The organism is Acidovorax sp. LjRoot194 (assembly GCF_964253015.1).
In the GTDB taxonomy this organism is placed as follows: Bacteria; Pseudomonadota; Gammaproteobacteria; order Burkholderiales; family Burkholderiaceae_C; genus Acidovorax.
In genome coordinates, this window is record NZ_CAXUQB020000001.1 from 2,913,527 (window position 1) to 3,368,770 (window position 455,244).

Here is a 455,244-nt window from a genome sequence, read left to right on the forward strand (position 1 = left end):
GCGTGGTGCAGATGCCGCCCGGCAGCTCATACGACCCGCCCGGGATGACGCGAATGCCATTGGCCGCCGTGACCGCGCCCGCGCCAAAACCGATGTACAGATTGCCCGCTGTGTCCTTGTTTTGGATCAGCAGGTACTTGCGGTTTGCATTGGCCGCCAGGAGCTGTGCGCTGGTGCTGGTGACGGTCTTTTGCAGGTTGGCGAAGGCGGCAGACAGCGGCACGTTGTTGGTGCCGACGTTGATCGTCCCGCCCAGGCCGTCGATAAATTTCTTGTCGCCGATGAATACTCGAATCGGGTTGCTCGCGCCCGACACGTCGGTGAAGTTCAGGTAGCTGAAATTACTCTCTTCCAGGCCCTGGCCGCCGATCAGGCCGCGCAGCTCGCCCCAGTCGGCTTGCACGTTCACGGCGCCGGTCGCCGTCATGAGCTTGAAGTAGTCACCGGCCACGAGCAGGCGGTAGGCGCCGTTTGCCGGCACCGTGATGTCATAAAACTGTGTGGGCTTGAGTGCGTTCATTTTTTCACCGCCGCGAAGGCAACGACGGCCATGGCAAGCACGGCGCCAATCAGAATTTTGTCGGTGAGCGCGCCCCGGCCCTTGGCGTCGGCGTAGGCATCTTTCACCATGGACCCGGTGTACTCAGCCGAGTTGAACGCCTTGTTCATCGCCGAAGTTGCCAGCCCGAGCGCACCGCCCAGGGCGTCGCCCGCGAAGTTGTAGGAGTTTTGCTGGGCGGTCTTGTTCGTGGACTCGGCAAAGGCCAGCGCATCGGATTGCGCATTGGCCGCCAGCTTCATGGCACCGCTGCCGAAGCCCAGCGCCTCATTCACGACGTCGCTTGTCAGGTCCAGCGCCCGGCCGCCGAAGTCGTACACCTGGCCCGATTGCTTGCCCGCAAAGTCGAACATGCGGTTGATCACCTCGCCGTCCAGCGCGTTCACCGTCACCGACGATCCACCCTCAGCGGAAATCCCGCCCTGGCCGATCACGCGCCGGTTGTCTTGCTGCCAGACCTGCTGGGCCGTGCTGCTCCTACTGCTGGACATAGAGCCCTTTCGTCATCACCACGCCGGTTTGAATCCAGCCATGGCGGGCGCACTGTCGCGCCACGTGTTCTTGTTTCGTGCACATCGCCACCTGACCCGCGCCGAGCTGCGCGGCGATGCCGCACGCCGCCTGGTCGATAGCGCCGGACCGCATGCGGTCCCCCAGGCTGACGAGCCCGACCACATCGAGCCGCAGACCGAGCGCCAAAGGCACAGGCCGCACGGCCATCAGGGCATGCGCCCCGCCCTCTCGCAGTTCGTACAGCAGGGCGCCGCCGAGCACGTCGCCCGGGCCTTCCAGCGGCCCCCATGGGCTCGCGTCCACGGAAGGTAGCAAGGCCTCGACGTGGGAGCGATCCCAGGGCCAGACGGGGGTTACTTGCGCAGGAGATACCACGCTGCCGCCCCCGCTGCTACCAGCCACCAGTTGATCCCGCCCGAGGCGGCCTGCAGCGCAGTGCCCGAGCCCGCGATGTTCACGGACCAATCGCCGTTGCCACTGGCCGACGTCTGGGCGCCGCGCTGGTCCATGCCCGAGCTGGCCGAGCTGGAGAGCTGCAGCGGCGGCAGGCCGATGCCCGCACCCATGCCGATGCCACCACCGCCAGGGAATGGAAGCGAGAAATTGAGCGCCACGGGTTACCCCTTGGCGAGCAGCACCGCAGCCGCGCCGATGCCCAGCATGATCACCATGGGGGAGATCACGAGGCCACCGCTGGGAGTGGTGGCGATGGGCCGCCCCTCCTGGCTGTAGCTGTACGGCCCGACGACTTGGTACCCGGCGTATGCACTGGGCACGCCGTAGGCGTAGGCATCCTGGCCCGCATTGGACTGGTCAGCGCCGAGCAATGCCCCGGTCAGCGCCCCCACGAACATGCGCATGGGCCGCAGGGCGTCCTGTTGCGCTGTCACGCTGTAGGCGTCACTCATGGGCGCCCCTTAGTAAGCGTTCAGCGGCAGCAGTTCTTCGGTTTCGATGGTGATGGTTTCACCAGCCGAGAACGTGCCGTAGAGCTGCGCCGAGCGCACGCCGCTGATGGGGCGGGTGTCCCAGGTGCGGCCGGTGAGCTGACCATCCTGCACAGGGTCGAAGATCACCAGATTGGCCTGAGGCACGCGGAAGTTGTCCTTTTGGGCGGCCTCGTTTTGCAGCTTGGTTAGCTCGTGCTCCGTGACGCCCTCGCGCACCGTCTTCAGGGCCGTCATGTTGGCGCTGAAAAAGGCGATGCGGCGGTAATTGGAGCCACCGCCCGCGGGGTCCAGGTGGGGCACAGGCAGTGCATAGGTGCCAGCGGCGCCCACGACGTACGTCGCACGGTGGCAGCGCGTCATCAGGGCACGAATACCGGCTTCTGCAGGGTCTGCCGATGGTGGCGAGACGTCGGCGAAGCCCACCAGCGTTGGCGACGTGGCGCCCGCAATGGTGACTTCCAGGCGGGCCGAGCTGATGCCCGAGCCTACCGACAGGTCCAGCGCGCCCGCCTGGCGTGCGTTGACCGTGATGGCCTTGCGGTCCATCAGATCGAGTTTCAGCACGGTCACGTCGGCGGTACCGCCCAGGTACAGGTTTTTCGCGTCCAGCTTGGAGCCGTCCGTTTCGTAGACCACCTTGGCATTGAGCTTGAGCTCAATCTTGGTGATCATGGACTTGGTGAAGGTACCGCCGAGCGTGAACGTCAGTTTTTCGAGCACGGTGCCGAGCAGCTTGTTCAGGTCGCAGATTGCAACGCCGCTGTTGGCGACGTTTTGGAACGGATCAAGGACGATTTGCTTATTCATGGCAAGTCCTCAGATCACAGCGCGTCGCTGATGTAGGGCACGTTCTTGCCCACGATCACACCGGCCACGCCCAGGGCCATCGCCTTGGCGGCGGGGTGACCCACGAACTTGTAAACGGCGAAGCAACCGCCCAGCGCGATTGCAATTTTGGTGAGCTGGGAGCTGGTCAGGTTCATGTCGGCCTCAGGTGTCCGGTGGTTGAAAAATCAATAGCACCGATGACACCGCCGACGCGGCAAAACGCGAAACGCACCGCCTAAGGCACGAGGCCTAAGGCGTGGTTTTGGTGGCGGTTTTTTTGTTGCCGAAGGACAACACGCCGCGTTGAATTTCGATCATGTCGGCCCGCTTTTCTCGCCAATGCAGGTCCGGCAGGTCCATGAACTCGCGCTGATTCAGGCCCCACGAGCGGGCCATGGCCTGCGCGTCTGAGGCGTTGCCCAGGCGGCCCACGTGCACCACGTCGGCATTGGCGATAAACGACTTGTCGCACTCCGCTGGGCGCTGCCCGGCGCCGATGATTGCCACGCGCTTGACCTTGCCGCCGTGCTGATACTCGCGGCCCACGTTGACGAGCTGGCGCCATGCCTGCGGGGCCTTGTTCGCCTTGGTGACTTCGGGCAGCTCATCAACAAACACCAGCACGTCGCCCGCCACCCACGCCGCCTTACAGAACAGGTCGAACTGGGCGTGAATGTCGCCCGCATGGTCCACCAGATACCGCAGGGAAAAGCGCTTCTCGCGGCAGGCCTCAATGAAGCCCGGCAGGCTGGTGTGCGGCTCGCCCATGCCCACCAGCGACGGGTCGTGCTTGAAGTCCCACACCATCAGCCGGGGCGGGTTCAACCTGGCAATGAGTTGCTTCACCCAGGCGGTTTTTCCGGTGCCACGGGCGCCGAAGGCCGCATAGGTGAGGGCCTTGCCCTTCATGCTGGCTGGGGCGCTGGTGGCGCCGCGTCCACGGTGCGCGCGGCATCGCGCTGGGCCTTGGCGTCCAGCTCCATCACGACGGCCTGCACCAGCTCTCGGGCAATGCCAATGGTGCCCATCAGGGCCGTGATTTCCTCGACGTAGTCGCCCAGGGCACTGGCGAGGTTCCACCCGCGCTTGTCGGCCACGCGGCCCCACAGCTCGCCCAGCTGCTCTATCTTGGCATCGGTCAGCACGGCGGCCGGGCTGCGCAGGTCGAACAGCACGCACGCCGTGTCGCGGCAGAGCTGCAGCGTGCCCGCGATGATCGCGCCGTTGGTCTGCTGTGGCGGCACCTGCTCAGGCCCTGCCCCGCCCTGCTCTGACTGGCTAGCCTGCGTGTCGTCGTGGAGCTGCTGGGCGGCCATCGCAAGGGCGCCCAGGTCATCGGGCTTTGCGTTTTTGTCGGTCATAGGTTTTCCAGGGAGAAAGGGTTGTTGGCGCGCGGCGCGCTGGGGCCCTTGGCGAGCGCGTTTGCTTTCGCTGGCGATATCGGCTCAGGCGGCCCCGGTTCGGGCTCTGGCTCCGGCGCCGCATCGTCATCCAGGCGCGTTTGCGCCATCAGGTCGCGGTGGGCCTTGGTGCCCAGCGGCGCCCAGCGCTCAGTGCCGCACTTGTGGCACTTGCTCTGCAATTTGCCCCCGCCCGTTCGGTTCACCGTGGCATCGGTGCACGTGCAGGCGGGGTTGCAGCATGGGGTTTCACCGATGCGCGGCATGGCTTACAGCGCCTTCAGGTCGGCCACGGCCACCACGAGCACGACGCCGTCGCTGTCGAACTTCACAGCGACTTCATCCGTGATGGATGGATTGACGGCGTGGACCACGCCAGCTTGACCCTTGCGGGGGTGTTCCTCACCGATGACTTGCACGGCGGTCCAGACGGAAAAACGGTTCATCTCTCACTCCTTTTGAATTGCCGGGGACCCGCCCGGCGCGGTTTCGTGCCACCCGAACCGCCGCAACTTCTGCTGGCGGCGCCGGACCGGCGCAAACATCGACGGGGGCGGCGCGTTCCAGTCGCGCGGCCCCGTACAGTTATTGACATGAATCCGAGTGCTCGCCGCTTCGCGGCTGCGCTTGAAAACCCCGGCCGCGATGGCCTGCGCTGCGCCCTTGTGGACGCCCCCCATGAGCCACTGCGCGCGCTCTGACTCCACCTCCAGAACCTGCAGCCGCTCCATGGGTGCTGCGTGCTTCAGGTGGGCCATGTGGGCCGGGACAAACAACTCCACGCCCGCCGACCACACGCCAACCGTGCGATCTGGTGAGGCTTCGCCGTAGCGGGTTTTGGCGGCGTTCTTTTCCTTGATCAGCTTGATCCGGAGGGCCTTGCGACAGGTGCCCACGCCGCCCTGCGCGCCGTTGTATTTGGCCCAGGCATTGGCCTGCAGCGTGCCGTCCAGCAGCTCCAACTGCTCGCCCTGCTCCGGCTGCGGATTCATGGCCTCAATGGCCCCGCGCAGCGCTGCCGGGGCGTGGTCCGGCACGTTCTCAGGATGGACCCGGCGCAGCTCTCGCCACACCCCCACCGGGGCACCGCCGATCTGCTGGAACTGGCGGATTCCCCACTGCTGGGACCACGCTTTGACGCGGCGCGACGACTCGATAGCGGGCTTGCCTTCAAGGTCCACGCCCACGCCGTTGCCGTCGATATTTTTGGACACGTACTTGATGACGTAGCCCACGGCCGAGCCCCTGGCCCAGTCGATTTTTTCGAAGTCCACGCGGTAATCCACGGCGCCACGTTCTTCGGGTGAGTCGTTCTCCAGAAAGCACAGCAGGAACAGGTCTTGCAGCTTGCATTCCAGCGCTGGCGGGAAGAACAGCAGCAGGTGCCAGTGGGGCGTGCCGTCGTGCTGCGGCTCAGCGATCCGGAAGCCGTACCACTGCTTTGAAATCTCGCCGCGCTTGAGCGCCCGGCCCCGCGTGCGGCAAAGTTTCCACTGCTCAGAGAGGTATTCCTGCCCGTCGCGCGGTGTCAGGTGCGCATAGCGCGGGTTATCCACCACCCTGTCGCCGCGCGTGGTGGCCTTGTGGAACCGGCTTGGACACGTGACCGTGACCATGTACGCGATGTGCCCGCAATCCTTGGCGATCAGCTCAAATCCGGCGATGCGCGTCAACAGCTCATGGCGCCTGATTTCCTGATTCGCCACGCCCTTTGCGGCCAGCTCTGCCAGGGTGTACGCCTGGCCCATGTCGTTCACGGCCACCACCGACTGCAGCGCCGCCACGTTGCCCGCGCTGCGCGCTGCGCTGCGCTTCACCTGGTCATCGGAGCAGTACAGCCCGGCCGTGCGCCGGACCATGCCGATATCAATCTCTACCGCGCCGATGGTGCGCGCATGCAGCTTGCGGTAGACCTTGCGCCAGAACCTGGGGCAGGCCATGCGGGCCAGGGCGCCCCCGCGCTCCGATGGCTTGCGCCAGCGCCACACGTCCAGCATGCCTCGCCGGTCCAGCAGGTTTTTGCAGAAGCCCGCCAGCATCAGGGGCACGGCTCGCAGGCCGAACCTGTCACGCAGCCAGGAGAAGCTGGGGCCGACGCGTAGCAGGCGCTCCAGCATGCGCAGGCGCCGCCTGAAGTCGCGCGCTGTCACGTCGGCCTGCTGGCAGATATCCGAGTCCGATGCGTCCGGCCGGATGCCGCCGCGCTCTGAGTCGGTCAGCTTGGAGACCGCCTCAGCCCAACGGCCTAAGGCGGCCGCCGTGGACTTGGGGCCGAGGCGCTCCCTTAGGCGGGCTTTCCACGATGACGGGAACCGGTCTACCAGGGTGTTCAGGCGGATGCTTTCCCAGGTGAGGTACAGCGAGCCGACGTAGTTGCGGGAGTGGCGGCCGGCTGTCATTCCCAGACCCCGTACACGTGATAGCCATGATCCTCAGCCATCTGCAGCGCGTACCGCATGCCCACAGCAAAGCCCGATCCCCACGACACCGCAGGCCACCAGATGAAACCATCGTCGTAGGAGCATATCGAGGCAAACCGCGATCCAGGATTGAGCAACTGGTAGCGGCACAGCGCCATCAATTCATCGTCGCTCATGGCCCCACCCGCACCAGCGCGCCGAAGTCATCCACGACGGCGCAGTAGTTGCGCGCAGCAGTGAGCCATTGCGGCGTGCCCCACTGGCCCCACTCTGCCACCAGCCAGCACCCAGGCTGCATTGCAGACCGCGAGCGGAACCAGCCAGCGAAAGAACTGCAGCCGTGGCAGCTCAGGAACGGGTTGCCGGTCATGCGAACTCGTCGTCAGGCACATAGCGCACTGAGCGGCGCTCGCTGCGCACGATGCCGTGCTCACGGTGGCGCTGCAGCGACGATGCCGCGATTGCCAGGGCGGTTTCGTGGCCGAGGTTCCGGCTGTCCACTTCGGTCTGGGCACTCTCGCGGGTGGCGTGCTCGCTGACCGAGGCCCAGCCCAGGTGCGAGTGGTGGTAGGCCACGGCGTAGCCCGTGGGGATGGCGACGAGCAGGTACTTTTTCATGGCTTGTTACCTGCGGCCCAGCGCACTTGCGTGGCTGCAAACATCAGGGCTTCGGCCAGCTCGTCGGCTAACTGGGGCGTCAGCGCTTCGCTGAACACGAACGGCCCTTTCGCAACGGTCACGCGGACCTCATCCCCCACGTTCTCAACCGCGAGCGTGACGCCGGTGCACTTGATCACTGTTTTTGACATGGCTCAGGCCCTCGCCGCTACAGTGGCAGCTTTCACAGGAGAACCGACATGCGCATCCCCAAACCCGGCGAGATCCTCGCCAACGCGGCCGGTCAGAAGTGGGTTGTCGAGGCCGTGCGAACGGCCGACGATTTCGCGGACGACCTTGACGAAGACGAGGCGCTGAGCCCTGGCTATTTCCAGATCGATCTTGTTGAAGGAACAGACCCCGACGATATCGACGCCGTCGGGCTGGAACACGATGACACCAGCTTCGCGCAATTCCTCAAAGAGAACAGCATCACTCTCTGAGAACAGCAGCGGCCTGCGGTAAGAACTCCAGACGGTTCGCCCGGTCCCTGCGGACGCCAGCCAAAGGCGGCTGCGCCCCTCATCCATTGCCAATTTCAACATCGTCGATTCCCATCCGTCGGTCCCCGCATTGACGCCCCCAAGGGGGCCAGCGGTGGATGGGGGAACCGACGAAAGTGACCACCCGAGCCGCTGACGGTGTGGACTTTAGTTCAACCCCCTACATCCGTTCAACAGGGTTTATCTATTGCGCGGAATAGTTCAATAGCCATGGACTACGAACAAATTGACGTTCATGGAGCATGTACTACCATTCCGCCTTAGGAACACCGCCTTAGGAGCCGACGAATGAAAGCAGCAGATTGGATCGACCGCGTACGCGCGCAGAAGGAATGGAGCAGCGACTACCGTGTCGCTAAGGAGCTGGGCTTCAGGGCCAGCACCATCAGCCAGTACCGCAGCCACGGTGGCACTTTGGACGAGAGCATCGCCCTCAAGATTGCCGCCGCACTGGACGAGCAACCCGAAATCATTTTGTTGGACCAGGCCATCGAGCGGTCCAAAAACGATGAGGCAAAAAGCGCCCTATCGCGCGCCCTCAAGCGCCTTGGAGGCGTTGCCGCTTGTGCGCTAGTTGCTACTACTTTGGTAGCACCTCAGCCAGCACAGGCAAGCGGTAGCACTGAATCTCTGTATATTATGTTAAATGACGTGAACACATTGGCATCCTGTACGGCATCGACAACGAGTACCTAAGCAAACTTGTACGCTAAAAGCACAGGAAAGTTGTACGTTAAAGCGGTATCTAGGACGTACCCTCAGATAAGCCAGCGGCGTCGGGAGACGGCCGACAGAAATTGGGCCGGAAACTTGAACCTCTTTCGTGTCGCACGCGGACTCGGCGTGGGAGCCCAATCTTGTCGCGATCTTTTGGGACACGGGAACAGAGATCGCTCCTCAACGCTAGATGCCGGAGAAGTCGCATCCACGTTTAGCCCATCGTGTAATCTCGGCAGAATGACGGCTCCGCCAGATAACTTCTCGACCGATAAAAGTCGCTCATCGGCTTGCTACGCGTCCGCAGCACAGTCGGCGGGTTTTTTGCGCGCTGGCGACAAGTATCGGCGCGACCGCATGGACGCAGCCGACATGCTCTCGATTGAGGAAGCGGCCGAGGTGGCTGGGACTAGTCGGAATGAGATTGAGGAGTGGATCAAGTCGCATCGCTGCATTGCCGTTTTCGATCGATGCCGTCAGTACAAATTGCCTCGCTGGCAGTTAGAGCCCAACGTGTGGAATGTTCTGCAGTCTCTGACATCGGCTCTTTGCGCGACTGATGGCTGGCAGGTGCTGGTCTTTTTAGAGACACGAGCACTGGCTTTAGGCGGAGAGACGCCGCGGACCGCACTAGAACAAGGCGTGAATGCGCAGCGCATCCTGGCACTGGCAACTGCGGAGGCTCATTGATTAACTAGTGCGATTACTCGCTCTTGCTTTGCGAGTTTTCACGGTGGGCTTCACCGAATCGCTAGTCGGCAATCGATCGCGAAGTTCGTTGAGGACGGCGAACATCTCAGTGCTGCGCTGTTCAAGCTTTCCTCGCAAGTCCTTCGTCTCGTCTCTGGCCGCGTGCAGATCTTTGACCAGACCTGCTTTCTCCGCCTGCAGTGCCCCCACGAGGGCCTCCAGCTCTCGAGCTTTCTCCAGCGAAGCCGACAAGGACTTGGCAGACTCCCGGGCGTCGCCCTCCAGTTTGAGTGTCAGCCGCTTCGATTCTTGGCGCGCACGGTCCACCTCTGCATTAAGTCTGCGCTCCTGAGCCTGCGCACGCTCCTCTAGACGCGTGCGTTCTCCCCGGTGGTTAATCTCCATTTCCTCTTGGCGCCGACGCTCTGCATCCGCTGCCAGTCGGAGCTGCTTGCTCTCTGAGCGTGACGCAGCCAGCATTTCCTGGGTTCCAGCAAGTTGCTGCTGCAGCTCCTGGATAAGACGGCTCATCTCGGCGATCTGCGCATCCCTGGCCTGCATTGCCAGATCATAGGCTTCGCTTCGGTCGGTCAGGCGCTGTGTTTCCTGTGCCAGGAGGTCTTGCGCCTGGCGTAACGTCTCGGCTTGCGCACTCAGCTCTTTACGAGCTTCAGTGAATTGAGCCGTTGCACGCTCGTCTGCGTGCTGGAGGGCCCTGCCCCAGATGGCTTTTGCAGCCCTGACAACCGGCGCGGGCAAAGGGATTTCGGCGCCGCCATCTTGCTCAAATGCATCCACCGGCGAATGCAGCCGCTGGGCCAGCGAGCCATACCAACCATCAAGCATTGGTCCCACAGTATTGGGGGAACCACGGCCGAGCTGTTGGCGCACGCGCTCGATCGTCGGCCGCTCCCCGAGTCTGAGAACGGTGTCGGCGGCTGCCCAGACCTCTTCCGTTTGCACACCACGCGGGCCTCGCACAATTTTTGACTGCATCGCCCTACTCCACTAAAATTTTACCCACGATAATCGATGCTTATCGCGACTCACTGCAACAACTAGTTGTAAACAATACATCATATGTAGTGTTTTTTGAAATTACGGTCTTTCAACCTCAGTTTCGACCATGCGCCTGCCTTCCCTGAAAAGTGTTTCCTCGCTGGAGCCGTCTTCCCTGTCGCAGGTGACTGCGCAGGCAGTGGACGAATTGATGCGCGAGGGCGAGTCCGCGAACACGCTGGCGAGCTATCGCTCAGCGCTGCGTTATTGGGCTGCTTGGTTCAGCGTTCGGTACGGGCAAGGCATCACGTTGCCACTGCCTGCGAACGCCGTTCTGCAGTTCATCGTGGATCACGCACAGCGGACCACAGCCGATGGCCTGGCTCACGAGCTGCCGCCTGCTATTGACCAAACGCTGGTGGATGCGGGATTCAAAGGTAAGCCAGGCCCGATGGCCCTCAACACATTGATTCACCGGATTGCTGTGCTGTCCAAGGCCCACCAGCTCCGAGAGCTGAAAAACCCTTGCCAGGATCCCAAAGTCCGCGAGTTGCTGGCCAAGACCCGCCGGGCCTACGGCAAACGTGGCGCGCTTCCTCAGAAGAAAGATGCGCTAACAAAGGATCCATTGATGGCAATCTTGGACACCTGTGATGAGTCACTTAAGGGAATCCGTGACCGCGCCCTCCTCCTCTTTGCCTGGGCTTCGGGCGGGCGCCGCCGGTCTGAAGTGACGGGGGCGACGATGAAGAATCTTCACCGGGTGGGCCCCAGCAGCTTTACCTACACCCTCGCCTACTCCAAAAGCAACCAGACTGCCGCTGATCGGCCCGAGAATGTGAAACCGCTGGAGGGCATTGCGGGGGATGCTCTGCAGGTCTGGTTGACGGCTTCGGGCATCGTGGACGGTGCACTATTTAGACAGGTCAGGAAAGGCGGGCATCTTGGCCAACCGCTTTCCCCTGCCGCCGTGCGAGATATTGTTCGAGAGAGGGCAAGGCTCGCCGGGCTCCCAGACGTGTTTTCTGCGCACTCGCTGAGGTCCGGGTTTGTGACCGAGGCGGCTGTGCAGAAAGTGCCGCTGGCTGACACGATGTCCATGACAGGACACAGGAGCGTTGCGAGCGTTGTGGGGTACTACCGCCCCTCAAACGAAAACCCGGCCGCGAAGTTGCTCTAACAAACCATTGCAACAATTCGCTCAACGGCTGCTTTGCAGCGTTGCGGCAAATCCTCGGCCATTGGGCGAACAGACGATCGGTGCCAAAAAGCAATCGCTGAGCTTGGTTTAGATCAGAACAGGTTGTAGCCAATTGCCGGGCCACCCTTAGCAGATGGTCAGCGTGCAACGTACTTCAGTCAGGCTGTGCTCCCCCCCGCACGACGCCGGGGAGTGAGCGCGGCGGTACGAAGCGCGATAGAGGACATCCTCCGAGCCAGTGGCCTTACCACCTTATGGGTTCAGGTTAACAACAGAGATTCGAGTTTCGGGCTGGGTGTGAGGCTTCGGCTTCTTCGCAGCGGATATGCGGTGGACCGTACGCGAGTTGAGCAACGCTGCCTTGGAAAGTCAGAGGGACCAGTGCAATCGTTGAGCGATGAGGCTCTGGCGCATGCTTACATACTGCCCCTTCATTTCAAGAAGACTCTTCTTTGATCTGCTGGGCCAATCAGCGGTAGCTCTGTCAAGAGCGTCCGTGCCGCCCCGCAGGGGTGGCTGACTGAGTGATTCTATGGAACACGATGAAAACAAGTCCACCGTCATGAAGCCGTCAGAACCTGGGAGACGGTGAGTCCGCCGATCAGCTATCACCAGCTGGTCAAGCAGACCTGGATGGAGCTTCAGCCAGAAAGTGCACTGATGCTCCGAGCAGAGGTGGGTTCAGGCTGCAGATGGGGAACCCTCCAGAAAGCAGGAGGCAACCAGTGGTAGACGTACCCAACGTCGCTTTCTGGCGGCGTCCAATTCAGCACTAAGGGTTCGTCCAATTCGACATTGGTGGCTCGTCCAATTCAGCATTGAGGCACTCTCGTAATTAGAACAAGACACTTTCGAAAAGGTATACCCCCCTCCAGCGCCGCTGCGCGTTGCAGCGGCCCTGACCGAAGCTATAGAGTTGGAAAGCCGCATTTCAATACGCAAAGGTATAGAGTGTCCGGGAGGTCCGCCCTGGTCCGTTTTAGCCTACATGTCCGCCGCGGGGCTTTCTTCCTTGTGACTCTAAATGGTTGACAACTCTGGAACGCCGTTTCTTGTGACGCAACACTGCAATCACTGCGCTCTCCAGCATTCCATTGCGGATGCATTTGTTCCCCGTGGCGGGACGACTGGCACGCCCATAGTCTTGATCGCAGCGACTCGGTTCATCAACGGGACATGCTGGGTATTGCAGTTGGACCTAAAGGTGGTGATTGAGGCAATGCTCATGCTCACGACATAGGGTTCGCGGGCCTTGACCACGATCCAAAGATGGATGATATGTGCTCTTTCATGGTGTCCGCTCTGAATTTCTCGCAGTCCCGTGTTTTGCAGTTCGTGGTACGGCGCTGTCGGCGCAGCTTTCAGCTTTGACGTACACCGCATCACCAACGACCAACTTGGAATTGATCGGTACTGCCACGGTCCACCATTCTGGTTTTCCCACCTGGCTCCACCGGATTCGAGCAAATCGACGAGGTGCGAGCATGCTGGGATCGTTTGTGCAGGACTGTGCATATCGGTGACGCAGGCGGTCGTTTTCGCCAACGGCTTCCACTACACCCTCCCTCCAGCCGTTGCTCCACGGGTAGTGCCCCTCATAGATAGGGGGTGCAGCACAACCTAAGAGGAGCCACGAACACAGCAATACTGAAAGTTGTTTGATCGGATAGTTGATATCACCTCCTATTTAGGAGCATTCGTTGCTGCGAGGTACTTGCATGGGCTTTGGCAGCGCCAGCATCTGGTAAGGTCTCTTGTTCTTCTCATTAAACGGCTCGCATTCCTTCGCGCTTTTCAGCGAGCATCTCCATTTCTGAGTCGCGACAATCTGCGCAGATTAATCCGTGTGGTCTATCTCTGGCTGTATCTGACACGTTTGTTTTTCTCCGGGTGGTGTTTAAGCCATAACTGCCTGATACATCAAAGAAGAGCCGCCGTCAAAAGCATGCCGAGCATTACCCAGACCAGCTTTCCAGGGACACCGGGAATTATTCGTACGGGCATGATGGGGTGCTGGTCTTCCAATCAGCGCTGTTCAGAGGCGGCCACAGGGTTGAGGTCCGATTTGGCGACTGGTTTATAAATCGCCACTCAGTCCTCCTGCAGGTCCCACACCAAGTGGGCGTCAATCATGAGACGGCTCTGGGCACGTAGTACTTCGATGCGGGCCTGTTCAGAGGCCATGGTCGCGACTAGCGCTTGCTTTCGGGCGAGCAGAAGCGTTTGCAGGTCGACCTCTCCCAACGCGTAGGCGCGCTGCGTGAGTCGCGCACTGCTCTGAATGGAAGCAAGTCCCCGTGAGCTCAGCGACCAGCGTTCGAAGCTGCCCGTCGCATCGATGTAAGTAGTGATGACCTCCATCTCCAGCTCGCGGCGCTTGCCTTCCAGCCGGGCGCGAGCGGCTTCTGCTTCTTGCAGGGCCTGAAGCATTCGCTCATTGCGGTATGCGCCACCAAGGGGAATGCTCACGCTCACCCCATAGACACGCTCGCTGCGCCGCGCCTCGGACGCGACAAAGACCCCGACCGTGGGATCGGGTGTCCGGTCGGCGCGCATGCGGTCCGCCGACAACGCGGCTTTTCTGGCTTGGCCCTCGGCAATGCGAACAGGATCACTTTCCGCCAGAATGCGTTCGTACCATTGCGCTTGCCCCGTCTCCAGTGGACGGGGGTCGGTAACGAGCTGGGGCAGCTCCGTGATCAGCGGAAAGCGTGCGCGCAGCTTGGCCTGGGCTTTTGCTTCGGACGAGGCTGCCGCACTGAGTTGCCGATCCATCTCAATCAGGTCGGTCGTCGCCAGGTTGACGTCCAGCAAGGAGGCGTCTCCCGCCTTGCGGCGGCTTTCCACGGCCATGAGGCTCTCCTGCGCAAACCCACGCTGCTCGCTGACGACCTCCCTGAGCCGGCGGGCGGCGATCACATCCATCCACAGGTCGGCCAGCGCCAGTGCGGATTCATGAATCGCCTCGCCGACCTGTGCCTTGGCGATGATGTTCTCCGCTTTGCCGATGTCCCCGTCCAGCCGCGCCTTGCCCCCGATGCGGAAAGCCCGCTCAAGTCCAGCTTCCCATTCATTGGAGCGTCCACCGGCGTCATATCTGCGGCTTTGGACCGTCGCCCGAGTGACCCACTCATGCGATCCCTCGCGCAACGCTGCGGCGCCATGCCCTGCGGCCGCGAGAAGGCGTCGCGCCTCGAGCACAGTCGGATCCTGCTCGAGCGCCTGGCGTACCAGAGGCGTCGGCAGCAATGCAGGTGCTGAGTTGGTCACCCACGCGCCAGCAGGCACGCTCAAAGTCATCAACGCGGCCGATCCCGCCATAGCAATCCACTGTTTCATTCCACCACCCCTTCAACGCTCAGTTGATAAGCCCAGTAGCACAACCCTGTGCCCTTGAATTTCAGGTGCACCATTACCAGCGTGCTGTTCAACTGTTCCTCCGATACGACTAACTGGACCTGCACAGAACTGCTGCGCCCCATGACCTGTTCCTCCCCAGAAAGGCTGCCGTGTGGCGTGCCGTGGCTGAAGGTCGGTGTGCTTGTGAACACTTGGCCGGGTACGGCCGTCAGCAAGGCATCAAGCAGCTTCTCAGCGATGTCCGGGCCGCAAACCAATGAAAGACAATGTTTAGGCATGTGCTGCCTCCTTTGCAGGGGCGTCGCTTGGCCTCTTGGCATGGGCGAAGCGCAGATAGAGGATGGGCAGGAGAATCAGTGTCAGCGCGGTTGCGGTGATGAGGCCTCCGATCACCACGATGGCCAGAGGTCGCTGGATCTCGGAGCCGGGACCCGATGCGAACAACAGGGGAATGAGCCCGAACGCCGTGATCGCCGCGGTCATCAGCACGGGCCGCAGCCTTCGACGCGCCCCCTGGGTTACGGACTCCAGGAGCGACAGGCCTTCTGCGTGCAACTGGTTGAAGTAGCTGACCAGCACCACACCGTTGAGCACAGCGATGCCCAGGAGCGCGATGAAGCCTACCGATGCGGGCACGGAAAGGTACTCACCCGTCAGCCATAGAGCGAAGATGCCACCGACCAGCGCGAACGGGATGTTGCTGAGTACCAGCAAAGCCTGCCGCACCGACCCGAACGTGGTGAACAGCACCAGGAAGATCACGCCAAGCGACAGCGGGATCACCAGCGTCAGCCGTTCAGCGGCGCGCTGCTGGTTCTCGAATTGGCCGCCCCAGGCAATGCGGTAGCCGGTGGGGAGCTGAACGGCCTGTCCGATCTTTGCCTTGGCTTCCTCGACAAAGCCGACCAAGTCCCGGCCCGTGACGTTCGCGATCACCACGCTGTAGCGGCTTCCCATCTCTCGGTCGATCTTGACCGGGCCGCTGTCGCGCTCCAGCTTTGCAAGCTCTTGAAGAGGGACGTTCATGCCGTCGGGCGTGGTGATCGTGAGGGCTGCGAATTCAGAAGGCGAAGTCTTCACGCCATCGAGTCCGCGCAGGACGATGGGAATGCGCCGGTTGCCTTCAATCACAGTCCCGGCACGCTGGCCTTCGACTTGTACCCGCAGGTCGTCTTGGACGTCCTCGACTGACAGCCCATACCGCCCAACTGCCGCGCGGTCCACCACCACACGCAGGTACTGCACGCCGTCGTTCTCCACGGTGTATACGTCCTGGTTGCCCGGAACCTGTTTCATGAGGCCTTCTATCTGCCCAGCCAACTCATTGAGTTTGTCCAGGTCGGGTCCGAACACCTTGATGGCAATGTCCCCCCGCACGCCGATGATCATCTCCGACACCCGCATGTCGATAGGCTGGGTAAAGCTGTAGCTGATGCCCGGCAACTGGTCGAGTACCCCGCGGATCTTCTCGATCAACTCATCCTTGTTGGCAAACTTCCATTCCGAGCGAGGCTTGAGGACCAGGAAGGTATCGGTCTGGTTCAAGCCCATCGGGTCGAGGCCGATTTCGTCGGAACCCGCACGCGCCACCACCCCCGTGATCTCGGGGATTTCCTTCATCAGCGCCTGGTGGATCTTCAAATCCAGCGCAGCAGTCTCCTCCAGGCTCACCGAGGGCAATTTCTCGATCCCCACGATGATGTCGCCTTCATCCATCTGAGGCATGAAAGTCTTGCCCACGAACGAGTACACCACCGCTGCCGCTACGAGCATCAGACAGGCGACCACGTAGACCACGCGCTCGCGGCGCAGGGCGAACGCGAGCGCCGGCTCATAGGCCTTTAGCAACTTGCGTGGCAGCCAGGGTTCTTGGTGCGACACCTTGGTCAAGAGGAAGGAAGAAAGCACTGGAATGATCGTCAGCGACAACACAAGGGAGCTGGCAAGCGCGAAAACAATGGTCATTGCGACGGGCACGAAGAACTTGCCCTCCAAACCCTGCAGCGTAAGCAAGGGCAAGAACACCAGCACGATGATCAGCACACCGGCAGCCACAGGGGCCGCCACTTCGCGCACCGCTCGAAACACGATGTGCAGCCGTGGCAACTTGCCTTTGGATTCGTCCTCGGCCTGGTGCTGGACAATGTTTTCCACGACCACGACGGCGGCATCCACGAGCATGCCCAGCGCGATGGCCAAGCCGCCCAGGCTCATCAGGTTGGCGGACATGCCGGCAGCGCGCATGAGGAGGAAGGTGGCCAGCGCTGAGAGAGGCAGAACCACGGCGACCGACACGGCGGCGCGGACGTTGCCGAGAAAGGCTCCGAGCAGTATCAGAACCAGCACGGTGGCCTCGATCAACGCGCGGGACACCGTGCCAACAGCTTTCTCCACCAGTTGGGCACGGTTGTAGAAGACCTTGAGTTCGACGCCGACAGGCAAGGTCGGTTTGATGTCTTCAATCTTGCGGGTGACGCCTTCAACCACCTTTTGTGCGTTTGCCCCGGCCAAACCCAGGACAAGGCCTTGCACGGCCTCGGCCTTGCCGTCCATGGTCACCACGCCGTAGCGTGTGACACTGCCATCGCGTACCTGTGCCACGTCCTGCAGGCGTACGCTGCCGCCCTTGTCGTACTTGACGACGATTGCCATCAGGTCGTCCTTGGTGCGAATGCTGCCCTCGCTGCGCACCAGCAGGACTTCATCGCCTTCACCGAGCCGACCCGCACCGTCGTTTCGGTTGTTGGCATCGATGGACGCTTTTATCTTCGCGGCGGACAGACCGAGGGCGGACATCCTGACCGGATCGAGCACCACCTCAAAGCTGTGCACCTTGCCGCCTAGCGCGTTCACATCGGCAACGCCGGGCACGGAGCGCAGCGCGGGCCGGATCACCCAGTCGAGCAGGCTGCGCCGCTCCTCCAGTGTCATGCTGGGCGCCTCCACAGTGAACATGAACATTTCGCCCAGCGGCGTGGTGACGGGCGCCATGCCACCAGTGATGCCAGGTGGCAGGTCAGCGCTGATGTTGGCCAAGCGCTCGGATACCTGCTGGCGGGCCCAATAGATATCGGTCCCGTCTTCGAAATCGACGGTCACGTCCACCAGGCCGTATTTGGTCACGGAGCGCAAGATGCGCTGCTTGGGAATGCCCAGCATCTCCACTTCGATGGGGATGGCCACTCGGCTTTCGATCTCCTCCGGCGTCATGCCGGGCGCTTTCATGATGATCTTGACCTGTGTGCTGGACACGTCAGGAAAGGCGTCGATGGGCAGATTCTTGAAGGCGAACCAGCCCGCTCCCGCCAGCAGGACTCCGGCCAGCAGCACGAATAGCCGCTGCGCCAGGGCAAATTGAACAAGGCGTGACAGCATCTCAGTTGCTCCCGCCCTTGCCCTGCCATGCCGCCTTGAGCGCAATCACGGACGCGGTGGCAATCTCCTGGCCAGCCTGCAGCCCACCCGTCACGCGCATCGTCTGCCCCGCACTGGCCAGCACAGCGACTGGGGTCGCCACGAAGCCTTTGTCCGTGCGCACGAACACATAGGCTTTGTCACCCTGGCGCACCACCGACTGCAGCGGAACAGACCAGCCCTCGCTGGCGCCTGCGAACGGCACTTGCACCTGCACGATCTCACCTGGCCGAAGCTGCTCCGCCCCCTTGGTGATCGCAGCCTTCAGAGTCAATATCTGGTTGTCACTGACCGATGGGCTCATGCTGAGCGCCTCGCCCAGCACACCGCTGCGCCCCAGCACCACAATCGGCGCTCCCTTTGACCCAGAGATCTGCACAGTCCGGGCTGATGGAATCTGAATGTCCAGCCCCAGCTTGCCGGGATTGTAAATACGCAGCAGCATGTCCGCTTGCTGCACGCGCTGGCCCGGTTTGACAGAAAGTTCAGCCACCATGCCCGCAGCCTTGGCGCGAACGGTGACCGTGGACTCGACGTTGCTCCCGTTGGTGAGGCTGCGGATCCTGGCGCTGTCCAGGCCTGCCAGGCGCAAGGCCACCTCGGCCTGCCGCTTGCGCGCTGCGTCCTGGGCTGCCGCCGCCTCTGCCTCTTGCACACGTCGCTCGGGAATGATCCCTTCCGAGAAAAGCTGCCGTTCCCGCTGCAGGGCTTTTTGCGACAGCCGGCTGCTCGAATCCACCTCCATCAGCTTGAGTTGAAGCTCGCCAAGTTCAGGGCTGATCAAGCGCATCAGCGGCTGCCCGGCTTTGACGGCATCGTTTTCAGCGACCAGTAACTGGTCTATCACGCCGGCCAGCGGCGCGCTTACCACTTGTTCCTGGCCCGGGGCCAGCACTACACGGGCGGAGTAGGTCTGGCCCGACGAGTCGTCAGACTTTTCAAGGCGTTGCACTTGCACGCCGAGTGACTGCATCTGTGCAGCACTGACGGAAAACTCGTCAGCCGCAAAGGCCGCGAGCGGTGCAGCGATCAGACAAGGGAAGACGAAAACGGCCAGGCGGCCAAGCGCCAGCCGGGAAAAACGGTACAGCATCGGAAAACTCCACAAACGACCTCGGCCCTGGAAACAGGCGAGCAGTCAAGAAAAGCGAAAAAACGGGCTTTTCAGGCGTGGAGCGGGGGCGCACGACCCCCAGGAGGCAAACTTCGAAAGGATGGATACGCTGGCACGACATAGGTCGGCCAGACGGGATGCTCCTGTAACCGCACAAAGTCGAAGACCTCGGCAAAAGCAAAGAACAGAGCGTGGGGTTCGCTGGCCGCGCTCAGTTGGCTTGTTGCGGCCTGCAACTGCACGGCCATGGTGGCGTGCGCGAAAAAGGCCGAGTTGTCACCGTCGTCCAAATGCAGTGCGTCGACGCTTGCACCATCCTTCAGCGCACCGATCCACGAACCGTCAATTCCTGAGTCGTGGTGGTGCTGGTGTAGAGGGGATGCGATCTGGTCCCAGGCGAGAACCAGCACCATCAGCCATTTGGCAATCCACATAGCACGCGCCAGCGAGACCGGAGACCGGCTCATCTGGAAGGGGAGTTCGCGCGCAAAGGAAGACATGTGGGGCCGGGTGTGGCAGCGGCGTGTATTGTGCCTCAGCCGGTGTGTTTTCGATGCCTGCTTACAAGACAAATTAGGTGGTTCGAGCACTCGCACTTGGGACCAATGCCGAAGATCGCGAGCGCCCTACGGAGTTCGCACGCGATCAATCGCCTGCGCCGAATAGTTCTTGCCGGTGCTCGTGTTCATCCGCAGGTCATGGCCAGGTACTCTTGCTGTACCTGCTCTCTTGTCTTCCCCAGCCCCGTCGTTCTGAGCGGCAGCGGTGCGCTGGGAATACATGGTGATGTCCTTCTTGTTGTGATGAAACCGTCGGCGACCTGCCTTCGCTATGCCGTTCGACATGGATCAAAATTGTAGAAGGTCGGCACCGACAGGACCCCAACGCGTAGATTACAAACTTGTAATCCACTGCCGGCGTGCAGTCCAGGTCGATTGCGCGACTAAAGTTCTGCTTACTTCAGGACTAGTCGGACCTGACTAGATATCTGCATTGGCGCCGCCACCCAGTGAATCCGCCCGCGCTCCGTTAGTGGCTAGCGAGGCCAGCGATGGTGTTCGTCGTCGATCACATAAACGTGGGAGTGTTGTTGTCCGACGCCCAGGCTCACGCCGACGAGATGCGGATGGCTGGCTGGCAGGTCGTCGTGGGTGTGCGGCAGCTCCGCGGGTTCAGCGTCGGGCCACAGCATTGCCGACGCGACAATCGCGGCCACCGCGACCACTCCGAGCGATGCAAAGCTCATGTCCACACCGAAACGTGCGCCCACCCATCCGGCCAGGGGATAAGTGATCAGCCAGCAAGCATGGGAAAGCGCAAATTGAGCGGCAAACAGTGCAGGACGGTCTTCATTGCTCGATGATCGGCGTAGCAGCCGCCCCGACGGAGTTTGGGCCAGTGAGTAGCCCAGCCCCATCACGAACCACAGCGGCAGTAGCACTCCGAACCGGTTGCCCAGCACCCAGCCGAGCAACAGGCCCGCCGCGACCACCGATGCACCAGACAGCATGGCCGGGCGCTCGCGTACTCGGTCGAGCAGCCTGGGCAGCGCCAAAGCCATGACCATAGAGCCGGCGCCGAAGCACGCCAGTGCAATGGCCGTCGAAACCTGGGTCATGCCCAGTTGTGCCTGCACGAGCACCACCGTGTTGACGATAACCATGGCACTCCCGGCCGCTACGGCGAGATTGAGTGCCAGGAGCCCTCGCAGGCGCGGCGTCGCCAGGTAGATCCGCAGGCCCCGCGTAGTGCGCTCGTAAATGCTGCGCCTGGGAGGCAATTTAGCCTTCGGCAGTACGGCCGACACCACCAGAGCGGCCGATGCAATGAATCCCACAACTGTTCCGCCAAACAGGCTGTTGTAGCTCACGAAGGTCAGCAACAGCGCTGCCAAGATAGGGCTGACCAGCGATTCGAGGTCATATGCCAGGCGGGAAAGTGATAGCGCCTTCGTGTAGTCGTTCTCATCGGGCAGCACGTCCGGAACGGTGGCTTGGAAGGTGGGCGTGAATGCGGCCGATGCAGACTGCAGCACGAAAATCAGCAAATACACCTGCCAGATCTGGGTCACGAATGGAAGCATGAGGGCCACGCCTGCTCGGATCAGATCAAGAACCACCAGGACTGTTCGGCGGGGCAGGCGCTCTGCCATGGCCGACGCCACCGGCGCGACGCCAATGTAGGCCAGCATCTTGATGGCGAGTGCCGTGCCCAGCACCGCACCTGCGTTCGCTCCAGCTAGGTCAAAGGCGAGAAGGCCAAGCGCCACGGTCGCCAAGCCAGTGCCGAGCAGCGCAATCACCTGCGCGAAGAACAGGTGCCGGTAGGTTCTGTTTGCAAGCACATCCAACATGGGGGACCTTTTGAGGTGAGTCGTTGGCCACAAATCCTGCAGCGAACCGGTAGAATGGAGCGATATTGACTATATCGTATCCTGGGGGATAGGATATGGTATGACAGAAAAACACCTCCATGCCAGTCATCCCGACGTGATCAAGCGCTTGAAGCGAGCCAACGGCCACCTGGCGAATGTCATCGCCATGATCGAGAGCCATCGGCCGTGCAACGAAGTCGCCCAGCAGCTGCACGCTGTGGAACGCGCGATCAGCGCCGCCAAGAAGGTGGTGATCCATGACCATCTCGACAACTGCCTGGATCAGGTCGTGGGCGCAAGCGCCGCTTCCGCGCGAGCATCGATAGCGGAGTTCAAGGATTTGACCAAGTACCTTTGATCCTGCGAAAACGCCTGTCTGATTTCACCCCTGGGGGTGTTTCGGTTCAGGCGTTCCCTGGGACGTGCCCCCGCGTCTGCTGCGGGGGCACGCCAAGCCTTACTGGCCGGTGAAGTTCGATGCAATGTAGTTGCCAGCTGGCGTGAAGAACATGTACAGCGTTGACTTGCTCTTGTCCTGTTCAGCCGGGTTGCTGAACATCACACGCCATTCCTTGCCCTTCTTTCCGTCGACCATCTCGACCTTGTCGTGCTTCACGGCCTGCCATTGTTTGCTCAGCTTGCTGCTGCCCACCAGGGCATCCCTGCGCTGATTGGCGCATCCAACCACGACCGTTTCGGTGGTGGGTTTGTTGCCGTGGAAGTGGCAGCTGCCTCCCTCGGAAGCCAGAGCGGGTGTCGCAAAGTTGAAGCCAGAGATGATGGTTGCGGTGGCGATCAAATATTTCATGGTGATGTCCTTTAGGTTGGTAACGCGGATCAAAGGGTGTTGCGACTGTCGTCAGTCGATTTCTGAATGTCCAAGTCTTCGTGGACGTGCTGGTGCTCGGAGGCGGGGAAGCGGAAACTGTCTGGATCAACGTCATGCTGGTAGCCGTGCAACTGCATGAAGAGCAGGTACACCCCGGCATAGAAGAGACCCAGATTGGCCATGTAGCTGAACCGCTTGAATGACGGTCGATGGCGCCACAGTGCGAGCAAGGCAACCATGGCCGCAAGCGCGGCGATCTGGCCCAACTCCACTCCCAGGTTGAAGCTGAGGATACGAAGCAACATGGAGCCGCTGTCGTCGCCCAGCGGCAACTGCTGCAGGCGCGTTGACAGCCCGAAGCCATGGAGCAGCCCGAACCCGAACACTGCTGCAAGAAGGTTCGGCGACTTGATATCAAAGTGCTTCTGGAACCCGCCGTTGTTGTCGAATGCCTTGTACATCACGCTCAGCGCGATGATGGCGTCGATCAGGTAGTAGTTCCAGGTGATTTTGAAATACGTGGCGAAGATCAGCGTGATGCAGTGCCCTATCGTGAACACGGTAACGAATTTCGCCACGTCCTTGAAGGACGAGAGAAAAAACACCACCCCGAAGAGAAAGAGCAGGTGGTCGTAGCCCGTAAGCATGTGGCTTACACCAAGACCAATGTACTGAAGATAACCACCGTCCAGCATGCGCTGTCGATCCTCCTCCGAGATGCCATGCGCGACGGCCACCAGGGGAATCAGCAGGAGCAAAGCTGGAGAGAGCCGCTTCAACCATAGCGGTAGGTTCATGAAGTGCCTTCCGAAAATATGAGCGAAAAATGCCTCGATGTCGCGCGTAGCAGCGACATCAAATAGGCCAAGCGAACGCAAGCGCAAGCCGGCGCGCTGCGCCTGATGCCATTGGGCTAAGGAGGTAGGAGAGGGAATGGATGAACGATCTAGCGCGCCATTAAGCGCGCCAGACGTTCACGCTCAGGCGAGCGTTGTGGGAGGGCGAAATAGCCCGGCCAAGGAGGGAGGGATGTACCGCTGCAATATGAGCGCGGCAGGACTTGCTGGGGGAAGGCTGGGAACCTTAAACGAGGCACCGGGCAGCAGGCCGGCCGGGGTAATGCCCTCGTCAGCGTGCTCGTGGCTGTCAAGCCCACCAGATGCCTCCAAATGCGCCGAGCGATCATCGTGATGGTGGTGGTCAACATCCTGGGTGTGAACCATCATGTGACCCATCTGATCGGCGCGTTGCTCCACCGCAAATGGAGTGACCATGCCGATGGATTGCCACAAAAGGGCAAATACCAGCAGCAACGATCGCAAACGGTGGGGCATGCGTTTAATTGTAGATCACGGTCTGTGGGGGTCGAGTTCCCCGCTGAACTCAGTAGCGTATTCATCAAAGATCGCACCGTCGAATCCATCAGCCTCGGGCTTGCTGCCCCTGCGCAATTTATCACTTCGAATGCCAGTTCAATGACCGACTGTGCCTCGCCCTGCGTACTCAGTGCGACATGAGCGAGGTCCCTCAGCCCTCTTGTTCTTTGCTGTTCACCAAAACAAATCCATTGCGTCCCGCTGCCTTGGCACGGTACAACGCGAGGTCTGCGCGCTGCATCAGGTGTTCGCCCAAGCCAGGTTCGTCCCTGTCAAAGCTCGCATGAAATGCTACGCCGACGCTTGTGGTGACCCGGATTTCCAAGGATTTGAAGCTGAACAACGGGTCGCCTACCAATGCCACGATTTTCTGGGCCACCTGTGCTGCCCCCGCTTCGTCCAGCGGACTTTCAAGCAGCACCACAAACTCGTCACCTGCCAAGCGAGCGACCGTATCCGTAACTCTGACCCCGTCCCGCAAGCGCCGAGCAAATTCAACGAGTACCTGGTCGCCCACGGCATGCCCAAAGGTGTCATTGATGGACTTGAAGTGATCGACGTCAAGGAACATGAGCGCTAGCGGGCTTCCGGTGCGCTTGGCCCGTGCGATAGACTTTGGCAACGCTTCGTTTAATGCTAGTCGGTTGGGCAACAAAGTTAGCGTGTCTACACGCGCCTGCGCTGCAAGCTCGCGCTCAATGTTTTTGAGCGATGTGATGTTCAGGCTGAGGGCAAACACTCCTTGGCACACTCCGTCACCACCCAGATCCGGTACATAAATGCTGTGGACGTCTCTTGGCACGCCGTCCACTACTCGGTGCGTGTCGAACTCGACTCGTTCACCAGCGTATGCTCGCGCCAACATAGGCGCTCGCGGTTCATAGACCACGTCCCCCACGACCTCCCGGAGAGTCTTGCCGATCATTTCTTCCGGGTTCATGCCGAACCAGTCCTTGAAGGCAGCATTCGCGAAAGCGAAGCGCTCGTCTGTATCCAGATAGGAAACGAGTGCGGGCATGTTGTCCGTAACGCTCCGGAACCGCTTTTCGCTCGCTAGCAAGGCCTCCTCTGCCCGCTTGCGTTCAGTGATATCAATGCTGAGCGAGTAAAAACCATTGACGGTCCCATCGGTGCCACGGTCCGGGATGTAACTGACTTCGTACACGAGATCTGCGGTGCCGACAGCCTCAGACCCGGGATTAACGAAAGTAACTGATTCTCCAGCGAGTGCTCGTCGAATCCATGGGCCGATCAGACCATAGATATTGGGACCACGTACCGCTTCGACTGTGCGGCCGACCAATGTTTCACCTGGATGGCGGCGCATTATGTGTGCGTTGGCGAAGGTGTACTTCTCATCACGATCAATGTACGAAACAAGCGCAGGAACGTTATCTGCGATGCCACGCACGAATCGCTCACCTGCAGCGATGCGCTCAGCCGCTTCCCGTCGCTCGCTGATGTCCCGGATAAAGGCGTTGGCCACGAAATGGTCGCCGGCCCGCAGTGCCCCCACTGATATTTCGATGGGAAAGGTTCGGCCTGTACGATGCAGGGCCTCGATTTCAACGCGAGCGTCGACCAACGGGCCCAGGCCTGTACCCTGGAACGACTGCATCCCCTGCGCATGCCTTTCCCGCATCGCAGGGGGAATAATGAATTGATCTACGAGCTTGCTCAAAACCTCTTCGCGTTTCCAACCAAAAATTAGCTCTGCTTGGTGATTCCACTCCGTTACTCTGCCTTCCGCGTCAAGGCTGACGAAGGCATCACCCGCATGCGCCAAGATACTGCGCAAATGATCGCGGTTCTCGGCCAGCCGACGTTCAGCTTCACCATACTGCACCATGAGCTGCTCGAAGGTGCGTTGCAAATCGCCGATTTCGTCGGGGGAGGCTCTTTCAAGCATAGGCTGGTAGGTGCCTTTGCCTACGCTTGCGAGCATGTGTTGATGAAGCAGCGCCAAGGGCAGCAATTGCCGCTGAGTAAGCAGCAGACTCACTATTCCCACGAGAGTTGCGAGCAGTGCAAGGCCAACCCATACGATCTGCTCGATGGTCTCGATCTGAGCGAAGGCTTCGTCTCGGGGGTAGATCGCCCCCATGATCCAGTTCGTTTGACCTAATTGCTTGAACGCGTAAAGACCGTGCACGCCCACGCGGTTCACACCTTCTGCAGTGCCTTCAAAACCAGCTAGCGAGCGAGCTGTTACGGGGTTGGAGCCACCCTCGTCGTCCGTGTGTTTGAGTATGCGCGACTTGCGGGGACTGGAAATCACGATGCCCTCGGTATTCGTGATGAACATGTACCCGGTTTTGCCGAACTTCACATCCGCAAGTTCGCCCAAAAAATTGGGCTCGTTGAGGTTGATCTGGGCGGTGATCAAGCTCACCATGCGGCCGGCTTGATCAAAAACCGGTTCAGTCATGATCACTTGCGGCAGCCCATTGGCTCTGTTGCGCAATGGCTGGGAAATCACACCTTTGCCGGTTCGCACGGTATCGCGGAAGTACTCCCGGTCTGAAAGATTAAGGCGACCGATTGCGGAGGTGCTGTTGAAATTGGCGGTCAGCTCTCCTCGCATGTCAACAATGGAAATGTTGTCAAAAAATGCCTTGAGCGCTGAGTGCTGTGAAACGAAGGCCTGCAGGGCCAGATCATTAGCGGGTTTGTACGCCTCAAGTCCATCTGCGAAGCTTTTGAGCAGCACCCGTCGGCTTATAAATTTCTGATCCATCGCGTTTGCGATGGCAGTGATGCGTGCGAACTGCTCCTCTGCGATGGCGGTTTTCATGCTGCCCCTCACAAAGTGGAGGGATGTGGAGACAACAGCAACGGTCGTACTCACAACAAGCGCGGCGACGATGAAGGCGACCCGTGTTCGTAAACTTGAACGAAGCCAGGAGAGGGGGTTGCGTAGCGTCGGCACAGAGAATTGTTTCAGACGGGATTGAATGGACCGAACTTGAACTGCTGCCACTTTGCCCTCTGACACATGTCTTCTCAAGAAGACTGGGCGTGCACAAACTGTCCGGGGATGGTACAAGGTCCGGGCTTGGAATGCTGCAGCGACGCTTCGCGGACATCCACTGTTGACGCCGCGACGCCAAGCACGCAAATTCAGCCACTTGTGCGTCCATGCCGAGCTGCTTTGAAGTGGTCAGGCAACACACTACCTGCAATGTCCAACAGCCACTCCCGTCCCTTGAACCGCTGCGGCGTTTGCGGCGCCGCTAGCTACCGCCCGGTGGTCGAGCGCGACGCTGTCGGCGCGATGCGCAATTCCAACCGGCTAATGTGCTCGGGGTGTTCTCGCGATTTCGCAGACTTGGCGGCCTGGCGCGCAGGTTCGAAGGATGGCACTACGCCGTCGTCTTCCGCTTCATGAGCGCACTCGATGACTCGATCCCTATTTCTCGCAAAGATTTTCGAAACCGATTCGAACAGAGCGATCTAGCTCGGCGACTCACGGTGCGTGGTCGTGGTGACAGCAACCCGCCTGAATGTCGACGGCCAGCATCTGGGCATGCCGCGTAAGCCTCTACGATATGCTTTGCCACCAACCTAGTTCAAATCAACATGACGGCCGATACCACGTTCCCCCCAAGAGGTCTGCCGGGTGCTATGGCTCAAAGCGTTGCCAGCTTTCCTTGGGGCACGCATACCCTGGGGCCTCCCGAACAATGGCCGCTGAGTCTCAAGAATGCGGTGGTACTTCTTTTGGAATGCAAGCTTCCGATGTACTTGGCGTGGGGACCTGACTTAACTCAGTTCTACAACGATGCGTACCGGCCAATTCTGGGCAACAAGCACGCAAGCGCCCTCGGTGGCTCCGCGCGTACAACATGGAGCGAGATCTGGACCACCATAGGTCCGATGTGGGAGCAGGTTTTGAACGGCGAATTAATCGGGTTCAACGACTACAAGTTGACCATTGATCGGTATGGTTTTCCGGAAGATTGCTACTTCAATTTTTCGTACAGCCCCGTTCGTGATGACGCTGGCGTGCCGAAGGGCGTGCTGGTAACTTTCGCTGAGACAACTACCAATGTGTTGAGCGAACGCCGATTTCGCTTTCTGGACGAACTTGCCCAACTGACCAGAACACAAAGCGAGCCGGCAGAGGTGATGGGAACCACCGCCGCAATGCTGGGCGAGTACCTTCAGGTCAACCGGTGTGCTTACGCTCACGTGCTCGACGATCAGAACACGTTTGATTTGATTGGCGACTACAACTATGGCGTAGCGAGCATCGTCGGAAGGTACAAGTTTTCTGATTTTGGGGACCTCGTAAGCGAGTTGATGATCGCTAACGAACCCTACGTCAATCAGGATGTAGACACGAATCCGATCACCAAGGATATTGACCTATCCGCTTACAGACTGACGTCCATCCAGGCTGTCATATGCGTTCCGCTCCATAAAAAGGGAAAATTCGTGGCGGCTATGGCGGTTCATCAGACGACTCCGCGCAATTGGACCTCCGAGGAAATCACACTTGTGAGGACGGTCGTAGACCGATGCTGGGAGTCGCTGGAACGCCTCCGGGCTGAGAGCGATCGCGCCCAGCTACTTGAGAGCGAACGTGCAGCACGTAGTGAGGCAGAGCGGGCAAATTCGTTCAAGGACAGCTTTTTGGCCACGCTTTCGCATGAGCTGCGTACTCCACTGAGCGCGATCACGGGCTGGGTGCATATTCTGAGAAAGAAGTACGGCTCAGAGCTCCCTGAACTGTCCAAAGGTATCGACGTGATCGAGCGCAGCACGCGCACGCAGGCACGGTTGATTGGCGATCTGCTGGACATGAGCAGAATCAGCTCTGGCAAGCTGAAGCTGGACTCAAAGCCCGTCGATCTGGGACTGTGCGTTCAATCCGCCTACGACTCCATGGCCCCGAACGCGCACGCTGCGGGCCTTGCTTTCAGTGCTGATATCGCGTCAGACGTGACAGTGTTGGGCGACTCGGATCGCCTCCAGCAAGTGGTTTCCAACCTGCTCACCAACGCCGTGAAGTTCACCCCACGGGGAGGTGATGTAACTCTTCGCCTATTTAAGGTCGATTCCAGTGCGGTGGTGACTGTCGCGGACACAGGGATTGGCATCGCTCAGGATTTCCTGCCGCATGTGTTCAAGAGGTTTCGGCAGGCAGACGGCTCTATCACCCGAAGCTACGGCGGACTTGGTTTAGGCCTATCGATCGTCAACCATCTTGCAGGTCTGCACGGAGGAAGCGTCGAGGTAGAAAGCTTAGGGGCCGGAAAAGGTGCCACCTTTCGGATTACTTTACCGCTTCTCGATGCGCACGCTGAAACTACGTCTCTGCCAGCCAGAATCGCACACACCGACCGCGCTGGCGCTTCTCTCGCCGGACGAAAGGTCTTGGTCGTAGACGATGATCCCGATAGCTGTGATCTCTTGCGGCGGGTCCTTGAAGAGTGCGGTGCCCAGGTTTACACCGCTCAGGATGCATATGCAGGGATCAAGGCGATCGAGGCATGCGGACCAGACATCGTCTGTTCGGACATCGGAATGCCTGGCATGGACGGCTATGAATTTGTCCGCTGGCTGCGCAATCGCCCAGCAGAGCGCGGAGGGCTGACCCCCGCGATCGCCATGACGGCATTTGCCCGGCCGGAGGACAAAGAGCGCTCGCTCGCCTCTGGATTCGACGCGCATCTTTCCAAACCGTTTGAGCCTGCAAAGGTTGTTACTGCCATCGAAGAGCTAGTCATTCGCCGCTAGCTATCGCTCCGTTCGGTCCGCCGAAATGCAGTCATAAAGTTCACCGCCTACCGCTGGCTTTCAACTCGCGCAGTAGTTCGTTAGATCGCTCGAGGGCTTGCGCTGTCTCAGCCAATTGCTGGCTAAGTTCGTCTGTGCGATCAACTGCGGCAACAAGGTCAGTAGTGGCTTGCGGCGCGGGAAGCTGCGTGCTGAGAACAGCATGCACCACCTCCAACTCATTGGAAACAGTTTTGATCTGTTCAGCAGCTTCGGCGTTCTGGTTCAGAACGTCGGTAATGACGGAGTTGCTGGCTGTATTCACGATGTGCTTTCGAAGCGTTGGCGAGTACAAGACTGTGTATGTCTGAGGGACGCATGGGCTTGCTACTTCACTAGCGCTCGAGCGAGCACCCAATCGAAGGCAGGAAAACCTCGCGATCACCGAGCTTAGGGTGTCCGATCCATCCCCTCAGCACTATTTTCTTCGGAGACATTCAACTAGCCACAAAATTCTTTTCCGGATCAGTGCATCCAGAGGTTAACAAGCGCGCAGTTCGGATTGCGTGATGGGGGGTCGTCCAGCCGTCAGGTGGGGCATGGAAGCAGCGCTGTAACGGTAGAGATGCCTCTAGCTGGTGCGCCCAGGAACGACAGACGCGCGCACGCAGCGCACGACCACTTCAGTAAAGGCGGCTCCGCTCACGATGCTAGCCGTCAAAAAATAGGTGACTAGTTCTGAGGTCTATTAACTCGCTTTCGATGCCGGCCCATGTCTCATGGCCCGTTGTTGCTAGCAAATTCGAGTGGTCGGCCGCCGCGTGATGGCACCAATCCGCCGGTTGCTGGAAGTGCAGACATATACTGTCATTTCATACAGTATTTGAGCAGCTCATGCCTTAGGTTTCAGTCCATGCCAGTGCCCGCAATCTCCAGCCCAGACGTCTTTGACACAGGTGTCCTCCCACGCCATGTGGCGGAGGCTGTATGGCGTGGCTCGGAGTTGGGCGATGCTGTCTCGCGCACGGTTTCCTCAGGCTTTCCTGAGCTGGACAGTGAGCTCCCAGGCGGTGGCTGGCCTACTCACAGCTTGACCGAATTGCTCATGCCGCAGGCGGCGCTGTGCGAATGGCGCCTCCTCGGCCCTGCCCTCCCCTCTCTCATGACTTCGGGTGGCCGGGTGTACCTGATCGCCCCACCCAAGCAGCCACATGCTGGCGGCCTGGAGCAACTGGGCTTGTCTGCGGACCAGGTGGTGTGGGTCCATGCATCGACGCCGGTGGACCGTCTCTGGGTGACGGAGCAGATCGTCAAGTCAGACCCTGCCGGTGCCGTGTTGTCCTGGCTGCCTCAGGCTCGCCCGGAGCAGATCCGGCGCCTGCAGATTCACGCCCAGTCCTGCGACGCACCGGTGTTTCTGTTCCGCCCTGCTGCCGCCTTGAACGACACCTCTCCAGCGCCGCTGCGCGTTGCCGTGGCGCTGGCCAAGGGCTGGGAGCTGGAGATCCGCATCCCCAAACGCAGAGGAGCCTCGCTCGACGACGCCCTCTATCTGGCAGCGATGCCAGAAAACCTGGAGTCGGTGCTTCCACCCCGGCTCAAGACCGTGCCGGCACGTTCTGCTGCGCTCTCACGCGAGGAGGCCTCCGATGCACGGGCATTGGGCCGCGTTGCTCCCCACTCCACTACCAGCCAGCCCGTCTCCCATTGATGCAACATCGCTCGGAATCTGGGCCCTGCAGTACACGCCACGCGTCGCACTGCTCGAAGATTCCGTCGTCGCTGAAGTATCGGGAAGTGCGCGCCTGTTTGGCGGCATGGAGGCCCTACACGGGTTCATCGAGGCCGGTGCTGCGGAGCTGGGTGCCCGCATAGCCTGGGCGCCCACGGGGACCTCTGCGCTGGCCCTGGTACGCCAAGCTGCATCCGAAGTGCCCTTGGATGGTTTTCAGCTTCCGCTGGCCAAGATGCTGGATCCTCTGCCGCTGGAAGCGATCGCGGCCGTGGGCCTGCACCAGCCGACCTTGGCCCGCGTCGGCTGCCGCACCCTGGGCGATGTACGCAACCTGCCGCGCGGCGGCCTGAGCCGGCGTTTTGACAAGGAGTTGCTCGTGGCGTTGGACCAGGCCTACGGCTTGCGGCCCGAAGTCTACGAGTGGCTCACGCTGCCGGAGAGTTTTCATGTGCGGTTGGAGCTGATGTCGCGGGTGGAAACCGCGCCCGCACTGCTCTTTGGAGCGCGGCGGCTACTGGTGCAGATGGCGGGCTGGCTCGCCGCGCGCCGTATGGGCGCCACCGCTTTCACCCTGCGCTGGTGCCACGATGTCATGCGTGCCAAGGACGCCGGCACCGGCGGGGAACTCACCGTTCGCACCGCGCAACCCACGCAAAACGTGGAGCATTTCGCGCGGCTGCTGGCCGAGCACCTGGCCAAGGTCACGCTCGCAGCGCCCGCTGGCGACATCGAGCTGCTCGCCACCGAGGTCCTGCCCATCGTGGAAGAAAGCCGCTCGCTGATCCCCGAGACTTTGCGCAAGAGTGGCAGCACGGATCTCGCGCTGGAGCGTATCCAGGCGCGGCTCGGCGATGCCTGCGTGCGTCGGCCCACGATGTCCGCAGACCACCGTCTAGAGTGGATGCAGAGTTGGCAGTGCGAGGCCCAGAAGAAAAAAGCGGAGCCTCCCTACGAATTGCCTTTGCCCAGCTGGGTGCTGGATGAACCGCTGCGCCTCATCGAGCGCGACAACCGGCCGCACTACCAAGGCCCGCTGCAGCTGCTGCTGGGTCCGGACCGGATCGAAGGCGGCTGGTGGCACCGCAGCAGCGAAGACGCCGATGCCCGGCCCCTGAACGTGCAGCGCGACTACTGGCTGGCGCTAAGCCCGCATGCTGGTGTGCTGTGGGTGTTCCAGCAGCGTCTGGCGCGGGACCAGACCGCCTGGTTCCTGCACGGGCATTTCGCGTGAGGCGGGCATGCTGATCCGTCCGTCCCGATCACTGCCGGACTACGTCGAGTTGCGCTGCGTTTCAAACTTCACGTTCTTGAGAGGTGCAAGTGCGCCTGACGAACTGGTGGAGCGTGCCAAGGAACTGGGCTACCAGGGCCTGGCCATCACGGACGAGTGCTCGATGGCAGGTGTGGTGCGGGCCCACGTGGCGGCCAAGGCTGCGGGCCTGCCGCTGCTACTGGGCTCCCAGTTCTGCATCCAGCCGCGGGACGCATCGGAGGCCGCTTTCACGCTGGTGGTGCTGGCTCAGATTCTCAACGGCTACGGCAACCTGTGTGCCTTCATCACCAAATTGCGGCGCTCGTCCGAGAAAGGCACCTACCACCTCACGCTGGACCACCTCAGCGGCACCGAGCTGGAGGACTGCGTGGTCCTGTTGTGCCCCGACCGCAAAGCCACGGATGCGCAGTTGGCGGCCGCTGGACTCTGGACCCTGCATCAGTTCACGGGGCGGTGCTGGATCGGAGTGGACCAGGTGCGACGGCTTGACGATGAGCTCTGGCTGCACCGAATGCGCCAGCTGTCCGAGCTCACGGCGCTGCCGCTGGTGGCTGTGGGTGACGTCCACATGCATGTGCGCTCGCGCAAGCCGCTGCAGGACGTGCTCACGGCCACGCGCGTGGGCAAGCCGCTCACCGAGTGCGGCCATGCATTGCAGCGCAGCGCGGAGCAGCACCTGCGCACCCGGTTGCGTCTGGCGCAGACGTTCCCGGCCGAGCTGCTGGCCGAGACGCTGCAGGTGGCGGCGCGGTGCAGTTTCAGCCTGGACGAGTTGAAGTACCAGTACCCGGACGAGGTGGTCCCTGCGGGACTAACGGCGGCGGGCTATCTGCGCCAGGTCACCTACGAAGGCGCAGGACGGCGCTGGCCTGCCGGCATACCGGCGAAGGTGCAGGGGCAGATCGAGCACGAGCTGTCGTTGATTTGCGAGTTGCACTATGAGCACTATTTTCTGACCGTCTACGACATCGTGGCTTTTGCGCGCTCGCGGCACATCCTCTGCCAGGGGCGCGGCTCGGCGGCCAACAGCGTGGTCTGCTACTGCCTGGGAATCACTGAGGTCGACCCAGCGCGCATGTCGGTGCTCTTCGAGCGCTTCATTTCCAAGGAGCGCAACGAGCCACCGGACATCGACATCGACTTCGAGCACCAGCGCCGTGAAGAGGTGATCCAGTACCTGTACCAGAAGTACGGCAGGGACCGGGCCGCACTCACAGCCACGGTGATCAGCTACCGGCCGAAGTCGGCGATTCGGGACGTGGGTAAGGCGCTGGGGTTCGACCTGGAGACGGTGGACGCGATCGCCAAGGGCCAGCAGTGGTTCGATGGCGCGGATGTGCGGCTCGAGCGGTTTGATGAACTGGGCATGTCCACCGAGAACCTGCAGGTGCGCCAGCTCATCGTGCTGACCAGCCAGCTGATTGGGTTTCCGCGGCACCTGTCTCAGCACACGGGTGGTTTCGTGCTCACGAAGGATCTGCTGTGCCGCATGGTGCCGGTGGAGAACGCCTCCATGCCCGATCGCACAGTGATCGAATGGGACAAGGACGACCTGGATGCAGCAGGCCTTCTGAAGGTCGATGTGCTGGCGCTAGGCATGCTGTCCGCGATCCGGCGAGCGCTGGACATGATCAGCGACCGGCGCGGCTACCAGTTCGGCATGCAGGACATTCCGGCAGAGGATCCGGAGACCTATGACATGGTCTGCAAGGCGGACACCATCGGCGTGTTCCAGATCGAGAGCCGCGCGCAGATGAGCATGCTGCCGCGGCTCAGGCCACGTTGCTTCTACGACCTGGTGATTGAGGTGGCCATCGTGCGACCGGGTCCCATCCAGGGCGGCATGGTCCATCCCTACCTCAACCGGCGCCAGGGCAAGGAGCCGGTGACCTATCCGAGCGAAGCCCTCAAGACGGCGCTGGGCCGCACCCTCGGTGTTCCTGTGTTTCAGGAACAGGTGATGCAGATCTCCATCCTGGCGGCGGGATTCACACCGGGCGAAGCCGATGGCCTGCGCAGGGCCATGGCTGCCTGGAAGCGCAAGGGGGGACTGGGCAAGTACTACAACAAGATCGTGGACGGCATGACCTCGCGGGGGTACGAGCGGGCGTTCGCTGAACAGATCTTCGAGCAGATCAAAGGGTTCTCGGAATACGGATTCCCGGAGAGCCATGCAGCCAGCTTCGCGTTGCTGGTCTATGCCTCGTGCTGGATCAAGCGGCACGAGCCTGCGGCATTCCTGGCTGCGCTGCTCAACAGCCAGCCCATGGGTTTCTACAGCCCAAGCCAGCTGGTGCAGGATGCCCGGCGCCATAAAGTAGAAGTGCGGCCGGTAGATGTGATGTACAGCGATGCGGAAACCTCGCTAGAAGATTTGCCCAACACACCAGCCGTGCGCCTGGGCCTCCACATGATCGGCGGCTTGAAAGCAGCAAGCGCGGAGCGCATCATGGCCGCAAGACGTCGAGGGCCATTCGACAACGCCGAAGAACTTGCCAGAAGAGCCGGGCTCGAACAGCACGAGATGAAGCTTCTGGCCGCAGCTGGCGCACTGGCCACGTTATCGGGCCACAGACGCCAGCAGGTCTGGGATGCGGCAGCGCTGCATGCCCCGCCGGCGCTGCTGCAGGAAGCACCAGTGGACGAAGAGTTTCTGGAACTGCCAGCGCCACCGGAAGGCGAGGATGTAGTCTGGGACTACGCGTCCATCGGCCTCACACTGCGCAGCCACCCCATGGCACTGCTGCGCAAGAAGCTCGACAAGTACAAGCTCAAAACGTCCGAGGAACTGCGACGCGTGCCCAACGGGCGCATCGTTCGCACGGCCGGCATCGTGACGCTGCGGCAGCAGCCGGAGACGGCCAAGGGGACCATCTTCGTGTCACTGGAGGATGAGCACGGCTCGACGCAGGTGATCTGCTGGCGCCACATCAAGGAGGCGCAGCGGGAGGTCTTATTGGGCTCAAGGCTGATGGCGGTCAAAGGACGCTGGCAGCGTGAGGGAGAGGTGTGCAACCTGATTGCGGACAGGCTGGCGGATCTGTCGCCCATGCTGGGGCGCCTGGCGACAGAAAGCCGGGACTTCAAATGAAGGGACAGCGATGACGCAGGCGACGTTATTTGGTGATGCTCCTGTCGAGGCTTCCATCCAGGGTTTGGTGTATCAGCCAGATTTCTTGAGCAGTTCAGAGGAGCAGGAGTTGATCGAAGTCATCAAAACGCTGCCGCTGCATGCGGCACGGTACAAGCAGTACTTGGCCCGAAGGCGTGTAGTGAGTTTTGGTGGCTCGTATGACTTCGACGCAAACCGGCTGATGCCAACGGCACAATTGGACGAGCGATTCCTGGTGCTGAGGGATCGCGTGGCGCAGTGGTTGGATGTTCCAGATCAAGAGCTAGTTCATGCGCTAGTTGCTGAGTACGCACCAGGCACGCCTCTCGGCTGGCATCGCGATGTTCCGGACTTCGAGACCATTGTTGGCGTGTCATTTGGTGGGTATGCTTCGCTCCGCCTACGGCCGTATGAGAATGCACCTGCAGCGAACAAGATCGTGAACCTCAACGTGGCTCCGAGATCTATCTACAAGCTGGCACACGAGGCCCGATGGGCGTGGCAGCACTGTGTAGCTCCGACGACGGAGTTGAGATGGTCGATCACATTCAGGACCAGACGCGGAAAGATTTAGAGAGCCTTTGCGTGGCCGTAGAGCGGTGTTAGGATGTCTGGTTGGCATCTTCGCTCAAGCGGATCTCCATGGACCGGTTTCTCCACACGCGAAACAGGTTTAATGTTCCGTACACAACGTGTGCAGTCCGTCAAAGGCTTTGCAGAAAGCTTATCAGTGCGGCATTGACTTGCGCGGGTGCCTCTTGTTGCAGCCAGTGCCCGGCTTTGGGAACGACTATCGAGCCCCTCAGATGCGGAACGAGCTCAGGCATGGACTTGATGATTTGATCCATGCCAGGAATCGCGAGACCCGTATCACGTTCACCGATTAGAAAAAGGGCCGGCACTTGAACCTGCTGTCCGTTCAGGCCTGCCTGCAGTTCCCAGTTGCGGTCCAAGTTTCGGTAGTAGTTGAGGCCACCCCGAAAGCCACTTGAGTTAAAACTCGAGACGATTAGTTCAAGGTCTGTTGGGCTGAGCCAGTCGGGCATTACCTCAGGGTCTGGAAGAGCATCAAGCAGCCCCCCGTCGCGCGCCACCATGCCAAAAGGGTTGGGCGTATTCGGATCGTCCCGTGGCCCGGCATTGCCCGAGGCCGCAAAATAGATCTTGCGTAGGGTGGCCTCCGCATCCCGCTCGAATTCCTTTTCTGCCAACCCTGGTTCGCAAAAATAATGAGTGTAGAAAATGGCGCTATTCGTCTTCGGAAACAGGCTGCTCGGTCTTGTCGGTGCCCTACCCATCATCGGAACACCCAGGCCGACTACAGCCCGAAAGAGATCCGGACGAAGCTGGGCGGCTTGCCATGCCACGGTCCCCCCCCAGTCGCCCCCCACAATGACCGCACTGGACTCATTCAGGACACCAAGCAAAGCGACAAGATCACCTACTATGTCAAACACGGAGTACGCGCTCGATTCGCTAGGACTGTCACTGCCACCGTATCCGCGCATGTCAACCGCTACGGCCCTGTAGCCTGCTCTGGCAAGCGCTGCAAGCTGATGTCGCCAAGCGTGGGAGGTCTCAGGAAAGCCATGGCACAAAAGCACAAGCGGTCCTTCGCCTTGTTCGGCGACTCTGAACATCAGACCGTTGGCATTCAGGCGGTGGTGTTTGAGGTCATGCATGATGAAAATGATTCCAGTTCTTTACTGGATGCAGAATACCGTAACTAACACTGTTACGCAAACATAAATCACATCAATGGCTAACGACACTCGCTTAGCGCGCCTGTTGCATGTGCTCGTTCACATGCACTTGCGCGGTGGGACTACCACCTCTGAAACCCTGGCACAGATGCTGCACACAAATCCGGTCGTGGTACGCCGGACCATGGCTTCGCTGCGTGCCGCGGGATTGGTGGCGTCCACAGGCGGGCGCAATGGAGGCTGGTGTCTTGGCCGCACTTTAGAGTGCATCACAGCGAAAGACGTTTATGACGCCATCGGGCATGCAGATGTTTTCGCGATCGGTCCATCCAAAGACAATCCTCAATGTCCAGTCGAACGGCTTGTCAACGAACTTGTAGTCGATGGTTTAAAGGACGCGGAGGAGGCGCTACTTAATCGACTGGGGCAGCGTTCGCTCTATGACCTAGCGTTGCCGATAGCGCCGATGGGACTCGGAATGACCAACAAGACTTCGCACGCTAGCTAGGCTAGTTGGCGTCATCCCGGAGGCCGACCTAAGGCAACGCTGAACAAGTGCCATCTGGCACGCGTCCTGCATCGAGCTTCGCATGAAGCAACAAAGCCTAGCCGTGGCAGCCGATGACGGCGCCGGATTCGAGCAATACCGCCGCCCCACCAGACGCGATGTGTTCCTAGCGACGATGGACGAGATCGTTCCGTGGCAGGAGTTGTGTGCGGTCATAGAGCCTTACTACCCCAAGCCGGGCAACGGACGCCCGCCCGTGGGACTTGAGCGCATGCTGCGCATGTACTTTGTGCAGCATTGGTTCAACCTGGCTGACCAAGCCTGTGAGGAAGCGCTGCTGGACAGCATGGCACTGCGGCGCTTCGTGGGCATCGACCTGGGTCATGAGCGGGTACCCGACGGCACAACGCTGCTGAAGTTCCGGCGCCTGCTGGACACACATGAGCTGGGCAAGCAACTGTTCGCTGCGGTCGGTCAGGTTCTTCAGGCTCGGGGCATGAAGGTAGGTACGGGAACCATCGTGGATGCCACCATCATTGGCGCGCCCAGCTCGACCAAGAACCAAGACAAGGCGCGCGACCCTCAGATGCACCAAACGCGCAAAGGCCAGCAATGGTATTTCGGCATGAAGATGCACATTGGCGTGGACAGCCGCACGGGGCTGGCCCATAGCGTGGTTGTCACTGCAGCCAACATCCTTGACAAACATCCGCTATCCGACTTGCTGCATGGCAACGAGCAGCGCGTATATGGTGACAGCGCTTATGCCAGCCAGAAGGCGCTGATCGGCTCGAAGGCGCCGCGAGCCAAGGACTTCACCAACCAGCGCGTGCGCAAAGGCGGTGAGATGCAAGAAGTGCAACGCGCCAAGAATCGCAACAAGTCCAGGGTGCGCGCCCGTGTGGAGCACGTGTTTGCCGTGGTCAAGAGGCTATGGGGCTTTGGCAAAGTGCGCTACCGAGGTCTGGCCAAGAATGCCACGCGGGCATTCGTAGCATTGGGCTTGGCCAACATTTACCTGGCGCGCCAGCGCCTGATGGGATGAGTGCGCGCGCAGCGGGTGTACAGCCTGACTGCAAGGCTCAAGCGGGCCGCATTTGACTGTAAATAGCAAGGCTGGACATTGCCGATCTCGTCATCGGCAATGTCTTGTCGTTGCAGACAATCGGTTTGATGAAATTGGCAGCTTGTTCAGCGTTGCCCTAACGATGTTCCAGAGGGGCATTCCACAACTCCGACGGGTCGCTTGCAAGCATTCTGTGCGAGGAGGATAATTCGCCTCTATGAAAATTCTCACCAACGTGATCAAGGCATCGTTCGCCAGCTAGTTGCGCCCCTCGATCGCGTGTCGGAGGGCTTTGCGCCTTCCGGTCCAGGAAACCCCGGCAGGTCCATCCCTCCGGGGTTTTTTGTTTTCAGATCCATCCACACCCTCACCAACCTATGCGTACGTACGACAAGTTGATCGCCACGATTCCCGACCGCCGGAGCTTGAGTTCCGTGCGCCCGGGCTCCGGCGACAGCACAACTTCCCATCGACGCTAGCCATCAGGCGAATCCATCGCCTGGGCTGGCGCAATGCCAACCAGGCGGCAGCTGCTCGCAGAGACGAGTGCAGTCGCAAGCAAGATTCGCCATGAGAAATTCACGCAACACCAGCAACGCCCATCTGCGCAACCTCGGTGTCATCGCCCATGTAGACGCGGGCAAGACCACGACCACCGAACGCATCCTTTTCTATACAGGCGAAAGCCATCGCATCGGCGAAGTGCACGACGGCACGGCGCACATGGACTTCGACCCGCAAGAGCAAAAGCGCGGCATCACCATCAATAGCGCTGCCGTCACTGTTCACTGGAAGGGCACGCAGCTCAACCTGATAGACACGCCCGGTCACATCGACTTCAACATCGAGGTGAACCGCTCGCTGCGCGTGCTCGATGGCGCGGTCGTCGTGTTCGACGGCGTGGCCGGCGTGGAGCCGCAGACCGAGACCAACTGGCGCCTGGCCGACAAGTACCGCGTGCCGCGCATCGCCTTCATCAACAAGCTCGACCGCGTGGGTGCCGACTTCCACCGCGTGGTGGCCATGATGGAAGACCGCCTGGGCGTGCGTGTGGTACCGCTACAGATCCCCATCGGCGTGGAAGGCGACTTCCGCGGCGTTGTGGACTTATTAAGCCTGCGCGCCCGCATCTGGGACAAGGACGACGCGAGTGCCCCCTACCGCGAAGTCGATGTGCCCGCCGACCTGCTTGAGCAGGCAGTGCTTGCCCGCGCGCGCTTGGTAGAGGCTGCTGCGGAGCAAGATGAAGCGGCCCTGCAAGCCTACGTAAACGGCGAAGAGATTGCTGTGGACGTGCTGCGCGCCAACCTGCGCCGTGGTGTGCTGGCCGGCGCCTTCGTGCCCGCGCTGGCCGGCTCGGCCTTCAAGAACCGCGGTGTGGAGCCCTTGCTGGACGCTGTGGTGGACTATCTGCCGTCGCCCGACGACATCGTGCGTGAAGGTGGTGCCAAGGCGGCAACCGCTGCCGACCCGTTCGCGGCGCTGGCGTTCAAGGTCGTCACCGACGACCATGGCGCCAAGGTGTTCGTGCGGGTGTACAGCGGCCGGCTGGGCCGGGGCGATGTGGTGCTCAACACCAGCACGGGCAAGACCGAGCGGGTGTCGCGCCTGTACGAAGTGCATGCCGACCAGCATATCGAGCGCGACGAGCTGGTGGCGGGTGACATCGCCGCCGTCGTGGGCCTGAAGGACACGCTGACGGGGCACACCCTGAGCGACCCCGCACACCCCGTGGTGCTGGAGCAGATCAGCGTGCCCGAGCCGGTGATTCACGTGGCCATTGAGCCCAAGGCGAGCGCGGACCAGCAAGGCCTGTCCAAGGCCCTGCAGTCCTTGCTGCGCGAAGATCCGAGCCTCAGTCTGCAGCACGACGCCGAATCCGGCCAGACGATTCTGTCCGGCATGGGCGAGCTGCAGCTCGAAGTCTCGATCGAGAAGCTGCGCGCACGCCACGGCGTCAACGTGTCGGTCGGCCGCCCCCAGGTGGCCTACCGCGAAACCATTTCAAAAAGTGTGGAGGTGAGTCATTTGCACAAGAAGCAATCGGGCGGCCCCGGTCAGTTCGCGGAAGTGAGGCTGCAGCTAGCGCCGTTGCCGCGAGGAGAAGGTATCCAGTTCGAGAACCGCATCGTCGGCGGCGCCGTGCCGCGTGAGTTCATTCCCGCGGTGGAGGCCGGCATGCGCCGCGCCGCCCTGGCAGGCGTGGTGGCAGGCTTCCCCGCCGTGGACTTCGTCGCCACGCTGGTGGATGGCAGCTGCCATGAGCGCGACTCGTCCACGCTGGCCTTCGAGCTGGCAGCCATGGCTGCCTTCCGCGAGGCATTCGCCAAGGCCGGGCCGCAGGTACTGGAGCCCGTGATGGCTGTGGAAGTCATCACGCCGGCTGAGTACCTGGGCGACAGCATCGGCGACCTGAACCGACGCCGCGGCATCGTGCGCGGCCAGGGCCAGCGCGGCAACGCGGCCACGGTCGAGGCCCAGGTGCCGCTGAAGGAGATGTTCGGCTACATCGGCAGCCTGCGCGCACTGTCTTCGGGGCGTGCGCAGTACTCGATGCAGCTGGACCACTATGAAGCGGTGCCTGCGGCACAGATGGCTACGTTAGTACATTGAAATGACACGCGGGGCGAGGATCTGTGGCCCCGTCGAGCGAAACCGGAAGGGCGTGGACTGATGGCTGCGCCCTTTTCTCTTGCGGCAATGGAAGCGGAGTCGATGGCAGCCTCTCGATCTCGCGCACACCCCGTAGCCTGTTTCCGCCGCTAGTTTTTCACCGGCCGAACCTCGACGATGCGGACTTTGCTGCTACATCAGTGAACGGCTGCCAAGGACTGAGATGAAAGCTGCACCGCCCATCACGCTGCGAGGCCGTAGCATCGGTGGAAACCCATTACTCCGTCTATCCACTGGCGCTAGAGCAGCCCAAGGCTTTCGCACAGACAAAACGTTTGGCCCAGATTCTTCAATGCAGCCCTCGTTTCGCTAAAGAACCTGACGGAGGGCGGGCCAATTGTTTTTCCAAGTCGACACATTCTGACTAAACGGCGGACAAGGTTGCATCAGAAGATGAGCGTCTTAGTCACTTTTTTTCCTCGTCATCATGACTCTCTACCGCCCGTTTTTGTCAGTACTTCTTGCAGCATTTTTCGCGCTCACGAGCGCTTCTAGTGCCAGCGCATTGACCTCCCAAGAGGAGTCGAACAAGGAGACTGTGCTCGCTTTTTACGAAGCTGCCATCAACAAGAAAGACGCCGACGCTGCCGTCCGCTTCATCGGCTCGAGATACATCCAGCACAACCCTAGAGCCCAGGATGGTATCGATGGGTTGAAAGCTTTCATCAACGGATACTTGAAAAAGGTCAATCCGCAGTTGAAGGCCGAGGTGAAGAGAGTCGTTGTCCAGGACGACTTGGTGGTGCTGCACGTCAGGTCGGAGCCTGAGCCCGGTGCGTTAGGGACAGCCATCATTGAGATTTTTCGCCTCGAAAATGGCAAGATCGTCGAGCACTGGGACGTGATGCAGCCCATCCCAGAAAAAATGGCACATGGCAACTCGATGTTCTGACCTTCTACAGGTTCAGCCTGACGGAAGCTTTTAGAACAAGGCGGCGGTAGCTACTGCACAGCTTAGCCCGACGGCAGCCGCGAATCATGCTGAACTTTCTTTTAAGCCACCCAAGGATGACCAATGGCGCACTGCCTAGTGGTTGATGACGATCCTGAGATACGTATCTCGCTTCAAGGCCTGCTTCAGCGGTTTCACATGACCGCCTCAGTAGCCGCGGACGGTCGTGAGGCGCGCGTCTGCCTGGACGCTGGAACGTACGATGTGGTGGTGCTGGACCTGATGCTTCCCGACGAAAACGGCCTTGAGCTGTGCAGATGGATCCAGCAGCAACACGACGTCCCCGTGATCATGCTCACGGCTCACGGTGACCCGGCAAGCCGTGTCCTAGGGTTGGAAACTGGAGCCGACGACTACCTCGGCAAGCCGTTCGAGCCCAGGGAACTGGTAGCGCGCATACACGCTCTATTGCGTCGCATCCGCAAGAGGGAAGCGCCATCTGAGTCGCAAACAAAGAGCCTGTTCTCTTTTGCAGGCTGGGTTTATGACCGCATGCGGCGCGAACTGAAATCGCCCAGGGGCGTGGTGATATCTTTGTCTCAGGCTGAGCATCGCCTGCTCTCTGCATTCGTTGAGCGGCCTGGCCGCGTGCTTTCACGTGATCAACTAATAGATCTCACGCGGGCTCCGGGCGTGGACGTCAACGACCGCAGTGTTGATTTGGCGGTGTCGCGTCTAAGGCAAAAGCTGGAACACAGCCTTCACCAGAAACCGCTCATTCGCACAATGCGCGGAGAAGGCTACCTCTTTGATGCGGAGCTACCGACGTGAGGACCCTCCTGCGTGACACGCTAGCAAAGCGGCTTTTCATACTGATGTGGGTCGCCCTGCTCGTCAGCCATCTGGCTGGCTATCTTCTTATCCACGCCTTGTATGTGCCTGGAGGGATAGCGAACGCCTCTGCGCCGGTGACCGCCGCGCCCGGCTTACCGCCAACGCCCGGTGTGCCTGATCTACGGGGGCGGACTCACTTGCAAGATGCCAACCGCCGAGAACAAGGCCACACCGAGGCAGATACAGGCGAAGGCTTGGTAACGAACGCTCTTGCTCAAAGCATCGGCCTTCCACTACAAGGTCTTCTACTGGACTACGGGGTGCGCATCGCCATCATCGCCCTGGCAGCCTGGTGGGCGGCGAGATGGCTTGCGCAGCCCATGCGGTCGCTGGTTGCCGCTTCACGCTCGCTGAGCACCGCCATACTCAGGGGTGCCCCTCCGTGCCTCATTGACGAACAATACGGAACTTGGGAGGTGCGGGAAGCTGCACATGTGTTTAATTCCATGGCCTCCAGACTACAGGATCAGTTCCGGGCGCGCGGGTTGATGGTCGCCGCCATGTCGCATGATCTGCGGACTCCGCTTACCAGGCTTCGCATGCGGCTTGACGCCATGGATGACCCGGATACGTCGGTCTTGTTGGAACGGTGTATTCGAGACATCCGCGAAATGGACAAGCTGATCGACACAGTGCTCGGAGTGTTTCGAGGTGACGCACTAGGTACGCCGGAAGTGCTTCAGGAAACAGCTTTGGTGGCATTGCTGCAATCGCTGACGGATGACATGGCTGAGCAGGGCCAGCCGGTAGGGCTTCTTATACCCAGCTTTCGCGCCGGTACAGACATTGCGCTGGTTGAACCTGCAGCCTTGCGGCGGGTGGTTGGAAATTTGATTGACAACGCGCTGCGTTACGCCGGTGCTGCGGAGGTATCCATTGAACTATCCGCTCAACAAATCCGCATAGTGGTCGAAGACCGTGGTCCTGGCATTCCTCAAGAGCACCTGCAGACTGTCTTTGAGCCCTTCTTTCGTGTGGATCCATCGCGTAGCCGCGGCACGGGAGGTACGGGGCTTGGACTCTTCATCGCGCGCGAGCTCGCGCTGCGACAGTCAGCTCAGATCAGCTTGGCCAGCCGTGAGGGCGGTGGTCTGCGTGCCGAAGTGCTGATCTCATTGTGAGGGAGCATCAAACGCGCACGGCCTGCAAAGCTGGACGGCCTGCGACGGCAACCCCGTCGAGCCCAACGTCTTGCAGGAAGCGTGACTTGGGAGGTCTGGGCGAAAGATGAGCACCGTCTGAAAATGCACTGCGGCCGAACTTTGTCGAAGACTACGACCCGGCCGCATAGCTATCCGTGGCATGCGTAGGACCAAACACACGCGCAGCGCTTGCGAGGCAAGTGCCCATACGCCGAATGAATTAGTGTCTCCGCAACCGCCTTTGCAAGTTGACACGGCAAAAAAATGTTGAGCGCGAGCCCATCTCCAAGCGCCTCACCTCAGCCTCGTGCTGAGCGATCTGGCCAACGTTAGGCAACATGACCGTTAATTTCAGAATCCAATCGCACGCGTAGCGCATCCAGCACTCGTTGCATCGCAAGGATATCGTCGACGCTTATGCCCGAGGTCAGCCGGCTCATCCACGGTCCCCTTAGTTCCATGGCCTGATCAAAAGCCTCTTGCCCCTTGGCTGTCAACACGACAAGCGAAGCTCGGAGATGGTGGGGGTTTTTCGCCGTGGTAACAAACCCCTCCCGCATCAAGTCATTGACCACACGCTGCACGTTTTGCCGATTGGCTCCCATGTCGCGCGCCAGCCATGCGACCGGCTGAGGGCGCGCCGCCGCGACGATTGTGCCCAGTACCTGCCAACGCGAACTAGTCAATCCCAGTTGTGCTACCAAACGATCTCCAGCTGCCATCAAGCTGCTGGACGCGTGGAACAAAGACAGCACGGTTTCGCTCATCGCAGCCGCAGCAGGCTCAACCACAGAATCGTTTTTCATTCGTCAATTCTGCCATTGATGCGCAATTCACTCAGATTGACAACATGATGTCATTGTGGCATGATGCAACCATTGATTAACAATCCATCGACGAAGGAATGAACATGACAGGTATCAGTGAGTCAGCGACCCGCCGTGCAGCTGCCCAGCACGCCGTGGCAGAACACTTGCGCCTTACCGAGCTAGGACGCGTGGACGAGTGGGTGAAATTATTCTCGTCAGATGCAGTGCTGGAGTTTCCTTTTGCTCCTGCCGGTGTGCCACAACGCGTGACAGGGCGAGAAGCACTGGTTGCGCACATGAGTAATTTTCCCAAGATCTTTAACGTCGAGTTTGTCGATCTGGTGTTTCATGATGCCGTCGATCCAAGTCTCGTAATCGCCGAATTCCGCTCGACGGGCACGGCGCTTCCGACCGGCAAGCCATATGAACAAAGGTGTATATCCGTTGTCCGGATCAATGATGAAGCACTCATCACCCACTACTTGGACTACTGGAATCCACTCGTGGCCATCGAAGCGCTAACACCCCAAAACACACCGTCAGACCGAGACCTCGGCGTGACTTTCGGCGATTGATTGGTGTGGGGCAAGGCCGGCACGGAGTCGACCAATCCCAGCCGAACAGGGATTCGAACCGGTATGTGCACCGGGAAGCTTTGACAAAGGAGAAAATCACAGCATGCCCAGGCACTGGAAAATTCTCTATTTATTCGCTTCCCATGAAGGCTGGCTGACCGAAGTCAAACTGCTAGACCTTGCTGCGGATGCGCCTAAAGCTCAGGTGTACCAGTGGGTATGGGTAAGCTCGACCCGCGTAGTGCCTCTGCGCTTTCTCAGCCAAGCTACGGAGCCTCGACAGGAGCGCCAGTTTCATGAAGCCAAGCTGTGGTTCGACGACAGGCGCGGTGAGCTGGCTTGGCATAACGGGGATGTCGTGACGCTGCACGTTCAGGCCGCCAGTACCCTGCCCTCGGTACAAAGGAATCTGCTGAAAGCGCATTTCGAGGCCCTGTCCAACGATACCTAGGGCTTGCAGGAAAAAACGTTCCACGACACAAATGGGGATGTTGAGCGCAGCCGGGGCGTTAGCACCGCTCGCGTGTTACCTGCGCTAGCAATAGTGCAGCATCAAAGCTCCATACCTCTAGAGCTGCTGCGGTCTCCGACCACACCAAGCCGCAAAGAACCGGTTTGGCATGGGCATGACTGTCAGCGGATATGTATTCGTCGAGTCGCCCTTTCCGAATCGGACAGCAACCAGCGCGAACAAGGTTTAAGGATTCAGGTTCAAATCAAATTCATAGCACCAGCCCTAACGGAATGATGCGAATTTTCCACCCGACCACCTAGCCTGCGGGGCGCTCGTCGGCCCATCTCGCTGTGACGGATGACGCTTGCTAGATCAGGGTCGAGGGGGGTACGCCCTGCCCTGGGCTTGCGAATGACAAAAGCGCGCCATCCGCTACGCCGACGCTCCCCCACTGAGGTCGCACCAAGGACGTTACGTACATCGTGGCGAAATCAGCACCCCCAAACGCGCACATCGTTGGCGCCTTGCATGGCAGTTCCATCGATTCATCTACCGCCCCGGCAGCACTGAGACGATTGAGGCGTCCGGCAGATACGCCGGCAGACCAGTACCGGTCCTGCCCATCAACAAGCCCGCCATCGGGCCGGCCCTCATCGTCTACAAACCTGTGCAGCAAGATGGGCAAGCCCATTTCACCGGTTTGTTCGTCCCACGGGGCGTGAAACAGCTCTCCGCTGAAGCTGTCCGAAAAGAAGATCGTTGTTGCATCGAGATTCCAAGCGATTCCATTCGCCACCGTGAGACCGTCCATAAGCTGCGCGACGTCGCCCTTGATATTGACTCGGTAAAGGGCACCACTTGCTTGCTTGACCGGCCGGTCATCCATGGACCCGAAAACAAACCAACGCCCGGTTGGTGAAACCTTGCCGTCGTTAAGTCGATTGTTGACACGGGAATGCTCCACCGGCGCGAAAGCCTCGAATCGCCCAGAGGACAAGTCCATCCGCACAAGCTCGTGGCGCATTGCCAGCAGTGCGTAAGAGGTTCCCGCAAAGCCCATCGCGCCTACGACGCCTGGAAGCTTCCATTTCGAAAGCGATCGCGTCCTCGGATCCAAGCTCAACAAATGTGGGGCACGGACGTCTATCCAATAGAGGGCATCGTGCTGAACGTGCCAGCACGGCGACTCCCCCACGGTGCACTCGGTTCTCCATATAGTGATCGGTCCGAGCTTTTCATGGGAAATCTCAACGCTGTCTACAGGATATGACTCGTAAGAAATTTGCATGTCCGAGTAGCTGATAGGGGATGATCTGGAGCTGGCAGGCAAGGCTAAGGCAATCGGAAACGCGGATTCTCAAACTCTTTGGCTGCGAATGCACCACCCTGGAAATGTTCCTCGATGGGGTCGCCGCTCGTGCGGTCGCTAACGGTCGGCGCAAAGGCTTCTGCGCTGTGCCGCGGTTGGTAGCCCAGCTCAGCGGCACGCTGATTTTTCCACCACGATCGAGGATTGCCAGATACGCCATAGACGATCTCGCTTTCGTAATCAGCGTTCAAACCGACCGTCACCAGTGCAGCCAGGTCATCTGGATGAATCCAATGCGACAGCATGCGTGCATCGGAAGGTTCAGGCGCGCAATGGCCGATGCGCAGCCCAAACCCCCGCAGACCGAACTTGGTGGCATAGAGTTCCGCCAAGCCTTCCATAAACACCTTGGTCAAGCCGTAGCGCGAGTCTGGCAACGGATGCACCTTCTCACCGATGATTCGCGTGCGCGGGTACAGACCCACCGCATGGTTGGAACTGGCATAGATGATGCGCTCCACTCCAGCCTCGTGCGCAATCTCCCAGAGGTTGATGACGCCCATGATGTTGGCTGGCAGGAGCACGCCCCAGGCTGCTTCCCGAGGAAATCCGGCAAAGTGAACGACTGCCGTGCAACCGCTCATGGCTTCGCGCAGCCTGGCCCGGTCCCCAAGGTCCATCTTCCACACGGTCTCGTTCGGGCGGACCGGCTCAGTTTGGGTCTTGTCCACGAGGCGCAGCTCAGCACATTGCTCCGACAGGCTTTCGCGCAGCGATGCGCCAAGCCTCCCCGCAGCACCAGTCAAGACGATGCAATCGGATTTCATGATGACTGCGCTTTCGCCAGCGGGTACTGAGACTGATGTTCAGCCTTCCAAAGCTCAAATGCTGCCGCCGCATCGTTGTCGGTAAGAGGATAGGTGCCCAACAGCGAATCACCAGCATCGATCCGCACCGCGACCCAATCTTCGTAGATCGTCTGTTGATAGGCGACCTGCGCGACCTCATCTGCGATTGCGCGAGGGATGCAGACGACACCTTCCGCGTCACCCATGATCACATCTCCGGGGTAGATGGCAACCCCCCCGCAGGCAATCGGCAGCCCGATGTCCACCGCGTGATGACGGATCAAGTTTGTCGGCGCTGATGGCCTTTGGTGATACGCCGGGATGTCCATTCCTGCGATCTCCGGGGAGTCGCGAAACCCGCCGTCTGTCACCACGCCGGCGACGCCACGCCGCATCAGACGGGTCAACAGCAGATTGCCGGCGGAGGCTGCCGAGGCGTCACCGCGACTGTCCATCACTAGAACATGCCCAGGCGGGCACTGCTCGACCGCGACCCGTTGGGGATGGGAGCGATCATTGAAGGCATCGATCGAATCCAGATCCTCACGGGCCGGGATGTACCGAAGTGTGTAGGCGATACCTACCATGGAGGTGGCTTTTGCACTCACCGGCCACACGTTTTGCAAGAACGTGTTGTTGAGCCCTTTCTTGAACAGGACAGTGGTAAGAGTGGCGGTGGATACCCGCGAAAGGCGCTGGCGTGTGAGGGGGTGCAGTTCGGTCATTTCGAAGAGCCTGTTATGGGAAACCTGGGACGGCGGGATTGGACAAAAGTGGTTTCGCTCTCGGTGCCGGCGTTCCAGCCACCTGTGGCGATTGCAGTGTTCTGGCGGCTGGGATGCTCGCCGACAAAATCGATGTCGAGCGCCACACCGAGCCCGGGGGTGCTAGGCGGTATCAGACGGCCAGAGTCTTCTTCCAGAGAAGGGTAGAGAACTTGATCGCGCCCGCTCCAATCCGGATGCAGCCGCTCCAGGATCAGAGCGTTGGGAATCGAGCTCATCAAGTGAACAGCAGCGACCTCGGCCACCGGTCCGAGCGAGCCCGCGTGCGGGGCGATCATCACCGACCAGGCTTCAGCCATGCCGGCCAGTTTTTTCATCTGTGTGAGCCCGCCAAAACGGCCTGTATCAGGCTGCAGGATGTCCACCAAACCCTCTTCCAATAACGGTTTGACGTCCATAAGCGTCGCCAAGCGCTCGCCAGTAGCGAGCGGCAGGGCAACTTTGTCGCGCACCAAGCGCCAGCCGCGCAGGTCATCCGGCGCAACCGGCTCTTCCAAGAAGACCAGATTCAGTGGTTCGAGCGCCCGACCAATTGCCACGGCGTCGGCCGGCGCGAGCCACGGCGGCCCATGCAGATCGACCATCATGTCGACTTCGGGACCTACCGCCTCCCGTATGGCGAACGCTCTGTCCACAACGCCGTTGATGCCGCCTACCTTCAACGCAGTGATGCCAGACGCAACAGCCGCGCGAGCCGCTTCGGGGGAGGTCGTGTGAACGTAGTACGGCACCGAGGGCCTAGTTTGGCCGCCAAGGAGCTGCCACAGTGGCGCACCCAGCCACTGACCTTTGATGTCCCAAAGTGCGGTGTCAATGGCAGCCAGTGCGCCCATCCCCACCACGCCGGTCTGCCCGTGGCCCATCATTCCTACCCGAAGCTTCTGCCACAGGCGTTCCGTGTCCAGCGCTGATTCACCGATCAAAAGGTGAGCCAGATCTGCGACCGCGGTGGCCACCACACGCGGCCATCCCGACCCTTCTCCCAATCCGACGATTCCACTGTCGGTGGTGACTGTGACAAAAAACCAGTTTCTGCCAGTTGCCAGGGCGCTCTTTCCGGTGGCTGCCCATCCGCTCACTGCCGGCGCCTGAGCCTGCATGAGGTGACAGTCGATCTTCTTGATCTTCATCTACTCAACCTTGATGTTTGCTTCTTTGATCAGCCCACCCCAGCGCGCCAGCTCTGTGGCGTAGAGGGTGTCGAATTCCTTGGGGGTCTTGCTCGTCACGACTTCCGAACCCAACTGCTCAGCGCGGGCTTTGAAGTGAGTGGACTGGGCTGCAGCGGTGATAGCCGTGTGAAGGCGCGCAACGACATCCGGGGGAGTGCCTGACCGCACTGCAATGCCCTGCCAACTGCGAATGTGGGTACTTGTTGGCAAGCCCAATTCGCCTGCGCTTTTCACGTCCGGCAGCGCCTTGATGCGGGTGGACTGCATCACGGCAATGGGCCGCACCCGATGGGCGTCAACCATCGATCTGAGCGAACCGGACATGAGATCAAACATCATGTCGATCTGCCCACCCATCAGGTCCTGGTTGGCAGGTGCGCCCCCTCTGTAGGGTGCGTGCACCATGGCGGTATTGCGAGCGCGCTTGTACAGCTCAAGCGCCAGGTGAGAAGAGGTGCCCACACCTCCCGAGCCCACAAGCACCCCGCCGGAACTGCGCTTGGCTGCGGCGTCGATGTCGGCAGGCGTCTTGATGCCGCTACTGTTCGACGCGAGCAGGACAACCGGCACGCTTGTGATCTGCGACACCATGGACAGATCTTTTTGAGGGTCGTATTTCACACCCATCAGCCAAGGATTCGTGGCCAAGTTGATTGCCGCGAACAAAAGCGTGTAGCCGTCGGGCTCTTTGCCAAGGACATACTGGGTGGCGATGTTTCCCGACGCCCCACTCCTGTTGTCGATGATCACCGGCTGACCCAGCGACTTGGTCAGTTCGTCGGCAAGGGATCGGGCAACCGTATCTGCGGCTCCGCCTGGCGCGAATCCGACCACCAGCGTGATCGGCCGCTCGGGGTACTTTTGTGCGTGCGCAGCCAAAGGGCCCATTGCGGCCAACGCAAGTGATGCTGCAAAGATTGCACGCCGCCCGCTCAAGAATCTTTTCTCCATTGTCTTGTCTCCTGTTGTTGTTTGGAGCGCCTGGTTGGGCGCCCTATGGCGAAGCTCAGGCTTCGCGAGCTTTTACGGCTTTGGCCATTAGGTCGAGGCGGGCCAAGTCGGTGTGCTCAAGAATCAACTGCGCGGCAAGATCGCCGTCGCCCTTGGCGATCGCATCCACCAACTTATCGTGTTGCCTGCGCACCACCTCGAGGCGCCCCACCCCGTAGCCGACGGAGCGGCGAAATGCGTCGACCAAGCTCGAGCGGCCTTCTAACAGTTCCAGCGCCAAGCTGTTTCCTGCAACGCTATCCACATACCGGTGAAATTCCCGGTTCGCCTTCACCGACGCAGGGACGTCCCCAGCGGTCAGCGCATGAAAGTGCTGGTCCGACAAAAGCCGCATCTGAGCTATCTGGGCGGGCATCGCTCTCAACGCAGCCTCTTTCGCCAGCATGCTTTGAATGGCGCCCCGGACCCGATAGATGTTGTCGATGTACTGCGCATCTACTGTTGGGATGACCGCGCCTTTATTCACGCGCATCGCTACTACCCCCTCTCCCTGGAGTTGCAAAAGCGCCTCTCGCACCGGGGCCTGGCTGACTTGGTAGTGCTTGGCCAATTCCGTCAGTGTGATGTGCGCGCCGAGCTGCCATATGCCGTCGACGATGTCCCGGCGAAGGGCTTCGCGCAAACGAACGTATGTGGGGGTGTTGAGTGCTTCCATGACTAAAGTATATACTCTATTTCAGATTTTATAAAATCTACAATCGTGAACCGATGCGCGGTTGTCAACGTTCTTTGAGGAGACAAGTGTGAAGACAATGTTTGTTCGCCAGCTTGCGCTGGCAGGTGTTGTGGCTACCTGCGTTCCAGTGATGGCGCAATCGTCAGTGACTATCTATGGCCGGGTAGACCTCGGCCTATTCCATCAAAATTCGGGCAGTACACCGACAAACGGCGGCATCAGTCCGGCGGGACCCGCCGCAAATATGTGGCAGGTGCGGCAAGGGTCTGCAGGGCGTATCGGCTTTCGCGGCATCGAGGACCTGGGCGGTGGTCTAGAAGCCGGCTTTCAGATGGAGCATCGCTTTGATGCGGATACTGGCTTGGCCCACAACCCGTTTTGGGAGGCGAGATCCTTCGTGTACGCCGGAGCTCCGAAGCAATGGGGCACCGTATATGCCGGGCGCGAGTACATCCCTGCCTTCTGGGTGGCGCTAAAGGCCGATCCTTGGGGATTGGACACAGTTGCCACCCCAGGACCACGCCACCTGCTGGCCAACTATGGCGTGCCGGTCAGCGGCATTCGTAGCGACAACACCATCGGTTTGCGCAGCGCTATCTGGAACGGGTTTTCGAGCAACGTAGCATGGAGCGCGGGCGAAGGCACGCGATCCAATACGACCGGAGTCAACCTCGAATACACCTTGGGGCCTTTGTACGTAGGCACGGCGTTCGACAGCACTACATCCCAACAGAAAATGTGGATGGCCGCAGCCTCGTACGACTTTGGCGTGGTACGCACTGCCCTGCTTTACGCACGCTCCAAAGTCAACAACGTGGAGAGTAGCAACGTCTCCTTGACCGCGCGGATCCCAGTATCCACACACCTGGTCAAGTTAGCCGTGTCTCGCTTGAATCCTGAGGGTCCAGGCAACACAAACACCAAGCTCTCAGCGGGCTATGAGCACTTCCTGAGCAAGCGCACATCGCTTCTCGCCAACATAGGCAGCGCCAAGCAACCTAAGCTCACACGCACCACGATGTTTGACTTGAGCATCAAGCACAACTTCTAAAGTGGCTTGATCTGCCTGCGTCTACCTCTGCCGCTGGACCAATGAGCAGGGTAGTTTGGGTTGATGCGGGTAACCAAACCAGCGGTTGCGTGCCACAGGCACGTTTTTTTGCAGTGTCGCTCACTGCAGCGATCTTTTGGGTCGCCGCGAGGACAAACAGGGGAATTGCTCCCTGAGCGACACTTTTTGCTTTGGTCAGGAAGCTGCCACCCTCCTTTTCACAGCTGAGACTGCTGCCCCTTCCTACGCCGTCTAGGTTCGCGCTGATCACGGACCCAATCAAATAATGAACGACATCGACCACCTCCTGAAAACCGCTACAGCAGCGGCGGCCCATGCAGCACCGTTCTGGGCCAAAAGTGCCGCAAGCACTCGAGCAACGCTTTTGAGTGAACTTGCTGCCATGTTGGAACACTCGCGGGAGGAATTGGTGCAGCTCGCCCATTCGGAAACTCACCTTGGCGCCGCCCGGCTCAATGGCGAACTGGATCGCACTTGTTACCAACTCCGCGAATTTGCCGCATATGCGAGCAGCGGGGCTATCTCGCCCCGAGAGGAGGACGAAGCGGTAGCAGGCCCCGCCCCTCGGGGTCGTCCACACATGGCACGCATCCTGGTTCCGCTGGGACCGGTTGCAATGTTCTCGGCGAGCAATTTCCCGTTCGCGTTTTCCGTGCTTGGTGGTGATACCGCCTCCGCCCTTGCGTCCGGGTGTCCAGTCATTGTTCGTGCACATCCCGCCCATACCGCACTCTCTGAAAGCGTCTTTAGGGGTGCACAGCAGGTACTAAAGAGCCTCAATTTGCCGATGGGAGTGCTCGGTATGGTAACCGGGGACTCTCTCCAAATCGGAGCCACACTAGTCAACGATTCTGTGATCAAAGCTATCGCTTTCACGGGATCGACAGGTGGTGGGTTGGCGCTCGAGGCGTTGGCTTGCGCGCGCAAGCCGCCGGTACCATTTTTCGGCGAACTCGGCTCGGTCAACCCACTCGTGATCCTCCCACGAGCTTTGTCTGGTCGCGTCGAGGAACTGGCCAGTCAACTGGCGGGATCTGTGTCTATGGGGATGGGCCAATTCTGCACGCGGCCAGGCCTGATAGCCCTCCATGACGATAATGACGCAGAGCAATTCGTTGCCGAGCTTGAGAAGGCGCTCGAGTCAGCGCCCATTCACGCAATGCTCACTCCAGGTATCGAGGAAGCCTTTAACGCTGCCGCGAGCGACATGGGGAGGTGCGAGGGGGCTCGGCTAGTGATGGCGCCAACCAGCGCGCGCCCCAGCCCACTACTGATGCTTGTCAATGCAGACGATTTCCTGGCGCAACCGCGACTGCATGAAGAGATTTTTGGACCGGCTGCGATCGTCGTGCTGTGCAAGGACATAGGGCAGTTGGGCCGCACCGTTCGCGCAGTGGCAGGCTCGCTTACTGTCACGCTGTGGGGCGCGGACACAGAGTCGCCGGCTGCAAAAGACCTTGTGTCCATCGCCACGGAGTGCGCGGGCCGAGTTCTGTTCGGGGGCGTACCTACAGGTGTCGCCGTAACCCGTGTACAACACCACGGCGGGCCTTGGCCTGCATCTACCAGGCCATCGAGCACGTCCGTCGGTCTGCACGCATGCGAGAGGTTTTTACGCCCCGTCGTGTATCAAAACGCCCCTACATGGGTGCTCCCGGCCACTTAGCAAAAGTGCGACGGTTTCCATGGGCAACGCTTGAGACCAACCCGCAGATTACTCACTTCCGACAATCCTTTGTGTGTATGTGTCACATCCCGGACGATCATATGGCCGCTTGTGAAACAGATCCGGGTGCTCTTGGTACCACTCTTTCATGGCCTGCATTGGCGTACTGCTCTTGAGCGCTGACTGCGGCAACTGGTGGTTGTACAAGGCCACATAGCGCTGCAAGGTCTGCTCCATATCTTCACGGCTGTTGAATCGGTGGGTTTTTAGGACGTCCGCTATGCGGCCATTGAACCGCTCCACCATGCCGTTGGTTCTCGGGGTCCTGGGCTTGGTCAGCCGGTGCTCTATGCCCAGCTCCTGGCACAGTTGGTCGAACTCATGGTTGCCGCTGGGTTCGCGCTCCCGGCTGGCAAACAGTCGGTCTGTGAACTCCTTGCCGTTGTCGGTCAACAGCTTGTTGATCCTGATCGGGCAGGCCTTGTGAAGTGCTTTGAGAAAGGCCCTGGCACTGGCCGCTGTCTTGTTGACCTTGAATTGCACAAACACCCAGCGCGTGGCCCTGTCGATGGCCACGAACAGATAGCGCCTGCTGCTCTCGTCCTGCATCTGGGGCAGGTACTTCACGTCCATGTGCACGTAGCCTGGCTCGTAGCTCTTGAAGGCCTTGTGGGCTACCGCAGGCTCGTGGGGCTTGAGAGCGTTGAGGTTGCCCGCTCCATGGCGGCGCAGGCACCTGTCCAAACCTGAGCGTGAGACATCGGGGCTCAAGAACTCCCGCGTGACCGCCAGCAGGTCATCCAGGGGCAGCAGCAGAGTACGTCGCAAGTGAACCACCACAGTCTCTTGCGCAGGCGTGAGCACCGTCTGCAGGCGATGGGCCGTGTGCGAGCGGTCTGCAAAGACATCGCGCTTCTTCCACTTGTAGACCGTCTGCTCAGTGATCCCAAAGCGCTGGGCCAGGACGCTGGCTGGTTCATTGCTGGCTGCGATCTCGGCGCGCACGGCGGGAGTGGTCCGGGCGTTCTTGTGCAGGGCTATCAACATGGCTTTACTCCCTGGATAGATTGCAAGGACTCTATCAACTCCTTCAAAACAGCTCGGGCCATGAAGAGTGGATAGCGTTTAGAGTCTATGCAATCATCCGGGATGCGACATGTATGCAATTGAGCTACCCACCACTCCTCATACTTACGCCGAGCTAGACCAGCAAGCGCTACGCGTAGGATCGCTCGCAGCCGCGAACACTATCGATTACATTCACTGACGCATTCCGCGTCAGTTCACCAAACCTGGATCAAGCCGTGCGACCTGTATTTTTCGACCGCACACAAAAGGCGATTGCGGCTTTTGCAATGAGCTTTGCATGCTCGCTCCCGGCCTCTGCATGGGCACAAGACGTATGGTTTCCGATCTATGGCGACGTACATGACGCTGCAAACAACTTGGTGGAGGTTAGGCCAGAGCCGGTAGGGTTGGATCAAAAGATTATGCTAGATCTGCGTGTTTCAAGAAATGAAATTCGCACGTCCTTCAAAGGCCTGAAATATCGCTCATACTATGCGAAAGTGATCGTCAACTGCGAATCGCGAAATGCATGGTATCTATGGTTATCTTACTTCGACCTTCCGCTTTGGAAAGGCCAACCGATTGGTCGCGAAGAATATAGTGAAGGCAAAGCTCCGGTACTATTTAAAGATATTCCGGGACAGCCGTACAAGCGCTTGATTGGCGCCGCGTGCAAGTCGAAAAATTAGCCATTATGCATGTAGCACGGCTTCTCGACTAAAGCAATATGAACGGTCAATAGCAACGGTTGCTACTTCAACAACTGAAAAATAGTTGGCTCAGAGGCAAGACCATTGATCGAACCGTTCCCCCCGATCCGAAAATGTGCATTAGCGAGCTGTGAGATTTGCAAGTACTGTGAGAACAGTGGTGCAGGCAAAACCATGGTTCCCACCGCATCAGCATCCCCCACGGCAAACGAGTATTCTTTTACCAGCGACGGGTCCTCTGAAAAACCGATAATGAGCGCCATCCTATGCACGCCTTCTCTGTTTCCAGTCAACTCAATAACACCACAGGCCTGCGGAAGATCAAGCCAAGGGTCGACATACCTGGCGGCACCGGTTAAAGCGGCCATTCTTACCGCCTTAACTCGACTGACAACTCCAGCTTCCCACTTGGGAGTGAGATCAACCGATCGGATTGCGCTAAGCCTATCTGCACGGGTTCGATCAATTTCAAGTAGTTTGGGCATGCCCCGACTATCAACATCTGCGTTAGCAAGACAAGTAAGACAGCATCCAAGTTGCATTTTTTTACACGCTTTTAAATCGCGTGGAGGCGACCGCGCGTGCCACTACTTCTTATGCTTGGCGTGTGCCCGCATGGATTTCTTAATATTCTCGGTTTGATTCATCCCCCATCTGCCTCTGGACTAGCAGTTGCTCAAGAATTTCAATCCGGTGTCGGTATGGGGTTGTGATCGCATAAAAGCGCTCTTGAAGAGCGCTTGACTCACCTAGCCTGACAAGCACCCCGGTGCGGAGCTCGTCTTGGACAACCACTTCCGGCACGAGGGTCAGCCATCCACTATCGCGAGCGATCAGCCGCAACATGGCCATGTCATCGACTTCTGCCCTTACCCTCGGTCTAACACCGGTGGACGCGCAAAGCGCGTCAAACTGGGCTCTCAGTGCGTGACGCTGTCCGGGCAGTGCAATCTCCAAGTCGTCTAAATCGAGAGGGATACGCAGTTGCTTCGCTTTCCACTTCTTGGCAGGACCCACCAGGGAAATTGATTGGCTACCTAGAAACTGGCAGTGCAGGGGTCGATCAGCTTCGGTAGGCGCCGTCTCATTCGCCAAGACAACATCGAGTTTGTGCTCCACCAATCTGGCAATCAGTCCCTCCAGCTCAATTCCTGGGTACTGTGATCGGCAGATTTTCATGCCGATACTTGTCGGGCGAGAGTAACCAGCATCGATACCTTGCAAGCCTCTGCACGATTCTTGGGAGCGTGCAGCTCCTGATTTTTGCGAATCATTGGACAGTTCTCATCGCGGCTTGGGCGGTAGCAGGGATGGCCTTGCATCGTTTGCTGTGCTTCTATGCTGATAGGCCTTTCGCCGCACTGGCAGCGCACAAGAAGCGCATTGCAGATCGCCTTGCCGATGCACTGCTCATTTGTGCAGCGATCCTGGCGTGGAACCAGGTGGGAAGTGGGTCGTTCAGTGTCATGTGGGCGCATATCGAAATCAACGGCACCTCTTCAAGCCTCGAACTTTCAGCCGTGCTGCTTGTCATCGCGGTCATGGTGCGAACCGCCCTACTCCCTTTGCACGGTTGGCTCATCCAGGTCATGGAGGCACCAACGCCGGTTTCTGCTCTATTGCACGCCGGGGTGATCAATCTTGGCGGTTACGTGCTGATCCAGTTCGCACCGTTGCTTGAACACGCTCAAATTGCTCGAGCTGTCCTGCTGATCTTCGGGCTGGCAACCGCTTGCATCGCCGGCCTCGTGATGCTCACCCGCGTGACCGTGAAGGTGAATCTTGCTTGGTCTACCTTAGCCCAAATGGGTTTCATGTTGGTCGAGTGCGCACTCGGGCTATACACCCTAGCGGCCGCGCATCTGATTGGCCATTCACTGTACAAGGCGCACGCATTCTTGACCGCTTCGACTGCAGTGGTTCGCACTAAACACAGTCTGATGGCGCCGCGCTTTGCGCCGTCCTTAGCCAGTGTGGTGCTCGCCCCCGCGCTGGCACTATCGATGATCCTTCTTTTGGAAGCGGCGTTAGGAAAGTCACCTTGGCCCTGGTGGTGGAGCCCGGTTCTAGCACTCGCATGGGCTCCATTGATGTGGACGGGCATTGGTGCGGGGGTAAGGGACGCAGCTGTCAGTCTCGCACGTGGCCTCGTTCTGACGCTCGTCCTCACCGCTGCCGCGGTTGCGATTCACGCCACTCCGCTGGGACTGCGTGACTCCCCTCAGCAGGACCTGGGCGCAATTGCGCTTTTCTTCCTGAGCGCTTTGTATCTCGTCACGTCGCTGGTCCTGCTGAGACCCCAAATGATGAATTCGTTGCGCCGATGGAGTTATGCGGGTTTCTATCTTGATGAAGCCTACACAAGACTGGCGATGCGGTTGTGGTCCGGACGCTGGGCAAATGCTTCACACGTGCCGGCACAAGTGCCGTAAACACCTCGCAAGGAACCGAAGGAAGACATGATGATGACGTATCCACCAGCCTCTGATCGGCATGGCCCCCTGCCATCAAACACTGCTTTTTATAACTTGTTCGCTTCGCAAGTGGACGAGGCCTGCAGCGCCGCCTGTAATGCGATAGCACCCGCCTGGCCACTGGACAAGGCAATAGCTGTAAACCCACATTGGCAACGTACCTCGCTCGCCTTGCGCACCGTGGCTGCAAGAATGGCCGTGCTGGGGGGCATTTCCGTGTTCCCAAAGCGGGAGGCTCACCTTCGCGCCTGGACAGCTGGAGACATCAGGTCTGACGACTTGGAACTGGCTTTAGGTCAACTGTCGTTGCAGAACAAGTATTCCTCAGAGCAATGCATCGATGCGCTCAAGTGCACGCCCCACATAGAGCAATTGCCGCTTTTGATTGACGTGTTGGATACTGACCCGCTTCGTTATACCCGGCTGTCTTGGCGGTCGGCCATCACGCACCAAGTCAGCCAAACCTGTGCAGGTTTTTTCGACCATAACCAAGCTGCATGGCAACCTGAGCGCTCACGAGGTTTGTACGACTTTTGGCGGGAGACGCTACAACACGACCACGGTATCGGCATCCTCATGGGGATTCCAGACCTGGAGCGTGCCACCCCCGCGTTGCCAGCGACTGCCAAAGATGCGGAGCGTTGGGCGCTTGAGCGGTTCGGTTTGCCTCAGAGCATTTGGGCCGACTATTTGGAAGCCGTCCTGCTCACCGTCAACGGGTGGGCGTCCTGGTGTGCCTATCTGAACTGGCAAGCGTCACTTGACGGTAAATACGATGGGAACCTCCGAGAGCTTCTTGCCATTCGCTTAGCCTGGGGCGCACTGCTTTTGGAGTGCAAAGACGACGGGAGTGCGCAACGCGCCTTTGACTCCTTGAGGCAATCGTGGAACCGCGCACCAGAAGTCCTGGAGCTCGCTGCAGTCTCGCTTCAAATTGACGAGGTTTGGCAATTGGCCTCAGAGATTTCCTACCAGCGCGACCTTGCAACACGGCTGAGTACGGCAGCTGCGACGCCCACTGCGCCATGCGACATACAAGTGCAAGCAGCTTTCTGTATTGACGTGAGAAGTGAGCCTTTGCGCAGGGCGCTGGAGGCAGTTTGGCCTGGAGTGCAAACCATGGGTTTCGCAGGTTTTTTCGGCCTGCCAGTGGCCTACACGCCCTTTGCTACCACAGCACGTAGGCCACAACTGCCCGGCTTGTTAGCTCCGTCAATCGAGGCAACAGACACCATTGTCTCGACCGCTTCCAATGATCTCGCGGGTGACGGGTCTCGGATGCACAAAGCAACTCGTGCCCGCAAAGATAGCCTTGCTTTTCACGAGCAGTGGAAACTTGCCGCGCGCTTGCCAGGGTCGGCCTTCTCCTACGTTGAAACCGCAGGGTTAGGCTACTTAGCCAAGCTTGGAAACTGGCTCGTTCACCCGGACCGAGACCGGGTGCGCGATGATCTAACTGGCGTGCCAGCAAGGTACAAACACCTTTGTCGCCCCGCACTTTCGGGTCTGGATCTGAGCGCAAAAATTGAGCTTGCGGCACGGGTGTTGCATGCAATGGGTCTGGAAGGCTACTTCGCCCCGCTTGTTGTACTGGTGGCCCATGGAAGTCAGTCAGCCAACAATGCACATTCAGCAGCACTCGAATGTGGTGCGTGCGGTGGTCAAACGGGTGAGGTCAATGCACGCACTCTGGCGATGCTGCTCAATGAGCCGGCGGTACGTTCTGGCTTGATGGGTAGAGGCATAAACATTCCGCCCAACACGGAGTTTGTCGCTGCCCTGCACAACACCACCACGGATGAGATCGAGGGGTTCGATCTGGACTTGTTGCCGCTCACTGCTCGTGTGGTGTGGGCAAAACTAGCGCGGGTGTTTTTACATGCGAGCGATCAGACGCGGCGCGAGCGCGCCGGTACCTTGGGTATTGATGCAACATCCAGTCATGAAACGCTCCTTCGTCAGTTTCGCCAGCGGGCCAATGACGGTGCACAGACAAGGCCTGAGTGGGGACTTGCAGGAAATGCGGCATTCCTGATTGCTCCTCGCAACAAGAGCGTGGGAGCCGCACTGGGCGGAAGGGTCTTTTTGCACGACTACGACTCGTCTCGCGACCGGGACGGCAGTGTGTTGGAGTTACTGATGACGGCGCCGATGTTGGTCACGCACTGGATCAATTGGCAGTACCACGCGTCTACCTGCGAGCCTGTCGCTATGGGAAGTGGCAATAAACTTCTGCACAACGTCGTAGGCGGCAACCTAGGAGTTTTCGAGGGCAACGGTGGGGACCTGCGGATTGGGCTGTCCCGTCAGTCACTTCATGACGGCGTGCGATGGATACACGATCCGCTTCGTCTGACCGTGGTCATCGACGCGCCGAAAAGTGCAATCGAGCGAGTGCTTGAAAAACATGCAGCCGTCAGGCAGCTAGTAACCAACGGTTGGCTGCACTTGTGGCGGTTTGAGCAGGATGGTTTTTCCCGCTACGCTGCCCAGGAGTGGGAGCCTTTGAATCTCGATTACAAGACGCAGGTGAGTGTGCTTTGACCCTGCTTCGTAACGCTCAGCCGCTAGGAACCTACCCATGCTAGCCACCCTGTTGATCGTTGATGACTACCGCGACACTTTGGAGATGGTCCAAGAATTGTTTGAGCTTGAGGGCCGCATCGTCAGGACCGCAGCGAGCGCTAGAGAAGCCATCGAATCCATGGAGCGTTTCCAGAGTGACGTGGTATGGATTGATGAGGATCTTTGGGACATGGTGGGGAACGACCTCGCGAAAGCACTAAAAGCAATCTCACATGCTCGGTATGGCTCACCAGTGACCGCATTGACAATTCGAAGCGATCACATGCATGTCGAGCTATGCATGTTCGACGGTTTTGATGAGCTAGTTTCCAAGCCGATCGACTTCCTGGAGCTTCAGCAGTTGCTGTTGCGATGTGATCGAAAAGTCACCGAGCAAGCTGATGGCGTCAGGGAGTCCAAGCGCTGACGAACCAGTGGACCGAACATGCCAACCCCAGTGTTGGACTGTATTCCTTGATAGGCCAAAAACCGCTATGCGCTACGGATCGACTGTCCCGCTACTCAACCACCGGTCGAAGCCAAGCACCAGCCATCGTTCATGCCAACGAAGTCGTAATGGCGTCAAGGCACATGGCAAGGCGTAGGATGCAATCACGCAGGCTCGGTGGAGCGTTCCTACACCAGCAAGCTACTTGTGGGGTGAACATAGTGCGCTATGTCAATCTCTCAAATCTTCAAAATAGCAAAGCAATCAGTAGTCGAATGGGTAGACGATTTTGCGCCCAGCATGGGGGCAGCAATTTCGTACTACACCGCCTTCTCAATTGCCCCGTTGTTGATCATCGTCATCGCTGTGGCGGGATATGTGTTCGGAGAGGACGCAGTACGAGGATCTCTTCACAGCCAGATTTCGGGCCTTGTCGGTAATGATGGAGCGAGCGCAATACAAGGACTCATCAGCACAGCCAGGGAGCCAGCTGAAGGAGTGATTGCAAGCGGACTGAGTATTGTCATGCTGATTGTTGGCGCGACAACCGTGTTTGCTGAGCTGCAAAGCGCACTAGATCGCATCTGGCACGTTCCAGAAAAGGCGCGGCCAAGCGGACTTTGGGGGCTCCTACGCGCAAGGTTTTTGTCATTTGGACTGATTCTCGGCTTGGCCTTTCTTCTGACTGCATCCCTTGTCGTAAGCGCTGCAGTGGCAGCGACGGGCAAGCTGTTTTCGGCAATGCTTCCGGGGTGGGAGTTTGTGCTTCAAGGCCTAAATCTCGCGATCTCATTGACGGTCGAAGCCGCGATTTTCGCGATGATTTTCAAGCTGATGCCATCGGTCAAGATTGCATGGAATGACGTGTGGATTGGTGCTGCCGTTACGGCCGTTTTGTTCGAAATAGGCAAAGTGCTCATCGCCCTGTATGTAGGTAAAGCTGGTGTCAGCTCAACCTATGCAGCAGCAGGTTCGATCGCAGTACTACTCATCTGGGTCTACTATGCGGCACAAATCTTCCTGCTCGGCGCTGAATTCACCAAAGTCTATGCTCGAGAAAACGGCTCACACAGACCAACCGATGGCAACCCGGAGCCGCCCACTGCACCGGAGACAGGTGCAAAGCGCATTTCCTCTTTAGACGAGAAGCTCTCAATGATCTCGTACCGAACGTCGTCGGAGCCACTTACTCCGGCGCGCGTTGGCTTAGCGGCCGCAATCGTGGCAGCGCGCTTCGTGACAAGTCAGAAGCGATAAGCGTCAGTCGAAGGTACAGAACCTTCTGATGCACCAAATGCAATGATCAAGCCTGTTTTATCTATCTGATCGACAATTACCGACGGTAGCTGCCTGACCCAAAGCAAGGTCGGCAGTCGTTATCGCTTCGCGGGTTAAGGGCATTGAGCTATGGAGGAAACGGTTCAGCCCAAATGACATCCCCCGAATTTTGAAGGCAAACATCAACGATGGCCCCGTCGGAGACATAGCGCCCCACATCCGTTCGGCGTGAAGGAAGTGGCGTCGTGAGGTGCACGCGCTGCCTCTCAGACAGGTGGGTTCTAATCGTTGCAGGCAGGCGGAGCGACGCGCAGCCACTACCGCTTGACGACTGACCAGGAAGGCCAAGTAGGCTTGACGACATCCTTCGCGAGGGTGGTTGCGAGAGTCCGCTCATAGCCTTCGGGTCGCTCAATGGCAACCACTACAGCCGACCCTTCATCTCTCACAAATGACCATGGCCAGCCGGGCTTCATGGCATCTTCCATCACTAGGTCGGGGTGCACATCTTCGTATCCGGCGTGTCGCTTCAATGCGACTAATACAGGCAAAAGCTGATCCATTTTTGCGGCATAAAACGGTTGGCGATCTGAACATATCGGCCCCATGAGGGCTGGAAAGAATGCTTCAATCGTGCTCCATATTGTTGCTTCCTCAGCTGTGAATCGAATGATCTTTCGGACGCCCCCTACCCGCCGGGCCACTGCCTCGCTCCTACTAGCGCTCGCCAGCATCTCACCGCCACACCTGGCGTGGGGACGTTTTCCGCAATTTGACAGCGTGGCTCTTCTCACTCCAGAGCCGACAAGCTTCGCTCAGTGTCCACAATTTTTTGCTCGCGGCAAGCCACCGACGATCACGCCCCGACCCCAAATGCGCGAGCTTTGCTACGAGGCCTTTGCGGTACTGCACAGCGGTACGACCAAGACACCTGTGTATGTCGCCCAACGCCTAAACCGCCGAACTGTCGAAGACGCGGATGAAAAACGGGCAAAAAGATTCTTTGCCGACGCGCGGCTTCCAAGTTCAGAGCGGGCCGAGCTGGACGACTACAAACGCTCCGGGTACAGCCGAGGACATATGGCGCCTGCAGGTGACATGCCCACTCCAACTGCGATGGCCCAAAGCTTTAGCCTAGCAAACATGGTCCCCCAAAATGCACAGCACAACGGGGGCGCATGGAACAAGATCGAACAAGACACGCGGCACTACGCTCGGCGTGCCAAGGGGGACGTGTTTGTGATTACAGGTCCGGTCTTTACAGATCAAGGGCCGCGTATTGGAGCCAACGGCGTAAAGGTACCGACCTATCTCTACAAACTGGTATACGACGCTTCAACCCAGAAGGCATGGGCGCACTGGCAGGCGAACCGCGAGGGAGAGTCGGTGGCACCACCGATCAGCTACCCTGAGTTGGTCAAGCGTACAGGCGTGGAGTTTTTGCCAACGGCCGCGGTACAGCACTGAAACTTTCCTGCAGTGCGCTATAAAGCGATTTTTCCTTCCTCCGCGATGCGTCTCCATGAATCGCTGAGAACTCGTTGAAATCCTGGCCGTAAATAAAGGGGGGATATGGCTCAATCTGGGCAGATGCTATTGCGAGTATGGGACGTGCAACATGGCGCGTGCGCGATGTTTCATCATCAAATGGACGGTTCCCCAGGACGACTCGCAATGATCGATTCTGGGTGCACTTCAAGTTGGCGCCCGAGCACTTTTATCAAGTACGCACTTGATCGGAACCAGCTGGACTACCTTTTCATTACCAATGCGGACCAAGATCACATGAATGATCTGCAAGGACTTTGGGATGAGGAGATCTATGTTCCCGTCTGGTTTCGCAATCCGAGTCCAAGCGCCCAGCACTGGAGAGAGATGAAACTCGCAGGTGGTCCGCTCACGAAGGATGCAAAACGCTTTATCGCCAACTGCGAAAATTTTCAAGGCGCTCCTGCGCAGCCATTTAATCAAAATATGGGCGGCATTACCTGCACGACCTTCTACAACACCTACCCGCAATTCACAAATACGAACGATCTCAGTCTGGTTGTGTTCATCGAATTTGATGGGTTCAAAATTCTTTTTCCTGGAGACCTGGAAAAACCCGGCTGGCGGGCCCTGCTGCAGCGCACTGATTTTTGCGCCAAGCTGCGCGATACAAACATCCTCGTAGCGTCCCATCATGGGCGCGAAAGTGGCTTCTGCCCTGAGATTTTTGAGCACTTTACCCCTGATGCGGTTGTGATCTCGGACAAGCCAATTGAACACGAAACACAAAAAATGGGCCCGGACTACAGCCGGGTCGTTCGCCATAGTGGCGTTCGTGTACGTAGTACCGGAAGAGACAGACACGTGCTGACGACGCGACGTGACGGATGGATCCAATTCACGATTGCGGACGGCAGCTACTTCATCGACACGGAGTACGCGGGATGAAAGCGGTCTCTCCCCGAACCCTGAAATCGCTCAATCTGGTTTGGCTTACTTCCATCGCATTGATTGACTTGGGCGTCGTGCTGGCTTTGGCAGCTCCAGAATGGGTGCAAGCACAAACAATGACGCGACTGGGCATGGCTCGCCTCGTGTTCTCATTGGCACTGCCGGTACTGGTTCTTCTGGTGATCAATGTTCTCCCGCACGATGTCAAGTCGATGCTCGTTTATTGGAAGCCCTTAGGGGTCTTGCCAGGGTGCCAGGCCTTCACACGGTATGGGCCTAGCGACAAGCGAGTCGACATGAGCGCATTGAAGAGGCATGTTGGAGTCCTGCCCAAGGATCCTGCAGAGCAGAACGCCAAGTGGTACAAGCTGTACAGGCAGGTGGGTACCGAACCTGAGGTCGCCGAGGCCCACAGGTTGTTCCTTTTGTACCGTGATATGGCAACGGTCTCGCTGCTGCTTCTTGCGCTTGTCCTCCCGGCCCTTCACTATTGCGGTGCTTCTACGACTGCCTTCTGGGCATCTGCTGCGCTATTCGTTGTTCAGTACCTCCTCACTGCGCTGAGTGCGCGTTGGAGCGGTGTGCGTTTTGTGTGCACTGTTCTAGCTGTGCATTCGACCAAAAAGGTGAACGCGCCTAAACCTGTCGCTGCTTCGTGAGTTCATAAAACTATCGAGCCTCGACGAGAGAACTGTTCCCATTCAGACAAGCAGACAAAGCAGACATACCGTTCAGCCGATCCAACGAGTCGACATAGTGAAAAGACAGTCCCGGCTGTTCAGAATACTGATCAATCAGCGGGCTTTTGTTCAGAAAGTTGAACAAACAGATCAGTGGGTTTGAGACCAGCTAGTGAACGTAGAAAGGCTCGGTTCACCTCTTCCAAGACCGCAGCAGGAGTGCGTTGCTCACCACACTCACGCTGCTTAGGGCCATGGCAGCTCCAGCCACCATGGGATTTAGGAATCCAAACGCGGCCAAGGGGATTCCGACAACGTTGTACGCGAATGCCCAAAACAAGTTTTGGCGGATCTTCGCGTATGTGCGTCTGGAGATATCGATGGCATCGGCTATCAACGCGGGATCGCCGCGCATGAGAGTGATGCCAGCCGCATGCATGGCCACGTCTGTACCCGTGGACATGGCAATGCCCACGTTCGCCGCCGCCAAAGCGGGCGCATCGTTGATCCCGTCGCCGGCCATTGCAACGTGCCTGCCACCCGCCTTGAGCTGGATAACAATATCTGCTTTGCCTTCCGGCAGCACCTCGGCGCGGACCTGATCGATGCCCAAAGCCCGGGCCACTGCCTCTGCGCTTCCTTTGTTGTCACCGGTGATCAGAACGGTCTGGATGCCAAGGCCGTGCAGCTGTGCAATGGCCTGTTGCGAGCTGCGTTTGACGGTATCTCCGAACGCCAACATACCCATTACGGCAGGGGCATCGGTCACATCGGCAAGCCACGATACGGTGCGCCCCTCTTGCTGCATCTGTGCTGCTGCCGCCGCCAGGGCTGCTGTACTTACGCCCAGCTCATCCATGTAACGGGTACTTCCTAGGCGTATCTGGCGTCCCTTAACGGTAGCGGACATACCCCGGCCAGCAACAGCAGTCACCTCGGTGGCCCGGGGGACGATCAATCCCTTTGCACGCGCTGCATCCATCACCGCCTTTGCCAACGGGTGCTCGCTACCGTTTTGAATGGCCGCAGCAAATGGCAGTAGCTGCTCGCCATGCTGATCAGAAGGAATCGCTGCCGCCAACGTGGGCTTGCCTTCAGTCAGGGTGCCTGTCTTATCAAAAGCAACGGTGTCGATGCGGTGGGCGACCTCAAGTACCTCCGCATCCTTAATCAAGATGCCGTGACGTGCGGCAACGCCTGTGCCTGCCATGATCGCAGTGGGAGTCGCCAAACCGAGCGCGCATGGACACGCGATGACCAGCACCGCGACGGCATTGAGAATCGCCTGTTCCCAATTGCCTGTGGCAACACCCCAGCCTACCAGCGTGATTGCGGCAAGGCCGAGGACGACGGGGACAAAGACGGCACTGACCTCATCAACTATCCGTTGAATCGGTGCCTTCTTTGCTTGCGCCGACTCGACCATGCGGACGATCCGCGACAACGTGGACTCGGCCCCAATAGCGGTAGTTCGAACCAGCAACAAGCCTTCTGCGTTGACGGCGCCCCCGGTCACTTTGTCACCGACATGCTTCGCGACGGGCAAGCTCTCTCCGGTAATCAGCGACTCATCCACTTGGCTGGCTCCCTCGATCACCGATCCGTCCACCGGAACTCTCTCTCCGGGACGAATCACCACCGTATCTCCTACTTTCACCCGCGCGAGCGGCAGATCAAAGTCGCCAGCCTCCGTGCGAACACGCGCAATCTCCGGCCGCAGCGCGTGCAACGACCGGATCGCCTCCGTGGTTTGGTGCTTTGCTCGGGCTTCCAGCCACTTTCCAAGCAGAATGAGGGTCACGATGACGGCTGAGGCCTCGAAGTACAGGTGAGGTGTGGCGTGTTCTGCATGCTTAAACAACAGGTACAAGCTCAATCCGTACCCGGCAGACGTACCCAATGCAACCAGCAAGTCCATGTTCCCGGCACCGGCGCGCAGCGCCTTCCAGCCGGCACGGTAAAACCGTGCGCCCAGCCAGAACTGAACAGGTGTGGCCAAGGCCAGCTGAATCCAGCCGTTGAGTGCCCAGTCCTGACCAAACAGCATGCCCAGCATGGGCAGCACAAGAGGTGCGGACAAGCCGGCCGCCAATGCAACGGGCCACCAAGGCGCAGACTGCTTCCCGACTTCTGACGGAGTGCTCGCGTCCACCACCTGTGCCTCGTAGCCCGCCTTCACGACGGCGGCGACCAAGCGGTCGGGCGGGACTCCCGCATCGAAGCGAACCTGGGCTCGCTCCGTCGCCAGATTGACCTCGGCGTGATTAACGCCAGGCACGGCCTTCAGCGCTTTTTCGACCCGGCCGACGCACGACGCGCACGTCATCCCCTCTATTGAGAGCTCCAGTGACTCTTCTGGCACTGCGTAGCCCGCCTTTTCTACCGCTGCTGCTAGGGTGGGTACCTCCACTGAAGAAGCAGCGACCACTGAAGCTCGCTCAGTAGCGATGTTCACGGTCACCTCACGAACACCCGGCACGGCTCTGAGAGCCTGCTCGACCCGCCCAACACACGAGCCGCAGGTCATGCCCATAATAGGGAAGTTCAGGTGAGTGGTCGAAAAAGAGGCGGACGTTAGCGCCTCGTTGGCAGTGGCATTCATGTCAACTCCAAGAAGTGTTTGGCTCCGGCAGTCACCGGCAGTCGAACTGTCAGGCTTGACACGGTGGGAGACACAAGTGGCAAACACGCGGCTTCGGACCACCAACGGACTTGACCTTGCCCCCGTGGCAAACCCGAGACTGGGCACCTCTTAACGTTTCTCCAAGAGGTGAAAAAATGCATGAATTCCAACTCCCGGACATGACCTGCGGCCACTGTGCTGGAATGGTGAGCCAGACACTGCAGATGACCGATCCGCAGAGCAAGGTGCAGGTGGACATGGCCAACCGCACTGTCACTGTCCAAAGCACTGAAGACCGCGCGACACTGGCCGAAGCATTGACGGAGGCCGGGTACCCTCCCGCCTGAGTTGCGTCGTGCTCCGAGGACTGTTCGGGGCCTTGACATTGACATCGTGGCAAGGTGGACAGTCCTGCTCTCGACAATTCATCAGACAGGAGCCTCCATGAGCACACTCATGAATATCGGTGATGCAGCCAAGGCCGCCGGCGTGTCCGCCAAGATGATCCGCCATTACGAGCAGACCGGCTTGTTGCCCGAAGCCGAGCGAAGTGAATCTGGCTACAGAAAGTACGGCGAACGCGAGGTCTCTGTATTGCGGTTCATCCGGCAGTCGCGCCGGCTCGGCTTCTCGATGGCTCAGATTGCGGAATTGATCGGTCGGTGGGGTGACACGGGCCGTACCAGTCGGCAAGTCAAAGCGATTGCCGAGCGTCATCTTGCAGACCTGGAAGAGAAACTCAGAGAAATTGTCGAGATGAAAACAGCATTGGAGCAGCTGGTTTCCGTATGCGCTGGCGACGATCATGCGCACTGCGCGATTCTGGACAACCTTGCGACCGACAGTCCCTCTGTGCCCAACCACAACGCAAGTTTCGTCAAACCAAATCGGCGTAGCGAGAAGGGGAAAAAGGCAGGTGTGGCTTCGGGTGGACTTTCTGCGAGTCACCTGGATCTAATGACTTGGATGAGGGGTGTGCACATCCACCGCACCGGCCATTGAACGCATTTCGCGCTCCCTGTCGTGGGCGAGCGCTGGGAAAATGAGCGACCAGGAGAGGCTTAGATTTTCGAAAGACTTTACACGGGGAGCGTCAGGGAAGGTCTGCGTAGTTCGCTTCGAGATGTGCTGATGCAGGGCGGTCGAATGAATTCGCCGCGACATCTCATCCGCAGGACATCGCAGCACTGTCTGGGGTCAATTTTGCGGCCCGCTGGCCGCTGCAGGCGCACTCATGCCCGCGTTCCCATCAAACGCCCCCGCCATCCACAGATTAGACTGGCCGAACAGGGTGTGCCGTTGCGCGTTGTTCTTGGCCAGCCCTCGGTAGCGCACCTTCACATGCCCGAACTGGCGTGATCACCCGGAACGGATGCCCTCGGCGCGAACGGCGTGATCGAGCCCACCAGGTCTGCCCACGGCACAACGCCTTCCATCTCCGCCAGGAATTCGCGCTTGCACGAGCGCTTGGTCGTAAGGTTCAGGCCCAGGCCGCCGTGCTTCATGGTTTAGATTCTCTGCGCGGACTCACCTCTGATCAATACATTACGGCCCGATATACGCGGACCTTTCTTAACTTCCGACCTTGCTTCGATGTCTAGCCCGGTCGGGAATAGTCATTTGGATCTCATCATTTGGATGCACGATGCCATTGCGCACGGGTGAATTGAGTCTAGTCATGCTCGCTACTCTGGGAAGGCCGCATCTATGGCCTTTACGGAAATTTACTGCCTGAGCATATTATGAATGGCTGTAGCTGCGACAGCCGCCTGCCCAGTGGCCACTGTAATTTGATTTAGGCCGGACGCAACGTCCCCGACGGCAAAAACAGCCTTCAAGGAAGTTTGCGCATGTTGATCGATTTCAATCTGGCCATCTTCGTCGGTTCTAAGTTCAAGTTGACGCGCGAGCTTATTGTTAGTGCTTAGCCCAAGTGCCGAATAAATAATATCGTAAATGATCTCGGCGCCATCGCGTCCGACAGCGGAAACTGCGTTCTTCGCAAACCTCAAAGACTTTGTATCACCATCAAAAAATTTGATGCCACTTGCCTTCAGAAATTTAAATTCTGCGTCTTGATATGGATCCTCGGACGTATCCATGAGGGTAACGTCTTCGGCGTAATGATGGATGAAGGCTGCCTCCTTTGCCCCGTGAACTCCTTCTCCCAAAACCGCGACCTTCTTTCCTATAGCTTCAAAACCATCGCAAATTGGACAGTAGCGCAGGATGCCTTTGCGCAAAGCTCTCTCGTAATCTTCTATGGGAGGTGACACGTCTGAAGCGCCGGTGGCCAAAATGACGGCTCTTGCGAACACAACCGAGTTCCCGAATCGCACCCTGAACAGCTCATTATTTTCCTGCACTATTTCATCAACTATGCCACTTTTGATTGATGCCCCAAATTGTCGCGCCTGCAGATTTAAACGAGATAGCAGCTCTCGACCATTTATGCCGGACGGGAATCCGGGATAGTTGTGGGATGTGGGAATCAATGACAAGCGACTACGCCCCGAATCGACGACGAGCACAGTTCGGCGAAATCTAGCGAGATATATTGCTGAAGTGAGCCCACCAGGACCGCCCCCGACAACAAGGCAATCCAATGGCATACGACTAATGATTGTCATTTATTTAGGGCGTCGATAAGGCCCAGATAAGTTTTTCGTCTCGCAAAATGCGGTAACCGACATTGCATGAAGGCACAAAGCGCAATCAGCCATGAGGGAAGTCTGCTGAGATCGCAACCGAAATGGGCAGCGGAAGTTTTTTTCGAGTTATGCTTATCTAGTTGGAATTGATCGAGGAAGAAACTCCGGTGGCCAGAGCTTCGCGACCCTTTTCCGTTATAGCAAGTACCGTTGCCATGTCTTCTTCAGGAGAATCCGCATAGGCAAATTCGGCTTGCAGCAAACCGTGCTTTTGAAGCTCCTCCACCAGGCTCGCCTGCGAGCCGTGAACGAGTGCTGGCAAAGGACAACTCAGTAGGAAGCGCAGCATGGCCGAAGCCGTTGCCACGTCGGCGGGCGGAGGCGAAGCCGTTGCCTTCATTAGTTGAGCACGCACCCATCTTGAGCCTCCAAGCGCCGACAGCTTGCAGAGCTCCTGGAAAGAAAGCAGCATGCCGAAGGTCAAGGGAACGTCCGCATCATTGCCGATTGACCACGAAACTAGGTCAAGCGGCGGTCCCGCTGCATCGCGCCTTTTCCAGCGGACGATCTCGGCAGTCTCCATATCGACAATGTGCGCCCAGTCTGTCTTGACGGAGTTCCCAGCACAGATGCACTGCTCCAAAGTTCCACGTAGAACCAGGTCCCACCAGCCACCGCTGGTGTCTTCGGCAAAGTTGGCAAATAGAGCGTAGGTCATGTCAGCCTCACCATACACCGTCGTGGCCAGCGAAGGCCCGTGCTCAGACGCCCTCACTTGCACAGCGCTTGCGACGTGACGATGACGCGGACAGGCTTAACCCGTCCGCTGCACCTCATGTCGGCCTTACTTAGGGGTGGTCCCTGGGCTCGTTTCCTTGTGGGGCTTGGCTTCGCGCTCGTTGGCCTTGTCCTGCCCACGGGCTTCGGACTTGCTGGTGTCCTGCACGCCAGAACCTTCTCCGCGAGCGGTGCTGCCGTCCTTGGTCTTTTTCGCACCAGTTGCAGGGCGAGCCTGCTTGTGCTCCTCTCCATGCGCTTGCGCCTTGGAGTTGGTGTACGGGGTAGCTTCTTGGGTGTCGCCAGCCGCGAACGCGGACGATGCGGCAGTCAGTGCGAGAGCGATCAAGAGAGTTTTCATGGTTTTTCCTTGAGGAGTGGTGTGTTAACGAGAAAGTGCCCCCGTCGTCGAGGGCGCGCAGGGAGATGCTTTTCTTACTTGGCAGGTTCGATATCTGTGACGATCATTTTTCCGGCTTCGCTCACCACCATGAAGCGGATCTTGTCGCCGACCTGAGCCTTGTCGAGCAGTGCCTTGTCCTTGGCTGCAAAAACCATGGTCATTCCTGGCATCTCCAGGTGCTTGATGTCACCGTGCTTGATGGTGATCTTTCCAGCCTCCTTGTCGATCTTGCGCACTTCTCCCTCCGTCATGGAGGCTGCAGGCGCGGAGGCGGATTTGCCAGCGTCAGCGCTGGCCTGGGCCGACGCCGCCACCGGCAGCAGCGCTGCCAGCGACAGCGCTGCGCCCATCAAAAAATTGGTTGCGGTTTTCATAGGAGCTCCTTGTTCAAACAGAGAAGGCGTTCGTGCCGTTACTTCTTGACCACGGTGACCTGGCCCTTCATGCCAGCGTCGTAGTGGCCCGGATACAGGCATGCAAACTTGACGTCGCCCGCCTTGGTGAATTGCCAGACGATCTCGCCTTGTTTGCCGGGTGCCAGAGATATCTTGCTGGGCTCATCGTGTTCCATCTCAGGGAACTTCTTCATGGTTTCGTAGTGCTCCTTGAGTTCGGCGTCAGTTCCCATGCTGAACTCGTGCTTGACCTGTCCGCTGTTCTTGATCACGAACTTGACGGTCTCGCCTTGCTTGACGGAGATAGCCGCAGGTGTGAAGCGCATGGTGTCGGCCATGTCCACATTGATCGTGCGAGTCACCTTGCTGGCCTGGCCTGGCTGGCCGATAGCGGTTTCAGCGCTGCCGTTGCCCTTGGCGCCGCCGCCGTCATGGCCGCCACCGTGGTTGCCGCCGGCAAATGTGTTCAAGGAAAGGGCGACCAGTGTGGAGGCTGCGATGAGGGAGAGACTGCGTTTCATAAGGCACCTTGCGTAGTGAAAAGGTTGGATGGAATGATCAGTGGCCGCTGTGGGAAGACGGCTTCTTGACTTTGACGACGGTGTCGGAGCTCGACTTTTCTTTACGGGGCATGGACTGGCCGCCCTCGGCTTTGAACCGTGCAGGCTCGGCCATCGGGCCGGTGTACTCGTAGGCCACCGTGCCCTCCGGGTTCTTGTACCAACCAGGGTTCTTGTAGTCACCCGGTTTCTGGTCGCGGCGTACTTTGACGACACTGAACATCCCGCCCATTTCGACCGAGCCGAACGGGCCTTCTCCAGTCATCATGGGAATGGTGTTGTCCGGGATGGGCATCTCCATTTCGGTCATGTCGGCCATGCCGCGCTCGCCCATGACCATGTAGTCGGGAATCAGGTTGTTGATCTTCTTGGCAACGCCCCGATGGTCCACGCCAATCATGGTGGGAATGTCGTGACCCATTGCATTCATGGTGTGGTGGCTCTTGTGGCAGTGGAACGCCCAGTCGCCTTCTTCGTCCGCGAGGAACTCGATCTGGCGCATCTGGCCCACGGCCACGTCGGTGGTCACTTCATAGAGACGCGTGCTCTTGGGTGTGGGACCGCCATCCGTGCCGGTCACCAAAAACTCGTGTCCGTGCAGATGCATCGGGTGATTCGTCATGGTGAGGTTGCCGATACGAATGCGGACCTTGTCATTGAGCCGAACATTGAGGGAGTCGATGCCGGGAAAGATGCGGCTGTTCCATGTCCACAGATTGAAGTTCAGCATTTCCGCCACTTTGGGCGTTGCGGCCCCTGGCTCGATGTCATAGGCACTGAGCAGGAAGCAAAAGTCTCGATTCACTTCATCAATCAGCGGATGCTTGGCCTTGGGGTGCGTGATCCAGAAGCCCATCATGCCCATGGCCATCTGGGTCATTTCATCGGCATGCGGGTGGTACATGAAGGTGCCCGGGCGGCGTGCCACGAACTCGTAGACGAATGTCTTTCCCGACTGGATAGCGGGCTGGTTCAGCCCTGCCACACCGTCCATGCCGTTGGGCAAACGCTGTCCATGCCAATGGATGCTGGTGTGCTCGGGCAGCTTGTTGGTCACAAAAATGCGAACGCGGTCACCCTCTACCACTTCGATAGTGGGACCGGGACTCTGGCCGTTGTACCCCCAAAGGTGGGCCTTGAAGCCAGGGGCCATTTCGCGCACGACAGGTTCTGCCACCAGGTGGAACTCTTTGACCCCCTGGTTCATGCGCCAGGGCAGCGTCCAGCCGTTGAGCGTGACTACCGGGTTGTAGGGGCGCCCGGAGTTGGGAACCAGGGGCGCCATGGTGTCGGCGCTGCCCTGGAAAATGGGCTCTGGCAGTGCGGCCATCGCCACGCGGCTCACACTCGCTGCGGCCACAGCCCCTCCGGCAATGCCAGCAAACCGGAAAAAATCTCTTCTTGAATTCATGTTGGTTCCTTGGGGGATCAGTGGCCAGCACCAGCTTCCGCAGCGGCGCCGCCGCCGCCCGCGACGCCAGCGCTCGTGGGTTTTCCGATGAGAGAGGCCTGCAGCGCCGCGTCCGCCTGCCAAAACTGTTGTTCTGCATTCAGAGCAGCCAAAACCGAGCTGACCTGATCGCGGGAGTCCGCCAGCAATTCGAAGACGCTGATCAGCATTCCGTTGTAGCGAAGCTGGTTTTCTTCGGAGATGACTTTTCGCAGGGGGATCACTTCATCGCGGTAGTGGCGGGCGATGTCGTAGGCAGTGCGATAGGCCGAGTAGCTTTCGCGCAGGTTCGACCCCGCAGCGCGGGCTGCGGCATCCAGGCGGCTGGCTGCCGCCAGCGTCTGTGCATTCATGGCGTCGCGCCGCAACCCGCCCCAGTCGAAGATCGGAAGCTGCAGGCTGACCTCAAAGCCACGACGTGTCGAGTGGGTGCCCTCTGTCTTATCGAACACAGAGTCTCGCCGTACTCCCAGTTCGATGTCCGTGTATGTCGTGACCGTGTTCCAGCCTTGCGCGCGCGCAGCTGCGTCGTAGTCGGCCCTGGCGATCTGTAGGTCCAGCCGTCCCTTGGACGCCTGGCGGCCTGCATCCAAAGGAGAAAGCGGCTCCTTGGGCAGCGCAGGCAAGCGCTCCGGCAGCTTGAGTTCCTTCGCCTGGCTATCGTCGAGGCCCAGCAGTCGGACCAATTCCTCGCGTGCTGCGGTGACCTGGTGCTGGGCGCTGGCCAACTGGGTTGCCGTGTCGGCATAGAACGCTTGCTGGCGGGCACGTTCAAGCTTGTTGAAGTTACCCACCGCCTGCATGCGCTTGGACAGCTCTGCACTGGCCTGGGCGCTGGCAACGACCTGCTGGGTATAGGTGAGCGTCTGTTGCGCCGCAACGGCGCGCACCCACGACTGCCGGACCTGCGTGACTTGGTCCACCACGTCGCTGCTCAGGCGTAACTGGGCTTGTTTGATGCGCTGATCAGCGATGCTTTTACGCATGGGCAGCGTCAGCAGGTCCAGCAGGCCAAACGACAACAGGCGCCCGATCTCAGTTTCGCTGCCCAGGCGAACGCGCTCCAAGGTCAAAATCGGGTTGGCAATGCGGCCCGATTGCGCTGCGGTAGAGGCATCTGCCCAGTTTTGCGCGACGATCGCTTGCAGCGACGGGCTGTTGACCAACGCGAGCTGCACGGCATCTTTTTGGCTGAGCGGCTTGGCCAGCAGATCTGAGGCGCGCTGGCGCAAGGCATCTCGTTCGTTCTGACCCCGGGCCAAAGTGAGCTGACCGTCCGTGAAGCTGCCTGTGGCTGCGTTGGCGCTGGAGAGGTTTTGCTCCAAATTCACACTGGCGCAGCCAGACAAAACGGTGACGGCGGCCACAACGACCATTAGTTTGGCGCGGGGCATGCGCAAGGGGCGGCTCATTGCTTGCCTCCATGGCGTGCGTCATGCCCTTGTGCGGGCTGCTCCTGGCCAGGCGCGGAAGGTGCCTGGCGCATTTCCTTGGCGTAGGTGCGCCATCCACCGATTTCCCCGACCTTGTCGTTGGCTGCCTTCCAGGGCTGTACGGGTTGGTCTTTGTACGCGTCAAAGCCAGCCAGGGCTGATCGGTACGACAGCTGATACTCCACCTTGGCGGTGTCTGCCTCGGGCATTTGGGCAAATGCCATGGACGGCGCCACCAGCGCGGCGGCAAGCCAGCGGCTTGAGATAGGTCGTGAAAGCCAGGAATTTTTCATGAGTTCACCATGCGTTCTTGATGCAACGCATTGTGTGAGCCCACGGCTTCCGCGGACATAACGGCCTCATTACATCTTTGTCATGTGCACGAAAGCCTGTGATCTGGAGGCACACTTGCGGCCATTCGCAGTGCCAGGGGGACCTAGTGAAGATTTTGGTCGTTGAAGATGAAGTCAAAACCGGCGAGTACCTGCGCCAGGGGTTGCGCGAAGCTGGCTTCAATGCCGATTTGGTCCATAACGGGGTGGATGGTCTGCACCTTGCCCAGGAAGGTGACTACGACCTGGTGATCTTGGATGTCATGCTCCCTGGGATGGACGGCTGGCAGGTGCTCACGAATCTGCGCCGCCACGGCCAGGAGATGCCGGTGCTGTTCCTCACCGCCAAGGATCAGGTGCAGGACCGGATCAAAGGTCTGGAGCTGGGCGCGGATGATTACCTGGTCAAGCCGTTTTCCTTTGCGGAATTGCTGGCACGGGTGCGGACCATCTTGCGGCGCGGACGAAACGGCACCGAGGTGACTTTGCTGCAGGTGGCTGATCTGGAACTCGACCTCCTGCGCCGGCGCGTCATCCGCTCGGGCAAGCGTATCGACCTGACTGCCAAGGAGTTTGGACTGCTGGAGCTGTTGATGCGCCGGCAAGGGGAAGTGCTGCCCCGTTCCTTGATCGCATCACAGGTCTGGGACATGAATTTCGACAGCGACTCCAATGTGATCGAGGTGGCGATGCGACGGCTGCGCGCCAAAGTGGATGATGCCTATGAAGTAAAGCTGATCCAGACGGTCCGAGGCATGGGGTATGTGCTTGAGGCTCCCGAGGAGAGTGCGTGAAGGCACGGTACTCGCTCACCACGCGGTTGACGGCCTTTTTCACTTTGGCGTCCGCCCTGGTGCTGATCGGCCTGGGAACTCTTGTGGCAATTTCCATCGACCGACATTTCGTGGAACTTGACCGCGATGCGTTGCGTGACAAGGTTCACCTGACGCGTGAAGTCATCGGCAAATCGAAGTCGCCGCAAGATCTCAAGACCCGGCTGGATGATGTTCTGCACAGTCACGAGGGCTTGTTCGTCACCGTGCTTCACAACGGGCAATCGCTGTACTCGACGGAGGACTTTGAGTTTCCGGCGGACTTGAGCGTGCGGGCCCAACATTCCCGCTTGGGTGTGGCTTCATGGCGAAACAAGGACCGTGAGTACCGAGGCATGTCCGAAGCTGTGACGCTGCCGGGTTCTGCCGAGCCGCCTCTGCAGGTCTGGGTAGCGCTGGACATAGCCCACCACCAGCATTTTATGTACGAGCTCATCCGGGTCCTGGTTGGCTATGTGGCACTCGCAACCCTGGTGGCCGGGGTGCTGGGATGGTGGGCTGCAAAAAATGGCCTGGCGCCCCTTCGGGCCATGCGCTCTCGGGCAATGGCGATCACTGCGCAACGATTGGACGAAAGGATGCCCAGCCAGGAGTTCCCGGTGGAGATGGCAGACCTAGCCATCACCCTCAACGAGATGCTGCGGCGCCTCAAAGAAGAGTTCGACCGCCTCTCCGAGTTTTCGTCTGACCTGGCCCATGAACTGCGCACCCCCATCAACAACCTGATGACGCAAACACAGGTCACCCTCAGCCAGGCACGCTCCCCGCACGAGTACCGCGACATCCTCGCATCCAACGCGGAGGAGTACCAGCGTCTGGCGCGCATGGTCGCGGACATGTTGTTCCTGGCGAAGGCGGACCACGGTCTCATTCTTCCCAGCACGGAGAAGATTGAGGTCCATGCTGAAGCACAAGCGCTCTTTGATTTCTACGAAGCGCTTGCTGAAGAAAAACAGGTCCGTTTGCAGCTGATCGGCGCGGCAGAGATCACTGGTGACCGGCTGATGCTGCGCCGGGCGCTGAGCAATATCCTGTCCAATGCCATTCGCTACACCCCGCCCGGCGAGGAAATAGTCGTTGACATTCAAGGGGACCTGCACGGAACCACGGTGGATGTCGTTAACACCGGCCCTTCCATCGATGCGCAAATGATCCCCCGCCTGTTTGATCGCTTCTTCAGAGCGGACAAGTCGCGCAAGCAACTGGACTCGGACGGCGCGGGCCTGGGCTTGTCGATCACCCAGGCAATCGTTCACGCGCACCGGGGGCGTATCTCGGTGAGCTCGCTTGATGGCAGGACTTGTTTTACGATGTTTTTCCCCAGTGCACAAAGCATTGGCAAGCACCTCACGACAGATGCATGACCCGTTGGCAACGCTCATAGACTGCTGGAGGGCCGACCCGAGCAGCACCTACAACACCTGGTTCCTGTGGGACCAGCGGATCAAGAACTTCCGCTCCATTCGCCGAGGCATTGCGCAGGTGGTGCAGGACATCCGGGGCGGTACGTTTGGCAACGCCTACCGAGGCTCCTCGCTGGAGACCATCGTGGGATCCATCGCGGAGCAGCGCCAGATCTTCAAGGGAGCAGATCACGCCTTCCTCTGGAAACCCAAGCTGCGGATTCCGGACATCTACGAGAACGCGGACAACCAGCGCGCCTTCGCGGACCTTTTACACACCTGTGACCACTGCGACTGCGCAGAAGACGTGGTGGCCGCCATACAGCGCATTGATGCGATTGGTATCAAGGGCCTGGGACCAGCGGTCGCCAACTTGCTGTACTTCATCCACCCAACGCTGGTCGCGCCTTTCAACACGGCCATCGTCAACGGTTTCAACGCGGTGACCGGAGGGCGCGTGAAGCTCGGGCGCTGGGACCACTACCTTTCGATGCGTGAGGGCTTGCTGCGCTTGAACGCGCAGCACCGGCTGAGACTGTCCAACGATCTCGGCGCGATTGCAGGACTCATGTTTGATGTTGGCAGCGGGCGTTACACCGCGCCGCCCACGGCCATGGATGCGGCAGCAGCAGCTCTATGGAAAGAGGACCTTGAACGGGTTCGGCAGGAGTCCGCCGTGGTGCAACGCGAGGTCTCCCAAGCCAGCGAAAGCGATGCGACCCACACGAGTGTTCAGGCGTCACTGCGCGACCTGGGCAAGGCGCTCGGCTTTGAGGTCTGGATCGCCTCCAATGACCGAGGCCGCTCTCATGGCAGCGGCCTGCTGGGAGACGGTTGTCTCGGGCAATTGCCTGCCAGTGTGGACCGTGGCCTGGAATCGATTCGGCTGATTGATGTTCTCTGGGTGGACCCGAGGACCTCGCGTGCCGCCGCCGCGTTCGAAGTGGAGCACACCACGTCCATCCACTCAGGCATCGTGCGCATGCTCGACCTTGCACTGGGCACACCGATGGCAGGCGACTGTGTGCTGTTCTTGGTCGCACCGGACAATCGCAAAGACAAGGTCGCCGAGCAACTGCAACGGCCTGCGTTCTCTCGGGTGTCAGAACTGGGAATCCGCTACCTGCCCTACAGCCAGCTGGAACTGCACCACGCCCCCATGGGCCGGTTCGGCTCCAGCATCAAGCCGCTGCTGGAGATTTCGCAGCGTCGTTGAGCTGCAGTGTCCGCGCTTCCGCGAATCGTACGCCGCGAGCGGCGCTGTGCAAGCCTTGAGCTGCTCCACCATACCTTTCGGCGAGATGAAGTTTCTGTCATCCGGAACCGGAAGACTGGAGGGCGCCGATGGGCTTTGAGATGGCTACAGATCCACGCCGTCTATCTACGATGGTGCATCGCCTCGGTAGGTTTTCGAGGCAACAGATACCACCCTCGAATCACCCCCGAAGGCCACGTCATGAACGTCACCACCAAGCCATTGCATACTTTGTCGCCCGTCAGTCTTCCTGGCAGCTCCGGGCTAAAGCCGCCGGATGTTCAAGTAGGCGGATTCCTGGACGCGATGAAGCAGGCACTGGCGACGACCAGCCAGTTGCAAAGCGAATCTGGCCGGTTGAGCCGCGAAGTGACGTTCGGCAATCCCACGGTGAGCCTGGAAGAAACGATGTTCGCGGGCGTCAAGTCCAACATAGCGTTTCAGGCGACATTACAGAGCCGCAATCGCATCGTTCAGGCATATACCGATGTGATGAACATGCAGGTTTGAAGATCCGCAGGCGGAGATCTCTAGCAAACCCGCCCCTAGACAAATCGAAGTCAACCTGCTCTCCCGAGCACCTGCCCCGGGCTGCCAGCGCCCGGAGAAAAACTCAGAACTGCGGAGCTTGGGTGGTCGCGTCCGAGTGGACAGCGACGGCAGCGTGGTGGGATGCTTGGTAGCGGTCCGGATAGATTTCGTTGAGCTTGCGGCCGTCTTCACCCACAGCCACCAGCTCGCCCTCGCGGATGGCGCGTGCCAATTCGTTCTTGACCTGATCACGCGTCTTGGAAGGCGCGCTGGCAATGACGGGATATCGGCCTGGTGCGACTTCATTGAGCTTCGAGCCGGACTCGCCGCCAGCCAGGATGTCGCCCGTACGAATCGCTTGATCCAGTTCTGCCAATACCTCATCGCGGGTTTTTGCGCCCTGCATCGACGCAGTAACCGGGTACGCAGCCGGATTCAATTGCTTGAGCGTCAGGCCGGACTCGCCGGAGGCCAGCATGTCGCCGCTTCGCTGAGCTTGTGCCAACTCGGTCTGTACTTGCTCTCGCGTCTTGCTGACTGCCTGATCCGACGCGAAGGCGGGAGCGGCAAGGAGGGAAAAAACGATAAGGGTGGACTTGAGCTTCATGGTGTGTTTCCTTTGTGATGAGTGATGAAAAATGGGGGGCAACCGCGCGACGGTATGGGCCGGCGCGCGCAAGCCGGACAGGTGATCAAGTCTTCAGGGCAGTTGGCGAGCGTTGACCCAGCCCGCTTCTCCGCCCAAGTCGCGCATGCCGTCGCTGGTCACGGGATTGCGCCTGGCAGCCTGCAGCTCGTCCGTGACTTGCTGACGCGTCTTGGTCAGCTTGGGGCCCGGGACGAGTGGATAGGTGGCGGGGTAGCCACGGCTGACCCAGTAGAGCGATCCATCCTTCTGGGCGGTCAGCACGGAGCTCTCGACAGCCTGGCGGCTCACCGCATTACCCAGATGGTCAGGCGCGAGGCTGACGCCTTCTTCCTGGCTTGGGCTTGCGTGATAAACGGATGTCGCAAACGACGCAGTAGCGGACGCAGCAAGGCTGGCGACGAGGATTGCGGTGCGAACTTTCATGATGGTCTCCTGTGACGCCGGATGCCCGGTATGGTCCATCCAGGTGGCGTTTTGTGCACCACGGAAAGAAGTCTAGAAACCGCACGCCGACTTCGAGGTGACGGACGGATTACGCTTTTGACAGGGGAGATCCGTGGGACAGCGGAACGACGCAGCAAGGCGGTTGAAGCTGCGATGTACCAGCGGCGCGCTGCTATTGAAGCGCTGTGTGAGCGCCATCGCCATGTCGCTGAGAGCCACAGTGCCGATCAATGCGCTCCCTGCACTTTTTCTGCGAGGCACGTCCATGGCATTGAACGTTGAAGACTCGAGTTTCGCCACAAGGTGACGCCGTGATTACGACTTTGATATCTCTGCGTAATGTTCGAGGGCAGTGCAGCGCAAATGACTCGTTTGCATGGCCAATCGTCGGTGACTACCTACAGCGCGGCCGGCCATGAGCGGCGGAAGATCCTTGCACCGTGCAGTCAATCGCGCGGATTCGAGTCGATCCATAAAGCCATTGAACCTACCCTCAGGAGAACCCAATGAACCATACCAAGAACCCCTTCATGTCGTGCATCGAGGCCTGCCAGGCGTGTGCGACAGCATGCAACCAGTGCTTCGCCGCGTGCCTTCAGGAGGATGATGTGAAGATGATGGCGCGCTGCATCGCACTAGACGCGGACTGCGCGGCGATCTGCCGCTTGGCGGCTGATGCCATGGCGCGCAACAGCGAGCACGCGGTTGCCATCTGCTCGCTGTGTGCGCAGATATGCAAGGCTTGCGCCGATGAGTGCACCAAGCATGAAGTTGATCACTGCAAGGCCTGTGCGCAGGCTTGTCTCAAATGCGCCCAAGAGTGCGACGCCATGGCGCGTGCCGTTTGATCACGTTGCTCAACACTTGGAGAACACCATGAAGAAATTCTTCGCTTCCCACTCGCTCACCGCTGCCGCTTTCGTTGCTTGCAGCTTCTTGTCACCCCTGTCTGTTCAGGCCCAGAACGCACCTCATTCCGGCATGAAGGGAGGCGGCATTGATCAATCGATGCCTCAGGGCAAGATGGACATGAAGGCCATGATGAAAGAGAACAACGACAAGATGGCATCCGTTCCAATGTCGGGTAATCCTGATGTGGACTTTGCCCAGATGATGCGGGTCCACCACCAGGGTGCGATTGACATGGCCCAGGCCCAGTTGCGGGATGGCAAGGATCCCAAAATGCTCAAGATGGCTAAGGACATCGTTGCAGCGCAGAAAAAGGAAATCGCTGAACTGGATGCATTTCTGGCCCGCAGCGGCAAGGCACCTGCCGCTCCCGCCAAGTAAGTCCTCGGCCCGATGTCGCAGCCCTGGGTCTTTGGATCGTCAAGATCCAGGGCTGTGCCGGTCGGACGCTCGGTGAAGTCCGCGGCCTTGATTGAGGTCAAAGGTGGCGGAGGTTCATGCTTGACACTCCCACCGTGTTAAGCCTTATCGTTCCCACGAGGTCCACCACCTGTGACCTTTGTTGGAGAACACCATGAACCACAGCCACACCACTGAGCATTCTGGCGCTACAAAGCCTTCAGGCAGCAGCAAGAAGTTGATCGGTGCAGTAATCATGCTTGGTCTGATCGGGGCATTCTTCCTGCTCAGAGAGGACTGGTCGCATATCGCAGGTTATTGGCCTTACCTGCTCTTGTTGCCCTGCCCGCTAATGCACCTCTTCCACGGACATGGGAGCCACGGTTCGCATGGCGGCGGATCAGACCGCAATTAATACCGCGCAGGACAAGACACTCATCTTCAGGAAGTACCACCATGGCTACAGCAGCGCCACACGATCATGCTCACCACAAGCATCCGCCTCATGAAGGTCGAAAACCTCCATTCTCGACGGCGCTGAACGACCCCGTCTGCGGTATGGCGGTGACTGCCCAGTCCCAATACACCGCGCTCCACGAGGGCCACAACTACTACTTTTGCAGCGCGAAGTGCCAGGGGCGCTTTGTCGAGGCACCGCAGAAGTACGTACCGGGCGCTGATGGCACGTCTGGGGCCGAGCCTGAAGCAGCTCAGCCCGGGGCCATCTACACCTGCCCCATGCACCCAGAGGTGCAGCAGGACCATCCCGGAAACTGTCCAAAATGCGGGATGTCGCTGGAGCCCATGCTGCCCACGCTGGAGGAGGGAGACAACGCTGAACTCGTGGATTTCCGGCATCGATTCTGGTGGACACTGCCACTGACCGCAGTGGTCACCGTCCTGGCCATGGTGGGCCACCGCCTGCAGTGGTTCGAAATGGCCACCCAGAGCTGGATCGAGCTCGTGCTGACGGTGCCCATCGTGCTCTGGGCTGGTTGGCCCTTCTTTGTGCGCGGCGCTCAATCCATCGCCAACCGCAGTCCCAACATGTGGACGCTGATCAGCCTGGGCACCGGTGCCGCCTTCGTCTACAGCCTAGTCGCCACCGTGGCGCCTGGGGTATTTCCAGCCTCGTTTCAGGCTATGGGCCGCGTGGCGGTGTACTTCGAAGCAGCAGCCGTCATCATCTCGCTCACTCTGCTCGGCCAGATGCTGGAGCTCAAAGCACGCTCGCAGACCTCGGCCGCCATCAAATCACTGTTGGGCCTGGCGCCCAAGACCGCTCGGCGCATCGATGCCAACGGCCAGGAGAGCGACGTCCCGCTGTCCCACGTCCACGTGGGTGACCTGCTGCGCGTACGCCCTGGGGAGAAGGTCCCGGTGGATGGCGTCGTGGTCGAGGGGAGTAGCGCGGTAGACGAAGCCATGCTCACTGGCGAGCCTGTGCCCATCGTCAAAGGACCTGGGGACGCCGTCATCGGAGCCACGCTCAATACCAACGGGGCACTGGTGATCCGGTCCGAGCGGGTGGGCTCCGCCACCATGCTGTCCCAGATCGTTCAAATGGTCGCTCAAGCGCAGCGCTCACGGGCTCCCATGCAGCGTATGGCGGACCAGGTGGCGGGGTACTTCGTGATGGCCGTGGTAGGTATCGCGTTACTCACACTCTTCGCGTGGGGCCTGTTCGGGCCGGAGCCACGTTGGGTCTATGGCCTGGTCAATGCTGTGGCCGTACTGATCATTGCGTGCCCCTGTGCGTTGGGCTTGGCAACGCCCATGTCCATCATGGTGGCTACAGGCCGGGGCGCGACCAGTGGCGTGCTGTTTCGGGACGCTGCAGCCATCGAGAACCTGCGAAAGGTGGACACGCTGATCGTGGACAAGACCGGCACGCTCACAGAGGGCAAACCATCCTTCGAGCGTGTGGTGGCCATGCCCGGTCTGTCCGAGGACGAAGTGCTGCGCCTTGCGGCCAGTCTGGACCAAGGCAGCGAGCATCCGCTGGCCGATGCCATTGTCCAGGCGGCCCGCTCCAAGGGCTTGGTGCTGGACAAGCCCGAGGACTTCGAGTCCGGGTCGGGTATTGGCGTACGCGGACGGGTCAATGGGCGCCAGCTCGCCTTGGGAAACACAGTCCTCATGGAACAGGTGGGCGTTTCTGCAGATCCGCTGGTGGCGCAGGCTGAGGCCTTGCGCGCGACAGGCGCCAGTGTGATGTATCTGGCGGCAGACGGCCAGCTTCAAGGCCTGCTGGCGGTCTCGGATGCCATCAAGGCCAGCACGCCGGAAGCCTTGGCCACTTTGCATGCGGCGGGACTGCGCATCGTCATGGCCACGGGCGACGGCATGACCACCGCCAAGGCGGTAGGCGCAAAGCTGGGGATTGATGAGGTCCATGGCGAAGTCAAGCCTGCAGACAAGCTGGCTCTGGTGTCACGCCTGCAGGCCGAAGGCCGTGTCGTTGCCATGGCTGGGGACGGGATCAACGACGCGCCCGCACTTGCCAAGGCGGATGTGGGGATCGCGATGGGGACCGGGACCGATGTGGCTATGAACAGCGCCCAGGTCACTCTGGTCAAGGGCGACCTGCGGGGGATTTCCACAGCGCGGGAACTGTCCGAGGCGACAGTGGGCAACATGAAGCAGAACCTCATGTTCGCCTTCTTCTACAACGCACTGGGCATACCGATTGCTGCAGGTCTGCTGTATCCCTTCACCGGCTGGCTGCTGTCGCCGATGATCGCGGCCCTGGCGATGAGCCTGAGTTCGGCGTCCGTGATCGCCAACGCACTGCGGCTTCGCAAGGGCTGAGTTGGCTCGGCAGGCTTGGATTTGATCTAGGTTAAGTCTGTGGCCACCGCTGGGGGTACCATTCGCACCATGATCTTCGCCAGAAGCACCGTATCGCGCCAAGGACGCTGGGTAACCAGTTTCCTGGTCACGGCGTTGCTTCTGATGCAGTTCGCGTTGGCCGCCTATGCCTGTCCCAAGCTGGACTCCGCGGCCCATGCGGCGTCGATGCAAAAAGCGGGCATGGCTATGGAAGATGCCGTCGGCATGCCCTCCATGCCCGATTGCCACGCGATGGCGGGCACCATGGATGAGCAGGATCCTCAGCTGTGCCGAGCCCATTGTGATGGCGACAGCTTGTCCTCCCCCTCGCTTCAAGGTCTTGATCTGCAGGCGCTCGCGGCGCACGCCATCTGGGTCGCTTATGTATTGCCTGTGATCCTGGACTCGGAGCGCCATATCGACCCTCGGGCTGTCTACGCGGAGCTGGACAGTCGAGCGGGCTCTCCCCCCATCTATCTGACCCATCAGGTCTTTCGGAATTGATCGTGCACGGCGTGTGCGCTGCCTTGCAGCGCGCGCGCAGGTCTGACTTCGTGCCCCTTCATTTCGAGGACCATCATGCCCATCACATCCTTCGGCGCTCCCGGCGAGCGCCCGTCTGCGCACCAGTGCATTCGTCCCATCTCGCCGCGCATCCGCGTGCGCGACCTCAACCATCTGCGCCTGAGCGCTCTCGGGGTCTTGCTGGCCGGCCTCGGCCTTGCAGGCAACCCGGCCCATGCCCTGGGCTTTGTAGAGGCCCTGGACCTGGCCGAGCAGCACAGCCCTCGAATCACGGCCCAGCGGCTGCAGATTGACGCAGCCAGCAGTACCCAGAAGGCCGCAGGGACGCTGCCGGATCCCAAGCTGTCAGTCGGTATTGAGAACTTTCCTATCAGTGGCATGGACCGCTTCAGCCTCACGCGTGAGTCCATGACCATGCAGCGCCTGGCGCTGATGCAGGAGGTCCCCAACCGTGCCAAACGCGACGCAAAGATCGCCGGCGCCCAGGCCAAGGTGGAACGAGAGCGCGCCACTCTGGCGGTTCAGCGCCTGCAGATCCGCCAGGAGCTGAGCCAAGCCTGGATCCTGGCCCGCGCCATCGAGCAGCGCGACCAGGTACTGACCGATCTACTGAGCGAGAACCAGCGCTTGCAAGACAGCCTGCCTGCCCGCATCGCTGGGGGAACGGCCCAGGCGGGCGATCTCCTGATGGCCAGGCAGGAGGCGCTTGCGCTGTCGGACCGCAGGGACGATCTGCTGCGTGACCGATTTAAGGCCAGGGCGATGTTGCGGCGCTGGGTTGGCGCCCGTGCCGACGAGGCGCTGCAGGGAACCCCCGGGCCGCTGAGCCGCCCCTTGGACCAGTTGCGGTCAGAGGTACACCGCCACGCAGAACTCGCACAGTACCCCGCCATGCAGGCCATGGCTTTGGCCGAATCGCGCGAGGCCCAGGCCGAGACCCGTGGGGACTGGTCCTGGGAAATTGCCTACAGCCGCCGTGCGCGCCAGTGGGGCGACATGGTGTCCTTCCAGGTGACCTTGGACCTTCCTTGGCAACAGGAGCGGCGCCAGGCACCCCAGATCAAGGCCAAGCAGCTGGAGCTGCAGCGGCTTGAAGCCGAGCTGGAAGACGTGACCCGCAGGCACCTGCAGGAGCTGGAGGACAGCGCCTCAGAGCTAGCGGCACTGAACAGCCAGATCGAGCGGCTGCAATCGGCTGGAATGGGCTTGGCACAGGGCCGCGCCGAACTCGCGCTGGCCAACTACCAGTCCGCCAAGGGCGACTTAAGCGCTGTGCTGGCGGCTCGGGCGCAAGTGCGGGAGACGCACTGGCGGCTCATTGAGCTGCAGACACAGCGGGATACCGTGATTGCCCGTCTGAACAGCTTGATCGCCGACTGAGGGGAGAACAACGTGACCAATACCGATTTCAAGAAGACCGCCGTGGCCGTAGCACTGGTGGCTGCCGGCATCGCCCTCGGCTGGGGCGTCTCCCAATGGCGCACCGCGAGCAGCCACGCCTCTGGCACTGCTCCTGCCTCGGCCGAAACTGCGAAGGCCGACCGCAAGGTGCTGTACTGGTACGACCCCATGGTACCGACGCAGAAGTTCGACAAGCCGGGCAAGTCGCCCTACATGGACATGGCGCTGGTCCCCAAGTACGCCGATGAGGACGCACAACAAGGCACCGGTTTGAATGTCTCGGCGCAGGCGGTGCAAGCCCTCGGCATGCGTACCGCCACGGTGGAGCAACGGGACATTGGGGCCGATGTGGATGTGCTGGGCACGGTCCAGCTCAATGACCGGGATGTGAGCATCGTCCAGGCGCGTTCTGCCGGATTTGTGGAGCGTGTCTACGCCCGGGCCCCGGGCGATGTCGTGGCCGCAGGGGCGCCATTGGCCGATCTATTGCTGCCTGAGTGGGTGGCTGCGCAGCGCGAGTTCCTAGCGGTCCGGGCGCTCAAGGACGAGTCGCTGACGGCAGCTTCGCGCCAGCGGCTGTCGCTGCTGGGCATGCCTGCCTCGCTAGTGGCCCAGGTGGAGCGCACGGGCGAACCTCAGGGTCGCTACACGGTAACCTCCCCACAGGCCGGGATGGTGGCCGAACTGATGGTGCGCCAGGGCATGACGGTCACTGCGGGTGCCAGCCTGGTGCGAGTGAACGGTCTGGCCAGCGTCTGGATCGAGGCCGCCGTTCCGGAAGCGCAAAGCGGCCCCTTGCAATTGGGGCAGGACGCCCAGGTCCGCCTGGCCGCGTTTCCGGGCGAAACCCTCAGAGCCCGTGTCGTGAGCATCCTCCCAGAGGCCAACCGGGACACCCGCACGGTGCGCGTGCGTCTGGAGCTTCCCAACCCCGCTCAACGCCTGAAGGCGGGCATGTCCGGGCACATCGTTCTGGCTGGACGCACACAACCAGCGCTGCTCGTCCCCAGCGAAGCGGTAATCCGCACCGGCAAGCGGGCGCTGGTCTACGTGGTGGATGGCCCCGGGAAATACCACCCCGTCCAGGTGCAACTTGGCGCGGAAATCGATGACCGCCTCGTCGTTCAAGGCGGGCTGGCCGCAGGGCAGCAGGTGGTCGCCTCGGCACAGTTCCTGATCGACTCCGAAGCCAGCCTGCGGGGCATCATGCCCGCACAGCCTCAAGGCAGCAGCGCCCAGTCGGCCACCGAACAGGGTTCTTCGACGTCAGCTGCGCCAGCATCCAAGAGCTTTACGGTGCGAGGTGTGGTCGATGAGGTCACGCCGACCGAGCTGACCCTCACCCATGAGGCCGTACCTGAACTGAAGTGGCCCGGCATGACCATGCCATTCAAGCTGGCAAACCCGGACCTGGCCAAGGCCCTGAAACCCGAGCAGCAGGTGAAGTTCACCTTCCAACAGCAAGGCAAGGAGTTTGTGATTACTGCCGTGGAAAGGATCAAGCCATGATCGCGCGCCTGATCCGCTGGTCAGTGGCAAATCGATTGCTGGTTCTGCTGGCGACCTTAATGCTGACCGCTTGGGGCGTATGGGGCGTGCGCAGCACCCCCGTGGATGCGCTACCGGACCTCTCGGATGTCCAAGTCATCATCCGCACCTCCTATCCCGGTCAGGCTCCGCAGATTGTGGAGAACCAGGTCACATACCCCTTGTCCACCACTATGCTGTCCGTCCCGGGCGCCAAGACGGTGCGAGGTTTCTCGTTCTTTGGCGACTCTTTCGTATACATCTTGTTCGAAGATGGCACGGACCTGTACTGGGCGCGTTCACGGGTGCTGGAGTACATGAACCAGGTGCAGGGACGACTGCCCGCCACTGCCAAATCGTCGCTCGGCCCCGACGCCACCGGGGTCGGCTGGATCTACCAATACGCTCTGGTGGACCGCACCGGCAAGAACGATCTCGCTCAGCTGCGGGCCTTGCAGGACTGGTTCCTGAAATTCGAACTCAAGAGCCTGCCCAATGTCGCGGAAGTGGCGTCAGTGGGCGGTATGGTCAAGCAATACCAGGTTGTGCTCGACCCCATCAAGCTCGCAGCCCAGGGGCTGACCCAGGCGCAGGTCCGCGAAGCTATCCTGGGCGCCAACCAGGAAACGGGTGGGTCGGTGCTGGAGTTGTCCGGAGCCGAATACATGGTGCGCTCCAGCGGCTACCTCAAGACGCTGGACGACTTCCGGGGCATCCCGCTGGTGTCGCGCGCCGGGATTCCCGTGCGCTTGGGTGATGTCGCAACGTTCCAGATCGGGCCGGAGATGCGGCGCGGCATCGCCGAACTCGACGGCGAGGGCGAGGTGGCCGGTGGCGTGGTGGTCCTGCGCTCGGGCAAGAATGCCCAGGAAACCATCAAAGCCATCAAGGCAAAGCTCAGCGAGCTTCAAAGCAGCCTGCCCCAGGGCGTGGAGATCGTGACCACCTACGACCGCAGCGAACTCATTGAGCGGGCGATCCAGAACCTCACCACCAAACTCATCGAGGAGTTCATCGTGGTGGCTGTGGTCTGTGTCTTGTTCCTCTGGCACTTGCGCTCGGCACTGGTCGCCATCATTTCTCTGCCGCTGGGGATCATGGCGGCGTTTCTGGTGATGCGCTACCAGGGCATCAACGCCAACATCATGTCCCTGGGCGGGATTGCGATTGCCGTGGGCGCCATGGTCGATGCGGCGGTGGTGATGATCGAGAACGCCCACAAGAAGCTGGAGGCCTGGCAGCACAAGCATCCCGACCGCCAATTGGTCGGGGAAGAGCGCTGGAAGGTGATCACTGAAGCCGCCGAGGAGGTGGGCCCCGCGCTGTTCTTCTCGCTGCTCATCATCACCTTGTCCTTCGTACCCGTCTTCACGCTGGAAGCACAGGAAGGCCGCTTGTTCGGACCGCTGGCGTTCACCAAGACCTACGCGATGGCCGCAGCTGCGGCTCTCTCGGTCACGCTGATTCCGGTCCTGATGGGCTACTGGATCCGGGGCCGCATCCCCGATGAGCAGAAGAACCCGATCACGCGCGCCCTGATTGCCGTGTACCGGCCTTGCCTGGAATGGGTTCTGCACCGCCCCAAATCCACACTGGTCGTTGCCGTGCTGGCGCTGACGACCACGATCTGGCCACTGTCGCGGCTGGGGGGCGAGTTCCTGCCCAGGCTGGATGAAGGCGATCTGCTGTACATGCCTTCGGCGCTCCCGGGCTTGTCAGCACAGCGGGCCACCGAACTGCTGCAACTGAGCAACCGGATGATCAAGACCGTGCCCGAGGTCGAGCGCGTTTTTGGCAAGGCGGGCCGCGCGGAGACCGCCACTGATCCGGCACCGCTGGAAATGTTCGAGACCACGGTGAAGCTCAAACCCAGAGACCAATGGCGTCCAGGAATGACCGCAGAGGGCCTGATTGAGGAGTTGGACAAGGCCGTCAAGATTCCCGGCCTGTCCAACATCTGGATTCCGCCCATTCGCAACCGGATCGACATGCTGGCGACCGGCATCAAGAGTCCCATCGGGGTCAAGGTGACCGGCAACGACCTGAAGGTGATCGATGGGATCGCGGCCCAGGTCGAGCAGGTCGCCAAGGGTATTCCGGGGGTCGCCTCGTCATTGGCCGAGCGCCTGACGGGGGGACGCTATGTCGATGTCCGTATCGACCGCACGGCCGCAGGGCGCTACGGGCTGAACGTGTCCGATATCCAGGCTGTGGTCTCCGGGGCCGTCGGTGGTGAAAACGTCTCGGAAACCGTCGAGGGACTTGCTCGCTTCCCGATCAACCTGCGCTACCCACGTGAGTGGCGAGACTCGCCAGAACGCCTGGTCCAGTTGCCCATCGTCACCCCCATGGGGCAGCAGATCACGCTGGGTACGGTGGCCAGCATCTCCATCACCGATGGACCACCCATGCTCAAGAGCGAGAACGCCCGCCCATCGGGCTGGGTGTATGTCGATGTGCGGGGGCGCGATCTGGCATCCGTGGCCAATGACCTGCGCGATGCGGTGAGCCGCCAGATCAAGCTGGAGCCTGGGGTTAGCATCACGTACTCAGGTCAGTTCGAGTACCTGGAGCGGGCCAACGCCCGCCTGAAAGTGGTGGTGCCGGCCACCTTGCTGATAATCTTTGTGCTGTTGTACTTGACCTTCTCGCGGATGGGTGAGGCGGGACTGATCATGGCTACGCTGCCATTTGCCCTCACCGGAGGCATCTGGTTCCTTTACCTGATGAACTACAACCTTTCTATCGCCACCGGCGTGGGCTTCATCGCCCTGGCGGGCGTCGCGGCAGAGTTCGGTGTGGTCATGCTCATCTACCTCAAGCAGGCGCTCGCGGAGCGGTGCCCTGATGGCAGGCAGCCCACTCTTGAAGAGCTGCTGGATGCAATTCGGGAAGGTGCCGTGCTGCGCGTGCGCCCCAAGGCCATGACCGTGGCAGTCATCCTGGCGGGCCTGGTGCCCATCGTGTGGAGCAGCGGGACAGGCTCGGAGGTCATGAGCCGCATTGCGGCGCCCATGCTGGGCGGCATGGTGACCGCGCCGCTCCTGTCCTTGTTCGTGATTCCTGCGGCTTATGTGCTGATGCGAAGGCCGAAAAAAGCGTGACTACCCGGACTCCGAGTCTTCGTGAGGCTGGCTTGAGGCGTCCCGGGAAGGTGTCAGTAGGTTCCGCAAAGCCAGCGGGGACTGCTTTACTGAGAAGAAGGACCGACTGGGTGGCGATCAAGCAGCGCAGCTAGCAACGGTCGTCCCCGGATCGGCACCTGAACCGAGCGCGTTTCCGGTCCCGCAATCCGTCATGCGTGGAGACGGGGAGGTACCGTTGGGGGGGCGCGCCGGGGCCAGCCTATAGATACAGCTTGAGCCACAAGCATGCCGCTGTAGCTACGATCAACCACACCATCACGACGAGAACCATCCCAAAGTGACTTCTGGGTTTGGCACTCTTAGCTAGTATCCAAGCATCCGCCTGGACGCGGCATTCCGCAAGGACATCCGGTGGCAGTTGCTTCACGGTCAGCCAGATCAATGCCGGCAACAAAAGTATGTCGTCAACGTAACCCAATACGGGGATGAAGTCCGGGATCAGGTCGATGGGACTCAGTGCGTAAGCAACTACAAAGACTCCCAGAATCTTTGCATGCCAGGGTGTGCGGGGATGCTTGCCCGCAAACCAAAGCGTCACGCCGTCGCGCTTGACCCGCTTGGCCCAGGTCTTCAATAGGACCCCGATACTCATGAGGCCTGCCGCTGAATCTCTACCGTGACATGCGAAAGCTCGTGAATCTGCCCCATCAGCGCTTTGTAGTGCGAAGGCTCTTTCGGCTCCTGTGCTGTCAGCGAGACAATGGCCGCGAAGTGACCCGGCCCGACCTGCCACACGTGCAGATCGGTAACCTTGCTTCCTGTAGGCGCCATCGCCTCCCGGATCTCCAACTGCACTTCCTCTCCTTCGGCTGAGGCATCCAGCAAAATACTGCCAGAGTCGCGGATCAGACCCCAGGACCAGCGGGCTATCACCAGCGCCCCTACCACGCCCATGAGAGGGTCAGCCCACAGCCACCCGTAACTGCTGCCGACCAGCAGTGCGACGATGGCCAGCACCGATGTCAGCGCATCCGCCAAGACGTGGATATACGCAGCGCGCAGATTGTTGTCGTGGCTCTTGCCGGGCTTATGGTGGTCATCATGGCTGCCGTTGTCGCCGCAATCAGAGTCATGTTGATGATGATGGCCGTGGTGGTGACCGTGGTGCGCGTGATCGTCTTTCAGCAACCAGGCGCAGACTACGTTGATGACCAAACCCACGGCCGCCACGACGATCGCTTGGTTGAAATCGATAGAGATCGGCTGGGTCAGCCGGACCACGCTTTCGTAAGCGATAAGCAGGGCAATCAACGCCAGGATGACTGCGCTCGCAAAGCCAGCCAGGTCGCCAAGTTTGCCCGTGCCGAACGTAAAGCGCCGATTGCGCACGTGCTTGCGTGCGAAGCGATAAGCCAGTGCGGTGATCAGCATAGCGCCTGCATGGGTGGACATGTGCCAGCCGTCGGCCACCAGCGCCATTGAGCCGTAGAGAGAGCCCGCAATGATCTCAACCAGCATCATGCTGGCCGTGAGGGCAATAACCAGCCACACCTTGCGCTCGTTGCGCTCGTGGTCCGAGCCCAGAAAAAAGTGGTCGTGTGCCGGCTCGGCGCTTGCGGTGGGTGTTGCAGAGTTCATATTTGTCTTCCAATGTGGGGGTGATCGAGATGCAACGGGTTCATTTCATATAGGCCCGGATGACCTCAATCATTTCCTCACCGCCCCGGTGGCGCTGCATGTCGTCCGACGGCGCCAGCACATGCTCACGCAGGTGGTCTTCCATAACCTCGGCGGTCAAGCCGCTGACTGCACCCCGCACAGATGCGATCTGACGCAGCACTTCGAGACAGGGTGCATCTGAATCGAGGGCGCGTTCGATTCCTTCGAGCTGACCCTTGATACGGCGCACACGCGCGATCAACTTGGATTTTTCACGAGAGGTATGGGACATCTTTAGGAGCAATCGACATAGTCTAGGGGACTATATTACCTTGAGGTTGTCTGGTGAAAAGTTGCATCAGCAATGTCAACGTCGTGAAGGAGAATGCCGCCGATTCACCACCGTAGCCAGTGGCCGCTGTACTTACGCGCGCGTTCTACCAGCAAGGGCCATAGGCGCAAAGCCCGTGGACGCCACCAACTCGGTCATAAAGGACAGGCCGCAACCGCGTCCAAGGATTCTTCGCGGATGGCTACTTGCGCGCGCGCTTGATCGCGGTTGCCGATGGCCTGCGTCTACTCATTGGGACGAGACTGCAGAGCCTGTGGGTTGGCAAACACCTCGAATTACAAAGTGCTATCTCGCATCACACCCCCAGCAAAGTGTGCCAAACACGGCAACAAATTTGCTTGGCCAAAAGACTTCAATTCTATATTTCAACAAATGTTGTATTATTGAGGTATGAACGAATCAGAGGCCGTACGCTCGCTCGCTGCTCTTGCACAAGAGCTGCGCCTTCGTGTCTTTCGGGCACTCATTGTCGCGGGCCAAGAAGGCCTAACGCCTAGCGCGATCTCCGAACAACTGGGAGTTGCCTCAAACACTCTATCGTTTCACCTCAAGGAGCTCGCACATGCCGGGCTGGTGAGCCAAGAGCGTCAGGGGCGCAACCTGGTTTACCGCGCCTCGTACCAGACCATGAACGAGTTGCTGGCCTATCTGACGGAGAACTGTTGCCAGGGTGCGGCGTGTCTCACCGAAGAGGCTACTTCCTGCAACTGCTGAACGGTTTGCCACCAGGCGAGCCTTGCTAAACCGCCCCGGGGCGCGCTCGCGCCCCGGCTCACCCGTGTCACCCCCCTACCCCGGAGTTCACCATGAGCGAAACCCCCAAACCCCTGAACGTCCTTTTCCTATGCACGCACAACTCGGCGCGCAGCATCCTGGCGGAAGCCCTGCTCAATGACATGGGAACAAGCCGCTTCACGGCATACTCAGCCGGCAGCAGCCCGCGTGAGAATCAGCAGCCCAATCCGCTAGGTCTGCAGGTGCTGCAGAACGCGGGCATTTCGACGGAAGGACTGCGAAGCAAGAACTGGGACGAGTTCGCAGCGCCCGGTGCGCCACACATGGACTTGATCATCACCGTCTGCGACAACGCAGCCGGCGAGGTCTGCCCCATCTGGCCCGGTCACCCCGCCACAGCCCACTGGGGTTATGCCGATCCCAGCGAGGGCGAGGGCACGGACGCGCAGAAGCTCGAAGCCTTCCGTCAGACATTGCACGCCATGAAGCGTCGCCTGGAGCTGCTGGTGAGCCTCCCAGAGGAGAAGCTTGCCAAGACCACCCTGCAAAGCACCGCTCGCCAATTGGTTTCGAACTGAGGGCACGATGCAGAAATCCAGCATGAGCGTGTTCGAGCGCTATCTCACGGTTTGGGTGGTGCTGTGCATCATGGTAGGCATCGGGCTGGGCCAGGTGTTTCCTGGCGCGGCTCGTGCGATTGGTGCGTGGGAAGTCGCTCGCGTGAATCTGCCCGTGGGCGTGCTCATCTGGGTGATGATCATCCCCATGCTGCTCAAGGTGGACTTCGCCGCACTGGGCGAGGTGCGCCACCACATGCGCGGCATCGGGGTCACGCTGTTCGTGAATTGGCTGGTGAAGCCATTCTCCATGGCCTTCCTGGGCTGGCTGTTCATCCGCCAGTGGTTCGCTCCGTATCTACCTGCGGACCAGATCGACAGCTACATCGCTGGCTTGATTCTACTGGCCGCCGCGCCCTGCACCGCCATGGTCTTCGTGTGGAGCCGCCTTACCGGAGGCGACCCGCTGTTCACGTTGTCGCAGGTCGCGCTGAATGACAGCATCATGATCGTGGCGTTTGCGCCGCTCGTGGCTTTTCTGCTGGGGCTGTCGGCGATCACGGTGCCGTGGGACACGTTGCTCACCTCGGTGGTGCTCTACATACTCATTCCCGTGGTACTGGCTCAGTGGCTGCGTCGAGCACTTCTGGCGCAAGGGCAAGCAGTATTTGAAACCGCTCTGCATCGCATCGGGCCTTGGTCTATCGGCGCGCTACTGCTCACGCTGGTGCTGCTGTTCACGTTCCAGGGCGAGGCCATCCTGCGCCAGCCACTGGTGATCGCACTGCTGGCCGTTCCCATCCTGATCCAGGTGTTTTTCAACTCCGCGCTGGCCTACTGGCTCAACCGCGCGGCAGGAGAGACGCATGCCATTGCTTGCCCGTCGGCACTCATCGGCGCGTCGAACTTCTTCGAGCTGGCCGTGGCAACCGCCATCAGCCTGTTCGGGTTTCATTCGGGCGCGGCGCTGGCCACCGTGGTGGGCGTGCTCATCGAAGTGCCGGTGATGCTGCTCGTCGTTAAAGTCGTGAACTCTTCCAAGGGCTGGTATGAATCCGGACCTTCCCAACGTTGACGCAGCCCTGCTGGAGCAGGTCGACCTGGAGCGGCTGGCGCCTGCACAGCGCTCCACCCATGCGCCTCGCATCCTGCTGCTCTATGGCTCCGTGAGGGAGCGCTCTTACAGCCGGTTGCTGACAGAGGAGGCTGCACGGCTACTGCGCGCCCTCGGTGCTGAAACCTGCATCTTCGACCCGCGCGGCCTGCCGCTGCCGGACTCCGAACCGGACAGTCACCCCAAAGTCAAAGAGCTGCGAGAGCTGGCCGAGTGGTCCGAGGGCATGGTCTGGACATCGCCCGAGCGGCACGGCTCGATGACAGGCATCCTGAAGATGCAGATCGACTGGATTCCGCTGTCGGTAGGCGCCGTGCGGCCTACGCAAGGCAAGACGCTCGCGGTGATGGAAGTCTCGGGCGGTTCGCAGTCGTTCAATGCCGTCAATCAGATGCGGGTGCTGGGCCGATGGATGCGCATGATCACGATCCCCAACCAGTCATCGGTAGCTAAGGCTTTCCTAGAGTTCGACGACGACGGCCGCATGAAACCATCGAGCTACTACGAGCGCGTGGTGGACGTGATGGAAGAGCTGGTCAAGTTCACGCTGCTCACGCGCGATTGCGCCGACTACCTGGTGAATCGGTACAGCGAGCGCCACGAGAGCGCTGAGGCATTGTCCAAGAGGGTGAATCAGCGCAGCATCTGAAGCCACATGCAGTTCTTTTGGTTGCTGCTTGGCCGCTCATGGACTGCCGTGTTTGATCCCTACGAACCGCGTAAGGAACTGCGTTGAGCACCCTCAAGTCTGCAACCATGGTAGCCAGCCGAGGGACAGCGCAGACCCTAGCGTGGTCCTCTACATATTACTTGCCGGCGAACCTGGCGGCACCAATGGCTAGGGACTTGGGGATCTCGACACCGACTGTATTTGCGGCGTTCTCTTGCGCGCTGGTCGTCTCCGCTCTCCTCGGTCTTGCGCAGGCCGTGCGATTGATAGGCGGCGCTTGTGACGCTGCTTGGCTTGGTCTCGCTCCCAGACGGCTATTGACCATATCAAGCATGGAGCACATCGAACTGGCGGCGGTTAATACTGGCAAATTATGAATATCTGGCTCAGCCTGGGATTGAGACAATACATCTATGGGATACATAGTGTTGGTTCCCTAGCTGTCGCATCCCGGATGATTGCATAGACTCTAAGCGCTATCCACTCTTCATGGCCCGAGCTGTTTTGAAGGAGTTAATAGAGTCCTTGCAATCTATCCAGGGAGTGAAGCCATGTTGATAGCCCTGCACAAGAACGCCCGCACCACTCCCGCAGTGCGCGCCGAGATCGCAGCCAGCAATGAACCAGCCAGCGTCCTGGCCCAGCGCTTTGGGATCACTGAGCAGACGGTCTACAAGTGGAAGAAGCGCAATGTCTTCGCAGATCGCGCGCACACGGCCCATCGCCTGCAGACGGTGCTCACGCCTGCGCAAGAGACCGTGGTGGTTCACTTGCGACGTACTCTGCTGTTGCTCCTGGATGACCTGTTGGCGGTCACGCGGGAGTTCATTAGCGCCCATGACTCACGCTCAGGTCTGGACCGGTGTCTGCGCCGCCATGGAGCGGGCAACCTCAACGCCCTCAAGCCCCAGGAGCCTGTGGTGGTCTACAAGGCCTTCAAGAGCTACGAGCCAGGTATGTGCACATGGATGTGAAGTACTCACCCCAGATGCAGGACGAGAGCAGCCGGCGCTATCTGTTCGTGGCAATCGACCGGGCCACGCGATGGGTGTTCGTGCAATTCATGGTCAACAAGACAGCGGCGAGTGCCAGGGCCTTTCTCAAAGCACTTCACAAGGCCTGCCGGATCAGGATCAACAAGCTGTTGACCGACAACGGCAAGGGGTTCACAGACCGACTGTTTGCCAGCCGGGAGCGCGAACCCAGCGGCAACCATGAGTTCGACCAACTGTGCCAGGAGCTGGGCATAGAGCACCGGCTAACCAAGCCCAGGACTCCGAGAACCAACGGCATGGTGGAGCGGTTCAATGGCCGCATAGCGGACGTCCTGAAGACCCACCGATTCAACAGCCGTGAAGATATGGAGCAGACCTTGCAGCGCTATGTGGCCTTGTACAACCACCAGTTGCCACAGTCAGCGCTCAAGAGCAGAACGCCAATGCTGGCCATGAAAGAGTGGTACCAAGAGCACCCGGATCTGTTTCACAAGCGGCCATATGATCGTCCGGGATGTGTCACCTAGCTATGAAGCAAATGATGTTTTGAACACACCTTATCTGCCCGCCGCCGCCTTGGTTCTGCTGACGCTACTTGGCTCTCCGCCACCGCTGTCGCGTGCACGTTCGCCTCAACGGCACGGCCTGCTCACTACGGCGCCCACCAGGATCGCTCAGTGCCTGCAGTTTTCCGCTCGAAGAAAACCACCGGCACTCGGACCCGGCAGCAGTCTCAAGGCCGACAGAGTCGGCAAGTGAGCGCCCCCCAGCCACGACACGCGCTCTGTTACTTCACTACCGCGTGGTGCAGCCGACAGGTTGAGCCAATGTCCGCAATGGATGAAAGCGCCGCCACCACAGGTGCAAGCCATCTGAGTACCAACGTGTCTTACGATATTGGCCCGCCGCGTTCATCCACCGCTATTTGGAACACCCCCGTAGAGTTGGCACTAGGTTCAGGCAATCCGGCCTGGACGCTGACTACGATTTGGGTGTGGGCTTCTGCTACCACGAAGGAGTTGCAAAACGCCCATACAGGAGTCGTGTCACGACTCCTGAATCGGGCTGTTGCTGGGGCTGCAAGTGTTGGCCGGATTCTTGTCCCGAACGTCGTCATGCTCAAGTCTTTTCAGACACACCGCGCAGCAGGCGCAGACCGTTGATCACTACCAGAAGGCTGGCCCCCATGTCGGCGAACACGGCCATCCACATAGAAGCGTTTCCGAATACAGCGAGAACCAAAAACACGGCCTTGATGCCTAGGGCAAAGGCGATATTCTGTAGAAGAATGTTGCGTGTGCGCCTGGAGAGCCTGATGACCTCAGGGATGCGTCGCAAATCGTCGTTCATGATGACGATGTCCGCGGCCTCCATGGCTGTGTCGGTTCCAGCCGCGCCCATGGCAATACCGATATCGGCCCGCGCCAGTGCGGGAGCATCGTTGATCCCGTCGCCGGTCATCGCAGTAGGGCCATGCTCCGCCTGCATCTTCTCGATGGCCGAAAGCTTGTCTTCTGGCAGCAGATTTCCCTGCGCCTTGTCGATACCAGCCTGCTTGGCAATAGCCTGCGCCGTCGACAAGTTGTCGCCCGTGAGCATGACGGACGCGACACCGATTGCATGCAATTGCCCGATGGCTTCGCGCGAGCTGTCCTTGATCGTGTCAGCCACTGCGAAGATGGCAAGTACCTCGTGTTCGTCTGCCAGAAGAGTGACAGTGCGTCCCTGCGCTTCGTGTCTGGCGAGCAGCTCTTCGATCGCTGGCGAACACAGTCCTCGCTCTTCGATCAGGCGGTGATTCCCAAGCAACAGCGCTTGCCCTTGAAGCTGGGCTTCTACGCCGCGACCGGCAAGCGCCTTGAACCCACTTACGCCGCCTTGCCCGGCACTGAGGCCCTGCGCGATGGCCTTGGACACGGGGTGGTCCGAATGCCCGGCGAGGTCCGCCGCCCATCCCAGCACCACCGACTCTGGATGCTTGGTTGCAAGTACGGCCTTATCCACGAGCTTCGGCTTGCCTTCCGTGATTGTCCCAGTCTTGTCCAGCGCGATGACCTTGAGCTTGTGTGCATCTTCGAGATACACCCCGCCTTTAATAAGGATCCCGCGGCGGGCTGCCGATGCAAGCCCGCTGACTACTGTGACCGGGGTAGCAATCACCAAGGCACAGGGGCATGCGATGACCAACAGGACCAGCGCCTTGTACAGCGCCTGCACCCATGTGAAGTCCAGGAACATCGGGGTCAAGACCGCGACAAGCAAAGCGATGATGAAAACCGCTGGCGTATAGATGGCGGCGAACCGATCAACGAATTGTTGGGTTGGAGCCCGTGATCCCTGGGCTTGCTCGACCGACTGAATGATGCGTGCCAAGGTCGTATTGCTTGCCGCCGCTGTCACAGCTATTTCAATGGTGCCTGTCTCATTGACTGTGCCCGCGAAGACAGGGTCTCCCTGCGCCTTGTCCACAGGGATGCTCTCTCCCGTCACGGGTGCCTGGTTGACGGCGCTGCTCCCGCTGACCACAGTCCCGTCGAGCGGGATACGTGCACCAGGCTTCACGCGAACGATCGCATCGATTGGCACATCCGCCGCCGGCTTCATGGTCCAGCTTCCGTCGGGCTGGCGGACTTCAGCGGTATCTGGCGTGAGATCGAGCAGACTCTTGATCGCATTTCTGGCTCGATCGACTGCCCGTCCTTCAATTAGCTCGGCGATAGCGTACAAGGCCATCACCATTGCGGCTTCTGGCCACTGACCAATAAGGAAAGCTCCCGTCACGGCCACGGTCATCAGCGCATTGATGTTCAGGCGCCCGTGCACAAGCGCTGCGAAGCCCTTGCGGTAGGTGGAAAATCCCGCAAGCCATATTGCGGCGGCCGCAACGAACATGCCGATGCCTTTGAACACTGTGGTGTCCGGTGCGAAGAAGGACAGTGTCTCGGCAGCAATAGCCAGCGCAAGCGCCAAGACCATCCGCCAAAGTCCGTCTGCTGTACTGCCGTGGTCATCACTTTGGGCGGGTGCCACAGGCTCGGGATTAAAGCCAGCCTTGCGGATGGCAGCTAAGGCTTCAGGAATCGCGCTTTCAGGTGCGTCTATCGTCAGCGTGCGAGCACCTAGCTGGAAGCCTAGACCCCGCACACCGGATATGGGTTCAAGCGCCCGCCGGATCTCGCTCTCCTCGGCAGCGCAGTCCATCGTTGAGATTCGGAACACGGACCCCTTGGATGTGGAACTTGCAGCTGAAGCTGATGACGGTGCCGATCCCTTCACCTCCGCGGAGCAACAGGCGTCCGCGGCATGGTCTTTGTGGGCGTTCTCGGTTGTTTTCATGGTGTTGGATCCTTGGTGTAATGCGATTGGAAACCTTAAAGTCACTTCAAGGTCAAGCACTAACGTGTGTTGACTGCTGGAGCCAACCCGGCCGAATGGGAATTGGGATAGCGACTGCTACTTCTTGGCCTTCGCGATCTCCTCGGAGACTAGGTCCGGCAGTTGCTTTGCACCGAAACTAGGAAGCGCGCGACCATTGACAAAGAAGGTCGGCGTCTTGTTGACTTGGAGCGCGGTGAGGTCCTGCACGTCCTGCTGGATGACAGCATCCATCGTCGGCGCTGCCATATCCACTTGCGCCCGTTGCATGTCCAACCCAGCTTGCGCTGCTGCTCTATAGGCCAGTTCCAGGCGAGGGGAACCGTGGTCTGCCCAGCTCGGCTGCGTGTCGAGTAAGGACTCGAGCACTGGAATGAATCGATCTTGCTTGCGCGCCGCTTCGAGCAGCTTGATCACTTCATCCGCACCCCGGTGAAAGGGGGCGTACCTGATCACCAAACGGACATCGGCGGGATACTGCCGCATCAGGTTCTTGACGATGGGATAGAAGGCGCGGCAAGCTTCGCACGCGGGATCAAAGAACTCCACGATGGTGACAGGCGCTTCGCGTGGACCCAGAACAGGCGAGTGCACACGCACGAGGTGCTCGGACTGGCTGATGGCGACCGCTTGCTGTTCCGCCTGTGCGTTTCGCTTGTAGACGTATGCACCGACAGCGAAGGCGCTTATGGAGACGATCAGCACAAGTGCGACGATTGCTTTTCTAGAGATCATGGACGGGTTCTGCGCAAGTAGACGAAAAGGAATGCTGCTATCGCAGCGAAGGAGGCGAACGAGAGCCAGGGCAGATCCAGGCCCCAGAAGACGTTGAGTTTCTGGTTGGCGCAAGACGCTTCTGCGGAACATGGAGTCCACGTCTGAGGAACCAGCCCAGCTACCAGGAGGCTGTGATAGCCAGCGATCACCAAGCCAATGAGTGCCATCGACAACGCGTAGACAGCTCCTCTGCGGTCTTCCGAGTACAGCGACATGCCAAGGACCAGAGCGATGGGGAACATGGCGATGCGCTGGTACCAGCACAGCACGCATGGCGTCATGCCCATGATTTCTCCGATGAACACGGCACTGCCGGTGGCCACCATCGAGACCAGCCAGGCGCACAGAAGTGGCAGCCAAGACCGGCTCATGGAAACCAGCTCCGCATGCGACATTCGAGACCGCGCGCCCGTTTGGTCCTACACGCCCAGACGATCAGTAGGCCGCACGAAATTTGGGCAAAGAACAAGAGAACTCCCTGAAACGAACAGACAGGCCAGCTGCAGCACGGCAGGCTGGCTCGCAAGTTGGCAACGGTGCGGGTGAGGAACCGATGCCCTGGTCAGGCCAGGGCGAACCACTGCGGACGTTCAGGGCGGAGGGGAGCGGGTGGAGGCTTCAGTGCAAACGCAATGGCGCCAAAAGATTCATGGACCGCTGCGATAGTGGCCATGATGCTGGGCTGCAGATAAGCCGAGTTGTGCGAATGACAGACGTCACAGTCCAGGTCTGCCCCAGAGGCATCCGATTGCTGCGAAGGATCGAGAACAGTCTTGTGTGCGAGCCCTACGTCAAAAAGGCTCTCTTGCGGTTGCAAGATCCCCACGCCATGTAAGCCAGCAACATGCGCGGCGCCACGAGCGTCGTCGTGAACGTAAGGGGCCACTGCCGCCCAGCACAGTTGCAAAGGCAACAGTGCGATGAGCAGAGCGAGCAGTTTGGAACGCATTCGAAAATTGTAGTGGCGCCGCCCGAGAACCTTCACTGCGAACGGCCGCGCCCATACAAAAAATGGCAGAAATCAGCCCAACGGAGAGGACTGGATAACGCTGAGTTTGCGCGCAGATTACATTTCTGTAAGGTAGCCCCTTCGCAGTCGAAATTCGTTGACCTTGAAGCCACTACAAGCTTTCAAATAGACCCATCACTAAATGCACAGGAGGATGTGATGGGTTTATTTGACAAGCTTTTCAGCGGACATCACGGCGGTGGCCGCGGCCACCATGGCGGAAATTACCGAGACAGCGACCACAATCGTGGCTATGGCGATGGATCCAACATCCAGCGACCAGCGAACCTCATCGCGTGCCCGAGTTGCGGTGGCGCGAACCAGCCAGGAGCAAGGTTCTGCCAACAATGTGGCACAAGCATGGTTGCAACGCAGTGCGCCAAGTGCTCCACGGTATTAGCGCCCAACGCAAGATTTTGCGGTTCCTGCGGTCAGGGCAGAGGATGACGAAATCTAAATTGCTGCATGGCTAGCGCTGGAGCCGGGCCTGGGCCGGGCCCGCTGTTCCTTGGATAACGGTATCCAGGGCAGGATCTCGGTCAATCCGCTATGACACTACACGGAGCAAGGCGAGCAACATGCCATTGAAATTTCTTCGAGAGATCGAGGCTGGCACGTTGCCAAAGCAGGTAACGAAGCCTGGCGACATCGACTTGCTCCGTCTACTTTTGCACGCGGGGATGATTGACGCAGAACTACCGGACGCAGCCGGCTCGGGCTTGGCAATGGTTAACCGGGTCACCGGCTTCGGTCGTGCATGGCTCGCTGCTGATGAAAGCAGTGCAAAAACGTCGATTCCTTCCTCAGCACTCAGGGCTTGATTGCACGGCGCATCAACGTGGCCCTTTGTAATTGGATGCCGCGGCTACATGACGAACTTGTAATCTCTCGGTGCGCAACTTGTCGGCATACGGTCAGCAGACTGTCACACGTGCAATGTAGAGCGCCTGACGGTTGGTGCGGTCTGCAGAGCACGCCGATTCAACCAAGGAGAATCTCATGGCAGTTCGTACCGTACTCACCGCCCTTTCTTTCGTAGCCCTTGCAGCGCCCGCGATGGCAAGCAGTGTCATTCACCCTGCGCCTACTGAACTGGGCTACACCACTCATCCAGAACATGCCGAGCCTGGCAAGTCGCGAGAGCAGGTTCTCTCCGAGATGGACCAATCCAAGAAAGACGGTACGTGGCAATACCACCGCTTCGGTGCACCAGTTCCAGCGAAGGGCAAGGCGATGACTCGCGAAGAAGTGCTGGCAGACCTGGAACGCTCCCAAAAGCACCCCAGTTGGGCTGCACGTCGTGTTGGTGCACCGGTCCCTGCCGTTCCCGCACCCTGACCCGGACACGCGTTGATTGCCCGTCAAATCCTTGTGATCGGGGTTTGACCGGCAACTCAGGGTTGAATGTCTGGGTCTATGCCACAGTCTTCGTCACTACAAGGCCGATCTCGGTCGTTCCATTGACACTCGCTGCCGTGGTGCGACCTCCGTGCATGCGCGCAATCGCCGAGGTGATGGCCAAACCCAGGCCATGATTCTTCTGCCCATGTTCGCGAGAAGCAGAGGCGCGAAAGAATCTATCAAACATCCGCGCAAGGATCTCAGGTGCCACCGTTTCGCCCTGGTTCGCGACGACCAGACTTACCTCTGTGTCTGACACTGCGGCTATGCTCACCTCAACCTCGGTGCCAGGTTTGGCGTACTGCGTGGCGTTGCTGATCAGGTTGGAGACGGCACGCCGGAGCAGCGGTTCATCAAAATGGCCTGTACAGTCGCCTGCGACCTTCAGACGCAGATCAGCATCCGCCAAGGCTGCCTCGTGGTATTCAACGACCCTTTCCACAACTGCAGCGAGACTTGGAACAAAAGAACGTCTAGCGGTGGCGCCCCTATCTGCCTGCGACAGGAACAGCATATCGTTGATGATGCCAGTGAGGCGGTGTAGCTCCTCAAGGTTGGAGGACAGCACATCCGCCATATCGAAATTGCCCGGGTGACGCAGCGCAAGTTCATTGCTGGCGACGAGGATTGCCAAAGGAGTCCGAAGCTCATGTGAAACGTCTGCGTTGAATCCTTCGAGTTGGGTGTATGCAAGATCCAACCGGCCGAGCAGGCCGTTGAACTGCTCCACGAGAGGAACAAGTTCTGCGGGCTGGCCAGCACCATCCAAGCGCGGACGCAAATTGTCCGCGGACAAGGACCTCAGTTGGTGCGCAAGCCGTCGCACAGGGGCCAGACCGTAGCTCACGATGGACATGCCTCCGAGCGAAATGACGAACGTGCCCACGACAGCAGCGATAGCCAACGTGATGGCAAGTCGATTCAGGTGCTGGGCATCGGAAGAGATGTCCATTGATAGGTTTACGTTGAACGCCGGGCTCTTGTCATCTGTGGGCTGCACTGCGAACACCCGCGACACCCTCTGCGCGCTATCAGGATCCGGGGCGGCTTTGGGGAACACCAGGTCACCATCCTGGGTGCGCACGATCAGGCGAAAATCCTCGTGGCCTATGAGGAAATCGCTTAGCGGGTGCTCCTGCGAGCTTTCCTTGGCATGCTCGTCGATGTTGCTCAACAAGTGCCTGACGATGGCCTCTTTCTGAGCCAGGGTTTCTAGTTGCCGCGCGCTGAGATTGTGGGCGGTGACCAGGTAGACGACGAGGCACACGATGCCCAGGCCCACAAAACTCTGCATAGCGAGCCACAGCGACAGACGAGCGCGCAACGAGTGCGCGCGCAGTACGGGGTTCATTGCTGCCGCTCTTCCATCACATAGCCCATGCCACGCACTGTGTGAAGCAAGGTCTTGTCAAAGGGCAGGTCCATCTTTGCACGCAGACGTCGAATCGCCACCTCCACTACATTGGTGTCGCTGTCGAAGTTCATGTCCCAGACCTGCTCTGCTATCTCGGTGCGAGAAAGGACTTCGCCCTTGCGGCGCAAGAACAATGCGAGCAGCAGGAACTCCTTTGCCGTGAGTTCAAGCCTCTGGCCTGCACGTGTGGCCTTGCGACGTATAAGGTCGAGTTCAAGGTCCGAGATGCCCAACACGGTCGGTTCGCCGGCATCTCTGGCACCGTGCGCGCGGCGAAGCAGCACCTGTACGCGGGCAGAAAGCTCTGAGAAGGCGAAAGGTTTGACCAGATAGTCATCAGCACCGGTTTGCAAGCCACGTACCCGATCCTCGACGCTAACCCGCGCGGTGAGCATCAAGACGGGAGTCTGTTTCGTCTTGCGAAACGCAGTCAAAAGCGTGAATCCGTCAATGCCGGGCAGCATGCCATCGAGTATCAGGAGGTCGTACGCACCCTCCAGTGCCATGTGCAGCCCATCAATACCGTTGTGAACGATATGTACGTTGTACCCAGCTTCGCCGAGCCCTCTCTTAAGGTACTCCGCGAGCTTGACTTCATCTTCAATGACCAAAATTTTCATTCGTTGATTCTCCCGGAGATCGGTCGCAGCGCCGATTACAAATTCGTAATCTGAGTGTTTGCAACTTGTCCCCCCTGCCTTTCTAGAGTTCGCTGAAGGTCGTCGCACGTTGTGAGGACCATATCAAAAGGCAAACACCATGAACAAACAGACAAAACTCATTCTCTCGCTGACTGCCGCAGCCTTTCTGGCCCCAAGTGCAGCGATGGCCTCGTCCCTGTATCACGACGCAGGTGGCGAAATCGGCGCAACAACTAATCCGAGCCACACCTCCGATGACCTGATGCGCGGCGAAGTGCAGCGGACGGTTGACGCTGCACGCAAAGACGGATCGCTGGCCATTCTGTCTCGAGGAGGTGTGGTGCCGACCAAGGCCGCTGGACCGGCAAAGACCCGAGAGCAAGTCCGCAACGAGTTTCTCAGCATGACGCCGCAGGAGAAGGCCAAGCTGAAAGAGATGCATGGCGGCTGATCTGCCGCACACCAGGTGCATCGACGGAATAGGTGCTCCCTGCGTGACCTCCATCGCGTCACGGTAGACCTACTGCGATAGCCAACCTTCACTTCAGTACATGCGGCCCATTGTGGGTCGATCCACCGTACTGATCAATGCCCTCGACACGAGATGAGCTTTAGACAGCGCGGCTTCGCGGAGCCTGGGCGATGGCCCACTTTTTGGGGGCAGTTGCTCCTGCGACGCCCTTCAATGGCAACAGAGAGTTTGGTTTTGTGGATCAGCGTATACGTCGCGCTGGCCTACAACGGCTCTTTCCTGAGGGCAAGCACGACTGGCCGCAGTTGGGAGGCGACAGAAACATGGTTTTTTGTCGGCGCACTGGTAGTCTCATTGATTGCGCTGCACGGGCTGATCTTCAGCATCGGTGTGGCCAGGTGGAGTGTTCGCCCTCTGCTCACAGCATCGGTGCTGGTTGCGGCTTTTGCAACCTTCTACATGCAACGCTACGGCGTCTACTATGACCCAAGCATGCTGCGCAATGTGCTGCGAACAGACACTGCTGAAGCTAGCGAGTTGATCTCATGGAGCTTGATCGCTCACGTCTCGCTGTACTCGGCAGTCCCATTGTGGGCGATATGGCGCGTTCGCCTCACACGAACTTCCCTATGGCGCGCCGTCCTGCGGCGCATTGCCTTCAGTGCCTTTTGCGCGGTGGCAGTCGTGGCGGCTGTTCTCCTCATCTTCCAGGACTTCTCTGCGTTGATGAGAAACCAGAAGGAGTTGCGCTACCTCATCACGCCGGCCAACGTGATCTACTCGACAGCTCGCGTCTTATCGACCGATGCCGAGAAGCCCAAGATCAGGCAGCCCGTCGGCTTGGATGCGCGCGTGGCAGCGCCATCGAGAACCCAGAAGCCTAAATTGCTCTTCATCGTCGTGGGAGAGACTGTGAGAGCAAGCAATTGGGGTCTTAACGGCTATGAGCGGCAAACCACACCGAACCTTCAGGCGCTCAACGCTCTGAACTTTGGCAATGTCACAGCCTGCGGAACAGACACAGAAACATCACTTCCGTGCATGTTCTCGGCGATTGGACGGCGAGACTACGATGAGACCCGAATTCGCTCGTCCGAGTCGCTGCTTCACGTCTTGGCTCGTGCCGGCATTGCGGTGCATTGGAAAGACAACCAGTCAGGCTGCAAGGGCGTCTGTGATGGCCTCAGCGTGATTCCTGTGGATCCGCCGGCCGCGGCAGGCCTGTGCTCTGAGGGTAGGTGCCTTGACGAAGCACTCCTGCATGGTTTGGAGTCCGTCGCAGAGGCCTCTGAGACTACTACGGTAGTAGTCCTGCACATGCTTGGTAACCATGGACCCGCCTACTTCAAGCGCTACCCTGCAGCTTTCAGGCGCTTTGAACCCACCTGTGACACGGGCGAGCTGCGCAAGTGCGATCGTCAGAGCATAGTGAATGCCTATGACAATGCAGTGCTCTACACCGACCATGTTCTGGGGCAGGCTGTAGCCTTTCTCAAGCGCCAGGAGAGCCGCTTCGATACGGCGATGCTCTACGTGTCCGACCACGGCGAGTCGCTGGGCGAGAAAGGGCTGTTTCTTCACGGCTTGCCCAGGGCGATTGCACCTGACGAACAGACCAAGGTACCCATGGTTTGGTGGTTGTCGGACGGCTTCAAGGAGAGTCGCATGGTCAACAGTGATTGCTTGAAAGAAAAATCCTCGGCCGCCCTGTCGCATGACAACCTCTTTCACTCTGTACTTGGGCTACTGGGTGTGTCGACTCAGGTCTATGAGCAGGGCCTGGACATTTCAGCGGCCTGTCGGCCGATTGGTTGAGAAATATAAGTCCTCAGTATCTAGGGTCCCTTGCTCCAATGCCGCGCCTGTCGATCAGCGCTCGTTCGGCTCCGGGATCGCATTTTTGTCAGCATTCCGTGACTCTCTTCGCGCCGGACGATGGAGCGTCAATCGAGTACAGCATGAGCGTTCACTCCACACTGCGCAGTCTGGCACCGCCCGAGCGATTCCGCTCGTAGATGGCGGTCTGGGCTTCGCATCCATTCCCGGCGGACCCCGGCAGCCGCAGGCGTTTCGAGCAGCTGCAACTGCTCCAGCAGGACGGCGAGCCCATGCCGCACGCAAAGCTTTTTGAGACGGTGCTCGACCATTTCCGCTACACCTTGGCCAACGGCTGAATCAGCAGCGCAGACAATTGATGCCACGTGCAGGAAATTGAGTCCGCTGTATCAATCTAGGGAGATCACCTCGGCGGATTTAGTGGCACTGCGATTTGCAAGATCGTATGGTGATCTACAGCTTTCCGGCTTGCTTCCATCGACGCGGCAGCCACCACCATAGGAGAAATATCAACCCGGCTACCAGCGCAGCTGCCAAGCTACCGACCACATGGCCAAATATTGTGGACAGTACAAGCTGCGCGCCGGAAACAAGAGCGCTCGCGAGCGCGACCGCGCCCGCCAGAATCTGGCGGGAAGCAAGCGACTTGAATCGAGGTCGATCAAGCAACGGCCGAATCAAGCGATGCTGCACAGCCGGTGCACTCAGAAGTACCAAGCCGACAACAGCCAGCACAAACGTCGCAAGGAAGACCCATTTCTCCGTGTAGGCGATTGCACTGAAGCCGGGGGTAAATGGCACAGTTATCAGGAAAGCAGACAGGAGCTGCGCGGTCGGCAATAGAACCCTAAGCTCCCCCAGCATGTCCGTTAAGTCGCCATCGTCCGAAAGTTCATCTGGCTCGTTGCCAAATCCTTCTGGTTTCGACATCAGTGTCCTCGTTTCTTGGCCAAGCTTCACGATAGTGCGTCCTCATATTCGCCTTGCGCTATGCATGGCCTTCTGCTTGTCCACCAACGTGCTTCGCCGGCGCGGTAAATCTGTCCATCTCGTCCGCCAGACGACAGGGAACCGACTCCATCTGTAGGGTCGTATGAAAAACTGCGAACCTGTCAGCAAGAATCGCGTTGATGGCTTCCCGCACGATCTCAGGAGTGGACGAAGGGTCGTGCACGACATGTGCCGTGAGGCTGGGTTTGCCACTGGTCAGGGCCCAGATGTGCAGGTCGTGAACCGACGTCACGCCGCTTACTTTGGCAATGCTGGTCCTGACCTCGGCAATATCCATCCCATTTGGCACACCCTCCAGCAGGATGTTCAAGCTTTCCTTAAGAAGAACCCACGTGCGCGGCAAGACCCACAGTCCAATCAGCACGGCGATGATTGCGTCTACCGTCGTCCAGCCCGTGTAACGGATGATGATCGCTCCGATGATCACACCCAGTGAACCAAGCATGTCGCTCCAGACCTCGAGGTAGGCACCTTTAACGTTGAGGCTTGCATCCTTGCCGCTCTGCAGCAACTTCATGCTGATCAGATTTACGACCAGGCCCAGGATTGCGACCACCATCATCGCGCCGGTCTGTACCTCCGGTGGATTCTTAAAGCGAGAGTAAGCCTCTATCAGGATGTAGATCGCAACTCCAAACAACATCAGGCAGTTGAAAGCTGCCGCCAAAATCTCAAATCGGTAGTAGCCGAAAGTCCGGAGAGAGTCTGCCTTCCTCTTGCCGATTTGTACTGCAGCAAGGGCGATAGCCAAAGCGGCCGCGTCGGTCAGCATGTGTGCCGCATCGGAAATAAGCGCGAGGCTGTTGGTGAGAATCCCCGCAACAACCTCGGCGATCATGAAAGACGCCGTCAGCCCAAGAGCGATCCAAAGCCGTCGCTCATTCCCAGTTGTTGGTAATGCATGTTCGTGTGAGGCACTCATACCGGTACATCCTATGTTTTCGCTTATTTAAAAAGCATTTGCACTACCACTATCTCAGCATCAATGGCGGCGGCGCCTATCGATGTTCTTTCCCTGCCGGGATTGCAACTGCAGCACCCTACGATCTCTGAGCCGCTTGGCCAAGCGCTGGCTGTACTTGAGGCCCTTGTCCCGTTCGGGATGCCGTTTTAGCCACATGTGGCGGACCCGCCAGAATGTGATCACTGTCACGATCAGGCTGATCCAGATCCAAAAAAGCTTGGCGGCGAGTCCGTAACCCATCTTTGAAACCGTTCAACGTGCTGACAAAACCTGGACCCTGTGCGACGAGATGCATCGCCAGGGGCAATTGCAACGATGACGGCTCATCGCAATTGGATTACTTCAAAGCGAAGCGGACCGATGCGACGGACTTGCCGCCTTTCGAGACTACTGCGACGGCTTTTGTGCCTGCGGCAAGCTTGAAGCTTCCCGACGCCTCCAGCTTTCCATCCACCGGCAGCAACTCGACGTCCTTCTTTTCTGAGCCTGTCAAAAGCGTTACCTTCGCAGTCATTCCGGCAACGTCGGCAGGCTTGCCATGATCCCGTACGTAAAGCTGCAACTTGGCTGCGCTGGTCACCAGTTCGTAGTCGATGTCTTTTGCCTGTGAAACGATGCCTCCGTGCATTGGTTTTGCGTCATGGTTGTCCGCGGCCATCGCAGTTCCAGAAATGGACAAGGCCAGCGCGAGAAGGATATGCATTGCTTTCATGGTGTTTCCTGAGTACTTGAAAGAAAAAAATGGGCCCCGCAATTTGCGGAGCCCGAAGGCCCACTTGTCAGTGGGCGGAGGGAACAGGGTGCACGGGCTCTGCCGACACGTCTTCGTCCTTCTCGTCGGGCTTGTGAGCCAGCCGATAGAGGATTGGCAGCACCAACAGAGTGAGCAGAGTGGAGGAAAGAATGCCGCCAATAACCACGGTTGCTAGTGGGCGTTGAACCTCAGCGCCGGTACCTGTTGCAATGGCCATTGGAATGAAGCCCAGAGACGCCACGAGAGCGGTCATAAGCACAGGTCGCAGACGTGTCAACGCTCCATCGCGGATGGCATCGTCCAGCGGAACGCCTTCCTCTCTCAACGTCCGGATGTATGAAATCATCACAAGCCCGTTAAGAACAGCAACGCCTGAAAGCGCGATGAAGCCAACGGCCGCAGAGATTGACATGGGTATGTCGCGAAGCCATAGTGCCAAGATGCCGCCAGTAAGCGCGAATGGAATTCCGGTGAAGACCAGCAGCCCGTCCTTGGCATTTCCAAACATTGCGAACAACAGAACGAAGACCAGCAGCAGTGAGACGGGCACCACAATCTGCAGACGCTTGGAGGCAGATTGCAGGTTTTCGAATGTTCCGCCCCAGCTCGTCCAGTAGCCCGTCGGTATCTTGATCTGAGCCAGGCCTTGCTCTGCCTCCGCAACGAAAGATCCCACGTCGCGGCCACGCACGTTGGCGCTGACCACTATGCGGCGCTTTCCGTTCTCGCGGCTAACCTGATTGGGGCCAGGGGCAAGTTCAAAAGAAGCGACCTCGGCAAGCGGGATGAAATTGGTCCGTGCTTCGGCAGTGCCGACTGAGCGAGGCAGCGGGATAGGCAGTCGCTTCATGCCTTCCATGTCATTGCGGATCGCTTCGGGCAGGCGCACCAGGATGTCGAATCGCCGATCACCCTCGAACATCGTTCCCGCTTCACGTCCACCAATGGCTGTGGCCACGGTGTCCTGGATGTCGGCCACATTCAGGCCATAGCGAGCAGCCTTCTGGCGGTCGATATTCACTGTGAGCATTGGCAGCCCGGTTGTCTGCTCCACCTTCACCTCCGATGCCCCTTGGATCTTCTGCAGCATCGAAGAGATCTCTTCTGCAGACTTGTTCAGGACGTCCATGTCGTCCCCAAAGATCTTGACCGCAACGTCGCTGCGCACACCGGAAATAAGCTCGTTGAAGCGCAATTGAATCGGCTGCGAGAACTCGTAGTTGTTGCCCGGGATCTTGCCAACCACTTCCTGGATCGCGGTAAGAAGTTCGTCGCGGGTCTTTCGCGGCTCAGGCCACTGGTCCATGGGCTTGAGCATGATGTATCCGTCCGAGATGTTCGGCGGCATGGGGTCCGAGGCGATTTCTGCAGTCCCGGTTCTGGCGAATACACGGTCGATCTCTGGGAACTTCTCTTTCAGAGTCCCTTCGATCTGACGCTGCATGGCGACAGATTGCGAGAGGCTGGTACCGGGGATGCGCAGCGCCTGGATGGCGAGGTCGCCTTCATTGAGCTGGGGAACGAACTCGCTGCCCATTCGGGTCGCGATCAACCCGCAGAGCACCACGGCCACCGCGGCAATGGAGAGCACCAAGGCCTTGGCGGACATGACTCGATCCAGCAGGGGCGCATAGATTCGCTTCGCATGACCGAGCAGGAAGTTCTCCTTCTCGCTGACCCGGTTGCCGATGAACAGCGCGACTGCGGCGGGGATGAACGTCACCGACAGGATCATTGCGCCGACAAGCGCTGCCACTACGGTAAACGCCATCGGGTGGAACATCTTTCCTTCGACACCTGTGAGGGCGAAGATCGGCAGATACACCACCATGATGATGAGCTGACCGAACAGCAGGGCGCGGCGTGACTCTTTGGATGCCAAAAACACTTCATGGAAGCGCTCGGCTCGGGTCAGCGGCCGACCGTGATGCGCTTGTGCATGCGCCAAGCGGCGAACGCAGTTCTCGACGATCACAACCGCTCCGTCAATGATGATGCCGAAGTCCAGCGCTCCAAGGCTCATCAGGTTGGCACTTACCTTGTAGTTCACCATCCCGGTGAACGTGAAAAGCATCGACAGCGGAATCACCGTTGCTGTGATCACCGCAGCCCGGATGTTGCCCAGGAACAGGAAGAGGATTACGATCACCAAGATCGCGCCTTCCATGAGGTTCTTCTTCACCGTACTGATGGCCTTGTCCACCAGGACAGTCCGGTCGTAGACCGTGACCGCGTGTACGCCTTCGGGTAGGTTGCGGTTTATCTCCACCATCTTCTTGTCTACAGCTTGAGACACAGTACGGCTGTTTTCGCCGATAAGCATGAAGACTGTACCGAGCACGACTTCACGGCCGTTGTCCGTGGCGGCGCCAGTGCGCAATTCCCGGCCGATGGATACGTCGGCGACATCCCGCACACGCACAGGCACACCGTTGGCGCTGCTCAGGATCACATTGCCTATGTCTTCCATTGACTTGACTTGGCCAGGTGCGCGAACCAGGTACTGTTCGCCGCGCTTCTCGATGTAGCCGGCGCCAACATTGCCGTTGTTGCGATCTAAAGCAGTGACGATGTCTTGCAGCGTCACGCCGAGCGAGGCCAGGCGCTCGGGGACTGGCGCAATCTGGTACTCCTTCGCAAAGCCGCCGATGGAGTTGATTTCGGTGACGCCAGGCACATTGCGCAATTGCGGCTTGATGATCCAGTCCTGAATCTCACGCAAGTCTGTCGGGGTGTAGGGGTTGCCGTCTGGCTTCTTGGCGCCATCCTTGGTTTCAACCGTCCACAGGTAGATTTCTCCGAGGCCGGTCGAGATCGGTCCCAATGCAGGGGTAATGCCTGCCGGCAACTTATCTCGGGCCTCCTGGATGCGTTCATTCACCAGTTGGCGCGCGAAGTAGATGTCCGTGCCGTCCTTGAAGATCACAGTGACCTGGGAAAGTCCATAGCGAGACAACGACCTCGTCTGCTCCAGATTGGGCAGGCCCGCCATGACTGTCTCGATGGGGTAGGTCACGCGCTGCTCGGTCTCAAGCGGCGAGTAACCAGCTGCTTGAGTGTTGATTTGGACCTGGACGTTGGTGATGTCCGGGACGGCGTCGATGGGAAGCTTCTGGTAGTTGAAGACACCTAGGGCGCCCATTGCAAGGGCGGCTAGCAGCACCAGCCACCGCTGCTCGATCGAGAATCGAATCAGTTTTTCAAACATGTGTAAGGCTCCGTGATCAGTGCGTGTGCTCGGCGGACGCCTTGCCCAGTTCGGACTTCACTACGAAGCTGCCGGACGCTGCATAAGGCGTTCCAGGCTTGATGCCTTGCAGGACCTCGATCCGTTTGCCGTCGCTGCGCCCCAGTTGCACTGGTTGGGCAATGAAGCCTCCATTGACCTTCAGGAAGACAACCGGCTTTTCTCCAACCGTCTGGACCGCGTCTGCAGCGATCGTCACGGGCACTGTGGCTTCATCAGCTACGACCTCGACGTTCACGAACAGACCTGGCCGCCATGCCCCCTTGGGGTTATCCAGTACCACCCGCGCTTTGGCGGTTCGGGTTTGCTCGCCTATGAGCGCGCCCACGAAGGCCACTGTGCCCGTCGCTGAAGCGTCGAAAGCGGTGGCCTTGATAGTGACTTTCTCGCCAACTCGCACCTGAGGCAAATCTTTGGCTGGCACGTTGATCTCAGCCCAAACTTGGCTCAGGTCCGAAATCGTGAACACAGCAGCGTCTTCCTTGACGGCTTCACCAAGGCTCAGATGTTTCTCGATGACGATCCCATCAAAGGGCGCACGCAGTTCAATCCGGTTCAAACCAGAGACGGATGAGGACGAAAGGCCCAGTGCACCCAGCTTCTGGTTAGCGTTTGCGACGGCCACTTCGGCTTCGCTGAGAGCCTGTTTAGCTTGCAGGTAGTCCTGCTCTGCCGAAACCTTCTGCTCCCAGAGCTTTTTCTCCCGCTCGTAGGTCGTCTTTGCCAACGCCATGCGCTTTTGGGCCGTCTGCAGCTCGCTGCGTTGCTCCGATGCTGTGGGACTTGCGATAGCGGCCAGCACCTGCCCCTTCTTGACAACCTGGCCCAAGCTGGCGTTGACGCTTTCCACCACGCCTGCAAGGCGCGGGACCACGTGCGAAGTGCGATCTTCGTTGAGACGGATCTCGCCGGGCAGCAGCAGCGCAGACTTGATGCTCGCAGGGGATGCCGAGTCAATGCTGATAGCTGACGCCTTAATCTGGGCATCTGTCAGCTCGACCTTGCCTTCTTCCTTGCTCATCACGAAAAGGAAAGGCTCATTGCCCTTTTGCGCAATGATCTCAATGTCAAACACATGCGGTTCTGCCACGTTCTCGCGGCTCACCCATCCAGCCTTTTCCTGAATGAATGAGAGCGTCTGCTTTTCCCCCGTCGGCCGGGTAATTGTTGCGGCGACAGTGGCGGCGCTCTGGGGCAGTGGCTTTTCCTTGTCGAACATCCAGACGCGAAGGCGTGGCTCGCCGCCGTCTTCTGCGAGCAGGGCTTCCAGCCCGAAGTCGCCTTCCTTGAAGAGACTGCCGCCGTTCGCACCCTTCGACTCACTTTTCTCGTGATGCTCCCCGTCGGCATGACCTTTGTCGTCGTCGTGGCCTTTGCCATCCGCTTTGCCATGGTGCTCGCCGTCTCCGTGCCCCTTGGCTTCAGTGTGGGTGCCGTGGCCGTGGCCATCTCCCTCACTGGCTGCTGCCTTCGTCTTGCCACCCTGCAGAATGAGGGCGCCAGCACCAATGCCCATCGCGATGACGACGGCGATGGCGATCAGGTGCTTCTTGCTGATGCTTGATTTGATAGAGTTCATGGTCGATCTCAGTTTTGCTGGTTGGTCGGTGCATTGGGCGTCGGGTTGCCCAGCAGGCGGTCGATCTCCGCGGCTGCTCGATGGGCCTCGGCCAACGCCTTGAGGTATTGCGACTTGGCAGTGAAGTACGTGCGTTGTGCGTCTAGTACTTCGAGAAAATTGAATTTGCCGTTCTCGAACCCAATGGTTGCCGCGTCGTAGGCTGACTTGGAGCCGGGAAGAACGTCACCCTGTAGCACCTGCACTTCGGTACTGATCGTTGACAGTCGATCATGGGCTTGGGTCACCTCGCTGTGCAGCCGCACGGTGGTGCCTTGCAGCTCGTCCCTGGCTTTGTCTTCAAGCTTCAGGGCCTCCAGCAGGTTGCCCTGGTTGCGGTCGAACACCTGTAGGGGTACCGATACTCCGAGCAGGAGCATGTTGCGCTGTGTCTCGTTGCTGCGCTGCATACCTGCGCTCACAGTCACGTCCGGCACGCGCTTGCTTTTTTCCACCTCGGTCAAAGCTTTGCGCCGATCCACTTCAGCCTTGGCGACAACAACGGCTGGTGATGACGCGACCAATGATTGCAGCGCAGCAAGATCAGGAACGGCTGGAATGCTCTCGGCCTCGCCTTCCAGCTGGAGATTGACCGCGGTGGTGCGGCCCAACAATGCATAGAGGCGGGTCAGCGCATTGCGCTCTTCGCTCGCCGCCTGCGTCAGCTCCACGCGTATTCCAGCTTCAGCAACGCGTGCCTTCGTCTCCTCGACCGGGGAGACCTTGCCAGCAGCGACACGCTTCGCTACGGTGTCAGTGGATGACTTGGCAAGCGTTTCGCTGTCCTTTGCCAGTGCCAGCCGCTCTCGGGCCGTCAGTGCGTCAAAGTAAGCGGCAACCACGCTGGCGCGTACCGTGGATTTCACCTCGGTGAGCTGAGCTTGTGCTTGCTCCCGAGCACTTTGCGCGGCTTTAGTCCGTGCAGCACGCTTCCCGCCAAGTTCGATCGGAAGGTTGAGCTGCCAGCTTTGCGTGCGCGTTTTCGAGCGTGTGTCTTCGAGCGAGTACGCGAACTCTGGGTTGGGGCGCGCGCGTCCTTGAATGACTTGCCCTTCCGTCGCCTCAACCTGGCGCGTGGCCGCAGCAACGTCTGCATTTCCCTCCAGCGCCAAGTCGATGGCCCTGGCCAACGACATCGGAGCAGCGGACGATGCCGAGGCGCTGTGAACAACTACCGGGTGGCTTCCCACGGCGCCCGAAGACACGCCCTGGGCGAGCGCGATTGATCCAGCCGCAAACAACGTGGCTGCAACGATCGTTGTGACCGCAAAATTCTTCCGGCCGGGCGCAGCGACCAGACCATTTGAAATATGAATTCCCTTGAACATCCGATTCTCCAGTGACCTTGAAACACGAGGAAATCGGCGGTACGGCACTGACAAGGATGCCTGGCTGTTCAAGTCCATTTCGGCCACGGCGCGCGCGGCGATACCGCCTTATCGAAGGCGGATGAAAAATGGATCGAGTAAGAAGCCCCGCCGACTAGGCGAGGGAGGGCCACTGAGGGCGATCGGGCGGGATGGGGCTGATGCCAGCTAACGGTGACAAGACCGGAGCATTCATGCCGCTGCCGCGATTGGCAGGCATTTTGGCAACTGGCACGTGGACTGCTCCGAGTCCAAGGCCATGGCATGAGCGGCAATCGGGGTCGAACTTATCGAGGTTCTTTTCGCCTGCCTTGGTTTTGCCGCCAGAGGCACCTGAATCATGCTGGTGTTCGTGGTGACCTACATGCTGCACGGTAGAGGCGGACGTAGATCGCTCATGCTGGCAGTACGTAGCTACCGCTGCCCAGCTGAACTGGAGCGGTAGCAATACGAGCATCAAAGCGACGACCCAGCGACTCATTTTTTTAGTCTAGCATGGCAGCCAGTCTTCTCGACTGCCTGCGTCAAAGAACGGAGCCAGCCAGCGCCTTAAAGACTCTGGGAGTGGCCCGTGAAGCCACGCTCAGTGGCAACGTCAGTGTGGCTACCACGGTAGAGGCCAGGAAATACTTCCTTGACCGAGCGGCTGTCTTCGCCGTTTGCCATCATCTCGCCGTGGAAGATGGCTTCCTCCAGTTCGTGGCGAACCTCGTCTCGCGTCTTGGCCTGTGCGGTCACTGCCTGCGATGGATAGCTGCCGGGTGCAATTTCGTTGAGCTTGGCCCCGGACTCACCGGCGGCCAGTATTTCTCCTGTCCGAATCGCCTGGTTCAGTTCCTGAGCCACTTGCGAGCGTGTCTTTGAGACAGTGGCTGCGGGGGCTGGGTAAGCACGCGGATTGATGTCTCGCAACGTCATGCTTGCCTCGCCGCGGGACAACATCTCGCCGCTACGCATCGCCTGCGAGAGTTCTGCGCGAACCTGTTCACGGGTCAGAGGTGCCGACTGGTCGGCAGCGAATGCGGGTGCGGCGCCCAACGAGAGGATCAGCAGTGCGGTCTTGAAGTTCATGATGGTTCCTTTGAATGAATGAGATTGATTGGATGGTGTTAGGGCAGCTGCCGGGCGTTGACCCATCCAGCTTCGCCGCCCATGTCGCGCATACCGTCAGCGGTAACGGGGTTCTTGCGTGAGTACTCCAGTTCTTGCCTGACCTGCTCGCGGGTCTTGCTCAGGGCAGGAGCCTTCACGAGCGGATAGGTGGCGGGATAGCCACGGCTGATCCATTGGAGCGAGCCGTCTTGCTGCGCTACGAGCACAGCGTTGCGAACTGACTCCCGGCTCACGGTGTTGCCCAGATGGTCGGGAGTAAAAACTGCTCCCTGCTCCTGCACTGGGCTGGCGTGATACGCCGACCCGGCGAACGAAGCGGTAGCGACGGTGGCCAGGCCAACAATGATGAGTGCGTTGCGAACTTTCATGAGGATCTCCTGTTGCACCGGCTGCCTCTTGGCAACCGGGAGATGCTTTTTCTGCACCACGGAGAGAAGTCTAAAAATCGCGCACCATCGAGGCAGTGACTGCAAGATTACGTTTCTGACAGATTTGGAAAGTGCTGCGCACTGTGTGTCGGTTCGCGTGTGGCTGGCCTAGAATCCGGCGTCATGTCCCACCGCGTGCAATCGGCCATGCTCGTGCTTGCCCTTCTCTGGCAGGCAATTAGCATGGTCAATCCTTTTGCAGGAGCACCCCGCGCCGACCAGTTCGAGCACCTGGTAGTTTTCACACACGTGGCGCACCAACCTCATGAAGACAGGTTCAAGCATGAAAACGCATCAGCCTCTCATCTTCATACAGATGAGGGACTGATGCTTGCGGGGCTGATCCTGACGTTGGCGCTCGGAGTTCCGAGCGTGCCTCGGGCGGACCTAATTCCTGAGCAGGCACCACGCTATTCGCCGCCCTCACTGGACGGCCTGCTGCGTCCCCCGATGGCGCTGGCCTGAATACGCGTCCTCGGCGCGCGTCTGCCACCAGTGTGCGGTGGCCCCCAAATATCCCTTTCTGCACGAAGCCTTTGCGAGACTGCCCCTGTGCGCGGCAGTCCGCGCGCAGGCGGTAAACCATCAAACGTCCCGTCGGGACTCGATGCGCAGTGAGGCGCCGGACCGCGCCGCCAGTTCGCAGCGGCACTCGTCCGAACATTTCCCTCTGGCTCCTTCTTTGAGGACCCCCTTATGAGTTCGCAACAAGTCCTGACCATTGCGCAGGCGGCACTGCACATGTTGCTGATGACCGCCGCGCCTATCCTGCTCGTAGTGCTGCTGGTGGGCCTGATCGTTAGCACCTTCCAGGCGGTGACGCAAATCAATGAAAACACGCTGTCGTTCATCCCCAAATTGGTGGCCGCCATCGTTGTGCTGATCTTCATCGGACCATGGCTCATTAGCACCTACGTGGACTACTTGCGAGAGGTGCTGCTCTCAATCCCGGGTCTGGTGGGATGAAAACGCTAACCACCGTGACGATGCAGACCATTCGCACTCGCATTAAGTGATGCCCCTGGTAGCCACAGCCATGTGCACTGCACAAGCCGGTGACACATGCACATCCCCACCCACCGGATGTCCACCATCGGCACAGGCATTGAGCCACCAAATAAATAGTGAATCACCAAGGAACTGTGATGACGAAAAAGGCGATGCTCCCGCTGGCTGCTGCGCTGGCGTGCTTGACGATATCTGGCTGCAGTACTCCTGTCTACGAGGGCCGGTACGCTTGGTCCGAAGGCTGGAGGGTCGGCAGAGTGACCAAACTGGTCCCCGCGGACGAATTCTTTAGGATGAGCGGCACCCGCTGTCGACAAACGGAACTTCGTCCCACCGACCAAGTTGCAGTCATCCGATGGCGGCAAGTCACGAGAGCCCGTGAGCATTTCGCAAAGGTGGATCCGGATTCTGGCACTGCGATAGGTGACGTTGTTTACTTCAACGCACGGGAATGCAGGCTACTGCACAAGGCAATACCAGTACCCGAATTTGAAAAAGGCCAAGAGTCAAATATGCCGTCAAACATACTCAATAAATAGCTTCGCGGTGGATTGCGGGGGCATCACAAAGTCACTGCGCCTTCAACAAGGCAGAGCCGGTATATTTGCCCTCAGCCCACACCAAGCGCGCTACCTCCCACCGTTCGGTGGCCCTCTAACAGGCTTGTTTGGCAATCAAGGCTCAAGCGGGCGTGTGCCCAGATTCCGCCAACAAAACGTGTTCCCCCGGGGGCATGCGCAGATGTCATACCGGGACTTGTTTTCGTCGGATGACAGCAGTTAATAGCTTCAGCTTATTAGGCTGCCCACATAGTCTTTGCTTACGTGTCGCATCCCGGATGATTGCATAGACTCTAAACGCTATCCGCTCTTCATGGCCCGAGCTGTTTTGAAGGAGTTAATAGAGTCCTTGCAATCTATCCAGGGGGTGAAGCCATGTTGATAGCCCTGCACAAGAACGCCCGCATCACTCCCGCAGTGCGCGCCGAGATCGCAGCCAGCAATGAACCAGCCAGCGTCCTGGCCCAGCGCTTTGAGATCACTGAGCAGACGACTACAAGTGGAAGAAGCGCGATGTCTTTGCAGATCGCTCGCACACGGCCCATCGCCTGCAGACGGTGCTCACGCCTGCGCAAGAGACCGTGGTGGTTCACTTGCGACGTACTCTGCTATTGCCCCTGGATGACCTGTTGGCGGTCACGCGGGAGTTCATTTGCGCCCATGTCTCACGCTCAGGCCTGGACCGGTGTCTGCGCCGCCATGGAGCAGGCAACCTCAATGCCCTCAAGCCCCAGGAGCCTGTGGTGATCTACAAGGCCTACGAGAGCTACGAGCCAGGTATGTGCACATGGATGTGAAGTACTCACCCCAGATGCAGGACGAGAGCAGCCGGCGCTATCTGTTCGTGGCCATCGACAGGGCCACGCGATGGGTGTTCGTGCAACTCATGGCCAACAAGACAGCGGCGAGTGCACAGGCCTTCCTCAAGGCATTGCACAAGGCCTGCCCGATCAGGATCAACAAGCTGCTGACCGACAACGGCAACGAGTTGAGGGACCGTCTGTTTGCCAGCAAAGAACGCGAGCCAAGTGGCAACCATGAGTTCGACCAACTGTGCCGGGAGTTGGGCATAGAGCATCGGCTGACCAAGCCCAGGATCCCTAGAAAAAACGGCATGGTGGAGCGGTTCAATGGCCGCATAGCGGGCGGCCTGAAGACCCACCGATTCAACAGCCGTGAAGATATGGAGCAGACCTTGAAGCGCTATGTGGCCTTGTACAACCACCAGTTGCCGCAGTCAGCGCTCAAGAGCAGTACGCCAATGCAGGCCATGCAAGAGTGGTACCAAGAGCATCCGGATCTGTTTCACAAGCGGCCATATGATCGTCCGCGATGTGACACTTACGCACGGCCACGATGACGGCCCGGATTCAAACAACGCTTCGATCGCCCTCCATTGTTGCTTCCTCAGCTGTGATTCGATTATCTTTTGGACGCTTCCTACCCGTCGGGCCACTGCCGCGCTCCTACTGCCGCTCGCCAGCATCGCACCACCACACGTGGCGTAGGGACGTTCTCCACAATCTGACAGCAGGCTTTTCTCACTCCTGAGCCAACATCCTTCACTCAGTGTCAACAATTTTTTGCTCGCGGCTAACCCCCGACGGTGAGCCCCGACTCTAAATGCGCGAGCTTTCCTACGAGGCCTTTGCGGTACTGCACAGCGATCCGACCAAGACACCTGTGTATGTGGCCAGAAGCCTAAACCGCCGAAGCGTCGAAGACGCGGATGAAAATGGGGCAAAAAAACCCTCGCCGACGCACGGCTTCCAAGCTCAGAGCCGGCCGAGCTGGACGAATACAAACGCTCCGGGTTCAGCCGAGGACACATGGCACCTGCAGGTGACATGCCCGCTCAAACTGCGATGGCCCAAAGCTTTAGCCTGGCAACAGGCCTCAGAACGCGCAGCACTGCGGCGGCGCCTGGAACAAGATCGAACAGGACACCCGACAATATGTGAAGCGTGGCAAGGTGGACGTCACCGGACCCGTGTTCACAGACAGCGGTCCACCAATGCCGCTCAGCGCGATATGAATGGCAGGTTGACCTCCGCTTGTGCGCAAACTCGCAAATCGCGTGCTCTGAAGCAAACCCTGGTCGAATGGCCAGCTTGGCAACCATTCCATATGGACCCCTTCATCAATGACCGGCCGGCCGCTGACGTGTTATCGGAGCCAAAAACCGAGTTGCACCACTGGCGCATACTGAAGCGCAGCAACTGCGCGCTGCATATCACTGCACAGCTCCCTTCAGGATCGCTCCGAGTCACCTCGGCCCTAATTGCAATAGATGTCGAGCAAGGCACTATCAGAACTGAATCGGGCCGGAGATATCAGCTGTCCGCCCCACCAGAAGAGAGCCGAGGTCTGCGAGTACTCATGACCGCCAATGCCTCGCGCATGCTCGGTGTTATCGCAGATGACATAAGTGACTCGATCTGGGATGCAGTGTGTGCTGGCGCGTGGCCAAGAGGGATGAAAAGTCTGTTGCCGCCCTCTCAATGAGCTGCATAGGCCTTCTACATGGAGGCAGATCTCGGGCAGCAATTCCTGGGTCAGCTATCGGGAGAAGACCGTCGCCGCCGGGGCGCATGCTTTTGCAGGAGTTACACCGCAAGCCTGCTTTGCTCAGATCGCATCAGCGAGCGCCTGCAGATTGCCAAGCGCTCTTACGGCCATGGCTCAATCACGGCTATGGTACCAATCATGGCCATGAAGGCGTCGGCAGATGCCGAACCTGACCTACCAAAGCCCTCTCTTGTTCACTTGGGCGAGAACCGTGGACAACGCAGCGAGAGATTGCGGCTCGGTCAGCACTTCGCTGAGCTTGAATGAATGTGGCAACGCAATCCCGGCGGCTTCGTGCGTACGCCTGAGCACTTGTTCCAGCAAGCTGGTCCGAGGGACGAACGTGTAATAAACATCGCAGTCGAGGCCCTGGGCCAAGCGCTCAAGGGTATTGAGCGTAATCGTTCCGTTTTCTTCGGCTTGCTCCAGCTTGCGAGCGCCCTGAGCGGTCACGCCCATGCGCTCCCCCAACGCTTTAGAGCTCATCCCCAGAGCCAGGCGCACCGTCTTGGCCCATCCGCATCTGGGCGTGGTGGGGCGCTGCAGTTTCGCGAAGTCGCAAAACTGCCTGTCGAGTTCGGCCAGGCGGGTGAGATCTAGGCGATTCTTCAAAGGGGTTAAATAGTAGAGACAACAGACCGGTTGCCGGTAAAGACGGTTGGGCAACCCCTAGCTTTCCATTGAGTGCCAGGCAAGCTTTGACGCTTCGGACCGCACTCCTGTTCCGGTATCTTCGCACGCCACGGTCCCGAATGGGACCAATTGGTCTCATATTAACTTGAATGGCGAATGATGCTGCGTTTGGAAAAATCGACTCTCGGAAACTTTGGAGCCCACGACATGATGGACTTGGTCAGGTCGCGTGGGTGGGAAGCCGTCTTGCCGGACGCGCTTGACGATAAGCAGTTGTTGCTGGTGTCAGACCAGTTTAGAGACCTCCTATCCGGAGTTGCCTGGAGCGGAGACCAAGATCCAGCCCGAGCAGCTTTGCCGCTGACACTGCTACTTCTCGCAAAGGCGGGTGGGAAAGGATCAGACGACAGCTTCGAGGTCGGAATGGATACCCTGCAGGCTGCACTGTGTCTGCTTAACACTGCCGTCGATCGCGAGATCGTCAATCGGATGCTGCACCGCAGTGATCCCCTGCCCCTGCCGTTGGGTAAAGACCTGTTGCAGACTCTGGTTCTCCTCGTGCGGGATGCAAAGGAGAACGCGGAATCTGCATGCAGTACCTAGTTGGGCACGATGCTCTTGAAATCTGTTTTGACGGTGTTGAGGAGTTCGGTGACCGACGCCTCATCCAGGTCCGGGCAGTACGCTGCAACCACCAGCGTCAATGGATGGATCTGCATGTGCTGGGCTAACACTTCGACAGTGCGTAGGCTCGGCACTTGATGACCTTGCTCAATGCGGCTGATGTGCCGGCGGCTCGTTGCGAGCAACATGTCTTCCTGAACGAGGCCACGTGCCGCGCGCAATTGCTGCAGCGCCCGACCAAAGTCGGCTTGGGGACGGACGCGCTTTCGGGAAGACATTCCCTCGATTTCCGCCCAGCGGGACCAAAAAGACCACGACCAACTAGTCTCATTAAACCCTTAGTTGAGTTAATTTCTGTTGGAAGTTTGCTTCTGAGCTAGCGCTATGCCCATACTCTTTCTGGACTTCGACGGTGTCCTGCATCCAGAGCATTGCCATGAGTCCAGGCACTTCTGCTGCCTGCCCCTCCTGGAAGGCGTGCTGCGCGCGGTGCCGAACTACGAGCTCGTGATCACAAGCACCTGGAGGTTGCAAAAGTCACTGGATGATCTGCGCAGCTATTTCGCGAGCGATGTGGCGAATCGGATTGCAGGGGTGACTCCGCTATTGAGCGAGGTGCTAGATGTGCCAGACACCCTGCTCTCATACCAACGACAGGCAGAGTGCAATGCTTGGCTATCCGACCACGGGATGAGCCACAGCTCGTGGCTTGCAATTGACGATCGATCATGGCTGTATCGACCGTTTGCGACATCGCTGTTTCTGGTGGATGGACGAACTGGACTCACTGAGCACCAAGCCGTCCAGCTTGCTCTGCGCCTGCGACAACTTGCGTAGTGGGCATCCAATGAAGGGCCAGACGCCGAGCAACGATCACTTGGGCGTACTGCACGGGGAATCACCAAATAGGCAACTTTCCGAATTTGAAATGAAAAAAATGAAATGAGCTTTCGACCAAAACGCTAAGTCGTTGATTCATATAGAGCAACTTTCCGATTTGGAAAGTAAAAAAAATGGAAAGGCAGAAATCGACGTTTTGGACCTAACCTGCGCGGACGCCCTTTTTTGGGGAGTCGGACCGCAAAAGCACACCTGCATATCGGTCCACACTGAAGCGCATGACCCCCCGAAAGTTGATGTGTCCGAAGTGCACAGGGCCGATGCGACGCAGCAGGTTGTCTTCAACGCGCTGACCGCCTGACTTCAGCCGTTCCACGGTCTCTTGCAGCTTCATGGTGTTCCAGGCAATCACCATGTTCGTCAAAAGTGCGTGTGCGCCAGAAATCGACTTGAGTTCATCGCGTCGCCGGCCGCGCTCCGCCGTGACGCGCCCATAGTAGATGGCGCGCTGCAGCTGATGAACGGATTCGCCTCGGTTGAGAAGGGTGTGTATTTCTCGCCTGAAAGCGTCATTGGTGAAGTAGTCACACAGGAAAACGGAACGTAGAAGACGACCGTACTGGTCCAGGCACCGGCGAACGTCGTCTCCAGCAGCGGCACTGCCGTGCCTAGCCAAGGCCCAGGCCACACTGACCCTTCCCGATTTGATGGAGGCGATCAGGCGCATGGTTTGATCCCAGCCTTCTCGGATGGCTTTTTCGGTGATCGCGGGAACCACCACTTTCTCCAGAGCCTCGGGAATCTTGATGGTGCGGGGCACCCAGATCTTGCAGTCAGGCAAGCCCGCTAGCTGCGGGCACAGATCGAATTTCAGGAGCTTGGCCACGCTCATGCCGGAGTAGGTGTAGCCGTGCGTATCGACCGCCAACAGGTCGACCTTGATGCGATCTTCACTGGTGGAGTTATAAGCGTTTATCCCATGAACGGCTGGTGCATCCTGGCGCGTGAGCAGCACAATGGGCTGATCAAAGATCACGGGATAGCTGCCCAGAATGTGGGTGTAGATGCCGGCCGCAGCAGTCTTTCGGCGAGGATCGGTTCGCGCAATGGACAGGTGACGCGTTGCCTCCAGCGCCATCATGTCCGATGAGGCTTTGGTGCCATCGCTCCAGAGCTTGACAATGGGAAAGCGCTGCTGAAACTCGACCACGCTGTCGTTGGCCGACCGCAGGCGACCAGGCGCTTCCAGCGTGCGCATTGCTGCAGAGACGTGGCTCACCGGAACACCGGGAATCATCGATGCAGCCGCCTTGGCGTCGATCTCGGTGCCATGGGCAAGCAAACCAGCGTACAAGGCAATGAGCTCCTCGGACGTCTCTGGCTGGCGACCCAGCAATGATGTGCTGATCTGGGTGCGGCTGTCGATTTCCAGGATGATGTCTGGCAACTGTGTCGTACCGATGGTTTCGCTCAAGAACCTGTTGGTACGCTGCAGCTCCGGCTCTTCCTCCAGAGCCCTGATCGCCGGAATGCGCACCGAACCACCTTCATCGATCTCAAGCAGGCCTTTTTCCAGACCAATTTCGAGTTCGGCCAAGCCAGCTCGCAACAATTCATATTGAAGGTCCAGCGCTCGTCGTGGATCCAGCTCCAAGCCATAGGCTTCGCACAGGGCGTGTTTGTGCCGCTCCCATTCCTCCTGGGGGATCAGCAGGCTCTCCTTGCTTTTGTAAGTCGCGCTGTGGTTCACGTAAAGACTTCCACCAATCAGGCCTTTGCGGATTCGCCACAAGGCACATCCTTCAAACGCACGCAGAGCTGCTACGCGGTCAGGAACCTCCAGCAAAGGGCGCCACTTCGGTTCCACCAGCGAAGTATCAAAATCCGCTGGAAGCTCTTTGGCACCGGCTGTCTGCAGTGCTTGGAGGGCATTGAGCAGTTTGCCGTCCTCGTGCGCTGGGTCACCCCGCAAGTCCAGACTGTTCATTCCATGAAGGATGGTTCGAACCCGTGTCGTCTGCTCAGCCAGTGTCTCCCTTACAACCTCGGCGCGGCTAACTGGAGGGAGGCTTAGAACGTCTTCTGCGACAACAAGGATCGCCTCCAAGCGCTCCTGGGCGTCCATATCTGTGTTTTGCGCGAGGGCCCTCATCGACTCTATGGAGTTGCGATAGTGGCTCGCACGCTGTGCCTGTTTGGCTTGAACGCGTCTCGTCCCGGAGCCAATGATGTCGCTGGTATGCCGGTTGTTGCGGAAGATCGCCTCATCGCTGAGTTCGCCCAAGAGGTGTTTCAGGAAGCAGACAATCTCCACAGCGCGGGTATCTTCGACTCGGCGAGCTGTTTCGGACGGCGGGCGATTCACCACGGCTTGAGCAAAAGCGTGAATACGCCCGATGGAGAGTCCTTGGAGATCCCACAGATGGACACCGAGTGCTTTCAAGGCATCAATTCGGGAGTTGACCTCCTTTAAAGCTTTCAAGCTGTGTTTTCCGGCCGACTGCTTCAGCCATTCAAGGACTGAAACACCGGGCGTCAGGCTCTCCTCATGCATGACTTTAAGCACGGCACGCAACCGAACCGGGGTCACTGCAGCGCGAATGGTCGCGAGGGCCAATTCCTCGATAGCCTTGAACGCGGACCGAGCGAAATCCTGAATGACCCGCTTGCTAGGCAAGACGATCTTGTTGTCGAAAAGCCATTCTTCGGCGGAGAAGCTGAGCTCATCCGCCGAGGCTGCTTCAAGGGCTTGCTGGGAAAGCGCCGCCTGCAGACGAGCTTGCGCGCTGGTGTCGAAATCTGAAAGCTCCAGGGTCTCCTGAACCCAGGAGCGATGGTTGACCAGCGTGCGATCCGCGTTCTGGTACAGCGCCTTCAGAGACGCGATGGCCGTGGTGCTGATGTTGAGCTGTTCACACAACATTCGCAGCATTTCCGGAGGCATTCTGAGCTTGCCGTCGGGGTTCCTGCCCGTGAGCGCAACGAAGGACAGTTGGACAGCCAGCCCCAGGTAGTAGCGTCTGGCGAAGTTGCTGCTTTGGATTGCGCTGATCAAACGTGGCTGAAGGCGGCAATGCAACTGAATATCATCAGCATTGAGCCCCAAGGGGAGCTTCTCGTAACCAACAAACCTGTATCGGTAGCTCGACATCCGCGTCCTCCTGGTCGGTAAGACACTATAAATCGCGCTAAGTGGTTGTCGCTAGAGGGTTTTTTGCTTCAGAGTTCCGTTTTTGCACCGAAACCGAGATCACCCCTTCTAGGAAGTAGGCACCAGCCCAGAAGCAGGCCCTTCTTCTAAGTGGTTTATCCCCCTGCCCTATCTGCCCGCTCATTGCGCGCACTCAGCAGATAAGCCGTAAAGTCACGCACGATGCGAGACTTCGGAAGATCCGGTCGGAATATCAGCAATGTCCGAAAGTGCACAGCGGCAGAGAAGGGCCGGAACACCACACCCCGCTGTGCATAACCGTCCGTGGCATAGGGATTGACCAGCCCCAGGCCCAGTCCCTCCATGGCGAGCGCGCACACGGTGGATGAGTTGGGTGTCTCTGCTACCACCTTCGGCCTGACGTTGCTTCCCTCCAGAATTTGCGTCAGCTTTCTGCGCGCCGTGTCCTCCGGCGAGAGCGCTATGAAGGCCTCGTCGTGAAGGTCTTCGGGCTTGACCACCTTGCGTGCGCACAGCCTGTGCCCTGCGGGCATGGCGCAGACTGCTTTGGGCGTGGCAAACAGCTGATGCTCCAGCCCCGCTACATCGATCTCGTCTGCTGCCAGACCCACATCGAAACGGCTGCTCACCACGAGCTCGCGCACGGTGGCTGAGCTGGCCACCTGCAGAGTGACCGCGATCGAAGGGTACTGTTCCCGGAACAAGCGAAGCGCATGGGGTACCAGCGTCGATCCCATAGCCGCCAGGCTCGCAATCCGAATGTCTCCCGTACCAAAGTCGCGAATGCGCGCTGCGCTGATGCGCAGCCTGTCCAGGCCCTGGAAGGTGGTCTCCACATCCCGAAAGAAGAGATGGCCTTCTGCGGTGGGCACCAGTCGCCCACGCACCCGATCAAACAGTGCAAACCCTGTGATCTTCTCCAACTCCAGGATGCTGCGGCTGATGGCCGGTTGGCTGATCTGCAGCAGGTCCGCCGCGCGGGACGCAGAGCCCGTCACCATCACCGCGCGAAACGCTTCAACTTGACGAAAGTTCATTCAGCACCTATCAGCTTTTGACATAGATCATGTCAATCAGATCATTGATTGATATCGACTTGGATTCTAAAGTCCTCTCCTCTCCTCTACCGACCCACGGGCCCTGGCGCACTGATCCATGGTGATGGCGGGACGGCCCCACAGCCCTTGAAAGGACCAGAGCCATGAATCGTCGATCGTTACTACAGAAGGCCGGTGCCGCCACCGCAGCGATGTGGCTACCCGGTAGGTCGCTGTGGGCGCAGACGGCATACCCCGACAAACCTATCAAGCTGATTGTTCCGTGGTCTGCGGGAGGTAGCACCGATGTTCTGGCCCGTGCGGTCGGCCAGAACATGGCTGATGGGCTTGGCAAACCTGTGGTGATTGACAACCGCCCCGGCGCTGCAGGGCGCCTGGGTGTGGACGCGATGGTGAAGTCGGCAGCGGACGGATACACGGTCGCCATCATCGAGTTGGCGCACGCGATTGCACCGTCGATCTATCAAAAGATGCCCTACGACATCATGAACGAAGCGGCGGCAATCTCCACCCTCGGTGTGTCTCCCCTGGTTCTCTTCGTGAATGCGCAGAAGTACCAGGCGGGACAGCACCAGAAGTTTGTGGCAGATGCGAAAAAGGCGACCGAGCCTCTGAGCATTGCCACCAGCGGTACGGGCAGCATCAGTCACCTGGCGGCGGGCCTGTATGCAAAAGAGGCCAAGCTGGAATTGCAGATGGTTCCGTACAAAGGCTCTGCGCCCGCATTGACCGATGTGGCGGCAGGCGTTCTGAGCGGTCACTTCTGCACTTTGGCAAGCGCCAGCAGCCTGTTCAGCGCCGGAAAGATCGTGCCCCTGGTGGTGACGGGCAGCCGGCGCGTGCCACAGCTTGCGAATGTGCCGTGCGCCAGCGAACTGGGGCTGAACACCATGGACTTTGGACAGTGGTGGGCGTTGATGGCGCCGGCCAAAGTGCCCAAGCCCATCATCACCACACTGCACAAAGCGACGGCCACTGCATTGGCGGACAAGCAGGTGCAGTCCCGCATTTCCAGTCTCGCCATCCTGCTGGGTAGTCGCTCGCCCGACGAAACCCAGGCATTCATTCGCGCCGAGGCCATCAAATGGGCCAAGGTAGTCAACAGCCTGGGCATCAAGCCCGAATGAGCAGCACAGCAAGAGCCTCCGTATGACGCCACAAGCCAACGTTTCTCCCGAAGCGCCCAGCGATCAGTTTCGCAGCCTGTCACCCGCCGTGTGGCGGGCTTCCACCGTGCTGTTCGACACCGTTGCAGACTTCACGTCCCGAAAAGACCGTCTGTTTGACGGCTACACCTACGGCGTTACTGGTACACCCACCACGCGCGCTTTGGAAGAACGAGTGGCGGCGCTGGAAGGAGCCCACCATTGCGTCGCCATGCCTTCCGGGCAGGCGGCGCTGTGTTTGATCGCCCTGTCTCTGCTCAAGGCGGGGGACCATGTGCTCATCGCAGACTCCGCCTATGGGCCGCTGCGCACCTTCGCCCGCGACTACCTGCAGCGCTTTGGCATTGAGCACGAAACCTTTGATCCATCAGCCGGTGCAGACCTTGCGGCCTTGCTGCGCCCCCAGACCCAGCTGGTGTTTCTCGAATCCCCCGGCTCCGTCACGATGGAGATGCAGGACATTCCGGCCATCGTGAAAGTGGCCCAGGCTGCGGGTGTGCGCACGGTGCTCGACAACAGCTGGGCCTCGCCCCTGGGGTTTCGCGGAATTCCAGCGGGGGTGGACATAGTTGTGGAAGCGGCATCGAAACTTCTGAGCGGCCACTCCGATCTGCTGTTGGGCACCATCGCAACGGACAACCGATCGCTGTACGAGGCGTTCAGGACGACGCAGAGCGTCTTGGGACAGGCCGTAAGTGCCGAAGACTGCTTCCTCGCCTTGCGGGGCATGGACACACTGGAGGTGCGCTACACCCGCCAGTGCGCCAGTGCGCTGGCTGTCGCATCAACACTCGACAGCCATGACGCGGTGGCGGAAGTCCTCTTTCCTCCGCGGCCCGGGGACCGCAGCCACGCACGCTGGGCAGCATCGTTCGCCGGTGGTGGGTGCGTGCTTTCTTTGGTACCTCGCTTCCATAGTGATACAGCGGTTCACCAGTTCTTCTCGGCCCTGCGCGTGTTCCAGATCGGGGCCAGCTGGGGCGGGGTTCACAGCCTGGCAGCCTTCTACCCCGTAGCAGAGCAACGCAAGCGCAAGCACTGCGCATTCAGTGCGGGCATCGTCCGCCTGTCCATCGGTGTCGAGTCCCCTGACAAGCTCATCGCAGATCTTGAGCAAGCCCTGCAAGCCGCTTCAGCGCAATGACGTCCTGACCCGTTACCCCCAGAAAGAGAGAGAGAGCCATCTATGACCGAACGACGCGAATTTTTCCGCTACGCCTCTGCCAGCTCACTGGCGATGGCCATGGGCACTGCATCAGCAACCACTTCTGTCACAGCAATAACTGGCGAAACCTCGATGTCTGCAGCTGCCGGTTCCAGCACACTGCAAACGGAACTTTCCGGACTCTACGACGTGGACCGCACGGTGATCAATCTGGACGCGGCGTACTACGGCGCGATGACCCGCGAAGTCCAAACGCACTACTTAGAGCGACTGATGTGGGTCAACCGGTACAACTCCACGTTCTTGCGCAGCGCCGTGCAAGGCATTCCGAGGGATCCTGAACTCAACAAGTCCCGTGCAGCAGTGGCGCACCTCATCGGTGCGACACCCGACGAGGTCACGCTGTGCGGCGGGGGAACGGAAGCACTGTATTCACTCATCGTCAACTACCGGCCACTCAAGGCGGGCGATGCGGTGATCTACGCCGACACCGACTACGACGAAATGCAGTACGCCATGGACTACCTGGAGCAAAGCCGGGGTGCCAAAGCCGTGCGCTTTGATCTGCCTGAGCCTCATACGCGCGCCAATGTGCTGGAAGCGTATGACCGCGTCTTGCGCAAAACACCGCGCGCCAAGTTGCTGCTGCTGACACATGTCTCCAACCGCAATGGCCTTGTGCCACCGGTCGCGGAGATTGTGGCCATGGCCAAAGCGCGGGGCGTGGATGTGATTCTGGACAGCGCCCAGGCTGTAGGCCACATGCCTTTCGATGTCAAAACCTATGGCGCGGACTTCGTAGGTTTCTCACTGCACAAGTGGGTGGCTGCGCCGCTGGGCACCGGCGCCATTTACATCAAGAAGGAAAGGCAGGCAGACATTCAGCAGTGGCTGGGCAACAAGCTCTACAAAGCAGAGGACCTCCGCTCGCGCATTCCAACCGGTACCGTGGACGTGGCCGCCCGACTCACCATTCCCAAAGCCTTGGCCGTGCAAGAGCGCATTGGTCTGGAGCGTAAGTTTGCGCATCTACGCGCCCTTCGTGACTATTGGGTCAACAGGGTTCGGGACGTGCCAGGTGTCGAACTCATGCTGCCGCAGGAGCGCGACAACTATGGCGCGATCAGCGCATTTCGCTTGGCGGGCCTGCGGACCATGGAGCAGGCGCGCCAAGTGCAAGCGCGCTTTATTTCAAAGCACGGCGTTTTGGTCGTAGCTAAGTCAGGGTTAGCTTCCGGACCTGTCATGCGAGTCACCCCCTCGCTGTTTAACACCACCGACGAGCTGGACCGCTTGGTAGCCGCCATTCAAGCAGAGCGAAATCTGTTCACCTGAGCCGTGGCCTGCTTATTTTTGACCTCCGCCGACTAGCCACATTCTCCTCGCGTCAGCATTGGTCTGGTGTACCTCATGCTGCCGTTTCTTGTAGCCCACCTTGCCCCGCCGTGTACGCCGCGGCCGCTGCGCTGCTGTGGCTGGGCGCGATGAGCCAGGTTCTGGCGGCAACGCAAAACATTTTCATCGGCTTGCTGCGCGGCCTGGGCAACACCGCATCAGGTCTGACTCGCACCGCCGCAGGCTATGGCGCGATCGGCTTCCGGCCATCTTCGTTGGCAGCGAAGGGTTGGGCCGGGGTGCAGAGGGAGCGTGGCTGGGGATGTGCATCGCTTTTGGCGCGACGAGCCTGCTGCTTGGGCAACGCTTTGCTGCAGACCTGAAGCGTCTGACGAAGGCTCCGTGAACGCCACCTCGCAGTCAATCCCCATGTCGGAATCACGGCGGCCATGTGTAGGGTTAGCGACGGCACCAGGCCGGGAAATGCATTACATGGGAGTGCTTTGCTAACCCAAGGCCATCATGCTCGCTGCTTTTCCAGTCGGATGTCTCCGCCACCAATCTCGCTCTCGTTACCCCATCCCAGATGCCGATAGAGCTGCGCGGCGCGGCTACCATTCGCAGTCTCAAGCCACGCGGTGGAGTGTTGTTCAAACAGGGCAAGTTCACAGGTCTTGGTCAGGCTCGTGCCAATCCCGCGACCCTCATATTCGGGGAGCACAAACAAGGCAAAGAGGCACGCACTATCCAAGTCGACCATTGCGAAACCAACGACTTCCTCATCAACAGTCGCTACCCACGCACACTGTGCGCTTTCCACTGCGAACGCGATGGCTTCCGGAGTGATACCTATTGCTGACAGCTCGGCAGGAGTCATGGTGTTTTCACCAACCGACGCTCTGACCTTGAACATTGCGCTCACATCCGTGACGGCTGCAGGTCGAATTTGTGGCAAAGATATCTTCATGGCGGAATAGTCGCACCGAATGGCAATCATGGCCGTTAGTACTCGTTTGTTTGCGGTCAGCGCATGACTGCAACCCGTCTGAAGGCGACAACTCCCGACGGGTCGCTTGCAAGCTTTCTGCTCGAGGAGGATAATTCGCACTTATGAAAATTCTCACCAACGTGATCAAGGCATCGTTCGCCAGCTAGTTGCGCCCCTCGATCGCGTGTCGGAGGGCTTTGCGCCTTCCGGTCCAGGAAACCCCGGCAGGCTCCCCCTCCGGGGTTTTTTGTTTTCTGACTTCTCATCACCAACCTATGCGTACCTACGACAAGTTGATCGCCACGATTCCCGACCGCCGGAGCTTGAGTTCCGTGCGCCCGGGCTCCGGCGACAGCACAACTTCCCATCGACGCTAGCCATCAGGCGAATCCATCGCCTGGGCTGGCGTAATGCCAACCAGGCGGCAGCTGCTCGCAGAGACGAGTGCAGCCGCAAGAAAGATTCGCCATGAGAAATTCACGCAACACCAGCAACGCCCATCTGCGCAACCTCGGTGTCATTGCCCATGTAGACGCGGGCAAGACCACGACCACCGAACGCATCCTTTTTTATACAGGCGAAAGCCATCGCATCGGCGAAGTGCACGACGGCACGGCGCACATGGACTTCGACCCGCAAGAGCAAAAGCGCGGCATCACCATCAACAGCGCTGCCGTCACCGTGCACTGGAAGGGCACGCAGCTGAACCTGATCGACACGCCCGGCCACATCGACTTCAACATCGAGGTGAACCGCTCGCTGCGCGTGCTCGATGGCGCGGTCGTCGTGTTCGACGGCGTGGCCGGCGTGGAGCCGCAGACCGAGACCAACTGGCGCCTGGCCGACAAGTACCGCGTGCCGCGCATCGCCTTCATCAACAAGCTCGACCGCGTGGGTGCCGACTTCCACCGCGTGGTGGCCATGATGGAAGACCGCCTGGGCGTGCGTGTGGTACCGCTACAGATCCCCATCGGCGTGGAAGGCGACTTCCGCGGCGTTGTGGACTTATTAAGCCTGCGCGCCCGCATCTGGGACAAGGACGACGCGAGTGCCCCCTACCGCGAAGTCGATGTGCCCGCCGACCTGCTTGAGCAGGCAGTGCTTGCCCGCGCGCGCTTGGTAGAGGCTGCTGCGGAGCAAGATGAAGCGGCCCTGCAAGCCTACGTAAACGGCGAAGAGATTGCTGTGGACGTGCTGCGCGCCAACCTGCGCCGTGGTGTGCTGGCCGGCGCCTTCGTGCCCGCGCTGGCCGGCTCGGCCTTCAAGAACCGCGGTGTGGAGCCCTTGCTGGACGCTGTGGTGGACTATCTGCCGTCGCCCGACGACATCGTGCGTGAAGGTGGTGCCAAGGCGGCAACCGCTGCCGACCCGTTCGCGGCGCTGGCGTTCAAGGTCGTCACCGACGACCATGGCGCCAAGGTGTTCGTGCGGGTGTACAGCGGCCGGCTGGGCCGGGGCGATGTGGTGCTCAACACCAGCACGGGCAAGACCGAGCGGGTGTCGCGCCTGTACGAAGTGCATGCCGACCAGCATATCGAGCGCGACGAGCTGGTGGCGGGTGACATCGCCGCCGTCGTGGGCCTGAAGGACACGCTGACGGGGCACACCCTGAGCGACCCCGCACACCCCGTGGTGCTGGAGCAGATCAGCGTGCCCGAGCCGGTGATTCACGTGGCCATCGAGCCCAAGGCGAGCGCGGACCAGCAAGGCCTGTCCAAGGCCCTGCAGTCCTTGCTGCGCGAAGACCCGAGCCTCAGGCTGCAGCATGACGCCGAATCCGGCCAGACGATTCTGTCCGGCATGGGCGAGCTGCAGCTCGAAGTCTCGATCGAGAAGCTGCGCGCACGCCACGGCGTCAACGTGTCGGTGGGCCGCCCCCAGGTGGCCTACCGCGAAACCATTTCAAAGAGTGTGGAGGTGAGTCATGTGCACAAGAAGCAATCGGGCGGCCCCGGCCAGTTCGCCGAGGTGAGGCTGCAGCTAGCGCCGTTGCCGCGCGGCGAAGGTATCCAGTTCGAGAACCGCATCGTCGGCGGCGCCGTGCCGCGCGAGTTCATTCCCGCGGTGGAGGCCGGCATCCGCCGCGCCGCCTTGGCAGGCGTGGTGGCCGGCTTCCCCGCCGTGGACTTTGTCGCCACGCTGGTGGATGGCAGCTTCCATGAGCGCGACTCGTCCACGCTGGCCTTCGAGCTGGCAGCCATGGCTGCCTTCCGCGAGGCATTCGCCAAGGCCGGGCCGCAGGTACTGGAGCCCGTGATGGCTGTGGAAGTCATCACGCCGGCTGAGTACCTGGGCGACAGCATCGGCGACCTGAACCGACGCCGAGGCATCGTGCGCGGCCAGGGCCAGCGCGGCAACGCGGCTACGGTCGAGGCCCAGGTGCCTCTGAAGGAGATGTTCGGCTACATCGGCAGCCTGCGCGCACTGTCCTCAGGGCGTGCGCAGTACTCGATGCAGCTGGACCACTACGAGGTGGTGCCTGCGGCGGAGATGGCTGCCTTGGCGCAGCAGTGAGCTGACCCACGCCGGGCCGGGCGGGATGGCCTGGGCGTGCCAGCGACAAGAAGAATGGGGCGCAGACGCATGTCTGCGCCCTTTTTTCTCTCTGCGATGGAAGCGGACCCGATGCCTGCCTCCTGGCGCTCAATCACACCCCGCAGCGCTTGTTCCCTCGTCTGGCCATGCAGTACTGCCCGCCCCTCAGCCCTGCGCATACCTGGTCTCCGGCTATCGCCACGCCGAAACGCGCTGGCCGATAATCCGCGCTCATGAGCACACACGCCGCGATCCACACGCATGCGCCCACCTCGGGGATACGGCGTCCTGCATCCGGCCTGATTCAATGGGTGCTGCTGTGGTTCGCACTGTCGCTCGGCTCGGCCATTGCATCTCCGATGGTCCATCCGCAGACCCTGGAGCTGGTCTGCTCGGCGGCTGGCTTGGTCAAGGTCATCGTGCACACTGATGACGGCGTGCAAGAACTCGGGGCTAGCCACATGGACTGCCCACTGTGTGTGCAGGTGGGCACCCCACCCTCGACAGCAGCCTTTGAACTGCCGACGCTTATGCCGGTCGCTGATGGGGTGCGGACGATCGCAGCCACCCACATCGCAGCGGCTGCCGCGGCTCCCATGCCAGCGCGCGGGCCCCCTCCCCCTTCGCTCTTCTGACGCTTCTTCTTCAGTTCGTACGCGCGTGATGCCGCCTTCAGGCGCGCTTTGCGTTGCGCGTTTCGCATCAAGTCGGCGCCCGCCGTTGGGCGCCAGAGAGTCTTTCATTCATGAATCCCCATCGACGCCACGCCTTGTCTGCGCTCAGTGCACTTTCCGCACTGGCGTCCCTCCACGCTACAGCGGCGACCGACACCGTCGCGCCAACACCGCCACTTCCCACCGCTACCTCGCGCCCACGGCTGCAGATTGTGATGATCGTGCACCCCGACATGACCGCCCTGGATCTGGTCGCACCCCAGCTTGTCTTCGCAACCATGGGCGATGCAGACACACACCTGGTCTGGAAAGACCTATCCCCAGTCACCACCGACAGTGGCTTGAAAATCTTGCCGAGCACGACCTTCGCAGACGCGCCCGCTGCGCCGGACATCCTCTTCGTGCCCGGCGGGCTCAAGGGCACGACTGCGCTGCTGCGGGACGAAGACACGTTGCGCTTCCTGCGCGAGCGTGGCGAAGTCGCGCGTTGGGTCACCGGCGTGTGCACCGGGGTCCTGCTGCTCGGCGCGGCCGGCCTGCTGCGAGGGCACCGCGCCACGGCGCATTGGTATGTGCGGGACCTTTTGCCCATCTTTGACGCGACTCCGGTGGCGCAGCGCGTCGTGGTCGACCGCAACCGTGTGACCGGCGGCGGCGTGACTGCGGGCATGGACATGGCACTAACTCTTTCCGCGCTGCTGCGCGGCGAGGCACGTGCGCGTCTCCAGACGCTGCTCTTTGAGTACGACCCTCAGCCGCCCTTTCCATCAGGTACGCCCGAGCTGGCCGGTAAGGTGCTGACGGCCACGGTCCGCGAGCGACGGGGCATCGCCATCGAGACGGCCCGCCAGGCGGCGCAGAAAGCTCGTGACCGCTGGCCCAATTGAACGGGTGAACACCACATGTGAGATAAAGTAACCAGTCGACCTTCCGGACACGCCATGAGACAAACACCCCTCAATCCCTCTCCCCCGCGGGATGGTGAGCATGAGCAGGAGCGGATTTACGTACTTGAGTGCACCCAGCTTCTGGATACTGAAGACAGCGAGGCGTTCGACCGCATCACCAGGCTTGCAACGCACGTGTTCAACGCGCCCATCGCTCTGGTCTCCCTGGTTCATCAAGACCGTCAGTGGTTCAAATCCCGTTGCGGTTTTGATTTGAAAGAGACTGATCGAGACACCGCTTTCTGCGACCGCACCATCGAACTGGGCGATGTGCTGGTGGTGGAAGACACGACCCAGGACGAACGGTTTCATGACAACCCTTTGGTCGTCGGTTACCACGCCATTCGCTTTTATGCAGGGGCGCCGCTCGTATTGACCTCTGGCCACGCACTGGGCAGCCTGTGCATTCTTGACCGGCGACCCAGGACGTTTGACAGCGCGCAGCGCCAGCGGTTGGCGGAACTGGCCGCGATGGTGGTAACGCAGATCGAACTTCACCAGCGCGCGGGTCGCGTCAATGAGGTGACGCGTCTGCCGAACCGTGCACAGTTGGTCGACGATCTTGAGAGGCTGTGCCAAGACTTCGCAGGACAAAGGCGGGTACTCGTGCTCCTGGATGTCATCGGGCAAGCGACCCTTCAGGCGGCGGTCCGGGCCATGGGCATCGAGCCGCTGGAGCATGCCCTGCGCAACATCGCTGCGCGCCTGGCTGCTGCATTGCCGCCAGGCGCAATGCTTCACCACGTCAGCGAAACCCGATTTTCGATCCTGCTCGGAGCTGGGTCGCGGGAGTGCAGCGAGCACGCCGCCATCGAACTACTCACCCATATGAGGGAGCGGTTTGACAGCGGTGGTGTGTCCATTGAACTGCGGATTCAGGCCGGCTTGGTAGATTTTGAACTCGACGCTGTTAGCGCTGCCGATGCGCTGCGCAAAGCCAGCTCGGCGATGCACGAGGCCGCCTCCAGCGAGCAAAGCCACATGTGGCACGACCCTTGTTTCGATACGGCGCACCGGCGTGCGTTCAACCTCGCCCGGGGCGTCTCGATCGGGTTGGTGCGTGGTGAATTCCGACTGGTGTACCAGCCCAAGCTCAACCTTTCCATGGGAGCTTTCTCTGGCGTGGAAGCGTTGATACGCTGGACCCACCCTCGATATGGTGTCGTACCCCCGGGCGACTTCGTACCGCTGGTGGAGGAAACAGCCCTGATCCACGAGTTCACTGAGTGGGTGTTGAACTCTGCGCTGGCGCAACTGGCCCAGTGGGAGGCCAAAGGCATTTCGCTGACGATGGCAGTGAACGTCTCGTCAAGGAACCTGGAGCGGCCCGGGTTCGTGGACTTCGTCAGTGAGGCTTGCGCACGCCATGGCGTATCGCCCGTGCATCTGCACATCGAGTGCACCGAGAACGCCATCATGACCAGCCAGGCGACGTTGGATGCCCTGGGACGCCTGAAGGCGCTGGGAATCCAGATTTCGCTGGATGACTTCGGCACCGGCTACTCGAATCTGGCCTGCCTATTCGACTTGCCGGTAGGAATGTTGAAACTGGACCAGTCGCTGGTCATGCCGATTGAAAGCAGCCCGAGGGCGCTGAAACTGGTCCGGTCGCTCATCGACCTGGGCCACTCGATGGGCTACCGGATGTTGGCCGAGGGCGTCGAAACGCAAGGCGTGCTCGACCTGCTGATAGCGGCTGGATGCGACGCCATCCAGGGGTACTTCCTGTCCAAGCCATTGGAGGCCGACAACATTCCAACGTTTCTCGGTACGAATCGTGTGGGAGACCTGCTCACATCCTCAGGCAGCTCTGTCGATTCACGGGGCTCATAAACATGATCGCGGCTCCCAGTACTGAACCCTGGGGAGCCTACCCAGCGCCTTGCTCGGCGCATCGCTCCCCTCCCCCGCTCCGAGCACCCGTTAACCCGATGCATGGCCGCCCGTCATTGCGCGCGGGTCTCGTCTCAGATCCACTGATCATTCTGTACCGTGCGTGGTCCTGACGCACCATCACCTGTATTCACCACACCTCGCGGCTCTATCAGCAGCATTTTCACTTGCGCAACCGCAGACGGCTGGTGCTCGATCCCCTTGGGAACCACCGCCATCTCTCCCGCGCGCAGCACGATGACCCCTTCGCGGCCGGAGTGGCCCCGGTAGCTGATCTTCAGCTCACCCTCCAACACCACGAATGTCTCGTCGGTCTCGGCATGCACGTGCCACGGAAACTCGCCTTGCACCTTCACCACCTTGAATTGGTAGTCGTTCATTTCAGCAACCACGCGCGGCTGCCAATGACCATCGATGCTGTCGATCTTCTGAATCAGGTCTATTGCTTGGCATTGGCCACGCTCGGCACGCGCTGCCGCAGGGTTGTGGGGCATGGACATGGATCGCTCCTTCTATGTGAAAGAAGGCGAATCTATGCAGCGCTTTGACCCGTGTATTGAACGTTTGTGGCCGATGGCTTGGCAGCACGTCCACCGGATGCCATTCGAAGCCACCGTCCAGGCGTCAGTCCGAAGGTCTTGGTGAAGTGGCGGGTCATGTGGCTCTGGTCGGCAAACCCAGCTGTCGCAGCAGCGTCCGCCAGAGACGCACCGCCCATTAACATGCGCCGCACCACGTCAAGCCGCCGCATCGTCTGAAAACGATAAGGGCTCGTGCCGTAGAAAAGGCGAAAGTCATGCGACAGGCTCCACCGGTCGCGCCCGGTCGCTGCCTCGAGCTCGTCCAGCGCGACGACTTGTGCCTGGTTGGCGTGCAGGTAGTCATAAGCACGTTGCGCGGCAAGAAAGTCGCCCTTGGGCCGTGGTGCGGAGTCCCCTGCCCCGGATTCCATGGCCAACGCCAACTCGGCAATGGCATTGCTGTGTTCCAGTGGCTCCGGCAACGTGTCCATGTGCCACAGCAAGTTCTGGGTTGCCATCGCCAAGCGCGGATCCGTGGTCACGCCCCCTTCGATGAAGGGCAATGCACGCCCCCGGAGCACCGCTTGGATGAGGGACGGCTCCACATAAACCATGCGGTATTCGAAACCCTCTTTGGTACCAGCTTGACCGTCGTGCGGTTCATCGGGATGCAGCACCATCGTGTGGCCAGGCAGGCTGTCACGTCGGGTGCGTCGGTAATTGAAGCTTTGGACACCTGCCAGGGTGCTACCGACGGCGTATGTGTCGTGGCGGTGCATGGCGTAGGCCTTGCCATGAAAGCGCGCCTCGATGCGCTTCATGCCGTCAATCGGTTCGGCGTGCCTCACCCAATCAACGGGGGCTGATACTGATGGCCGACTCATGCGGGCATTGTATTCAGTGCATGTTTGCCAGCGAGTTAGGCCGCAAGAACGGATCAAATATCGGAGCGCGCGTGGGTGCCACCCATGCAGACATGCTCTTCGCAATATGGACTGCCGGCGAACTTTTCCTATACGTGCGAAAGAATTATCAGCAACTCCCTTGCAAGCCAAGCCGGTGCGTTGACAACGCCTGAACGTTTGCTGGCGCCGGCCCATCGCGTGATTCGATTGCAGCTTAATGAACCCACAGCACCTCAAACTGCTGTCGGATTGCAGCGACCTGTATCGATACCTCATCACCCTCGCATTTACCCATCATGGCACGGCCCAACGGGGCCTCAGCGCTGATGACTTGAACGGGTTGCGCGCCGCTGAACAACTTCATGCTGCCGCCATCCAGCCCGAGAAAGAACAGGTGCTGCTTGTTGTCAGTATCGATGAGGCAAATCAGGGCGCCCAGCTCTATACCTTTGCTCGCGTCATAGGGGCGCGCGCGGAACTGGCGCCAATGGGCTATTGCTTGACGGATGCCCTCAGCGCGCCGAGCTTGGCCAGTGGCCAGGTACGCGGCTTCCAGTCCCAAGGTGTCGTATTTATTTTCGTCAATGTTTTCTTCGTGAGTGGCCGTCTCATGGGCCGACCGCATCGCCTGTTCGGCCTGCAGAAGGTCTTCAGCGAGCCGTGCCAGAACCTGATGCTGCAGCAAAATTTTATCCATGTGAGAAGTATGCATTTCGTATGCTGGCGGCAGCCACGACGCCGAAGCTGCGACCCGACTTTGCCCTACGACGTCCGATGAATCCCGTAGCAATCCACGATCACTTTGCTGAATGCACATCGCTCGGCGCGCGTGGTCTAGCGCTTTTCCCGCTGGCAGGTTCTGCAATGCAGACTGCAAGCGGGAAGCCTGTATGGTGAATGTAGTGCGATGGACTTGATAGCGCTCATGTCAGTTCGCAGAGCCTGCCCCTGCTTTCTTGTGTCTAACTCGCGCGTCAGCAACCCACAGGCTCACGAGGGTGGCGGCAAGTCCAATACGCACTGCAAGCGGCAAGGGTGCTTCAGTGCCTCGCTCTGCATGCAAAAGACGTTCATCGAGCAACAAGCCGTGGTCGATAGGCGCTGGCTCTACTACCGGGTCGTCGCCGCTGACCTGCCTTGAGACCTGCCTGTGAGAACCACGTTCCCGCGCATATACCTTGGTGAATTCTGCGCCGAGAAGAAAGATCTGCGCTGCGTAGTAGACCCAAACAAGAATGACCGCGATCGATCCTGCGGCCGCGTACGTGGAGCTGACGCCCGCCTTCCCAACATAGAGCGCGATAAGCACCTTGCCAACTTCAAACAGTGCAGCAGTCACCGCAGCGCCAATCCACACATCGCTCCACGCGATCTTGATCGAGGGCATGAGTTTGAAGATCATCGCGAAAATGACGGCTTCCAGGCCGAACGACAGCGCCAGATTCACGCCTTGAAGAACAAACTCCCAACCAGGAAGCAGCGTGGAAAAAAGCTTTCCCGTGGCAGCAACGGCAGCGCTGACAACCAGGGATGCTGTCAGAAGGAATGCCAGACCGAGAATCAGGCCGAACGAGAGAAAACGCGCCCGCAGAAGGCCCCAAAGACCGCTGGGCTTCGCCTTCTCTGGAACGTGCCAGATTCGATCGAGGGCGCTTTGCAGCTCGGCGAACACCGTCGTCGCGCCAACAATCAGCAAAACGATGCTGATACTGCTGGCTACGATGCCTTGCGCAGGCTCTCTTGCGCTGCTGATCAACCCTTGGATGGCAGCCGCGCCGTCCGAACCGACGAGCCCGGAAATCTGGCCATGAAGTGAGCCGCGTACAGCCTCTTCTCCAAACACATAACCTGCCACCGCGATGACGATGATCAGCAATGGCGCAATCGAGAAAGCTGTGTAGTACGAGATGGCAGCTCCCATGCTGGGCGCGTAGTCATCAATCCACTCGCTTACCGATTGTTGAAGGATCTTGAAAATTTGCTGGATTGCCATGGTTGTGATGACTGGAGTGCGCAGTGGAGATCAAAGCCAGATGGCCACATCGACTGCGCCAGGGTCATGCTGGCGATGCAGTGGACTATCGACGTAGGGCGACTCGACGGTCAACGGAGATGGTGGTGTTGTATTTTTCTTGTGGAGCCTCAAAGTTTCTGTAGGACGGACCCACCGGCGCGCCCAGATTTGATCCGCGCATGTGCTGGCGCTGATCCGGCAAGCACTGAGGGAGGTGCAGACGAGTCGAATCAAATGAAATGATTTCGGATCTATCCTCAGCAACCAACGGGCTTCAGATTCCGAATTCCTACACCGATATGCGCGTTCCATTCACCCCGTCAGAACACGCACCCATCCAGCATTCCTCCATCTACATTGATGGGAAAGAAATGAAAACTCCAGCTCTACTTTGGTCCGCGCTGATCGGTGCGGTGGCCAGCGCTCGCTCGATGACGCCAATGGCCACCTTGGCAGCAGCACGACTTCTGGGCCGCTCTACGCCGGGACAGCTTGCACTGCTGGATCGCCCGTTGTTTAAATACGGGGCACTCGCAATGGGTGCCGGTGAACTTGCCGGCGACAAGATGAAGACGGCGCCGGACAGAACGGTGGCGCTTGGCCTGCTGGCCAGGGTCATGAGTGCTGGCATTGCGGGTGCGGCTCTGGCGCCCCGTGGGCGCGAGCAAGCGGGCGCATTGGTAGCGGTAGCCACCGCAGTGCCTCTCGCGTACATCACTTTGGATGCCAGGAAAGCCGCCATGAAACACATCGGCCAGACCCGCAGCGGGCTGATCGAGGATGCACTCATCATCGCCGGGGGCATCGCCATCGTCGCGCTGGCCGTCAAACCCAAGAGCCGTTTCTGAACATTGCGCACCAGGGCCGCGGTAGTAACGGGGGATCAGCTACCTCGATCCCTGGCACCAAGTACGCGTCACGTCTTAAGGTGCACGAGCAGGGGTCAAAGGCCCCGTCGAAACCTGACACGCATCACACCCTGCCCATACCCGCCAGCAGCTTGTCCAGTGTGATCGGATAGTCACGAACACGCACGCCGGTAGCGTTATAGATGGCGTTGGCAATGGCCGCGCTCACACCGCAGATGCCCAGCTCGCCGACACCCTTGGCCTTCATGGGAGACGCTATGGGGTCCACCTCGTCGAGGAAAATCACCTCTTGATGCGGAATGTCAGCGTGCACAGGCACTTCGTAACCGGCCAGGTCGTGATTCACGAAAAACCCGTGCCGCTTATCCACCGCCAGCTCTTCCATTAGCGCGCTGCCCACCCCCATGGTCATGGCGCCAATGACTTGGCTGCGCGCTGATTTGGGGTTGAGAATGCGACCGGCTGCGCACACGGCCAGCATGCGGCGTACCCGGATTTCTGCGGTGTATGCGTCCACCGCTACCTCCACAAAATGCGCGCCAAAGGTGGACTGCTGCGTCTTCTTGTCGAGCACCCCGAACTCTATAGTGTCTTCGGCTGTGATGTCTCCGTCCGACGCAGCCTGGGCCAGGGGTACGCGGCGGTCTCCTTGATGTACCTGCCCATCAGAAAACTGGGCCGTGGCTGCGTCCATGCCCAGTTGGCGTGCAATGGCCTCACGGAGCTTTACGCAGGCCGCATACACCCCCGATGTGGAACTGGCCGCTCCCCACTGTCCGCCCGAGCCTGCCGACACTGGGAAGTCAGAGTCGCCCAACCGCACGCGCACCCTGTCGAGCGGCACGCCCATCATCTCGGCAGCAGTCTGCGCAATGATGGTGTAGCTGCCGGTGCCGATATCGGTCATGTCCGTTTCTACAGTGATGAGGCCCGTGGCATCCAAGCGCACACGGGCCGCAGACTTTTCGACAGGCGCTCCGCGGTAGGCCGCGGCCACACCCAATCCAACAAGCCATCGGCCTTCGCGGCGCTTTGCTGGCTCGGCGTTGCGGTCCTTCCAGCCAAAACGCTCCGCGCCGGTGCGCAGGCACTGCACCAGTTCGCGGCGAGAAAACGGCTTGGGGGGTTGAGCGCCCTCCTCGCCCGCTTTCTTTTGGGCTGGGTCTTTTTTGCCAAGGTCAGGCACTACCTGGGTGTCGTTAAGAATGCGCAGCTCCACAGGGTCGATGCGGAGCTTCTCGGCCAGTTCGTCCATGGCGACCTCCAGAGCCATGTGCCCCGTGGCCTCGCCAGGTGCGCGCATGGCATTCGCTTCGGGCAGATCCAGTACTGCCAGTCGGGTGGCGGTCATGCGGTGGACGCCGGCATACAGCCTTCGGGTTTGGTCTACTGCTGAGTCTGCGGACCCTTTGGGCTGATCTCCTGACCAGCTTTCGTGGCCAATGGCAGTGATGCGGCCATCCGCTGTCGCGCCGATACGAACCCGCTGTATCGTGGCCGGCCTGTGGGTGGTGTTGTTGGCCATGAGCGGCCGCTGCAACGCCACCTTGACTGGACGGCCGGCAGCGCGGGCGCCCAGCGCGGCCAGCAATGCATCGGCACGAAGAAACAGCTTGCCGCCAAAACCGCCGCCGATAAAGGGCGACACCAGCCGTACTTTGTTCTTGGGAATGCCCAAGGTGGCGGCCAACTCGCTCTGCCCCCAAGCAATCATCTGGTTCGCTGTCCAGACCGTGAGTTCGTCGCCCTTCCAAGCGGCCAGTGTGGCGTGCGGCTCCATCATCGCGTGCGTCTGGTCGGGTGTGGTGTACATGGCGTCCATCTTGACCGGCGCGGCAGCGAACGCTCCGTTGAAGTCGCCGATGGCGGTGTCCGGCGCATCACCGTTGATGCTGTCGGGCCGGGTGGCTGAGTCCTTGGCAGCGGCGAGGTCGTAAACACCGTCAGTCCGCTCATAGTTCACGCGCACCAGATGGGCGGCGGCACGTGCCTGCTCGAACGTTTCGGCCACGACCAGCGCCACGGCCTGGTGGTAATGCGCTACCTGTGGGCCTGCCAGTAGCGGCACGGTGTTCATCTTGCCTTGCCCCAGTTTGCCTGCCGTTGTGGCCGTGACGATGGTGATCACGCCAGGTGCCCGCTGCGCTTGTGCCAGGTCGATGTTGCGGATGCGCCCCTTGGCAATGGCTGCGCCTACCACGTAGCCATAAGCGCAGTGTTGGGTCACGTCATGCCGTTCGTAGGCGTAGGGGGCGGTGCCGGTGGTCTTGAGCAAGCCGTCGATGCGGTTCACTGGCTTACCAATGATCTTGAGTTGATCAATCGGATTGACGGTGGCTGGTGTGTCGAATTTCATGGCATCAGCTCCTGGCCTGTTGCAGCGCGGCGGCGAGCGTCCGCTCAGCCAACGGCAGTTTGAATGCGTTGTCGTGCGTGGGGCGCGCGCCCGCCAGCAGTTGGTCGGCTACGGCCTTGGCGCCGCGCGGCAAATGCTGCTCGGCCGCTTCCACCCGCCACGGCTTGTGGGCCACCCCACCCAAGGCTACCCGGCCACTGCCATCGCGCTGCACGATGGCAGCGACCGACACCAGCGCAAAGGCATAAGACGCGCGGTCGCGCACTTTGTGGTAAATGTGCACCCCGCCCACGGGTGCAGGCAGCGTGACGGATGTGATGAGTTCCCCGGGCTGCAGAACTGTCTCGACCTGCGGAGTGTTGCCGGGCAGACGGTGAAAATCCGCAATAGGGATGACACGCGCTGTTCCGTGGGCGTTGACGGTCTCCACCGTGGCATCGAGCACGCGCAGCGCCACGGCCATATCGCTCGCGTGGGTGGCAATGCACTCCTGGCTTCCACCAATGACCGCATGTTGGCGGCTTACCCCGCCGATGGCCGAGCAGCCGCTGCCAGGCCGCCGCTTGTTGCAGGGCATGTTGGTGTCGTAGAAGTACGAACACCGTGTGCGCTGCAGCAGGTTACCCCCCGTGGTCGCCATATTCCGCAACTGGCCTGAAGCGCCCGCCACCAGGGCGCGCGTCAGCACACCGTAGTCGCGCCGCACCCGCGGGTGGGCCGCCAGATCGCTGTTGCGCACCATCGCTCCAATACGCAGCCCACCTTGCGCCGTAGGCTCCACCGTCCCCATACCCGCGCCATTCACGTCCACGAGGTGCATGGGGGCTTCTATCTGAAGCTTCATCAAATCGAGAAGATTGGTGCCGCCTGCGATGAACCGGGCGCCTGGCCTGGCGGCCACTGCGGCGGCGGCGTGCGCGGGCGACGTCGCGCGCTCGTAGGTGAACGGGGTCATGTGCGTGCCCTCCCGGAAACCTCGGTGATCGCATCCACGATGTTGGAATACGCTCCGCAGCGGCAGAGGTTGCCGCTCATGCGCTCGCGCAATTCGGCGGCCGATACCAGCGGCTGCGCAACGATGTCCTGGCTGGCATGGCTGGGCATCCCCTGCTTGATCTCGTCCAGCACCCCCACCGCCGAGCAGATCTGCCCCGGTGTGCAGTAGCCGCACTGGTAGCCGTCGTGCCGCACGAAAGCCACCTGCATCGGGTGGGGTGACTGCGGCGTGCCCAGGCCCTCGATGGTGGTCACGCTGGCGCCCTCGTTCATTACCGCCAAACTCAGGCATGAAACCACACGCCGCCCGTTGACCAGTACGGTGCACGCGCCGCACTGACCGTGGTCGCAACCCTTCTTGGTGCCCGTGAGATGCAGGTGTTCGCGCAAGGTGTCGAGCAGCGTTGTGCGTGTGTCGAGATCAAGCAAGTGATCCCTTCCGTTCACTTGCAGCGTGATGGGCATGTTGGTGGCCTGCATGGGCTGTGCTGAAGGATTGAGGGTGTCGGTCTGTCCGTACACTGTCGACGCGGCGGCGGTAGAAGCGCCCGCAATCAGCAGGCCCCTCCGCGTCACGTGAAGTTGGGAGTGGTGGTCCATGGGATGTCCATCTTGTTCGTCGCAGTCGTGGGAAACGTGCAGGCCGAGGCAAGCACACGACACAAGCATCACCCAAGGAAACAAGTTTTTGTGTAGGTCGAAAGCGCACGGTCAACACCGTAAACCTTCACCATCGCCTTCACAAAGCTGCATGCACAGTACGATTTGCGGCCGGACTGCGTACCGCCTTAACGCAAGACGTCTGTTCGCTGGCGGTGGATTTCTAGCTGCGAACCAGCAACACCACGCCTAGCAGAAATGATAGCCCTCTCATTCCTGATGGTGGCGCTTGCGGCGAGCGGTGCGTAGAGTCTGCCGAAATGACCACGTTCGGGACAAAACTACGTCAGCAATCCCAAGCGAAATGCCACCGCAATTGCTTGCGATCGGTTTTTTACATCGAGCTTTTCCATCACATTCTTGACATGAAACACCACGGTGGGCTCCGCGATGGACATGATCTGACCGATCTCTGCAGAAGTCTTGCCCAATGCCACCCAGTTGAGACACTGGGATTCTTGTGCCGAAATCGGTGGTTTGGCAGCCCGTGCGGCTTCGCTGGCGATCAGGCCCCGGTGCGCAAAGTGCGCGCAACTGGCCAGCACCTTGCCGATGGCCAGCAGTTGCTGCTGCTCTCGTGGGTCCGAGATGGGTTTGTCGCGTGCCAGGCTGATCATGCTTTTGACGCCATGAGCTTCATGCACAGGGACGCTGAGGCCGAATCCCAGTCCGTGCGAGCGCGCTTCTTCAAAAAAATCGAGCGTTCCAGACTTGGCAAAAAAATCCTCGGTCCAGACAATCGCACCCGTGCTGGTCTGACAATGGCGGACGGTGGGATCAAGCTCCGCATACTGCCGCTCGGCATAGATGCGTTGCCAGCCAGTCGGGTATCCGCTGGCAATCTTGTAAACGGGGGCACCGTTGTCATCAAACCACTGGGTGCCAACCATAAACCGCTCAAACCCTATGTCGCGAGAGATCGCAGCCATCGTCGAGAAAAACTCTTCATCTGTCGAGGCATCAAATATCTTCGACACAAGGTCGATGGAACCGGGCATTGAAACGCCTGTCGACATTGGATACTCCACCGCTCAGTTGGTAACAACTCCATGATAGGCGTCAACAGACCAAACCACGACTACTATGTGCGCATGTCCCTAGAGGCCGTCAACGGTATTGGGCTGGAGCACCACGCGACAGAAATCACCTGTGCGCCTGTTTTCAGCGGATTCACGGAGTGGGTAGCGCAGTGTGAAACAGCGCTTTTGGTGGTGAGTTGGGACTGGACTCGCCTGGACGACGGCATCATCGTGCAGCCGCATCCGCGTATGGTGCTGTCCAATCTGATGCTGCTGAATGACTACGCCTTCGACCAAGGGGTCGATGCGACCGAAGCAGCCTTGATGCGCCTGGTGGATCGGCTGGATTGGAAACCTGCGGTAGCCAGGACGTGCGACTGCTTGATGGCCAGAATGCCCGCCCCGGCTGTGTAATCAATGTGCGGCTTGAGATCCGATGGCGGAAAGAGTGATGTGGTCGATCTCGACGATCAAGGCCACCGCCGAAGCGACCCCAATGCGGATGGAGGGCCCCATCCTGTGAACATGCAGGCCTTGATGGCGAAGCATTCTTTCCATGACAGGCGTCGTCACCGTCACATAGCGGCTGATGTTGTTCTCCAGCGCAAACTGGGCGGACTGGCGCATCAGGGCCATGGGCATGTCGCCAAAGGTCGCATTGGCAGTCCCCACACGGTCGGTCGCCACCGCGAAGCGGCTGAGCTCCCAACAATCGTCGCTGTGGGGCGCTGGCTGGCCGTGAAGCAGTTCAGGGAAACTGTCCCTTAGCATGTAAGCGCCAGTGGTTGGAAGGAGTCTCCAGCAGGCATCCACAGAACCGTTGGGGTGCTTGGCCAGGACATAGGCGACTTCCGGGAGGTCATCGAACTCGTCTCTTTCCATGCCGTCCTGCGATTTCACGTCCCAGCCGAGCCTTTCGTGAAATACGGAATACCGGAGTTTGAACATGGCTCGCAGGTCGCCACGGTCGATGTGCGCAGGCGTAAAAATTTTGATGTCGTAGTTCATCTGGCTTTTGCGGTGGTATGTGCAAAAGCTATTGAACCCAGCGAAGCATCGTGTAGAAACTGTCAGAAGAGGTAGCTTGTGCTTGCCTTCCGCTTGATGCTGCAAAGCCGTTTTAACCGCTTTTCAAGTGGAGGCAGAGTGTGCTGCTGAGGTGAGAGCCGCAGTGCGAAATGCGCCTATCGACTGTTTTTCCGGAGCGCTGTAATGGCGCTGTGGTAAGGCTGCCAGGCAGTCACGACATGCACTCTCGACAGCTGCAACAACTCGCTGAATGACATCGGCTTGACGCCTCGCCGGTGTACATACAAGACCCATAACTTCGTACTTTGAGCGCCGCTGAAGAGCGCCTGACCACCTGCGCAGCGGTATGCTGGGCATCCAGCGCTCGCTGGAAGTTCTTGGATTCCCTTCACCGTCTTGACCATGTCTTTCACCAACCCGCCCCGCCGCACTGCCTTCCATCTCTTCCAGTGTCTGGCCGCCATCGCCTTATTTTTGCTTACCGCACTACCTGCTGCCCACGCTGCGCCAACGGTTATCTACAACAAGGATGGTGTGAGCTTTGAGCATCCCGTGGAGTGGAAAGTGGCCGAAGACGTTGTCGCGCAGGACGGAACCCGCCTGCGCAGCATCGATGTGGAGGGGCCCGACGAAGCCGTCGTAACCTTGATGTTCAGCCCACTGTTGGCCACCCAGGACATCGAAAAGTTTGCGGCCACGGCAGCGCGCAATCGCGAGAACGCAGCACGTGCCAACACCGCACAGCAGGTCCGAATGGGCGCCACGACTGCCACACCTGTTACCCGCCAAGTGGCGGGCCAGGACAACAAGGGCGTCTCCCAGCGCTTTGTGGTCAGCCTGTTGGGCCAGGACCTGCCGCACGAGGCGCGCTTCTTCAAAGCGAGCCTGGGCGATACCACGGTGATCGTCATGACCCAGGTGGCAGATGAAAATGCCAAAGCCGCGGAGCCCGCGTTGGTGATGGTGCTCGGGAGGCTGCGCTACAGCGGCAGCAAGCGCTGAGCTCTGGCACACAAGGCCGCACCTTGGACGGCGCCGATGGCTGGATCAGCGCGCGGCCTTCCAACGCTCCATCAGTTCGAAAATGCCCATGCCGACAAGCATCGCCGCGACAAAGATGATGGCTTTGGCCTCGCCCATTCCGACGGCCACCAGTGCGGGCCCGGGACAAAACCCCGCCACGCCCCAGCCGACGCCAAACAGCAGGCTACCGCTGACCAGGCGGCGATCGATGCCGCGGGCGTCCGGAAGCTTCATCGGCGTACCCAAAAACGACTGCGTCCTGCGCTTGGCAATGGCAAAGGCCACCAGCCCGATGCCAATGGCGCCTGCCATCACAAAACCCAATGACGGGTCCCAAGGTCCGGCCAGATCGAGAAAGCCAAGTACCTTGTTTGGATCGGCCATGCCGGACACGATGAGCCCGATGCCGAACACCAGGCCAGACACGAAGGCAGTAAGAAGAAGCATGGTGAAGACCTCCTGATTCAAAACAGGTGCCGGACAACGAACACCGTCGCAAACCCAGCGGCCATGAACAGCAACGTGGTCACCAACGACCGCAATGACAGCCGGGAGAGTCCACACACCCCGTGGCCGCTGGTGCAGCCCGCGCCGTAACGCGTACCGACGCCGACCAGGACGCCGGCCAGAACCAATGCTGCTGTGTCCGCATCTATCTGAGGCCGCGGTAGGTCACGGCACAGCGCGAACACCAGCGGCGCGGTCAGCAGGCCCGCGATAAACGTCGCCCTCCACGCCCCCTCCCCTTTTGAAGGTTTGAGCATGCCCCCCAGGATCCCGCTGATCCCGGCGATGCGCCCATTGAACAAAACCAGCAGCGCGGCTGCGGCGCCAATCAGCATGCCGCCCGCCAGCGACGACCACGGGGTGAAAGCATTCCAGTCGATGGCCATGGTCAATCCTTCGGGCAGTACAGGCGGTAGAGCACCGCCAGGATGTCAAGCAACGCCGCATCTGCGACAGAGTAGTAAATGTTCTTGCCCTGACGTCGCGTGGACACGACCTCTTCTGATCGCAGTACGCCCAGCTGCTGAGACAAGGTTGGCTGGCGAATGCCCAGGGCCTCTTCCATTTCGCTCACGCACATTTCGCCCTGCGAAAGCTGGCACAGCAAAAGCAGCCGGTCCTCGTTGGCGAGGACCTTGAGGGTGGCCACGGCCTGCCCAGCGGCGCTTCGCAATGCCTGCGGGTCAAGGGTGAGAGACTGGTTTGCCATGTGATCGCATTGGGTAGCTGGGAAACAATATATTAAAATATATAATCAAAGTCAACATACTGAAGCGAGCCGATCATGAGCCGGATCTCCATCCAATCGTTCTTCGACACCACAACCGGCACGGTCTCGTATGTGGTGACCGACGCGGCGAGCCGGCGCGCCGCCATCATCGACCCCGTTCTGGACTACGACTCCAAGTCAGGCCACACCAGCACGAAGTCCGCCGATGCATTGCTCGACTACGTTCGCGCGAACGAGATCACCGTGGAGTGGATTCTTGAAACGCATGCCCATGCGGACCACCTCTCTGGCGCCCACTATGTTCAGGAGCAGGTCGGCGGCAAGATCGCCATCGGAGAGCGCATCCGCGAGGTGCAGGCAACGTTCAAGCAGCTGTACAACCTGGGGCCCGCGTTCTTGCCCGATGGCAACCAGTTCGATCACCTGCTCAAAGACGGAGAGGTCTTCCACATCGGTGACGTGAAAGCCACTGCCCTGTGGGTGCCGGGGCATACTCCAGCCGACCTCGCGTACGTGATCGAAGACGCCGTTTTCACCGGCGACACGCTGTTCATGCCGGACGTCGGCACCGCGCGTGCAGACTTTCCAGGTGGTAACGCGCATACGCTGTATCGATCAATCCACCGCCTGCTCGAACTCCCATCGGAGACGCGCGTGTTTGTATGCCACGACTATCCCCCGGAAGTCCGCGACGCGGCGTGGGAAACAACGGTTGCGGAGCAGCGCGCGTCCAATATCCATGTGCGCGACGGAGTCAGCGAAGACGAGTTCGTAGCGCTGCGGAATGCCCGGGATGCGACGCTCGAAATGCCCACGCTCATTCTGCCGTCGATCCAGGTCAACATCCGTGCGGGGCAGTTGCCACCGGCAGAAGACAACGGCGTGGCGTATCTGCGCATCCCGCTCAATGTCCTCGCCCAGCACAGACAGTAGTAGCCGCAGCGGACCACCTGAGTGGCCGCATTGCCCTCATCTTGCCCCGACTTGCGGTGCCCGCACTTTTCGTACGCGCAATCATCCTGACTTTGGGGAACGTTCGTACGACTGTGCGGCAAGTGCACTTGCCCTGTGCGTGCCCCTGCGTCCCGCGTCAGGCTTTCTGAGGTGGTCCGGCGGCCTAGGACAGGGCCTGCAACAGCAAGTGGGGTTGCAGCGGCTTGCCCAGGTGCTGATCAAAGCCCGCCGCCAGTGCCCGGTCGCGATCCTGGGGCCGCGCAAAGGCGGTAAGCGCAATTGACCGCAAGTGCGGTCGACCAGCAGCCGCCTCAAGCTCCCGCACTTTGGCGATGAGGTCGTAGCCGTCACGGCCCGGCAGGCCGATGTCGCTCACGAACAGATCGGGCCACGCCAAGTCGAACTGGGCCAGGGCGGCCTCGTAGCTGTCGGCTACGCGCACCCGCGCCCCTTCGTCGGAGAGAACGATGCTGAGCATCTCGCTGGTGTCGGCGTTGTCGTCCACGACCAGGACGTCCTTGCCCTGCAAAATGCGAGATTCATGAACCGGTGAGGCCACTTGCCCATCGTCGGAAGCTGCCTGGGCCTCTTCGTATCCCACCATGAGCCGCGCCGTCATGGTCGTGCCATGGCCGGCGCCTTGGCTGGACGCGGAAATGGTGCCGGCATGCAAATCCACCAGATGCTTGACAATGGACAAGCCCAGGCCCAGGCCGCCGTGGGCTCGGTTTCCCGGAGCACCACTCTGCGTAAACCGCTGAAACAGATAGGGCACAAAAGCCGCGTCGATGCCCGCACCGTGGTCTTGCACGACCAATGTGAGTTCGTCTCCGTCGTGTTGCAGTCGCACCTGCACCAAGCCGCCTGATTCTGAGAACTTGATGGCATTGGTGACCAGGTTCCACACGATCTGTTGAAACCGCGTGACATCAAGCCAGGCCGGCTCATCGACGTCCCCGCTCATCACCTCCAGGGTGATCTGCTTGGCTTGCGCCTGGTCGCGCACGGCGTCGATGGAGACGCGCACCAATTCCCCCGGTTTGGCCCATTCGCGGTGCAGCCGCAACTTGCCAGAGGCAATGCGCGAGACATCCAGGATGTCCGAAATGATGCGTCCCTGCGCCTTGGCCCCTCGCTCGATCGCGTCGATACCACGCGCCAGCATTTCGGGTTTGGTGTTGGGCCGTTTGAGCATGTGCACCCAGCCCGTAATGAGCGTGAGCGGAGTGCGCAGTTCATGCGACAGCACCGCCACAAAGTCGTCCTTGGTGCGGCTGTGGCGCTCCGCCAGCACCCGCGCAGCCTGCTCGCGCTCCAGCAGTTCTTCGCGCCGGCGCTCGAAGTCGATGCGCTCGGACAGGTCCGTGGCGATGCCGATGCGCAAGCCCGGCTCGACGTGATCGGACATGCTCCAGTCAAGCAACACCTCCTTCCCGTCGCCCCGAATAAGCGGGAACTCGCCCTTCCAGTCCACCGCAGACCCGGCTTCCATGCAGCTCTGCACAAAAGCCTGCCATCCCGAGGGTGCCAGCGACGTTACCACCTGCCCGATAAGATCGCCGCGCGGGCGCTGCAGCAGCGCCTCTGCGGCGGGATTCAGGTCGGCGAAGCGGCCTGCTTCGTCGATGAGCATCATGGCCACCGGCGCTTGGTCGTAAATGGCGCGAAACCTTGTCTCGCTGCGCCGCAGCTTTTCTTCGGCCGTGCGTGCACGGATCAGCGCCTGCAGCGTGGCCACCATCAGTGCGGGCTCGGCAGGGTGCACCATGTACGCATCGGCCCCGGCATTGAGTCCCGCCACCTTGTGCTCACTCTGCACATAGGTGGCAGACAGGTGAATGATGGGCGTCAGCTCGGTCTTCGCGTCGGCGCGCAGCACTCGGCAGACTTCAAAACCGTCCATGTCCGGCAGATGCACATCCAGCACTACCGCGGAGATATCGCGCTGAGCCGCGGAAATGGCCGCCGAGCCGGTGTCCGCCTCTTCGGTATGAAACCCCGCGGCACGAATCACCCGTGCCGTCGCATACCGGGTGACGGGGTTGTCGTCGACCACAAGGACCGTGTGCAAGCTGCGGTCTATGGTCGGCGAAATCATGGCGGATGTAGGCATGTTGTGGATCAGCTCTCGATGCCGTCCTTGCCAGGGAGCATCTGGACAGGAACGATGACGGAAAAGACCGACCCCTCACCCACCACGCTGTGCACGCTGACATAGCCGCCCAGCAACACGGCCAGTTGTTTGGACAGTGCGAGGCCCAGACCCGTGCCGCGCAGCCGCTTTTGAATGGGGGCGTTGACCTGGGAGAAGTCGTTGAACAGGCTCTCCAGGTGCTCGGGCGCAATGCCGATGCCAGTATCGGACACCGAAAAGCGCACCATGTTCCCGCTTTCCAGCGTGGCCGACACCCTGACTTCGCCGCGCGCCGTGAACTTGAGGGCGTTGGAGACGAAGTTGCGCAGAATCTGTGAGAGCTTGCGGTCATCGGTAAACAGCCGCGGCAGGCCCATGGGCTCCTCGAACACCAGATTGAGTTCGTCATTGTCCAAGAGCGGCTTGAACATTCCACGCAGCGCTGCGAACAGGTCCATCATCTCGAACCAGGCTGGCGAGACGTCGAGCCGGCCAGCTTCGATCTTGGCCAGATCCAGCAGGTCGTCCACCATCACCGAAAACTCTTCGCAGGTGCTCTGGATGAAGCGCACCTGGCGCTCCTGCTCCGCGGTGAGCGGGCCGTCCACATGGTCGAGCAGCAGGCGGGCGATGCTCAGCGTGGCGCCTATGGGCGTGCGGAACTCGTGGCTCATGTACGAAAGGAAGCGGCTTTTGAGCTGCGTGGCGTGGCGCAACTGCTCGGCCTGCTCGTCCAGCTCGGCATACAGTGCCACGACGCCGCGGTTGGTTTCCTCCAGCTCGGCCCGCAGGGCCTGCACCTCGCCCTGCAGGGCCAGCGCCTCGGCCTGGCTTTGGTCCAGCCGGGTTGTCAGATCGTCACTCAAGAACATTCCCCTGTTTCACCACCAGCACGGTGGCATCGTCGCGACCACGTATCTGCCGCCACAGCAACGAGGCCGCGATCAGCGTGGGGTCGCGCTGCAGCAGCGGCACCACTTCGGCCGCCTTCCAGCGCGAGGTGATGCCATCGCTGTGCAGCACCGCCAGAGCATGCTGGGGCATGTCCTGCGTGGTGACCTCCGTCTTGCGCAACTGCACGCCCACCGTGCCGTGCTGTGTGAGCATCGAGCGGTCGTACACGCCAGACAGCACGCGCCCCACCACGTTGCCCGCCCCAGCGTAGTGCAACTGACCGGCATCCATCCGCAAGGCGAACAGCGCTGCTCCGCGGGTTGTCTGCAACCCCCGGTGCGCATCCTGAACCAAGGTCTCCAGCGGATCGAAAGGGGCCGCAGCAAACGCGGCCAGCGCAGCATCGGACGCCTGTGCAGCGTGCGGTCCATGCCCCAAGCCGTCGGACACCACGGCAGCCAGCCTGTTGCCTTCCTCCGCCACCGCCCAGCCATCCCCACACACTGTCTCGCCAGGTGCCGCGATGCTCACGGCGCCCCAGCGGCGCTCGGACGCGGGCGGCTGCCCTGAGGCACGCATCCGCACCAGGCACACCGTGCCTTCCGGCGCGGAATGGATGTCGAAATCGCTCGCCAAACGGCGTATGGCGCCCAGGCCTGTGCCTGGCGACCCCGTTCCGGTGGATATGCCGTCCAGGCTGGACCGCTGCACGTCCGCCATGCCAGGGCCCTTGTCCAGTGCGATCAGTTCCACCTCGTGCCGGGCAGGCACCACAGCAATCCACAACTGCCCCTGCTCTGCGTGCCGTACGAGGTTGGTGCCCAGCTCGGTGACCACAATGGACAGGCGCCCCGCGTCCAGCTCGCTCCATCCCCAGTCGAGCACCGTGCGTGCACAGAACCGCCGCGCGTCCCCCACGCAACTGGCGTCCGTCATGGGAAAGGGTCGATGGCTCCACCCCAGGCTCACTTCCACTTGGTGATGCTCACGCGAGTGCCTTTTCCAGGCGCAGAATCCACCGTAAAGTCGCTGACCAAGCGCTTGCTGCCCGGCAGGCCCAGTCCCATGCCACCCCCCGACGTCCAGCCGTCAGTCATGGCCAGCTTCATGTCGGCGATGCCAGGGCCATCGTCCTCGAAGTGCAGGGCAAGACCCGTCTTCGCACCGGCCTCCAGCACCTCCCAGCGCATGCGGCCGCCACCGCCGTGGATCAGCGTGTTGCGAGACAGCTCGCTGGCCGCGGTGATCATCTTGGTCTGCTCGACCAGCGAAAATTTGAGCAGTTGGCACAGCGAGCGCACGGTCTGGCGTGTGGCCACGATGTGTTGCTCGGACTCCAGCGGCAGCGTGCCGGCGCGTTCAACTGACAAAACCGGCCTCCTTGCGCGCGCGGTCGAGCAGCGCCAGGCCTCGTTCCACGTTCAGGGCGGTCTTCACGCCGTCCAGAGACAGTCCCAGTTCCACCAGGGTGATGGCCACTGCAGGCTGCATGCCCACCACCACCGTAGTGGCTGACAAGATGCGGGCAATGCCAGAGATGCTGGCCAGCATGCGGCCGACAAAGGAATCCACGATCTCCAGCGCCGAGATATCGATCATCACGCCGCTGGCGCCGGTCTTGGCAATGCGGTCTGCCAGGTCGTCCTGCAGCGCCAGTGCAGTCTGGTCCTGCATGTCCACCTGGATGGTGACCAGCAGGGTCGAGCCCATGCGCAAAATTGGTATACGGTCCATACGATTGCCGCGTCCCGATCAGGCGACCTGGCGGGCGATGCGCCAGCCGGTGCGCTGTAGCGCCAAGGCCAGCGCATCGGCCAGCGTGGCCTTGGTGCTGACGCCCTGAAGATCAATGCCCAGGTGCACGATGGTTTGCGCAATTTGCGGGCGAATGCCGCTGATGATGCAGTCCGCCCCCATGAGGCGAATGGCCGTCACGGTCTTGAGCAGATGCTGCGCTACCAGCGTATCCACGGTGGGCACGCCGGTGATGTCGATGATGGCGAGTTCGGAACCCGTGTCCACAATGGACTGCAGCAGCGTCTCCATCACGATCTGGGTGCGGTTGCTGTCCAGGGTACCGATCATCGGCACCGCCAGCACGCCGTCCCACAGCTTGACGACGGGCGTCGACAGCTCCAGCAGCTCTTCCTGCTGGCGGGTGATGATCTCTTCACGCGCACGCTGGAAGGTGGTCGCCGTGAACTGGGCCATGTTGTCCACCAATGTGGTCAGTCCCCAAAATGCCGACATGATCTGAAGACTGTCACTGCCTTGCAATTGACCGTGCAGGGCTGACAGCAGAGGCTTCTTCAGCGCCAGCACGAAAAGGCTGGTTTCCCCCGCACCTTGCCCTTGTGCCGCGCCGGACCGGGACAGCGCCGCAAGGACCTGCTGCAAAGCCGACCATTTTGGATCCGAGAAGGACTCAATGCTGGCCCCCTCGCCCAAGGACCGCGCCATGGCCGACGCCAGCTCTGCGGCATCCGTAGCGGCAGAGCGCGGAAGTCCGGCATTGCGGGTGCGCGCCTCGTCGATCCACTCGCGGATCAAAGCCTCCCGTTTGCTGTCATGCAGTGCGTCAAGGATCTGGGTCGTCAGGTTGGTCATAAATCTCTCGGCATGGGGAATCGGCCCTGCCAACAAATCTGGCAGGGTGTAAATCATTGTAGAGGGGCGGCCGTTACAACCTCAGCGACGCCCTCCAGCAACGTTTATGTCGGCGCGTTGTCCTACGTGATTAGCGGTAGGCAGCCAACAACACGACCCAGAGCCTGTTGCCTCAATGCTTCGGCGGCTGGCTCGCTGATTCAGTTCGAGGTGGTGGGGCTGGTGCACCGGCGGAGGTTGGTGACCCGCAAGGCAGTGCAATCCGTGCGTCTCGTCCATACAACGATCGGCGTTTTTCAGGCCCTTGTCCTGCATGCCGCCCGCGTCTTTTTCGGTCTAATGCCGCATGAGTTCTGAACCCGAAAAGCCGCCCATCACCGGATCCGCCGCACCCGAGGTGTCGCTGCTCGGTTCCAACGTGACCACCATATCGGATCACGACGACGATATCTTTTTCACGGCGATTGAAACCACGCGCATGCCCATGCTCGTGACGGACCCAAGGCAACCCGACAACCCTGTTGTGTTTGCCAACCGCGCGTTCCTGTCCATGAGCGGCTATTCGCGCGATGAAGTCTTGGGCGCGAATTGCCGGTTTCTGCAGGGTTCCGGTACCGACCGCGCCACAGTCGCGTCGGTACGGCAAGCGATTGCCGACCGCACAGAGATAACGACCGAAATTCTCAACTACCGCAAGGACGGCACGTCGTTCTGGAATGCGCTGTACATCTCGCCTGTCTACAACAAGAACAAAGAGCTTGTTTACTTCTTCGCCTCCCAACTCGACGTGAGTCGCCGCCGCGATGCAGAGCAGGCGCTGGCGCAGGCTCAGAAGATGGAGGCACTGGGCCAGTTGACGGGCGGTATCTCGCACGACTTCAACAACCTGCTGCAAGTGATCTCCGGCCACCTGGAAATCCTCAAGCGCCGCGTCAAGACCCACAAGGGCGATGAGTCTGTCCTGGCCAGCGCCGACAGTGCCGCAGCGGCCGTCAAGAAAGCTTCCACCCTAACCCAGCAACTGCTGGCGTTCGCACGCAAGCAACGCCTTGAGGGGCGCCCGATCAACCTGAACGCTGCAGCCGAGAACATTCGCAACCTGATCGAAGACACCGTGGACGGCGGCATCGAGTTGCACATGGACCTGGCGCCAGACCTGGCCAACTGCCAGGTCGACCCGACGCAGCTCGAACTGGCCATCCTCAACATCATCACCAATGCCAGGGACGCGATGCCGCACGGTGGACGGGTGACCGTATCCACTTCCAACGTCCAGGTCACTGGGACGGACGTCACCGCGTTCGGTGGCCTGCGGCCCGGCCTTTATGTCTCGATGACCATCACCGATACCGGAGAAGGCATTCCGCCGGAGTTGATCAAGCAGGTGGTCAACCCGTTTTTCACCACCAAACCCGAGGGCAAGGGTACCGGGCTCGGCCTGTCCATGGTGTATGGCTTTGCCAAACAGTCCGGCGGCACCGTCAACCTGTATTCCGAAGTCGGCATCGGAACCACCGTGCGGCTTTACTTCCCTGCCACCACCCAGCCGTCAAACGCTCGGGAGATTCACGACGACGAGTCGTCGGAGCGCGGGGGCACAGAGCTGATTCTGGTGGTGGACGACCGCCGCGAAGTGGCCGATCTGGCAGGCGCGATGCTGGAAAGTCTGGGCTACAGCGTCCATATCGAGACCGACGCGGCCACCGCGCTGGCGTGGATCGGAGAGCCCGGCGGCGATACACGCAACCGGCCGGACATGGTTTTCTCGGATGTGCTGATGCCTGGCGGCATGAACGGATTCATGCTGGCCCGCCAACTGCGCAGCCGCCACCCCGGCATCGCAATTTTGCTCACCACAGGATATGCCGGCGATGGAAACATGACGGACGATATCGAAGGTGTTGAATTCGACATCCTGAAGAAGCCGTACGGAATGAAAGACCTGGCACGTCGCGTACGGCTGGCACTGGATGGCCACACCGGCGCGCGTGCCAGAAGGCAGGTGCCTCAGGGGCGCCCTGCTTAGCCCGCCGAACCTCAGCCGTAGGGTGTGTGTGCGACCTCAGAATTGAAATGCAGCCTTGACAAAGCTACTAGCCACTCGCTCGCAGGCTCAACGCTGACGGCCCCCACAGCGCCCCCTTACTCGTCGTTGGCGTACCCCGTCATCTCCAGCATGGTTTCGACGAAAGCCTCGTGCGAGGGAAGACTTGACGTAGACAGCTCCTGTCGTGCTGGAGGTGCCTTCACTGCGGCCAAAAATAGCAGAAGATCGACGTCTGACGTGCCGCCAGCGTCCAACGCACAGGCCAAACCCGCAGGTATCGAAATCCATTCGCCAGCCTCGCACAGCACACCCACATAGCCATCGCTGGCCTGCAGATAGACCAGCAATGTGCCCGACAGGACCCAATGCACGGCAAGGGCATCGGGAGGCGTTTGAGGCCGCGTGCCTTCACCTGCTCCCCACCGTACCCGTTCTACTGAGCTGGTGCCCCAGAGTCGGTGCAATGGTGCCAACACGTCAATATCCGGCTGCACGCCCGCTTCAATGTATTGCCGCCCCCAGCGCACTCCCAGAGCCTGCAGGTTGTGCTCCAGCAGGTGGTCGCAGACATGGGTCTGCCCCCAGGTGCCTTCAGCATCGAAGATCGCCAGCACGCACATACCGGGACAATCGGGTGTTTACCTGCTGCGCTTACTGCAGGAACGCGGGTTTGGCGTAGCCGCGGAATTTGCTGTCCACCACGGCCTGGAATTCCTTGGAGCGGTAGGCCTCCACCAGGTCCTTGGCCCAGGCCTCGTCCTTGTCGGTGCGCTTGACGGCCACCACGTTGAGGTAATGGTCGGGCGTCTTCTCCAGCGCCACGGCTTCGGTGAGCTTGAGGCCCGAGGAGATCGCGAAGTTGCCGTTGATGATGGCGTACTCGGTGTCGCCGAGCGAGCGCGGCAGCTGGGCAGCTTCGAGCGGGATGAACTTGAACTTGCGCGGGTTCTGCTCGATGTCCTTCTCGGACGCGCGGATGGGGTCGATCCCGCCCTTGAGCGTGATCAGCTTGTTCTGCTCCAGCAGCACCAGGGCCCGCGCCAGGTTGCTCGGGTCGTTGGGCAAGGTGAAACGGTCACCGTCCTTGGCCTCGGCCAGAGTCTTGCGCTGGGTGGAGTAAACGCCCAGCGGCGCGATGGGTCCTTGCACCAGCTCGACGATGTCGAGCTTCTGGTCGGCTGCGAACTTCTTCAAGTACACCAGATGCTGGAAAAAGTTGGCATCGAGCGAGCCTTGTGCGAGAGCCAGGTTGGGCTGCACATAGTCGTTGAACTCGACCAGCTTGACCTTGTAGCCCTTCTTTTCCAGCAGCGGCACGATGCCCTGCTTGAGCTGATCGATGTTGGAGCCAGCGGTACCGCCGATGGTGAGCTCCTTCTTCGCGGCCTGGGCATTGGCTTGCAGCGGCACCAGCACACCGATGGACAGTGCCACCAACGACAGGGAAAGGACGGAACGGCGGAGCAATGCGTTTTTCATGGATGTGACTCGAAATAGGAAAAGAAACAGGGTTCAGCGCTTGTCCAGGCGACGAGCGGCCGTGGTGCCCACAAACTGCAGAATCTGCACCAGCACCACGAGCAGGGCCACGGTCAGCACCATCACGTCGGTCTGGAAGCGGTAGTACCCGTAGCGGATGGCAAGGTCGCCGATGCCGCCACCGCCCACCACGCCGGCAATGGCGGAGTAGGAAAGAAAGCTCACCGACAGCACCGTGAACGCCAGCACCAGACCGGAGCGGGCCTCGACGATCAGCACGCGCCAGATGATCTGCAGCTCGCTCGCGCCCATGGCGTGCGCGGCCTCGATCACGCCCCGGGGTACCTCGCGCAGGCACTGGTCGACCAGGCGTGCCAGATAAGGGATGGCGGCCACCGACAGCGGCACCGCGGCAGCCAGCGGGCCGATGGACGTGCCCGCAATGAGACGCGTGAACGGCACCAGCGCCACCAGCAAAATGATGAACGGGAACGAACGCACGGTGTTCACGATCCAGTTGAGCACCAAAAACACCGGCTTGTTGGCCAACGACTGGCCTGGGCTCAGCAGGAACAGCAAAATGCCCAGCGGCCCGCCGATCAGCAGCGCGGCACTCAGGCCGATGGCCAGCATCAAAAAGGTCTGGCCAATGGCCACGCCCAGCTCGGGCAGGATGGCGACGATGTTCTCAGGCATACGCCACTCCTTGCGTGCCGTTGGCGCGTGCGGCATAGCCCGCAGCCGCGGCGGCGTCCTCCCGTGCATCGCGTTCGCGGCGGCGTACCAGGGTGTCGATCTCGCGGCCCAGCGCGGTCCGGCGCTGTGCGGGCGGCGCATCCACGGCAAACTGCTCGATCAGCTCGCCCTGCTCCAGGATGGCGACCTGGCGGCACAGCAACTCGACCACCGGCAACTCGTGCGTCACGATGACGATGGTCACGCCGATCTTCTGATTGATGTCGCGCAGCGTGGCCAGCAGCTCCTGGGTGGTCTCGCTGTCCAGGGCTGAAGTCGGCTCGTCGCACAGCAGCACCTTGGGGCGCGGAGCGAGCGCGCGGGCAATGGCCACGCGCTGTTTCTGGCCGCCTGACAGCTGGGCGGGATAGGTGTCGATCTTCGCCTCCAGCCCCACCAGCCTGAGGCATTCGCGCACGCGCTCCTGGATCTCGGCGCGCGTGTGGTGACCGTGGATCTTGAGCGGAAAAGCCACGTTGTCGGCCACCGTGGCGTTCTGGATCAGGTTGAATTGCTGGAAGATCATCCCCAGGCTCTGGCGCGTGTCGCGCAGCTCGCTGCGCGACAGCGTGGTCAGGTCGCGCCCGCCCACGATCACGCGGCCAGCGTCGGGGCGCTCCAACAGGTTGATCAGTCGCAGCAGCGTGGACTTGCCCGCGCCGCTCTTGCCGATCAGGCCAAAGATGTCGCCGGCATGGATGTCCAGAGACAACGAGCGCACGGCATCAAACCGCTCGCCGTTGGGCAGCGTGAAAGACTTCTGCACGGATTCGAGCCGGATCACCGGTACAGCGTTGTGCGCAGGGGGATGCAAGGGGGTGACAGCAGTCATGGAAAAGCAATGGCCCCGCGGCACGCCCACAACAGGTGCGCATGCCGGGCAGGCCCTGAACATCGAAGCAGCCGAGTATGGGAACGGGCAGCGCTAGAGGGAACGACGCATTCGGCGCGTGCTTATGCGGATTTCAAGTAAGAGGCCATAGCGAGCCGCCCGGGGTAGCAAAAATGGCCTATTCGCACACCGCGCTTGTGTGGCAGCCGCATAAGGTTGCGCGCATTTCTTCGTTGGGGAATGTGCCGTGCACGGCCACAGTCGGCGCCTTCTTACACACTTTCATGCCGACCACCATGCTGCACACAGTCCGCCGCCGCGCCGCGATGATCACTGCGATCTCGCTGGCCTCCGCCGCCCTCCTCGCCTCCCACGGCACCTTGCACGCGCAGGACAAGAAGACGCTCAAGGTGGGTGTCTCCGTCGGCAACGGCGACCAGATCTTCGAAGTGGTCAAGAAGGTCGCGGCCCGCGACGGCCTGGCCATCGAGGTCGTGGTCTTCAACGACTACCAGCTGCCCAATGCCGCCCTGGCGGCGGGCGACCTGGATGCCAACGCCTTCCAGCACCAGCCCTTCCTGGACAACCAGAACAAGGCACGCGGCTTCGACATCGTGCCCGTGGGCCTGACCATCACCGCGCCGCTGGGCTTCTACTCGCGCAAGATCAAGAGCATCGACGCGCTGCCCGAAGGCGCTACGGTGGGTATCCAGAACGACCCCTCCAACGGCAACCGCGCCCTGCTGCTGCTGCAGGAGGCCAAGCTGATCACCCTGAAGCCCGAGGCCGTGAAGAACAACAACGCCACGCCGCTCGACGTGGTGTCCAACCCCAAAAAGCTCAAGCTGGTGCCGCTCGACGCGGCGCAACTGCCGCGCTCGCTTGATGACCTGACGATCGCCTCGATCAACAACGACTATGCCGAAAAGGCCGGCCTCACCCTGGCCAAGGACGCCGTGATCAAGGAATCGCCCCAGGGCCCCTACGCCAACCTGATCGCCGTGCGCCGCGCCGACAAGGACAAGCCCTGGGCCAAGCAACTGGTCAAGGCTTATCAGTCGGCCGAAGTGAAGAGCTTCATCGAGACCAAGTTCAACGGCTCGCTCGTTCCAGCGTTCTAAGACCCTGTCGAGTATCCCCGGGCCCACGCCGTGATCCGGCGGGGCCTGGCTTTTTCTCCCCCCTTGTTGCCCTGCTGGAGCCTTGCCATGAAACGCCGTTCCGTCCTTCACGCTGCCGCCGCCGGCGCCACCACTTTTGCCCTGCCTGCGTGGTGCGCGCGGCCGACGCGCCCAAGGAAGTGCGCCTGGACTACGCCTACTACTCGCCCACCAGCCTGGTGCTGCGCCGCTTCGGCTGGCTGGAGCAGGAGTTCAAGAAGGACGGCATCGACGTCAAGTGGGTGCTCAGCGCCGGCAGCAACCGAGCGCTGGAATACCTCAACGCCAACAGCATCGACATCGGCTCGAGCGCCGGCCTGGCCGCAGTGCTTGCGCGCGCCAACGGCAACCCCATTCGTACGCCCTATATCTTTTCCCGGCCCGAATGGACTGCGCTGGTGGTGCGCCGTGATTCGCCCATCCGCACGCTGGCCGACCTCAAGGGCAAAAAGGTCGCCGCGACCAAAGGCACGGACCCCTACCTCTTCCTGTTGCGTGCGCTGCAGACCGTGAAGCTGCGACGCAGCGACATCGAGCACGTGGGCCTGCAGCACGCCGATGGCCGCGTGGCCCTGGAACAAGGGCGCGTGGACGCGTGGGCGGGCCTCGACCCGCTGATGGCGGCCAGCGAGCTCGACGCGGGCTCGCGCCTCATCTACCGCAATGTGGCCTTCAACACCTATGGCTTTCTCAACGTGCGCGAGGACTTCCAGGCACGCCATCCTGCCGTGCTGCTGCGCGTGATCAACGCCTACGAGCGCGCACGCAAGTGGACACAGGCCAACACTGTCGAGGCCGCGCGCATCCTGTCGGAAGAGGCCAAGGTCAGCCTGGAAGTGGCGCTGCTGCAACTCAAGCTGCGTACCGACCTGAGCAACCCGCTGCCATCGTCCGAACACGTCAAGGCACTGCAGGCGGCCTCGCCGATCCTGCTGGAGGAGCAATTGGTCAAACCCGGCACCAACCTGAACAAGGTCATCGCCGACCTGGTGGACACACAGTTCGCACGCGCCCATCTGGCGGGCGCTGCGGCCTGAACTGCCCATGAGCGCCGTCCCCCCGCTGGAGGCAACCCACGTCACCTCCCCTACCCTAGCGCGAGACCTGCGCACACAGCGTCCTCGGTCAGTACGCGGCACGCCCTCACGCTGGCTGGGCGCCGCGCTGCCCCTGGTGCTTCTGGCCGCGCTGGAGTTGGCCGTGCGCTTGGGCTGGGTGGCGCCCCATCTGCTACCCCCACCGAGCGAGATCGCACGCACGCTGCTGGCGTTGGCCGAGCAGGGCCTGGCAGGCCATGTGCTGGTCAGCACCGCGCGGGTGCTGGCCGGCTTTGTGCTGGGCGCTGGCCTGGCCATTGCCCTGGGCGTCTGGGTGGGCCTGAGCCGGCGTGCCGAGGCGGTGCTGGACCCGAGCTTCCAGGCCCTGCGCGCGATTCCTTCGCTGGCCTGGGTGCCGCTGCTGCTGCTGTGGCTGGGCATCGACGAAGGCGCCAAGCTGGCACTGATTGCCATTGGCGCGTTCTTCCCGGTCTACATGGGGGTGGCCTCGGGCCTGCGGGACGTGGACCGCAAGCTGGTCGAGGTGGCCGAGATGGCGGGCCTCGGGCCAATCGCCCTGGCCCGCCGCGTGCTGCTGCCTGCAGCGCTGCCCGCGGTGTGGACGGGCTTGCGCAACGGGCTGTCGCTGGCCTGGATGTTCATGGTCGCGGCGGAGCTGATCGCTGCCACGCGCGGCCTGGGCTACCTGCTGACCGACGGGCGCGAAACTGGACGCGCCGACATTGTTTTGGCGGCCATCGTGCTGCTGGCACTCATGGGCAAGCTCACCGACAGCGGCATGCAGGCGCTGGAGAACCGCTGGCTTGCCTGGCGCGACACGGTGGCCACGCGATGACGACCGCAACCCACCACCCCTTGCTCGACGTGCGCGTGCGGCGCAAGGAATTCGCCGGACACGAGGTGCTGCGCGACGTGCACCTGCAACTGCAGGAAGGCGAATGCGTTGCCTTGGTCGGGGCCAGCGGCTGCGGCAAAAGCACCCTGCTGCGCATTGCCGCCGGGCTGGAGCGCGACTACCACGGCCAGGTGCGCCTGGCGGGCCGGGCCACGGCCGGGCCCACGCGGGACATCCGCTTCGTCTTTCAGGAGCCGCGCCTCTTTCCGTGGTTGACCGTCGCCGGCAATGTCGCTTTCGACGGCGGGGAATCCACCGATGCCGCGCGCGTGGCGCAGTTGCTGGACGAGGTGGGCCTGGCCGGGTTCGGCACCCGCCTGCCCAAGGAGTTGTCTGGCGGGCAGGCCCAGCGCGTGGCCATTGCGCGCGGACTGTTCGTGCAACCCCGCGTGCTGCTGCTGGACGAGCCGTTTTCTGCCGTGGACGCCTTTACGCGCCTGAAGCTGCAGGACCTGCTGCTGCGCGTGGCGCGTGCACACCGCATTGCCGTATTGATGGTGACGCACGATATCGACGAGGCCGTGTACCTAGGCGACCGCGTGCTGGTGCTGGAGGCAGGCCCGGGCCGCATCAGCGCGTCGATCGGTATCGACCTGCCGCAGCCCAGGGACCGTGACGGGCCTGAGGTCGGGGCGGCGATTGCGGCGGTGCGCAACGCGCTGGAGCGCGTCCATGCTTTTTGAATAGCCGCAGTGGCCTGGAGGGTGGTTTACACCCCTCGCTCACACACTGATAGCTGACTTCTTCTCGCTGTCACTACCAGCACTGTCGCTGCCCGGTGCGCCCGGTCGCCGGTACTGCGCCCCCGCGTGGCGTGCGGGCAGATAGTCCGCCTCGCCAAACAGCTTCTTGCGCAGGCTGCCCTGCGCATACTGAGTCTTGTAGACACCTCGCGACTGCAGCTCCGGCACGATGAAGTCCACGAAGTCCTCATAGCTTTCGGGCACCACAGTGCGGCTCACATTGAAGCCGTCCACGCCGGTCTCGTCGATCCAGGATTGCAGCTCGTCGGCCACTTGGCCCGCATCGCCGACGATAGCCGGGTAGCGGCCGCCGAGCTCGAACAGCTCCAGCAACTGCCGGCGCGTCCAGCCGTGCTGGGCGGCGGTGCGGGCCGCCGACTCGATGGCATTGGTGGCGCCGTAGACAATGGGCTGGTCCAGGTCGTAGCGCGAATAATCCACGCCGGTGCTGGCCGCGAAGTGCGCCAGCCCGGCCTCGCGGCTGGCGTAGCGCTTGTAGTCCTCGTACTTATCGCGCGCCTCTTTGGAGGTAGCACCGGTCACCACGGCAGCGCCGACGAAGACCTTCACGTCGTCCGGTCTCCGGCCGGCGCGCACCAGCTGCTCGCGCAGCGCATCGACGCTCTTGCGCGCAGCGGCCTTGTTGGGCGGGGAGATGAAGACACACTCGGCATGCCGCCCGGCAAAAAGCTGGCCCCGGCCTGAGCTACCGGCCTGGAACAGCACGGGCGTGCGCTGCGGCGAAGGCTCGGCCAGGTGGTAGCCGTCCACCTGGTAATAGCGGCCCTGGTGCTGCACCTTGTGCACCCTGGCTGGGTCGGCATAGACACGCCCGGTGCGGTCGCGCTGCACGGCGCCCTCTTCCCAACTGCCCTCCCAGAGCTTGTAGAGCACCTCGAGGAATTCGTCGGCCCGGTCGTAGCGTTCGTCGTGCGGCAGCTGCTCAGACAGGCCCATGGCCCGCGCCGCGCTGTCGAGGTAGCCGGTGACGACGTTCCAGCCGATGCGCCCGCGCGTGAGGTGGTCCAGCGTCGAGAAGCGCCGCGCCAGCAGGTAGGGCAGTTCGTAGCCGAGGTTCACCGTGACGCCGAAGCCCAGGTTCTGTGTGACCGCCGCCATGGCGGAGATGAGCATCATCGGATCGTTGACCGGCAGCTGGATCGACTCGCGCAGGGTCACGTCCACATTGCCCTGGTAGACGTCGTACACGCCCACGATGTCGGCGATGAACAGGCCGTCGAACAGCCCGCGCTCCAGCGTGCGGGCGATGCCGGTCCAGTGCTCGATGGTGTTGTAGGCGGCCGACTCGTCGCGCGGGTGCGTCCACAGGCCGTGGTTGATGTGGCCCACGCAGTTCATGTTGAACGCGTTGAGCAGGATCTGTTTCTTCTTCGGGGTAGCCATGGGGTCAGAACGCCGGGATCACGCCGCCGCCGAAGGTCTTCACGATGAAATCGCGCACCTCCTCGGTCTGGTAGGCCTTGACCAGTTGCTGCACCCAGGGCTGCGCCTGGTCCTGCTCGCGCACTGCGATCAGGCAGGCGTAGGGGCCGTCCTTGTCCTCGACCAGGATGCCATCCTTGGCAGGATTGAGGCCGGCCTTGATCGCATAGTCGGCATTCACGGCGGAGGCGTCGGTATCGTCCAGCGTGCGTGGCAACTGGGCGGCCTCGATCTCCACGAAGCGCAGTTTCCTGGGGTTCTCGATCACATCGCGCGGCGTGGCGTTGATACCTGCTATCGGATCGATGCCGGTGCGCAGCTTGATGTGGCCAGCCTTTTGCAAGAGCAGCAGGGTGCGGCTCTCGTTGGCCGGGTCGTTCGGTATGGCGACCCGGGCGCCTTCGGGCAGCTCGGCAATGGACTTGAATTTCTTCGAGTAGATCGCGATCGGCCCGATCCAGGTGCGCCCAAAGCCCACGATCTTGTAGCTGCGCGAGCGCACCTGCGCAGCCAGGAAGGGGCGGTGCTGGAAGCTGTTGGCATCCAGGTCGCCTGCATCGAGCGCGGCGTTGGGCCGGCTGTAGTCGGTGAAGGGCACGATCTGGATCTTGAGCCCGTAGTCGCGCTCGGCCACGCGCTTGACCACCTCGAAGGTCTGCTCGTGCGGCCCGGAGGTGACGCCGACCTTGAGCAGCTTGCTGGTGCCGGGCGGCTCCTTCAGCGCTGCAACGGCCGGCAGCCCGAGGCCGGCCAGGGCCACGGCAGAGCCTGCCTGCAGCAGGCGGCGGCGCGAGGCCGCAGGGTTTAGGGAAATGGGGCGAGAAGAAATCAAGGTGCGGCTCCTGGCGAAATGGAGATCAAAGACATGGCGACGGGCCCTACAGCGCACCGTGGCGCGGTGGCAGCTGGCCGTTGAGGTAGTAGTTGCCGATGGCGTGGTATTTCCAGCGCACCGGGTCGTGCAAGGTATGGGTGCGCGCGTTGCGCCAGAAGCGGTCCAGCCCCAGCCCGTCGAGCGTGGCGCCGGTACCGGCCAGCTCGAACAGGCGGTTGCCGGCGTCCAGCGACGCAGTGGTGGTCAGCACGCGGGCCTCGGCCACGGCGATGGAGGCGGCGGCCACGCTGTCCTCGTCGGGCGCGGACTGTGCCTGGTCGACAAAGCGGCCAGCGCGCCGGAGCAGCGCCTGGGCGGCGCGCAGCCGCACCGCCACGTCGCCCACCTGGCGGATGGTCAGCGGGTCGTCGCTGGCGCGGTCCACGCCGGCATCGATCCAGGGCCGGGACTGCTCGCGCACGAAAGGCAGCGTGGCCTGCAATGCGCCTTGCCCGATTCCCAGGTCAATGGCGGCGTGGAGCAGCTGCGCAAACGGGCCGATGGTGGTGGGCCGCTCGAACGAGGCGAGAAAGGGCACGACCCAGGCCGGGTCGACCGCCACCGCATCGAACGACACGGATCCGCTGCCGGTGACGCGCTGGCCAAAGCCATCCCAGTCGTCGACGATGGCCACACCCTCGGCCCTCCGTGGAATGAATGCCAGCAGCGTCAAATCGCGCCCGTCCTGCTGCGCACTGACCAGCGTGGGAATCCAGTGCGCGAACAGCGCGCCGGTGCAGTAGAACTTCTGCCCGTCCACGCGCCAGCCGTCGGGGTGGTCGGTGGTCAGGCGCGTGCGGCGCTTGAAATCCTTGTGGCCGATCTCGGCCAGCGCGTTGCCAAAGCGCTCGCCGTCGAGCGCGCGGCGGTAGAAGAAGGCCTTTTGCGCATCGCTGCCGCCCACGCGCAGCACTTCGAGCGCGTAGTAGTGGTTCTGCGGAATCTGGCCCAGCGAGCCATCGGCCGCCGAGATGGTGGCGATGACCTCGGCCAGGGTGACGTTCGACACCCCGGCCCCGCCATAGGCGCGGGGCACGGTGATGCCCCACAGGCCGCTGGCCGTGAAGCGGTCCAGTTCGTCCCAGGGCAGGATGCGGTCACGGTCGCGCGCCACCGCATCACGGGCAAAGTCGGCGGCCAGGGCGCGGGCGACTTCGAGGGAGTGCGCATCGTCGCGGATGCGCTGCACGGGCTGTGATGGCGGGTGTGCAGGTGGCTCGCCAGCGGTACGTTTTTGTGGCGGCGCGCCCTGCGCGTCTTCAGATGGGTTCAACAATTCGAGGGCCATGTCAGATATCCGTTGAGCATTGCGCAACAAGCGCAGTCCATGAAGCTGGCGCGCTCCAGGCCAGCGGCCGCCGTGCAAGGGCCGCCCCGCCGCAGGGGCGGCGTCCCCCTTCCAGGGGGAAGGCGCGAAGCGACTCAGGGGGTTGCCATGTCATTTCAGTTCCAGGAGTGCCGCCGGGGAGCGACACCGTTGAGCAGGTAATTGCCGATCAGGTGCGCCTTCCAGCGCACGGGGTCGTGCAAGGTGTGGGTGCGGGCGTTGCGCCAGTGGCGCCCGAGGTTGTGCGCCTCGCGCGTGGCGGACGAGCCCGCCAGCTCCAGCAGCTTCTCGGAGGCATCGAGCGCGATCTGCGTGGTCAGCACCTTGGCTTCGGCCACGGCGACCGATGCGCGGGCGCTGTCCTCGGCCGTCACCGTGCCAGCGGCGCGTATGGCGTCCAGCAGTTGGCCGGCTTCGTGCAGCACCGCGTGCGCGGCGTGCAGGTCCACCTGCAGTCGGCCCACGTCCTGAATGATGTAGGGGTCGTCGGTGGCCTTTTGCAGCCCGGAGTCGATCCAGGGCCGTGCGCGTTCGCGCACGAAGGCCAGTGCGTCGGCCAGCGCCGCCTGGGCAATGCCCTGGTCGATGGAAGCCTGCACCAGCTGCGACGACGGTCCGAACAGCCCCGGCCGCTCGGCCAGTTGCCAGATGGGCAGCACATCGGCCGCGTCGATGGCCACATTGTCGAAGCGTACCGTGCCGCTGGCCGTGGTGCGCTGTCCGAAGGACGACCAGTCGTCGACCACCGTGAGCCCTGGCGCATCGCGCGACACCCAGACCTGCACGGCGCGGCCCTCGTCGTCCAGCGCGCGCGTGGGCACCCGGTGGGCGAACAATGCGCCGGTGGAGTAAAAGCGTTCTCCACTCAAGCGCAGGCCCTGCGGCGTCTGCACCAGCCGAGTCTGGCCATGCAGGATGGTCTTGGAGCGCCGCTCGGGCCCCGCATTGCCCAGGCGGTGGCCCGACAGCACCTCGGCGTAGAAACGCGCCTTCTGGGCATCGGTGCCGATTTCGCGCAGCACGCCCAGCACGCCGAAATGGTTCTGCGGAATTTGCCCCAGCGCCGGGTCGGCCGCCGAAAGGATCAGGAACACCTCGGCCAGCGTGGTGAAGGACACGTCCGCTCCGCCATAGGCGCGCGGCACGGTGATGCCGCCCAGCCCGCTTTCGGACCAGAGATCAAGCGCGGCCCAGGGCAGGCGCCGCTCGCGATCGCGCCCGGAGGCACCGGGGGCGAACAGCGCAGCCAGCCGGTGCGCGGCGTCCAGGGCCTCCTGGTCGCTTTGCAGCCGCTGCACGCGCGATGCGTCTGGCGCACGAGGCCGCTGATCGGGTGTGGCCTGTGGTGGTGGGGATTGGGTATCTGTCATGCGGGATCACCGTCAAAAAGAAACCGGCATGCGGGCCGCGTGTGCGCTGCCCGCATGCCTCGCTGCGCGGAGGATGGGTCAGGCCAGCGAGAGAACCGGGATTTCCACGAGCCCGTGCGCCCGCTGGCGCAACGCCGGCAGGGCGCGCTCAACGGCCAGGGCAATGCGTGCCCGCAGCGCATCGCTGCTCACCTGGTAGTTGTCGAACTCCTTGTCGGTCGCATACACGCCGATGGGCAGCGTGTGCGCCTGGAAGAAGCTGAACAGGGGCCGCAGCTGGTGGTCGATGGCCAGTGCATGCCGGTCGCTGCCGCCCGTGGCGGCCAGCAGCACGGGCACATCGATCAGCGCTTCGTGGTGCACGAAGTCGAACAGGTGCTTGAACAGCCCGGTGTAGGAGCCGCGGTAGATCGGGCTGGCCACCAGCAGCAGGTCGGCGGATTCGATATCGCGCAGCACGGCCTCGATCGCGGGCGGCAGGTGCGAGCGCTGCAGCACGCTGCCGAACTGGGGCACGAGCTCGCCCAACTCGATCAGCCTTGTGTCCACGGGCAAAGCGTCCGACAGTCCCGCTAGCAACTGCTGCACCAGCGCCAGGGTGCGGGAGGGGCGCTGCAGGCCGCCGGAGACGGCGACGATCTTGGGGGTTCTGGCCATGGCGAATGCAATCTTGAATAAAAACGGTGTAGACCGCCCGAATCGCAATGCCCAGGACGGCGCAAGAAGCCGTTGACTGTGCCCCTGCTTCGGCCCGCGCAGGGCATGGTCGCTAGAAGCTTTTCAGCTATCGATATGCGCAATGACCACAAGTACCGTAAGTACCGAAAGACGATCAATACCGGCGCCAGCCCGCTGCTTATGCACCCGCCGCATTTGCAGTCGCACATTCCTTCGTTCGGACTCCTGGGGACGCCGCCTAGCATGGGCGCACACCATCGTGCGGGCCCCTGCTCGCCCCATCCCGAGAAGCTGCCCATGTCCCGCAATCCCCCGACGCACGACTTTCTCGCTCAGCGTTTTCACCCGATTTTCAAACGCATTGCCGAGCATGCCGCCCAGCGCGAACATGCGCGCGAGCTGGCCCACGAGCCCATTGGCTGGCTGCGCGAAGCAGGCTTCGGCGCACTGCGTGTGCCCATCGAGCACGGCGGCTTCGGCGCCACGCCCGAGCAGCTCTACGACCTGCTGATCGAGCTGGCCGAGGCCGACTCCAACCTGCCCCAGGCCCTGCGTGCGCATTTCGGCTTTGTGGAGCGCGTGATGGCCGAGTTCGAGCCCAATCAGCGCGCGCCCTGGCTGCGGCGCGTGGCCGATGGCGCCATCTTCGGCAACGCCACCACCGAACAGGGCGACGGTGCCCTGGGCCGGCTGCAGACCCGGCTGTTCCAGCAAGAAGACGGCACCTGGCTGTTGAGCGGCGAGAAGTACTACAGCACCGGCACCCTGTACGCCGACTGGGTGGCGGTCACCGCCGAACGCGAGGGTGCAGACGCTACCCAGGTGCGCACCATCGCGCTGGTGCGCACCGATGCACCGGGCGTGGAGTGCATCGACGACTGGCGAGGCTTCGGCCAACGCCTGACGGCCTCGGGCTCCACGCGCTTTGATCGGGTAGTGGTGGCGGCCAGCGACATCATCGACTTTGCGCGCAGCGGCACGACGCTGATGACCGCCGTGTTCCAGCTGTTCCACATCGCCACGCTGGCCGGCATCGCACGGGCCATCGAGCGCGATGCGGTCGCCTTCGTGCAGCCACGCCAGCGAGTGTTCAGCCATGCCAGCGGCGATGTGCCGCGCGAAGACCCGCTGGTTCAGCAGGTCGTCGGCCACCTGGCCAGTACCGCCTTTATCGCCACGCTGGCCACGCGCGAGGTGGCGCGCGGCTTGGGCGAGCTGGACCGCTGGCGCCTGCGCGGCGAGCCCTTGCCCGAGGATTTGCTGGTCGACGTGGAGCTGCGCGCCGCCAAGGCCCAGGTCGCCGTGACCGAGGCGGTGCTGGCCGCCGCCACGCGCCTGTTCGACGTGGGCGGCGCCAGCGCCCTGCAGGAGGACCGCCGCCTGGACCGCCATTGGCGCAACGCCCGCACGCTGGCATCACACAACCCGGTGATCTACAAGTCGCGCGTGATCGGAGAGCATGCGCTCAACGGCACGCGGCCCACGTTCTACTGGGCCGTAGGCACGCGTGGCGCCGCCACCGAGGCGCAGGCATCTGGCTGACGCACCCGCAGCCTTGTCGAAGCGGTCCGCGAACGCAATAAAGCCACACTGCGCGACTCCCCAAAGCAGGCGTGTGTTTCCGCGCCCGCTGTTGATTCAGGCGCGACTCAACTGTGCGCTGGCGCTGCGGCCCCCGTGCGATGGCCGTCCAGCCCCAGCTTAGCGAGCAATTGCACGTCCGCATCGACGTCCGGGTTGCCGGTCACCAGCAGCTTGTCACCGTAGAAGATCGAATTGGCGCCCGCCAAAAAGCACAGCGCCTGCACAGCTTCTCCCATCTGCTGGCGGCCCGCCGACAGGCGCACCCGGGCTTTGGGCATGGTGATGCGGGCCACGGCAATCATCCGCACGAAGTCCAAAGGGTCGATGGGCTCGCTGTCCGCCAGCGGCGTGCCGGGCACCCGCACCAGGCTGTTGATGGGCACGGACTCGGGGTACGGGTTCAGGTTGGCCAGCTGTGCAATCAGCCCCGCACGGTGAACCGGCGTTTCGCCCATGCCCACAATGCCGCCGCAGCACACGCTGATGCCGGCGCCGCGCACGTGTTGCAGGGTGTCCAACCGGTCCTGGTAGGCGCGGGTGCTGACGACATCGGTGTAGTACTCGGGTGCGGTGTCCAGGTTGTGGTTGTAGTAGTCGAGCCCGGCATCCTTCAGGGCGTGCGCTTGGTGGGCTTCCAGCATGCCCAACGTGGCGCAGGTCTGCAGGCCCAGGTCCTTCACGGCCGTGATCAGCTCGCTCATCTTCTCGATGTCACGGTCCTTGGGCGCTCGCCAGGCCGCTCCCATGCAAAAACGGGTGGCGCCCGCATCCTTGGCAGCCTGGGCGGCGCGCACCACCTCGTCCACCTCCATGAGCTTTTGCGCCTTCACGCCGGTGTCGAACTCGGCCGCCTGCGGGCAATAGCCGCAGTTTTCGGGGCAGCCGCCGGTCTTGACCGACAGCAGAGTGGCCAGTTCGATATCGCCTGCGGGCCAATGCTGCCGGTGCACCGTCTGCGCTTCGAACAGCAGGTCCATCAGCGGCTTGTCGAGCAGCGCCTGGATGGCTTCGAGCGACCAGGCGCCCTTCTGAGCGGCTGGCGGGGTGCGACGGTGCACCTGCACCGTGGTGTGCGAGGACGACTTCGGCGTAGCGGCAATGGTAGACATCGAGTGGTTTCCTTTCGAGACGTCCGCAGAACACCATGTGGCACAAGGGTGACCCCAGGTTTTTCTGCAAAAGGTGGTCAAGCCTGACGCCCACGGTGTCGACGGGCCATCGGGCTGCGAGTGAGAGCGGATTCTGGAGGAGAAAAAGGGGCGGATGATTCCCCTGTGGTCACAAAAAGTGCCAACCCAGAGGGTGCGCTAACGCCGCCCAATTCGCAGATCCTGTTGGCGTCTGTAGCCTGCAAATCCCCGGCATTTGAGCTGCGTTGAAAGCAGGGAATTTCTTGATGCGCGTGGCGCTGCGTAACGTGCGCTCTTCTGACGCGATCTGCCGTGGATACGGACCACGAACCTGCTGAAATTGAACGGAGTTGCCGAGTGATCGCATCCAAGCCGGCGGCTCACCGTTGGGTTGTGATGGCGCGGTGGGTCTGGCTCCGTGGCTATGATCGAACCCATGAAATTCATCCGTGCTGCCGCCCTGGGCCTCGCGCTGTTCGCTGCGGCCCTCCCGTCCCAAGCGGGCATCTACTCGGACGACATGGCCAAGTGCCTTGTCTCGTCCACCACCGATGCCGATCGCACCTTGCTCGTACGCTGGATCTTTGCAACGACTGCGCTGCACCCCGATTTGGCGACCATTGCCTCTGTGACGTCAGCTCAGCGCGATGCCATGAACCAGGACGCGGCGAAGCTGCTGGAAAGACTGCTCACCGTCACCTGCCGCCAGCAGACGAAGGAGGCCCTCAAGAACGAAGGGAACATAGCGCTGCAGCAGAGTTTTCAGGTGCTGGGGCAAGTGGCGATGCGATCAATGATGACCAATCCTGCAGTGGCGCGCGGTTTTGAAAGTCTCGGCAAGCATCTGGACGAAAAGAAAATGCAGGATCTTTCCAGGTAACTGCGTGCGCCGCGCAAAACCGGCACAGTGAACGCCCCTCGGAGTGCGCCGTCCATAGCGCACCCATCCGGACTGCGGCCTCAGCGCCGCACCAACTCTTCCAATGCCTGGCGGATGGCCTGGGGTTTGTCGTTGTCGCCCTCAAACGCACTGCAGCTCGGGGCGTAGAGCTGTTCGCGCCCCCTGGCGCCCACCACCGCATAGGCTTTCTCGCAGTCGCACCGCAGTTGCGCCAGTGTCTGCTGCGTCCTGACGTTCTTCACACGGGCGACCCAGCAGCTGTCCGCGCAGCCGCAGGACCGGTATTCCAGCACCTCGCCCGAGTGTGCCCATTCCAACGGATAAGTGCCCGAGCCGCCCGCAGCCACCGCCAGACCGGATGCGCTGGCAACAGCCGCGGCCAGCGCAGTGGCGACCAGGCGGGGGAGGTTTTTCACCTTTCGCAGGCTACCCAAGGCGCGGGCGGTACCCACAGGCAGCCGCCATCGCGGTGGGCATCTGACCGCCATGGGTTGCATGGATGGTTCAGCCCAGGGCCGCGATCACGTCGGCGGGTGCCTGCACCAGTTCGATGAGCACACCCTCGCCCGCAATCGGAAACTCGTCATTGCTCTTGGGGTGCAAAAAGGTGATGTCGTAGCCTGCGGCTCCCTTGCGAATCCCGCCCGGCGCAAACCGCACGCCCTGGGCGGTGAGCCACTCCACCGCCTGGGGCAGGTCGTCGATCCACAGGCCGATGTGGTTGAGCGGCGTGGTGTGCACTGCCGGCTTCTTGTCGATGTCCAGCGGCTGCATGATGTCCACCTCCACCTTCCAGGGCCCCTGCCCCATCGCCAGGATGTCTTCGTCGACGTTCTCGCGTTCGCTCTGGAAGGTGCCGGTCTGTTCCAGGCCGAGCATGTCCACCCACAGGGTTTTCATGCGCTGCTTGTCGGTACCGCCGATGGCGACTTGCTGGATGCCCAGTACTTTGAAGGGGCGTGTGGAAATGGTCATGGGCCTGTCTACCTCTTTGCAATCTTGTGAAAACGTGTCACACCTCGCGCAGCAACCAGCTGCTGGCCATGGCGAAATACTCGCGCAGCCAGGCGTTGTAGCGGATGTAGAGCGGTGTGGGTGCAGCCACCGGGATGGCCTGCGTGAAGCCCATCTTGCGGGCGATGCGCTGGGCGCGCACGGTGTGGAAGTCGCTGGTCACCACGGCCAGGGCCGAGTCCAGGCCCACGCCCTGCGCCTGCATCAGCGGCAGGCTGTACTGCAGGTTCAGCTCGGTGCTGGTGCTGCGCTCTTCTTGCAGGATGCGGCCCGGCGCCATGCCCTGCTCGCGCAGGTAGTTGCCCATGACCTGACCTTCACTCAGGGTCTCGCCAAAGTCCACGCCCCCGGACACCACCACCCACGCCTGCGGATGCAGGGTCGCCAGTTCGCGCGCCTTGTCCAGGCGCGCGCGCAGCGCGGGCGACGGCTGTGCACGGGGTGTGCCGCTGCCCAGTACAACGATCGCCTTCAAGGGCGCAGCATGGGCAGCGCCCTCGAACTGGCGCACCTGCTGCGCGAGCCAGGCCCAGAACACTGCCACGCTGATGACCCACACGGCCAGTAGCAGCCAGCCTGCGCGCCACGCCAGCCGACCCCAGCGCCTGCCGGACAGCCATGCCTGCACGCGGTGCCACGACAGCGCCAGTGCACACAGCGCCAGGCCCAGCACGCCCGGCAAGGTCACGCCGAGCATGAAGAAGCCTTGGCCCATGAGCGCCAGCGCATCGGCCAGCAGCACGACACCTGCCAGCAAGCTGGCTGCGCGCGCCCAAGGCCAGCGGCGCTGGGAGCCGGCGGGACGCCCCGGGAGCAGGTCTAGAGTGGTCCGCGTTGACGATGCAGCCTGGATCAAGCGAACTCCAGAATGACTTGGTCCACCGCCAGCGACTCACCCTTGCCGGCCATCACCTTGCCCACCACTCCGTCCTGTGCGGCAAACAGGATGTTCTCCATCTTCATGGCTTCAATGACCGCCAGCTTTTCGCCGGCCTGTACCTTCTGGCCGGGCTGCACCGCCACATCCACCAGCAGGCCGGGCATGGGCGACAGCAAAAACTTGGACAGATCCGGCGGTGCCTTGAAGGGCATCAGCTGGTGCAGGCGTGCCCCCAGCGGCGACAGCACGACGGCGTCGATCTGCGTGCCGTTGTGCACAATGCGCAGCGCCAGCGGGTTCTTGCCAGCGCCCCGCTCCACCTGCGCGGTGAAGCCCACGCCGTTGCACTGGCCCTGCACGCGGATCTGGCCCAGCGTGGCGGCGCTACTGATTTGATAGCTTCTGCCGCCCACTGCCACGACGCTGGAGCCTGATTTGTCCTGAAAATCGGTCACCGACACGGCGTGGTGTTCGTTCTGGCCCTCGGCACCCATCACCACCACCACGAACTGCTCGCCCACCTTCACCTCGTGCCCCGCCAGTTGCCCGCTGATGCCGGAGGCCCGCGCGCGGTAGCGGCGGTTCATGAAGGCGGCCAGCGCCACCAGGAACAGCGGGTCTTCGTGCGGCACGTCTTCGGCATGAAAGCCCTTGCCGTAGTGCTCGGCGATGAAACCGGTGTTGAACTCGCCGGTCACGAATTTCGGGTGGGCCAGCAGCGCTGCCTGAAAGGGGATGTTGCTGCTGATGCCGCGGATCACGAAGCCATTGAGCGCCGCACGCATCTTGGCAATGGCGTGGTTGCGGTCGGTGCCGTGCACGATGAGCTTGGCGATCATCGAGTCGTAGTACATCGGGATCTCGCCGCCTTCGTACACGCCCGTGTCCACGCGCACACCGAGCTTCTTGTCGGTGTCGCCCTGGAACATGGTCTCCTCGGGCGGCTGAAAGCGCACCAGGCGGCCGGTGGAAGGCAAAAAGTTGCGGAAGGGGTCTTCGGCGTTGATGCGGCACTCGATGGCCCAGCCGTCGCGCTTCACGTCGGCCTGCGTGAGCGGCAGCTTCTCGCCCGCAGCCACGCGGATCATCAGCTCCACCAGGTCCAGGCCGGTGATGCATTCCGTCACCGGGTGCTCCACCTGCAGGCGCGTGTTCATCTCCAAAAAGTAGAAGTCCTGGTCCTTGCCGACCACGAACTCCACCGTGCCGGCCGACTGGTACTTGACCGCCTTGGCCAGTTGCACCGCCTGCTCGCCCATGGCCTTGCGCGTAGCATCAGAGATGAAGGGCGATGGCGCCTCTTCGATCACCTTCTGGTGGCGGCGCTGGATGGAGCATTCGCGCTCGTTCAGGTAGATCACGTTGCCGTGGCTGTCACCCAGCACCTGGATCTCGATGTGGCGCGGCTCCTGCACGAACTTCTCGATGAAGATGCGGTCGTCGCCAAAGCTGTTGCGGGCCTCGTTCTGGCAGCTGGTGAAGCCCTCGAACGCTTCCTTGTCGTTGTACGCCACCCGCAGGCCCTTGCCGCCGCCGCCGGCCGAGGCCTTGATCATCACCGGGTAGCCGATGCCCTTGGCGATCTCGACTGCCTGCTCGGGGCCGGCAATGGCGTCGTTGTAGCCGGGGATGGTGTTGACCTTGGCCTCGTTGGCCAGCTTCTTGGACGCGATCTTGTCGCCCATGGCCGCGATCGAATGCGCCTTGGGGCCGATGAAGGCGATGCCCTCGTCCTCGCAGCGCTTGGCGAAGGCTTCGTTCTCCGACAGGAAACCGTAGCCGGGGTGGATGGCCTGGGCGCCGGTCTGTTTTGCGGCTGCGATGATCTTGTCGGCCAGCAGGTACGACTCGCGGCTGGGTGCGGCACCGATGTGCACGGCCTCGTCGGCCAACTTGACGTGGCGGGCCTCGCGGTCGGCGTCGGAGTAGACGGCGACGGTGGCGATGCCCATTTTCTTGGCCGTGGCGATGACCCTACACGCTATTTCGCCCCGATTCGCGATCAGGATTTTTGTGAACATGACGAGTTCCTCAAAAGAAATTCAAAAACCAGTAACTAATACAGAGGGGCAGCGCTCGCGCAAAGCGTCGATAAAGCTTTGCTTCTCGCGCGGCGATATCAGAATGCTGCGGCCTTGGCCGTAGCGGATACGCAGTCGGTCCAGCGACAACGCGGGCGAAGACGCCCAGCTGCCAGATGGCGAGACCTCGCGCACGTCGCCGAGCGCAATCCGCCAGCGCAGGGGCCCGCTGCGAACCAGCAGCTCTTCCGCGGTCAAGGTGTAGTTGGTGTCCAGCAGCAGCCACAGGGGCAAAACCAGGGTCGAGGCAAACACCACGGCGATCAGGCTCAGCATCGTTTTGTCGTGCAACACCCTGGCATTGAGCGCAAAAGGCACCACCGTCACCGCCACCGAGGTGATGGCGAACAAGCCCGCCAGCGGACCGATGGCCAGCAGCCAGGAGTCCACCCGGGAATTGAAGAATGCGCAGGACTGGGCCATGGCCTGACTTGTGGAGGCCAGCGTTTACAACGGGATGTTCCCGTGCTTGCGCCACGGGTTCTCGAGCTTCTTGTCGCGCAGCATGACCAGCGAACGGCAGATGCGCTTGCGCGTCTCGTGCGGCAGGATCACGTCGTCGATAAAGCCCCGCGCACCCGCCACGAACGGGTTGGCAAAGCGTTCCTTGTATTCCGACTCGCGGGCGGCCAGCTTGACGGGGTCGTTCTTGTCTTCGCGGAAGATGATCTCCACCGCGCCCTTGGCGCCCATCACCGCGATTTCGGCCTGCGGCCAGGCCAGGTTCACATCGCCGCGCAGGTGCTTGGAGCTCATCACGTCGTACGCGCCGCCGTAGGCCTTGCGGGTGATGACGGTGATCTTGGGCACGGTGCACTCTGCATACGCATACAGCAGCTTGGCGCCGTGCTTGATGATGCCGCCATATTCCTGGCTGGTGCCGGGCATGAAGCCGGGCACGTCGACAAAGGTGACCACGGGAATGTTGAACGCATCGCAAAAGCGCACGAAGCGCGCGGCCTTGATGCTGGACTTGATGTCCAGGCAGCCGGCCAGCACCAGGGGCTGGTTGGCCACGATGCCCACGGTCTGGCCTTCCATGCGGGCCAGGCCGATGACGATGTTCTTGGCGTAGTCGGGCTGCAGCTCGAAGAAGTCGCCGTCGTCCACCACCTTGGTGATCAGCTCCTTCATGTCGTAGGGCTTGTTGGCGTTTTCGGGCACCAGCGTGTCGAGGCTGCGGTCCATGCGGTCGGCCGGGTCGTTGCTCGGGCGCACGGGCGGCTTTTCGCGGTTGTTCAGCGGCAGGTAGTTGTACAGGCGGCGCAGCATCATCAGCGCCTCCACGTCGTTCTCGAACGCCATGTCGGCCACGCCGCTCTTGGTGGTGTGGGTGCTGGCGCCGCCCAGTTCCTCGGCCGTGACTTCTTCGTGCGTCACGGTCTTGACCACCTCGGGGCCGGTGACGAACATGTACGAGCTGTCCTTGACCATGAAGATGAAGTCCGTCATGGCCGGGGAGTACACGGCGCCGCCGGCGCAGGGGCCCATGATCATGCTGATCTGCGGGATCACGCCGCTGGCCAGCACGTTCTTCTGGAACACGTCGGCATAGCCGCCCAGGCTGGCCACGCCTTCCTGGATGCGCGCGCCGCCGGAGTCGTTCAGCCCGATGACCGGCGCGCCGACCTTCATGGCCTGGTCCATCACCTTGCAGATTTTTTCGGCATGGGTTTCAGACAGTGCGCCGCCGAACACGGTGAAGTCCTGGCTGAAGACGAACGCCAGGCGCCCGTTGATCATGCCGTAGCCGGTGACCACGCCGTCGCCGGGGATCTTGTTGGCTTCCATGCCGAAGTCGGTGCAGCGGTGCTCGACGAACATGTCCCACTCTTCGAAGGTGCCGTCGTCCATCAGCAGTTCGATGCGTTCGCGCGCGGTAAGCTTGCCCTTGGCGTGCTGCGCATCGATGCGCTTTTGCCCGCCACCCAGGCGTGCCTGGGCGCGCTTTTTCTCCAGTTGATCCAGGATGTCTTGCATGGTCGTCCTTTGGTGAAATTTCGGTGAAATGGTCAGGAAGTCTGTTTGCTATTTATTTGATAGCTGGCGGCGCTTGCTGGGCTTGCGCAAGTAGCAAATTTCTTGCCGCAGTGGACGCAGCGATGCGCCCTGCGATCACATCGGCTTGCATCTGGGGCAGCAGCTCTTGCACGGCGGGGTGCTGGCGGAACGCGAGCTTGAGGCCCGCGTCGATGCGCTCCCACATCCAGGCCAGCGATTGCTTTTCGCGCCGCGCGGCCAGGCGGCCGTTGGTCGATTGCATGTCGCGGAACAGCGCCACGGTGGTCCAGAAAGCATCCACCCCCTGCCCGAGCAAAGCGCTGATCTGCAGCACGCGCGGTTGCCACAGCGCGCCGTGCGTCGCGTGGTCAGGGTTGCCGTGCATGCCCAGCAGGCGCAGGCTGGAGGTTATCTGCGCCTCGGCCCGCGTGGCGGCGTTCTTGTCGATGTCCGCCTTGTTGATGACCACCAGGTCGGCGATCTCCATGACGCCCTTCTTGATGGCCTGCAGGTCGTCGCCTGCGTTGGGCAGCTGCATGAGCACGAACATGTCCGTCATGCCCGCCACGGCGATCTCGCTCTGGCCCACGCCCACGGTCTCGACGATGACCACGTCGTAGCCCCCGGCCTCGCAGACCAGCATGGCCTCGCGGGTCTTCTCTGCGACGCCGCCCAGGGTGCCGCTCGACGGGCTGGGGCGGATGTAGGCCTTGTCGTGTACCGACAGGTGCTCCATGCGCGTCTTGTCGCCCAGGATGGAGCCGCCCGACACCGTGCTGGACGGGTCGATGGTGAGCACGGCCACGCGGTGGCCCAGGCCGATGAGGTAGAGGCCGAGGGCCTCGATGAAGGTGGACTTGCCGACGCCGGGCACGCCGCTGATGCCCAGGCGGAAGGCTTGGCCGGTGTGTGGCAGCAGCGCGGTGAGCAGCTCGTCCGCCTGCGCGCGGTGGTCGGCGCGGGTGGATTCGAGCAGTGTGATGGCCTTGGACATGGCGCGGCGCTGGATGGGGCCGGCGGGGCCGGTGATTCCATCGAGCAGTGAGTGCAATGGTTTGGGCTGGCCTTCGACAGGCTCAGGCTGAACGGTTGGGGGTGTGCAGGCGCCCGCGGCGATGGGCATGCGTCCACTCAACCGTTCGGGCTGAGCTTGTCGAAGCCGGGAGACATCCGCAACCTTGCCGCGTGAGCTTGCCAGCACCTGCAGACGCTCCCAATCACCCGCCATCAGCGCTTCCTTCTTGGCCCGAGACCAGCCTTTGACCTGCTGCTCAAACGCAATGGCGCCCTCACGGGTCTCAAACTCGCCCTGCCAGACAAGCTCCACAGGCTTTCGCAGCGACGTGTAGCCGATGTCTCCATTGGCATGCTGCTGCATGCGCGGATCCATGTCATCGGTGTGGCCCACGTAATAAGACCCGTCGGCACAACGAAGGATGTAGACGTAGAAGGGGCGCATGCTTCAGTGATTGACCAGACCGGACGTTAGCACCCCGCCACGGCGTTCAGTCCCAGCCACCCAAAGCCGTTCAGCCTGAGCCTGTCGAAGGCCATCAAAGGTCTGCGCCCTGGCTTCGACGAGCTCAGCCCGAACGGATGGGGTGAAAGCGAGCAGCTTCGTCACGCCGCCACCGCCTTGCGAATCTGCTCCAGCACATCCTTGGCACTGGCCGGGATGGGCGTGCCGGGGCCGTAAATGCCCTTCACGCCCGCTTCGTACAAATGCTCATAGTCCTGCGCCGGGATCACCCCGCCCACGAACACGATGATGTCGTCGGCGCCCTGGTCCTTGAGCGACTGGATGATGGCGGGCACCAGCGTCTTGTGGCCGGCAGCCAGCGTGCTCACGCCCACGGCGTGCACGTCGTTTTCAATCGCCTGGCGCGCGCACTCCTCGGGGGTCTGGAACAGCGGGCCCATGTCCACGTCGAAGCCCAAGTCGGCAAAGGCCGTGGCCACCACCTTGGCGCCGCGGTCGTGGCCGTCCTGGCCCAGCTTGGCGATCATGACGCGGGGCCGGCGGCCCTCGGTGTCTGCAAATTCGTTGATTTCAGCCTTGAGCTTGTCCCAGCCCTCGGCCGAGTCATAGGCGGCTGCGTACACACCGGTCACCTTTTGCGTATCGGCACGATGGCGGCCGAAGACCTTCTCCAGCGCATCGCTCACCTCGCCCACCGTGGCGCGCAGGCGCACCGCCTTGATCGCCAGGTCGAGCAGGTTGCCGCTGCCGTCTTCTGCTGCAGAAGTGAGAGCATCCAGCGCTTGCTGGACAAGCGCTGGGTCGCGGCTGGCCCTGATGTTTTTCAGGCGCTCGATCTGCCCGTCGCGCACCTTGACGTTGTCGATCTGCAGGATGTCGACCGGGTCTTCCTTGGCCAGCTTGTACTTGTTGACGCCGACGATCACGTCCTTGCCGCTGTCGATGCGTGCCTGCTTTTCAGCCGCAGCCGCCTCGATCTTGAGCTTGGCCCAGCCGCTGTCCACGGCCTGTGTCATGCCGCCCATCGCCTCGACCTCTTCGATGATCTTCCAGGCGGCATCCATCATGTCCTGGGTGAGCTTTTCCATCATGTAGCTGCCGGCCCAGGGGTCCACCACATTGGTGATGTGCGTCTCTTCCTGGATGATGAGCTGCGTATTGCGCGCGATGCGCGAGCTGAACTCGGTGGGCAGCGCAATGGCCTCGTCGAGCGCATTGGTGTGCAGGCTCTGCGTGCCGCCAAACACCGCGGCCATGGCTTCGATGGTGGTACGCACGATGTTGTTGTACGGGTCCTGCTCCGTCAGCGACCAGCCCGAGGTCTGGCAGTGCGTGCGCAGCATCAGGCTCTTGGGGTTCTTGGCACCGGTCTCCTTCATGATGCGGCACCACAGCAGGCGCGCGGCGCGCATCTTGGCCACTTCGAGGTAGAAGTTCATGCCGATGGCCCAGAAGAAGCTCAGCCGCCCGGCGAACTCGTCCACGTCCAGACCCGAGGCGATGGCCGTCTTCACGTATTCCTTGCCGTCGGCCAGGGTAAAGGCCAGCTCCAGCGCCTGGTTGGCGCCCGCCTCCTGCATGTGGTAACCCGAGATGGAGATCGAGTTGAACTTCGGCATGTTGCGTGCCGTGTAGCCGATGATGTCGCCGATGATGCGCATCGAGGGCTTGGGCGGGTAGATGTAGGTGTTGCGCACCATGAACTCTTTCAGAATGTCGTTCTGAATGGTTCCCGAGAGCTGGTCTTGCGACACGCCCTGCTCTTCCGCCGCCACCACGTAGCCCGCCAGCACGGGCAGCACGGCGCCGTTCATGGTCATGGAGACGCTGACCTTGTCCAGCGGGATCTGGTCGAACAGGATTTTCATGTCCTCGACCGAGTCGATCGCCACGCCGGCCTTGCCCACGTCGCCGGTTACGCGGGGATGGTCGCTGTCGTAGCCGCGGTGGGTGGCCAGGTCGAAAGCGACCGACACGCCCTGCCCGCCTGCGGCCAGCGCCTTGCGGTAGAAGGCATTGGACTCTTCCGCGGTCGAGAAACCGGCGTATTGGCGAATCGTCCAGGGCCGCACGGCATACATGGTGGCCTGGGGGCCGCGCAGATAGGGCTCGAAGCCCGGCAGCGTGTTGGCGTACGGCAGGCCGGCGGTGTCTTCGGCGGTGTACAGCGGCTTGACGGTGATGCCGTCGGGCGTCACCCAGTTGAGCGCTTCGACATTGCCCCCCGGGGCGGACTTGGCTGCGGCCTTGGCCCAGGCCTGCAGCGACGCGGGTGCAAACTCGGGCGTCGGCGTTGCGGACGATGCGTTGTGGGGCGTGTCACTCATGGCGAAGCGGTCTCCGAAGATGGCAGTGGACTGGGGACGGGCGATGCGCTGCAAGCTGCGCCAGGAGCCTCCCCCGATGTGGCGGCGAGTTTACATCATTCATAATTATTGATTCAAAATATTCTGCCCGGCTTACAATCTACCCATGTCCGCTGTCACCCTCACGCCCCGCGCCCTATATGAAGAAGTGGCTGAGCAATTGCGCCAGCGCATTTTTCGGCGCGAGCTGGAGCCTGGCAGCTGGATCGACGAGCTCAAGATCGCCGAAGAATTCGGCATCAGCCGCACACCCCTGCGCGAGGCACTGAAGGTGCTGGCCGCCGAGGGCCTGGTCACGATGAAGGTGCGCCGTGGCGCCTATGTGACCGAGATGAGCGAGAAGGATCTGCGTGACGTGTACCACCTGCTGAGCCTGCTGGAGAGCGATGCCGCCGGCGTGGTGGCCACCAGTGCCGACCCGGCGCAACTGCAGGCACTGCAGGACCTGCACGCCGAGCTGGAGGCCGCCGCCACCGAGCGCGAGCGCTTCTTTGCCGTCAACGAGCGTTTTCACATGCTGCTGCTGGAGCTGGCCGACAACCGCTGGCGCAGCCAGATGGTGGCCGACCTGCGCAAGGTGATGAAGCTCAACCGCCACAACTCGCTGTTCAAGCAAGGGCGTATCGAGGATTCGCTGAACGAGCACCGCGCCATCCTGGCCGCCATGGTGGCCCGCGATGCCAAGGCGACCATGAAGGCCATGCAGGCCCACTTTGCGCACGGGCTGGAAGCCGCGACCTGAACTGATCCACCCTCCTGCCCCGCCGGCAATGCAACCCCGGCTATGGGCCGCGGCGCATCAGCCCGCCATCTCCACCCTACTGCGCCCCGCGGCCTTGGCGATGTAAAGCGCCTCGTCCGCGCGGCGCAGCAAGTCGCTGAAGCTGCGGTCGCCCTCGCCCGCAGCGGCCACGCCCATCGAAATGGTCATCGGGATCAGCGCGCCGCTCGCATGCAGCGGCTCCCGGGCCACCAGCGCGCGCAGGCGCTCGCCGGCGGTCAGCGCGGCAGCAGCGTCAAGCCCGTCCCACAGCACCACGAACTCCTCACCACCATGGCGCGCCGCCAGGTCGCTGCCGCGGCACGCGGCGCGCAGGTGCTCGGCCACATGGCGCAGCGCCACGTCGCCCAGCTCGTGGCCGTGCCGGTCGTTGATGGCCTTGAAGTGGTCGATATCGATCACGGCCAGGGCCAGGCTGCGCCCCTGCGGCTGCTGCCGCTCGGCGAACCGCCGCTCCCCCACGGTGACCAGCGTGCGCCGATTGGGCAGGCCGGTGAGGTAGTCGGTGGATGCGGCCAGCTCCCATTGGCGACCGATGCGTTCGGAGCACATCAGCAAGAAGGCCGTGGTGCCCACCACGGGCAGCAGCGCCGTGACCATGGGGCTGGCGATGTTGATCCAGGCCCCGTCGCCGGTGATGTCGAACGACGGGCTGACGCCCCGCCCCACGAAATACGCCGCCCGGAACACCATGAACCCCGCCACCATGGCAAACAGCCCAGCCACCACGCGGCGGCTGTGCGCGCCCTCGGGTGCCTTCTGCGAGACCAGCAGCATGAAGCTTGCGAGCAGCAGCAAGGTGCAGCAGGCCGACAGGATGAACACGCGCATGCGGGTGTCGGGCGCAACCACGGCAAACCACAGGATGCCGATGAACCCGACCAGCGCCGGGGCAAAAAGCCAGCGTGGGTCGGGCAAGCCGTAGAACTGGCGCAGTGCGCGCAGGTAGCCCGTGCAGCCCAGCATGACCAGGCCGTTGGCCAGTGGCGACGCCAAGCCCAGCGGCATCTGGTACTGGAACGCGTACAGCACAGCGCTGCCCGCCAGCAGCAGCGTTGCGGTGCGCCAGGTCTCAGTACACGGGCGCAGCGCCGCGGGGAAGTCCTTGCGCATCAGGCCCAGCACCCACCCGTTGGCCAGCATCATCAGCATGACAACAATGAAGATGGTGACGGGATCCATGGCGATGACGGGGGATGTGGGCAGGGTGCGGTGGGTCAGGGTTGATGGGCGTGCGGCCAACGGCCTGGCGGCCCGTGGCCGGAGCGTCCAAGGTGGGGCATTGTGGCTGAGCCGGGCCCGGGGCACGCCGGGGATTTGCGCTTGCCCTTCCGGCCCGAGTGCCATGCCGCCACGCAGCGGGGCCACCCTGACTGTGACCAGATGCACAGGTGCCAGCAGGCGGGCCGTGGGTACGGCACCCCGGGTTCGGCGGCTCCGGCCCTGCGCGGCGGCACGCCATGCTGTGGCCGGCCCGGCCGATCATTCCGGGAATCGGAACGCACCATTTGCAACACAAGAGCGGTCGGCGAAGGCGTTTTGCCCGGGCGTGGTGGGTATGATCCCGCGGGTTTTCACCGAGGCGGTGCGCCTTCGGCGCGCACGGCCTTCACCGCAGGTTCCATGGCTTCCACTCCTTCCGATATCGCCAGCGTCCAGACGCTGCCGCAGCTTCTCGCCTACCGCGCCGCGCGCACCCCCGACAAAGAGGCCTACCGCGCCTTCGACAGTGCCACCCAGGCCTGGACCAGCCTGTCCTGGTCGGACACCGCCCGGCGCGTCGACCAGTGGGCCCAGGCTCTGGCGGCCATGCAGCTGCCCCCGGCTGCGCGCGTGGCCATCCTGCTGCCCAACGGCCTGAACGCCATGTGCGCAGACCAGGCCACGCTGGCCACGGGTTGCGTGCCCGTGCCCCTGCACGCCATCGACAACCCCGGCAGCATCGCCTACATCCTGTCGGACTGCGAAGCGTCGATGCTGATCGTGGGCCAGGCGGAACAGTGGGCCAAGGTCCAGGCGGTCGGCACGCCGTTTCCGGCGCTGCGCGCCGTGGTCATCGCCGACGACGATGCCGCGGCCATCGCCGCCCTGCCACCCACGGAAGGCGGGCCCATCGTGGGGTCGCTGGCACAGTGGCTGGCGGGTGCGCAGCACGCCGCCACGTCGGCTGCGACACCGGCCACGTATGTGCCGCCCGCAGAGGACGACCTGGCCGCCATCGTCTACACCTCCGGCACCACCGGCAAGCCCAAGGGCGTGATGCTGACCCACCGCAATGTGGTGAGCGACGTGAAGGCCGTGCTCGAGCGCATCGCGCCCACGGTGGACGATGTGTTTTTGTCGTTCCTTCCGCTGTCGCACACCTTCGAACGCACGGGCGGCTACTACCTGCCGATTGCCGCAGGCAGCTGCGTGGCCTATTCGCGGTCGGTGGGGCAGTTGGGCGAAGACCTCAAGACCGTGCGCCCCACCGGGCTGGTGTCAGTGCCGCGCATCTATGAGCGCATCCACGCCAAGCTGCTCGAAAAGCTGTCGCCCTCGCCCTGGAAAATGCAGCTGTACGAGGCCGCCCAGCACAAGGGCTGGACGCAGTTTTGCGCCACGCAGGCTCTGGCCGACCCGGGGGCTGACGAGGGCCGGGCAGCAGGCTGGATGGCCGCCCTGCCCTGGCCGCTGCTGCAGATGCTGGTGGCCAAGCCGCTGCTCGCGCAGTTCGGCGGGCGCGTGCGCGTGGCCGTGAGCGGCGGCGCACCGCTGTCGCCCACCATCGCCAAGTGCTTTCTGGGCCTGGGCCTGCCGCTCATCCAGGGCTACGGCATGACCGAGACCGCGCCCGTGGTGTCGGTGAACTCGCTGGACGACAACGACCCGGCCTGCGTGGGCAAGGCCCTGCCGGGCGTGGAAGTGCGCATCGGCGACAACCGCGAGCTGCAGGTGCGCGGCCCCATCGTGATGAAGGGCTACTGGAAGCGGCCCGAAGACACCGCCCGCATCCTGAGCGCCGACGGCTGGCTGGGCACGGGCGACCAGGCCGACATCGTGGGCGGTCGCATTTACATCAAGGGCCGCATCAAGGAGATCATCGTCACCTCCACCGGCGAAAAGGTGCCACCCGGCGACCTGGAACTGGCCCTGCTGGCCGACCCGCTGCTGGAGCAGGCCTTTGTCGTGGGCGAAAACCGCCCGTTCATCGCCTGCGTGGCGGTGCTCAAGCGTGACGAGTGGCAACGGCTGGCCGCGGACCTGGGCCTGTCCGCGCAGGATGCCGACAGCCTGAACCACCCGAGCGTGCACCGCGCGGTGCTGGCCCGCATCGAGAAGAACACCGCCAGCTTTGCCCGCTACGCCGTGCCGCGCGCCGTGCACTGCACGTTGGAGCCGTGGACGATTGAAAACACCTTCATGACACCCACGCTCAAGCTCAAGCGCAACAACCTGACGGCGTATTTTGCGGAAGCTATCGACGGGATGTACTTGAAACCGGGTGGGCGCTAATTGGGAGCGGCGGCCTGCCACTGCGGCAGGTATTGCGCCACCATCGACTCCACCACCTCGGCCTGCAGGGCATCGCGTCGGCGCTTGAGCGGGTCGCGATCGCCCTGCCCGCTCATCCACCGCTTGAAACGGGCGAAGGCCAGGGGATGCAAGGTGTTCATGCGGGCCATGGCTCCGCTGGAAGCAACGACCACCGCGCTGAATGGAGGCGCGTCCATCAGCACATGGGCCTTTCGGGCCTGGGTCACCCAGAAGTCGTCTTCATCGTCGCTCATTCGAATAGGGTGTGGATCTTCGCCCTGCTGTTCACGCCGCAAGATGTCCACTTCAAAGCCGTCCTGGTTGACGGCGGTGTATTTGTCCAGATCCTTGATGCGAAAGGTCTTGTCCACTTTTCGGAGCAGCCCGATCATGGAGCTGTCCACGCGGGCCAAGGCGGTGGCAAAGTGCAATCGCTTGCGAACGTCCCATAGCAAATCGATGTCCCGCGTGGCAACTGCATCGTCATCCACGACGACACCCGCAGCCGCTTCGTAGGCATAGAGCGCATGGGTGCCCACGACGCGAAAGAAATCGCTCAACCCCGATGAAGTCATGCGGTCCAGCACCTTGACCACGATGGGGTCGACGCGGCCTACCCGCAGAGCACGGTTCATGCGCTCGTGCTCCTTGCGCTTTTCTGCCAGCGCGGTCAGACGTTCTTGCGCCAGTTGCTTGCGCTCCAGAAAGCGGGCGTAGGCGCGCTCTGTCTCGGGTGTTTTGGGCCCCAGGCTTTTTTCCGCGCCCTTGGGGCTGGTTCGCACCAGGTAGACAGCCTCCGGAGCCGATGGCGGCCCCTTGTGCCAGTACATTCCGCCGCGTACTTGAGATGCTTCGCGCTCCGCATCTTCCCAAGCTTCGAACACCGAAACCGCATCGATGTATTGGCGGGCAACGTTGGGACGGATTTCAAGCATTCGGTATAAATTTCAAAAATACGAAAATATACCGAACTCTCAATTAAATCAATAGGTTATTCAACCATTTATTCAACAGAAACTGCCGAAGGAAGTGCGAACAACCCGTCATTGGCATACGCCACCCCAAACCGGTTCGCCAAGAAGTCCCCCAGCCGCACCGCCTCTTGCCCCACAAACCCGTGCTGCGGCAACTGTCCCAGTGCCACCAGGTCCAGCGCCGTGCAGATACCCGCCGCGGTGGTGAGCTGGATGGCGCTGAGCCTGTGCCCGGCCACCTCGGTGCCCACGATGCGGGCCGAATACGAGTCCTGCACCAGCCGCCCGCCGCGCATGCCCGCCGCCGTGGCAAAGATGACGATCACGTCTTGGTCGGTGGTGGGCACCGCCGTCTCCAGAATGTCTTTCAGCAGGTCTCGCCGCTCGCGCAGGCGCAGGTCGTTGAGCAGCAGCTTCAGGATGGCGCAGTGGCCGGGGTAGCGGATGGATTGGTAGTCCACCTGCCGCGCCCTGCCCGCCAGGGTTTCGGTCAGCGTACCCAGGCCCCCTGAGGTGTTGAAGGCCTCGTATTCAACGCCATCCAGCGCAAAAGTCTCCAGCCCTTCCAGCGCCGGGACGGTGGTGCGTACACCGTCCACAATGGCTTCGCAGGGGTTGCAGTACTCGTTGATCAAGCCTTCGGTGCTCCAGGTCAGGTTGTAGCGCAGGGCGCCCTGCGGATAGCGCGGCAGCGCCCCAACGCGCATGCGCAAGGTGTGCATGGTGTCGAACCGGCGGGCCAGATCGTTGCCCACGATGCCGATGAACCCCGGCGCCAGGCCACACTGGGGCATGAGCACGCTGCCTGCGCCAGCAGCCGCCAGCGAGCGGATGTCCTGCGTGCTCTGCACGTCCTCGGTCAGGTCGAAGTAGTGCACCCCGGCCTTCACACACAAAGTAGCCACTGGTACGGCACGGTGGAAAGGCAGTGCGTTCAGCACCGCGAATCGGCCTGCAATGGCGGCCTCCAGACTGGCGTCATCGGAAATCGACCGCGTAGCGACACCGAGGGCGGCCACCTCGGCCAGGCGTACGGGGTCCCGGTCGGCAACCTCGATGTCGTAGTCCCCAGACTGCTGCAGCAGCAATGCCATGGCGAAGCCGATGTGACCGGCGCCCAGTATGGTCACGGCAAGGCGCCCTGCTGACGGTTGGCCCTGTGATTGGAAGGATGTGGATTGCATGGCGTACTCCTGGTGGCATTGCCCCGGCCTGCATGTGGGGCCATCAAGGGGATAGTGCATTGATGCTAGGCGGGAGCACTGTCGATGTGTAGTACCTAAAACGTCGAAAACCCTTTAGTCTTAGGTCGTATCGGCGATTCCTATCGCCTCAATGACTTATTGATAGACGAAGGCCTGCATGACCCCCTTGGACGACACCGACCGCCAGTTGCTCAGCCTGCTGCAAGCCAATGCCCGCGAAGGCACTGCCAACCTCGCGCGCAAACTAGGATTGGCGCGCACCACCGTGGTGGCGCGCATTGCCCGCCTGGAGAGATCTGGCGTGGTGGCTGGCTATGGCGTGCGCCTGGGGCCGCAGCTGGAGGCCTTGGCCGTTCGGGCGTGGTGCTCCCTGAGCGTCTTGCCCAGGACTGCCCCGGCCGTGCTGCGCGCCCTGCAGGCCATGCCCGAGGTGGAAGAAGTCTCGGCCGTGAGCGGGCCGTTCGACTACCTGGTGTTTCTTCGCTGCACCAGCCACGAGCAGCTCGACACGTTGCTCGACCGCCTGGGCCAGCTCGACGGGGTGCACCAGACGCAGACCAGCATCGTGCTCAGCCGCAAGATCGACCGTCGGAGCGTGGGGTGACCGATCCACGTCACGCACCCCGGGGCAGATCCGATTGCTATCAATAAAATAGCTATCAGCGCTTTGCTAGCAAGCGGCAGAGGCCATTTTTACCCTTATGCAGGCCAGGCGAATCAAGCAGACCGCGCAGATCACGCATCGAACTGCGTCGGGTTCTTGCCCTGGATGGGCGCGTAAAACGCCTTGATGCTCGCCATATCGCGCTCCACATCGCCCGTGGGTTCGAACACCGGCCCCAGACCGCCTACCTTGCGGCCGTAATCCACAAACGCCAGCACGATGGGCACGCCGGCCTGCTGGGCGATGTAGTAAAAACCCGTCTTCCAATGGCCCGTCTTGCCGCGCGTGCCCTCGGGCGGCACGATGAGCTGCATGGGGCCGTCGGCATCCCGCATGGCCTGGGCCGAGCTGGCCACCAGGTTGTTCGCCTGATTCCGATTCACCGGAATGCCGCCCAGCCAGCGCATCACGCCACCAAACGGCGCCCTGAACAGGCTCTGCTTGCCCATCCAGTACACCCGCAGGCGCAGCGAAAAAGCCAGCATCAGCGTGTACGGCAGGTCCCAGTTGCTGGTGTGCGGCGCGGCGATCAGCACGCTTTTGGCAGCATGGGCGGGCAAGGCGCCCTCCACCCGCCAACCCGTCAGGCGCAAGGTGGCGCGCGACAGGGCGCGCAGCAGGGTGTTGGCAACCGGCGTGTCAAAAATCGTGTGGTGCATGGGGAATACAGCGGCAAGCAGGGCCGCAGGACGCGGCGGCACGACCGGTCCTGCAGACATCACAGGTCGTACATCAGAAGAAAAGCGCCGCGAGTATCGCCGATGCCGCCTTGGCCCTGCCTTGCGGCTGGACAAGGGCTGGAGTCATTCTGGCGGTGTATACGCCAAGCACTACTGTTTTGATAGCTATTGGCGCTTGCCTAGCAAGCGGTAGCACCGAATTTTTCTCATATTCACAGGCTGGCGCGGCCGGCAAGCGGGTGGGATAATCGGGCCGTCCTTACCCCTGCAGCCTTGCGCGCGCCCTGCCGGTGTGCGCCGCTACAGCCCTCTCTTTTGTCTTGCTTCTATCTCCCTTGCCTTTTGTGACTGCCGTGGAATCCCCTGCTTTGAGCCCCTGGCGCATGTCCGTCGCGCCCATGATGGATTGGACTGACCGCCACTGCCGGTACTTCCACCGCCTGCTGACGCGCCAGACCCTGCTGTACACCGAGATGGTCAACGCTGGCGCCATCATCCACGGCGGTACCGAGCGCCACCTGCGCTTCAACACCGAAGAGCACCCGGTGGCCCTGCAGTTGGGCGGCAACGAGCCCGACAAACTGGCCCACGCCGCGCGGCTGGGCGAGGAATGGGGCTACGACGAGATCAACCTGAACTGCGGCTGCCCCAGCGACCGGGTGCAGCGCGGCGCCTTTGGCGCCAGCCTGATGAAGGCGCCACAGCTGGTGGCCGACTGCGTGAAGGCCATGAAGGACGTCGTGGATGTGCCGGTGACGGTCAAGCACCGCATAGGCATCGACAAGGCAGAAGACTACGGCTTCGTGCGCGACTTCATCGGCACCGTGGCCGAGGCGGGCTGCACCGTGTTCATCGTGCACGCACGCAACGCTTGGTTGCAGGGCCTGAGCCCGAAGGAAAACCGCGACATTCCGCCCCTGCGCTACGAGGTGGTGCACCAGCTCAAGGCCGAGTTTCCGCAGTTCACCATCGCCATCAACGGCGGCATCCAGACCGACGATGTGGTGCTGCAGCAGCTGGAGCACCTGGACGGCGTGATGATCGGCCGCGAGGCGTACCACAACCCCTGGTGGATGGCGCGCTGGGACCAGCTCTACTACGGCAGTCAGGGTGGTACGCCCTGCCCCCTGACCCGCGAAGAGGTGGAGCTGGCCATGGTTGAGTACATGGAGCGCGAGGCCGCCCTGTACGGCACCCCCTGGCCCCACATCGCCCGCCACATGCTGGGCCTGCGCCACAGCCTGCCCGGCGCCCGCATCTGGCGCCAGGTGTGGAGCAACCACCTGCTCAAGGACCGCCCTGCGCGAGAGGTGCATGCGTTGGCCATGGCGTCCTATGTCAACACCGCGCCGGACGCTGCTGCAGAACCAGTGGCTCAGGCCGTAGCCTGACGCGGCGTTTTGGCGGGATGCAAGGTGCTGGAATCCGGGCTTTCCGTAACACCAGGCGCGCAGCCCGCCGTGTTTGTGCGCCCGCCCATGGTGGCCGATGCGCCCCGCTTCATCGCGCTGGCCTGCCAAAGCCGTGCGCTGCACGCGCCCTGGACCACCGCACCGTGCGATGCAAAGGCGTTCTCGGACTTCCTGGCAATAATGGACTCGCGCAGCAACCACAGCTTTCTGGTGTGCCTGCGCTCCGCTGACGGCGCCGAAGAGATGGCCGGCGTGATCAACATCACCCAGATCGTGATGTCAGCGTTTTGCAGTGGTTATCTCGGGTACTACGCGTTCGCGGGCCATGAGCGGCAAGGGCGCATGCGCGCAGGCTTGCAGCAAGTGCTGCTGCACGCGTTTGAGGTCTTGAAGCTGCACCGCCTGGAGGCCAACATCCAGCCCGGCAACCTGCGCTCCATCGCACTGGTACGGTCCTGCGGGTTCGTGCAGGAGGGGTTTTCGCCGCGCTACCTGAAAATCGACGGACACTGGCGGGACCATGAGCGCTGGGCTGTTCTGGCGGACTGAGTGCTGTGGCGGGCCGTGACAGTGTCGGCCGGCGCGCCATGATGGGCCATCGTCCGGCACGGCGCCTTTGCATTTGCGAACACACTTGGTGAAGCGATCAACAAGGACGCTGGCAGCTATGCTCTGTGGGCGGGGAACCTGTGCCTGCGATTGCACTCTTCCCCATTCAACAACAACATCCGAGACACGGCATGCCATCGCTTGATTTCGATCTGGAGGAATCCAACTTCCGCGCGTTCTATGCGCAACAGTCCGCCGCGCTGGAGGATGCTTGTGCGGCGCTGACAGCGCTGGTGGCGGCCACCGTCACTCAGGCGGGCGGGGTGGACATCACCAAGGTCGAGGGCCGGGTGAAGGATGCCGACGAGTGCATCCGCAAGTTCATTCGCAAATACCGCCCGGCGCTGGAAGAAAGCAACACCCCGTACGACATCCAGAGCTACATCACCGACCTGATCGGCGTGCGCGTGGTGTGCCTGTACGAGGACGAGTTGGAGAAGATCGCCCAGATCATGCGTGCGCACTTCGCGGTGATCGACGTGACCGACAAGGTCAGCGCGGTGGAGAGCACCGAGGCGTCGTTCGGCTACAAGGGCCTGCACCTGGATTTGCGCCTTTCTGCCGCGGAGCGCTCATTGCCGGAGCATGCTGCCTATGCGCATCTGCCCTTCGAGCTGCAGGTGCGCACCATCATCCAAGACTCCTGGAGCGTGCTGGACCACCGCATCAAGTACAAAAAATCGATCCCGGGCCAGCTCAAGCGGCGCATCAATGTGCTGTCGGCCCTGTTCGAGCTGGCCGACCGCGAGTTTCGCCAGATTCGCGACGCCACCGCCGCCGAACTGCTGCAGGCGCCGGACGAAACCGCAGAGCCCCTGCCCGACGCTGAAGCAGACGGCGACGTGGACGGCGCGCGCGCACCTGCCAAGGTGGCTGCGGGGAGCAGCGAACTCAACGCCTTCACCTTCTTGAAGATCGCGACCCATTTTTTCAAGGAATTCGAGTTCGAACCGTCCAAAGTCGATAGCTTTGTGGACGACATCCAGGTGTGGTCGCCCAGCATGACGCGCGCACGCTTCAATGCGTTGATGCGGGAGACCGTGGGGGTGGTCAAGCGCTACAAGCAGCATTTTGAAGAGCACAACCCTAAAGCGAGCTTTAACCCGTACACGGTGATCCGGCACTGCTTGTACCTGAGTAACAAAACAGCATTTCGTCCGGCATTGCGCAACTCGGCAAGGGAATCTTTTGAATCTTGGCTACAGGAGCATGGCGAGCCGAAAGCACACTGAACAGAGTAAAACTGCGTGCAGCGAAGAACCACAAAGCGCCAACAGCTATAACTACGATAGCAACCAGATGATTGAAGGTGCAGGATCAGCACCCTTGAAAGCCCACACCAGCCCTGTCGCATAGGTGACTTGAAACTGGTGGTTATCCTCCATGCGCTTGTTACCAAGTGCTGCTATATTGCACTGCAACATAACGGAGTTTCGCCCATGCTGTACCACATCTACGAGACACAGCGCTCTCTGATGGAGCCCTTCACTGATTTCGCTCAAGCAGCTGCCAAGCTCTACAGCAATCCCCTGTCGCCCTTCAGCCAGAGCCCCGTCGCGCAGCGCATGTCCGCGGGCTACGACCTGCTGTACCGCCTGGGCAAGGACTACGAAAAGCCATCGTTCGACATTCCTTCGGTGGATGTGGATGGCGTCGGCGTGGCGGTGCATGAACGCATCGAGGTGGACAAGCCGTTTTGCGAGTTGCGCCGCTTCAAGCGCTTCTCGGACGACCCCGCGACCCTGGTCAAGCTCAAGGCCCAGCCTGTGGTGCTGATCGTGGCGCCCCTGTCGGGCCACTACGCCACGCTGCTGCGCGATACCGTGCGCACCATGCTCAAGGACCACAAGGTCTACATCACCGACTGGAAGAACGCCCGCCTGGTGCCCCTGGCCGACGGTGAGTTCCACCTGGACGACTATGTGAACTACGTGCAGGACTTCATCCGCCACCTGCAAGGCATCTACGGCAACTGCCACGTGATCAGCGTCTGCCAGCCCACGGTGCCGGTGCTGGCCGCCGTGTCCCTGATGGCCAGCCGGGGCGAGACCACGCCGCTGACCATGACCATGATGGGCGGCCCCATCGACGCGCGCAAGTCGCCCACGGCGGTGAACAATCTGGCCACGAACCGCAGCTACGAATGGTTCGAGAACAACGTGATCTACCGCGTGCCGGACAACTTCCCCGGCGCCGGCCGCCGCGTGTACCCCGGCTTCCTGCAGTACACCGGCTTCGTGGCAATGAACCCCGACCGGCATGCCACCAGCCACTACGACTACTTCAAGGACTTGATCAAGGGCGACGACGCGAGCGCGGAAGCCCACCGCAAGTTCTACGACGAATACAACGCCGTGCTGGACATGGACGCGGACTACTATCTGGAAACCATCGAGACGGTGTTCCAGGAATACAAGCTGGTCCACGGCACGTGGGATGTGCGCTCGCCCGACGGCAAGATCGAGCGCGTGCGCCCGGAAGACATCAAGACCACGGCGCTGTTCACGGTCGAGGGTGAGCTCGATGACATCTCGGGCTCCGGCCAGACCGAAGCCGCGCACGGCCTGTGCAGCGGCATCGTGCACAAGGAGCGCCACCTGGAAGCCAAGGGCGCCGGCCACTACGGTATTTTCAGCGGCCGCCGCTGGCGCGAAGTGGTGTACCCGCAGGTGCGCACCTTCATCCACGAGTACGAAAAGCCCCAGAAGAAAGCTGTCGCGCGCGTGATCGAGACGCCGGACGACAACCCGCCCCGCCACGCCACGCCGGCCCCGAAGACGATTGCTGCTGCCAAGCCTGCAGCACCCAAAGCGGCGGAGTCCAAGGCCGCGGCCAAAGCCACAGTGAAAACAACGGCCAAGGCGACAGTAAAAACTGCAGCGAAAGCAGCAGCCAAGCCGGCAGCCAAACAACTTGCGGCCAAACCAGCAGCCAAGGCCGCGCCCAAGCCAGCGGCCAAAGCCGTCGCTGCTAAGGTTGCCAAAGTTACCAAGGTTGCCGGCACGGCGACAGCTGCACCGGAGACATCGTCAGCGCCCGCTGTCGCGACCCGGTGGGTGACACCGCCAGCAGCCGGTCGTACCAAGGCGACCGGTGCCGCCAGCCCCGCAGCAGCGGCACCCACTGCCGATACGCCCGCACTGGCCAAGGCCTCTGTCACAGCCGCTCCCACGCCGCGCACCCGCCCCCGTGCGGCGCGCAAGGCTTGATCGCCGCACTGACGACCACACCCCCGCCGCCCGCCGCCGTTGCCGCGCTCGCGGCGCGGATCGACGCTGCCCTGCCGCAGACGCAGTGCACGCGCTGCGGCTACCCGGACTGCGCCTCGTACGCGCAAGCCATCGCAGCAGGCGCGGCCGCCATCAACCAATGCCCACCGGGTGGCGCCGAAGGCATTGCCCGGCTGGCGGCAATCACGGGCCAGGCCATTGCGCCCCTGAGTGCCGAGCACGGCCAGGAGGCGCCGCGCGCCGTGGCGTTCATCGACGAGGCCTGGTGCATAGGCTGCACCCTGTGCATCAAGGCCTGCCCTACCGATGCGATCGTCGGGTCCAACAAGGTGATGCACACGGTGATCGAGCCGTATTGCACCGGGTGCGAGTTGTGCATTCCGGTCTGCCCGGTGGACTGCATCCAGCTGGAGAACGTGACCGGCACCGCCACGGGCTGGGCGGCCTGGTCCCAGCCTTTGGCACGGCAGGCCCAGCAGCGCTACGCGGCACACCGGGAGCGGTTGCCGCTGGAGGCTGTGACGGATGACGAGGAATCTGGTGGTGCCATGACGGCGGGACCATCTTTCGGTCATGCCTCTGGCACGGGCGCTGGCACAGGTGCTGGCCCTGAAGACTCTGCACCAGCACCGGGTGACGCGGGCAAAGCCCAGGCCGCGCGCCAAGCCGCCATTGCTGCTGCCATGGAGCGCGCCCGCCAGCGCCGCGCTCAGGGACCGGGCTAGCAGCCAAGCGCAAGGCCGAGAGCCCAAGAGCCCAAAATCCAGCATCCGCTGCACCGACAGGCGGCCGTCGAAGCGCGGGCCCCTTAGCCGAAAGGCTCAGCGCGCTGCCAGCGTCTTGTACACACCGCAGCCCAGGTACAGGTCGCCCACGCGGCTCACGTACGACATCTTGGTCTGCACCGCGCCTGAGGCCGGGTTGACGATGTCGTACTCCACCCAGCCTGGCGCCTGGTCGGCCTGCGCGACGATGTCGCTCACCAGTTGGTCGCCTGCAATGCCCGGAATGTCCTGCACCCGCGTGCCCACCTTGGCCGGGTTGCCGCCAAAGGCACGGTATGTGCCCCCGGTGTCCAGAGCAAACACGTACATGTCGCGGTCATGGTAGGGCTGGCCCTTGTCGGTGATGCTGCGCAGAAACTGGTCGTGCGAGGTGCTCTTGTGTAAGGCCACCGCCCTCTTCACCAACGCCACGGCCTCTTCCGCCGTGCCTTGCTGCAGACGGAAGGCAGACACCGCGCGCGACAGCGTGGAGGCGCGGCTTTGCAACGCCTCGGCCTGCTGCACCGCATGGCCCACCATCTGGGCGTTGTGCTGGGTGATCTGGTCCAGCTGCTGCACGGCGGCGCTGACTTCGCGCAGGCCGGTGCTCTGCTCGGTGCTGGAGCCTGATATCTCGCTCATGCTGGCCGCCACGCTGCGGATCCCGCTGGCCATGTCGGCAATACCCTCGCCGGCAGACCGGATGAGGCCCGCGCTGGTTTCCACCTGGCTCACCGATGCCCCGATCAACTCGCGGATCTCGCGGGCGGCGTCGCCCGAGCGCTTGGCCAGGGTGCGCACCTCGGCCGCCACCACCGCAAAGCCCCGGCCCTGCTCGCCCGCGCGTGCGGCTTCGACCGCGGCGTTCAGGGCCAGGATGTTGGTCTGGAACGCAATGCTGTCGATGACGCCGATGATCTCGGTCATGCGGCGCGCGCCCTGCTGGATCGCCTCCACCGAGTGCACGGCTCGGTCCATCGCCTGCGCGCCCTGGTCGGCAGCCTGGCGCACCTGGGCGGCGCGCGCGTCGGCGCTCTGGGCTGTCTGGGCGTTGTTCTGCACGGCGGACGACAGCTGCTCCACGCTGGCCGCGGTCTGCTCCAGGTTGGCGGCCTGCTGCTCGGTGCGGTCGGCCAGCGACCGGTTGCCCTCGGCCAGGCTTTGCCCTGCATGGGCCACCAGCGCCGCGTTGCTGCGGATGTCGGCCACCATCGACGACAGCGTGATCACCATGCGGTCGAGCGACTGCGCCATCTCGGCGGCCTCGTCGCGGCCAATGCTGGTGCCAGAGCGTGCGCACAGGTCGCCGCCGCGCGTGCGCTCGATGGCCTCGGCCAGCGTCGCCAGGTCTGCCGACAGGCTGGCGTAGAGCGTCAGCAGTGCATACAGCACCACCACCACGGCCAGTGCCAGCAGCCACCATGCGGCGGCAGTGGCAGCCAAGGCCAGTGCTACGGCCACCAGCACACCCAGCGTCAACAGCTTGCCGGGCAGGCGCCACCTGCGCATCCACCAAAGGCCCGGGCGCAACGGCAGGAATCCTGGCATCGTGTCTCCTCTTGTAGTTCTAGCAAATGGCCGGAATCCTAGGGGGACGCACTTACGGTGAATTGACACAGCGCGGCGCCCACGGGTTTGCACTGATGCCGCGCCCCGGCGCTCGGAAGCCGGGCCCCACCCATCGCCCATAATGGCGCCCCATGAACCCCCTGCTTTCCCACCTCCAGCCTTACCCGTTCGAGCGGCTGCGGCAGCTCTTTGCCGGGGTGACGCTTCCCACCCACTACAGCCCGATCAGCCTGGGCATGGGGGAGCCGCGCCATCCTACACCGCAGTTCATCAAGGACGCACTCAGTACCAACCTCAGTGGCCTGGCCAGTTACCCCGCGACAGCAGGAGACCTGAAGCTGCGCGAAGCCTTCACCGGCTGGCTGGAGCAGCGCTACGCGCTCAAGCTCGACCCTGCCACCCAGGTGCTGCCGGTCAACGGCTCGCGCGAGGCGCTGTTCGCGTTTGCGCAGACGGTCATCGACCCATCCAAAGGCCAGCCGCTGGTGGTCTGCCCCAATCCGTTCTATCAAATCTACGAAGGCGCAGCCTTGCTGGCGGGCGCCCAGCCGTACTACGCAGCGAGCGACCCGGCGCGCAATTTCGCGGTCAACTGGGATACCGTGCCCGAGGCGGTGTGGCAGCAAACGCAACTGCTGTTTGTGTGCTCGCCCGGCAACCCCACCGGCGCGGTGATGCCACTCAATGAATGGCAAAAACTGTTTGAACTGAGCGACCGCTACGGGTTCATCATCGCCTCGGACGAGTGCTACAGCGAAATCTACTTCCGCGACGAGCCTCCGCTCGGTGGCCTGCAGGCCGCAGAGCGGCTGGGCCGGCGCGATTTCAAGAACCTGATCTCATTCACAAGCCTGTCCAAGCGCAGCAACGTGCCGGGCATGCGCAGCGGCTTCGTGGCGGGCGACGCTGCCCTGATCAAGGCCTTCTTGCTGTACCGCACCTACCACGGCAGTGCCATGAGTCCCATCGTGCAGGCGGCCAGCATCGCGGCCTGGGGTGACGAGCAGCACGTGGTGGAAAACCGCGCGCGCTACCGCAAGAAGTTCGCCCAGGTCACCCCGCTGCTGGCCGGCGTGATGGATGTGGCGCTGCCCGACGCAGGTTTCTACCTGTGGGCCAAGGTGCCCGACGCGCTGGGCATGACGGACGCCGAGTTCGCGCGGGCCCTTTTGGCTCAATACAATGTCACGGTGCTGCCCGGCAGCTACCTGGCCCGCGAGGCCCAGGGCAGCAACCCCGGCGCCCAGCGCGTGCGCATGGCCCTGGTGGCCGAAACCGAAGAATGCGTGGAAGCCGCGCTGCGCATCGTGCAATTCATCCAATCCCGTACTGCCTGATCCAATCTCCGATCCACAGACGACCGACTTACCGACAGATCAAATAGACCAATAGATCAATAGACCGACGACACCATGACACAACAACTGCAAACCCTCATCGACAACGCCTGGGACAACCGTGCCAGCCTCTCGCCTGCCGCCGCCCCCAAGGAAATCCAGGACGCTGTCGAGCACGTGATCGCCGAGCTGAACAACGGCACGCTGCGCGTCGCCACCCGCGAAGGCGTGGGCCAGTGGACCGTGCACCAGTGGATCAAGAAGGCCGTGCTGCTGTCGTTCCGCCTGAAGGACAACGAGCTCGTGAAGGCCGGCGACCTGGGCTTCTACGACAAGGTGCAAACCAAGTTCGCCCACCTGACTGCCGATGAAATGAAGGCCACCGGCGTGCGCGTGGTGCCGCCTGCCGTGGCCCGCCGCGGCAGCTTCATCGCCAAGGGCGCGATCCTGATGCCGTCGTACGTGAACATCGGCGCCTACGTGGGCGAAGGCACCATGGTCGACACCTGGGCCACCGTGGGCTCGTGCGCGCAGATCGGTGCCAACGTCCACCTGTCGGGCGGCGTGGGCATCGGCGGCGTGCTGGAGCCCCTGCAGGCCGGCCCCACCATCATTGAAGACAACTGCTTCATCGGCGCGCGCTCTGAAGTCGTCGAAGGCGTGGTGGTCGAAGAGCACTCGGTGCTGGGCATGGGCGTGTACCTGGGCCAGAGCACCCCCATCTTCAACCGCGCCACGGGCGAGATCAGCTACGGCCGCGTGCCCACCGGCTCGGTGGTGGTGAGCGGCAACCTGCCCAAGACCGCCGCCAATGGCACGCCGTACAGCATGTACGCCGCCATCATCGTCAAGCAGGTGGATGCGCAAACCCGCTCCAAGACCAGCATCAACGACCTGCTGCGCGACTGACCGGGCAGCGAGTTATTGACCGCAGCACCCGCCGTGCGGCACGATCAGCGCCACAGACGATAAAGACGACAACCCGAGGGACACACCATGAGCACGATGGAACGGATTCTCCGCCTGATGGCCGAGAAAAAGGCGTCCGACGTCTACCTGTCGGCCAACGCGCCGGCGCTGATCAAGATCAACGGCGAGTGCGTGCCGATCAACAACCAGATCCTGCCCGCCGACGCGCCGCGCAACTTGCTGTCCGAAGTGGTCCCCCCGGACCGCATCGAAGAGCTGGAAGAAACCGGCGAGCTCAACATGGGCGTGCCGCTCAGCGGTGTGGGCCGGTTCCGCGTCAGCGCCATGCGCCAGCGCGGCAGCTACGCGGTGGTGATCCGCTTCATCTCGCAGCACATCCCTGAATTCGACTCGCTGGGCCTGCCGCCCGTGCTGCGCGACCTGATCATGGAAAAGCGCGGCCTGGTGCTGGTGGTGGGTGCCACGGGCTCGGGCAAGAGCACGACACTGGCGTCGATGATCGACACCCGCAACGAAGCGCTCACCGGCCACATCCTCACCATCGAGGACCCGGTCGAATACCAGTTCAAAAACAAGAAATCCATCGTCAACCAGCGCGAGATCGGCAGCGACACGCAGTCCCTGCAGACCGCGCTGAAGAACGCGCTGCGCCAGGCGCCTGACGTGATCCTGATCGGCGAAATCCGCGACCGCGAGACCATGTCGGCCGCTATTGCGTACGCGCAATCAGGCCACTTATGCCTGGCCACCCTGCACGGCAACAACAGCTACCACGCGCTCAACCGCATCCTGTCGTTCTACCCCGTCGAAGTGCGCCCCACGATGCTGGGCGACCTGGCGTCGGCGCTCAAGGCCATCGTCTCGCAGCGCCTGGTGCGCAAGACCGACGGCGGCCGCGTGCCGGCGGTGGAGGTCATGCTCAACTCCAAGCTCGTCTCCGAGTTGGTGGAAAAGGGTGATTTCTCGGGCGTGAAGGAAGCCATGGAAAAGTCCATGGCCGAAGGCTCGCAGACCTTTGAAGAAGCCTTGGCCCAGCTCATCATGGACGCCAAGATCGACCGCAAGGAAGGCATTGCCTACGCAGACTCGCCCACCAACCTGATGTGGCGCCTGCAAAACGACTTTTCGCTGGCCGCCAACGCCGCCAAAGCCCAGAAAGAAGCGCGTGACGCGCCGGACGACCAGCCCTCTTTCACCGAGATCGTGCTGGACGTCAAACCCACCGCTTGAACGACACCACTCCCGCCCCCGATGTCCCGCACACTGCACCTCGCTGAACAGCTCATTGCCCTGCCCTCCATCACCCCCGAAGACGCCGGGTGCCTTGAACTGCTCGCGACCCGCCTGGCACCCCTGGGGTTCGTGTGCGAACGCATCGACAGCGGCCCGGCAGATTTCCGCGTCAGCAATTTGTGGGCAAAAAGGCCTGTACCGCTGGATGGACGTGCGCAAGCAGCTATCAAAACCATAGTATTCGCTGGCCACACGGACGTGGTACCCACCGGGCCGCTGGCCCAGTGGAGCAGCGACCCGTTCGTGCCCACGCACCGGGACGGCAAGCTCTATGGCCGCGGCGCCAGCGACATGAAGACCTCGATTGCGGCCTTTGTGGTCGCGGTCGAGGAGTTTCTGGCCACCACGCCAGAGCCGCAGATCCAGCTGGCGTTTCTCCTGACCAGCGACGAAGAAGGTCCGTCGGTGGACGGCACCAAGGTAGTGATCGAGCAGCTCACCGCGCGCGGCGAAGCGCTGCACTACTGCATCGTGGGCGAACCCACCTCGGTCGAGCGCATGGGCGACATGATCAAGAACGGCCGCCGCGGCACCTTGAGCGGCAAACTCACCGTGCGCGGCATCCAGGGCCACATCGCGTACCCACAGCTGGCGCGCAACCCCATCCACCAGGCGCTGCCGGCATTGGCAGAGTTGGCCGCGACCGAATGGGACCAGGGCAATGCGTTCTTCCCGCCCACCAGTTGGCAGATCAGCAACATGCACGGCGGCACCGGTGCCACCAACGTGATTCCGGGCGACGTGGTGATCGACTTCAACTTCCGCTTCTCCACCGAGTCCACGGCCGAAGGCCTCAAGCAGCGCGTACATGCCCTGCTGGACCGCCACGGCCTGGAGTACGACCTGCGCTGGACCCTGGGCGGCCAGCCCTTCCTCACCACGCCGGGCGAACTGGTCAGCGCGGTGCAGCAGGCCATCACCGCCGAAACCGGCCTGACCACCGAGCTGTCCACCACCGGCGGCACCAGCGACGGCCGATTCATTGCGCAGGTGTGCCCCCAGGTGATCGAGATGGGGCCGCCCAACGCCACCATTCACAAGATCGACGAACACATCGTCGTGGCCGACATCGAGCCGCTCAAGAACATCTACCGCCGCACGCTGGAAAATCTGGATGCAGCGGTGAGGTCCGCAGCATGACGACCGTGCAAGAGCTCATCGACTCCGTCGCCGCACGCCTGGATGCAGCGGGGGTTGCCTTCGGTCACGGCACCACCAACGCCTTCGACGAGGCCGCCTGGCTGGTGCTCTGGCAGCTGGGCCTGCCCATCGATGACCTCGACAGCGTCGAAAACATGCCTATCACCGGGGAGCAGCGCGCCGAAGTGGAGTCACTGCTCAGCGACCGCATCGCCACACGCAAGCCTGCCGCCTACCTCACGCAAGAGGCTTGGCTGCAAGGCATACCCTTCTATGTGGACGAACGCGCCATCGTGCCGCGCAGCTTCATTGCCGAGCTGCTGGTCGATGGCAGCGTGGACGAATTCTTGAGCGAGAACACCCGCAGGGTGCTCGACTTGTGCACCGGCAACGGCAGCCTGGCCGTGCTGGCCGCTATGGCGTGGCCCGAAGTGGTGGTGACGGGTGCGGACATCTCGTCCGATGCCCTGGCCGTCGCGCGCATCAATGTCGACAAGCATGGCCTGCAAGACCGCATCACCCTGCAGCTGTCGGACGGCCTGGCCGCCCTGCCCGGCCCATGGGACCTGATTCTTTGCAACCCACCATATGTGAACGCAGCCAGCATGGCCGCACTGCCCGCGGAATACCGCGCAGAACCCGAACTGGCGCTGGCGGGCGGCACTGACGGCATGGACTTCATACGCCAGCTGTTTGCCGCAGCACCCGCCTGCATGAGCGAAGACGCTGTGATCGTTCTGGAGATCGGCAATGAGCGCGCGAACTTCGAAGCGGCGTTTCCCACGTTGCCCGCATACTGGATTGACACCAGTGCGGGCGAAGATCAAGTACTGCTGATTCAAAGAACCAGCCTCTTGCAGCTCTGATCCGTGGCCCACAGCACTTGGCCCGTGTTATCCACGGTAGCTGGCCCTGGCCAGACGTCGCCGGGCGTCGTGCTTGCTTGTACCGCAGTCACTTGCGCGCGTCAGTGGCTCTGTGGACTGATCCGGTCAGTGGGCACGCCATGGGCGATCGCCATGTTTGCCCTCCTTGCACTCGTTGTACTGCCCGCGCTGCAGGCACAGGAGCTGCCGCGCGGCGCCAGATTGTCGGAGCCTGTCGCTCGCGGATCCGTGGACTCCGTGATCTATGACCGCGACCAACGGAAAGTTCAGATTCAGGGCTGGAGCTTCAATGCATCAAATGCTGAGCCACCCTCCTCCTTCGTCGTACGCATCGACGGGCGCGAGGTTTCGATCATCGCCAAGCATCAGGTTGCGCGCGATGACGTCAACGCCAGTTTTCCGGGCGTGTCGCCCGCAATGGCTGGGTTCGTTCTCGACGTACAAACACCGAGGGATCTGAGCTGGGGGCAACATCCAGTCTCCGTCACCGCCAAGTGGAGCCATATCGAGCAAGACCTGGCCCCGGCGTCGGATCAAGCACGAGCATTTTCAACACTTGCCATTCCCGCTCGGCATTGGTGGCTCGCTGCATTGCTGACAGCATTTTTGGTCGTGCTGTTTGTGTGCAGCCGCATTTCGAGAGCGTCCGTTTTGGTGCGGCAACTCGATGCGGCACTTGCAAAGAATACCCGCCTGATTGCACTGCTGATCTTGGGAGCCTTCGCGATGCTGGTGGCGTCGGGATGGACTGGCGTGTCTTTGCAATTGCTGGTTGGCGATCCCGACAAGGCTGGATCGCATGCCTTTTTGGCACCTGAAAGCGGTATGCGGGCTGTAGCGCTGTCCCCACGTGCCATCCGGTCGGATGAGTGGCTGGTGATCACTCCCAGCGCTCTGGCCCAGGCGCACCATCAGCCCCCTTTCCCGATGATCAATCACCATCTGGGTAACGATGGCCAAAACATGATGATCATCGGGATGACTGGGGTGCCGGTACTTCATGTATCTGCTCTTGCACGGCCGGCTACCTGGGGCTTCTTCGTGCTACCGCTCCCCAACGCGCTGGCTTGGTATTGGTTTTTCCCCTTGTTTGCCTGTTTGCTGGCGTTGTGGGGGTTTCTGAACCAACTGGCCCCTACACGTTCATCCAGAAATTTGGTGCTGTCCCTTCTGTTCTGCTTGGCACCATATGCGACGGGATGGTCCTACTGGCCCTTGTACACAGTTTTTTTCGCTGTGGGCGCACTGTGGGCCATCATGTCGATGGTGCAGGCCGTCCAAGCAATGCGCATTTGGCTGCTGTCAGTGCTATTGGGTTTGTTCGCCGCGGGATTTGCATTGGTTCTGTATCCGCCTTGGCAAATTCCACTGGCTCTGCTGTGCTGCCTCTTGCTGCTCGCCTGGTGCGCAGACCAGCGACCAAAACCCCAGCGAATCTTTCTACCAGCACTTTTGCTGTCGGTAGCCATCGCTGCTGCACTGCTCGGGGTGTGGTGGTTCGATGCCAGAGATGCCATAGCCATCATGCAAGGCACGGTCTATCCGGGCGGGCGGGCAGCTCTGCAAGGTGGTGAGTTCCCTCTGTATTGGCTGACGCGCGGATACTCCAATCTGGACACACTGACGCATCTAGGGGCAAGCGAAACCAATGCGAGCGAGTTTGGAGCCTACTTTCTTCTACCCATTCCTTTGGCGCTCCTAGCTTGGCGACTGATTACGGGCCCCACAGGTCAACACCGATGGATGGCTTGCGCGTGGAGCGTGTTCACCGCCTGGACTTTGGTTTTTATCGTTTTTGGCGTACCGCTCTGGCTATCCAAAGCGTTGCTCTGGCATATCGTGCCATCCCATAGAGTAGATCTGGCGTTGGCACTGGGCTGCACGGTATTGCTCGCACTGGTACCCAGTGGGACACCTGCCCGCAACCATCAATACCGGTCAATCCACCTCTCGTCGCTGGCGACCGCCGCAGGCAGTGCATGCCTGATCACGGTCGCATTGCTGGCGCTGCCTGACGTTCTGTATCCCTCGCTCAGTCCAGTGTTCTTGACAACGATGGCCGTTGCAGGCTTTTTGATAGCTTACTGGCTATCTCTGGGCCAAATGTGGGCCGCCTTGTCGCTCCACCTGCTGCTGTACCTGATTGCAGCCGTAAGCTTCAATCCGATCGCTCGAGGCCCGGGTCAAATACAATTGCATCCAGCGGTACGTCCTTTCTTGCAGATTTCGGAGCCAGGAACCTCCGCTTCATGGAAGCGTGTGTTAACGGTCGGCATAGATAACGGCATGCGCGCCGCCATGTCGCTGGCTTCAGCGGGTGTCCCGGTGGTGAACGGTGTTTTCTACTATCCGCAGTTTTCACTGTGGGCAGAAATGCACCTCCCGCAAGCAGATATCCCTGTCGTCAATCGTTACCAGCATCTTTTTTTCGCTCCTGGGGAGGTCGAGCCTCCGAGCACATACCGCGTAAGTACCCGTTCACAGCTTTCGGACACGGTGTTCGTGACCATTGATGCAGCGCGCTTTGATTTCAAAGCGACCGGCGCTCAAGTGGTACTCACCAAAGAAGCTGATGCCGATCAATTTTTGAACAACCCTCAACTGCGGGTGCTCGGGAGGCACGCTGGTTGGGCGTGGTTTTCAGTACATCCTCAATGATTACCCTTAAAAACGTTACCCTGCGACGCGGCGCCAAAGTCGTGCTCGACAGTGTGTCTGCCACCATCAACCCCGGTGAAAACGTCGGTTTGGTGGGCCGCAACGGCGCGGGCAAATCCAGTCTGTTTGCGCTGCTCAGCGGCAAACTGCATGAAGACGGCGGCGACTTCCACATCCCCACCAGCTGGCGGATGGCCGAGGTGGCGCAGAACATGCCCGAGACCGATCAGTCGGCGACGGATTTTGTGCTGGAGGGCGACACCCGCCTGGCCGAGGTGCAGCAGCAGTTGCTTGACGCCGAGGCCAGTGACGATGGCATGGCCATCGCCCATGCGTATTCGGACCTGCACGATGCCGGCGCACACGACGCGGTTGCGCGAGCGCAGGCTTTGATTCTGGGCCTGGGTTTCCGCGTCAGCGAGCTCGAGAACCCGGTCGACAGCTTCTCGGGCGGCTGGCGCATGCGCCTGCAGCTGGCGCGCGCGCTGATGTGTCCGAGCGACCTGCTGCTGCTCGACGAGCCCACCAACCACTTGGACTTGGACGCCCTGGTCTGGCTGGAAGCCTGGCTCAAACGCTACGCCGGCACCATGATCGTGATCAGCCATGACCGGGAGTTCCTGGACGCCATCACCAATGTCACCCTGCAGATCCAGACAGGCCAGTTGAACCGCTACGGCGGCAACTACAGCAAGTTCGAAGAGTTGCGCGCGCAGCAGCTCGAGTTGCAACAAGCCAGCTTCTCCAAGCAGCAGGAGAAGATGGCCCACTTGCAGAAGTTCATCGACCGCTTCAAGGCCAAGGCCAGCAAGGCCAAGCAGGCGCAAAGCCGCGTCAAGCAGCTGGACCGCATGGAGAAGATTGCGCCCGTGCTGGCTGAGGCCGACTTCACCTTCGAATTCAAGGAACCGGCGAACCTGCCCAACCCGATGCTGGCCATCAGCGACGCCTCGTTCGGCTATGTGGACGAGGACGGCGTCCCGACCACCATTTTGTCGAACGTCAACCGATCGGTGCTGGCGGGCCAGCGCATCGGCATTCTAGGCGCCAACGGCCAGGGCAAGTCGACCCTGGTCAAGACCATCGCCCGCACCATGAAGGCGCTGGGCGGCAGCGTGACCGAAGGCAAGGGACTGAACATCGGCTACTTTGCGCAGCAAGAGCTTGATGTGTTACGCCCCGCGGAGAACCCGCTGGAGCACATGATTCGCCTGGCCAAGGAGCTGGGCCCGGATATCAAGCAACCGAGCCGCGAGCAAGACCTGCGCAGCTACCTGGGCACGTTCAACTTCACGGGCGACATGGTCAAGCAGGCCGTGGGCACGATGAGCGGCGGCGAAAAGGCCCGCCTGGTGCTGGCGATGATCGTCTGGCAGCGTCCCAACCTGCTGCTGCTGGACGAGCCTACCAACCACCTAGACCTGGCAACCCGTGAAGCCCTGGCGATGGCGCTCAACGACTTCGACGGCACCGTCATGCTGGTCAGCCATGACCGCGCGCTGCTGCGCTCGGTCTGCGAAGACTTCTGGATGGTGGGCCGTGGCGTCGTGGGACCGTTTGACGGGGACCTGGATGCCTACCAGCGCTATCTGCTCGACGAATCCCGGCGCCTGCGCGAGGAAGCACGCCAGGCCGATCAGGCGCAGACGTCAACAGCCCGTGCCGACGCCGCGCCAGTGGCTGCAGCGCCATCGGCTGCGCCCCCCCCAGTTTCTCCTGCGACAACCCCCAATGCGGCCCCTGCGGCCGCTCAACCCCCTGCCCGGGACGGTCGGGAGCAGCGCAAGCTCGATGCGCAGGCTCGCCTACAGCAATCTGAAAAAACCAAACCGCTCAAGAAGGAATTGGAAGCCATCGACAAGCGCCTGGCGGCACTGTCGGCTGAACGGGCGGACCTAGAGCGAAAGCTGACGGAGGCGCTGCCGCCATCCGACATTGCCGACTGCGGCAAACGCCTGAAAGCGGGACACGACGAGACAGCGCAACTGGAAGAACGGTGGCTCGAAATTTCTTCGTCGATCGAAGAAATTCAGACGGCCTCGGCCTGACCAAGATGTAAAACCATGTAAATTTAGCATGGTATTTTGATACTGTAGCGCTTGTCCACCAATGACAAGCAGCTACAAATTCAATAGCAAATTGGAATGTAAAGAACAGGGGCGGAGCGGTTGCATTTTTTTGCGAAAGGCTGTCAACGCAACCCGACAGGCCCGCGTTGTTGGTACATCACAGGAGTTTTTCAGATGAATACCACCGCAATCTTGTCCGCCTGGCCCGAAGACGAACGCGACCGCAAACGCGCTCCCGCTCGCTTCTGAGACCGCCTCGGCCCTGTTCAAAATCCAAATCCTCGGATTTGAAATCATGAAAGCCCCGACCTTTGTTCGCAGACCGTGCTTTTGCAGCGGTGCGCCAGAAGGCCGGGCTTCGTCCAGGAGGCATCTTCGGTTGCAAGCGACCCCATAGCTTGCCCTCATGAATGTTCTCCCCAACAAAAAACCCCGCACTGCGGGGTTTTTGCTTTTGGCGGCACGCATTGCCGTTGCATGGTGCCCCCCGCGGAAGGGGGGCAGTGGGCCATCAGCCCATGTGCAAACCGCCGTTGACGGAGAAGTCAGCACCGGTGGCGTAGCCGCCCTCTTCCGAGGCCAGCCAGGCAATGATCGAAGCGATTTCGCTGGGTTCGCCCAGGCGCTTGACGGGCACGGTGGCGACAATCTTCTCCAGCACATCAGGACGGATGGCCTTGACCATGTCGGTGCCGATGTATCCAGGGCTCACTGTGTTCACGGTCACACCCTTGGTGGCGAGCTCCTGGGCCAATGCCATCGAGAAACCATGCATACCGGCCTTGGCCGCCGAGTAGTTAGTCTGACCGGCCTGCCCTTTTTCGCCGTTGACGGAACTGATGTTGATGATGCGGCCCCAGCCTTTTTCCACCATGTCTGCCACCACTTGTTTGGTGACGTTGAACATGCTGTTGAGGTTGGTTTCGATGACTGCGTCCCAGTCTTCGCGCGACATCTTGAGGAACATGCGGTCGCGGGTGATGCCGGCGTTGTTCACCAGCACGTCGATGGTGCCGTGCTCGGCCTTGGTCTTGCCGAAGGCTTCCACCGTGGAATCCCAATCCCCCACATTGCCCACGGACGCGTAGAAGCTGTAGCCCTGGGCCTTTTGTTCAGCCAGCCATTTGGCATGGTCACGGGTCGGGCCGCAGCCCGCGATGACCTTGAAGCCCTCTTTGTGCAGGCGCTGGCAGATGGCGGTGCCGATGCCGCCCATGCCGCCGGTGACGTATGCAACTTTCTGGCTCATGTGATTTCTCCTTGTTGATTGTGTGATGCGCTCACCGCCACTCTAACCAAGAATTCAGGCACTGCCGTGAAGGAAAACACTGAAGCCCCTTTCGTTTTCGACATATTGGTATGCCTGCAGCAAGCGCTATCCACGTCTCCTGCCGTTCGTCACTGTTTTGGTGCGTGTCTGCGCTTCAAGCGCCGGCGACAACCGGAAACAAAAAAGCCGCGCCAAAGCGCGGCTTTTTCATGACTGTCCTAGCGACAACGGGATCGCAGAGGCTCCTGCGCGATCCCGGTCCCCAGTCGATGCCGATCAGCGTTCGAGGGCCAAGGACACGCCCATGCCACCGCCAATGCACAGTGCGGCGATGCCTTTCTTCGCGTTACGGCGCTGCATTTCATGCAGCAGCGTGACCAGGATGCGGCAGCCAGATGCGCCGATGGGGTGGCCGATGGCAATGGCGCCGCCGTTCACATTGACCTTGGACGGATCGATCCCCAGCTCTTTGTTCACCGCGCAGGCTTGCGCAGCGAAGGCTTCGTTCAGCTCGAACAGGTCCACGTCGGCGGCGTTCCAGCCGGCGCGCTCCAGCGCCCTGCGCGTGGCCGACACGGGGCCCATGCCCATGGTGGCGGGGTCGAGGCCCGTGGTGCCAAAGGACGCGATGCGGGCCAGGGGTTTGAGGCCGAGGGCCGCCGCCTTTTTGGCACTCATCACCACCACGGCGGCCGCGCCGTCGTTCAGGCCCGAGGCATTGCCAGCGGTGACGCTGCCCGCCTTGTCGAAGGCGGGGCGCAGGCCGGCCAGGGCTTCTGCGTTGGTCTTGCGGTTCAGGTATTCGTCGGCGTTGAAGAGGATGGGGTCACCCTTCTTTTGCGCCAGGCTCACGCCCACGATCTCATCGGCAAACTTGCCGGCATCCTGCGCAGCAGCGGCCTTTTGCTGGCTGCCCAGCGCGAGGGCATCCTGCATGTCGCGGGTGATGCCGTATTGCTTGGCCACGTTCTCGGCGGTGATGCCCATGTGGTACTGGTTGTAGACGTCCCACAGGCCGTCCACGATCATGGTGTCGACGAGCTTCCAGTCGCCCATGCGCTGGCCGTCGCGCGAGCCGGGCAGCACGTGGGGGGCCAGGCTCATGCTTTCCTGTCCGCCCGCCACCACGATCTCGCTGTCGCCCCAGGCCACGGCCTGGGCGGCCAGCATCACAGCCTTGAGGCCCGAGCCGCACACGGCGTTGATGGTGAGGGCCGGAGTTTCCTTGGCCACACCGGCCTTGATGGAGGCCTGGCGGGCGGGGTTTTGCCCCACGCCGGCGGTCAGCACCTGGCCCATGATGACTTCGCCGATCTGGTCGGACGACAGGCCCGCGCGTGCGATGGCTTCGCGGATCACGATGGCGCCCAGTTCGGTCGCCGGGGTCTTGGCCAATGCGCCACCAAACTTGCCCACAGCAGTGCGGGTGGCCGAAACGATGACGATGTCTTCCATGGAATGTCCTTCTTTGTGGTTGGGTCGGTGCAGGCCCGCTGGCGAGCTTGTCTGGTTTGCGTGAATGGCGGTCTCGCCGGGTAATTCTCTCAGGCCTTCAAGTCAGGACTTTTCAGGACTTTTGCTTAACGTAGCTGCCTGGCGCGGGCTCGATGGCTTTGAACTTGGTGCCCTTGCCGTACGCCTTGGGCGCGGCGATCTGCTTGCCGGCATGGCCCTTGAGCCAGCCGGACCAGTCGGTCCACCAACTGCCAGGGTGCTCGGTGGCACCTTCGAGCCACTGGTCCAGCGTGGCCGGGAACTTGCCGTCGGCACGTATCCAGTGGCTGCGCTTTCCCTTGGAGGGCGGGTTGATCACGCCGGCGATGTGGCCCGATGCGCCCATCACGAAGCGCTTCTTGCCCGGCAGCACCTGGGTGGAGGCATAGGCCGCGGTGGCAGGCACGATGTGGTCCTCGCGAGAGCCGTAGATGTACACGGGCATGGTCAGCTGGCCCAGGTCCATCTTCTCGCTGCACACGGTGAGCTTACCGGGTTTGACCAGGCTGTTCTCCAGGTAGAAATTGCGCAGGTACCACGCGTAGAACGGGCCCGGCAGGTTGGTGCTGTCGCTGTTCCAGTACAGCAGGTCAAACGGTGGCGGCGTTTCGCCCTTGAGGTAGTTGCCCACCACGTAGTTCCACACCAGGTCGTTGGGGCGCAAGAAGCTGAAGGTCGATGCCAGGTCCTGCCCCTTCATCAGCCCACCTTGGCCCATCTGCATCTCGCGGAACTTGACGAAGGCTTCGTCGATGAACACATCCAGAATGCCGGTGTCCGAAAAGTCGATGAGCGTGGTGAGGAAGGTGGCGCTGGCCACGGGCTCTTCACCCCGCGCTGCCAGCACCGCCAGGGCGTTGCTCAGGATGGTGCCCCCCACGCAGAAACCCAGCGCATTGATCTGCTCGGCCCCGGTGATGCTCTGCACCACGTCGATGGCCGCCATGGCGCCGTCTTCGACATAGTCGTCCCAGGCCTTGTGTGCCAGGGTGTCGTCGGGGTTGCGCCAGCTGACCACGAAAGTGCGGTGGCCCTGGTCCACTGCGTAGCGAATGAGCGAGTTCTCGGGCTGCAGGTCGAGGATGTAGAACTTGTTGATGCAAGGCGGCACCAGCAAGAATGGGCGCTCGTACACCTTGGCGGTGAGCGGCTTGTATTCGAGCAGCTGGAACAGCTCGTTCTCGAACACCACGGCCCCTTCGGTAGTGGCCACATTGCGGCCCACCTCGAACAGGCTCTCGTCCGTCATGGAGACATGGCCTTGCGTGATGTCGTGCAGCAGGTTCTGCATGCCTTTGGCAATGCTCTCGCCCTTGGTCTCGATGGCTTTCTTCTGCGCTTCGGCGTTGAAGGCCAGGAAGTTGCTGGGCGCCATGGCGGCCATCCACTGCTCCACGCCGAAGCGGATGCGCGCCTTGGTCTTCTCGTCGGACTCCACCGCGTCGGCCAGGCCCATCAGGGTGCGTGCGTTGAGCAGGTAGGCTGCGGCAGAGAATGCGGCCACCGGGTTGGCGGCCCAGCCTTCGCCGGAAAACCGCCGGTCCTTGACCTCGGGCGTGCCCTGCAGGCCTTGCGCCCACAATTGTTTGGCTTCATCCAGGTACTGCTGCTGCAAGGCCTGCAGCTTGGACGGGGAGAACTGAAGCTGGGGAGCGGTGGGTGCGGAGGCAGATGTGGATGCTCCAAGATCCATCTTCTGGAACGACTGCAATGCCTGCGACCAGCTTTGCCCGAAAATCTGTTGGAACTGCTGGGCGCTCTCGGCCCAGGGTGATTCAGAATTCATGTTCTTTCCTCGGTGGTTGGTCGTTCGCAGCGGCTGGGCTTTGTCTCTCGACTTCATTGTTGCTTACCGACTTGTGCAAGGCAACGGCTTCAACCCATCTCGGAACGTGTTCTTACATCCAACCGCTTGTTCAATTCAATACCCGCAACCAATGTACCTGATCGTCATCGTCTGGACCTACGTCACTCTCATGATGGCCGTGGCCGAAGCCACCAGCCCCGTGGGCACAGTGCTGGGCGCGATCGTCACCTTTGTGCTGTATGGCCTGCTGCCCATGAGCATCCTGGTGTACATCCTCGGGACACCGTCACGCAAACGGAAGATCAAGGCGCGCCAGGCGGCTGAGCAGGCCGCGTACGACGCACAGCAGGCGGCAGCCCAACCAGTAAATGCAGGGGTCGACGGTGGTGTTGTTGACCCGACACCTGCATCAGGCTCAGTCGCGCCAGATACAGGCGGCGAAGCGCCCGCTGCTGCCCAGGGTACCGCTGTCGCGCCGGTGCGAAAAGAACCGTGAAGCATTGGTCACCGTGCACCAGGCGGGGCTGCTGTCATTGCCGTAGATACTGGTGATGCCCAGGGCCTCCAGCCGCAACCGCGCCAGTCCTGCCAGATCACACAGGTACTTGCCTGGCAGGCCGGCACGGGGCGTGAAGCAGCCCTGCGCGGCCGCAGACACATCGCAGAACGCTGCACGCACCTCGGCACCGACCTCGAACACGGTGGGCCCGATACAAGGGCCCAGCCAAACCATGGTGTCCGGTGCGGCACCAAGGGTCGCCCCCCCAGATGCTGCCAGCACGCTTGCTTCGATATTGATAGCGCCTGGCGCTTGATGGGCAAGCGCAAGGGCACCAAAACGCTTTACCACAGCCTCCAGCACACCCTGGCCCCCCTGCCCCGCCAAGCCCCGCCACCCTGCATGCGCTGCAGCCACCACAGCCCCCGAGCGGTGGGCCAGCAGCACCGGCAGGCAGTCGGCCACCATGATGGTGCAGGCCACGCCGGCTTCCGTGGCCACGCAGGCATCGGCATCCGTGCCATCGGCTGTGGCGCTGTCAAGCTGCACCACGCCGTCACCATGCACCTGGTTCAAGAAGACAGGCCGCACGCCCGCGGACACCGCCTGCACACGGGCCTCCAGTCGCAGCCGATTGGCGCGCACCGCCGCACGGTCGTCGCCAACGTGGATGCCCAGGTTCAGGCTGTCATAAGGCGGCTGGCTGACCCCGCCAGCGCGCGTGGTGCACAGTGCGTGCACGCCCGGGGGCACAGGCCAGTCGGGCACCAGCCAGTCAGCGGCCTCTGCGGTAGCGATGGCGTCAGTCAAGCTTCGTGGTCCGGACAGGCCGAAGGCTGGGCCTTCTGGAATGCCGGCAGGGCCAGGCACGCGGCGTGTACGCCCATGGTGAGCGGCAGGCCGTCCAGGTTCACTTTGAACCGCTGGGCATTGAAGATTTGCGGCACCAGGCAGCAGTCGGCCAGCGTGGGCGTGTCGCCCCAGCACAGCTGTGATGGCGGCAGGCCCTGGCTCTCGCGCTCCCGGGCCAGCAACGCCAGCTGGCGCTCGAAGGCCTCCAGGCCGCTGCGGGCCCAGTGGTGGTACCAGGCGTTCTTGGCGTCTTCTTCCACCTTCAGTTCGCGCACCAGGTACTTGAGCACCCGCAGGTTGTTAATGGGATGGATCTCGCACGCCACCATCTGCGCCAGCGCGCGCACGCGGGCCCGAGCCAGCGGGTCGGCGGGCAGCAGCGCGGGCGTGGGATGCGTTTCGTCCAGATACTCGATGATCGCCATCGACTGCACCAGCGCGGCGCCGTCGTCGGTCACCAGCGTGGGCACCAGGGCATCGCCGACGCGGGCGGTGTAGGCGGGCTGCTGGTGCTCGCCCTTGACGAGGTGCACGGGCAGGTAGTCGTAGTCCAGGCCCTTGATCGCCAGCGCTATGCGCACACGGTAAGAGGCCGAGGAGCGAAAGTAGTTGTAGAGCTGCATGCGGTATGGATGTCTTTGATTCGGCGCACCCGGCGCCACGGGTCAGTGGGCCATGCCTGCGGCGGACTGCCGCGAAGCGATCAGCCGTCCGGCTGGCAAAGTGATCTCAGGGCTGTGTCAGAGCGGTGTCAAAACGATTTCAGCGAGCCGGTCAGGCCCCCGAGGCGCCTGCCGGGTCCTGGTGCTGGTAGACCACCTTGGTCAGCATCGCCATCAGGTCGCTGCGCTCCTGCGCATCGAGCGGGGCCATCAGGCGCTCTTGCACGCGCTGCGCGGCGTCGCGCATCTGCAAGGCGGCGACCTCGCCTTCGGGCGTGATCCACAGCAGCTTGCGGCGGCGGTCGCGGGTGTCGGGTTCGCGGCGGATCCAGCCGCGTTTCTCCAGCCGGCCGATCACCGACCCCGACGTGGCCGCATCAAATGCCACGCGCGATGCGAGGGTGACCTGGTCTTCGCCCGGCTGGGCCAGCAGCTCATGCAGGATGGCGAACTGCACAGGCGTCACATCGAACCCGGCCGTCTCTTCCATGAAAAGGGCCACGGTGCGCTGGTGTGCGCGGCGCACCAGGTGGCCTGGCGTGTTGTGGAAATCGAAGCTCTTTGCCATGGGCGCGAGTGTAGCCTCTGGCTGCACGGGCCTTGCAGCCATGGCACACTGCCACTTTCGGGCTGGCTGCGGCGCCCCCCGGGTCCACAGACCCCCTCGCCGCACCTGTCGCGGCCCCTTGCGGCCCGTGGCGGCTGACAACGGCCCGGCCCCTCATTCACATCGAGCGACACAAGAAAGGCAGACATGAGCTACGTGTTTTCTCCCGCGCCAGTGGCCAGCGTGCCCGTGGTCGGCAGCGGCGACCGTTTCCCCGTCCACCGCATCTACTGCGTGGGCCGCAATTACGAAGAGCATGCCAAGGAGATGGGCTTCACCGGCCGCGAGCCGCCCTTCTTCTTCATGAAGCCGGCCGATGCCATCGTGGTGGTCAACGCGGGCGAAACGGGCCAGCTGCCCTACCCCACCCTCACCGCCAACCTGCACCACGAGATCGAGCTGGTGGTGGCCATTGGCAAGGGCGGCAAGAACATCGCTGCCGCCGACGCGCTCTCGCACATCTACGGCTACGCCGTGGGCCTGGACATGACGCGCCGCGACCTGCAGAACGACATGAAGAAGCAAGGCCGCCCCTGGTGCATCGGCAAGGGCTTTGACGCCAGCGCACCCATCGGCCCCATCACGCCCGCAGCCCAGGCGGGCGACGTCGCCAACGCCGGCATCTGGCTGCAGGTCAACGGTGCCGACAAGCAGCGCAGCACCGTGGCGCAGCTGATCTGGAACATCGCCGAGACCATCGAGCACCTGTCTGCAGCCTGGGAGCTGCAGCCCGGCGACCTGATCTACACAGGCACCCCCGAAGGCGTGGGCGCCGTGGTACGCGGTGATGTGCTGGAAGGTGGCGTGGAAGGCCTGGGCACGCTGCGCCTGACCGTGGTGTGACCACCGACGGCGCGTGCACCGTGGCCCGCTGTGCACGGCCTTGCATTGGCCGGCCCTGCGCACAGGCCTTGGCGCCCGCGCCGCCCGCTACACTATGCTTTTCATAGCTGCTTGCGCATGCTGAACAAGCGGTAGCGGCCTATTTGAACCAAAAACCACGCATGACCTTCCGCAGCCCCATCCAACACTGCCGCGCCTGCGGCACCGCCGTGGTCTACCGCCTGCCCGACGACGGCGATACCAAGCTGCGTGCCGTCTGCCCTGCCTGCAACACCGTGCACTACGAAAACCCGCTCAATGTGGTGGGCACGGTGCCCGTCATGGCGGATGGGCGCGTGCTGCTGTGCAAGCGCAACATCGAGCCGCGCTGGGGCAAGTGGACGCTGCCGGCCGGGTTCATGGAGCTGGAAGAAACCACGGCCCAGGGCGCCGCGCGCGAGACGGATGAGGAAGCCGGTGCGCAGATCGAGATGGGCCCGCTGTTCAGCCTGCTCAATGTGCCCCGCGTGGGGCAGGTGCATTTCTTCTACCGGGCCCACTTGCTCAGCGACCAGTTCAACCCGGGTTTCGAGACCATCGAGGCGCGCCTGTTCACCGAAGACGAGATCCCGTGGGACGAGATCGCCTTTCGCACGGTCAAGGAAACGCTGGAGGCCTACTTCGCGGACCGCAAGACGGGCAGCTTCGGACTGCACTGCATCGACATCGAGTAGCGAGCCGCACAGCGACACGCTGGCGGTCGCACCCCACCCCACCCTACCCTACCCACCATGCCCTTGCCTTCTGCCCCACCCACTGCGGCGGCACCACCGGACGGGATGCCCAGCTACCGGTTGCTCACCGGCCCCGACGATGCCGCGTTCTGCCGCCGGGTGAGCGATGCGCTGGCGCTGGGCTACGTGCTGCACGGCTCGCCCGCAGCCACGTTCAACGGCCAGACCGTGATCGTGGCGCAGGCGGTCATCTGGCCGGGCGTTCGGCACACAACGCTCTAGGCAGGGATCGGCGAGGCAACGCTGCCACGACCAGAGCGATGACTCCAGCGCTGCGCATGTCTGACCGCTAACCGCCCGTGCGTTCCTCGGCAGGCACCGGCGGTGCCGTCGAACCCGGTGGGTCGTGCGTCACCGGTGGCAGCCCACCGGGCCCTTGGCCCGGCATCTGGGGCTGCGATTGCGGGTCGCTGCCAAACAGCCCGCGGATCCAGTCGCGCATGGCGCCGAGCGGAGCATCCCCCGGTGGCGGCATTTGCGACGGCGGCGGTGTGGTGTCGAACTCGTCGAAGAACCGCTCCTGCCCATCCACCACCTTGGTGCGGATGGCCTGCTGCATGAACTCGCCCACCATGGGCAGCGCACTGCGGGCACCCTGCCCCCAATGGTCGCTGCGCAGCGTGATGCGGCCGTCGTTGAAGCCGGCCCAGGCGCCCGCCACCACATGGGGCTGCATCAGGATGAACCAGCCGTCCGTGTTGTCCTGCGTGGTGCCCGTCTTGCCCGCCACGTCGGCCTGGATGCCGTAGCGCGAGCGGATCGCCGTGGCCGTGCCCCGGTCCACCGCACCGCGCATGGTGTTGCGCAGCACCTGGGCGGCGCGCGCGTCGAAGACGGCCTCGGGCACGGGCTTGGCAAAGGTCTCCAGCACCTTGCCGTGGCGGTCCTCGATGCTGGTGATGAGCACCGGCTCCACATAGCGGCCCAGGTTCACGATGCTGCTGTAGGCCGAGATCATCTCCTTGAGCGTCACCGGGCTCGTGCCGAGTGCCAGCGAGGGCACTTCTTCCAGCGGCGACTGGCGCACGCCCAGCGCCCGCGCCACCTCGGCCACGCGGGCCGGGCCCACCTGGTGCATCACCTGGGCGGTGATGGTGTTCTTGGACAGCGCCAGGCCGTCGGCCAGGCTCATCGGCTGGTCGCTCGGCGGGCCGCCGTCGGTGGGGCGCCACACGCGGCCGCCGCCCAAGGGGATTTCCACCGCAGCGTCCATCAGCATGTCGGTGGGCTGGGCGCCCTGCGCAAACGCGGCGCCGTAGACGAAGGGCTTGAAGGTGGAGCCCGGCTGGCGGCGCGCTGCCTGCACATGGTCGAACGGGTCCTGCGCGAAGTCGCGGCTGCCCACCCAGGCCAGCACGTGGCCGGTGACAGGGTCCTGTGCCAGAAAGCCGGCCTGCACGCGCGTCTTGTCGGCGCGCAGCTTCTGCAGGAAGGCCTCGTCCGCCAGCAGCGCCTTCTGGGCGTCCTCGGGCGTCTCGCCCTTGTCGACGGCCGTGCGGAACTCGGCGCTTTCGCGCACCAGCGTCTGCACCAGCTCGTTGCCCGGCCCCCAGCCGTCGCGCTTGCTCCAGGCGGCGTCGGCCACGGTTTGCAGCTGCTTGCCCTGGCGTGCGACCGCCTGGTTGGCAAAGTTCTGCAGGCGCGAGTCGATGGTGGTGCGGATCACCAGGCCATCGGCATACAGGTTGTAGCCATGGCTGTCGGCCCAGTCGATGAGCTGCTTGCGCAGCTGGATCGCAAAGTGCGGCGCCGGGCCCATGACCTCGGTCTGGCGCTCGAAGTTGACGCGCAGCGGGCGCTTTTGCAGGTCGTCGAACTGCGCCTGCTCCAGCTTGCCGCGCTTGACCATCTGCGACAGCACGGTGTTGCGCCGTGCCTGGGCGCGCTCGGGGTTGAGCACGGGGTTGTAGTAGGCCGTGCCCTTGAGCATGCCGATCAGCGTGGCGCTTTCGAGCACCGTGAGCTTGTCGGCCGACTTGTCGAAGTACGTGCGGGCCGCCATCTCGATGCCGTAGGCGTTGTACAGAAACGGTACGGTGTTGAGGTACGTCTCCAGCACCTCGTCCTTGCTGTACGAGGCCTCGATCTTGACCGCCGTGATCGCCTCCTTGAGCTTGCGCGTCAAAGCCTGCGGAAACACCCGCGAACGGCCGATCTCGTCCGGGAACAGATTGCGCGCCAGCTGCTGCGTGATGGTGGAGCCGCCCTGCGGGTCGCCGCGCAGCGTGTGCACCACCGACGACGCCGTGCGGCGCCAGTCGAGCCCGAAGTGGTTGTAGAAACGGTGGTCCTCGGTGGCGATCAGCGCGTCCACCACGTGGGGCGAGATCTTGTCGAGCTCGACCCATTCGCGGTTCGCCCAGCGGTACTCGGCCAGCAGCTTGCCGTCCACCGACATGAGCTGCGCGGGCAGCTCGCTCTTGGCCTTGCGGATGTCGGCGGTGGACGGCGTGAACGGGATCAGCGCCAGCGTGTACACCAGCACCGCCGCGGGCACCGACAGCGCCCCCCAGAACAGTGCCAGGCGCAACGGCCGGGGCATCCAGGCGAACAGGCCCGCCAGCCAGCGGAAGAACGCCGCGGCACGGGCCTTGAAGGAGAGCAGCAATGTGCGCATCAAAAACTCGAAAAAATGAAAGGTGCCTCAGGCACCAGGGCCGGACAGCAGAGCCAGCATGCCGGCTTCGTCCAGCACCGGCACGCCCAGCTCTTCGGCCTTGGCCAGCTTGCTACCCGCCTCTTCGCCGGCAACGACGTAGCTGGTCTTCTTGCTGACGGAGCCCGATACCTTGGCGCCAGCGGCCTCCAGCATGTCCTTGGCGGCATCGCGGCTGAGCGTCGGCAATGTGCCGGTGAGCACGATGGTCTTGCCCGCGAGTGTCTGCGGCGCCTTCTCGGCGCGGGCGGCTTCAGACCATGTCACGCCGCAGGCGCGCAGCTGCTCGACCACCTCGCGGTTGTGCGGCTGCTGAAAGAAGGTGTGCACGCTCTGCGCGACGATGGGGCCCACGTCGGGCACCTCCAGCAATTGCTCCACGGTGGCAGCGGTCTCTTGCGTTGCGCCCATCAGCGCGTCCAGCGTGCCGAAATGCTTGGCCAGGTCCTTGGCGGTGGATTCGCCCACCTGGCGGATGCCCAGGCCGAACAGAAAGCGCGGCAGCGTGGTCTGCTTGGACTTTTCGAGCGCGGCCAGCACGTTCTGTGCGGACTTCTCGGCCATGCGCTCCAGCGCCACCAGGGACGACAGGCCCAGGCGGTACAGGTCGGGCAGCGTGCGGATGACATTGGACTCGACCAACTGGTCCACCAGCTTGTCGCCCAGGCCCTCGATGTCCATTGCACGGCGGGCGGCGAAGTGCAGGATGGCTTCCTTGCGCTGCGCGGCGCAGAACAGGCCGCCGATGCAGCGGTGGTTAGCCTCGCCCTTCACCCGCACCACATCGCTGCCGCACACTGGGCAGGTCTTGGGCATGTGGAAGTTGGCGACATAGCCGACCCTGTTGCCCGGCATCACGCCCACCACTTCGGGGATCACGTCGCCGGCGCGCCGCACGATGACCGTGTCGCCCACGCGCACGCCCTTCTTGCGGATCTCGAACAGGTTGTGCAGCGTGGCATTGGTGACCGTGACGCCCCCGACGAACACCGGCGCCAGGCGCGCCACGGGCGTGATCTTGCCGGTGCGGCCCACCTGCACGTCGATGCCTTCGACTTTGGTCGCCATCTCCTGCGCGGGGTATTTATGGGCCACCGCCCAGCGCGGCTCGCGCGTCTTGAAGCCCAGGTCGCGCTGCAGCTGCAGTGCGTTGACCTTGTAGACCACGCCGTCGATGTCGTAGGGCAAGGCGTCACGGCCGGCGCCGACCTGCTGGTGGTACGCTACCAATTCTGTAGCGCCTGTCGCAATCTGGACCTGCGCTGCGACCGGAAAACCCCAGGATTTGAGCGTCTGCAGCAGCTCGAAATGCGTGCGGAACACCGGCCCGCCCTCCGCGGCTGGCGTGATGGCGCCCAGGCCATAGGCAAAGAAGCTCAAGGGGCGCTGCAGCGTGATGTTCGAATCCAGCTGCCGCACCGCGCCCGCCGCCGCATTGCGCGGGTTCACAAACGTCTTGCCACCCTGCTCGCGCTGGCGCTCATTGAGCGCGTCGAAGTCGGCGCGGCGCATGTAGACCTCGCCGCGCACCTCCAGCAGAGGCGGCACACCGTCGGGCAGGGTCAGCGGGATCTGGCGGATGGTGCGGATGTTGTGGGTCACGTCCTCGCCCACCTCGCCATCGCCGCGTGTCGCGGCCTGTACCAAGCGGCCGTTTTCGTAGCGCAGGCTCATGGCCAGGCCGTCGAACTTGGGCTCGGCCACGTATTCGATGGCCGGGTCCGATTCGGCCAGGCCCAGCTCGCGCCGCACGCGGGCATCGAACGCCTGGGCGCCCGTGGCCTCGGTGTCGGTTTCGGTGTGGATGCTCAGCATCGGTACCACATGAACCACTTTCGGCAAGGTCACCAGAACCTGCCCACTTACGCGCTGTGTTGGAGAATCGGGAGAAATCGCTTCAGGGTAGCGAGCCTCTAGTTCCTCAAGTTCTCGGTACAGAAAATCGTACTCGGCGTCTGAAACTACAGGCGAATCTAAAAGGTAATACTGAGTCGAGTATTCACGCAACAAGTGCCGAAGAACTTCAATGCGCTTCGCTGCTCTCGTCGCATCCTCGGACTGCTCGGGATCGCCAAACAGATCAGTGTTTTCTGTCATCGCCAACCGCCGAGTCAACTAAATAACCTGCGCGCCAGCACCGACCCTGCCGACAGGTCGCGCCCGTCGAGCTGGTCATACAGCAGCTCCAGGTCGGCCGTGATCGGGTCCATGGCCATGGCGGGCAGCGGGTGGCCGTTCTGGTCGCACAGGACGCCGTCCATGGCGTCGCACAGGGCCTTGGCCACGTCGCGCAGGCGGGCAAAGGGTTGCTCGGACCGGTGCACCTGGGCGACATCCAGGCTCAGGGTGATGTCGCGGATGGCGGATTGGTCCGGGTCGTCCGCCAGTGCGGCGGCGGTGTCGAAGCCCAGGGTGAGCAGCGGCGGCAGGCCCGCGGCGCTGGTGGCGGGCAGCACCAGGCGGCCCGGCATGGCACCGGCCACAAAGCCCAGGCGGCCGGCGTTCTGTTGTATGTAGCCAGGGCTCCAGGCGGCCTGGCGTGCGCGCAGCATGAAGGCCAGTTGCGCATCGTGGTCGCTGGCGAACTGGTCCAGCTCGCGGGCGCGGGCCACCTCTTGCAGCATGTCCGGAAAGTCGGGCGCGGCATTGATGGCATCGGCAAACGCCTGCACCTTGACGACGAATTCCGAGAATTCGATTTCGTTGAGCGCACCCATGCGGTTGGCCAGCTGTACACCGGCCTGAAAGGACTGGTAGCGCTGGCCGGGAGCGGGCGTTTCCCACTGCTGGGTGGCTTCGTTCAGGCCTTCTATGGCGAACGGCTTGCTGCCGGCGCGGCGCGTGGGCGGCAGCGCACCCAGGGCGGCATCGCCCGACACCACATGTTCAGGCTGCAGCGGCGCAATCACGTCGATGAGCGGGTCGAGCCCGGGACGGCGCTCCACCGAGAAAGACGGCACGGGCATCTGCAGCGCTTCGGTCGGGTCCACCGCGTGTTCCGACAGCGGATCGGTGCCGCGGTCCAGCGCCTGCAACTCGTCGGGCGTCAGCTCCACCGAGCCGCCGCCGTCAAAACCGGGATCCTGTCGCAGCGCAGGCTCGGCCAGCCGGTCGGTCGCGACGCCACTGCCTGGTGTGCCGCGGTCGGCCTCCTGGGGCACCGCGCGCTTGGGGGCGTTGCGGCGTGATGTCCAGGTGTTGTAGGCCACGATACCGGCCAGCAGCAGGCCACCGATGATCGCCAGACTGAGTTGAAGTGTGCTCATAAAAAGATGGTTCTAGCTATCCCGTTGCCCGGTGTGCACCACAGAGTTGCGCGATTGGCGCGGCGCGCCAGCGCGCAGCATAGATTTGCCAGCGCCGGACTGCCGTAGGTCGCGCTCCCACACTGGGGCAGGCGCACAGCGACATGGGGGCAGCAGCTCATGCTTCAGCCATCGACAGTGCGCTTTCCATGTCCACCGCCACAATGCGCGAGACGCCCTGCTCCTGCATGGTCACGCCGATGAGCTGCTCGGCCATCTCCATCGCGATCTTGTTGTGGCTGATGAACAGGAACTGCGTGCCCTTGGACATGCTGGACACCAGCTTGGCGTAGCGCTCGGTGTTGGCGTCATCGAGCGGCGCGTCCACCTCGTCCAGCAGGCAGAACGGCGCAGGGTTGAGCTGAAAGATCGCGAACACCAGCGCGATGGCCGTGAGGGCCTTTTCGCCGCCGGACAGCAAGTGGATGGTCTGGTTCTTCTTGCCGGGAGGCTGCGCCATCACCTGCACGCCGGAGTCCAGGATCTCGTCGCCGGTGATGATGAGCTTGGCCTGCCCGCCGCCAAACAGCTCGGGGAACATGCGCCCGAAATGGCCGTTCACCGTCTCGAAGGTGCCCGACAGCAGCTGGCGCGTTTCGCCGTCGATCTTGCGGATCGCGTCTTCCAGCGTGTTCATGGCTTCGGTCAGGTCGGCGGTTTGCGCATCGAGGAAGATCTTGCGCTCGCTGGCGAGCTTGAGCTCGTCCAGCGCGGCCAGGTTGACCGCACCCAACGCGGTGATCTCGCGGTGCAGGCGGTCGATCTCGCTCTGCAGGCCGGTCACGCGCACATTGCCGTCCGCAATCGACTGGGCGATGGCGTCGAGGTCGGCCTGCGCATCGGCCAGCAGCGTGGTGTACTGCTCCAGGCCCAGGCGCGCGGCCTGTTCCTTGAGCTGGAATTCGGTGATGCGGGCGCGCAGCGGGTCCAGGGCCCGTTCCAGCTGCATGCGGCGCTCGTCGCTGCTGCGCAGCTTGGTGGTGAGGTCGTCGTATTCGCTGCGCTGAGCGCCCAGGGCCTTTTCGCGCTCCATCTTCACGTCCAGGGCCTGCTGCAGCCCGCCCTGCGCGGCGGCGTCGGACAGGCGGGCCAGTTCGTCACGCGCGCGCTGTTGCTCGTCGGCCAACGCGGTCGCTTGCTGGGTGGCGGTTTCGATGGATCGGTTCAGCTCGCCGCGGCGCGCCTCCAAGCTGCGCTGGGAGAACGTGGCCTCTTGCGCCTGGCGCTCCAGCGCGCGCTGCTGCTCGCGGCAGGCGGCCAGCTTGCGCTCGGCCTCGATCACGCTGTCGCCCAGCTGGGCTTCGCGCTCCTGGCTGTGGGCCAGCTGCATGTCCAGCTCTTCAAAGCGGGCTTCGGCCGCCACGCGGCGTTCCTGCAGGTCGGCCAGTTGGGCCTCGACCTCGGCCAGGTCGGTGTCGATCTGCTGGCTGCGGGCGCGGGTCTGTTCGGCCAGTTGGGTGAGGCGCATGGTTTCCACCTGCAGCTCGTGCGCGCGGCCCTGGGTCTCGGTGGCCTCGCGGCGGGCGGCAACCAGGCGCTGCGAGGCGTCGGCATACGCGGCCTCGGCACGGACCAGCGCACTGCGTGACTCGTCGGCGATCAGGGCCTGGGCGCGCAGTTCCTTGTCCAGGTGTTCGATCTCCTGCGCGCGGGCCAGCAGGCCGGACTGCTCGGAGTCCTGCGCATAGAAGCTCACGCTGTGGGCACTGACCGAATGGCCGGTGGGCACGAAGACAACCTCGCCCGGCTGCAGACTGGCGCGGCGGTTCAGGGCCTCATCCAGCGTGGGCGCGGTGGTGCAGCCCTGAAGCCAGTCGGTCAGCACGGCACGCAGGCCGGCATCGTTCAGACGCAGCAGGTCCGACAGGCGGGGGTTCTGCGAGGGTGCGTCGGGCTGGCCGGCAGCCGGCGCGCTGTAGAACGCCAGCCGTGCGGGCGGTGCGTCGGTGCCGCCCGATCCGAGAAAGCCGCGCACCATGTCCAGCCGCCCGACTTCGAGCGCGCCCAGGCGCTCGCGCAGCGCGGCTTCCAGCGCGTTTTCCCAGCCCTTTTCGATGTGGATGCGGCTCCACAGGCCCTGCAAACCGTCCAGGCCGTGCTTGGCCAGCCAGGGGCGCAGCTTGCCGTCGGTCTTGACCTTTTCCTGCAGCGCCTTCAGGGCCTCCATGCGGGCCGACAGGTCGGCCTGGCGGGCGCTTTCGGTATTGACGGCCTGCTGGCGCGTGCGGCGGTCGTCGTCGAGCTGGGGCACGGACTCCTGCAGCTCGTGCAGGCGGGCCTCGGTGGTTTCGGCAATCTCCTGGGCTTCTTCGAGTTGCTCGCGCAGGTTGGTCAGGCGCGCTTCGTCAGGGGCGGCCAGTGCGTTGCGGTCGGTACGCAGCCGCTCGAAACGGCCATCGAGCTGGCGGCTTTGCTCGTCGATGCTGCGCTGCTCGGCGGCCAGCACGCCGATCTGCTGCTGCACCTGCACCACGCTGCCGCGCTGCTCGCTGGCACGGCTCTGGGCCTGGCGAAGGGCGTCTTCCAGGTCGGGCATCTGCATGGCCTGCTCTTCGACCTGCGCGGCCAGCATCTCGGCGCGCTCTTCGGCATCCACACCGGCACCGGCCAGATTCTCCAGTTCGATGTCGGCTTCTTCCTTGCGGGCCTGCCACTGTGCGATCTGCTCGGCCAGGGTGACGAGGCGCTGCTCCACGCGCTGGCGGCCTTCGACCACGTAGCGGATCTCGGCTTCGAGCTTGCCGACTTCGGCCGTGGCTTCATACAGCCGGCCCTGGGCCTGGTTGACCTGGTCGCCGGCCGCGTAGTGGGCCTGGCGGATGGTTTCGAGGTCGGACTCCACCGCGCGCAGGTCGGCCATGCGCGACTCGAGGTCGTTCACGGCCTGCAGGCCGTCCAGGCGCACCTTGGTCTGATCGGCTTCGGCGTCGGCGCGCTTCAGGAACCACAGTTGGTGCTGCTTGAGCGTGGCGTCGGAGTTCAGCGCGTTGTACTTGGCGGCCACTTCGGCCTGCTTTTCCAGCTTTTCGAGGTTGGCGTTCAGCTCGCGCAGGATGTCTTCGACCCGCGTGAGGTTCTCGCGCGTGTCCGACAGGCGGTTTTCGGTCTCGCGGCGGCGCTCCTTGTACTTGGAGACGCCCGCGGCCTCTTCGAGGAACAGGCGCAGCTCTTCGGGGCGCGATTCGATGATGCGGCTGATGGTGCCCTGGCCGATGATGGCGTAGGCGCGGGGCCCCAGGCCCGTTCCCAGGAACACGTCCTGCACGTCGCGGCGGCGCACGGGCTGGTTGTTCAGGTAGTAGCTGCTGGTGCCGTCGCGCGTGAGCACGCGGCGCACCGCCACTTCGCCGTACTGGCCCCACTGGCCGCCGGCGCGGTGGTCGGAGTTGTCGAACACCAGCTCCACGCTGGCGCGGCTGGCCTGCTTGCGGGTGGTGGTGCCGCTGAAGATCACGTCCTGCATGGACTCGCCGCGCAGCTCGCTCGCCTTGCTCTCGCCCAGCACCCAGCGCACCGCGTCCATGATGTTGGACTTGCCGCAGCCGTTCGGACCCACCACGCCCACCAGTTGGCCGGGCAGCATGAAGTTGGTGGGTTCAGCGAACGACTTGAAACCGGAAAGCTTGATGGAGGTAAGACGCACGGGTCAAGGGGCAGGCAATGAGGGGCGGGACTTCAGTGGCAAAAAGTGGTGCCGCAGGGGCGTTCCAGGCAAGGAGCGCACAGGCTGCGGCAAGGCCGGAATGATACCGCGCCGCCTGGGGGCGTCTCCCATGGTCGGCCGTTGGCAAGGCTGCACAGGTGCCCGGCCGGCCAATATTTGGCAAAAACAGCCTCTACCGCTTGATGGGCAAGCGCCAGCCGCTATCAATTTTGAATATCGCGGCGCCGGATCACTGCCCGGAATGCCGGCTGGCGCCAGCGGGCCATCAGGGCAGCACGCACACCTGGTTGCGCCCATCGGCCTTGGCTTGCAGCAGCGCCTGGTCGGCGCGCGCCACCGCCTCGGACAGGTGCTGCAGGCACGGTATCTCGCACACGCCAATGGACACCGACAGCGGCACCGGGTCGGTGAGGGCCGCCACGCTTTTGCGCAACTTCTCGGCCACGATGAGGGCGTCCTGCAGCGGCGTCTGCGGCAGGCACACCATGAACTCCTCCCCGCCCCAGCGCACCACCTCGTCGCCGCGGCGCAGGGCTTCCTGCAGCGTGCGGGCCACGGCCTGCAGGGCCTTGTCGCCCACGGAATGGCCGTGCTGGTCGTTGATGTTCTTGAAGCGGTCCAGGTCCAGCATCAGCAGCGAGGACGCCGGCTCGAACAGCGAGGTGCGGTACACGCGCCGGTCAATCAGGTCGAGGGCGTGGCGGTTGAGCAGGCCCGTGAGCGCATCGTGGTAGGCCGCGCGCTGCAGCTCGCTGCGCTCGGACGCCACGGTCATCAGCGATCCGAACAGCTCGGCCAGGGTGGCGAACAGGCTCACGCCCACTTCATCGAAGTAGCCGCCGCGGTCGGCGTACAGCACGAAAATGCCGCTGTAGCCGTTGAACGCAGAGCGGATGGGCAGCGCCACCACGTGGTGGATGCCGTGCTGGCGTGCCGCGTCGCGCCACGGGCCGAACAGCGAGAACTGCGACACCGTGAAAGGCTCGGCCGGTGCGCCGCTGTCCAGCGCCGAGAACGCCGGGCCGATGCGGGTGAGCAGATTGCGCTCGATGCACAGCGACTCGGCGTAGGCAGACGCCGGGCCGGCGAACACCTGCGGGCGGATGGTCTGCGTGTCGGACGGGCCGAACCAGGTCCAGGCCAGGCGGATGTGGGGCGTGATCTCCACGATGGCCTGGCAGATGCCGCGGATGATCTCCAGCTCGCCGCGGCCCAGGATCAGCTGTGCCGAGCGCTTGAGCAGCATCTCGGCGATGGCGGACTTTTCGCGCTGGGCGTCGAACGCGCCTCCCGGCGCGGGAGGCGCGGTGGATGTGGCGGACGAGGCAGCAGGCTTTTTCTTCAGCAGGAACATGGTCTGCGGATGTCTTCCTTGGCGGGCGGCTGCAGGGCTGCCGGGCGGGTGGCCCGGTCACGCAAGCTGCGATCCGGGGGCATTGGTAGTGCGCACCAGCGCTTCGAATTCGGCCGCCGGCACCGGCGGACTGAACAGGTAGCCCTGCCAGGCGTGGCATTGGTGGCGCTCCAGGAATTCGCGCTGGGCTTCCGTCTCCACCCCCTCGGCAATTACGCGCAATCCCAGGCTGGTACCCAGGGCGACCACGGTGCGCGCAATGGCGGCATCGTTGGGGTCGGTGAGCACATCGCGTACAAAACTCTGGTCGATCTTGAGCTGGTCCAGCGGCAACCGCTTGAGGTAGGCGAGCGAAGAATACCCGGTGCCGAAATCATCCAGCGAGAAACCCAGCCCATAACCCTTGAGTTGCCCCATCTTCTCGATGGTGTCTTCCACATCCTGCAGCAGCAGGCCTTCGGTCATCTCCAGCTTGAGCTGGTGGCCCGGCGCGCCCGAGCTGGCCAGCGCTGCGAGCACCTGCGCCACGAAGTCGCACTGGTGGAACTGGCGCGGGCTCACGTTCACCGCCAGGCTCAGCGCGGCCAGCTCGGGGTGCGCAGCCCAGGAAGCCAGGCGCTGGCAGGCGGCTTTGAGCACCCATTCGCCCAGCGGCAGGATAAGCCCCGTCTCTTCGGCCAGGGGGATGAAGTGCGCGGGCGAGACAAAACCGTCGCGCGGGTGGCGCCAGCGCAGCAGCGCCTCGGCCCCGGTGATGCGGCCCCGGTCGATCTGCGGCTGGTAGTACAGCTCGAACTGGCCCAGCGCCAGGCCGATGCGCATGTCGCGCTCCAGCGTGGCGCGGGCGCTCACGGCGGCCTGCATCTTGGGGTCGTAGTAGCGCAGCGTGTCGCGGCCGGCGCTCTTGGCCTGGTACAGCGCCAGGTCCGCGCGCTTGAGGAGTTCGTCCACCGTCTCGCGCGTGCCGCTGAAGACGGTCACGCCCATGCTCAGCGAGCTGTGGTGCGCGGTGCCGTGCAGCATGTAGGGCGCACGCAGCGCGGCCAGGATGCGCTGGCCTACCTCTTCACTGCGCGCGGCGGCTTCCTCGGGGTTGTCGCCCAGGTCTTCCAGCACCACCACGAACTCGTCGCCGCCCTGGCGGGCCACGGTGTCGTCCTCGTGCACGCATTCGCGCAGGCGCTGCGCCACCTGCAGCAGCAGGTGGTCCCCGCTGTCGTGGCCGCGGGTTTCGTTCAGCGTCTTGAAGTTGTCCAGGTCCAGCAGCAGCAACGCGCCGCTGCGGTGGTGCCGCGTGCTGGCGGCCAGCGCCTGCTGCAGCCGGTCCATGAGCAGGCGGCGGTTGGGCAGGCTGGTGAGCGGGTCGTAGTAGGCCAGGTTGTTGATTTCTTCCTCGGCCGCCTTGCGCTGGCTCAGGTCCTGCATGGTGACCAGGTGTCCACCCTCCACCTGCACGCCCGAGACTTCGACCGGGCGCTTGGTGCCGTCGCGGCAGGTGATGAGGTATTCGGCACCCGGAATGACGCCATCCACCCCGGCCGCGCGCTTGACCGCCGCGCGCCAGCTGTCCCGCACGCCTTCGCGCTCGGCCACGTTGGGGAAGGCGCGCTGCCACCAGAGGTCCACATCGGGCACCTCGGCCTCGGTGTACCCGCAGATTTCCACATACCGCTGGTTGCGAAAGCCGATGCGCCCGTCCGGATGGACAAGGCACAGACCCATGGGCAGGCGCTCCAGGATGCCGCGCAACCGGTGCTCGTTGGTGCGCAGCGTGTCTTCCATGAGCTTGCGCGAGGTGATGTCCTGCACCACGGCGATGTGGTTGTCGGGGGTGGCACCCGGCGACACGGTGAGGTCCGTCCAGACCACGCGGCCCTCTTTGTGCAGGTAGCGCTTTTCCAGCCGGTATTCCGGGATCTCTCCGGCCTTGAGCCGTTCGAGCTGCTGCACATCCGCCGCCAGGTCGCCCGGATGGGTGATGGATTGGAAGCTCATGGTGAGCATCTCGCCGGGCGTGTAGCCCACGATGTCCGCATAGCGCTGGTTCACGCGCAGGAACCGCCCCGTGGTGCTGTCCAGCATGGCCACGCCCACGCTGGCCTGGTTGAACAGCGCGCGAAAGCGCTCATCGCTTTCGCGCCGCGCATCGTCGGACGCCTGAGCGCGCACTAGCGCCATGGTGCGCTGGCGGACCAGCAGCCCCACGGTCGAGGCCAGCAGCAGCGAGACCAGCACCCCGCCGGCCCCCGCCAGGATGGGCAACCGGGCCTCGGACGCCGACAGGAACGAGCGCGCTGGCCGGAACGTGAGCCGCCAGCGGCGGTCGTGCACCAGCAGGTCGCGCACGAAGGGCTGCGAATCCGGCAGGGCCGCAGACGACTGCGTGAGCAGCGTGCGCACCGTGGCATCGGTGGACCCCGCACGCACCGACCCGTGGTCGGCCATCGCAATGGAGATGCCATTGAGCAAGCCCTGGCTGCCCAGCGCCTGCACCAGGTCGTACACCCGGATGGTGGAGGCCACCGCGCCCACAAAGCGTGGCTCGGGCGTGCCGGCGGTGTAGTCGAACACCGGCACGCGGATCACGAAGCCTGGGCGGTGCGTTTCTTCCTGCAACAGATCAAACGGCGCGGACGCCACGGTGTGCCCGCTGTCGCGGCTGTACTGCATGGCCGCCAGGTTGGTGGGCTGCGCGCTGATGTCGAGGCCCAGCACACCCTCGTTGCCGGACATGGGCCAGAGGTATTCGGCCACGAAGTACTCGGCACGGTCTCCCGGCGGGCGGATGGCGAAGTCGGGGTAGCCGTTGGCTGAGATGGACCGGTCGGCCCGCACCCGGGCCTCGTAGGCGGCGCGCTCGGAGCCCGGCACCCAGCGGGTGAACGACAGGTTGCGCACGCCGGCGTAGCGCTGGCCCACCTCCAGGTCGCTGGCGGCGCGCTCGAACTCGGCGCGCGTGAGGTGGGGGTTGGCAGTGAACAGCCCGCGCAGGCCGTTGACGACCTCGGTGTGCCCCTCGATGCGCTGGCCCAGCGCATCGGCGAACGACCGGGCCTCCTGCACGAACCGCGCCTGCCCGACCTGGGCCACGGCCTGGGACTGCTGCCAGGCCAGCCACAGGCTCAGCGCGATACCGAGCGTGGCCACACCTATCCCGGGCAACCAATGCCGGTAGCTACCTGAATAGGTGAAGGAGGACATGGTTTGCGGGCTGGGCAGGCGTGTTCGACGAGGGCTTCGCGGTGGCCGGATCGGAGGCTGGGACCTGTGGTAACAGCGCAGGATAGCTGCAATCTCACGGGCTTTTGGAGCCCGGAAAGTGATAACAACTGGTTACCGCCCATTATTGAGACAAAAGAGCGTCCACCGCAATACGGTCATGCGCAAGGCGCTATGAATTCATGAGCAAACTGCATAGACGCCGCACCAATGCATCGTCAGCCCAAGGGTCTACCCTGCCCCCGCGGTGGCAGCCACCGGGTAGGGCGCGAACCGGCTGCGGTTCTCGTTCACATCCAGCGCCCGGCCGATGGGCGGAAAGGCGCGCTGCGGGCAGGCCGGCCGCTCGCAGACCTTGCAGCCCATGCCGATGGGGACGGCCGCGTCGGGGTTGGCCAGGTCGAGCCCTTGCGAATAGACCAGCTGCGGCGCGTGCCGCACATCGCAGCCCAGCGCCACGGAAAACTCCTTGCCCGGCAAGCCCCACCCCATGCCGCCGCGCGACACGGTGCGCGCCACCCACAGGTAGGCCCGCCCGTCGGGCATGCGGGCGATTTGCGGCACGATGCGGCCCGGCTGGGCGAACGCCTCGTACACGTTCCACAGCGGGCAGGTGCCGCCGATCTTGCTGAAGTGAAAGTGGGTGGCCGACTGGCGCTTGCTGATGTTGCCCGCCCGGTCCACCCGGATGAAGAAAAACGGCACACCCCGCGCGCCGGGCCGTTGCAGGGTGGACAGCCGATGGCACACCGTCTCGAAACCCACGCCGAACTCGTGGCCCAAGCGGTCGATGTCGTAGCGCACCGCCTCGGCCGCGCGCAAGAAGGCGGTGTAGGGCAACACCAGCGCCCCGGCGAAGTAGTTGGCCAGGCCGATGCGCGCCAGCGCCCGCGCCTGGTCGCTCGACAAGCCCGCCGCGTCCGCGAGCCGCGCCAGTGGCGGGCCCATTTCCAGAAACGCCAGCTGCGTTGCCATCTGGAAAGCGCGCTGCCCGGGCTCCAGCCCGGCCGCGAGTTGCAACACGCCGGAGCCGGGCTCGAACACCCGCTGGGCCTGGCCCGGCAGATCGATCGCGCTCACCACCCGCACCCCGTGGGCCTGCAGCAGCCGCTGGGCCAGCGCCTCGCCCGCGCGGCCCGGCTGCAGGGCCCATTCGGCGGAGCAACGCTCGGCCGCATCGTCCAGCTCTGCGATGTGGTTCTGGCGCGCGAAGAAGAAGTCGCGCACTTCTTCGTACGCCATGGGCAGGTGGCCGCCCGCCAGCGGCGGCGCCGCCGCCGCGCCGCGCTCGTCGCCCAGGCCCCACTGGGCGTTCTGGGCGCTCAGCGCCTCCAGCCGCTCCAGGGCCTGGCGGTGGCGCTGGTGCAGCGCCAGCAGCGTGCGGGCCACTGCCGGCATGCCGGCGGCCAGCTCGCGGATCTCGGCCAGCGACACGGCGTCGCCCGCGCCCTCGCCGCCCAGGCCCGCGGGCAGGTCGGACAGCACCTCGCGCAGGCCGGTGATCAGGCGCGCCTCGTCATCGTCCGAAAAGCGCTGCACATCCACGCCGAACACCGCGTTGATCTTGAGCAGCACCGGCACGGTGAGCGGCCGCTGGTTCTGTTCGAGCTGGTTGAGGTAGCTCGCCGACAGGTCCAGCGCGCGCGCCAGCGCCACCTGGGTCATGCCCCGCTCCTCGCGCAGGCGGCGCAGGCGCACGCCCATGAACGTCTTTTTCATCGATTGGCCTCGGCAACAAATAACTTCGCAAAATTTGCAATCTGCAGGGATTTCATTCGCAAACATTCGCCAATTCAGCCCTTCTGCAGGGCCGCTATTGTGCGTAGATTGCGAAGCATGACAACCCCCAACGGCACCCTGGAGCTCACGGAAATCATCTTTCCCGAGCACGCCAACCACTACGGCACCCTGTTCGGCGGGCATGCGCTGCTACTCATGTCCAAGGCGGCGTTTCTGGCTGCCCGCAGCGCGGCCGGCAGCAACGTGGTGATGGCCGGCGTGAGCGACGTGCGATTCGTGGCGCCCGTGGGCGTGGGCCATGTGCTCACCCTGCGCGCCTGGGCGACGCGGCTCGGGCGCAGCTCGCTCACCGTGTGCGTGGCCGGCTTCGCGCAGGCGCTGGGCTCGCCCGCCGAAGAGGTGCTCCAGGGGGTGTTCGAGATGGTGGCGGTGGATGCCAAGGGCCGCCCCGCACCCATCGCCCATGCCTATCTGGCACCACAGTGACACCCCAGGAGACCCCATGACCATGGAAACAACGACCCCTACCGCAGGCTTCAAGCCCAAGAAATCCGTCGCGCTGTCGGGCGTGACTGCCGGCAGCACTGCGCTGTGCACCGTGGGCCGCACGGGCAACGACCTGCACTACCGGGGCTATGACATCCTCGATATCGCCGACGTCTGCGAATTCGAAGAGATCGCCCACCTGCTGGTGCACGGCAAGCTGCCCACGCGCGCCGAGCTCAAGGCTTACAAAACCAAACTCAAGGCCCTGCGCGGCCTGCCGGCCAGCGTGAAGGACGCGCTGGAAAAGCTGCCTGCCAGCAGCCACCCGATGGATGTGATGCGCACCGGCGTCTCGGCCCTGGGCTGCGTGCTGCCCGAAAAGGACGACCACAACACGCCCGGCGCCAGGGACATCGCCGACCGGCTGCTCGCCTCGCTCGGCTCCATGCTGCTGTACTGGTACCACTGGAGCACCCAGGGCAAGCGCATCGACGTCGAGACGGACGACGACTCCATCGGCGCCCACTTCCTGCACCTGCTGCATGGCACCCGGCCCGGCGCGGCCTGGGAGCGCGCGATGCACACCTCGCTCAACCTGTATGCCGAGCACGAGTTCAACGCATCGACCTTCACCGCGCGCGTCGTGGCGGGCACGGGCAGCGATGTGTATTCGTGCATCACCGGCGCCATCGGAGCACTGCGCGGCCCCAAGCACGGCGGGGCCAACGAGGTAGCCTTCGAGATCCAGAAGCGCTACGACAGCCCGGACGAGGCAGAGGCCGACGTCCGCCGGCGCGTGCAGGCCAAGGAGGTCGTGATCGGCTTCGGCCACCCGGTCTACACCGTGAGCGACCCGCGCAATGGCGTCATCAAGGGCGTGGCGCGGTCCCTGTCCGAGGAGGCGGGCAGCACCAAGATGTTCGACATCGCCGAGCGGCTCGAGTCGGTGATGTGGGAGGCCAAGAGCATGTTCCCCAACCTCGACTGGTTCAGTGCGGTGAGCTACCACATGATGGGCGTGCCCACCGCCATGTTCACGCCGCTGTTCGTGATCGCGCGCACGAGCGGCTGGGCGGCGCACATCATCGAGCAGCGCCTGGACAACAAGATCATCCGCCCCAGTGCGCATTACACCGGGCCGGACAATCTGCCGTTTGTGCGGATCGAGGACCGTGTTTGACAGCCATGAGCGCTGCATCGTCTCCCTCTCCCTCTCCCTCTCCCTCTCCCTCTCCCTCTCCCTCTCCCGCGAGGGGAGAGGGGAATCGAAAGACAGTGACGAACTGACAGGTATTTGAAGCCGAGCGACACAACACCATGATGAACACCCGACATCGCCGGCCCTTGCCCGGCACCGCACTGGACTACTTCGACGCCCGCGCGGCCGTCGATGCCCTCACGCCCGGCGCGTGGGCCACCCTGCCCTACACATCGCGTGTGCACGCCGAGAACATCGTGCGCCGGGCTGACCCGGCCATCGTGGACGACTGCCTGCGCCAGCTGATCGGGCGCCGGCGCGAGCGCGACTTTCCGTGGTTTCCGGCGCGTGTGGTGTGCCATGACATCCTGGGCCAGACCGCGCTGGTGGACCTGGCGGGCCTGCGCGACGCCATCGCGGCCGCGGGTGGGGACCCCGCCCAGGTGAACCCCGTGGTGCCCGTGCAACTGGTCGTGGACCATTCGCTGGCCGTGGAATGCGGCGGGTCCTACCCCGGTGCATTCGCAAGAAACCGCGCCATCGAAGACCGCCGCAACGAAGACCGCTTTCACTTCATCGAGTGGACGAAAAAGGCCTTTTCCAATGTGCAGGTCATCCCCGCAGGGAACGGAATCATGCACCAGATCAACCTGGAGAAGATGTCGCCCGTGGTCCATGCCGACAACGGCGTGGCCTACCCCGACACCTGCGTGGGCACCGACAGCCACACGCCGCACATCGATGCGCTGGGCGTCGTTGCCATCGGCGTCGGCGGCCTGGAGGCCGAGAACGTGATGCTGGGCCGCGCGTCGTGGATGCGTCTGCCGGAGATCGTGGGCGTGCAGCTCACCGGCCAGCGCCAGAGCGGCATCACCGCCACCGACGTGGTACTGGCGCTGACCGAGTTCCTGCGCCGGTCCAAGGTGGTCGGCGCCTACCTGGAGTTCTACGGCGAGGGCGCCGCTAGGCTCACCATCGGCGACCGCGCGACCATCTCGAACATGGCGCCCGAGTACGGCGCGACCGCGGCCCTGTTCAGCATCGACGACCAGACGCTCGAGTACCTGACGCTCACGGGCCGCACGCCGGTCCAGGTCCGTCTGGTGGAGACCTATGCCAAGGCCGCAGGCCTGTGGTCCGACACGCTGAGCGATGCGGTGTACGAGCGCACGCTGAGTTTCGATCTGTCCAGCGTCGTGCGCAACATGGCGGGCCCGTCCAACCCGCACGCGCGCGTGGCCACCAGCGACCTGGCGGCCCGCGGCATCGCCCGCGCATGGCAGATGCCGGCGGCCCACGAAGGCACCCTGCCCGATGGCGCCGTGGTGATTGCCGCCATCACAAGCTGCACCAACACCTCCAACCCGCGCAATGTGATCGCGGCGGCGCTGCTGGCGCGCAACGCCCGCCGCTTGCGCCTGGCGCGCAAGCCCTGGGTGAAAACATCGCTCGCCCCCGGCTCCAAGGCCGTCGAGCTGTACCTGCAGGAAGCAGGCCTGCTGCAGGACCTGGAACACCTCGGCTTCGGCATCGTGGGTTTTGCCTGCACCACCTGCAACGGCATGTCGGGCGCGCTCGACCCCGCCATAAGGCAAGAGATCATCGACCGCCAGCTGTACGCGACCGCCGTGCTGTCGGGCAACCGCAACTTCGACGGCCGCATCCACCCGTACGCCAGCCAGGCCTTCCTGGCCTCGCCGCCGCTGGTGGTGGCCTATGCGATCGCGGGCACGGTGCGCTTCGACATCGAAAACGACGTGCTGGCGGTGGTGGACGGCCGGGAGATCCGCCTCCGAGACATCTGGCCGAGCGATGCAGAGATCGACGCCGTGGTGAAAGGCGCCGTCAAGCCCGCACAGTACCGCGCCGTCTACGAGCCCATGTTCGCGATCCGCGCCGACACTGGCGACGCGGTGAGCCCGCAGTACGGCTGGCGCCCGGAGTCCACCTACATTCGCCGCCCGCCCTACTGGGACACCGACGGCGTGGGGGCCCTGGCGGCCCAACCGCGCACGCGCCAGGGCATGCGCCCGCTGGCCATCCTGCCGGACAACATCACCACCGACCACCTCTCGCCGTCGAACGCCATCCTGCGGGACAGCGCAGCCGGCGAGTACCTGCACCGCATGGGCGTGCCCGAGGAAGATTTCAACTCCTACGCCACGCACCGCGGCGACCACCTGACGGCCATGCGGGCCACGTTTGCCAACCCCACGCTCCGAAACGAGATGGCGCGCAACCCCGACGGCAGCGTGCAGCCCGGGTCGCTGGCCCGGGTGGAGCCCGAAGGCCAGATCCTGCGCATGTGGGAGGCCATGGAGACCTACCTGAACCGCCGCCAGCCCTTGATCATCATCGCCGGCGCCGACTACGGCCAGGGCTCCTCGCGCGACTGGGCCGCCAAGGGCGTGCGCCTGGCGGGTGTGGAAGTGGTGGTGGCCGAGGGCTTCGAGCGCATCCACCGCACCAACCTGATCGGCATGGGGGTGCTGCCCGTGGAGTTCCAGCCCGGCACGAACCGGCTGACGCTGGGCCTGGATGGCACCGAGGTCTATGGCGTGGAGGGGCTGTGCACGGCGCGGGCTGACTTGACGCTGGTGGTGCGGCGCCGAAGCGGCGAGGTGCTGCGGGTGCCTGTGGCCTGCCGGCTGGACACGGCGGAGGAGGTGTCGGTGTATGAAGCGGGGGGCGTGCTGCAGAGGTTTGCGCAGGATTTTCTGGAGCGGGGTGGCGGTGGTGCCTCGGCCCCCTCTCCCCAACCCCTCTCCCGCGAGGGGAGAGGGGCTTCCCTGGATAAGCACGGCTGACGATCATTGGCTGGGCGCACTTCAATCATCCGAGAGAACATCCCGAACAACACCAGCGCCATGCACCCCTCCCCTCTCCCCTCGCGGGAGAGGGGCCGGGGGAGAGGGGGCCTCAGCGCAACCACCAACCCATTGGCAAAGCCCACACGCCCTCCCCGCAAACGTAGACCCGCCACCCCATGACACCCTCCTCACCCCAACTCAAAATCCCCGCCACCTACATGCGCGGCGGCACCAGCAAAGGCCTCTTCTTCCGCCTGGACGACCTGCCCGCCCTGGCCCGCCAGCCCGGCGCCGCCCGCGACGCCATCCTGCTGCGCGCTCTGGGCAGCCCGGACCCGTACGGCAAGCAGATCGACGGCCTGGGCAATGCGTCGTCCAGCACCAGCAAGGCCGTGATCCTGTCGCGCAGCCTGCGGCCCGGGCATGATGTGGACTACCTCTTCGGCCAGGTGTCCATCGACCAGCCGTTCGTGGACTGGAGCGGCAACTGTGGCAACCTCTCGGCCGCCGTGGGCCCCTGCGCCATCCACATGGGGTTGATCGATGCAGCGCGCATCCCGAGCAACGGTGCCTTGGACGTGCGCATCTGGCAGGCCAACATCGGCAAGACCATCGTGGCGCATGTGCCGATCGCGAACGGGCAGGTGCAGGAGACCGGGGACTTCGAGTTGGACGGCGTGACCTTTGCAGCGGCCGAAATACCACTCGAATTCATGGACCCCGCCGACGGTGCGGAAGGCGCGGGATCGATGTTCCCTACCGGCAACGTGGTGGACACGCTGGAGGTACCAGGTGTCGGCAGCTTCCCCGCCACGCTGATCGACGCGGGCATTCCCACCATTTTTCTCAATGCCCACAACCTGGGCTACGCCGGTACCGAGCTGCAGGACGCGATCAACGGCGACGCCGCGGCGCTCGCACGCTTCGAAGCCATCCGCGCCCACGGCACGCTGCGCATGGGCCTGGTCCGCGAACTGGAGGATGCCGCCACCCGCCAGCACACGCCCAAGATCGCGTTCGTGGCGCCGCCCGCGGCCTACACCGCCTCCAGCGGCAAGCGCATCGAAGCACACGACATCGATCTGCTGGTGCGTGCGCTCTCCATGGGCAAGCTGCACCACGCGATGATGGGGACCGCCGCGGTGGCCATCGGCACAGCCGCCGCCATCCCTGGCACGCTGGTCAACCTGGCAGCGGGCGGTGGGGCGCGCAACGCGGTCCGCTTCGGGCACCCCTCGGGCACGCTGCGCGTGGGCGCCGAGGCCACGCATCACGGTGGCCAATGGACGGTGACCAAAGCCTTGATGAGCCGCAGCGCCCGCATTCTCATGGAAGGGTGCATTCGCATCCCCGCCGACTGCTTCTGACACACCCTTATGAACACCAAACAACAACTCAAGGCCCTGGCCGAAGCCCGCCGGGGCGTCATCGTGCCAGGCGCGTTCAATGCCCTGTCCGCCCGTGTGGTGGCCGACCTGGGGTTCGAGGCGCTCTACGTCACTGGCGCAGGCGTCACCAACATGTGGTTCGGCCTGCCCGACCAGGCGTTCATGGGCCTCACCGACATCGCCGACCACACGGCACGCATCCGCGACGCGGTGGAGCTGCCGCTCATCGTCGATGCCGACACGGGCTTCGGCAACGCGCTCAACACGTACCACGCGGTGCGCACGCTGGAGCGCGCGGGTGCCGACTGCATCCAGCTGGAAGACCAGGTCTCGCCCAAGCGCTGCGGGCATTTCAACGGCAAGGAGGTGATCCCCACCGACGAGATGCTGGGCAAGATCAAGGCCGCCGTGGACGCGCGCCGCGACCCGGGCACCCTGATCATGGCGCGCACCGACGCCTGCGCCACCCAGGGTTTCGAGGCGGCGGTCGAGCGCGCGCAGCGGTTTGGCGAGGCGGGGGCCGACATCCTGTTCGTGGAAGCCGTCACCACGGCCGACGAGATCCGCGCCCTGCCCCGGCGCCTGGCCGACCGGCCCCAGCTCATGAACATGGTGATCGGCGGCAAGACGCCCATCTTCAGCGCCGACGAGCTGGCGGGCCTGGGCTACGGGCTGGTGCTGTACGCCAACGCGGCATTGCAGGGCGCAGTGGCCGGCATGCAGAAGGTGCTGACCGTGCTGCGCGACGAGCGCCGTGTGGATGAGGACCCCGCGATGGTGGCGCCGTTTGCCGAACGCCAGCGGCTGGTGTGCAAGCCGCAGTGGGATGCGCTGGAGAAGAAGTACGAGTAAAAATGGGCGCTATCGCTTGCCCAACAAGCGCAACCAGCTACATATTTAATAGCAAACCCTACCGTACCCTGCCGCTGCCTGCAAGCCCTCTCGCGCGGTGCCGCGATGCCGCGGTGCCGCTGTGGCGGCGCATGCCCGCAGTCTCTTGAATGCGCCAGCGCGCCACACCAAAGGCAGCGCTCGGCAACCCGCCCCGGTGACGGGAGCCGCGGGAGCCGTCACCGTCACCTTCACCTTCACCGCTCACCCATCGATTGCGACAACGTCTTGGTCAGGGGCTTGGTCAGGTAGCTCAACACCGTCCGCTCCATCGCCTTGATGTCGACGGAGGCCGTCATGCCCGGCCTGATCTTGACGTCGCTGCCCTTGGTGAACTCCTTGCCCCGGATGCGGATCTGCACCCGGTAGTAGGGCTCCATCTTGCCCTGGCGGTTTTCCTCCAGCGTGTCGGGGCTCACGTAGAAGACCTCGCCCTTCATGGTGCCGAAGATCGAGTAGTCGTACGCATCGAGCTTGACGCTCGCGACCTGCCCTATTTCCACGAAGGCGATGTCGGCGGTGTTGATCTTGGCCTCCAGGATCAAATCCCCGCCGGTGGGCACGATTTCCATGATGACGTCGCCGGGCTTGACCACGGCACCTGCGGTCGTCAACTGGATGCTCTTGACCTGGCCGCCCAGCGGAGCGAACAGTTCGGTGTGCTCCATCACCTGCTTGCGGTCGCGCACCTGCTCGACCTGTGTGTTCAGTTCCTCCTGGGCCTTGGTCATCTCCGCCTGCGAGTCCTGGAAGTACTTGTTCCGCTTGTTGGCGATCTGCGCCTGGATCTCGGCGACCATGCGCTTGAGCCGCAGCACGTCGGCCAGGCTCACGTCGCCGGTGGCCACCAGTTTCTGGTTCATGTCCAGTTCCTGTTTGGCCAAGTCCATCGCGCCGCGCAGCGAGGCCACGTCCTCGTCAATCGCCTGCTTGCGCCGCTCGTACAGCGCACGCTGGTTGCGCACGAATTCAGGGTAAGCCAGCAGCTCTGCATCGAAATTCAAGGGCTCGCCATAGACCTCGGCGCGCAGGCGCACCAGGGCGGACCGAAGAGCGGCCACCTTGGACTGCGCGTCGTCCACCGCGGCTTCCGCCCTGGCCTTTTCCAGGGTCACCAGCAGTTGCCCCGCCTTCACATCCTCTCCCTCGCGCACGTGCAGGCGGGTTACCACGCCCGGGTCTACCGCCTGGATGACCTGCGTGCGGGCGCTGGCGATCACCTGGGCCTGTGCGCGCGTCACCTGGTCGATCTTGGAAACTGCGGCCCAGGTCACAAGTGCCACGATGCCGACCATCGCGACGCGCAGCGTCCAGCGGGACCGGCGTTGCGGTGCCAGCACGTCTGCGATATCTGCGTGGGCATGGGCATGTACGTCAGCGGCACGCTGTGGTTGTGGTTGAGGTTGTGGCACCGCCATGCCACGGGCGGGTGCCTGGGCGTCCATCATGGGTTCGATCTTCATGCGGTGACCACCTGCACACCTTGCGCGGCCGCGTCGGACGGCTGCACGGACACGGGCTCTGACGCCTTCTTCAAGCGCATCAGCACGGCATCCCGGGGCCCGTCCATCACGACCTTGTGGCCGGACACGACAACGATCCGGTCCACCAGGGGGAGCACGCTCGACTTGTGGGTGACCACGATCAGCGTTTTGTCCACACCCGCCTCCTCTCCCAGTACCGACAGGCACCGCTTTTCCTGTGCCAGATCCATGTTGGCCGTGGGCTCGTCGAGCAGCAGCACGGCCGGCTGCGTCAACAGCAGGCGCGTGAAGGCCACCAATTGCCGCTGCCCGCCCGACAGCCCTTTGCCCCCTTCGTGGATGGGCAGGTCCAGCCCACGCGGATGGCCCGCCACGAACTGGATCAGGCCGGACCGCTGCAAGGCCATCTGCATCGCGTCGTCGCCTGGGTCGGGCATGCCGATGAGCAGGTTTTCGCGCAAGGTGCCGTGGAACAAGCGGTGCTCCTGCTGCAGGTAGCCGATGTGCTGGCTGATGACCTGCTGGTTCACCTGGGCCATGTCCAGGCTGTCGACCAGCACCCGGCCCGACGTAGGCCGGTACAGGCCGGCCAGCAGCTTGAGCAGCGACGACTTGCCCGAGCCGATGGGCCCGATCACCGCTACCTTTTCGCCGGGCTGAATCGTCAGGCTCTTGATAGAGACGGCCGGGGCATTCTTGCCATAGGCAAACGCCACATCCTGCAGCACATAGTGGCCCTGCAGCTTCTGGGGCACCAAGGGACGCGGTACGCCATGGTTGTCAGCCTCCAGCGCGTAGAGCTTTTCAAGCGAACGGGTGGCCGCCTGCGCATGGGCATGCTGGACGATCAGGCCCGGCAGCGCCACCAGCGGCGCCATGATGCGGCCACCAATGATCGAGCAGGCGATCAACGCCCCCATCGTCATGCCCCCATTGATGATGACCCAGGAGCCGAGCATCACGATGCCGACGTAGCTGAACTGCTGGAGCGTGGCTGCGAAGTACCCCGCGCCCTCGCTCACATGGCGCATGTCCCGGTCTTGCCGGATGGTGTCGCTGTTGACCGCAATCCAGCGCGAGAGGAACTTCCAACTGCCCACACCCGCCTTGATGGTCTCGGCGCCTTCCACCACCTCGACCAGCAAGCCGGTCTTGCGGCTCGCGGCCGACAACCCCTGGCTGGCCAGCGCGTTCACGCGCCGGTGCCGGCTGACACCCACCACCAAGGCCATCAACCCGCACACCAAAGGCACCAGTGCCACCAGCGGGTGCCCGATGACCATCAGCACTGCCAGGAACAACAGCGCCATCGGAAAGTCCACCAGCGCAAACAGCGTGCTTCCGGTGTAGAACCCGCGGACTTGCTCGTACCCCCGTATCTGCCCTGCCAGGCTGCCGACCGAGCTGGGCAGCTGATCGATGCGCACGCTGAGCAAACGCTGGAAGATGTCCCGGGACAAACGGCTGTCCAGGCCGGCCGTGAGGGAATCCATGACGCGGGATCGCGCGAACTTCATCGCCGTCTCCAGCAAGATGGCCAGCAGCACGCCGATGCCAAGGATGATCAGGGTGTATTCGCTGCGGGTGGGAATGACCCGGTCGTAGACCTGCATCGAAAACAGCGAGATGGCCAGTGCCAGCAGGCCCATGAACACCGACGCCAGAGCGGCCTCCACCAGCACGCCCCGGTATGGGCGCAGCGCATTCTTGAGCACGGCCTCGAACGTGTCGGACTGCGCGGCGGCGCCCCGCTGGCGCATCGCCACCATCGCGGAGTGGGTCAGCGCGGCCTCGTCCACGGGGCGGGTGCCATCGGCAAACTCGACCACCCACCGCTGCTGCGGGTCGCGGTCCACCACCACGCCCCATCCCTCGCTTTTCGTTTTGCACAGCAGCGGCAGCATCACCCGGTCGGGGTGGTTCATCATCACGGGCGCGGACCAATCGAGGCTGGCGCACACAGCAGTCACGCCCGACATGGAACCCGGCCGTCCATGCCGTTCCACGGCGGCACGCAGGCGCATCACATTGATGCTGACGCCCTGTAACTGGGCCAGGCGTTCAAAAGCCCATGCCAGGGAATGCTCTATGGGGTTGTTATTCATGGAAAACGCACCTGGACCTTGCCGCACACGGCATCACACGCATCACGTGCATCACTGGAACCGAAAAAAACGAGCCTGTTGCGTACACACGGAACTCGTGGCCATGTGGCAGACAGGTTGAAAAAGGAAAAGAATGACCAACGCGCGCAGTGCCACCGAATCTGCAGGACAGACCGCACGATCACGGCGCACTCTGCTGCCAATCCAGATCGCCACGCACCACCTGCAGGCGGTAGTAGGCTGCCAGCAAGGCCGCGCGCGCGTCCACCAGCGCCAGGCGGTTGTCGCCCCCCTCGCGCACGGTGTTGAGAACTTCCTGCCAACTGCGCTTGCCCGCGATGAACAGCCTTTCGTTCGACACCAGCACGTCCGTGGAGGACCCGACGGCGGTCGCCAAGGCATCGGCGCGCATCTGCGCGCTGGCCATGTTCTCCAGATCGGTGCGCATCTGTTCGTTGAGCTCGCGCTGCGCGGTCTCTGCCGCAAACAATTGCCCCTGCGCCCGCTCAGACGCTGCCCGACTGGTGGCCAGCGAGGACAAGCCCGCGCCGGGCTGGTATCGCACACCGACGAAGACGCTGCGCTCACCCGGCACCGCCGCACCACCGGCTCTGTATTGCGCCCTCAAATACACCTCGGGCCCGAGCCCTGCCCGCTGCACGTCGGCCTGGTACTGCACCACCCGTGCCCGCTCCCGCGCTTTGCGCACTGAGGGGTGCACGTCGATGGCATCGTCGATCTGCCGGCCCAGCGCATGCCGGGTTTCCGATGCGGTCGTCGCCAGTGCCGCCAGGGGTTGCTCTGCGTCCCATGCGGCATCGCTTTCGGGCTCGTGCCCGACCAGCTGGCGCAGGCGGTTGCGGGACAACGTGCGCGCCGTGCGCGTCTGCTGCAGGTCGACCCGCGCCTGAAACGTCCGCCATTCCAGCAGCGTGAATTCGATCTGGGGCGAGACCTGTGCGTCGACACGCCGGCGCATCATCGCCTTGTAGCGCTCGAGCTGGTCGATGGTCCGGCCCGTCTCTTTGATGCGCTCGTCGGCCTGCACCATCGCCACCCACGAGTCCACCACCTTGATCGCCAGCTGGTACTGGACATCTTTCTTCTGGGCCACCTGCAGCGCCTCCTGCGCCCGGGCCATATCCCGCTGCGCATCCAGGCGCCCGCCCGTCCAGAGCGGCTGCTCCAGGCTGAGCTGTGTGGACAGGCGTGGGGTGTTGGACGAGGTCTGGGCAGCCAACGTGGGGTAACGCTGCCAATCCGCGGCAGACACATCCTCCTTGGCCGCCCGCACGAAGGCAGACTCCATCCGTACCGAAGGATGCAGTTCCACTGTCTGCCGGATCAGGTTCAGCAACACCGGCGACATGGTGGGCTGCGCGAGCGCTACTCCCCCCATGTGAAGGCACAGGGCCAGGCCCACGCCCCTGCACCCACGCAGTGCGGCCCCGGCCACCAAGGCACTACTCTTTTTCAATCCACACTCACTTGTTTGTTGATCTGCCAATTTCTTGTGTGCTGGCTTGCGCCCATTCGCACTGGACAGGGCGCAAGGGAATCCATGCACAGAGAAGAAATAGCCACGGACCTGGTGGCCCGTGGCTTTGGTCGCTCCCGGAATCAGAGCACCGGGTGCAGCGCGGCTTGCTGGTCGACCAGCAGATTCGCCATCGCGCTGTGCCACACGTCAGGTGTGTGGTCGTCGATGGACGCCGTCGCGCTCGCGTGCTTCGCGCCAGCACCGTCCAGTCGCCCTGCATCGTTGCCGTCGACCGTCAACAACAGCGGCTTGGTGGCAAAGGCATGGACCTCCAACGGCTTCATATCCACCGTGACAGGCGATGCGTCGTCCGTGCCCGGGTCGTCATGCGGAGCGACAGTGGCGTTTTGCACCAGGGCGTCCAGCGAATCGTGGGCGAACATGGCGTCGGCCACCAACATCGACGACCCGTCAGCCATGGTGGCCGATGTGCGCCCGAACTCGATCACGCCGTCGCCGTGCCGCACCTGTCCATCGCTGGTCAAACCGATGGACGTGATGCCCCATTCGGCCAGCGACCGGACCTCGCCCGCATCGCTCAAACCGTTCTGGTTGGCATCGCGCCACACCGCGAACTGCGAGAACTCCTTGTCGTTCGCATCGAACACGCCGTCATGGTTGGTGTCGAAGCGTGCGGCCAGGCCTTGCAGGTCGGTGCTGCCGCCGTACTGGGTAAAGGCGTACTGGCTGCTGTCGTGCACCACACCATCGCCGTGCTTGTCCCACACCAGCACGCCATCGTTGGCGCCTGTCCAGGCGGTGCGCTCCGCTACGCCGTCTCCGGTCACGTCCATCACGACATGGCCGTATTCGATGTGGCCATCGTGGTTCAGGTCCAACACCACCGGCGGCGTGAAGTTGATGGGCTTGGTCACGCTGTTGCCGGCCTTGTCGACCACGGTCGCGTACAGGGGCCTGGTGCTGTCCTGCACTTCGCTCGTCGTGATCTGCCACTGTCCCTGCGCATCCGTCACCGTCGTACCGAGGACGGCGCCTGCACCGTCTTTCAGCGTCACCGTGCTGTTCAGTTCCGCCGTGCCATTGACCACTGTCGTGGCAGGCATGTCGATGACGGCCTGGTAGACAGCGGCACCGCTGCCGTCCCTGGCATCGTCAGCCTCGGTGTTCCAGGACACCACCACCTTGCCACCGACCAACGCGGTGACGTGCAGCGGTGGCTGCTCTCCCGCGTCGCTGAGTTCCGCCCGGTAATTGCTCACCAGAATTTCGCTGCCGACCTTCGCGCCCTGGGCATTGAAGTACTGGCCGCGAATCACGGAGTTGCCTGGGTCAGCCCAGGAATCGTCGTACCAGGCAGCAAAGAATCCGCCGGTGTCCAATCCGACCATGGTCGGCGGGGACTGGTTCCCTGCCGTGGTCGTATTGACCATGGTTTGGGCACTGACCGTCACTGCACCAGCGTTGTTGCTCACCACCACCATCGCTGCCTCGTTGGTGTCCGTGGGGCCGGTGTTGTTGGTGCTGTCTTCGGTTTGCCAGCCCACGGCGACCTTGCCACCCTGGAGCGCGGTGGCCGTCAGGAAAGGCATGTCGACCTGGGTGTTTTCATTGACCACCCAGGTGCCCAGGGCCACCTCACCACCGACCTTGCTGCCGCTGGCATTGAAGTACTGGCCGCTGATCTGGCCTTGGCCGCCTTTGACGCTGCTGTCGTCGTTGAACCAGGCGATGAAGTAACCGCCATCGCTGGTCGCCACCATCACCGGCGCGCCCTGGTTGCCTGCCGTCGTGGTGTTGGCCACGGATTGCGGGCCCACCGTGCCCGTGCTGGACACCACGACCTGAGCTACTTCGGTAGACGCCGTGTTGGGGCCTGCCGGGCCGCCTTCAGCCGTCCATGCCACTGCGATGCTGCCATTGCTGAGTGTCACGGCGCTCAGCGGTGGCTGACCCACAGCCCAGGAGTCGCCATTGACCTGCCAGCTACCCAGTTGGAGCTCCCCACCGGTCTTGTTCCCATTGGCATCAAAGAACTGTCCGCGCACCACGCCTTGGGGGTCCGTGTCGTCCGCGTTGTACCAGGCCATGAAGAATCCGCCATCCTTGGTAGCCACCATGGCCGGGCCGGACTGGTTTCCAGCCAGTGTCGTGTTCGCCAACGTGGGCGCACCTGCCGAAGCCGTGCTGCCTGTCAGGGTGGCCGTTGCATAGGCCACTTCGCTGGTGGCGTTGGAGCCGCCTCCGCCCACACCGCCGTTGGAGTCCTCGGTCTGCCATGACAGCACCACCTTGCCATTGTCCAGCGCCACGGCGCTCAGCATCGGCATGTTGGCATAGCCGTTGCCGTTGACCTGCCAGTTGCCGCCACCAAAAGTCAGCTCATTGCCGATCTTGATGCCATTGGCGGTGTAGTACTGCCCGTGCACCGCGCCTGCAGGGTCGTTCAGTGCGTTGTCGTACCAGGCTGTGAAATAGCCGCCGTTGCTGGTCTTCACCGTGACAGGACCGGACTGATCGCCCGCCGTGGTGGTGTTGACCTGCTGCCCAGTCAGCACAAAGGACGGCGCGGTACCAACGAAGACGTTCTGCGCCGTTGTCTGGCTGGGCGCAGCGGTGCTCGTGTCCAGAGTGAAGGACACGGAGTTGCTGCCGCTCACATTGCCCGCTGCATCGATCTGGCGAACACTGATCGTGTTGGCCCCCTCCACCGCGGTGGGTTTGCTCGCGCTCCAGTTGGTACCGTCCTGGCTGTACTGGACGACCGCGCCTTGCTCCACGCCGCCTGCTGTGTAGCTTCCGTTCCTGGTGTAGGCGTCGCTCGACGAACCCGTCTGAGTGCCTGCAGTGTCCTGGTCCAAGGCAATCGTGGGCGCCGCCGGTGGCGTGGTGTCCACCTTGAGCACCAAGGGGCCGCTCTGGGCACTGTCCGTGCCCGCGCTGTTGGCGGACGTAAAGGTCAGGTTGTAGGTTCCGTCAGCCAGCGGAACGTTCGGCGTGAGTGTGCCCGTCGCCGCGTTGTAGGTCGCAGCCACAGCCGTGCCGTTGACATACAGCTTGGGGTTGGTCAGGCCTGTGCCGACATTGATGCCGGGCGTGGTGTCGTTGGTGGCCGGTGCCGTGCTGTTGGCATTGGTGACCGGCGCGGAATTGTCGTCGTAGCTTGTGGGTGCTGCTCCAGCCGGAGGCGCACCGGTATCCACGGTGATGTTCAATGCCGGGCTCTTGCTGCTTTCGTTGCCTGCCGCATCGGTCAGCGTGTAGCTGAACGTGTGAGCGCCGTCGGGCAGTGCCGCCGTGGGCGTGAGTGTGCCGGTGGCCGGGTCGTAGGCGGCGGCCACCGCCACGCCATCGACGTACAGCTTGGGCGTGTCGCTGAGGTTCTGCCCCACCAGGATGCCCGGGCGGGTGTCGTCCGTAGTCGGTGCCGTGCTGTTGGCGCCCTGCACCGCACCCACATCATCCTTGTAGCCTGCGGGTGGTGCCGCCGGGGTGCTCGGTGCCGTCGTGTCGACCTTGACGGTGTAGGCCGCGCTCGGCGTGCTCTCGTTGCCCTGAGGGTCGGTGGCCGTCACGGTCAGCGGATGGCTGCCTTCGGTCAGAGGCGCGGTGGGCGTGAAGCTCCAGCTGCCGTTGGCCTGCACGGTGGTGGCGCCCAGCAGAGCGCCGTTGTCGTAGACCTTGATGGTGTCGCCGGCCGTCCCGCCCGTGCCCGACAGCGTGGGCGTGGTGTCGTCGGTGCTCGCGCCGTTGGCCACCGGGCCCTGTACCGTGCCCACGTCGTCCGTGACATTGGCGATGGACGGTACCGCAGGTGCCGTGGTGTCGATCGTCAGGCTGAAGGTGGTGCTGCCCGTGGTGCCCGCCGCGTTGCGGGCCTCCACGGTGTAGTTGTGCTGGCCTTGCGCCTGCGCCGGCAGGATGAAGCTCCACGCACCGCTGGCGTCGGCCGTGGCCGTGCCCACGGTGGTGGCGCCTTCCTTGACGGTGATCGTCGCGTTGGCCGCTGCCGTACCGACCAGCGTGGGCGTGGTGTCGTCGGTGCTTGCGCCGTTGGCCAGGTCGCCCTGCTTGCTGCCCGCGTTGTCGGTGGCCTTGGCCACCGAGACGGTCACGTTGCTCGTATCCACCGTGAAATTCAGCGGGTCGCTCGTGACGCTGGTGTTGCCGGCCGCGTCCGTGGCCGTTGTGGTGATGGCGTGCGCACCGCTGGCCAGTTGCGCCGTGGGCGTGAAACTCCAGCTGCCATTGGTTTGTACGACTGCGCTGCCCAGCAGCGTGCCATTGTTGTAGACCTTGACGGTATCGCCCGGCGTGCCCGAGCCGCTGAAGGTCGGGGTGGCGTCGTCGGTCGTGCTGCCGTTGGCCACGGCGCCTTGCACGCCGCCCTGGTCGTCCGTGGCCGTGGGCGCGCTCGGCTTGGCCGGACCAGTGGTGTCTAGCACGATGGCATAGGCACCCGTCTCGGCACTGGACTGGCCCGCGCCGTCGATGGCCTTGGCCGTCAGCAGCTTGGTGCCGTCGCCAGTCAGGGCATTGCTCGTCACGCTCCAGGTGCCGTTCGGGGCCACGGTGGTGGAGCCGACTTCCACACCGTCGGTGTAGAGCTTGATGGTGGTGCCTGCCGTGCCGGTGCCGCTGACGGTGGGTGTGGTGTCATCCGTCGTATCGCCCTTGGCGATGGTCCCCGTCACGCTGCCTGCGTTGTCGCTCACGCCGGTAATGGCCGGCTGTGCGGGGGCATCGCCCAGCAGCTTGAAGTTCCAGCCTGCGCTGGAGGGTCCTTCGTTGCCCGCGGCGTCCACCGGACGCGCAGTGAGGTTGTGGTCACCGCTGGCCAGCGGGGTGGCAGGCTCGAAGCTCCAGGCGCCGTTCGTCACGATGGCGCTGCCCAGCAGCGTGGAGCCATCGTAGACGTTGACCTTGGCTACGTCAGCGCCTACGCCGGTCCCCTTGAACGTGGGGCGCGCGTCGTCGGTCATGCCGCCACGGGCGATCTCGCCCTTGACCGAGCCTACGTCATCCAGCAGGGTCAGCGTGCCTTCGCCGCCGGCCGCCGGGCCGCTCGTGTCCACGGTAAGGCTGAACGCCGGGCTCTTGCTGCTTTCATTGCCGGCCGCGTCGGTCAGCGTGTAGCTGATGCTGTGCGGGCCTTCGGCGAGCGCAGTGGCGGGTGTGAGGGTGCCGGTCGCCGGGTCGTAGGCCGCCGCCACCGCCACGCCATCGACATACAGCTTGGGCGTTTCGGTAAGGTTCTGCCCCACCAAGATGCCCGGGCGGGTGTCGTCGGTGGTCGGCGCAGTGCTGTTCGCGCTCTGCAGCGCGCCCACGTCGTCCTTGTACGCCGCAGGTGCGACCGGTGCGGACGGGGCCGTGGTGTCGACCCTGACCGTGTAGGCCGCGCTCGGCGTGCTTTCGTTGCCCTGCGGATCGTTGGCGGTCACCGTCAGCGGGTGGCTGCCTTCCGGGAGGGGTGCCGTGGGCGTGAAGCTCCAGCTGCCGTTGGACTGCACCGTCGTGCTGCCCAGCAGCGCGCCGTTGTCGTAGACCTTGATGGTGTCGCCCGCGGTGGCGCCTGAGCCGGTGAGCGTGGGCGTCGTGTCGTCCGTGGTCGCGCCGCTGGCCACCGGTCCCTGCACGGTGCCCACGTCGTCGGACACGCCGCCGATGGTCGGCACGGCGGGAGGCGTCGTGTCGATGGTCAGGGCGAAGCTGGTGCTGCCCGTGGTGCCCGCGGCGTTGCGTGCCTCCACCGTGTAGTTGTGCAGGCCTTGCACCTGCGTCGGCAGCAGGAAGCTCCAGGCACCGCTGGCGTCGGCCGTGGCCGTGCCCAGCGTGGTGGCGCCTTCCTTGACGGTGATGGTGGCGCCGGCCGCTGCCGTGCCGACCAGTGTGGGCGTGGTGTCGTCGGTACTGGCGCCGTTGGCCAGGTCGCCCTGCTTGGGGCCAGCGTTGTCCATCGCTTTGCCGACAGAGACGTTCACATTGCTCGTGTCCACCGTGAAGTTCAGCGGATCGCTGGTTGCACTGGTGTTGCCGGCCGCATCGGTGGTGTTGGTGGTGATGGCGTGCGCGCCGCTGGCCAGTTGCGCGGTGGGCGTGAAACTCCAGCTGCCGTTGGCCTGCACCGATGCACTGCCCAGCAGGACGCCGTTGTCAAAGACCTTGACCGTGTCGCCCGGCGTGCCGGAGCCGCTCAGGGTGGGTGTGGAGTCGTCGGTCGTGCCGCCGTTGGACACCGGGCCCTGGACCGCGCCCTGGTCGTCATTGGCCGTGGCCACGCCGGGCTTGGCCGGTGCGGTGGTGTCCAGCACGATCGCATAGGCACCGGTTTCGGTGCTCGACTGGCCTGCGCCGTCGAAGGCCTTGGCCGTCAGCAGCTTGGTGCCGTCGCCTGTCAACGCGCTGCTCGTCACCTGCCAGGTGCCGTCCTGCGCCACGGTGGTCGAACCCACCTGCACGCCGTCGGCGTAGAGCCTGACGGTGGTGCCAGCGGCGCCCGTTCCGCTGACGGTGGGCGTCGTGTCGTCGGTGGCCGCGCCCTTTGCGATATTGCCTTGCACACCGCCAGCGTTGTCGCTCACGCCGGTGATGGCGGGCTCCCGCGGGGCGTCGCCCAGCAGCTTGAAGTTCCACGCGGTACTGGCGGGGCCTTCGTTGCCTGCAGCGTCCACAGGGCGCGCCGTGAAGTTGTGGTCTCCGCTGGCCAGCGGTGTGGCGGGCTCGAAGCTCCAGCTGCGGTTGGTCACCACGGCGCTGCCCAGCAGTGTGGCGCCGTCGTAGATATTGACCTTGGCCACGTCGGGCCCCGCGTTCATGCCCTTGAAGGTGGGCTTAGCGTCGTCGGTCATGCTGCCCGGGGTGATCTCGCCCTTGACGGCGCCCACGTCGTCCAGCAGGGTCAATGTGCCTTCGCTGCCGGAGGTCGGTGCACTGGTATCCACCGTCAGGCTCAGCGCCGGGCTCTTGCCGCTTTCGTTGCCGGCTGCGTCGGTGAGCGTGTAGCTGATGTTGTGCGCGCCATCGGCCAGCGCAGTGCTGGGGGTGAGTGTGCCCGTGACGGGGTCGTAGGCCGCAGCCACCTGCACGCCGTCCACGTACAGCTTGGGCGTGTCGGTGAGGTTCTGGCCCACCAGGATGCCCGGGCGGGTGTCGTCGGTGGCGGGAGCCGTGCTGTTGGCGCTTTGCACCGCGCCCACGTCGTCCTTGTAGCCTGCGGGTGCTGCCGTGGGGGTTGTCGGAGCCGCCGTGTCCACCCGGACCGTGTAGGCCGCGCTCTGCGTGCTTTCGTTGCCCTGCGGATCGGTGGCGGTCACCGTCAGCGGGTGGCTGCCGTCGGTCAGCGGTGTCTGCGGGGTGAAGCTCCAGCTGCCGCCCGGCCTGACCTGCGTGCTGCCCAGCAGCACGCCATTGTCATAGACCTTGATGGTGTCGCCCGCCGTGGCACCGGTGCCCGACAGCGTGGGTGTGGTGTCGTCGGTGCTGGCGCCGTTGGCGACCGGGCCTTGCACAGTGCCGACGTCGTCGGTGATATCGCCGATGGCCGGCACGGCCGGAGCGGCGGTGTCGATGGTCAGGGCGAAGCTGGTGCTGCCGGTGGTGCCCGCCGCATTGCGCGCCTCGACGGTGTAGTTGTGCAGGCCTTGTGTCTGCGCAGGCAGCGTGAAGCTCCAGGCACCGCTGGCGTCGGCCGTGGCCGTGCCCACGGTGGTGGCGCCTTCCTTGACGGTGATCGTCGCGTTGGCGGCCGCCGTCCCCACCAGAGTCGGTGTGGTGTCGTCAGTGCTCGCACCGTTGGCCAGATCGCCCTGCTTGCTGCCGGCGTTGTCGGTGGCCTTGCCGACCGACACGCTGACGTTGCTGGTGTCCACCGTGATGTTGAGCGGGTCGCTGGCCGCACTGGTGTTGCCCGCCGTGTCGGTCGCCGTGGTGGTGATGACGTGCGCACCGCTGCCCAGCGGCGTCGTGGGGGTGAAGCTCCAGCTGCCGTTGCCTTGCACCAGCGCTGTGCCCAGCAAGGTGGCGCCGTTGCCGTTGTTGTCGTAGACCTTGACCGTGTCGCCCGGCGTGCCGGATCCGCTCAGCGTCGGGTAAGCGTCGTCGGTGGTACCGCCGTTGGGCACCGGGCCCTGCACGGAGCCCTGGTCGTCGCTGGCCGTAGCCGTAGCCGGCTTGGCGGGTGCCGTGGTGTCCAGAACGATCGCATAGGCCCCCGTCTCGGGACTGGCCTGGCCTGCGCCGTCGATGGCTTTGGCGGTAAGTTGCTTGGTGCCGTCGCCCACGAGCGCGCTGCTCGTCACCCGCCAGGTGCCGTCCTGCGCGACGGTGGTGGAGCCGACCTCCACGCCGTCGGCATACAGCTTGACGGTGGTGCCGGCCGTGCCTGTGCCACTGACGGTGGGCGTGGTGTCGTCGGTCGTGGCGCCCTTGGCGATGGAGCCGGTCACGTTGCCTGCGTCGTCGCTGACGCCGGTGATGGCGGGAGCCGCCGGTGCGTCGCCCAGCAGCTTGAAAGTCCAGGCAGCGCTGGCGGGGCCTTCATTGCCGGCTGCGTCCACCGGGCGCGCAGTCAGGTTGTGGTCGCCGCTGGCCAGTGGCGTGGCGGGCTCGAAGATCCAGCTGCCGTTGGTCACCACGGCGCTGCCCAGCAGAGTCGCGCCGTCGTACACGTTGACCTTGGCCACGTCGGCACCGGCGCCCGTGCCCTTGAAGGTGGGCCGTGCGTCATCGGTCACACTGCCGCGGGCGATTTCGCCCTTGACGGTGCCCACGTCGTCCAGCAGCGTGAGGGTTCCTTCGCTGCCGGTGGCAGGCGCGCCGGTGTCCACGGTGATGGCGATCGCAGGGCTCTTGCCGCTCTCGTTGCCTGCCGCGTCGGTCAGCGTGTAGCTGAATGTGTGGGCGCCGTCGGCGAGGCCCGCCGCCGGGGTCAGCGTGCCGGTGGCCGGGTCGTACGCGGCAGCTACCGCAATGCCGTCCACGTACAGCTTGGGTGTGTCCGTCAGGTTTTGCCCCACCAGGATGCCGGGGCGCGTGTCGTCGGTGCTTTGCGCCGTGCTGCTGGCGCTCTGCACCGCGCCCACGTCGTCTTTGTAGCCCGCGGGTGCGGCCGTCGGCGTGGCCGGGGCCGTGGTGTCGACCTTGAGGGTGTAGGCCACGCTCGGCGTGCTTTCGTTGCCCTGCGAGTCGGTGGCGGTCGCCGTCAGCGGGTGGCTGCCGTCGGTCAGCGGCGTCAGGGGCGTGAAGCTCCAGCTCCCGTTGGCCTGCACGGTGGTGCTGCCCAGCAGCGCGCCGTTGTCATAGACCTTGATGGTGTCGCCGGCTGTGGCGCCCGTGCCCGACAGCGTAGGTGTGGTGTCGTCGGTGCTCGCGCCGTTGGCGACGGGCCCCTGCACGGTGCCGACGTCGTCCGTGGCGCCGCCGATGGACGGTACTGCCGGGGGCGTGGTGTCGACGATGAGCGCGAAGCTGGTGCTGCCGGTGGTGCCGGCCGCATTGCGGGCCTCGACGGTGTAGTTGTGCTGCCCCTGTGTCTGCGAAGGCAGGATGAAGCTCCAGGCGCCGCTGGCGTCTGCCGTGGCAGTGCCCAGCGTGGCACCGCCTTCCTTGACGGTGACGGTGGCGCCGGCCGCCGCCGTGCCCACCAACGTGGGCGTGGTGTCATCGGTGCTCGCACCGTTGGCCAGGTCGCCCTTCTTGCTGCCGGCATCGTCCACTGCCTTGCCCACCGACACAGTGACGTTGCTGGTGTCCACCGTGAAGTTCAGCGGGTCGCTGGCCGTACGGGTGTTGCCCGCCGCATCGGTCGCCGTGGTGGTGATGGCGTGCGCACCGCTGCCCAGCGGCGTCGTGGGGGTGAAGCTCCAGCTGCCATTGCCCTGCACCGCAGCGCTGCCCAGCAGCGTGCCGTTGTCGTAGACCTTGATGGTATCGCCGGGTGTGCCCGCGCCGCTGAGCGTGGGGGTGGCGTCGTCGGTGGTACCGCCGCTGGCCACCGGCCCCTGGACGGCGCCCTGGTCGTCATTGGCCGTGGCCACGCCGGGCTTGGCCGGTGCCGTGGTGTCCAGCACGATCGCGTACGCGCCGGTTTCGTTGCTGGACTGGCCCGCGCCGTCAAAGGCCTTGGCGGTGAGCAGCTTGGTGCCGTCGCCGGTCAGGTTGCTGCTGGCGATCCGCCAGGTGCCGTCTTGTGCCACGATGGCTGAGCCTACTTCCACGCCATCGGCATAGAGTTTGACGGTGGTGCCCGCCGTGCCCGTGCCGCTGACCGTGGGGGTGGTGTCGTCCGTGGTCGCGCCTTTGGCAATGTTGCCGGTCACGCTGCCAGCGTTGTCATTCACGCCGGTAATCGCCGGCTGCGCAGGCGCATCGCCCAGGAGCTTGAAGTTCCATCCGGCGCTGGCAGGGCCTTCGTTGCCCGCCGCATCGACCGGGCGCGCCGTCAGGTTGTGGTCGCCGCTGGCCAACGGTGTGGTGGGCTCGAAGATCCAGCTGCCATTGGTCACCAAGGCGCTGCCTAGCAGCGTGGCGCCGTCGTAAACGTTGACCTTGGCCACGTCGGCGCCGGCGCCCATGCCCTTGAAGGTGGGCCGCGCGTCGTCGGTCACGCTGCCGCGGGTGATCTCGCCCTTGACCGACCCGACATCGTCGAGCAGTGTCAGCGTGCCTTCGCCGCCGGTTGCCGGCGCAACATTGTCCACGGTGATGGCGAGCGCAGGGCTCTTGCCGCTCTCGTTGCCTGCCGCGTCGGTCAGCGTGTAGCTGAAAGTATGGGCGCCATCGGCCAGCGGGCTGCTGGGCGTCAGCGTGCCTGTGGCGGGATCGTAAGCTGCGGCCACCGCCACACCATCCACGTACAGCTTGGGCGTGTCCGAGAGGTTCTGGCCCACAAGAATGCCAGGGCGGGTGTCGTCAGTGGTCGCTGCGGTGCTGCTGGCGCTTTGCACCGCACCCACGTCGTCCTTGTAGCCCGCGGGTGCCGCCGTCGGCGTCGCCGGGGCCGTGGTGTCCGCCCTGACCGCGTAGGCTGCGCTCAGCGTGCTTTCGTTGCCCTGCGGGTCTGTCGCCGTGACCGTGAGCGGATGGCTGCCGTCAGTCAGTGGCGTCAGCGGCGTGAAGCTCCAGCTCCCATTGGCCTGCACCTGCGTGCTGCCCAGCAATGAACCGTTGTCGTAGACCTTGATCGTGTCGCCTGCCGTACCGCCGGTGCCCGAGAGCGTCGGCGTGGTGTCGTCCGTGCTGGCGTTGTTGGCGACCGGGCCTTGTACCGTGCCCACGTCGTCAGAGACACCGCCGATGTTGGGCGCAGCGGGCGCCGTGGTGTCTATGGTGAGGCCGAAGTTGGTGCTGCCGGTCGTGCCTGCAGCATTGCGTGCCTCCACGGTGTAGTTGTGCACGCCTTGCGTTTGCGCAGGCAGCGTAAAGCTCCAGGCGCCATTGGCGTCGGCTGTGGCGGTACCCAGCGTGGCCCCGCCCTCCTTGACGGTGACGGTGGCGCCGGCCGCCGCCGTGCCCACCAGCGTGGGCGTGGTGTCGTCGGTGCTGGCGCCGTTGGCCAGGTCGCCCTTCTTGCTGCCGGCGTCGTCCACTGCCTTGCCCACCGAAACGGTGACGTTGCTGGTGTCCACGGTAAAGCTCAGCGGGTCGCTGGTCGCACTGGTGTTGCCCGCCGCATCGGTGGTGGTGGTGGTGATGGCGTGCGCGCCGCTGCCCAACTGCGCTGTGGGCGTGAAGCTCCAACTGCCGTTGCTTTGCACTGCGGCACTGCCTAGCAATGTGCCGTTGTCGTACACCTTGACGGTGTCGCCCGGTGTGCCCGCGCCGCTCAGGGTGGGGGTGGCGTCGTCGGTGGTGCCACCGTTGACCACCGGGCCCTGGACGGCGCCCTGGTCGTCATTGGCCGTGGCCACGCCGGGCTTGGCCGGGGCCGTGGTGTCCAGCACGATCGCGTACGCGCCGGTTTCGTTGCTGGACTGGCCCGCGCCGTCGAAGGCCTTGGCGGTGAGCAATTTGGTGCCGTCGCCGGTGAGGGTGCTGCTGGCGATCCGCCAGGTGCCGTCTTGTGCCACGGTGGCTGAGCCAACTTCCACACCATCGGCATACAGCTTGACGGTGGTGCCCGCCGTGCCCGTGCCGCTGACCGTGGGGGTGGTGTCGTCCGTGGTCGCGCCTTTGGCAATGTTGCCGGTCACGCTGCCAGCGTTGTCATTCACGCCGGTAATCGCCGGCTGCGCAGGCGCATCCCCCAGGAGCTTGAAGTTCCATCCGGTGCTGGCAGGGCCTTCATTGCCGGCCGCGTCCACCGGGCGCGCGGTCAGGTTGTGGTCGCCGCTGGCCAATGGCGTGGCGGGCTCGAAGATCCAGCTGCCGTTGGTCACCACGGCGCTGCCCAGCAGCGTAGCGCCGTCGTACACGTTGACCTTGGCCACGTCGGCGCCGGCGCCCATGCCCTTGAAGGTGGGCCGCGCGTCGTCCGTCATGCTGCCGCGCGTGATCTCGCCCTTGACCGACCCCACGTCATCCAGCAGTGTCAGCGTGCCTTCGCTGCCTGTCGCTGGTCCGCTGGTGTCCACCGAGATGTTCAGTGGGTCGCTCGCCGCACTGATGTTGCCTGCCGCATCGGTCGCGGTGGTGGTGATGGTGTGCGCGCCGCTGCCCAGCGGCGTGGCGGGTGTAAAGCTCCAGCTGCCGTTGGGCTGCACCGGTGCGCTGCCCAGCAAGGTGCCGTTGTCGTACACCTTGATGGTGTCGCCTGGCGTACCGGAGCCGCTCAGCGTGGGTGTGGTGTCATCGGTCGCACCGCCGTTGGCGATGGGGCCTGTGACGGCGCCCTGGTCGTCCGTGGCTGTTGCCACTCCCGGCTTGGTGGGCGCTGTGGTGTCCAGCACAATCGTGTAGGCCACCGTTTCCGCGCTGGACTGGCCTGCGCTATCGATCGTCTTGGCCGTCAGCAGCTTGGTGCCATCGCCCGCAAGAGCGCTGCTGGTTGCCGTCCAGGTGCCATCTGCGGCCACCGTGGTCGAGCCTACCTCCTGGCCGTTGGCGTACAGCTTGACGGTGGTGCCCGCCGTGCCAGTCCCGCTGACTGTAGGCGTGGTGTCGTCGGTCGTGCCGTTCTTGCCAATGCTGCCCGTCACGCCACCGGCGTTGTCAGTCACGCCCGTGATCGCGGGAGCGGCGGGCGTGTCGCCCTGCACCTTGAAATTCCACCCGCTGCTGGCTGGCCCCTCATTGCCCGCCGCATCCACGGGGCGCGCCGTCAGGTTGTGGTCGCCAGGGCTCATTGGCGTCGTGGGCTCGAAGCTCCAGTTGCCGTTGCTGTTGCCCGTGGCGGTGCCCACCAGGGTGTTGCCGTCATACACATTGACCTTGGCCACGTCGGCACCAGCACCGGTGCCTTTGAACGTGGGCCTTGCGTCGTCGGTCACGCCGCCGAGGGCCACCTCGCCCCTGACCGCACCCACGTCGTCCGTCAGCGTCAAAGCGCCTTCGCTGCCGGCTTTTGGCGCGGTGGTGTCCACCGTCAGGCTCAGCGCTGGGCTCTTGCCGCTTTCGTTGCCGGCTGCGTCGGTCAGCGTGTAGCTGACGGTGTGCGCGCCTTCCGTCAATGCGCTGCTGGGTGTGAGCGTGCCGGTGGCCGCGTCGTAGACCGCAGGCACCTGCACGCCGTCCACGTACAGCTTGGGCGTGTCCGTGAGGTTCTGGCCCACCAGGATGCCAGGCTTGGTGTCATCGGTTGCTGCCGCCGTGCTGCTGGAGTTTTGCACCGATCCCACGTCATCCTTGTAGCCCACAGGCGCCGTGGTGGGCGTGGCCGGTGGCGTCGTGTCCACCGTCACGACCAGGGCGTCGCTCTGCTCGCTCAGCGTGCCTGACGCGCTGGTGTTGGCGTAGGTGAGGCTGTGTTTGCCTTCGGACAATGGCACATTTGGCGTGAGGGTGCCAGTCGTGGCGTCGTACGTGGCAGGCACCTCGGTGCCGTCCACGTACAGCTTGGGGTTGCTCAGCCCGGTACCAACCTTCAGCCCGGGCGTGGTGTCATTGGTGGTCGATGCCGTGCTTTGGGCATTGACGATGGGGGCGGAGTTATCGTCGTAAACGGTGGGCGCAGGCGGTTTGACCACGTTGGCGGTGTTCACTGCGACCGAAATAGGGTCGCTCTGGAGGCTTTCGTTACCGGCCTCGTCGCTGACGGTGTAGGTGATTTTGTGGGGGCCGTCTGCCAGCGGCTTGCTGGGCGTGAGGGTCCCTGTTTCGGCATCGTAAGTGGCAGGCACTTGTACGCCATCCACGTACAGTTTTGCACCGCTGAGGCCCACGCCGACGTTCACCCCTGGGGTGCTATCGTCGGTGGCAGCGGCAGTGCTGTTGACACTTTGGACGGCGCCCACGTTGTCGCTATAGCTTGTCGCGGTGGCTGGCTTGCCAGGCGCAGTAGTGTCCACCACTAGCACCAGTGCGGCACTCTGCTCGCTGTACACGCCATCGCTGTTGGCGTGGGTGTACGTGAGCTTGTAGGAGCCTTCGGGCAAAGGCGTGTTGGGCGTGAGCGTGCCGGTTGCCGCATCGTACGTTGCGGCAACCTCTTTGCCATTCACGTACAGCTTTGGATTGATCAGGCCGGTGCCGATATTCAAGCCCGGCGTGGTGTCGTTGGTTGCAGCGGCAGCACTGCGGGCATTGATCACGGGAGCCGAGTTGTCGTTGTAACTCGTTGGCGCGTTGGGCTTGGTAGGTACAGGAGCCGCCACCGGGCTTGTGTCCATGCTGGAAATTGCGGCGGCCGAGAGCGCTGCCCCGCCCACCAGCAACAGGGGCATGGCGGCAAATCCCTCGCCCATGGCCGAACCTGACGCCGGCTCGGCCAAAACCTGCACGGCCCCTTCTCCACCATCCACCAATCCGGTCAAGCCTTGCCCGGACCCGCCTGACTGCGCGACGTAGTCATACACCCCGCCATCCTTGCCGTAGCCCACCAGTCTGGCGCCATCCTGCTCATAGAAATCTTCGATGACCAAGTCCGAACTGCCGGTCGCGTCCTCCAGAAAATCCACTTCCAGATTCGCACCGACACGCCGAACCTTGACGACATCAGGAGCCCGCTGGGTGTCCACCTGCATCAATTCGATCGTGACGCCGCCCCGCGCACTGATTCGTGCCAGGCCTTGGCCTGGGGTCGCCACGGTCCTGGGTGCCGGCGATCGCTCGATGTTTACCGGCCCAGACGTTGTCGATTTATCGATTTTTACTACGGATGCGTAGACTTCAGCGGTCATTTTATTTCAATCAATTAATAATCATGCATAAAAATATTTACCAAACCATTCACTACGTGGCAGGAAAATAAATCAATACTGCAAACAGCATTCAACATATGGACAACGAAACAAACCCAAGCAGGCCAATCAAGGTGGCCGGAATGACTTCTTTCAGAGTTTGAACATCACCGCGAGAGTAGACTCCATCGAAACAATAAAAACTTCGGTGCGTGAGACGAAAATATCGCCATGCGGCCGAACCAATGCCAATTGCCACCTTGGAAGTGAAAAACGATGAGGCTGCAAATAATTTGATCGATTCAGTACTGCCGCCATGGTGAGATTCACCCGGCCAACTGGCTGATGCCATGACTTAACCTGCGGCCGAAGCCGCCTGATCAAAGTTCAGTACTGAACACGCACTGCATAAACGCTGATTTCACGATGCATTGAGCCCTCACGGCTTTGCACTGCAGTTGTTGGTGGGCCTGCCCGGCGAGGGGGGCCTATCTACATCACACTTGGAATCTGTCCCCGAGCACGGGCACTGAACCCGCCAAGTCCTCTTTTCTATTTGCCCAATGCAAGGCTGTTGTGCGAGGCGGGCACATTCCAGATGGCATAGTCAACTCAGAATGCTTACGGTTGCGCAAGCGATTTACCAAAAAGTGACTGAACCGGCTGGGACGATTCAACAAGAAGGTGAATTATCTTTGTGGATGAAATCGTAAAATTTCAAAAAAATTCTTCCCACACAACAATCTGCCGATTGGAGCGATGGCAACAGGCATTTTTTTCAACAAGACATATTCCACCGAAATCTGCAGTGCTCACAACATATTGTTCCGACCCGTGCAAGTCAGAATTTCGCATCTGTGTGACCGGGCGCCGCGACCGTTTCCACTGAATTGCAGGCTGGTCTTGCTGCAAAAAACGAACGCCAGAAAGAGTGCTGCGCGGTGTTCCGCCTGCGGACAGAACCGCACACAGCGCGGGCCTGCTCTAAGGGCGCAACTCGCAGCACACAGGGGATGCGTCACGCCGCCCACCCCATGCAGCCCGGCACCAAGCGGCCCCCCATGGAAGCCGTCAAGCCAACGCGCGTCAGCGTGGCGTTTGCACACAGCGGGCGGCAACAGATGCGCGGCACTGCACAATGGGCTTTCTGCTTACGCCCGCGGATACGCACAGTCCATGCAAAGAATTTCTTCCGCGAACATCGTCGACCTGTTGCTGGACGCTGTCTGCGTCGTGCAGCCGGACAGCACCATTGTTTTCGTAAGCCCGGCGTTCGAACGCATCTTTGGCTACACGCCGGGTGAAGCCGTAGGACTGCGCATGCTGGACCTGGTGCACCCGGACGACCTGTCCAGCACACAGCAACAAGCGCAGCGGGTGATGGAGGGCCAGTTGCAGCTGCAGTTCGAAAACCGCTACCTGCGCAAGGACGGCACGGTGGCCCACATCCGCTGGACCGCGCGCTGGCTGCCCGACCGCAAGGTCCGTCTGGCTGTGGCGCACGACATCACCGAGCGCAAGTTCACCGAATCCATGCAGTCGGCCATCTACGAAATCTCCGAGGCAGCGCACGCCGCGCGCACTCTGGAGTCGCTGTTCCAGCGCATTCACGAGATCGTGGGCGCGCTGCTGCATGCAGCCCACTTTTCGGTGGCCTTGCACGACGCGGGTAGCGGCACGCTGAGCTTTCCGTACCACGCGCGCCCCGGCGACGGGTCTTTGCCGGGCGCTCCGGCGCTCGTGTCGGACGAGCAGATCCGGCTGTGTCGCGAAATCATTCACAGCGGCACCACACTGCTCATCACGCCCGAGACGACGCACCGCGTGCTGCCGCTACCGCAGGCCGCACCCGCCCCTGGCGCCCCGCTATATTGGCTGGCCGTGCCGCTGTCCACCCAGAACGGGGTGCTGGGCGCCCTGGTGCTGCAGAGCTACACGGAGCAAGGGCGGTACACCGACAAGGACAAAGAACTGCTGCAGTTCGTCTCCACCCAGGTGGCGGCCGCCATCGAGCGCAAGCAACTGCACGAGCGGCTGGAGCGCATGGCCCAGTACGACCAGCTCACGCAGTTGCCCAACCGCCAGCTGTTCCTGGACCGCCTGAGCACGGCGCTTGCCCGCGCGCGGCGGGAGGAGCGCCTGCTGTCGTTGCTGTTCATCGACCTGGACCGGTTCAAGGACGTGAACGACACCCTGGGCCATGCGATGGGAGACCTGCTGCTGCAGCAGGTCGCGCAGCGTCTGCAAAGTTGCGTGCGAAGCTCCGATACGGTGGCGCGGCTGGGCGGGGATGAATTCGTGGTGCTGCTGGAGTCTGGCCACGTGCGCGACCACGCGGCCTCGGTGGCAGGCAAGATTCTGGCTGCGTTCAGCGAAGCCTTCGAGGTGGGCGGGCACCGTCTGGCCGTGCAGCCCAGCATCGGCGTGTCGGTCTACCCAGAGCACGGAGCCGACGCGCACCACCTGTTGACCCACGCAGACGAGGCCATGTATTTGTCCAAAAAGCACGGCGGCAATCAGGTGCGCATGGCGGCGCCGTGAAGCCCGCTCGCCCTGTCTGACGCAGCACACCGCGTCTGCTCCACATCGACAGCCGGTCTGGGAGAAAGCGGCGAAAGCAGTCGCTGGGTACGTGACTGACAGGTGTGGTCAACGGGCACGCCGATGGTGTTTCAAGCCCTGCGCCCTGTGGCCCTACGCGCCGGAGGGTCGCCGCAACAGCGCTTCGCGGCACAATCCGTGCGCAAGGCCCGCCGCCGCAAAGCGACCTCGCTCGGATCCACCGCACACCAGGCAATTTCAAATACCCCACCATGCTCTACAACGCTCTGAAACTCGCCCACATTCTCTCCATCGTCGTGTGGATCGGCGGCATGGTCTTTGCCCATTTCTTTTTACGTCCCGCCGCCCAGTCGCTGGAGCCGCCGCAGCGCCTGCGCCTGATGCACGACGTGCTGCAGCGCTTTCTGGCCGCCGTGACGGTGGCTGTGGTGGTGGTGCTGGCCAGCGGGCTCTGGATGATCGGCCGGGTGGCCAAGCAGACGGTGCAATCTGGCGGCGCCTTTGCGATGCCGCTCGACTGGACAATCATGGCCACGCTGGGCATCGTGATGATGGCCATCTTCGGCCACATCCGCTTTGCACTGTTCAAGCGCCTGCAGCGCGCAGTGGCAGCATCGGACTGGCCCGCTGGCGGCCAGGCCATGGCCAGCATCCGCCAGTGGGTGGCCGTTAATCTGGCGCTGGGCGTGGTGATCGTGGTGGTCACCGTGCTGCTGTAGCGCGGCGGCCGGCCTGCGCGACCGCGCAAAATAATGCGCGCACAAAAACGGCGCCAGCGCTGGCAGCCCCTACGGTTCACCCATGCAATCCGCGGACAAGGCCTCTTCTGACACACCCCAGTACCGCAGGTCCTCTACCATCACGGGTTCACCACCTGTTTCCTACGTCTTTCAGTGTCGCCTAGTGCCGGCCGGGACAGACGCTTGGCGGGTCGCGCAGCCGACGCTGTCGTCGTTGCCGACTGTCCACAAGCGCTGAACGCCGCCAAGCCGCCGGGCCGCGGACCGCTCGGCAACCTGGTTGCCAGAGGGGGTTGGAGTGATTTCGGGCCGATGAACTCGGCCGTGGCTCGCGCGCCTGCTGCTTTGCACGGGCAAAAGTCCCAAGGGCGCGGTACACGCGTCCCGTCATTCCAGTCCAATCCAGTGCGATCACCCCCATAGACCTGGAACAGGTTCCAAGGAGCCTTGCTACGTGTTCAAGTATTTCGAAAGCCGCATTTCCCCTTATCCCCCTGCGGAACCCCATCTGCCGCCGAAGGACTTCATGGCCTTCGTCTGGGACGGCACCCGGGGCGTCCGCGGCTACGTGGTCGCGATGGCGGTCGTGTCCGCCGCGATTGCCGTGTTCGAGGCCCTGCTCTTCGCCGTGCTCGGGCATGTGGTCGACTGGCTCTCCACGGTGGCTCCAGCCGCTTTGTGGGCCGAGCGCAAGGGCGCCATCCTGGGCATTGTGGCCCTGCTGATGGGCACCTTGGTGCTGGTGTGCTTGCAGACCAGCCTCAAGCACCAGGTGCTGGCCATCAACTTTCCGCTGCGCCTGCGCTGGAACTTTCACCGCCTGATGCTCGGCCAGAGCATGGCGTTCTACGCCGACGAGTTTGCAGGCCGCATCACCACCAAGATCATGCAGACCGCACTGGCAGTGCGCGACATGATCTTCACGACCACCGATGTGGTGATCGGCATGGGTATCTACCTTGTCACCATCCTCGTGCTGCTGGCGGGTTTCGATGCGCGGTTGATCGTGCCCTTCGCCGTGTGGATCGTGGCCTACGGCTTGGCGTGCTGGTACTTCGTGCCGCGCCTTGGCAAGGTGGGCAAGGCGCAGGCCGATGCGCGCTCGGTGATGACCGGGCGCATCACCGACGCGTACACCAACATCGCCACCGTCAAGCTCTTCTCGCACACGCGGCGCGAGTCGGAATTTGCGCGGGCGGCGATGGATGCCTTCAAGCTCACGGGCTACGCGCAGATGCGTTTGGTGAGCCGCTTCGAGATCGTGAACCAGGCGCTGGTGGTGGGCATGATCCTGGGCGCCTGCGGCACCGCGCTGTGGCTCTGGACGCTGGGCGAGGTGGGCGCTGGCGCCGTCGCCGCCGTCATTGCCATGACGCTGCGTGTGTCCGGCCACGCCCATTGGGTGATGTGGGAGATGACCACGCTGTTCGAGAGTGTGGGCACGATCCAGGACGGCATCAACACGCTGACTAAGCCGCGCACCGTGGTGGATGCACCCGACGCGCAGCCCCTGCAGGTGACCCAAGGCGAGGTCCACTTCGACAATGTGAGCTTTGCCTACGGCAATGGCCGCCCCGTCATCGACCAGTTGCAGCTCACCATTCGGCCCGGCGAGAAGATCGGCCTCATCGGCCGCTCGGGCGCGGGCAAGTCCACCCTGGTCAACTTGCTGCTGCGCTTTCATGACGTGCGCTCGGGCCGGGTACTGATCGACGGGCAGGACATCGCACTCGTGACGCAAGACAGCCTGCGCCGCAACATCGGCATGGTCACGCAGGACACGTCGCTGCTGCACCGCTCGATGCGCGACAACATTTTGTATGGCCGCCCGGACGCGACCGAGGAAGACATGCACGCCGCAGCGCAGCGCGCCGAGGCCTCGGAGTTCATCGACAACCTGAACGATCTGCAGGGCCGATCCGGCTACGACGCCCAGGTGGGCGAGCGCGGTGTGAAGCTGTCGGGTGGACAGCGCCAGCGCGTGGCCATTGCGCGCGTGATGCTCAAGGACGCGCCCATCCTGCTGCTGGACGAAGCCACCAGCGCGCTCGACTCCGAAGTGGAAGCCGCCATCCAGCAAAGCCTGGACACCCTGATGGAGGGCAAGACCGTGATCGCCATTGCGCACCGTCTGTCCACCATCGCGGCCATGGACCGGCTCATCGTGCTGGATGCCGGCCGCATTGTCGAGGAAGGCACCCACGCGCAACTGCTGGCGCAAGGCGGCGTCTACGCACGGCTGTGGGGCCACCAGAGCGGCGGGTTCCTGGGCGAGGAGGAGTAGGCCCCTCAAGGCGCTGAGGGCCTCCCCCACCTGGGGGTCGCACCTGTGGCGCGGGAAAGTGCGATCCACGGGTGCGCTCGCGATGGGGCTTTTGAGATTGCCGCGCGCTGGTTGGCGCGGTGACCGGGTCATTCAGGCTTTCACCGCCCTCCTCCAGCAGCGTCGCGCCGGGGTTCGGCGTGTGGCGGCACAAGGCCACGCAGTGCTAGGCTCGCGGCATCCCCTTGTCAAAGCGCCATGCTCCAATCCCTGCTCCCCGTGTACTACGTGCAGCTCTCGCCGGCCGAGGTCAGCGTGCTCAATGTGAAGTCCAACGTGCGGGTCCGCGACCTGCCGGAGGTGGCGTTGTCTCCGGGCGCGACGCCGAGCGTCCTGGCGGTAGGCCGCGCAGCCAGGCAGGCTGCGGCGCAGTCGGGCGGGTCGTGGGCCAACCCGTTCGGGCATCCGCGGTCCCTGGTGTCCGACTTCGTGCTGGCGGAAGCGGTGCTCAAGCACTTCGTCATCCAGGCCGCTCCCGCTGGCTGGAAGCGCCTGATGACCCCGTCGCCGCGCATGGTGATCCACCCCCTCGGAGACCCGGAGGGCGGATACACCCAGGTGGAGATTCGTGCCTTGCGCGAGCTGGGGGTTGCGACGGGCGCCGCGCACGCCACCGTGTGGCAGGGCCGACCTTTGACCCGCGAAGAACTGCAGTCAGGCGCCTTTCCTGCCGAGGGTCGGGTGCTGTTGTAGCACCTGTTCGACGCCGCGCTTTTCCTTCGAAAGAGGCTGCGTGCACGCACCAAGAAGGTTTGGCGGCACCGAGCAATGCACTCCCATGACGCCCATCATCGGCCCCGTCGCCGTGCACTGTCGCGCAAGCGGCTGCAGACACGGGCTGCGCGCCCTTACCGTTCAAGCCGCAGGCGGCCATGGCGGCGGCCTTTGACGGGAGACACGCTGCATGATCAAGATCACAGCCCTGTACCGCTGGCGCGAGGGCGCCAGCTTCGACCACGACTACTACCACAGCGAGCATATGCTCATTGCCCGTGCGGCCCTGCAGCCGCTAGGCCTGGTGCGGCTGGAGAGCGATCGCGTGCTCTACCCCGGCGAGCCCCGCCCCGGGCAGGTGGTGGCACTGACCAACGCCTTCTTCAGCGACCTCGCACAGGCGCAAGCAGCAGCGCGCCAGACGGCCGCGGAGCTGACGGCGGACATCCCGAACTACACCAACATCACGCCCGAGTCCTACTTTGCGCAGATGCTGCAGCACGAGGTGTCGGCCGCTTGACGGCAATGCCTGGTCTGCCCGGTTGGCTTCGGCAGGCACCGGGAGGGGTTCCGCCGCGGTCATGGTGCCGGATCACCCGCGCTCTCGCACGGCCTTGAAGAGCAAACTCAGGCACACGGCCATGCCCAAGATGGGCACGGCCGCCAACACCGCCGCCACAGCGCGCGCAGGCACCGACCAGTCGAAATCGCGCGCGGTGCGCCAGGCACCGAAGGCTGCGACCAACCCCAGCGCCGCCATCGCCATCCGAAAACTCGCGCCAGGCTTCACGAACGCAATGAGCAACACCACATTGGCCACACCGATGGCCAGCGCCACATGGCCCAAGTGCAACGAAAAACCCGAAGTGGCGGCCGGGCTGTTTCGCCCTCGGCGGCCTGCGCTCCCCGGCAGCGCTTCGCTCTCGCCGTCGTCCAACGTGGCTGGAGGGCGCGGCCTGGCGGTAGAGGTAGCAGGTGCAGCGGGTGTATTGCGCGGACTCCCGGCGGTCTGTGCCGCGGCCTCGCCCGTGCGGCCCCACTCCGTGGCAGACAGGCCTGCTGCCGCAGTGGCCGCCAGGGGCTTGCCGGCTGACGGCAGAGGCGCCACAGGTGCAACAACCGCCACTGGTGCCAAAAGGCTCCGCTCCTTCAGCACTGCGCAGAGGCGTCCCGGCTCGCGCAGCGCGGCCACCAGGGCGCGCACGGGGCTCTGCTCTTCACGCCGGATACGCAGGTCGGCTACCTGCATGGTGGTGCCGCGCGTGTTGGCCAGCATGAACAGCGCCTTGGACATCAGCACGTCCTTGGCGCCTCCCTTTCCGCTCTCGATGAAGTTCCCCAGGTTGTAGGTGGCATCGGCATGGCCCGCCTCTGCCGCATGGGCGTACCAGGCACGGGCCTGGGCCAGGTTGACAGGTGCGCCATAGCGGCCGTGCTCGTCACTCGTCCCCAGGTGAAAGGCGGCATGGGGGTTGCCTTCGCGCGCATACCAGCCTGGCAGGTCGCGCAGCACGTTGCCGGTCCAGGCTACAGGTGCTGCTGGGCCAGGCGCAGGTGAGGCGGGCGCCATGGGCACGAGGCTCAGGCCGCCGGGCGATTCGGCCTCCTCCATTGCCCGCTGCTTTGTCTGCGCCCGTTGCCGTTGCTCTTGCGCGGCGGCGCTCCACTTCATGGCTTGCTGCGTGTCCACCGTGCCGCCCCAGCCCCGCTCGTGCATCACGGCCAGCAGGCGCTTGGCGGGCTCGTGGTCCCACTCGGCCGCGCGCTGGCACCAGTAGCGGGCGCTTTCGTAGTTGGGCTGCTCCCAGCCGATCACGGTATCCAGCGCATGCAGGAAGGCTGCGACCTCGTGGCCCTGGGCCGCAGCAGGCTGCAGGGCATCAGTGGCTTCGATGTGTTTGCGCGAGTACAGGGCCAATTGCTCGCTGCGGGCCACAGCGGCGTCCACCGCTTTGCGATCGTGGTCGATGATTTGCAGCAGTTGCTCGCCTGGCGCCGACTTCAGGCGCGCCATCAACACCTGTATGCGCGACTTGGCTTCGTCGGGAAACCGCTGGAAAAACGTCTGGGCATCCTGACGAGTTTCCGCATCGTGTGCGCCCATGAGCTGCAGCGCGGCTGCCAGGTCAAAGTGCCTGCGCTGGCCCATGGTGCCAAAGCGCAAGGCCCGGCCCAGCGCGTAGACGGCATGCGGGTTGCCCCGCGCAGCCCAGCGGCGGTACTCCGCCCAGGCTCCGGCATCGTCGCCAGCCTCGCGAAAGCGCGCCGCACGCCGCACCGGCAGATCCGGCTCTTCGGGCGCATCGCCGTTGGCCAAGTAATGCACACCGCTTTGCGGGTCATACAAGTTCAGACCCAACCGGACTGCCTGCTCCCAGCCATCGTCAAACGGCTGGCCCCAGTCCGAAGAGCGGGTGTTGATACCCACACCCCAGGTGGGATCGGTCAACTCCGGGCCACCGAGGTAGACGTCCCAGAACCCCGGAAACCGCTGCTCGACGGCCTGGGCCCAGGCTGCGAACTTAGGGTTCATGGGCAGCTGGGGAGCAGCCTCCGCACGCTCGTACTGCGCGTCCGCTTCGGCCTTGGTGGTGGGCCAAGGCCAATCCGCGGGCTTTTCCCAGATCTGGATGGTGTAACTCACGAATCCCTCCTCGGATGCCGCTGGGTGCGCGGCTTGTTGTCAGTGTTGACGCTCGTCAAGTGAGAATAATTCTAGGAGCTGCCCACGCCGACAGGCATCGCGGCCGTTCCTCTATCTTCTCCAATGACGCGCCTGCGCCACACCCATATGTCGGCGGGGTATTTTGACTAAAAATGGCCTCTGACGCGCCCCCCTGCAGCGCAAAAAGCTCTCATTTTCATAGCAAAACCATGCCCGAGATTCCACGCCCTGCCATCCCCATTGCCATGCCCATCCCCACCGGCGACCAGCTCAAGGCCAGCCGCACCGCCGCCGGCCTCAGCCAGGCCCAGGCCGCGGAACTGATGGGCTATCCACTGCAGACCGGCAGCCGGGGCGGCGTGCAGTCGCGCACCTGGCAGGCGCTCGAGAGCAATACCGATGAACGCAACATGCAGGGGCCCGCGTACGCCATGTTCTTGCTGCTGACGGGGCAGCACCCCGACTACGTGCTGGCCCCGCGCCCCGGCGCGGCCCCCTCTGTCGACGTTCCATAAAAAAAGCGGAATGGCCCGAAGACCATTCCGCAACCTACTTACAGGGAGATCACTGGAAAAAAGCTGGTGGCTCAGTCCACCTTGATATTGGCGGCCTTGATCACCTGGGCCCACTTGTCCACTTCGGCCTTCTGGAAGGTCGCGATCTGGGCGGTGGTCATGTCCGCAGGCTCCATGCCGAAGCCCTTCAGGCGCGTCTGCATGTCGGGCTGGGCCAGAATCTTGCGGATCTCGTCATGCAGGCGCGTGACGATGGGTGCCGGCGTGTTGGCCGGCACGAAAATGGCCTGCCACGACTGCACCTGAAAGTCCGCCAGGCCGTTCACGCCCGACTCTGCCACCGTGGGCACGTCGGGCATCGACGCCAGGCGCTTGGGCGAGGTCACCGCGATGGCGCGAAGCTTGCCGCTCTGGATGTGCGGGGCCGCGACCACGGTGGTGTCGAACATCATGTCGACCTGGCCGCTGATCACGTCCTGGATGGCCGGGCCGCTGCCCTTGTACGGGATGTGCGTGAATTTCACGCCCGACTTGAAGGCCAGCAATTCGACCGCCAGATGTTGCGAGCTGCCCGTACCGGCCGATGCCGATGACAGGCCGCCCTCCTTACCCTTGGCCGCAGCCAGCACGTCCTTGAGCGTCTTGTGCGGGCTGTTGGCAGACACCACCAGCACAACGGGATTAGTGCCGATCAGCGTGACCGGGCTGAACGACTTGATGGGGTCGTAGCCCAGCTTGGGGTAGAGGCTCACGTTGATGGCGTGCGAGCTCACGGTGCCGCCCAGCAGCGTGTAGCCGTCGGGCGCAGCACGGGCCGCGGCTTCGGAGCCGATGCTGCCAGCCGCGCCGCCCTTGTTCTCGACCACCACGGTGGTACCGAGGGCCGTGCCCAGCTGCTGGCCGATCAGGCGGCCCAGCGTGTCGGTGGTGCCGCCTGCGGCAAACGGCACGACGTAGCTGATGGTCTTGCCGGTGGGCCAGGTGCCCTGGGCCGCCGCCGGCAGGGCGGCGAGGCCCACAGCGGCGGCCAGAGCGGCCGTATGGATGAGGGTTCTGCGTTGCATGGAAAGTCTCCTGGTTTGTGGATGATGGGATGAAACGGGTGGAATGAGGGGGCTAGGCCCAGGGCCAGGCAGGCGCGCGATGGAGCCTAGACGGCGCCCCGCGTCTCCACGTACAGCGCGTAGACGGAATGGCTGCTGGCCATGAACAGGCGGTTCTTCTTGGGCCCGCCGAACACCAGGTTGGCGCAGCGCTCGGGCAGGCGGATGTGGCCGATGGGCTTGCCCGCGGGGTTGAACACCATCACGCCGTCGAGGTCGGCCGCACTGGCGCTGGGCGAGCCATTGCTGCCCCAGCCGCACCACAGGTTGCCGTCCTCGTCGCACTTGATGCCGTCGAGCGCGCCCGGTCCACCCGCGTCGATGTACACGCGCTTGTTGGCAAGGCGTGCGCCCGTGCCCACATCAAACGCCCAGACCAGACGGTTGGGTTGCGCGCGGCCTTCGACGATGTACAGGCGTTTTTCGTCGGGGGAGAAGCACAGGCCGTTGGGGCCGGCCAGGTCATTGAGCACCAGCTCGGTCTTGCCGCTGCTCGGGTCGATCCGGTAGACGGAATGCGGCAGCTCGGACGTGGCCTTGTCGCCCTCCCAATGGCCGCCGATGCCGAACGGCGGGTCGGTGAACCAGATGGAGCCGTCGCTCTTGCAGACGATGTCGTTGGGAGAGTTCAGGCGCTTGCCGTTGAAGCCGTCGGACAGCACGGTGATGCTGCCGTCGTATTCGGTGCGGGTCACGCGGCGCGTGAGGTGCTCGCATACCAGAAGGCGGCCCTGCCGGTCGCGCGCCAGGCCGTTCGAGAAATTGGCCGGGTGGCGGAACACGCCCGTCTGGCCCGTGGCCTCGTCCCAGCGGACGATGCGGTTGTTGGGGATGTCCGAGAACAGCAGGTAGCGGCCGTCGCCCACCCACACAGGGCCCTCCACCCAGCGAAAGCCGGTGGCGATCTGCTCCACGCTGCTGCTGAACAGGCGGTACTTGGCAAACGACGGGTCCAGCACCTGCACGGCCGGATCGGGGTAGCGCTGGTGGGGCTTGAAGTCGAAGGACTGGGCCTGTGCCAGGCCGCCGGTGCCCGCGGCGGTGGCTGCGATGGCGCCAGCCATGAAGGCACGGCGCGAGGCCGGCGCTGCGCTGGGGGCCTTTGAGGCAGTGGTATTGGAGGCCTGGTCGGTCGGTGGCTGCGGGCTCATGCGGCGGTGTCTCCTCGGGTTGTCATCGGGTTCGCTTCGGTGGCCAGTGCGTTGTCGGACGCCGGGCTCAGGGCAGGTCGACGATCTCGACCCAGTTGGGGTTCTTGCCCGCGGGCACGCGCGTGGGCGCACCGGGGATGCCCGTGGCGGGGTCGATGGGGTGCAGCGACACCTGGTGCGACTCCTGCCCTGCGGCAATGAGGAAACGGCCGGACGAGTCCACCGCAAAGCCGCGCGGCGACTTCTCGGTGGGCACCTGGCCCAGCGGCTGCAGCTGGCCGGTGGCCGCATCGACCCGGAAGCTGCTGAGCGTGCTGGAGGTGCGCTCGGACGCATACAGGGTGCGGCCATCGGGCGACAGGTGCAGGTCGGCCGCCCAGGGCTTGCCGGTAAAGCCCGTTGGCAGTGCACTGGCGCGCTGCACCGAGCGCAGGCCACCGCGCGCAGCGTCGTAGGCCATCACGTGTACGGCGGCGTCCAGTTCGTTCAGCACGTACATGAAGCGCTGGCCCTTGTCCCACACAAAGTGGCGCGGGCCCGATTTTTCAGGTGCCACCGTGGTGAGGGCGGGTTCGTTCGCAGAAAGCTTGCCGGTTTCGGCGTCGAAGCGCCAGGCCGACAGGTTGTCGCCGCCCAGGCTGGTGGCGAACACAAAGCGGTTGGTCGCATCGGCGTGAATGGCGTGCGCGTTCGGCGCCGTAGGGATGAGTTGCTGCACCGCCCCCACCGCGCCGTCCTTGCCAATGCTGTTGACCGTGATCTTGTGACCGGGGTACGAGGCCGCAAACAGCCAGCGCCCCGTGGCATCGGTGTCGATGTTGGCCATGCTGTCGGCCAGCGGGGCCTCGCCCAGCTTGCGCAGCTTGCCGCTGGCGGGCTCGATCGCCAGGCTCACCACGCGGAACGGCTGCGAGCGCAATGCAACGTACAGTACCTTCTTGTCCGGGCTTACGGCCATGGGCATGGCCATACCGCCGACTGCGGTGGTGTCCACCGGCTTGAGCGCCGCGGCGTTGCGGTCCAGTTCGAACACCGACACATCCTGGCTGTCGGCGTTGGAGACATACACCCAGGTGGCGGCCCACGCGACAGGCGTGGCGAGTGCGGTGCCTGCGGCAAGCGCCAGCTGTGCCAGTCGTGCGCCGCGGCGCGAAGTGCGAAGTGCTGCGATCATCCCTGTCCCCTTGGTTTTAAACGGCTGGAAAGTTGCCTCTGCGCTGGCTGATGACGGCCGCCGGCTCCGGCGCGTGGGTCAGCAGTCACCGCACAACGACGCCACAATGCCGGCCCTGCACGCGGATCGTGATATGTCGTCATACAACATGGGCGCCATTGTGTCTCGACTGATCACAGGCGTGGCAAAGGGATTACCCGAGGTTTTGAAAGAACCTCCAAGCCGCCTTTTCCCTATGAGAACACAGAGAATTCCTACCTAAAATATCAGTGATTACCCTGATTTTTTGAGGGTAAACCCGCGCTTTTAGCCTTGAGTGATTGCGCTGTCCCTCGCTTAGTTGTACGATGACTAACAACCCAAGCAAAGGAGACATTCCATGACTTTCAACCGCCGCGCCATTCTTCTGGCCTGCACCGCCGCCCTGACAGCAGCCTCCGCCACGGCACAGACCGCCACCGACTGGCCTGCCAAGACCCTGCGCATCGTGGTGCCCTACCCTCCAGGTGGCAGCTCCGACATCATTGCGCGCTCCATCAGCCAGTCGCTGTCCGAAGCACTCAAGCAAAGCGTCATCGTCGAGAACAAGCCCGGTGCCAATGGCAACCTGGGTGCAGACTTTGTGTCCAAGGCCGAGCCGGACGGCTACACCGTTCTGCTGTGCGACGTGGGCGCACTGGCCATCAGCCCCTCGGTCTATACCAAGCTGTCGTTCGACCCCTCCAAAGACCTGCGCGGCGTGACCATGCTGGCCTACTCGCCCCACCTGCTGGTAGTGCACCCCTCGGTGCCGGTGAGCAACCTCAAGGAGTTGGTCGCCTACTCCAAGAAGAACGACCTGAACTTTGCGGTCACCGCCACCGGCAGCGCCCCCCACCTGGCGGGCGTGGCGCTGGAGCGCGCGAGCGGCGCGCGCTGGCAGTACATCCCCTACAAGGGCGGCGTGACCGCCATCCAGGACACTGTCGCCGGCCAGACCCAGGTGCTGATGAACGGCATGCTGGCCACCCTGCCCCAGGTGCAGAACGGCAAGCTCAAGGTGCTGGGCGTGTCCAAGGCCACGCGCATGCCGCTGATCGGCGACGTGCCCACCATTGCCGAACAGGGCGTGGCGGGCTACGAGTCGGGCACATGGCAGGGCATCCTGGTGCCACGCGGCACGCCCGAAGCCGTGGTGCAAAAGCTCAACAAGGCCCTCATCACCGCCATCCGCGCGCCTGAAATCCGCTCGCGCCTGGCCGGCCAGGGTGCTGAAGTAGTCACGATGACCCCCACCGAGCAAGACCAGTTCTTTGCCAAAGAACGCGCGCGCTGGGCCGCCGTGGTGAAGGCCGCCAACATCAAGCTCGACTGAGTACGTCCCCACTTTTTTTCATTCACCTTCCTCCTCGTTGCAATGACCATGAACCCGCAAGAACTCAAATCCATCATGGGCTCCGGCCTGCTGTCGTTCCCCATCACCGACTTCGACGAGCAGGGTGAATTCCGCCCCAAGACCTACATCGAGCGCCTGGAGTGGCTGGCTCCCTACGGCGCCAGCGCTTTGTTCGCCGCTGGCGGCACGGGTGAGTACTTCTCGCTGTCCGGTGCCGAGTACGGCCAGGTGGTGAAGACCGCGGTGGACACCTGCCGCGGCAAGGTGCCGATCATTGCCGGTGCCGGCGGCCCCACCCGCACCGCCATCGCCCATGCACAAGAAGCCGAGCGCCTGGGCGCTCACGGCATCCTGCTGCTGCCCCATTACCTGACCGAAGCCGGCCAGGAAGGCCTGATCGAGCATGTGGCCCAGGTGTGCGCCAGCGTGAAGTTCGGTGTCATCGTCTACAACCGCGACCGTACCAAGCTGACTGCCGATTCCCTGGCCATCCTGGCCGACCGCTGCCCCAACCTGATCGGCTTCAAGGACGGTGTGGGCAACATCGAGACCATGTCCTCGATCTTCATGAAGATGGGCGACCGCTTCTCGTACCTGGGCGGGCTGCCCACGGCCGAGGTGTATGCGGCTGCCTACAAGGCGCTGGGCACGCCGGTGTATTCGTCGGCGGTGTTCAACTTCATCCCCAAGACGGCGATGGAGTTCTACAAGGCCGTGGCGGCAGACGACATCGCCACGCAGCACAAGCTGCTCAAGGAGTTCTTCATGCCCTACCTGGCGATTCGCAACCGGGTGGAAGGCTACGGCGTGAGCATCATCAAGGCGGGCGCCAAGATCGTGGGCCACGACGGTGGCCCGGTGCGCGCACCGCTGACGGACCTCAAGCCCGCCGAGGTGGAAGAGCTCAAGGCGCTGATCGACAAGCTCGGCCCTCAATAAGCAAGGGCTACGCCCTCCGGGGCGTTGCGGCGGCCGCACGGCTTGCCCCGCAAAAAGGCTTTGCGCGATATCGAAGATCTCGACATGAATACCCCGCGACCGGCCGTGCACGGGCGCGGTGGTCTACCTGTGGCACGCAACGCGCTTCATTTCGTCATCCATCACACACAACAAAGGAGACAGACAAGATGTTCAGGAAACTCGTTCTCGCCACGGCGGCCATCGTGACCGTGGCAGCTCTTTCGGGCTGCGCAACCCGCACCACCGCCGCTTCATCGGCGTCATCCGAGCAGGCCGTGGCCGCTGCGGCCGAGCGCCTGCGCGTGGCCATGATAGACCCGACGCCTGCGGCCCTGGCCCAGCTGGTGGCTGATGACCTGAGCTACGGTCACTCTGGCGGCCGCGTGGACACCAAGGACAGCTTCATCGGCGACCTGGTGGCCGGCAAGTCGGACTTCGTGACCATCGCCATCACCGAGCAGACCATCAAGGTCGTGGGCAACACCGCCATCGTGCGCCACACGCTCACGGCCGACACCAACGACTCAGGCAAGCCCGGCAAGGTGCAGATCAAGATCCTGGGCGTGTGGCAGGATCAAGGCGGCAGCTGGAAGCTGCTGGCCCGCCAGGCCGTGCGCGTCGCGGCTTGAAGCCCATTCCCGACCAAGGGCCGCCGATGCGGCCCTTTTTTCTTTGAGGGCCATTCGCGCCCACCATTCTTTTCCGCACCCATGACCACCACCGCCCTGCCCCGCATCCTGCAAATCGGCCGCCTGCCACTTCCTGCGCTGGAGACAGAACTGGCCGCCCGCTACCACGTCACCTGCCTGGCGGACCAGGCCGACCCGGCCGGTTATCTGGCGTTGCATGGGGCGGAGTTTTCGGGCGTGGTGACCACCGCATCCATCGGCCTCAAGGGCGAGGTGATTGCCGCCCTGCCCCACCTGCAGGTCATCAGCAGCTTTGGCGTTGGCTTTGACGCGCTCGACATTGACGCCGCCAAAGCGCGCGGCGTGCAGGTGGGCTACACGCCCGGCGTGCTCAACGACTGCGTGGCCGACATGGCCTTTGCGCTGATGCTGGACGTGTCGCGCGGCATTGCCGCCAGCGACCGCTTCGTGCGGCGCGGCGCATGGACGCAGGGCCGCTTCGCCCTGGGCAGCCGCGTCTCGGGCAAGCGCCTGGGCATCGTCGGCATGGGCCGCATCGGCCAGGCCGTGGCCGAGCGCGCCAGCGGCTTCCGCATGGAGGTCGGCTACCACAACCGCCGCCGCGACCCCGACATCGCGCAGCAGTACTTCGAGTCATTGGTCGAGCTGGCGCGCTGGGCAGACTACCTGGTGCTCACCGTCGCCGGTGGACCGGCCACACGCCATCTGGTGGACAGCACCGTGCTGAAAGCGCTGGGCCCGCAAGGTTTCCTCATCAACGTGGCGCGCGGTAGCGTGGTGGATGAAGCCGCGTTGATCGATGCGCTGACCCACCGCCAAATCGCCGGCGCAGGCCTGGATGTCTTCGAGGACGAGCCTCTTGTACCGCCGCACCTGATGGCGCTGGACAACGTTGTGCTCACCCCGCACACAGCCAGCGCCACCCACGAAACCCGCCGGGCCATGGCGGACCTGGTGCTGGAGAATCTTGACGCGTTTTACACACAGGGCGCGGTGAGCGTGCCCGTGCCTGGGACCACTCGGCCTCAGTAGGGAATTGCCACATCAAGTCATAGCATGGGACACTCAATGACATCGTCGCCGAGGTCAAACTCGCCGCAGCTCCAACCGACCGCGTACTTGAAAATAACTGGCAGCAATCGCCGAAGCCACGCCACAGCGGCCCGCCAGCAAACGCAAATGGTCGCAACCAAATCAAAATTTGGTTGATATTAAATATTCATTAACATGAATTTATTATCACGACTAATTGACCTCGAGCGGTTGCAATCGACTTTCCCACGCCTTGTCAAGACTGTGTTGAAAGGTACTATCTTTGAACGGAACAATCGCCGCCCCGAAATCAGCATCGGAGAGGGCTTGGCGAGCAGCTGGTGTCAGTCGAAACCACGCAATGGCGGGTTGAGAGCCGCCCAGATGGTCCGTATAGGTCAAGCTGTGGTTGAAAGGGAAATCTGTCTCTGTGTATTTCACCAGCGGCCTCGACCCGTAAAGAGGTGGACGGAAAAGCGTTTGATATCCGCCATGTGCCGAGTAAGAAACTGCATTGATTTGGGCTTGCGAAGAACATTGGCTCAGCCAAACGACGACGGCCTCCCAATCATGGGTATGTCCCTGACCGAGAACAACGATATCCTTGGGAAAATACCACGCATACATGACAGCACATTCATTGTGGTAAGTCTCCGCCCGAACATATACCTGGCCAATGCTTTGTGAACACCCGCCATTGACGGGATAGGTAGGACGCAAACCCCGGCCTACATTGCCGTAGGCATCCACGGCAGGGTACGGTACACAGCCTCCATCCACAAAAAGCCTGGGCTTGAAAGTGGCTTCAAAATCATCCACGCTCTCCGGAAAGTTCACAATTTGGTTATGGGGCAGGCTATGAAAATAGACCGATGCTCCACCGTCTTCAGAAAATTCGTCGGCTTCGTCCAATCCACTTTGCGCGTGCGCGGCTCCACAACACATCGCCGCGATACATGCAGAAAATATTATTTGGGTAAAATTGCGTTTTTTGACCATGATCCGCCTCCAAATGAAGTGGTGTAGGAAAATTCAGGGCTCAAGCATCCCGGATAAAAACCGTCCAAATCTTATAAGCAATACATCAATATTTAATATTCAAAATCAACCTACTCATACCATTAAATACTCTTTTCAAGCCCGACGACAGCTACATTAACCATACATCCCGCATCGCAATGCGCTGCGCTGCACGGCTGGTCCATAGCAGGCCACCACCCACCTACCAACGGATTCGTCCCAGTGTGGGTGCGCCCTGCAGCCAATTCAATTTCAAACTACAACCATCCCGCCGATCGGGCTGCGCGCGAGATGGTGATAGCGACAAACTCAGGATATGGCGTCTATGTGCAGCTGCACCGAATCATTCAGGTACACCGGCGTCACCTTGAAGCCCTTGACCGTGACCGAGCCGAACGTGCCACGCACCATGCTGCCCCGCACGATGGTGATGGTGGAGCCCACTGCGGGGGTGTAGCCCGCCCGGAAGCTGACCACCAGCGAACCTGCTAGCGTCGCGGGGCCGCTGGCGTTCAGCTGGCCCGCGCCGTTGGCGCCCAGTCGCAGGTCCAGCGTGCTGCTGCCGCCTTGGGTGTACGCACCGCCAATGACCACCGCGGAGGCTGCGTTGCTGATGAAGGTGCCGCCGCTCAGGTACACGTCGCCCTTGCCTGCTGCATTGGCGGAGTCCGCCTGCACGGCGCCAGCCGCGACCTCGGTGCCACCGGTGTAGGTGTTGGCCCCTGACAGCGCCAGCGTGCCGCTGCCGCGCTTGGTCAGCTTGCCGGCGCCGGCAATGTCGTTGCGCCAGGTGTCCAGGGCGTGGAAGCCGCCTTGCGCGGCGTCCATCGTCACCGCCACGTCGCCGTTGAAGTTGCCGTAGCCGTCGCCGGCTGCAAACAGGTTCAGGCGGCCCCAGCCTTCGGCATCGTCCATCACCGGGTAGCCCGAGGCGATGGCCGTCGTCTTGAGCACCACGCGGCGCTGGCTAGCATCCAGGTACGGGAAGCGGGTTTCGAGCAGCACTTCTGCGCCCTTGGGCACCACGGCAGCGCGCGTGGTGTCGCCGATCGGCGCGAAGCCGAAGGTCATGCGGCGCAGGTACTCGGCCTTGTTCGTGGCGTGGTCGGCAAAGCGGTCGGTGCCCACGGGCTGCGAATTTGCGAACTGCTGGAACTCCGCGGGCGTTTTCGCGCCCACGGCGGCCATCATTGTGCCGCGCGCCTGGGCCAGCGCGGCGGCCTTGCGCGGGGCGTTCACGCCCGTGGCGATGCTGGCAGCGGCCACCGCCTGGCCATGGATGCGGCCGCTGATCACGTCCAGGGGCGAATGCATGCCGGCCAGGATGCGGCTTTCGCCCAGTTCCAGCCCACGGGCGAGCATTTCCTGGAAGCGTTCGGGCACCACATACGCCATGGCGATGGCGTCGCGCACGCCCTCGGCCGTGTGGCCGCTGGTGAAGCCGCCATCGGTGGCGGGGGTGGTGCTCTTGGCGGGCACCAGGGTCGGCAGCACCATCACGCTGGCGCTCCAGCGCCAGGGGCGTGCGTATTTGTAGAACCGCTTGGCAGGCTCGGTGAAGCCGTTGTCGCCGATGCCCCCCAAAAAGTCCACCACCGTGCCGAAGCTGGTATTGGCGCTGCCGCCCACGCCCACGTTGTTGCCGCTGTCGTTGTACAAAACGGTGGTCGCGTCCGTCGGAACGTTGGTGATGGATGTGGTCTGCTGCGCGGCGGTGCGCCATGCGCTGGTGAGCGGGCCCAGGCCGTCGGTCACGCTATAGCCCTTGCCACGGCGGTCATCCAGGTAGGCCGACTGCGCCTGCGCGGCGGTTCGGCGTGTGGTGGCGTCCACCACGTACTGGATGTTGCGGGCATGCACCTGCTGGTTCAGCACCGTGCCGTCGGTGGCGTCGCCGGGGATGCCGCTCCAGCTCGATGGGGCAATGGCCGGGAAGGTGCCGTTGGCCGGGGCAGTAACGCCGGCGTCCACCAGCTGGGTGCTGGGCTTCCAGATGTCGAGAAAGCCGCCCAGCACGCGCACCCCGGCGTTGGTGGCCAGCGTGGCGTAGCGCGCGTCGCCGCGCTGGTTGGTGAATGCGAAGTCGACGAACGGCGGGGTGGTGGCCTCGTTGGGCACGGGGGCCGTATCGGCACGGCCCAGGCCGACGGGTGCTTGCGGGGCAGCCGGCTCTGCGTCGCCTCCCCCTCCGCAGGCGGACAGGGCCAGGGCGGCGGCAAGGGCAATGACGAGGGGGCGGTAGGTGGGAAGCTGCAACATGGCGGAGGACACGGGTTGGACGGGCAAAGGCGGTCACTGCGAACAGCGCCGGTGCAGGCCCACGCGGGCCGGCTGCGTGGCACTGTAGAAACGGCCCATGACATTTGCGTGACGGCTTCTGGACGGGCAAAAGAGTGTCGTGTGCAGCTGCAACCCACGCCTGCAGAGCGCAGCCGGGGCGCGCGCCCGTCCCCGCGCTTTTTCGATGGCCTACAAAGCGCTTTTGGTGCACACAATAAAGAATAAAACCCCGCAAGCCGCGACGACTGCGGGGTTTTCAGCGGCAGGCCGGCAGGCCTGCATCGCGGCCGCAGAGTTACTTCACGGCACCGGTTCGCCGGCCGCCACAAGGTCGGCCAGCAGCTGCGGCCCGATGCGCTGCGCACGGTGGCGCAACTCGAACAGCCACATGGCATACAGCGGCAAGGCTTCGGCCAGCCGAAGCGCTGCCACCTGCGGCGCGGCGGCGCCCAGCAATGCGGGGTGCGGCACCACGGCCAGCAGGTCCGACGTTGCCACCAGGTTCAGCAGGCTGGCGAAATCAGGGCAGCGCACTGCCATGCGTGGCGCGGGCATGCGCCGCACGCGGTGTGCCTCGGTCAGCACATCCACCGGCCCGCTGACGCTCGGCCCCACGCAGGCCCAGGCCGCGCCCTGGAGCTGCGCGAGCGACCGGGCTTGGACCAATGGATGGCGGCGGCGCGCGTAGACCAGCGGCTGCAGGTCGTACAGCCGCCGGGCGGACACGTCCGCATGGTCGAACTTGCGCGGCCGGGGCGCAATGACCGCGTCGAACCGCCCCTGCAGCAATCCGGCCAGCAAGCTGCCCTCATCTGCCGTCGCCATGGCCAGGGACCGCCTGCCTTGCGGCACGCACCAGCCCCGGTACAGCACCGGCCCGCACACCATGGCTGCAGACGACGTGAGCCCCACACGCAGCTGGTGGCGTTCCGCCGCGCCTGTGCCCAGCCGAGGCAGCGCGTCGATGCGCTCTCCGACTGACGCCGCCTCGGCCGACACCGCTCGGGCCAGGTCGGTGGGCAGGTAGCGTCGCCCCTGCCGCACGAGCAGCGGGGCGGCAAAGTGCGCCTGCAGCGACTTCATGCCCTGGCTGATGGCCGGTTGCGACACGCCGCAGGCCAGCGCGGCCCGTGCAAAGCTGCCGTGTTCGATGATGGAGCGCAGGTACTCAAGGTGGCGAAGATACATAAGCCGCATTTATGTATGAAGCACCATTGTCGCTTGCCGGACGGCGCAGACGGCGCGAAGCTCAGGCATCCATCCACATCAGCGAGATACACCCAGTGACCCAGCAACCGATTGACACCGTACGCACCTACCTCGGCCACTTGCATGCGAGCAACACCGACGGACTGATCGCGTGCTTCGAGCCCGATGGCGTGGTGCACTCACCCTTCCTGGGCACCATGCGCGCCAGCGACTTTTTCAAGAAGCTGGCGCAGGCCTCCAGCGGCAGCGTGATCACCGTGCTGGACCTCTTTGGCTCCGTGCTGCCTGCCGCTGACGGGGGCGCCGCGCGCGTTGCCGCGTACTTCCGCTATGACTGGACACTGAACGACGGACGCGAAGTGACCTTCACCTGCGTGGACGTGTTCACCTTCGACGCGGGCAGCGCGCTCATCCGCGACATGAACATCGTCTACGACACCCACCCCCTGCGGGAAGAGGTGGGCGACAAGTACGCGCCCGACTGATGCGCGCGCGTGGGCCAAAGCTCGGGCGATGGCCGCTGCGCACCGCGCGCGGCGTGCTGGGCGGCATTGCGGCTTTAGCCTGATTGGCGCAAAATGCGCCAATCAGGAGATCACCATGACCGCCACCGCTTTTTCTTCCGTCAAACTCCCCGCGCACTTGGTGGAGCAGGCCCGCCAGGCCGCGCAGCCCATGCGCCGCTCGGTGGCCAGCCAGATCGAATACTGGGCCACGCTGGGGCAGATCGTGGAACACACGGGTTTGAGCGTGTCGGAAGCCCGCAGCGCCATCGAACAGTACGAGGCTGCCGCCTTGCGGCACAACACTCTGGCGGCCCCGGCGTCGGTGGACGCCCTTACCGCCCGCCTGCTGGCTGCACAAACGCGCGGCACGCTGGCCCAGCGGGTGCGTGAGGTGGTTCAGGAAAACCAGGCCAAGGCCGGCGTCACCCTCGTTTGACAGCCGGATGGCTTGATGGCTTCTTCGCAGTCTCGCTCGTCACCACCCGGCATCGCCACCCCACCCCGCTGGTTCCACCTGCTGGCCGGCCCCAACGGCGCAGGCAAATCCACGCTGTACCGCGCGCTGGTACGCGAGGGCATCCTGGGCCCGCCGCTCGAGTTCGTGAACGCCGACCTGCATGAACAGGCGCACCTGCAGCACATCGCCGACCCCGAAGCCCGATCCGAAGCCGCCCGGCAATGGGCCGATGCGCGCAGGGCCACGCTGCTGCGCGAAGGTGCTGATTTCGCCAGTGAGACCGTGTTCTCGCACTCCTCCAAGCTCGCACTGATCCAGGAAGCCCAGCGATGCGGCTACACGGTGGCCCTGTACATCGTGGCGCTGGACGATCCGGCGCGGCTGCTGCCCCGCGTGGCGCAGCGCGTACGCGAGGGCGGGCACGCCGTACCGCCAGAACGCATCCTGGCCCGCTACCCCCGCACCATGGACAACCTGGCCCTGGCCGTGCGCCAGGCCGATGTGTCGTACCTTTATGACGCTGCCGAAGCCATGGACACCGGGCCGCAGCTGGTGGCGATGTGCTCCCCCACGCAGACCACGCCGCTGGTCCCACCGCTGCCCGCATGGGCCCGGCGCCTGGTCGGCCACTGACTAGCTGCTTGAGGCGCCGGCCTCTGGGGGCGTCAACGGCGGACTGCGCCGAGCGTGGGCGGCCAACATCAGGCTTAAAATCTGCCCCTACCGCTTGACCACATTGCGCCAGCAGCTATTCATTTCATAGCAAATCGGCGGCACAAAAAATCCCTGATGCCGTTGTGGGCGTTTCTCATTGCCAAGACAATCATTGTCTAGTCAATTAAATTCCCTACCCATGACATCTCAGCCTTCCGATTCGTCCGCCCAAGGTTTCTACAGCCCCAGCCACCTGGAGCCTGAGGAAAGCGTGGGCTACCTGATGCGCAAGGTGATGTCGTCGATCCGCACGCAGGCCGATGCGCAGCTGTCTACGCACGACCTGACGTATGCGCAGTGGCTGCCGTTGTTCAAGATCTCGCGCTGCGACCAGACCACCGTGGCCAGCCTGGCGCGGGACCTGGAGACCGACCCGGCCTCGATGACCCGCGCGATGGACCGCCTGGAGGCCAAGGGCCTGGTGGTGCGCGAGCGGTCTACCACCGACCGCCGCGTCGTCCGCCTGACGCTCACGCCCGATGGCGACCAGGTCGCATCGCGCGTGCCGGCGGTGCTGGCCGACGTGCTCAACGTCCACCTCAGCGACTTCAGCCACGCGGAGTGGCAACTGCTGCTGAGCCTGCTGCGCCGCATGCTGGTGAACGGCAAGCCGCCTTCAACGGTGTCAACGCCTTCAACGCCTGCAACGCCGACTACACCTTCGGCGTCATCAGCCTGAAGGAACGCCCGGGGCCTTGACCCCACCGATGCAACCGCCTTCGTCCTCCTCCATACAACACACCAAAACCATTCTGGAGAACCCCGTGACCACCACCGCCACCACTCCCCTGCCCTCGGTCCGCTCTGCCTTTGCCGCCCATTTCGCCGTGTCGGCACTGGCCCTGGCCGCCGCCATCCTGCTGGTCGGCTGCGCCAGCCCCGGCGCGCCGCACACCCCGCTGGCGCAGACCACGCCCGCCGCCGTGGGCCTGAATGCATCCACCGCCAGCGACACCGCCGCACCCAGCCAGTGGTGGACCACCCTCGGCGATGCACAGCTCAATACGCTGATCGAACAAGCCCTGCAAGGCAGCCCCAGCCTGGCCGTCAGCCGCGCCCGGCTGGAGCAGGCGGTTGCCCTGAGCCAAGTGCGCGAAGCGGCCAACGGCCCGCAGGCCAACCTGGGTGTGGATGTGACCCGCCAGCGCTACACCGCCAACGGCCTGGTGCCCGCGCCCATCGCCGGCAACACCTACAACAGCGGCACGGTGCAGGCCACGCTGTCGTGGTCGCCGGACTTCTTCGGCCAGCATGCGGCCGAGCTGCAGGCCGCGCTGGGCCAAGCCCGCGCTGCACAGGCCGATGCGGCCGCCGCCGCCAACACTCTGGCCGCGCAGGTGGGCCGCAGCTATGTGGCGCTGGCCCGGCTGGTATCCCAACGCGACGTGGCCGCCCGCGCCCTGGCGCAGCGCGAAGAGCAGCAGCGCCTGACGCAGGAACGCGTGTCCGCCGGCCTGGACAGCCAGGTCGAGCTGACGCAGGCCCAGGCCGCCGTGCCCGACGCCCGCACCCAGATCGAAGCGCTGGAAGAGCAGATCACCCTGGCCCGCCGCCAGATCGCGGTGCTGAGCGGACAGGCGCCCGATGCGCTGCCGACGCTGGCCCCGCAGTTGTCCCAGCTGCAGCGCAACACGGTGCCGGACGTGCTGGGCGCCGACCTGCTGGGCCGCCGCCCCGACGTGGTGGCCGCACGCTGGCGCGTCGAAGCCGCCACGCAGGGCGTGAACAGCGCGCGCAGCGAGTTCTACCCCAACATCAACATCGCAGCGTTCATCGGCCTGAACTCGCTGGGCCTGGACAATCTGTTCAACGCCGGCTCGCGCCAGATGGGCGTGACCCCGGCGCTGCGCCTGCCCATCTTCGACGGCGGCCGTCTGCGCGCGCAGCTGGGCGGCCGCCAGGCCGAACTGGACGCCGCCATCGCCCAGTACAACGGCGCGGTGCTTGATGCCGTGAAGGAAGCCGGCGACGCCATGGCCTCCATCCAGTCGCTCACCCGCCAGCAAACGCTGCAGGACGACGCCGTGGCCAGCGCCGAGAAGGCCTACCGCTTTGCGCAAGAGCGCTACCGCGCGGGCCTGGGCAACTACCTGGTGGTGCTGTCCACCGAAAGCCAGGTGCTGGCCCAGCGCCGCCTGGCCGTGGACCTGCGCGCCCGCCAGATCGATACCCGCCTGCAGCTGATGAAGGCGCTGGGCGGCGGCTGGACGGATGACACGGCAGTGCTGCAGACCGCGGCGCGATAGACATCCACTGAGGCTGCATGCATGCCGGTCCCCCAACCGTTCACGCTGAGCTTGTCGACGCGCCGCGCAAGGCTTCGACAGGCTCAGCCCGAACGGTCGGGGTGACACCCGAACGCTGACCAGCGCAACAGCCCCGAGCCTGCCCCCTACAAAAACCACATAACAACGCATTCCTGAAAGACCACTGCCATGAGCGAACCCCTTGCCACCCCCAAAGCCACCAACCCCGCCCGCCGCCGCGGCCTGACCGTGATCGCCGCTGCCGTGGCGATCGCTGCCATCGCCTGGGGCGGCTGGCACTGGGCCAACGGCCGCCATGTGGAGACCACTGACAACGCCTACGTGGCCGGCAACGTGGTGCAGATCACGCCCCAGGTGGGCGGCACCGTCGTCTCCATCGGCGCAGACGACACCGACTACGTGAAGGCCGGCCAGTTGCTGGTCAAGCTCGACCCCGCCGACGCCCGCGTGGCGCTGGAGCAGGCCGAGGCCCAGCTGGCGCAGGCCGTGCGCGAAGTGCGCACGCTGTTCGCCAACAACTCCACGCTGAAGGCCCAGGTCAGCCTGCGCAGCGCCGACCTGGCCCGCGCCCAGGCTGAAGCCGCACGCCTGCAGGACGACGTGACCCGCCGTGCCCCGCTGATGGCCAGCGGCGCCGTTGGCAAGGAAGAGTTCCAGCACGCCACGGCCCAGGTCACGGCCGCCAAGAGCACCGTGGCCGCTGCGCAGTCGGCCGTGGTGGCCGCTCAAGAGCAACTGGCCGCCAGCCAGACGCAGACCGAAGGCACCTCCATCGAGCAGCACCCCAACGTGCAGCGCGCCTCGGCCCGCGTGCGCGAGGCCTACCTGGCCGTGCAACGCGCCCAGCTGGTCGCGCCGCTGGACGGCCACGTGGCCAAGCGCGGCGTGCAGGTGGGCCAGCGCGTGCAGGCCGGCGCGCCGCTGATGACGCTGGTGGCCCTGAACGATCTGTGGGTGGACGCGAACTTCAAGGAAAGCCAGCTGCAAAGCCTGCGCATCGGCCAGCCGGCCGAGCTGGAAGCCGACGTGTACGGCACCAAGGTCAAGTACCACGGCACCGTGACCGGCCTGGGTGCCGGCACCGGCGCAGCCTTCGCGCTGCTGCCCGCGCAGAACGCCACGGGCAACTGGATCAAGGTGGTGCAGCGCGTGCCCGTGCGCATTGCGCTCGATGCCAAGCAGGTGGCCGAGCACCCGCTGCGCGTGGGCCTGTCGATGGAAGTCAAGGTGGACACGGCCGACCAAAGCGGCAAGACCCTGGCCGACACGCAGCGCTCCACCCCCGTGGCCGCCACCGCCGTGTTCGACGAACAGTTCAAGGCGGCCGACGATGAAGTCGCGCAGATCATTGCCGCCAACCTGGGCCGCAGCAGCAAGGCCGCCGTGGCCGCGGCGTCGCCCAAAGTGGGCGCTGCAGGCACAGGCACTGCAAAAGCTCCGGCACTCGCCACGACGCTCCCTGCGCCCCGTGTCGAGAAGCATGCATCAGCCCCCGCAGCTTCTTCTCAGTCTCTGCAGTCGCCAGCGGTGCAGTAAGCCGGGGTTCGCATGACTGCCGCCAACCCCACTGCAGACACCGCAGGCCAGGCCCCCGCCGCGCCAGCGGCCCCTGCTGCCGCGCCACCTTCGGCCCCCTCGGGCCCACCGGCCGCCTACGCGCCACTGCAGGGCACGGCCCTGCTGCTGGGCACGCTGTCGCTGTCGCTGGCTACGTTCATGAACGTGCTGGACTCGTCCATCGCCAACGTCTCCATCCCCGCCATTGCCGGCGACCTGGGCGTGAGCCCCGGCCAGGGCACCTGGGTCATCACCAGCTTTGGCGTGGCCAATGCCATCTCGGTGCCGCTCACCGGCTGGCTCACGCAGCGCTTTGGCGCGGTGCGCCTGTTCACCATGAGCGTGCTGCTCTTCGTGCTCACGTCCTGGCTGTGCGGCTTTGCGTCGTCGCTGGAGATGCTGGTGTTCTTTCGCGTGCTGCAGGGCTTGGTGGCCGGGCCGATGATTCCGCTCAGCCAGACGCTGCTGCTCGCCAGCTACCCCAAGGCGCTGGCGGGCACCGCCCTTGCCCTGTGGGGGGTGACCACGCTGGTCGCGCCAGTGGTCGGGCCGCTGCTGGGCGGATGGATCACGGACAACATCTCCTGGCCCTGGATCTTCTACATCAACGTGCCCGTGGGCCTGCTGGCCGGCCTGCTCACCTGGGGCATCTACCGCAAGCGTGAGACGCCGATCCGCAAGCTGCCCATCGACACGGTGGGGCTGTCCCTGCTGGTGCTGTGGGTCGGTGCGCTGCAGCTCATGCTCGACAAGGGCAAGGAGCTCGACTGGTTCGCCTCCGGCGAGATCGTCATCATGGCCGTGGTGGCCGTGGTCGCGTTTGCGGTGTTCCTGGTGTGGGAGCTGACCGAGAAGCACCCGGTGGTGGACTTGAAGCTCTTCAAGGGCCGCAACTTCACCTTCGGTGCACTCGCGCTGTCGGTGGCGTATGCCCTCTTCTTCGGCAACGTGGTGCTGTTGCCGCTGTGGCTGCAGCAGTGGATGGGCTACACCGCCACATCGGCCGGCATGGCGCTGGCGCCGGTGGGCGTGTTCGCCATCTTGCTCACCCCGCTGGTGGGCAAGAAGGTCGGCCAGTGGGACCCGCGCCGCATGGCCACGGGCGCGTTCATCGTGTTCAGCACGGTGCTGTGGATGCGCTCGCAGTTCACGGTGCAGACGGACTTCATCCACATCCTGATCCCCACCCTGCTGCAGGGCGCGGCCATGGCCTTCTTCTTCATCCCGTTGACCACGCTGACCTTGGCGGGTATCCCGCCCGAGCGCATACCGGCCGCTGCGGGGTTGTCGAACTTCGTGCGGATCACCGCGGGCGCCATGGGCACGTCGATCGCCACCACGCTGTGGGAGAGCCGCGCCGCCATGCACCACGCCCACCTGACCGAAGGACTGGTGCAGGGCCAGGGTGTGTTCGGGCAGACGCTGGACAACCTGACTGCCTCGGGCCTCACGCAGATGCAGGCGCTGGCGCAGGTCAACCGGCTGATCGACCAGCAGGCCTTCACGCGGGCTGCCAACGACATCTTCCTCGGGTCGGCGTTTTTGTTCCTGCTGCTCATCGGGCTGATCTGGCTGACCAAGCGGCCGCCACGGGCCGCAGGCGGCGGCGCGGCCGATGCGGGTGGAGCGCACTGACAGCGGCATTTTCGAAGAATGACAACGCACGAGAGACCGGCCTTGCGCCGGTTTTTCTCTTTGTGTTTTTGCATCGCCCTGCAGCGCACGGAGATTAGAGTCCAAATAGCCGCTACCTCTTGACTGCGAAGCGCCGATAGCTATAATTTTCATAGCATCTACTACAAAGAGCACAGCCAGCGAAGGCGAGCGCAAGCCCAACATCCAACATATGCGCATCCGTGCGGAGAAGCACGTCCGCGCGCACGGCGGTGTAGGAAAACACCGCGTACTCGCCATAGGGGCATACTGTCTCGTTATTCAGGCGACGCGAGACGATTCCGCCACGACCCCGCTGCGACCGGCGCCACGCCGCAGCCCGATACAGCCATTGCCATGCGCAGCTTCATACTGAACAACCGCAACCAACTCATTCAACGGTGCAAAGACAAGGTAGCCATGCGGCCTTTGCGCGGCGCCACCCACACCCAGCTGTTGCACGGCGTCCCGATGTTTCTTGACCAGTTGACGCGCACGCTGGAGGCCGAGGGTCACGGCGACATGGTGGGCGGGCTGCAGATTTCAGGGGTCTCCGGAGGAAATGCGTCAGCGCTGTCGGAAATGGGCGTTTCGGCGACGGTGCACGGAGGCGAACTGCTGGGGCTAGGCTACACGGTAGATCAGGTCGTTCATGACTACGGCGATTTGTGCCAGGCGATCACCGACTTGGCCGTCGAACGTGATGCCCATTTTTCGGTCGATCAGTTCCGCACACTGAACCGCTGCCTGGACAACGCCATTGCCGACGCCGTGACTGAGTTCGCGGCCCAGCGCGACGTCGAAGTGGCCAGACGCCAGGCAGAGGAAGAGAACGAACGGCTGGGCTTTTTGGCGCACGAGCTGCGCAACCACCTGCACGTCGCCAAACTGGCGTTCGCCGCGCTGGAGTCGGGCAGGCTTCCCGTCGGCGGCTCGACCGGTGCAGTGCTCAAACGCAGCCTGGCCTCCATGGAAGGATTGATCCAACATTCCTTGGCGGCGGTTCGCGATGCAGCGATCGCACCCTTGCACCCTCGCGTGTTCTCGCTCGCCATCTTTCTGGCGGATGCAGGCCGCGTGGCCGAACTGTATGCCGCCGACACCGGCTGCACCCTGCGCATCGTGGAGGTGGACGCCCAACTCGCGATCGAAGGCAATCGCGAACTACTGCTGGCGGCGCTCGGCAACCTGCTGCAGAACGCCTTCAAGTTCACCCGGCCTGGCAGCGAGGTGACCTTGCACGCGCACACGTCCGTGGATTCGATCCTCATCGAGGTGGAGGACTGCTGCGGCGGGCTTGCCGCGGGTAGCGCCGACACAGTGTTCGAGCCTTTCCAGCAAGGGTTTGACGACAAGCGGGGCCTGGGGCTGGGCCTGTCCATTGCGCGGCGAAGCGTCGAAGCCGACCAAGGGCGCCTGACCGTGCAAGACTTGCCGGGCAAGGGGTGCGTCTTCAAGATCAATGTGCCGCTGCGAAAGCTGGCGTAGCGGACTGCATGCAGACCCACTCCGCGCGTGCCCACCACCCCGTCAATCCCACACCCCCTGTCGGAAATTCCTGACCCTGGAGCAGGCGCAGCACCTGCGGTCACACCCCGGCACTGGGCCCAACAATGCAGTCACCGTAACGATAACAAGGAACTGCCATGTCGCTCTCGCTGATTCTGCTGATTGTCCTGATCCTCATCCTCGTTGGCGCACTGCCAACCTGGGGCCACAGCCGCTCGTGGGGCTACGGACCCAGCGGTGGTATCGGCCTCGTGGTGCTTATCCTGGTGGTCCTGCTGCTGATGGGCAGGATATAAATATAAAAGTGCGGCATCGGGGTGATGTGGGCAGCTAACGCCCGCAGCATCCAGGTGTCACAACTTCCAGAGAAAAGCGGCCTTCGGGCCGCTTTTTCTATGGGGGCTCCGCAGTCCTGTCATGCCTTTGCACGTTTTGGCACGCCCTGTGTCTCGTGCCCAGCGCGCCCACGCGCCGATCCACCCACATTCCACTCGCGCCATATGCAGCGTACGGCGTACGGCCCGCCGAAAATCACACCGCGGCCACGCCCTTTTCCGCGTGGGCAAACGCCGTGGTGAACGCCGCAAATTCTTTCTGGTTCACCACCCCATTGGTGTCCCCACCCTTGTCCATCAACTGAAGCACCGATTGCGAAAAATCGGTGCCTTGTTTCTGGATCGATGTGCTGGCCATGCCCTTCAAGAACTCGTCGTGCGAGATGCTGCCGTCCTTGTTGGCATCAAAGCCCGCCGTGATCTGCTGCTTTTGCGCATCGTCGGCGCCGAAGCGCGTCAGGATCTCCTGAAAGTCCTGCACCGACACGGGCGAGCCATTGCCGGCAGGACCTGCACTGCCCCCGCTCTGCGCGCCACCGCGCTGGACGGCACCCAAGGCGCCATCGAGCTTGCCTTGCGACACCAGAATGCCCTTGCCGGCAAACCCGGCCAGCGCTTCGGCCTGCGGGCTGAGCGTGACGACCGCAGAGGGCTCCGCATCGGCCGTCTCGCTGCTGCGACGTGTGGCCGCTGACTTGGAGGATCCGCCCGAGGCGGCGTTGAAGACCATCGACGCGACGGACGCCAGGCCAGAGATAAGAGGTGACATCGCCATGAGCTCCTGTGTGGCGACACCCCGGTGCCGTGGGACGACCATCGACGGGCCACCGTTTCGCCTTGTCCCGCCAGGGTACCCGGCCCGTGCACCTCGCAAAGGCCTGAAAAGCGGCGACATCGCCCCCCACCTTGCCTACTTGAGCACGTAGCCCGCCAGCACCGACTGCACCTCGTAGATGCTGAGCCGCTTGTTGAACTGCTTTTGAAACGGCGCGGCGCTGCCCGAGATCCAGATTTTCAACTCGGCGTCCAGATCGAAGGTCCCGCCTGTTTCGATGCTGAAGTGCGTGATGCTCTTGTAGGGCAGCGAGTGGTATTCCACCTTGCTTCCCGTCATGCCCTGCTTGTCCACCAGCACCAGCCGCTTGTTGGTGAACACGAAGTAATCGCGGATCAGCTGGTAGGCATGCTCCACCACCTCGCCGGGCGCGAGAATGCGCCCGAACTCTTCCTGGATCTTCGCTGCATCGATCTTGGATGCATTGCCCAAGACGCCGTCAAAAAGTCCCATCGTGTGCTCCTGCTGTTGTGATGTCCCGGTGGCCCGTCAAGCCCCGGCCCTTCAGGCCAGCGACTGGTAGCCCGGCCCGAAGGCGACGAACTCGCCCTCCAGCCGCCCGGCGGGCTGGCCCTCGTAGTGCAGCACCGACGTCTGCACGATGCGCCCGATGCCCTTGCGCTGCAGCATGCGGGTGAAGGAACTCCACACCGCGGCCGACGGGGCGTCGGCCACGGCAGTGAAGGTGCCGGCCATGGGCGCCAGGTAGTCCATGGTGTTGCGCTGGATGACCAGCCGGCTGCCCAGCCCTTCGGCCGACAGCCGCACATGCAGCATGCTCCACGCGGCCAGGATCGCCACGGCCGACGCGCTGCCGCCAAACACCGTGTCGCGGTGGTTGATGTTGGGCGCCAGCGGCGCAGTCAGCACCACACGTTGCGGTGATGCGTCCACCACCGACACGCCCATGGCACGGGCCAGGGGGATGTGGTCGTGCAGATAGGACTCCAGGTCGCGAGGATTCATGCAGGGGCTTTCGGGTCGGTGGGTGCGGGGGCCGGGTCGCGGTGCACGAAGTGAGGCACAGGGCCAGGCACGTCACCCAGCGTTGCCAAGGCTTCGCCAAGGAAGGCCGGGCGCAGGTCCAGTTGGGCCAGGCTGGCACGGGCAAACCACGCAAACTCCAGCCCGCGATGGCCTTCGGCGCCCACATACGGGCCGGGCGTCTGGTCCAGCAGGCTGCCGGGCCGCGGCTGGGCGTGCAGGTACAGGCCCATCTCGTGGTAGTCCACGCCGCCATAGGCGTAGAAGTTCTCCACCACGCAGGCCAGCGCGCCCGGCTCCACCGCCACGCCCAGTTCTTCGTGCATCTCGCGCACCAGCGCTTGGGCGGCGCTCTCGCCCGGCTCGATGCCGCCGCCGGGCAGTGCCCAGAACAGATCGCCTTCGGCACGGTGCAGCAAGACCTGCCCGGGCCGGGTGATGACCGCCGCTGCCCGCAGGCGAATGCGCGGCGCGATGGGGATGGACGGTGCCATGGGGTTCATGCTGCCGATCCTATCGCGGCATGGTGACAGGCACCGTCTGCGCGATGCAGGCCGGGCCCGACCGCGACGTGCGCCCGGCTCAGTCGGGCAGCAGCAAGCCCTGCTGGGCGGCCACCGTCTCGCGCAGAAAGGCCCAGGTGGCCTGCATACGGGCCACGTGCTTGTTCTCTTCAGGCATCGACATCCAGAACGTGCGGGTAAAACGCGCCGTGCCGGGCAGCACCGCCGTGAGTGCCGGGTCTTGCGCCGCCACGAAGGCCGGCAGCACCGCCAGCCCGGCACCGGCGCGCACCGCCTCGTACTGCGCCAGGATGCTGGTGCTGCGCAGCGCAAAACGCGCGGGGCGGTGCAGCTCGTCCAATATCTGCAGCTCCTTGGTGAACAGCAGGTCGTCCACATAGCTGATGAAGCTGTGCCCGCGCAGGTCGTCCGCCGTGCGGATGGGCGCATGGCGGGCCAGGTAGCTGCGCGTGCCGTACAACTGCAGCACGTAGTCGGTGAGCTTGACCACCAGCACCGCGCCGCGGGCGGGGCGCTCCAGCGATATGACGATGTCCGCCTCGCGCCGCGACAGGTGCACCAGGCGCGGCAAGGCCAGCAGGTCCAGCACCAGGCCCGGGTGCTCCAGCGCAAAGTGCGCCAGCTGCGGCGCCAGCACCAGATTGCCGAAGCCTTCGGTCGTACCGATGCGCACCAGGCCCTGCAGGCCCTGGCGCACGCCCGGCGCGGCGTTCTCCACAGCCAGAAAGGCGGCCTCCATGGCCTCGACCTGTGGCAGCAGTGCGCGGCCCGCCTCGGTCAGCCGGTGGCCCCCGGCCTCGCGGGCGAACAGGGCCGAGCCGACCTGCTTTTCCAGCGCCTGGATGCGCCGCGCCACCGTGGTGTGGTCCACGGCCAGGCGGCGCGCAGCGGCCACCAGCGTGCCGGCGCGGGCCAACTCCAGGAAGTAGCGCAGGTTGTCCCAGTCCATAAGCCCTCTCTGTACGGCGTCTCGCGAGCCCATCGCTCGCGATCGATCTGCATTTTTGCAAACCTTGTGCGCAGTATTGTCTATTGTCTTCACAAATTTGCACAGCTACCATGCGCTGGTTACCCGCTGCGGCGCCCTATTCCATTCAGGAGACAACACCCATGAACGCACCCACCTCGCAGGCCGTGCTGGCCCCCACCGTCAAGCTGCTGATCGGCGGCCAGTTCGTCGAGTCCAAGACCACCGAGTGGCGCGATGTGGTGAACCCCGCCACACAAGAAGTGCTGGCGCGCGTGCCGTTTGCCACGGCCGACGAGATCGATGCCGCAGTCGCCTCGGCCAAGGAAGCCTTCAAGACCTGGAAGAAGACGCCCATCGGCACGCGTGCCCGCATCTTCCTCAAGTACCAGCAACTGATCCGCGAGAACATGGCCGAGCTGGCCGCCATCCTCACCGCCGAGCAGGGCAAGACGCTGCCGGACGCCGAAGGCGACGTGTTCCGCGGCCTGGAAGTGGTCGAGCATGCCGCGAGCATCGGCAACCTGCAGTTGGGCGAGCTGGCCAACAACGTGGCCGGTGGCGTCGACACCTACACCCTGCTGCAGCCGCTGGGCGTGTGTGCGGGCATCACGCCCTTCAATTTCCCGGCCATGATCCCGTTGTGGATGTTCCCGATGGCGATCGCCACCGGCAACACCTTCGTGCTCAAGCCCTCCGAGCAGGACCCGATGGTCACCATGCGCCTGGTGGAGCTGGCGCTCGAAGCCGGCGTGCCTGCGGGCGTGCTCAACGTGATACACGGCGGCGAGATGGCCGTGAACGCGATCTGCGACCACAAGGACATCAAGGCGATCAGCTTCGTGGGCTCCACCAAGGTCGGCACCCACGTCTACAACCGCGCCAGCCTGGCCGGCAAGCGCGTGCAATGCATGATGGGCGCCAAGAACCACGCCATCGTGCTGCCCGATGCGAACAAGGAGCAGACCCTGAACGCCCTGGCCGGTGCGGCCTTTGGCGCTGCAGGCCAGCGCTGCATGGCGCTGTCGGTGGTGGTGCTGGTGGGCGAGGCGCAAAGCTGGATCCCCGACCTGGTGGCCAAGGCCAAGACGCTGAAGATCAGCGCCGGCACCGAAAAGGGTACGGACGTGGGCCCCGTGGTCTCGTGCGCTGCCAAGGACCGTGTCGAAGGCCTGATCGCGCGCGGCGTGGCCGATGGCGCGAAGCTGGAGCTCGATGGCCGCAACCCCGTGGTGGCCGGCTTCGAGAAGGGCAACTTCGTGGGCCCCACGGTGTTCAGCGGCGTCAAGCCCGGCATGAGCATCTATGAGCAAGAGGTCTTCGGCCCCGTGCTGTGCCTGTCGGCCGCGGCAGACATCGACGAAGCCATCGATTTCATCAACGACAACCCCAACGGCAACGGCACCGCTATCTTCACCCAGTCGGGCGCCGCGGCGCGCAAGTTCCAGGAAGAGATCGATGTGGGCCAGGTCGGCATCAACGTGCCGATCCCTGTGCCGGTGCCGCTGTTCTCGTTCTCGGGCTCGCGCGCGTCCAAGCTGGGAGACCTGGGCCCGTACGGCAAGCAGGTCGTGCTGTTCTACACGCAGACCAAGACGGTGACGGCGCGCTGGTTTGACGACAGCACCGTGTCGCACGGTGTGAACACCACGATCAGCTTGAAGTAGGTGCTGCCGGGGGCTGGTACATGCCACGTGCCATGCTGGCCGCGACCGAAACATCCATTCACGCTGATTGGGGGTCGAAGCGTTGAGCAGGGCTTCGACAAGCTCAGCCCGAACGGGTGGGGAGGCACCACCCCGGCTTCGACAGGCTCAGCCCGAACGGGCGTGTGATGGCGGCCGGCGCGACAACACCCGGACCAACCCCAACCCAACCCCGACCGTTCAGCCTGAGCTTGTCGAAGGCCCCCACGCTGCACAACGACGGTGTTAAAACCAGGCCATGCAACTCCACCCGCCAAAGACGAAATTGCCTGCCTGGGCCGTCGCTCTTGTGCTGCCCTGCGCAGTACTGTTGACCATGCCGCAAGCCCACGCCCAGGCCGGCGCTGCCTGCAACCCCGCCGGCACAGTGCCAGAAACCAATGCCTGCGCCGTGCAAGCCTTCCAGGCGGCAGACACCGAGATCGCCATCCTCTACGGCGACGTGATGCGCGCCCTGTCGGCCCACGAGCGGCCCCAGCTGCGCCAGGAGCATTCGGCCTGGCTGCGCGAGCGCACCACGCGCTGCAAGCAGTCCACGCGCAGTGCCGAGTCCCAGCCTACCGGGCCCCGGGTCTACCACGAGTGTTTGATCGCAGAAACCCAGGCGCGCCGCAAAGGCGTGATGCGCTGGCTGACGCTCGACCACCCGTCGGCCAAGCCCTGACGCACCATTCAGAACAACAAGAACTGACGAGACAGACACACCATGGACTTTGAACTCACCGAAGAGCAGCGCGCCTTTGCCCAGACCGCCCGCGACTTCGCCCAGGCGGAGCTGGCGCCCCACGCCGCGCACTGGGACGAGGAAGGCATCTTCCCGCGCGAGGCCATCGCCAAGGCCGGCGAACTGGGCTTTTGCGGCCTGTACGCGCCCGAGGCAGCCGGCGGCCTGGCCCTGCCCCGCTTGGACGCCACGCTGGTGTTCGAAGAGATGGCAGCGGTCGACCCATCGACCACCGCCTTCATCACCATCCACAACATGGCCACCTGGATGCTGGGCACCTGGGCTACCCCTGCGGTGCGCGACCACTGGGGCCCGCTGCTGACCACCGGCGAAAAGCTCGCGTCGTACTGCCTGACCGAACCCGGCGCGGGCTCCGACGCGGCCTCGCTCAAGACCCGCGCCGAGCTGGTGGGCCACGACTACGTCATCAACGGCAGCAAGGCCTTCATCAGCGGCGCGGGCGCCACCGACGTGCTGGTGCTCATGGCCCGCACGGGCGATGCAGCATCGGGCGCAGGCGGCATCAGCGCCTTTGTGGTGCCGGCCGACGCGCCGGGCATCAGCTACGGCAAGAAGGAACAGAAGATGGGCTGGAACAGCCAGCCCACGCGCACCATCAGCTTCGACAACGTGCGCATCCCCGCCGACCACCTGTTGGGCCGCGAAGGCGAAGGCTTCAAGATCGCGATGAAGGGCCTGGACGGCGGCCGCATCAACATCGCCACCTGCTCGGTGGGCGCCGCGCAAGGCGCGCTGAACGCCGCCCAGCAGTACATGCAGGACCGCAAGCAGTTCGGAAAGCCGATCGCGAGCTTTCAGGCGCTGCAGTTCAAGCTGGCCGACATGGCCACCGAACTCGTCGCCGCGCGCCAGATGGTGCGCCTGGCTGCAGCCAAACTGGACGCCGGTGCGCGAGACGCATCCACCTACTGCGCCATGGCCAAGCGCTTTGCCACCGACGCGGGCTTCACCGTCATCAACGACGCCCTGCAGCTGCACGGCGGCTACGGCTACATCCGCGAATACCCGCTGGAGCGCCTGCTGCGCGACGCCCGCGTGCACCAGATCCTGGAAGGCACGAACGAGATCATGCGGGTCATCATTGCGCGGCGCATGCTGGATGGGGATGCGACGGAGGCGATTCGCTGACACTATATTTTTGATAGCTGCTCGCGCTTGTCCAACAAGCGGTAGCCGCCCATTTTTATCAAAACCATGCCTGCCCGCCCCCTCTCTGACGAAACCCTGCACCTGATCGACGCCATGCGCACGGCGCTCTCGCAATGCAGCGATGTTGAAGAACACCCGCTGTTCGGCACCCATGCCTTCTTCGTGGACGGCAAGATGTGCATCGCGGTCAAGGGCGAAGAGCTGCTGGTGCGCCTGCCACCCGAGCGCCATGGCGAGGTGCAGGAGATGCAGAACACGCGAGAACTGTCGCCCGGCGGAGGGATGAAGGGTTACTTCTGGGTGGAGCCCAATGGCTACTCCACGCGGGCGCAGTGGAGCTTTTGGGTCGGCGAAGCCCTGGCGTACAACCCGCTGGCCAAGGCAAGTCCGCGCAAGAAACGCGCGCCCGTCGCAGCAGCCGGCAAGGCGGCAACCACCGCTGGCAAGAAGCCAGCCGCCAAATCGTCCGCCAAGAGTGCGGGCGCGAACAAGCCGCCAACGAAGACCGCGGCAACGAGGACAGCTGCAGCCAAGAAGCACAGCATCTTCGAAGCCGACGACTGAGCCGCCCTCGCCCCGCGCAAGCACACGCCATCACCTCCAGCCCACCCCGGAGCCACCACCATGCCCATCCGCATCGTCCGCCTCGGCACCCCGCGCGCCACCGGGGAAGGCACCCGCATCGGCACCGTGCGCCGCCCGCCGCGCGGCGTGCCCAAGGCCGAGTTCGCCAGCCGCGACTATTACGACGTGTGGTACCCGCTGCTCGCCCCCGCGCAAGAGCTGATGACCCAGGGCCAGCAGGTCCCCGCAGGCCCCGAGGGCGACAAGGACTGGCAGGCGTTCGTCCAACATTTCCGCAAGGAGCTGGCCCAGCCCGAGGCCAGCCGCACATTGGACCTGCTGGCCGCGCTGTCGCAGCACAGCGCGATGTCGGTGGGCTGCTACTGCGAGGACGAGTCGCGCTGCCACCGCTCGGTGTTGCGGGCCGAGCTGCTGACGCGCGGCGCCCGTGTGGAGGGCTGAGTTTGAAGCTTTTTCGGCCCCTACCGCTGGATAGGCAAGCGCTACCAGCTACAAATTTAATAGCAATCCTTTTCTAACCGATCACACTGTTGTGCAAGGCCCCGACATCCCGGGCGTTGCCAGCATCAACCTCACCCCCTCACCCCCCTCATCACAACGACATCAAGGAGCAACACAGCATGAAGATCGCATTCATCGGCCTGGGCAACATGGGCGGCCCCATGGCCCTGAACCTGCACAAGGCGGGCCACGACGTGGGCGCCTTCGACCTCTCCAAACCCGCCTGCGACAAGTTGGCCGCTGACGGCGTGCGCATTGCCGCCGACGCCGCCACCTGCGTGCTGGGCGCCGAAGTGGTCATCAGCATGCTGCCCGCCAGCCAGCACGTGGAGGCGCTCTACCTCGGCAACGACAAGCAAACCGGCCTGCTGCCCCAGCTGGCAGAGGGCGCGCTGGTGATCGACTGCTCCACCATAGCGGCAGCCACATCGCGCAAGGTGGCCGATGCCGCCAAGGCCCGCGGCCTGGCCTTCATCGACGCGCCCGTCTCGGGCGGCACCGGCGGCGCCATCGCCGGCACGCTCACCTTCATGGTGGGCGGCGACACCGCAGCGCTGGAGCGCGCCCGCCCCATCCTCGAAAAGATGGGCGCCAACATCTTCCACGCAGGCGACGTGGGCGCCGGCCAGACCGCCAAGATCTGCAACAACATGCTGCTGGGAATCCTGATGGCCGGCACCAGCGAAGCCATCGCCCTGGGCGTGGCCAACGGCCTGGACCCGAAGGTACTGAGCGAAATCATGCGCCGCAGCTCGGGCGGCAACTGGGCGCTGGAGAAGTACAACCCCTACCCCGGCGTGATGGAGACTGCGCCAGCGAGCAAGGGCTATGCGGGTGGTTTTGGGACGGATCTGATGCTCAAGGACCTGGGCTTGGCGCAAGAGAACGCCGCGGCGGTGAAAGCGGCCACACCGCTGGGTGGGCTGGCGCGCAGCCTGTATGCGGCGCACAGCCTGGCGGGGCATGGGGGGCTGGATTTCTCCAGCATCATCAAGCTGGTGCAAAAGCACTGACCGCAGCACGCTGGCCGCCCAACGAGGACTGCCCACCTGCCAACCCACGCCAGCACCGTGCTGGCGTTTCTTATCGCCACCACGAGCTCTCAGATACCGGCCACTGGAGCTTTCGGCTGGACAGCTTTATATATTTGGCCAAAGAGATGCAACATACGCCAACTCTGCATCAACCATGGATTTTGTTTGAGCAATTGGAGCGGTAACTCGGAAAAATTTGCCTTGCCTCACATCCAGCACACCAATAATATCCCCCTCCTTACATAAATCTCGTAAAGCAACCTCCATTAACACTGTAGCCAAATCTATGCGCAACTTGCTAAGCGGCTCATCTTTCAAATATAGTTTAATAATATATCTTTGATCATCTATTACCAGACCCAGCTCCGGATTGATAGAAACATCGACCCCAGAATTTCCATAAGTGTTTTTTGGCGGATCAAACCAGAAAATATTCTTCTTCCCCCACCATTTGCTATATCCATTTAATGCATTGTTATAGTTGGCCACTTTCTTAGGATCCCTTATTGCGGATCTGATATTCACAAGAAAACTCCTTTCCAATCCTTCTTTGTGAATTTTTATCAATCCGTCCCGCAAAGGCTTATAAAAATCAGTTGCCGGATGGTAAGCTTTTCTGTTCTTTATTTGATTTACCTTTGTCGCTTTTGGACTACCCGATTTTGAAACAATATCAACAAGATCAGTAAGTGAGATACCGTACATTTTCCGCTTTCTAATGTTTGACATGAGACATTGAGAGCCCGCAAACCGAAAATCGACCTGTATATTGATGATTTAGCGGGCACTCGAACCATTGACTCTTCAACCTTGGTCACATCCATGCGCGTAGCTTGATTGAATTGAAGAACCCCTTGCACCGATGTAAGTGTTGAGCCTAGTAGTCCAACTCCATCCGCCACCGGTCTTGCTCGGTACCTTATTGGGACAGCGGCGCTAACTGATGACAAGCTTAAATTTGCCATTAGGCTGAGTATCAACATCTACGGGCCGCGGCTCCCCTACCACCCGGATTGATTGTTCTCGGTATGCATCATTTCAAGGCACGGCGACCTTCCTACAAAGCCACAATCTGCTGTTGAGTATGATTCGCACCCCTCATGCTGCGCCGCACCATCCCCGCCCTGCCTTTCCACATCGTGCTTCTGCTCGTGGCGTTGTTCAACGCCCTGGCGGGTGTGCCGCTGCATGAGGCACGGCACATCAGGGAGGGAGTAGCTAGCGCCACAGCCTCGACAGCCGCAGGCGATGTGGATGCATATGCCACAGACACCCCAGCCAGGGGCGAGCACGGCGAAAGCACGCATACCACCTGCGCCTGGTGCCTGACCCACGCGCTGGAGGCGGGCCTGGCACATGCACCGGCGGCCGGCCAGCTACCGCTTCCCGCAACACCCAGCACCCTCGCGCCGCAAAGCGCAGACCCCTTCACGGTTCAGCAAGTGCGCTGGCCGTTTGCCGCACGCGATCCTCCGCCAGCCCATCGGGCCTGACACGCGTCAGGTCCTAGCCAGCCTGCGCTCTCCAGCGCACCTCCCTCTTTTTTCAGCCTTGTATTCACCCCGCCGGGGTGGGTGCGGGCACGCGGCTTTGTGCGCCCGCCTTGACCACTTGAATCAGGCGGGTGTGGGCCACGTTGCTCCTGGCTTTGCATTCATCGCTTTTGGACTGGTTTGCCATGCGTTCTTCGTCTTCGTCGTCTTCTCTTTCGTCTTCACGCCCAGCGGCCTTGCCACGCCCCACGTTGTCGGCCGTGGCGGTTGCGTCGCTCTTCGCCTCCATCAACCCCGCTTTCGCCGCAGACGGCGATGTGATCACCCCACCCACCCCACCCACCCTGTCCGCCGTCGACGTCGTCGGCCGCAGCGCCTCTGGCGCCTACTACGCCGACGAGGCCGAAGGCGCCAAGACCACCTTGCCGCTGCGCGAGCTGCCGCAATCCGTGCGCGTGATGTCGCGCCAGACGCTCGACGACCTGGGCGCCACGCGGCTGGACGATGTGCTCGACTACGTGGGCGGCGTCTCGCGCCAGAACAGCTTTGGCGGGCTGTGGGACAACATTGCCATCCGGGGCCTGCCGGGCAACGAGAACACGGGCATGGCCACCTTGCTCAACGGCTTTTCGTCCAACCGGGGCTTCAACGCGCCGCCTGACCTGGCGGGCGTGGAGCGCATCGAGTTCCTCAAGGGGCCAGCCGCTGCGCTGTACGGCAGCAGCGAGCCGGGCGGCACGCTCAACATCGTGAGCAAGAAGCCGCTGTGGAAGGCCGCGCACTCGGTGGAGGCCTATGCCGGCAGCAACCGCCTGGGCCGCGCGGCGCTCGACACCACCGGCCCCATCAATGACCGGCTGGCGTACCGCCTGAACGTGGCGGTGGAAGACCGCGGCAGCTTTCGCGACCATGTGGATGCGCAGCGCCAGGTGGTGGCCCCGGCATTGACCTGGAAGCTCACGCCCGACACGGTGCTGGAGTACACGGCCGAGTTCCTGCGCCACGCCACGCCGCTCGACCGGGGCGTGGTGGCGGTCAACAACCGGCTGGGCGCCATCCCGGTGAGCCGCTTTCTGGGCGAGCCGGCCGATGGCGACGTGACGGTGCGCAACCAGACGCACCAGTTGGTGCTGTCCCACGAATGGAGCCCCGACTGGCGCAGCCGCGCCGGGCTGTCGTACCGCGAGACGGGCCTGGAGGGCTTTTCGACCGAGCCCACCGCGCTGCGGCCCGACAACCGCACGCTCACGCGCCAGCGGCGCTACCGCGACTTCCAGTCCGACGACATTGCGCTGCAGGCCGAGCTGCAGGGCACAGTGCGTGCCGGTGCACTGGAGCACGAGGTGCTGGCGGGCGTGGAGAGTTTTCGCTTCAGCATGGATTCGCTGATGCTGCGGGCCAGCCCCAGCACGGCCGCGCCGTATGCCATCGACATCCTGAACCCGGTGTACGGCCAGCCCCAGCCCACGCCGAGCCGCAATACCGACACGCTGGAAAAGCAGCGCAACACCGCCCTGTACCTGCAGGACACCATCAAGCTGGGTGCCCAGTGGCGCGTGATGGCCGGCCTGCGCGCCGACAACTACGACCAGTCGCTCAACAACCGCCTCACCCAGCGCACCACCGCGCAGAGCCCCTCGGCCGTGTCGCCCCGCCTGGGCGTGAGCTGGCTGCCCACCGATGCGTGGACGGTGTACGCCAACGCAGGCCGCTCGTTCCGCCCCAACACCGGCTCCGACGTGGCGGGCAATGGTTTCGACCCTGAAAAAGCCCGCGCACTGGAGCTGGGCGCCAAGTGGGAGAGCAGCGACAAGCGCATCGGCGCCACCGCCGCCCTCTTCGACATCCGCAAACGCAATGTGCTGACCAGCGACCCGGCCAACGCCGGGTTCTCGGTGGCCGCCGGCGAGGTGCGCAGCCGCGGGCTGGAGCTGGACCTGGCCGGCCGGCTCGATTCCCACTGGCGCGTGAACGCCAGCCTGGTGCTCAACGACGTGAGCATCGCCCGCGACAACCTGCTCGAAGTCGGCGGCCGGCTGTTGAACGTGCCCCGCGTCAACGGCAGCGTGCTGGCCGTGTACGAAGACACCCTGGCCAACGGCCAGCGCTACGGCGTGGGCGGCGGCATCACCCACATGGGCCAGCGCCTGGGCCAGGCGCGCACGCAGGCAGAGGCCAATGCGGGCGCGGCCAGCTTCGATCTGCCCAGCTACACCACCGCCAAGCTGGTGGCGTACTGGCGCCTGAGCCCCACGCTGAGCGTCACGCTCGACGTGGACAACCTGTTCAACGCCAAGCACTACACCAGCTCGTACAGCCGGGTGTGGGTCACGCCGGGTACGGCGCGCACTCTCACCGCAGGGCTGCAAGCCAAGTTCTGACGACATGCCATTGCCACACCCTTCCCTTCACCGCCACCCGGCCACACAAGCCGCCTCCACCGCAGGCCTGACCCGGCGCAGCACGCTGCAATGGCCCGCCGCCGCACTGGCCGCTGCAGCGCTGCCCGCAAAGGCCCAGCCGCAGCCCGCTGACAGTACCAGTACCAGTACCCCGCTGCGCATCGTGGGCCCGTGGGAGATCAGCGGGCTGGCGCCTGCCCAAAGCGGCTACATGTTCACCCGCCTGCAGGTCGCCGAAACGCTGATGGGCGCCGGCGATGATGGCCGCCCCGAAGGTGCGCTGGCCCAGCGCTGGCGCACCTCGGCCGACGGGCTGGCGTGGCAGTTCGACCTGCGCCCGGGCGCACGGTTTCACGACGGCAGCCCGGTGACGGCCGCTGCCGTGGTGCGCTGCCTGCAGGACGCGCAGGTGCCGCCTGCGCTGCTCAGCCACGCGCCCATTGCCGGCATTGCAGCGGCGGACGATCACACCGTGGTGGTGCGGCTCAACCGCCCCCACGCCGCCCTGCCCGCCCTGCTGGCGCACAGCAGCACCATGGTGCTGGCACCAGCCAGCTACGGGCGCGGCGGCAAGGTGCAGTCCATCGTGGGCAGCGGGCCGTACCGCATTGCGGCCCTGGTGCCGCCCCAGCAGGTCGAGACGGTGGTGTTCGACGGCTTCGACGGCCCCCGGCCCGCCATCGCCGCCGTGCAGTACCTGGCCGCCAGCCGGCCCGAAACCCGCGCGCTGATGGCCGAAGGCGGTCAGGCCGACCTGGGTTACGGGCTGGACCCGGCCAGCCTGCGGCGGCTGCGGCGCCACCAGAAGGTGGGGCTGGCGTCGGTCACGCTGCCGCGCACCGTCATCATCAAGCTCAACGCAGGGCTGCCCGCGCTGCGCGATGTGCGCGTGCGGCGGGCACTCAGCCTGGCCATCGACCGCGGCGGCATCGCCCATGCGCTGATGGGCGACGAGAACCTGGCCGCCACCCAACTGCTGCCGCCCACGCTGGCCGCCTGGCACAACCCGGCGCTGGCGCCGCTGCAGCACGACCCCGAAGCCGCTGCGCGTCTGTTGCAGGCTGCCGGCTGGCAGCGCCATGCCGACGGCCTGCGCAGCCCCGACGGCCAGCCACTGGCGCTGACCATCCGCACCTTTCTCGACCGGCCCGAGCTGCCGCTGATCGCCACTGCGCTGCAAGAGCAGTGGCGGCTGGCCGGCATTGCCGTCAAGGTGAGCATCGGCAACTCTGGCGACGTGCCGCTGGGCCACCGCGACGGCAGCCTGCAGCTGGCGCTGGCCGCGCGCAACTACGCCAACGTGCCCGACCCCACGGGCACGCTGGCGCAGGACTTTTCGGCCCAGGGCGGCGACTGGGGCGCCATGGGCTGGCACAGCGACGCCGTGGTGCAGTCGCTGCAAGAGCTGGCCCGCACCGCCACCACGCCCGAGCGCGCAGCGCTGCTGCGCCAGCGCATCACCCACACCCTGCAGGACGAGCTGCCCGTGATCCCCGTGGCCTGGTACCGCCAGCACGTGGCCGTGAACCCCCGCGTGCGCGGCGTCACGCTGGACCCGCTGGAGCGCTCCTACCGCATCACTTCCATGGAATGGCAAACGACATGACCCGCCCGTTCAACCCCTTGTGGACCCTGGCCGCGCGCCGCCTGGTGCAGGTGGTGGCCCTGGCGCTCATCATCGGCACGCTGTGCTTTTTGATGGTGCGCTCGCTGCCCGGGGACCTGGCCACGCGCATCGCGGCCGGCCGCTACGGCTACGACCTGGTGAGCAATGCCGCCGCCGACACGGTGCGCGCCGAGCTGGGGCTGAACCAGCCCGCCGCCTGGGCCCTGCTGCACTGGTGGCGCGACATCGCGACGCTGAACCTGGGGCTATCGCTGGTCACCCAGGCCCCCGTGTGGGAAGAAGTGGCGCACCACCTGGCGGCCACCCTGCGGCTGTCGGCGGCCGCGCTGGGCGTGGCCTTCGTCCTGGGCGTACCCATGGGCCTGTGGGCCGGCCTGCGGCCAGGCGGCTGGGTGGACAAGACCAGTTGGGTACTGAGCGTGGTGCTGCGCGCCACGCCGCCGTTTTTGCTGTCGGTGCTGCTGATGCTGCTGGTGGCCGTGCACTGGGGCTTTCTGCCCGTGGCGGGCGATGAAAGCCATGCCAGCCTGGTTCTGCCCGCGCTGACGCTGGGCCTGGGTCTGGCCGCCGGGCTGGCCCGCGTGACGCGCGCGGCCATGCAGGACGTGGTGCAGTCGCCGTCCTTCGAGTTTGCCCGCACCAAGGGCCTGTCGGACCTGCAGGCGCTGGTGCGCCATGGCCTGCGCAATGCCGCGGTGCCCGTGGCGGCCTACCTGGGCGTCCAGGCGCTGTTTCTGGTGGAGGGCGCGGTGGTGGTGGAGACGCTGTTTGCCTGGCCTGGCATCGGCCACGCGCTGGTGCATGCCGTCTTCGGGCGCGACATTCCGATGATCCAGGGCGCGGCCCTGTGCATGGGGCTGCTGTTCGTCACGTTCAACCTGGTGGTGGATGCAGCCTGCGTGGCGCTCGATCCGCGCCATGCCAAGGGGGTGTCGGCATGAGCGCGATCCCCACGCCTTCCACGATGCCGCTGGCACCTGCGCCGGGCCTGCCCCGCCCCCGCGTCCGCTGGCGCACGGCCCTGGGCTTGGTGCTGCTCGGGCTGCTGGCTGCGTTTGCAGCGTTGGGCCCCTGGCTCATCGGTGCCAGCCCGGTGGCGCAAGACCTGCGCCACCAGCTGGCGCCGCCCAGCGCCCAGCACTGGCTGGGCACCGACGTGCTGGGCCGCTCGGGCCTGGCGCGGCTGGCGCATGCGGCGCAGCTGTCGCTGGGCATGGCCCTGCTGGCGGCCTTCAGCGCGGCCATTCCCGGCACGCTGCTGGGCATTGCGGCCGCGTGGCGCGGAGGCCGCACCGAGCGGGCGCTGGTCATGCTGTCGGACGCGGCGCTGGCCATACCGGGCCTGCTGCTGGTGCTGCTGATCGCCGCCATCGCGCCGGGCCAGCTGGCTGCGCTGTACGTGGGGCTGGCCCTCGCGCTGTGGGTGGAGTACTTCCGCGTGAGCCGCGCCGTGGCGCGCCCCGTGCTGGCGGGCGACGCGGTACAGGCGTCGCGCCTGCTGGGCTTTGGGCGCGGCTACGTGCTGCGCCGCCACCTGCTGCCGGCCCTGGCGCCCACGCTGGGCACGCTGCTGGCCTTCAGCACGGCGCAGGCCGTGCTGTCGCTGGCGGCCCTGGGATTCGTGGGCGTGGGCATTCAGCCGCCCACGCCGGAGCTGGGTTTGATGATGACCGAGTCGATGCCCTACTACCAGGAAGCGCCATGGCTCATCGCCGCGCCGGTGGCACTGCTGGTGTGCCTGGTGGCCGCCATGATGCTGCTGCAACCCGAGCGGGAGACTGCATGACAACCACTACCTCCTCATCACCCGCCCTGCTGGCCGTGGACGGCCTGGGCATTCAGGTCAACGGCAGGCACCTGCTGCGGGACATCGCGTTCACGCTCCAGCCCGGCGAAGCGCTGGCCCTGGTGGGCGAAAGCGGCGCGGGCAAGTCGCTGCTGGCCCAGGCCATCATGGGCAACCTGCCGCCCGCGCTCAAAGCCACTGGCAGCATCACCATCGAGGGCACCACCACCCGGGCCGACGACGCTGCGGCGCGGCGTGCGCTGTGGGGCCGGCGGCTGGCGCTGCTGCCGCAGGAGCCGTCGCTGGCGCTGAACCCGCTGACCCGGCTGGCGCCGCAGCTGGCCGAGGTGCATGCGCTGCTGCATGGCCACAGCAGGCCGCAGGCGCAGGGGCTGGCCCAGGCACAGTTGACCGCAGCGGGGCTGGGCGAGGCTACGCAGCACTACCCCTGGCAGCTATCGGGCGGTATGGCCCAGCGCGCGGTGGCGGCCATCACCCTGGCCGGCGGTGCGCAGGTGCTGATGGTGGACGAGCCCACCAAGGGCCTGGATGCGCATTGGCGCGACCGCACCATCGACCTCTTCCGCGGCGTGCTGGCCGCGGGTGGCTGCCTGCTGACCATCACGCACGACCTGGCAGTAGCCCAGGCGCTGGGCGGCAAGGTGATCGTGCTGCGCGAAGGCCAGGTGGTGGAGCATGGCGACATCGCCACCGTGGCCACCCGGCCATCGCACCCCTTCACCCGGCAGTTGCTGGCGGCAGATCCCGCGCGGTGGGATGCCTTTGCGGCGCCCACGCTTGGCGACACCGTGGTGCAGGCGCGCGGCATTGCCAAGTCCTACGGTGGCCGCAGCCTGTTCGCCGCCATGGACCTGGACCTGCGCGCTGGCGAACGCATCGCCGTGCAGGGCCCGAGCGGCACCGGCAAGAGCACACTGGGCAATGTGCTGCTGGGCCTGCTGGCGCCGGACACCGGCAGCGTGCAGCGCGCGCCGCAGCTGCGGCCGCATGCTTTTCAAAAGCTCTACCAGGACCCGGTGTCGTCGTTTGCGCCGCACGCCAGCCTGGCGCAGTCGCTGCGCGACGCGGCCCGCCTGCACGGCCACGCCTGGGCTGCGGTGCTGCAGCGGCTGCAGCAGCTGCGCATTCCCGAAAGCCTGCTCGCGCGCAGGCCCGAGCAGGTCTCTGGCGGCGAGCTGCAGCGCATTGCGTTAGCGCGCGTGCTGCTGGCACAACCCGCACTGCTGTTCGCCGACGAGCCGACGTCGCGGCTGGACCCCATCACCCAGCAGGAGGCCTTGGGCGTGCTGTTGGCGGCGGTGCGGGAGACCGGCGCCGCGCTGATGCTGGTGACGCACGACGAGCACATTGCCGCGGCGGTCGGCACGCGGACGCTGGATTTTTCCGCGAACGCCAGGGCAGCGATGCCGCGCGCACCTGCGGCTGCCGGGGTGCTTCACAATGCAGCGCCATGAGCCACCCTATACAAGCATCCCCTGTGCCAGCGTCCACCGCCCCTGCGCTGTGGATCATCAAGACCGGCGCGGCCCCGGCGCCGCTGCGCGCGGCGCATGGGGACTTTGAAGACTGGATCGCACAGGGCCTGCGCGCGGGCCCCGGAGGCAGTGCGCTGCAGATCCGCACCCTCGACGCGCGGGCGCTGCCCGAATGGCCTGCGCAGGACGAGATCGCCGGGGTGGTCGTCACGGGCTCTCCGGCCATGGTGACCGACCGGGAGGCCTGGAGCGAACGCACGGCGCAGTGGCTGGTCCGGCTGATGCAAGGCGCCACCCCGCTGCTGGGCATCTGCTACGGGCACCAGCTGCTGGCGCACGCGCTGGGCGGCGAAGTGGCGCACCACCCGGCGGGCCTGGAGATCGGCAGCGTGGCCGTGCAGTGCCTGCCCGCAGCCGCAGGCGACCCGTTGCTGGGCGGGCTGCCCCGGGAGTTTGCGGCCCACACCGTCCACGAGCAATCGGTGCGGCGCCTGCCGGCTGGCGCAGTGCCGCTGGCCGCCAACGCCCATGAGGCGCACCACGCCTTTCGCGCCGGGCCCTGTGCCTGGGGCGTGCAGTTCCACCCCGAGTTCAGCCAGACGGTGATGCAGGACTATGTGCGGCTGTTCGCGCCGTCGCTGCACCGCGGCGGGGTCGATGTGCAGGCGCTGCACGCCGCGGTGGCTGCCACCCCGGCCGCCAACGGCCTGCTGGCGCGGTTTGCGAGCCTGACACAGGGCTCTGGCTCTGGCTCTGGCTCTGGCTCCGCGTCGCAGAGTCAGGCGGGCTGAGCCACACCCCTCACCAGGGGCGGCGTCAGGTCAGAGCGACGGCGCCGCCGGGTGCGCGCCCAGGAACTGCTGCTCGAACGCCTCGACCGGCAGGGGGCGGCTCAGCAGGTAGCCCTGGATTTCATCGCAACCCAGCAGTGCCAGGCGGCGCAGTTGGTCCTGCGTCTCGACCCCTTCGGCCACCACGTTGAGCGCCAGCGAGTGCGCCAGGTTGATGATGGTGGACACCAGCACGTGGCCTTGCGAGGTGGTGTCCATGCCCATGACGAAGGACCGGTCGATCTTGAGCGTGTCCGCGGGCAGCGTGGCCAGGTAGCTCAGCGACGAGAAGCCCGTGCCGAAGTCGTCGATGGCCACGGTGATGCCCATCTCGCGCAGCGCGTGCAGGCTGCGGCGGCTGTGCTCCACATCGTCCATCACCATGCTTTCGGTGAGCTCGAGCTCCAGCCCCGCACCGGCGCCGGAATCGAACGCTAGGGCCTGCCGCACTTCGGCGATGAAGTTGCGGTGGCGCAACTGCAGGGCCGACACATTGACCGCCACGCGCAGCGCCGTGTGGCCCGCGTGGCGCCAGCGCTGGTTGTCCTGCAGCGCCTGCTGCAGGGCCCAGCGGCCCACGTCGTAGATGAGGCCGGTCTCCTCCAGCACCGGGATGAAGAGCCCCGGCGGCACCAGGCCGCGGCGCGGATCGTTCCAGCGGATCAGGGCTTCGGCGCCCACGATCTGGCCGTCCGCCAGGCGCTGCTTGGGCTGGTAGTGCAGCACGAACTGGCCCTCTTCCAGGGCCTGGCGCAGGCGCCCTTCCAGGCTCAGTGTCTCGGCCACGCGGGTGTTCATGCCCGCGGTGTAGAACAGCAGACTTTCTGCCGATGCCTTGGCCTTGTTCGCCGCCGCCTCGGCGTTGCGCAGCAAGGCCTCTGCATCGGCGCCGTCCAGCGGGTACAAGGCCACGCCGGCCTTGGCGGCCATGCGCAGTTCGGTGTCGCCCAGAACGAAGGGCGCATCAAAGCAGCTGCGCATCAGGTGGTCCACCGCCAGGGCCACGGCATCGGCGTCGCGGGCGTCGGTGACCGAGATGCCAAAGCTGTTGATGCCGATGCGCGCCACGCAATAGGCCTCGCCAGCGGCTTTCTGCAGCCGCTCGCCCACCTGCCGCAGCAGCTCATCGCCCCGCTGGCGCCCCAGCGTGTCGTTGACGAAGCGAAACCGGCTGATGTCCATCAGTGCCAGGCCCTGCAGGGCCCGGGAGCCTTCGCGCGAGCGCAGGTGCTGGGCGCTGCGCTCCAGGAACAGCGTGCGGTTGGGCAGGCCGGTGATCTCGTCGTAGAAGGCCAGGTAGCTCAGGCGCTCTTCCTTGTCGAGGTGGTCGAGCGCAAAGCCGATGTCGCCGGCCAGCTCCATCAGCAGCTTGACCTCGACCGCGTCAAAGAAACCCACTTCTTCGGAGAACAGCGCGAGCACGCCCACCACCTTGTTCGCCACCATCAGCGGCAGCATGGCCAGCGATGCCACGCCGTTCTGCGCGAGCAGATCAGGCAGCACGATGCGCGGGTCGCCGCGCACGTCGTCGCACACCGCCGGCTGCCCGGTGCGGGCCACCTCGGCGCTCAGCGCCTCGCCCGCGGTGGGCTGTGCGTACAGGCCCAGCCGTTCCCGCACGCGCACCAGAAACTCGGGCTCGGCGCCAGCCAGCGCCACCGGCACGAGCTTCATCTGGGCCTCGTCCACGCGACCCACCCAGGCGATCTTGAACTGCCCGGCCTCCACGGCCACGCGGCAGGCGCCCTGAAAAAGCTCTTCACGGTTGCGAACGCGCACGATCAAGGTGTTGATGCCGCTGAGCATGGCGTACACGCGGTTGAGGCGCTTGATCTTGCGCTCGGCCTCCTTGCGCTCGGTGATGTCCTCGCCCAGTGCCGCGACGCCCGTGACCTGGCCGCCCACGGAGCGCAGGACGGTGTTGTTCCAGTGCACCAGCCGACGCTCGCCCGAGCGGGTGACGATTTCGTTGTCGTAGTGCCAGGTCAAGGACCGCCCCGCCAGCACGTCGGCAAACACCTGGCGGATGTGCGTCTGCTCGGGCGGCAGGAACAGCGCGAACCAGCTTTGGCCCGCCACCTCCTCGTGCTGCCAGCCGGTGAGCTTGAGCAGGTAGTCGTTGCAGTAGGTGACGCGGCCTTCGTTGTCGAGCATGACGGAGATCATCTCGACCTTGTCCAGCATGTCGTTGAAGCGCCGGTCGCTCTCGCGCAGGGCCTCTTCGGCGCGCTTTTGTACGCTGATGTCCTGGATGGTGTTGAACCAGCGGAACTTCTCGGGCGCACCGTCTTCGGGAGGCAGGGGCTCCATCACCTGGCGCAGGTGGAGCAGCGCGCCATCGGCACGCACCAGCCGGTAGGTGAAATCCATGCGCACGCGTTGCCGCCCGGCCTGCTGGGCCCGTGCGCGGTACAGGGGCTGGTCGTCGGGGTAGACCCGGGCCAGCCACTCGCGGGCCGACTGCGGCATGGCCTCGGGCGTGACGCCCAGCATGGCAGGACAGGTATCGGGCCAGCTTTCGAAGACGCCATCGCGCCCGCTGATCACGTGCGTGATCTTGGCCAGCACCTGCGCGCGGTGCAGGCCGGCCTCGCTGGCCCGCAGTTCCTCGATGACGCGCTTGCGCTCCAGCACCTCCAGCTGCAGCCGGTCCGCGTGCCGCTGCACCTCGGCGTAGAGACTGCCGTTTTCATAGATGCGGCCCACCTGCGCGCCCAGGATGGAGAGGATCTTTTCATCCTCGGCACTGAACTCCGCTGCGCCCAGCTTGTTGACCAGGCACAGCCAGCCATACGAAAACGACAGTGAGGTGATGGGCGCGATCACCGCGGTGTGCAGGGCCGGGTAGCCCGCAGGCAGCCCCACGGACCGCGGGTCGCCGCCAGCTTGCACGAACCGCTGGGCGCGGCGCTGGGCGCGCACCTGCCCGAGCAGGCCGTGCGAGACCACCGGCAGATCCGGCGCACCGGTGGTGGCGGCCTCGATGCCGCTGGTGCACACGAGCGATGCGTGGATGTCCTTGCGCACCACGCACAGCACCACATACTGCGCCCCCACCAGCTCCCGCGCGCCACGGCAGACGTTGGCCAGCAGCACCTGGGGGTCGCGCTCGGAGGCCAGTTGCAGGTTCAGGTCGGTAAGCGCCGCCAGGCGGCGGTTCATGGCTTCGAGCTCGGCCACGTTGCCGTTGAGCTTGTCGGTCATCAACTGCAGGTGCTGCGTCTGGAAGCTGCGCTCCAGATGTGGTGCCGGCGGGGCCACCTCGGTCAGCGCCTGCTCGATGGCCGCCAGGATGTCCTGCGGCTCGCAGGGCTTGGCCAGCACCTGGCGCACGCCGCAGGCTGCCGCGAGGTTGCGGGCCTCCTGCTCGCGGTAGTGCGCGCTGTAGAAGATCACCTGCGTGCCGGCCAGTTCGGGGTCGGCACGCATCTGCCGCACGAACTCGAAGCCGTCCATCGTGGGCATCAGGATGTCGGAGATCACCAGATCGGGCCGCTCCGCGCGCACCATGGCCAACGCCTGGGCGCCATCGGACGCCTCCAGCGCCTGGTGGCCGCTGTGCCCCACCAGCGTCACCACCAGCGCCCGGTTCACCGGGATGTCGTCGACGACGAGAATCTTGGCCATGCGCGCTCCGCCGTGTCAGGCCGCGCCTGGCGGTGAGTGGAAGGACGGGCCGAGAAACGCCTCGATCTGGCGCACGAAGGTCTCGGGCGTGATGGGTTTGGAGAGGTGGTCGTCAAAGCCCACCTCCAGCGCCTTCTCGCGGTCGCCGGGCATGGAGAACGCCGTCACCGCGACCAGGGGCACCACGCGCCAACTGGAGTTGGAACGCAGGTTGTGCGCCACCTCGTAGCCGTTCATCACGGGCATCTGCAGGTCGCACAGAATCACGTCCGGCCCCTCGGCCAGGGCCATCGCCAGGCCCAGCGCACCGTTTTCTGCGGCCAGCACGCGGTGGCCCGCGTCCTCCAGCAGGTAGATGACCAACTGGCGGCTGGCCTCATCGTCCTCGATGACCAAAATCGTGGCTCTCTGTGTCATGCGCTGCTCTCCGGAATTTCCACGGTAAAGAGGCTGCCCTGCCCTTGCGTGCTTTCAAAGTCCACGCTCCCGCCCAGCGCCTCGGCCAGCTTGCGGCTCAGGTGCAGGCCCAGGCCCGTGCCCTCCTGGTGCCTGCGCTCCGCCGTCTCCACCCGGGAAAAAGCCTCAAACAGGCGCGACTGCTCTTGCACAGGGATGCCGGGCCCGGTGTCCCGCACGCTGACACGGACCATGCGCCTCGTGGCCTGGGTGGCGGTCTCCAGCGTCACGTCCACGCTGCCCCCGGACGTGAACTTGATCGCATTGCCCACCAGGTTGATGAGGATCTGGCTGACCGCCCTGCGGTCGGTGTACAGCGGCACGGCACCCGGGGGCAGGTGCACGGCAAAGGCCAGGCCCTTGCGCCGGGCCTCGGGCTCGAGCGTGGCGGCGACTTCTTCGACCAGGCTGCGGCCGTCGAGCGCCTCCAGGTTGAACGATGCCTTGTTGGCGCTGAGCTTGGCCACGTCCAGCAGGTCGTTGATGAGCGACAGCAGGTGGCGCGCTCCGGTCTGCACGATGCGCAGCTGCTTGTCCTGCTCGGGGTTGAGCGGGCCGGGCAGCTGCATGATCAATGTGCCGGTGAAGCCGATGATGGCGTTGAGCGGGGTGCGCAGCTCGTGGGACATGCTGGCCAGGAAGCGGTCTTTGACCAGCGCCGCATTTTCAAGCTCCAGATTCTTGTCGCGCAGCGCCCGCTCGATGAGCTTGCGCTCGGTGACATCGCGGATCGCGCTCGACACGAACAGGCCCTCCTCCGTGTCGAGCGGGCTCAGGCTGATCTCCACCGGGAATTCGCTGCCGTCCTTGCGCAGGCCGTACAGGTCGAGCCCCGCGCCCATGGAGCGGGCGCGCGGCTCGGCGAAGAAGCCGTGGCGGTGCTCGGGGTGGCGCTGCGCGAACCGGCGGGGAACCAGGAGTTCGACCGGCTGGCCCAGCAGTTCCTCGCGGCTCCAGCCGAACAGCTTCACGGCCTGCGAGTTGACCAGCACGATGCGCCCGTCCCGGTTGACGATGACCATGGCGTCCGGCGCCGCTTCCAGCAGGTCCTTGAACTTCTGGTCGGCCCGCTTGCGGTCGGTGATGTCGCGGATGGCCGTCATCGCCATCGTGCCTTCCTCGGTGACGAGCGGGCTCAGGCTGATCTCCACCGGGAACTCGTCCCCGCCCTTGCGCAGCCCGTACAGCTCCAGCCCCGCGCCCATGGTGCGCGTGCGCGGCTGGGCAAAGAAGCCGCTGCGGTGGCCCAGGTGCGCTCCGCGGTAGCGGTGGGGCAGCAGCGTCTCGATCGACTGCCCGATCAGCTCTGACCGCACATAGCCGAACAGGCGCTCGGCCTGCGAGTTCACGAGCACGATGCGGCCGGTCACGTTGACCATGACGATCGCGTCGGGGGTGGATTCGAGCAGGTCGCGAAAACGCGCTTCCAGCAGCTTGGCATCCCGCTGCACCTTGAGCTGAGTGACGTCCTTCTTGCTCGACAGGAAATAAAGCACCTCTCCGTCCGCATCGCGCACCGCCTTGGTCGAGACGTTGACGTGCACGAGCGAGCCATCCTTGCGCCGGCGCACCGACTCGTGCACGGTGGTCGAGCCGCGCAGCGCCTGGGCGCGGATGCTTTCTTCCTCCCGCACCTGGTCGGCGGGCACGATGAGCTCGGCAATGGGCCGGCCCCGGGCCTCGGACTCGGTGTAGCCAAAGATCGCCTCGGCCGCCGCGTTCCAGTGGAGCACTGCGCCCTGCGGGGACAGCACCAGCAACGCATCGGGGTTCTGTTCCCAGTATCCGACCGAAAAATCAGATCCCATTGAGCCCTCCGGGCGATCGGTCCGTCATTTGCAGGCAGGTCGTGCCAGCAGGTGCGCTGGCAGCCATGAACGGCCGTCGAAATGTTCGTTGTGTGCACGGCCTGCCGGGGTGCATGCGCAGGCCGTGCCCCTGCCGAAGCGGCAGGTCGAAATCATCTTAGAAGCATGCCGCAGAAATGCCAACCCGCAAATGTCCATGCCAGCGTGTCACGGGGCAGGGATTGCCTGGCTTGCGCCCACCCGAAAAAAGCCCCTGTGGCCGGCGACGGCAACAGGGGCTCATCGGCATGTGGCACCCACGCAGGGCGTGCGGCTGCCTACATATGGTCGATCATCACCTGCCCGAAGCCGGAGCAGCTCACCTGCGTGGCGCCCTCCATCAGGCGGGCGAAGTCGTAGGTAACCTTCTTGGAACCGATGGATTTTTCGAGCGAACTAAAAATCAGGTTGGCGGCCTCGACCCAGCCCATGTGGCGCAGCATCATCTCGGCCGACAAAATTTCGGAGCCAGGGTTCACGTAGTCCTTGCCCGCGTACTTGGGTGCCGTGCCGTGCGTGGCCTCGAAGCACGCCACCGAATCGGACATGTTGGCGCCGGGCGCAATGCCGATGCCGCCCACCTGCGCCGCAAGTGCGTCGGAGATGTAGTCGCCATTGAGGTTGAGCGTGGCTACCACCGAATACTCGGCGGGCCGCAGCAGGATTTGCTGCAGGAAGGCATCGGCGATGCTGTCCTTGATGGTGATGTCCTTGCCCGTCTTGGGGCTCTTGAGCCTGCACCAGGGGCCGCCGTCGATCAGCTCGGCACCGAACTCCTTTTGCGCCAGGGCGTAGGCCCAGTCGCGGAAGCTCCCTTCGGTGTACTTCATGATGTTGCCCTTGTGCACGATGGTCACGCTGGGCTTTTCATTGTCGATGGCGTACTGGATGGCCTTGCGCACCAGGCGCTCGGTGCCTTCACGCGAGACGGGCTTCACGCCCAGGCCCGAGGTGTTGGGAAAGCGGATCTTCTTGACGCCCAGCTCCTCGCTCAAAAACTTGATGAGCTTCTTGGCCTTGTCGGATTCGGCTTCGAACTCGATGCCGGCGTAGATGTCTTCGGAGTTCTCGCGGAAGATCACCATGTTGGTCTTCTCGGGTTCCTTCAGCGGCGAAGGCACACCCTTGAAATACTGCACCGGTCGCAGGCAGACGTACAGGTCGAGCTCCTGGCGCAACGCCACGTTGAGCGAACGGATGCCGCCGCCCACGGGCGTGGTCAGCGGGCCCTTGATGGAGACCACGTACTCCCGCAGCACCTGCAGCGTTTCTTCCGGCAGCCACACGTCCGGGCCATAGACCTTGGTGGCCTTTTCACCGGCAAAGACCTCCATCCACTGGATCTTGCGTTGGCCGCCGTAGGCCTTGGCCACGGCGGCGTCCACCACCTTGATCATCACCGGCGTGATGTCGCGCCCGGTGCCGTCGCCTTCGATGAACGGGATGATGGGCTGGTGCGGCACATTGAGCGACATGTCGGCGTTGACCGTGATCTTCTGCCCTTCGGCGGGCACCTTGATGTGCTGGTAGCTGGTCATGAAACGGTGGTCTCCAGTGGAAGCTGACATGAGTCGGCAGGTGATGCCATGCAGGCAATCAAAACCAAACAATTCTAATGACAAAAAAAATCGCAAAAGACCCTGTCAACGGGCGCGCCACTGCTATCGTTGCGAGTGGAGCTGTGCGGTTTTGCGCATGGCCCTCAACCCTCGGTTCAACAACACTGGAAACGGCATATATGAAAAAACTCCTCGCTGTCCTGGTGGCTGGCCTGTTCGCTGCAGGTGCTTTTGCACAGGCACCCGCAACGGCTCCCGCCCCCGCTCCTGCTCCCGTCGCTGCCCCCGCAGCTGCAGCACCCGCTCCTGTAGCGAAGACCAAGGCCACCCACACTGCCAAGAAGAAGACCGGCAAGAAGGTTGCCAAGAAGAAAACCGCCCACAAGGCAGCCTGATCTGGGCGTTCAGGGCCTCTCCGGTCCTGACCACCGCCTCGAAATCGCCCGCATTTGCGGGCGTTTTGCTTGGTGGGCGCTCAAAGTACTGTGAGCTCGCCGCCGGTCGCTGGAATTTTTGCGGCGCGAGCGGCTCCATAGCCTGACGGGCTGCAAACCCGCTGCAGACCGGCACAGCATCCTGCAGCGAACACCTGCAACCACTGCGCCATACTTGCTGCCGTCCAGCCGCCCTGCCACCCTGGCGTCCCCGATGAACCGAAAGCCTCGCCCATGAAGATTTCCGCTCTTGCATTCGTCTCCCCCGCTCGCCAAACCCTGGCGGCCTCCCTGTTGATCGCCTTGGGGCTGCTGGGCGGTGCGGCCCATTCCCAGGACGGGCCGCAGCTCAATCTGCAGCGTGTGGAGCTGACATCCGGCATGCACCGCATCGACGCCCAGGTGGCCGCCACGCCGGACCAGCGCCAGACCGGGCTCATGCACCGCAAGGAGATGCCCCAGCACGAAGGCATGCTGTTCGTTTTCGAACAACCGGCCCAGCAATGCTTCTGGATGAAGAACACCCTGCTGCCGCTTACGGCGGCGTTCGTGGACGATGACGGCACTGTCGTGAACCTGGCCGACATGAAGCCGCAGACTCTGGACTCGCACTGCTCGGCCAAGCCGGTGCGCTATGTGCTGGAGATGAACCAGGGCTGGTTCGCGCAGAAGGGCATCAAGGCTGGCGCCAAGCTCGGCGGGGCGCCGTTTCGCCGCAAGTGACCTCTGGCGCCGACCACCTGACGGGGTCGGCACTGGAGCTTCGGTCGGTAGCTCAACCGATCAATTGCTATACTTTCAATAGCAATAAAACCTTGCAGTAAAAGCGGAAGGCATCCCAAAATTCTGCCTACCCGCTGGATGCGACCATAAAAAAAGCGGCCCTGCAGCCGCTTTTTTCGTGCACCCGCCGCGTAACGCAACGGGTGGACGGACCGCCGAGGATCAGGCGAAGTTGGCTTCAGCGAACTTCCAGTTGACCAGCTTGTCGAGGAAGGTCTCGACGAACTTGGGGCGCATGTTGCGGTAGTCGATGTAGTACGCGTGTTCCCACACGTCGACCGTCAGCAGAGCCTTGTCGGCGGTGGTCAGGGGCGTGCCAGCGGCACCGGTGTTGACGATGTCAACGCTGCCGTCGGCCTTCTTCACCAGCCAGGTCCAGCCCGAACCGAAGTTGCCCACGGCGCTCTTGACGAAGGCTTCCTTGAATGCGGCGTAGCTGCCCCACTTGGCGTTGATGGCTGTTGCCAGCGCGCCCGATGGCTCGCCGCCGCCTTGGGGTGCCATGCAGTTCCAGAAGAAGGTGTGGTTCCAGATTTGCGCAGCGTTGTTGTAGATGCCGCCGCTCGACTTCTTGACGATCTCTTCGAGCGTCAGGTTTTCGAACTCGGTGCCCTTTTGCAGGTTGTTGAGGTTCACCACATACGCGTTGTGGTGCTTGCCGTGGTGGTACTCCAGGGTTTCCTGGCTGTAGTGCGGCGCCAGGGCGTCGATGGCGTAGGGCAGCGGGGGAAGGGTATGTTCCATGGTGTTTTCCTCGTGGTTTGAAATTCTGGGATGCATGCCATCTGCAGCGCTTACCTCGGCAATGCAGTCGGACACAGCGCGAAAGGGGCATTGTAGGAACATCGGATGACCTGTGCAGGCTCGCGTCAAGCCCTGCCGTCAAAAACCTGTCGATGGCGCGCCAGTCCTACAGCCACGTTCCATGCCCGGTGCCTTGAATGCCACTAGCCACGTGCAGCGTGCAACAAGCCGCTACAGCAGCCGGGGCTGGGCGGTCACGGTCACATCTACCGCACCATCGGCCAGCGTGGCGCGCAACGCATCGCCAGGATGGGTTTGCTGCGCGCTGGTCACGGCGTGCCCCTGGGCGTCCGTCAGCAATGCATACCCGCGCTGCAGCACCAGCCGCGGGTCGAGCAATTGCAGACGCAGGGCCGCACGGTCCAGCCGCTCTGCCTGGTGGGCCAGGCGGCGCTGTATTTTGACGGGCAGATCTGCCTGTAGCGCTTGCTGCGTATGCGCCAGCCGCTGCAATTTCAGGAGCATACCGTGGCGCATGTGCTGCGACAGCCGCGCCAGTTGTAGCTGTTGGCGCGCGACCAAGCCCGACGGGCGCCCCAGTCGCGCAGCGGCCTGGTCCAGCCGCTGGTGCCGGCTGTCCAATTGGCGCTGCAGGCTGTCCTCCAGGCGCTCGGCCATCAGGTCCAGCGCCCCCAGCCACACGGCGCGCGGCTGGGACACGAGCTCGGCGGCGGCCGTGGGTGTCGGGGCACGCAGGTCGGCGCAGAAGTCGGCAATGGTGAAGTCGGTCTCATGGCCCACGCCGGAGACCAGCGGCACCGGGCTCTGCACGATGGTGCGCGCCAGTTGCTCGTCGTTGAACGACCAGAGGTCTTCCATGGAGCCCCCACCGCGCACCAGCAAGATGGTGTCGATGGGTGGCGTGGTGCTGTGATCAGCCCCTGCCGTTTGTCCCGCCTGCGCGAGCCGATACAGTTTTGATAGCGCCGCCACCAGCGATGCAGGCGCTGCACCGCCCTGCACCTGGGCTGCGACCAGCACCACCGGAATGTGCGGCACGCGGCGGCGCAGCGCGGTGACCACGTCGTGCAGCGCCGCCGCGCCCAGCGACGTGACCAGCCCGATGCCGCGGGGCATCAGGGGCAGCGGTCGCTTGCGGGCGGCGTCGAACAGGCCCTCGGCCTCCAGCTGGGCCTTCAGGCGCAGGAACTGCTCGAACAGGGCACCCTGCCCTGCACGCTGCATGCTTTCGACAATGAACTGCAGGTCGCCACGTGCCTCGTACACGCCGAGGCGCCCGCGCAGTTCGACCAACTCACCATCCCGCGGCGAAAAGTCAAGCAGGCTGGCAGCGCGCCGGAACATCGCGCAGCGCAACTGCCCGTTCGCGTCTTTGACCGAGAAGTAGCAGTGACCGCTGGATGCCCGCGAGAAGCCCGTGATCTCGCCGCGCACCGCGACAGGATTGAACCTTGCCTCCAGCGCATCAGCAATGGCGCGGCATAGCGCGCCAACTTCCCACACGCGGGGCGCCGCAGCGAGGCCTGGGCGCTCAAGCATCGGCCACCGCAGGGTTTGACGGCGCTTGCGCCAGTGGAGTACTCCACAGAACGGCGCCGGCGACCGTAACGATGCGCGCACGGGTCAAAAGTGGCTGCATAGCACGTTTGCACGTGCAAGCTGTTGATTTATAAGGATTTTTCACTGCACAATTTTTCATCAATCTGTTGCAACCACGCAGCGACGCCACTTTGCGGGCTGCCTGAGACGGGTTTCCCACAAAGTTATCCACAGATTTTGTGGGTGAGCGGCAGGCCATGAAGGGCGCGCAGCAAGGTAACTGTTTGTGACGCAAACGGGCGCCGGAGGAGGCGGGAAGCTGGGCCATAATCGCCGATTGCTTCATCTGCGCGGAGAGAGATTTGCTGTCCATCATACAAGCCGCAGGCTGGCCGATCTGGCCCCTGATTGCGTGTTCCGTTCTGGGACTGGCGCTGATTTTCGAACGTTTCCTGGCCTTGAAAACGGCCCGCGTCGCCCCGCCCAAGCTGCTGGATGAAGCGATCACTGTCTCCTCCAAAGCGATCCCCACGCCCGATGTGGTGAACCAGCTAGCGCAGAACTCTGCGCTGGGCGAGGTGCTGGCCAGCGGCCTGCGCACCGTCAACAGCAACCCCCAATGCAGCGAAGCGGACCTGCGCGCCGCCATGGAAGGCACGGGCCGCGCAGTGGCGCACCGGCTTGAAAAGTACCTGGCAGCCCTGGCCACCATCGCTTCTGCCGCGCCCTTGCTAGGCCTGCTGGGCACGGTCATCGGCATGATCGAAATCTTTGGCTCGCAAGCTGGCGGCGGCGGTGTAGGCCAAGCCATGGGCGGTGGCAACCCTGCTCAGCTGGCGCACGGCATCTCGATTGCGCTGTACAACACGGCGTTCGGCCTGATCGTGGCCATCCCGGCGCTGATCTTCTGGCGCTACTTTCGCGCCCGGGTCGATGCCTACCTGCTGACGCTGGAACTGGCCTCCGAGCAGTTCGTGCGCCACATCCTGCGCCTGCGCAAGAAGTGAACTCGCCCTTCAGGCGCCATCGGACCGCCTCCCGTCTTTCGCAGCGCTGCACGCCGTGGGTGGGTGGGTGGACGGCGCCAGTGCGGCGAGGCGGCCCTTGCACGGCGGACGCTGGCAGAGGCCGCGCCGGTTTCAAAGCCCGCTCACCCAGCGTGCAGCACATTGGATCGTTGACATGAACTTTCGCCCCCGCGCCAAGGATGAGCCCGAGATCAACCTGATCCCGTTCATCGACGTGCTGCTGGTGGTCCTCATCTTCCTGATGCTGACCACCACCTACAGCAAGTTCACCGAGCTGCAACTCACGCTGCCCGTGGCCGACGCCGAGCAGCAGCGCGACCACCCCAAGGAAGTCATCGTGTCCGTGGCGTCCGACGGGCGCTACGCCGTCAACAAGACCGGCGTCGAAGGCAAAAGCGTGGACAACATTGCGCAGGCGATGCGCGCCGCTGCCACTGCCGGCCCGGGCAGCGTGGTGATCATCAGTGCGGACGCGATGGCGCCGCACCAGTCCGTGGTGACCGTGATGGAGGCGGCGCGCCGTGTCGGGCTGACGCAGATCACGTTTGCCACCCAGTCTTCTGCCGCAGGGCGCGCGGCCAGCCGCTGAGCCGCATGGCGGGCTTATTGCCACCTGCTAGATATCCCGCAGCGGTCCAGCGTCATCGGCTGAAGTCGATGCAACACGCGCGATGCGTGGGAACCTCTCCAACCCGGCATCCTGGCAGTCACAACGCCCAGGCTTGGAGCTGCTGTAGCCCGGTCGCGGTCAGGCCATGAACCGGTCGCCCGGGCCGCCAGCGCAGGCCCCCTCCTCCCCGCCCACGCCGCCCCTAACGTCCACACAGGGCCTGCAAAAAGTCTGGCAGTCTCGCGGCCCTGCTGCCTGGGCGCTGTGGCCGGTGTCGCTGGTGTACCGAGCCCTGGTGGCCGTGCGGCGCGGTTTGTACCGCGCGGGTGTGTTGGCCTCCAGCCATCCGGGTCGTCCCGTGATCGTGGTGGGCAACGTGATTGCCGGCGGTGCGGGCAAGACGCCGGTGGTGATCGAGCTGGTGCGGCACCTGCAGGCGCGCGGGCTGCGGGCGGGGATCATCTCGCGCGGTTACGGCCGGCGGACCACCGACTGCCGCGAGGTGCGGACGGACAGCGTAGCGGCCGACGTGGGCGACGAACCGGCGCTCATCGCGCGCCATCTGGCTGCAAGCACCATGGCGCCGGTGATGGAGCCGACCACAACGCCGGCAACAACGCCGAGCACAGTGCAGACCAAGGTGCCGATTTTCGTGGCCCGCCAACGCACGGACGCGGCAGCCGCCCTGCTCTCGGCCTACCCAGACACCCAGGTGATCGTCTGCGACGACGGCCTGCAGCACCTCGCTTTGCGTCGCGATGTGGAGGTTTGCATCTTCAACGACCAGGGCATCGGCAACGGCTTCCTGCTGCCCGCGGGCCCCTTGCGCGAGCCGTGGCCCCGGGCGGTGGACCTGGTGCTGTACGCCGGCCATGCGCCGCCACGCAGCGACGCGCCCGGCTTTCACCTGGACCGTCGCCTGGCCGACTACGCGCTGCGTTCCGATGGCAGCCGGGTGCCTTTGCAGGACCTGCAAGGCAAACCCCTGCATGCGGTTGCCGCAGTGGCACGCCCCGCGGACTTCTTTGCCATGCTGCAAGCGCACGGACTGGCGCTGGCCCATGCCGAGGCTCTACCCGATCACTATGATTTTGATAGCTGGCAGCGCTTGCAGGACAAGCGGTACGTGCTCATTTGCACCGAAAAAGACGCTGTAAAACTGTGGCCACACCACCCTGACGCGCTGGCCGTGCCGCTGCAACTGCATATCGACCCGGCATTCTTCAGTGCCCTCGATGCACGCCTGCCGGTCTGAGCCGCAGCCTTGATTCAATACCCTGATCCTCTGCGCTGCCCCACGGCTATCATCCTCGGCTGCCTGCCTGACGACCGCACTTTTTCTGAGAGCCCCCCATGGACCCCAAACTGCTTGAACTGCTGGTCTGCCCCGTCACCAAGGGCCCGCTGACGTACGACCGCGAGGCGCAAGAACTCGTCTCGCGCAGCGCTCGCCTGGCCTACCCGGTGCGCGACGGCATCCCGGTGCTGCTCGAAAACGAGGCCCGCACGCTGACCGACGAGGAACTCGAGCGGTGAGCGCGCTGCCCGCCACGCTGCCTGGGCGTGACGACGCCTTCACGGTGCTGATCCCGGCGCGCATGGCGTCGAGCCGCCTGCCCGATAAGCCCCTGGTAGACATCGGCGGGCTGCCCATGGTGGTGCGGGTGGCGCAGCGCGCCGCCCAGAGCGCCGCCAGCCGCGTGGTGGTGGCGGCCGACGACCCGCGCATCCTGCAGGCTTGTGCAGAGCATGGTGTCGAGGCCATCCTCACCCGGGCAGACCATGCCAGCGGCAGCGACCGCCTGGCCGAAGCCTGCAGCCAACTGGGGCTGGACGGCGACGACATCGTGGTCAACGTGCAGGGTGACGAACCCCTGATGGACCCGGCCCTCATCGACGCAGTGGCAGCCCTGCTGCCCGCGCGGCCCGAAGCCAGCATGGGCACTGCGGCCCATGCGCTGGCCACGTTGGCCGACTACACCAACCCCAACGTGGTCAAGGTGGTGATCGATGCCCGAGGCCTGGCGCACTACTTCAGCCGCGCGCCCATCCCGTTTGCACGCGACCACGCAGGCACTGCCTGGTGGCAGGATGGCGCCGCGCAAGCGGCAGCACCCAACGTGGCAGCACTGGCAGTTTTTGCGCCGCTGCGGCATGTGGGCATCTACAGCTACCGCGCCGGTTTTCTGCGGCAGTTTCCGACCCTTGCGCCCGCTCCCACCGAGGCCGTGGAGGCACTGGAGCAGTTGCGTGCGCTCTGGCACGGCCACCGCATTGCCGTGTACTTGGCCGACGCGGCACCGGGCCCCGGCGTGGACACACCTCAGGATCTGGAGCGCGTGCGCGACCTTTTCCGCTGACCCACGGCGCGCTCGCTGCGCTGACCCGTTGGCGACAGCCGCAGCGCCGTGAGCAGCAAGCAGCGGGGTGTATTGGCACGCTGCCACAGTGACGGCCGTCGACAGCTGACGCAAAAGGCAAGCGTTGGAGCCTGCAGGTTGAGCCAGGGCCCTTTGCGCCTTGCAGGGGCGCAGCCAATGCAGGGCGTACGCCGCATCCATGCCGCCAGACGACCACCGCGCAATTGCCGCCCAGATCGTGAACAGGTGATCATGCCGGGCCCCAGGAAAACACGCCCATAAACGGTGCGCCGTGTAAGTCAGGGCAAGGTTGTCACATGCTATCCTCGACTGTAACGAGAGAGAGCATCGCACCCCGGGAATACCTCTGGCCACCGCTGCCGGCACGCGGTGGCCTTGGCGCGCCCCGGCCAGCGGCGCCACCCGATTTCTAAACTTCGAGGACTTCCATGAGACTGATTCTGTTGGGCGCGCCTGGCGCCGGAAAGGGCACGCAAGCCACGTTCATCTGCCAGAAGTACGGCATCCCGCAAATCTCCACAGGCGACATGCTGCGCGCCGCCGTCAAAGCCGGCACGCCCCTGGGCCTGCAGGCCAAGGCGGTGATGGATTCGGGTGCCCTGGTCAGTGACGACATCATCATCGGTCTCGTGAAGGAACGCATCACACAGCCCGACTGTGCCAAGGGTTTCCTGTTCGACGGCTTTCCACGCACCATTCCGCAGGCCGACGCCATGAAGGCGGCTGGCGTCAAGCTCGACTACGTGCTCGAGATCGATGTGCCTTTCGACGCCATCATCGAACGCATGAGCGGCCGCCGCTCGCACCCCGCCAGCGGCCGCACCTACCATGTCAAGTTCAACCCGCCCAAGGCTGAAGGCAAAGACGACGTGACGGGCGAAGAGCTGATTCAGCGCGAAGACGACAAGGAAGAGACCGTCAAGAAGCGCCTGCAGGTCTACAGCGACCAGACCCGCCCGCTGGTGGACTACTACAGCAACTGGGCCAAGTCGGAGCCCGATGCCGCCCCCAAGTACCGCGCCATCAGCGGCACGGGCAGCGTGGACGAGATCACCACGCGCGCTCTGCAGGCCCTTGCCAGCTGATAGGACGTAAAAGTTATAGCGCAGCGGGCACGGCACGCGGTCGATAACGCATCGCCGATGCCTGAGCGCACAGTCGCTGAACAGCTTTGACAACAGCGTTGACTGAGCACCGGACGGCGCCTTGCCATCAAGGCGCCGTTTTTATTGGGGCCGCCTTTTGTCGACATGCCGCCCCGCGCCTTGTGCGTAGATAAGCTGCATCCGCTGCATCCGCTGCATCCGCTGCATCCGCTGCAGCGCGCATGTCCTGCCGTGTTGCGCTGTGCTCCATCCATGGTCGCACGGCGGGGCGCCCTCCCATCCAATCGTGCCAACGGCACGCAGGCAGAGCGCGTGGCGGCGTGGCGGTTATGCCGGGCTGGAGCGCAGGCCGTACGCCTTGCCGTCCACAAACAAATACTCGGCACGCACCACTGCGTCACCCTTTTCGTCCCGCAGGGTAAAGCCCACCACCGACACGGCCGCGCCGGGCTTGATCGGCTGCACCTGCCACGCCTGCATCCGCGTCAAAGGGGCGAGCTCGATCTCCCACTGACGGTCTTTGCGCGTCGGCAGGACGGCCTTGGCCAGCAAGGCCTTGCCGTCGACAGGCGCCGTCTGGGCCGGCACCGCGCGTTGCGCTAGGTTGGCAGGCAGTTGCAGGTCCGCAGCAACTTCCAATTGCAATTCAGCATGCGGGTTCTGCCAGCGCACGGACTTCACCGTGCCTTCCAGGTAGATCGGGCGGTCCGCATCGAAACTGCTCCACCCGTGGTGCGCGTGCGCGGCCAGGGGCAAGGCAGAGGCGGCCAGCAGCAAATGGCGGCGTTGCAGGTTCATCGGTACTCCTTTGCGGGTGAGGGGCGATAACGAAGCGGCCATCCATGGCATGGATGAACAGCTACAAGTAAGCGATCCAGCGGCCACAGGCCACGGCAGCCAGCCAGATCACAGTGGAGACCAGCATCTGCACTTTGGCCACACCATCCAGACGCGCCAGCGAACCCCGGCCATGGAACCACGCCGCGTTGCAACCCGCAAGCATTAACAACAGCATCTTCAAGGTGAATGCCCGGTTGGTGAGCAATTCTGCAGGCTGGGTAGCGAACATCAGCAGGCCGGAAGCCGCAGCCAGCATGAAACCACACAAGGCCACCGACAGGCTCAACCGGGCCAGGTCCTTGACCGGCAGCCCGGCGCCGCGGCCGAACACCCGCAGCTCCAGCAGGACCAGGTTTCCCAGCAGCAGTGCAATGCCCACGATGTGCGCCACCTCCAATGCTGGATACGCCCAGGCGTGGGTTTTGAGGGAGGCGAAGAAGAACATGGCAGTGGCGACCCGGACGTGCGGCGGTAACGAAGGACTACTGCGCCAGCAGGTCCAGCATCAGGGTGATGCGGGCCTTGACCGGGGACAAGCCTTGCGAGTCAGGCAGGGCATCGCCGGGCTTGGGCAGCACCTGGCCTTCCGGGCAGCGGGTGGAGCGCACCACGCGCACCCCAACATCCTGCGCCTTGATGAGCGCAGCTTCGAGCGCATGGTGCACCGTACCGTTGCCGGTGCATGCCACCACCAAGCCCTGAACGCCGTCGCGCACCAGCGCATCCACCATGGCGCCACTCGCACCCGCGTGATTCAGGATGATCTCCACCCGGGGCCAAGCAGCCGAATTTGCTATCTTTTCAATCGCTATTGGCGCTTTTTCATCAAGCGCTGGCGGCCAATTTTGGGTCAAGCGGACATGGCCCTCCTCCACCCATCCCAGCGGCCCCGCGTCGCCCGAACCGAAGGCGTTGACGCGGTACGGGTGCACCTTCTGCACATGCCGGGCCCCGTGCACTTCGCCCGCCGCCACCGACACGACGCCGCACGCGCCGGGCGTCGCGGCGACGGCCACTGCATCCAGCAGGTTCTGCGGCCCGTCGGGCGTGAGTGCACTGGCAGGCCGCATCGCGCATGTCAGCACCACGGGTTTGGCGCGGGTGTCGAGCACCAGATGCAAGAACCAGGCTGTCTCTTCCAGGGTGTCCGTGCCGTGGGTGATGACCACGCCCTGCACCTCGGGGTCCTGCAACAGCCCGGCGCAGCGCAAGGCCAACGCCTGCCAGACCGGCATGTCCATGTCCTTGCTGTCGATCTGCGCGACCTGCTCGGCCAGCAGCCGTGCACCTCCGGCGGCCTGCTCCAGCCCCGGCACAGCGCCCAGCAACTGCTCCACGCCAACCTGCGCGGCGGTGTAGCCGATGTTGTCTCCAGGCTGCGCAGAGGTGCCTGCGATGGTGCCACCTGTGCCCAAAACCACAATTTTTTGCCGACTCACTTGCATACTCCGAAAAACTGGTGAAAAATACAGTTACTGGATTAAAAAACAGTTGTTCGCCACTGTAGCGTCTCCACCGGAAAGCACCATGCTCGACAACCCGAAACTGACAGCCCGCCAGCAGCAGATCCTGGACCTCATCCAGACCGCCATCGCCCGTACCGGCGCGCCCCCCACCCGCGCAGAAATCGCGGCGGAGCTGGGGTTCAAGTCGGCCAACGCCGCTGAAGAGCATCTGCAGGCGCTGGCCCGCAAGGGTGTGATCGAGTTGGTCAGCGGCACGTCGCGCGGCATTCGCCTGCGCAGCGATACGGTGCGCTCCATCAACGCGGCACGCGGCAACCAGTTCAGCCTGCCCATTCCGGGCTTGTCGCAACTCGTGCTGCCCTTGGTGGGCCGCGTGGCGGCGGGCTCGCCGATTCTCGCGCAAGAACATGTCGACCAGACCTACAGTGTGGAAAACAGCCTGTTCCACCACAAGCCCGACTATTTGCTCAAGGTGCGCGGCATGTCCATGCGCGACGCCGGCATCATGGACGGCGACCTACTGGCGGTGCAGTCCACCCGTGAGGCGCGCAACGGCCAGATCATCGTGGCCCGCCTGGGTGAAGACGTCACCGTCAAGCGCTTGCGCAGTACCGCCACCGCCATCGAGCTACTGCCCGAGAACCCCGACTACCCGGTCATCGTGGTCCAACCCGGCGAGCCTTTCGAAATCGAAGGCCTGGCCGTCGGCTTGATCCGCAACACCATGCTCATGTAGAGCATTCCCTTAGACCGCACCGCAGGTGGCGGGCGTTTGGTGTGCCGGTAACGTCGGTACGCCAGCCCTGCGGTGCCCGGTTGTCATTGCAATCCTGCCTATGTCCAACCCCCGACCTTCGGAGTTTTCACATGGGAATTGCTTTGTCCACCCTCTCTTCCGCCCTGCCCCATTCGCTTCAACAACTGGCGCGCTGGTTGCACAACCTTGTCCGCCTGGAAGAAGCGCCACGCGTGGGCGCTGCGCCATCGCCCCCCCCCGGTCAAAGCCACCAGCCGAGCGACCAGCACACAGCTGGCGACAAAGGCGGCATGGGCAGTCAGCGCCCTGCCGGGTCCCCCGGTCTGCGCCCGCTGCGCGGCAATTGGCCGTTCACCGTTCAACCGCCCGCACCTGAGCCCAAGGCGGTGGTGGCTCGCCCCTCGCTTGCGGCCAACCGGTCTTCGTTTCTCGGCACAGCTGGGGGCAGCAACCGCGATGCATTCATGGCGTCGATCGCATCCGCCGCATTGCCTCAGCGTTCGTCCTCTGCAGTGCGCAAGGTGTCCCATGCCAGCGGCCGGCTGGTGATCGCTGGCCGCATGGCCGATGTGTGTGCAGAGCTGGACCGCATGGCCGCCTGCGAGGCATTGCAGGCCTGACGCAACGTCACAGTCGGAATGCATGTGCGGCCAGAACTTGGGGCCGGGGCTGCATGTGGGCCGGACTGGGCCGGATGTGCTGGGTGCTGCTCTGCGCACGGCTGAACGCTTTCACGGCTGCATGACTGCATGACTGGATGACTGGATGGTGTAGCCAATGTGCCGCTGCTGCAGCGACTCTGTGCGGCGTGCCAACGGCGAAGACCACAATCCGTCACCAAAAGCTGACCTTTTGGCGCACCGCAACACCTCCTGGTGCGATGCGGCGGTTCCTGCCAAGGCACAATGTCGGGATGAACATCGTGATCCTCGACGACTACCAGGATGCAGTGCGCAAGCTCCATTGCGCCTCCCGGCTCGACGCATACACAGCCAAGGTCTACACCAACACCGTCAAAGGGCTGGGACAGCTTTCCGTGAGACTCAAGGATGCGGACATCATCGTCCTGGTCCGAGAGCGCACGCAGATCACGCGGCAGCTGGTGGAAAAGCTCCCCCGGCTGAAGCTGATTGCACAAACCGGCAAGGTAGGCAGCCACGTGGATGTGGCCGCCTGTACCGAGCGCGGCATTGCCGTGGCAGAAGGCATCGGATCGCCGGTGGCGCCAGCGGAGTTGACCTGGGCACTGGTGATGGCTGCCATGCGCAGGCTGCCGCAGTACATCTCCAACCTAAAGCACGGTGCCTGGCAGCAGTCGGGCCTCAAGGCGGCGTCCATGCCGCCCAACTTCGGCCTCGGCACGGTGCTGCGTGGCAAGACCCTGGGCGTATGGGGTTACGGCCGCATTGGCCAGCTGGTGGCGGGCTACGGGCGCGCCTTCGGCATGAACGTCCGCGTCTGGGGCCGCGAGGCATCGCGCGCTCAGGCGCTCACCGATGGCTATCAGGCAGCCACGACCCGAGAAGAGTTCTTTGCACAGTGCGATGTGATCTCGCTGCACCTGAGGCTCAATGATGAGACCCGCGGCATCGTCTCGCTCGAAGATCTATCGTGCATGAAGCCCACAGCACTGCTCGTGAACACGTCGCGCGCAGAGCTGATCGAGCCGGACGCCCTGATCGCCGCACTCAATCGCGGCCGGCCTGGCATGGCTGCGGTCGACGTTTTCGAGAGCGAGCCGATATTGCAAGGGCACGCCCTGCTGCGGCTCGAGAACTGCATCTGCACGCCGCACATCGGGTATGTGGAACAAGACAGCTACGAGCTCTACTTCGGTGCTGCGTTCGACAACGTGGTGAATTTCATCAAGGGCACGCCCACCAACATCGTGAACCCCGGTTCGCTGCAAGTGCGCCGTTAAGCCATCGAGGCAAGCCAGACTGGCGCCGAGAGCCCTGGCCTGTGCTTGGCTCGTGCCTCTACCACTGGCGCTTGCACCACCACTGGCGCTTGCACCCCTCAGGGTTAGGTATCCTGCGGCCGTACACACACCCTGTGGACTTGAGGTAGGAAGTCGCTCTGGATGCGCGCAGCACCAGAGCATTCTGGCGCTGACTCAGCGTTGCTCGAGCACCGCAGTGCAAAGCAACTCCGTGCACCCCGTCAGACTTGCTGGCCTATCACCAACCACGCCCCTTGAATAAAAAAAGGCTTCCTTGCAGGAAGCCTTTTTGCTTTTGACGCAGCACCGAAGCGCTGCACCAAAAAGGAAGCCGCTCTGAATTACAGAGGCGTCTTCTTGCCGTCCTTGTAGTTGTACAAGGTGATGGCAGGGTTCTTGATTTCGCCGTTGGGTTCGAAGGCGATCGTGGAGGTCACGCCCTTGAAGTTGGACTTCAGCAGCTCGGGGGTGTAGACCTTAGGGTCCACCGAGTTGGCGCGCTTCATGGCGTCCACGATCAGGTACGTGGCATCGTAGGTGTAGGGGCTGTACACCTGGAATTGGTTGGGGTACTTGGCATCGTACTTGGCCTTCCAGGCCGTGCCGCCAGGCATCTTGGCCAGCGAGGAGCCGCCTTCAGCGCAGATCACGTTGGCCAGGGTCTTGGCACCAGCGGCCAGCTTGGCGACTTCCGACGTGCAGACGCCGTCACCACCGAAGTACTTGACGTTGCCCATGCCCAGCTGTTCCATCTGGCGCAGCATGGGGCCGGCTTGAGGGTCCATGCCGCCGAAGAACACGGCGTCGGGGTTCTTGGCCTTGATGGCGGTCAGGATCGCCATGAAGTCAGTTGCCTTGTCGGTCGTGAACTGCTCGTCCACCACCTTCATGCCCTTGGCAGCTGCGGTCTTCTTGAACACGTCTGCCACGCCTTGGCCGTAAGCGGTACGGTCATCGATGATGGCAACCGTCTTGAGCTTCAGGGTGTCGACAGCATAGAACGCCAGGCCAGCGCCCAGGGCGTTGTCGTTGGCGATGATGCGGAACGTGGTCTTGTAGCCTGGCTTGGTCAGGTTGGGGTTGGTGGCAGCACCGGTCACGTGCGGGATGCCGCAGTCGTTGTAGACCTTGGACGCAGGGATGGTAGTACCGGAGTTGAGGTGGCCCACAACGCCTGCAACCTTGGAGTCGCACAGCTTTTGTGCGGCTGCGGTGCCTTGCTTGGGGTCGGCAGCATCGTCTTCGGCCTGCAGCTCGAACTTGATCTTCTTGCCACCGATGGTGATGCCTTGAGTGTTCAGCTCTTCAATGGCCATGCGGGCGCCATTTTCGTTGTCCTTGCCGTAGTGGGCTTGGGCGCCGGAAACCGGAGCCACGTGGCCGATCTTGACCACCTGCTCTTGTGCAGAGGCCACACCAGCAGCAGCTGCGATAGCAGCAACCACGGTCAGTTTCAACTTCAATTGCATATCAATCTCCAGTAAAGATAAACGCTGAGAATGTTCTTGTGTCTCAACGCAGGGGAACATATCGCAATTTACGGGCCAGATCATTAGGGAACACGATTAAATGTGGGGGAAACCACAGGGGAATACCCTGTTAACCCTTTGGCTTCCCAGGCGCTCCACTCGCCAACTCATCGGCCACGGCCTCGTACACCGCGTGGCGAACCACTGATTCGATCTCTTCGCGCAGGCGCGGCAGCACCGATCTTGTCTGTTCTTGCACCACTGTGGCGATCGCTTCGCGCAGACGTTGATCCAGCACAACGTCCACGCGCTGCATCACGCGATGCACCATGTATTCCTCAAAGCCATCGGGCAATGCACGGGCGGCAGGTGCCGCAACTGCAGTCACTGCGCGCGGCGCGGCGGCGGGTGACGGCACCGCATCCACGGCAGGCAAGCGACGGGTCAACACCCCTGCGTTGGCAGCGGCGCCCAGCGGGCTCGCTGCAGCATTCACCGGCGCAACTGGCGGTGATGCCGCCACGTGCGACGCACCAGACACAGGCGCTGGTGGGGGTGAAGGTGAAAGTGCAGGCGCCACTGCAGGAGCAGTTGCAGCGGCAGGTGCTTTCACCGCGCCCGGCAACGGTGCGTGCGCCTGCGCAGGCCGCTGGGCCATCACCGCGGGCGGTTGTGCACTCGGCAAGGGTGGGCGCACTGCAGACACCTGCACTGCGGGCGCACCGCCTCCAGCAGCGGGCCGCACCACCGGAGGCAAGGGCGACAACATCACCGTGGTGCGCCCGGCTGCAACGGGTGCAACAGGTGCCCCGAGTGCAGGCACGGAATCCGGCGTTTGCACCACTTCGGTGAGCGTGGGAACAAACCGAGGCGGCGTGCGGGGAGGTTGTGCCATCAGCCTGCCTTCAGCACCAGGTCGTGGCGGGTGATAGCGTAGCCGCGCGATGCATAGTGCTTCCAGCGCGCGCGCGCTTCAGCGCGGTCCGTCTCATCCTGCGCGCTGACCACTTCGACCAATCGGTCAAACCGGCCAAAACCTTCCGGCACTCCCGCGTGCAGATTGAGCAGCACCTCATGGTGTGCAGCGGTGCGTGCATCGGTGGCCAGCAGCACAGGAGATGCGTGCACCAGTTCTTCGTCCGCATCGTCCCGGCAGTGCGCCACGAAGTCCTGGGGCGCCAGAGCCCAGAGCATGCGGTCCAGCGCCACCAGGGTGTCGGCGGGCGCCGAGATCACCAACCGTGCTCCGCTGCGCTGCACCTTGCGTGCAAACCGGCAGGCGTAAGCCAGCTTGTCCGGCGCATTGAAGTGAAAAGCGACTTCGGTCATGGGGCTGTGGCCTTGAACGACTCAGACGCCACCGGCCTGGGCCGCGCGCCTGGCCGCGGCAGGCTTGGCGCCTGCAGCGCGTGCGGGCGCTGCAGCACCCATAGCAGCGGTAGCTGATGCAGTCTTGACTCCCTTGACTCCCTTAGCGGCGCTGGCGACCTTGGCCACCTTGGAAGTCTTGGACGCCTTCGCATTGGCACTGGGATTCGCGCCGGCCGCATCCAACAGGTACTGCACCAGAAGGCCCACAGGCCGGCCTGTGGAGCCCTTGGCCGCCCCGCCCTTCCAGGCTGTGCCGGCGATGTCCAGATGGGCCCACGGCAGGTCGCCCACGTACTTCTGCAAGAACTTCGCCGCCGTGATCGCGCCGCCTGCACGGCCCGCCACGTTGCCCATGTCCGCAAAATTGCTCTTGAGCCCGTCGGCGTAGTCGTCGTCGAGCGGCATGCGCCAGCACAGGTCCTGCGCCGTGTCGCCCGCAGTTTGCAGCGCGTTGGCCAGCGCATCGTTGTTGGCAAACAGGCCGCTGCGCACGCCGCCCAGGGCGATCACGCAAGCACCGGTCAAGGTGGCGATGTCCACCACAGCGGCGGGCTTCAAGCGCGCGGCGTAGGTCAGTGCATCGCACAGCACCAGACGGCCTTCGGCATCGGTGTTCAGGATCTCGATGGTCTGGCCGCTCATGCTGGTAACCACATCGCCGGGCTTGACCGCGCGGCCGTCGGGCATGTTCTCGCAGGCCGGAATCAGGCCGACCACGTTGATGTCGGGCTGCAGCTCGCCCAGCGCGCGGAACACGCCCAGCACGCTGGCGGCACCGCACATGTCGAACTTCATTTCGTCCATCTCGGCCGCGGGCTTGATGGAGATACCGCCGGTGTCGAACGTGATGCCCTTGCCCACCAGCACCACCGGGGCCTTTTCCTTGGCGGCGCCGCTATAGCGCAGTTCGATGAACCGCAGCGGCTCTTCGGACCCCTGCGCCACGGCCAGGAAGGCGCCCATGCCCAGGCGGGCCACTTCTGCCGGGCCGTGCACCTTGCACTGGATGCGCGGCTGCTTGGCCAGGGTCTTGGCGGCGTCTGCCAGCAAGGTGGGCGTGGCGTGGTTGGCGGGGCGGTTGCCCCATTCCCGCGCAAACTCGACACCCGCCACCAGCGCCACGCCGGTATCAAAAGCGTCGCGCACGTCGGCCGCGCTGTGCACGCCCACCACGCAGCGGCTCAGGGCGCGCGCCTCTACCTTGGACTTGGTGGTGGTGTAGACATAGCTGGCCTCGGCCACGGCCTGCACGGCGGCGTTCACCGCGCCCGCTTGCGCCTTGGCAGCAAAGCACACCACCACGCGCTTGGTCTGCGGTGCCTTGATGGCGCCGCCCACGGCCAGCAGCGCCTGGCGCACGGCACGGGCAGCCCCGTCGCCGGCGCCCAGCAGCACCACCCGGCGGGCGGCGGTGCCAGCCGGCTGGTAGAGCTGCAGGCTCTTGCCCGCCTTGGTGGCCAGATCTCCGTTCTTGAGCGCCTGCGCAGCCAGGGCGGACAAGGAGTCCTTCCCGGGCTTGAACCCCTCGGGGATGAGAGCGATCAGCAGATCGCATTTTTCCGACGCGGCCGCAGTGAGTTCAAGGGTCTTGAGATCAAAGTTCATAATCGATGTTTTCCTTTTTCAGCGTGCTCTACAGGCTGCGAGCCAATGTTATTCGATTCATCCATCCGCAAGGAGCTGGCGCGCAGCTTTGGTGCGACGCTCGTGGTGCTGGTGACCGTGGTCATGACCATGATGCTGATCCGCACCCTCGGCCAGGCCTCCCGGGGCAGTGTCAGTCCATCCGATGTGATGCTGGTCATGGGCTTCACCGTCCTCGGGCAGCTGCCCACCATCCTGAGCCTGAGCCTCTTCATCGCCGTGGTCGGCACGCTGTCGCGCATGTACCGCGACAGCGAGATGGTCATCTGGTTCGCCAGCGGCCGCGGCCTCATCAGCCTGCTCAAGCCCCTGGTGCGGTTTGCCTGGCCGGTGATGGCGGTGGTCGCCGTTCTTTCGCTGCTGGTCTGGCCCTGGGCCAACTCGCAGATCCAGGAACTCAAGACCCGCTACGAGCAGCGCAGCGACATCGACCGCATCGCGCCGGGCGAATTCCAGGAATCCTCCAACGGCAGCCGCGTGTTCTTCATCGACAAGGAAAGCGCGGACACGCAGACCGGCAACAACATCTTCATCGCCGCCACCGACGGCACGCGGGAGTCCGTGACATCGGCGCGCAGTGCGCGGCTGGAGACCCAGAACGGCGAGCGCATGGCCCTGCTGACGGACGGCCAGCGCCTGGAGACCACGCGCGACAAACCCGGCGTGAAGGTGAGCGAGTTCTCCGAATACGGCACCCGCATCGGCTCGGCGCCCTCGGGGTCGGCCGAAGAACTGTCTGTCAAGACCCGCGCCACGCATGAACTGGTGATGAACCCCCTGCCCGCCTTCCAGGCCGAATTGGGCTGGCGCATCGGCCTCGCGCTTGCGGCCCTGAACTTCGTGGTGCTGGGCCTGGCCGTGGCCAGCGTCAACCCGCGGGCCGCGCGCAGCACCAGCCTGGTGTTTGCGCTCTTTGCCTTCATCGTCTACTACAACCTCATGACCCTGGGGCAAAGCTGGGTCGGGGCCGGCAGGCTCGGCCTGGCCAGCTTCATGGTGCTGCTGCACGGCGGCATGCTGATGGCGTCGCTGCTGGTGCTGGCCGCGCGCCACAACCAATGGACCATCCGCCGGCTCTGGCAGGCCGGTCCGAAGCCCCGGAGCGCCCCATGAAAACCATCCGCCGACTCATCCACCGCGAAGCCCTGCTGGCCGTCACCTTCGTGACCGCAGGGTTCCTGGCCCTGTTCTTCTTCTTCGACCTGGTGGACGAACTGCGCTGGGTGGGCCGCGCGGGCGCCGAGGGTTACCAGCTCTCCCACGCGTTCCTGTTCGTGGTGCTCAGCATTCCCAGCCACCTGTACGAGCTACTTCCCATCACGGTGCTCATCGGCACCATCTTCGTGATGGCGCGCCTGGCGCAAAGCTCGGAGTTCACCATCATGCGCACGAGCGGCATGGGCCCGTGGCGGGCGCTGCGCACCCTGCTGACGCTGGGCGGCGTGTTCGTGCTGTTCACGTTCGCGGTGGGCGACTACATCGCGCCGCTGACCGACCGAGCGGCCCAGCTGGTGAAGGTGCGCTACCTGGGCCGCCTGACCACGGGGGCCACCGGTGCGTGGCTCAAGGAGCGCCAGGAAGACCACTCCTTCGCGGTGAACGTGCGCGCACTCACCCCGAACGGCGGCATGCTGGACGTGCGCATTTTTGAATTCGACGGCAAGGGCCGCCTGGCATCGCAAACACGTGCCGCCTCCGGGCAGTTCGGGCCCGATGGCGCCTGGGAGCTTGAAAAGGTGCAGCGCAGCAAGTTCGAGCAGCGCGGCACCGACGGGGCCCGGGTCGAGCACCTGGACACCCCCACGCTGCAGTGGCCCACGCGCATCAGTGCCGACATGGTCGCTGCCTCGCTGCTCAAGCCCGACCGCATGGCCACCATCGACCTGTTCCAGTACATCCGGCATCTGGACGCCAACGGACAGTCCGCCCAGCGCTACGAGATCGAGTTCTGGCGCAAGGTGTTCTACCCGCTCTCGTGCCTGGTGATGGTGGTGCTGGCCCTGCCTTTTGCCTACCTGCATTTCCGCTCGGGCGGCATTGCGGGCTATGTGTTCGGAGGGGTGATGGCGGGCATCAGCTTCTTCCTGCTCAACAACGTGTTCGGCTACGCAGGCAACCTGCAGAACTGGTCGCCGTGGCTGACTGCCGCCGCGCCCGGGCTGATCTACTCCGTGTTGTCCCTGGCCGCCTTCGGCTGGCTGGTGCTCAGGCGCTAGCTGGCCCCCTTGAAACACACCACCCTGCCATGAGCCTCAGCGCCATCATCCTGTTCGCCCACGGATCACGCGACCCCCTGTGGCGCGCGCCCATGGAGGCCGTCGCCACCCGCATTGCCGCCGCCCACCCCGAGCGGCCCGTGGCCTGCGCGTACCTGGAGCTGTGCAGCCCCAGCTTGCCCGAGGCCGCTGCCCAGCTGGTAGCGCAGGGTGCCGCGCAGGTCACTGTAGTGCCGATGTTTCTGGGCACGGGCAAGCACGCGCGGGAAGACCTTCCGGTGCTGGTGCAGGCGCTGCGCAGCGCCCACCCCGCCACGCAATTCCATGTGCAGCAGGCCATCGGCGAAGACCCGCGCATGACCGCCCTGATGGCAGACATTGCCTGCGAGAGCCCGGCCGAGCGATAAATCCGGCAGGGTCGTCTGATTTCTTTAGATGGTTGCAGCATAATGATGCAACTCTTTAGGCGATATCAGATATGAATCTGCACCAATTCCGTTTTGTGCAAGAGGCCGCGCGGCGCAACCTCAACCTGACCGAGGCGGCCAAGGCCCTGCACACATCCCAGCCCGGTGTCTCCAAGGCCATCATCGAGCTGGAAGAAGAATTGGGCGTGGACATTTTCGCGCGCCATGGCAAACGCCTCAAGCGCATCACCGAGCCGGGCCAGCACGTGCTCAAGAGCATCGAAGTCATCATGCGCGAGGTGGGCAACTTGAAGCGCATCGGCGAGCAGTTCAGCGCGCAGGACAGCGGCACGCTCAGCATCGCCACCACCCACACCCAGGCCCGCTACGTGCTGCCGGTGCCGGTGGCCCGCCTGCGCGAGGCCTACCCCAAGGTCAACATCAGCCTGCACCAGGCCACGCCGCACGAAGTGGCCCGCATGATCATCGACGAGGTGGCCGAGATCGGCATGGCCACCGAATCCCTGGCGGACTACCCCGAGCTGGTCACCCTGCCCTGCTACGAATGGCAGCACGTGCTGGTGGTGCCCACCGACCACCCGTTGGCGCAAAAAGAGCGCATCGGCCTCGATGACCTGGCCCACGAAGCCCTGATCACCTACCACCCCTCGTTCACCGGCCGCGGCAAGATCGACCACGCCTTTGCCGCCCGCAAGCTGCAGCCGCGCATCGTGCTCGAAGCCATCGACTCGGACGTGATCAAGACCTACGTGCGCCTGGGCCTGGGCATCGGCATCGTGGCCGAGATGGCCATGCGCGACGACCCGCTGGGCGACCTGGTGGTGCGCCCCGTGGGCCACCTGTTCGGCCAGAGCGTGGCGCGCGTCGCCTTCAAGCGCGGCGCCTACCTGCGCAACTTCGTCTACAAGTTTGCCGAGCTGCTCAGCGACCGCCTGAGCCGCGAACTCATCGCCCGCGCGATGACCGGCCATGTCAACGACTACGAACTTTGAAACACCCCCTGAGCCGCTTCGCGGCTTCCCCCTCCAGGGGGACGCCGCCGGTGGCCTGGCAAAGCCAGTTCCACGGCGTCCGCTGGCTTGGCCTGCTCCGCGGCCTTCGGGCCGACAAACGCCGCGCTGATTTCCCATGATTGACACCACGCGATGAGCACTCCGTCCTTCCCCAGCAAGTTGCCCAACGTGGGCACCACCATCTTCACCGTGATGTCGGCACTGGCCGCAGAGCACCAGGCCGTCAACCTGGGCCAGGGCTTTCCCGACTTTGAATGCGCCCCCGAGCTGGTGAACGCCGTCACGGCGGCCATGCAGGCCGGCCACAACCAGTACCCGCCCATGCCCGGCGTGCCGGTGCTGCGCGAAGCCGTGGCCCGCAAGATCGAAACGCTGCATGGCCGGGCCTACCACCCCAACACCGAGATCACCATCACGGCCGGCGCCACGCAGGCCATCATCACCGCCATCCTGGCCGTCGTGCACCCGGGCGACGAGGTCATCGTGCTCGACCCCTGCTACGACAGCTACGTGCCCAACATTGAACTGGCGGGCGGCAAGGCGGTGCGCGTGCCGCTCACGCCCGGCAGCTTCCGGCCCGACTTCGGCAAGATCAGCGCGGCCATCACGCCCCGCACCCGCGCCATCCTCATCAACAGCCCGCACAACCCCAGCGCCACCATCTGGACGGCCCAGGAGATGCGCCAGCTCGAAGACCTGCTCGCTCCCACCGACATCCTGCTCATCAGCGACGAGGTGTACGAGCACATGGTGTTCGACGGCGCCGAGCATGAAAGCGCCGCGCGCTTTCCGGGCCTGGCGGCGCGCGCGTTCATCGTGTCGAGCTTTGGCAAGACCTTCCACGTCACCGGCTGGAAGGTCGGCACCGTGGCGGCCCCTGCAGCGCTGACGGCCGAATTCCGCAAGGTGCACCAGTTCAACGTGTTCACCGTGAACACGCCCATGCAGCACGGCTTGGCCGCTTACCTGCAAGACCCGGCGCCTTACCTGCAGCTGCCCGCGTTCTACCAAGCCAAGCGCGACCTGTTCCGCCAGGGCTTGGCGGACTCGCGCCTGAAGCTGCTGCCCAGCAACGGCAGCTACTTCCAGTGCGTGGACATCTCTGCCGTGAGCGATTTGAACGAATCCGACTTCTGCCAGTGGCTCACCCGCGAAGTGGGCGTGGCGGCGATTCCGCTGTCGGCGTTCTACGGCGACGGGTTCGACCAGCGCGTGGTGCGCTTTTGTTTTGCCAAGAAGGACGACACGCTGCGCGCCGCGCTGGAGCGGCTGCGCAAGTTGTGAGACGCGGACCGTGGCTGCACTGAATTTCTCGGCTCCGCGCATCGTCGCGCCGACGCCATCCAACAAGCTGTTGCCGTTTGAAAAGGCACTGCTCGACGCCACCGCTGCCGCACTGCCCCCGGCGGACGGCCGCTTGCTGGCGCAGCAAGTGCTCTGCATCAACAACATCCGCCGCGTGTCGGACTGGAAACAGATCGAGCTCTACAGCAAGCGCTGGCTCTGGCACCGGTGGCCAGGGGGCGTGTTGTTTGCCCGTAAGGACAAGTTTCGCCTTGCCACGGTGTCGTGCCGGTTCGGCGTCAAAGACGCGCACGTCGATGTCTGGGCGGTGGATGGCCATGTGTCTGCGCTCAGCGCCTCCACCGGCCTGAGCGGCTTGTCCATCGCCGGGCCGCTGAGCATCCTGGCGGTAGATCCGGGCGTTTAGAAAAACCGCACCTCATAAAAAAGGGCTGTACCGCGCTCCCAATGGTCGCCAGCAGCTACCAAATAGATAGCAAACACCTGCACAGACCCGCAGGTGCCGGCAGCGCCGGCCCCCTCACCGGCCAGTCTGCCTGGCCAGCCACACCCCCGCAGCCGCCAGCGCCATGCCCGCCAGCGCCCAGCCGCTGAGCGTCTCTCCAAACACGGCCCAGGCGATCAGCGCGGTCGTGGGCGGGGTCAGGTAGAACAGGCTGGCCACGTTCACCGCGCCGCCGCGGCGGATCAGCAGATTCAGCAAACTGACGGCGCCCAGGGACAGCACCAGCACCAGCCAGCCCAGCGCAAAGAGAAACTCGCCGCTCCACTGCACGGCCATGGTTTCCGTCGCGTACGCCAGCACCGCCATGGCCACCACGCACGGCAGGTACTGGATGACCGAGCCGGTGCGCAAATCGAACGCCGGGCAAAAGCGCTTTTGGTACAGCGTGCCGGCCGTGATGCCCAGCAGCGCCACCACCGCTGGCAGCAGCATGCCCACCAGCGCGCCGCCAGGCACCGTGGCCACCTTGCCGGCCACCACCAGCGCCACGCCGGTAAACCCCAGGGCCAGGCCCGCCCACTGCGCGGGCCGCACCTTCTCGCCCAGCAGGGCACCCGCCACCAGCGCCGTCAACAGCGGCTGCAGCCCCACCACCAGCGCCGTGATGCCCGACGGCAGCCCGTGGCCGATGGCGATGAACACCCCGCCCAGGTACACCCCGTGCACCAGCAGGCCCGACACGCCGATGTGCAGCCACGCCCTGCCCGACGGCGGCCACGGAGCCCGCACCAGCGTCACCACCGCCAGCATCAGCACGGCGACGATTGCGAAACGAATGGCCAGAAAGGTGAGCGGCTCCACATACGGCAGCCCCAGCTTGGCGCCGATGAAGCCGGTGCTCCACAGCGCGACGAAGAGCAAGGGCATAAACGCGTCGAGGGTGCCGGGTGTGGCGGGATGCTGCTGGGGCTGGGGCTTGGCCTGGGTCATGGAATATCAATGAAAGAAAAAGCACAGGGCGGCATCTGCGCCCGAGGGAAGAAGAAAAAGTCGATAACGCAACGCCGCAAAGCAGCACGGCCGTTCACCGCAGCGCGTCCACGGCAGCGTCCGCCTCAGCCAGGGCCTTGCCCGCCCGCGCCGCAAACCAGTCCACGACCCACGTGCGAAAGGCCGCCATCGCCGCCGTGCTGAACCGGGCCGAGGGCCGCACCAGGTAGATCCCCGCGTCGGCATTGAGCTGCCACTGCGGCAGCACCTGCACCAGTTGGCCCGATGCGATGCCGGGGTTGATCAACCAGTCGCCACCCGCCAGGATGCCCACGCCCAGCAGGGCAGCCGCAAGCAGCGCCTCATTGTCGTTGCTGACCAGCGAGCCGCGCACCACCACGCTGTGGCTCGCGCCCGGCTGCGTGAGCTGCCATTCCGGGTACGACTGCAGGCCGGTGAAGCCCAGGCAGTTGTGCTGCGCCAGGTCTGCGGGCAGCTGCGGGGTGCCGTGCTTTGCCAGGTAGGCCGGTGCCGCCGCCATGATGCGGCGGTGGCTGCACAGCCGCGTGGCCACCAGCCGGCTGTCGGCCAATTGGCCGATGCGGACCGCGGCGTCGAAGCGTTCGCCCACGATGTCCACCAGCCGGTCGGCGTACTCCAGCTCCAGCGTGACCTCTGGATGGGCCAGCGCAAACTCGGCCACCATCGGGCTGAGCAGGCGCCGCCCCATGGCGGCAGGCACCGATATGCGCAGCCGCCCGCGCACCTGCGCTGCACCGTCGGCCGCTTCTTTCTCCGCCTGTGCGATCAAATCCGTCGCCTCGCGCACCTTCTCTACCAGGCGCTGGCCGGCGTCCGTCAGGTGCAGTTGGCGCGTGGTGCGCTCGACCAGCCTCACGCCCAGGCGGCGCTCCAGCGCGTTCAGGCGCTTGGACAGCACCGAGGGGTGGCGCTGCAGCGCGCGGCCCGCCGCCGCAAACGAACCCGCGTCGCTCAGGGCAAGAAGGGTGGCCAGTTCATCGGCGTGCTGGCTGTCGGGCAGGTCCATCGGGTGTCAAAAGCGCCATGGGGGAGCAAAGAGGTTAAGAACCTGTTCAAGATCTTTTCAGGGTCCCCGAAAAGATCTTGAGCAAGTTCTAAGGAGCCAGGATGATCGCACCTTGCGAGCGCCCCTGCTCCAGGTCGGCGTGCGCGGTGCCCACATCGGCCAGCGCGTAGCGGCGCCAGATGCGCGGCGTGATGATGCCGGCCGCCACGGCGTGCAGCACGTCCTGGGCGCGCTCCTGGTACTCCGCCGCCGTGGCCGTGTGCGCGGCCAGCGAGGGGCGCGTGAGGAACAGCGAGCCCTTGGCATTGAGCGTGCCCACCTCGATGGGCGCAGGCACGCCGGAGGTGGCGCCAAAGGACACCAGCAGGCCGCGCGGACGCAGGCTGTCGAGCGAGGCTTCCAGCGTGGCCCGACCGATGGGGTCGTACACCACGTCGGCCCCGCTGCCGTGGGTGGCCTCGCGCACCTGGCCCGCCAGCGTGGCGGGGTCGAACACGAACACCGCGTCGCAGCCCGCCGCCCGGGCGCGCTCCACGGTCTCGGGCCGGGAGACCACGCCCATCACAAAGGCGCCCAGGTGACGGGCCCACGCGCACATCAACTGGCCCAGTGCGCCGCCGGCCCCGTAGATCAGCACCTTCGAGCCTGGTGCTACCGGATACGTCGTCTTGAGCAGATACTGCGCCGTGATGCCCTTGAAGAGCACCACCGCCGCCTCGTCGAGCCCCAGCGCATCGGGCAGCCTGACCAGCCGCTCGGCCGGGAACAAGCGCGCGCTGGCATAGGCCCCCAGCGGCCCGGTGGCGTAGCCACACGGTCGCCCACCGCCACATTCGCCACCCCCGGCCCCACGGCCACCACGTGCCCAGCGCCCTCCAGCCCCAGGCCGGACGGGAACGCGATGGGCACCGCACCCTTGCGCTGGCTCACGTCCAGCGGGTTCACGCCGATGGCCGCCTGCGCGAGCCACACCAGGCCGGGGCCGGGCACTTCGGGCTCCGCCACCTCCAGCCGTAGGGCGTCGGGCCCGCCGGCGGCATCGATCCGCACTATCTGGTGCATGGGGTGCATGGGTTTTTCCTTGTCGTTGGGTTCCATGCCGCAAGCGTAATTTCGGGTGCCGCGCCGAACAATCCGGGCAGGTGCATTTGACCCGTGCATGCGGTGCAGCAACGGGGCTGCCGGGGCGAGCGCGCGGTCTGCGGCGCCTAACACTCTCGCGCCGAGCACCATTTGTGCATAAAAACTGTCCCTACCGCTGGATCAGCAAGCGCCAGCAGCTACATTTTTAATAGCAAACACTCACAACGACCCGTAGCCCCTCCCAGCCGCCGCACCCTCCGTCTTGATGCGTTCTTGATACCCCGCCCTGCACTCTTGCGGGCATCTTGATGCGCCGATTCCTAGCATCGGAGGCATGCCGCAAGGCTTTCAAGGAGAAGGACATGGACTGGATTTTTATGGTGGCTGGCGGCCTGCTGTGGCTCGCGGTCTACGGGCTTGCCCGGGGCTGTGCCCGGCTGCAGGCGCGCGGTCAGGGGGGGCGGTCATGATGACGAGCGGCTGGATGATCCTCGCGGCCGTGCTGGCCTTGGCGCTGCTGGTGTACCTGGTCGCAGTGCTGCTGCGCCCGGAGGACTTTTCATGAGCACCGGTGCCTGGCTTCAACTGGCAGTGTTCATGGCACTGCTGCTCGCACTGGCATGGCCCCTGGCCCGTGCCATCGATGCGGTGATGAGCGGCCGCTTTGCGCTCGGGCGCCGGCTGGAATCGCCGCTGTTCAAGCTGGCGGGCGTGAACCCTGCGGAGGACAGCGGCTGGCTGCGCTATGCGCTCGGCCTGCTGCTGTTCAACGGCCTGGGCCTGCTGGCCGTGTATGCGCTGCAGCGCCTGCAGGGCGTGCTGCCGCTCAACCCCCAGGGCATGGGCGCGATCACGCCGGACTCGGCCTTCAACACCGCCATCAGCTTTGTCAGCAACACCAACTGGCAGGGCTACGGCGGCGAGAGCACCATGAGCTACCTCACGCAGATGCTCGCGCTCACGGTGCAGAACTTTTTGTCGGCCGCCACCGGCATCGCGGTGGTGGTGGCGCTGGTGCGCGGCTTTGCGCGGCATTCAGCCCAAGGGATCGGCAACGTGTGGGTGGACCTGACCCGCGCCACGCTGTGGGTGCTGCTGCCCCTGTCGCTGGTGCTGGCCGTCGTGTTTGCCGGCCAGGGCGTGATCCAGAACCTGTCGCCCTACACCGAGGTGCACACGATCGAGCCCTTGAACTACGAGGCGCCCAAGGTCGACGCCGCCGGCCAGCCCCTGCTGGACGCCCAGGGTGCGGCCGTGACGGAGCCCGCCACCCAGGCCACGCAGACGCTGGCCATGGGCCCCGTGGCATCGCAGCTGGCGATCAAGATGCTGGGCACCAACGGTGGCGGCTTCTTCAACGCCAATTCGGCCCACCCGTTCGAGAACCCCACGGCCGCGAGCAACCTGCTGCAGATGCTGGCGATCTTCCTGATCCCCGCGGCGCTGTGCCTGGTGTTCGGCCGCATGGTCGGCGACGAGCGCCAGGGCTGGACCATCCTGGCCACCATGAGCCTGCTGTTCGTCGTGGCCGTGATCGCCACCACCACGTTCGAGCAGCAGGGCAACCCGCTGCTGGCATCGCTGGGCGTGGACCAGGCGGCCAGCAGCCTGCAGGCGGGCGGCAACATGGAAGGCAAGGAGACGCGGTTCGGCATCGTGACGTCCGCCCTGTTCGCCGTCATCACCACGGCGGCCAGCTGCGGCGCGGTGATCGCCATGCACGACAGCTTCACGCCCCTGGGCGGCATGGTGCCGCTGGCGCTGATGCAGATGGGCGAGGTGGTGTTCGGCGGTGTGGGCTCGGGCCTGTACGGCATGCTGGTGTTCGCCATCATGGCGGTGTTCATCGCCGGGCTCATGATCGGCCGCACGCCCGAATACCTGGGCAAGAAGATCGAGTCGCACGAGATGAAGCTCGTGTCCATCGCCATCCTCGTCACCCCGCTGCTGGTGCTGCTGGGCACTGCCGTGGCGGTGATGACCGAGGCCGGCCGCACCGGCGTCCCCAACCCTGGCGCCCACGGCTTCTCCGAGGTGCTGTACGCCCTGTCGTCCGCCGCCAACAACAACGGCAGCGCGTTTGCCGGGCTGTCTGCCAACACGCCGTTCTACAACACGCTGCTGGGCGTGGCCATGTGGCTCGGGCGCTTTGGCGTGATCGTGCCGGTGCTGGCCCTGGCCGGCTCACTGGCAGCCAAGAAGCGCACCGCCGCCACCGACGGCACCCTGCCCACCCACGGCCCGCTCTTCGTGGCGCTGCTGGCCGGCGTGGTGCTGCTGGTGGGCCTCTTGAACTACGTGCCGTCGCTGGCGCTGGGGCCCGTGGCCGAGCACCTGGCGCTGTGGGTTCGCTGAACGGACAACAAGAAAAAAGGAAACTGCCATGAGCCGCACAACATTGACCCTGTTGGACCCCGCCCTGGTGCGCCCCGCGCTGCTGGAGGCTTTCAAGAAGCTGGACCCGCGCGTGCAATGGCGCAATCCGGTGATGTTCGTGGTGTATGTGGGCAGCGCCTTCACCACCGCGCTGGCGGCCAGCCAGCCGCAGGCCTTCACCGCCGCCGTGGCACTGTGGCTGTGGGTCACGGTGCTGTTCGCCAACTTCGCAGAGGCCATGGCCGAGGGCCGCAGCAAGGCCCAGGCCGCGTCGCTGCGCGGCCTGAAGAAGCAGACCTGGGCCAAGAAGCTCGAAGGCCACTTCGACCGCACCACCCCGCGCACCGACATGACGTGGCTGCCGCTCGAAGCCGACAACCTGCGCAAGGGCGACATCGTGCTGGTGGAGGCCGGCGACACCGTGCCGGCCGACGGCGAGGTGATCGACGGCGTGGCCTCGGTGGACGAAAGCGCCATCACCGGCGAATCCGCCCCGGTGATCCGCGAATCGGGCGGCGACTTCAGCGCCGTGACCGGCGGCACCCGCGTGCTGTCCGACTGGATCGTGGTGCGCGTGGCCGTGAACCCGGGCGAGACCTTTGTCGACCGCATGATCGCCATGGTCGAAAACGCCAAGCGCCAGAAGACGCCCAACGAGATCGCGCTGACCATCCTGCTGGTGGCGCTGACCATTGTGTTCCTGGGCGTGGTGGCCACGCTGCTGCCGTTCTCCATCTTCGGCGTGGCCGCCACCGGCCAGGGCCAGCCCGTGGGCCTGGTGGTGCTGGTGGCGCTGCTGGTGTGCCTGATCCCCACCACCATCGCCGGCCTGCTCAGCGCCATCGGCGTGGCGGGCATGAGCCGCATGATGCAGGCCAACGTGATCGCAACCTCCGGCCGCGCGGTGGAGGCCGCAGGCGACGTGGACGTGCTGCTGCTGGACAAGACCGGCACCATCACCCTGGGCAACCGCCAGGCCAGCCAGTTCATCTCGGCCCCCGGCGTGACCGATGCGGGCCTGGCCGACGCTGCCCAGCTCGCCTCGCTGGCCGACGAAACGCCCGAGGGCCGCAGCATCGTGGTGCTGGCCAAGCAGAAGTTCAACCTGCGCGAGCGCGACATCGAAGCCCTGGGCGCACAGTTCGTGCACTTCACCGCGCAAACCCGCATGAGCGGAGTCGATCTGCCCGGCCCGCGCCTGCTGCGCAAGGGCGCGGCCGACGCCATCCGCAAGCATGTGGAGGCCCTTGGCGGGCGCTTCCCCACCGCCGTGCAGACCGCGGTAGACGACGTATCGCGCCGCGGCAGCACGCCCCTGGTGGTGGCCGACGGCGCCCATGTGCTGGGCGTGGTGGAGCTCAAGGACGTGGTGAAGGGCGGCATCAAGGAGCGCTTTGCCGAACTGCGCCGCATGGGCATCAAGACCGTGATGGTGACCGGCGACAACCGCCTGACGGCCGCCGCCATTGCCGCCGAGGCCGGCGTGGACGACTTCCTGGCCGAGGCCACGCCCGAAGCGAAACTGCAGCTCATCCGCAGCTACCAGGCCGCCGGGCAGCTGGTGGCCATGACCGGCGACGGCACCAACGACGCGCCCGCCCTGGCCCAGGCCGACGTGGCCGTGGCGATGAACACCGGCACCCAGGCCGCCAAGGAGGCCGGCAACATGGTGGACCTGGACAGCAACCCCACCAAGCTCATCGAGATCGTGGAGACCGGCAAGCAGATGCTGATGACGCGCGGCTCGCTGACCACCTTCAGCATCGCCAACGACATCGCCAAGTACTTCGCCATCATCCCGGCGGCCTTCGTCACCACCTACCCGCAGCTGTCGGCGCTCAACTTCATGCAGTTGGCGAGCCCCAGCTCGGCCATCCTGTCGGCGGTGGTCTTCAACGCCCTGGTCATCGTGTTCCTGATCCCGCTGGCCCTCAAGGGCGTGCGCTACCGCGCCGTGGGCGCCGCCGCGCTGCTGCGCCGCAACCTGGCCCTGTACGGCCTGGGCGGCGTGGTCGTGCCCTTCATCGGCATCAAGGCCATCGACATGGTGCTGGCTGCCGTCGGCATGGTTTGAGCCCCTGCCACCCATCTTCTGGAGATACCCTCATGACCACCGCATCCACCACTGCATTCACTACTGCATCCCATACAGCATCCCATACTGCATCCACCGCCGCCTCTGCCGCACGCAGCGCCGCCCCGGCAACCCCGTCATCTGGGCTGCTGCGGCCTGCCCTGGTGCTGTTCATCACCCTCTCGGTCGTCACCGGGCTGCTGTACCCGCTGGCCGTCACCGGCGTGGCGCAGGCCGCGTTTCCTCAACAGGCCAACGGCAGCCTCATCGTGCGCAACGGCCAGGCCGTGGGCTCCGAACTCATCGGGCAGTCGTTCACCGCACCGGGGCACTTCTGGGGCCGCCCGTCGGCCACGGCGCCCATGCCGTACAACGCAGCGGCCTCGGGCGGCTCGAACCTCGCGCCCACCAACCCGGCCTTGACCGAAGCGGTGCAGCAGCGCGTGGCGGCCCTGCGCGCAGCCGACCCCGGCAACACCGCACCGGTGCCCGCCGACCTCGTCACCACGTCGGCCAGCGGGCTCGACCCACACATCAGCGCGGCCGCAGCGCTCTACCAGGCAGGCCGCGTGGCGCGTGAACGCGGGCTGCCCGCCGACCGCGTGCAGCAACTGGTCGAGCAGCACACCGAACGCACCTGGGGTGGCTTTCTGGGCGAGCCGCGCGTGAACGTGCTGCAGCTCAACCTGGCGCTGGACGCCCTCGCGCCCACCGCAGCCGCAGCCACCACCACCAGCAAGCCATGACCGACATGCTGACGGCCCTGCTGCTGGCCGTGCTGGTGATCGCCGTGCCGATGCTGCTGGCCTGGCTGCTGACTCGGCAGCGCGCGGCGCCCGCTACCCCGCCGGCAACCCCGTCGCTGCACGACAATGCAGCACTGCCCCACCGCCACCACGCCAACGACTTTGCCCACCCCCTGGACCGGCATGCACGACGCAATCCGCCCTGATCCCGACGCCCTGCTCCAGCAGATGCACAGCGAAGACGCGCAGGCCCACCGGGGCCGGCTCAAGATCTTCTTTGGCGCCTGTGCGGGCGTGGGCAAGACCTACGCCATGCTGTCGGCCGCCCGCGCCGCCCAGGCGCAGGGCCTGCCCGTCATCGTCGGCGTGGTCGAAACACACGGCCGCACCGACACCGAGGCCCAGGCGCAGACCCTGCAGCGCCTGCCGCTGCGCCAGATGCCGTACCGCGACCGCACGCTGCCCGAGTTCGACCTGGATGCCGCCCTGGCCTGGGGCGCGCAGCACCCCGACGGCCTGGTGCTGCTGGACGAGCTGGCGCACAGCAACGCACCCGGATCGCGCCACCCCAAGCGCTGGCAGGACGCCCAGGAGCTGCTGGCCTCGGGCATCGACGTGTGGTCCACGATGAACGTGCAGCACCTGGAGAGCCTGAACGACATCGTCAACGGCATCACCGGCATCCGCGTGTGGGAGACCGTGCCTGACAAGTTCTTCGACGACGCCGACGAAGTCGTGGTGGTGGACCTGCCGCCCGACGAGCTGCTGGCGCGCCTCAAAGCCGGCAAGGTCTACCTGCCCCAGCAGGCCGAGCGCGCAGCCGGCCACTTCTTTCGCAAAGGCAACCTGCTCGCGCTGCGCGAGCTGGCCCTGCGCCGCACGGCCGACCGGGTGGACGACGAAATGCGCGCCTACCGCCGCGCCAGCGCCGCACGCACCGCCACCTTCACCCCCGTGTGGCCCAACCGCGAGGCACTGCTCGCCTGCGTGGGCCCCGGCGAAGGCGGTGAGAAAGTGGTGCGCAGCTGCGCCCGCCTGGCCGCCCAGCTGGAGCTGCCCTGGCATGCCGTCCACGTCGAGACACCCGCCCTGCAAAAACACAGCGCCACCGTCCAGCCCCGGGTGGAGCGCACCCTGAAGCTGGCGCAGGAGCTGGGCGCGAGCACCTATGCGCTGTCGGCGCCCGAGGCCGCGCTCGCACTGGTGCGCCACGCGCGCGAGCACAACCTGGCACGGCTGGTGGTGGGCCGGTCCGCCAAGCGCTGGCCCTGGCAGAGCACCATGGCCGAGCAGATCGCCCAGCAGGCCAGCGACCTGGACCTGCTGCAGGTGGGCGACGCCGGCCCCTCAGCCCGCCAGCGCCCGGCCGCTGCAGCGCTGGCGTCGGACGACACCGCCAGCCACCGCTGGTCATGGCCGGGCTACATCGCCGCGGCGCTGATCTGCGGCGTCACCGCACTGCTGGTGACCCCGCTGGTCGAAGTGCTGGAGCTGACCAACATCGTCATGCTCTTCCTGCTGGTGGTGGTGGGCGTGGCCCTGGTCTACGGGCGCGGCCCGGCGGTGCTGGCGGCCTTTCTGGGCGTGGCGTTCTTCGACTTCTTCTTCGTGCCGCCGCGCTTCAACCTGGCGGTCAGCGATGCGCAGTACCTGGTCACCTTTGCAGTGATGCTGGTCGTGGCCCTGGTGGTTGGGCAGCTCACCGCCGGGCTCAAGGTGCAGGCCGAAGCCGCCACGCGGCGCGAACACCGCGTGCGCAGCCTCTACGACATGGCGCGGGACCTGTCGGCCGCGCTGCTGCCCGAGCAGGTGGCCGAGATCGGCGCGCGCTTCCTGGTGGGCGAATTCGGCGCGGGCTCGGCACTGCTGGCGGCCGACGACGACAACCACCTGCAGACCCTGCCCGGCGCCACCGCGCCGGTGGACCTGGGCGTGGCGCAGTGGGCCTTCGAACGCGGCGAGCCCGCGGGCCGGGGCACCAACACCCTGCCCTCGGGCCCCACGCTGGTGCTGCCCCTGAAGGCCCCCATGCGCGTTCGCGGCGTGCTGGTGGTGGCGCCGCCCGACGGGCAGGCCCTGGGCACCGAGCAGCGTCGCCTGCTGGAGACCTGCGCCTCGCTGCTGGCCATCTCGCTCGAACGCATCCACTACATCGACGTGGCGCAGAAGAGCACGGTGCAGATCGAGTCGGAGCGGCTGCGCAACTCGCTGCTGTCCGCCATCTCGCACGACCTGCGCACGCCGCTGGCCTCGCTGGTCGGCTTGGCCGACACGCTGGGCATGCTGCAGCCGCCGCTGCCCGCCGCGCAGCAGGGGGTGGCCCAGGCCATCGGCCAGTCCGCCCAGCGCATGAACGCGCTGGTCAACAACCTGCTGGACATGGCCCGCCTGGAGGCCGGCGCGGTGCAGCTCAACAAGGCCTGGCAGCCGCTGGAAGAAACCGTGGGCAGCGCCCTGGCCGCCGTGGGCCCGTCCCTCGCAGGCCGGCCGGTGCAGGTGCAATTGGCGCCCGACCTGCCCCTGCTGCACCTCGACGCCGTACTGATGGAGCGGGTGCTGGTGAACCTGCTGGAAAACGCTGCCAAGTACACGCCACCCGGCTCCGCCATCACCATCGGCGCCCAGGCGCACAGCGATACCGCGGCCCTGACCATCACCGACCAGGGCCCGGGCCTGCCGCGCGGCCGGGAAGAACTGCTGTTCGAGAAGTTCGAACGCGGCAGCCGCGAAAGCGCCACCCCCGGCGTCGGCCTGGGACTGGCCATCTGCCGCGCCATCGTGCAGGCGCACGGCGGCACCATCCATGGCGACACGGTGATGGATGCGGCAGGCGGCCTGGCCGCGGGCGCGCGCTTTACCATCACCCTGCCGCTGGGCACGCCACCGTCCGACAATGGCAGCGACGAGACCGGTGCCGATGACGCGGCGGCCCAGGCCGAACCGACCACCGCCGGTGCATCCGACCCCGCCCCACTGCCCCATTGACGCACTCACCATGACCGAGCTGGCCACCCACATCCTCATCGTCGAAGACGAAGCCGACATCCGCCGCTTCGTGCGGCTGACGCTCGAGACCGAAGGCCACACCGTGCACGAGGCCGCCACCCTGCAGCGCGGCCTGATCGAGGCCGGCACGCGCCGCCCCGACCTGGTGGTGATGGACCTGGGCCTGCCCGACGGCGACGGCGTCGACCTGATCCGCGAACTGCGCACCTGGTCGACCATGCCGATCATCGTCCTGTCGGCCCGCAGCGCCGAGGCGAGCAAGATCGCCGCGCTCGACGCGGGGGCGGACGACTATCTCGTCAAGCCCTTCGGCTCCGGCGAGCTCACGGCCCGCGTGCGCGCCCAACTGCGGCGCAGGCAGACGCCTGCGGGCGCAGCGGCCCAACCACTCATCACTTTCGGCGACATCACGGTCGATCTGGTCCGCCGCACAGTCGAGCGGCGCACCGGCGACATCGGCGAAACCGGCGCAGAAGCCCTGCACCTCACGCCCATCGAATACAAGCTGCTCACGCACCTGGCGTCCCAGCCCGACCGCGTCATCACCCACCAGCAGCTGCTCAAGGCCGTGTGGGGCCCCGGCCACGCCGAGGACACGCACTACGTGCGCGTGCACCTGGCCAACCTGCGCAAGAAGGTGGAAGACAACGCGTCCATGCCCCGGCACCTGGTGACCGAGGCGGGGATCGGGTACCGGTTCGTGCCGTAGCGACCGTAGCGACCGCAGCGGGCCTGTAGGCGGGCTCGGCAGCCTGGATCGCTCAGCGTCCGCCAGCCTGCGAAGCCGTGCACCGCAAGGCCCGCTCGCCGGCCACCCGCAACCGCTCCGTCAAAGAGACCGGCGCGAGCACCTCGAATTCGACATCCAGTGCCATCAGCCAGTACACCAGCGAGTCGCTGGCAACGCAGGCCAGCTGGCAGCGTTGCCCCGCCTCCAGCGATGTCACCACGCCCGCAAATTGCGGGATGCGGCGTGACATGACGGCGTAGGGCGCATGCAGCACGACGCGAGCCTGCTCGGCATGCGGCGGTGCCGAGATGGAGCGCGCCACATAGCCCTTCAGATCACCGCCATCGGGCGATGCCCGCGGCGCGAAATGCGCGCCCACCTGCGGGTCGCCCACGATGCGGTCGATGCGGAAGGTGCGCCAGTCGCCCCGCACGCAGTCCCAGGCCACCAGGTACCAGCGCTCGCCGGTGTGCACCACGCCCTGCGGCTCCACGCTGCGCTGCGCGCTGCGGCCCTGGGCGTCTTCGTAGTGGAACGCGGTGCGCAGCTGGTCGCGGCAAGCGGTCGCCAGCGTGGCCAGCACCGAGGCCTCGACCACCGGGCCGATGCGGTCCAGCGGCACGATGACCGAGCGCAACGCATCCACCCGCTTGCGCAAGCGCGCAGGCATGGCCTGCTCCAGCTTGACCAGCGCCCGCAGCGCAGGCTCTTCAATGCCGCCTACCGCGCCCGCCGTGGCGGTGCGCAGCGCAATCGACACGGCCAGGGCCTCGTCGTCGTCCAGCAGCAAGGGCGGCAGCGCCTGCCCGGCCCGGAAGGCGTAGCCGCCCGCCACGCCGCTGCTGGCATGCACAGGGTAGCCCAACTGGCGCAGGCGGTCCACATCGCGCCGCACGGTGCGCGGGTGCACCTCCAGGCGCTCGGCCAGCTCGGGGCCCATCCAGTGGGTGCGGGTCTGCAGCAGGGAAAGCAGCCGCAAAAGACGCGTCGATGAACTCAGCATGGCGCCACTGTACTTTTTATTGAGGACCGAAACTGTCCGCAATGGTTTCTACAGTGGAGACACCTTTTCTTCCACAACCACCTCAAGGAGTTTTCCCATGTCCATCGTTCTCTACTGGCACCCCATGTCGAGCGCCAGCCCCATCGCCTGCGCCCTGGCCGAACTGGGCGTGCCGCATGAACGCGTGAAGGTCGACATCCGCACCGGCGAACAGCACCGCCCGGAGTACCTGGCCCTCAATCCCAATGGCAAGGTCCCCACCCTGACGGTGGACGGCGCCCCGATGTTCGAGACCCTGGCCATCCATATGTGGCTGGGCCACCGCTTTGGCATCGAGCGCGGTCTGTGGCCCGCGGCGGGCACGCCCGAGGCGCTGCAGGCGCTGTCGTGGTGTGCATGGTCGTATGTGACCTACGGCGCCTTGATGGTGCGCCTGAATGTGGCCACGCGGGGCGACGAGGCTTTGCACAGCGACATCCATGCGCAGGCCGCCAAGGCGGGCCTGAATGACCTGCTGGCGGTGCTGGACGCGCGCCTGGCCAAGCAGCCCTGGATGCTGGGCGCCGACTACTCGCTGGTGGACCTGGTCGTCGGCTCGGTGCTCGGCTACAGCGTGTTTCTGGGCGCACCGGTGAGTGAGCACCCGCACGTGCAGGCCTGGCTGGCGCGGGTGCAGGCGCGGCCGGCGATGCAGATCGAGTCGTAAGACGGATTGGCGGTCGCTCCGCCGATCCGCCGGGACGAGCCGTTCAACAGACTGGCCGAAGCGTCGCGCGGCGCTTCGACACGCTCAGTGTGAACGGTCTCTTTTTTCAAGAAGCGCTGTGGCAGCGCCGACCGTCAGTGTTTGCGCAGGCCTGTGATGATGCAGCGGCGCTACAGCAGCACGATGTCGTACTGCTCCTGCCCCACCGCGCTCTCGGCCTGCAGGGAGATGGGCTTGCCGATGAAGTCCGACAGCCCGGCCAGGTGCTGGCTCTCTTCGTCCAGGAACAGCTCCACCACGCGCGCCGAGGCGACCACGCGGAATTCGCGGGGGTTGAACTGGCGGGCTTCGCGCAGGATCTCGCGCAGGATGTCGTAGCAGACGCTGCGCGCGGTTTTCACGCTGCCCTTGCCCTGGCAGGCTTCGCAGGGCTCGCACAGCATGTGGGCGAGCGACTCGCGGGTGCGCTTGCGCGTCATCTCCACCAGGCCCAGTTGCGAGAAGCCGCCCGCCATGGTCTTGACCCGGTCGCGCGAGAGCTGCTTCTTGAACTCGGTCAGCACCGCGTCCTGGTGGCCGGCCTGCACCATGTCGATGAAGTCCACGATGATGATGCCGCCCAGGTTGCGCAGCCGCAGCTGGCGCGCAATGGCCTGCGCCGCCTCCAGGTTGGTCTTGAAGATGGTGTCGTCGAAGTTGCGCGCACCCACGTAGCCACCGGTGTTCACGTCGATGGTGGTGAGCGCCTCGGTCTGGTCCACGATGAGGTAGCCGCCCGACTTCAGGTCCACGCGCCGGCCCAGGGCCTTGGCGACTTCTTCGTCGATGGAGTACAGGTCGAAGATGGGGCGCTCGCCCTTGTAGTGCTGCAGCTTGGGGGCGGCCGCGGGCATGAATTCCTGCCCGAAGGCGCGCAGGCGCTGGAACTGCTCCAGCGAATCCAGGCGGATGGTCTGCGTGTGGTCGCCCACCAAGTCGCGCAGCACGCGCTGCAGCAGGTCCAGGTCCTGGTGCAGCAGCGACATGGCGGGCAGCTTGAGCGATGCCTCCTTGATGCGCGCCCAGGTCTTGCGCAGGTAGGCGATGTCTTCGGCCAGTTCTTCGTCGGTGGAGTCTTCGCCATTGGTGCGCAGGATGAACCCGCCGCCACCGCCCGTGGACTTGTCGCCCACCAGCGCCTGCAGGCGTGCGCGCAGCGCGTCGCGCTCGGCGCCGGGGATCTTCTGCGAGACGCCCACGTGGTCGTCCTGCGGCAGGAACACCAGCAGGCGCCCGGCGATGCTGATCTGCGTGGACAGGCGCGCGCCCTTGGTGCCGATGGGGTCCTTGATGACCTGCACCATGAGGGACTGGCCCTCGAACACCTGCTTTTCGATCGGGATCTGCGGCTCGGTCTTGCGGGCGAATGCTGGCGGCTCGCCGTCGGGCTGACGGTGCCACACATCGGCCACGTGCAAAAAAGCCGCGCGCTCCAGGCCAATGTCGATGAAGGCGGACTGCATGCCCGGGAGCACCCGCGACACCTTGCCCAGGTAGACGTTGCCGACCAGGCCGCGCTCCAGCGTGCGCTCGATGTGCAGCTCCTGCACCGCGCCGTGCTCCACGATGGCCACGCGGGTTTCCTGGGGAGACCAGTTGATCAGGATGTCTTGTTGCATGGCGTTGTCGTTATGTTTGGTTATGGTCGCTGCCGGGCTTTGGCTCCGTTCACGCCCCCACCATCACGTCTTTGCCGGTCCGCCGAGCACTGGTGGCTTTGTGGGGGCCACAGCTGTCGGGCGGGCTCAGGGGGCGGGAGAAACGCGGGGGTTTGCCGGGTGCGTCAAAGCGCCACTAGACGGCAAAACCGGCTGCGCGCAGCAGTTGCGCCGTCTCGTACATGGGCAGCCCCATGATGCCCGAATAACTCCCTGCCAGGTGTTCCACATACGCGGCCGCGCGGCCCTGGATGCCGTACGCGCCGGCCTTGCCCAGCGGCTCGCCGGTGGCCACATAGGCATTGATCTGCGCCGCCGTCATGGGCGCGAAGGTGACGCGCGACACCGACAGCGCCGCAAGCCGCTTGGTGCCCACCTGCAGCGCCACGGCCGTGAGCACGCGGTGCTCGTGCCCCGCCAGCTCGGCCAGCATGCGCGCGGCGTGCGCGGCGTCGTCGGGCTTGCCGTAGATGGTGCGGCCCAGGGCCACGGTGGTGTCGGAGCACAGGATGGGCGCATCGGGCAGTTGCCGCCGTGCCCGCCGCGCCACGGCGGCGTCGAGCTTGAGGCCGGTCACGCGTTCGACGTAGGCCGTGGGCGCCTCGCCGGGCAGCACGGCCTCGATGGCCTCGGCGTCCTCGGGCTCGTCGCCGTCGACATTGGGCAGCAGCAGTTCATGGCGCACGCCCAGCTGTTCAAGCAGCTGGCGCCGGCGCGGGCTCTGGGAGGCGAGGTAGAGGAAGTCAGGCATGAACAGATTCGATCAAAAATCGGCCCCAGCGCTGATCCATCAAGCGCTGGCAGCTATCACATCAATAGCAAACAGCAGGTGGGACATGGTGCGCTCCGGCCTGCTCATTCGCGGTGGTAGGGGTGGCCGGCGTTCACCGACCAGGCACGGTACAGCTGCTCGATGAGCAGCACGCGCACCATGGCGTGGGGCAAGGTCAGGTCCGACAGGCGGATGCGCTCGTGTGAGCCCTGGCGGAAGGCCGGGTCCAGCCCGTCGGGGCCGCCGATGACCAGCGCCACGTCGTCGCCGCCCAGCTGCCAGCCCTTGAGCCGCTCGGCCAGCGCCTTGGTGGTGAGGTTGGTGCCCCGCTCGTCCAGCGCCACTACGCGCGTGCCGCGCGGTATGGCCGCCTCGATGCGCTCGCGCTCGGCGGCGTACAGCGTCTCGAGCGTCTTGGAGCCCCGCGGCTCGGTCTTGACGGCCTTGAGCTCCACCTTGAGCTCGGGCGGGAAACGCTTGGCATAGTCGTCGTAGGCCGTCTGCGCCCAGTCGGGCACGCGCTGGCCCACCGCCACGATCAGCAGTCTCATGCGAATGCGTTACCGAAAAGGGTTGCGTCGCCCGTCAGCTCAGCCGTGCCGCCCGGCCGTCAGGCCCGGCCGCCGCTGCGCGATGGCGACTTCTTGGCCGCGGGCTTGGCGCCTGCCTTGGCCGGGGCACCGGCCGCAGACCGGGGGGCGCCGCGTGCGGGTGCTGCTGCACCCTTGGCACCGGTCGACTTGGCGGCTGCGGGCTTCTTGGCGCCGCCCGGCTTCACGACCACGGTCTTGATCGGGGTCTTGGGGGCCGATGGCTTCTTGGCGGCTGTGGTGCTGCCGGCCGTCTTGGCGGTGGTCTTGGTTGGGGCCGTCTTGGCCGCTGGCTTGCTGCCGGCGCGGGCCGCGGGCTTGGCCGCGCTGGTCTTGGCGGCCGGCCTTGCCGATGGCTTGGCGGCTGCCGACTTGGTGGGCGCTCCCGGGGCGGCCTTGGCCGCCGTCTTGGCCACGGCCTTCACAGTGGCCTTGCCGGAGCGGGCAGCCACGGTCGGAGCTGCAGCAGCCTTGCGGGCTGGCGTCTTGGCAGGCGTCTTCGCTGCGGCCTTGGCGGCCTTCTGGGCCGACTTCTTTTCGGCCAGATCGGCGGCGGCGCTGGACACCGGCTTGGCGGCACCCAGCTTCAGGCGCACGGGGGTTTCGCCCCACAGTTCTTCCAGGCGGTAGTACTGGCGGATGGCGGGCTGCATGATGTGCGCCACGGCCGGGCCGCAGTCCACGATGATCCATTCGCCGTTGTCTTCGCCTTCGATGCGGGGCTTGGAGAAGCCCGCTTCCTTCACCGCGTCGCGCACGCTGGCGGCCAGCGCCTTGGTCTGGCGGTTGGAGGTGCCCGATGCCACGATCACCCGTTCAAACAGCGGCGAGAGATTCTCGGTGTTGAAGACCTGGATGTCTTGCGCCTTGACGTCCTCCAGCCCATCGACGATGGCGCGCTGGAGCTTGGTAACGTCTTTCTTGGCGGCGGATTCCGATTTGGTGGAGGTGGTCATCAGGTGGTGAATAGAGAGGGAATGGAATCAATATAGCGTGCAACGCGGCGCACAGCCAGTGGGGCTGCGCCTTGGGTGTTGCGCCGGTGTCGCGCTGGGGCGCTGCGGCAGTTCGCGGTGTTTTTGGCCTCTGGCGCTTTTGTGAAAAGCGCACACAGCTATTGAAATTATAGCTTTCGCGCCTTTCGGGCCATCTTCAGCAACATCTTCCGGGCGTCAGGCACCTGCCTGCGCCCCGCTGCCCAGCCAGTCGCGCCGCACCAGGAACCGCTGCGCCAGCTGCGCTTCGGCAGAGTCGGCGGCGTCCGAGCGCTGGTACGACCAGGCCACCAGCGGCGGCATCGACAGCAAGATGGACTCGGTGCGCCCGCCGGACTGCAGGCCGAAATGCGTGCCCCGGTCCCACACCAGGTTGAACTCGACATACCGGCCGCGGCGGTAGAGTTGAAAGTCCCGCTCGCGCTCGCCGTAGGGCATGTGCTGGCGCTGCTCGACGAGGGGCAGGTAGGCCGCCAGGAAGGCGTCGCCCACCGACTGCGTCATGGCCAGGCTTTGCGCGAAGCCCAGCTCCGAGAAGTCGTCGTAGAACACCCCGCCCACGCCGCGCTGCTCGCTGCGGTGCTTGAGGTAGAAATACTCGTCGCACCACGCTTTGAAGCGCGGGTACTTGTCGTCGCCAAAGGGCGCCAGCGCATCGCGGCAGGTGCGGTGAAAGTGCACCGCGTCCTCCTCGAAGCCGTAGTACGGCGTCAGGTCCATGCCCCCGCCGAACCAGCAGGTCGGCGCCTGGCCCGGGTGGCCGGCGGCGATCATGCGCACGTTCATGTGCACCGTGGGCACATACGGGTTGCGGGGGTGGAACACCAGCGACACGCCCAGGGCCTCGAAAGGCGCGCCGGCCAGCTCGGGCCGGTGCTGCGTGGCCGACGGCGGCAGCTGGGGGCCGCGCACATGGCTGAAGCCGCAGCCCGCGCGCTCGAACACGCGGCCGTTTTCCAGGATCTTGGTGATGCCGTCGCCCTGCAGCGGCTCGCCGGGTGCCTTGCGCCAGGCGTCGGCCAGGAAGCGCGCGCCGCCCTGCTCCTGCGGCCCTTCCACGGTCTCCAGCGCACCGGTGATGCGCGCCTGCAGACCCTGCAGGTAACCGCGCACCTGCTCCACCGTGTCGACCGTGTTCAGGCTTTGTGCGCCCGCCATCAGCTCTTCAGCGCCCGGAAGCCGATGTCGCGGCGGTACTGCGCGCCGTCGAACTGGATGCCGCGCGCCACGTCGTACGCCCGCTGCTGCGCCTGCTTGACACTGTCGGCCAGCACCGTGACGCACAGCACCCGGCCGCCGGTCACGCTGACCACGCCGTCCTGCAGTTGCGTGCCGGCATGGAACACCACCGCATCGTCCGCGTCCTGCGGCAGGCCGGTGATGGCGTCGCCCTTGCGCGGGTTCTCAGGGTAGCCGTGGGCGGCCATGACCACGCCCAACGCGGTGCGGCGGTCCCACTGCAGCTCCATCTGGTCGAGCTTGCCGTCGGCCGCCGCAGCCATCACGTCGCTGAAATCGCTTTTGAGGCGCATCAGGATGGGCTGGGTTTCAGGGTCGCCCATGCGGCAGTTGAATTCGAGCGTCTTGGGGTGGCCCTTGGCGTCGATCATCAGCCCGGCATACAAAAAGCCGGTGTACGGGATGCCGTCCTTTTCCATGCCGCGGATGGTGGGCAGGATGATCTCGCGCATGGCGCGGGCGTGCACGTCGGCCGTGACCACGGGCGCGGGCGAATACGCACCCATGCCGCCGGTGTTGGGGCCTTCGTCGCCGTCTTTCAGGCGTTTGTGGTCCTGGCTGGTGGCCAGCGCCAGCACGTTCTTGCCGTCGCACAGCACGATGAAGGACGCTTCTTCGCCTTCGAGGAACTCTTCGATCACCACGCGCGCCCCGCCCTCGTTGTGCGTCACGCCGTACTTGTTGTCCACCAGCATGAAGTCCACCGCGTCATGGGCCTCCTGCAGAGTCATGGCCACGACCACGCCCTTGCCCGCCGCCAGGCCGTCGGCCTTGATGACGATGGGCGCGCCCAGGCGGTCCACGAAGGCGTGGGCGGCTGCCGGGTCGGTGAAGGTGTCGTAGTCGGCCGTGGGGATGCCATGGCGGCGCATGAAGGCCTTGCTGAAGGCCTTGGAGCTTTCGAGTTGGGCGGCCGCCTGCGTGGGGCCGAAGATCTTGAGGCCGTGCGCGCGGAATTCATCCACCACGCCAGCGGCCAGGGGCGCCTCGGGGCCGACCACCGTGAGGGCGATCTTCTGCTCCTGTGCCCAGACGCGCAGGGCCTGCACGTCGGTGATGGCCACGTTCTCCAGCTTGGCGTTGAGCGCAGTGCCGCCATTGCCAGGCGCGACGAACACCTTGGTGACCTTGGGGGACTGGGCCAGTTTCCAGGCCATTGCGTGTTCACGGCCGCCGCCACCAATCACAAGTACTTTCATAGAACCTTTGTGAACCTCTGGCGCGGCGTTGGGCCACGTACAGGGTTCGGGAAAAACATCTCGATCTCAGTTACTCAACATTCTTTGCGCAGGGCGCCCAGGCCCTCGAAACCGGCGCGGCCCCATCGCCAGCGCACCCGTGGAACTGGCTTCGCCAGGCCACCGGGTGCGTCCCCCTCCCGCGCAGCGAGAGAGGGGGAAGGCGCGCAGCGCCTCAGGGGGAGCTTCACAACGCCGCGTTGTGATAGACCTCTTGAGCGTCGTCCAGATCTTCCAGCACGTCCAGCAGTTTTTGCATGCGCACGGCGTCGTCGCCGGTCAGCTCGATGGTGTTTTCAGCCCGCATCGTCACCTCGGCCAACTCGGGCGTGAGGCCAGCGGCCTGCAGCGCATCCTTGACGGCTTCGAAGTCGGCAGGGCTGGTCAGCACTTCGACGGCGCCGTCCTCGCCGGTCACCACATCGTCGGCACCGGCCTCCAGCGCCACTTCCATGACTTGGTCCTCGTTCGTGCCCGGCGCAAAGATCAGCTGGCCGCAGTGCTTGAACTGGAACACCACCGAGCCTTCGGTGCCCATGCTGCCGCCGTGCTTGCTGAAGGCGTGGCGCACTTCGGCCACGGTGCGCACACGGTTGTCGGTCATGGTGTCGATCATGATGGCGACGCCGCCGATACCGTAGCCCTCGTAGCGGATTTCCTCGTACGTCAGGCCTTCGGCATTGCCGGTGGCCTTGTCGATGTTGTATTTGATGCGGTCGGCGGGCATGTTCGCCCCCTTGGCCTTGTCCACCGCCAGGCGCAGGCGGGGGTTGGCAGACAAATCGCCGCCGCCGGAACGGGCAGCCACGGTGATTTCGCGAATGATGCGGGTCCAGATCTTGCCGCGTTTTTCATCCTGCCGCCCCTTGCGGTGCTGGATATTCGCCCATTTGCTGTGTCCTGCCACGAGAAGTCCTTTTGTATTGATTTAATCTAGCCATGCTTGTTGGGCCCGGTGCAGCGGCAAACCGTGTCTTTCGCGCCACGGCGGCAGTGCAAGCCCCGCCGCCAGCGCCTGCAGAGGCCGGGTTTGGCGCCCCTCAGGCGGCGCCAAATCCACCTGTTTTGTCTCTGTAGCGCCCTGCCCGAACAAGTCATCTGCCGATTTTACTTTTTGCCGACCCCGCTCCCCGAGGAAACCCGAAATGGCCGAACCCCTTCTGATCGCCAAGCACGACACCATCGAATGCCACCTGCTGCCGAGCCTGGCCAACCGCCACGGGCTGATCACCGGTGCGACGGGCACCGGCAAGACGGTGACGCTGCAGACGCTGGCCGAAAACTTCTCGCGCATCGGCGTGCCGGTGTTCATGGCCGACGTAAAGGGCGACCTGACCGGCGCCAGCCAGCCCGGCAAGATCGGCGACAAGCTGGCGGCCGTGCTGAAAGAGCGTGGTCTTGAGCTCCCCACACCCCTGGCCTGCCCCACCACGCTGTGGGACGTGTTCGGCCAGCAGGGCCACCCGGTGCGCGCCACGGTGTCCGACATGGGCCCGCTGCTGCTGGGCCGCATGCTAAACCTGAACGAGACGCAGCTGGGCGTGCTGAACATGGTGTTCAAGATCGCCGACGACAGCGGCATGCTGCTGCTGGACCTGAAAGACCTGCGCGCGATGCTGACCTTCGTGGGCGACAACGCCAAGGAGTTCACCACCGAATACGGCAACGTGAGCGCCGCCAGCGTGGGCGCCATCCAGCGCGGGCTGCTGCAGATCGAGCAGCAGGGCGGCAGCGCGTTCTTCGGCGAGCCCATGCTCAACATCCAGGACTTCATGCAGACCGTCGATGGTCACGGTGTCGTGAACATCCTGGCGGCCGACAAGCTCATGAATTCGCCGCGCCTGTACGCCACCTTCCTGCTGTGGATGCTGTCCGAACTGTTCGAGCAACTGCCCGAGATCGGCGACCCCGACCAGCCCAAGCTGGTGTTCTTCTTCGACGAGGCCCACCTGTTGTTCAACGAGGCGCCCAAGGTGCTCATCGAGCGGATCGAGCTGGTGGTGCGCCTGGTGCGCTCCAAGGGCGTGGGCGTGTACTTCGTCACACAGAACCCGCTCGACATCCCCGACAGCGTGCTGGCCCAGCTGGGCAACCGCGTGCAGCACGCGCTGCGCGCCTTCACCCCCCGCGACCAGAAGGCCGTCAAAGCCACGGCCACCACCATGCGGCAAAAGCCGGGCCTCGATATCGAGACCGCCATCACCGAGCTGGCCGTGGGCGAGGCGCTGGTGAGTTTTCTGGACGCCAAAGGCCGCCCCAGCGTGACCGAGCGCGTGTTCGTGCTGCCCCCGGGCAGCCAGCTCGGCCCCATCACACCGCAGCAGCGGCAGGCGCTGATGGCCAGCTCGCTGGTGGCCGGCGTGTACGAGACCACGGTGGACCGAGAGTCAGCGTATGAAAAGCTCAAGGGCCGGGCCGAAAGTGCCCCCGACGCGCCGGCCGGTACGTCTGCAGTCCGCACAAGCGGCGGCACCCCGGTGGGCACGGCGGGCGGGGGAGCCCAGCCGCAGGAAGGCAGCTTTCTCAACGACCTGCTCTTTGGCACCACCGGCCCGCGCGGCGGGCGCAAGGACGGCCTGGTGCAGACCATGGCCAAGTCGGCCGTGCGCACGGTGGGGACCAGTGTCGGCAAGGAGATTCTGCGCGGCGTATTGGGCGGGATCTTCGGCAGCAAGAAGAGGTGACACCCCCTGAGGCGCTGCTCGCCTTCCCCCCTCTCTCGCTGCGCGGGAGGGGGACGCACCCCGGTGGCCTGGCGAAGCCAGGTCCACGGGTGCACTGGCCTGGGGCGCGCCAGTCATGACGGTCTTGGACAAAGGGATCTCGCCGGGGGCACATCAGGGGTGAAGATAGTGCACTGCAGAGGCCTCTACCGCTTATCCAACAAGCGCCAGAAGCTATCAATTCAATAGCATTCAACATCCTCGCCACACCCCCTCAAATTCTTCTCCCGGCGTGCGTGCAGGCATGGCACCATGCGCGCACAAAACAACACACAACAGGAGGATGGGATGGGACGCATCGACAACCTGCTCGTGCGCTGGGGGCCCCGCACGGTGCTGCTGGCCAGCGGTATCTGGGTGCTGGTCTTTGTGGGCATGTTCGCCGGGCTGTGGCGCATGCGCTGGACGTGGGCGGTGTATGTGATCGCCACCGTGGTACTGACAGCCATCGTCATCCAGTGGACCAACGTGGTGCGCGAGCGCTATGTGCGCGAAGCCGCCCTGCCCCAGTTCTTGAAGCGCAAGCTGCGCGAGGCGTATCCCCACCTCAACCAAAAGGACTGCGAACTGGTCGAGCGCGGGCTGCGCCAGTTCTTCATGGCCTGCATGCGCAGCAGAAAGCAGTTCGTCGCCATGCCGTCCAAGGCGGTGGACGCCATGTGGCACGAGTTCATCCTGCACACCCAGGCCTACAAGACCTGGTGCGAGCGCGCGCTGGGCTTCTTTTTGCACCACACCCCCGCCGAGGCCCTGGGCGCCCGGGCCAAGAACAACGACGGCCTGCGCCGCGCCTGGTACTGGGCGTGCAAGGACGAGGGCATCCACCCCAAATACCCCTCGCGCCTGCCGCTGCTGTTCGCGCTGGACGCCAAGCTCGCGATTGCCGGCGGCTTTACCTACGTGCCCGACTGCAGCGACATCATCCGCAAAAGCGATGCCGGGGGCGACGCCGGCGGTACCTACTGCGGCACCCACTTTGCCGATCACAGCTACAGCGGCAGCTCGGGCGACTTCGGCGGGGCAGAAAGCTCCAGCTCCCACTCCAGCAGCAGCAGTGACGGGAGCAGCGGCGACGCAGGTGGCGACGGGGGCAGTTGCGGCGGTGGCTGCGGAGGCGGCGGCGGCGACTGACGCGGCGCGCGCAGGTAACCTCGCCCCCATGCACTCCATCCCGCCGCTGCCCCTCATCGCCGCCTTCGACGCGGTGATGCAGTGGCGCAGCTTTCAAAAAGCGGCCGACGCGCTCAGCCTGTCGGCCAGCACCGTGAGCCACCGCGTGCGCGAGCTGGAAAAGACGCTGGGCGTGCCCTTGTTCACCCGCAGCACCCGGTCGGTGGCGCCCACGCCCGAGGGCCTGCACCTGCACCAGCAGACCAAGGCCGCGCTGCAGGCCCTGCAGGACACGTTTGCCGGCTATGCACACCAGCAGCGCAGCGTGGTGCGCATCAGCGCCCTGCCCTCGTTCGCGCGGCTGCGGCTGGTGCCGGCGCTCGCGCAGTTGCAGGCCACCGGGCAGGCGCCCGGCATCGAGATCCAGACCAGCACCGACCTCGCCGACGTGGACCAGGGCGACGCCGACATCGCCATCCGCTTCGCCCGCAGCCGGCCGCACGCTTACCACTGCGAAAAGCTGCTGGACGACGTGTGGTTCCCGGTGGCGGCGCCGGGCTACCTGCAGCGGCTGGACGTCCCGGCCAGCGAGCGCGCGCTGCGCAGGGGCACGCTGCTCACCCACACCCGGCAACCCTGGCAGCCGTGGCTGGCACAGGCAGGCATTCGCCTGGCGGCGGCGCAGCACGCCATGACCTTCACCGACACCGCGCTGCTCATCGACGCGGCCCTGGCCGAACAGGGCATTGCGCTGGCGCGGCAGTCGCTGGTGCACGACCTGCTGGCGTCCGGCGCGCTGGTGCGGCTGTCGGACGTGGCGCTGCCCGCCGAGCAGTCGTACTACCTGCTCGCGTCCGAGCGCACCGTCATCACCCCGCGCGGCCAGGCCGTGATGGACTGGATCCGGCAATTGGCACGTCAGGGCAACGCGGCGCCATAGCGCCGGCCAACGCCGGCCACCTGTGCCGCAGAAAGGGGAATACGCGGGCCAGCTGCCCAGGTGTCACCCCGTCTTTACCATCAACACGATGCCCGCCAGCACACCCGCCATCGCCACGGTCTTGTGGCGGATGAAGCGCTCCTGCAGCAGCCAGGCGCTCAGGCCGAACACCATGACCAGGTTGGTCCGCCGCAGCACCGAGATCACCGAGATCATGGCCCCCTCGACCTGCACCGCGGCCAGGTAGATGTACTCGGCCAGCACGTATGCCACCGCAATCGCCCCCACCGGCCAGACAGCGGGCCACGCCGCACTCCAACCCGGCCACCGCCCTCGCAAGCCACGTCCGCCCAGCCCCGGCAACACAGACGTCACCACCCACGGCAGCAGACACAGCGCCAGCACGCCCCGCTGCACGGCCGACCAGGCCTGCACCGCCGCCAGGTCCAGCCGCAGCTGCGCGACGATGTGCTTGTCGTACAGCGCATTGGCCGACGACAGCAGCGTGGCCGCCACCATGCACAGCACCCAGCCATCGCGGCTGAAGCGGATGCCCTCCTTCTGCCCGATCAGCGAAAACGCCAGGTACGACAGCATGGACACCGCCAGCCCCGCCCACTGCCACGCGCTCAGGTGCTCGCCCAGCAGCACGATGGCGCCCAGCGCCGTCCACACCGGCCCCGACGCGCGCACCCCGGCCGATATCGACAGCGGCAGCGCCTTGACCGCGTAGTACGACAGCACCCAGGTCGCCACCATCATCAACGACTTGGGCAGCAGCAGCGCGTGGGCCTGCCAAGTCAACGGCGCCGGGTGCAGACCCAGCGGCGCCAGGGCCTGGGCCCACAGGCCGCCGCCGGGCACCCACACAAACGGCAGCCACAAGCACGCGCCCAGCACCGACGATGCCACCACCACCGCCAGCACCCCGGTCTCCCGCAGCGCGATCTTGGTCAGAAAGTCATAGGTGCCCAGCACCAGCCCGGCCAGCAGGCCCAGCAGCACCCAGGTGGTCATGCGGCTGCTCCGTCAGCAAGGCATCGAAGGCGCTGCATCGGTGCAACGGACAGGACGAGGGCGGGCGCCGCACGGCGGCATTGGAAGCGATTCACACAAGGCCTTTCTTGCACCAAAGAAAAACCACCGAGGCTAAACACGCGGCCGTTGCGATTGCGGACAGTTGCGCAGCAGTGGCGCGCCACGGCGCAGCAATCGCATGGCAGCCCGGTACAGCGACCGTGTCATGGCTCTGCATCAGCTCTGCTACGCAATCCATAGCACCCGGCGCACATAGGGAAAGCGATAGGCCCGCCTCGATCCCCAAGGCGCCCCCAAGTCACCCACGCGACGACACAGCGCCGCCCGCCGGGTCTACAGTGCCTGCCCATGAACACACCGCCCTTCACCTGCTTTTCGCTCAGCATCGACAGCCACGTCGCCCACCTGGTGCTGAACCGCCCCGAGGCCATGAACACCATGCACCCCACCTTCTGGCGCGAGCTCGATGAGGTGCTGGCCCAGCTGAACAAATCAGGCGAGGCGCGGGCGCTGGTCATCAGCAGCACCGGCAAGCACTTCAGCGCGGGCATGGCGCTGGAGACCTTCGGCGGCGCCATCACCATGGACGACCAGAGCCCCGAAGGCCGCGCCGCCATCTTCGATCTGCTTACCGACATGCAGGCCACCTTCAGCCGCATCGAGAGCCTGCGTATCCCCGTCATCATGGCCATCCAGGGCGGCTGCATCGGGGGCGCGGTGGACATGGTCACGGCGGCCTGCGTGCGCTATGCCACGGCCGACGCCTTCTTCTGCATCCAGGAAATCAACATCGGCATGGTGGCCGACGTAGGCACGCTGCAGCGCCTGCCCAAGCTCATCCCGCTGGGCGTGGTCAAGGAGCTGGCCTACACCGGCCGCCGCCTGAGCGCCGCCAAGGCCCTGGGCCACGGGCTGGTCAACGAGGTGTTCGACACCCACGAGGCCATGGTCGCCGCCGCACTGCAGTGCGCGCAGGAGATCGCCACCAAGCCCCCCGTCGCCATCTGGGGCACCAAGCAGGCCGTGAACTACGCCCGCGACCACAGCGTGGAAGACAGCCTGCGCCAGATGGGCTGGCTGCAAGGCGCCATCTGGAGCAACCAGCACGTGCGCGAGTCCGTCACGGCCATGAAGCAAAAGCGTGCGGGCGACTTCCCGGCGCTAACGCCGCTGATCCGGTTCAGCGAACAGGGGTAATGGCGCGGGCAGTGGGCAGCCGCTGGGCTGCCGTAGTGGCCGGCTGCTTCGCCAATTCTGCGGGTCCACAGCTTGGGAACACTCACCCCACCCGTTCGGGCTGAGCCCGTCGAAGCCTGGGCGCACCCTCCGAAGCGCCGCCCTACCCCGGCCATTCAATCACTATCGATTTCATAGCTACCAGCGTCCACCCATCAAGCGGTAGCAGTCATTTTTAACCCCAAAACCGCTACCAAGGGCTATCATGTGCCGACCCGGGGCAGGCCGCGCCCCGCAGCGAGGACGCCACCATGACCGTGCCCAGCCTACCCCTGCCCACCTACGACGATGTGGCCGCCGCCGCGCAGCGGCTCGCAGGCGTCGCGCACCACACGCCGGTGATGCGCTGCACGGCCATCGACCAGCGCCTGGGCGCCAAGCTGTTCTTCAAGTGCGAGAACCTGCAGCGCACCGGCGCCTTCAAGTTCCGCGGCGCGTACAACGCGCTGGCCCAGTTCAGCGATGCGCAGCGCGAGGGCGGCGTGCTCACCTTCTCGGCCGGCAATCACGCGCAGGCCATCGCACTGTCGGCCCGGCTGCTCGACATGCCCGCCCTCATCGTCATGCCCGAAGACGCTGCCACCTCCAAGATGGCCGCCACGCGCGACCACGGCGCCCAGGTCGTCACCTACAACCGCCACACCGAAGACCGCGAGGCCATCAGCCGCCAACTCGCGCGCGAGCGCGGCATGACGCTGGTGCCGCCGTTCGACCACCCGCACGTCATCGCGGGCCAGGGCACCGCCGCGCTGGAGCTGCTGCAGGAGGTGCCCGACCTCGACTACCTCTTCGTCTGCCTCGGCGGCGGCGGGCTGCTCTCGGGCAGCCTGCTGGCCGCGCAGGCGCTGGCGCCGCAGTGCAAGGTCATCGGCGTCGAGCCCGCCACCGCCAACGACGCCCAGCAGTCGCTGCGCGCCGGGCACATCGTGACCATCGACCTCCCGCAAACCATCGCCGACGGGGCGCAGACACAGTCACTGGGCGCGCTGACCTTCCCCATCATCCGTGACCATGTCGAAGACATCATCACCGTGAGCGACGCGCAGTTGATCGAAGCGCTGCGTTTTTTCGCCGCGCGCATGAAGCTCACCGTCGAGCCCACTGGCGCCCTCGCCTTCGCGGGCGTGCAGGCCTTCTCCGGCGAGGACGACGGCGCCAAGCTGCTGCACGGCGAGCGCGTGGGCGTCATCGTGAGCGGCGGCAACGTGGACCTGGCGCGGTACTCGCGGTTTCTGGCGGACTGAGCGGGCCGCGCGCCGGGGCCTGTGGCTTTGTACGGCTCTGTACGGCTCTGTACGGCTGTGCACGTCGCTGCAGCTTTGCCATCACACGCCCTGGCCCCCCGCAGGGGCGCCCCCGCCGCTCGGGTTTCCCGGCCCCGCGGCGAATGGAGGTGAAAATACACCCACCGCCATTCATTCATTTCCCAGCACACCCGAGGCCGCGCCATGAGCACCGCTAGCAACAACAACGTCACCGTCATCACCCACCCCCTGGTCCAGCACAAGCTCACGCTCATGCGCCGCAAGGACGCCAGCACCAACAGCTTTCGCCGCCTGCTGGGCGAGCTGTCCACGCTGATGGCCTACGAGGTCACGCGCGACATGCCGCTGCAGGACTTCGAGATCGAAACCCCGCTGGAGACGATGACCGGCAAGGTCATCGACGGCAAGAAGCTGGTGCTGGTGTCCATCCTGCGCGCGGGCAACGGCTTTCTGGACGGCATGCTCAACGTGGTGCCCGGCGCCCGCGTGGGCCACATCGGCCTGTACCGCGACCCGGCCACGCTGCAGCCCGTGGAGTACTACTTCAAGATGCCGTCCGAGATGCAAGAGCGCGACATCATCGTCGTCGACCCCATGCTGGCCACCGGCAACTCGGCCGCCGCGTGCGTGGACCGCCTGAAGAAGCTCAACCCCCGCTCCATCAAGTTCGTCTGCCTGCTGGCCGCCCCCGAAGGCGTGGCCACGCTGCAGAAGGCCCACCCCGACGTGCCGATCTTCACCGCCGCCATCGACCGCGAGCTGAACGACCACGGCTACATCCTGCCGGGCCTGGGCGATGCGGGCGACCGGATCTTTGGCACCAAGTAGGCGCCACGGGCACCCGTAAAAAAGCCTCGCAACAGCGAGGCTTTGTACGTGGCGGAAGACGGCTCAAAGGCGGTCGGGTCAGCAAATAGCGCCAGGCAACTGCTGCATGCACTCGGTTGAAGACGCATTGCTCCTCCCAGGTGCCTTGGCCACGGCCGCTGGGGAGTTGGCGGGCACGCCCGCCAGAGCGGTATCCCCTTTTTGCAGCTGTCTGTCGAACACCAGCGTTTCGCCAAACACCATCTCGATCCACGTGGGGTACGTGTAGGCCGTGCCGCGGTTGTGGTCCACGACAGCGCCGATCACGCCACCCAGGATGATGTTGCCGGCCAGAGCGCCATTGGGACGGGAAACCAGGGACCCGTTGGCGGCGTCCTCGCCGGGCTGCGTGCACACGATCGTCATGTCTTTGGACGAGCGGCGCAGGGCCTGCATCGTGCCCGACTTGAAGGTGGTGGAGCCGTAATCGTTGGTGGCCACGCACTCGGCGCCCACCACGACGGTGCCGCCCTTTTGTTTGGTGTCTACGCGCACTCCGTGCGTGGTGTCGTTCATGACCGATGCACACCCTACCAGCGACAGGGCAGCCGCTGCTGCGAGCAAAGCTTTCACAAGAAATCCCTCTTCGTTTTATAGACCCGCTGCTTGCGGGCGGCGAATTGTAACTAGAAGAACACACCCCAAAAGGGTGCCTCGGTCGCATTCGGAACATTACCGACTTTTGGCTTTTGATTCAGCACAACACGTCGTGTGGCGTTGCCTGTCGCACATAAAAGTGCATCGGCACGCACCACGGAAGAGCCCCTGCCCAGCGCGCGGCCGCCCGCCCTGTGATGGCTCGCTTGGCAAGCGAACATCGTGCGCTGCGCTACGCCTTGGGGGAGGACCCCGTGGCCGGGCACGGCGCTCCGCCGGTTGCAGGCCACTGCAACGTCGTGCATGCTTATTGCTTGGAGCCAAGTTCACTGCCCTATTGCACCCAACCCAAGAAAGCGTTGCCATGACCACTCGCCGCATCTTCACCGGACGCCTGCTCTGCACCTCCATGGCCCTCTCGGCCGCCCTGGGCCTGGCGCCTTCGATGGCCGGGGCCCAGGCCAAGCTCAAGGTCGCGGCGATCTACACGGTGCCTTACGAGCAGCAGTGGGTGAGCCGCATCCACAAGGCGCTGAAGGCCGCCGAGGCGCGGGGCGAGATCGAATACAAGTCGAGCGAGAACGTCACCAACGCCGACTACGAGCGCGTGATGCGCGAGTACGCCACGGGCGGCAACCAGCTCATCGTGGGCGAGGCCTTTGCGGTGGAGGCCGCCGCCCGTAAGGTGGCCAAGGACTTCCCCAAGACGTCTTTCCTGCTGGGCTCGTCCGGCAAGCCGCAGGCGCCCAACTTCAGCGTGTTCGACAACTACATCCAGGAGCCCGCCTACCTGTCGGGCATGGTCGCGGGCGGCATGACCAAGACGAACAAGATCGGCATGGTGGGCGGCTTTCCCATCCCCGAGGTGAACCGCCTGATGCACGCCTTCATGGCCGGTGCGAAGGAGACCAACCCCAAGGTCGAGTTCACCGTGAGCTTCATCAACAGCTGGTTCGACCCGCCGAAGGCCAAGGAAGCGACGTTTGCCATGATCGACAAGGGCGCCGACGTGCTCTATGCCGAACGCTTCGGCGTGTCCGACGCGGCCAAGGAAAAGGGCAAGCTCGCCATCGGCAACGTGATCAACACGCAGGACAAGTACCCCGACACCGTGGTGGCATCGGCCCTGTGGCACATGGAGCCCAGCATCGACCGCGCGCTCAAGCTGGTCAAGGAAGGCAAGTTCACGCCCGAGGACTACGGCCCGTTTTCGATGATGAAGCACAAGGGCTCTGAACTCGCGCCGCTGGGCACGTTCGAGAAGAAGGTGCCCGCTGACATCGTGGCCAAGGTCAAGGCGCGGGAGGCCGAGATCCTGGCCGGCAAGTTCACCGTGAAGGTGGACGACAGCCAGCCCAAGTCCACGGCGAAGTAATCGAAGTAATGCCGTCGGCGTTGCATTGATGGGCGCGGCCAGCGGTGCAGCGCCCGTGACGGTGGTGGACCACCCGCCACCGTCACCCACCGGCCGTGCACACACCGTTGCCGTCAATGGCGCCGGGCCGCCCTCCACTGTGTTGCCGGCACCGCACCGCATCGCACTTGCGCTAGGCTGCGGCACCTCTGCCCTCTTCAGGACCTGACCATGCCCCCATCCAGCAGCAGCACCACCACTTCCACCCATCTTCGCACCACCCTCGCCCGGCACGGGCTGCGCCTGCTGGCGGCGGCCACCCTGGCCGCGGCGGTGGCAGGCTGCAGCACAGCACCCACTCGTTCATCGGGGGCTGCGGTGGTGCAGCTCGATGCCACACCGCGCATCGCCGTCATCTCGGCCTTCGAGCCCGAACTCACCGTGCTGCTGCCCCAGGTGCAGCAAGCCGCCAAGCACCGCATCAACGGTGTGGAGTTCACCACCGGCACCCTGTCGGGCCAGCCCGTGGTGGTGTTTCTGTCGGGCATCAGCATGACCAACGCGGCCATGAACACCCAGCTGGCGCTGGACCGCTTCAACGTGAGCCACATCGTGTTCAGCGGCATCGCGGGCGGTGTGAACCCGGGCCTGCACATCGGCGACGTGACGGTGCCTGCCCAGTGGGGCCAGTACATGGAATGGCTTATGGCCCGCGAAGACAAACCCGGCCAGTACAGCGCCCCCGCCTGGATGAAAAGCGAGCTGACCCTGCCCGCCTTCGGCATGATGCACCCGCGCCCGGTGGAGGTACGCAGCGCCGCGAAGCCCGCCCTGACCAAGCAGTTCTGGTTTGCCGCCGACCCCCGCATGCTGGCCGTAGCGCGCAGCCTGGGCACCAGCGTCGCGCTGGACCATTGCCACGCCGACAAGTGCCTGAAGGATCGCCCCCGCATGGTGGTCGGCGGCAACGGCGTGTCGGGCCAGGCCTTCGTCGACAACAAGGCGTTCCGCGAATACGCGTTCAAGACCTTCGATGCCAACGTGCTGGACATGGAAACCGCCGCCACCGCCATGGTCGCGCACAGCAACGGCGTGCCCTACATCGCCTTCCGCTCACTGAGCGACCTGGCCGGCGGGGGTGATGGCGAGAACGAGATGGACACCTTCATGCACCTGGCCGCGGCCAACTCGGCCAAGGTGCTGCAGGCGTTTCTGGCCAGCTGGAAGTGACACCATGAACCCGCAGCGGGCGCTGGCCGCATGGAGCCCCTCTCCCCCCGCGGGAGAGGGGTTGGGGAGAGGGGGCGCGTGCGACCGGCGCTGCGCTGGTGCGGAGGCCGCCCCCCCTCTCCCCGGCCCTCTCCCGCGAGGGGAGAGGGAGTGGCGCGCATTGAACAGGCATTGCAAATAACGCACTCCATCGCACACACCATGCCCGACGCCGTCCTGCACCTGAAGAACATCACCAAGCGCTTTGGCAAGCTGGTTGCCAACGACGGCATCAGCCTGACGCTGCAGCGCGGCGAGGTGCTGGCGCTGCTGGGCGAGAACGGGGCGGGCAAGTCCACGCTGATGTCCATCCTGTTCGGGCACTACGTGGCCGACGAAGGGCATATCGAAGTGTTCGGCAAGCCCTTGCCGCCGGGCCAGCCGCGCGCGTCGCTCGGTGCGGGCATCGGCATGGTGCACCAGCACTTCACGCTGGCCGACAACCTCACGGTGCTGGACAACGTGCTGCTGGGCACCGAGCCGCTGTGGCAGCCGTTCTCGCGGCGCACAGCGGCGCGGGCCAGGCTGCTGGCGGTATCGCAGCAGTTCGGGCTGCCGGTGCAGCCCGATGCGCGGGTGGGCAGCCTGTCGGTGGGCGAGCGCCAGCGGGTGGAGATCTTGAAGGCGCTGTACCGCGGCGCGCGCATCCTGATCCTGGACGAGCCCACGGCGGTGCTCACGCCGCAGGAGAGCGAGGCGCTGTTCGACACGCTGGCCCAGATGGTGGCGCAGGGCCTGTCGATCATTTTCATCAGCCACAAGCTCGCCGAGGTGCTGCGCGTGTCGCACCGCGTGGCCGTGCTGCGCCAAGGCAAGCTGGTGGCCGAGGCGCCAGCGCAAGGCACCACGCAGGGCCAGCTTGCGCAATGGATGGTGGGGCATGCCGTGGAGGCCGCCGAACGCCGCCCCGCACGCCAGGTGGGCGCACCGGTGTGCGTGCTCGACCGCGTCAGCACCGCGCCCACCGGGCGCGACCGGCTGCGGGACGTGTCGCTCACCTTGCATGCGGGCGAGATCGTCGCCATTGCCGGCGTGTCGGGCAACGGGCAGGTGGCGCTGGCCGATGTGCTGTGCGGCGTGCGCGCCGTGGCGCAAGGCCATGTCACGCTGCTGGGCACACCCCTGCGCGCCCAGCCCGCGTGGCTGGTGGCCCAGGGCGTGGCCCGCATCCCGGAAGACCGGCACGCGGTGGGCGTGGTGGGCGACCTGCCGGTGTGGGAGAACGCGGTGTCCGAGCGCCTGCGCAGCCGCTGGTTCGCGCAGCCCTGGTTCAAGGGCCTGTGGGTCAAGCGCGGTGCAGCGCGTGCGCATGCCGAGCACCTGGCCCGCACCTTCGACGTGCGCGGCGGCGGGCCCGATGCCCCTGCCCGCGCGCTGTCGGGCGGCAACATGCAAAAGCTCATCCTGGGCCGCGCCCTGCTTCCGCCGCAGGATGCCACCGACAGCGCAGCCGCCCCGCGGCTCATCGTGGCGCACCAGCCCACCTGGGGCCTGGACATCGGCGCAGTGATGTTCGTGCAGCAGCAGCTCATCAACGCGCGCGACGGCGGCGCGGCGGTGCTGCTGATCTCGGACGACCTGGATGAAGTGCTGGCGCTGGGGGACCGCGTGGCAGTGATGCACGAAGGGCACCTGGGCGAGGCACGGCCTGCCGAGGGCTGGACACGCGAGGCCATCGGCTTGGCGATGGCGGGGGTGATATGAAGCTCCCCCTGAGTCGCTTCGCGCCTCGGTGCCGGCGCCCGAGGCACCGGCTCTTCGAGGCCGTCCAAGCCTGCGCAGGCAGGCTTGGAGCCGCGGCCCTCAGCCCCTCTCCTTCGGGAGGGGGGCGCACCCGGTGGCCTGGCGAAGCCCGTTCCACGGGTGCACTGGTTATGGCCACGCCCGTTTCGCGGGCTGCAGACAACGGACAACGATGAGACTCGAAAAACGCAACCACACCTCCCCGGTCGCCTACATCCTGGCACCGGCAGGCGCCGTGGTGTTCACCCTGCTCATCAGCGCGCTGCTCGTGCTATGGGCCGGGGCGCCGGTGGGGCAGACCTATGCACTGCTGCTGCAGGGCGCCTTCGGCTCGGTGTTTGCGCTGACCGAAACGCTCACGCGCGCCACGCCGCTGATCCTGACGGGGCTGGCAGCCGCCGTGGCCTTTCGGGCGCGGTTGTTCAACATCGGGGCCGAGGGGCAGTTGTACGCGGGCGCGCTGGCCGCCGTGGCGGTGGGTGGGATGCACGGCGGCACGGGGCTGGAATGGTCGCCCTGGCTGCTCTTCCCGCTGATGATGCTGGCAGCTGCGCTGGCCGGGGCGCTGCTGCTGCTGGGCCCGGCGCTGATGAAGGCGCGGCTGGGAGTGGACGAGGTCGTCACCACGCTGCTGCTCAACTTCATCATGCTGCTGCTGGTGTCGGCACTGCTCGACGGCCCGATGAAGGACCCGCTCTCGATGGGCTGGCCGCAGAGCGTGGCGTTGCAGGGCGAGCTGGAGCTGTCGCGCCTGGTGCCGCAGACGCGGCTGCACACGGGGCTGCTATGGGCCGTGTCGCTGGCGGTGATGCTGTGGGCGCTGCTGGCGCGCACGGTGCCAGGGTTCGACATTCGCGCGGCGGGCGCCAATGCGCGGGCTGCGGCGTTTGCGGGCGTGCCCATCACGCGCACCGTGGTGCTGGTGGCGCTGCTGTCGGGTGGCCTGGCGGGGCTGGCGGGGGCCATCGAGGTGGCGGGCCGCACGGGCTATGTGACGCTCGACATGTCGCCGGGCTACGGGTACAGCGGCATCGTGATCGCGATGCTGGCAGGGCTGCACCCGCTGGGCGTGGTGGCGGCGGGCGTGTTCGTGGCGGGCGTGCTGGTGGGGGCCGACAGCATGAGCCGCGCGGTGGGCGTGCCCACCTACATTGCGGACGTGATCGTGGCCACGTCGCTGATCGCGGTGCTGGTGGCAGGGCTGCTCACGCAGTACCGGGTGCGCTGGAAGTGAACCCGCCATGCACCCAAAATTCAAACAAAAAATGCCTCTACCGCTTGTCTATCAAGCGCTAGCAGCTATTAATTTGATAGTGACAGCCTGGAGCGCCGCCGCATGACCGAGTTGCTCGATATCCTCGCCAACCCGGCCTTCTGGATCGCCACCCTGCGCGTGGCGACGCCGCTCATCCTGGGCACGCTGGGGGTGCTGCTGTGCGAGCGCGCGGGGGTGCTGAACCTGGGCATCGAGGGGATCATGGTGGCGGGGGCCTTCACGGGCTGGCTGACCGTGTATGCCGGGCACGGCCTGTGGACGGGGGTGATGGTGGCGGCGCTCACGGGTGCGGTGTTCGGGCTGCTGCATGCGTGGCTGACGGTGGGCCTGGCGCTGTCGCAGCATGTGTCGGGCCTCGGCATCACGCTGCTGGCCACGGCACTGTCGTACTACGGCTACCGCGTGAGCTTCCCCAAGGTGAACACGCCGCCCACCATCGAGCCGTTCGCGCCCATGGAGTGGCTGGGCATACCCATCCTGTCGGCGCAAACGCCGCTCACGCTGCTGGCGCTGGTGCTGGTGCCGCTGCTGGCCTGGGTGCTGATGCGCACCCCGCTGGGCCTGGCGGTGCGCATGGTGGGCGAGAACCCGCAGGCGGCCGAGGGCCAGGGCATTCCGGTGGCGGCCACGCGCACCGGGGCCATCGTGGCCGGCTCCGCACTGATGGGCGTGGCGGGCGCCTTCCTCACGCTGTCGGCGTTCAACGCGTTTTTCTTCAACATGGTGAACGGGCGCGGCTGGATCTGCGTGGCGCTGGTGGTGTTCGCCTCGTGGCGGCCGGGCAAGGCGCTGCTGGGCGCTTTGCTCTTTGCCTTATGCGATGCGCTGCAGTTGCGGCTGCAGCAGGCGGGCGATGCGTGGCTGCCGTACCAGGTGTATCTGATGCTGCCGTACCTGCTGTCCATCCTGGCGCTGGTGCTGGTGGCGCGCAAGGCCGCGTATCCTCAGGCCTTGCTGAAGCCCTACCGCAAAGGAGAACGCTGAATGCCCACGTTGCAAACCCTGCTCATGTTCGCCGCCGCCTCGCTGGCGCTGGCCGTGATCCCCGGCCCCACCATGCTGCTGGCGCTGGCCAACGGCATGGCCGGCGGCATGCGCCGTGCGGCCTGGGGCATGGCGGGCGCGGGGCTGGGTGCAGGCATCCTGATCGCCGTGGTGGCGGTGGGCCTCGGTTCGCTGCTCAATGCATCGGCCACGCTGTTCAACGCGGTGCGCATTGCCGGCGTGCTCTACCTGCTGTGGCTGGCCGTGCAACTGTGGCGCAGCCCACCGGTGGATGTGCAGGCCGCCGTGGCCCAGGTGCCAGGCCAGCAGACCGTGGGGCGGGCAGCGTTTGCGCGCAGTCTGGGCGTGGCGCTGTCCAACCCCAAGACGCTGCTGTTCTTCGCAGCCTTTTTGCCGCAGTTCGTGGACCCGGCCGAGCCGCAGGCGCTGCAGTACGCGGTGCTGGGCGCGCTCTTCGTAGGGCTCGACACGCTGGTCATGGTGGCTTACGCCGCCGCGGGCTGGCAGGCCGTGCGGTGGCTGTCGCAGCGCGGGCTGCGCTGGCTCAACCGCAGTTGCGCCGTGGGCATGGGTGTGCTTGCGGCACTGCTGGCAGGCTACCGGCGCCACGGCGCCTGAACCGTGGCGGACACCGTCGTCGCCACGCCGCGCCGCAGCCCGCTGGCCGCGGCCATCGCCGGCACCGCCCTGGGCATGGTGCTGGGCGGGCTCGGTTTGTGGGCCGTGCTGCACCGGCCTGCCGCGCCGCCTCCCCCGCCTGCCCTGCTGACGCTGGAGGACATGGGCCATCTGGTGTCGGTCAAGGTGCGGTATGCCAACGTCATCGAGTTCACGCAGCAGATCACGCAGGGCATTCCGTGGACGCAGTGGGAGCTGAAGCTGGGCGGCACGCAGGTGCTGCTGGTGGCCCGCGGCGACTGCCTGGTGGGCGCCGACATGCGCCAGGCCCGCTACGAAGCGGTGGACGCTGCAGCCCGCACCGCCGTGCTGCGGCTGCCTGTGCCCGCCACGCTGTCCGCCCGCGTGGACCACGGCCCGCGCGACCAGGGCGGCTCGTACTTCTACGCGGTGCAGGGCACGGGCATCGAGCCGCTGATCCCGGGCTCGGCCCACCGCACGCAGGCCATCGACACTGCCCTGCAGCGCGCGCAGCAGGATGTGGAGCGCACCTGCCAGGCCAGCAGCACCGTGGCCACCGCCAAGGAAAATGCCGAGGCGGTGCTCAAGCCCTTGTTCGCCGCCACGGGCTGGACGGTGCAGGTGCGCTGGCAGCCTTGAGTGAGCCTTGAGTGAGCCTTGACCCGAACCCTGTGCCATCGCCTCTGCGACAACCCTTCGATACCCATGCACAAACTCTTTCGGCCCGCACTGTGGACCATGGCCCTGATGCTTGCAGCCGCCGGCAACGCCCACGCACTGGGCATGGACTTGCCCTATGGCGCCTTTGCCGCAGAGCCCGATGTGGACTGGGTGCAGGCCTGCGGCGAATGGCCCGCCCCGCCCGGCAAGGATGGCAGCCGCAGGGGCATGTACCGCATCGTGCATGCCACGCGGTACGCCCAGTCGTTCCTGTACATCCAGTGGCTGCGCCGTGACGACACCGACTCCGCGCACGAGGTGAAGACCGTGGGCGTGGCGGCGCTGAACAACGACCACGCCTCCATTTCGCTCAGCCAGATGCGCTGCCAGGCCACGCCGCAGGGCATCCGCTTCACCGCGCGGGCCGAGTCGGGCCATGACGACAGCGTGTTTCGCATCACCATCGACGCAGGCCACCGGCCCGGCGCAATGCGCTACCGCACCACGCCCTTGCGCTGACGGCGCCATCCCGCCATGGATCTTTTGCAGCCGCCGCCCGCCCCGCCTGCCGCAGAGCTGCTGCCGCGCAGCCTGCTGGCCCGCTGGCAGCAAAGCACCACCGAGCCCGGCGCCACGGTGGTGCTGCCCGATGGCTGCTGCGACCTGATCCTGCATGTGGATGCGGCGGGCCGCCCTGCCTGGCAGGTATCGCCGCTGGCCGATGCCGCAGTCACCGTGCCCGGGGCCGCCCACGAGTTCTGGCGCGGCTACCGGCTGCGGCCGGGCACGGTGGTGCAGGCCCCGGCGCTGATCCGCGCTGCGCAGGCCATCTGGTCGCAGGCCGCGCGCAGGGCCTCGTGGAGCAGCCAGCAAGTGCACATCGACACCACCGTGGAGCAGCAGTTGCTCGACGCCATCGACGCGCACACGCACCTGGAGGCGCGCGTGGAGGAAGCCCTGCACACCCTGGCCCACACCGCCACCGTGGCGGCTGCGGCGCGGTCACTGGGGGTGTCGGAGCGCAGCCTGGAACGCCTCACCCGTGCCGCGACCCAGCAACCGCCCAGCTACTGGCGCGCCCTGGCCCGGGTGCGCCGCGCGGCGCAGGCGCTGGGCGGCGGCGAGGCGCTGGCCGGCATTGCGGCCGACCACGGCTATGCGGACCAGTCCCACCTCAGCCGCGACTGCCTGCGCTGGCTGGGGCAGTCGCCGTCAGCGCTGCGCCGCTCGCCCGGACTGCTGGCCACAGTGGCGCAGGCGGGCTATGGGTGAGTGCGCTTCCTGCGGATCGGCAGTGTGCGTTGCGTCCTCGGCCACCAACCTGGTTTACCCGGCGGTGGCGGGCGGCGGCGCCACGGGCGTGCACAGCTCCACCAGCGCATCGTTGATGTCGGCCACGTAGGCCACCGTCTGGCCCCACGGCATTTGCTCGGGCGCATGCACCAGACTCGCACCGGCGGCCACGGCGCGCTGCACGGCGGCAGCCACATCGGCAGTGGTGAACGCGATCTCGAAGCTGGGGGCCTGGGCGGTGGCGCGCTGCGGGTTCTTGCCCAGCTCGGTCATCAGGCGCAGTGACGAGAAAGCCAGCGCGGTCGCGCCGGTGTCCAGCTCGCCATAGTCGCCAGCCTCGTGCACGAACCGGCGCGTGAGGCCGAACGCGGCTTCGTAGAAGGCAATGGTCTGGGGAACGTCTTCGACGTAGAGGATGGTGTAGCCAAATTGCATGGGAGGGGGCCTTTTTCAGGTTCAGGAAAAGCGTGCAGCATAGGCGCGGGGCGAGCGGGTGTCTTGAAGAAATCCGACACGCGGCCCGAAGCGCGACCCACAGGCACGGGCTGCGGCCGGTGCGTGGCATGAATGCTGCTCGGCCCACAGCACCGCGCGGGCGCTCTACACTGCACCACACACCCGTGGACAGCGCGTCATGGCGATGTTCCCAGCTCTTTCGCCCACCCTGCCCTCCCAGCACTCCCTCACACCATGCTCGACCTGCTCGTTACCCACGCCACTTTGCCCGACGGCCGGTCCGATGTCTCCATCGCGGTGCAGGACGGGCGCATCACCGAAGTGACCGAGGGCCTGCAAGCCCCCGCCCACGAGACCGTGGACGCGGGCGGCCTGCTGGTCAGCCCGCCGTTCGTGGACGCGCATTTCCACATGGACTCCACGCTGAGCTATGGCCAGCCGCGCGTGAACCAGAGCGGCACCCTGCTCGAAGGCATCGCCCTGTGGGGTGAGCTCAAGCCGCAGCTCACGCACGATGCCATCGTGCAGCGCGCCCTTGCGTACTGCGACTGGGCCGTGGCGCACGGCCTTCTGGCCATCCGATCGCATGTGGACACCAGCGACCCGAGCCTGCTGCCGGTGCAGGCCCTGCTCGACGTGAAGCAGCGCGTGGCGCCGTACCTGGACCTGCAGCTGGTGGCGTTTCCGCAGGACGGCGTGCTGCGCTCGCCCGGCGGCCTCGACAACCTGACCCGCGCTCTGGAGCTGGGGGTGGACGTGGTGGGCGGCATTCCCCACTTCGAGCGCACCATGGCCCAGGGCGCCGAGAGCGTGAAGATTCTGTGCGAGCTGGCGGACAAGCTGGGCAAGCGGGTGGACATGCACTGCGACGAGTCGGACGACCCGCTATCGCGCCATGTAGAAACCCTGGCGCACGAGACGCACCGCCTGGGCCTGCACGGCCGCGTGGCAGGCTCGCACCTCACGTCGATGCACAGCATGGACAACTACTACGTGAGCAAGCTCATCCCGCTGATGGCCGAGGCACAGCTGGGCGTGGTGGCCAACCCGCTCATCAACATCACGCTGCAAGGCCGCCACGACACCTACCCCAAGCGCCGCGGCATGACCCGCGTGCCCGAATTGATGGCCGCGGGCCTGACGGTGGCCTTCGGCCACGACTGCGTGATGGACCCCTGGTATGGCGGCGGCAGCGCCGACATGCTGGAGGCCGCCCACATGGGCCTGCACGTGGCGCAGATGACCAGCCAGGCCGCCATGCTCCAGTGCTACGACGCGGTGACGGTCAACCCTGCCAGGCTGCTGGGCCTGGAGGGCTACGGCCTGCAGGCGGGCTGCCATGCCGACTTCGTGCTGCTGCACGCGCGCAACCCGGTCGAGGCGATCCGGCTGCGCGCCACGCGGCTGGCGGTGTACCGCCGCGGCAAGAAGATCGCCAGCAGCCCCGCGCCCATGGCCATGCTCGACCTGCCGGGGCGGCCGGGCAGCGTGGCCTTCCTGGCCGGATGAGTTATTCGAAATCAAGCACGGTGGCCTAAACGGCCTAAACGGACTAAACCGGCGATGTGGGCGGAGTCGCTGCAGGCACCGGGTATCCCACGATGTCTGCCAACGCCGGGTACCCGCTGATGGCGTGCGACGCGAGTCTTCCGCCCATGGTCGCGCCCTCGGCGCTGCCCACGTTCAGGCCGGTGTAGATCCAGTCTCCCGCCAGCACCAGGTTGCTGAAACCGGACTCCCAGGCCTTGAGCCGTGCAGCCGTGCTGCCCGGCGGGCTGATCACATAACGCTCCGACGGGTCGATGTTGGCGCGCCAGAACTGCTGATCGAACCGCTGCACGCCCTGCCCTGCATTGGCCGGGTCGTGGTCCTGCAGCAGGCTGAAATCCATGCCGGTCGGGTCGCCCGGTGGCGAGACCACATTGGTGGTGGACTTGGGCAGCAATGGCCCCATGCACACCTGCAGGTACTGAATGCACTGCGCCTTGACCCGCGCATGGGCCCGTGCCGGGTAGTCCGTGTCGGTGAGTGGCGGCGGTGGCTCGTAGTCGGCCATGGCACCCGAGAAGTACCACAGGGACTTGGGCGTCTGGCTGGCCGGCCACGACTCCCACGGCAGCAGATGGGTGAAGTCCACCTGGCCGTCCAGCGGGTTCATGTAGGTGGCGCCGATCACCGTGTCCGTGGGGTTCTTCAGTGGGATGTCCCAGCCCAGGTCGGTGGTACTGCGGTTGAGCCACACCTGCATGGTTTGCGTTTGTACGGTGGGCACTTTCTCGACCATGGTGCGCCAGGCGGGGCGTGCCGCCAGCAGCTCTTTGCACAGGTAAGGCACGGCACCCACCGCGATGGCCAGCACCACCTGGTCGAAGTCTTCGCCGGCCTTCAGGGTCTTCTGGCCCACGTTCTTCCAGGGCGTCCAGTACGACTCCAGGTCGATGTTCTGCTCACGCAGCGCATCGCCTTGCACCAGTTGGTCATAGCCCGGGCCGGAAGGCCACGACGGCAATCCCTCGACCGGCACCAGGGGCTCGTAAGGCGCCTCCGGATTCACCAGCGTCGCCTGCACGCCCAGTTGCACGGCGGCCACCGACTCGCCGTCGGCCGACAGCGCGAGGTTCTCGACCTTGTGGAAGAACTCGAACTGCACGCCGCGCTGGCGCAGCACCAGGTACAGCGGCGCGATCACGGTCTCGCCGGTGCCCGCGGCAAACAGCCAGGCGAATGCGCCCATGTATGCATAGCTGCGCAGCGACCAGTGCAGGTACGCCCCTGCCGCCATGCTGGCCGTGCGGGCCGTGTCGCCCTGCGGGTACTGGTAGGACAGGTTGACGGTGTTGAGCGCGAGCGGGGACGACACCGTCATGACCGACGCGCCGTGGCGGGTCAGCCAGTCGCTGAAATTCTCGTTGTCGATCACATCGAAGCCCCGCTCGATGATGCGGTCGGCCAAGACGCCGCGCACGATGGCCATCAGGTATTCGAGCAGGATGTACAGGCGCCGCAGGTCGTCGTTGCCCTCGATCAACGCCTTCAGCCGCGCGTTCAGCCAGCCCCACACTTCGTCGAGCACCGGGTGGTTCTCCGCCAGCTCGGCGTTCTCATCCAGCATGGCAGCCTGCAGGCGCCGCAAAATGTCCTGCCCGGCGCGCAGTTCCAGTTGGTGGATCTCGCTCAGGCCCGGCACGGCCTGGGGGTCGATCAGGCCCTGCGCAGTCTCGGCCAGGCCGCCGATCCACTGCCGAATGGTCTGCAGCGATGAGGAATCGTCCGGGGTGAGCGAGTTGGTCGGCACGGTCATGGGCCAGCGCTTGAAGCCGCCGTTCTCGAACTCCCACATCAGCACGAAACTCTCAGGGATGAACGCCTGCTCGAACGTGGCGAGCTTGGCGTCGGCCGGGCGGCCCAGCGCCTTGTAGCAGTCGGCCATGAGGGGAAGCGCGTTGTAGTAGCTGCCCAGAAACCCGTGGATGCCGTGCTCTTCGATGCGGTTGTTGGGCCCCCGCTTGGTCGCACATTTGCCGCCCAGCCGCCAGCCCATCTGGTACACGGTGATCTCGTATTTCTGCTGCCAGCCCGGCTGGCGGGTCAGCTCGTAGGCCGCGGTCAGGGCGGCTAGGCCGCCTCCGAGGATGGCGATCTTCTGGGGTGCATTCGTTTCAGGCATGGTTTCCCTCTCCAGTGAATTTCAGGCGGCTTGTTGTGGATAAATGAATGACTAAAAAACTAAAAACTAAAAACTAAGGACTGGCAACTTGCAAGTAACGGATGACGCATGACGAATGACGGCCGACGGCCAAACCCATGGCCGCGTGGCTGAACGGGTTCACTCGCTCCAGCCCGCCTGGCGCAGGCAGTGCGTGTACTCGTTGAGATGCGCGTCGGCTGCGAAGGGGTGTCCGGCCTTCAAGGCCTGCATGGTGTAGGGCCCGAACTTCTGGGCCTGCCGCAGGGTTTGCTGGCCATCTTCGACATGGCCAGCGGCTACCTGGCATGCCGCCAGAAGGTAGTGGTTGAAGAACCAGTCCGGCCGCTTGGACAGTGCCTGCAAGGCAAACTTCAGCGCGGCCTCGTAATCGCGCTCGATGAAGCATGCCAGGGCCCGTGTGCGCAGCCACAGGCTCATGTGCGGGTCGAGCGGACTGGCCTCGCAGGCCTGCAGCACGTAGCTTGCAGCCTCCTGGGTGCGTCCACAAAACGCCAGCAGGCGCCCCAGTTCGCCGGCAGCAGCGGCCAGTTGCGGGTAGATGGACAGCGCATGTTCCTGCTCGGAGATCGCCTGCGGAAAATTGCGCGAGAACGACAGCACCGTGCCCAGCGTGAAATGCGCGAAGGCGTCGTTGTCGTCGTGGCTGACGGCCAGCAGGGCGTGCCGGTTGGCCTCGGCGATGTCCATGCGTGGAGACTCCGACCAGCCTGCCCATACCCGCGACATCAAGATGAAAGCGAGCATGGCCAGGGTCGGCGGATCGTCGGGTTTGGCCTGCAGCGCCTTTTTCGCAAAGTGCTCTGCCTTGTCCATGTGCTCGCGCGTGGTGCGCCAGAAATGCCAGCGCGCGCGCATCAACAGCTCCCAATGCTCGCGGTCACGGGGTGTGGACTGGCTGCTGGCCCACTCTTCGCGCCGCAGGTAGGCGGGCTCGATGGCACTGACGATGGCGGCCGATATTTCGTCCTGGACATGAAAGAGGTCGTCCGCCGGCCGGTCGAAGCTCTGCGCCCAGATGGTTTCATTGCGCGGGCCGTCGATGAGCTCTGCGGTCACCCGCAGGCGTTTGCCGGTCCACCGGATGAAACCGGAGACGAGATACCGGACCCCGAGCTCCCGGCTGATGGTGCCGCTCGCAGGCAATGGGTGCCGGTAGCTCACCGACGAGTTGCGGGCTATCACGTACAACCAGCGCGACCGGGAGAGCCGGTTGATGATGTCCTCGGCCATGCCATCGGCCAGATACCCGTCGTCGGACATTCCCGCGGCGACGCCGAAAGGAAGCACCGCCACCGACCGGGAGGCACTGGACACCACGGACGGCCGAAGCTCCGAGGCGCTGCCGTCCACCGCCACCGGCGCAACGTGCGCCACGAACCGGTAGCCCTGCCCCGGGATCGTCACGATCGCCTCGGAGCCCAGCAGCTTGCGCAGTGAGGACACATGCACCTGCAGGTTGTTTTCCTCCACCACCACGCCCGGCCACACCAGGCTGAACAACTCCGATTTGGTCACCAGTGCGCCGGCCTTGTGAACCAGGGCACACAGAACATCGAAAGCGCGCGCTCCCAGCAAGACGGGCTTCCCGTCGGAAAGCAACTGTCGCTCGTGGACCCTCAGCGTGAAGTGGGAAAACGTGAATTCCATGGTCTTGGCCTCTGTTTCTCATCACCTGTGCAATGCACCCCCCAGGTGGCCCGGCGGACTCTACACCAAGAACTTTTTCAGAACTATTAAGTTTTTGCCAGCTTCCCTTAAGGGCAATAAGGCGACGTACGACAGAGAATTCTTTCACTCATGAAGCGAAAAAAAGAAAACATTTTAAATATTATTAAATCGATATTTAAAATTAATCAAAAGCATCATGAGAAAACGCTGGACCCAGTCACTCTTGACGCCGGCATTACTTTCAGAAAATCCCATTTCCAAGGAAAAACCATGTCTGACTGCAATTGCAACCAAAACAATGCCAATGACAACTCTGCCCAAGTGCCCAACTTCGCGGAAGCCGGTTTCGCCGAAGGCAACAGCCACGCACAGGCCTTGCAGGCCAGTGCTGGCGCCGCCGCGCAGCTGGAAGGCGTGCATGCGCTGAAGCTTTCCGTCTGCGTGGGCGCAAGTTACAACGCATCCACCAACAAGATCTGCTTCACGATTCCGATCTATGGCAATTACTGCGTGACCTCCCCAGTGCATATTCCAGTGGGCGGCCAGATCAAGGTGTGCGCACAAACCTGCGGCAGCTTCATTCCCACCGGCCTGAAGGCCACGATCTACCTGAACGGTAGCGTCATCGCCAATATCACCCTGTTCGGCGCTTGCTGATCTATAAAATTTGACAGGCCTGAATAAATAAAAACAAATTCGCCCATCAAAAATTCATATTTATTACATTGAATACCGAGCATTCTATCAATAAAATACCCCCTCGGATTTTATGAATGTAATGGCCTGTTTCGCGAATGGGCGTTGAAATAGAGCTACGCACTGAGCAATGCTTATTTGAAGCGATCGGCAAGTGCAAAACAAGCTGCCGATTTTTATTGTTAAATTTCACAAATCGAAGGAATTCAAAATGACTGTTATTGCCGCAGGAACCTCGCTTCCAAAACCCGAATCCGGCCAGTCCCATCGGTCCGGACCGAACTTCACTCTCATTAGCGATGATGGCGGACCCATTACCTTGTCATTGCCCTCTGGCATCGTGTTTGATATCAAACAAGACATTTCACTCAAGGAAGACCCTACGCCAGTCAAAGACGCGACGAATGGAACCGTCGTCCCTGGTGGAAAGCTCACCACAGGGAAAAATTACTATATAGCCAATCCTCGGAACGCAACTTCCAACTTCAGCGTTACGCTGAATCAAGCGTAGATTTAATTTGCGAGCGGGGGGAATTCAATCATTTCGGAGATGTACATGCCTTCTACGGAAACGAGCATCAACTTATTGATCGTCAATCGACTGTCGGTATCGCTCACATTTAACAGCCCGACATCTACAATTGGATCTCCCCCCACTCCATCCACTCCGGCTGTCGCACCTAACGGGACGATAAACATCACCGCGAATGGGATGGCTGGCTGCGCTGGCAGCTTTCAGCTTGTCGCTGAAGGCTATGTATTGAGCATAAATTACTCCGTCAATCCTGAGGGCGGACCTGCGAATATTGCCCTCAACTTGCCAATGGGAGTGATCGGCGAATTCGATGCTCCTGGCTACCATGGCACATCGATTACACCTCATCTGAACCTATATAACAGCATACCTTCTGGCAAAGACGGCGGCTACGTTGTACCGCTGGGTGTGCTGGCAAATCCGCCATTTGAAAATGGCCAAGACTTCTCCAACAGCATGTTCGGGCCCAACATTCGATCTGCATCTCAGATTTCAGCAACACCGAGTGAGCCTTGCAAGAGCGGCTATGTCATGCCCGCAGACTTCACCGGCGGGCAGCTGGCTGGGGCTGTAGCGGTTTTTCTGGATCAATGGCAAGGCACGGAAACCGGCATCTGCAACAGCGACGACATCGCTCTTCTCGATTTTCTTAAAAACTATATTGTGACCGCAAGTCCAAGCGGGCCACTCACCCTCTGGCTTCCCACAATGGCATCAAGCGGAAATGCCGAGCCCATTTCCTACTTGCTCAGCGGTTATATGCCGATGCCATTCATCGATGCTGGAATTTCCTGGAATTCAGACACCGTCACGTGTTTTTTGACACTTTTACTGGGCGGTGGCCACTTCGTCGCAATCTGCGCAAAAGATGATCTGCCATCGTCGACCGGTAGTGTCACGCCCATGGATGAGATGCTGAAGTCGAGCGCTTTGACAACAAAGCACGACATTGGTAATTCACACTATACGAGCTTGGTCAACGTGACGGGAACGTACTACCTGAATATATCCAGCGATTTTTCCCCACCAGACTGTGGTCTTATTCTCTCGTTTTTAACGGGACGAACGGTTAACAATCCGCTGGCGCGCCCAGGGGACTACAACAGCTTTTTCCAACTTGAAGGCTGGCCGTACTCGATCGGCTCAAAGCGTCACACTGCGGACTATGAAACCTACACGCAAACGTTGTGGAACATATCTACATACGGTGCATGTCCATACAGTGAAAAAAGAGGTACCACGTTGTTTCTGGCACCGGCTGGATGGACGCCCACTGTCTACCAAACCACTCGAATGGCGCCTTATGTGGGAGCCTACGCAAAAAATCCATCCAATCCTGCGCCTCAAGCATGGCTCAATACGCAGCTAGTGGAGATTCCGAGTACCGCACCAGCATTGCCCGCGAGATATTTTGACAGCGAGTGACAGCGTGAGCAAAAACCATGGTTCGTAATTCGCTATGCAGGACCGCTGGCTGGGTCGCTGATACTTTCATCGAATGAGCGATGGCCGCAAGGGTGGGCAGCCTGCCTGCCCCACCGAGGTTTTGGTGCACGTTCCAGGTTGCTTCATCCATCCAAGCTGTCTGCAAAACCGGTCAGTCGCTCAACGAGAAATGCGCGCGTCAAACGCAGACAGATGGTTGGCCAAGTGCATGGCGTGGGCTTGCTCGTACTGCGCACGGCTGAGCACGCCATAGGCAAAATGCGGATGCTTCGGGCCTGGGTGCAGTTCAAACGCTGTCACGGCGGCCTTCAGTCGGGCCAGGGCGGCTGATGCATCCGCTATCGGCGCAGTCAGCGCCGGCGCACCCGGAATGGGCTCTGCCAGGTCATGGCTCATGCGGCCGCGCCAGGCAAACAGGCTGAATGCGGTGGTCCCGGCCGTGCGCTGGAACACCGCCGACTTCGGCTCGGGAAATCCCGCCAACGAAAACTCGATGCTCTGCGCGCAGTGCTCCAGCGTCTGCGACCAGGTCCACGCGGTGGCGGGCTCCAGTGGCTGGGCGGACGCGGCGTGCAGGCGGTCTACTTCTTTCATGGCGTCGCTGATGCGGGCGTAGACCAGTTGCCGGTCATGGCTGGGCTGGTACAGCAAGTAGCCCGCCCCGACTGCCACGCCCAGCGTTGCCATGCCAGCGCCCAATGTCAGCGCCCGGCGGCGGGATGCGGACGGCGACCGTGCCGCATCGCCCGCAGGGGTTGCCAGCGGGTGTGAAGGGGCCGCGCCGCCATGTGATGTTCGTGCCGTGCCTGTCTGCTCGCTCATCGGGGTTCTGGGGAGGAATGGGGGGACTGACATTGTGCGACCGGCCATCGCCCGCCTGCCACGCAGCAAGGTCGGGCAGGCGACACAACCGCGTGTTCTGGAGGGGCGAAGTGCCTTCTCTCCGCCCCCAAGGCCTGTGGCGGCCGCGCGCACATCGGGCACACCGGGCACATCGGGCACACCGGGCACATCGGGCACATCGGGCACATCGGGCACATCGGGCACATCGGGCACATCGGGCACATCGGGGCGACAACGTCGCTGCCGCGGGTGCTAGCGCTCCGGCATCTCCACGCGGTTGCGGCCGCGCTGCTTGGCCAGGTACATGGCCTCATCTGCACGCTGCAGCACGGCCTCGCCAGTGTCCGCCACCGCAAACAGCGCCACGCCAACGCTCACCGTGAGCGGCGGGCCGTTGCGGCCCTGCGGCCCCAGGCCCTCCACCAGTTGGGACTCGACCGTCGCGCGCAAGCGCTCAGCCACCGCCGCCGCGCCGGGGCCGTCGGCGTTGGGCAAGAAGATCGCAAACTCCTCGCCGCCCAGCCGCCCCATCACGTCTTCCTTGCGCAGGCAGCGGCCCGCCACCTGCACGAAGTGCCGCAGCACATCGTCGCCGCAGTGGTGGCCCCAGGTGTCGTTGATACGCTTGAAATGGTCCAGGTCCATCACCAGCACGGGCAGCGGCCTCTGCATGCGCTGCGCGTTGCTGATGGCCTTGTCCAGCAGCGTTAGGAACGCGCGGCGGTTGAACACGCTGGTCAGCGGGTCGACCTCGGCCAGGTGGCGCAACTCCCGCGTGGTGAACTCGTGCGTGAGCATCAGCACGCCAAAGCCGATCAGCACCAGCGCCAGCGTGGCCTCCAGCACCACGAACTGGGACAGCACCTCGAGCAGTTCGTCGTTCCACTGAAAGCCTGTGAGGGGCGACGACAGCTTGAACAGCGCGGGCCGCACCAGCACGAACAGCCCGTGCGCGCCAATCGCCAATCCCACCAGGTAGCGCACCGGCACATTGCGAAAACCGCCGCGTGCGAGCGTGCGCGCCGTGAGCAAAAAACAGGGCCCAGAAAAGAGCCCCGCCAGCGCAAACCGCGCGCCCGGCTGCGGGTGCACCACCGTGAAGTACGCTGACAGCGCCAGCAGCAGCACCATGCCAACCGCGGCGGCGCCATGCCCCAGGGGACTGCGGCCGACATAGGCACGGCTGCCCATCAGGCAGGTGTACGAGGCCAGTGCGATGGAGCCCTGCGCCAGCAACACCGACACCACCTCGGGCATGAAGGTGCGCAGCAGCAGTGTGGTGCTGAACACCGTGGCCCCCAGAAACGACAGCACCCACAGGCGCAGGCCAGGGATGTTGCGGTGGAAGTACCACACGGCGTAGAGCACGGAGGTGACCAGCGCAGCCAACAGGGCCGCCAGAATGACGAGGGTGGGACTGTGCACGTACGCGAAGAAGCTGGGCAGAAAACTGGGGCGGGTGGGCCGCGGGCACGGGCTTGGTCTCCCCTGCAGGCTCGGCGTCTCAGACAGATCGATCATCCGAGAGCGCACGCTGCAGGGCATGAAAGCGGCCTCATGTTAACCGAGCATGACCTCATGCGGATGACAGTGAAGCAAGTCGCTCGCCCCTGTGTGCGGTGCCGGTCTGTGCGATGCGATTCATGCAGTGCGGTTTGATGTCTGCGCAAGGCCGCACCGGGCTGCTGCAGGTGGCTCTAACTCGATACCAGCGCACGCGACCGGCAGTGGGACGCACCGGATGGTGGCGTGGACTCCGACGGCATCTTCATCATTGACCCGAAGGTTCTGTGCGTGCTGGCCCACCTGCGGTCCATGGCTTGGCACCGCTGCATGGCGGCCCAGACCGGCCGTCGCGACCCGGCGCAGCACCCGGGCGCTACGACGTCAGTCTCGTCGGTGTCGTCAGCGGCTTCAGTCGCCCACCACGTTGCACTCCCGGCGCAGCAGCGCCAGGGCGTCGTGCATCTGGTAGTCCATGTCGCTCAGCAAGGTCTTCTCTGCGTCTTGCACAAAGCTGGTCCACAGCGTGTTGTAGTCCTGCCGGTGCACGCCGGGGGCATGGCTGCCGATGAAGTCCGCAGCCAGCGCCGGCTGCCAGCCGGACTTGCGGACCTTGCGCACCAGGCTGGCGGCAGTCTTCTCGGTCAGCAGCGTCTTCTTGGGCACACCCGCAGCCAGGCACAAAAACAGCGTCAGCAGCGAGTGTTCGTCGTCGTTGCCCTGCACCGTTTTCGTCCAGGTCTTGCTGGCAGGCTGCGGGGGCTCTTCGTCGGCATCGAGCGCGTCCAGGCTGCGGTGGTACTCGTCCACCTCGGCCAGCGGGTCGTCCAGCAGAAAGTACCGCGCCCGAAAGGTGCCGGTGGGCCGGAGCAGGTTGCGCAGCGGTGTGGCGGCGTCCAGCAGCTTGGGCAGGTCGGACAGCACGGTGGCGCATTGCGCCTCTACAGCGCCCCGCAGGTCGGCGGGCAGGCCCGCTGGCAGGCGCAGCGTGGCAGGCGCGGCCACTTTCTTCTTGCGCAGGGCCGTGACGATCTTTTCAAAACCGACCGCATTGGGCCATTCGCCCAGGTCTACGGCGCGGGGCGCGAGCGCCTGCATGAGCAGCCCCGTGCGGATCACCGCCTCGGCATCGGCACCTGCGGCTTCCAGCTCGTCTTCGTCCAGTTCGTACTGCTGGGCCAGCCACCGGGCGGCGCCGATGGCGGTGGCCATTTGTGTGCGGCGCGCGAGCTCGGTACGGTAGTCGGCGTGGCTGCGCAACGACCACACGGCCAGCAGCGGGGTCTCCGCATCCGCATAGCCTGCCATGCCGAAGTTGCTACTCTCGGGCATGGCGATCAGGCGCTTGAGCATGTCGGAGCCGCCCTTGGAGCGCGACAGAAAAGAGTTGTCGCGCAACGAGACAGCCGCCTCGTGCAGATCGCCTCCGGTGGTGTCCAGCAAGTACAAGCTCACGAGGTTAACCATGCGGTCCCGCGCCTTTTCCAGCTCGGGCCGCAGGAACTCGCTGCCGAAGTAGCGCGCGATCTGCACCATGCCTTTGGGGGCATCGGTGTGGATCGCTGCGAGCCGGTCCGCGCCGATGATGCCGTGCGCTACACCGTAGGCCAGGGCCTTGTCGAAGAACGGGCGGGCATCGTGCAGTTGCAGCGCGCCGGGTGCGGCAGGCGAATCGATGGGTGGTGTGTGAGGCAATGTCATTCAGGTTTCCATCGCGCTGCGCGTCGTCGCGGTGTCACGAAACTGGCGCGGCCCCAGCCAGGGCCGCCGTGCAAGGGCCGCCCCGCCACAGGGGGTTGTCATCTAGATAGCGGATTCTTCATCCGAGGCGCGGGCAGCCGGCGTGGCTTTGCCGCGGTCGGTCTCGCTGGTTTCGAACTTGCCGTCGTCTTCTTCAGACGGCTCGTCGCCCTCTTCCAGACCCAGATCGAACGCCCGGGCCTTGGCGCGCAGCACCAGCAGGGTTTCGATGAACAGATCGCGGCACTCGTAGCGCAGCAGCCAAGCCATCTGCATCCAGTCGCGGTCGGCGACCTCGTCCTGGTCGACGCGGGGCTGCACATAGCCGGACGCCAGCAGCTCATCGTCGGTCAGCGTGACGCCGTAGTCTTCCACCGCGTCGAACGTGCCGGTGCGGGCAAAGGCCTCCAGGCGGCTCCACTTCTCGGCAAAGTAGTTGGCCAGCGCTTCGGCGCCGCCCTCCAGGTCGCCGATGGCGGTGAGGAAAGCCACCGGGTCCGCGTCGTCGCGGAAGACCACCGCATTGACCATGTTGCGCAGGTGCGTGTGCGTGAGGTCTTTGTACTGCTTTTCAAGCACCATCGCGCGCGCAAACTGCTCGGGCGTGACCAGCAGGTTGACCACCGAAGCCTTGGAGTCGTCGTACTCGCGCATCACCGCCAGGATGTCCTTGGGCGCGAGCTGGTCCAGCACCACCATCAGCGCGCCGTCGCCATCGGTGTCGGCCAACTCGGCCAGCGCCGACTCTGCGCCCACGATGTCCCCCGCCGCAATCAGGCTGGTGGTCTTGGTGATCAGGGCCAGGTGGGTGTTGTTGCTGGTGCTCATGCGTACTCCTTGGTTGTCGCTGCGCCATGCGCAGACCGCTAAAAACTGGCGTGCCGCCATCGCCAGCGCCACCGTGGATCCGGCTTAGCCGGTCCACCGGAGGCGTCCCCCCTCGGGGGGGAAGGCGCGCAGCGCCTCAGGGGGGCTAGTCCTTCCGGTCAAAGCCGACGTCCGACAGCCAGTTGGAGCTGGCCTCGTCCCGGTCGCGGCTGTTTTTCGGGTCCGCCGCGTCGTCTGCACTCAAGGTGTTGAAGTCGTCGTCGTGCTCTGCCGCGTCCTCGCCGTCTTCCGCATCGTCGCCATCACCCTCTGCAGCCTGCGCGGCGGGTGCCAAGCGGGCGTGCAGCAGCGTGTACTCCAGCCCCGCAGCCACCGCCAGAAAGCGCGCGCCCTGCGGCTCGCGCAACACGGTCTGGGCCAGGCTCTGCGCCCAGGGCTCCAGCGTGACGGCGTGGGTCAGGCTGTGCCAGTCGGGAAGTTCGTCCTGGGGCAGGCCCAGAAGGTTCTCGACGGCAGCGGGCTTGGCAAACCGAAAGCCCTGGTGAAAGGCCACCGCGACCATTTCGGGCGCCAGTTCCATCATCTGCACCAGAAAGGCGATTTCGTTGCGCTTTTCGGCCAGGCGCTTACGCAGCACATCCTTGCCCTCGGAGTCGGACACCAGATCATCCAGCTCGGCCTGGTAGGCCGAACGCAGGTCGTAGAAGTAAGGAGAAAGTTTCACTGAGCGGGCGAAGAAGAAGGTGAAGAAGAAGAAGTAGAAAGAATGTCGCGGGCGTAGGCCTGCCAGATCTCCTGCGCGGTCTGCAGCGGGTCGTCGAGCAGGTTGCGGCGGCGGTTGTCGTCGTAGGCCTGGCGGGCGGTGTCGTCAGACAGCACTTCGTAGGCCTTTTGCACCGCCTGGAACCGCTGCGCGGCGTCGGGCGCGTCGTTGCGGTCCGGGTGGTAGAACGACGCCTTCTGCCGAAAGGCCTTCTTGATGTCGGCCAGCGACGCGTTGGGCGCGAGCCCCAGGGCGGCGTAGTGGTCTGCGGTCATGAATCAGGTCCCCAAGATGGCAACGACAAACACGCCGAGGGCAGCGGCCTGCGCAAGGCAGGCGTGGGACCCGGCATCGTGATGGTGGTTCAACCGCCCAGGCTCACGAACACGTTCTGCACGTCGTCGTTGGAGTCGATGGCGGCCAGGAAGGCTTCGACTTCTTCGAGCTGCTCGGCGCTCAGGCTGGCGGGGTTCACCGGGTTCTTGGGCTTGTAGCCCAGCTTGGCCGACAGCACGGTAAAGCCATGGGCTGGCAGCGCGCGGCTCACCAGGTCCAAGTCGGTCGGGTCGGTCCAGAAGGTGGTGGTGCCTTCTTCGTCACCGGCTTCGAAATCTTGCGCACCGGCTTCGATGGCGGCCAGTTCGGGGTCGGCATCGGCGTTGGCGGGCTCGGCTTCGATCATGCCGACGTGGTTGAAGTCCCACGCCACCGAGCCCGAGGTGCCCAACTGACCCTTGCGGAACAGCACGCGCATTTCAGGGGCGGTGCGGTTGACGTTGTCGGTCAGGCATTCGACCATCACGGCGACTTGGTGGGGCGCAAAGCCTTCGTAGATCACGCGCTCGTAGTTGACCGCGTCGGCGCCGGTGCCCGAGCCCTTCTTGATGGCGCGCTCGAGCGTGTCCTTGGGCATGGACACCTTGCGGGCCTGCTCGACCACCAGGCGCAGCCGCGAATTGCCAGCGGGGTCGGCACCGCCGCGCGCGGCCACGGTGATTTCCTTGACCAGCTTGCCAAACAGCTTGCCCTTGGCGTCGGCGACCAACGCCTTGCCTTTTGCCTTCCACTGCGCGCCCATGATGGACCTCTTTTCCTTGGTGTTGGTGTGCGGCGCGCCAGGGCGCCTTGTACGGGGGCTCGTTCATCAGCGCATGAAACCAGCCTTTGCAAAGCCGCCCGCGGTGAACTGAACCGAACCCTATAGGGTACCACTGTGTCCACCGTTGCCCGGTTGCCACGCCGCCAGACCCTGCCCTGCACAAGGAAAGGTAACCTCGCAGGAAGGCAAGCAGACAGGCCGACAGACAGAAAGCAGCGGATGAAGAGTCCGTTGCTCTGCACCCCCGCTCTCTACGCGACCAACCCATTTCCCTGGAATGACGGACTCCTGATGCTCAATATCCTGTGGCTGGGCTTTTTTCTCACGGCGGCCGTGGCCGCGCTGGCGCAATGGCTGGTGGGTGGCAACGCGCAGATCTTTGCCGCGATGGTCGAGGCTCTGTTCACCATGGCCAAGCTGTCGGTCGAGGTGATGGTGCTGCTGTTCGGCACGCTCACGCTATGGCTGGGGTTCCTGCGCATCGCAGAGAAGGCGGGCATCGTCGACGCCCTGGCGCGGTGGCTGGCGCCGCTGTTCGCCAAGCTGATGCCGGGGGTGCCCAGCGGCCACCCCGCCCTGGGCCTGATGACCCTGAACTTTGCCGCCAACGCCCTGGGGCTGGACAACGCTGCCACGCCCATGGGCCTCAAAGCCATGAAGGCGCTGCAGGAGCTGAACCCCGAGCCCGACACCGCCACCAACGCGCAGATCCTGTTTTTGGTGCTCAACGCGTCGTCCCTCACGCTGCTGCCGGTGACCATCTTCATGTACCGCATGCAGCAGGGCGCGCCGGACCCGACGCTGGTGTTCCTGCCCATCCTGCTGGCCACCTCGGCATCCACGCTGGTGGGGCTGGTCAGCGTGGCGGTGGTGCAGCGGCTGCCGCTGTGGAGCCCGGTGGTGCTGGCCTACCTGCTGCCTGCGGCGCTGCTGCTGGGCGGCTTCATGGCGCTGCTGGCCACCCTGAGCGGCGCCGCGCTGGCCCAGCTGTCGTCACTGCTGGGCAACCTGACGCTGTTTGCGCTGATCGTGGCCTTTGTCGCGATTGGCGCCTGGCGCAAGGTGGCTGTGTACGAGGCTTTCATCGAAGGCGCACGCGAAGGCTTCGACGTGGCCAAGAACCTGCTGCCCTACCTGGTGGCCATGCTCTGCGCGGTGGGGGTGTTCCGCGCCTCGGGCGCGCTGGGCTATGTGCTGGACGGCATCCGCTGGTGCGTGACCGCGCTGGGTACGGACACGCGCTTTGTCGACGCCCTGCCCACCGCCCTGGTCAAGCCGTTTTCCGGCAGCGCCGCGCGCGCGATGCTCATCGAGACCATGCAGACGCACGGCGTGGACAGCTTTCCGGCCCTGGCCGCCGCCATCATCCAGGGCAGCACCGAGACCACGTTCTACGTGCTGGCGGTGTACTTTGGGGCGGTAGGCATCCAGCGCGCCCGGCACGCGGTGGGCTGCGCGCTGCTGGCTGAGCTGGCCGGGGTGGTGGCGGCCATTGCGGTGTGCTACTGGTTCTTTGGGTGATGCGCGCCATGTTGAACACCTACCCAACCGCCTGCGGCCGCGTGATGGGCGCTGCGCGGGTCCTTCCTGCGATTGTTATCGGTCTCGTTCTCGGTCTGGGTCTTGCGCTTGCCTCCCCCGCCGCCCTGGCGGCTGACGACTGCGACGGCTATTCGCAGGCCGACAGGCTGGTCTGCCTTCGCCATGCTGCCACGGCCAGTGAGGGCGAGATGGCGCAAGCACGCACCGGGCTGCTGTCGGCCATAGCGCAATGGGACGAGAGCGCCAAGTACCAAGCCATTGCGCGGCGGCAACTGAGCGCTGCCGACCGGGCATTCGCCACGCACCGGGCGGCGCACTGCGACCTGCACAAGTCGCTGGGCGGCGGCGCAATAGGCAGCGGCCTTGAAATGCGCCGGTTGGTGTGCGTGGCCGCGACCAACGCTGCGCGCGCTGCCCAACTGCGCCAAATGGCCGAGCGGCTGGAGCCGCGATGAGCGAGCCGGCTCACGGTTCTGCACTCAGATTTTTGAGGGAAATTAGCCTCTACCGCTCATCCAACAAGCGCCACCAGCTATCATAAATATAGCAACGGCAGATGCAGCCCATGCTGTGCAAGCGGCGCAACTGCAGCGAATGGCTGTGAGGCTGGAGCCGCGATGAGCGATCCAACCCACGGTCTTGCGCTCGGTTTTTTGAACAAAATTTGCCTCTACCGCGCATCTATCAAGCGCCAGCAGCTATCACAAATATAGCAACGGCATATGGCGTGAGGCGCGCGCCGAGAGTTTCAATTCAGAGGCCGAGCACCGAACACACCGCACGCCACGGGTTTACGGCACTGACAGGCCCCTGCCTCCGAGCCCTATCGACGCCCCTTCACCCCAACGCGGTGTCCAGCAGCATCATGATCACAAACCCCACCATCAGCCCCCCGGTGGCCCAGGCCTCATGCCCCTTGCGGTGCGACTCGGGAATGATCTCGTGGCTGATCACGAACAGCATCGCACCGGCTGCGAACCCTAGGCCCCAGGGCAGCAGGCTGGCCGAATAGCTGACCACCGCAGCCCCCAGCACCGCGCCCACTGGCTCCACCAAACCCGAAGCCATGCCCAGCCCCACCGCCAGCGAGCGCCGGTACCCCGCAGCGAGCAGCGCCACGGCCACCACCAAGCCTTCGGGCACATCCTGGATCGCGATGCCGGTGGCCAGGGCACTCGCACGCAGTGCATCGCCGCCGGCATAGGCCACGCCGATCGCCAGGCCCTCGGGCAGGTTGTGCAGGCCGATGGCAAAGACGAACAGCCAGGTGCGCCGCAGGGTGCGCGACGCCTGCGCGCCCTCCACCCCCTTGATGAAATGCTCGTGGGGCAGCAACCGCTCCATCAGCAGCAACACCAACCCGCCCAGCAAAATGGCCGCCCCCACTGTGCCGCCCGCGCCCCAGGCGCCTGCGCCGCCAGCGCGCGCAGCCTGGATGCCCGGAATGATCAGCGAGAACGAACACGCCGCCAGCATCACGCCCGCGCCAAAGCCGAACAGCGTGTCCTGCGTGCGCTCGGACAGCCGCTGCGACAGCATCACCGGCAAGGTGCCCAGCGCCGTGGCCAGCGCCGCGGCCAGCCCGCCCCACAGGGCGCCCAGCACCACAGGCTGGTTGGCAATCCAGGCCCACACCTGGGCAAACGCAGCCACCACACCGAGCAGGACGATGCCCAGGCCGATCCACTGCCGCCAGTGCAAGGCAGCGTCGCTGCGCGCGCCAGGCTCTGCGGACAGCAACGGTTCATCCGCCGTGTCCGGCGACGTCAGGGAGGTGGGCGGGGTGGGCATGGCGGCTCCTGGGGTCAGTCGGGCTGGATCGGTCAGGGGGCGGTACAGAGCGGGTCAATCGCTGGGCTGCGGTGTGGCTGATGCAGGCCGGGCGGGCCTGTCAGGCCCGGGCCAGCGCGTAGCGGCGCCCGACCTCGGCCCAGTCCACCACGTTGTAGAACGCCGCGATGTATTCGGGGCGGCGGTTTTGGTACTGCAGGTAGTAGGCGTGCTCCCACACATCCAGGCCCAGAATGGGCGTGTGGCCGGACATCAGGCCCGCCATCAACGGGCTGTCCTGGTTGCCCGTGCTTTCCACCACCAACTGCCCCGCCTTGGTCACCGACAGCCACGCCCAGCCGCTGCCAAAGCGCGTGAGCGCCGCTTTGGTGAAAGCGTCCTTGAAAGCGTCGAAGCCGCCCAGGTCGGTGTCGATGGCGCGCGCCACGTCGCCCTGCGGCTGGCCTCCGCCCTGGGGCGACATCACGCTCCAGAACAGGCTGTGGTTGGCGTGCCCGCCCCCGTTGTTGCGCACGGGGCCCTGCAGGTTTTCAGGCAGCAACACCAGCCGCGCGACCAGTTCGTCAATGGGCAGGTCGGCATGCGGCGTGCCCTGCAGCGCCGCGTTCAGGTTGTTGATGTAGGTCTGGTGGTGCTTGGTGTGGTGGATCTCCATCGTGCGGGCATCGATGTGCGGCTCCAGCGCGTCGTAGGCATAGGGCAAGGCGGGCAAGGTATGGGGCATGGTGTCCTTGGAAGGCAGACTGGGTTGAAAAAGCTTGGAAGAACGGAATGCAAAGGCTGCGGACGGCGCAGACTCGAAAAGAAAGCGGGACTCAGTGGTGCCCTGCCCCGCCCACCGCTTGAACGGCGTGGGCCGCAGCCAGGGTATGCGTGATCAACGGGTGTGCGCCGTGGGTCTGTACGTGGCGTAACAGCGCTGCGTGCGTCTCCCGGCTATGGCGCCAAGCCGCCTGCTGGAGGGCCACACCATGGCGCGCATCGGCCATCAGGCCCAGCAACAGGGTGTGGGCCCGGCACAGGATCTGTGTCGCCTCTTCGAGCTCCCCCGCCTCAGCCTGCAGGTCGGCCACGTTGAGGTGCGAGACCACCGCCGCGGCAATGCAGTCGTCCTCATGCCCTGCGGGCGGCGTGCGCTCCAGAAGCTGCAGCGACAGGGCAAGCGCCTGGTGCTGGTACGCCATGGCCATGCGCCACTGGCCCAGCTGCTGTGCGGACCGCGCACGCTGCGCGGCATGCTGCCAGCGCGTCAGCGTGGCGGGATGGTGGGGGGTGGCAGCGGGTCGGTGAGGGCGGGGGTGTAAGCCGGTGTCCATGGCAATGCTCCTGGGGGAAGCCTTTTGCGGTGGACGAAGGTGGCGTACTCAGGCATGCAAATGATATGCATTCTCAATTAAAATGTCTAGCGCAGGGATTTGGGAGGCTGGCCGGGCAGTTGCGGTGGCGCCGCATGCGTTGGCGCTGAATTTAGGCGACCTTTGGCGCTGGCAAACCGGACGCTCGCCGTTTGAAATGAGCGGAACTGCCCAGCTTGCCGTGCATGTTCACTTCGTTGAATCCTCAGCCTCAGTCTGAGCGACATTGAGCGGATGTGCTGGACACCACGGAGTACCGGAACTCGGATGTTATGGAGAGGCATGCCGACTCCGGTGAAGAGGGGGCAAACCAAGCCTCCACGTCCACCCCATTCTTTGCATCATGAAAAAATCGGGCGACTCTATTCCAATCCACCACGACGTTATCGTTCGCTCCGCAGAAGATATTGGTGCTGGTATAGCTCTTGCCGGAAGCAACGTAACTTTATTCCACCAGAGGAAACTGGCGTGTGCCTCGACTGACCTTTACGGGGAAGCTGTCAATCCTCGTAAACCGAACCGGTGTACTGAGGTGTGTGCATTTTGTTGTGGGCGCGGGCAGCAATAGAGGGGCCAAGGACGCCCCAATGATCGCGAACGTGGCGATTCCAAAAGAGATGGTGACGATGCGGCGATTCGATGGGGGACGCCTAGGGACCCCTTGCACCTGTCAGCTTGGATAGTACGTGTTGATGACCACCTCCGGCCTTTTGCGCAGAACCAGGACCAGTACCACGAATGCACTCAGATAGGTGGCTCCCAGAGCGGTGAGTGCAGCGCCGGATTGAGTGGCATGCCCCAGGGCATGTGCCAGACTCGAGAAGTCCCACAAGGCGTGGAAGAGCATTGCGACCCAGAGGCTGCCAGTCAACCGGCGCAGCAGATAAAGCGCCGTGCCCGCGCAAAACGCCAGTACCACCTGCAGCAGCGCCGCCGCGCCAAGTCCAAAGAACGCGTTGCTGGCGTGCATGAGGCCGAAGAGCGCGCTTGACCAGAACCACACCCAGGCTTCCGATCCAAGGGCATGGCGCAGGCACACCAGCAAGATGCCACGATGGACCATCTCTTCGCAAAAACCCACGAGCAGCATCGCCCCGGCCAACACCAGGGCATGCTGCAGCCCCATCGATGCCCAGTCGGCACCTTGAATGTTCAGCGCAATGAAGGCGCACATGGGCAGCGCCAGCGCGAGCTGATACATGGGCGCCTGCATGCGGGGTTCGCGGGTGATCTGTGGCCACCATTGCGCCAGCCCGTTGAAAATGCACAGCGCAAACGCCGCCAGGCCCAACGGCAGGATGACACCCCGCAGCAGGTTTGCCGACGTACCCAGCGACGCATAGTCGATGCCAAAGAATGCCCATGCCGCAGCCACCCAGCCTGCATAGGCGAGGTAGATGCCCAGCCCGATAACCCAGTGAGGTTTGAGACGCACGATGGTGAGACCCTTTGCAAACTCAAAAGCTGGCGACCAAGGCCACCACGCCAAGCACGCACGCACCGGACCACACCAGGAGCCCGAAGCCGATGGCCAATGCAGCCAGCCAGCCGATGCCAAGCTTGACGCGGAACCAGGCGGCTTGAACGCCCAGCATCCACATGCACGCCAAAGCGAACGCAATCGCACCTACCGCTGCCGTGCTGCGCTCGTGCAATTGTGTGGCGATGAGGCCCATCGAGACAACCAACGCAAATGGCGAGGTCAGGTAGCACTGCGCGAAGAAAGGCTGGCGCAAAGTGGTGCGCGACGTGAGTTGCCCGCGCGCTCTCAGCAGCAGCACTGCGGCTGACAGCGGAATCAGACTGAAGAGCAGGCTGCGAAAAAGCAGTAGGTTCTGCGGAGAGTTGAGAATCTGGCGGGCAAGGGGGGCGGCATCCGCGGCTTGCGAGACATGCAATGCCGTGCCCACGGCATTGACCAACAGCAACGTGAGCAACAACAGCAAGGGGGGGCTCACCGCACTGTCATAGGCATCGGGCTTGTTCGCAGTCTCTTCCTGCTCAGCGTACTCCATGGCCTGGAGCGGCCTTGAGACGATTCGCAACAGCGTCTTGGGGTAGAAGAACAGCAGAGCTATCGCCTCGAAGACGAACTCCTCAAGACTTCGCAGCAACTTCATCAGATCCATGGTTTGCTTCGCCCCCAAAGCTTGCAACAACTCACCTGCCCAAGTGACCGAGGTTGATGTCCCCATCTGGCCGATAGTACGTGTTCAAAGACAAGGAGCAGATGGCAGATGGCAGAAACGCTGCCTGACAGCCGTCCGCAGCGTCAGGCCCATGGACAGCAGCGCTGCGCACGACACCCCCGCCAGAACTATCACTCGTCGCCCGCCGACCCCGGCGCCGCCACCAGCTCCCACTCCCCCAATTGCTCGTTGGTGGCAATCAGCCGCCCCACCAAGAGCTTGATGAACGCCTTGTCAAACCGCGACTGCAGGTCTTCCGATGCACCCTGCAGCGCGGGGTTGCGCACCTTGAGCACCAGCACTTCGGTCTCTGCCACGGCCGTGGCGGTGCGCATCTTGTCCTCGGGCCGCAGGTAGGTCATCTCGCCCAAGGTGACGCCGGGGCCCAGAGTGCTCAGGGTCCAGCCCTGGCGGCTGACGCTGACCTGGCCTTCGATGAGGATGCAAAACGAGTCGCCGGGCGTGTTCTCGCGCATGAGCACCGTGCCCTGCTCCAGTCGGCGCCAGTGGCCCAGGCGCATCAACTCCCACAGTGCCACGTCGTGAAAATCTCCAAAGAAAGGCAGCGCCCGCAGCCGCGCAAAACGCTCGGCCTCGGTGTCCTGCGACTTCTGGCGCGGCAGGCCCTGGTGGGCGGCCAGCAGGGCCTGGGCAAAGTCCTGCCAGGTGGCAAAGCGGTCGGCTGGCTGCTTGGCCATGGCGCGCAGCAGCACGTCGTCCACATGGCTGGGCAACGAGGCGCGCAGCAGGCTGGGCGGCGTGGGGGTTTCGTTGCTGATCTTGTAGAGCGTGGCGAAGTCGGTATCACCGTCAAACGGGCGGCGGCCGGTGAGCAGCTCGTACACCACCACGGCCAGCGAGAACATGTCGCTGTGATGCGTCAGGTCCTGCTCGCGCACCTGCTCGGGCGACATGTACGACGGCGAGCCCACCAGGCCCGACAGTTGCGTGGCATCGCTGCGCAGCGACAGCGCGGCGCCGAAGTCGGTGAGCTTGATGTCGCCGTCCTGCGCCAGCATGAGGTTGGCGGGCTTGATGTCCCGGTGCACCAGGCCTTCGCGGTGGGCGTATTCAAGGGCGTTGCAGCACTTGAAGGCGATGTCCAGCACCTGGGGCACGGGCAGCAGTGCGTCGGGTGTGGCGTAGGCCGACAGGGGCTGGCCGTCGACGTATTCGAGCACCAGGTACGGCGGTACGGCCTCTTCATCGGCATCGAGCAGGCGCACGATGTTGGGGTGGCGCAGCCGGCCCGACAGCGCCGCCTCGTTGCGCAGCAGCTTGCGGTAGCGCTCGGCCTGCTCGGGCTGCTTCAGCAGATGCGCGTGGGTCTGCTTGATGGCCACCTTGCGGCCCCGAAAGCCGTCCAGCCCCAGGAACACGATGCCGCTGGCGCCCCGGCCCAGCTCGCGCTCGATGCGGTACTTGCCGATGCTTGCCGGGGGCGCGGAGGTTGCAGTGGCCATGGTGTGAACGGGGTTGGAGCCTTCGGAATGGAGCCTGCCGTCAGCGCCCGGTCAGAGACCTGACAGTGCTTGCTCGAAGTCTGCGAGCAGGTCTTCAACCTCTTCCAGGCCCACCGACAGCCGGATCATGCTGTCGGCAATGCCCATGGCGGCGCGCACCTGGGGGCCGGCCTCCCAGAAGATGGTGTGAGCGACCGGGATGATGAGCGTGCGCGTGTCCGCCAGGCCCGTGGCCTTGATGGGCAGCTGCAGGCGGTTGCACACCGGCAGGCAATGGTCGGGGTTGCACAGCTCGAACGACAGTAGCCACGAGCCGGCCTTGAGGTGTTTTTGCGCAAACGCGTACTGGGGGTGCGATGGCAGGCCGGGGTACAGCACGCGCGAGACGGCCGGGTGCTGCTCCAGCCACTGGGCCAGCGCGAGCGCCGTGGCGCTGGTGCGGTCCATGCGCAGCGACAGCGTCTCGGCGCCCAGCGCGATCTGGTGCGCGGCGTGGGACGACAGGGTGCCGCCCATGTCACGCAGGCCCTTCTTGCGCACCTGCTGCAGGCCCCAGCCCTTGGCGTCGCCCTTGCGGTAGGGCGCAAAGATGTTGGGGTATGTGCTCCAGTCGAACAAGCCGGTGTCGGTGACCGCACCGCCCAGCGCCGCGCCCTGCCCACCAATGCTTTTGGTGAGCGAGTTGAGCACCAGGCCCGCGCCCACCGTGGACGCACGGAACAGGTAGGGCGACGCCACGGTGTTGTCCACCACGTACAGCAGCCCGCGCTCGCGGCAGACAGTGCCGACACCTTCAAGATCAGGGATCTGCGTGCCGGGATTGGCGATGGTCTCGACAAACACCATGCGGGTGTTGGGCCGCACCGCAGCCGCCACGTTGGCGGCGTCGGTCACGTCCACCAGGGTCACCTCGATGCCCAGGTCGGCCAGCGTGCCGAACACGCTGTTGGTGTTGCCAAACACGAACTGGCTGGCCACCAGATGGTCGCCCGCCTTCAGCAGCGTGAGAAAGATGGCGCAGATGCCCGCCATGCCCGTGGCGAACACGATGGTGCCCTGCCCTTTTTCCATCTGGGTGATCTTGGCCTCCAGCGCCGCCGTGGTGGGCGTGCCCTGCCGCGCGTAGTTGAAGCCCCCCTTGGCGGTGCCCTGGAACACGGCGATCAGGTCTTCGACCTTGTCGTAGCCGTACTGCACCGAGGTGTGGATGGCCTTGTGAATGGCCCCATGCTCCGCGCCGCCCTGGCGGTCGGCGTGGAGGATCTCAGTCGTGAAATGGTTGGTCTGCGGTGTCGTCATAAAAGTAAGCGGATTTCTGGGTCAGCTATCGTCACAGGCTCTGAATCTGGCGCGCCCTCAACGCCAGTGCACCCGTGGAACCGGCTTTGCCGGGCCACCGGGTGCGTCCCCCCTCAGGGGGGAAGGCGCGCAGCGCCTCAGGGGGGCTACCGTTCAGGCGCGATGTGCTCCGCGTAATCGTACAGGGCCCCCAGGATGTCCTGCGTGCGGTCGTCTTCAGCGGTCTCCGACAGCGTGTCGATTTCGGTGAACAGCTGCTCCACCGTGCGCGCCCCGCCCTGCCCGTCGAACAAGCAGGCTGCGCGGTGCGCCTCCCACTGCTGCGCTTCTTCAGGCGACAGCGTAGCGGGGAAGTTGCGCGCCCGGTAGCGCCACAGCAGCTCGGCCAGGCGCGGGTCGTCGAACGCGGCGCGGGAGCGGGCCAGCTTCTCGCCGCTCATGGTGCGCAGCTCGTTGAGCAGGCGGCGGTCGTTGTTGCCCACAAAACCGCCGTACAGGTCCTGGTCCACATCGGGCGTGGCCTCGGGCGGGCGGGCAAACACGGCCGGCCAGATGCCGCTCATGTCGGGCAGGCTGCGCGCCACGTTCGCATGCTGCGCGGCCTGCTCCATGTCGATGCCCCAGCGCTGCGCCAGCGCGGGCGTGAGGGTGTTCACGTTGCCCACCACCATGGGCGACTTGTTGAGGTGGATGGTCTTGACCGGCAGGCGCGTGACGCCTTCGGGCAGTGCGTCGGCCTTGCTGAACATGCGCAGGCGGATCTCGTCGACACCCATGGTGGCCAGGGGTGTCGGGTCCTGGGACAGGTCCCAGGCGATGAGTTCGTTCTTGTTGGTGGGGTGGCTGGCCAACGGCCACATCACGCCCAGGCAGCCCCGGTCCGCCGGGAACATGCCCGAGACGTGCAGGAACGGGCGCGCGGTGATCGCTGTGGCCGGCAGTCGCAGTTCGGTGGCCACGCGGTCTTTCTTGTGCAGCGACAGCGCAAAGTCGAACAGCTTGGCGTTGTGCTGGCGGATGAGGCGCGCCAGCGCAATGGTGGCGCGCACGTCCGACAGGGCATCGTGCGCGGCTTCGTGCAGCAGGCCGTTGGCTTTGGAGAGGTGCTCCAGCTTGAAACTGGGCGCGCCGTCTTCCTTTTTGGGCCAGGTGATGCCGTCGGGCCGCAGAGCATAGGTCATGCGGACCACGTCCAGCAGGTCCCAGCGGCCGCACTGGTTCTGCCACTCGCGCGCATACGGGTCGATCAGGTTGCGCCAGAACATGAAGCGCGTGATCTCGTCGTCGAAGCGGATGGTGTTGTAGCCGACACCGATGGTGCCCGGCTGCGCAAACTCGGACTCGATGCGGGCGGCGAACTGGTGCTCTGGCACGCCTTGTTCCAGGCACTGCTGGGGCGTGATGCCGGTGATCAGGCACGATTGCGGGTCGGGCAGGTAGTCGTTGGCCGGCTGGCAGAAGATGTTCAGCGGCTCGCCGATCTCGTTGAGGTCGGCATCGGTGCGGATGGCCGCGAACTGCGCGGGCCGGTCGCGGCGCGTGTTGGCGCCGAAGGTTTCGTAGTCGTGCCAGAGAAAGGTGTGTGAAGCCATGGACAGAAGACGGTGGGCAGTCGGTAGCTAAAGGACGGGCAGCGGGCCCGTCGCGGTGGGCCAAATGTAACCCGATTTGAGGCATTTTTGGCCGCTACCGCTTGCTATTCAAGCGCTGGCAGCTATCAAATTAATAGTGAACTGCCGAGCCGTTCGCCACACCGTCACTGCATCGCCATCGCGCTTGCCATGATTGCCTGGCCCTGCTCCGTCACCACCGCATTCACGCGGTGATACACCTCCAGCGCAGCGGAGGCCCCGTGGGACGGGACAATGGTGCATGACCCGCACCACGCTTGTTTCTCCCGACTTCTCGCGCAGCGCACGGACAAAAATGCCTGCTGCACTCTTGACGTTGACCGCCGCATTGGCCCTAGCGGGCTGCGCCGCCCCTGTCCACGGCGGGCGGCCCGCTGTGGCACAGGCACCTGCGCAGACGGTGCAGGCCTCGACGCCGGCAACAGGTAAAGCGCCCGCTGCAACTTCGGTATCGGCCGTATCGGCGGTATCGACTGCGCCTTCAGCCACCGCCACATCTGCCACCTCACCCAGGCCAGTCGCCACCCCCCCTGCCCCGGCCAGTTCTTCCGACGCGGACCACATCGCAGGCTTTGCCGTGTGGAACAGCTCGTTTCAGGCCCAGGCCCTGCAGGCAGGCATACGGCCCGACACCGTGCGCAATGTGTTGGCCACCGCGCAGTGGCAACCCCGCGTGGTGGAGCTGGACCGCGCCCAGCCCGAGTTCACCCGCACCCCGTGGGCTTACCTTGACAGTGCCGTGTCGCCGCAGCGTGTGGCGCAGGGCCAGGCCAAGCTGGCCGAGCATGCGGCGGCGCTGCAGGCCGCGTCGGCACGCTACGGCGTGCCTGCGGCGGTGATTACCGCCATCTGGGGTATGGAAAGCAACTACGGCAGCAACTTCGGCACCTTCCGGACGGTGGATGCGCTGGCCACCCTGGCCTACGAAGGCCGGCGCCGCGCCTGGGCGCAGAACGAGCTGTTGGCGGCCCTGCGCATCATCGACCAGGGGGACATCGCCGCAGACCGCATGATCGGGTCCTGGGCAGGCGCCATGGGGCACACGCAGTTTCTTCCGTCCGTGTTCTTGCGCCACGCCGTCGATGCCGACGGGGACGGCCACCGCGACATCTGGGGCAGCGTGCCGGACGTGGCTGCATCCACGGCGGCATTCCTGGCTGGCGAGGGCTGGCGGCGAGGCGAGATCTGGGGCGCTGAAGTGAAGCTGCCTGCAAGCTTCGACCACGCGCGCACGGAACTCAGCGTGCGCCAGAGCTCTGCCCAGTGGGCGGCAGAAGGTGTTCAAACCATGGACGGGCAGGCTTTGCCGGCGCTGGAGGCTGCCTCGGTGCTGGCACCGGCGGGCGCCCGCGGCCCTGCATTTTTGGTGGGCCACAACTTTCGCACACTGCTGCGCTACAACAATGCCGTGACCTACGCGCTGGGCGTGGCCCAGTTGTCACAGCAGATCGAAGGCGGGGCGGCCATCCTGGCAGTGTGGCCCCGCGACCTGCCCGCGTTGTCGCGTGAGCAAGTGCAGGCGCTGCAGATGGCGTTGAACGAGCGGGGGTTTGACACGGGCAGCCCTGACGGAGTGCTGGGCCCGGCCACCCGCGCGGGCCTCAGGCGCTATCAGCAAAGCGAGGGCCTGGTGGCCGACGGGTACGCAACGACCGAGTTGCTGACCCGCCTGAAAGGTTCGGCAGGCCCAGCGGCGGCATCTACCGCAATCCCCGCCCGATAGCCGGTAAATGCGGCAAAAGGGACGCTGCGGACAAGCCGCAGCGCCTGATGCATTGGGTCAGAGCCCTGTGCTGCGCTTGACGGCGTCAGAGTGCAGGGCTTCGCTCAGCTGGTCGACGATCATCGCCCATGGCGCGTCGGCCTTGAGCTGCTCCACCAGAAACTGGCGCTGCGCATCGCTCCAGTATTCCGCTTCGCCCAACGCCACTTCGGTGGGCAGCTGGTGGCTTTTAATAAAGTCGGCGATTCCCTGCTCGCTCTCATCGAGGCCCAGCTGCAGGAAAAGGTTGGTCATGGTGGGTTCAGTGGTGATCATGGGCAAGGCTCCTTGTTGTGAATACGCTGGCAACAAACGGTCAGTGAATGACCTCCAGCGATGCGTGTGTTGAACATAGCAGCTTGTGCTGTGGCTTAAAGCCCGACTCTGCCCGCCCAGGGCGGTTTTCTGCAATTTGAGCTTTTGCCTCAAGGTCTCCGCATGGAATGTCTTGCGCGCAGTAGAGCCGACGGCTGACAGACGCGCGTGTGTGCAAACACTGCCATCGCCCCACCTCCCCCCAAAGAAAAAGCCAGCCATCTCGATGATGGCTGGCTTGATCGAAAGACGTACCGAGCGGCTTGACGGGCCGCCGATGCCATGTGTGGCTCTGCAGGGTCCGCTCTGGAAGCCTGTCCGGATGATCAGGTGACTACCAAGTTACCCATCATTAAAGGGTCACCTGGCCGCCGCCTCCTCAGTCGGCCGTCGCCTCTTCCGGCTCGGTCGGCTCGGACTTGGCCGAACGTTCCTTCTTGGTCACCGGCTGGATATCCAACAGCACCTCGGGAGTTTCCACGCCCTTGTCGTCGGTCTTCACCTCGATGTCGACCGTCAGGCGTCCACCGTCCGTGAGGCGGCCGAACAGCAGTTCGTCGGCCAGCGCGCGGCGGATGGTGTCCTGGATCAGGCGCTGCATCGGACGCGCGCCCATCAGCGGATCGAAGCCCTTCTTGGCCAGGTGCTTTCGCAGCGTGTCGGTGAAGGTGACTTCCACCTTCTTCTCGGCCAGTTGCGTTTCCAGTTGCAGCAGGAACTTGTCCACCACGCGCAGGATGATCTGCTCGTCAAGCGCCTTGAAGTTGACGATGGCGTCCAACCGGTTGCGGAACTCGGGCGTGAACAGGCGCTTGATGTCGCCCATTTCGTCGCCCGCCTGCCGCGGGTTGGTGAAGCCAATGGTCGCCTTGTTCATGGTCTCGGCGCCAGCGTTCGTGGTCATGATGATGAGCACGTTGCGGAAGTCGGCCTTGCGGCCGTTGTTGTCCGTCAGCGTCCCATGGTCCATGACCTGCAGCAGCACGTTGAAGATGTCCGGGTGCGCCTTCTCGATTTCGTCGAGCAGCAGCACCGCGTGCGGCTTCTTCGTGATGGCTTCGGTCAGCAGGCCACCCTGGTCGAACCCGACGTAGCCCGGAGGCGCGCCGATCAGGCGGCTCACGGCATGGCGCTCCATGTACTCCGACATGTCGAAGCGGATCAGCTCGATGCCCATGATGTAGGCGAGCTGCTTGGCCGCTTCGGTCTTGCCGACGCCCGTGGGGCCGCTGAACAGGAACGAGCCGATCGGCTTGTCGCCCTTGCCCAGGCCCGAGCGCGCCATCTTGACGGACGACGCCAGCACTTCGAGTGCCTTGTCCTGGCCGAACACCACGCTCTTGAGGTCACGCTCCAGCGTCTGCAGCTTCCCGCGGTCGTCGTTGGAGACATTGGCCGGCGGAATGCGCGCGATCTTGGCCACGATCTCTTCGATCTCGGCCTTGCCGATGGTCTTCTTGCGCTTGCTCGGCACCATGATGCGCTGGGCAGCACCGGCTTCATCGATGACGTCGATCGCCTTGTCGGGCAGATGGCGGTCATTGATGTACTTGGCGCTCAACTCGGCCGCGGCTTGCAGGGCGGCCGCAGCGTACTTCACGCTGTGGTGCTCTTCGAAGCGCGACTTAAGGCCCTTCAGGATGTCGATGGTTTCCTGCACCGTGGGCTCGACCACGTCCACCTTCTGGAAACGGCGCGACAGCGCGGCGTCTTTTTCGAAGATGCCACGGTATTCCGTGAAAGTGGTCGCGCCGATGCACTTGAGCTGGCCGCTGGACAGCGCCGGCTTGAGCAGGTTGGATGCATCGAGCGTGCCGCCAGAGGCTGCACCCGCACCGATCAGGGTATGGATCTCGTCGATGAACAGGATGGCGTTGGGCTTGTCCTTGAGCGACTTGAGCACGCCCTTCAGACGCTGCTCGAAGTCGCCGCGGTACTTGGTGCCCGCCAGCAGTGCGCCCATGTCGAGCGAATACACCACGGCCTCGGCCAGGATTTCCGGCACGTCGTTTTGCGTGATGCGCCAGGCCAGGCCCTCGGCAATCGCCGTCTTGCCCACGCCGGCTTCACCCACCAGCAGCGGGTTGTTCTTGCGGCGGCGGCACAGGATCTGGATCGTGCGCTCGACCTCGTAGTGGCGGCCGATCAGCGGATCGATCTTGCCTTCCTTGGCGGCCTGGTTCAGGTTCTGGGTGAACTGCTCCAGGGGCGACGCCTTTTCGCTGCGCTCGCCGCCACCGCCCTCTTCGCCTTCAGCCTGGTTTTCGGCCTTGGCGGGTTCTGGCGGCTCGCCCTTCTTGATGCCGTGGGCGATGAAGTTCACCACGTCCAGGCGCGTCACACCCTGCTGGTGCAGGTAGTACACGGCGTGCGAATCCTTCTCTCCGAAGATGGCCACCAGCACGTTGGCGCCGGTGACTTCCTTCTTGCCGTTGCCCGTGGACTGCACGTGCATGATGGCGCGCTGGATCACACGCTGGAAGCCCAGCGTGGGTTGCGTGTCCACCTCATCAGTGCCTGCCACCTGGGGCGTGTTGTCTTTAATGAAGTTCGACAGCGATGAGCGCAAATCATCGATGTTGGCCGAACATGCGCGCAGCACTTCCGCTGCGCTGGGGTTATCGAGCAGTGCCAGCAGCAGATGCTCCACGGTAATGAATTCGTGGCGTTGCTGGCGGGCCTCAACAAAGGCCATGTGCAAGCTGACTTCCAGTTCCTGGGCAATCATGTGAACTCCTTTGTGCTTGCGTGGAAGGGATAACTTTAGATCGGGACAAAAGACCTGTTATTCAACAGGCTCACTGACACATTGCAGTGGGTGGCCCGCCTTGAGGGCGGCGTCAAGCACTTGTTCCACCTTGGTGGCTGCCACGTCGCGGGAATACACCCCGCAGACGCCTTTGCCATCGAGATGAATTTTCAACATGATCTGGGTCGCTTGTTCACGGTCCTTGCTGAAGAACTCCTGCAGAACCACGATGACGAACTCCATGGGGGTGTAGTCGTCATTGAGCATGACCACCTGGTACATCTGCGGCGGCTGGGTCTTTTGGGTGCGTCTTTCGAGCACGACCGAACCGCCATCATCCCGCGCTGGCCGTATGACGGGCGGCGCGGTGGGGGGTGAAGGTGGTTTAGTTGCCATGAAAATCATTCTAGCCATCCGCGCGGCCTGCTGCCGCGAGAGAAATCTGGCGTTGATCCTGTTTTTTTCAAGGTCATGCCCCATCGCCTTACCCGTGGTCGTACACCACGGTCGCCGAACCGGTGCCCACCTGGGCCGTCCAGGCGGCCAGCGCGGCGTCGGTGGGGTAGAAACGCGCGTTTTCACCGAGTTGCAGTTCCGCCACGGCAGCAGCCCCCTCGGCGGCGCAGCGTACGCCCATGCGCACCTTGAGGCCGTGCACCAGCGAGTCGCCCTCGGGTATTTCCTCGCGGCGCGGCGGAAACTCGCGCACCAGGCGCGGCACGTCCGGCCCCTTGTCGCCTACCTGCACATGCAGGTATTTGCCAAAACGGCAACGCGCCCCGGCCAGGTCCCACACCTGCTGGACCTTCACCCGCAGCCCGCCGCTGAAATGATCGAGCTGCAAGCGGCCCATCATGACCACGAACTCGTCTTCCTTGAGCTGGTTGCGGTAGGTATTGAGCAGCGCCTCGTCGGCCGATGCCTCGATGACGGCGGACTTGTCGTCAAGCTTGAACAACGCCAGCTTGCCGCGCTGCCCGTTGATGACGCGAAAGTCGCTGATGATGCCGGCGAGCACCTGGGACTCGCGGCTGTCGAGCAATTCTTCGATGGACGTGCGAACGAAGCGCCGCACCTCGGTGGCGACCTCGTCGAACAGGTGGCCCGACAGGTAGAAGCCCACCGCGGTCTTCTCGAGCGTGAGCCGTTCCTTGATGCCCCAGGGCAGCGCGTCGACAAGTTCGGGCTCCTGCGTGCTGGAGCCGTGCGCGTCGTCGCCCATCATGTCAAACAACCCGCCCTGGTTCACGTTGGCCAACGTGGCAGCAGCAAAGTCGAAGGCCCGGTCGATGGAGGCGACCATCGCGGCGCGGTTCATGTTGATCGAGTCGAACGCGCCAGCCTTGATCAACGCCTCCACCGAACGCTTGTTCATGCGCGCCTTGTCCACGCGCAGGCAGAAATCGAACAGGCTCTTGAACGGCCCGGTGGTGGAGCCGTTCGGCCCTTCGCCCCGGCCTTCACGCGCCGCCACGATCGCCTCGACGGCCTGCTGGCCCGTGCCTTTCACCGCGCCCAGGCCGTAGCGGATGATCTTGTCGGTCACAGGCTCGAAGCGGTACTTGCCACGGTTCACGTCCGGCGGTTCGAAGGTGATGCCGAAGTGCTTCACCGCATCCTCGAACAGCACCTTGAGCTTGTCGGTGTCGTCCATTTCCACCGTCATGTTGGCGCAGAAGAACTCGGCGGTGAAGTGCACCTTGAGCCAGCCGGTGTGGTACGCCAGCAGGGAATACGCGGCGGCGTGCGACTTGTTGAAGCCGTAGCCCGCAAACTTCTCCATCAGGTCGAACACTTCGTCGGCCTTGGCTTGGTCGATGCCGTGGGTGGCCAGGGCACCGGCGCGGAACTTCTCGCGGTGCTCGGCCATTTCTTCGGCCTTCTTCTTGCCCATGGCGCGGCGCAGCAGGTCGGCGCCGCCCAGGCTGTACCCGCCCAGGATCTGCGCGGTCTGCATCACCTGCTCCTGGTAGACCATGATGCCGTAGGTCTCGCTGAGCATGTCGGCCACGGCGGGGTGCGGATACTCGACGACCTCCTTGCCGTGCTTTCGGTTCACGAAGCTGGGGATCAGGTCCATGGGACCGGGGCGGTACAGCGCATTCAGCGCGATCAGATCTTCCAGGCGGCTGGGGCGCGCCTCTTTCAGCATGCCCTGCATGCCGCGGCTTTCAAACTGGAACACGGCCTCGGTCTTGCCCTCGGAGAACAGCCGGTAGGTCGGTCCGTCGTCCAGCGGAATGTTCTCGTACGCAAAGTTCTCCTGGCCCTTGTGGCGCTTCATGATGAACTCGCGCGCAATCTCCAGGATGGTGAGCGTGGCCAAGCCCAAGAAGTCGAACTTCACCAGGCCGATGGCTTCCACGTCGTCCTTGTCGTACTGACTCACGGCCGACTCGCTGCCGGGCTGCTGATACAGCGGGCAAAAATCGGTGAGCTTGCCCGGCGCGATCAGCACGCCCCCGGCATGCATGCCGATGTTGCGGGTCATGCCTTCCAGCTTTTGCGCCATCTCGATAATGGTCTTGACGTCTTCTTCCTTGCGCAGGCGCTCGTAGAGCATGGGCTCGAGCTCGAGCGCGTAGTTGTTCTTGTCGCCCTCCTTCTTCACCTCAGGCGGGTACGCCAGGGTGTACGACATGCCGGGCTTGCCGGGCACGAGCTTGGAGATGCCGTCGCAGAACATGTAGCTCATGTCCATCACACGGCCCACGTCGCGGATGGCCGCCTTGGCCGCCATGGTGCCGAAGGTGGCGATCTGGCTCACGGCGTTCTTGCCGTACTTGTCCTTCACGTAGTCGATCACGCGGTCGCGGTTGGACTGGCAAAAGTCGATGTCGAAGTCGGGCATGGACACCCGCTCAGGGTTCAGGAAGCGTTCGAACAGCAGGTTGTATTCCAGCGGGTCCAGGTCGGTGATCTTGAGCGCATAGGCCACCAGCGAGCCCGCACCCGAACCACGACCCGGCCCCACTGGGCAACCGTTGGCCTTGGCCCACTGGATGAAGTCCCCCACGATGAGGAAGTAGCCCGGGAAACCCATCTTGAGGATGGTGCCAAGCTCGAACTCCAGGCGCTCCACATAGCGCGGGCGCTCCTTGTCGCGCTTGGCCTCGTCGGGGAAGAGGTGCTTCAAGCGCGCTTCCAACCCTTCGAACGACGCAAACCGAAAGTATTCGTCGGCCGGCATGCCGTTGGGCGTCGGAAAATCGGGCAGTTGCGGCTTGCCCAGCACCAGCGTCAGGTTGCAGCGCTTGGCCACTTCCAGGGTGTTGGTGATGGCCGTGGGCACATCGGCGAACAACACCTGCATCTCGGCACTGGACTTGAAATACTGCTCGCGCGTGAACTTGCGCACCCGGCGCTGGTTGGCCAGGATCTCGCCTTCGGCAATGCAGATGCGCGCTTCGTGGGCCTCGTAATCCTCGGCCGTCGCGAACTGCACCGGGTGCGTGGCCACCACGGGCAGGCTCAGCCGTGCAGCCAGTTGCACGGCGGCTATGACATGGGCCTCGTCGTCCGCACGGCCGGCGCGCTGGATCTCCATGTAGAAGCGGTGGGGAAAGATACCCGCCAGTTCCAGCGCCAAGTTGGCGGCCCCGGCGTCGTCCCCCTTCATCAGCGCCTGGCCCACCGGCCCGGCCTGCGCCCCCGCCAAGGCAATCAGGCCCTCGCCCAGTTCACGCAGCCAGTCCCAGGTGCACACGGGCACGTTCTTGACGATGTTGCGCGTCCAGGCGCGCGCCAGCAGTTCGCACAGATTCAGGTAGCCCTGCTTGTTCTGCACCAGCAGCACGATGCGCGCCGGAGGGCCGGACTCCGAGGCGACGTTGACTTCGGCCCCGATCAGCGGCTTGACACCTTTACCACGCGCTTCCTTGTAAAACTTGATGGCGCCGAAAAGGTTGTTGAGGTCGGTGATGGCCAGAGCGGGCTGGCCGTCCTTGGCGGCAGCCTTGGCCACCTCATCGATTCGGTTGGTACCGTCAACGACGGAAAACTCGGTGTGCAGGCGCAGGTGAACAAACATAGGGGGCCATTGTAAAAAGTCCGGCGGCCTGCCCGGCAGAAAACTCGCGATACCCACGCATCTGGGGGTGGTGCCGCGCCCAGTACAATGCCCTTTTGCCTCCCAGGCCCCAGGCCGGATCGAGACCGGCTGGCACAGGGCAGTCCTCGCCGCGACAGCGGCCAGCGCTCTGGCCAGCCAGGCACACTCTGTTTCTTTTTTGCTGAAAGCCTCTTTCGATGCTGCGTGCTCCACTGCCCCTTGTCTCCGCCTTGCTGGTCGCTGGTCTGCTGGCAGCCTGCTCCACCACCACCGACGACAAGACGGCCGGCTGGAGCCCCAACCGCATCCATTCGGAAGCCAAGGATGAAATGAACAGCGGCGCCTACGACAAGGCGATCCCGCTGCTCGAAAAGCTCGAAGGCCGCGCTGCGGGTACGCCGCTGGCGCAGCAGGCCCAGCTGGACAAGGCCTACGCGCACTACAAGGCCGGCGAAAAAGCCCAGGCCATTGCCACGCTGGACCGCTTCATGAAGCTGCATCCAGCCAGCCCGGCCCTCGACTACGCGCTGTACCTGAAGGGGCTGGTCAACTTCAACGACAACCTGGGCCTGTTCTCGTTCATCTCGCGCCAGGACCTGTCCGAGCGCGACCAGAAGGCCGCCAAGGATTCGTTCGAGTCGTTCAGCGAATTGGCCACGCGGTTCCCTGATTCGCGTTACGCGCAGGACGCACGCCAGCGCATGACCTACATCGTGAACTCTCTGGCCCAGTACGAAGTGCACGTGGCACGCTACTACTTCCAGCGCGGCGCCTATGTGGCTGCCATCAGCCGGGCACAAGTGGCCCTGGCCGACTACCAGGGCGTGCCGGCCCTCGAAGAAGCGCTGTACATCCTCATCCAGTCGTACGACGCACTGGGCATGACCCAGCTGCGCGACGATGCACGCCGGGTGATGGACACCTCGTACCCGCAGAGCGCTTATCTGCGCGGTGATGTCAAGGGCAAGTCGGATCCGTGGTGGAAGGTCTGGTAAGCGCGACCAGCGCTTCATTGAATTCCTGGTCCGATTCCAGCCGCCGCATGGGTGGCAGCGCAGCCAGCAATCGCTTGCCATAGCCCATGGTGACCAGGCGTGTGTCGCCCACCACCAGAATGCCCCGATCGGTCTCACGCCGAATCAACCGGCCAGCGCCCTGCTTGAGGGCGACCGCGGCCTCCGGCAGCGCATAGGCCTTGAAGGCCTTGCCGCCGGATTTTTCGATGCGCTGGGTGCGCGCCTCGACCAAAGGGTCCCCGGGGGGCGGAAACGGCAGTTTATCGATGACCACCAGCTGCAAGGCGTCGCCCGGCACGTCGAACCCCTCCCAGAACGTGGCGGACGCCACCAGGATGCAGCCGGGCTGGCCATGGTCCGATCCCTCGCGAAAGCGCTCCATCAGGCGGCGCTTGGGCCCGTTGCCCTGCACCAGCACCTCCAGCGCGCCGGTGGCACCCCACCTTGCGGTCAGCGCATCGCCGATGGTGCGCAGCGCCTTGAGCGTGGTGGTGAGCACCAGGGTGCGGCCGCCCAATACCTCCGCTGCGTCGCCCACCCAGCGTGCCAAGGCGCCACTGTGGGCCGGGTCCGCCGGGGACGGTAGATGCCGCGGCACATACAGCGCCGCCTGCACCGCGTAGTCGAACGGACTGGCCACCCGCAGGATGGTCGCGTCCTGCAGACCTGCACGCTCAGTGAACCAGGTGAGTAAGTCATCGTCGCCCAGTGTGGCCGAGGTAAAGATCCACGCCCTGCCCGGGCCGGCTTCTTCGGCCGGTACCGGCCATCCATCAGGGTCCGATTCCTCTTTCGGCGCCGCCAGCAGCCGCGTGCGCATGGCCTCGGCAATGTCCAGCGGCGACTCGATCAGCCGCAATTGGCCGCCTGTGTCGACCCAGCGCACGGCGTCGGTCTGCGCGGGCCCGGCAAACCGGGCCAGGCGCGCCAGCAACTCCGAGCCCCGTTCGTACAGGCGCACAAAATCCGGGGCAATCTCGCTCACGGTGTCAAGGGCTTCCTGCGCGTCGGCACAAGCCTGGCCCACGCGGTGCAGCGCGGCGCTCCAGCCCGCCTCGCGCACACCTTCGGGCGCCTCGTCGGTCCACCGCAGCCGCTGCGCACCACGCAACTCCCCCGTGACCAGAACCAGATCGCGCGCGGCATGGTCCACATGGGCGGCCAGGCCCTGCCAGTCGGCCAGCCCGCGGGCGTGCTGCAGGCCCGTGGCCAACAGGTCGCGACCAAAATCCGTGATCTGCCCGGTGGAGAGCTGCAACCCGAGAAACTGAACGCCTGTCTCATTGATCTGATGCGCTTCATCAAACACGACCACACGCACCGAAGGCAGCAGCTCTGCCATACCGGACTCGCGCACCGCTACGTCGGCAAAGAACAAATGGTGGTTGATGACCACGATGTCCGCAGCCAAGGCTTCGCGGCGGGCCAGGTGCACGTGGCATTCCCGAAACCGCGGGCACTGCGAACCCAGGCAGTTCTCGCGGGTGGAGGTGACCAGCGGAATCACGGGCGAACGGTCGTCCAGGCCCGTCAGTTCGGACAGGTCGCCCGAGCGCGTGCTGCGGGACCACTCCTCGACCTTGGCCAGAACGCGGGCCACGCCGCGCTCCTGCCCCAGCGCATCGTGACGGGCTTGCTCCATCCGGTACAAGCACAAATAACTTCCGCGCCCCTTGAGCAGCGCCATGCGCACCGGCAAACCAAGGGTCTGGGCCAGCAGCGGAAGGTCGCGCGCAAACAGCTGGTCCTGCAGCGCCTTGGTGGCGGTAGACAGCAACACGCGCTCGCCGCTGAGGAGCGCGGGGACGAGATAGGCGAAGGTCTTGCCCACCCCCGTGCCGGCCTCGACCACCAGCGCACCGCCCTCCTCCATCGTCCTCGCCACGGCGGCTGCCATGCGGGTCTGCCCGTCGCGGGGCTGAAAATGCGGGTCGGCCCGCGCCAGCACCCCGAACGGCGCGAACACCTCCTGCACCATGTCGGCCAGAGCCATCAGCAAGGCTCCTTCAGATCGCCAACCGCTACGCGCGGCAACGCATGGACGCACGCAAGCAGACCAACGACTTTCAGCGGCGGGCGGCGGTGGGGGAGGAACACTGTCGCTTCAGCCAGTGCGCACAACGCGGCGAAGCGAATACACACCGGAGGGTCAGCGAACCACCGGCGGAACGTGAAAAATGGAGGATTCAAGGCAAAGCAGCCATGGGTTGGCAAAAATGCCACAGGCGGGCAGATAATAAGCGTTTGGCCCACGCTCTGCGACGGCCGTTCCTGCACGCGCCCACACAATCCACAGCATGACCAAAGCCTTTCGCCTCATTGCGTCCACCGGCATCCACAAGGGCGACCGGGAGTACCAGCAAGACCAGGTGGCACTGATCTCGCACGAACGGCACAACGGCTGCGTGCTGGGCGTCATCGCCGACGGCATGGGTGGCCGCAGCGGCGGGCGCAAGGCATCCGACCAGGTCATGATGACCGCGCGCCAGTTGTTCGAGCGCTACTCGCCCGACACGGACGACCCGGTGTCCATGCTCAAGAGCATGGTGGAAGAAGCCCACATCGTCATTCGCCTCACGGCCATCTCGGCCGAGCAGGAACCGCACAGCACGATCGCGGCCTTCCTCATCAACCCCCGCGGGGACTGCCATTGGGTGCATGCGGGCGATTCGCGGATTTACCACTTTCAGGGTGCGCGCATGGTGTTTCGAACCAGCGACCATTCCTATGTGCAGGCGCTGGTGGACCGCGGTGAACTCACCGAGGCCGAAGCCAACAACCACCCCCACTCGAACATCCTGGTGGGCTGCCTGGGCACCGAGAGCGACCCTCCCATCACCACCCACGTGATCCCCCAACTGCAACCCGGCGATACGCTGATGGCCTGCAGCGACGGCGTGTGGCACTACTTCTCGCCCACGGAACTCGGGTCGGTGGTCGATTCGCTCTCGCCCCGCGAAGCGACGGAGTTCCTTATCGAGAAGGCCCGTTCGCGGGCGCGCGGAGGCGGCGACAACCTGTCGCTGGTGATCGTGAAGATGGAAGCGTTGGTGGAAGAAAAGAAGGTGCCGCGCCTCCACCCGGCCGAGGCAGGCCGCCCCTGAGGGGCGCGTGGGCACGGCAAGGTCGCGACCTCGTTACCTGCCGCTCTGCCCCATGCGCGAATCAGATGAGGCGCGGCCACGGTATAGCCCCCGCACGCTCCATCAGCTCTCATACAGCTACATTAGCGCTCATACAGCTGCATCATCGCTACCAACTCCGGCAGTCCGACCCGTTCACGGAGCAGCAGGTACGGGCGGCAACGGTGCTGCAGGCTTGCGCCCCTGGGCTGCTGCATCCGCTTGGGCCTTTTCGACACGCGCACGGCGCTCTTCGGCCGCGCGCAGCGCCTCGGCATGCTTGGCCCGGGCCTGTGATGCGCGCACAGCGTTTTCTGCAGCGCGGCTTTGTTGTTCCTGGGCGTTCTTTTGCACATTGCTGCGCTGCTGCTGCGCCCGCACATCTGCCTCATGGTCCCGCTGCGCCTTGGTGGCTTGCGGGTCGGCTGCCGGCTTGCGCAGCACGGCATCGGGGCCAGCGCCTGCAGGCGTGTTGGCCGGTACAGGGCGCTGCTTCTCTTCGATGGATTTTCGGCGATCTGCCGCTTTTTCCTTGCGCTCGGCATCGTTGAGTTCGATTTCCTGTGCGCGCAGCCGGGTCTCCACATCGCGCACCTGCGCCCGCACGGCCTTCAGGCAGTCCTCCGCTGCGAAGCGCTGGTAGCACGCCGCCTCATCCTTCACCTGCTGGGCTTTCACCGCTTCACGCTCGTGGCGAATGCGATCGCGCTCGGATTTGCGGTGTGCGGCAGCCGCGGCATGGGCACTGCTCTGGCCCTCGGCGGACGCAGGGGCGGATGCGGCGGCGGCAGGTGCCAATGCGGGAGCCGGCGTCCCCGCTGCAGATTGCGCCCACACGCTGGCGCCGGGTGCGCAGGCCAGCAGTGCAGCCAGGGAGAGGCCCAGGTATTTCATGTCAGCCCAGTGTCCACGTTGCGGCGCTCCAGCGCCAGGAATTCCTTGGACTGCATCTCGTTGAGCCGCGACACGGTGCGCGGAAACTCGTGCGCCAACGGCCCTTCGGTGTACAGCTGCTCAGGCGGCACGGCGGCCGACAGGATGAGTTTGACGCGGCGGTCATACAGCACGTCGACGAGCCACGTGAAGCGCCGCGCAGGCGACGCCATGCTCACGGGCATGTACGGCACGTCCGAGAGCAGCACGGTGTGGAACTGCGTGGCGATTTCGAGGTAGTCGTTCTGCGAGCGCGGGCCGCCGCACAGCGTCTTGAAATCGAACCAGACCACACCGCCCGCCTTGCGCCGGGCGCGGATCTCCCGCTGCTCGATGTGCAGCAGCGGGTCTTCGTCGTGCACTTCGGCCAGCTTGTCGAACGCCTCGCCCATCTCGGCATCGGCCTCGGGCCCGAGGGGCGTGTGGTAGAGCCTGACCTGCTCCATGGTGCGGCGGCGGTAGTCGGTGCCGTTGTCGACGTTGACCACTTCCAGCCGCTCGTTCAGCAGCGCAATCGCCGGCAGGATGCGGTCGCGGTGCAGGCCGCCCGGGTAAAGCTCGTCGGGCATGAAGTTGGAGGTGGTGACGAACCCCACCCCGTTGTCGAACAGCGATACCAGCAGCCGGTGCAGGATCATCGCGTCCGTGATGTCCGCAACATGGAACTCATCAAAGCAGATGAGCTTGTAGCGCTTGGCGATGCGCTCGCCCAGCACATCCAGCGGGTTCACCGTGCCCTGCAGGCCCACCAGCTCACGGTGCACTTCGCGCATGAATTCGTGAAAATGCAGGCGCACCTTGCGCTTCAAGGGCACGGCGTTGAAGAAGCACTCCATAAGGAAGCTCTTGCCCCGCCCCACCCCGCCGTACATGTACACGCCACGCGGAATGTCCGGCCGGTTGATGAGCTTCTTGAGCGCATTGGAACGCCGCTCCTTGTACTGCGCCCATTCGTCGGCGCAGCGCTGCAGCGCATCCACGGCCCGCAACTGCGCGGGGTCGCTTTGGTAGCCTTTGGAGGCCAGTTCGGCCAGGTAAGCCTGTTTGACAGTCACGGGATGGGCACCACTCTGATACTATGAATTTGATAGCGCCTACCGCTTGCCTGGCAAGCGGTAGGGCCGTTTTTTATTCAAATATCAGAAGTTGAGGGTACGCTTGTCCACGGCCAGAGCCGCTTCCTTGGTGGCTTCGCTCAAGCTGGGGTGTGCGTGGCAGATGCGTGCGATGTCTTCGCTGCTGGCCTTGAACTCCATGGCCACCACGGCTTCGGAGATCAGCTCGCTGGCCTGTGGGCCCACGATGTGCACGCCCAGGATTTCATCGGTGTCGGCATCGGCCAGCATCTTAACCATGCCGGTCGTGTCGCCCAGCGCCCGTGCGCGGCCGTTCGCCAGGAACGGGAAGGTACCGGCCTTGTACTTGACGCCGTCGGCCTTGAGCTGCTGCTCGGTGCGGCCCACCCAGGCGATCTCGGGGCTGGTGTAGATGACCCAGGGCACGGTGTTGAAGTTGACATGGCCGTGTTGGCCGGCAATGCGCTCGGCCACGGCAACGCCTTCTTCTTCGGCCTTGTGCGCCAGCATCGGTCCGCGCACCACGTCGCCCACCGCCCACACGCCGGGCAGGTTGGTCTTGCAGTCTGCATCGACGACGATGGCACCGCGCTCGTCCAGGGCCAGGCCCACGGCTTCGGTATTCAGGCCGATGGTATTGGGCACGCGGCCGATGGAGACGATGAGCTTGTCCACGTCCAGCGACAGGGCTTCGCCCTTGGCGTTGGTGTAGGCGATGGAGACGCCCTTCTTGCCGGTCTTGATCTCGCCGACCTTCACACCGAGCTCGATCTTCAGGCCCTGCTTGTCGAAGGCCTTCTTGGCTTCCTTGGCGATCTGCTCGTCCACCGCACCCAGGAACGTGGGCAGGCCTTCGAGAATGGTCACTTCAGCACCCAGGCGACGCCACACCGAACCCATCTCCAGGCCGATCACGCCCGAGCCGATGAGGCCGAGTTTCTTGGGCACGGCGCCCACGCGCAGCGCGCCGTCGTTGGACAGCACGAACTCTTCATCGAACGGCGTGCCGGGCAGCGCACGGGCGTTGGAGCCGGTGGCGATGATGATCTGCTTGCCCGTGATGGACTCTTCAGCGGCGCCTGCCACCTTGATCTCGTAACCACCTTCGGCGGCTTTGACGAACGAGCCGCGGCCGTGGAAGAAGCTGACCTTGTTCTTCTTGAACAGGTACAGGATGCCGTCGTTGTTCTGCTTCACGACGGTGTCCTTGCGGGCGATCATCTTGGCCACGTCCATCTTGACGTCGCTGGCCGTGATGCCGTGCTCGGCAAAGTGCTTGTTGGCGTGCTCGAAATGCTCGGACGACTGCAGCAGCGCCTTGGACGGAATGCAGCCCACGTTGGTGCAGGTGCCGCCCGGTGCGGGGCCGCCCTTTTCGTTCTTCCACTCGTCGATACAGGCCACGTTGAAGCCCAGCTGGGCAGCGCGGATGGCGGCGATGTAGCCGCCGGGGCCGCCACCGATGACGATCACGTCGAATTGTTTGCTCATGTCGGTCTCACTCAATCAATCGTTCATTGGAAAAAAACCCACCGGCGGAATTGGCACAAGCCAGCCGCACGAGTGGGTCCATCAGATGCATCTCAAAGGGCGCTACGCGCCACTCCCAACGGCCTCTGAGACGCACGGCGCCCTACCAGCGACCGCCGCGCAAGGGCCGCCCCGCCGCGCTGGCGGTGTCCCCCTTCCCGAATTGCGCAGCAATTCGAGAGAAGGGGGAAGGCGCGAAGCGACTCAGGGGGTTGCATCTCAAATATCGAAGAGCAGGCGCGATGGGTCTTCCAGGGCGTCCTTCATCGCCACCAAGCCCAGCACGGCTTCGCGGCCGTCGATGATGCGGTGGTCGTAGGACATGGCCAGATAGTTCATCGGGCGCACCACGACCTGGCCGTTCTCGACCATGGCGCGGTCCTTGGTGGCGTGCACGCCCAGGATGGCGGATTGGGGTGGGTTGATGATGGGGGTGGACATCATCGAGCCAAAGGTGCCGCCGTTCGAGATAGAGAACGTGCCACCGGTCATCTCTTCAATGCCCAGCTTGCCTTCGCCAGCCTTCTTGCCGAATTCGGCAATCTTCTTTTCGATGTCGGCGAAGCTCATCTGGTCTGCATTGCGCAGGATGGGCACCACCAGACCACGGGGCGAGCCCACGGCGATACCGATGTCGAAGTAACCGTGGTAGACGATGTCGTTGCCGTCCACCGATGCGTTCAGCACGGGGTACTTCTTGAGGGCGTGCACGGCGGCCTTCACGAAGAAGGACATGAAGCCCAGCTTGGTGCCGTGTTCCTTCGTGAAGGAGTCCTGGAACTTCTTGCGCAGGTCCATCACGGGGGCCATGTTCACTTCATTGAACGTGGTCAGGATGGCGTTGGTCGACTGCGATTGCAGCAGACGCTCGGCCACACGGGCGCGCAGGCGGCTCATGGGCACACGCTGCTCAGGGCGACCGCTCAAGTCTTCCTTGGGAGCAGGGGCCGACACCTGCGGCAGCGCCTTGGTGGGCACGCCGGTAGGGATCGTGCTGGGGGCTGCCACGGCAGCCTTGGCGGTACCGCCAGCGCCACCAGCGACTGCGCCGAGCACGTCGCCCTTGGTCACGCGGCCATCCTTGCCCGTGCCGGCCACGGCCGATGCGGACAGGTTGTTCTCGGCCAGCAGCTTGGCTGCGGCAGGCATCGCCACGTCGCCCTTGGAGCCGCCAGCAGCGGCTGGGGCTGCTGCCACGGCAGCGGCAGGTGCTGCGGCAGCAGCAGCAGGGGCTGCAGCGGGTGCAGCAGCACCGGCCTTGCCTTCGGTATCGATCTTGGCGATGAGCTGGTCGGCCACCACCGTGGCGCCGTCGCCCTGGACGATTTCGGTGATCACGCCGGCGGATGGTGCGGGCACTTCCAGCACCACCTTGTCGGTTTCGATCTCGATGAGGATTTCGTCCACGGCCACGGCATCACCGGCCTTCTTCTTCCAGGTCAGCATGGTGGCTTCTGCCACGGATTCGGACAGCTGGGGGACTTTGACTTCTACGATAGCCATATCAATTCTTTCGGAATGGGGTTCTGTTCTGTTCTGTGCAATCGGGGGTTGCCGGCCTTACTTGGTCAGGACAAAACCCTTGAGCTTGGCAAACGCGCCATCCACCAGCGCCTTTTGCTGCTCCTGGTGCAGGTGCGAATAACCGACGGCAGGCGATGCCGATGCCGCGCGGCCGGAGTAACCCAGCTTCTGGCCTTCGAGCATGTTCTCGTGGATGTTGTGCTGGATGAAGAACCAGGCGCCCTGGTTTTGTGGCTCGTCCTGGCACCACACGATGTCCGTGACGTTGGGGTACTTCTTGAGCTCGGCAGCAAACGCCTTGTGCGGGAACGGATACAACTGCTCGACACGGATGATGACCACGTCGTCGTCTTCACGCTCGGTGCGCTTCTTCACGAGGTCGTAGTACACCTTGCCAGAGCAAGCGATCACGCGCTTGATCTTGGCGGCCTTCTTGGCGATGGCTTCGTCCTGCTCCGGGATCACCGTCTGGAAGCTGCCCTTGGTGAACTCGGACAGCGGCGAGGTCGCGTCCTTGTTACGCAGCAGCGACTTCGGCGTCATGATGATCAGCGGCTTGCGCAGATCACGCACCATCTGGCGGCGCAGGATGTGGAAGATCTGGCTGGCCGTCGTAGGCTGCACCACCTGCATGTTGGCATCGGCCGACAGCTGCATGAAGCGCTCCAGGCGCGCCGAGCTGTGCTCAGGGCCCTGGCCTTCGTAGCCGTGGGGCAGCATCAGGGTGATGCCGTTCACACGGCCCCACTTCACTTCGCCCGAGGCGATGAACTGGTCGATCACGACCTGCGCGCCGTTGGCGAAGTCGCCGAACTGGGCTTCCCAGATCACCAGGGTGTTGGGGTCGTTCGATGCGTAGCCGTACTCGAAGCCCAGCACCGCCTCTTCGGACAGGATGGAGTCGATCACGACGAACGGAGCCTGGTTCTCGCTCACGTTCTGTAGTGGCACGTAGGTACCGATGTCCCACTTCTCGCGCTTTTGGTCATGGATGACCGAGTGGCGGTGCGTGAAGGTACCGCGACCGCAGTCTTCGCCCGACAGGCGCACCGGGAAGCCACTGGCCACCAGCGATGCGAAAGCCATGTGCTCGCCCATGCCCCAGTCCACCGGGATGTCGCCACGGCCCATGGCAGCGCGGTCGTCGTACACCTTCTTGACCAGCTGGTGCGGCGTCACGCTTTCAGGGATGGTCGTGATCTTCTCGGCCAGGCGCTTCCACTCGGCCAACGGGATGGCGGTGTCGCCAGCGTCCGTCCACTTCTTGCCCAGGAACGGGCTCCAGTCCACTGCGTACTTGCTCTTGAAGTTGGTCAGCACGGGGTCGATGGTGTGCTTGCCCGAGTCCATGGCGGCGCGGTAGGCCTTGACCATGTCGTCGCCCAGCGTCTCGCCCAGGCCTTGCGTGGCCAGTTTGTCGGCATACAGCTTGCGCGTGCCGGGGTGCTGGCCGATCTTCTTGTACATCAGCGGCTGCGTCAGAGCAGGTGTGTCCTGCTCGTTGTGGCCCAGCTTGCGGAAACAAATGATGTCCACGACCACGTCCTTCTGGAACTCCATGCGGAACTCCAGAGCGAGCTGGGTGGCCAAGACCACGGCTTCAGGGTCGTCGCCGTTCACGTGCAGCACGGGCGACTCGACCATCTTCACGATGTCGGTGCAATACAGCGTCGAGCGGGCATCGCGCGGGTCGGACGTGGTGAAGCCGATCTGGTTGTTGATGATGATGTGCACCGTGCCGCCCGTGGAATAACCACGGGTCTGCGCCAGCGCCAGGGTTTCCTGGTTCACGCCCTGGCCGGCAAAGGCCGCGTCACCGTGCACCAGCACGGGCAGCACCTGCTTGCCGAACGGGTCGGCACGGCGGTCCATACGGGCGCGCACCGAGCCTTCGACCACCGGGTTCACGATTTCAAGGTGGGACGGGTTGAACGCCAGCGACAGGTGAACCGGGCCGCCAGGGGTGGTCACGTCGGAGCTAAAGCCCTGGTGGTACTTCACGTCACCCGATGGCAGGTCTTCGGGCGCCGTGTGGTCGAATTCGGCGAACAGGTCCTTGGGCATCTTGCCCAGGGAGTTGACCAGCACGTTCAGGCGACCGCGGTGGGCCATGCCGATCACGATTTCCTGCACGCCCTTGGCGCCGGCAGACTGGATCAGCTCGTCCATCGCGGCGATGAAGCTTTCACCGCCTTCGAGCGAAAAGCGCTTTTGGCCGACGTACTTGGTGTGCAGGAAGCGCTCCAGGCCTTCGGCGGCCGTCAGGCGGTCGAGGATGTGCTTTTTCTTCTCGGCGCCGAAGCTGGGCTTGCTGCGAATGGTTTCCAGCTTTTCTTGCCACCAGCGCTTCTGGTTCTGGTCGGTCGCGTACATGTACTCGACACCGATGGAGCCGCAGTAGGTTTCGCGCAGGGCATTGATCAGCTCGCGCAGCGGCAGGGATTCCTTGCCGAAGAACGTGTTGCTGGTGTTGAACACGACTTCCTGGTCGGAGTCGCTGAAGCCGTAGAAAGAGGGTTCGAGTTCGGGGATCGCGGGGCGCTCTGTGCGCTTGAGCGGGTCCAGATCGGCCCAGCGCTGGCCCACGTTGCGGTACGCGGCGATCAGCTGCTGAACGGCGGTGCGCTTGCGGCCCAGTTCGGAGTCGGCGCCTGTGGCGACAACGACCTTGGTGCCACCTTGCTTTGCGCGCTCGGCAAAGGCATTGATGACGGGGAGGTGCGGAACATCCTTGGCATTGCTGCCGTCCACGGCAGGCACATTTTGCAGTGCGTCAAAGTACTCGCGCCAGTTGTCTGGCACGCTACCTGGGTTGGCAAGGTAGTTTTCGTACATCTCTTCGACATAGGGCGCATTGCCGCCGAAGAGGTAGGTGTTGCCTTGGTAGGCTTGATAGACGGATGTCGTATCGCTCATATTCCGCTGACCTCCGCTTTCCTTGGGAAAGCATTAGTTGGTTGAGAAACCTTCCGCGACACGGCTGAACCGATTGGCGGATGCGACAGTGGCTAGGGAAGGGCCTGGTTGCGGGCGCCATTGTGCCACCGAACCGCCAACTACCCAACTTTGCGGGTCTTGCAACGGCCAAAAAAGCAGAGTCCCCCGTAGCGTGGCACCCGGCTCGCTTACAGTGCGTGTATTCCTTCGCTACGCACAACATGACGCCCGCCAACCTCCAGTCCAAAGCCTTCCTGCTGCTGTTGATCCTTGTCACCGTGGCCTTCGGGGCCATCCTGTGGCAGTTTCATGGGGCCGTCTTCTGGGGCGTGATCCTGGCCATCCTCTTTGCACCGCTGCACCGCAAACTGTTGCGGCGCATGCCCCGGCGCACCAACCTAGCGGCGCTGAGTACGCTGGCGCTTTGCCTTGTGATCGTGATCCTGCCCATGACGGCCATCACGATTTCGTTGATACAGGAAGCCACGGTGGTGTATGAGCGCATGCGCTCCGGGCAGCTCAACTTCGGGCTGTACCTGCAGCAGATCATCTCGGCCCTCCCTTCCTGGGCCGTGAACCTGCTGGAACGCCTGAACCTGACCTCGGTCACCGAGTTGCAGGACAAATTCTCGTCCGTGGCCGTGCAAGCGAGCCAGTTCGTGGCAGCCCAGGCCCTCAGCATTGGCCAGAACACCCTGGAGTTCGTGGTGAGCTTCGGCATCATGCTCTACCTGTTGTTCTTTCTGCTGCGCGACGGCAACCGGCTGGCCTTGCGCATCGGCCAGGCCACGCCGCTGGACGAAGCCCACAAGCGCCAGCTGGTCGACAAGTTCACCACAGTGATCCGTGCCACGGTCAAGGGCAACATCGTCGTGGCGGCATCGCAGGGTGCGCTGGGCGGGCTGATCTTCTGGATCCTTGGCATCCAGGGCCCTGTGCTGTGGGGCGTTCTGATGGCCTTCCTGTCGCTGCTGCCGGCCGTGGGCGCAGGCCTGATCTGGCTGCCGGTGGCCATCTACTTCCTGGCCACGGGTGCCGTGTGGCAAGGTGTGGTGCTGATTGCGTACGGCGTGTTCGTGATCGGCCTGGTGGACAACGTGCTGCGCCCCATCCTGGTCGGCAAGGATACGAAGATGCCCGACTACGTCGTGCTGATCTCGACCCTCGGCGGCATGGCCTTGTTCGGCCTGACCGGCTTTGTCATCGGGCCGGTGATTGCAGCGCTGTTCATCGCCACCTGGGATTTGTTTGCCCCCAGCGCTGGCAACCGGCCTACCCCTCCCTGATTCCACCTTGCACACCGCCGAGGCAGACCCTCACTGCCCCGGCCTTCGCAGTCCGTGAGTCGGGAGTTCGGGAGTTCGGGAGTTCGGGAGTTCGGGAGTTCGGGAGTTCGGGAGTTCGGGAGTCAATAAGAGCTTCGCCCACTGATGCCTACGTGCTAAAAACAAAGGCTAAGGGGAATCCATGAAGTTATCGAAATTTGCCGCGGCAGCGCTATTGACGGCATGTGGCCATTCTTATGCCGCCTACACGCTGACCATCGCTCAGAGCGGGCCGGACGTCGTTGCCACCGGGAACGGGTCTCTCAACACATCAGGCGCGACGTTCGCTGCAAGCGTCCCATCACCGGCATTCGTCATCCCCAACATCGGCGCGGCACTCGTGGGAGCAGCGCCAGCCAGCATCTACGCCATCACCACGGTGGGCCCCGCTGATTTCGGAACGGGCTCCAGCGCCGGGGCCTCAAGCACCACGGGTGACGCAGCAGGTTTCACCGCCGGAGCCTGGATCGCAGTGCCGGGGGGTTATGTCTCCGGCGCAGCTTTGACCCCATCGACCACCACATGGACTGGCACCACCATTGCAGCCCTGGGCCTCACCGCCGGCTCCTACACCTGGGTGTGGGGCGCCGGCCCCACCTTCGACTCATTCACAGTGGTCGTGGCTGCATCCGCCACTCCCACCAGCATTCCTACCCTGTCCGAGTGGGCCGTCATCGGACTATCGGCCGGGATAGCGCTTTGTGGATTGGCTCGCCTGCGCCAGCGGGGCACTGCACGCCGCATTTGAAGCGGCCCATTCAGAGCACGGTCCGAACCGATCGGATTGCAAGCTGGAGTCGAGAGTTGATGTGTGTCGACTGGGCCAAAAACAAAAAAGGCCCTGTATTGCTACAGGGCCTTCTGATCTTGGTGGGACGTGCGGGGGTCGAACCCACGACAAACGGATTAAAAGTCCGCTGCTCTACCAACTGAGCTAACGTCCCATCTCTTTGCAGCAACTTACTAATGGATCAATTGCTGCAAAGCCTCGGATTATAGCGTCTTTTTCGGCAGCTTTTTCGGGGACCCTGCAGCCAGTTGATCCAGAACCCAACCAGCAGCGCATTGACCGAAGGTCGCGGTCACCGCGACGACGGAACCGTAGCCGTGGCAATTCAATGAGCCGTCGCCGTCGATATTGCACGAGGCGTCCGGCGCAGCGACTGACTCTCGGCTGAACACGCAGGTGACGCCGATCTTCTTGCCCTCGCGCGGCGCGCGGTGCTCCTTGCGCAGGCGGTAACGCACCTGGGCCAGCAAGGGGTCATGGGTGGTGTTCGCAAGGTCATCCACATCGACCTTGTGCGCGTGGCGCTTGCCACCCGCCGCGCCGACCACAATGTGCAGCACACCGTTGTCGCGCGCCCAAGCGGCCATGGCCGTCTTGGCCTTAACTTGGTCGCAGGCATCGACCACGGCATCCACCGCATGCGGCAGCAAACCCGGCCAATTCTCCGGAGTAGCAAAGTCGTCAACGCAATGCACCGTGCAGGCCGGGTTGATCTGCGCAATGCGCTGCTGCATGGCCACGACCTTGGCCTGTCCGACGGTGGCGGTCAGGGCGTGGATCTGGCGGTTGATGTTGGACTCAGCGACATGGTCCATGTCCACCAGGGTGATCTGCCCCACCCCGCTGCGCGCCAAGGCCTCAGCGGTCCAGGAGCCCACGCCGCCGACGCCGATGACGGCCACATGGGCCTGGCGGATGCGGGCGGCACCCGCAACGCCATAGAGCCGCTCCAGCCCGCCAAAGCGCCGCTCCAGCTCGGCAGCCGGAACAGCGTCCGGCGAAGCGACGACCTCGGGGATCATGGTGCTTACTTCAGGCGCGACAGACGCTCTTTGGCTGCCATGGCAGCTTCAGACTGAGGGTAGGCTTTCACCAGGTCCTCCAGCGTCTTGCGGGCGGCGCGCGTGTCCTTGAGCTCGATCTGGCAGTTGGCAATCGACAATGCGGCTTCCGGTGCGCGCGCGTGGGTCGGCGCATCAGCCAGCATCAACTTGAAGTTGTTGATGGACTCCTTGTACTCGCGGGTCGCGTACTGCGCATTGCCCAGCCAGAAACGGGCCGATGGCACGAAGCCGCTGCGGGGGTACTGGCGCACAAAGGCCGCAAACGCTGCACTGGCTTCGGGGAACTTGCCCGACCGAAACACGGCCAGCGCTGCTTCGAAATCCCGCTTTTCCGCCGGATCAGCCTGAAACTCTTGGCCGTCCTGCGTGACCTTCACGGGCTCAAACTGCCGCAGGCGCTCGTCCACGCCCTGGGCGATGTCCTTCTGGCGCTTTTGCAGGTCGGCCGCATCGCGCAGCAACTGCTCGTTCTGGCCGCGCATCTTGGACTGCTCCACGCGCAGGGTTTCGATCTGCGTCTGCAGGTCGAGCAGGCTGCGGCGCAGCTGGCTGTTGTCCTCGCCCAGCCTGCGCACCTCGTCGGAAGAGCGCTGCTGGGCGGCCTGCAGGCCGTCGACCCGTTGGCGCATCTCCAGGATGGCACGGCGTGCTTCGTCATCCTCGAACAGCGCTGCGTGGCTTGCCGGCACCAACACTGCCAGCAGCGTCGCCGCTGCCAGCGCCTTGCGGGGGAAGGAAAAAGACAACGCGCGCATCAACGGTAGGACAGTTCAGCGCGGCGGTTTTGCGCGTGTGCGTCTTCCGAATTGCCAGGGGCTGCGGGCTTTTCCTTGCCGAAGCTCACGGCTTCGATCTGGTTGTCCTGCACACCCAGCAGGCCCAGAGAACGGCGCACCGCCTCAGCACGCTTTTGGCCCAGCGCCAGGTTGTATTCACGGCCACCGCGGTCATCGGTGTGGCCTTCGATCATGACCTTGCGGTTGCCGCCCGACTTGATGAAGCGGGAATGCGCTTCGATCAGCGATTGGAATTCTGGCTTGATCACGTAGCTGTCGTAGTCGAAGTACACGACGCGGGCCACGCCCTGTGGGCCTGCCGCGTCACGCGCCGACTGGCCCAGGTCCACACCTGCCACACCGCTTTGCGCCGTGTTGCCGGAATTGGCGCCGCTGTTGGTGCCGGGCATGGTCGACGTCGCGTTCTTGTCTTCGACAGGCACGTCGTCCAGCTTCACACCGGAGCTGCAACCAGCCATGAGGGCGACGATGGAAAGGGCGAGGGTAAAACGTTTGATCATCCAAAATTCTCCTGAAAACTTGATAACTGAAATTGAAAATTAGTTCACTGCTTTTGAAACGGACCCCAGTCCGGTTCGCGGATGTCGCCAGCCTGCCCTGCCAGTCGCGCCTTGATCTTGCCGTCGAGCGTGGTGGTCATGAGCGCTTCGCGGCCTTGCTGCTGGGTCGCGTAGACGATCAGGCGGCTGTTGGGCGCAAAGCTGGGGTTTTCATCGGCCGTCGAGTCCGTCACGGCGTTCACCGTGCCGGTGGACAAATCCATGACGTGGAGCTTGAAGGCGCCGCCCACACGGGAGATGTAGGCCAACCACTTACCGTCAGGGCTCACGCTCGGCGAGATGTTGTAGGACCCGGTGAAGGTCACGCGCTCGGCATTGCCGCCGGATGCGGTCACCTTGTAGATCTGCGGCGCGCCCCCGCGATCGCTCACGAAGTAGATGCTGCGGCCGTCGCCCGAATACACGGGCTCGGTGTCGATGCCCGCGCTCTGCATGAGACGGCGAGGCTCACCGCCGTTGGCGTCGATGGTGTACAGCTGTGAGCCGCCATCGCGGCTCAAAGTGACCGCCAGCGAGCGGCCGTCCGGCGCCCAGGCGGGCGCGCTGTTGGAGCCGCGGAAGTTGGCGATCAAACGGCGGCGGCCCGATGCGACGTCGTGCACGTACACCACCGGCTTGCGCGATTCGAACGACACATACGCCAGTTGGCCGCCGTTGGGCGACCAGGCGGGCGAGATGATGGGCTCGGGGCTGGACAGTGCCGACTGCGAGTTTTCGCCATCGGCATCGGCCACCCACAGGCTGTAGCGTGGACCGGTCTTGGTGACGTAGGCAATGCGCGTCGAGAAAATGCCGCGCTCGCCGGTGAGCTTTTCGTAGATGAAGTCGGCGATGCGGTGCGCCACCAGGCGCAGATCGCCCTGCGTGACGACAAAGCTCTGACCGCCCAGGTCCTGGCCCTTGACGACGTCCCACAGCCGAAACCGGATGTCGAACCGGCCGTCGGACAGGCGGGTGATGCTGCCGGTGGCCAGCGAATCGGCACTCTTTTGGCGCCACAGGGCGACATCGGGGCGGGCCGTTTCGTCCAGCGCGACGCCTGTGGCGTCGACAGCGCGGAACTGGCCGCTGCGCTCCAGGTCGGCCTGCACGATGGCGGCGATCTTCTGGGGAGCTTGCGCTTCGCCCCGGAACGGCGCTATGGCGATGGGCAATTGGGTGAGGCCCACACCAGTGACCTCGACGCGAAACTGCGCAAGGGCCGGAACGGCGGGTGTGGCGATCAACGCGGCCAGTACATGGCGGCGCAGGGGTTGCGGCAAAGCCGCGGGAGTATTTTGAGAGGAGATTCGATCTGTGGTCATTGGCATCCAGCAGTGGCCGAACAAAGACATTGAACAGGCTTCAGGCAACCCCGAATGTTACACACTGCTGGAAAACCCCTGTGACAAACTTTGCCAGTGCTGCACTTGTTGCTCATTTTTTTGATGTTGGGCCCTGCCGCCGCACCGGGCAGCTACTTGGCAGCCACCAGACAGCCACCCGCTGGCCACCGCCCATTCCCCGGCCGCCCGCAGGCGCAAACGTAGAATTGGCCGCACATGCAAGCCCCCCACCCAGCCTCCGCGCCTGCCAGCCCCCCCGCCGCTCCCCCTGCCAGCCTGACCACACGCCTCAAACGGTTATCCGTTTATTTTGGCAATCAACGGCTCGCCTGGACCCTGGCCATCGTCGCCACGCTCGTGGGCGCGGTCACCGAGCCGCTCATCCCTGCCCTGCTGCAGCCGCTGCTCGACCGCGGCTTTACCCAGGGCACGCTGCAGCTGTGGATGGTGCCGCTGGCCATTTTGGGCATCTTCTTCGTGCGGGGCGTGGCGCAGTTCGTGGGGCAGTACGCCCTGGCCCGCATCGCCAACGAAGGCATGCTGATACTGCGCCAGTCTTTGTTCGCCAGGGTACTGGCGGCAGAAATGGGACTGTTCACGCGCCAGTCGGCCAGCGCGCTGTCCAACACCGTGGTGTACGAGGTGCAGACCGGCGCCACGCTGCTGGTGCAGGCGCTGATGGGGCTGTCGCGCGACGGATTCACGCTGGTGGCCCTGCTGGGCTACTTGCTGTACCTCAACTGGCAGCTCACGCTGATCGTGGCAGTGGTGGTGCCTGGCGTGGCCTGGATCATGAAGACGCTGTCCAAGCGGCTGTACCACCTGACCAAGAGCAGCCAACAGGCCACGGACGAGCTGGCCTACGTGGTCGAAGAAAACGTGCTGGCCCACCGCATGGTGCGGCTGCATGGCGCGCAAGAGGGCCAGGCGGAGCGTTTTGCGGGGCTGAGCGGCAGCCTGCGGCGCCTGGCCATCAAGTCCACCATCGCATCGGCCGCGATGACGCCCCTGACGCAGTTGCTGGCAGCCGCCGCGCTGTCGGTGGTGATCTGCATTGCGCTGTGGCAGAGCCGCGGCGCAGTGGACACCAAGGACGTCACGGTGGGTGGCTTCGTGTCGTTCATCACGGCCATGCTGATGCTCATCGCACCCATTCGGCGCCTGGCCGACGTTGCCAGCCCCGTCACGCGCGGAGTGGCTGCGCTGGAGCGCGGGCTGGCCCTGCTGGGTGATACGGGCGCCGAAAGCGGCGGGCAGTTCCGCACCGACCGCGTGAAAGGCGAGCTGGCACTGAACCGCGTCACGGTGTCCTTCGGATCCGACCATGCGCCGGCGCTGGACCAGGTCAGCCTGCGGGTCGCCCCCGGTGAAATCGTGGCCCTGGTGGGGCCGTCGGGCGCGGGCAAGACCACGCTGGTCAACCTGCTGCCGCGGTTCGTGATGCCGTCAGCCGGCGAGATTCTGGTGGACGGGCAGCCGCTGCCGGACTGGGACCTGGGCTCGCTGCGATCGCAGTTCGCGATGGTGAGCCAGGACGTGGTCATGTTCAACGACACCATTGCCGCGAACGTGGCGCTGGGCCACGCCGTGGACGAGCAGCGCGTGCTCGACTGCCTGGAGGCCGCCAACCTGGCCGCCCACGTGGCCGCCCTGCCCCAGGGCATCCACACGGTGGTGGGCCACAACGCCACGCAGCTGTCGGGCGGGCAGCGCCAGCGGCTGGCCATTGCACGGGCGCTCTACAAGGACGCGCCCATCCTCATCCTGGACGAAGCCACCTCGGCGCTGGACACCGAGTCGGAGCGCCTGGTGCAGGACGCGCTGCAGCGCCTGATGCAGGGCCGGACCACGCTGGTGATTGCACACCGCCTGTCCACCATCGAACATGCCGACCGCGTGGTGGTGATGGAACGCGGGCGCATTGCCGAGCAGGGAACACATGCCGAGCTGATGGCGCAAGGCGGGCTGTATGCGCGCCTGCAGTCACGGCCGTCAGAAGCCGCCTGATTACCTGATAGTCAAAAATGATAGCTACTGGCGCTTGCCAGACAAGCGGCAGGGGCTACTTTGGCTGATATTTCGTAGCCCACAAGCCCACCAGCCCGCAGCTACCCACTACCCACTACCCACTACCCACTACCCACTACCACTTGCCGCGGTTGGGCTGGCGGCGCCGCAGCGCTTCGGCGATCTTTGCCGCCGAGTCCGTGCGGCTTGCCCGCATCGCAAAGTCGGTGGCGGTCAGCCCCAGCTGGTTCTTGAGCGTGGGGTCTGCGCCTTCGTCCAGCAGCAGTTGCACCGACTCCAGCGACGCGTAGTGCGCCGCCATCATCAGCGGCGTGGTGCCGTTCGGCGATGCGGCGTCGATGTAGGCATGGTTCTCCAGCAACAGCGCGATGATCTGGCGGTGTGCAGCCGAGCCGGCGGATGCCGCATAGTGCAGCGGCGCCCAGCCGGTTTTGTTCACGTCGGCATCACGGGCGATCAAGGCCTTGACGATGTCGACCTGGCCCTTGATGGCGGCCAGCATCAGCGGGCTTTCGTCCTGGGTGTTGCGCACCTCGACCTTGATGTTGCGTGCCGCCATCAGCGCCGCAACGGCCTTGAGCGAGTCGCTCTGCAGCGCAATCAACAGGCCCGCCTGGCCCTTGGCGTCGCGCGTGTTCGGATCGAAGCCGCGGCGCAGCAGGGCCGTGATGGCATTGCCGTCGTCCCGCTGAATGGCCGAGAAGAAATCTTCGTAGGCCCCGGCCTGGGCCCAGGGGGCGAACAGGGCTGCAGCCAGGCCCGCCAGAACCTTGCGGCGGTGCGTTCGTGTGGGGTTTGCGGCCCCAGCAGCGGCTGCGGTGGTGATGATGGTGGTGATGTCGATGGCGGGCGATGCGCCGTCTGCGTGCACGATCGTCATGCGGTGACCCCCTTGAACAAGGTTTCGAAATTGCGGCTGGTGGCCTCGGCCACCTCTTCCACCGCGATGCCCTTGGTCTGGGCCACCTGCTGGGCCACGTACGGCACATAGGCCGGGCTGTTGGTCTTGCCGCGGTAGGGCACGGGTGCCAGGTAGGGGCTGTCGGTCTCGATCAATGTGCGGTCCAGCGGCACGTAGGCCACCACGTCGCGCAGCTCCTGCGCGGTCTTGAAGGTGACGATGCCCGAGAACGACAGGTAATAGCCCAGGTCCAGCGCCGCGCGGGCCACCTGCATCGATTCGGTGAAGCAGTGGAACACGCCCCCGGCGATGTTGCCGGAGCCGTCCTCGCCCTCCTCCCGCAGGATGGCCAGCGTGTCGTCCGATGCGCTGCGGGTGTGGATCACCAACGGCTTGGCGCAGGTACGCGCTGCGCGGATGTGGTTGCGAAAACGGTCGCGCTGCCACTCCAGGTCGGCAATGCTGCGGCCGCCCTTGCGGTCTTCCATGCCGTAGTAGTCAAGCCCGGTCTCGCCGATCGCCACCACCCGGGGCAGCGCGGCGCGGGTCAGCAGGTCCTGCACGGTGGGCTCCTGCACACCCTCGTTGTCGGGGTGCACGCCCACCGTGCTCCAGAAGTTGTCGTGGGCCGTGGCCAGGGCATGAACGCCCTCGAACTCCTCCAGCGTGGTGCAGATGCACAGGGCCCGGTCCACCTGCGCCTGGGCCATGGCCTGGCGGATGGCGGGCAACTGGCTCAGCAGTTCCGGAAAGTTGAGATGGCAGTGCGAGTCGGTGTACATGCGGTATCAGGAAAACGAAGCGGTAACAAACGGGGCGGACCGGTGAGTTGCCGGGCAGCCAAGCTAGTGCGACCACCCTGGCGCGCGTAAGTTCTGCCCCCAATAAAAATGCCGACACGCCTGCGCGGGTCGGCACCGGGCACGCAGGCCGTGTCAGATGGTCTGGGTCGGACGGTCGGAGCCCAGGGCCGTGCCCAGAAGCTCTTCGATCTTGACCTTGAGCTGGCGCGACTTTTCGTCCCGGGGAAACTGGATGCCCACGCCCTGCGTGCGGTTGCCCGCTGCGCGTGCCGGTGTCACCCAGGCCACGCGGCCCGCCACGGGGTAGCGCTGCGTATCGTCCGGCAGGGTCAGCAGCACATAGACATCATCGCCCAGCTTGTAGTCGCGCTGGGTGGGGACAAAAATGCCCCCTTCGGCAAAAAAGGGAATGTAGGCCGCATACAAGGCCGCCTTTTCCTTGATGGCCAGCTGCATGACGCTGGGGCGGGGTGCGGTGGAGGGACTGCTCATGGGTGGGTGCCTGGGGCTGGTTGTCTCGAGTGTAGGGTGTTTCTCGCCTGCGCCACAAGCGCCTCCAGCATGAGCCCTGCGTTGAACGGATGCTCTGCCGTGCGCGCCTCTTTGGCCAGCGCGCGCGACCAGCGGGTGAGCGCGCCCAGCGGCGGCACGGCCTTGGGCAGGTCGGCAGGCGCAAAGTAGCGTGGCGCGGCGCCCACGCTCGCGGCCATCAGGTCGTGGCAGAGCTTTTGCAGTGCATCGATGGCCTGGGCGGGCGCCCAGTCGCCCAGCGCGGTGACGTCGCCCTTGGCCATGGCCTGGGGCAGCGCAGACCACGCCTGCGGGCTGCGGCCGGACTGGGCCCATGCCAAGGCATCGTCGGGCCTGCCGCCTGCGGCGCGCAGGAAGGCCTTGGCCGCATCGTCGGCCACGCCCTGCCCGCGCAGCCACTGCAGCATCTCGGCCTCTGCGGGCCAGGCCATCGCGTGGCCCAGGCAGCGGCTGCGGATGGTGGGCAGCAGCTGGTGCGCTGCCTCGCTGGCCAGCACAAAGCGCACATCGCCCGGCGGCTCCTCCAGCGTCTTGAGCAGCGCGTTGGCCGTGATGTGGTTCATTTGCTCGGCCGGGTACACCAGCACGGCCTTGCCGCGGCCCCGGGCCGAGGTGCGCTGCGAAAACTCCACCGCATCGCGCATGGCCTCCACGCGGATCTCGCGGCTGGGCTTGCGTTTCTTGTCGTCGATGTCGGCCTGTGCCTTTTCGGACAGCGGCCAGCCCAGCGCCATCATCTGCACCTCGGGCATCAGCACGCACAGGTCGGCATGGGTGCGCACCTCGATGGCGTGGCAGCTGCTGCACTGGCCACAGGCACCGTTCGGGCCAGGCGCGTCGCACAGCCAGGCGCGCACCAGTTCCAGCCCCAGCGTGTACTGGCCCAGGCCCGACGGGCCCTGCAACAGCCAGGCATGGCCGCGCTGCGCCAGCAGGCTGGTGCGCTGGGCGGCGATCCAGGGGGCCAGTGCGGCGGATGGAGCGTCGGTGCTCATCGCGGGCCTCCTTGCGACGCCACCATGATCGCCAGCCACCCTTTGCGCACGAACACGCTGGTGAGCTGCTGCCACACGCGGTGGCGGTCCTGCGCGGCGTCCAGCCGGGCAAAGCGCTGCGGCCCAGCGGCTGCGCGGTCGGCATAGCCCTGCGATACGCGGCGGAAGAACTCGACGGGCTGGGACTCGAAACGGTCCGGAACGCGTGCACCCGCCAGGCGCTCTGCGGCCACTTCGGGGGGCAGGTCGAACCACACGGTCAGATCCGGTTCGCGCATCAAACTGGCGTCTGGCGCAAGCCCCGTCTGCGCCAGGCGCTCCAAAGTCGATAGCACGCCCACATCGAAGCCACGGCCTGCGCCCTGATAGGCGAACGTGGCGTCGGTGAAGCGGTCGCACAGCACCACCTCGCCCCGCGCGAGCGCAGGTTCGATCACATGGAGCAAATGGTCGCGGCGGGCGGCAAAGATGAGCAGAGACTCGGTGAGCGCATCCATGGGGTCGGCCAGCACCATTTCGCGCAGCTTTTCGGCCAGGGGCGTGCCGCCGGGCTCGCGGCTCACGGTGACCGTGCGGCCCTGCGCGCGAAACGCGGTGGCCAGGCCCTCGATGTGCGACGACTTGCCCGCCCCGTCGATGCCTTCGAAGCTGATGAACAGGCCCTGGGTCATTGCCCGCCTCTCTGGTACCGGTTCACGGCGCGGTTGTGTTCTTCGAGCGACGCGCTGAAGTGGCTGGTGCCGTCGCCCTTGGCCACGAAGTACAGCGCACGCGTGGCCTCGGGCTGCACCGCGGCCACCAGCGCGGCTTTGCCGGGCATGGCAATGGGTGTGGGCGGCAGGCCGGCGCGGGTGTAGGTGTTCCAGGGGGTGTCGGCCAGCAGGTCGCGTTTGCGCAGGTTGCCGTCGAACTTCTCGCCCAGGCCGTAGATGACGGTGGGGTCGGTCTGCAGCAGCATGCCCACGCGCAGCCGGTTGGTGAACACGCCGGAAATCTGCCCACGGTCGCTGGCGCGGCCGGTTTCTTTTTCGACGATGCTGGCCAGAACGAGTGCCTCGTCGGCCGACTTGAGCGGTGTGTCTGGCGCGCGCTGGGCCCAGGCGGCTTCGAGCTTGCGGTCCATCGCGTGCATTGCGCGGCGCAGCAGGGCGATCTCGCCGGAGCCTTTGGCATAGGCGTACGTGTCGGGGAAGAACCGGCCCTCTGGTGCTACGCCCGGGCGGCCCAGTTGCGCCATCAGGGCTTCGTTGGTCAAGGCCGCGGCGTCGTGCTTGATCTGCTCTTCCTTGGCCAGCGCCTGGCGCACCTGGCGCCAGTTCCAACCCTCCACCAGGGTCAGCGCCCGCAAAGACTCTTCACCCCGCACCAGCTTGTTGAGCAGGCTGCGCGGCGTGGTGCCGGGGGGGATTTCGTAGTTGCCGGCCTTCATGGCGCGGTCCTGCCCAGAGAAGCGGAACCACGCGTACAGCAGCCGGGCATCGGTCTGCGCGCCCGCGGCCACCACATCACGTGCGATGCCGCGCGGCGTGGTGCCAGGCTCGATGGCCAGCTCCAGCGGCTCGCTGCCCATGGCAAGCGGCTGGTGCAGCCACCAGAAGGCGGCGCCACCGGCACCGATGAGAACCACCAAGATCAAAGCAAGTAGACGTCGCACAACCCTGATGAATGTATGTGTAGAACCGGGCATCATAATTCAGCGATGACCCACCCTCTGAACGGCATTGCCCCTCTGTCCCACCTGGGCGTGATTCGTGTCGCAGGCGACGACGCCGCCAAGTTCCTGCACGGCCAGCTCACCCAGGATTTCGCCCTGCTGGGCGACGACCAGGCCCGCCTGGCGGCCTTTTTGTCGGCCAAGGGCCGCATGCAGGCCACCTTCATCGGCTTCAAGCGCAGCGCCACCGAGATCCTCCTGCTGTGCAGCCCCGACCTGCTGCCCCCCACCCTCAAGCGCCTGTCGATGTTCGTGCTGCGCGCCAAGGCCAAGCTGACGGATGCGACGGCCGACTTCGCGCTGTACGGCCTGGCGGGCGATGCCGTCACGGCCCTGCCCCAGGGCGCACAGCCCGCCTGGACCAAGGCGGACGTGGGCGCCGCGTCGGTGGTGCACCTGTACCCCGCCGACGGCCAGCCCCGTGCGCTGTGGGTGGCGCCGGTGGCCGACCCTGCGCCCACGGGCACAGCCATCGACCCGGCCGTGTGGGCCTGGGGCGAGGTCCGAAGCGGCGTCGCAACGTTGACCACCCCGGTGGTCGAAGCCTTTGTGCCGCAGATGCTGAACTACGAATCCGTGGGCGGCGTGAACTTCAAGAAGGGCTGCTACCCCGGCCAGGAAGTGGTGGCGCGCAGCCAGTTCCGCGGCACGCTCAAGCGCCGGGCCTACGTGGCCCACGCTGCCTCTGCAGTAGCCGTCGGCGCCGAGGTGTTCAGCACCAACGACCTGGAGCAGCCGTGCGGCACGGTGGTGCAGGTTGCGGCGGCACCGGCGGGGGGTTTCGACGCCATCGTGTCGCTGCAGATCGCAGCCGCGCAGGACAGCCTGCAGGTGGGTGCGGCGGACGGCGTGGCGCTGTCCTTGCAGCCCCTGCCTTACGCACTGCTCGACGATATTTGATAAAAAAGCGGCTCTACCGCTTGCCTGGCGAGCGGTAGCAGCTCATATTTTTATAGCATCCACAGGCGCCGCACCCAGCCGTGACACGGCCGTGCCCATGCGGGGCACTACAGCCGCTGCGCCATGGCGATATGAGCAATGCCGGCCTCCTCGTACGGCCGGCCCACCACCGTGAACCCGGCGCGGCGATAAAACCCTTCGGCGGCGCGCTGGGCGTGCAGTTGCACTTCGGTGTCGCCACGCGCCTTGGCCGCGCCCACCAGGGCATCCAGCAGTTGCCGGCCCCAGCGTCCGCCGCGCACGGACCGGTCCACCGCCATGCGGCCGATGCGGCCGATGCGGCCGACGCCGGGCTCGGGCTGCAGCAGGCGCCCCGCGGCAATCGGCATGCCCAGGCGGTTGTAGAGCACCGCGTGGCGCGCCGAGATATCGAGCGCATCGGCCTCGATCTCGGCGGGAATGCCCTGCTCGCGCACGAACACATCGGTGCGCACGCGGCCTGCATCACGGCCCAGCGTGTTCCAGTCGCCGGTCTTGACTTCGGCCATGTCGTGGCCGGCCTCGAAGCCGTCGAAGATGGCGCGCAGCGCGGGCGGCACGGGCCGCGAGGTCTGCGTGGCCGGGTCGGCGAACACATAGACCAACTCGGCCGAGATCAGCAGCCGGTCGCCGCTGAAGATGCCCGCCTGGAACAGGCAGGACGAGTTGCCGATGCGCGCGCACTTCAGGCCCACCTCCAGCGTGTCGTCGAGCCGTGCCGACGCGTGGTATTCCACCGTCGCCTTCTTCACATACATCTCGCCGCCCAGGGCGTGCATGCTGCTCTCGTAAGGCAGCCCCAGCGCCCGCCAGTAGTCGGACATGGCGGTGTCGATGTACATCAGGTAGTGGGCGTTGAACACGATCTTCTGCATGTCCACCTCGGCCCAGCGCACGCGCAGGCGGTGGAACAATCGGAAATCACTGCGTTGCATGATGTCGTTGTCTCCAAGGATTGTTATGAAGGGTCAGTCCAGGCCGAAGGCGCTGCGCAGTGCGCGCGCCGCATCGGCATGGGCTTTGCGCGCCTCGGGGATGGCACGGCCCATCTTGATGAATTCGTGCGTCACGCCGCGGTAGATCTCCAAATCGACAGGCACGCCCGCCAGGCGCAGCTTGTCGGCATAGTCCACGCCTTCGTCCACCAGCGGGTCGCACTCGGCCAGGCCCACCCAGGCGGGCGCCACGCCATCCACATCGGGCGCGAGCAGCGGTGCAAAGCGCCAGTCCTCGCGCTCGGCGCGGCTGTGCACGTAGTGGCCGAAGAACCAGCTGATGGCGGGTTCTTCCAGCACCAGGCCGCGCGCAAACGTGGTGTGCGATGGCGTGTCCTGGTGCGCGGCACAGCCGGGGTAGAACAGCATCTGCAGTGCCAGCGGCAGGCCCGCATCGCGCGCCAGGATGGCGTTCACCGCGGCGAGCGTGCCGCCCGCGCTGTCGCCGCCCACGGCCAGGCGGGCGGTGTCTGCGCCCCATGCGCCCCCCTGCGCAGCCAGCCAGGCCAGCGCATCCCAGGCGTCGTTGCTGGCCACCGGAAAGCGGTGCTCGGGCGCCAGCCGGTAGTCCAGCGACACGACCATGCACCCCACCAGCCGCGCAAGTTCACGGCACAGGATGTCATGCGTGGCGATGTTGCCGATGGTGAACCCCCCGCCGTGCGTGTACAGCAGCAGCGGCAGGCCCGCGTACGTGCTGGGGGCGTACAGCCGCACGGGCAACGCATACCCGTCGCGGGCCGGGATGGTCAGGTCTTCGACGCGTGCCAGCGGGGCCTTTGGCACCTCCAGCACATCGGCACCTGCCTGGTAGGCCACACGGGCATCCTGGGGTGATCGGGTGTGCAGCGGCGCATGCCCGGCGCGGGCCATGCGCTCGAGCACGCTGCGCATCTGGGGGGTCAGGCGGGTATGGTGGATGTTCAGGTCAGCGGTCAATGGGAAATCTCTGGCAAGGCCGCGCCCTTCCCCGCACGGGCCGGGGCGCGGGCGCATGCAGGGTGTCTTGTTTTACTTGAAGCTCAGGCGCACGGGCGCGGCACCCGGCAGGCCGTCGTAGGTGGCCGTGACGGTCAGCCCCGCCTTGGGCGGCAGCAGCGGCGAGAAAGAGCCCAGGCTGATGAGGTCGCCCGGCTGCATGGTCAGGCCCTCTTGCTGCAGCGCGCCGGCCAGCCACACGACGGCATTGAGCGGATGCTCCAGGATGTCGCTGCCCTTGCCGCCGCCCAGGCGCGCGCCGCTGGCGTCGGTGAGCGACACGTTCATGTCGGCCAGCGCCTGCAGCATCGCAAAGCGCTCGCCCCGGTAGGCAGGCACCGGCAGCGGCGTGCCGGCCACGCCCAGCCGCGCGCCCACATTGATGGCGCTCACGCCTGCGCCGTTCAGCTTGGGCGGTGCCTGCACCAGCAGGTCGGGCAGTTCGATGAAGGGGATGACCTGATCCACGGCGTCGAGCACTTCCATGGGCGTCTTCGCATGGTTGATGGCGGCGCTTTTCACACGCACCAGCATGTCGGCTTCATACAGCGGGCGGGCACCAAAGGCCGCGTCCACCGAGGCACCGCTTGGCAGGATCATGCCCTCGTAGAGCTTGCCCCACACGGGCTTGTCGGTGTTGAAGCGCTTTTGCACCGCCGGGTTGGTGAGCCCGGCCTTGTAGCCCACCACCTTGCCCAGCCGCTGCGCCAGCAGCTGGTTGACCTTGCCGCGGGTGCAGGCGCCGTCGGCATCGGACAGGTTCTCCAGGTTTGCGGCGGGCGTCTTGGCCAGGTAGTTGGCGACGAGTTCCGAGGCCTGCGCATCGGTCAGGCATTCGGCGTGGGCGACTGTCGCAAAAGCGACGGACGCGCCCGCCAGAGCGAGGGAAATGAGGGTTTGCTGAGTGGTCATCGGTGTCTCCGGGTTGTAGAGTGCCTGGAACCTGTCCGGCGCCTGCACGCCACGCTCCTCGCAGAGCGGCCCTGCGCACAGCGCAGTGGCCGACTCCGTCTCGCTTCGCAGGCACGGCAACGGACAGCTTCAGCGATCCATCGTAAACGTAACTTCTGCAACCACCATGGCTTTCATCTACTACGTCACCCAGATCCAGTTCGAGTTCGGCGCCGTCCAGTTGCTCAAGCAAGAGTGCGAGCGCGTGGGCATCACGCGCCCGCTGGTGGTGACGGACCCGGGCGTGAAGGCCGCGGGCGTGCTGCAAAAGGCGCTGGATGCGCTGACCGGCCTGCCCGTGGCGGTGTTCGACCAGACCCCCGCCAACCCCACCGAGGCCGCCGTGCGCGCAGCGGTCGAGGTGTACAAAGCCCACGGCTGCGACGGCCTGATCGCGGTGGGCGGCGGCTCGGCCATCGACTGCGCCAAGGGCATCGCGATTGCCGCCACGCACGAGGGGCCGCTGACGCACTACGCCACCATCGAGGGCGGCTCGCCGCGCATCACCGACCGCGCCGCGCCGCTGATCGCCGTGCCCACCACCAGCGGCACGGGCAGCGAGGTGGCACGCGGCGCGATCATCATCGTGGACGACCACCGCAAGCTGGGCTTCCATTCGTGGAACCTGGTGCCCAAGACCGCCATCTGCGACCCCGAACTGACGCTGGGCCTGCCCCCCGCGCTGACCGCTGCCACCGGCATGGATGCGATTGCGCACTGCATGGAGACCTTCATGTCCGCCGCGTTCAACCCGCCGGCCGACGGCATCGCGCTAGACGGCCTCACCCGTGGCTGGGCCCACATCGAGCCCGCCACCAAAAACGGCAGCGACCGCGACGCGCGCCTGCAGATGATGAGTGCCAGCATGCAGGGCGCCATGGCCTTCCAGAAAGGCCTGGGCGCGGTGCACTCGCTGAGCCACAGCCTGGGCGGCGTGAACCCGCGCCTGCACCACGGCACGCTCAACGCCATGTTTCTACCGGCCGTGGTGCGCTTCAATGCGGGCGCCGAGTCGGTACAAAAGGACAAGCGCCTGGAGCGCATGGCCCACGCCATGGGGCTGGCATCTGCGGGCGACATCCCCGAAGCCATCCGCGACATGAACGCCCGCCTGGGCCTGCCCACCGGCCTGGCCGCGCTGGGCGTGACCGAGGCGCTGTTCGACGACATCATCAAGGGCGCGATGGCCGACCACTGCCACAAGACCAACCCACGCGTGGCCACGCCCGAGGAATACCGCGACATCCTGGCGCAGTCGCTGTGATGGTGTGAGGGTGGCGGGGGGGGGCCACCGCCTGCCTCACCGAGGCGGCTCTGCTGTGCGATGCACCACGCCACGGGGTCGCCGCATGGCCCTGCCACCCCTGAAGCTCGCACAAACTGCATAACCCGAACGACCTTCATTGCAGCGTACTGAGACCGGCATCGCGGCCACTATGCGCCACACGTTAGGGCTGGGTGTACGGCCAGTAACCTGCCGCATGTTCTGCGGCGCGCAACCACTCACGAAAACTCACAACATGTGTTGTCGCCCTGGCGACGCCGCAGCATGAAGCGCTAGACTCCAACAAACAATTAATTAATTAACAATCATTTACCCTGTGGTCCGGGGAAGGCGATTCACCATGCGCAGCGGAAAACTCAGCAACTGGCTCTGGCGGGGCACCTACCCCCGCCTGTACGTGCCCATTGTGCTGATCATTCTCGCGGTCACTGGAGTGCGCTACCACTATCTGCTGTCTACCGAGATTGCAGAATCCCACCGCCTCGCGACGACCGAGTTGCGCCGGGTGGGCGACGCGCTGCTGCCGGCCCTGTCCGCGCTGCCCGTTGGTGATTCCGAAGGCGCGGCCATCGTGCTGCGCGAAGCGCTGGCCGGCTCGGCCACAGTTCGATCCCTGCAATGGACCGCCGGCACGCAGCCCGCGGTGGAAGCCGCCAGCACCCGCCCTGCCCCGCGCGCGCCAGACTGGTTCGCCCGGTGGCTCGATGTGGGCTCGCTGGTGCAGCAGTTCGGACAGAACACCTTGTCGGGCCAGCCCGGGCGCCTCATGGTCACGCTGCATGCAGAGCCACTGGCGGGCCAGATCTGGAGCACGGTGGTGGTGCAGCTGCGCATCACGGCGCTCAACATCTTCACGATCTTCTTTCTACTCACGCTGCTGCTGCGCGCCAACGCACGCATGCTGCGCCGCCTGGCCGAGGCCACCGACGCCTTCCGCCAAGGCCGTCTGGACACCCGCATGGACGTGACCGGCACGCTCGAATCACGCGCCATGGCAGCCACCTTCAACGACATGGCGGGCAAGGTGCAGTCGCTGGTGCTGTCGCTGCGCGAAACCCAGCACCTACAAAGCGAGCAGCTGCACTTCACGCGCCAGCTCATCGACGCCCTGCCCCTGCCGGTGTTCGTGCGCGACCCCAAGGGCGCCTACCTGGATGTGAACCGCGCCTGGCAGCGGCTCTTCCAGCCCCGGGCGGACCTGGCGCACCCCGCGCCGCCCAGCACCTTCTACCCGCCGGAGCTCTCGCCCGAGCGCTCGGCCCAGATCGCTATGGCGCAGGACAACGAGATCCGCATCCGCCCGGCCAACCACCACCCGCCGCGGGACATGGCCTACTACGAGGCGCCGTTCACCACCACCAGCGGCGAGCTGGCGGGCACCATCGGCACGCTGGTGGATGTGACCGAGCGCAAGCGCGCGCAAGAGGCCCTGCGGGCCGAAAAAGAGCGTGCCGAGGTCACCCTCGCGTCCATCGGCGACGGCGTGATCACCACCGACCTGGCGGGCTGCATCGAGACCATCAACGAGGCCGCGCAGCTCATGACCGGCTTCAACGCCGACCAGGCCACGGGCCGGCAGCTGGACACCGTGTTCCGGCTGTACGAAGACCCGGCCAGCCGCAATGCCAACGCGGCCGCGGAGCGCGACACCCTGCCCGGCGCGCTGCAGCAGGCCACGCACGAATTGCTGATCCACCGATCCGGCGAGCGCTACGCCATCGAATACACCGCCTCGGCCATCCGCAAGGGCGACGGCATGGCCGTGGGCTGCGTGCTGGTGTTCCGCGACGTGACCGAAACCCGCAACCTGCGCCACCAGATCTCCTGGCACGCGCGGCACGACGCGCTCACGGGCCTGTACAACCGCGCCGCGCTGGCCGAGCGGCTGACCCACGCGATCTTCGTGGCCCGGCAAAAGGGCCTGCTGCTGGCCGTGTGCATGCTCGACCTGGACCACTTCCAGGCCGTGAACGACGCCCACGGCAACCGCGTGGGCGACCGGCTGCTGAAAGAAACCGCCCGGCGCCTGGGCGCCTTCATCACGCCGCAGGATGCGGTGGCGCGCATGGGTGGCGACGAGTTCGTGCTGCTGCTGGGCGAGCAGGCCGACGTGCCGGCGGTCGAATCCCGCGTGCGCGTGCTGATGCAGCAGCTGGCAGCGCCCTACGCCATCGACGACCGCGTGATCACCACCACCGTGAGCGTGGGCGTGGCGGTTTTCCCGCAGGACGACGCCAACCCCGACACCCTGCTGCGCCATGCCGACCAGGCGATGTGCCAGGCCAAGAGTTTCGGGCGCAACCAGATGCACGTGTTCGACGTGCAGCTCGACCATGCCGTGCAGACCCAGCACACCCGCCAGACCCGCGTGGCCCGGGCGCTGCACGCGGGTGAACTGGTGCTGCACTACCAGCCCAAGGTCCACCTGCGCACCGGCGAGATCCTGGGCCTGGAGGCCCTGCTGCGCTGGCAGCACCCCGAGCAAGGCCTGCTGGGCCCGCAGCATGTGCTGCCACTCATCGAGGACGCGGAGCTGGAGGTGGAGCTGGGCGAATGGGTGCTGCGCCAGGCACTGACCCAGATGCGCCACTGGACCGATGCCGGCATGCTCTGGGAGGTCAGCGTGAACATCTCCGCACGGCACTTCCACCGGCCCAACTTCGTCGAGCGCCTGAAAGACATCCTGCACACCTGCCCGGAGGTGTCGCCCACCCGGCTGGAGCTGGAGATCCTCGAATCCGCCGCGCTGGAAGACATGCAGTACATGCGCCACATGATGCAAAGCTGCCAGGCGCTCGGCGTGCGCTTTGCGCTGGACGACTTCGGCACCGGCTTCTCATCGCTGTCTTACCTGAAAAGCCTGCCGGCCGAGACGATCAAGATCGACCAGTCGTTCGTGCGCGGCATCCTCGACGACGAGGACGACCTCACGCTGGTGTGCGCCATCGTCGCGCTGGCAGGGGCCTTCCAGCGCCATGCGGTGGCTGAAGGTGTGGAGACCGCCGAGCAGGCGGCCCGGCTGCTGGAGCTGGGCTGCGAGCGTGCCCAGGGCTTCGGCATTGCACGGCCCATGCCGGCGCATGAGGTGCTGCCGTGGGTGGCCCTTCGAGAGGTAGCGCGGGCACCCACCGCGCCACTGCATACCTAGTTCACTCGGCGACAATGTGAACTGGCTTGGGGTGTTCACGCCCTTCAAAGCATCGCCAAATGCGACAGCGTCAAATTACTACATGCAGCGCAAACACCGTTATTTTGAACATGGCTCACAGTAATAGAAAAAGACGTCTGTCTCTTTTCCCTTTTGCAACGGAGAGAGGTAGCCCACCTTGCCTTCGCTGGACAGCGAAAAATGGGCAGTTCTTCCATTGGAAAATGTGATTTTCACATTTTCGCTGCTGCACTCACCCTGCTGCCCGTAATAATTCATCACGGCCATCTGCGAGACAGGCACAGAGTTCTTGATAAAGAAACGCACACCCGATTCCGTCAAGCGAGGACCAGCGTCACCGGTGCAAATTTTTCCATCTGCATCAAAGTAATGCGAATTTTTAACCTTGACGTTCTTGATG

General features: G+C 64.0%; 401 protein-coding genes, 1 tRNA gene and 8 pseudogenes (2 of these 410 only partly in view). 191 read left to right on the forward strand and 219 right to left on the reverse strand.

From position 1 onward, the window contains the following. From ACSQ3N_RS13065 to ACSQ3N_RS13140, 16 genes are all read right to left on the reverse strand, one after another. Positions 1-520, reverse strand: partial view of a hypothetical protein gene (locus ACSQ3N_RS13065; protein ID WP_436146457.1) — the 5' portion only. 62 nt of this gene lie to the left of the window's left edge; 520 of the gene's 582 nt are visible here — the first part of the coding sequence; its start codon is at positions 518-520; the stop codon falls past the left edge of the window. Next, positions 517-993, reverse strand: coding sequence for a hypothetical protein (locus ACSQ3N_RS13070; RefSeq protein ID WP_436146458.1), 477 nt, complete (start codon positions 991-993; stop codon positions 517-519). Before ACSQ3N_RS13070 ends, ACSQ3N_RS13065 begins: the two co-directional genes overlap by 4 nt. A gap of 43 nt (positions 994-1,036) precedes the next feature. Further along, positions 1,037-1,375, reverse strand: coding sequence for a hypothetical protein (locus tag ACSQ3N_RS13075; RefSeq protein WP_436146459.1), 339 nt, complete (start codon positions 1,373-1,375; stop codon positions 1,037-1,039). Positions 1,376-1,425: 50 nt separating this feature from the next. Next, a complete protein-coding gene (locus ACSQ3N_RS13080) occupies positions 1,426-1,686 on the reverse strand; it encodes a hypothetical protein (RefSeq protein ID WP_436146460.1) in 261 nt (86 codons plus the stop codon). A gap of 3 nt (positions 1,687-1,689) precedes the next feature. Further along, positions 1,690-1,980 carry a hypothetical protein gene (locus tag ACSQ3N_RS13085; RefSeq protein WP_436146461.1) on the reverse strand — a complete coding sequence of 97 codons (291 nt, stop codon included), beginning with the start codon at positions 1,978-1,980 and terminating at the stop codon, positions 1,690-1,692. Positions 1,981-1,989: 9 nt separating this feature from the next. Continuing rightward, complete coding sequence (locus tag ACSQ3N_RS13090; protein ID WP_436146462.1) at positions 1,990-2,829, reverse strand: major capsid protein P2; 840 nt, start codon at positions 2,827-2,829, stop codon at positions 1,990-1,992. 14 nt (positions 2,830-2,843) lie between these two features. Further along, entirely contained in the window at positions 2,844-3,005 is a 162-nt protein-coding gene (locus ACSQ3N_RS13095) for a hypothetical protein (RefSeq protein WP_436146463.1), read from the reverse strand. Positions 3,006-3,099: 94 nt separating this feature from the next. Beyond that, positions 3,100-3,759: an AAA family ATPase gene (locus ACSQ3N_RS13100; protein ID WP_436146464.1), complete on the reverse strand. Its 660-nt coding sequence runs from the start codon at positions 3,757-3,759 to the stop codon at positions 3,100-3,102. Continuing rightward, positions 3,756-4,211 (reverse strand): hypothetical protein, encoded by a 456-nt coding sequence (locus ACSQ3N_RS13105; RefSeq protein ID WP_436146465.1) that lies wholly within the window; start codon positions 4,209-4,211, stop codon positions 3,756-3,758. Before ACSQ3N_RS13105 ends, ACSQ3N_RS13100 begins: the two co-directional genes overlap by 4 nt. Further along, entirely contained in the window at positions 4,208-4,516 is a 309-nt protein-coding gene (locus tag ACSQ3N_RS13110; protein WP_436146466.1) for a hypothetical protein, read from the reverse strand. The genes ACSQ3N_RS13105 and ACSQ3N_RS13110 overlap by 4 nt, the downstream gene beginning before the upstream one ends. A gap of 3 nt (positions 4,517-4,519) precedes the next feature. Beyond that, entirely contained in the window at positions 4,520-4,696 is a 177-nt protein-coding gene (locus ACSQ3N_RS13115; RefSeq protein ID WP_436146467.1) for a hypothetical protein, read from the reverse strand. A gap of 3 nt (positions 4,697-4,699) precedes the next feature. Beyond that, entirely contained in the window at positions 4,700-6,649 is a 1,950-nt protein-coding gene (locus ACSQ3N_RS13120; protein ID WP_436146468.1) for a replication endonuclease, read from the reverse strand. Further along, the gene (locus ACSQ3N_RS13125) at positions 6,646-6,846 is read right to left on the reverse strand and encodes a hypothetical protein (RefSeq protein ID WP_436146469.1); all 201 of its coding nucleotides are present in this window, start codon (positions 6,844-6,846) and stop codon (positions 6,646-6,648) included. Before ACSQ3N_RS13125 ends, ACSQ3N_RS13120 begins: the two co-directional genes overlap by 4 nt. Continuing rightward, entirely contained in the window at positions 6,843-7,040 is a 198-nt protein-coding gene (locus tag ACSQ3N_RS13130; protein ID WP_436146470.1) for a hypothetical protein, read from the reverse strand. The genes ACSQ3N_RS13125 and ACSQ3N_RS13130 overlap by 4 nt, the downstream gene beginning before the upstream one ends. Next, on the reverse strand, positions 7,037-7,288 hold the full coding sequence (locus tag ACSQ3N_RS13135; RefSeq protein ID WP_436146471.1) for a hypothetical protein: 252 nt from the start codon (positions 7,286-7,288) through the stop codon (positions 7,037-7,039). The genes ACSQ3N_RS13130 and ACSQ3N_RS13135 overlap by 4 nt, the downstream gene beginning before the upstream one ends. After that, positions 7,285-7,479: a hypothetical protein gene (locus ACSQ3N_RS13140; protein ID WP_436146472.1), complete on the reverse strand. Its 195-nt coding sequence runs from the start codon at positions 7,477-7,479 to the stop codon at positions 7,285-7,287. The genes ACSQ3N_RS13135 and ACSQ3N_RS13140 overlap by 4 nt, the downstream gene beginning before the upstream one ends. 48 nt (positions 7,480-7,527) lie before the next feature. Between ACSQ3N_RS13140 and ACSQ3N_RS13145 the strand changes: the two genes are divergently transcribed. The 3 genes from ACSQ3N_RS13145 to ACSQ3N_RS13155 all read left to right on the forward strand — a co-directional run bounded on the left by ACSQ3N_RS13145 (position 7,528) and on the right by ACSQ3N_RS13155 (position 9,237). Further along, complete coding sequence (locus ACSQ3N_RS13145; RefSeq protein WP_436146473.1) at positions 7,528-7,770, forward strand: hypothetical protein; 243 nt, start codon at positions 7,528-7,530, stop codon at positions 7,768-7,770. Between the two features lie 348 nt (positions 7,771-8,118). Beyond that, positions 8,119-8,526, forward strand: coding sequence for a hypothetical protein (locus ACSQ3N_RS13150; protein WP_436146474.1), 408 nt, complete (start codon positions 8,119-8,121; stop codon positions 8,524-8,526). A gap of 378 nt (positions 8,527-8,904) precedes the next feature. Further along, positions 8,905-9,237: a helix-turn-helix domain-containing protein gene (locus ACSQ3N_RS13155; RefSeq protein ID WP_235507328.1), complete on the forward strand. Its 333-nt coding sequence runs from the start codon at positions 8,905-8,907 to the stop codon at positions 9,235-9,237. Here the strand turns inward: ACSQ3N_RS13155 and ACSQ3N_RS13160 are convergent, their stop codons facing one another. Continuing rightward, a complete protein-coding gene (locus tag ACSQ3N_RS13160; RefSeq protein WP_056166191.1) occupies positions 9,238-10,233 on the reverse strand; it encodes a DNA-binding protein in 996 nt (331 codons plus the stop codon). A gap of 130 nt (positions 10,234-10,363) precedes the next feature. Between ACSQ3N_RS13160 and ACSQ3N_RS13165 the strand changes: the two genes are divergently transcribed. Further along, on the forward strand, positions 10,364-11,416 hold the full coding sequence (locus ACSQ3N_RS13165; protein ID WP_436146475.1) for a site-specific integrase: 1,053 nt from the start codon (positions 10,364-10,366) through the stop codon (positions 11,414-11,416). 2,112 nt (positions 11,417-13,528) lie between these two features. On the opposite strand, the gene ACSQ3N_RS13170 is transcribed toward ACSQ3N_RS13165, so the two are convergent. The 7 genes from ACSQ3N_RS13170 to ACSQ3N_RS13200 all read right to left on the reverse strand — a co-directional run bounded on the left by ACSQ3N_RS13170 (position 13,529) and on the right by ACSQ3N_RS13200 (position 21,678). Further along, a complete protein-coding gene (locus ACSQ3N_RS13170) occupies positions 13,529-14,776 on the reverse strand; it encodes a TolC family protein (protein ID WP_436146476.1) in 1,248 nt (415 codons plus the stop codon). After that, positions 14,773-15,075 (reverse strand): DUF3240 family protein, encoded by a 303-nt coding sequence (locus ACSQ3N_RS13175; protein ID WP_436146477.1) that lies wholly within the window; start codon positions 15,073-15,075, stop codon positions 14,773-14,775. Before ACSQ3N_RS13175 ends, ACSQ3N_RS13170 begins: the two co-directional genes overlap by 4 nt. Next, positions 15,068-18,172, reverse strand: a complete 3,105-nt coding sequence (locus ACSQ3N_RS13180; RefSeq protein ID WP_436146478.1) for an efflux RND transporter permease subunit — start codon at positions 18,170-18,172, stop codon at positions 15,068-15,070. Before ACSQ3N_RS13180 ends, ACSQ3N_RS13175 begins: the two co-directional genes overlap by 8 nt. Position 18,173: 1 nt before the next feature. Continuing rightward, positions 18,174-19,304: an efflux RND transporter periplasmic adaptor subunit gene (locus ACSQ3N_RS13185; RefSeq protein ID WP_436146479.1), complete on the reverse strand. Its 1,131-nt coding sequence runs from the start codon at positions 19,302-19,304 to the stop codon at positions 18,174-18,176. Positions 19,305-19,375: 71 nt separating this feature from the next. Further along, positions 19,376-19,825 carry a hypothetical protein gene (locus ACSQ3N_RS13190; RefSeq protein WP_436146480.1) on the reverse strand — a complete coding sequence of 150 codons (450 nt, stop codon included), beginning with the start codon at positions 19,823-19,825 and terminating at the stop codon, positions 19,376-19,378. A gap of 126 nt (positions 19,826-19,951) precedes the next feature. Continuing rightward, complete coding sequence (locus ACSQ3N_RS13195; protein WP_436146481.1) at positions 19,952-20,170, reverse strand: hypothetical protein; 219 nt, start codon at positions 20,168-20,170, stop codon at positions 19,952-19,954. Positions 20,171-20,361: 191 nt separating this feature from the next. Then, positions 20,362-21,678: an MFS transporter gene (locus ACSQ3N_RS13200; RefSeq protein WP_436146482.1), complete on the reverse strand. Its 1,317-nt coding sequence runs from the start codon at positions 21,676-21,678 to the stop codon at positions 20,362-20,364. Positions 21,679-21,778: 100 nt separating this feature from the next. Here ACSQ3N_RS13200 and ACSQ3N_RS13205 point away from each other — a divergent pair, with 100 nt between their 5' ends. After that, complete coding sequence (locus ACSQ3N_RS13205; RefSeq protein ID WP_436146483.1) at positions 21,779-22,057, forward strand: metal-sensing transcriptional repressor; 279 nt, start codon at positions 21,779-21,781, stop codon at positions 22,055-22,057. 99 nt (positions 22,058-22,156) lie between these two features. Here ACSQ3N_RS13205 and ACSQ3N_RS13210 read toward each other — a convergent pair whose 3' ends face one another. Next, positions 22,157-22,507: a DUF6488 family protein gene (locus ACSQ3N_RS13210; RefSeq protein WP_436146484.1), complete on the reverse strand. Its 351-nt coding sequence runs from the start codon at positions 22,505-22,507 to the stop codon at positions 22,157-22,159. A 29-nt stretch (positions 22,508-22,536) separates the two neighbouring features. Continuing rightward, the gene (locus ACSQ3N_RS13215; protein WP_436146485.1) at positions 22,537-23,325 is read right to left on the reverse strand and encodes a HupE/UreJ family protein; all 789 of its coding nucleotides are present in this window, start codon (positions 23,323-23,325) and stop codon (positions 22,537-22,539) included. 372 nt (positions 23,326-23,697) lie between these two features. Between ACSQ3N_RS13215 and ACSQ3N_RS13220 the strand changes: the two genes are divergently transcribed. Then, positions 23,698-24,045 (forward strand): hypothetical protein, encoded by a 348-nt coding sequence (locus ACSQ3N_RS13220; protein WP_436146486.1) that lies wholly within the window; start codon positions 23,698-23,700, stop codon positions 24,043-24,045. Positions 24,046-24,055: 10 nt separating this feature from the next. Here the strand turns inward: ACSQ3N_RS13220 and ACSQ3N_RS13225 are convergent, their stop codons facing one another. Then, entirely contained in the window at positions 24,056-26,698 is a 2,643-nt protein-coding gene (locus ACSQ3N_RS13225; RefSeq protein WP_436146487.1) for a diguanylate cyclase domain-containing protein, read from the reverse strand. A gap of 785 nt (positions 26,699-27,483) precedes the next feature. On the opposite strand from ACSQ3N_RS13225, the gene ACSQ3N_RS13230 reads away from it, so the two are divergent. Beyond that, a complete protein-coding gene (locus ACSQ3N_RS13230) occupies positions 27,484-29,646 on the forward strand; it encodes an ATP-binding protein (RefSeq protein ID WP_436146488.1) in 2,163 nt (720 codons plus the stop codon). Between the two features lie 40 nt (positions 29,647-29,686). Here the strand turns inward: ACSQ3N_RS13230 and ACSQ3N_RS13235 are convergent, their stop codons facing one another. Next, the gene (locus ACSQ3N_RS13235; RefSeq protein WP_436146489.1) at positions 29,687-29,950 is read right to left on the reverse strand and encodes a hypothetical protein; all 264 of its coding nucleotides are present in this window, start codon (positions 29,948-29,950) and stop codon (positions 29,687-29,689) included. Between the two features lie 588 nt (positions 29,951-30,538). On the opposite strand from ACSQ3N_RS13235, the gene imuA reads away from it, so the two are divergent. From imuA to ACSQ3N_RS13255, 4 genes are all read left to right on the forward strand, one after another. Further along, positions 30,539-31,336: a translesion DNA synthesis-associated protein ImuA gene (gene imuA / locus ACSQ3N_RS13240; protein ID WP_436146490.1), complete on the forward strand. Its 798-nt coding sequence runs from the start codon at positions 30,539-30,541 to the stop codon at positions 31,334-31,336. A 106-nt stretch (positions 31,337-31,442) separates the two neighbouring features. Continuing rightward, complete coding sequence (locus ACSQ3N_RS13245) at positions 31,443-32,591, forward strand: Y-family DNA polymerase (protein WP_436146491.1); 1,149 nt, start codon at positions 31,443-31,445, stop codon at positions 32,589-32,591. 7 nt (positions 32,592-32,598) lie between these two features. Continuing rightward, on the forward strand, positions 32,599-35,724 hold the full coding sequence (locus ACSQ3N_RS13250) for an error-prone DNA polymerase (RefSeq protein ID WP_436146492.1): 3,126 nt from the start codon (positions 32,599-32,601) through the stop codon (positions 35,722-35,724). A gap of 10 nt (positions 35,725-35,734) precedes the next feature. Then, the gene (locus ACSQ3N_RS13255; protein WP_436146493.1) at positions 35,735-36,319 is read left to right on the forward strand and encodes an alpha-ketoglutarate-dependent dioxygenase AlkB; all 585 of its coding nucleotides are present in this window, start codon (positions 35,735-35,737) and stop codon (positions 36,317-36,319) included. A 130-nt stretch (positions 36,320-36,449) separates the two neighbouring features. Here the strand turns inward: ACSQ3N_RS13255 and ACSQ3N_RS13260 are convergent, their stop codons facing one another. After that, entirely contained in the window at positions 36,450-37,427 is a 978-nt protein-coding gene (locus tag ACSQ3N_RS13260) for an alpha/beta fold hydrolase (protein ID WP_436146494.1), read from the reverse strand. A gap of 76 nt (positions 37,428-37,503) precedes the next feature. Here ACSQ3N_RS13260 and ACSQ3N_RS13265 point away from each other — a divergent pair, with 76 nt between their 5' ends. The 6 genes from ACSQ3N_RS13265 to ACSQ3N_RS13290 all read left to right on the forward strand — a co-directional run bounded on the left by ACSQ3N_RS13265 (position 37,504) and on the right by ACSQ3N_RS13290 (position 44,602). Continuing rightward, positions 37,504-37,956, forward strand: coding sequence for an RrF2 family transcriptional regulator (locus ACSQ3N_RS13265; RefSeq protein ID WP_436146495.1), 453 nt, complete (start codon positions 37,504-37,506; stop codon positions 37,954-37,956). Positions 37,957-38,038: 82 nt separating this feature from the next. After that, positions 38,039-39,001, forward strand: a complete 963-nt coding sequence (locus tag ACSQ3N_RS13270; protein WP_436146496.1) for an IS5 family transposase — start codon at positions 38,039-38,041, stop codon at positions 38,999-39,001. 591 nt (positions 39,002-39,592) lie between these two features. Continuing rightward, the gene (gene fusA / locus ACSQ3N_RS13275) at positions 39,593-41,635 is read left to right on the forward strand and encodes an elongation factor G (RefSeq protein WP_436146497.1); all 2,043 of its coding nucleotides are present in this window, start codon (positions 39,593-39,595) and stop codon (positions 41,633-41,635) included. Between the two features lie 487 nt (positions 41,636-42,122). Beyond that, on the forward strand, positions 42,123-42,587 hold the full coding sequence (locus tag ACSQ3N_RS13280) for a nuclear transport factor 2 family protein (protein ID WP_436146498.1): 465 nt from the start codon (positions 42,123-42,125) through the stop codon (positions 42,585-42,587). A 123-nt stretch (positions 42,588-42,710) separates the two neighbouring features. After that, positions 42,711-43,418 carry a response regulator transcription factor gene (locus tag ACSQ3N_RS13285; RefSeq protein WP_436146499.1) on the forward strand — a complete coding sequence of 236 codons (708 nt, stop codon included), beginning with the start codon at positions 42,711-42,713 and terminating at the stop codon, positions 43,416-43,418. A gap of 200 nt (positions 43,419-43,618) precedes the next feature. Continuing rightward, the gene (locus ACSQ3N_RS13290; protein WP_436146500.1) at positions 43,619-44,602 is read left to right on the forward strand and encodes a sensor histidine kinase; all 984 of its coding nucleotides are present in this window, start codon (positions 43,619-43,621) and stop codon (positions 44,600-44,602) included. A gap of 350 nt (positions 44,603-44,952) precedes the next feature. Here the strand turns inward: ACSQ3N_RS13290 and ACSQ3N_RS13295 are convergent, their stop codons facing one another. Beyond that, entirely contained in the window at positions 44,953-45,429 is a 477-nt protein-coding gene (locus ACSQ3N_RS13295; RefSeq protein WP_436146501.1) for a MarR family winged helix-turn-helix transcriptional regulator, read from the reverse strand. A gap of 104 nt (positions 45,430-45,533) precedes the next feature. On the opposite strand from ACSQ3N_RS13295, the gene ACSQ3N_RS13300 reads away from it, so the two are divergent. Together ACSQ3N_RS13300 and ACSQ3N_RS13305 are read left to right on the forward strand one after the other, a co-directional pair. Next, positions 45,534-46,007: a nuclear transport factor 2 family protein gene (locus tag ACSQ3N_RS13300; RefSeq protein ID WP_436146502.1), complete on the forward strand. Its 474-nt coding sequence runs from the start codon at positions 45,534-45,536 to the stop codon at positions 46,005-46,007. Positions 46,008-46,110: 103 nt separating this feature from the next. After that, positions 46,111-46,458, forward strand: a complete 348-nt coding sequence (locus ACSQ3N_RS13305) for a hypothetical protein (protein WP_436146503.1) — start codon at positions 46,111-46,113, stop codon at positions 46,456-46,458. Positions 46,459-46,828: 370 nt separating this feature from the next. Here ACSQ3N_RS13305 and ACSQ3N_RS13310 read toward each other — a convergent pair whose 3' ends face one another. The 6 genes from ACSQ3N_RS13310 to ACSQ3N_RS13335 are packed head-to-tail and all read right to left on the reverse strand — an operon-like array spanning position 46,829 to position 52,241. After that, positions 46,829-47,749 (reverse strand): SMP-30/gluconolactonase/LRE family protein, encoded by a 921-nt coding sequence (locus tag ACSQ3N_RS13310; protein ID WP_436146504.1) that lies wholly within the window; start codon positions 47,747-47,749, stop codon positions 46,829-46,831. A 44-nt stretch (positions 47,750-47,793) separates the two neighbouring features. Continuing rightward, positions 47,794-48,597: an NAD-dependent epimerase/dehydratase family protein gene (locus tag ACSQ3N_RS13315; RefSeq protein ID WP_436146505.1), complete on the reverse strand. Its 804-nt coding sequence runs from the start codon at positions 48,595-48,597 to the stop codon at positions 47,794-47,796. Further along, positions 48,594-49,334, reverse strand: coding sequence for a ribonuclease activity regulator RraA (locus ACSQ3N_RS13320; RefSeq protein ID WP_436147952.1), 741 nt, complete (start codon positions 49,332-49,334; stop codon positions 48,594-48,596). Before ACSQ3N_RS13320 ends, ACSQ3N_RS13315 begins: the two co-directional genes overlap by 4 nt. Before the next feature lie 5 nt (positions 49,335-49,339). Continuing rightward, a complete protein-coding gene (locus ACSQ3N_RS13325) occupies positions 49,340-50,533 on the reverse strand; it encodes a mandelate racemase/muconate lactonizing enzyme family protein (protein WP_436146506.1) in 1,194 nt (397 codons plus the stop codon). Beyond that, entirely contained in the window at positions 50,534-51,526 is a 993-nt protein-coding gene (locus ACSQ3N_RS13330; RefSeq protein WP_436146507.1) for a Bug family tripartite tricarboxylate transporter substrate binding protein, read from the reverse strand. It lies immediately after the preceding gene. Between the two features lie 55 nt (positions 51,527-51,581). Beyond that, positions 51,582-52,241 (reverse strand): GntR family transcriptional regulator, encoded by a 660-nt coding sequence (locus tag ACSQ3N_RS13335; protein ID WP_436146508.1) that lies wholly within the window; start codon positions 52,239-52,241, stop codon positions 51,582-51,584. 97 nt (positions 52,242-52,338) lie between these two features. Here ACSQ3N_RS13335 and ACSQ3N_RS13340 point away from each other — a divergent pair, with 97 nt between their 5' ends. Both ACSQ3N_RS13340 and ACSQ3N_RS13345 read left to right on the forward strand, forming a co-directional pair. Continuing rightward, entirely contained in the window at positions 52,339-53,313 is a 975-nt protein-coding gene (locus ACSQ3N_RS13340) for a porin (protein WP_436147953.1), read from the forward strand. 286 nt (positions 53,314-53,599) lie between these two features. Beyond that, positions 53,600-55,000: an aldehyde dehydrogenase (NADP(+)) gene (locus tag ACSQ3N_RS13345; protein ID WP_436146509.1), complete on the forward strand. Its 1,401-nt coding sequence runs from the start codon at positions 53,600-53,602 to the stop codon at positions 54,998-55,000. 48 nt (positions 55,001-55,048) lie between these two features. Here the strand turns inward: ACSQ3N_RS13345 and ACSQ3N_RS13350 are convergent, their stop codons facing one another. After that, complete coding sequence (locus ACSQ3N_RS13350) at positions 55,049-56,047, reverse strand: IS481 family transposase (RefSeq protein WP_436146510.1); 999 nt, start codon at positions 56,045-56,047, stop codon at positions 55,049-55,051. 257 nt (positions 56,048-56,304) lie between these two features. On the opposite strand from ACSQ3N_RS13350, the gene ACSQ3N_RS13355 reads away from it, so the two are divergent. After that, the gene (locus ACSQ3N_RS13355) at positions 56,305-56,757 is read left to right on the forward strand and encodes a surface-adhesin E family protein (RefSeq protein ID WP_436146511.1); all 453 of its coding nucleotides are present in this window, start codon (positions 56,305-56,307) and stop codon (positions 56,755-56,757) included. Positions 56,758-56,819: 62 nt separating this feature from the next. On the opposite strand, the gene ACSQ3N_RS13360 is transcribed toward ACSQ3N_RS13355, so the two are convergent. Both ACSQ3N_RS13360 and ACSQ3N_RS13365 read right to left on the reverse strand, forming a co-directional pair. Then, complete coding sequence (locus ACSQ3N_RS13360; RefSeq protein WP_436146512.1) at positions 56,820-57,263, reverse strand: hypothetical protein; 444 nt, start codon at positions 57,261-57,263, stop codon at positions 56,820-56,822. A gap of 139 nt (positions 57,264-57,402) precedes the next feature. After that, positions 57,403-57,921, reverse strand: a pseudogene (locus tag ACSQ3N_RS13365) (LysR substrate-binding domain-containing protein); the annotation flags it as partial. Between the two features lie 17 nt (positions 57,922-57,938). Between ACSQ3N_RS13365 and ACSQ3N_RS13370 the strand changes: the two are divergent. The 7 genes from ACSQ3N_RS13370 (at position 57,939) to ACSQ3N_RS13400 (ending at position 66,641) form a co-directional block, all read left to right on the forward strand. Then, positions 57,939-59,210, forward strand: a complete 1,272-nt coding sequence (locus ACSQ3N_RS13370; RefSeq protein ID WP_436146513.1) for an NADH-quinone oxidoreductase subunit L — start codon at positions 57,939-57,941, stop codon at positions 59,208-59,210. 27 nt (positions 59,211-59,237) lie between these two features. Further along, on the forward strand, positions 59,238-61,796 hold the full coding sequence (locus ACSQ3N_RS13375) for a YbcC family protein (protein WP_436146514.1): 2,559 nt from the start codon (positions 59,238-59,240) through the stop codon (positions 61,794-61,796). A 37-nt stretch (positions 61,797-61,833) separates the two neighbouring features. Then, positions 61,834-62,244, forward strand: coding sequence for a response regulator (locus tag ACSQ3N_RS13380; RefSeq protein WP_436146515.1), 411 nt, complete (start codon positions 61,834-61,836; stop codon positions 62,242-62,244). 249 nt (positions 62,245-62,493) lie between these two features. Continuing rightward, positions 62,494-63,522, forward strand: a complete 1,029-nt coding sequence (locus tag ACSQ3N_RS13385) for a YihY/virulence factor BrkB family protein (RefSeq protein WP_436146516.1) — start codon at positions 62,494-62,496, stop codon at positions 63,520-63,522. 801 nt (positions 63,523-64,323) lie between these two features. After that, the gene (locus ACSQ3N_RS13390; RefSeq protein ID WP_436146517.1) at positions 64,324-65,010 is read left to right on the forward strand and encodes a DNA/RNA non-specific endonuclease; all 687 of its coding nucleotides are present in this window, start codon (positions 64,324-64,326) and stop codon (positions 65,008-65,010) included. A gap of 318 nt (positions 65,011-65,328) precedes the next feature. Continuing rightward, positions 65,329-65,979, forward strand: coding sequence for a hypothetical protein (locus ACSQ3N_RS13395; RefSeq protein ID WP_436146518.1), 651 nt, complete (start codon positions 65,329-65,331; stop codon positions 65,977-65,979). Beyond that, positions 65,976-66,641 (forward strand): hypothetical protein, encoded by a 666-nt coding sequence (locus tag ACSQ3N_RS13400; protein WP_436146519.1) that lies wholly within the window; start codon positions 65,976-65,978, stop codon positions 66,639-66,641. The genes ACSQ3N_RS13395 and ACSQ3N_RS13400 overlap by 4 nt, the downstream gene beginning before the upstream one ends. Positions 66,642-66,855: 214 nt before the next feature. On the opposite strand, the gene ACSQ3N_RS13405 is transcribed toward ACSQ3N_RS13400, so the two are convergent. Beyond that, positions 66,856-69,264 carry a heavy metal translocating P-type ATPase gene (locus ACSQ3N_RS13405; RefSeq protein WP_436146520.1) on the reverse strand — a complete coding sequence of 803 codons (2,409 nt, stop codon included), beginning with the start codon at positions 69,262-69,264 and terminating at the stop codon, positions 66,856-66,858. A gap of 176 nt (positions 69,265-69,440) precedes the next feature. On the opposite strand from ACSQ3N_RS13405, the gene ACSQ3N_RS13410 reads away from it, so the two are divergent. Both ACSQ3N_RS13410 and cueR read left to right on the forward strand, forming a co-directional pair. Then, positions 69,441-69,632: a heavy-metal-associated domain-containing protein gene (locus tag ACSQ3N_RS13410; protein ID WP_436146521.1), complete on the forward strand. Its 192-nt coding sequence runs from the start codon at positions 69,441-69,443 to the stop codon at positions 69,630-69,632. A 97-nt stretch (positions 69,633-69,729) separates the two neighbouring features. Further along, entirely contained in the window at positions 69,730-70,287 is a 558-nt protein-coding gene (gene cueR / locus ACSQ3N_RS13415; RefSeq protein ID WP_436146522.1) for a Cu(I)-responsive transcriptional regulator, read from the forward strand. Between the two features lie 195 nt (positions 70,288-70,482). On the opposite strand, the pseudogene ACSQ3N_RS13420 reads toward cueR, so the two are convergent. The 10 genes and pseudogenes from ACSQ3N_RS13420 to ACSQ3N_RS13465 form a co-directional block, all read right to left on the reverse strand. Continuing rightward, positions 70,483-70,675, reverse strand: a pseudogene (locus ACSQ3N_RS13420) (hypothetical protein); the annotation flags it as partial. Beyond that, positions 70,665-70,790 (reverse strand): annotated as a pseudogene (locus tag ACSQ3N_RS13425) (IS5/IS1182 family transposase); the annotation flags it as partial. The pseudogenes ACSQ3N_RS13420 and ACSQ3N_RS13425, both read right to left, overlap by 11 nt. 219 nt (positions 70,791-71,009) lie before the next feature. Beyond that, positions 71,010-71,915, reverse strand: a complete 906-nt coding sequence (locus ACSQ3N_RS13430; RefSeq protein WP_436146523.1) for an NAD(P)/FAD-dependent oxidoreductase — start codon at positions 71,913-71,915, stop codon at positions 71,010-71,012. 157 nt (positions 71,916-72,072) lie between these two features. Continuing rightward, positions 72,073-72,654 (reverse strand): hypothetical protein, encoded by a 582-nt coding sequence (locus ACSQ3N_RS13435; protein WP_436146524.1) that lies wholly within the window; start codon positions 72,652-72,654, stop codon positions 72,073-72,075. 126 nt (positions 72,655-72,780) lie between these two features. Continuing rightward, positions 72,781-73,074, reverse strand: a complete 294-nt coding sequence (locus ACSQ3N_RS13440) for a hypothetical protein (protein ID WP_436146525.1) — start codon at positions 73,072-73,074, stop codon at positions 72,781-72,783. Positions 73,075-73,148: 74 nt separating this feature from the next. Next, positions 73,149-73,490 (reverse strand): copper-binding protein, encoded by a 342-nt coding sequence (locus tag ACSQ3N_RS13445; RefSeq protein WP_436146526.1) that lies wholly within the window; start codon positions 73,488-73,490, stop codon positions 73,149-73,151. A gap of 38 nt (positions 73,491-73,528) precedes the next feature. Continuing rightward, positions 73,529-74,032 carry a cupredoxin domain-containing protein gene (locus tag ACSQ3N_RS13450; RefSeq protein ID WP_436146527.1) on the reverse strand — a complete coding sequence of 168 codons (504 nt, stop codon included), beginning with the start codon at positions 74,030-74,032 and terminating at the stop codon, positions 73,529-73,531. Between the two features lie 37 nt (positions 74,033-74,069). Next, positions 74,070-75,482: a multicopper oxidase family protein gene (locus ACSQ3N_RS13455; RefSeq protein ID WP_436146528.1), complete on the reverse strand. Its 1,413-nt coding sequence runs from the start codon at positions 75,480-75,482 to the stop codon at positions 74,070-74,072. Between the two features lie 17 nt (positions 75,483-75,499). Continuing rightward, positions 75,500-76,933 (reverse strand): TolC family protein, encoded by a 1,434-nt coding sequence (locus ACSQ3N_RS13460; protein WP_436146529.1) that lies wholly within the window; start codon positions 76,931-76,933, stop codon positions 75,500-75,502. Beyond that, positions 76,930-77,178 (reverse strand): hypothetical protein, encoded by a 249-nt coding sequence (locus tag ACSQ3N_RS13465; RefSeq protein ID WP_436146530.1) that lies wholly within the window; start codon positions 77,176-77,178, stop codon positions 76,930-76,932. The genes ACSQ3N_RS13460 and ACSQ3N_RS13465 overlap by 4 nt, the downstream gene beginning before the upstream one ends. Before the next feature lie 215 nt (positions 77,179-77,393). Between ACSQ3N_RS13465 and ACSQ3N_RS13470 the strand changes: the two genes are divergently transcribed. The 4 genes from ACSQ3N_RS13470 (at position 77,394) to ACSQ3N_RS13485 (ending at position 81,287) form a co-directional block, all read left to right on the forward strand. Continuing rightward, positions 77,394-78,080, forward strand: coding sequence for a heavy metal response regulator transcription factor (locus ACSQ3N_RS13470; protein WP_056637568.1), 687 nt, complete (start codon positions 77,394-77,396; stop codon positions 78,078-78,080). Next, positions 78,077-79,483 (forward strand): heavy metal sensor histidine kinase, encoded by a 1,407-nt coding sequence (locus ACSQ3N_RS13475; RefSeq protein ID WP_436146531.1) that lies wholly within the window; start codon positions 78,077-78,079, stop codon positions 79,481-79,483. Before ACSQ3N_RS13470 ends, ACSQ3N_RS13475 begins: the two co-directional genes overlap by 4 nt. Next, positions 79,476-80,738: a type II restriction endonuclease gene (locus ACSQ3N_RS13480; RefSeq protein ID WP_436146532.1), complete on the forward strand. Its 1,263-nt coding sequence runs from the start codon at positions 79,476-79,478 to the stop codon at positions 80,736-80,738. Before ACSQ3N_RS13475 ends, ACSQ3N_RS13480 begins: the two co-directional genes overlap by 8 nt. 240 nt (positions 80,739-80,978) lie before the next feature. Next, entirely contained in the window at positions 80,979-81,287 is a 309-nt protein-coding gene (locus ACSQ3N_RS13485) for a flagellar hook-basal body complex protein FliE (protein ID WP_436146533.1), read from the forward strand. Between the two features lie 103 nt (positions 81,288-81,390). Here the strand turns inward: ACSQ3N_RS13485 and ACSQ3N_RS13490 are convergent, their stop codons facing one another. Together ACSQ3N_RS13490 and ACSQ3N_RS13495 are read right to left on the reverse strand one after the other, a co-directional pair. Further along, entirely contained in the window at positions 81,391-81,915 is a 525-nt protein-coding gene (locus ACSQ3N_RS13490) for a DUF4148 domain-containing protein (protein ID WP_436146534.1), read from the reverse strand. A 93-nt stretch (positions 81,916-82,008) separates the two neighbouring features. Further along, complete coding sequence (locus ACSQ3N_RS13495) at positions 82,009-82,380, reverse strand: hypothetical protein (protein ID WP_436146535.1); 372 nt, start codon at positions 82,378-82,380, stop codon at positions 82,009-82,011. A gap of 527 nt (positions 82,381-82,907) precedes the next feature. On the opposite strand from ACSQ3N_RS13495, the gene ACSQ3N_RS13500 reads away from it, so the two are divergent. From ACSQ3N_RS13500 to ACSQ3N_RS13535, 8 genes are all read left to right on the forward strand, one after another. Further along, complete coding sequence (locus ACSQ3N_RS13500) at positions 82,908-83,249, forward strand: four-helix bundle copper-binding protein (RefSeq protein ID WP_436146536.1); 342 nt, start codon at positions 82,908-82,910, stop codon at positions 83,247-83,249. 28 nt (positions 83,250-83,277) lie between these two features. After that, positions 83,278-83,691: a DUF305 domain-containing protein gene (locus ACSQ3N_RS13505; RefSeq protein ID WP_436146537.1), complete on the forward strand. Its 414-nt coding sequence runs from the start codon at positions 83,278-83,280 to the stop codon at positions 83,689-83,691. A 193-nt stretch (positions 83,692-83,884) separates the two neighbouring features. Continuing rightward, a complete protein-coding gene (locus tag ACSQ3N_RS13510) occupies positions 83,885-84,124 on the forward strand; it encodes a DUF2933 domain-containing protein (RefSeq protein WP_436146538.1) in 240 nt (79 codons plus the stop codon). A 41-nt stretch (positions 84,125-84,165) separates the two neighbouring features. Beyond that, positions 84,166-86,520, forward strand: coding sequence for a heavy metal translocating P-type ATPase (locus ACSQ3N_RS13515; protein WP_436146539.1), 2,355 nt, complete (start codon positions 84,166-84,168; stop codon positions 86,518-86,520). A 69-nt stretch (positions 86,521-86,589) separates the two neighbouring features. Then, positions 86,590-87,045 carry a hypothetical protein gene (locus tag ACSQ3N_RS13520; protein ID WP_436146540.1) on the forward strand — a complete coding sequence of 152 codons (456 nt, stop codon included), beginning with the start codon at positions 86,590-86,592 and terminating at the stop codon, positions 87,043-87,045. Positions 87,046-87,120: 75 nt separating this feature from the next. Continuing rightward, on the forward strand, positions 87,121-88,446 hold the full coding sequence (locus tag ACSQ3N_RS13525; RefSeq protein WP_436146541.1) for a TolC family protein: 1,326 nt from the start codon (positions 87,121-87,123) through the stop codon (positions 88,444-88,446). Between the two features lie 12 nt (positions 88,447-88,458). Continuing rightward, on the forward strand, positions 88,459-89,976 hold the full coding sequence (locus ACSQ3N_RS13530; RefSeq protein ID WP_436146542.1) for an efflux RND transporter periplasmic adaptor subunit: 1,518 nt from the start codon (positions 88,459-88,461) through the stop codon (positions 89,974-89,976). Then, entirely contained in the window at positions 89,973-93,098 is a 3,126-nt protein-coding gene (locus ACSQ3N_RS13535; protein WP_436146543.1) for an efflux RND transporter permease subunit, read from the forward strand. Before ACSQ3N_RS13530 ends, ACSQ3N_RS13535 begins: the two co-directional genes overlap by 4 nt. 241 nt (positions 93,099-93,339) lie before the next feature. Here ACSQ3N_RS13535 and ACSQ3N_RS13540 read toward each other — a convergent pair whose 3' ends face one another. Genes ACSQ3N_RS13540 through ACSQ3N_RS13550 form a run of 3 tightly spaced genes read right to left on the reverse strand, consistent with a single transcriptional unit; the run spans position 93,340 to position 95,031 of the window. Then, positions 93,340-93,732 carry a YkvA family protein gene (locus ACSQ3N_RS13540; protein ID WP_436146544.1) on the reverse strand — a complete coding sequence of 131 codons (393 nt, stop codon included), beginning with the start codon at positions 93,730-93,732 and terminating at the stop codon, positions 93,340-93,342. Continuing rightward, positions 93,729-94,718, reverse strand: a complete 990-nt coding sequence (gene dmeF / locus ACSQ3N_RS13545) for a CDF family Co(II)/Ni(II) efflux transporter DmeF (protein ID WP_436146545.1) — start codon at positions 94,716-94,718, stop codon at positions 93,729-93,731. The genes ACSQ3N_RS13540 and dmeF overlap by 4 nt, the downstream gene beginning before the upstream one ends. 40 nt (positions 94,719-94,758) lie before the next feature. After that, a complete protein-coding gene (locus ACSQ3N_RS13550; protein ID WP_436146546.1) occupies positions 94,759-95,031 on the reverse strand; it encodes a metal/formaldehyde-sensitive transcriptional repressor in 273 nt (90 codons plus the stop codon). 450 nt (positions 95,032-95,481) lie between these two features. On the opposite strand from ACSQ3N_RS13550, the gene ACSQ3N_RS13555 reads away from it, so the two are divergent. The 6 genes and pseudogenes from ACSQ3N_RS13555 to ACSQ3N_RS13580 all read left to right on the forward strand — a co-directional run bounded on the left by ACSQ3N_RS13555 (position 95,482) and on the right by ACSQ3N_RS13580 (position 99,689). Beyond that, complete coding sequence (locus tag ACSQ3N_RS13555) at positions 95,482-95,805, forward strand: ArsR/SmtB family transcription factor (RefSeq protein ID WP_436146547.1); 324 nt, start codon at positions 95,482-95,484, stop codon at positions 95,803-95,805. Positions 95,806-95,897: 92 nt separating this feature from the next. Beyond that, positions 95,898-96,404, forward strand: coding sequence for an arsenate reductase ArsC (locus tag ACSQ3N_RS13560; protein WP_436146548.1), 507 nt, complete (start codon positions 95,898-95,900; stop codon positions 96,402-96,404). Between the two features lie 7 nt (positions 96,405-96,411). Beyond that, on the forward strand, positions 96,412-97,458 hold the full coding sequence (gene arsB / locus ACSQ3N_RS13565; RefSeq protein WP_436146549.1) for an ACR3 family arsenite efflux transporter: 1,047 nt from the start codon (positions 96,412-96,414) through the stop codon (positions 97,456-97,458). Beyond that, the gene (arsH, locus tag ACSQ3N_RS13570; RefSeq protein WP_436146550.1) at positions 97,433-98,146 is read left to right on the forward strand and encodes an arsenical resistance protein ArsH; all 714 of its coding nucleotides are present in this window, start codon (positions 97,433-97,435) and stop codon (positions 98,144-98,146) included. The genes arsB and arsH overlap by 26 nt, the downstream gene beginning before the upstream one ends. Positions 98,147-98,253: 107 nt before the next feature. Beyond that, a pseudogene (locus ACSQ3N_RS13575) lies at positions 98,254-98,438 on the forward strand (MFS transporter); the annotation flags it as partial. Between the two features lie 280 nt (positions 98,439-98,718). Beyond that, positions 98,719-99,689: pseudogene (locus ACSQ3N_RS13580) on the forward strand (IS481 family transposase). Between the two features lie 592 nt (positions 99,690-100,281). Here ACSQ3N_RS13580 and ACSQ3N_RS13585 read toward each other — a convergent pair. The 4 genes from ACSQ3N_RS13585 to ACSQ3N_RS13600 form a co-directional block, all read right to left on the reverse strand. After that, entirely contained in the window at positions 100,282-102,498 is a 2,217-nt protein-coding gene (locus ACSQ3N_RS13585; RefSeq protein ID WP_436146551.1) for a heavy metal translocating P-type ATPase, read from the reverse strand. Positions 102,499-102,615: 117 nt separating this feature from the next. After that, positions 102,616-103,272 carry a DsbA family protein gene (locus ACSQ3N_RS13590; protein ID WP_436146552.1) on the reverse strand — a complete coding sequence of 219 codons (657 nt, stop codon included), beginning with the start codon at positions 103,270-103,272 and terminating at the stop codon, positions 102,616-102,618. Then, complete coding sequence (locus ACSQ3N_RS13595) at positions 103,269-103,685, reverse strand: disulfide bond formation protein B (RefSeq protein ID WP_436146553.1); 417 nt, start codon at positions 103,683-103,685, stop codon at positions 103,269-103,271. The genes ACSQ3N_RS13590 and ACSQ3N_RS13595 overlap by 4 nt, the downstream gene beginning before the upstream one ends. A gap of 191 nt (positions 103,686-103,876) precedes the next feature. After that, positions 103,877-104,263, reverse strand: a complete 387-nt coding sequence (locus ACSQ3N_RS13600) for a hypothetical protein (protein WP_436146554.1) — start codon at positions 104,261-104,263, stop codon at positions 103,877-103,879. A 219-nt stretch (positions 104,264-104,482) separates the two neighbouring features. Between ACSQ3N_RS13600 and ACSQ3N_RS13605 the strand changes: the two genes are divergently transcribed. The 3 genes from ACSQ3N_RS13605 (at position 104,483) to ACSQ3N_RS13615 (ending at position 105,661) form a co-directional block, all read left to right on the forward strand. Next, entirely contained in the window at positions 104,483-104,770 is a 288-nt protein-coding gene (locus tag ACSQ3N_RS13605; RefSeq protein WP_436146555.1) for a zinc ribbon domain-containing protein, read from the forward strand. Between the two features lie 131 nt (positions 104,771-104,901). Further along, entirely contained in the window at positions 104,902-105,144 is a 243-nt protein-coding gene (locus ACSQ3N_RS13610) for a hypothetical protein (protein ID WP_436146556.1), read from the forward strand. A 178-nt stretch (positions 105,145-105,322) separates the two neighbouring features. Then, a complete protein-coding gene (locus ACSQ3N_RS13615) occupies positions 105,323-105,661 on the forward strand; it encodes a DUF4148 domain-containing protein (protein WP_436146557.1) in 339 nt (112 codons plus the stop codon). Positions 105,662-105,737: 76 nt separating this feature from the next. Here ACSQ3N_RS13615 and ACSQ3N_RS13620 read toward each other — a convergent pair whose 3' ends face one another. After that, the gene (locus ACSQ3N_RS13620; RefSeq protein WP_436146558.1) at positions 105,738-107,075 is read right to left on the reverse strand and encodes a heavy metal sensor histidine kinase; all 1,338 of its coding nucleotides are present in this window, start codon (positions 107,073-107,075) and stop codon (positions 105,738-105,740) included. Further along, entirely contained in the window at positions 107,072-107,758 is a 687-nt protein-coding gene (locus ACSQ3N_RS13625) for a heavy metal response regulator transcription factor (RefSeq protein WP_436146559.1), read from the reverse strand. Before ACSQ3N_RS13625 ends, ACSQ3N_RS13620 begins: the two co-directional genes overlap by 4 nt. A gap of 139 nt (positions 107,759-107,897) precedes the next feature. Between ACSQ3N_RS13625 and ACSQ3N_RS13630 the strand changes: the two genes are divergently transcribed. The 3 genes from ACSQ3N_RS13630 to ACSQ3N_RS13640 all read left to right on the forward strand — a co-directional run bounded on the left by ACSQ3N_RS13630 (position 107,898) and on the right by ACSQ3N_RS13640 (position 110,425). Further along, entirely contained in the window at positions 107,898-108,230 is a 333-nt protein-coding gene (locus ACSQ3N_RS13630; RefSeq protein ID WP_436146560.1) for a DUF4148 domain-containing protein, read from the forward strand. A 234-nt stretch (positions 108,231-108,464) separates the two neighbouring features. Then, entirely contained in the window at positions 108,465-110,066 is a 1,602-nt protein-coding gene (locus ACSQ3N_RS13635; RefSeq protein ID WP_436146561.1) for a phosphoethanolamine transferase, read from the forward strand. A 200-nt stretch (positions 110,067-110,266) separates the two neighbouring features. Then, positions 110,267-110,425: a hypothetical protein gene (locus ACSQ3N_RS13640; RefSeq protein ID WP_436146562.1), complete on the forward strand. Its 159-nt coding sequence runs from the start codon at positions 110,267-110,269 to the stop codon at positions 110,423-110,425. 115 nt (positions 110,426-110,540) lie between these two features. Here the strand turns inward: ACSQ3N_RS13640 and ACSQ3N_RS13645 are convergent, their stop codons facing one another. From ACSQ3N_RS13645 to ACSQ3N_RS13690, 10 genes are all read right to left on the reverse strand, one after another. Next, positions 110,541-111,017: a DUF6328 family protein gene (locus ACSQ3N_RS13645; protein ID WP_311233245.1), complete on the reverse strand. Its 477-nt coding sequence runs from the start codon at positions 111,015-111,017 to the stop codon at positions 110,541-110,543. Between the two features lie 58 nt (positions 111,018-111,075). After that, positions 111,076-112,020, reverse strand: a complete 945-nt coding sequence (locus ACSQ3N_RS13650) for a cation diffusion facilitator family transporter (protein ID WP_436146563.1) — start codon at positions 112,018-112,020, stop codon at positions 111,076-111,078. Between the two features lie 60 nt (positions 112,021-112,080). Then, positions 112,081-112,302 carry a hypothetical protein gene (locus ACSQ3N_RS13655; RefSeq protein WP_060984176.1) on the reverse strand — a complete coding sequence of 74 codons (222 nt, stop codon included), beginning with the start codon at positions 112,300-112,302 and terminating at the stop codon, positions 112,081-112,083. A gap of 97 nt (positions 112,303-112,399) precedes the next feature. Continuing rightward, on the reverse strand, positions 112,400-112,774 hold the full coding sequence (locus tag ACSQ3N_RS13660) for a hypothetical protein (RefSeq protein WP_436146564.1): 375 nt from the start codon (positions 112,772-112,774) through the stop codon (positions 112,400-112,402). Between the two features lie 67 nt (positions 112,775-112,841). Next, a complete protein-coding gene (locus ACSQ3N_RS13665) occupies positions 112,842-116,024 on the reverse strand; it encodes a CusA/CzcA family heavy metal efflux RND transporter (protein ID WP_436146565.1) in 3,183 nt (1,060 codons plus the stop codon). A gap of 16 nt (positions 116,025-116,040) precedes the next feature. Beyond that, complete coding sequence (locus tag ACSQ3N_RS13670) at positions 116,041-117,642, reverse strand: efflux RND transporter periplasmic adaptor subunit (RefSeq protein WP_436146566.1); 1,602 nt, start codon at positions 117,640-117,642, stop codon at positions 116,041-116,043. 8 nt (positions 117,643-117,650) lie between these two features. Beyond that, a complete protein-coding gene (locus ACSQ3N_RS13675; protein ID WP_436146567.1) occupies positions 117,651-119,009 on the reverse strand; it encodes a TolC family protein in 1,359 nt (452 codons plus the stop codon). A 154-nt stretch (positions 119,010-119,163) separates the two neighbouring features. Beyond that, positions 119,164-119,529, reverse strand: a complete 366-nt coding sequence (gene czcI, locus ACSQ3N_RS13680; protein WP_436146568.1) for a cation efflux protein, CzcI family — start codon at positions 119,527-119,529, stop codon at positions 119,164-119,166. A gap of 68 nt (positions 119,530-119,597) precedes the next feature. Continuing rightward, on the reverse strand, positions 119,598-120,119 hold the full coding sequence (locus ACSQ3N_RS13685) for a DUF4148 domain-containing protein (protein WP_436146569.1): 522 nt from the start codon (positions 120,117-120,119) through the stop codon (positions 119,598-119,600). A 38-nt stretch (positions 120,120-120,157) separates the two neighbouring features. After that, a complete protein-coding gene (locus ACSQ3N_RS13690) occupies positions 120,158-120,529 on the reverse strand; it encodes a hypothetical protein (protein ID WP_087748137.1) in 372 nt (123 codons plus the stop codon). A gap of 183 nt (positions 120,530-120,712) precedes the next feature. On the opposite strand from ACSQ3N_RS13690, the gene ACSQ3N_RS13695 reads away from it, so the two are divergent. From ACSQ3N_RS13695 to ACSQ3N_RS13710, 4 genes and pseudogenes are all read left to right on the forward strand, one after another. Next, on the forward strand, positions 120,713-121,054 hold the full coding sequence (locus ACSQ3N_RS13695) for a hypothetical protein (RefSeq protein ID WP_436146570.1): 342 nt from the start codon (positions 120,713-120,715) through the stop codon (positions 121,052-121,054). 231 nt (positions 121,055-121,285) lie between these two features. Further along, complete coding sequence (gene fliQ, locus ACSQ3N_RS13700) at positions 121,286-121,555, forward strand: flagellar biosynthesis protein FliQ (protein ID WP_436146571.1); 270 nt, start codon at positions 121,286-121,288, stop codon at positions 121,553-121,555. Positions 121,556-122,532: 977 nt separating this feature from the next. Next, positions 122,533-123,517 (forward strand): annotated as a pseudogene (locus ACSQ3N_RS13705) (IS481 family transposase). 430 nt (positions 123,518-123,947) lie between these two features. Beyond that, positions 123,948-124,118 (forward strand): DNA/RNA non-specific endonuclease, encoded by a 171-nt coding sequence (locus ACSQ3N_RS13710; protein WP_436147954.1) that lies wholly within the window; start codon positions 123,948-123,950, stop codon positions 124,116-124,118. A 781-nt stretch (positions 124,119-124,899) separates the two neighbouring features. On the opposite strand, the gene ACSQ3N_RS13715 is transcribed toward ACSQ3N_RS13710, so the two are convergent. Continuing rightward, positions 124,900-125,391 carry a helix-turn-helix domain-containing protein gene (locus ACSQ3N_RS13715; RefSeq protein ID WP_436146572.1) on the reverse strand — a complete coding sequence of 164 codons (492 nt, stop codon included), beginning with the start codon at positions 125,389-125,391 and terminating at the stop codon, positions 124,900-124,902. Positions 125,392-125,514: 123 nt separating this feature from the next. Between ACSQ3N_RS13715 and ACSQ3N_RS13720 the strand changes: the two genes are divergently transcribed. Then, on the forward strand, positions 125,515-125,961 hold the full coding sequence (locus ACSQ3N_RS13720) for a hypothetical protein (protein WP_436146573.1): 447 nt from the start codon (positions 125,515-125,517) through the stop codon (positions 125,959-125,961). Here the strand turns inward: ACSQ3N_RS13720 and ACSQ3N_RS13725 are convergent. Then, complete coding sequence (locus ACSQ3N_RS13725) at positions 125,958-126,260, reverse strand: helix-turn-helix domain-containing protein (RefSeq protein WP_436146574.1); 303 nt, start codon at positions 126,258-126,260, stop codon at positions 125,958-125,960. The genes ACSQ3N_RS13720 and ACSQ3N_RS13725 overlap by 4 nt on opposite strands. Before the next feature lie 106 nt (positions 126,261-126,366). On the opposite strand from ACSQ3N_RS13725, the gene ACSQ3N_RS13730 reads away from it, so the two are divergent. Further along, positions 126,367-126,819 (forward strand): HAD domain-containing protein, encoded by a 453-nt coding sequence (locus ACSQ3N_RS13730; protein WP_436146575.1) that lies wholly within the window; start codon positions 126,367-126,369, stop codon positions 126,817-126,819. A gap of 205 nt (positions 126,820-127,024) precedes the next feature. Here the strand turns inward: ACSQ3N_RS13730 and ACSQ3N_RS13735 are convergent, their stop codons facing one another. Both ACSQ3N_RS13735 and ACSQ3N_RS13740 read right to left on the reverse strand, forming a co-directional pair. Further along, on the reverse strand, positions 127,025-129,973 hold the full coding sequence (locus ACSQ3N_RS13735) for a Tn3 family transposase (RefSeq protein ID WP_436146576.1): 2,949 nt from the start codon (positions 129,971-129,973) through the stop codon (positions 127,025-127,027). Between the two features lie 155 nt (positions 129,974-130,128). Next, positions 130,129-131,031: a LysR substrate-binding domain-containing protein gene (locus tag ACSQ3N_RS13740; protein ID WP_056166180.1), complete on the reverse strand. Its 903-nt coding sequence runs from the start codon at positions 131,029-131,031 to the stop codon at positions 130,129-130,131. A 164-nt stretch (positions 131,032-131,195) separates the two neighbouring features. On the opposite strand from ACSQ3N_RS13740, the gene ACSQ3N_RS13745 reads away from it, so the two are divergent. The 4 genes from ACSQ3N_RS13745 to ACSQ3N_RS13760 all read left to right on the forward strand — a co-directional run bounded on the left by ACSQ3N_RS13745 (position 131,196) and on the right by ACSQ3N_RS13760 (position 135,101). Then, positions 131,196-132,179 carry a Bug family tripartite tricarboxylate transporter substrate binding protein gene (locus ACSQ3N_RS13745; RefSeq protein WP_082516843.1) on the forward strand — a complete coding sequence of 328 codons (984 nt, stop codon included), beginning with the start codon at positions 131,196-131,198 and terminating at the stop codon, positions 132,177-132,179. Between the two features lie 22 nt (positions 132,180-132,201). Continuing rightward, positions 132,202-133,362: a trans-sulfuration enzyme family protein gene (locus tag ACSQ3N_RS13750; protein WP_056166174.1), complete on the forward strand. Its 1,161-nt coding sequence runs from the start codon at positions 132,202-132,204 to the stop codon at positions 133,360-133,362. 42 nt (positions 133,363-133,404) lie between these two features. Further along, complete coding sequence (locus ACSQ3N_RS13755) at positions 133,405-134,718, forward strand: aminotransferase class V-fold PLP-dependent enzyme (RefSeq protein ID WP_436146577.1); 1,314 nt, start codon at positions 133,405-133,407, stop codon at positions 134,716-134,718. A 110-nt stretch (positions 134,719-134,828) separates the two neighbouring features. After that, a complete protein-coding gene (locus ACSQ3N_RS13760; RefSeq protein ID WP_436146578.1) occupies positions 134,829-135,101 on the forward strand; it encodes a hypothetical protein in 273 nt (90 codons plus the stop codon). A gap of 137 nt (positions 135,102-135,238) precedes the next feature. Here the strand turns inward: ACSQ3N_RS13760 and ACSQ3N_RS13765 are convergent, their stop codons facing one another. After that, positions 135,239-135,715 (reverse strand): GNAT family N-acetyltransferase, encoded by a 477-nt coding sequence (locus tag ACSQ3N_RS13765; RefSeq protein WP_235507327.1) that lies wholly within the window; start codon positions 135,713-135,715, stop codon positions 135,239-135,241. Between the two features lie 459 nt (positions 135,716-136,174). Between ACSQ3N_RS13765 and fusA (ACSQ3N_RS13770) the strand changes: the two genes are divergently transcribed. The 4 genes from fusA (ACSQ3N_RS13770) to ACSQ3N_RS13785 all read left to right on the forward strand — a co-directional run bounded on the left by fusA (ACSQ3N_RS13770) (position 136,175) and on the right by ACSQ3N_RS13785 (position 141,695). Next, a complete protein-coding gene (gene fusA / locus ACSQ3N_RS13770) occupies positions 136,175-138,220 on the forward strand; it encodes an elongation factor G (RefSeq protein WP_056166168.1) in 2,046 nt (681 codons plus the stop codon). A gap of 254 nt (positions 138,221-138,474) precedes the next feature. Further along, positions 138,475-138,876: a DUF2946 family protein gene (locus ACSQ3N_RS13775; RefSeq protein ID WP_056166165.1), complete on the forward strand. Its 402-nt coding sequence runs from the start codon at positions 138,475-138,477 to the stop codon at positions 138,874-138,876. A 254-nt stretch (positions 138,877-139,130) separates the two neighbouring features. Further along, the gene (locus ACSQ3N_RS13780) at positions 139,131-139,802 is read left to right on the forward strand and encodes a DJ-1/PfpI family protein (RefSeq protein WP_056166162.1); all 672 of its coding nucleotides are present in this window, start codon (positions 139,131-139,133) and stop codon (positions 139,800-139,802) included. A gap of 54 nt (positions 139,803-139,856) precedes the next feature. Continuing rightward, positions 139,857-141,695 carry a putative bifunctional diguanylate cyclase/phosphodiesterase gene (locus ACSQ3N_RS13785; protein ID WP_082516841.1) on the forward strand — a complete coding sequence of 613 codons (1,839 nt, stop codon included), beginning with the start codon at positions 139,857-139,859 and terminating at the stop codon, positions 141,693-141,695. 134 nt (positions 141,696-141,829) lie between these two features. Here the strand turns inward: ACSQ3N_RS13785 and ACSQ3N_RS13790 are convergent, their stop codons facing one another. From ACSQ3N_RS13790 to ACSQ3N_RS13805, 4 genes are all read right to left on the reverse strand, one after another. Next, entirely contained in the window at positions 141,830-142,249 is a 420-nt protein-coding gene (locus ACSQ3N_RS13790; protein ID WP_436147955.1) for a cupin domain-containing protein, read from the reverse strand. Positions 142,250-142,287: 38 nt separating this feature from the next. Continuing rightward, positions 142,288-143,160 (reverse strand): AraC family transcriptional regulator, encoded by an 873-nt coding sequence (locus ACSQ3N_RS13795; protein ID WP_436146579.1) that lies wholly within the window; start codon positions 143,158-143,160, stop codon positions 142,288-142,290. A 235-nt stretch (positions 143,161-143,395) separates the two neighbouring features. Continuing rightward, positions 143,396-143,878, reverse strand: coding sequence for a GreA/GreB family elongation factor (locus ACSQ3N_RS13800; protein ID WP_436146580.1), 483 nt, complete (start codon positions 143,876-143,878; stop codon positions 143,396-143,398). Between the two features lie 231 nt (positions 143,879-144,109). Then, positions 144,110-145,174, reverse strand: a complete 1,065-nt coding sequence (locus tag ACSQ3N_RS13805) for a YihY/virulence factor BrkB family protein (protein ID WP_436146581.1) — start codon at positions 145,172-145,174, stop codon at positions 144,110-144,112. Positions 145,175-145,494: 320 nt separating this feature from the next. Between ACSQ3N_RS13805 and ACSQ3N_RS13810 the strand changes: the two genes are divergently transcribed. Beyond that, positions 145,495-146,043 (forward strand): hypothetical protein, encoded by a 549-nt coding sequence (locus ACSQ3N_RS13810; protein WP_436146582.1) that lies wholly within the window; start codon positions 145,495-145,497, stop codon positions 146,041-146,043. Between the two features lie 124 nt (positions 146,044-146,167). Here the strand turns inward: ACSQ3N_RS13810 and paoC are convergent, their stop codons facing one another. The 4 genes from paoC to ACSQ3N_RS13830 form a co-directional block, all read right to left on the reverse strand. Next, positions 146,168-148,420, reverse strand: coding sequence for an aldehyde oxidoreductase molybdenum-binding subunit PaoC (gene paoC, locus ACSQ3N_RS13815; RefSeq protein ID WP_436146583.1), 2,253 nt, complete (start codon positions 148,418-148,420; stop codon positions 146,168-146,170). Between the two features lie 4 nt (positions 148,421-148,424). Beyond that, the gene (locus ACSQ3N_RS13820; RefSeq protein ID WP_436146584.1) at positions 148,425-149,375 is read right to left on the reverse strand and encodes an FAD binding domain-containing protein; all 951 of its coding nucleotides are present in this window, start codon (positions 149,373-149,375) and stop codon (positions 148,425-148,427) included. Next, a complete protein-coding gene (gene paoA, locus ACSQ3N_RS13825; RefSeq protein ID WP_436146585.1) occupies positions 149,372-150,016 on the reverse strand; it encodes an aldehyde dehydrogenase iron-sulfur subunit PaoA in 645 nt (214 codons plus the stop codon). Before paoA ends, ACSQ3N_RS13820 begins: the two co-directional genes overlap by 4 nt. A 341-nt stretch (positions 150,017-150,357) precedes the next feature. Beyond that, positions 150,358-151,074, reverse strand: a complete 717-nt coding sequence (locus ACSQ3N_RS13830; RefSeq protein ID WP_162241068.1) for a LuxR family transcriptional regulator — start codon at positions 151,072-151,074, stop codon at positions 150,358-150,360. A gap of 51 nt (positions 151,075-151,125) precedes the next feature. On the opposite strand from ACSQ3N_RS13830, the gene ACSQ3N_RS13835 reads away from it, so the two are divergent. After that, entirely contained in the window at positions 151,126-151,509 is a 384-nt protein-coding gene (locus tag ACSQ3N_RS13835; protein WP_436146586.1) for a DUF4902 domain-containing protein, read from the forward strand. Here ACSQ3N_RS13835 and ACSQ3N_RS13840 read toward each other — a convergent pair whose 3' ends face one another. After that, a complete protein-coding gene (locus ACSQ3N_RS13840) occupies positions 151,510-152,103 on the reverse strand; it encodes an acyl-homoserine-lactone synthase (RefSeq protein WP_056166131.1) in 594 nt (197 codons plus the stop codon). 423 nt (positions 152,104-152,526) lie between these two features. On the opposite strand from ACSQ3N_RS13840, the gene ACSQ3N_RS13845 reads away from it, so the two are divergent. Next, positions 152,527-153,126, forward strand: a complete 600-nt coding sequence (locus ACSQ3N_RS13845; RefSeq protein WP_156372019.1) for a hypothetical protein — start codon at positions 152,527-152,529, stop codon at positions 153,124-153,126. A gap of 45 nt (positions 153,127-153,171) precedes the next feature. Here the strand turns inward: ACSQ3N_RS13845 and ACSQ3N_RS13850 are convergent, their stop codons facing one another. From ACSQ3N_RS13850 to ACSQ3N_RS13860, 3 genes are read right to left on the reverse strand one after another with little or no spacing between them, the layout of a single operon-like run. Next, complete coding sequence (locus ACSQ3N_RS13850; protein WP_056166538.1) at positions 153,172-153,594, reverse strand: DUF6691 family protein; 423 nt, start codon at positions 153,592-153,594, stop codon at positions 153,172-153,174. A gap of 17 nt (positions 153,595-153,611) precedes the next feature. Next, on the reverse strand, positions 153,612-154,040 hold the full coding sequence (locus ACSQ3N_RS13855) for a YeeE/YedE family protein (RefSeq protein WP_056166126.1): 429 nt from the start codon (positions 154,038-154,040) through the stop codon (positions 153,612-153,614). Between the two features lie 2 nt (positions 154,041-154,042). Continuing rightward, on the reverse strand, positions 154,043-154,363 hold the full coding sequence (locus ACSQ3N_RS13860; RefSeq protein ID WP_056166123.1) for an ArsR/SmtB family transcription factor: 321 nt from the start codon (positions 154,361-154,363) through the stop codon (positions 154,043-154,045). Between the two features lie 75 nt (positions 154,364-154,438). Here ACSQ3N_RS13860 and ACSQ3N_RS13865 point away from each other — a divergent pair, with 75 nt between their 5' ends. Continuing rightward, complete coding sequence (locus ACSQ3N_RS13865) at positions 154,439-155,317, forward strand: MBL fold metallo-hydrolase (RefSeq protein WP_056166119.1); 879 nt, start codon at positions 154,439-154,441, stop codon at positions 155,315-155,317. 184 nt (positions 155,318-155,501) lie between these two features. Here ACSQ3N_RS13865 and ACSQ3N_RS13870 read toward each other — a convergent pair whose 3' ends face one another. The 6 genes from ACSQ3N_RS13870 to ACSQ3N_RS13895 are packed head-to-tail and all read right to left on the reverse strand — an operon-like array spanning position 155,502 to position 160,973. Continuing rightward, positions 155,502-157,436 carry a hybrid sensor histidine kinase/response regulator gene (locus ACSQ3N_RS13870; protein ID WP_369817135.1) on the reverse strand — a complete coding sequence of 645 codons (1,935 nt, stop codon included), beginning with the start codon at positions 157,434-157,436 and terminating at the stop codon, positions 155,502-155,504. Positions 157,437-157,459: 23 nt separating this feature from the next. Further along, complete coding sequence (locus tag ACSQ3N_RS13875; protein ID WP_369817137.1) at positions 157,460-158,314, reverse strand: sensor histidine kinase; 855 nt, start codon at positions 158,312-158,314, stop codon at positions 157,460-157,462. Positions 158,315-158,330: 16 nt separating this feature from the next. Further along, complete coding sequence (locus ACSQ3N_RS13880) at positions 158,331-159,302, reverse strand: ATP-binding protein (protein ID WP_056166534.1); 972 nt, start codon at positions 159,300-159,302, stop codon at positions 158,331-158,333. 29 nt (positions 159,303-159,331) lie between these two features. After that, positions 159,332-159,736, reverse strand: a complete 405-nt coding sequence (locus ACSQ3N_RS13885; protein WP_056166110.1) for an anti-sigma regulatory factor — start codon at positions 159,734-159,736, stop codon at positions 159,332-159,334. Further along, positions 159,726-160,100: an STAS domain-containing protein gene (locus ACSQ3N_RS13890; RefSeq protein WP_056166108.1), complete on the reverse strand. Its 375-nt coding sequence runs from the start codon at positions 160,098-160,100 to the stop codon at positions 159,726-159,728. Before ACSQ3N_RS13890 ends, ACSQ3N_RS13885 begins: the two co-directional genes overlap by 11 nt. A gap of 18 nt (positions 160,101-160,118) precedes the next feature. Then, positions 160,119-160,973 carry an STAS domain-containing protein gene (locus ACSQ3N_RS13895; RefSeq protein WP_056166105.1) on the reverse strand — a complete coding sequence of 285 codons (855 nt, stop codon included), beginning with the start codon at positions 160,971-160,973 and terminating at the stop codon, positions 160,119-160,121. 346 nt (positions 160,974-161,319) lie between these two features. Here ACSQ3N_RS13895 and ACSQ3N_RS13900 point away from each other — a divergent pair, with 346 nt between their 5' ends. Beyond that, positions 161,320-162,999: a histidine kinase famiy protein gene (locus tag ACSQ3N_RS13900; protein WP_056166102.1), complete on the forward strand. Its 1,680-nt coding sequence runs from the start codon at positions 161,320-161,322 to the stop codon at positions 162,997-162,999. 116 nt (positions 163,000-163,115) lie between these two features. On the opposite strand, the gene ACSQ3N_RS13905 is transcribed toward ACSQ3N_RS13900, so the two are convergent. From ACSQ3N_RS13905 to ACSQ3N_RS13920, 4 genes are read right to left on the reverse strand one after another with little or no spacing between them, the layout of a single operon-like run. After that, positions 163,116-163,640 carry a hypothetical protein gene (locus ACSQ3N_RS13905; RefSeq protein ID WP_436146587.1) on the reverse strand — a complete coding sequence of 175 codons (525 nt, stop codon included), beginning with the start codon at positions 163,638-163,640 and terminating at the stop codon, positions 163,116-163,118. A gap of 31 nt (positions 163,641-163,671) precedes the next feature. Further along, positions 163,672-164,499, reverse strand: coding sequence for a MetQ/NlpA family ABC transporter substrate-binding protein (locus tag ACSQ3N_RS13910; RefSeq protein ID WP_056166096.1), 828 nt, complete (start codon positions 164,497-164,499; stop codon positions 163,672-163,674). A gap of 33 nt (positions 164,500-164,532) precedes the next feature. Beyond that, positions 164,533-165,195: a methionine ABC transporter permease gene (locus ACSQ3N_RS13915; protein WP_056166091.1), complete on the reverse strand. Its 663-nt coding sequence runs from the start codon at positions 165,193-165,195 to the stop codon at positions 164,533-164,535. Next, positions 165,188-166,066, reverse strand: coding sequence for a methionine ABC transporter ATP-binding protein (locus tag ACSQ3N_RS13920; RefSeq protein WP_056166086.1), 879 nt, complete (start codon positions 166,064-166,066; stop codon positions 165,188-165,190). Before ACSQ3N_RS13920 ends, ACSQ3N_RS13915 begins: the two co-directional genes overlap by 8 nt. 296 nt (positions 166,067-166,362) lie before the next feature. Between ACSQ3N_RS13920 and ACSQ3N_RS13925 the strand changes: the two genes are divergently transcribed. The 4 genes from ACSQ3N_RS13925 (at position 166,363) to ACSQ3N_RS13940 (ending at position 169,862) form a co-directional block, all read left to right on the forward strand. Further along, positions 166,363-167,187: a MetQ/NlpA family ABC transporter substrate-binding protein gene (locus ACSQ3N_RS13925; RefSeq protein ID WP_056166531.1), complete on the forward strand. Its 825-nt coding sequence runs from the start codon at positions 166,363-166,365 to the stop codon at positions 167,185-167,187. A gap of 149 nt (positions 167,188-167,336) precedes the next feature. Then, positions 167,337-168,263, forward strand: a complete 927-nt coding sequence (locus tag ACSQ3N_RS13930) for an aliphatic sulfonate ABC transporter substrate-binding protein (protein ID WP_436146588.1) — start codon at positions 167,337-167,339, stop codon at positions 168,261-168,263. Between the two features lie 7 nt (positions 168,264-168,270). Then, a complete protein-coding gene (locus ACSQ3N_RS13935; protein ID WP_436146589.1) occupies positions 168,271-169,119 on the forward strand; it encodes an ABC transporter permease in 849 nt (282 codons plus the stop codon). Next, a complete protein-coding gene (locus ACSQ3N_RS13940; RefSeq protein ID WP_436146590.1) occupies positions 169,116-169,862 on the forward strand; it encodes an ABC transporter ATP-binding protein in 747 nt (248 codons plus the stop codon). Before ACSQ3N_RS13935 ends, ACSQ3N_RS13940 begins: the two co-directional genes overlap by 4 nt. A gap of 39 nt (positions 169,863-169,901) precedes the next feature. Here ACSQ3N_RS13940 and ACSQ3N_RS13945 read toward each other — a convergent pair whose 3' ends face one another. The 5 genes from ACSQ3N_RS13945 to msuE form a co-directional block, all read right to left on the reverse strand. Beyond that, the gene (locus tag ACSQ3N_RS13945) at positions 169,902-171,326 is read right to left on the reverse strand and encodes an LLM class flavin-dependent oxidoreductase (RefSeq protein WP_436146591.1); all 1,425 of its coding nucleotides are present in this window, start codon (positions 171,324-171,326) and stop codon (positions 169,902-169,904) included. Positions 171,327-171,330: 4 nt separating this feature from the next. Continuing rightward, positions 171,331-172,143 carry a MetQ/NlpA family ABC transporter substrate-binding protein gene (locus tag ACSQ3N_RS13950; RefSeq protein WP_436147956.1) on the reverse strand — a complete coding sequence of 271 codons (813 nt, stop codon included), beginning with the start codon at positions 172,141-172,143 and terminating at the stop codon, positions 171,331-171,333. Between the two features lie 100 nt (positions 172,144-172,243). Then, positions 172,244-173,527 (reverse strand): SfnB family sulfur acquisition oxidoreductase, encoded by a 1,284-nt coding sequence (locus tag ACSQ3N_RS13955; protein WP_436146592.1) that lies wholly within the window; start codon positions 173,525-173,527, stop codon positions 172,244-172,246. A gap of 155 nt (positions 173,528-173,682) precedes the next feature. Then, positions 173,683-174,936: an SfnB family sulfur acquisition oxidoreductase gene (locus tag ACSQ3N_RS13960; protein WP_436146593.1), complete on the reverse strand. Its 1,254-nt coding sequence runs from the start codon at positions 174,934-174,936 to the stop codon at positions 173,683-173,685. Positions 174,937-175,014: 78 nt separating this feature from the next. After that, on the reverse strand, positions 175,015-175,593 hold the full coding sequence (gene msuE, locus ACSQ3N_RS13965; RefSeq protein WP_436146594.1) for an FMN reductase: 579 nt from the start codon (positions 175,591-175,593) through the stop codon (positions 175,015-175,017). A gap of 318 nt (positions 175,594-175,911) precedes the next feature. Here msuE and ACSQ3N_RS13970 point away from each other — a divergent pair, with 318 nt between their 5' ends. Then, a complete protein-coding gene (locus ACSQ3N_RS13970; protein ID WP_436146595.1) occupies positions 175,912-177,156 on the forward strand; it encodes an acyl-CoA dehydrogenase family protein in 1,245 nt (414 codons plus the stop codon). Positions 177,157-177,263: 107 nt separating this feature from the next. Here the strand turns inward: ACSQ3N_RS13970 and bioB are convergent, their stop codons facing one another. Continuing rightward, entirely contained in the window at positions 177,264-178,307 is a 1,044-nt protein-coding gene (gene bioB, locus ACSQ3N_RS13975) for a biotin synthase BioB (RefSeq protein ID WP_436146596.1), read from the reverse strand. A 457-nt stretch (positions 178,308-178,764) separates the two neighbouring features. On the opposite strand from bioB, the gene ACSQ3N_RS13980 reads away from it, so the two are divergent. After that, on the forward strand, positions 178,765-179,208 hold the full coding sequence (locus tag ACSQ3N_RS13980) for a hypothetical protein (protein WP_436146597.1): 444 nt from the start codon (positions 178,765-178,767) through the stop codon (positions 179,206-179,208). 80 nt (positions 179,209-179,288) lie between these two features. On the opposite strand, the gene ACSQ3N_RS13985 is transcribed toward ACSQ3N_RS13980, so the two are convergent. The 9 genes and pseudogenes from ACSQ3N_RS13985 to scpA all read right to left on the reverse strand — a co-directional run bounded on the left by ACSQ3N_RS13985 (position 179,289) and on the right by scpA (position 189,012). Continuing rightward, on the reverse strand, positions 179,289-179,645 hold the full coding sequence (locus ACSQ3N_RS13985; RefSeq protein ID WP_436146598.1) for a hypothetical protein: 357 nt from the start codon (positions 179,643-179,645) through the stop codon (positions 179,289-179,291). A gap of 88 nt (positions 179,646-179,733) precedes the next feature. Further along, a complete protein-coding gene (locus ACSQ3N_RS13990) occupies positions 179,734-180,204 on the reverse strand; it encodes a VOC family protein (RefSeq protein WP_056412207.1) in 471 nt (156 codons plus the stop codon). 37 nt (positions 180,205-180,241) lie between these two features. Next, positions 180,242-181,000, reverse strand: coding sequence for a YdcF family protein (locus tag ACSQ3N_RS13995; protein WP_436146599.1), 759 nt, complete (start codon positions 180,998-181,000; stop codon positions 180,242-180,244). A gap of 95 nt (positions 181,001-181,095) precedes the next feature. Further along, positions 181,096-183,144, reverse strand: coding sequence for an acetyl-CoA carboxylase biotin carboxylase subunit (locus ACSQ3N_RS14000; protein ID WP_436146600.1), 2,049 nt, complete (start codon positions 183,142-183,144; stop codon positions 181,096-181,098). Positions 183,145-183,165: 21 nt separating this feature from the next. Next, positions 183,166-183,627: a PH domain-containing protein gene (locus tag ACSQ3N_RS14005; RefSeq protein WP_436146601.1), complete on the reverse strand. Its 462-nt coding sequence runs from the start codon at positions 183,625-183,627 to the stop codon at positions 183,166-183,168. 24 nt (positions 183,628-183,651) lie between these two features. Further along, the gene (locus ACSQ3N_RS14010; protein WP_436146602.1) at positions 183,652-185,184 is read right to left on the reverse strand and encodes an acyl-CoA carboxylase subunit beta; all 1,533 of its coding nucleotides are present in this window, start codon (positions 185,182-185,184) and stop codon (positions 183,652-183,654) included. Positions 185,185-185,236: 52 nt separating this feature from the next. Next, complete coding sequence (gene meaB, locus ACSQ3N_RS14015) at positions 185,237-186,256, reverse strand: methylmalonyl Co-A mutase-associated GTPase MeaB (RefSeq protein ID WP_436147957.1); 1,020 nt, start codon at positions 186,254-186,256, stop codon at positions 185,237-185,239. Between the two features lie 198 nt (positions 186,257-186,454). Then, a pseudogene (locus tag ACSQ3N_RS14020) lies at positions 186,455-186,664 on the reverse strand (GIY-YIG nuclease family protein); the annotation flags it as partial. 161 nt (positions 186,665-186,825) lie between these two features. Continuing rightward, positions 186,826-189,012 (reverse strand): methylmalonyl-CoA mutase, encoded by a 2,187-nt coding sequence (scpA, locus tag ACSQ3N_RS14025; protein WP_436146603.1) that lies wholly within the window; start codon positions 189,010-189,012, stop codon positions 186,826-186,828. A 145-nt stretch (positions 189,013-189,157) separates the two neighbouring features. Here scpA and ACSQ3N_RS14030 point away from each other — a divergent pair, with 145 nt between their 5' ends. Further along, the gene (locus ACSQ3N_RS14030) at positions 189,158-189,793 is read left to right on the forward strand and encodes a GntR family transcriptional regulator (RefSeq protein WP_056166040.1); all 636 of its coding nucleotides are present in this window, start codon (positions 189,158-189,160) and stop codon (positions 189,791-189,793) included. A 57-nt stretch (positions 189,794-189,850) separates the two neighbouring features. On the opposite strand, the gene ACSQ3N_RS14035 is transcribed toward ACSQ3N_RS14030, so the two are convergent. Further along, complete coding sequence (locus ACSQ3N_RS14035; RefSeq protein ID WP_436146604.1) at positions 189,851-191,014, reverse strand: diguanylate cyclase; 1,164 nt, start codon at positions 191,012-191,014, stop codon at positions 189,851-189,853. Between the two features lie 441 nt (positions 191,015-191,455). Between ACSQ3N_RS14035 and ACSQ3N_RS14040 the strand changes: the two genes are divergently transcribed. Then, entirely contained in the window at positions 191,456-193,327 is a 1,872-nt protein-coding gene (locus tag ACSQ3N_RS14040) for an AMP-dependent synthetase/ligase (RefSeq protein ID WP_436146605.1), read from the forward strand. Here the strand turns inward: ACSQ3N_RS14040 and ACSQ3N_RS14045 are convergent. Beyond that, a complete protein-coding gene (locus tag ACSQ3N_RS14045) occupies positions 193,324-194,283 on the reverse strand; it encodes a GSU2403 family nucleotidyltransferase fold protein (protein ID WP_436146606.1) in 960 nt (319 codons plus the stop codon). The two genes, ACSQ3N_RS14040 and ACSQ3N_RS14045, sit on opposite strands and share 4 nt — an antisense overlap. A 68-nt stretch (positions 194,284-194,351) precedes the next feature. After that, positions 194,352-195,506, reverse strand: a complete 1,155-nt coding sequence (locus ACSQ3N_RS14050) for a saccharopine dehydrogenase NADP-binding domain-containing protein (RefSeq protein WP_436146607.1) — start codon at positions 195,504-195,506, stop codon at positions 194,352-194,354. A 178-nt stretch (positions 195,507-195,684) separates the two neighbouring features. On the opposite strand from ACSQ3N_RS14050, the gene ACSQ3N_RS14055 reads away from it, so the two are divergent. Continuing rightward, positions 195,685-196,131, forward strand: coding sequence for an Lrp/AsnC family transcriptional regulator (locus ACSQ3N_RS14055; protein WP_436146608.1), 447 nt, complete (start codon positions 195,685-195,687; stop codon positions 196,129-196,131). 131 nt (positions 196,132-196,262) lie between these two features. Here the strand turns inward: ACSQ3N_RS14055 and ACSQ3N_RS14060 are convergent, their stop codons facing one another. After that, positions 196,263-196,850: a lysophospholipid acyltransferase family protein gene (locus ACSQ3N_RS14060; protein WP_436146609.1), complete on the reverse strand. Its 588-nt coding sequence runs from the start codon at positions 196,848-196,850 to the stop codon at positions 196,263-196,265. A gap of 374 nt (positions 196,851-197,224) precedes the next feature. On the opposite strand from ACSQ3N_RS14060, the gene dusA reads away from it, so the two are divergent. From dusA to rsxB, 5 genes are all read left to right on the forward strand, one after another. After that, positions 197,225-198,262: a tRNA dihydrouridine(20/20a) synthase DusA gene (gene dusA / locus ACSQ3N_RS14065; RefSeq protein ID WP_436146610.1), complete on the forward strand. Its 1,038-nt coding sequence runs from the start codon at positions 197,225-197,227 to the stop codon at positions 198,260-198,262. Positions 198,263-198,331: 69 nt separating this feature from the next. After that, complete coding sequence (locus ACSQ3N_RS14070; protein WP_235507319.1) at positions 198,332-198,832, forward strand: GNAT family N-acetyltransferase; 501 nt, start codon at positions 198,332-198,334, stop codon at positions 198,830-198,832. Between the two features lie 191 nt (positions 198,833-199,023). Beyond that, positions 199,024-200,124 (forward strand): GTP pyrophosphokinase, encoded by a 1,101-nt coding sequence (locus ACSQ3N_RS14075; RefSeq protein WP_056165861.1) that lies wholly within the window; start codon positions 199,024-199,026, stop codon positions 200,122-200,124. 207 nt (positions 200,125-200,331) lie between these two features. Then, positions 200,332-202,101, forward strand: a complete 1,770-nt coding sequence (locus tag ACSQ3N_RS14080; protein ID WP_436146611.1) for a polyhydroxyalkanoate depolymerase — start codon at positions 200,332-200,334, stop codon at positions 202,099-202,101. Next, on the forward strand, positions 202,101-202,847 hold the full coding sequence (gene rsxB, locus ACSQ3N_RS14085) for an electron transport complex subunit RsxB (protein ID WP_436147958.1): 747 nt from the start codon (positions 202,101-202,103) through the stop codon (positions 202,845-202,847). Before ACSQ3N_RS14080 ends, rsxB begins: the two co-directional genes overlap by 1 nt. A gap of 96 nt (positions 202,848-202,943) precedes the next feature. Here the strand turns inward: rsxB and ACSQ3N_RS14090 are convergent, their stop codons facing one another. After that, entirely contained in the window at positions 202,944-204,434 is a 1,491-nt protein-coding gene (locus ACSQ3N_RS14090) for a methyl-accepting chemotaxis protein (RefSeq protein WP_436146612.1), read from the reverse strand. A 152-nt stretch (positions 204,435-204,586) separates the two neighbouring features. Between ACSQ3N_RS14090 and dapC the strand changes: the two genes are divergently transcribed. From dapC to ACSQ3N_RS14125, 7 genes are all read left to right on the forward strand, one after another. Further along, positions 204,587-205,792 carry a succinyldiaminopimelate transaminase gene (gene dapC, locus ACSQ3N_RS14095; protein WP_436146613.1) on the forward strand — a complete coding sequence of 402 codons (1,206 nt, stop codon included), beginning with the start codon at positions 204,587-204,589 and terminating at the stop codon, positions 205,790-205,792. 75 nt (positions 205,793-205,867) lie between these two features. After that, complete coding sequence (gene dapD, locus ACSQ3N_RS14100) at positions 205,868-206,701, forward strand: 2,3,4,5-tetrahydropyridine-2,6-dicarboxylate N-succinyltransferase (RefSeq protein ID WP_056165851.1); 834 nt, start codon at positions 205,868-205,870, stop codon at positions 206,699-206,701. An 87-nt stretch (positions 206,702-206,788) separates the two neighbouring features. Continuing rightward, positions 206,789-207,952: a PilT/PilU family type 4a pilus ATPase gene (locus tag ACSQ3N_RS14105; RefSeq protein ID WP_056165847.1), complete on the forward strand. Its 1,164-nt coding sequence runs from the start codon at positions 206,789-206,791 to the stop codon at positions 207,950-207,952. Between the two features lie 21 nt (positions 207,953-207,973). Next, complete coding sequence (dapE, locus tag ACSQ3N_RS14110) at positions 207,974-209,155, forward strand: succinyl-diaminopimelate desuccinylase (RefSeq protein WP_056165845.1); 1,182 nt, start codon at positions 207,974-207,976, stop codon at positions 209,153-209,155. After that, on the forward strand, positions 209,152-210,021 hold the full coding sequence (gene prmB / locus ACSQ3N_RS14115; RefSeq protein WP_056165842.1) for a 50S ribosomal protein L3 N(5)-glutamine methyltransferase: 870 nt from the start codon (positions 209,152-209,154) through the stop codon (positions 210,019-210,021). Before dapE ends, prmB begins: the two co-directional genes overlap by 4 nt. Before the next feature lie 153 nt (positions 210,022-210,174). Continuing rightward, the gene (locus tag ACSQ3N_RS14120; RefSeq protein ID WP_156372014.1) at positions 210,175-212,700 is read left to right on the forward strand and encodes a DUF7657 domain-containing protein; all 2,526 of its coding nucleotides are present in this window, start codon (positions 210,175-210,177) and stop codon (positions 212,698-212,700) included. Beyond that, the gene (locus ACSQ3N_RS14125; protein WP_436146614.1) at positions 212,697-214,748 is read left to right on the forward strand and encodes an ABC-F family ATP-binding cassette domain-containing protein; all 2,052 of its coding nucleotides are present in this window, start codon (positions 212,697-212,699) and stop codon (positions 214,746-214,748) included. Before ACSQ3N_RS14120 ends, ACSQ3N_RS14125 begins: the two co-directional genes overlap by 4 nt. Positions 214,749-215,280: 532 nt before the next feature. On the opposite strand, the gene phbB is transcribed toward ACSQ3N_RS14125, so the two are convergent. The 3 genes from phbB to ACSQ3N_RS14140 form a co-directional block, all read right to left on the reverse strand. Beyond that, positions 215,281-216,018 (reverse strand): acetoacetyl-CoA reductase, encoded by a 738-nt coding sequence (phbB, locus tag ACSQ3N_RS14130; protein ID WP_056165834.1) that lies wholly within the window; start codon positions 216,016-216,018, stop codon positions 215,281-215,283. 297 nt (positions 216,019-216,315) lie between these two features. Next, positions 216,316-217,494 (reverse strand): acetyl-CoA C-acetyltransferase, encoded by a 1,179-nt coding sequence (locus ACSQ3N_RS14135; protein ID WP_056165832.1) that lies wholly within the window; start codon positions 217,492-217,494, stop codon positions 216,316-216,318. A 112-nt stretch (positions 217,495-217,606) separates the two neighbouring features. Continuing rightward, positions 217,607-219,319 carry a PHA/PHB synthase family protein gene (locus ACSQ3N_RS14140; protein ID WP_056165828.1) on the reverse strand — a complete coding sequence of 571 codons (1,713 nt, stop codon included), beginning with the start codon at positions 219,317-219,319 and terminating at the stop codon, positions 217,607-217,609. A 151-nt stretch (positions 219,320-219,470) separates the two neighbouring features. Between ACSQ3N_RS14140 and ACSQ3N_RS14145 the strand changes: the two genes are divergently transcribed. After that, entirely contained in the window at positions 219,471-219,836 is a 366-nt protein-coding gene (locus ACSQ3N_RS14145) for a hypothetical protein (RefSeq protein ID WP_082516831.1), read from the forward strand. On the opposite strand, the gene ACSQ3N_RS14150 is transcribed toward ACSQ3N_RS14145, so the two are convergent. The 3 genes from ACSQ3N_RS14150 to ACSQ3N_RS14160 all read right to left on the reverse strand — a co-directional run bounded on the left by ACSQ3N_RS14150 (position 219,756) and on the right by ACSQ3N_RS14160 (position 221,921). Continuing rightward, positions 219,756-220,649: a polyphenol oxidase family protein gene (locus tag ACSQ3N_RS14150; RefSeq protein WP_056165825.1), complete on the reverse strand. Its 894-nt coding sequence runs from the start codon at positions 220,647-220,649 to the stop codon at positions 219,756-219,758. The genes ACSQ3N_RS14145 and ACSQ3N_RS14150 overlap by 81 nt on opposite strands. Next, positions 220,646-221,314 carry a maleylacetoacetate isomerase gene (maiA, locus tag ACSQ3N_RS14155; RefSeq protein WP_056165822.1) on the reverse strand — a complete coding sequence of 223 codons (669 nt, stop codon included), beginning with the start codon at positions 221,312-221,314 and terminating at the stop codon, positions 220,646-220,648. Before maiA ends, ACSQ3N_RS14150 begins: the two co-directional genes overlap by 4 nt. A gap of 151 nt (positions 221,315-221,465) precedes the next feature. Continuing rightward, the gene (locus tag ACSQ3N_RS14160; protein ID WP_056165819.1) at positions 221,466-221,921 is read right to left on the reverse strand and encodes a MarR family winged helix-turn-helix transcriptional regulator; all 456 of its coding nucleotides are present in this window, start codon (positions 221,919-221,921) and stop codon (positions 221,466-221,468) included. 186 nt (positions 221,922-222,107) lie between these two features. Between ACSQ3N_RS14160 and ACSQ3N_RS14165 the strand changes: the two genes are divergently transcribed. From ACSQ3N_RS14165 to ACSQ3N_RS14175, 3 genes are all read left to right on the forward strand, one after another. Continuing rightward, complete coding sequence (locus ACSQ3N_RS14165) at positions 222,108-222,803, forward strand: fumarylacetoacetate hydrolase family protein (protein ID WP_056165815.1); 696 nt, start codon at positions 222,108-222,110, stop codon at positions 222,801-222,803. A 161-nt stretch (positions 222,804-222,964) separates the two neighbouring features. Next, a complete protein-coding gene (locus tag ACSQ3N_RS14170) occupies positions 222,965-223,516 on the forward strand; it encodes an NUDIX hydrolase (protein WP_056165812.1) in 552 nt (183 codons plus the stop codon). A gap of 57 nt (positions 223,517-223,573) precedes the next feature. Continuing rightward, entirely contained in the window at positions 223,574-223,798 is a 225-nt protein-coding gene (locus ACSQ3N_RS14175; RefSeq protein ID WP_056165809.1) for a DUF1737 domain-containing protein, read from the forward strand. 67 nt (positions 223,799-223,865) lie between these two features. Here the strand turns inward: ACSQ3N_RS14175 and ACSQ3N_RS14180 are convergent, their stop codons facing one another. The 7 genes from ACSQ3N_RS14180 to ACSQ3N_RS14210 form a co-directional block, all read right to left on the reverse strand. Next, complete coding sequence (locus tag ACSQ3N_RS14180; protein ID WP_056165806.1) at positions 223,866-226,193, reverse strand: penicillin-binding protein 1A; 2,328 nt, start codon at positions 226,191-226,193, stop codon at positions 223,866-223,868. Positions 226,194-226,220: 27 nt separating this feature from the next. Next, positions 226,221-228,329 (reverse strand): NAD-dependent DNA ligase LigA, encoded by a 2,109-nt coding sequence (gene ligA / locus ACSQ3N_RS14185; protein ID WP_056165803.1) that lies wholly within the window; start codon positions 228,327-228,329, stop codon positions 226,221-226,223. 14 nt (positions 228,330-228,343) lie between these two features. Then, positions 228,344-229,498: a cell division protein FtsZ gene (locus ACSQ3N_RS14190; RefSeq protein ID WP_436146615.1), complete on the reverse strand. Its 1,155-nt coding sequence runs from the start codon at positions 229,496-229,498 to the stop codon at positions 228,344-228,346. 157 nt (positions 229,499-229,655) lie between these two features. Beyond that, entirely contained in the window at positions 229,656-233,180 is a 3,525-nt protein-coding gene (smc, locus tag ACSQ3N_RS14195) for a chromosome segregation protein SMC (protein WP_436146616.1), read from the reverse strand. Between the two features lie 286 nt (positions 233,181-233,466). Then, the gene (locus ACSQ3N_RS14200) at positions 233,467-234,555 is read right to left on the reverse strand and encodes a GGDEF domain-containing protein (RefSeq protein WP_056165794.1); all 1,089 of its coding nucleotides are present in this window, start codon (positions 234,553-234,555) and stop codon (positions 233,467-233,469) included. A gap of 57 nt (positions 234,556-234,612) precedes the next feature. Further along, positions 234,613-237,756: a bifunctional diguanylate cyclase/phosphodiesterase gene (locus tag ACSQ3N_RS14205; RefSeq protein WP_436146617.1), complete on the reverse strand. Its 3,144-nt coding sequence runs from the start codon at positions 237,754-237,756 to the stop codon at positions 234,613-234,615. 249 nt (positions 237,757-238,005) lie between these two features. Beyond that, a complete protein-coding gene (locus ACSQ3N_RS14210; protein WP_436146618.1) occupies positions 238,006-239,493 on the reverse strand; it encodes a short-chain fatty acyl-CoA regulator family protein in 1,488 nt (495 codons plus the stop codon). A gap of 117 nt (positions 239,494-239,610) precedes the next feature. Between ACSQ3N_RS14210 and ACSQ3N_RS14215 the strand changes: the two genes are divergently transcribed. The 5 genes from ACSQ3N_RS14215 to ACSQ3N_RS14235 all read left to right on the forward strand — a co-directional run bounded on the left by ACSQ3N_RS14215 (position 239,611) and on the right by ACSQ3N_RS14235 (position 246,248). Further along, positions 239,611-240,000, forward strand: coding sequence for an acyl-CoA thioesterase (locus tag ACSQ3N_RS14215; RefSeq protein ID WP_056165784.1), 390 nt, complete (start codon positions 239,611-239,613; stop codon positions 239,998-240,000). A 16-nt stretch (positions 240,001-240,016) separates the two neighbouring features. Beyond that, the gene (prpC, locus tag ACSQ3N_RS14220; protein ID WP_056165780.1) at positions 240,017-241,180 is read left to right on the forward strand and encodes a bifunctional 2-methylcitrate synthase/citrate synthase; all 1,164 of its coding nucleotides are present in this window, start codon (positions 240,017-240,019) and stop codon (positions 241,178-241,180) included. A gap of 140 nt (positions 241,181-241,320) precedes the next feature. Continuing rightward, the gene (gene acnD / locus ACSQ3N_RS14225) at positions 241,321-244,005 is read left to right on the forward strand and encodes a Fe/S-dependent 2-methylisocitrate dehydratase AcnD (RefSeq protein WP_436147959.1); all 2,685 of its coding nucleotides are present in this window, start codon (positions 241,321-241,323) and stop codon (positions 244,003-244,005) included. 179 nt (positions 244,006-244,184) lie between these two features. Beyond that, complete coding sequence (gene prpF / locus ACSQ3N_RS14230) at positions 244,185-245,375, forward strand: 2-methylaconitate cis-trans isomerase PrpF (protein ID WP_436146619.1); 1,191 nt, start codon at positions 244,185-244,187, stop codon at positions 245,373-245,375. 9 nt (positions 245,376-245,384) lie between these two features. Then, positions 245,385-246,248 (forward strand): isocitrate lyase/PEP mutase family protein, encoded by an 864-nt coding sequence (locus ACSQ3N_RS14235; protein WP_436146620.1) that lies wholly within the window; start codon positions 245,385-245,387, stop codon positions 246,246-246,248. Between the two features lie 236 nt (positions 246,249-246,484). Here ACSQ3N_RS14235 and ACSQ3N_RS14240 read toward each other — a convergent pair whose 3' ends face one another. The 5 genes from ACSQ3N_RS14240 to ACSQ3N_RS14260 form a co-directional block, all read right to left on the reverse strand. Beyond that, entirely contained in the window at positions 246,485-247,750 is a 1,266-nt protein-coding gene (locus ACSQ3N_RS14240) for an HlyD family efflux transporter periplasmic adaptor subunit (protein ID WP_436146621.1), read from the reverse strand. After that, complete coding sequence (locus tag ACSQ3N_RS14245; RefSeq protein ID WP_436146622.1) at positions 247,747-249,876, reverse strand: ATP-binding cassette domain-containing protein; 2,130 nt, start codon at positions 249,874-249,876, stop codon at positions 247,747-247,749. The genes ACSQ3N_RS14240 and ACSQ3N_RS14245 overlap by 4 nt, the downstream gene beginning before the upstream one ends. A 181-nt stretch (positions 249,877-250,057) precedes the next feature. Next, positions 250,058-251,353, reverse strand: a complete 1,296-nt coding sequence (locus ACSQ3N_RS14250) for a TolC family protein (RefSeq protein WP_436146623.1) — start codon at positions 251,351-251,353, stop codon at positions 250,058-250,060. 143 nt (positions 251,354-251,496) lie between these two features. Further along, positions 251,497-266,493: an Ig-like domain-containing protein gene (locus ACSQ3N_RS14255; protein ID WP_436146624.1), complete on the reverse strand. Its 14,997-nt coding sequence runs from the start codon at positions 266,491-266,493 to the stop codon at positions 251,497-251,499. A gap of 247 nt (positions 266,494-266,740) precedes the next feature. Then, positions 266,741-267,001, reverse strand: a complete 261-nt coding sequence (locus ACSQ3N_RS14260; protein WP_436146625.1) for a hypothetical protein — start codon at positions 266,999-267,001, stop codon at positions 266,741-266,743. Positions 267,002-267,825: 824 nt separating this feature from the next. Between ACSQ3N_RS14260 and ACSQ3N_RS14265 the strand changes: the two genes are divergently transcribed. The 5 genes from ACSQ3N_RS14265 to ACSQ3N_RS14285 all read left to right on the forward strand — a co-directional run bounded on the left by ACSQ3N_RS14265 (position 267,826) and on the right by ACSQ3N_RS14285 (position 273,508). After that, positions 267,826-269,190 (forward strand): diguanylate cyclase domain-containing protein, encoded by a 1,365-nt coding sequence (locus tag ACSQ3N_RS14265; RefSeq protein ID WP_436146626.1) that lies wholly within the window; start codon positions 267,826-267,828, stop codon positions 269,188-269,190. 272 nt (positions 269,191-269,462) lie between these two features. Then, positions 269,463-269,930, forward strand: a complete 468-nt coding sequence (locus tag ACSQ3N_RS14270; RefSeq protein WP_056165759.1) for a CopD family protein — start codon at positions 269,463-269,465, stop codon at positions 269,928-269,930. 475 nt (positions 269,931-270,405) lie between these two features. Then, positions 270,406-272,235, forward strand: a complete 1,830-nt coding sequence (locus tag ACSQ3N_RS14275) for an ABC transporter ATP-binding protein (protein WP_056165755.1) — start codon at positions 270,406-270,408, stop codon at positions 272,233-272,235. 237 nt (positions 272,236-272,472) lie between these two features. Continuing rightward, positions 272,473-272,967: a hypothetical protein gene (locus tag ACSQ3N_RS14280; protein WP_056165750.1), complete on the forward strand. Its 495-nt coding sequence runs from the start codon at positions 272,473-272,475 to the stop codon at positions 272,965-272,967. Between the two features lie 211 nt (positions 272,968-273,178). Next, positions 273,179-273,508 carry an EthD family reductase gene (locus tag ACSQ3N_RS14285; RefSeq protein WP_056165747.1) on the forward strand — a complete coding sequence of 110 codons (330 nt, stop codon included), beginning with the start codon at positions 273,179-273,181 and terminating at the stop codon, positions 273,506-273,508. A gap of 72 nt (positions 273,509-273,580) precedes the next feature. Here the strand turns inward: ACSQ3N_RS14285 and ACSQ3N_RS14290 are convergent, their stop codons facing one another. Beyond that, positions 273,581-275,632, reverse strand: coding sequence for a tetratricopeptide repeat protein (locus tag ACSQ3N_RS14290; protein WP_056165744.1), 2,052 nt, complete (start codon positions 275,630-275,632; stop codon positions 273,581-273,583). 230 nt (positions 275,633-275,862) lie between these two features. Here ACSQ3N_RS14290 and ACSQ3N_RS14295 point away from each other — a divergent pair, with 230 nt between their 5' ends. Then, positions 275,863-276,168 (forward strand): helix-turn-helix domain-containing protein, encoded by a 306-nt coding sequence (locus tag ACSQ3N_RS14295; RefSeq protein ID WP_436146627.1) that lies wholly within the window; start codon positions 275,863-275,865, stop codon positions 276,166-276,168. 71 nt (positions 276,169-276,239) lie between these two features. On the opposite strand, the gene ACSQ3N_RS14300 is transcribed toward ACSQ3N_RS14295, so the two are convergent. The 3 genes from ACSQ3N_RS14300 to ACSQ3N_RS14310 all read right to left on the reverse strand — a co-directional run bounded on the left by ACSQ3N_RS14300 (position 276,240) and on the right by ACSQ3N_RS14310 (position 279,596). Further along, a complete protein-coding gene (locus ACSQ3N_RS14300) occupies positions 276,240-277,232 on the reverse strand; it encodes a Bug family tripartite tricarboxylate transporter substrate binding protein (RefSeq protein ID WP_056165738.1) in 993 nt (330 codons plus the stop codon). A gap of 86 nt (positions 277,233-277,318) precedes the next feature. Next, on the reverse strand, positions 277,319-278,335 hold the full coding sequence (locus tag ACSQ3N_RS14305; RefSeq protein ID WP_436147960.1) for an SMP-30/gluconolactonase/LRE family protein: 1,017 nt from the start codon (positions 278,333-278,335) through the stop codon (positions 277,319-277,321). A gap of 154 nt (positions 278,336-278,489) precedes the next feature. Further along, complete coding sequence (locus ACSQ3N_RS14310; RefSeq protein WP_436146628.1) at positions 278,490-279,596, reverse strand: lactonase family protein; 1,107 nt, start codon at positions 279,594-279,596, stop codon at positions 278,490-278,492. Between the two features lie 379 nt (positions 279,597-279,975). Here ACSQ3N_RS14310 and ACSQ3N_RS14315 point away from each other — a divergent pair, with 379 nt between their 5' ends. The 4 genes from ACSQ3N_RS14315 (at position 279,976) to ACSQ3N_RS14330 (ending at position 283,613) form a co-directional block, all read left to right on the forward strand. Continuing rightward, positions 279,976-280,950: a Bug family tripartite tricarboxylate transporter substrate binding protein gene (locus tag ACSQ3N_RS14315; RefSeq protein ID WP_436146629.1), complete on the forward strand. Its 975-nt coding sequence runs from the start codon at positions 279,976-279,978 to the stop codon at positions 280,948-280,950. Positions 280,951-280,998: 48 nt separating this feature from the next. After that, entirely contained in the window at positions 280,999-281,910 is a 912-nt protein-coding gene (kdgD, locus tag ACSQ3N_RS14320) for a 5-dehydro-4-deoxyglucarate dehydratase (RefSeq protein WP_436146630.1), read from the forward strand. Between the two features lie 188 nt (positions 281,911-282,098). Next, positions 282,099-282,560, forward strand: coding sequence for a nuclear transport factor 2 family protein (locus ACSQ3N_RS14325; protein WP_056165729.1), 462 nt, complete (start codon positions 282,099-282,101; stop codon positions 282,558-282,560). Positions 282,561-282,641: 81 nt separating this feature from the next. Beyond that, positions 282,642-283,613: a 2-hydroxyacid dehydrogenase gene (locus ACSQ3N_RS14330; protein ID WP_436146631.1), complete on the forward strand. Its 972-nt coding sequence runs from the start codon at positions 282,642-282,644 to the stop codon at positions 283,611-283,613. Between the two features lie 213 nt (positions 283,614-283,826). On the opposite strand, the gene ACSQ3N_RS14335 is transcribed toward ACSQ3N_RS14330, so the two are convergent. The 3 genes from ACSQ3N_RS14335 to ACSQ3N_RS14345 form a co-directional block, all read right to left on the reverse strand. Beyond that, positions 283,827-284,612 carry an NPP1 family protein gene (locus ACSQ3N_RS14335; protein ID WP_436146632.1) on the reverse strand — a complete coding sequence of 262 codons (786 nt, stop codon included), beginning with the start codon at positions 284,610-284,612 and terminating at the stop codon, positions 283,827-283,829. 330 nt (positions 284,613-284,942) lie between these two features. Beyond that, positions 284,943-286,892 carry a phosphatase PAP2 family protein gene (locus ACSQ3N_RS14340; RefSeq protein ID WP_436146633.1) on the reverse strand — a complete coding sequence of 650 codons (1,950 nt, stop codon included), beginning with the start codon at positions 286,890-286,892 and terminating at the stop codon, positions 284,943-284,945. Positions 286,893-287,213: 321 nt separating this feature from the next. Next, on the reverse strand, positions 287,214-288,101 hold the full coding sequence (locus tag ACSQ3N_RS14345) for a LysR family transcriptional regulator (RefSeq protein WP_436146634.1): 888 nt from the start codon (positions 288,099-288,101) through the stop codon (positions 287,214-287,216). 95 nt (positions 288,102-288,196) lie between these two features. On the opposite strand from ACSQ3N_RS14345, the gene ACSQ3N_RS14350 reads away from it, so the two are divergent. From ACSQ3N_RS14350 to ACSQ3N_RS14390, 9 genes are all read left to right on the forward strand, one after another. Next, entirely contained in the window at positions 288,197-288,607 is a 411-nt protein-coding gene (locus ACSQ3N_RS14350; RefSeq protein ID WP_436146635.1) for a nuclear transport factor 2 family protein, read from the forward strand. A gap of 115 nt (positions 288,608-288,722) precedes the next feature. Further along, a complete protein-coding gene (locus tag ACSQ3N_RS14355) occupies positions 288,723-289,064 on the forward strand; it encodes a TA system antitoxin ParD family protein (RefSeq protein ID WP_436146636.1) in 342 nt (113 codons plus the stop codon). Between the two features lie 15 nt (positions 289,065-289,079). Beyond that, positions 289,080-289,718 carry a zeta toxin family protein gene (locus ACSQ3N_RS14360; protein WP_436146637.1) on the forward strand — a complete coding sequence of 213 codons (639 nt, stop codon included), beginning with the start codon at positions 289,080-289,082 and terminating at the stop codon, positions 289,716-289,718. Between the two features lie 220 nt (positions 289,719-289,938). Next, positions 289,939-290,478 (forward strand): MarR family winged helix-turn-helix transcriptional regulator, encoded by a 540-nt coding sequence (locus tag ACSQ3N_RS14365; RefSeq protein WP_436146638.1) that lies wholly within the window; start codon positions 289,939-289,941, stop codon positions 290,476-290,478. 85 nt (positions 290,479-290,563) lie between these two features. Next, positions 290,564-292,045, forward strand: coding sequence for an efflux transporter outer membrane subunit (locus ACSQ3N_RS14370; protein ID WP_436146639.1), 1,482 nt, complete (start codon positions 290,564-290,566; stop codon positions 292,043-292,045). A 189-nt stretch (positions 292,046-292,234) separates the two neighbouring features. Continuing rightward, positions 292,235-293,602 (forward strand): HlyD family secretion protein, encoded by a 1,368-nt coding sequence (locus tag ACSQ3N_RS14375; protein ID WP_436146640.1) that lies wholly within the window; start codon positions 292,235-292,237, stop codon positions 293,600-293,602. Between the two features lie 12 nt (positions 293,603-293,614). Further along, the gene (locus ACSQ3N_RS14380; protein WP_436146641.1) at positions 293,615-295,258 is read left to right on the forward strand and encodes a DHA2 family efflux MFS transporter permease subunit; all 1,644 of its coding nucleotides are present in this window, start codon (positions 293,615-293,617) and stop codon (positions 295,256-295,258) included. Between the two features lie 375 nt (positions 295,259-295,633). After that, on the forward strand, positions 295,634-296,764 hold the full coding sequence (locus ACSQ3N_RS14385) for a sensor histidine kinase (protein ID WP_056165704.1): 1,131 nt from the start codon (positions 295,634-295,636) through the stop codon (positions 296,762-296,764). 158 nt (positions 296,765-296,922) lie between these two features. Next, positions 296,923-297,081, forward strand: a complete 159-nt coding sequence (locus ACSQ3N_RS14390; RefSeq protein WP_082516826.1) for a DUF3309 family protein — start codon at positions 296,923-296,925, stop codon at positions 297,079-297,081. A 235-nt stretch (positions 297,082-297,316) separates the two neighbouring features. Here the strand turns inward: ACSQ3N_RS14390 and ACSQ3N_RS14395 are convergent, their stop codons facing one another. From ACSQ3N_RS14395 to ACSQ3N_RS14415, 5 genes are all read right to left on the reverse strand, one after another. After that, the gene (locus ACSQ3N_RS14395) at positions 297,317-297,889 is read right to left on the reverse strand and encodes an EF-hand domain-containing protein (RefSeq protein WP_436146642.1); all 573 of its coding nucleotides are present in this window, start codon (positions 297,887-297,889) and stop codon (positions 297,317-297,319) included. Positions 297,890-298,030: 141 nt separating this feature from the next. Next, on the reverse strand, positions 298,031-298,408 hold the full coding sequence (locus tag ACSQ3N_RS14400) for a PH domain-containing protein (RefSeq protein ID WP_056165702.1): 378 nt from the start codon (positions 298,406-298,408) through the stop codon (positions 298,031-298,033). A 51-nt stretch (positions 298,409-298,459) separates the two neighbouring features. Next, positions 298,460-298,921 carry a YiiD C-terminal domain-containing protein gene (locus ACSQ3N_RS14405; RefSeq protein WP_056165700.1) on the reverse strand — a complete coding sequence of 154 codons (462 nt, stop codon included), beginning with the start codon at positions 298,919-298,921 and terminating at the stop codon, positions 298,460-298,462. After that, positions 298,918-299,442 carry an NUDIX hydrolase gene (locus tag ACSQ3N_RS14410; RefSeq protein ID WP_235507313.1) on the reverse strand — a complete coding sequence of 175 codons (525 nt, stop codon included), beginning with the start codon at positions 299,440-299,442 and terminating at the stop codon, positions 298,918-298,920. The genes ACSQ3N_RS14405 and ACSQ3N_RS14410 overlap by 4 nt, the downstream gene beginning before the upstream one ends. Positions 299,443-299,521: 79 nt before the next feature. Further along, positions 299,522-300,412 (reverse strand): LysR family transcriptional regulator, encoded by an 891-nt coding sequence (locus ACSQ3N_RS14415; RefSeq protein WP_056165698.1) that lies wholly within the window; start codon positions 300,410-300,412, stop codon positions 299,522-299,524. Between the two features lie 161 nt (positions 300,413-300,573). Here ACSQ3N_RS14415 and ACSQ3N_RS14420 point away from each other — a divergent pair, with 161 nt between their 5' ends. From ACSQ3N_RS14420 to mmsB, 6 genes are all read left to right on the forward strand, one after another. Continuing rightward, complete coding sequence (locus tag ACSQ3N_RS14420) at positions 300,574-302,097, forward strand: CoA-acylating methylmalonate-semialdehyde dehydrogenase (protein WP_056165697.1); 1,524 nt, start codon at positions 300,574-300,576, stop codon at positions 302,095-302,097. 355 nt (positions 302,098-302,452) lie between these two features. After that, positions 302,453-302,800, forward strand: a complete 348-nt coding sequence (locus ACSQ3N_RS14425; RefSeq protein WP_235507312.1) for a lysozyme inhibitor LprI family protein — start codon at positions 302,453-302,455, stop codon at positions 302,798-302,800. Positions 302,801-302,842: 42 nt separating this feature from the next. Beyond that, positions 302,843-304,009, forward strand: a complete 1,167-nt coding sequence (locus ACSQ3N_RS14430) for an acyl-CoA dehydrogenase family protein (RefSeq protein WP_396504719.1) — start codon at positions 302,843-302,845, stop codon at positions 304,007-304,009. A gap of 66 nt (positions 304,010-304,075) precedes the next feature. Beyond that, the gene (locus ACSQ3N_RS14435) at positions 304,076-304,594 is read left to right on the forward strand and encodes a TfoX/Sxy family protein (protein ID WP_056165692.1); all 519 of its coding nucleotides are present in this window, start codon (positions 304,076-304,078) and stop codon (positions 304,592-304,594) included. Between the two features lie 60 nt (positions 304,595-304,654). Then, positions 304,655-305,056 (forward strand): DUF488 domain-containing protein, encoded by a 402-nt coding sequence (locus tag ACSQ3N_RS14440; protein WP_056165689.1) that lies wholly within the window; start codon positions 304,655-304,657, stop codon positions 305,054-305,056. A gap of 179 nt (positions 305,057-305,235) precedes the next feature. After that, on the forward strand, positions 305,236-306,129 hold the full coding sequence (mmsB, locus tag ACSQ3N_RS14445; RefSeq protein WP_056165686.1) for a 3-hydroxyisobutyrate dehydrogenase: 894 nt from the start codon (positions 305,236-305,238) through the stop codon (positions 306,127-306,129). A 126-nt stretch (positions 306,130-306,255) separates the two neighbouring features. Here the strand turns inward: mmsB and ACSQ3N_RS14450 are convergent, their stop codons facing one another. After that, a complete protein-coding gene (locus tag ACSQ3N_RS14450) occupies positions 306,256-306,855 on the reverse strand; it encodes a hypothetical protein (RefSeq protein WP_082516857.1) in 600 nt (199 codons plus the stop codon). A 395-nt stretch (positions 306,856-307,250) separates the two neighbouring features. On the opposite strand from ACSQ3N_RS14450, the gene ACSQ3N_RS14455 reads away from it, so the two are divergent. From ACSQ3N_RS14455 to ACSQ3N_RS14485, 7 genes are all read left to right on the forward strand, one after another. Then, on the forward strand, positions 307,251-307,643 hold the full coding sequence (locus ACSQ3N_RS14455) for a DUF2946 family protein (protein WP_436146643.1): 393 nt from the start codon (positions 307,251-307,253) through the stop codon (positions 307,641-307,643). Positions 307,644-307,828: 185 nt separating this feature from the next. After that, on the forward strand, positions 307,829-310,024 hold the full coding sequence (locus ACSQ3N_RS14460) for a TonB-dependent siderophore receptor (RefSeq protein WP_436146644.1): 2,196 nt from the start codon (positions 307,829-307,831) through the stop codon (positions 310,022-310,024). Between the two features lie 4 nt (positions 310,025-310,028). Further along, the gene (locus ACSQ3N_RS14465; RefSeq protein ID WP_436146645.1) at positions 310,029-311,651 is read left to right on the forward strand and encodes an ABC transporter substrate-binding protein; all 1,623 of its coding nucleotides are present in this window, start codon (positions 310,029-310,031) and stop codon (positions 311,649-311,651) included. Next, entirely contained in the window at positions 311,648-312,613 is a 966-nt protein-coding gene (locus ACSQ3N_RS14470; RefSeq protein WP_082516824.1) for an ABC transporter permease, read from the forward strand. The genes ACSQ3N_RS14465 and ACSQ3N_RS14470 overlap by 4 nt, the downstream gene beginning before the upstream one ends. Continuing rightward, positions 312,610-313,458 carry an ABC transporter permease gene (locus ACSQ3N_RS14475; RefSeq protein WP_056165676.1) on the forward strand — a complete coding sequence of 283 codons (849 nt, stop codon included), beginning with the start codon at positions 312,610-312,612 and terminating at the stop codon, positions 313,456-313,458. Before ACSQ3N_RS14470 ends, ACSQ3N_RS14475 begins: the two co-directional genes overlap by 4 nt. Further along, a complete protein-coding gene (locus tag ACSQ3N_RS14480; protein WP_056165673.1) occupies positions 313,455-314,933 on the forward strand; it encodes an ABC transporter ATP-binding protein in 1,479 nt (492 codons plus the stop codon). Before ACSQ3N_RS14475 ends, ACSQ3N_RS14480 begins: the two co-directional genes overlap by 4 nt. Beyond that, positions 314,930-315,745, forward strand: coding sequence for a glutamine amidotransferase (locus ACSQ3N_RS14485; RefSeq protein ID WP_056165670.1), 816 nt, complete (start codon positions 314,930-314,932; stop codon positions 315,743-315,745). The genes ACSQ3N_RS14480 and ACSQ3N_RS14485 overlap by 4 nt, the downstream gene beginning before the upstream one ends. A 30-nt stretch (positions 315,746-315,775) precedes the next feature. Here the strand turns inward: ACSQ3N_RS14485 and ACSQ3N_RS14490 are convergent, their stop codons facing one another. The 4 genes from ACSQ3N_RS14490 to icd form a co-directional block, all read right to left on the reverse strand. Then, positions 315,776-319,411: an EAL domain-containing protein gene (locus ACSQ3N_RS14490; RefSeq protein WP_436146646.1), complete on the reverse strand. Its 3,636-nt coding sequence runs from the start codon at positions 319,409-319,411 to the stop codon at positions 315,776-315,778. Between the two features lie 15 nt (positions 319,412-319,426). Then, entirely contained in the window at positions 319,427-319,828 is a 402-nt protein-coding gene (locus ACSQ3N_RS14495) for a response regulator (RefSeq protein WP_056165663.1), read from the reverse strand. Beyond that, positions 319,825-321,675, reverse strand: coding sequence for a PAS domain S-box protein (locus tag ACSQ3N_RS14500; RefSeq protein WP_056165662.1), 1,851 nt, complete (start codon positions 321,673-321,675; stop codon positions 319,825-319,827). Before ACSQ3N_RS14500 ends, ACSQ3N_RS14495 begins: the two co-directional genes overlap by 4 nt. A gap of 317 nt (positions 321,676-321,992) precedes the next feature. Further along, positions 321,993-323,252, reverse strand: coding sequence for an NADP-dependent isocitrate dehydrogenase (gene icd / locus ACSQ3N_RS14505; protein WP_436146647.1), 1,260 nt, complete (start codon positions 323,250-323,252; stop codon positions 321,993-321,995). 200 nt (positions 323,253-323,452) lie between these two features. Between icd and ACSQ3N_RS14510 the strand changes: the two genes are divergently transcribed. Then, positions 323,453-323,668 carry a hypothetical protein gene (locus ACSQ3N_RS14510; protein ID WP_082516823.1) on the forward strand — a complete coding sequence of 72 codons (216 nt, stop codon included), beginning with the start codon at positions 323,453-323,455 and terminating at the stop codon, positions 323,666-323,668. Between the two features lie 273 nt (positions 323,669-323,941). Then, positions 323,942-324,430 (forward strand): DUF192 domain-containing protein, encoded by a 489-nt coding sequence (locus ACSQ3N_RS14515; RefSeq protein WP_056165659.1) that lies wholly within the window; start codon positions 323,942-323,944, stop codon positions 324,428-324,430. 222 nt (positions 324,431-324,652) lie between these two features. Here the strand turns inward: ACSQ3N_RS14515 and ACSQ3N_RS14520 are convergent, their stop codons facing one another. The 3 genes from ACSQ3N_RS14520 to ACSQ3N_RS14530 all read right to left on the reverse strand — a co-directional run bounded on the left by ACSQ3N_RS14520 (position 324,653) and on the right by ACSQ3N_RS14530 (position 327,167). Further along, complete coding sequence (locus tag ACSQ3N_RS14520) at positions 324,653-325,234, reverse strand: Fe-Mn family superoxide dismutase (protein ID WP_436146648.1); 582 nt, start codon at positions 325,232-325,234, stop codon at positions 324,653-324,655. Positions 325,235-325,465: 231 nt separating this feature from the next. After that, positions 325,466-326,794 carry an exodeoxyribonuclease VII large subunit gene (xseA, locus tag ACSQ3N_RS14525; protein ID WP_436146649.1) on the reverse strand — a complete coding sequence of 443 codons (1,329 nt, stop codon included), beginning with the start codon at positions 326,792-326,794 and terminating at the stop codon, positions 325,466-325,468. Beyond that, positions 326,787-327,167 (reverse strand): hypothetical protein, encoded by a 381-nt coding sequence (locus ACSQ3N_RS14530; RefSeq protein ID WP_436146650.1) that lies wholly within the window; start codon positions 327,165-327,167, stop codon positions 326,787-326,789. Before ACSQ3N_RS14530 ends, xseA begins: the two co-directional genes overlap by 8 nt. On the opposite strand from ACSQ3N_RS14530, the gene ACSQ3N_RS14535 reads away from it, so the two are divergent. From ACSQ3N_RS14535 to adk, 6 genes are all read left to right on the forward strand, one after another. Continuing rightward, complete coding sequence (locus ACSQ3N_RS14535) at positions 327,157-327,801, forward strand: MotA/TolQ/ExbB proton channel family protein (RefSeq protein ID WP_436146651.1); 645 nt, start codon at positions 327,157-327,159, stop codon at positions 327,799-327,801. The two genes, ACSQ3N_RS14530 and ACSQ3N_RS14535, sit on opposite strands and share 11 nt — an antisense overlap. A 175-nt stretch (positions 327,802-327,976) precedes the next feature. Next, the gene (locus ACSQ3N_RS14540; RefSeq protein WP_436146652.1) at positions 327,977-328,411 is read left to right on the forward strand and encodes an ExbD/TolR family protein; all 435 of its coding nucleotides are present in this window, start codon (positions 327,977-327,979) and stop codon (positions 328,409-328,411) included. 166 nt (positions 328,412-328,577) lie between these two features. Further along, positions 328,578-329,687, forward strand: a complete 1,110-nt coding sequence (lpxK, locus tag ACSQ3N_RS14545) for a tetraacyldisaccharide 4'-kinase (RefSeq protein ID WP_436146653.1) — start codon at positions 328,578-328,580, stop codon at positions 329,685-329,687. Positions 329,688-329,785: 98 nt separating this feature from the next. Continuing rightward, complete coding sequence (locus ACSQ3N_RS14550; RefSeq protein ID WP_056165650.1) at positions 329,786-329,968, forward strand: Trm112 family protein; 183 nt, start codon at positions 329,786-329,788, stop codon at positions 329,966-329,968. Further along, entirely contained in the window at positions 329,965-330,792 is an 828-nt protein-coding gene (gene kdsB, locus ACSQ3N_RS14555) for a 3-deoxy-manno-octulosonate cytidylyltransferase (RefSeq protein ID WP_436146654.1), read from the forward strand. The genes ACSQ3N_RS14550 and kdsB overlap by 4 nt, the downstream gene beginning before the upstream one ends. A 449-nt stretch (positions 330,793-331,241) precedes the next feature. After that, positions 331,242-331,898, forward strand: coding sequence for an adenylate kinase (adk, locus tag ACSQ3N_RS14560; RefSeq protein ID WP_056165649.1), 657 nt, complete (start codon positions 331,242-331,244; stop codon positions 331,896-331,898). Positions 331,899-332,246: 348 nt separating this feature from the next. Here adk and ACSQ3N_RS14565 read toward each other — a convergent pair whose 3' ends face one another. From ACSQ3N_RS14565 to ACSQ3N_RS14575, 3 genes are all read right to left on the reverse strand, one after another. Next, positions 332,247-332,717: a DUF6152 family protein gene (locus ACSQ3N_RS14565; RefSeq protein WP_436146655.1), complete on the reverse strand. Its 471-nt coding sequence runs from the start codon at positions 332,715-332,717 to the stop codon at positions 332,247-332,249. Between the two features lie 61 nt (positions 332,718-332,778). After that, a complete protein-coding gene (locus ACSQ3N_RS14570) occupies positions 332,779-333,204 on the reverse strand; it encodes a hypothetical protein (RefSeq protein ID WP_436146656.1) in 426 nt (141 codons plus the stop codon). A gap of 37 nt (positions 333,205-333,241) precedes the next feature. After that, positions 333,242-334,204 (reverse strand): asparaginase, encoded by a 963-nt coding sequence (locus tag ACSQ3N_RS14575; RefSeq protein WP_436146657.1) that lies wholly within the window; start codon positions 334,202-334,204, stop codon positions 333,242-333,244. Between the two features lie 82 nt (positions 334,205-334,286). Between ACSQ3N_RS14575 and lexA the strand changes: the two genes are divergently transcribed. The 3 genes from lexA (at position 334,287) to ACSQ3N_RS14590 (ending at position 336,903) form a co-directional block, all read left to right on the forward strand. Next, a complete protein-coding gene (lexA, locus tag ACSQ3N_RS14580; RefSeq protein WP_436146658.1) occupies positions 334,287-334,961 on the forward strand; it encodes a transcriptional repressor LexA in 675 nt (224 codons plus the stop codon). A gap of 143 nt (positions 334,962-335,104) precedes the next feature. Beyond that, positions 335,105-335,602: a hypothetical protein gene (locus ACSQ3N_RS14585; protein WP_436146659.1), complete on the forward strand. Its 498-nt coding sequence runs from the start codon at positions 335,105-335,107 to the stop codon at positions 335,600-335,602. 293 nt (positions 335,603-335,895) lie between these two features. Further along, positions 335,896-336,903, forward strand: a complete 1,008-nt coding sequence (locus ACSQ3N_RS14590; protein ID WP_056165636.1) for a D-2-hydroxyacid dehydrogenase family protein — start codon at positions 335,896-335,898, stop codon at positions 336,901-336,903. A gap of 362 nt (positions 336,904-337,265) precedes the next feature. Here the strand turns inward: ACSQ3N_RS14590 and ACSQ3N_RS14595 are convergent, their stop codons facing one another. From ACSQ3N_RS14595 to ACSQ3N_RS14610, 4 genes are all read right to left on the reverse strand, one after another. Beyond that, a complete protein-coding gene (locus tag ACSQ3N_RS14595; RefSeq protein WP_056165634.1) occupies positions 337,266-338,393 on the reverse strand; it encodes a branched-chain amino acid ABC transporter substrate-binding protein in 1,128 nt (375 codons plus the stop codon). A gap of 130 nt (positions 338,394-338,523) precedes the next feature. Continuing rightward, the gene (locus tag ACSQ3N_RS14600; RefSeq protein ID WP_436146660.1) at positions 338,524-338,820 is read right to left on the reverse strand and encodes a hypothetical protein; all 297 of its coding nucleotides are present in this window, start codon (positions 338,818-338,820) and stop codon (positions 338,524-338,526) included. A 467-nt stretch (positions 338,821-339,287) separates the two neighbouring features. Continuing rightward, positions 339,288-339,722 (reverse strand): DNA polymerase III subunit chi, encoded by a 435-nt coding sequence (locus tag ACSQ3N_RS14605; protein ID WP_056165632.1) that lies wholly within the window; start codon positions 339,720-339,722, stop codon positions 339,288-339,290. Positions 339,723-339,743: 21 nt separating this feature from the next. Then, positions 339,744-341,369 (reverse strand): leucyl aminopeptidase, encoded by a 1,626-nt coding sequence (locus ACSQ3N_RS14610; RefSeq protein WP_056165631.1) that lies wholly within the window; start codon positions 341,367-341,369, stop codon positions 339,744-339,746. Between the two features lie 45 nt (positions 341,370-341,414). Here ACSQ3N_RS14610 and lptF point away from each other — a divergent pair, with 45 nt between their 5' ends. The 6 genes from lptF (at position 341,415) to ACSQ3N_RS14640 (ending at position 346,776) form a co-directional block, all read left to right on the forward strand. Further along, a complete protein-coding gene (lptF, locus tag ACSQ3N_RS14615; RefSeq protein WP_056165630.1) occupies positions 341,415-342,521 on the forward strand; it encodes an LPS export ABC transporter permease LptF in 1,107 nt (368 codons plus the stop codon). Further along, positions 342,518-343,624: an LPS export ABC transporter permease LptG gene (lptG, locus tag ACSQ3N_RS14620; RefSeq protein ID WP_056166470.1), complete on the forward strand. Its 1,107-nt coding sequence runs from the start codon at positions 342,518-342,520 to the stop codon at positions 343,622-343,624. Before lptF ends, lptG begins: the two co-directional genes overlap by 4 nt. Positions 343,625-343,653: 29 nt before the next feature. Then, positions 343,654-344,031, forward strand: a complete 378-nt coding sequence (locus tag ACSQ3N_RS14625; RefSeq protein ID WP_056165628.1) for a sirohydrochlorin chelatase — start codon at positions 343,654-343,656, stop codon at positions 344,029-344,031. A 71-nt stretch (positions 344,032-344,102) separates the two neighbouring features. Continuing rightward, the gene (locus ACSQ3N_RS14630) at positions 344,103-345,044 is read left to right on the forward strand and encodes a CysB family HTH-type transcriptional regulator (RefSeq protein ID WP_056165626.1); all 942 of its coding nucleotides are present in this window, start codon (positions 344,103-344,105) and stop codon (positions 345,042-345,044) included. Between the two features lie 153 nt (positions 345,045-345,197). Next, positions 345,198-346,349: a pyridoxal phosphate-dependent aminotransferase gene (locus tag ACSQ3N_RS14635; protein ID WP_056165624.1), complete on the forward strand. Its 1,152-nt coding sequence runs from the start codon at positions 345,198-345,200 to the stop codon at positions 346,347-346,349. A gap of 10 nt (positions 346,350-346,359) precedes the next feature. Further along, on the forward strand, positions 346,360-346,776 hold the full coding sequence (locus ACSQ3N_RS14640; RefSeq protein WP_056165622.1) for a hypothetical protein: 417 nt from the start codon (positions 346,360-346,362) through the stop codon (positions 346,774-346,776). Positions 346,777-346,890: 114 nt separating this feature from the next. On the opposite strand, the gene ACSQ3N_RS14645 is transcribed toward ACSQ3N_RS14640, so the two are convergent. From ACSQ3N_RS14645 to ACSQ3N_RS14655, 3 genes and pseudogenes are all read right to left on the reverse strand, one after another. After that, positions 346,891-347,742 carry a DMT family transporter gene (locus ACSQ3N_RS14645; RefSeq protein ID WP_056166468.1) on the reverse strand — a complete coding sequence of 284 codons (852 nt, stop codon included), beginning with the start codon at positions 347,740-347,742 and terminating at the stop codon, positions 346,891-346,893. Between the two features lie 157 nt (positions 347,743-347,899). Then, positions 347,900-348,853 carry a LysR family transcriptional regulator gene (locus tag ACSQ3N_RS14650; RefSeq protein WP_056165620.1) on the reverse strand — a complete coding sequence of 318 codons (954 nt, stop codon included), beginning with the start codon at positions 348,851-348,853 and terminating at the stop codon, positions 347,900-347,902. 88 nt (positions 348,854-348,941) lie between these two features. Next, positions 348,942-349,915 (reverse strand): annotated as a pseudogene (locus ACSQ3N_RS14655) (quinone oxidoreductase family protein). Positions 349,916-350,402: 487 nt separating this feature from the next. On the opposite strand from ACSQ3N_RS14655, the gene kdpF reads away from it, so the two are divergent. The 7 genes from kdpF to ACSQ3N_RS14690 are packed head-to-tail and all read left to right on the forward strand — an operon-like array spanning position 350,403 to position 358,847. Beyond that, a complete protein-coding gene (gene kdpF / locus ACSQ3N_RS14660) occupies positions 350,403-350,501 on the forward strand; it encodes a K(+)-transporting ATPase subunit F (RefSeq protein WP_235507310.1) in 99 nt (32 codons plus the stop codon). Continuing rightward, a complete protein-coding gene (kdpA, locus tag ACSQ3N_RS14665; RefSeq protein WP_056165618.1) occupies positions 350,498-352,291 on the forward strand; it encodes a potassium-transporting ATPase subunit KdpA in 1,794 nt (597 codons plus the stop codon). Before kdpF ends, kdpA begins: the two co-directional genes overlap by 4 nt. A 28-nt stretch (positions 352,292-352,319) precedes the next feature. Continuing rightward, positions 352,320-354,386, forward strand: coding sequence for a potassium-transporting ATPase subunit KdpB (kdpB, locus tag ACSQ3N_RS14670; RefSeq protein WP_056165616.1), 2,067 nt, complete (start codon positions 352,320-352,322; stop codon positions 354,384-354,386). A gap of 32 nt (positions 354,387-354,418) precedes the next feature. Continuing rightward, entirely contained in the window at positions 354,419-355,132 is a 714-nt protein-coding gene (kdpC, locus tag ACSQ3N_RS14675; RefSeq protein ID WP_082516821.1) for a potassium-transporting ATPase subunit KdpC, read from the forward strand. Next, positions 355,129-355,338, forward strand: coding sequence for a hypothetical protein (locus ACSQ3N_RS14680; protein WP_056165614.1), 210 nt, complete (start codon positions 355,129-355,131; stop codon positions 355,336-355,338). The genes kdpC and ACSQ3N_RS14680 overlap by 4 nt, the downstream gene beginning before the upstream one ends. Next, positions 355,316-358,117, forward strand: a complete 2,802-nt coding sequence (locus ACSQ3N_RS14685; protein WP_056165612.1) for a DUF4118 domain-containing protein — start codon at positions 355,316-355,318, stop codon at positions 358,115-358,117. The genes ACSQ3N_RS14680 and ACSQ3N_RS14685 overlap by 23 nt, the downstream gene beginning before the upstream one ends. A 10-nt stretch (positions 358,118-358,127) precedes the next feature. Then, complete coding sequence (locus ACSQ3N_RS14690; RefSeq protein WP_056165610.1) at positions 358,128-358,847, forward strand: response regulator; 720 nt, start codon at positions 358,128-358,130, stop codon at positions 358,845-358,847. Between the two features lie 52 nt (positions 358,848-358,899). Here ACSQ3N_RS14690 and ACSQ3N_RS14695 read toward each other — a convergent pair whose 3' ends face one another. Beyond that, entirely contained in the window at positions 358,900-359,871 is a 972-nt protein-coding gene (locus ACSQ3N_RS14695) for a helix-turn-helix transcriptional regulator (RefSeq protein WP_436146661.1), read from the reverse strand. Positions 359,872-359,968: 97 nt separating this feature from the next. Between ACSQ3N_RS14695 and ACSQ3N_RS14700 the strand changes: the two genes are divergently transcribed. After that, positions 359,969-360,577: a glutathione S-transferase family protein gene (locus ACSQ3N_RS14700; protein ID WP_056165607.1), complete on the forward strand. Its 609-nt coding sequence runs from the start codon at positions 359,969-359,971 to the stop codon at positions 360,575-360,577. A 170-nt stretch (positions 360,578-360,747) separates the two neighbouring features. Here the strand turns inward: ACSQ3N_RS14700 and rng are convergent, their stop codons facing one another. From rng to ACSQ3N_RS14735, 7 genes are all read right to left on the reverse strand, one after another. Beyond that, entirely contained in the window at positions 360,748-362,235 is a 1,488-nt protein-coding gene (gene rng, locus ACSQ3N_RS14705; protein WP_056165604.1) for a ribonuclease G, read from the reverse strand. A 175-nt stretch (positions 362,236-362,410) separates the two neighbouring features. Next, on the reverse strand, positions 362,411-363,025 hold the full coding sequence (locus tag ACSQ3N_RS14710) for a Maf family protein (RefSeq protein WP_056165602.1): 615 nt from the start codon (positions 363,023-363,025) through the stop codon (positions 362,411-362,413). A gap of 104 nt (positions 363,026-363,129) precedes the next feature. Next, complete coding sequence (gene rlmH, locus ACSQ3N_RS14715; RefSeq protein WP_436146662.1) at positions 363,130-363,597, reverse strand: 23S rRNA (pseudouridine(1915)-N(3))-methyltransferase RlmH; 468 nt, start codon at positions 363,595-363,597, stop codon at positions 363,130-363,132. 59 nt (positions 363,598-363,656) lie between these two features. Then, positions 363,657-364,592 (reverse strand): ribosome silencing factor, encoded by a 936-nt coding sequence (gene rsfS / locus ACSQ3N_RS14720; protein ID WP_436146663.1) that lies wholly within the window; start codon positions 364,590-364,592, stop codon positions 363,657-363,659. Between the two features lie 216 nt (positions 364,593-364,808). Beyond that, the gene (hemF, locus tag ACSQ3N_RS14725; protein WP_436146664.1) at positions 364,809-365,789 is read right to left on the reverse strand and encodes an oxygen-dependent coproporphyrinogen oxidase; all 981 of its coding nucleotides are present in this window, start codon (positions 365,787-365,789) and stop codon (positions 364,809-364,811) included. Beyond that, positions 365,789-367,069: a phosphoribosylamine--glycine ligase gene (gene purD / locus ACSQ3N_RS14730; RefSeq protein WP_436146665.1), complete on the reverse strand. Its 1,281-nt coding sequence runs from the start codon at positions 367,067-367,069 to the stop codon at positions 365,789-365,791. Before purD ends, hemF begins: the two co-directional genes overlap by 1 nt. Before the next feature lie 226 nt (positions 367,070-367,295). Then, entirely contained in the window at positions 367,296-368,015 is a 720-nt protein-coding gene (locus ACSQ3N_RS14735; RefSeq protein ID WP_056165591.1) for a YebC/PmpR family DNA-binding transcriptional regulator, read from the reverse strand. 238 nt (positions 368,016-368,253) lie between these two features. Between ACSQ3N_RS14735 and ACSQ3N_RS14740 the strand changes: the two genes are divergently transcribed. The 3 genes from ACSQ3N_RS14740 to ACSQ3N_RS14750 all read left to right on the forward strand — a co-directional run bounded on the left by ACSQ3N_RS14740 (position 368,254) and on the right by ACSQ3N_RS14750 (position 371,881). After that, entirely contained in the window at positions 368,254-369,792 is a 1,539-nt protein-coding gene (locus ACSQ3N_RS14740) for a helicase HerA-like C-terminal domain-containing protein (RefSeq protein WP_056165589.1), read from the forward strand. Between the two features lie 327 nt (positions 369,793-370,119). After that, positions 370,120-370,962: a glycine-rich domain-containing protein gene (locus tag ACSQ3N_RS14745; protein WP_056166458.1), complete on the forward strand. Its 843-nt coding sequence runs from the start codon at positions 370,120-370,122 to the stop codon at positions 370,960-370,962. A 28-nt stretch (positions 370,963-370,990) separates the two neighbouring features. Next, a complete protein-coding gene (locus ACSQ3N_RS14750) occupies positions 370,991-371,881 on the forward strand; it encodes a LysR substrate-binding domain-containing protein (RefSeq protein ID WP_156372011.1) in 891 nt (296 codons plus the stop codon). A 63-nt stretch (positions 371,882-371,944) separates the two neighbouring features. Here ACSQ3N_RS14750 and ACSQ3N_RS14755 read toward each other — a convergent pair whose 3' ends face one another. Further along, entirely contained in the window at positions 371,945-372,898 is a 954-nt protein-coding gene (locus ACSQ3N_RS14755; protein ID WP_056165586.1) for an EamA family transporter, read from the reverse strand. Between the two features lie 369 nt (positions 372,899-373,267). Between ACSQ3N_RS14755 and ACSQ3N_RS14760 the strand changes: the two genes are divergently transcribed. From ACSQ3N_RS14760 to upp, 3 genes are all read left to right on the forward strand, one after another. Then, positions 373,268-374,116 (forward strand): enoyl-CoA hydratase-related protein, encoded by an 849-nt coding sequence (locus ACSQ3N_RS14760; protein WP_436146666.1) that lies wholly within the window; start codon positions 373,268-373,270, stop codon positions 374,114-374,116. Between the two features lie 290 nt (positions 374,117-374,406). Next, positions 374,407-375,399: a threo-3-hydroxy-L-aspartate ammonia-lyase gene (locus ACSQ3N_RS14765; protein ID WP_436146667.1), complete on the forward strand. Its 993-nt coding sequence runs from the start codon at positions 374,407-374,409 to the stop codon at positions 375,397-375,399. A 204-nt stretch (positions 375,400-375,603) separates the two neighbouring features. Next, a complete protein-coding gene (gene upp, locus ACSQ3N_RS14770) occupies positions 375,604-376,248 on the forward strand; it encodes a uracil phosphoribosyltransferase (protein WP_056165581.1) in 645 nt (214 codons plus the stop codon). Positions 376,249-376,326: 78 nt separating this feature from the next. On the opposite strand, the gene ACSQ3N_RS14775 is transcribed toward upp, so the two are convergent. Continuing rightward, a complete protein-coding gene (locus ACSQ3N_RS14775) occupies positions 376,327-376,860 on the reverse strand; it encodes a hypothetical protein (protein WP_396505197.1) in 534 nt (177 codons plus the stop codon). Positions 376,861-377,248: 388 nt separating this feature from the next. Between ACSQ3N_RS14775 and ACSQ3N_RS14780 the strand changes: the two genes are divergently transcribed. The 9 genes from ACSQ3N_RS14780 to ACSQ3N_RS14820 all read left to right on the forward strand — a co-directional run bounded on the left by ACSQ3N_RS14780 (position 377,249) and on the right by ACSQ3N_RS14820 (position 386,102). Continuing rightward, the gene (locus ACSQ3N_RS14780; protein WP_436146668.1) at positions 377,249-378,259 is read left to right on the forward strand and encodes a BMP family protein; all 1,011 of its coding nucleotides are present in this window, start codon (positions 377,249-377,251) and stop codon (positions 378,257-378,259) included. Positions 378,260-378,469: 210 nt separating this feature from the next. Then, positions 378,470-379,468, forward strand: coding sequence for a 5'-methylthioadenosine/S-adenosylhomocysteine nucleosidase (locus ACSQ3N_RS14785; protein WP_436146669.1), 999 nt, complete (start codon positions 378,470-378,472; stop codon positions 379,466-379,468). Positions 379,469-379,669: 201 nt separating this feature from the next. Continuing rightward, on the forward strand, positions 379,670-381,211 hold the full coding sequence (locus ACSQ3N_RS14790) for an ABC transporter ATP-binding protein (RefSeq protein WP_436146670.1): 1,542 nt from the start codon (positions 379,670-379,672) through the stop codon (positions 381,209-381,211). Between the two features lie 211 nt (positions 381,212-381,422). Continuing rightward, positions 381,423-382,484: an ABC transporter permease gene (locus ACSQ3N_RS14795; RefSeq protein WP_056165574.1), complete on the forward strand. Its 1,062-nt coding sequence runs from the start codon at positions 381,423-381,425 to the stop codon at positions 382,482-382,484. Between the two features lie 102 nt (positions 382,485-382,586). Next, a complete protein-coding gene (locus ACSQ3N_RS14800; RefSeq protein ID WP_436146671.1) occupies positions 382,587-383,510 on the forward strand; it encodes an ABC transporter permease in 924 nt (307 codons plus the stop codon). Beyond that, positions 383,511-384,149, forward strand: a complete 639-nt coding sequence (locus tag ACSQ3N_RS14805) for a LysE family translocator (protein WP_436146672.1) — start codon at positions 383,511-383,513, stop codon at positions 384,147-384,149. Between the two features lie 3 nt (positions 384,150-384,152). Beyond that, positions 384,153-384,809, forward strand: coding sequence for a DUF4230 domain-containing protein (locus tag ACSQ3N_RS14810; protein ID WP_235507309.1), 657 nt, complete (start codon positions 384,153-384,155; stop codon positions 384,807-384,809). Positions 384,810-384,875: 66 nt separating this feature from the next. Continuing rightward, a complete protein-coding gene (locus ACSQ3N_RS14815; RefSeq protein WP_056165568.1) occupies positions 384,876-385,349 on the forward strand; it encodes a hypothetical protein in 474 nt (157 codons plus the stop codon). A gap of 15 nt (positions 385,350-385,364) precedes the next feature. Beyond that, positions 385,365-386,102, forward strand: a complete 738-nt coding sequence (locus tag ACSQ3N_RS14820; RefSeq protein WP_436146673.1) for a helix-turn-helix domain-containing protein — start codon at positions 385,365-385,367, stop codon at positions 386,100-386,102. A gap of 54 nt (positions 386,103-386,156) precedes the next feature. On the opposite strand, the gene ACSQ3N_RS14825 is transcribed toward ACSQ3N_RS14820, so the two are convergent. Next, positions 386,157-386,558 carry a VOC family protein gene (locus tag ACSQ3N_RS14825; RefSeq protein ID WP_436146674.1) on the reverse strand — a complete coding sequence of 134 codons (402 nt, stop codon included), beginning with the start codon at positions 386,556-386,558 and terminating at the stop codon, positions 386,157-386,159. Between the two features lie 255 nt (positions 386,559-386,813). Between ACSQ3N_RS14825 and ACSQ3N_RS14830 the strand changes: the two genes are divergently transcribed. Then, positions 386,814-388,088, forward strand: a complete 1,275-nt coding sequence (locus ACSQ3N_RS14830) for an amidohydrolase family protein (protein ID WP_436146675.1) — start codon at positions 386,814-386,816, stop codon at positions 388,086-388,088. Positions 388,089-388,131: 43 nt separating this feature from the next. On the opposite strand, the gene ACSQ3N_RS14835 is transcribed toward ACSQ3N_RS14830, so the two are convergent. Next, positions 388,132-390,246 (reverse strand): NAD(P)-binding protein, encoded by a 2,115-nt coding sequence (locus ACSQ3N_RS14835; protein WP_436146676.1) that lies wholly within the window; start codon positions 390,244-390,246, stop codon positions 388,132-388,134. A 159-nt stretch (positions 390,247-390,405) separates the two neighbouring features. Continuing rightward, positions 390,406-391,935 (reverse strand): winged helix-turn-helix domain-containing protein, encoded by a 1,530-nt coding sequence (locus ACSQ3N_RS14840; protein WP_436146677.1) that lies wholly within the window; start codon positions 391,933-391,935, stop codon positions 390,406-390,408. 150 nt (positions 391,936-392,085) lie between these two features. On the opposite strand from ACSQ3N_RS14840, the gene ACSQ3N_RS14845 reads away from it, so the two are divergent. The 3 genes from ACSQ3N_RS14845 (at position 392,086) to ACSQ3N_RS14855 (ending at position 394,612) form a co-directional block, all read left to right on the forward strand. Continuing rightward, the gene (locus tag ACSQ3N_RS14845) at positions 392,086-392,613 is read left to right on the forward strand and encodes a hypothetical protein (RefSeq protein ID WP_436146678.1); all 528 of its coding nucleotides are present in this window, start codon (positions 392,086-392,088) and stop codon (positions 392,611-392,613) included. A 193-nt stretch (positions 392,614-392,806) separates the two neighbouring features. Continuing rightward, entirely contained in the window at positions 392,807-393,163 is a 357-nt protein-coding gene (locus ACSQ3N_RS14850; RefSeq protein ID WP_436146679.1) for a hypothetical protein, read from the forward strand. 45 nt (positions 393,164-393,208) lie between these two features. Continuing rightward, entirely contained in the window at positions 393,209-394,612 is a 1,404-nt protein-coding gene (locus ACSQ3N_RS14855) for a hypothetical protein (protein ID WP_436146680.1), read from the forward strand. 180 nt (positions 394,613-394,792) lie between these two features. On the opposite strand, the gene ACSQ3N_RS14860 is transcribed toward ACSQ3N_RS14855, so the two are convergent. From ACSQ3N_RS14860 to ACSQ3N_RS14890, 7 genes are all read right to left on the reverse strand, one after another. Beyond that, the gene (locus tag ACSQ3N_RS14860) at positions 394,793-395,455 is read right to left on the reverse strand and encodes a DUF1569 domain-containing protein (protein WP_436146681.1); all 663 of its coding nucleotides are present in this window, start codon (positions 395,453-395,455) and stop codon (positions 394,793-394,795) included. 273 nt (positions 395,456-395,728) lie between these two features. Then, positions 395,729-396,901, reverse strand: a complete 1,173-nt coding sequence (locus ACSQ3N_RS14865; protein WP_436146682.1) for a GGDEF domain-containing protein — start codon at positions 396,899-396,901, stop codon at positions 395,729-395,731. A 489-nt stretch (positions 396,902-397,390) separates the two neighbouring features. Continuing rightward, positions 397,391-398,680, reverse strand: a complete 1,290-nt coding sequence (locus tag ACSQ3N_RS14870; protein ID WP_436146683.1) for a hypothetical protein — start codon at positions 398,678-398,680, stop codon at positions 397,391-397,393. Positions 398,681-398,782: 102 nt separating this feature from the next. Beyond that, a complete protein-coding gene (locus ACSQ3N_RS14875; RefSeq protein WP_056165551.1) occupies positions 398,783-399,547 on the reverse strand; it encodes a hypothetical protein in 765 nt (254 codons plus the stop codon). Positions 399,548-399,692: 145 nt separating this feature from the next. Further along, positions 399,693-400,271 (reverse strand): hypothetical protein, encoded by a 579-nt coding sequence (locus ACSQ3N_RS14880; protein WP_056165549.1) that lies wholly within the window; start codon positions 400,269-400,271, stop codon positions 399,693-399,695. Continuing rightward, entirely contained in the window at positions 400,268-400,585 is a 318-nt protein-coding gene (locus ACSQ3N_RS14885; protein ID WP_436146684.1) for a J domain-containing protein, read from the reverse strand. The genes ACSQ3N_RS14880 and ACSQ3N_RS14885 overlap by 4 nt, the downstream gene beginning before the upstream one ends. Before the next feature lie 89 nt (positions 400,586-400,674). Then, positions 400,675-401,388: a YebC/PmpR family DNA-binding transcriptional regulator gene (locus ACSQ3N_RS14890; protein ID WP_056165546.1), complete on the reverse strand. Its 714-nt coding sequence runs from the start codon at positions 401,386-401,388 to the stop codon at positions 400,675-400,677. 312 nt (positions 401,389-401,700) lie between these two features. On the opposite strand from ACSQ3N_RS14890, the gene ACSQ3N_RS14895 reads away from it, so the two are divergent. Both ACSQ3N_RS14895 and ACSQ3N_RS14900 read left to right on the forward strand, forming a co-directional pair. Further along, positions 401,701-402,930: a nucleoside recognition domain-containing protein gene (locus tag ACSQ3N_RS14895; protein ID WP_056165544.1), complete on the forward strand. Its 1,230-nt coding sequence runs from the start codon at positions 401,701-401,703 to the stop codon at positions 402,928-402,930. Positions 402,931-402,938: 8 nt separating this feature from the next. Then, on the forward strand, positions 402,939-403,406 hold the full coding sequence (locus tag ACSQ3N_RS14900) for a lysozyme inhibitor LprI family protein (protein WP_162241064.1): 468 nt from the start codon (positions 402,939-402,941) through the stop codon (positions 403,404-403,406). A 382-nt stretch (positions 403,407-403,788) separates the two neighbouring features. Here ACSQ3N_RS14900 and ACSQ3N_RS14905 read toward each other — a convergent pair whose 3' ends face one another. From ACSQ3N_RS14905 to sbcB, 8 genes are all read right to left on the reverse strand, one after another. Next, entirely contained in the window at positions 403,789-404,742 is a 954-nt protein-coding gene (locus ACSQ3N_RS14905) for a ZIP family metal transporter (RefSeq protein WP_082516817.1), read from the reverse strand. A gap of 100 nt (positions 404,743-404,842) precedes the next feature. Continuing rightward, complete coding sequence (locus tag ACSQ3N_RS14910) at positions 404,843-405,466, reverse strand: superoxide dismutase (protein WP_056165540.1); 624 nt, start codon at positions 405,464-405,466, stop codon at positions 404,843-404,845. Between the two features lie 91 nt (positions 405,467-405,557). Then, positions 405,558-406,058, reverse strand: coding sequence for a hypothetical protein (locus tag ACSQ3N_RS14915; RefSeq protein WP_056165539.1), 501 nt, complete (start codon positions 406,056-406,058; stop codon positions 405,558-405,560). Positions 406,059-406,767: 709 nt separating this feature from the next. Further along, on the reverse strand, positions 406,768-407,532 hold the full coding sequence (locus tag ACSQ3N_RS14920; protein WP_056165537.1) for a CPBP family intramembrane glutamic endopeptidase: 765 nt from the start codon (positions 407,530-407,532) through the stop codon (positions 406,768-406,770). Positions 407,533-407,554: 22 nt separating this feature from the next. Then, positions 407,555-408,226, reverse strand: a complete 672-nt coding sequence (locus tag ACSQ3N_RS14925; protein ID WP_156370496.1) for a permease — start codon at positions 408,224-408,226, stop codon at positions 407,555-407,557. 191 nt (positions 408,227-408,417) lie between these two features. Further along, the gene (locus ACSQ3N_RS14930; RefSeq protein ID WP_056165532.1) at positions 408,418-409,749 is read right to left on the reverse strand and encodes a protein kinase domain-containing protein; all 1,332 of its coding nucleotides are present in this window, start codon (positions 409,747-409,749) and stop codon (positions 408,418-408,420) included. Between the two features lie 51 nt (positions 409,750-409,800). Next, positions 409,801-411,048: a cystathionine gamma-synthase family protein gene (locus ACSQ3N_RS14935; protein WP_436146685.1), complete on the reverse strand. Its 1,248-nt coding sequence runs from the start codon at positions 411,046-411,048 to the stop codon at positions 409,801-409,803. A 146-nt stretch (positions 411,049-411,194) separates the two neighbouring features. After that, positions 411,195-412,640 (reverse strand): exodeoxyribonuclease I, encoded by a 1,446-nt coding sequence (gene sbcB, locus ACSQ3N_RS14940; RefSeq protein ID WP_056165528.1) that lies wholly within the window; start codon positions 412,638-412,640, stop codon positions 411,195-411,197. A gap of 280 nt (positions 412,641-412,920) precedes the next feature. Here sbcB and ACSQ3N_RS14945 point away from each other — a divergent pair, with 280 nt between their 5' ends. After that, complete coding sequence (locus tag ACSQ3N_RS14945) at positions 412,921-414,402, forward strand: lytic murein transglycosylase (protein ID WP_436146686.1); 1,482 nt, start codon at positions 412,921-412,923, stop codon at positions 414,400-414,402. A gap of 57 nt (positions 414,403-414,459) precedes the next feature. Here the strand turns inward: ACSQ3N_RS14945 and ACSQ3N_RS14950 are convergent, their stop codons facing one another. The 4 genes from ACSQ3N_RS14950 to dnaE form a co-directional block, all read right to left on the reverse strand. Next, the gene (locus ACSQ3N_RS14950; protein WP_056165526.1) at positions 414,460-414,717 is read right to left on the reverse strand and encodes a DUF2789 domain-containing protein; all 258 of its coding nucleotides are present in this window, start codon (positions 414,715-414,717) and stop codon (positions 414,460-414,462) included. Positions 414,718-415,135: 418 nt separating this feature from the next. Continuing rightward, positions 415,136-417,484 (reverse strand): ATP-dependent Clp protease ATP-binding subunit ClpA, encoded by a 2,349-nt coding sequence (gene clpA / locus ACSQ3N_RS14955; protein WP_056165524.1) that lies wholly within the window; start codon positions 417,482-417,484, stop codon positions 415,136-415,138. 57 nt (positions 417,485-417,541) lie between these two features. Further along, positions 417,542-417,910 carry an ATP-dependent Clp protease adapter ClpS gene (clpS, locus tag ACSQ3N_RS14960; RefSeq protein WP_056166438.1) on the reverse strand — a complete coding sequence of 123 codons (369 nt, stop codon included), beginning with the start codon at positions 417,908-417,910 and terminating at the stop codon, positions 417,542-417,544. A 79-nt stretch (positions 417,911-417,989) separates the two neighbouring features. Further along, positions 417,990-421,535 carry a DNA polymerase III subunit alpha gene (dnaE, locus tag ACSQ3N_RS14965; protein ID WP_056165521.1) on the reverse strand — a complete coding sequence of 1,182 codons (3,546 nt, stop codon included), beginning with the start codon at positions 421,533-421,535 and terminating at the stop codon, positions 417,990-417,992. 218 nt (positions 421,536-421,753) lie between these two features. Between dnaE and ACSQ3N_RS14970 the strand changes: the two genes are divergently transcribed. Continuing rightward, positions 421,754-422,551: an outer membrane protein assembly factor BamD gene (locus tag ACSQ3N_RS14970; RefSeq protein ID WP_056165519.1), complete on the forward strand. Its 798-nt coding sequence runs from the start codon at positions 421,754-421,756 to the stop codon at positions 422,549-422,551. Here ACSQ3N_RS14970 and ACSQ3N_RS14975 read toward each other — a convergent pair. Then, positions 422,514-424,565, reverse strand: coding sequence for an ATP-dependent DNA helicase (locus ACSQ3N_RS14975; RefSeq protein WP_056165517.1), 2,052 nt, complete (start codon positions 424,563-424,565; stop codon positions 422,514-422,516). The genes ACSQ3N_RS14970 and ACSQ3N_RS14975 overlap by 38 nt on opposite strands. Before the next feature lie 304 nt (positions 424,566-424,869). Between ACSQ3N_RS14975 and ACSQ3N_RS14980 the strand changes: the two genes are divergently transcribed. Then, complete coding sequence (locus tag ACSQ3N_RS14980) at positions 424,870-425,676, forward strand: PP2C family protein-serine/threonine phosphatase (RefSeq protein ID WP_056165515.1); 807 nt, start codon at positions 424,870-424,872, stop codon at positions 425,674-425,676. A 174-nt stretch (positions 425,677-425,850) separates the two neighbouring features. On the opposite strand, the gene ACSQ3N_RS14985 is transcribed toward ACSQ3N_RS14980, so the two are convergent. The 5 genes from ACSQ3N_RS14985 to ACSQ3N_RS15005 all read right to left on the reverse strand — a co-directional run bounded on the left by ACSQ3N_RS14985 (position 425,851) and on the right by ACSQ3N_RS15005 (position 433,673). Further along, positions 425,851-426,588: a hypothetical protein gene (locus tag ACSQ3N_RS14985; RefSeq protein WP_056165513.1), complete on the reverse strand. Its 738-nt coding sequence runs from the start codon at positions 426,586-426,588 to the stop codon at positions 425,851-425,853. Further along, positions 426,585-427,682, reverse strand: coding sequence for a cell division protein ZapE (gene zapE, locus ACSQ3N_RS14990; RefSeq protein ID WP_056165510.1), 1,098 nt, complete (start codon positions 427,680-427,682; stop codon positions 426,585-426,587). The genes ACSQ3N_RS14985 and zapE overlap by 4 nt, the downstream gene beginning before the upstream one ends. An 84-nt stretch (positions 427,683-427,766) precedes the next feature. After that, on the reverse strand, positions 427,767-429,194 hold the full coding sequence (gene lpdA / locus ACSQ3N_RS14995) for a dihydrolipoyl dehydrogenase (protein ID WP_056165507.1): 1,428 nt from the start codon (positions 429,192-429,194) through the stop codon (positions 427,767-427,769). Between the two features lie 258 nt (positions 429,195-429,452). Further along, on the reverse strand, positions 429,453-430,736 hold the full coding sequence (odhB, locus tag ACSQ3N_RS15000) for a 2-oxoglutarate dehydrogenase complex dihydrolipoyllysine-residue succinyltransferase (RefSeq protein WP_056165505.1): 1,284 nt from the start codon (positions 430,734-430,736) through the stop codon (positions 429,453-429,455). A gap of 57 nt (positions 430,737-430,793) precedes the next feature. After that, positions 430,794-433,673, reverse strand: coding sequence for a 2-oxoglutarate dehydrogenase E1 component (locus ACSQ3N_RS15005; RefSeq protein ID WP_056165503.1), 2,880 nt, complete (start codon positions 433,671-433,673; stop codon positions 430,794-430,796). Between the two features lie 242 nt (positions 433,674-433,915). On the opposite strand from ACSQ3N_RS15005, the gene ACSQ3N_RS15010 reads away from it, so the two are divergent. Together ACSQ3N_RS15010 and ACSQ3N_RS15015 are read left to right on the forward strand one after the other, a co-directional pair. Then, complete coding sequence (locus ACSQ3N_RS15010; protein WP_056165499.1) at positions 433,916-434,980, forward strand: AI-2E family transporter; 1,065 nt, start codon at positions 433,916-433,918, stop codon at positions 434,978-434,980. Positions 434,981-435,161: 181 nt separating this feature from the next. Continuing rightward, positions 435,162-435,767: an IPTL-CTERM sorting domain-containing protein gene (locus ACSQ3N_RS15015; RefSeq protein ID WP_082516815.1), complete on the forward strand. Its 606-nt coding sequence runs from the start codon at positions 435,162-435,164 to the stop codon at positions 435,765-435,767. A 120-nt stretch (positions 435,768-435,887) separates the two neighbouring features. Here ACSQ3N_RS15015 and ACSQ3N_RS15020 read toward each other — a convergent pair. From ACSQ3N_RS15020 to tolB, 5 genes are all read right to left on the reverse strand, one after another. Beyond that, positions 435,888-435,963: transfer RNA gene (locus ACSQ3N_RS15020), tRNA-Lys, on the reverse strand. A gap of 49 nt (positions 435,964-436,012) precedes the next feature. Beyond that, complete coding sequence (locus ACSQ3N_RS15025) at positions 436,013-436,831, reverse strand: tRNA threonylcarbamoyladenosine dehydratase (RefSeq protein ID WP_056165497.1); 819 nt, start codon at positions 436,829-436,831, stop codon at positions 436,013-436,015. A gap of 5 nt (positions 436,832-436,836) precedes the next feature. Continuing rightward, positions 436,837-437,628: a tol-pal system protein YbgF gene (gene ybgF, locus ACSQ3N_RS15030; protein WP_056165495.1), complete on the reverse strand. Its 792-nt coding sequence runs from the start codon at positions 437,626-437,628 to the stop codon at positions 436,837-436,839. After that, the gene (gene pal / locus ACSQ3N_RS15035; RefSeq protein WP_056165493.1) at positions 437,628-438,170 is read right to left on the reverse strand and encodes a peptidoglycan-associated lipoprotein Pal; all 543 of its coding nucleotides are present in this window, start codon (positions 438,168-438,170) and stop codon (positions 437,628-437,630) included. Before pal ends, ybgF begins: the two co-directional genes overlap by 1 nt. 44 nt (positions 438,171-438,214) lie before the next feature. Further along, a complete protein-coding gene (gene tolB / locus ACSQ3N_RS15040) occupies positions 438,215-439,534 on the reverse strand; it encodes a Tol-Pal system beta propeller repeat protein TolB (protein ID WP_056165491.1) in 1,320 nt (439 codons plus the stop codon). Between the two features lie 237 nt (positions 439,535-439,771). Here tolB and msbA point away from each other — a divergent pair, with 237 nt between their 5' ends. After that, positions 439,772-441,562, forward strand: coding sequence for a lipid A export permease/ATP-binding protein MsbA (gene msbA, locus ACSQ3N_RS15045; RefSeq protein ID WP_056165489.1), 1,791 nt, complete (start codon positions 439,772-439,774; stop codon positions 441,560-441,562). A gap of 136 nt (positions 441,563-441,698) precedes the next feature. On the opposite strand, the gene ACSQ3N_RS15050 is transcribed toward msbA, so the two are convergent. The 6 genes from ACSQ3N_RS15050 to mltG form a co-directional block, all read right to left on the reverse strand. Next, positions 441,699-442,463 (reverse strand): ankyrin repeat domain-containing protein, encoded by a 765-nt coding sequence (locus tag ACSQ3N_RS15050; RefSeq protein ID WP_082516814.1) that lies wholly within the window; start codon positions 442,461-442,463, stop codon positions 441,699-441,701. Further along, positions 442,460-443,266 (reverse strand): TatD family hydrolase, encoded by an 807-nt coding sequence (locus tag ACSQ3N_RS15055; RefSeq protein ID WP_056165487.1) that lies wholly within the window; start codon positions 443,264-443,266, stop codon positions 442,460-442,462. The genes ACSQ3N_RS15050 and ACSQ3N_RS15055 overlap by 4 nt, the downstream gene beginning before the upstream one ends. 153 nt (positions 443,267-443,419) lie before the next feature. Continuing rightward, positions 443,420-443,779, reverse strand: a complete 360-nt coding sequence (locus ACSQ3N_RS15060; RefSeq protein ID WP_056165485.1) for a PilZ domain-containing protein — start codon at positions 443,777-443,779, stop codon at positions 443,420-443,422. After that, entirely contained in the window at positions 443,776-444,813 is a 1,038-nt protein-coding gene (locus ACSQ3N_RS15065; protein WP_056165483.1) for a DNA polymerase, read from the reverse strand. Before ACSQ3N_RS15065 ends, ACSQ3N_RS15060 begins: the two co-directional genes overlap by 4 nt. Beyond that, positions 444,810-445,484 carry a dTMP kinase gene (gene tmk, locus ACSQ3N_RS15070; protein ID WP_056165481.1) on the reverse strand — a complete coding sequence of 225 codons (675 nt, stop codon included), beginning with the start codon at positions 445,482-445,484 and terminating at the stop codon, positions 444,810-444,812. The genes ACSQ3N_RS15065 and tmk overlap by 4 nt, the downstream gene beginning before the upstream one ends. After that, positions 445,481-446,467: an endolytic transglycosylase MltG gene (mltG, locus tag ACSQ3N_RS15075; RefSeq protein ID WP_436146687.1), complete on the reverse strand. Its 987-nt coding sequence runs from the start codon at positions 446,465-446,467 to the stop codon at positions 445,481-445,483. Before mltG ends, tmk begins: the two co-directional genes overlap by 4 nt. Before the next feature lie 45 nt (positions 446,468-446,512). Between mltG and ygfZ the strand changes: the two genes are divergently transcribed. Further along, the gene (ygfZ, locus tag ACSQ3N_RS15080; RefSeq protein ID WP_436146688.1) at positions 446,513-447,427 is read left to right on the forward strand and encodes a CAF17-like 4Fe-4S cluster assembly/insertion protein YgfZ; all 915 of its coding nucleotides are present in this window, start codon (positions 446,513-446,515) and stop codon (positions 447,425-447,427) included. A gap of 107 nt (positions 447,428-447,534) precedes the next feature. Here ygfZ and ACSQ3N_RS15085 read toward each other — a convergent pair whose 3' ends face one another. The 3 genes from ACSQ3N_RS15085 to ACSQ3N_RS15095 form a co-directional block, all read right to left on the reverse strand. Next, positions 447,535-448,401: a YbgC/FadM family acyl-CoA thioesterase gene (locus ACSQ3N_RS15085; protein ID WP_436146689.1), complete on the reverse strand. Its 867-nt coding sequence runs from the start codon at positions 448,399-448,401 to the stop codon at positions 447,535-447,537. A gap of 33 nt (positions 448,402-448,434) precedes the next feature. Beyond that, complete coding sequence (locus tag ACSQ3N_RS15090) at positions 448,435-449,355, reverse strand: alpha/beta hydrolase (protein ID WP_436147961.1); 921 nt, start codon at positions 449,353-449,355, stop codon at positions 448,435-448,437. A gap of 117 nt (positions 449,356-449,472) precedes the next feature. Beyond that, positions 449,473-450,351, reverse strand: coding sequence for a 2-keto-4-pentenoate hydratase (locus ACSQ3N_RS15095; RefSeq protein WP_436146690.1), 879 nt, complete (start codon positions 450,349-450,351; stop codon positions 449,473-449,475). Positions 450,352-450,517: 166 nt separating this feature from the next. Between ACSQ3N_RS15095 and ACSQ3N_RS15100 the strand changes: the two genes are divergently transcribed. Together ACSQ3N_RS15100 and ACSQ3N_RS15105 are read left to right on the forward strand one after the other, a co-directional pair. Beyond that, positions 450,518-451,654, forward strand: a complete 1,137-nt coding sequence (locus ACSQ3N_RS15100; RefSeq protein ID WP_436146691.1) for an iron-containing alcohol dehydrogenase — start codon at positions 450,518-450,520, stop codon at positions 451,652-451,654. Positions 451,655-452,015: 361 nt separating this feature from the next. Next, positions 452,016-454,823 carry a bifunctional diguanylate cyclase/phosphodiesterase gene (locus ACSQ3N_RS15105; protein WP_436146692.1) on the forward strand — a complete coding sequence of 936 codons (2,808 nt, stop codon included), beginning with the start codon at positions 452,016-452,018 and terminating at the stop codon, positions 454,821-454,823. 99 nt (positions 454,824-454,922) lie between these two features. On the opposite strand, the gene ACSQ3N_RS15110 is transcribed toward ACSQ3N_RS15105, so the two are convergent. Further along, a protein-coding gene (locus ACSQ3N_RS15110; protein ID WP_156372007.1) for a hypothetical protein crosses the window boundary here: on the reverse strand, positions 454,923-455,244 show its 3' portion. 227 nt of this gene lie beyond the right edge of the window; the window shows 322 of its 549 coding nt (coding positions 228-549); its start codon lies beyond the right edge, outside the window; the stop codon is at positions 454,923-454,925.

Bases quoted from the DNA above. Each gene is read 5' to 3' on its own strand.
- lpxK (WP_436146653.1), top strand. From the start codon at position 328,578: ATGAACCGGTCGCCCGGGCCGCCAGCGCAGGCCCCCTCCTCCCCGCCC.
- ACSQ3N_RS14120 (WP_156372014.1), top strand. From the start codon at position 210,175: ATGTTTGCCCTCCTTGCACTCGTTGTACTGCCCGCGCTGCAGGCACAG.
- rsfS (WP_436146663.1), bottom strand. From the start codon at position 364,592: ATGACCACCTCCACCAAATCGGAATCCGCCGCCAAGAAAGACGTTACC.
- ACSQ3N_RS14415 (WP_056165698.1), bottom strand. From the start codon at position 300,412: ATGGACTGGGACAACCTGCGCTACTTCCTGGAGTTGGCCCGCGCCGGC.
- ACSQ3N_RS13750 (WP_056166174.1), top strand. From the start codon at position 132,202: ATGACGCCACAAGCCAACGTTTCTCCCGAAGCGCCCAGCGATCAGTTT.
- ACSQ3N_RS14385 (WP_056165704.1), top strand. From the start codon at position 295,634: ATGCGCAGCTTCATACTGAACAACCGCAACCAACTCATTCAACGGTGC.
- ACSQ3N_RS14875 (WP_056165551.1), bottom strand. From the start codon at position 399,547: ATGAGCACCAGCAACAACACCCACCTGGCCCTGATCACCAAGACCACC.
- ACSQ3N_RS14365 (WP_436146638.1), top strand. From the start codon at position 289,939: ATGACATCTCAGCCTTCCGATTCGTCCGCCCAAGGTTTCTACAGCCCC.
- ACSQ3N_RS14750 (WP_156372011.1), top strand. From the start codon at position 370,991: ATGCACTCCATCCCGCCGCTGCCCCTCATCGCCGCCTTCGACGCGGTG.
- ACSQ3N_RS14650 (WP_056165620.1), bottom strand. From the start codon at position 348,853: ATGGACCTGCCCGACAGCCAGCACGCCGATGAACTGGCCACCCTTCTT.
- ACSQ3N_RS14830 (WP_436146675.1), top strand. From the start codon at position 386,814: ATGCTCGACCTGCTCGTTACCCACGCCACTTTGCCCGACGGCCGGTCC.
- ACSQ3N_RS14845 (WP_436146678.1), top strand. From the start codon at position 392,086: ATGAAGCGAAAAAAAGAAAACATTTTAAATATTATTAAATCGATATTT.
- ACSQ3N_RS14170 (WP_056165812.1), top strand. From the start codon at position 222,965: ATGACCTTCCGCAGCCCCATCCAACACTGCCGCGCCTGCGGCACCGCC.
- ACSQ3N_RS13850 (WP_056166538.1), bottom strand. From the start codon at position 153,594: ATGCTTCTTCTTACTGCCTTCGTGTCTGGCCTGGTGTTCGGCATCGGG.
- ACSQ3N_RS13905 (WP_436146587.1), bottom strand. From the start codon at position 163,640: ATGTGCGTGCTGGCGATCTTCGATGCTGAAGGCACCTGGGGGCAGACC.
- ACSQ3N_RS14420 (WP_056165697.1), top strand. From the start codon at position 300,574: ATGAACGCACCCACCTCGCAGGCCGTGCTGGCCCCCACCGTCAAGCTG.
- czcI (WP_436146568.1), bottom strand. From the start codon at position 119,529: ATGAGTCGCTGGGTCGTCGCTTTGATGCTCGTATTGCTACCGCTCCAG.
- bioB (WP_436146596.1), bottom strand. From the start codon at position 178,307: ATGTCTACCATTGCCGCTACGCCGAAGTCGTCCTCGCACACCACGGTG.
- ACSQ3N_RS14280 (WP_056165750.1), top strand. From the start codon at position 272,473: ATGCTCCAATCCCTGCTCCCCGTGTACTACGTGCAGCTCTCGCCGGCC.
- ACSQ3N_RS13640 (WP_436146562.1), top strand. From the start codon at position 110,267: ATGGCGGTCTGGGCTTCGCATCCATTCCCGGCGGACCCCGGCAGCCGC.
- ACSQ3N_RS13625 (WP_436146559.1), bottom strand. From the start codon at position 107,758: ATGAAAATTTTGGTCATTGAAGATGAAGTCAAGCTCGCGGAGTACCTT.
- ACSQ3N_RS14970 (WP_056165519.1), top strand. From the start codon at position 421,754: ATGCTGCGTGCTCCACTGCCCCTTGTCTCCGCCTTGCTGGTCGCTGGT.
- ACSQ3N_RS13485 (WP_436146533.1), top strand. From the start codon at position 80,979: ATGAACGTCACCACCAAGCCATTGCATACTTTGTCGCCCGTCAGTCTT.
- ACSQ3N_RS14425 (WP_235507312.1), top strand. From the start codon at position 302,453: ATGCCGCAAGCCCACGCCCAGGCCGGCGCTGCCTGCAACCCCGCCGGC.
- sbcB (WP_056165528.1), bottom strand. From the start codon at position 412,640: ATGGCTTCACACACCTTTCTCTGGCACGACTACGAAACCTTCGGCGCC.
- ACSQ3N_RS14905 (WP_082516817.1), bottom strand. From the start codon at position 404,742: ATGCCCACCCCGCCCACCTCCCTGACGTCGCCGGACACGGCGGATGAA.
- ACSQ3N_RS13460 (WP_436146529.1), bottom strand. From the start codon at position 76,933: ATGAGCCGCCCCTTGCGCATGCCCCGCGCCAAACTAATGGTCGTTGTG.
- ACSQ3N_RS14800 (WP_436146671.1), top strand. From the start codon at position 382,587: ATGACCGAGTTGCTCGATATCCTCGCCAACCCGGCCTTCTGGATCGCC.
- ACSQ3N_RS14980 (WP_056165515.1), top strand. From the start codon at position 424,870: ATGACCAAAGCCTTTCGCCTCATTGCGTCCACCGGCATCCACAAGGGC.
- ACSQ3N_RS13945 (WP_436146591.1), bottom strand. From the start codon at position 171,326: ATGGCTACCCCGAAGAAGAAACAGATCCTGCTCAACGCGTTCAACATG.
- prpF (WP_436146619.1), top strand. From the start codon at position 244,185: ATGACACCCTCCTCACCCCAACTCAAAATCCCCGCCACCTACATGCGC.
- ACSQ3N_RS14430 (WP_396504719.1), top strand. From the start codon at position 302,843: ATGGACTTTGAACTCACCGAAGAGCAGCGCGCCTTTGCCCAGACCGCC.
- ACSQ3N_RS13100 (WP_436146464.1), bottom strand. From the start codon at position 3,759: ATGAAGGGCAAGGCCCTCACCTATGCGGCCTTCGGCGCCCGTGGCACC.
- ACSQ3N_RS13605 (WP_436146555.1), top strand. From the start codon at position 104,483: ATGGGTTTATTTGACAAGCTTTTCAGCGGACATCACGGCGGTGGCCGC.
- ACSQ3N_RS13140 (WP_436146472.1), bottom strand. From the start codon at position 7,479: ATGTCAAAAACAGTGATCAAGTGCACCGGCGTCACGCTCGCGGTTGAG.
- ACSQ3N_RS14915 (WP_056165539.1), bottom strand. From the start codon at position 406,058: ATGGACACCGGCTTACACCCCCGCCCTCACCGACCCGCTGCCACCCCC.
- ACSQ3N_RS14190 (WP_436146615.1), bottom strand. From the start codon at position 229,498: ATGAGCACACTTCAACTCAGTCTGGCGATCATCGGTGGCCTGCTGCTG.
- ACSQ3N_RS14465 (WP_436146645.1), top strand. From the start codon at position 310,029: ATGCCATTGCCACACCCTTCCCTTCACCGCCACCCGGCCACACAAGCC.
- ACSQ3N_RS13300 (WP_436146502.1), top strand. From the start codon at position 45,534: ATGACAGGTATCAGTGAGTCAGCGACCCGCCGTGCAGCTGCCCAGCAC.
- ACSQ3N_RS13350 (WP_436146510.1), bottom strand. From the start codon at position 56,047: ATGTTGATAGCCCTGCACAAGAACGCCCGGACCACTCCCGCCGTGCGC.
- msuE (WP_436146594.1), bottom strand. From the start codon at position 175,593: ATGGCCAGAACCCCCAAGATCGTCGCCGTCTCCGGCGGCCTGCAGCGC.
- ACSQ3N_RS14885 (WP_436146684.1), bottom strand. From the start codon at position 400,585: ATGACCGCAGACCACTACGCCGCCCTGGGGCTCGCGCCCAACGCGTCG.
- ACSQ3N_RS13940 (WP_436146590.1), top strand. From the start codon at position 169,116: ATGACGACCGCAACCCACCACCCCTTGCTCGACGTGCGCGTGCGGCGC.
- ACSQ3N_RS13895 (WP_056166105.1), bottom strand. From the start codon at position 160,973: ATGACCAACCTGACGACCCAGATCCTTGACGCACTGCATGACAGCAAA.
- ACSQ3N_RS14945 (WP_436146686.1), top strand. From the start codon at position 412,921: ATGACCCGCACCACGCTTGTTTCTCCCGACTTCTCGCGCAGCGCACGG.
- ACSQ3N_RS14330 (WP_436146631.1), top strand. From the start codon at position 282,642: ATGACCACCACCGCCCTGCCCCGCATCCTGCAAATCGGCCGCCTGCCA.
- ACSQ3N_RS14745 (WP_056166458.1), top strand. From the start codon at position 370,120: ATGGGACGCATCGACAACCTGCTCGTGCGCTGGGGGCCCCGCACGGTG.
- ACSQ3N_RS13540 (WP_436146544.1), bottom strand. From the start codon at position 93,732: ATGAGTATCGGGGTCCTATTGAAGACCTGGGCCAAGCGGGTCAAGCGC.
- ACSQ3N_RS13795 (WP_436146579.1), bottom strand. From the start codon at position 143,160: ATGAGTCGGCCATCAGTATCAGCCCCCGTTGATTGGGTGAGGCACGCC.
- ACSQ3N_RS13380 (WP_436146515.1), top strand. From the start codon at position 61,834: ATGCTAGCCACCCTGTTGATCGTTGATGACTACCGCGACACTTTGGAG.
- ACSQ3N_RS14435 (WP_056165692.1), top strand. From the start codon at position 304,076: ATGCCTGCCCGCCCCCTCTCTGACGAAACCCTGCACCTGATCGACGCC.
- ACSQ3N_RS15060 (WP_056165485.1), bottom strand. From the start codon at position 443,779: ATGAGCAGTCCCTCCACCGCACCCCGCCCCAGCGTCATGCAGCTGGCC.
- ACSQ3N_RS13590 (WP_436146552.1), bottom strand. From the start codon at position 103,272: ATGATCTCTAGAAAAGCAATCGTCGCACTTGTGCTGATCGTCTCCATA.
- ACSQ3N_RS13525 (WP_436146541.1), top strand. From the start codon at position 87,121: ATGCCCATCACATCCTTCGGCGCTCCCGGCGAGCGCCCGTCTGCGCAC.
- ACSQ3N_RS14690 (WP_056165610.1), top strand. From the start codon at position 358,128: ATGACCGAGCTGGCCACCCACATCCTCATCGTCGAAGACGAAGCCGAC.
- msbA (WP_056165489.1), top strand. From the start codon at position 439,772: ATGCAAGCCCCCCACCCAGCCTCCGCGCCTGCCAGCCCCCCCGCCGCT.
- phbB (WP_056165834.1), bottom strand. From the start codon at position 216,018: ATGAGCCAGAAAGTTGCATACGTCACCGGCGGCATGGGCGGCATCGGC.
- ACSQ3N_RS13690 (WP_087748137.1), bottom strand. From the start codon at position 120,529: ATGAAAGTTCGCAACGCACTCATCATTGTTGGCCTGGCCACCGTCGCT.
- ACSQ3N_RS14235 (WP_436146620.1), top strand. From the start codon at position 245,385: ATGAACACCAAACAACAACTCAAGGCCCTGGCCGAAGCCCGCCGGGGC.
- ACSQ3N_RS14255 (WP_436146624.1), bottom strand. From the start codon at position 266,493: ATGCAGGTGGACACCCAGCGGGCTCCTGATGTCGTCAAGGTTCGGCGT.
- rng (WP_056165604.1), bottom strand. From the start codon at position 362,235: ATGCAACAAGACATCCTGATCAACTGGTCTCCCCAGGAAACCCGCGTG.
- ACSQ3N_RS14080 (WP_436146611.1), top strand. From the start codon at position 200,332: ATGCTGTACCACATCTACGAGACACAGCGCTCTCTGATGGAGCCCTTC.
- ACSQ3N_RS14000 (WP_436146600.1), bottom strand. From the start codon at position 183,144: ATGTTCACAAAAATCCTGATCGCGAATCGGGGCGAAATAGCGTGTAGG.
- ACSQ3N_RS13840 (WP_056166131.1), bottom strand. From the start codon at position 152,103: ATGAACTACGACATCAAAATTTTTACGCCTGCGCACATCGACCGTGGC.
- ACSQ3N_RS15090 (WP_436147961.1), bottom strand. From the start codon at position 449,355: ATGCGCAGCGTGCTCGAGCGCATGGCCCGCGCCGGGCATGCGCCGCTG.
- ACSQ3N_RS14040 (WP_436146605.1), top strand. From the start codon at position 191,456: ATGGCTTCCACTCCTTCCGATATCGCCAGCGTCCAGACGCTGCCGCAG.
- prmB (WP_056165842.1), top strand. From the start codon at position 209,152: ATGACGACCGTGCAAGAGCTCATCGACTCCGTCGCCGCACGCCTGGAT.
- clpA (WP_056165524.1), bottom strand. From the start codon at position 417,484: ATGATTGCCCAGGAACTGGAAGTCAGCTTGCACATGGCCTTTGTTGAG.
- ACSQ3N_RS14825 (WP_436146674.1), bottom strand. From the start codon at position 386,558: ATGCAATTTGGCTACACCATCCTCTACGTCGAAGACGTTCCCCAGACC.
- ACSQ3N_RS13145 (WP_436146473.1), top strand. From the start codon at position 7,528: ATGCGCATCCCCAAACCCGGCGAGATCCTCGCCAACGCGGCCGGTCAG.
- ACSQ3N_RS13765 (WP_235507327.1), bottom strand. From the start codon at position 135,715: ATGATTGCCATTCGGTGCGACTATTCCGCCATGAAGATATCTTTGCCA.
- ACSQ3N_RS13190 (WP_436146480.1), bottom strand. From the start codon at position 19,825: ATGTCTTCCTTTGCGCGCGAACTCCCCTTCCAGATGAGCCGGTCTCCG.
- ACSQ3N_RS14510 (WP_082516823.1), top strand. From the start codon at position 323,453: ATGAAAAAACTCCTCGCTGTCCTGGTGGCTGGCCTGTTCGCTGCAGGT.
- ACSQ3N_RS14530 (WP_436146650.1), bottom strand. From the start codon at position 327,167: ATGGACAGCAAATCTCTCTCCGCGCAGATGAAGCAATCGGCGATTATG.
- ACSQ3N_RS14135 (WP_056165832.1), bottom strand. From the start codon at position 217,494: ATGGAAGACATCGTCATCGTTTCGGCCACCCGCACTGCTGTGGGCAAG.
- ACSQ3N_RS14645 (WP_056166468.1), bottom strand. From the start codon at position 347,742: ATGCCCTTGCTCTTCGTCGCGCTGTGGAGCACCGGCTTCATCGGCGCC.
- ACSQ3N_RS13740 (WP_056166180.1), bottom strand. From the start codon at position 131,031: ATGAACTTTCGTCAAGTTGAAGCGTTTCGCGCGGTGATGGTGACGGGC.
- ACSQ3N_RS13085 (WP_436146461.1), bottom strand. From the start codon at position 1,980: ATGAGTGACGCCTACAGCGTGACAGCGCAACAGGACGCCCTGCGGCCC.
- ACSQ3N_RS14165 (WP_056165815.1), top strand. From the start codon at position 222,108: ATGAGCTACGTGTTTTCTCCCGCGCCAGTGGCCAGCGTGCCCGTGGTC.
- ACSQ3N_RS13630 (WP_436146560.1), top strand. From the start codon at position 107,898: ATGAACAAACAGACAAAACTCATTCTCTCGCTGACTGCCGCAGCCTTT.
- ACSQ3N_RS13800 (WP_436146580.1), bottom strand. From the start codon at position 143,878: ATGGATAAAATTTTGCTGCAGCATCAGGTTCTGGCACGGCTCGCTGAA.
- ACSQ3N_RS13185 (WP_436146479.1), bottom strand. From the start codon at position 19,304: ATGCTGTACCGTTTTTCCCGGCTGGCGCTTGGCCGCCTGGCCGTTTTC.
- ACSQ3N_RS13500 (WP_436146536.1), top strand. From the start codon at position 82,908: ATGAACCATACCAAGAACCCCTTCATGTCGTGCATCGAGGCCTGCCAG.
- ACSQ3N_RS13395 (WP_436146518.1), top strand. From the start codon at position 65,329: ATGAATGATCTGCAAGGACTTTGGGATGAGGAGATCTATGTTCCCGTC.
- ACSQ3N_RS14625 (WP_056165628.1), top strand. From the start codon at position 343,654: ATGAGCCTCAGCGCCATCATCCTGTTCGCCCACGGATCACGCGACCCC.
- ACSQ3N_RS13325 (WP_436146506.1), bottom strand. From the start codon at position 50,533: ATGAAGATCAAGAAGATCGACTGTCACCTCATGCAGGCTCAGGCGCCG.
- ACSQ3N_RS14485 (WP_056165670.1), top strand. From the start codon at position 314,930: ATGAGCCACCCTATACAAGCATCCCCTGTGCCAGCGTCCACCGCCCCT.
- ACSQ3N_RS13120 (WP_436146468.1), bottom strand. From the start codon at position 6,649: ATGACAGCCGGCCGCCACTCCCGCAACTACGTCGGCTCGCTGTACCTC.
- ACSQ3N_RS13375 (WP_436146514.1), top strand. From the start codon at position 59,238: ATGATGATGACGTATCCACCAGCCTCTGATCGGCATGGCCCCCTGCCA.
- ACSQ3N_RS15105 (WP_436146692.1), top strand. From the start codon at position 452,016: ATGCGCAGCGGAAAACTCAGCAACTGGCTCTGGCGGGGCACCTACCCC.
- ACSQ3N_RS13125 (WP_436146469.1), bottom strand. From the start codon at position 6,846: ATGAGCGACGATGAATTGATGGCGCTGTGCCGCTACCAGTTGCTCAAT.
- ACSQ3N_RS13295 (WP_436146501.1), bottom strand. From the start codon at position 45,429: ATGAAAAACGATTCTGTGGTTGAGCCTGCTGCGGCTGCGATGAGCGAA.
- ACSQ3N_RS13505 (WP_436146537.1), top strand. From the start codon at position 83,278: ATGAAGAAATTCTTCGCTTCCCACTCGCTCACCGCTGCCGCTTTCGTT.
- ACSQ3N_RS13785 (WP_082516841.1), top strand. From the start codon at position 139,857: ATGAGACAAACACCCCTCAATCCCTCTCCCCCGCGGGATGGTGAGCAT.
- ACSQ3N_RS13555 (WP_436146547.1), top strand. From the start codon at position 95,482: ATGAACGAATCAGAGGCCGTACGCTCGCTCGCTGCTCTTGCACAAGAG.
- tmk (WP_056165481.1), bottom strand. From the start codon at position 445,484: ATGACCCAGGGCCTGTTCATCAGCTTCGAAGGCATCGACGGGGCGGGC.
- ACSQ3N_RS13775 (WP_056166165.1), top strand. From the start codon at position 138,475: ATGAGCACACACGCCGCGATCCACACGCATGCGCCCACCTCGGGGATA.
- ACSQ3N_RS14030 (WP_056166040.1), top strand. From the start codon at position 189,158: ATGTCCGCTGTCACCCTCACGCCCCGCGCCCTATATGAAGAAGTGGCT.
- ACSQ3N_RS13665 (WP_436146565.1), bottom strand. From the start codon at position 116,024: ATGTTTGAAAAACTGATTCGATTCTCGATCGAGCAGCGGTGGCTGGTG.
- ACSQ3N_RS13210 (WP_436146484.1), bottom strand. From the start codon at position 22,507: ATGAAATATTTGATCGCCACCGCAACCATCATCTCTGGCTTCAACTTT.
- ACSQ3N_RS13910 (WP_056166096.1), bottom strand. From the start codon at position 164,499: ATGAAAAACGCATTGCTCCGCCGTTCCGTCCTTTCCCTGTCGTTGGTG.
- ACSQ3N_RS14460 (WP_436146644.1), top strand. From the start codon at position 307,829: ATGCGTTCTTCGTCTTCGTCGTCTTCTCTTTCGTCTTCACGCCCAGCG.
- ACSQ3N_RS14710 (WP_056165602.1), bottom strand. From the start codon at position 363,025: ATGCCTGACTTCCTCTACCTCGCCTCCCAGAGCCCGCGCCGGCGCCAG.
- ACSQ3N_RS13230 (WP_436146488.1), top strand. From the start codon at position 27,484: ATGACGGCCGATACCACGTTCCCCCCAAGAGGTCTGCCGGGTGCTATG.
- ACSQ3N_RS14005 (WP_436146601.1), bottom strand. From the start codon at position 183,627: ATGGCCCAGTCCTGCGCATTCTTCAATTCCCGGGTGGACTCCTGGCTG.
- ACSQ3N_RS13400 (WP_436146519.1), top strand. From the start codon at position 65,976: ATGAAAGCGGTCTCTCCCCGAACCCTGAAATCGCTCAATCTGGTTTGG.
- ACSQ3N_RS14035 (WP_436146604.1), bottom strand. From the start codon at position 191,014: ATGGATCCCGTCACCATCTTCATTGTTGTCATGCTGATGATGCTGGCC.
- ACSQ3N_RS13535 (WP_436146543.1), top strand. From the start codon at position 89,973: ATGATCGCGCGCCTGATCCGCTGGTCAGTGGCAAATCGATTGCTGGTT.
- ACSQ3N_RS13430 (WP_436146523.1), bottom strand. From the start codon at position 71,915: ATGACAATCATTAGTCGTATGCCATTGGATTGCCTTGTTGTCGGGGGC.
- ACSQ3N_RS13745 (WP_082516843.1), top strand. From the start codon at position 131,196: ATGAATCGTCGATCGTTACTACAGAAGGCCGGTGCCGCCACCGCAGCG.
- dapD (WP_056165851.1), top strand. From the start codon at position 205,868: ATGACACAACAACTGCAAACCCTCATCGACAACGCCTGGGACAACCGT.
- ACSQ3N_RS14985 (WP_056165513.1), bottom strand. From the start codon at position 426,588: ATGAAATACCTGGGCCTCTCCCTGGCTGCACTGCTGGCCTGCGCACCC.
- ACSQ3N_RS14010 (WP_436146602.1), bottom strand. From the start codon at position 185,184: ATGCAAGACATCCTGGATCAACTGGAGAAAAAGCGCGCCCAGGCACGC.
- ACSQ3N_RS14790 (WP_436146670.1), top strand. From the start codon at position 379,670: ATGCCCGACGCCGTCCTGCACCTGAAGAACATCACCAAGCGCTTTGGC.
- ACSQ3N_RS14925 (WP_156370496.1), bottom strand. From the start codon at position 408,226: ATGGATCTGATGAAGTTGCTGCGAAGTCTTGAGGAGTTCGTCTTCGAG.
- ACSQ3N_RS14215 (WP_056165784.1), top strand. From the start codon at position 239,611: ATGACAACCCCCAACGGCACCCTGGAGCTCACGGAAATCATCTTTCCC.
- ACSQ3N_RS13685 (WP_436146569.1), bottom strand. From the start codon at position 120,119: ATGAACTTCAAGACCGCACTGCTGATCCTCTCGTTGGGCGCCGCACCC.
- ACSQ3N_RS13650 (WP_436146563.1), bottom strand. From the start codon at position 112,020: ATGAGTGCCTCACACGAACATGCATTACCAACAACTGGGAATGAGCGA.
- ACSQ3N_RS13410 (WP_436146521.1), top strand. From the start codon at position 69,441: ATGCATGAATTCCAACTCCCGGACATGACCTGCGGCCACTGTGCTGGA.
- ACSQ3N_RS14055 (WP_436146608.1), top strand. From the start codon at position 195,685: ATGACCCCCTTGGACGACACCGACCGCCAGTTGCTCAGCCTGCTGCAA.
- ACSQ3N_RS14265 (WP_436146626.1), top strand. From the start codon at position 267,826: ATGCAAAGAATTTCTTCCGCGAACATCGTCGACCTGTTGCTGGACGCT.
- ACSQ3N_RS13335 (WP_436146508.1), bottom strand. From the start codon at position 52,241: ATGGAAGCACTCAACACCCCCACATACGTTCGTTTGCGCGAAGCCCTT.
- ygfZ (WP_436146688.1), top strand. From the start codon at position 446,513: ATGACCCACCCTCTGAACGGCATTGCCCCTCTGTCCCACCTGGGCGTG.
- ACSQ3N_RS14210 (WP_436146618.1), bottom strand. From the start codon at position 239,493: ATGAAAAAGACGTTCATGGGCGTGCGCCTGCGCCGCCTGCGCGAGGAG.
- ACSQ3N_RS13845 (WP_156372019.1), top strand. From the start codon at position 152,527: ATGTCTTTCACCAACCCGCCCCGCCGCACTGCCTTCCATCTCTTCCAG.
- ACSQ3N_RS13135 (WP_436146471.1), bottom strand. From the start codon at position 7,288: ATGAAAAAGTACCTGCTCGTCGCCATCCCCACGGGCTACGCCGTGGCC.
- ACSQ3N_RS13860 (WP_056166123.1), bottom strand. From the start codon at position 154,363: ATGGCAAACCAGTCTCTCACCCTTGACCCGCAGGCATTGCGAAGCGCC.
- ACSQ3N_RS13880 (WP_056166534.1), bottom strand. From the start codon at position 159,302: ATGACGGACGCCAGTTGCGTGGGGGACGCGCGGCGGTTCTGTGCACGC.
- ACSQ3N_RS13810 (WP_436146582.1), top strand. From the start codon at position 145,495: ATGCGCGTTCCATTCACCCCGTCAGAACACGCACCCATCCAGCATTCC.
- ACSQ3N_RS13610 (WP_436146556.1), top strand. From the start codon at position 104,902: ATGCCATTGAAATTTCTTCGAGAGATCGAGGCTGGCACGTTGCCAAAG.
- ACSQ3N_RS13730 (WP_436146575.1), top strand. From the start codon at position 126,367: ATGCCCATACTCTTTCTGGACTTCGACGGTGTCCTGCATCCAGAGCAT.
- kdpF (WP_235507310.1), top strand. From the start codon at position 350,403: ATGATGACGAGCGGCTGGATGATCCTCGCGGCCGTGCTGGCCTTGGCG.
- ACSQ3N_RS14090 (WP_436146612.1), bottom strand. From the start codon at position 204,434: ATGCCAGGATTCCTGCCGTTGCGCCCGGGCCTTTGGTGGATGCGCAGG.
- ACSQ3N_RS14285 (WP_056165747.1), top strand. From the start codon at position 273,179: ATGATCAAGATCACAGCCCTGTACCGCTGGCGCGAGGGCGCCAGCTTC.
- paoA (WP_436146585.1), bottom strand. From the start codon at position 150,016: ATGGACCACCACTCCCAACTTCACGTGACGCGGAGGGGCCTGCTGATT.
- ACSQ3N_RS15100 (WP_436146691.1), top strand. From the start codon at position 450,518: ATGGCTTTCATCTACTACGTCACCCAGATCCAGTTCGAGTTCGGCGCC.
- ACSQ3N_RS15025 (WP_056165497.1), bottom strand. From the start codon at position 436,831: ATGATCCCCGAGGTCGTCGCTTCGCCGGACGCTGTTCCGGCTGCCGAG.
- ACSQ3N_RS13330 (WP_436146507.1), bottom strand. From the start codon at position 51,526: ATGGAGAAAAGATTCTTGAGCGGGCGGCGTGCAATCTTTGCAGCATCA.
- arsB (WP_436146549.1), top strand. From the start codon at position 96,412: ATGCAGAAATCCAGCATGAGCGTGTTCGAGCGCTATCTCACGGTTTGG.
- ACSQ3N_RS13315 (WP_436146505.1), bottom strand. From the start codon at position 48,597: ATGAAATCCGATTGCATCGTCTTGACTGGTGCTGCGGGGAGGCTTGGC.
- ACSQ3N_RS14075 (WP_056165861.1), top strand. From the start codon at position 199,024: ATGCCATCGCTTGATTTCGATCTGGAGGAATCCAACTTCCGCGCGTTC.
- fusA (WP_436146497.1), top strand. From the start codon at position 39,593: ATGAGAAATTCACGCAACACCAGCAACGCCCATCTGCGCAACCTCGGT.
- ACSQ3N_RS14520 (WP_436146648.1), bottom strand. From the start codon at position 325,234: ATGGAACATACCCTTCCCCCGCTGCCCTACGCCATCGACGCCCTGGCG.
- ACSQ3N_RS15055 (WP_056165487.1), bottom strand. From the start codon at position 443,266: ATGTACACCGACTCGCACTGCCATCTCAACTTTCCGGAACTGCTGAGC.
- ACSQ3N_RS13970 (WP_436146595.1), top strand. From the start codon at position 175,912: ATGTCCCGCAATCCCCCGACGCACGACTTTCTCGCTCAGCGTTTTCAC.
- xseA (WP_436146649.1), bottom strand. From the start codon at position 326,794: ATGCTTGAGCGCCCAGGCCTCGCTGCGGCGCCCCGCGTGTGGGAAGTT.
- ACSQ3N_RS13920 (WP_056166086.1), bottom strand. From the start codon at position 166,066: ATGACTGCTGTCACCCCCTTGCATCCCCCTGCGCACAACGCTGTACCG.
- ACSQ3N_RS13695 (WP_436146570.1), top strand. From the start codon at position 120,713: ATGTCCCACCGCGTGCAATCGGCCATGCTCGTGCTTGCCCTTCTCTGG.
- ACSQ3N_RS14590 (WP_056165636.1), top strand. From the start codon at position 335,896: ATGAACATCGTGATCCTCGACGACTACCAGGATGCAGTGCGCAAGCTC.
- ACSQ3N_RS14405 (WP_056165700.1), bottom strand. From the start codon at position 298,921: ATGAATCCTCGCGACCTGGAGTCCTATCTGCACGACCACATCCCCCTG.
- ACSQ3N_RS13105 (WP_436146465.1), bottom strand. From the start codon at position 4,211: ATGACCGACAAAAACGCAAAGCCCGATGACCTGGGCGCCCTTGCGATG.
- ACSQ3N_RS13990 (WP_056412207.1), bottom strand. From the start codon at position 180,204: ATGACCATTTCCACACGCCCCTTCAAAGTACTGGGCATCCAGCAAGTC.
- ACSQ3N_RS13980 (WP_436146597.1), top strand. From the start codon at position 178,765: ATGAAATTCATCCGTGCTGCCGCCCTGGGCCTCGCGCTGTTCGCTGCG.
- ACSQ3N_RS13585 (WP_436146551.1), bottom strand. From the start codon at position 102,498: ATGAAAACAACCGAGAACGCCCACAAAGACCATGCCGCGGACGCCTGT.
- odhB (WP_056165505.1), bottom strand. From the start codon at position 430,736: ATGGCTATCGTAGAAGTCAAAGTCCCCCAGCTGTCCGAATCCGTGGCA.
- ACSQ3N_RS14900 (WP_162241064.1), top strand. From the start codon at position 402,939: ATGTTGAACACCTACCCAACCGCCTGCGGCCGCGTGATGGGCGCTGCG.
- ACSQ3N_RS14795 (WP_056165574.1), top strand. From the start codon at position 381,423: ATGAGACTCGAAAAACGCAACCACACCTCCCCGGTCGCCTACATCCTG.
- ACSQ3N_RS13870 (WP_369817135.1), bottom strand. From the start codon at position 157,436: ATGATTTCGCCGACCATAGACCGCAGCTTGCACACGGTCCTTGTGGTC.
- ACSQ3N_RS14105 (WP_056165847.1), top strand. From the start codon at position 206,789: ATGAGCACGATGGAACGGATTCTCCGCCTGATGGCCGAGAAAAAGGCG.
- ACSQ3N_RS14700 (WP_056165607.1), top strand. From the start codon at position 359,969: ATGTCCATCGTTCTCTACTGGCACCCCATGTCGAGCGCCAGCCCCATC.
- fusA (WP_056166168.1), top strand. From the start codon at position 136,175: ATGAGAAATTCACGCAACACCAGCAACGCCCATCTGCGCAACCTCGGT.
- ACSQ3N_RS13865 (WP_056166119.1), top strand. From the start codon at position 154,439: ATGAGCCGGATCTCCATCCAATCGTTCTTCGACACCACAACCGGCACG.
- ACSQ3N_RS14840 (WP_436146677.1), bottom strand. From the start codon at position 391,935: ATGGAATTCACGTTTTCCCACTTCACGCTGAGGGTCCACGAGCGACAG.
- ybgF (WP_056165495.1), bottom strand. From the start codon at position 437,628: ATGCGCGCGTTGTCTTTTTCCTTCCCCCGCAAGGCGCTGGCAGCGGCG.
- ACSQ3N_RS13735 (WP_436146576.1), bottom strand. From the start codon at position 129,973: ATGTCGAGCTACCGATACAGGTTTGTTGGTTACGAGAAGCTCCCCTTG.
- ACSQ3N_RS13780 (WP_056166162.1), top strand. From the start codon at position 139,131: ATGATCGTGCACCCCGACATGACCGCCCTGGATCTGGTCGCACCCCAG.
- ligA (WP_056165803.1), bottom strand. From the start codon at position 228,329: ATGACAGAAAACACTGATCTGTTTGGCGATCCCGAGCAGTCCGAGGAT.
- ACSQ3N_RS13935 (WP_436146589.1), top strand. From the start codon at position 168,271: ATGAGCGCCGTCCCCCCGCTGGAGGCAACCCACGTCACCTCCCCTACC.
- ACSQ3N_RS13550 (WP_436146546.1), bottom strand. From the start codon at position 95,031: ATGTCCCATACCTCTCGTGAAAAATCCAAGTTGATCGCGCGTGTGCGC.
- ACSQ3N_RS14910 (WP_056165540.1), bottom strand. From the start codon at position 405,466: ATGCCCCATACCTTGCCCGCCTTGCCCTATGCCTACGACGCGCTGGAG.
- kdpB (WP_056165616.1), top strand. From the start codon at position 352,320: ATGAGCCGCACAACATTGACCCTGTTGGACCCCGCCCTGGTGCGCCCC.
- ACSQ3N_RS13820 (WP_436146584.1), bottom strand. From the start codon at position 149,375: ATGACCCCGTTCACCTACGAGCGCGCGACGTCGCCCGCGCACGCCGCC.
- pal (WP_056165493.1), bottom strand. From the start codon at position 438,170: ATGATCAAACGTTTTACCCTCGCCCTTTCCATCGTCGCCCTCATGGCT.
- ACSQ3N_RS14495 (WP_056165663.1), bottom strand. From the start codon at position 319,828: ATGACACAGAGAGCCACGATTTTGGTCATCGAGGACGATGAGGCCAGC.
- ACSQ3N_RS13480 (WP_436146532.1), top strand. From the start codon at position 79,476: ATGCATGACCCGTTGGCAACGCTCATAGACTGCTGGAGGGCCGACCCG.
- ACSQ3N_RS14200 (WP_056165794.1), bottom strand. From the start codon at position 234,555: ATGTTCCTGCTGAAGAAAAAGCCTGCTGCCTCGTCCGCCACATCCACC.
- acnD (WP_436147959.1), top strand. From the start codon at position 241,321: ATGAACACCCGACATCGCCGGCCCTTGCCCGGCACCGCACTGGACTAC.
- ACSQ3N_RS13455 (WP_436146528.1), bottom strand. From the start codon at position 75,482: ATGAATTCAAGAAGAGATTTTTTCCGGTTTGCTGGCATTGCCGGAGGG.
- ACSQ3N_RS13160 (WP_056166191.1), bottom strand. From the start codon at position 10,233: ATGCAGTCAAAAATTGTGCGAGGCCCGCGTGGTGTGCAAACGGAAGAG.
- ACSQ3N_RS14605 (WP_056165632.1), bottom strand. From the start codon at position 339,722: ATGACCGAAGTCGCTTTTCACTTCAATGCGCCGGACAAGCTGGCTTAC.
- ACSQ3N_RS13110 (WP_436146466.1), bottom strand. From the start codon at position 4,516: ATGCCGCGCATCGGTGAAACCCCATGCTGCAACCCCGCCTGCACGTGC.
- lpdA (WP_056165507.1), bottom strand. From the start codon at position 429,194: ATGAGCAAACAATTCGACGTGATCGTCATCGGTGGCGGCCCCGGCGGC.
- ACSQ3N_RS13345 (WP_436146509.1), top strand. From the start codon at position 53,600: ATGAACGACATCGACCACCTCCTGAAAACCGCTACAGCAGCGGCGGCC.
- ACSQ3N_RS13675 (WP_436146567.1), bottom strand. From the start codon at position 119,009: ATGTTCAAGGGAATTCATATTTCAAATGGTCTGGTCGCTGCGCCCGGC.
- ACSQ3N_RS13340 (WP_436147953.1), top strand. From the start codon at position 52,339: ATGTTTGTTCGCCAGCTTGCGCTGGCAGGTGTTGTGGCTACCTGCGTT.
- ACSQ3N_RS14380 (WP_436146641.1), top strand. From the start codon at position 293,615: ATGACTGCCGCCAACCCCACTGCAGACACCGCAGGCCAGGCCCCCGCC.
- ACSQ3N_RS13205 (WP_436146483.1), top strand. From the start codon at position 21,779: ATGACAGAAAAACACCTCCATGCCAGTCATCCCGACGTGATCAAGCGC.
- ACSQ3N_RS13170 (WP_436146476.1), bottom strand. From the start codon at position 14,776: ATGAAACAGTGGATTGCTATGGCGGGATCGGCCGCGTTGATGACTTTG.
- ACSQ3N_RS14785 (WP_436146669.1), top strand. From the start codon at position 378,470: ATGCCCCCATCCAGCAGCAGCACCACCACTTCCACCCATCTTCGCACC.
- maiA (WP_056165822.1), bottom strand. From the start codon at position 221,314: ATGCAGCTCTACAACTACTTTCGCTCCTCGGCCTCTTACCGTGTGCGC.
- ACSQ3N_RS13155 (WP_235507328.1), top strand. From the start codon at position 8,905: ATGGACGCAGCCGACATGCTCTCGATTGAGGAAGCGGCCGAGGTGGCT.
- ACSQ3N_RS14815 (WP_056165568.1), top strand. From the start codon at position 384,876: ATGCACAAACTCTTTCGGCCCGCACTGTGGACCATGGCCCTGATGCTT.
- ACSQ3N_RS13635 (WP_436146561.1), top strand. From the start codon at position 108,465: ATGGCAACAGAGAGTTTGGTTTTGTGGATCAGCGTATACGTCGCGCTG.
- ACSQ3N_RS14440 (WP_056165689.1), top strand. From the start codon at position 304,655: ATGCCCATCCGCATCGTCCGCCTCGGCACCCCGCGCGCCACCGGGGAA.
- dnaE (WP_056165521.1), bottom strand. From the start codon at position 421,535: ATGTTTGTTCACCTGCGCCTGCACACCGAGTTTTCCGTCGTTGACGGT.
- ACSQ3N_RS14410 (WP_235507313.1), bottom strand. From the start codon at position 299,442: ATGAACCCCATGGCACCGTCCATCCCCATCGCGCCGCGCATTCGCCTG.
- rlmH (WP_436146662.1), bottom strand. From the start codon at position 363,597: ATGAGACTGCTGATCGTGGCGGTGGGCCAGCGCGTGCCCGACTGGGCG.
- ACSQ3N_RS15005 (WP_056165503.1), bottom strand. From the start codon at position 433,673: ATGAGCGATACGACATCCGTCTATCAAGCCTACCAAGGCAACACCTAC.
- ACSQ3N_RS13890 (WP_056166108.1), bottom strand. From the start codon at position 160,100: ATGGACCGTATACCAATTTTGCGCATGGGCTCGACCCTGCTGGTCACC.
- ACSQ3N_RS13445 (WP_436146526.1), bottom strand. From the start codon at position 73,490: ATGAAAACCGCAACCAATTTTTTGATGGGCGCAGCGCTGTCGCTGGCA.
- ACSQ3N_RS14390 (WP_082516826.1), top strand. From the start codon at position 296,923: ATGTCGCTCTCGCTGATTCTGCTGATTGTCCTGATCCTCATCCTCGTT.
- cueR (WP_436146522.1), top strand. From the start codon at position 69,730: ATGAGCACACTCATGAATATCGGTGATGCAGCCAAGGCCGCCGGCGTG.
- ACSQ3N_RS14805 (WP_436146672.1), top strand. From the start codon at position 383,511: ATGCCCACGTTGCAAACCCTGCTCATGTTCGCCGCCGCCTCGCTGGCG.
- ACSQ3N_RS14860 (WP_436146681.1), bottom strand. From the start codon at position 395,455: ATGAGCGAGCAGACAGGCACGGCACGAACATCACATGGCGGCGCGGCC.
- ACSQ3N_RS13115 (WP_436146467.1), bottom strand. From the start codon at position 4,696: ATGAACCGTTTTTCCGTCTGGACCGCCGTGCAAGTCATCGGTGAGGAA.
- ACSQ3N_RS13495 (WP_436146535.1), bottom strand. From the start codon at position 82,380: ATGAAAGTTCGCACCGCAATCCTCGTCGCCAGCCTTGCTGCGTCCGCT.
- ACSQ3N_RS13515 (WP_436146539.1), top strand. From the start codon at position 84,166: ATGGCTACAGCAGCGCCACACGATCATGCTCACCACAAGCATCCGCCT.
- ACSQ3N_RS13835 (WP_436146586.1), top strand. From the start codon at position 151,126: ATGATAGGCGTCAACAGACCAAACCACGACTACTATGTGCGCATGTCC.
- ACSQ3N_RS14340 (WP_436146633.1), bottom strand. From the start codon at position 286,892: ATGTTGCAGCTTCCCACCTACCGCCCCCTCGTCATTGCCCTTGCCGCC.
- ACSQ3N_RS15010 (WP_056165499.1), top strand. From the start codon at position 433,916: ATGACGCCCGCCAACCTCCAGTCCAAAGCCTTCCTGCTGCTGTTGATC.
- ACSQ3N_RS14335 (WP_436146632.1), bottom strand. From the start codon at position 284,612: ATGGTCAAAAAACGCAATTTTACCCAAATAATATTTTCTGCATGTATC.
- ACSQ3N_RS13900 (WP_056166102.1), top strand. From the start codon at position 161,320: ATGAGTTCTGAACCCGAAAAGCCGCCCATCACCGGATCCGCCGCACCC.
- ACSQ3N_RS14295 (WP_436146627.1), top strand. From the start codon at position 275,863: ATGCCCGAGATTCCACGCCCTGCCATCCCCATTGCCATGCCCATCCCC.
- hemF (WP_436146664.1), bottom strand. From the start codon at position 365,789: ATGGCGGGCGCACAAAGCCTGAACACGGTCGACACGGTGGAGCAGGTG.
- ACSQ3N_RS14565 (WP_436146655.1), bottom strand. From the start codon at position 332,717: ATGAACCTGCAACGCCGCCATTTGCTGCTGGCCGCCTCTGCCTTGCCC.
- fliQ (WP_436146571.1), top strand. From the start codon at position 121,286: ATGAGTTCGCAACAAGTCCTGACCATTGCGCAGGCGGCACTGCACATG.
- ACSQ3N_RS14050 (WP_436146607.1), bottom strand. From the start codon at position 195,506: ATGCAATCCACATCCTTCCAATCACAGGGCCAACCGTCAGCAGGGCGC.
- ACSQ3N_RS13245 (WP_436146491.1), top strand. From the start codon at position 31,443: ATGGAGGCCCTACACGGGTTCATCGAGGCCGGTGCTGCGGAGCTGGGT.
- ACSQ3N_RS13200 (WP_436146482.1), bottom strand. From the start codon at position 21,678: ATGTTGGATGTGCTTGCAAACAGAACCTACCGGCACCTGTTCTTCGCG.
- ACSQ3N_RS14760 (WP_436146666.1), top strand. From the start codon at position 373,268: ATGAACACACCGCCCTTCACCTGCTTTTCGCTCAGCATCGACAGCCAC.
- ACSQ3N_RS14680 (WP_056165614.1), top strand. From the start codon at position 355,129: ATGACCGACATGCTGACGGCCCTGCTGCTGGCCGTGCTGGTGATCGCC.
- dapE (WP_056165845.1), top strand. From the start codon at position 207,974: ATGTCCCGCACACTGCACCTCGCTGAACAGCTCATTGCCCTGCCCTCC.
- ACSQ3N_RS14890 (WP_056165546.1), bottom strand. From the start codon at position 401,388: ATGGGCGCGCAGTGGAAGGCAAAAGGCAAGGCGTTGGTCGCCGACGCC.
- ACSQ3N_RS13915 (WP_056166091.1), bottom strand. From the start codon at position 165,195: ATGCCTGAGAACATCGTCGCCATCCTGCCCGAGCTGGGCGTGGCCATT.
- paoC (WP_436146583.1), bottom strand. From the start codon at position 148,420: ATGAAATTCGACACACCAGCCACCGTCAATCCGATTGATCAACTCAAG.
- ACSQ3N_RS15050 (WP_082516814.1), bottom strand. From the start codon at position 442,463: ATGACGATCGTGCACGCAGACGGCGCATCGCCCGCCATCGACATCACC.
- ACSQ3N_RS14635 (WP_056165624.1), top strand. From the start codon at position 345,198: ATGAGCACTCCGTCCTTCCCCAGCAAGTTGCCCAACGTGGGCACCACC.
- ACSQ3N_RS14045 (WP_436146606.1), bottom strand. From the start codon at position 194,283: ATGCTTGAAATCCGTCCCAACGTTGCCCGCCAATACATCGATGCGGTT.
- ACSQ3N_RS13620 (WP_436146558.1), bottom strand. From the start codon at position 107,075: ATGAACCCCGTACTGCGCGCGCACTCGTTGCGCGCTCGTCTGTCGCTG.
- scpA (WP_436146603.1), bottom strand. From the start codon at position 189,012: ATGAGTGACACGCCCCACAACGCATCGTCCGCAACGCCGACGCCCGAG.
- ACSQ3N_RS13595 (WP_436146553.1), bottom strand. From the start codon at position 103,685: ATGAGCCGGTCTTGGCTGCCACTTCTGTGCGCCTGGCTGGTCTCGATG.
- ACSQ3N_RS13285 (WP_436146499.1), top strand. From the start codon at position 42,711: ATGGCGCACTGCCTAGTGGTTGATGACGATCCTGAGATACGTATCTCG.
- ACSQ3N_RS14570 (WP_436146656.1), bottom strand. From the start codon at position 333,204: ATGTTCTTCTTCGCCTCCCTCAAAACCCACGCCTGGGCGTATCCAGCA.
- ACSQ3N_RS14400 (WP_056165702.1), bottom strand. From the start codon at position 298,408: ATGGGACTTTTTGACGGCGTCTTGGGCAATGCATCCAAGATCGATGCA.
- ACSQ3N_RS13805 (WP_436146581.1), bottom strand. From the start codon at position 145,174: ATGGCAATCCAGCAAATTTTCAAGATCCTTCAACAATCGGTAAGCGAG.
- ACSQ3N_RS15085 (WP_436146689.1), bottom strand. From the start codon at position 448,401: ATGCAACGCAGTGATTTCCGATTGTTCCACCGCCTGCGCGTGCGCTGG.
- ACSQ3N_RS13265 (WP_436146495.1), top strand. From the start codon at position 37,504: ATGGCTAACGACACTCGCTTAGCGCGCCTGTTGCATGTGCTCGTTCAC.
- kdpA (WP_056165618.1), top strand. From the start codon at position 350,498: ATGAGCACCGGTGCCTGGCTTCAACTGGCAGTGTTCATGGCACTGCTG.
- ACSQ3N_RS14355 (WP_436146636.1), top strand. From the start codon at position 288,723: ATGACCGCCACCGCTTTTTCTTCCGTCAAACTCCCCGCGCACTTGGTG.
- ACSQ3N_RS13385 (WP_436146516.1), top strand. From the start codon at position 62,494: ATGTCAATCTCTCAAATCTTCAAAATAGCAAAGCAATCAGTAGTCGAA.
- ACSQ3N_RS13725 (WP_436146574.1), bottom strand. From the start codon at position 126,260: ATGTCTTCCCGAAAGCGCGTCCGTCCCCAAGCCGACTTTGGTCGGGCG.
- ACSQ3N_RS13270 (WP_436146496.1), top strand. From the start codon at position 38,039: ATGAAGCAACAAAGCCTAGCCGTGGCAGCCGATGACGGCGCCGGATTC.
- kdpC (WP_082516821.1), top strand. From the start codon at position 354,419: ATGACCACCGCATCCACCACTGCATTCACTACTGCATCCCATACAGCA.
- ACSQ3N_RS14260 (WP_436146625.1), bottom strand. From the start codon at position 267,001: ATGGCATCAGCCAGTTGGCCGGGTGAATCTCACCATGGCGGCAGTACT.
- ACSQ3N_RS14160 (WP_056165819.1), bottom strand. From the start codon at position 221,921: ATGGCAAAGAGCTTCGATTTCCACAACACGCCAGGCCACCTGGTGCGC.
- ACSQ3N_RS13175 (WP_436146477.1), bottom strand. From the start codon at position 15,075: ATGCCTAAACATTGTCTTTCATTGGTTTGCGGCCCGGACATCGCTGAG.
- ACSQ3N_RS14305 (WP_436147960.1), bottom strand. From the start codon at position 278,335: ATGGCTGGCGCCATCGCAGCCACCGCCGCGGGCACCGGCGGCCTGGCA.
- ACSQ3N_RS14630 (WP_056165626.1), top strand. From the start codon at position 344,103: ATGAATCTGCACCAATTCCGTTTTGTGCAAGAGGCCGCGCGGCGCAAC.
- ACSQ3N_RS14575 (WP_436146657.1), bottom strand. From the start codon at position 334,204: ATGCAAGTGAGTCGGCAAAAAATTGTGGTTTTGGGCACAGGTGGCACC.
- clpS (WP_056166438.1), bottom strand. From the start codon at position 417,910: ATGATTTTCATGGCAACTAAACCACCTTCACCCCCCACCGCGCCGCCC.
- ACSQ3N_RS13215 (WP_436146485.1), bottom strand. From the start codon at position 23,325: ATGAACCTACCGCTATGGTTGAAGCGGCTCTCTCCAGCTTTGCTCCTG.
- ACSQ3N_RS14395 (WP_436146642.1), bottom strand. From the start codon at position 297,889: ATGTCACCTCTTATCTCTGGCCTGGCGTCCGTCGCGTCGATGGTCTTC.
- ACSQ3N_RS13280 (WP_436146498.1), top strand. From the start codon at position 42,123: ATGACTCTCTACCGCCCGTTTTTGTCAGTACTTCTTGCAGCATTTTTC.
- ACSQ3N_RS13830 (WP_162241068.1), bottom strand. From the start codon at position 151,074: ATGCCCGGTTCCATCGACCTTGTGTCGAAGATATTTGATGCCTCGACA.
- ACSQ3N_RS14245 (WP_436146622.1), bottom strand. From the start codon at position 249,876: ATGAATAACAACCCCATAGAGCATTCCCTGGCATGGGCTTTTGAACGC.
- ACSQ3N_RS14490 (WP_436146646.1), bottom strand. From the start codon at position 319,411: ATGGCCAAGATTCTCGTCGTCGACGACATCCCGGTGAACCGGGCGCTG.
- ACSQ3N_RS14455 (WP_436146643.1), top strand. From the start codon at position 307,251: ATGCTGCGCCGCACCATCCCCGCCCTGCCTTTCCACATCGTGCTTCTG.
- ACSQ3N_RS13600 (WP_436146554.1), bottom strand. From the start codon at position 104,263: ATGCGTTCCAAACTGCTCGCTCTGCTCATCGCACTGTTGCCTTTGCAA.
- prpC (WP_056165780.1), top strand. From the start codon at position 240,017: ATGACCATGGAAACAACGACCCCTACCGCAGGCTTCAAGCCCAAGAAA.
- lexA (WP_436146658.1), top strand. From the start codon at position 334,287: ATGCTCGACAACCCGAAACTGACAGCCCGCCAGCAGCAGATCCTGGAC.
- purD (WP_436146665.1), bottom strand. From the start codon at position 367,069: ATGAAAGTACTTGTGATTGGTGGCGGCGGCCGTGAACACGCAATGGCC.
- dmeF (WP_436146545.1), bottom strand. From the start codon at position 94,718: ATGAACTCTGCAACACCCACCGCAAGCGCCGAGCCGGCACACGACCAC.
- ACSQ3N_RS14835 (WP_436146676.1), bottom strand. From the start codon at position 390,246: ATGCCTGAAACGAATGCACCCCAGAAGATCGCCATCCTCGGAGGCGGC.
- kdgD (WP_436146630.1), top strand. From the start codon at position 280,999: ATGAACCCGCAAGAACTCAAATCCATCATGGGCTCCGGCCTGCTGTCG.
- imuA (WP_436146490.1), top strand. From the start codon at position 30,539: ATGCCAGTGCCCGCAATCTCCAGCCCAGACGTCTTTGACACAGGTGTC.
- ACSQ3N_RS14780 (WP_436146668.1), top strand. From the start codon at position 377,249: ATGACCACTCGCCGCATCTTCACCGGACGCCTGCTCTGCACCTCCATG.
- ACSQ3N_RS14375 (WP_436146640.1), top strand. From the start codon at position 292,235: ATGAGCGAACCCCTTGCCACCCCCAAAGCCACCAACCCCGCCCGCCGC.
- ACSQ3N_RS13490 (WP_436146534.1), bottom strand. From the start codon at position 81,915: ATGAAGCTCAAGTCCACCCTTATCGTTTTTTCCCTCCTTGCCGCTCCC.
- ACSQ3N_RS13310 (WP_436146504.1), bottom strand. From the start codon at position 47,749: ATGCAAATTTCTTACGAGTCATATCCTGTAGACAGCGTTGAGATTTCC.
- ACSQ3N_RS14685 (WP_056165612.1), top strand. From the start codon at position 355,316: ATGCACGACGCAATCCGCCCTGATCCCGACGCCCTGCTCCAGCAGATG.
- ACSQ3N_RS13165 (WP_436146475.1), top strand. From the start codon at position 10,364: ATGCGCCTGCCTTCCCTGAAAAGTGTTTCCTCGCTGGAGCCGTCTTCC.
- ACSQ3N_RS13670 (WP_436146566.1), bottom strand. From the start codon at position 117,642: ATGAACTCTATCAAATCAAGCATCAGCAAGAAGCACCTGATCGCCATC.
- arsH (WP_436146550.1), top strand. From the start codon at position 97,433: ATGAATCCGGACCTTCCCAACGTTGACGCAGCCCTGCTGGAGCAGGTC.
- ACSQ3N_RS14540 (WP_436146652.1), top strand. From the start codon at position 327,977: ATGAACTTTCGCCCCCGCGCCAAGGATGAGCCCGAGATCAACCTGATC.
- upp (WP_056165581.1), top strand. From the start codon at position 375,604: ATGAGCACCGCTAGCAACAACAACGTCACCGTCATCACCCACCCCCTG.
- ACSQ3N_RS13755 (WP_436146577.1), top strand. From the start codon at position 133,405: ATGACCGAACGACGCGAATTTTTCCGCTACGCCTCTGCCAGCTCACTG.
- ACSQ3N_RS13260 (WP_436146494.1), bottom strand. From the start codon at position 37,427: ATGCATGACCTCAAACACCACCGCCTGAATGCCAACGGTCTGATGTTC.
- ACSQ3N_RS13195 (WP_436146481.1), bottom strand. From the start codon at position 20,170: ATGTCGAACGGCATAGCGAAGGCAGGTCGCCGACGGTTTCATCACAAC.
- ACSQ3N_RS13220 (WP_436146486.1), top strand. From the start codon at position 23,698: ATGCGCCGAGCGATCATCGTGATGGTGGTGGTCAACATCCTGGGTGTG.
- ACSQ3N_RS14240 (WP_436146621.1), bottom strand. From the start codon at position 247,750: ATGAAGATCGAACCCATGATGGACGCCCAGGCACCCGCCCGTGGCATG.
- ACSQ3N_RS14595 (WP_056165634.1), bottom strand. From the start codon at position 338,393: ATGCAATTGAAGTTGAAACTGACCGTGGTTGCTGCTATCGCAGCTGCT.
- ACSQ3N_RS13510 (WP_436146538.1), top strand. From the start codon at position 83,885: ATGAACCACAGCCACACCACTGAGCATTCTGGCGCTACAAAGCCTTCA.
- ACSQ3N_RS13305 (WP_436146503.1), top strand. From the start codon at position 46,111: ATGCCCAGGCACTGGAAAATTCTCTATTTATTCGCTTCCCATGAAGGC.
- ACSQ3N_RS13435 (WP_436146524.1), bottom strand. From the start codon at position 72,654: ATGACCTACGCTCTATTTGCCAACTTTGCCGAAGACACCAGCGGTGGC.
- lptF (WP_056165630.1), top strand. From the start codon at position 341,415: ATGTTATTCGATTCATCCATCCGCAAGGAGCTGGCGCGCAGCTTTGGT.
- ACSQ3N_RS13090 (WP_436146462.1), bottom strand. From the start codon at position 2,829: ATGAATAAGCAAATCGTCCTTGATCCGTTCCAAAACGTCGCCAACAGC.
- ACSQ3N_RS14500 (WP_056165662.1), bottom strand. From the start codon at position 321,675: ATGGGATCTGATTTTTCGGTCGGATACTGGGAACAGAACCCCGATGCG.
- ACSQ3N_RS15015 (WP_082516815.1), top strand. From the start codon at position 435,162: ATGAAGTTATCGAAATTTGCCGCGGCAGCGCTATTGACGGCATGTGGC.
- adk (WP_056165649.1), top strand. From the start codon at position 331,242: ATGAGACTGATTCTGTTGGGCGCGCCTGGCGCCGGAAAGGGCACGCAA.
- ACSQ3N_RS14205 (WP_436146617.1), bottom strand. From the start codon at position 237,756: ATGTCCTCCTTCACCTATTCAGGTAGCTACCGGCATTGGTTGCCCGGG.
- ACSQ3N_RS13180 (WP_436146478.1), bottom strand. From the start codon at position 18,172: ATGCTGTCACGCCTTGTTCAATTTGCCCTGGCGCAGCGGCTATTCGTG.
- ACSQ3N_RS14550 (WP_056165650.1), top strand. From the start codon at position 329,786: ATGGACCCCAAACTGCTTGAACTGCTGGTCTGCCCCGTCACCAAGGGC.
- ACSQ3N_RS14855 (WP_436146680.1), top strand. From the start codon at position 393,209: ATGCCTTCTACGGAAACGAGCATCAACTTATTGATCGTCAATCGACTG.
- ACSQ3N_RS14895 (WP_056165544.1), top strand. From the start codon at position 401,701: ATGCTCAATATCCTGTGGCTGGGCTTTTTTCTCACGGCGGCCGTGGCC.
- ACSQ3N_RS13655 (WP_060984176.1), bottom strand. From the start codon at position 112,302: ATGGGTTACGGACTCGCCGCCAAGCTTTTTTGGATCTGGATCAGCCTG.
- mmsB (WP_056165686.1), top strand. From the start codon at position 305,236: ATGAAGATCGCATTCATCGGCCTGGGCAACATGGGCGGCCCCATGGCC.
- ACSQ3N_RS14325 (WP_056165729.1), top strand. From the start codon at position 282,099: ATGTTCAGGAAACTCGTTCTCGCCACGGCGGCCATCGTGACCGTGGCA.
- ACSQ3N_RS13130 (WP_436146470.1), bottom strand. From the start codon at position 7,040: ATGACCGGCAACCCGTTCCTGAGCTGCCACGGCTGCAGTTCTTTCGCT.
- ACSQ3N_RS13225 (WP_436146487.1), bottom strand. From the start codon at position 26,698: ATGAAAACCGCCATCGCAGAGGAGCAGTTCGCACGCATCACTGCCATC.
- ACSQ3N_RS14300 (WP_056165738.1), bottom strand. From the start codon at position 277,232: ATGCAACGCAGAACCCTCATCCATACGGCCGCTCTGGCCGCCGCTGTG.
- ACSQ3N_RS13450 (WP_436146527.1), bottom strand. From the start codon at position 74,032: ATGAAACGCAGTCTCTCCCTCATCGCAGCCTCCACACTGGTCGCCCTT.
- ACSQ3N_RS14935 (WP_436146685.1), bottom strand. From the start codon at position 411,048: ATGACGACACCGCAGACCAACCATTTCACGACTGAGATCCTCCACGCC.
- ACSQ3N_RS14480 (WP_056165673.1), top strand. From the start codon at position 313,455: ATGACAACCACTACCTCCTCATCACCCGCCCTGCTGGCCGTGGACGGC.
- ACSQ3N_RS14475 (WP_056165676.1), top strand. From the start codon at position 312,610: ATGAGCGCGATCCCCACGCCTTCCACGATGCCGCTGGCACCTGCGCCG.
- ACSQ3N_RS13095 (WP_436146463.1), bottom strand. From the start codon at position 3,005: ATGAACCTGACCAGCTCCCAGCTCACCAAAATTGCAATCGCGCTGGGC.
- ACSQ3N_RS14360 (WP_436146637.1), top strand. From the start codon at position 289,080: ATGGCTTCTTCGCAGTCTCGCTCGTCACCACCCGGCATCGCCACCCCA.
- ACSQ3N_RS14515 (WP_056165659.1), top strand. From the start codon at position 323,942: ATGAAGATTTCCGCTCTTGCATTCGTCTCCCCCGCTCGCCAAACCCTG.
- ACSQ3N_RS14450 (WP_082516857.1), bottom strand. From the start codon at position 306,855: ATGTACGGTATCTCACTTACTGATCTTGTTGATATTGTTTCAAAATCG.
- ACSQ3N_RS14930 (WP_056165532.1), bottom strand. From the start codon at position 409,749: ATGGCCACTGCAACCTCCGCGCCCCCGGCAAGCATCGGCAAGTACCGC.
- ACSQ3N_RS15095 (WP_436146690.1), bottom strand. From the start codon at position 450,351: ATGACCACTCAGCAAACCCTCATTTCCCTCGCTCTGGCGGGCGCGTCC.
- ACSQ3N_RS13720 (WP_436146573.1), top strand. From the start codon at position 125,515: ATGATGCTGCGTTTGGAAAAATCGACTCTCGGAAACTTTGGAGCCCAC.
- ACSQ3N_RS13855 (WP_056166126.1), bottom strand. From the start codon at position 154,040: ATGGCCATCGACTGGAATGCTTTCACCCCGTGGTCGTCGCTGGCGGGC.
- ACSQ3N_RS13645 (WP_311233245.1), bottom strand. From the start codon at position 111,017: ATGTCGAAACCAGAAGGATTTGGCAACGAGCCAGATGAACTTTCGGAC.
- ACSQ3N_RS14975 (WP_056165517.1), bottom strand. From the start codon at position 424,565: ATGGCTCTGGCCGACATGGTGCAGGAGGTGTTCGCGCCGTTCGGGGTG.
- ACSQ3N_RS13440 (WP_436146525.1), bottom strand. From the start codon at position 73,074: ATGAAAACTCTCTTGATCGCTCTCGCACTGACTGCCGCATCGTCCGCG.
- ACSQ3N_RS13615 (WP_436146557.1), top strand. From the start codon at position 105,323: ATGGCAGTTCGTACCGTACTCACCGCCCTTTCTTTCGTAGCCCTTGCA.
- ACSQ3N_RS13255 (WP_436146493.1), top strand. From the start codon at position 35,735: ATGACGCAGGCGACGTTATTTGGTGATGCTCCTGTCGAGGCTTCCATC.
- ACSQ3N_RS14610 (WP_056165631.1), bottom strand. From the start codon at position 341,369: ATGAACTTTGATCTCAAGACCCTTGAACTCACTGCGGCCGCGTCGGAA.
- ACSQ3N_RS14310 (WP_436146628.1), bottom strand. From the start codon at position 279,596: ATGATCGCAGCACTTCGCACTTCGCGCCGCGGCGCACGACTGGCACAG.
- ACSQ3N_RS13660 (WP_436146564.1), bottom strand. From the start codon at position 112,774: ATGAAAGCAATGCATATCCTTCTCGCGCTGGCCTTGTCCATTTCTGGA.
- ACSQ3N_RS14755 (WP_056165586.1), bottom strand. From the start codon at position 372,898: ATGACCACCTGGGTGCTGCTGGGCCTGCTGGCCGGGCTGGTGCTGGGC.
- ACSQ3N_RS14470 (WP_082516824.1), top strand. From the start codon at position 311,648: ATGACCCGCCCGTTCAACCCCTTGTGGACCCTGGCCGCGCGCCGCCTG.
- ACSQ3N_RS14765 (WP_436146667.1), top strand. From the start codon at position 374,407: ATGACCGTGCCCAGCCTACCCCTGCCCACCTACGACGATGTGGCCGCC.
- ACSQ3N_RS14125 (WP_436146614.1), top strand. From the start codon at position 212,697: ATGATTACCCTTAAAAACGTTACCCTGCGACGCGGCGCCAAAGTCGTG.
- ACSQ3N_RS13955 (WP_436146592.1), bottom strand. From the start codon at position 173,527: ATGGCCCTCGAATTGTTGAACCCATCTGAAGACGCGCAGGGCGCGCCG.
- ACSQ3N_RS14345 (WP_436146634.1), bottom strand. From the start codon at position 288,101: ATGTATCTTCGCCACCTTGAGTACCTGCGCTCCATCATCGAACACGGC.
- ACSQ3N_RS13150 (WP_436146474.1), top strand. From the start codon at position 8,119: ATGAAAGCAGCAGATTGGATCGACCGCGTACGCGCGCAGAAGGAATGG.
- ACSQ3N_RS13960 (WP_436146593.1), bottom strand. From the start codon at position 174,936: ATGACAGATACCCAATCCCCACCACCACAGGCCACACCCGATCAGCGG.
- ACSQ3N_RS13405 (WP_436146520.1), bottom strand. From the start codon at position 69,264: ATGAATGCCACTGCCAACGAGGCGCTAACGTCCGCCTCTTTTTCGACC.
- ACSQ3N_RS13465 (WP_436146530.1), bottom strand. From the start codon at position 77,178: ATGGCATTTGCCCAAATGCCCGAGGCAGACACCGCCAAGGTGGAGTAT.
- tolB (WP_056165491.1), bottom strand. From the start codon at position 439,534: ATGACCACAGATCGAATCTCCTCTCAAAATACTCCCGCGGCTTTGCCG.
- ACSQ3N_RS14140 (WP_056165828.1), bottom strand. From the start codon at position 219,319: ATGAATTCTGAATCACCCTGGGCCGAGAGCGCCCAGCAGTTCCAACAG.
- ACSQ3N_RS14870 (WP_436146683.1), bottom strand. From the start codon at position 398,680: ATGACATTGCCTCACACACCACCCATCGATTCGCCTGCCGCACCCGGC.
- ACSQ3N_RS14820 (WP_436146673.1), top strand. From the start codon at position 385,365: ATGGATCTTTTGCAGCCGCCGCCCGCCCCGCCTGCCGCAGAGCTGCTG.
- lptG (WP_056166470.1), top strand. From the start codon at position 342,518: ATGAAAACCATCCGCCGACTCATCCACCGCGAAGCCCTGCTGGCCGTC.
- icd (WP_436146647.1), bottom strand. From the start codon at position 323,252: ATGACCAGCTACCAGCACATCAAGGTGCCCGCCGAAGGGCAGAAGATC.
- ACSQ3N_RS13250 (WP_436146492.1), top strand. From the start codon at position 32,599: ATGCTGATCCGTCCGTCCCGATCACTGCCGGACTACGTCGAGTTGCGC.
- ACSQ3N_RS14180 (WP_056165806.1), bottom strand. From the start codon at position 226,193: ATGCGCACATTGCTGCTCTCCTTCAAGGCCCGTGCCGCGGCGTTCTTC.
- dapC (WP_436146613.1), top strand. From the start codon at position 204,587: ATGAACCCCCTGCTTTCCCACCTCCAGCCTTACCCGTTCGAGCGGCTG.
- ACSQ3N_RS14950 (WP_056165526.1), bottom strand. From the start codon at position 414,717: ATGATCACCACTGAACCCACCATGACCAACCTTTTCCTGCAGCTGGGC.
- ACSQ3N_RS13520 (WP_436146540.1), top strand. From the start codon at position 86,590: ATGATCTTCGCCAGAAGCACCGTATCGCGCCAAGGACGCTGGGTAACC.
- ACSQ3N_RS13790 (WP_436147955.1), bottom strand. From the start codon at position 142,249: ATGCCCCACAACCCTGCGGCAGCGCGTGCCGAGCGTGGCCAATGCCAA.
- ACSQ3N_RS13360 (WP_436146512.1), bottom strand. From the start codon at position 57,263: ATGCCCAAACTACTTGAAATTGATCGAACCCGTGCAGATAGGCTTAGC.
- ACSQ3N_RS14175 (WP_056165809.1), top strand. From the start codon at position 223,574: ATGCCCTTGCCTTCTGCCCCACCCACTGCGGCGGCACCACCGGACGGG.
- ACSQ3N_RS14315 (WP_436146629.1), top strand. From the start codon at position 279,976: ATGACTTTCAACCGCCGCGCCATTCTTCTGGCCTGCACCGCCGCCCTG.
- ACSQ3N_RS13560 (WP_436146548.1), top strand. From the start codon at position 95,898: ATGAGCGAAACCCCCAAACCCCTGAACGTCCTTTTCCTATGCACGCAC.
- ACSQ3N_RS14740 (WP_056165589.1), top strand. From the start codon at position 368,254: ATGGCCGAACCCCTTCTGATCGCCAAGCACGACACCATCGAATGCCAC.
- ACSQ3N_RS14145 (WP_082516831.1), top strand. From the start codon at position 219,471: ATGTACCTGATCGTCATCGTCTGGACCTACGTCACTCTCATGATGGCC.
- ACSQ3N_RS14270 (WP_056165759.1), top strand. From the start codon at position 269,463: ATGCTCTACAACGCTCTGAAACTCGCCCACATTCTCTCCATCGTCGTG.
- ACSQ3N_RS14695 (WP_436146661.1), bottom strand. From the start codon at position 359,871: ATGCTGAGTTCATCGACGCGTCTTTTGCGGCTGCTTTCCCTGCTGCAG.
- ACSQ3N_RS13925 (WP_056166531.1), top strand. From the start codon at position 166,363: ATGCTGCACACAGTCCGCCGCCGCGCCGCGATGATCACTGCGATCTCG.
- ACSQ3N_RS15065 (WP_056165483.1), bottom strand. From the start codon at position 444,813: ATGAGCACCGACGCTCCATCCGCCGCACTGGCCCCCTGGATCGCCGCC.
- ACSQ3N_RS14060 (WP_436146609.1), bottom strand. From the start codon at position 196,850: ATGCACCACACGATTTTTGACACGCCGGTTGCCAACACCCTGCTGCGC.